The 458,896-nt window shown below is 71.2% G+C and carries 396 protein-coding genes and 6 pseudogenes (1 of these 402 cut by a window edge); 206 read left to right on the forward strand and 196 right to left on the reverse strand.

What is annotated here, in order from left to right:
• Positions 1-102 precede the first annotated feature (102 nt).
• The 3 genes from tatA (at position 103) to Q2K19_RS24430 (ending at position 1,927) form a co-directional block, all read left to right on the forward strand.
• Complete coding sequence (tatA, locus tag Q2K19_RS24420) at positions 103-390, forward strand: Sec-independent protein translocase subunit TatA (protein ID WP_302764041.1); 288 nt, start codon at positions 103-105, stop codon at positions 388-390.
• Between the two features lie 17 nt (positions 391-407).
• Positions 408-1,361 carry a twin-arginine translocase subunit TatC gene (tatC, locus tag Q2K19_RS24425; RefSeq protein WP_302764043.1) on the forward strand — a complete coding sequence of 318 codons (954 nt, stop codon included), beginning with the start codon at positions 408-410 and terminating at the stop codon, positions 1,359-1,361.
• A gap of 170 nt (positions 1,362-1,531) precedes the next feature.
• A complete protein-coding gene (locus Q2K19_RS24430) occupies positions 1,532-1,927 on the forward strand; it encodes a hypothetical protein (RefSeq protein WP_302764044.1) in 396 nt (131 codons plus the stop codon).
• Between the two features lie 20 nt (positions 1,928-1,947).
• Here Q2K19_RS24430 and Q2K19_RS24435 read toward each other — a convergent pair whose 3' ends face one another.
• On the reverse strand, positions 1,948-2,832 hold the full coding sequence (locus tag Q2K19_RS24435; RefSeq protein ID WP_302764045.1) for an ABC transporter substrate-binding protein: 885 nt from the start codon (positions 2,830-2,832) through the stop codon (positions 1,948-1,950).
• Positions 2,833-3,113: 281 nt separating this feature from the next.
• On the opposite strand from Q2K19_RS24435, the gene Q2K19_RS24440 reads away from it, so the two are divergent.
• The 3 genes from Q2K19_RS24440 (at position 3,114) to Q2K19_RS24450 (ending at position 6,704) form a co-directional block, all read left to right on the forward strand.
• Positions 3,114-5,165, forward strand: coding sequence for an amylo-alpha-1,6-glucosidase (locus Q2K19_RS24440; protein ID WP_302764048.1), 2,052 nt, complete (start codon positions 3,114-3,116; stop codon positions 5,163-5,165).
• A gap of 126 nt (positions 5,166-5,291) precedes the next feature.
• Complete coding sequence (locus Q2K19_RS24445) at positions 5,292-6,335, forward strand: zinc-dependent alcohol dehydrogenase family protein (RefSeq protein WP_302764050.1); 1,044 nt, start codon at positions 5,292-5,294, stop codon at positions 6,333-6,335.
• Positions 6,336-6,401: 66 nt separating this feature from the next.
• Positions 6,402-6,704, forward strand: coding sequence for a GNAT family N-acetyltransferase (locus Q2K19_RS24450; protein ID WP_302764051.1), 303 nt, complete (start codon positions 6,402-6,404; stop codon positions 6,702-6,704).
• On the opposite strand, the gene kynU is transcribed toward Q2K19_RS24450, so the two are convergent.
• Entirely contained in the window at positions 6,697-7,959 is a 1,263-nt protein-coding gene (gene kynU, locus Q2K19_RS24455) for a kynureninase (protein WP_302764053.1), read from the reverse strand. The genes Q2K19_RS24450 and kynU overlap by 8 nt on opposite strands.
• 216 nt (positions 7,960-8,175) lie before the next feature.
• Between kynU and Q2K19_RS24460 the strand changes: the two genes are divergently transcribed.
• The gene (locus tag Q2K19_RS24460; protein WP_302764055.1) at positions 8,176-9,102 is read left to right on the forward strand and encodes a diacylglycerol kinase; all 927 of its coding nucleotides are present in this window, start codon (positions 8,176-8,178) and stop codon (positions 9,100-9,102) included.
• Here Q2K19_RS24460 and Q2K19_RS24465 read toward each other — a convergent pair.
• Both Q2K19_RS24465 and Q2K19_RS24470 read right to left on the reverse strand, forming a co-directional pair.
• Positions 9,065-10,030: an EamA family transporter gene (locus Q2K19_RS24465; protein WP_302764057.1), complete on the reverse strand. Its 966-nt coding sequence runs from the start codon at positions 10,028-10,030 to the stop codon at positions 9,065-9,067. The two genes, Q2K19_RS24460 and Q2K19_RS24465, sit on opposite strands and share 38 nt — an antisense overlap.
• 98 nt (positions 10,031-10,128) lie before the next feature.
• Positions 10,129-10,893, reverse strand: a complete 765-nt coding sequence (locus Q2K19_RS24470) for an HAD family hydrolase (RefSeq protein ID WP_446839602.1) — start codon at positions 10,891-10,893, stop codon at positions 10,129-10,131.
• Between the two features lie 86 nt (positions 10,894-10,979).
• On the opposite strand from Q2K19_RS24470, the gene Q2K19_RS24475 reads away from it, so the two are divergent.
• On the forward strand, positions 10,980-13,778 hold the full coding sequence (locus tag Q2K19_RS24475) for a DEAD/DEAH box helicase (RefSeq protein ID WP_302764058.1): 2,799 nt from the start codon (positions 10,980-10,982) through the stop codon (positions 13,776-13,778).
• Between the two features lie 165 nt (positions 13,779-13,943).
• Positions 13,944-14,819: an MHYT domain-containing protein gene (locus Q2K19_RS24480; RefSeq protein WP_302764060.1), complete on the forward strand. Its 876-nt coding sequence runs from the start codon at positions 13,944-13,946 to the stop codon at positions 14,817-14,819.
• Between the two features lie 58 nt (positions 14,820-14,877).
• On the opposite strand, the gene Q2K19_RS24485 is transcribed toward Q2K19_RS24480, so the two are convergent.
• The gene (locus Q2K19_RS24485; protein ID WP_302764062.1) at positions 14,878-15,798 is read right to left on the reverse strand and encodes a 5'-3' exonuclease; all 921 of its coding nucleotides are present in this window, start codon (positions 15,796-15,798) and stop codon (positions 14,878-14,880) included.
• A gap of 61 nt (positions 15,799-15,859) precedes the next feature.
• Positions 15,860-16,084: a hypothetical protein gene (locus Q2K19_RS24490; protein WP_302764064.1), complete on the reverse strand. Its 225-nt coding sequence runs from the start codon at positions 16,082-16,084 to the stop codon at positions 15,860-15,862.
• A 107-nt stretch (positions 16,085-16,191) separates the two neighbouring features.
• Here Q2K19_RS24490 and Q2K19_RS24495 point away from each other — a divergent pair, with 107 nt between their 5' ends.
• On the forward strand, positions 16,192-17,265 hold the full coding sequence (locus Q2K19_RS24495) for a DUF4037 domain-containing protein (protein WP_302764066.1): 1,074 nt from the start codon (positions 16,192-16,194) through the stop codon (positions 17,263-17,265).
• Positions 17,266-17,274: 9 nt separating this feature from the next.
• On the opposite strand, the gene Q2K19_RS24500 is transcribed toward Q2K19_RS24495, so the two are convergent.
• Positions 17,275-18,540 (reverse strand): MFS transporter, encoded by a 1,266-nt coding sequence (locus Q2K19_RS24500; protein ID WP_302764068.1) that lies wholly within the window; start codon positions 18,538-18,540, stop codon positions 17,275-17,277.
• A gap of 83 nt (positions 18,541-18,623) precedes the next feature.
• Between Q2K19_RS24500 and Q2K19_RS24505 the strand changes: the two genes are divergently transcribed.
• The 3 genes from Q2K19_RS24505 to Q2K19_RS24515 all read left to right on the forward strand — a co-directional run bounded on the left by Q2K19_RS24505 (position 18,624) and on the right by Q2K19_RS24515 (position 20,516).
• Positions 18,624-19,517 carry a winged helix-turn-helix transcriptional regulator gene (locus Q2K19_RS24505; RefSeq protein ID WP_302764070.1) on the forward strand — a complete coding sequence of 298 codons (894 nt, stop codon included), beginning with the start codon at positions 18,624-18,626 and terminating at the stop codon, positions 19,515-19,517.
• Between the two features lie 95 nt (positions 19,518-19,612).
• The gene (locus Q2K19_RS24510; RefSeq protein ID WP_302764072.1) at positions 19,613-19,735 is read left to right on the forward strand and encodes a 50S ribosomal protein L36; all 123 of its coding nucleotides are present in this window, start codon (positions 19,613-19,615) and stop codon (positions 19,733-19,735) included.
• Between the two features lie 7 nt (positions 19,736-19,742).
• Positions 19,743-20,516, forward strand: coding sequence for an SDR family oxidoreductase (locus tag Q2K19_RS24515; RefSeq protein WP_302764075.1), 774 nt, complete (start codon positions 19,743-19,745; stop codon positions 20,514-20,516).
• 12 nt (positions 20,517-20,528) lie between these two features.
• Here Q2K19_RS24515 and Q2K19_RS24520 read toward each other — a convergent pair whose 3' ends face one another.
• The 4 genes from Q2K19_RS24520 to Q2K19_RS24535 all read right to left on the reverse strand — a co-directional run bounded on the left by Q2K19_RS24520 (position 20,529) and on the right by Q2K19_RS24535 (position 23,015).
• On the reverse strand, positions 20,529-21,248 hold the full coding sequence (locus tag Q2K19_RS24520; RefSeq protein ID WP_302764076.1) for a glycosyltransferase family 2 protein: 720 nt from the start codon (positions 21,246-21,248) through the stop codon (positions 20,529-20,531).
• A gap of 108 nt (positions 21,249-21,356) precedes the next feature.
• Positions 21,357-22,004: a YdcF family protein gene (locus Q2K19_RS24525; RefSeq protein WP_302764077.1), complete on the reverse strand. Its 648-nt coding sequence runs from the start codon at positions 22,002-22,004 to the stop codon at positions 21,357-21,359.
• Positions 22,005-22,044: 40 nt separating this feature from the next.
• A complete protein-coding gene (locus Q2K19_RS24530; protein WP_302764078.1) occupies positions 22,045-22,314 on the reverse strand; it encodes a DUF4873 domain-containing protein in 270 nt (89 codons plus the stop codon).
• Entirely contained in the window at positions 22,311-23,015 is a 705-nt protein-coding gene (locus Q2K19_RS24535) for a TetR/AcrR family transcriptional regulator (RefSeq protein ID WP_302764080.1), read from the reverse strand. Before Q2K19_RS24535 ends, Q2K19_RS24530 begins: the two co-directional genes overlap by 4 nt.
• Before the next feature lie 48 nt (positions 23,016-23,063).
• Between Q2K19_RS24535 and Q2K19_RS24540 the strand changes: the two genes are divergently transcribed.
• Complete coding sequence (locus tag Q2K19_RS24540) at positions 23,064-23,966, forward strand: AurF N-oxygenase family protein (RefSeq protein WP_302764082.1); 903 nt, start codon at positions 23,064-23,066, stop codon at positions 23,964-23,966.
• A gap of 56 nt (positions 23,967-24,022) precedes the next feature.
• On the opposite strand, the gene Q2K19_RS24545 is transcribed toward Q2K19_RS24540, so the two are convergent.
• The 3 genes from Q2K19_RS24545 to Q2K19_RS24555 are packed head-to-tail and all read right to left on the reverse strand — an operon-like array spanning position 24,023 to position 25,235.
• A complete protein-coding gene (locus Q2K19_RS24545) occupies positions 24,023-24,310 on the reverse strand; it encodes a BON domain-containing protein (RefSeq protein WP_302764083.1) in 288 nt (95 codons plus the stop codon).
• Positions 24,304-24,930: an STAS domain-containing protein gene (locus Q2K19_RS24550; RefSeq protein ID WP_302764085.1), complete on the reverse strand. Its 627-nt coding sequence runs from the start codon at positions 24,928-24,930 to the stop codon at positions 24,304-24,306. The genes Q2K19_RS24545 and Q2K19_RS24550 overlap by 7 nt, the downstream gene beginning before the upstream one ends.
• The gene (locus Q2K19_RS24555) at positions 24,927-25,235 is read right to left on the reverse strand and encodes a hypothetical protein (protein WP_302764087.1); all 309 of its coding nucleotides are present in this window, start codon (positions 25,233-25,235) and stop codon (positions 24,927-24,929) included. The genes Q2K19_RS24550 and Q2K19_RS24555 overlap by 4 nt, the downstream gene beginning before the upstream one ends.
• Positions 25,236-25,410: 175 nt before the next feature.
• On the opposite strand from Q2K19_RS24555, the gene Q2K19_RS24560 reads away from it, so the two are divergent.
• The 4 genes from Q2K19_RS24560 to Q2K19_RS24575 all read left to right on the forward strand — a co-directional run bounded on the left by Q2K19_RS24560 (position 25,411) and on the right by Q2K19_RS24575 (position 28,829).
• Positions 25,411-26,085 (forward strand): response regulator transcription factor, encoded by a 675-nt coding sequence (locus Q2K19_RS24560; protein WP_302764088.1) that lies wholly within the window; start codon positions 25,411-25,413, stop codon positions 26,083-26,085.
• Entirely contained in the window at positions 26,082-27,434 is a 1,353-nt protein-coding gene (locus Q2K19_RS24565; protein ID WP_302764090.1) for a sensor histidine kinase, read from the forward strand. The genes Q2K19_RS24560 and Q2K19_RS24565 overlap by 4 nt, the downstream gene beginning before the upstream one ends.
• On the forward strand, positions 27,431-27,994 hold the full coding sequence (locus tag Q2K19_RS24570) for a GerMN domain-containing protein (protein ID WP_302764092.1): 564 nt from the start codon (positions 27,431-27,433) through the stop codon (positions 27,992-27,994). The genes Q2K19_RS24565 and Q2K19_RS24570 overlap by 4 nt, the downstream gene beginning before the upstream one ends.
• A 169-nt stretch (positions 27,995-28,163) precedes the next feature.
• A complete protein-coding gene (locus Q2K19_RS24575) occupies positions 28,164-28,829 on the forward strand; it encodes a sensor histidine kinase (RefSeq protein ID WP_302764094.1) in 666 nt (221 codons plus the stop codon).
• 13 nt (positions 28,830-28,842) lie between these two features.
• Here Q2K19_RS24575 and Q2K19_RS24580 read toward each other — a convergent pair whose 3' ends face one another.
• Entirely contained in the window at positions 28,843-29,364 is a 522-nt protein-coding gene (locus tag Q2K19_RS24580) for a DinB family protein (protein ID WP_302764095.1), read from the reverse strand.
• Between the two features lie 221 nt (positions 29,365-29,585).
• Here Q2K19_RS24580 and Q2K19_RS24585 point away from each other — a divergent pair, with 221 nt between their 5' ends.
• Complete coding sequence (locus Q2K19_RS24585) at positions 29,586-30,395, forward strand: SigB/SigF/SigG family RNA polymerase sigma factor (protein WP_302764097.1); 810 nt, start codon at positions 29,586-29,588, stop codon at positions 30,393-30,395.
• A gap of 58 nt (positions 30,396-30,453) precedes the next feature.
• Here the strand turns inward: Q2K19_RS24585 and Q2K19_RS24590 are convergent, their stop codons facing one another.
• Positions 30,454-32,955: a glycoside hydrolase family 65 protein gene (locus tag Q2K19_RS24590; RefSeq protein ID WP_302764098.1), complete on the reverse strand. Its 2,502-nt coding sequence runs from the start codon at positions 32,953-32,955 to the stop codon at positions 30,454-30,456.
• A gap of 304 nt (positions 32,956-33,259) precedes the next feature.
• Here Q2K19_RS24590 and Q2K19_RS24595 point away from each other — a divergent pair, with 304 nt between their 5' ends.
• Positions 33,260-33,664: a nuclear transport factor 2 family protein gene (locus Q2K19_RS24595; RefSeq protein WP_302764100.1), complete on the forward strand. Its 405-nt coding sequence runs from the start codon at positions 33,260-33,262 to the stop codon at positions 33,662-33,664.
• Positions 33,665-33,733: 69 nt separating this feature from the next.
• Here Q2K19_RS24595 and Q2K19_RS24600 read toward each other — a convergent pair whose 3' ends face one another.
• Positions 33,734-35,770 carry a glycosyl hydrolase family 28-related protein gene (locus tag Q2K19_RS24600; RefSeq protein ID WP_302764101.1) on the reverse strand — a complete coding sequence of 679 codons (2,037 nt, stop codon included), beginning with the start codon at positions 35,768-35,770 and terminating at the stop codon, positions 33,734-33,736.
• 272 nt (positions 35,771-36,042) lie between these two features.
• Between Q2K19_RS24600 and Q2K19_RS24605 the strand changes: the two genes are divergently transcribed.
• From Q2K19_RS24605 to Q2K19_RS24635, 7 genes are all read left to right on the forward strand, one after another.
• Positions 36,043-37,044 carry a LacI family DNA-binding transcriptional regulator gene (locus Q2K19_RS24605; protein ID WP_302764103.1) on the forward strand — a complete coding sequence of 334 codons (1,002 nt, stop codon included), beginning with the start codon at positions 36,043-36,045 and terminating at the stop codon, positions 37,042-37,044.
• A gap of 361 nt (positions 37,045-37,405) precedes the next feature.
• Positions 37,406-38,785, forward strand: coding sequence for an ABC transporter substrate-binding protein (locus Q2K19_RS24610; RefSeq protein WP_302764106.1), 1,380 nt, complete (start codon positions 37,406-37,408; stop codon positions 38,783-38,785).
• 83 nt (positions 38,786-38,868) lie between these two features.
• Positions 38,869-39,825: a carbohydrate ABC transporter permease gene (locus tag Q2K19_RS24615; RefSeq protein ID WP_302764108.1), complete on the forward strand. Its 957-nt coding sequence runs from the start codon at positions 38,869-38,871 to the stop codon at positions 39,823-39,825.
• 12 nt (positions 39,826-39,837) lie between these two features.
• Positions 39,838-40,725 (forward strand): carbohydrate ABC transporter permease, encoded by an 888-nt coding sequence (locus Q2K19_RS24620; RefSeq protein WP_302764110.1) that lies wholly within the window; start codon positions 39,838-39,840, stop codon positions 40,723-40,725.
• 113 nt (positions 40,726-40,838) lie between these two features.
• A complete protein-coding gene (locus Q2K19_RS24625; RefSeq protein ID WP_302764113.1) occupies positions 40,839-42,461 on the forward strand; it encodes a glycoside hydrolase family 13 protein in 1,623 nt (540 codons plus the stop codon).
• A 389-nt stretch (positions 42,462-42,850) separates the two neighbouring features.
• Positions 42,851-48,205, forward strand: a complete 5,355-nt coding sequence (locus Q2K19_RS24630; RefSeq protein ID WP_302764115.1) for a Tc toxin subunit A-related protein — start codon at positions 42,851-42,853, stop codon at positions 48,203-48,205.
• Positions 48,206-48,226: 21 nt separating this feature from the next.
• Positions 48,227-55,894 carry a toxin TcdB middle/N-terminal domain-containing protein gene (locus Q2K19_RS24635; RefSeq protein WP_302764117.1) on the forward strand — a complete coding sequence of 2,556 codons (7,668 nt, stop codon included), beginning with the start codon at positions 48,227-48,229 and terminating at the stop codon, positions 55,892-55,894.
• 48 nt (positions 55,895-55,942) lie between these two features.
• On the opposite strand, the gene Q2K19_RS24640 is transcribed toward Q2K19_RS24635, so the two are convergent.
• The 5 genes from Q2K19_RS24640 to Q2K19_RS24660 form a co-directional block, all read right to left on the reverse strand.
• On the reverse strand, positions 55,943-56,995 hold the full coding sequence (locus Q2K19_RS24640; protein ID WP_302764119.1) for an SRPBCC domain-containing protein: 1,053 nt from the start codon (positions 56,993-56,995) through the stop codon (positions 55,943-55,945).
• A 61-nt stretch (positions 56,996-57,056) separates the two neighbouring features.
• On the reverse strand, positions 57,057-58,388 hold the full coding sequence (locus tag Q2K19_RS24645) for a low temperature requirement protein A (RefSeq protein WP_302764120.1): 1,332 nt from the start codon (positions 58,386-58,388) through the stop codon (positions 57,057-57,059).
• 67 nt (positions 58,389-58,455) lie between these two features.
• Complete coding sequence (locus Q2K19_RS24650; protein ID WP_302764123.1) at positions 58,456-59,091, reverse strand: GNAT family N-acetyltransferase; 636 nt, start codon at positions 59,089-59,091, stop codon at positions 58,456-58,458.
• Positions 59,092-59,139: 48 nt separating this feature from the next.
• Positions 59,140-59,481, reverse strand: a complete 342-nt coding sequence (locus Q2K19_RS24655; RefSeq protein ID WP_302764125.1) for an MmcQ/YjbR family DNA-binding protein — start codon at positions 59,479-59,481, stop codon at positions 59,140-59,142.
• Between the two features lie 54 nt (positions 59,482-59,535).
• Positions 59,536-60,135, reverse strand: a complete 600-nt coding sequence (locus Q2K19_RS24660) for a TetR/AcrR family transcriptional regulator (RefSeq protein WP_302764127.1) — start codon at positions 60,133-60,135, stop codon at positions 59,536-59,538.
• A gap of 104 nt (positions 60,136-60,239) precedes the next feature.
• Between Q2K19_RS24660 and Q2K19_RS24665 the strand changes: the two genes are divergently transcribed.
• The 5 genes from Q2K19_RS24665 to Q2K19_RS24685 all read left to right on the forward strand — a co-directional run bounded on the left by Q2K19_RS24665 (position 60,240) and on the right by Q2K19_RS24685 (position 64,817).
• Complete coding sequence (locus Q2K19_RS24665) at positions 60,240-60,707, forward strand: MarR family winged helix-turn-helix transcriptional regulator (RefSeq protein ID WP_302764128.1); 468 nt, start codon at positions 60,240-60,242, stop codon at positions 60,705-60,707.
• Positions 60,704-62,341: an MDR family MFS transporter gene (locus Q2K19_RS24670; RefSeq protein ID WP_302764130.1), complete on the forward strand. Its 1,638-nt coding sequence runs from the start codon at positions 60,704-60,706 to the stop codon at positions 62,339-62,341. The genes Q2K19_RS24665 and Q2K19_RS24670 overlap by 4 nt, the downstream gene beginning before the upstream one ends.
• Before the next feature lie 98 nt (positions 62,342-62,439).
• Positions 62,440-63,306: a phosphatase PAP2 family protein gene (locus Q2K19_RS24675; RefSeq protein WP_302764132.1), complete on the forward strand. Its 867-nt coding sequence runs from the start codon at positions 62,440-62,442 to the stop codon at positions 63,304-63,306.
• A 132-nt stretch (positions 63,307-63,438) separates the two neighbouring features.
• Positions 63,439-64,182 carry a lytic polysaccharide monooxygenase gene (locus Q2K19_RS24680; protein WP_302764133.1) on the forward strand — a complete coding sequence of 248 codons (744 nt, stop codon included), beginning with the start codon at positions 63,439-63,441 and terminating at the stop codon, positions 64,180-64,182.
• 47 nt (positions 64,183-64,229) lie between these two features.
• A complete protein-coding gene (locus Q2K19_RS24685) occupies positions 64,230-64,817 on the forward strand; it encodes a DUF305 domain-containing protein (RefSeq protein ID WP_302764136.1) in 588 nt (195 codons plus the stop codon).
• A 15-nt stretch (positions 64,818-64,832) separates the two neighbouring features.
• On the opposite strand, the gene Q2K19_RS24690 is transcribed toward Q2K19_RS24685, so the two are convergent.
• On the reverse strand, positions 64,833-65,324 hold the full coding sequence (locus Q2K19_RS24690) for an anthrone oxygenase family protein (RefSeq protein ID WP_302764139.1): 492 nt from the start codon (positions 65,322-65,324) through the stop codon (positions 64,833-64,835).
• A 113-nt stretch (positions 65,325-65,437) separates the two neighbouring features.
• On the opposite strand from Q2K19_RS24690, the gene Q2K19_RS24695 reads away from it, so the two are divergent.
• From Q2K19_RS24695 to Q2K19_RS24720, 6 genes are all read left to right on the forward strand, one after another.
• Positions 65,438-66,370, forward strand: a complete 933-nt coding sequence (locus tag Q2K19_RS24695; protein ID WP_302764140.1) for an AraC family transcriptional regulator — start codon at positions 65,438-65,440, stop codon at positions 66,368-66,370.
• Between the two features lie 157 nt (positions 66,371-66,527).
• Positions 66,528-68,111: a DHA2 family efflux MFS transporter permease subunit gene (locus Q2K19_RS24700; RefSeq protein ID WP_302764142.1), complete on the forward strand. Its 1,584-nt coding sequence runs from the start codon at positions 66,528-66,530 to the stop codon at positions 68,109-68,111.
• A 90-nt stretch (positions 68,112-68,201) separates the two neighbouring features.
• Complete coding sequence (locus tag Q2K19_RS24705; RefSeq protein WP_302764144.1) at positions 68,202-68,690, forward strand: hypothetical protein; 489 nt, start codon at positions 68,202-68,204, stop codon at positions 68,688-68,690.
• 134 nt (positions 68,691-68,824) lie between these two features.
• On the forward strand, positions 68,825-69,229 hold the full coding sequence (locus tag Q2K19_RS24710) for a phage holin family protein (RefSeq protein WP_302764145.1): 405 nt from the start codon (positions 68,825-68,827) through the stop codon (positions 69,227-69,229).
• A gap of 65 nt (positions 69,230-69,294) precedes the next feature.
• Positions 69,295-69,699 carry a ChaB family protein gene (locus Q2K19_RS24715; protein WP_302772741.1) on the forward strand — a complete coding sequence of 135 codons (405 nt, stop codon included), beginning with the start codon at positions 69,295-69,297 and terminating at the stop codon, positions 69,697-69,699.
• A gap of 88 nt (positions 69,700-69,787) precedes the next feature.
• Complete coding sequence (locus tag Q2K19_RS24720) at positions 69,788-69,964, forward strand: hypothetical protein (protein ID WP_302764146.1); 177 nt, start codon at positions 69,788-69,790, stop codon at positions 69,962-69,964.
• Here Q2K19_RS24720 and Q2K19_RS24725 read toward each other — a convergent pair.
• The 5 genes from Q2K19_RS24725 to ccsA are packed head-to-tail and all read right to left on the reverse strand — an operon-like array spanning position 69,903 to position 74,478.
• Positions 69,903-70,850 carry a cytochrome c-type biogenesis protein CcmH gene (locus tag Q2K19_RS24725; RefSeq protein WP_302764149.1) on the reverse strand — a complete coding sequence of 316 codons (948 nt, stop codon included), beginning with the start codon at positions 70,848-70,850 and terminating at the stop codon, positions 69,903-69,905. The two genes, Q2K19_RS24720 and Q2K19_RS24725, sit on opposite strands and share 62 nt — an antisense overlap.
• Entirely contained in the window at positions 70,847-71,398 is a 552-nt protein-coding gene (locus Q2K19_RS24730) for a TlpA family protein disulfide reductase (RefSeq protein WP_302764152.1), read from the reverse strand. Before Q2K19_RS24730 ends, Q2K19_RS24725 begins: the two co-directional genes overlap by 4 nt.
• Positions 71,395-73,329, reverse strand: coding sequence for a heme lyase CcmF/NrfE family subunit (locus Q2K19_RS24735; RefSeq protein ID WP_302764154.1), 1,935 nt, complete (start codon positions 73,327-73,329; stop codon positions 71,395-71,397). Before Q2K19_RS24735 ends, Q2K19_RS24730 begins: the two co-directional genes overlap by 4 nt.
• The gene (locus tag Q2K19_RS24740) at positions 73,319-73,708 is read right to left on the reverse strand and encodes a cytochrome c maturation protein CcmE (protein WP_302764156.1); all 390 of its coding nucleotides are present in this window, start codon (positions 73,706-73,708) and stop codon (positions 73,319-73,321) included. The genes Q2K19_RS24735 and Q2K19_RS24740 overlap by 11 nt, the downstream gene beginning before the upstream one ends.
• An 11-nt stretch (positions 73,709-73,719) precedes the next feature.
• Positions 73,720-74,478 carry a cytochrome c biogenesis protein CcsA gene (gene ccsA, locus Q2K19_RS24745; RefSeq protein ID WP_302764157.1) on the reverse strand — a complete coding sequence of 253 codons (759 nt, stop codon included), beginning with the start codon at positions 74,476-74,478 and terminating at the stop codon, positions 73,720-73,722.
• A gap of 139 nt (positions 74,479-74,617) precedes the next feature.
• Between ccsA and coxB the strand changes: the two genes are divergently transcribed.
• The 13 genes from coxB (at position 74,618) to Q2K19_RS24810 (ending at position 90,023) form a co-directional block, all read left to right on the forward strand.
• Positions 74,618-75,646: a cytochrome c oxidase subunit II gene (gene coxB / locus Q2K19_RS24750; protein WP_302764158.1), complete on the forward strand. Its 1,029-nt coding sequence runs from the start codon at positions 74,618-74,620 to the stop codon at positions 75,644-75,646.
• 8 nt (positions 75,647-75,654) lie between these two features.
• Complete coding sequence (ctaD, locus tag Q2K19_RS24755) at positions 75,655-77,583, forward strand: cytochrome c oxidase subunit I (protein WP_302764159.1); 1,929 nt, start codon at positions 75,655-75,657, stop codon at positions 77,581-77,583.
• Complete coding sequence (locus tag Q2K19_RS24760; protein ID WP_302764160.1) at positions 77,580-78,206, forward strand: cytochrome c oxidase subunit 3; 627 nt, start codon at positions 77,580-77,582, stop codon at positions 78,204-78,206. The genes ctaD and Q2K19_RS24760 overlap by 4 nt, the downstream gene beginning before the upstream one ends.
• Positions 78,206-78,607 (forward strand): hypothetical protein, encoded by a 402-nt coding sequence (locus Q2K19_RS24765; protein WP_302764162.1) that lies wholly within the window; start codon positions 78,206-78,208, stop codon positions 78,605-78,607. Before Q2K19_RS24760 ends, Q2K19_RS24765 begins: the two co-directional genes overlap by 1 nt.
• Positions 78,595-79,503, forward strand: a complete 909-nt coding sequence (locus tag Q2K19_RS24770) for a cytochrome c oxidase assembly protein (protein ID WP_302764164.1) — start codon at positions 78,595-78,597, stop codon at positions 79,501-79,503. Before Q2K19_RS24765 ends, Q2K19_RS24770 begins: the two co-directional genes overlap by 13 nt.
• Positions 79,500-79,892, forward strand: a complete 393-nt coding sequence (locus Q2K19_RS24775) for a c-type cytochrome (RefSeq protein WP_302764165.1) — start codon at positions 79,500-79,502, stop codon at positions 79,890-79,892. The genes Q2K19_RS24770 and Q2K19_RS24775 overlap by 4 nt, the downstream gene beginning before the upstream one ends.
• Before the next feature lie 3 nt (positions 79,893-79,895).
• Positions 79,896-80,681 (forward strand): cytochrome bc1 complex diheme cytochrome c subunit, encoded by a 786-nt coding sequence (gene qcrC / locus Q2K19_RS24780; RefSeq protein ID WP_302764167.1) that lies wholly within the window; start codon positions 79,896-79,898, stop codon positions 80,679-80,681.
• Positions 80,678-81,541 carry a ubiquinol-cytochrome c reductase iron-sulfur subunit gene (locus Q2K19_RS24785; RefSeq protein WP_302764169.1) on the forward strand — a complete coding sequence of 288 codons (864 nt, stop codon included), beginning with the start codon at positions 80,678-80,680 and terminating at the stop codon, positions 81,539-81,541. The genes qcrC and Q2K19_RS24785 overlap by 4 nt, the downstream gene beginning before the upstream one ends.
• The gene (qcrB, locus tag Q2K19_RS24790) at positions 81,538-83,331 is read left to right on the forward strand and encodes a cytochrome bc1 complex cytochrome b subunit (protein WP_302764170.1); all 1,794 of its coding nucleotides are present in this window, start codon (positions 81,538-81,540) and stop codon (positions 83,329-83,331) included. Before Q2K19_RS24785 ends, qcrB begins: the two co-directional genes overlap by 4 nt.
• Before the next feature lie 238 nt (positions 83,332-83,569).
• The gene (locus tag Q2K19_RS24795; protein ID WP_302764172.1) at positions 83,570-85,336 is read left to right on the forward strand and encodes a thiamine pyrophosphate-dependent enzyme; all 1,767 of its coding nucleotides are present in this window, start codon (positions 83,570-83,572) and stop codon (positions 85,334-85,336) included.
• Entirely contained in the window at positions 85,333-88,461 is a 3,129-nt protein-coding gene (locus Q2K19_RS24800; RefSeq protein WP_302764175.1) for an FAD-binding and (Fe-S)-binding domain-containing protein, read from the forward strand. Before Q2K19_RS24795 ends, Q2K19_RS24800 begins: the two co-directional genes overlap by 4 nt.
• Positions 88,462-88,465: 4 nt before the next feature.
• Positions 88,466-89,545 (forward strand): enolase C-terminal domain-like protein, encoded by a 1,080-nt coding sequence (locus Q2K19_RS24805; RefSeq protein ID WP_302764177.1) that lies wholly within the window; start codon positions 88,466-88,468, stop codon positions 89,543-89,545.
• A gap of 40 nt (positions 89,546-89,585) precedes the next feature.
• Positions 89,586-90,023 (forward strand): PPC domain-containing DNA-binding protein, encoded by a 438-nt coding sequence (locus Q2K19_RS24810; RefSeq protein ID WP_302764178.1) that lies wholly within the window; start codon positions 89,586-89,588, stop codon positions 90,021-90,023.
• A gap of 67 nt (positions 90,024-90,090) precedes the next feature.
• Here Q2K19_RS24810 and Q2K19_RS24815 read toward each other — a convergent pair whose 3' ends face one another.
• The 4 genes from Q2K19_RS24815 to Q2K19_RS24830 all read right to left on the reverse strand — a co-directional run bounded on the left by Q2K19_RS24815 (position 90,091) and on the right by Q2K19_RS24830 (position 93,728).
• Positions 90,091-91,377: a D-alanyl-D-alanine carboxypeptidase family protein gene (locus Q2K19_RS24815; RefSeq protein ID WP_302764181.1), complete on the reverse strand. Its 1,287-nt coding sequence runs from the start codon at positions 91,375-91,377 to the stop codon at positions 90,091-90,093.
• A 47-nt stretch (positions 91,378-91,424) separates the two neighbouring features.
• Positions 91,425-91,613 (reverse strand): hypothetical protein, encoded by a 189-nt coding sequence (locus Q2K19_RS24820; RefSeq protein WP_302764183.1) that lies wholly within the window; start codon positions 91,611-91,613, stop codon positions 91,425-91,427.
• Between the two features lie 199 nt (positions 91,614-91,812).
• Complete coding sequence (locus tag Q2K19_RS24825) at positions 91,813-93,009, reverse strand: peptidoglycan DD-metalloendopeptidase family protein (RefSeq protein WP_302764185.1); 1,197 nt, start codon at positions 93,007-93,009, stop codon at positions 91,813-91,815.
• Positions 93,010-93,092: 83 nt separating this feature from the next.
• A complete protein-coding gene (locus Q2K19_RS24830; protein WP_302764188.1) occupies positions 93,093-93,728 on the reverse strand; it encodes a hypothetical protein in 636 nt (211 codons plus the stop codon).
• A 106-nt stretch (positions 93,729-93,834) separates the two neighbouring features.
• On the opposite strand from Q2K19_RS24830, the gene Q2K19_RS24835 reads away from it, so the two are divergent.
• The 5 genes from Q2K19_RS24835 (at position 93,835) to Q2K19_RS24855 (ending at position 98,452) form a co-directional block, all read left to right on the forward strand.
• Positions 93,835-94,209: a VOC family protein gene (locus Q2K19_RS24835; protein ID WP_302764191.1), complete on the forward strand. Its 375-nt coding sequence runs from the start codon at positions 93,835-93,837 to the stop codon at positions 94,207-94,209.
• A gap of 193 nt (positions 94,210-94,402) precedes the next feature.
• Positions 94,403-95,743 (forward strand): nicotinate phosphoribosyltransferase, encoded by a 1,341-nt coding sequence (locus Q2K19_RS24840; protein ID WP_302764193.1) that lies wholly within the window; start codon positions 94,403-94,405, stop codon positions 95,741-95,743.
• 30 nt (positions 95,744-95,773) lie between these two features.
• Positions 95,774-96,241 carry an SRPBCC family protein gene (locus tag Q2K19_RS24845; RefSeq protein WP_302764194.1) on the forward strand — a complete coding sequence of 156 codons (468 nt, stop codon included), beginning with the start codon at positions 95,774-95,776 and terminating at the stop codon, positions 96,239-96,241.
• The gene (locus Q2K19_RS24850) at positions 96,231-96,800 is read left to right on the forward strand and encodes a TetR/AcrR family transcriptional regulator (RefSeq protein WP_302764195.1); all 570 of its coding nucleotides are present in this window, start codon (positions 96,231-96,233) and stop codon (positions 96,798-96,800) included. The genes Q2K19_RS24845 and Q2K19_RS24850 overlap by 11 nt, the downstream gene beginning before the upstream one ends.
• 68 nt (positions 96,801-96,868) lie before the next feature.
• Positions 96,869-98,452, forward strand: coding sequence for an FAD-dependent monooxygenase (locus tag Q2K19_RS24855; RefSeq protein ID WP_302764197.1), 1,584 nt, complete (start codon positions 96,869-96,871; stop codon positions 98,450-98,452).
• A 90-nt stretch (positions 98,453-98,542) separates the two neighbouring features.
• Here Q2K19_RS24855 and Q2K19_RS24860 read toward each other — a convergent pair whose 3' ends face one another.
• The gene (locus Q2K19_RS24860; RefSeq protein WP_302764199.1) at positions 98,543-100,507 is read right to left on the reverse strand and encodes a glycoside hydrolase family 32 protein; all 1,965 of its coding nucleotides are present in this window, start codon (positions 100,505-100,507) and stop codon (positions 98,543-98,545) included.
• A 251-nt stretch (positions 100,508-100,758) separates the two neighbouring features.
• Between Q2K19_RS24860 and Q2K19_RS24865 the strand changes: the two genes are divergently transcribed.
• The gene (locus tag Q2K19_RS24865) at positions 100,759-101,814 is read left to right on the forward strand and encodes a LacI family DNA-binding transcriptional regulator (RefSeq protein ID WP_302764201.1); all 1,056 of its coding nucleotides are present in this window, start codon (positions 100,759-100,761) and stop codon (positions 101,812-101,814) included.
• A 30-nt stretch (positions 101,815-101,844) separates the two neighbouring features.
• Here Q2K19_RS24865 and Q2K19_RS24870 read toward each other — a convergent pair whose 3' ends face one another.
• Positions 101,845-103,158: a TIGR04013 family B12-binding domain/radical SAM domain-containing protein gene (locus Q2K19_RS24870; protein ID WP_302764202.1), complete on the reverse strand. Its 1,314-nt coding sequence runs from the start codon at positions 103,156-103,158 to the stop codon at positions 101,845-101,847.
• Positions 103,159-103,207: 49 nt separating this feature from the next.
• The gene (locus Q2K19_RS24875; protein ID WP_302764204.1) at positions 103,208-103,954 is read right to left on the reverse strand and encodes a GNAT family N-acetyltransferase; all 747 of its coding nucleotides are present in this window, start codon (positions 103,952-103,954) and stop codon (positions 103,208-103,210) included.
• A gap of 153 nt (positions 103,955-104,107) precedes the next feature.
• Between Q2K19_RS24875 and Q2K19_RS24880 the strand changes: the two genes are divergently transcribed.
• Positions 104,108-105,694, forward strand: a complete 1,587-nt coding sequence (locus Q2K19_RS24880) for a beta-1,3-glucanase family protein (protein WP_302764206.1) — start codon at positions 104,108-104,110, stop codon at positions 105,692-105,694.
• 32 nt (positions 105,695-105,726) lie between these two features.
• Here the strand turns inward: Q2K19_RS24880 and Q2K19_RS24885 are convergent, their stop codons facing one another.
• Positions 105,727-107,034, reverse strand: coding sequence for an aminotransferase class V-fold PLP-dependent enzyme (locus tag Q2K19_RS24885; protein WP_302764207.1), 1,308 nt, complete (start codon positions 107,032-107,034; stop codon positions 105,727-105,729).
• 337 nt (positions 107,035-107,371) lie between these two features.
• Here Q2K19_RS24885 and Q2K19_RS24890 point away from each other — a divergent pair, with 337 nt between their 5' ends.
• Positions 107,372-108,445, forward strand: coding sequence for a L,D-transpeptidase (locus Q2K19_RS24890; RefSeq protein WP_302764208.1), 1,074 nt, complete (start codon positions 107,372-107,374; stop codon positions 108,443-108,445).
• A 52-nt stretch (positions 108,446-108,497) separates the two neighbouring features.
• On the opposite strand, the gene Q2K19_RS24895 is transcribed toward Q2K19_RS24890, so the two are convergent.
• Positions 108,498-109,712, reverse strand: coding sequence for a PP2C family protein-serine/threonine phosphatase (locus Q2K19_RS24895; protein WP_302764210.1), 1,215 nt, complete (start codon positions 109,710-109,712; stop codon positions 108,498-108,500).
• A 171-nt stretch (positions 109,713-109,883) separates the two neighbouring features.
• Positions 109,884-111,095, reverse strand: coding sequence for a low temperature requirement protein A (locus Q2K19_RS24900; RefSeq protein ID WP_302764211.1), 1,212 nt, complete (start codon positions 111,093-111,095; stop codon positions 109,884-109,886).
• 150 nt (positions 111,096-111,245) lie between these two features.
• Here Q2K19_RS24900 and Q2K19_RS24905 point away from each other — a divergent pair, with 150 nt between their 5' ends.
• From Q2K19_RS24905 to Q2K19_RS24935, 7 genes are all read left to right on the forward strand, one after another.
• Positions 111,246-111,770, forward strand: coding sequence for a PadR family transcriptional regulator (locus Q2K19_RS24905; RefSeq protein WP_302764212.1), 525 nt, complete (start codon positions 111,246-111,248; stop codon positions 111,768-111,770).
• A complete protein-coding gene (locus Q2K19_RS24910; RefSeq protein WP_302764214.1) occupies positions 111,767-112,438 on the forward strand; it encodes an ABC transporter ATP-binding protein in 672 nt (223 codons plus the stop codon). The genes Q2K19_RS24905 and Q2K19_RS24910 overlap by 4 nt, the downstream gene beginning before the upstream one ends.
• On the forward strand, positions 112,435-114,669 hold the full coding sequence (locus Q2K19_RS24915; protein WP_302764215.1) for an FtsX-like permease family protein: 2,235 nt from the start codon (positions 112,435-112,437) through the stop codon (positions 114,667-114,669). The genes Q2K19_RS24910 and Q2K19_RS24915 overlap by 4 nt, the downstream gene beginning before the upstream one ends.
• 177 nt (positions 114,670-114,846) lie before the next feature.
• On the forward strand, positions 114,847-115,263 hold the full coding sequence (locus Q2K19_RS24920) for a dienelactone hydrolase family protein (RefSeq protein WP_302764216.1): 417 nt from the start codon (positions 114,847-114,849) through the stop codon (positions 115,261-115,263).
• Positions 115,264-115,375: 112 nt separating this feature from the next.
• Entirely contained in the window at positions 115,376-115,699 is a 324-nt protein-coding gene (locus Q2K19_RS24925; protein WP_302764218.1) for a plasmid stabilization protein, read from the forward strand.
• Positions 115,700-115,767: 68 nt separating this feature from the next.
• The gene (locus Q2K19_RS24930) at positions 115,768-116,190 is read left to right on the forward strand and encodes an acyl-CoA thioesterase (RefSeq protein WP_302764220.1); all 423 of its coding nucleotides are present in this window, start codon (positions 115,768-115,770) and stop codon (positions 116,188-116,190) included.
• Positions 116,191-116,239: 49 nt separating this feature from the next.
• On the forward strand, positions 116,240-116,527 hold the full coding sequence (locus tag Q2K19_RS24935) for a DUF1905 domain-containing protein (RefSeq protein WP_302764222.1): 288 nt from the start codon (positions 116,240-116,242) through the stop codon (positions 116,525-116,527).
• 62 nt (positions 116,528-116,589) lie between these two features.
• On the opposite strand, the gene Q2K19_RS24940 is transcribed toward Q2K19_RS24935, so the two are convergent.
• Positions 116,590-117,432 carry an SAM-dependent methyltransferase gene (locus Q2K19_RS24940; RefSeq protein WP_302764224.1) on the reverse strand — a complete coding sequence of 281 codons (843 nt, stop codon included), beginning with the start codon at positions 117,430-117,432 and terminating at the stop codon, positions 116,590-116,592.
• Between Q2K19_RS24940 and Q2K19_RS24945 the strand changes: the two genes are divergently transcribed.
• Positions 117,422-117,850: a PfkB family carbohydrate kinase gene (locus Q2K19_RS24945; RefSeq protein WP_302764225.1), complete on the forward strand. Its 429-nt coding sequence runs from the start codon at positions 117,422-117,424 to the stop codon at positions 117,848-117,850. The two genes, Q2K19_RS24940 and Q2K19_RS24945, sit on opposite strands and share 11 nt — an antisense overlap.
• 449 nt (positions 117,851-118,299) lie before the next feature.
• Here the strand turns inward: Q2K19_RS24945 and Q2K19_RS24950 are convergent, their stop codons facing one another.
• A complete protein-coding gene (locus Q2K19_RS24950) occupies positions 118,300-119,052 on the reverse strand; it encodes a GAF and ANTAR domain-containing protein (protein WP_302764226.1) in 753 nt (250 codons plus the stop codon).
• Positions 119,053-119,307: 255 nt separating this feature from the next.
• Between Q2K19_RS24950 and Q2K19_RS24955 the strand changes: the two genes are divergently transcribed.
• The 3 genes from Q2K19_RS24955 to Q2K19_RS24965 all read left to right on the forward strand — a co-directional run bounded on the left by Q2K19_RS24955 (position 119,308) and on the right by Q2K19_RS24965 (position 120,718).
• Positions 119,308-119,670 carry an STAS domain-containing protein gene (locus Q2K19_RS24955; protein ID WP_302764227.1) on the forward strand — a complete coding sequence of 121 codons (363 nt, stop codon included), beginning with the start codon at positions 119,308-119,310 and terminating at the stop codon, positions 119,668-119,670.
• 251 nt (positions 119,671-119,921) lie between these two features.
• Positions 119,922-120,365, forward strand: coding sequence for an ATP-binding protein (locus Q2K19_RS24960; RefSeq protein ID WP_302764228.1), 444 nt, complete (start codon positions 119,922-119,924; stop codon positions 120,363-120,365).
• Positions 120,365-120,718: an STAS domain-containing protein gene (locus tag Q2K19_RS24965; RefSeq protein WP_302764229.1), complete on the forward strand. Its 354-nt coding sequence runs from the start codon at positions 120,365-120,367 to the stop codon at positions 120,716-120,718. Before Q2K19_RS24960 ends, Q2K19_RS24965 begins: the two co-directional genes overlap by 1 nt.
• Before the next feature lie 20 nt (positions 120,719-120,738).
• On the opposite strand, the gene Q2K19_RS24970 is transcribed toward Q2K19_RS24965, so the two are convergent.
• The 5 genes from Q2K19_RS24970 to Q2K19_RS24990 all read right to left on the reverse strand — a co-directional run bounded on the left by Q2K19_RS24970 (position 120,739) and on the right by Q2K19_RS24990 (position 127,395).
• Positions 120,739-121,731, reverse strand: coding sequence for a TIGR03842 family LLM class F420-dependent oxidoreductase (locus Q2K19_RS24970; protein WP_302764232.1), 993 nt, complete (start codon positions 121,729-121,731; stop codon positions 120,739-120,741).
• A 14-nt stretch (positions 121,732-121,745) separates the two neighbouring features.
• Positions 121,746-123,149, reverse strand: a complete 1,404-nt coding sequence (gene hydA, locus Q2K19_RS24975; protein ID WP_302764234.1) for a dihydropyrimidinase — start codon at positions 123,147-123,149, stop codon at positions 121,746-121,748.
• Positions 123,146-123,988, reverse strand: coding sequence for a nitrilase-related carbon-nitrogen hydrolase (locus Q2K19_RS24980; protein ID WP_302764236.1), 843 nt, complete (start codon positions 123,986-123,988; stop codon positions 123,146-123,148). Before Q2K19_RS24980 ends, hydA begins: the two co-directional genes overlap by 4 nt.
• Positions 123,985-125,541, reverse strand: coding sequence for an NCS1 family nucleobase:cation symporter-1 (locus Q2K19_RS24985; RefSeq protein ID WP_302764239.1), 1,557 nt, complete (start codon positions 125,539-125,541; stop codon positions 123,985-123,987). The genes Q2K19_RS24980 and Q2K19_RS24985 overlap by 4 nt, the downstream gene beginning before the upstream one ends.
• A 246-nt stretch (positions 125,542-125,787) precedes the next feature.
• A complete protein-coding gene (locus tag Q2K19_RS24990) occupies positions 125,788-127,395 on the reverse strand; it encodes a PucR family transcriptional regulator (RefSeq protein WP_302764240.1) in 1,608 nt (535 codons plus the stop codon).
• Between the two features lie 128 nt (positions 127,396-127,523).
• On the opposite strand from Q2K19_RS24990, the gene Q2K19_RS24995 reads away from it, so the two are divergent.
• The gene (locus Q2K19_RS24995; RefSeq protein ID WP_302764242.1) at positions 127,524-128,828 is read left to right on the forward strand and encodes an aspartate aminotransferase family protein; all 1,305 of its coding nucleotides are present in this window, start codon (positions 127,524-127,526) and stop codon (positions 128,826-128,828) included.
• Complete coding sequence (locus Q2K19_RS25000; protein WP_302764243.1) at positions 128,825-130,315, forward strand: CoA-acylating methylmalonate-semialdehyde dehydrogenase; 1,491 nt, start codon at positions 128,825-128,827, stop codon at positions 130,313-130,315. The genes Q2K19_RS24995 and Q2K19_RS25000 overlap by 4 nt, the downstream gene beginning before the upstream one ends.
• A 46-nt stretch (positions 130,316-130,361) precedes the next feature.
• On the opposite strand, the gene Q2K19_RS25005 is transcribed toward Q2K19_RS25000, so the two are convergent.
• Both Q2K19_RS25005 and Q2K19_RS25010 read right to left on the reverse strand, forming a co-directional pair.
• Positions 130,362-130,757: a VOC family protein gene (locus Q2K19_RS25005; protein ID WP_302764246.1), complete on the reverse strand. Its 396-nt coding sequence runs from the start codon at positions 130,755-130,757 to the stop codon at positions 130,362-130,364.
• A 22-nt stretch (positions 130,758-130,779) separates the two neighbouring features.
• Entirely contained in the window at positions 130,780-131,553 is a 774-nt protein-coding gene (locus tag Q2K19_RS25010; protein WP_302764247.1) for an arsenate reductase/protein-tyrosine-phosphatase family protein, read from the reverse strand.
• 150 nt (positions 131,554-131,703) lie between these two features.
• On the opposite strand from Q2K19_RS25010, the gene glpK reads away from it, so the two are divergent.
• From glpK to hypF, 6 genes are all read left to right on the forward strand, one after another.
• Positions 131,704-133,221 carry a glycerol kinase GlpK gene (glpK, locus tag Q2K19_RS25015; RefSeq protein WP_302764249.1) on the forward strand — a complete coding sequence of 506 codons (1,518 nt, stop codon included), beginning with the start codon at positions 131,704-131,706 and terminating at the stop codon, positions 133,219-133,221.
• A 217-nt stretch (positions 133,222-133,438) separates the two neighbouring features.
• Positions 133,439-133,816: a helix-turn-helix transcriptional regulator gene (locus Q2K19_RS25020; protein ID WP_302764252.1), complete on the forward strand. Its 378-nt coding sequence runs from the start codon at positions 133,439-133,441 to the stop codon at positions 133,814-133,816.
• Between the two features lie 10 nt (positions 133,817-133,826).
• Complete coding sequence (locus Q2K19_RS25025; protein ID WP_302764254.1) at positions 133,827-134,441, forward strand: D-sedoheptulose-7-phosphate isomerase; 615 nt, start codon at positions 133,827-133,829, stop codon at positions 134,439-134,441.
• Complete coding sequence (locus tag Q2K19_RS25030; RefSeq protein WP_302764256.1) at positions 134,438-134,680, forward strand: HypC/HybG/HupF family hydrogenase formation chaperone; 243 nt, start codon at positions 134,438-134,440, stop codon at positions 134,678-134,680. The genes Q2K19_RS25025 and Q2K19_RS25030 overlap by 4 nt, the downstream gene beginning before the upstream one ends.
• Entirely contained in the window at positions 134,677-135,342 is a 666-nt protein-coding gene (locus Q2K19_RS25035) for a D-sedoheptulose-7-phosphate isomerase (RefSeq protein WP_302764257.1), read from the forward strand. Before Q2K19_RS25030 ends, Q2K19_RS25035 begins: the two co-directional genes overlap by 4 nt.
• 33 nt (positions 135,343-135,375) lie before the next feature.
• Positions 135,376-137,628, forward strand: a complete 2,253-nt coding sequence (hypF, locus tag Q2K19_RS25040) for a carbamoyltransferase HypF (protein ID WP_302764259.1) — start codon at positions 135,376-135,378, stop codon at positions 137,626-137,628.
• Between the two features lie 13 nt (positions 137,629-137,641).
• On the opposite strand, the gene hypE is transcribed toward hypF, so the two are convergent.
• Genes hypE through Q2K19_RS25100 form a run of 13 tightly spaced genes read right to left on the reverse strand, consistent with a single transcriptional unit; the run spans position 137,642 to position 147,573 of the window.
• Positions 137,642-138,790 carry a hydrogenase expression/formation protein HypE gene (gene hypE, locus Q2K19_RS25045; RefSeq protein WP_302764261.1) on the reverse strand — a complete coding sequence of 383 codons (1,149 nt, stop codon included), beginning with the start codon at positions 138,788-138,790 and terminating at the stop codon, positions 137,642-137,644.
• A complete protein-coding gene (hypD, locus tag Q2K19_RS25050) occupies positions 138,787-139,914 on the reverse strand; it encodes a hydrogenase formation protein HypD (protein ID WP_302764262.1) in 1,128 nt (375 codons plus the stop codon). Before hypD ends, hypE begins: the two co-directional genes overlap by 4 nt.
• Positions 139,915-139,922: 8 nt before the next feature.
• The gene (locus Q2K19_RS25055) at positions 139,923-140,195 is read right to left on the reverse strand and encodes a HypC/HybG/HupF family hydrogenase formation chaperone (protein WP_302764263.1); all 273 of its coding nucleotides are present in this window, start codon (positions 140,193-140,195) and stop codon (positions 139,923-139,925) included.
• A gap of 21 nt (positions 140,196-140,216) precedes the next feature.
• Positions 140,217-140,318 (reverse strand): DUF6893 family small protein, encoded by a 102-nt coding sequence (locus Q2K19_RS33560; protein WP_446839600.1) that lies wholly within the window; start codon positions 140,316-140,318, stop codon positions 140,217-140,219.
• A 33-nt stretch (positions 140,319-140,351) separates the two neighbouring features.
• Positions 140,352-140,555 carry a hypothetical protein gene (locus Q2K19_RS25060; protein ID WP_302764264.1) on the reverse strand — a complete coding sequence of 68 codons (204 nt, stop codon included), beginning with the start codon at positions 140,553-140,555 and terminating at the stop codon, positions 140,352-140,354.
• A gap of 14 nt (positions 140,556-140,569) precedes the next feature.
• Positions 140,570-141,184 (reverse strand): DUF5947 family protein, encoded by a 615-nt coding sequence (locus Q2K19_RS25065; protein ID WP_302764265.1) that lies wholly within the window; start codon positions 141,182-141,184, stop codon positions 140,570-140,572.
• Positions 141,181-141,792: a NifU family protein gene (locus Q2K19_RS25070; protein ID WP_302764266.1), complete on the reverse strand. Its 612-nt coding sequence runs from the start codon at positions 141,790-141,792 to the stop codon at positions 141,181-141,183. Before Q2K19_RS25070 ends, Q2K19_RS25065 begins: the two co-directional genes overlap by 4 nt.
• A complete protein-coding gene (locus Q2K19_RS25075; protein WP_302764268.1) occupies positions 141,785-143,584 on the reverse strand; it encodes a nickel-dependent hydrogenase large subunit in 1,800 nt (599 codons plus the stop codon). The genes Q2K19_RS25070 and Q2K19_RS25075 overlap by 8 nt, the downstream gene beginning before the upstream one ends.
• Complete coding sequence (locus tag Q2K19_RS25080) at positions 143,581-144,702, reverse strand: NADH-quinone oxidoreductase subunit B family protein (RefSeq protein ID WP_302764270.1); 1,122 nt, start codon at positions 144,700-144,702, stop codon at positions 143,581-143,583. Before Q2K19_RS25080 ends, Q2K19_RS25075 begins: the two co-directional genes overlap by 4 nt.
• Positions 144,699-145,238, reverse strand: coding sequence for a hemerythrin domain-containing protein (locus tag Q2K19_RS25085; protein ID WP_302764272.1), 540 nt, complete (start codon positions 145,236-145,238; stop codon positions 144,699-144,701). The genes Q2K19_RS25080 and Q2K19_RS25085 overlap by 4 nt, the downstream gene beginning before the upstream one ends.
• Positions 145,238-145,594 carry a hydrogenase/urease maturation nickel metallochaperone HypA gene (locus Q2K19_RS25090; protein ID WP_302764273.1) on the reverse strand — a complete coding sequence of 119 codons (357 nt, stop codon included), beginning with the start codon at positions 145,592-145,594 and terminating at the stop codon, positions 145,238-145,240. Before Q2K19_RS25090 ends, Q2K19_RS25085 begins: the two co-directional genes overlap by 1 nt.
• Before the next feature lie 6 nt (positions 145,595-145,600).
• Entirely contained in the window at positions 145,601-146,137 is a 537-nt protein-coding gene (locus tag Q2K19_RS25095) for a hydrogenase maturation protease (RefSeq protein ID WP_302764274.1), read from the reverse strand.
• Positions 146,138-146,163: 26 nt separating this feature from the next.
• Positions 146,164-147,573, reverse strand: a complete 1,410-nt coding sequence (locus Q2K19_RS25100; RefSeq protein ID WP_302764277.1) for a hypothetical protein — start codon at positions 147,571-147,573, stop codon at positions 146,164-146,166.
• 191 nt (positions 147,574-147,764) lie between these two features.
• On the opposite strand from Q2K19_RS25100, the gene Q2K19_RS25105 reads away from it, so the two are divergent.
• The 3 genes from Q2K19_RS25105 to Q2K19_RS25115 all read left to right on the forward strand — a co-directional run bounded on the left by Q2K19_RS25105 (position 147,765) and on the right by Q2K19_RS25115 (position 151,261).
• Positions 147,765-148,529 (forward strand): alpha/beta fold hydrolase, encoded by a 765-nt coding sequence (locus Q2K19_RS25105; RefSeq protein WP_302764278.1) that lies wholly within the window; start codon positions 147,765-147,767, stop codon positions 148,527-148,529.
• A gap of 95 nt (positions 148,530-148,624) precedes the next feature.
• Complete coding sequence (locus Q2K19_RS25110; RefSeq protein WP_302764279.1) at positions 148,625-150,262, forward strand: glycoside hydrolase family 10 protein; 1,638 nt, start codon at positions 148,625-148,627, stop codon at positions 150,260-150,262.
• Positions 150,263-150,403: 141 nt separating this feature from the next.
• A complete protein-coding gene (locus tag Q2K19_RS25115; RefSeq protein WP_302764281.1) occupies positions 150,404-151,261 on the forward strand; it encodes a TIGR03619 family F420-dependent LLM class oxidoreductase in 858 nt (285 codons plus the stop codon).
• A 15-nt stretch (positions 151,262-151,276) separates the two neighbouring features.
• Here Q2K19_RS25115 and Q2K19_RS25120 read toward each other — a convergent pair whose 3' ends face one another.
• The 3 genes from Q2K19_RS25120 to Q2K19_RS25130 form a co-directional block, all read right to left on the reverse strand.
• Complete coding sequence (locus Q2K19_RS25120; protein WP_302764282.1) at positions 151,277-151,690, reverse strand: TIGR03668 family PPOX class F420-dependent oxidoreductase; 414 nt, start codon at positions 151,688-151,690, stop codon at positions 151,277-151,279.
• A gap of 168 nt (positions 151,691-151,858) precedes the next feature.
• On the reverse strand, positions 151,859-153,931 hold the full coding sequence (locus Q2K19_RS25125) for a phosphocholine-specific phospholipase C (protein WP_302764283.1): 2,073 nt from the start codon (positions 153,929-153,931) through the stop codon (positions 151,859-151,861).
• Positions 153,932-154,068: 137 nt separating this feature from the next.
• On the reverse strand, positions 154,069-154,530 hold the full coding sequence (locus Q2K19_RS25130) for a hypothetical protein (RefSeq protein ID WP_302764285.1): 462 nt from the start codon (positions 154,528-154,530) through the stop codon (positions 154,069-154,071).
• Positions 154,531-154,744: 214 nt separating this feature from the next.
• On the opposite strand from Q2K19_RS25130, the gene Q2K19_RS25135 reads away from it, so the two are divergent.
• Both Q2K19_RS25135 and Q2K19_RS25140 read left to right on the forward strand, forming a co-directional pair.
• Positions 154,745-155,566 (forward strand): NAD(P)-dependent oxidoreductase, encoded by an 822-nt coding sequence (locus Q2K19_RS25135; protein ID WP_302764287.1) that lies wholly within the window; start codon positions 154,745-154,747, stop codon positions 155,564-155,566.
• 102 nt (positions 155,567-155,668) lie between these two features.
• The gene (locus tag Q2K19_RS25140) at positions 155,669-157,045 is read left to right on the forward strand and encodes a transaminase (RefSeq protein WP_302764288.1); all 1,377 of its coding nucleotides are present in this window, start codon (positions 155,669-155,671) and stop codon (positions 157,043-157,045) included.
• Positions 157,046-157,076: 31 nt separating this feature from the next.
• On the opposite strand, the gene Q2K19_RS25145 is transcribed toward Q2K19_RS25140, so the two are convergent.
• Together Q2K19_RS25145 and Q2K19_RS25150 are read right to left on the reverse strand one after the other, a co-directional pair.
• A complete protein-coding gene (locus Q2K19_RS25145) occupies positions 157,077-157,475 on the reverse strand; it encodes a VOC family protein (protein WP_302764291.1) in 399 nt (132 codons plus the stop codon).
• A 112-nt stretch (positions 157,476-157,587) separates the two neighbouring features.
• Positions 157,588-158,655, reverse strand: coding sequence for a LacI family DNA-binding transcriptional regulator (locus Q2K19_RS25150; RefSeq protein ID WP_302764292.1), 1,068 nt, complete (start codon positions 158,653-158,655; stop codon positions 157,588-157,590).
• Positions 158,656-158,880: 225 nt separating this feature from the next.
• On the opposite strand from Q2K19_RS25150, the gene Q2K19_RS25155 reads away from it, so the two are divergent.
• The 5 genes from Q2K19_RS25155 to Q2K19_RS25175 all read left to right on the forward strand — a co-directional run bounded on the left by Q2K19_RS25155 (position 158,881) and on the right by Q2K19_RS25175 (position 166,386).
• A complete protein-coding gene (locus Q2K19_RS25155; RefSeq protein WP_302764295.1) occupies positions 158,881-159,831 on the forward strand; it encodes a LamG-like jellyroll fold domain-containing protein in 951 nt (316 codons plus the stop codon).
• Positions 159,832-159,869: 38 nt separating this feature from the next.
• Positions 159,870-161,975: a PQQ-dependent sugar dehydrogenase gene (locus Q2K19_RS25160; protein ID WP_302764297.1), complete on the forward strand. Its 2,106-nt coding sequence runs from the start codon at positions 159,870-159,872 to the stop codon at positions 161,973-161,975.
• Positions 161,976-162,214: 239 nt separating this feature from the next.
• Entirely contained in the window at positions 162,215-164,344 is a 2,130-nt protein-coding gene (locus Q2K19_RS25165) for a ThuA domain-containing protein (RefSeq protein WP_302764298.1), read from the forward strand.
• A 153-nt stretch (positions 164,345-164,497) separates the two neighbouring features.
• Positions 164,498-165,004, forward strand: coding sequence for a SigE family RNA polymerase sigma factor (locus Q2K19_RS25170; protein WP_302764301.1), 507 nt, complete (start codon positions 164,498-164,500; stop codon positions 165,002-165,004).
• A complete protein-coding gene (locus Q2K19_RS25175; protein ID WP_302764304.1) occupies positions 165,001-166,386 on the forward strand; it encodes a WD40 repeat domain-containing protein in 1,386 nt (461 codons plus the stop codon). Before Q2K19_RS25170 ends, Q2K19_RS25175 begins: the two co-directional genes overlap by 4 nt.
• Positions 166,387-166,436: 50 nt before the next feature.
• On the opposite strand, the gene Q2K19_RS25180 is transcribed toward Q2K19_RS25175, so the two are convergent.
• Genes Q2K19_RS25180 through Q2K19_RS25210 form a run of 7 tightly spaced genes read right to left on the reverse strand, consistent with a single transcriptional unit; the run spans position 166,437 to position 173,449 of the window.
• Positions 166,437-167,531, reverse strand: coding sequence for a glycerate kinase (locus Q2K19_RS25180; protein ID WP_302764306.1), 1,095 nt, complete (start codon positions 167,529-167,531; stop codon positions 166,437-166,439).
• The gene (locus Q2K19_RS25185) at positions 167,531-168,370 is read right to left on the reverse strand and encodes a sugar phosphate isomerase/epimerase family protein (protein WP_302764308.1); all 840 of its coding nucleotides are present in this window, start codon (positions 168,368-168,370) and stop codon (positions 167,531-167,533) included. The genes Q2K19_RS25180 and Q2K19_RS25185 overlap by 1 nt, the downstream gene beginning before the upstream one ends.
• Positions 168,367-169,530 carry a dihydrodipicolinate synthase family protein gene (locus Q2K19_RS25190; protein WP_302764310.1) on the reverse strand — a complete coding sequence of 388 codons (1,164 nt, stop codon included), beginning with the start codon at positions 169,528-169,530 and terminating at the stop codon, positions 168,367-168,369. The genes Q2K19_RS25185 and Q2K19_RS25190 overlap by 4 nt, the downstream gene beginning before the upstream one ends.
• The gene (locus tag Q2K19_RS25195) at positions 169,527-170,678 is read right to left on the reverse strand and encodes a Gfo/Idh/MocA family protein (RefSeq protein WP_302764312.1); all 1,152 of its coding nucleotides are present in this window, start codon (positions 170,676-170,678) and stop codon (positions 169,527-169,529) included. Before Q2K19_RS25195 ends, Q2K19_RS25190 begins: the two co-directional genes overlap by 4 nt.
• Before the next feature lie 26 nt (positions 170,679-170,704).
• Complete coding sequence (locus Q2K19_RS25200) at positions 170,705-171,526, reverse strand: ABC transporter ATP-binding protein (RefSeq protein WP_302764315.1); 822 nt, start codon at positions 171,524-171,526, stop codon at positions 170,705-170,707.
• A 5-nt stretch (positions 171,527-171,531) separates the two neighbouring features.
• The gene (locus tag Q2K19_RS25205) at positions 171,532-172,554 is read right to left on the reverse strand and encodes an ABC transporter substrate-binding protein (RefSeq protein WP_302764317.1); all 1,023 of its coding nucleotides are present in this window, start codon (positions 172,552-172,554) and stop codon (positions 171,532-171,534) included.
• Between the two features lie 16 nt (positions 172,555-172,570).
• Positions 172,571-173,449 (reverse strand): ABC transporter permease, encoded by an 879-nt coding sequence (locus Q2K19_RS25210; protein ID WP_302764319.1) that lies wholly within the window; start codon positions 173,447-173,449, stop codon positions 172,571-172,573.
• 195 nt (positions 173,450-173,644) lie between these two features.
• Between Q2K19_RS25210 and Q2K19_RS25215 the strand changes: the two genes are divergently transcribed.
• A complete protein-coding gene (locus tag Q2K19_RS25215) occupies positions 173,645-174,673 on the forward strand; it encodes a LacI family DNA-binding transcriptional regulator (RefSeq protein WP_302764320.1) in 1,029 nt (342 codons plus the stop codon).
• Between the two features lie 13 nt (positions 174,674-174,686).
• Entirely contained in the window at positions 174,687-175,853 is a 1,167-nt protein-coding gene (locus Q2K19_RS25220) for a mandelate racemase/muconate lactonizing enzyme family protein (protein WP_302764322.1), read from the forward strand.
• Positions 175,854-175,866: 13 nt separating this feature from the next.
• On the opposite strand, the gene Q2K19_RS25225 is transcribed toward Q2K19_RS25220, so the two are convergent.
• From Q2K19_RS25225 to Q2K19_RS25235, 3 genes are read right to left on the reverse strand one after another with little or no spacing between them, the layout of a single operon-like run.
• Positions 175,867-176,439, reverse strand: coding sequence for a TIGR03086 family metal-binding protein (locus tag Q2K19_RS25225; protein WP_302764324.1), 573 nt, complete (start codon positions 176,437-176,439; stop codon positions 175,867-175,869).
• The gene (locus Q2K19_RS25230) at positions 176,426-176,887 is read right to left on the reverse strand and encodes an SRPBCC domain-containing protein (protein WP_302764325.1); all 462 of its coding nucleotides are present in this window, start codon (positions 176,885-176,887) and stop codon (positions 176,426-176,428) included. Before Q2K19_RS25230 ends, Q2K19_RS25225 begins: the two co-directional genes overlap by 14 nt.
• Entirely contained in the window at positions 176,841-177,236 is a 396-nt protein-coding gene (locus Q2K19_RS25235) for an ArsR/SmtB family transcription factor (protein WP_302764327.1), read from the reverse strand. Before Q2K19_RS25235 ends, Q2K19_RS25230 begins: the two co-directional genes overlap by 47 nt.
• 144 nt (positions 177,237-177,380) lie before the next feature.
• Here Q2K19_RS25235 and ggt point away from each other — a divergent pair, with 144 nt between their 5' ends.
• Positions 177,381-179,183 carry a gamma-glutamyltransferase gene (ggt, locus tag Q2K19_RS25240; RefSeq protein WP_302764328.1) on the forward strand — a complete coding sequence of 601 codons (1,803 nt, stop codon included), beginning with the start codon at positions 177,381-177,383 and terminating at the stop codon, positions 179,181-179,183.
• Positions 179,184-179,372: 189 nt separating this feature from the next.
• Positions 179,373-179,960, forward strand: coding sequence for a dihydrofolate reductase family protein (locus Q2K19_RS25245; protein WP_302764331.1), 588 nt, complete (start codon positions 179,373-179,375; stop codon positions 179,958-179,960).
• A gap of 104 nt (positions 179,961-180,064) precedes the next feature.
• Here Q2K19_RS25245 and Q2K19_RS25250 read toward each other — a convergent pair whose 3' ends face one another.
• The 7 genes from Q2K19_RS25250 to Q2K19_RS25280 all read right to left on the reverse strand — a co-directional run bounded on the left by Q2K19_RS25250 (position 180,065) and on the right by Q2K19_RS25280 (position 190,950).
• Positions 180,065-181,552 (reverse strand): purine-cytosine permease family protein, encoded by a 1,488-nt coding sequence (locus Q2K19_RS25250; protein ID WP_302764332.1) that lies wholly within the window; start codon positions 181,550-181,552, stop codon positions 180,065-180,067.
• Positions 181,553-181,902: 350 nt separating this feature from the next.
• A complete protein-coding gene (locus tag Q2K19_RS25255; RefSeq protein WP_302764334.1) occupies positions 181,903-182,115 on the reverse strand; it encodes a hypothetical protein in 213 nt (70 codons plus the stop codon).
• Between the two features lie 96 nt (positions 182,116-182,211).
• Entirely contained in the window at positions 182,212-182,601 is a 390-nt protein-coding gene (locus Q2K19_RS25260) for a hypothetical protein (RefSeq protein WP_302764335.1), read from the reverse strand.
• A 221-nt stretch (positions 182,602-182,822) separates the two neighbouring features.
• Complete coding sequence (locus Q2K19_RS25265) at positions 182,823-184,016, reverse strand: sugar phosphate isomerase/epimerase family protein (protein WP_302764336.1); 1,194 nt, start codon at positions 184,014-184,016, stop codon at positions 182,823-182,825.
• Between the two features lie 138 nt (positions 184,017-184,154).
• Positions 184,155-187,607, reverse strand: a complete 3,453-nt coding sequence (locus Q2K19_RS25270; protein ID WP_302764337.1) for a ThuA domain-containing protein — start codon at positions 187,605-187,607, stop codon at positions 184,155-184,157.
• A gap of 268 nt (positions 187,608-187,875) precedes the next feature.
• Positions 187,876-188,820 (reverse strand): sugar phosphate isomerase/epimerase family protein, encoded by a 945-nt coding sequence (locus Q2K19_RS25275; RefSeq protein ID WP_302764338.1) that lies wholly within the window; start codon positions 188,818-188,820, stop codon positions 187,876-187,878.
• An 18-nt stretch (positions 188,821-188,838) separates the two neighbouring features.
• Positions 188,839-190,950: a PQQ-dependent sugar dehydrogenase gene (locus Q2K19_RS25280; protein ID WP_302764339.1), complete on the reverse strand. Its 2,112-nt coding sequence runs from the start codon at positions 190,948-190,950 to the stop codon at positions 188,839-188,841.
• A gap of 583 nt (positions 190,951-191,533) precedes the next feature.
• On the opposite strand from Q2K19_RS25280, the gene Q2K19_RS25285 reads away from it, so the two are divergent.
• Positions 191,534-192,289 (forward strand): DUF1223 domain-containing protein, encoded by a 756-nt coding sequence (locus Q2K19_RS25285; RefSeq protein WP_302764340.1) that lies wholly within the window; start codon positions 191,534-191,536, stop codon positions 192,287-192,289.
• Here Q2K19_RS25285 and Q2K19_RS25290 read toward each other — a convergent pair.
• A complete protein-coding gene (locus tag Q2K19_RS25290) occupies positions 192,279-192,539 on the reverse strand; it encodes a hypothetical protein (protein WP_302764341.1) in 261 nt (86 codons plus the stop codon). The two genes, Q2K19_RS25285 and Q2K19_RS25290, sit on opposite strands and share 11 nt — an antisense overlap.
• 416 nt (positions 192,540-192,955) lie before the next feature.
• Between Q2K19_RS25290 and Q2K19_RS25295 the strand changes: the two genes are divergently transcribed.
• Positions 192,956-193,738 carry a transposase family protein gene (locus Q2K19_RS25295; protein WP_302764343.1) on the forward strand — a complete coding sequence of 261 codons (783 nt, stop codon included), beginning with the start codon at positions 192,956-192,958 and terminating at the stop codon, positions 193,736-193,738.
• 13 nt (positions 193,739-193,751) lie between these two features.
• Here the strand turns inward: Q2K19_RS25295 and Q2K19_RS25300 are convergent, their stop codons facing one another.
• The 4 genes from Q2K19_RS25300 to Q2K19_RS25315 form a co-directional block, all read right to left on the reverse strand.
• Positions 193,752-194,552 (reverse strand): maleylpyruvate isomerase N-terminal domain-containing protein, encoded by an 801-nt coding sequence (locus Q2K19_RS25300; RefSeq protein WP_368046113.1) that lies wholly within the window; start codon positions 194,550-194,552, stop codon positions 193,752-193,754.
• Between the two features lie 154 nt (positions 194,553-194,706).
• Positions 194,707-195,198, reverse strand: a complete 492-nt coding sequence (locus Q2K19_RS25305; RefSeq protein ID WP_302764346.1) for a hypothetical protein — start codon at positions 195,196-195,198, stop codon at positions 194,707-194,709.
• Between the two features lie 72 nt (positions 195,199-195,270).
• A complete protein-coding gene (locus Q2K19_RS25310) occupies positions 195,271-195,678 on the reverse strand; it encodes a hypothetical protein (protein WP_302764348.1) in 408 nt (135 codons plus the stop codon).
• Positions 195,675-198,158 carry an AAA family ATPase gene (locus tag Q2K19_RS25315; RefSeq protein WP_302764350.1) on the reverse strand — a complete coding sequence of 828 codons (2,484 nt, stop codon included), beginning with the start codon at positions 198,156-198,158 and terminating at the stop codon, positions 195,675-195,677. The genes Q2K19_RS25310 and Q2K19_RS25315 overlap by 4 nt, the downstream gene beginning before the upstream one ends.
• Before the next feature lie 306 nt (positions 198,159-198,464).
• Between Q2K19_RS25315 and Q2K19_RS25320 the strand changes: the two genes are divergently transcribed.
• The 9 genes from Q2K19_RS25320 to Q2K19_RS25360 all read left to right on the forward strand — a co-directional run bounded on the left by Q2K19_RS25320 (position 198,465) and on the right by Q2K19_RS25360 (position 207,061).
• Positions 198,465-198,935: a VOC family protein gene (locus tag Q2K19_RS25320; protein ID WP_302764352.1), complete on the forward strand. Its 471-nt coding sequence runs from the start codon at positions 198,465-198,467 to the stop codon at positions 198,933-198,935.
• An 18-nt stretch (positions 198,936-198,953) separates the two neighbouring features.
• On the forward strand, positions 198,954-199,295 hold the full coding sequence (locus Q2K19_RS25325) for a YciI family protein (RefSeq protein ID WP_302764354.1): 342 nt from the start codon (positions 198,954-198,956) through the stop codon (positions 199,293-199,295).
• Entirely contained in the window at positions 199,292-200,488 is a 1,197-nt protein-coding gene (locus Q2K19_RS25330) for an RNA polymerase sigma factor (RefSeq protein WP_302764357.1), read from the forward strand. Before Q2K19_RS25325 ends, Q2K19_RS25330 begins: the two co-directional genes overlap by 4 nt.
• Before the next feature lie 245 nt (positions 200,489-200,733).
• Positions 200,734-201,762, forward strand: a complete 1,029-nt coding sequence (locus tag Q2K19_RS25335; RefSeq protein WP_302764359.1) for an Lrp/AsnC family transcriptional regulator — start codon at positions 200,734-200,736, stop codon at positions 201,760-201,762.
• On the forward strand, positions 201,759-202,670 hold the full coding sequence (locus Q2K19_RS25340; protein WP_302764361.1) for a polysaccharide deacetylase family protein: 912 nt from the start codon (positions 201,759-201,761) through the stop codon (positions 202,668-202,670). Before Q2K19_RS25335 ends, Q2K19_RS25340 begins: the two co-directional genes overlap by 4 nt.
• A gap of 50 nt (positions 202,671-202,720) precedes the next feature.
• Positions 202,721-204,034 carry an MFS transporter gene (locus Q2K19_RS25345; RefSeq protein ID WP_302764363.1) on the forward strand — a complete coding sequence of 438 codons (1,314 nt, stop codon included), beginning with the start codon at positions 202,721-202,723 and terminating at the stop codon, positions 204,032-204,034.
• A complete protein-coding gene (locus Q2K19_RS25350; RefSeq protein WP_302764365.1) occupies positions 204,031-204,840 on the forward strand; it encodes an SDR family NAD(P)-dependent oxidoreductase in 810 nt (269 codons plus the stop codon). Before Q2K19_RS25345 ends, Q2K19_RS25350 begins: the two co-directional genes overlap by 4 nt.
• Positions 204,837-205,868: a ketopantoate reductase family protein gene (locus Q2K19_RS25355; RefSeq protein ID WP_302764366.1), complete on the forward strand. Its 1,032-nt coding sequence runs from the start codon at positions 204,837-204,839 to the stop codon at positions 205,866-205,868. Before Q2K19_RS25350 ends, Q2K19_RS25355 begins: the two co-directional genes overlap by 4 nt.
• Positions 205,865-207,061 (forward strand): M20 family metallopeptidase, encoded by a 1,197-nt coding sequence (locus Q2K19_RS25360; protein ID WP_302764368.1) that lies wholly within the window; start codon positions 205,865-205,867, stop codon positions 207,059-207,061. Before Q2K19_RS25355 ends, Q2K19_RS25360 begins: the two co-directional genes overlap by 4 nt.
• A 289-nt stretch (positions 207,062-207,350) precedes the next feature.
• Here Q2K19_RS25360 and Q2K19_RS25365 read toward each other — a convergent pair whose 3' ends face one another.
• Positions 207,351-207,752 (reverse strand): nuclear transport factor 2 family protein, encoded by a 402-nt coding sequence (locus Q2K19_RS25365; protein ID WP_302764370.1) that lies wholly within the window; start codon positions 207,750-207,752, stop codon positions 207,351-207,353.
• A gap of 121 nt (positions 207,753-207,873) precedes the next feature.
• Here Q2K19_RS25365 and Q2K19_RS25370 point away from each other — a divergent pair, with 121 nt between their 5' ends.
• Together Q2K19_RS25370 and Q2K19_RS25375 are read left to right on the forward strand one after the other, a co-directional pair.
• Positions 207,874-208,281, forward strand: a complete 408-nt coding sequence (locus Q2K19_RS25370; RefSeq protein WP_302764372.1) for a MarR family winged helix-turn-helix transcriptional regulator — start codon at positions 207,874-207,876, stop codon at positions 208,279-208,281.
• Between the two features lie 190 nt (positions 208,282-208,471).
• The gene (locus Q2K19_RS25375) at positions 208,472-209,659 is read left to right on the forward strand and encodes a low temperature requirement protein A (RefSeq protein ID WP_302764374.1); all 1,188 of its coding nucleotides are present in this window, start codon (positions 208,472-208,474) and stop codon (positions 209,657-209,659) included.
• 3 nt (positions 209,660-209,662) lie between these two features.
• Here Q2K19_RS25375 and Q2K19_RS25380 read toward each other — a convergent pair whose 3' ends face one another.
• From Q2K19_RS25380 to Q2K19_RS25395, 4 genes are all read right to left on the reverse strand, one after another.
• A complete protein-coding gene (locus tag Q2K19_RS25380) occupies positions 209,663-210,847 on the reverse strand; it encodes a low temperature requirement protein A (protein ID WP_302764375.1) in 1,185 nt (394 codons plus the stop codon).
• A 190-nt stretch (positions 210,848-211,037) separates the two neighbouring features.
• Positions 211,038-211,790: an NADPH-dependent F420 reductase gene (locus Q2K19_RS25385; protein WP_302772742.1), complete on the reverse strand. Its 753-nt coding sequence runs from the start codon at positions 211,788-211,790 to the stop codon at positions 211,038-211,040.
• A 2-nt stretch (positions 211,791-211,792) separates the two neighbouring features.
• Positions 211,793-212,824, reverse strand: coding sequence for an LLM class flavin-dependent oxidoreductase (locus tag Q2K19_RS25390; protein WP_302764377.1), 1,032 nt, complete (start codon positions 212,822-212,824; stop codon positions 211,793-211,795).
• Positions 212,817-213,674 (reverse strand): LLM class flavin-dependent oxidoreductase, encoded by an 858-nt coding sequence (locus tag Q2K19_RS25395; RefSeq protein WP_302764379.1) that lies wholly within the window; start codon positions 213,672-213,674, stop codon positions 212,817-212,819. The genes Q2K19_RS25390 and Q2K19_RS25395 overlap by 8 nt, the downstream gene beginning before the upstream one ends.
• 260 nt (positions 213,675-213,934) lie before the next feature.
• On the opposite strand from Q2K19_RS25395, the gene Q2K19_RS25400 reads away from it, so the two are divergent.
• Positions 213,935-214,483, forward strand: coding sequence for a MarR family winged helix-turn-helix transcriptional regulator (locus Q2K19_RS25400; RefSeq protein WP_302764380.1), 549 nt, complete (start codon positions 213,935-213,937; stop codon positions 214,481-214,483).
• 140 nt (positions 214,484-214,623) lie between these two features.
• Here the strand turns inward: Q2K19_RS25400 and Q2K19_RS25405 are convergent, their stop codons facing one another.
• From Q2K19_RS25405 to Q2K19_RS25415, 3 genes are all read right to left on the reverse strand, one after another.
• Entirely contained in the window at positions 214,624-215,496 is an 873-nt protein-coding gene (locus Q2K19_RS25405; RefSeq protein ID WP_302764382.1) for an LLM class F420-dependent oxidoreductase, read from the reverse strand.
• A 94-nt stretch (positions 215,497-215,590) separates the two neighbouring features.
• The gene (locus Q2K19_RS25410; protein WP_302764384.1) at positions 215,591-216,139 is read right to left on the reverse strand and encodes a nuclear transport factor 2 family protein; all 549 of its coding nucleotides are present in this window, start codon (positions 216,137-216,139) and stop codon (positions 215,591-215,593) included.
• A 28-nt stretch (positions 216,140-216,167) separates the two neighbouring features.
• Positions 216,168-216,389, reverse strand: a complete 222-nt coding sequence (locus tag Q2K19_RS25415) for a sigma-70 family RNA polymerase sigma factor family protein (RefSeq protein WP_302764386.1) — start codon at positions 216,387-216,389, stop codon at positions 216,168-216,170.
• Positions 216,390-216,600: 211 nt separating this feature from the next.
• On the opposite strand from Q2K19_RS25415, the gene Q2K19_RS25420 reads away from it, so the two are divergent.
• The 4 genes from Q2K19_RS25420 to Q2K19_RS25435 all read left to right on the forward strand — a co-directional run bounded on the left by Q2K19_RS25420 (position 216,601) and on the right by Q2K19_RS25435 (position 220,425).
• Positions 216,601-217,071 carry a nuclear transport factor 2 family protein gene (locus Q2K19_RS25420; RefSeq protein WP_302764387.1) on the forward strand — a complete coding sequence of 157 codons (471 nt, stop codon included), beginning with the start codon at positions 216,601-216,603 and terminating at the stop codon, positions 217,069-217,071.
• 132 nt (positions 217,072-217,203) lie between these two features.
• Positions 217,204-218,169, forward strand: a complete 966-nt coding sequence (locus Q2K19_RS25425) for a carbohydrate ABC transporter permease (protein WP_302764389.1) — start codon at positions 217,204-217,206, stop codon at positions 218,167-218,169.
• A complete protein-coding gene (locus Q2K19_RS25430) occupies positions 218,166-218,996 on the forward strand; it encodes a carbohydrate ABC transporter permease (RefSeq protein WP_302764391.1) in 831 nt (276 codons plus the stop codon). Before Q2K19_RS25425 ends, Q2K19_RS25430 begins: the two co-directional genes overlap by 4 nt.
• 46 nt (positions 218,997-219,042) lie before the next feature.
• Positions 219,043-220,425, forward strand: coding sequence for an ABC transporter substrate-binding protein (locus Q2K19_RS25435; RefSeq protein WP_302764393.1), 1,383 nt, complete (start codon positions 219,043-219,045; stop codon positions 220,423-220,425).
• A 53-nt stretch (positions 220,426-220,478) separates the two neighbouring features.
• On the opposite strand, the gene Q2K19_RS25440 is transcribed toward Q2K19_RS25435, so the two are convergent.
• The 3 genes from Q2K19_RS25440 to Q2K19_RS25450 form a co-directional block, all read right to left on the reverse strand.
• The gene (locus Q2K19_RS25440) at positions 220,479-221,525 is read right to left on the reverse strand and encodes a glycerophosphodiester phosphodiesterase family protein (RefSeq protein WP_302764395.1); all 1,047 of its coding nucleotides are present in this window, start codon (positions 221,523-221,525) and stop codon (positions 220,479-220,481) included.
• 283 nt (positions 221,526-221,808) lie between these two features.
• A complete protein-coding gene (locus tag Q2K19_RS25445; protein WP_302764397.1) occupies positions 221,809-222,336 on the reverse strand; it encodes a hypothetical protein in 528 nt (175 codons plus the stop codon).
• 126 nt (positions 222,337-222,462) lie between these two features.
• Positions 222,463-222,792 carry a pentapeptide repeat-containing protein gene (locus Q2K19_RS25450; protein WP_302764399.1) on the reverse strand — a complete coding sequence of 110 codons (330 nt, stop codon included), beginning with the start codon at positions 222,790-222,792 and terminating at the stop codon, positions 222,463-222,465.
• Positions 222,793-222,930: 138 nt separating this feature from the next.
• Between Q2K19_RS25450 and Q2K19_RS25455 the strand changes: the two genes are divergently transcribed.
• On the forward strand, positions 222,931-223,236 hold the full coding sequence (locus Q2K19_RS25455; RefSeq protein WP_302764402.1) for a hypothetical protein: 306 nt from the start codon (positions 222,931-222,933) through the stop codon (positions 223,234-223,236).
• A gap of 987 nt (positions 223,237-224,223) precedes the next feature.
• Here the strand turns inward: Q2K19_RS25455 and Q2K19_RS25460 are convergent.
• The 8 genes from Q2K19_RS25460 to Q2K19_RS25495 all read right to left on the reverse strand — a co-directional run bounded on the left by Q2K19_RS25460 (position 224,224) and on the right by Q2K19_RS25495 (position 231,384).
• Positions 224,224-224,730: a hypothetical protein gene (locus Q2K19_RS25460; protein WP_302764404.1), complete on the reverse strand. Its 507-nt coding sequence runs from the start codon at positions 224,728-224,730 to the stop codon at positions 224,224-224,226.
• Between the two features lie 81 nt (positions 224,731-224,811).
• The gene (locus Q2K19_RS25465; protein WP_302764405.1) at positions 224,812-225,132 is read right to left on the reverse strand and encodes a DUF4190 domain-containing protein; all 321 of its coding nucleotides are present in this window, start codon (positions 225,130-225,132) and stop codon (positions 224,812-224,814) included.
• 143 nt (positions 225,133-225,275) lie between these two features.
• Entirely contained in the window at positions 225,276-225,680 is a 405-nt protein-coding gene (locus Q2K19_RS25470; RefSeq protein WP_302764406.1) for a hypothetical protein, read from the reverse strand.
• Positions 225,677-228,163 (reverse strand): AAA family ATPase, encoded by a 2,487-nt coding sequence (locus Q2K19_RS25475; protein ID WP_302764407.1) that lies wholly within the window; start codon positions 228,161-228,163, stop codon positions 225,677-225,679. Before Q2K19_RS25475 ends, Q2K19_RS25470 begins: the two co-directional genes overlap by 4 nt.
• Before the next feature lie 114 nt (positions 228,164-228,277).
• A complete protein-coding gene (locus tag Q2K19_RS25480; RefSeq protein WP_302764409.1) occupies positions 228,278-229,090 on the reverse strand; it encodes a ribonuclease HI in 813 nt (270 codons plus the stop codon).
• Positions 229,091-229,148: 58 nt separating this feature from the next.
• A complete protein-coding gene (locus Q2K19_RS25485) occupies positions 229,149-230,081 on the reverse strand; it encodes a hypothetical protein (RefSeq protein ID WP_302764410.1) in 933 nt (310 codons plus the stop codon).
• Positions 230,082-230,266: 185 nt separating this feature from the next.
• Positions 230,267-230,773 (reverse strand): hypothetical protein, encoded by a 507-nt coding sequence (locus Q2K19_RS25490; protein ID WP_302764411.1) that lies wholly within the window; start codon positions 230,771-230,773, stop codon positions 230,267-230,269.
• Between the two features lie 80 nt (positions 230,774-230,853).
• A complete protein-coding gene (locus Q2K19_RS25495) occupies positions 230,854-231,384 on the reverse strand; it encodes a DUF4352 domain-containing protein (protein ID WP_302764412.1) in 531 nt (176 codons plus the stop codon).
• A 99-nt stretch (positions 231,385-231,483) separates the two neighbouring features.
• Here Q2K19_RS25495 and Q2K19_RS25500 point away from each other — a divergent pair, with 99 nt between their 5' ends.
• The 14 genes from Q2K19_RS25500 (at position 231,484) to Q2K19_RS25565 (ending at position 271,110) form a co-directional block, all read left to right on the forward strand.
• Positions 231,484-233,436, forward strand: a complete 1,953-nt coding sequence (locus Q2K19_RS25500; RefSeq protein ID WP_302764413.1) for an N-6 DNA methylase — start codon at positions 231,484-231,486, stop codon at positions 233,434-233,436.
• 1 nt (position 233,437) lies between these two features.
• Positions 233,438-234,325 carry an 8-oxoguanine DNA glycosylase OGG fold protein gene (locus Q2K19_RS25505; RefSeq protein WP_302764414.1) on the forward strand — a complete coding sequence of 296 codons (888 nt, stop codon included), beginning with the start codon at positions 233,438-233,440 and terminating at the stop codon, positions 234,323-234,325.
• Positions 234,326-234,497: 172 nt separating this feature from the next.
• Positions 234,498-237,656: a DISARM system SNF2-like helicase DrmD gene (gene drmD / locus Q2K19_RS25510; protein WP_302764415.1), complete on the forward strand. Its 3,159-nt coding sequence runs from the start codon at positions 234,498-234,500 to the stop codon at positions 237,654-237,656.
• A complete protein-coding gene (locus Q2K19_RS25515) occupies positions 237,653-241,645 on the forward strand; it encodes an Eco57I restriction-modification methylase domain-containing protein (protein WP_302764416.1) in 3,993 nt (1,330 codons plus the stop codon). The genes drmD and Q2K19_RS25515 overlap by 4 nt, the downstream gene beginning before the upstream one ends.
• Entirely contained in the window at positions 241,645-245,481 is a 3,837-nt protein-coding gene (drmA, locus tag Q2K19_RS25520; protein WP_302764417.1) for a DISARM system helicase DrmA, read from the forward strand. Before Q2K19_RS25515 ends, drmA begins: the two co-directional genes overlap by 1 nt.
• A complete protein-coding gene (gene drmB, locus Q2K19_RS25525) occupies positions 245,481-247,376 on the forward strand; it encodes a DUF1998 domain-containing protein (protein ID WP_302764419.1) in 1,896 nt (631 codons plus the stop codon). Before drmA ends, drmB begins: the two co-directional genes overlap by 1 nt.
• Positions 247,373-248,161: a DISARM system phospholipase D-like protein DrmC gene (drmC, locus tag Q2K19_RS25530; protein ID WP_302764420.1), complete on the forward strand. Its 789-nt coding sequence runs from the start codon at positions 247,373-247,375 to the stop codon at positions 248,159-248,161. Before drmB ends, drmC begins: the two co-directional genes overlap by 4 nt.
• On the forward strand, positions 248,158-250,131 hold the full coding sequence (locus Q2K19_RS25535; RefSeq protein WP_302764422.1) for an N-6 DNA methylase: 1,974 nt from the start codon (positions 248,158-248,160) through the stop codon (positions 250,129-250,131). The genes drmC and Q2K19_RS25535 overlap by 4 nt, the downstream gene beginning before the upstream one ends.
• 34 nt (positions 250,132-250,165) lie before the next feature.
• Complete coding sequence (locus Q2K19_RS25540; protein WP_302764424.1) at positions 250,166-251,746, forward strand: serine/threonine-protein kinase; 1,581 nt, start codon at positions 250,166-250,168, stop codon at positions 251,744-251,746.
• A gap of 61 nt (positions 251,747-251,807) precedes the next feature.
• Positions 251,808-255,518 carry an AAA family ATPase gene (locus Q2K19_RS25545; protein ID WP_302764426.1) on the forward strand — a complete coding sequence of 1,237 codons (3,711 nt, stop codon included), beginning with the start codon at positions 251,808-251,810 and terminating at the stop codon, positions 255,516-255,518.
• 36 nt (positions 255,519-255,554) lie between these two features.
• A complete protein-coding gene (locus tag Q2K19_RS25550) occupies positions 255,555-256,838 on the forward strand; it encodes a vWA domain-containing protein (protein ID WP_302764427.1) in 1,284 nt (427 codons plus the stop codon).
• A 251-nt stretch (positions 256,839-257,089) separates the two neighbouring features.
• Entirely contained in the window at positions 257,090-262,288 is a 5,199-nt protein-coding gene (locus tag Q2K19_RS25555; RefSeq protein WP_302772744.1) for a RecQ family ATP-dependent DNA helicase, read from the forward strand.
• On the forward strand, positions 262,281-268,904 hold the full coding sequence (locus Q2K19_RS25560; RefSeq protein WP_302764428.1) for an SNF2-related protein: 6,624 nt from the start codon (positions 262,281-262,283) through the stop codon (positions 268,902-268,904). Before Q2K19_RS25555 ends, Q2K19_RS25560 begins: the two co-directional genes overlap by 8 nt.
• 55 nt (positions 268,905-268,959) lie before the next feature.
• Positions 268,960-271,110, forward strand: coding sequence for a UvrD-helicase domain-containing protein (locus Q2K19_RS25565; protein ID WP_302764430.1), 2,151 nt, complete (start codon positions 268,960-268,962; stop codon positions 271,108-271,110).
• A gap of 63 nt (positions 271,111-271,173) precedes the next feature.
• On the opposite strand, the gene Q2K19_RS25570 is transcribed toward Q2K19_RS25565, so the two are convergent.
• Positions 271,174-271,695, reverse strand: a complete 522-nt coding sequence (locus Q2K19_RS25570; RefSeq protein ID WP_302764431.1) for a hypothetical protein — start codon at positions 271,693-271,695, stop codon at positions 271,174-271,176.
• Positions 271,696-271,790: 95 nt separating this feature from the next.
• Complete coding sequence (locus tag Q2K19_RS25575) at positions 271,791-271,985, reverse strand: helix-turn-helix transcriptional regulator (protein WP_302772746.1); 195 nt, start codon at positions 271,983-271,985, stop codon at positions 271,791-271,793.
• Positions 271,986-272,122: 137 nt separating this feature from the next.
• Here Q2K19_RS25575 and Q2K19_RS25580 point away from each other — a divergent pair, with 137 nt between their 5' ends.
• A complete protein-coding gene (locus Q2K19_RS25580) occupies positions 272,123-272,407 on the forward strand; it encodes a DivIVA domain-containing protein (protein WP_302764432.1) in 285 nt (94 codons plus the stop codon).
• Positions 272,404-272,646 (forward strand): annotated as a pseudogene (locus tag Q2K19_RS25585) (hypothetical protein); the annotation flags it as partial. The gene Q2K19_RS25580 and the pseudogene Q2K19_RS25585, both read left to right, overlap by 4 nt.
• Positions 272,647-272,961: 315 nt before the next feature.
• Here the strand turns inward: Q2K19_RS25585 and Q2K19_RS25590 are convergent.
• Positions 272,962-273,723 (reverse strand): DUF429 domain-containing protein, encoded by a 762-nt coding sequence (locus Q2K19_RS25590; RefSeq protein WP_302764434.1) that lies wholly within the window; start codon positions 273,721-273,723, stop codon positions 272,962-272,964.
• Between the two features lie 177 nt (positions 273,724-273,900).
• Here Q2K19_RS25590 and Q2K19_RS25595 point away from each other — a divergent pair, with 177 nt between their 5' ends.
• The 6 genes from Q2K19_RS25595 to Q2K19_RS25620 all read left to right on the forward strand — a co-directional run bounded on the left by Q2K19_RS25595 (position 273,901) and on the right by Q2K19_RS25620 (position 284,550).
• A complete protein-coding gene (locus tag Q2K19_RS25595) occupies positions 273,901-275,172 on the forward strand; it encodes a hypothetical protein (protein ID WP_302764436.1) in 1,272 nt (423 codons plus the stop codon).
• Positions 275,169-277,172 carry a phospholipase D-like domain-containing protein gene (locus Q2K19_RS25600; RefSeq protein ID WP_302764437.1) on the forward strand — a complete coding sequence of 668 codons (2,004 nt, stop codon included), beginning with the start codon at positions 275,169-275,171 and terminating at the stop codon, positions 277,170-277,172. Before Q2K19_RS25595 ends, Q2K19_RS25600 begins: the two co-directional genes overlap by 4 nt.
• Entirely contained in the window at positions 277,169-280,633 is a 3,465-nt protein-coding gene (locus Q2K19_RS25605; RefSeq protein WP_302764440.1) for a DEAD/DEAH box helicase family protein, read from the forward strand. The genes Q2K19_RS25600 and Q2K19_RS25605 overlap by 4 nt, the downstream gene beginning before the upstream one ends.
• Positions 280,623-280,997 (forward strand): hypothetical protein, encoded by a 375-nt coding sequence (locus Q2K19_RS25610; protein ID WP_302764442.1) that lies wholly within the window; start codon positions 280,623-280,625, stop codon positions 280,995-280,997. Before Q2K19_RS25605 ends, Q2K19_RS25610 begins: the two co-directional genes overlap by 11 nt.
• Before the next feature lie 78 nt (positions 280,998-281,075).
• Complete coding sequence (locus Q2K19_RS25615; protein ID WP_302764443.1) at positions 281,076-283,238, forward strand: helix-turn-helix domain-containing protein; 2,163 nt, start codon at positions 281,076-281,078, stop codon at positions 283,236-283,238.
• 361 nt (positions 283,239-283,599) lie between these two features.
• Positions 283,600-284,550: a hypothetical protein gene (locus Q2K19_RS25620; protein ID WP_302764445.1), complete on the forward strand. Its 951-nt coding sequence runs from the start codon at positions 283,600-283,602 to the stop codon at positions 284,548-284,550.
• A 100-nt stretch (positions 284,551-284,650) separates the two neighbouring features.
• On the opposite strand, the gene Q2K19_RS25625 is transcribed toward Q2K19_RS25620, so the two are convergent.
• Positions 284,651-285,145: a hypothetical protein gene (locus tag Q2K19_RS25625; RefSeq protein WP_302764447.1), complete on the reverse strand. Its 495-nt coding sequence runs from the start codon at positions 285,143-285,145 to the stop codon at positions 284,651-284,653.
• Positions 285,146-285,264: 119 nt separating this feature from the next.
• Between Q2K19_RS25625 and Q2K19_RS25630 the strand changes: the two genes are divergently transcribed.
• From Q2K19_RS25630 to Q2K19_RS25675, 10 genes are all read left to right on the forward strand, one after another.
• On the forward strand, positions 285,265-285,432 hold the full coding sequence (locus Q2K19_RS25630; protein WP_302764449.1) for a hypothetical protein: 168 nt from the start codon (positions 285,265-285,267) through the stop codon (positions 285,430-285,432).
• Positions 285,433-285,817: 385 nt separating this feature from the next.
• A complete protein-coding gene (locus Q2K19_RS25635) occupies positions 285,818-287,224 on the forward strand; it encodes a hypothetical protein (protein WP_302764452.1) in 1,407 nt (468 codons plus the stop codon).
• Positions 287,225-287,826: 602 nt separating this feature from the next.
• Positions 287,827-289,422: an AMP-binding protein gene (locus tag Q2K19_RS25640; protein ID WP_302764477.1), complete on the forward strand. Its 1,596-nt coding sequence runs from the start codon at positions 287,827-287,829 to the stop codon at positions 289,420-289,422.
• Positions 289,422-290,276 carry an SAM-dependent methyltransferase gene (locus Q2K19_RS25645; protein ID WP_302764479.1) on the forward strand — a complete coding sequence of 285 codons (855 nt, stop codon included), beginning with the start codon at positions 289,422-289,424 and terminating at the stop codon, positions 290,274-290,276. Before Q2K19_RS25640 ends, Q2K19_RS25645 begins: the two co-directional genes overlap by 1 nt.
• A 9-nt stretch (positions 290,277-290,285) precedes the next feature.
• Positions 290,286-290,537, forward strand: coding sequence for an acyl carrier protein (locus Q2K19_RS25650; protein ID WP_302764481.1), 252 nt, complete (start codon positions 290,286-290,288; stop codon positions 290,535-290,537).
• Entirely contained in the window at positions 290,534-291,373 is an 840-nt protein-coding gene (locus tag Q2K19_RS25655; RefSeq protein ID WP_302764483.1) for an acyl-ACP desaturase, read from the forward strand. The genes Q2K19_RS25650 and Q2K19_RS25655 overlap by 4 nt, the downstream gene beginning before the upstream one ends.
• A complete protein-coding gene (locus Q2K19_RS25660) occupies positions 291,370-294,414 on the forward strand; it encodes an aminotransferase class I/II-fold pyridoxal phosphate-dependent enzyme (RefSeq protein ID WP_302764484.1) in 3,045 nt (1,014 codons plus the stop codon). The genes Q2K19_RS25655 and Q2K19_RS25660 overlap by 4 nt, the downstream gene beginning before the upstream one ends.
• On the forward strand, positions 294,392-295,225 hold the full coding sequence (locus Q2K19_RS25665; protein ID WP_302764485.1) for a class I SAM-dependent methyltransferase: 834 nt from the start codon (positions 294,392-294,394) through the stop codon (positions 295,223-295,225). Before Q2K19_RS25660 ends, Q2K19_RS25665 begins: the two co-directional genes overlap by 23 nt.
• 241 nt (positions 295,226-295,466) lie before the next feature.
• Complete coding sequence (locus tag Q2K19_RS25670; protein ID WP_302764487.1) at positions 295,467-296,195, forward strand: CBS domain-containing protein; 729 nt, start codon at positions 295,467-295,469, stop codon at positions 296,193-296,195.
• Between the two features lie 931 nt (positions 296,196-297,126).
• Positions 297,127-297,501, forward strand: coding sequence for a hypothetical protein (locus Q2K19_RS25675; RefSeq protein WP_302764488.1), 375 nt, complete (start codon positions 297,127-297,129; stop codon positions 297,499-297,501).
• A gap of 108 nt (positions 297,502-297,609) precedes the next feature.
• Here Q2K19_RS25675 and Q2K19_RS25680 read toward each other — a convergent pair whose 3' ends face one another.
• A complete protein-coding gene (locus tag Q2K19_RS25680; RefSeq protein WP_302764490.1) occupies positions 297,610-298,110 on the reverse strand; it encodes a hypothetical protein in 501 nt (166 codons plus the stop codon).
• 119 nt (positions 298,111-298,229) lie between these two features.
• Here Q2K19_RS25680 and Q2K19_RS25685 point away from each other — a divergent pair, with 119 nt between their 5' ends.
• Entirely contained in the window at positions 298,230-304,244 is a 6,015-nt protein-coding gene (locus Q2K19_RS25685) for a DUF4011 domain-containing protein (RefSeq protein ID WP_302764493.1), read from the forward strand.
• 297 nt (positions 304,245-304,541) lie between these two features.
• Here the strand turns inward: Q2K19_RS25685 and Q2K19_RS25690 are convergent, their stop codons facing one another.
• A complete protein-coding gene (locus Q2K19_RS25690; protein ID WP_302764496.1) occupies positions 304,542-305,045 on the reverse strand; it encodes a helix-turn-helix domain-containing protein in 504 nt (167 codons plus the stop codon).
• Between the two features lie 464 nt (positions 305,046-305,509).
• On the opposite strand from Q2K19_RS25690, the pseudogene Q2K19_RS25695 reads away from it, so the two are divergent.
• Positions 305,510-305,689, forward strand: a pseudogene (locus tag Q2K19_RS25695) (hypothetical protein); the annotation flags it as partial.
• A gap of 292 nt (positions 305,690-305,981) precedes the next feature.
• Here the strand turns inward: Q2K19_RS25695 and Q2K19_RS25700 are convergent.
• Positions 305,982-306,530 carry an integrase core domain-containing protein gene (locus tag Q2K19_RS25700; protein ID WP_302764498.1) on the reverse strand — a complete coding sequence of 183 codons (549 nt, stop codon included), beginning with the start codon at positions 306,528-306,530 and terminating at the stop codon, positions 305,982-305,984.
• A 921-nt stretch (positions 306,531-307,451) separates the two neighbouring features.
• On the opposite strand from Q2K19_RS25700, the gene Q2K19_RS25705 reads away from it, so the two are divergent.
• From Q2K19_RS25705 to Q2K19_RS25715, 3 genes and pseudogenes are all read left to right on the forward strand, one after another.
• Positions 307,452-308,246 (forward strand): hypothetical protein, encoded by a 795-nt coding sequence (locus Q2K19_RS25705; RefSeq protein WP_302764499.1) that lies wholly within the window; start codon positions 307,452-307,454, stop codon positions 308,244-308,246.
• A gap of 692 nt (positions 308,247-308,938) precedes the next feature.
• Positions 308,939-309,727: pseudogene (locus Q2K19_RS25710) on the forward strand (IS5 family transposase).
• Entirely contained in the window at positions 309,616-309,894 is a 279-nt protein-coding gene (locus tag Q2K19_RS25715) for a hypothetical protein (RefSeq protein ID WP_302772917.1), read from the forward strand. Before Q2K19_RS25710 ends, Q2K19_RS25715 begins: the two are co-directional and overlap by 112 nt.
• A 459-nt stretch (positions 309,895-310,353) precedes the next feature.
• On the opposite strand, the gene Q2K19_RS33565 is transcribed toward Q2K19_RS25715, so the two are convergent.
• From Q2K19_RS33565 to Q2K19_RS25730, 3 genes are all read right to left on the reverse strand, one after another.
• The gene (locus Q2K19_RS33565) at positions 310,354-313,941 is read right to left on the reverse strand and encodes a hypothetical protein (RefSeq protein WP_302764501.1); all 3,588 of its coding nucleotides are present in this window, start codon (positions 313,939-313,941) and stop codon (positions 310,354-310,356) included.
• A 435-nt stretch (positions 313,942-314,376) separates the two neighbouring features.
• Positions 314,377-315,639 (reverse strand): ISL3 family transposase, encoded by a 1,263-nt coding sequence (locus Q2K19_RS25725; RefSeq protein ID WP_302762472.1) that lies wholly within the window; start codon positions 315,637-315,639, stop codon positions 314,377-314,379.
• A 406-nt stretch (positions 315,640-316,045) separates the two neighbouring features.
• Complete coding sequence (locus Q2K19_RS25730; RefSeq protein WP_302764502.1) at positions 316,046-317,620, reverse strand: hypothetical protein; 1,575 nt, start codon at positions 317,618-317,620, stop codon at positions 316,046-316,048.
• A gap of 634 nt (positions 317,621-318,254) precedes the next feature.
• Here Q2K19_RS25730 and Q2K19_RS25735 point away from each other — a divergent pair.
• The 7 genes from Q2K19_RS25735 (at position 318,255) to Q2K19_RS25765 (ending at position 329,931) form a co-directional block, all read left to right on the forward strand.
• Positions 318,255-319,715 carry a hypothetical protein gene (locus tag Q2K19_RS25735; protein ID WP_302764503.1) on the forward strand — a complete coding sequence of 487 codons (1,461 nt, stop codon included), beginning with the start codon at positions 318,255-318,257 and terminating at the stop codon, positions 319,713-319,715.
• Positions 319,712-320,074, forward strand: coding sequence for a hypothetical protein (locus tag Q2K19_RS25740; RefSeq protein ID WP_302764505.1), 363 nt, complete (start codon positions 319,712-319,714; stop codon positions 320,072-320,074). The genes Q2K19_RS25735 and Q2K19_RS25740 overlap by 4 nt, the downstream gene beginning before the upstream one ends.
• Positions 320,049-321,848 (forward strand): caspase, EACC1-associated type, encoded by a 1,800-nt coding sequence (locus Q2K19_RS25745; protein ID WP_302764507.1) that lies wholly within the window; start codon positions 320,049-320,051, stop codon positions 321,846-321,848. Before Q2K19_RS25740 ends, Q2K19_RS25745 begins: the two co-directional genes overlap by 26 nt.
• 109 nt (positions 321,849-321,957) lie before the next feature.
• Positions 321,958-323,826: an Hsp70 family protein gene (locus tag Q2K19_RS25750; RefSeq protein ID WP_302764508.1), complete on the forward strand. Its 1,869-nt coding sequence runs from the start codon at positions 321,958-321,960 to the stop codon at positions 323,824-323,826.
• 70 nt (positions 323,827-323,896) lie between these two features.
• Positions 323,897-325,879: an AfsR/SARP family transcriptional regulator gene (locus Q2K19_RS25755; RefSeq protein WP_302764509.1), complete on the forward strand. Its 1,983-nt coding sequence runs from the start codon at positions 323,897-323,899 to the stop codon at positions 325,877-325,879.
• 375 nt (positions 325,880-326,254) lie between these two features.
• Positions 326,255-329,071 carry a BTAD domain-containing putative transcriptional regulator gene (locus Q2K19_RS25760; RefSeq protein WP_302764510.1) on the forward strand — a complete coding sequence of 939 codons (2,817 nt, stop codon included), beginning with the start codon at positions 326,255-326,257 and terminating at the stop codon, positions 329,069-329,071.
• The gene (locus Q2K19_RS25765; protein ID WP_302764512.1) at positions 329,068-329,931 is read left to right on the forward strand and encodes a DUF2637 domain-containing protein; all 864 of its coding nucleotides are present in this window, start codon (positions 329,068-329,070) and stop codon (positions 329,929-329,931) included. Before Q2K19_RS25760 ends, Q2K19_RS25765 begins: the two co-directional genes overlap by 4 nt.
• A gap of 219 nt (positions 329,932-330,150) precedes the next feature.
• On the opposite strand, the gene Q2K19_RS25770 is transcribed toward Q2K19_RS25765, so the two are convergent.
• Positions 330,151-330,594 (reverse strand): hypothetical protein, encoded by a 444-nt coding sequence (locus Q2K19_RS25770; protein ID WP_302764514.1) that lies wholly within the window; start codon positions 330,592-330,594, stop codon positions 330,151-330,153.
• 524 nt (positions 330,595-331,118) lie between these two features.
• Here Q2K19_RS25770 and Q2K19_RS25775 point away from each other — a divergent pair.
• Positions 331,119-332,153: a hypothetical protein gene (locus tag Q2K19_RS25775; RefSeq protein ID WP_302764515.1), complete on the forward strand. Its 1,035-nt coding sequence runs from the start codon at positions 331,119-331,121 to the stop codon at positions 332,151-332,153.
• A 64-nt stretch (positions 332,154-332,217) separates the two neighbouring features.
• Here the strand turns inward: Q2K19_RS25775 and Q2K19_RS25780 are convergent, their stop codons facing one another.
• The gene (locus tag Q2K19_RS25780; protein ID WP_302764517.1) at positions 332,218-332,697 is read right to left on the reverse strand and encodes a hypothetical protein; all 480 of its coding nucleotides are present in this window, start codon (positions 332,695-332,697) and stop codon (positions 332,218-332,220) included.
• 181 nt (positions 332,698-332,878) lie between these two features.
• Here Q2K19_RS25780 and Q2K19_RS25785 point away from each other — a divergent pair, with 181 nt between their 5' ends.
• Positions 332,879-333,502 (forward strand): hypothetical protein, encoded by a 624-nt coding sequence (locus Q2K19_RS25785; protein ID WP_302764519.1) that lies wholly within the window; start codon positions 332,879-332,881, stop codon positions 333,500-333,502.
• Between the two features lie 208 nt (positions 333,503-333,710).
• On the opposite strand, the gene Q2K19_RS25790 is transcribed toward Q2K19_RS25785, so the two are convergent.
• The 5 genes from Q2K19_RS25790 to Q2K19_RS25810 form a co-directional block, all read right to left on the reverse strand.
• The gene (locus Q2K19_RS25790) at positions 333,711-335,078 is read right to left on the reverse strand and encodes a hypothetical protein (RefSeq protein WP_302764520.1); all 1,368 of its coding nucleotides are present in this window, start codon (positions 335,076-335,078) and stop codon (positions 333,711-333,713) included.
• A 2-nt stretch (positions 335,079-335,080) separates the two neighbouring features.
• Positions 335,081-335,443 carry a hypothetical protein gene (locus Q2K19_RS25795; RefSeq protein ID WP_302764522.1) on the reverse strand — a complete coding sequence of 121 codons (363 nt, stop codon included), beginning with the start codon at positions 335,441-335,443 and terminating at the stop codon, positions 335,081-335,083.
• Between the two features lie 618 nt (positions 335,444-336,061).
• A complete protein-coding gene (locus Q2K19_RS25800) occupies positions 336,062-337,738 on the reverse strand; it encodes a hypothetical protein (protein WP_302764523.1) in 1,677 nt (558 codons plus the stop codon).
• 695 nt (positions 337,739-338,433) lie between these two features.
• Positions 338,434-339,597: an IS110 family RNA-guided transposase gene (locus Q2K19_RS25805; protein WP_302764525.1), complete on the reverse strand. Its 1,164-nt coding sequence runs from the start codon at positions 339,595-339,597 to the stop codon at positions 338,434-338,436.
• Positions 339,598-339,888: 291 nt separating this feature from the next.
• Entirely contained in the window at positions 339,889-340,914 is a 1,026-nt protein-coding gene (locus Q2K19_RS25810; RefSeq protein WP_302764527.1) for a phosphotransferase, read from the reverse strand.
• A 136-nt stretch (positions 340,915-341,050) separates the two neighbouring features.
• On the opposite strand from Q2K19_RS25810, the gene Q2K19_RS25815 reads away from it, so the two are divergent.
• Together Q2K19_RS25815 and Q2K19_RS25820 are read left to right on the forward strand one after the other, a co-directional pair.
• Positions 341,051-341,692, forward strand: coding sequence for an NUDIX hydrolase (locus tag Q2K19_RS25815; RefSeq protein WP_302764528.1), 642 nt, complete (start codon positions 341,051-341,053; stop codon positions 341,690-341,692).
• A gap of 576 nt (positions 341,693-342,268) precedes the next feature.
• Positions 342,269-342,970 carry an ATP-grasp domain-containing protein gene (locus Q2K19_RS25820; RefSeq protein WP_302764530.1) on the forward strand — a complete coding sequence of 234 codons (702 nt, stop codon included), beginning with the start codon at positions 342,269-342,271 and terminating at the stop codon, positions 342,968-342,970.
• A gap of 155 nt (positions 342,971-343,125) precedes the next feature.
• On the opposite strand, the gene Q2K19_RS25825 is transcribed toward Q2K19_RS25820, so the two are convergent.
• Positions 343,126-343,254: a hypothetical protein gene (locus Q2K19_RS25825; RefSeq protein ID WP_257548903.1), complete on the reverse strand. Its 129-nt coding sequence runs from the start codon at positions 343,252-343,254 to the stop codon at positions 343,126-343,128.
• A 5-nt stretch (positions 343,255-343,259) separates the two neighbouring features.
• Here Q2K19_RS25825 and Q2K19_RS25830 point away from each other — a divergent pair, with 5 nt between their 5' ends.
• The 6 genes from Q2K19_RS25830 (at position 343,260) to Q2K19_RS25855 (ending at position 347,504) form a co-directional block, all read left to right on the forward strand.
• Positions 343,260-343,859, forward strand: a complete 600-nt coding sequence (locus Q2K19_RS25830) for a DinB family protein (protein WP_302764532.1) — start codon at positions 343,260-343,262, stop codon at positions 343,857-343,859.
• Entirely contained in the window at positions 343,856-344,137 is a 282-nt protein-coding gene (locus Q2K19_RS25835) for a YrhB domain-containing protein (protein WP_302764534.1), read from the forward strand. The genes Q2K19_RS25830 and Q2K19_RS25835 overlap by 4 nt, the downstream gene beginning before the upstream one ends.
• A gap of 145 nt (positions 344,138-344,282) precedes the next feature.
• The gene (locus tag Q2K19_RS25840) at positions 344,283-344,750 is read left to right on the forward strand and encodes a hypothetical protein (protein ID WP_302764536.1); all 468 of its coding nucleotides are present in this window, start codon (positions 344,283-344,285) and stop codon (positions 344,748-344,750) included.
• 444 nt (positions 344,751-345,194) lie between these two features.
• Positions 345,195-345,857 carry a hypothetical protein gene (locus Q2K19_RS25845; protein WP_302764538.1) on the forward strand — a complete coding sequence of 221 codons (663 nt, stop codon included), beginning with the start codon at positions 345,195-345,197 and terminating at the stop codon, positions 345,855-345,857.
• A gap of 281 nt (positions 345,858-346,138) precedes the next feature.
• Complete coding sequence (locus Q2K19_RS25850) at positions 346,139-347,077, forward strand: hypothetical protein (RefSeq protein WP_302764540.1); 939 nt, start codon at positions 346,139-346,141, stop codon at positions 347,075-347,077.
• Positions 347,078-347,237: 160 nt separating this feature from the next.
• Entirely contained in the window at positions 347,238-347,504 is a 267-nt protein-coding gene (locus Q2K19_RS25855) for a hypothetical protein (RefSeq protein ID WP_302764543.1), read from the forward strand.
• A 98-nt stretch (positions 347,505-347,602) separates the two neighbouring features.
• Here the strand turns inward: Q2K19_RS25855 and Q2K19_RS25860 are convergent, their stop codons facing one another.
• Positions 347,603-348,361, reverse strand: coding sequence for a class I SAM-dependent methyltransferase (locus Q2K19_RS25860; protein ID WP_302764544.1), 759 nt, complete (start codon positions 348,359-348,361; stop codon positions 347,603-347,605).
• A 154-nt stretch (positions 348,362-348,515) separates the two neighbouring features.
• A complete protein-coding gene (locus Q2K19_RS25865; protein ID WP_302764545.1) occupies positions 348,516-348,908 on the reverse strand; it encodes a CPCC family cysteine-rich protein in 393 nt (130 codons plus the stop codon).
• A 568-nt stretch (positions 348,909-349,476) separates the two neighbouring features.
• On the opposite strand from Q2K19_RS25865, the gene Q2K19_RS25870 reads away from it, so the two are divergent.
• The 4 genes from Q2K19_RS25870 to Q2K19_RS25885 all read left to right on the forward strand — a co-directional run bounded on the left by Q2K19_RS25870 (position 349,477) and on the right by Q2K19_RS25885 (position 351,938).
• Positions 349,477-349,914, forward strand: a complete 438-nt coding sequence (locus tag Q2K19_RS25870; RefSeq protein ID WP_302764547.1) for a hypothetical protein — start codon at positions 349,477-349,479, stop codon at positions 349,912-349,914.
• Positions 349,915-350,091: 177 nt separating this feature from the next.
• Entirely contained in the window at positions 350,092-350,640 is a 549-nt protein-coding gene (locus tag Q2K19_RS25875) for a YciI family protein (protein WP_302764548.1), read from the forward strand.
• Positions 350,641-350,814: 174 nt separating this feature from the next.
• A complete protein-coding gene (locus tag Q2K19_RS25880; RefSeq protein WP_302764550.1) occupies positions 350,815-351,294 on the forward strand; it encodes a GNAT family N-acetyltransferase in 480 nt (159 codons plus the stop codon).
• Positions 351,295-351,443: 149 nt separating this feature from the next.
• The gene (locus Q2K19_RS25885; RefSeq protein WP_302764552.1) at positions 351,444-351,938 is read left to right on the forward strand and encodes an NUDIX domain-containing protein; all 495 of its coding nucleotides are present in this window, start codon (positions 351,444-351,446) and stop codon (positions 351,936-351,938) included.
• 124 nt (positions 351,939-352,062) lie between these two features.
• Here Q2K19_RS25885 and Q2K19_RS25890 read toward each other — a convergent pair whose 3' ends face one another.
• On the reverse strand, positions 352,063-352,506 hold the full coding sequence (locus Q2K19_RS25890) for a hypothetical protein (protein WP_302764555.1): 444 nt from the start codon (positions 352,504-352,506) through the stop codon (positions 352,063-352,065).
• Positions 352,507-352,794: 288 nt separating this feature from the next.
• Entirely contained in the window at positions 352,795-353,715 is a 921-nt protein-coding gene (locus tag Q2K19_RS25895; protein ID WP_302764557.1) for a tetratricopeptide repeat protein, read from the reverse strand.
• 441 nt (positions 353,716-354,156) lie between these two features.
• On the opposite strand from Q2K19_RS25895, the gene Q2K19_RS25900 reads away from it, so the two are divergent.
• Positions 354,157-355,332, forward strand: coding sequence for an MFS transporter (locus tag Q2K19_RS25900; protein ID WP_302764558.1), 1,176 nt, complete (start codon positions 354,157-354,159; stop codon positions 355,330-355,332).
• Positions 355,333-355,403: 71 nt separating this feature from the next.
• Here Q2K19_RS25900 and Q2K19_RS25905 read toward each other — a convergent pair whose 3' ends face one another.
• The 6 genes and pseudogenes from Q2K19_RS25905 to Q2K19_RS25930 all read right to left on the reverse strand — a co-directional run bounded on the left by Q2K19_RS25905 (position 355,404) and on the right by Q2K19_RS25930 (position 365,028).
• Positions 355,404-356,306, reverse strand: coding sequence for a hypothetical protein (locus tag Q2K19_RS25905; RefSeq protein WP_302764559.1), 903 nt, complete (start codon positions 356,304-356,306; stop codon positions 355,404-355,406).
• 936 nt (positions 356,307-357,242) lie between these two features.
• Positions 357,243-357,916: pseudogene (locus Q2K19_RS25910) on the reverse strand (IS256 family transposase); the annotation flags it as partial.
• 70 nt (positions 357,917-357,986) lie between these two features.
• Positions 357,987-359,216 (reverse strand): hypothetical protein, encoded by a 1,230-nt coding sequence (locus Q2K19_RS25915; RefSeq protein WP_302764560.1) that lies wholly within the window; start codon positions 359,214-359,216, stop codon positions 357,987-357,989.
• Between the two features lie 55 nt (positions 359,217-359,271).
• A complete protein-coding gene (locus Q2K19_RS25920) occupies positions 359,272-360,384 on the reverse strand; it encodes a ThiF family adenylyltransferase (protein WP_302764563.1) in 1,113 nt (370 codons plus the stop codon).
• A 1,069-nt stretch (positions 360,385-361,453) separates the two neighbouring features.
• Positions 361,454-362,200 (reverse strand): ABC transporter ATP-binding protein, encoded by a 747-nt coding sequence (locus Q2K19_RS25925; protein WP_302764565.1) that lies wholly within the window; start codon positions 362,198-362,200, stop codon positions 361,454-361,456.
• Between the two features lie 2 nt (positions 362,201-362,202).
• A complete protein-coding gene (locus tag Q2K19_RS25930; RefSeq protein WP_302764567.1) occupies positions 362,203-365,028 on the reverse strand; it encodes an FtsX-like permease family protein in 2,826 nt (941 codons plus the stop codon).
• Positions 365,029-365,127: 99 nt separating this feature from the next.
• Between Q2K19_RS25930 and Q2K19_RS25935 the strand changes: the two genes are divergently transcribed.
• Complete coding sequence (locus tag Q2K19_RS25935; RefSeq protein WP_302764568.1) at positions 365,128-365,724, forward strand: PadR family transcriptional regulator; 597 nt, start codon at positions 365,128-365,130, stop codon at positions 365,722-365,724.
• Positions 365,725-365,875: 151 nt separating this feature from the next.
• Here Q2K19_RS25935 and Q2K19_RS25940 read toward each other — a convergent pair whose 3' ends face one another.
• The 24 genes and pseudogenes from Q2K19_RS25940 to Q2K19_RS26050 form a co-directional block, all read right to left on the reverse strand.
• Positions 365,876-366,619 carry a thioesterase family protein gene (locus tag Q2K19_RS25940; protein WP_302764569.1) on the reverse strand — a complete coding sequence of 248 codons (744 nt, stop codon included), beginning with the start codon at positions 366,617-366,619 and terminating at the stop codon, positions 365,876-365,878.
• Positions 366,620-366,798: 179 nt separating this feature from the next.
• Positions 366,799-367,695: an IS3 family transposase gene (locus Q2K19_RS25945; protein ID WP_302763311.1), complete on the reverse strand. Its 897-nt coding sequence runs from the start codon at positions 367,693-367,695 to the stop codon at positions 366,799-366,801.
• Positions 367,692-367,994 carry a transposase gene (locus tag Q2K19_RS25950; protein ID WP_446839594.1) on the reverse strand — a complete coding sequence of 101 codons (303 nt, stop codon included), beginning with the start codon at positions 367,992-367,994 and terminating at the stop codon, positions 367,692-367,694. Before Q2K19_RS25950 ends, Q2K19_RS25945 begins: the two co-directional genes overlap by 4 nt.
• A 277-nt stretch (positions 367,995-368,271) precedes the next feature.
• Complete coding sequence (locus Q2K19_RS25955; RefSeq protein WP_302764570.1) at positions 368,272-368,577, reverse strand: DUF3085 domain-containing protein; 306 nt, start codon at positions 368,575-368,577, stop codon at positions 368,272-368,274.
• Complete coding sequence (locus tag Q2K19_RS25960) at positions 368,459-369,124, reverse strand: transposase (protein ID WP_368046161.1); 666 nt, start codon at positions 369,122-369,124, stop codon at positions 368,459-368,461. The genes Q2K19_RS25955 and Q2K19_RS25960 overlap by 119 nt, the downstream gene beginning before the upstream one ends.
• A pseudogene (locus Q2K19_RS33405) lies at positions 369,051-369,389 on the reverse strand (transposase); the annotation flags it as partial. The pseudogene Q2K19_RS33405 and the gene Q2K19_RS25960, both read right to left, overlap by 74 nt.
• Positions 369,390-369,421: 32 nt before the next feature.
• On the reverse strand, positions 369,422-369,715 hold the full coding sequence (locus Q2K19_RS25970; protein WP_143604950.1) for a DUF1330 domain-containing protein: 294 nt from the start codon (positions 369,713-369,715) through the stop codon (positions 369,422-369,424).
• Between the two features lie 33 nt (positions 369,716-369,748).
• The gene (locus Q2K19_RS25975) at positions 369,749-371,137 is read right to left on the reverse strand and encodes an MFS transporter (RefSeq protein WP_302764576.1); all 1,389 of its coding nucleotides are present in this window, start codon (positions 371,135-371,137) and stop codon (positions 369,749-369,751) included.
• 40 nt (positions 371,138-371,177) lie between these two features.
• A complete protein-coding gene (locus Q2K19_RS25980; protein WP_302764578.1) occupies positions 371,178-371,636 on the reverse strand; it encodes a MarR family winged helix-turn-helix transcriptional regulator in 459 nt (152 codons plus the stop codon).
• Between the two features lie 31 nt (positions 371,637-371,667).
• On the reverse strand, positions 371,668-371,802 hold the full coding sequence (locus Q2K19_RS25985; RefSeq protein ID WP_302764579.1) for a hypothetical protein: 135 nt from the start codon (positions 371,800-371,802) through the stop codon (positions 371,668-371,670).
• Positions 371,803-371,808: 6 nt separating this feature from the next.
• A pseudogene (locus Q2K19_RS33410) lies at positions 371,809-371,916 on the reverse strand (IS5/IS1182 family transposase); the annotation flags it as partial.
• Entirely contained in the window at positions 371,877-372,215 is a 339-nt protein-coding gene (locus tag Q2K19_RS25990; protein WP_302764580.1) for a hypothetical protein, read from the reverse strand. The gene Q2K19_RS25990 and the pseudogene Q2K19_RS33410, both read right to left, overlap by 40 nt.
• Positions 372,216-372,227: 12 nt before the next feature.
• Positions 372,228-372,350 (reverse strand): hypothetical protein, encoded by a 123-nt coding sequence (locus Q2K19_RS25995; RefSeq protein WP_302764582.1) that lies wholly within the window; start codon positions 372,348-372,350, stop codon positions 372,228-372,230.
• Between the two features lie 120 nt (positions 372,351-372,470).
• Complete coding sequence (locus Q2K19_RS26000) at positions 372,471-373,460, reverse strand: DUF4192 domain-containing protein (RefSeq protein WP_302764584.1); 990 nt, start codon at positions 373,458-373,460, stop codon at positions 372,471-372,473.
• Between the two features lie 212 nt (positions 373,461-373,672).
• Positions 373,673-374,110, reverse strand: a complete 438-nt coding sequence (locus Q2K19_RS26005) for a vWA domain-containing protein (RefSeq protein WP_302764586.1) — start codon at positions 374,108-374,110, stop codon at positions 373,673-373,675.
• A 1,177-nt stretch (positions 374,111-375,287) separates the two neighbouring features.
• Entirely contained in the window at positions 375,288-376,412 is a 1,125-nt protein-coding gene (locus Q2K19_RS26010; RefSeq protein WP_302764588.1) for an AAA family ATPase, read from the reverse strand.
• A 253-nt stretch (positions 376,413-376,665) separates the two neighbouring features.
• Positions 376,666-376,968 (reverse strand): hypothetical protein, encoded by a 303-nt coding sequence (locus Q2K19_RS26015; protein ID WP_302764591.1) that lies wholly within the window; start codon positions 376,966-376,968, stop codon positions 376,666-376,668.
• A gap of 41 nt (positions 376,969-377,009) precedes the next feature.
• Entirely contained in the window at positions 377,010-378,104 is a 1,095-nt protein-coding gene (locus tag Q2K19_RS26020; RefSeq protein WP_302764594.1) for a DUF4314 domain-containing protein, read from the reverse strand.
• A gap of 99 nt (positions 378,105-378,203) precedes the next feature.
• Positions 378,204-379,295, reverse strand: a complete 1,092-nt coding sequence (locus Q2K19_RS26025; protein ID WP_302764596.1) for a C40 family peptidase — start codon at positions 379,293-379,295, stop codon at positions 378,204-378,206.
• On the reverse strand, positions 379,292-379,810 hold the full coding sequence (locus Q2K19_RS26030) for a hypothetical protein (protein WP_302764598.1): 519 nt from the start codon (positions 379,808-379,810) through the stop codon (positions 379,292-379,294). Before Q2K19_RS26030 ends, Q2K19_RS26025 begins: the two co-directional genes overlap by 4 nt.
• 195 nt (positions 379,811-380,005) lie before the next feature.
• Positions 380,006-380,269, reverse strand: coding sequence for a hypothetical protein (locus tag Q2K19_RS26035; protein ID WP_302764601.1), 264 nt, complete (start codon positions 380,267-380,269; stop codon positions 380,006-380,008).
• The gene (locus tag Q2K19_RS26040; protein ID WP_302764604.1) at positions 380,266-380,850 is read right to left on the reverse strand and encodes a hypothetical protein; all 585 of its coding nucleotides are present in this window, start codon (positions 380,848-380,850) and stop codon (positions 380,266-380,268) included. Before Q2K19_RS26040 ends, Q2K19_RS26035 begins: the two co-directional genes overlap by 4 nt.
• Before the next feature lie 215 nt (positions 380,851-381,065).
• Positions 381,066-381,704, reverse strand: coding sequence for a GGDEF domain-containing protein (locus Q2K19_RS26045; RefSeq protein WP_302764606.1), 639 nt, complete (start codon positions 381,702-381,704; stop codon positions 381,066-381,068).
• A gap of 89 nt (positions 381,705-381,793) precedes the next feature.
• Positions 381,794-382,591: a MarR family winged helix-turn-helix transcriptional regulator gene (locus Q2K19_RS26050; protein ID WP_302764607.1), complete on the reverse strand. Its 798-nt coding sequence runs from the start codon at positions 382,589-382,591 to the stop codon at positions 381,794-381,796.
• Positions 382,592-382,957: 366 nt separating this feature from the next.
• Between Q2K19_RS26050 and Q2K19_RS26055 the strand changes: the two genes are divergently transcribed.
• On the forward strand, positions 382,958-383,317 hold the full coding sequence (locus Q2K19_RS26055) for a hypothetical protein (protein ID WP_302764608.1): 360 nt from the start codon (positions 382,958-382,960) through the stop codon (positions 383,315-383,317).
• Between the two features lie 548 nt (positions 383,318-383,865).
• Here the strand turns inward: Q2K19_RS26055 and Q2K19_RS26060 are convergent.
• From Q2K19_RS26060 to Q2K19_RS26075, 4 genes are all read right to left on the reverse strand, one after another.
• Positions 383,866-384,687: a hypothetical protein gene (locus Q2K19_RS26060; protein WP_302764609.1), complete on the reverse strand. Its 822-nt coding sequence runs from the start codon at positions 384,685-384,687 to the stop codon at positions 383,866-383,868.
• A 595-nt stretch (positions 384,688-385,282) separates the two neighbouring features.
• Positions 385,283-385,651: a hypothetical protein gene (locus Q2K19_RS26065; RefSeq protein WP_302764610.1), complete on the reverse strand. Its 369-nt coding sequence runs from the start codon at positions 385,649-385,651 to the stop codon at positions 385,283-385,285.
• Between the two features lie 157 nt (positions 385,652-385,808).
• Positions 385,809-387,404, reverse strand: a complete 1,596-nt coding sequence (locus Q2K19_RS26070) for a GTPase domain-containing protein (RefSeq protein WP_302764612.1) — start codon at positions 387,402-387,404, stop codon at positions 385,809-385,811.
• Positions 387,397-391,212 (reverse strand): GTPase, encoded by a 3,816-nt coding sequence (locus tag Q2K19_RS26075; protein WP_302764614.1) that lies wholly within the window; start codon positions 391,210-391,212, stop codon positions 387,397-387,399. The genes Q2K19_RS26070 and Q2K19_RS26075 overlap by 8 nt, the downstream gene beginning before the upstream one ends.
• 104 nt (positions 391,213-391,316) lie before the next feature.
• Here Q2K19_RS26075 and Q2K19_RS26080 point away from each other — a divergent pair, with 104 nt between their 5' ends.
• Positions 391,317-391,829 carry a hypothetical protein gene (locus Q2K19_RS26080; RefSeq protein ID WP_302764616.1) on the forward strand — a complete coding sequence of 171 codons (513 nt, stop codon included), beginning with the start codon at positions 391,317-391,319 and terminating at the stop codon, positions 391,827-391,829.
• A 13-nt stretch (positions 391,830-391,842) separates the two neighbouring features.
• Here Q2K19_RS26080 and Q2K19_RS26085 read toward each other — a convergent pair whose 3' ends face one another.
• The 6 genes from Q2K19_RS26085 to Q2K19_RS26110 form a co-directional block, all read right to left on the reverse strand.
• Positions 391,843-392,682 (reverse strand): replication-relaxation family protein, encoded by an 840-nt coding sequence (locus Q2K19_RS26085; protein WP_302772747.1) that lies wholly within the window; start codon positions 392,680-392,682, stop codon positions 391,843-391,845.
• A 368-nt stretch (positions 392,683-393,050) separates the two neighbouring features.
• Positions 393,051-395,546 (reverse strand): type IV secretory system conjugative DNA transfer family protein, encoded by a 2,496-nt coding sequence (locus tag Q2K19_RS26090; RefSeq protein WP_446839788.1) that lies wholly within the window; start codon positions 395,544-395,546, stop codon positions 393,051-393,053.
• A gap of 20 nt (positions 395,547-395,566) precedes the next feature.
• A complete protein-coding gene (locus Q2K19_RS26095; RefSeq protein ID WP_302764618.1) occupies positions 395,567-397,357 on the reverse strand; it encodes a VirB4 family type IV secretion system protein in 1,791 nt (596 codons plus the stop codon).
• Positions 397,354-398,313 (reverse strand): PrgI family protein, encoded by a 960-nt coding sequence (locus tag Q2K19_RS26100; protein WP_302764620.1) that lies wholly within the window; start codon positions 398,311-398,313, stop codon positions 397,354-397,356. Before Q2K19_RS26100 ends, Q2K19_RS26095 begins: the two co-directional genes overlap by 4 nt.
• Positions 398,310-399,230 (reverse strand): hypothetical protein, encoded by a 921-nt coding sequence (locus tag Q2K19_RS26105; RefSeq protein ID WP_302764621.1) that lies wholly within the window; start codon positions 399,228-399,230, stop codon positions 398,310-398,312. The genes Q2K19_RS26100 and Q2K19_RS26105 overlap by 4 nt, the downstream gene beginning before the upstream one ends.
• A 2-nt stretch (positions 399,231-399,232) precedes the next feature.
• On the reverse strand, positions 399,233-399,610 hold the full coding sequence (locus Q2K19_RS26110) for a pilin (RefSeq protein ID WP_302764622.1): 378 nt from the start codon (positions 399,608-399,610) through the stop codon (positions 399,233-399,235).
• A 659-nt stretch (positions 399,611-400,269) separates the two neighbouring features.
• On the opposite strand from Q2K19_RS26110, the gene Q2K19_RS26115 reads away from it, so the two are divergent.
• A complete protein-coding gene (locus Q2K19_RS26115; protein WP_302764623.1) occupies positions 400,270-400,839 on the forward strand; it encodes a dihydrofolate reductase family protein in 570 nt (189 codons plus the stop codon).
• Between the two features lie 84 nt (positions 400,840-400,923).
• On the opposite strand, the gene Q2K19_RS26120 is transcribed toward Q2K19_RS26115, so the two are convergent.
• Positions 400,924-401,775 carry a hypothetical protein gene (locus tag Q2K19_RS26120; protein ID WP_302764624.1) on the reverse strand — a complete coding sequence of 284 codons (852 nt, stop codon included), beginning with the start codon at positions 401,773-401,775 and terminating at the stop codon, positions 400,924-400,926.
• 700 nt (positions 401,776-402,475) lie between these two features.
• Between Q2K19_RS26120 and Q2K19_RS26125 the strand changes: the two genes are divergently transcribed.
• From Q2K19_RS26125 to Q2K19_RS26140, 4 genes are all read left to right on the forward strand, one after another.
• A protein-coding gene (locus Q2K19_RS26125; RefSeq protein WP_302764626.1) for an IS3 family transposase occupies positions 402,476-403,674 on the forward strand; the annotation gives its coding sequence in 2 pieces (ribosomal slippage) (positions 402,476-402,764 and positions 402,764-403,674; 1,200 coding nt in all).
• A gap of 158 nt (positions 403,675-403,832) precedes the next feature.
• On the forward strand, positions 403,833-404,744 hold the full coding sequence (locus tag Q2K19_RS26130; RefSeq protein ID WP_302764627.1) for a hypothetical protein: 912 nt from the start codon (positions 403,833-403,835) through the stop codon (positions 404,742-404,744).
• A gap of 25 nt (positions 404,745-404,769) precedes the next feature.
• The gene (locus tag Q2K19_RS26135) at positions 404,770-405,807 is read left to right on the forward strand and encodes a TRM11 family SAM-dependent methyltransferase (protein WP_446839787.1); all 1,038 of its coding nucleotides are present in this window, start codon (positions 404,770-404,772) and stop codon (positions 405,805-405,807) included.
• The gene (locus tag Q2K19_RS26140; RefSeq protein WP_302764629.1) at positions 405,804-406,058 is read left to right on the forward strand and encodes a hypothetical protein; all 255 of its coding nucleotides are present in this window, start codon (positions 405,804-405,806) and stop codon (positions 406,056-406,058) included. Before Q2K19_RS26135 ends, Q2K19_RS26140 begins: the two co-directional genes overlap by 4 nt.
• A 205-nt stretch (positions 406,059-406,263) precedes the next feature.
• Here Q2K19_RS26140 and Q2K19_RS26145 read toward each other — a convergent pair whose 3' ends face one another.
• Positions 406,264-406,764 carry a hypothetical protein gene (locus Q2K19_RS26145; RefSeq protein WP_302764630.1) on the reverse strand — a complete coding sequence of 167 codons (501 nt, stop codon included), beginning with the start codon at positions 406,762-406,764 and terminating at the stop codon, positions 406,264-406,266.
• A 264-nt stretch (positions 406,765-407,028) separates the two neighbouring features.
• On the opposite strand from Q2K19_RS26145, the gene Q2K19_RS26150 reads away from it, so the two are divergent.
• Positions 407,029-408,909 (forward strand): ABC transporter ATP-binding protein, encoded by a 1,881-nt coding sequence (locus Q2K19_RS26150; protein WP_446839593.1) that lies wholly within the window; start codon positions 407,029-407,031, stop codon positions 408,907-408,909.
• Between the two features lie 41 nt (positions 408,910-408,950).
• On the forward strand, positions 408,951-410,636 hold the full coding sequence (locus tag Q2K19_RS26155) for an ABC transporter ATP-binding protein (RefSeq protein ID WP_302772754.1): 1,686 nt from the start codon (positions 408,951-408,953) through the stop codon (positions 410,634-410,636).
• Between the two features lie 431 nt (positions 410,637-411,067).
• On the opposite strand, the gene Q2K19_RS26160 is transcribed toward Q2K19_RS26155, so the two are convergent.
• A complete protein-coding gene (locus tag Q2K19_RS26160; RefSeq protein WP_302764632.1) occupies positions 411,068-411,295 on the reverse strand; it encodes a DUF397 domain-containing protein in 228 nt (75 codons plus the stop codon).
• Positions 411,288-412,178: a helix-turn-helix domain-containing protein gene (locus Q2K19_RS26165; RefSeq protein WP_302764634.1), complete on the reverse strand. Its 891-nt coding sequence runs from the start codon at positions 412,176-412,178 to the stop codon at positions 411,288-411,290. The genes Q2K19_RS26160 and Q2K19_RS26165 overlap by 8 nt, the downstream gene beginning before the upstream one ends.
• 267 nt (positions 412,179-412,445) lie before the next feature.
• Between Q2K19_RS26165 and Q2K19_RS26170 the strand changes: the two genes are divergently transcribed.
• The 3 genes from Q2K19_RS26170 (at position 412,446) to Q2K19_RS26180 (ending at position 413,542) form a co-directional block, all read left to right on the forward strand.
• A complete protein-coding gene (locus tag Q2K19_RS26170) occupies positions 412,446-412,745 on the forward strand; it encodes a DivIVA domain-containing protein (protein WP_302764636.1) in 300 nt (99 codons plus the stop codon).
• On the forward strand, positions 412,742-412,993 hold the full coding sequence (locus Q2K19_RS26175) for a hypothetical protein (RefSeq protein ID WP_302764638.1): 252 nt from the start codon (positions 412,742-412,744) through the stop codon (positions 412,991-412,993). Before Q2K19_RS26170 ends, Q2K19_RS26175 begins: the two co-directional genes overlap by 4 nt.
• Positions 412,994-413,128: 135 nt before the next feature.
• Positions 413,129-413,542, forward strand: coding sequence for a DUF2267 domain-containing protein (locus Q2K19_RS26180; RefSeq protein ID WP_302764641.1), 414 nt, complete (start codon positions 413,129-413,131; stop codon positions 413,540-413,542).
• Between the two features lie 72 nt (positions 413,543-413,614).
• On the opposite strand, the gene Q2K19_RS26185 is transcribed toward Q2K19_RS26180, so the two are convergent.
• The 3 genes from Q2K19_RS26185 to Q2K19_RS26195 all read right to left on the reverse strand — a co-directional run bounded on the left by Q2K19_RS26185 (position 413,615) and on the right by Q2K19_RS26195 (position 416,208).
• Positions 413,615-414,163: a YceI family protein gene (locus tag Q2K19_RS26185; RefSeq protein ID WP_302764643.1), complete on the reverse strand. Its 549-nt coding sequence runs from the start codon at positions 414,161-414,163 to the stop codon at positions 413,615-413,617.
• Positions 414,164-414,439: 276 nt separating this feature from the next.
• Complete coding sequence (locus tag Q2K19_RS26190; protein ID WP_302764645.1) at positions 414,440-415,159, reverse strand: ABC transporter ATP-binding protein; 720 nt, start codon at positions 415,157-415,159, stop codon at positions 414,440-414,442.
• Positions 415,156-416,208 carry an ABC transporter permease gene (locus Q2K19_RS26195; RefSeq protein ID WP_302764647.1) on the reverse strand — a complete coding sequence of 351 codons (1,053 nt, stop codon included), beginning with the start codon at positions 416,206-416,208 and terminating at the stop codon, positions 415,156-415,158. The genes Q2K19_RS26190 and Q2K19_RS26195 overlap by 4 nt, the downstream gene beginning before the upstream one ends.
• A 134-nt stretch (positions 416,209-416,342) precedes the next feature.
• On the opposite strand from Q2K19_RS26195, the gene Q2K19_RS26200 reads away from it, so the two are divergent.
• The 4 genes from Q2K19_RS26200 (at position 416,343) to Q2K19_RS26215 (ending at position 421,725) form a co-directional block, all read left to right on the forward strand.
• Entirely contained in the window at positions 416,343-417,539 is a 1,197-nt protein-coding gene (locus Q2K19_RS26200; RefSeq protein ID WP_302764649.1) for a sensor histidine kinase, read from the forward strand.
• On the forward strand, positions 417,536-418,183 hold the full coding sequence (locus tag Q2K19_RS26205) for a response regulator (protein ID WP_302764652.1): 648 nt from the start codon (positions 417,536-417,538) through the stop codon (positions 418,181-418,183). The genes Q2K19_RS26200 and Q2K19_RS26205 overlap by 4 nt, the downstream gene beginning before the upstream one ends.
• A 270-nt stretch (positions 418,184-418,453) precedes the next feature.
• On the forward strand, positions 418,454-420,835 hold the full coding sequence (locus tag Q2K19_RS26210) for a PA domain-containing protein (RefSeq protein ID WP_302764653.1): 2,382 nt from the start codon (positions 418,454-418,456) through the stop codon (positions 420,833-420,835).
• A gap of 329 nt (positions 420,836-421,164) precedes the next feature.
• Positions 421,165-421,725, forward strand: a complete 561-nt coding sequence (locus Q2K19_RS26215) for a dihydrofolate reductase family protein (protein ID WP_302764654.1) — start codon at positions 421,165-421,167, stop codon at positions 421,723-421,725.
• 18 nt (positions 421,726-421,743) lie between these two features.
• On the opposite strand, the gene Q2K19_RS26220 is transcribed toward Q2K19_RS26215, so the two are convergent.
• From Q2K19_RS26220 to Q2K19_RS26230, 3 genes are read right to left on the reverse strand one after another with little or no spacing between them, the layout of a single operon-like run.
• Positions 421,744-423,483 carry a multicopper oxidase family protein gene (locus tag Q2K19_RS26220; RefSeq protein ID WP_302764656.1) on the reverse strand — a complete coding sequence of 580 codons (1,740 nt, stop codon included), beginning with the start codon at positions 423,481-423,483 and terminating at the stop codon, positions 421,744-421,746.
• The gene (locus tag Q2K19_RS26225; RefSeq protein WP_302764657.1) at positions 423,480-423,932 is read right to left on the reverse strand and encodes a DUF6220 domain-containing protein; all 453 of its coding nucleotides are present in this window, start codon (positions 423,930-423,932) and stop codon (positions 423,480-423,482) included. Before Q2K19_RS26225 ends, Q2K19_RS26220 begins: the two co-directional genes overlap by 4 nt.
• A gap of 9 nt (positions 423,933-423,941) precedes the next feature.
• Positions 423,942-424,931: a carboxymuconolactone decarboxylase family protein gene (locus Q2K19_RS26230; RefSeq protein WP_302764658.1), complete on the reverse strand. Its 990-nt coding sequence runs from the start codon at positions 424,929-424,931 to the stop codon at positions 423,942-423,944.
• 144 nt (positions 424,932-425,075) lie between these two features.
• Here Q2K19_RS26230 and Q2K19_RS26235 point away from each other — a divergent pair, with 144 nt between their 5' ends.
• Together Q2K19_RS26235 and Q2K19_RS26240 are read left to right on the forward strand one after the other, a co-directional pair.
• Positions 425,076-426,206 (forward strand): sensor histidine kinase, encoded by a 1,131-nt coding sequence (locus tag Q2K19_RS26235; RefSeq protein WP_302764659.1) that lies wholly within the window; start codon positions 425,076-425,078, stop codon positions 426,204-426,206.
• Positions 426,203-426,865 (forward strand): response regulator, encoded by a 663-nt coding sequence (locus tag Q2K19_RS26240; protein ID WP_302764661.1) that lies wholly within the window; start codon positions 426,203-426,205, stop codon positions 426,863-426,865. Before Q2K19_RS26235 ends, Q2K19_RS26240 begins: the two co-directional genes overlap by 4 nt.
• Positions 426,866-426,908: 43 nt before the next feature.
• Here Q2K19_RS26240 and Q2K19_RS26245 read toward each other — a convergent pair whose 3' ends face one another.
• A complete protein-coding gene (locus Q2K19_RS26245) occupies positions 426,909-428,054 on the reverse strand; it encodes a hypothetical protein (RefSeq protein WP_302764663.1) in 1,146 nt (381 codons plus the stop codon).
• A gap of 166 nt (positions 428,055-428,220) precedes the next feature.
• Here Q2K19_RS26245 and Q2K19_RS26250 point away from each other — a divergent pair, with 166 nt between their 5' ends.
• The 8 genes from Q2K19_RS26250 to Q2K19_RS26285 all read left to right on the forward strand — a co-directional run bounded on the left by Q2K19_RS26250 (position 428,221) and on the right by Q2K19_RS26285 (position 434,906).
• Positions 428,221-428,778, forward strand: a complete 558-nt coding sequence (locus Q2K19_RS26250; protein WP_302764664.1) for a nucleotidyltransferase family protein — start codon at positions 428,221-428,223, stop codon at positions 428,776-428,778.
• Positions 428,779-428,958: 180 nt separating this feature from the next.
• Positions 428,959-429,372 (forward strand): DUF2267 domain-containing protein, encoded by a 414-nt coding sequence (locus tag Q2K19_RS26255; RefSeq protein WP_302764666.1) that lies wholly within the window; start codon positions 428,959-428,961, stop codon positions 429,370-429,372.
• A gap of 64 nt (positions 429,373-429,436) precedes the next feature.
• A complete protein-coding gene (locus Q2K19_RS26260; protein ID WP_302764668.1) occupies positions 429,437-429,730 on the forward strand; it encodes a DUF1330 domain-containing protein in 294 nt (97 codons plus the stop codon).
• A 169-nt stretch (positions 429,731-429,899) separates the two neighbouring features.
• The gene (locus Q2K19_RS26265; protein WP_302764669.1) at positions 429,900-430,787 is read left to right on the forward strand and encodes an ABC transporter substrate-binding protein; all 888 of its coding nucleotides are present in this window, start codon (positions 429,900-429,902) and stop codon (positions 430,785-430,787) included.
• Positions 430,784-431,743, forward strand: coding sequence for an amino acid ABC transporter permease (locus Q2K19_RS26270; protein ID WP_302764672.1), 960 nt, complete (start codon positions 430,784-430,786; stop codon positions 431,741-431,743). Before Q2K19_RS26265 ends, Q2K19_RS26270 begins: the two co-directional genes overlap by 4 nt.
• Complete coding sequence (locus tag Q2K19_RS26275; protein WP_302764673.1) at positions 431,740-432,504, forward strand: amino acid ABC transporter ATP-binding protein; 765 nt, start codon at positions 431,740-431,742, stop codon at positions 432,502-432,504. Before Q2K19_RS26270 ends, Q2K19_RS26275 begins: the two co-directional genes overlap by 4 nt.
• Positions 432,505-434,127: an N-acyl-D-amino-acid deacylase family protein gene (locus tag Q2K19_RS26280; RefSeq protein WP_302764675.1), complete on the forward strand. Its 1,623-nt coding sequence runs from the start codon at positions 432,505-432,507 to the stop codon at positions 434,125-434,127.
• Entirely contained in the window at positions 434,124-434,906 is a 783-nt protein-coding gene (locus tag Q2K19_RS26285) for a serine hydrolase (protein WP_302764676.1), read from the forward strand. Before Q2K19_RS26280 ends, Q2K19_RS26285 begins: the two co-directional genes overlap by 4 nt.
• On the opposite strand, the gene Q2K19_RS26290 is transcribed toward Q2K19_RS26285, so the two are convergent.
• From Q2K19_RS26290 to Q2K19_RS26315, 6 genes are all read right to left on the reverse strand, one after another.
• Positions 434,789-435,802, reverse strand: coding sequence for a LysR family transcriptional regulator (locus Q2K19_RS26290; RefSeq protein WP_302764678.1), 1,014 nt, complete (start codon positions 435,800-435,802; stop codon positions 434,789-434,791). The genes Q2K19_RS26285 and Q2K19_RS26290 overlap by 118 nt on opposite strands.
• A 34-nt stretch (positions 435,803-435,836) precedes the next feature.
• Entirely contained in the window at positions 435,837-436,736 is a 900-nt protein-coding gene (locus tag Q2K19_RS26295; protein WP_302764681.1) for a permease prefix domain 1-containing protein, read from the reverse strand.
• A 37-nt stretch (positions 436,737-436,773) separates the two neighbouring features.
• On the reverse strand, positions 436,774-437,145 hold the full coding sequence (locus tag Q2K19_RS26300; RefSeq protein WP_302764682.1) for a PadR family transcriptional regulator: 372 nt from the start codon (positions 437,143-437,145) through the stop codon (positions 436,774-436,776).
• A 107-nt stretch (positions 437,146-437,252) separates the two neighbouring features.
• A complete protein-coding gene (locus Q2K19_RS26305) occupies positions 437,253-439,079 on the reverse strand; it encodes an AMP-dependent synthetase/ligase (protein WP_302764683.1) in 1,827 nt (608 codons plus the stop codon).
• A gap of 15 nt (positions 439,080-439,094) precedes the next feature.
• Positions 439,095-439,355: a hypothetical protein gene (locus Q2K19_RS26310; RefSeq protein ID WP_302764684.1), complete on the reverse strand. Its 261-nt coding sequence runs from the start codon at positions 439,353-439,355 to the stop codon at positions 439,095-439,097.
• A gap of 84 nt (positions 439,356-439,439) precedes the next feature.
• On the reverse strand, positions 439,440-440,726 hold the full coding sequence (locus tag Q2K19_RS26315; RefSeq protein ID WP_302764685.1) for an erythromycin esterase family protein: 1,287 nt from the start codon (positions 440,724-440,726) through the stop codon (positions 439,440-439,442).
• A gap of 172 nt (positions 440,727-440,898) precedes the next feature.
• On the opposite strand from Q2K19_RS26315, the gene Q2K19_RS26320 reads away from it, so the two are divergent.
• Together Q2K19_RS26320 and Q2K19_RS26325 are read left to right on the forward strand one after the other, a co-directional pair.
• Entirely contained in the window at positions 440,899-441,231 is a 333-nt protein-coding gene (locus Q2K19_RS26320; protein WP_302764686.1) for a nuclear transport factor 2 family protein, read from the forward strand.
• Positions 441,232-441,378: 147 nt separating this feature from the next.
• Entirely contained in the window at positions 441,379-441,573 is a 195-nt protein-coding gene (locus Q2K19_RS26325; protein ID WP_302764687.1) for a hypothetical protein, read from the forward strand.
• 51 nt (positions 441,574-441,624) lie between these two features.
• On the opposite strand, the gene Q2K19_RS26330 is transcribed toward Q2K19_RS26325, so the two are convergent.
• From Q2K19_RS26330 to Q2K19_RS26345, 4 genes are read right to left on the reverse strand one after another with little or no spacing between them, the layout of a single operon-like run.
• Positions 441,625-442,881, reverse strand: a complete 1,257-nt coding sequence (locus Q2K19_RS26330; protein ID WP_302764689.1) for an NAD(P)/FAD-dependent oxidoreductase — start codon at positions 442,879-442,881, stop codon at positions 441,625-441,627.
• Positions 442,882-442,909: 28 nt separating this feature from the next.
• Positions 442,910-443,506 carry a GTP cyclohydrolase I FolE gene (gene folE / locus Q2K19_RS26335; protein WP_302764690.1) on the reverse strand — a complete coding sequence of 199 codons (597 nt, stop codon included), beginning with the start codon at positions 443,504-443,506 and terminating at the stop codon, positions 442,910-442,912.
• Position 443,507: 1 nt separating this feature from the next.
• On the reverse strand, positions 443,508-443,903 hold the full coding sequence (locus tag Q2K19_RS26340; protein WP_302764692.1) for a hypothetical protein: 396 nt from the start codon (positions 443,901-443,903) through the stop codon (positions 443,508-443,510).
• Complete coding sequence (locus Q2K19_RS26345; protein WP_302764693.1) at positions 443,903-444,412, reverse strand: DUF2231 domain-containing protein; 510 nt, start codon at positions 444,410-444,412, stop codon at positions 443,903-443,905. The genes Q2K19_RS26340 and Q2K19_RS26345 overlap by 1 nt, the downstream gene beginning before the upstream one ends.
• A gap of 114 nt (positions 444,413-444,526) precedes the next feature.
• Here Q2K19_RS26345 and Q2K19_RS26350 point away from each other — a divergent pair, with 114 nt between their 5' ends.
• Positions 444,527-445,195, forward strand: a complete 669-nt coding sequence (locus Q2K19_RS26350; RefSeq protein WP_302764695.1) for a helix-turn-helix transcriptional regulator — start codon at positions 444,527-444,529, stop codon at positions 445,193-445,195.
• Between the two features lie 16 nt (positions 445,196-445,211).
• Here the strand turns inward: Q2K19_RS26350 and Q2K19_RS26355 are convergent, their stop codons facing one another.
• The 5 genes from Q2K19_RS26355 to Q2K19_RS26375 all read right to left on the reverse strand — a co-directional run bounded on the left by Q2K19_RS26355 (position 445,212) and on the right by Q2K19_RS26375 (position 450,041).
• Positions 445,212-446,267, reverse strand: coding sequence for a CapA family protein (locus tag Q2K19_RS26355; RefSeq protein WP_302764697.1), 1,056 nt, complete (start codon positions 446,265-446,267; stop codon positions 445,212-445,214).
• Between the two features lie 178 nt (positions 446,268-446,445).
• Positions 446,446-447,021 carry a hypothetical protein gene (locus tag Q2K19_RS26360; protein WP_302764698.1) on the reverse strand — a complete coding sequence of 192 codons (576 nt, stop codon included), beginning with the start codon at positions 447,019-447,021 and terminating at the stop codon, positions 446,446-446,448.
• Positions 447,022-447,403: 382 nt separating this feature from the next.
• Complete coding sequence (locus Q2K19_RS26365; protein WP_302764699.1) at positions 447,404-447,751, reverse strand: VOC family protein; 348 nt, start codon at positions 447,749-447,751, stop codon at positions 447,404-447,406.
• A gap of 65 nt (positions 447,752-447,816) precedes the next feature.
• The gene (locus Q2K19_RS26370) at positions 447,817-449,445 is read right to left on the reverse strand and encodes an acyl-CoA dehydrogenase family protein (RefSeq protein ID WP_302764700.1); all 1,629 of its coding nucleotides are present in this window, start codon (positions 449,443-449,445) and stop codon (positions 447,817-447,819) included.
• Complete coding sequence (locus Q2K19_RS26375) at positions 449,442-450,041, reverse strand: TetR/AcrR family transcriptional regulator (RefSeq protein WP_302764701.1); 600 nt, start codon at positions 450,039-450,041, stop codon at positions 449,442-449,444. The genes Q2K19_RS26370 and Q2K19_RS26375 overlap by 4 nt, the downstream gene beginning before the upstream one ends.
• 162 nt (positions 450,042-450,203) lie before the next feature.
• Here Q2K19_RS26375 and Q2K19_RS26380 point away from each other — a divergent pair, with 162 nt between their 5' ends.
• The 5 genes from Q2K19_RS26380 to Q2K19_RS26405 all read left to right on the forward strand — a co-directional run bounded on the left by Q2K19_RS26380 (position 450,204) and on the right by Q2K19_RS26405 (position 456,978).
• Complete coding sequence (locus Q2K19_RS26380; RefSeq protein ID WP_302764702.1) at positions 450,204-450,794, forward strand: NADPH-dependent FMN reductase; 591 nt, start codon at positions 450,204-450,206, stop codon at positions 450,792-450,794.
• A 307-nt stretch (positions 450,795-451,101) separates the two neighbouring features.
• A complete protein-coding gene (locus Q2K19_RS26390; RefSeq protein ID WP_302764704.1) occupies positions 451,102-451,641 on the forward strand; it encodes a PH domain-containing protein in 540 nt (179 codons plus the stop codon).
• Positions 451,642-451,908: 267 nt separating this feature from the next.
• On the forward strand, positions 451,909-452,850 hold the full coding sequence (locus Q2K19_RS26395; protein WP_302764707.1) for an ABC transporter ATP-binding protein: 942 nt from the start codon (positions 451,909-451,911) through the stop codon (positions 452,848-452,850).
• Positions 452,847-454,214, forward strand: coding sequence for an ABC transporter permease (locus Q2K19_RS26400; protein ID WP_302764708.1), 1,368 nt, complete (start codon positions 452,847-452,849; stop codon positions 454,212-454,214). The genes Q2K19_RS26395 and Q2K19_RS26400 overlap by 4 nt, the downstream gene beginning before the upstream one ends.
• 4 nt (positions 454,215-454,218) lie before the next feature.
• On the forward strand, positions 454,219-456,978 hold the full coding sequence (locus Q2K19_RS26405; RefSeq protein ID WP_302764710.1) for a bifunctional YncE family protein/alkaline phosphatase family protein: 2,760 nt from the start codon (positions 454,219-454,221) through the stop codon (positions 456,976-456,978).
• 88 nt (positions 456,979-457,066) lie between these two features.
• On the opposite strand, the gene Q2K19_RS26410 is transcribed toward Q2K19_RS26405, so the two are convergent.
• Complete coding sequence (locus Q2K19_RS26410; RefSeq protein WP_302764711.1) at positions 457,067-457,939, reverse strand: class I SAM-dependent methyltransferase; 873 nt, start codon at positions 457,937-457,939, stop codon at positions 457,067-457,069.
• A gap of 136 nt (positions 457,940-458,075) precedes the next feature.
• On the opposite strand from Q2K19_RS26410, the gene Q2K19_RS26415 reads away from it, so the two are divergent.
• Entirely contained in the window at positions 458,076-458,369 is a 294-nt protein-coding gene (locus tag Q2K19_RS26415) for a hypothetical protein (RefSeq protein WP_302764713.1), read from the forward strand.
• Between the two features lie 66 nt (positions 458,370-458,435).
• Here Q2K19_RS26415 and Q2K19_RS26420 read toward each other — a convergent pair whose 3' ends face one another.
• On the reverse strand, positions 458,436-458,896 hold the 3' portion of the coding sequence (locus tag Q2K19_RS26420) for a protein phosphatase 2C domain-containing protein (RefSeq protein WP_302764715.1). Its footprint extends 334 nt past the window's final position; the window shows 461 of its 795 coding nt (coding positions 335-795); its start codon lies off the right edge, out of view; the stop codon is at positions 458,436-458,438.

The following is a 458,896-nucleotide window of genomic DNA, read 5'->3' on the forward strand; positions in this document are numbered from 1 at the left end:
ACCAGGCCCGCAACCGGGGGCCCGGCGGGGTGGCATCCCCCTTCGACGCACGTACGATGGGCTGCGACCACCCCTCACCACACTGAGCGACTGGAGCTTCCCATGGGTGCCCTCAAGCCGTGGCACATCGCCGTACTCGTGGTCGTGCTGATCCTGCTCTTCGGCGCGAAGCGGCTCCCCGACGCGGCCCGTTCGCTGGGCCGCTCGCTGCGGATCATCAAGGCCGAGACCAAGAGCCTGCACGATGACGACCGTGACCTGGCCGAGAAGGCCGACGCGCAGACCGGCTACCAGCCGCTCCCGCCGCAGCCCGCGCAGCAGCCGCAGCAGCAGTACGCGCCGCAGCCGCAGCAGCCGGTCGACCCGGTGCAGCGCGTCCGCGACAACTGACCGGAGGGCCCACCACCGTGGCCTTCGGGTTGAAGAAGCGCGGCCCGAGCGACTTCGAGCGGGCCGCCGACGGCTCGATGACGCTCATGGAGCACATCCGTGAGCTGCGCAGCCGGTTGTTCCGCGCGTCGCTGGCGATCGTCGCCGGCCTGATCGCCGGCTTCTGGCTCGCCGACCCGGTCTTCCTGCTGCTCAAGCGGCCATACTGCCGGCTGCCCGACACGACGGACGCGCTGGGGCAGTGCCAGGACCTGCTGGCCCTGGCACCGACGACCGGGTTCGTGCTGAAGCTGAAGCTGGCGCTCTGGCTCGGCCTGATCATCGGCGGCCCGGTCTGGCTCTACCAGCTCTGGGCGTTCATCGCGCCGGGTCTGCACCGGCACGAACGCAAGTGGGCGTACGTCTTCGTGTCGATCGCCGCGCCGCTCTTCGCGGCCGGCGCGGTGCTGGCCTACTTCGTGGTCGACAAGGGCCTGGGGTTCCTGATGGATTCCGGGGTGGGCGGGCTGTCCAACCAGTTCGAGGTCAGCGCCTACATCGGGTTCGTCACCAACATGATCCTGCTGTTCGGGGTGGCGTTCGAGTTCCCGCTGATCCTGCTCATGCTGAACTTCACCGGGGTGGCCAGCGCGCGGCGCCTGCTGAGCTGGTGGCGTGTGGTGATCTTCGTGTCGTTCGCGTTCGCCGCGATCGCCACGCCGGACCCGGGCCCGTTCGGCATGACGCTGCTGGCCACCGCGCTCTCCCTGCTCTACTTCGTCGCGGTCGGGGTGGCCTTCCTCAACGACAAGCGACGCGGCCGGGGCCGGGAGATCTACTCGGACCTCGCCGACGACGAGGTGTCGCCGCTGGACCTGTCCGTCGAGCCGGTCGAGGGCGCCGGGCGGATCGAGGCGACGGCGCCGATCGGGGCGCCCGAGCCGATCGCCGCCCCGACGCCGATCGAGCGCCGCTACGACGACATGACCTGACCGGTCGTCGCCAACAGCGTCATTGGAACGCCGTCCCCGTTCGGGGGCGGCGTTCCGCGTACCAGGGGTGAGAGCATGGCCAGCAGGCGGACCCGCGGCGGCGGGGTCCGGCCGGGTTCGACCGGATTCCGGGTTTCCCGGCGGGCAGTCGTCGGCGCATACTGTCGCCCGTGCCCGCCGACCCGTCGCCGAGCCGCCCCGACCTCCCGTCGGCGCTGCGGTTCCTGACCGAACTGATCGCCTGGGTGGCCACCCCGTGGGCGCTCGCCGCGCACTCCGTCGCGCTGGCGGTCGCGTCGGTGGTGGTGCTGATCGGCCTGCCCACCCTGTTCGCCACTCCGGGCGACAAGAAGCAGGTGATCCTGCCGGTGCCCGCGGTGGCCACGATCGCGCTGGTGCTGCTGCAACTGGTCGCCGCCGCGGCCTCGTCCTGGGCGGCGTGGCCGCCGCCGGTGGCCGTGGCGGTGACCGCGCTGGCCCTGGTCACGCTCGTCACCGAGCTGCCCCGCTGGCGGCGGCTCGCCCCGCTCGGCCGGGACGGCCGTCCGGCCCGCCGGGTGGCCTGAGCCCGCCCGCCGGGCCCGCCTCAGGCCACCCGGCGGGCGCTGCCCTCCTCCGGCGCCGGCACGGCGTCCGGGTGCAGGATCGCCGCGATGGCCTCGGCGCCGTCGACCAGGCGCGGCCCGGCCCGCACGATCAGCCCGTCGGCGTCCACCGCCCACACCTGCGCGCCGGGGAAGTGCGGGGCCACCGACTCGGCCTGCGCAGCGGCCCCGTCCAGGTGGAAGCCGCACGGGGCGACGAGCACGACCTCCGGCCGGGCGGCGCGCAGGGCGGCCCAGGTGGTCGCCGTGGAGCGGGCCCCGGGGTGGGTGGCCACCGGATCGCCGCCGGCCACCCGGACCAGGTCCGGGATCCAGTGCCCGGCGCCGAACGGCGGGTCGATCCACTCGACCACCGCGACCCGTGGCCGCGGCCGGCCGGCCACCGCCGCGCCGACCGCCGCGAGTCGCGCCCGCAGACCGTCCACCAGGGCCTCCGCCCGATCCGGTACGCGGGCCGCCGCACCCACGTCGAGGATGGTGCCCAGCACGTCGTCCAGGGTGTACGGGTCGAGCGACAGCACCTCCGCCCGGCAGCCCAGGTGGTCCACGGCGTCCGCCACGCGTCCGGAGGGCAGCGCGCAGACCCGGCACAGGTCCTGGGTGAGGATCAGGTCGGGGTCCAGCCCGGCCAGGGCGCCGGCGTGCAGGGTGTACAGGTCCGCCCCGGCGGCCAACTGCGCCTTGACGTACGCGTCGATCTCGCCGGGACTCATGCCGCGGGTGTCCCGGCCGCCGACCACGACGGCGACCCCCGACCGGTAACCGGCCGGCACCTCGCACTCGAAGGTGACCCCGACCAGGTCGTCCCCGAGGCCCAGGGCGTAGACGATCTCGGTGGCGGACGGGAGCAGGGACACCAGGCGCATCCCGCCATCCTGCCCGTCCCCGGCGCGCCGGCCGCGCCGCCCCCGCAGTTCGTCGATCCCGGCATCCGACCCGGGGCCCGGCGATAGTCTGAGGCGGCGCCGGACCCGTGGCCGGACGCGCGTCTGGCTTCGCAGCCCATGGGGTGGCCGCCCGTGCCGGGCCTGCGGTGCGACGTCCCTCTCCGGGAGGCGTGTGCGGTGTCCGATCCGATCGAGGCGTTCACGGAACTCGCCCGTCGACCCCCGGAACGGCTGCTGAACGCCGGCCGCGGGGAGCCGGGATGAAGGACAACCTGGTCCGCGTCCTGGACGGCAACGTCTTCGTGCTCAGCGATGACAACGGCGACATCGAGGCGACCGTCGCCAACCCGGTCGGCTTCTTCGACTTCGACACCCGTTTCCTGTCGCGGTGGCGGCTCAGCCTGGACGGCGAACGGCTGAACGCGCTCTCCATCGCTGAGCGGGACCTTGTCACGCTGCGCTTCTTCCTGGTGCCGGGAGCGCCGACGCACTACGTGGACGCGAAGTCGTCGGTGATCCGGGAGCGTTCGATCACGGGCGGGCTGTTCGAGGAGCGGCTGACCGTGTTCAACCACGACCACGAGCCGGTGGAGTTCACCGTACGGCTCGACGTGGCGAGCGACTTCTCCCCCATCGGGACGGTGGGTCAGGAGCGCACCCCGCTGGGCCAGCTCTATCAACGGGTCGAGGAAGGCGGGCTGCGGCTCGGTTACCGACGTGACCGGTTCCAGCGCGAGACGGTGGTCCGGAGCAGCGAGCCGGCACGCGTCGACGAGCAGGGCCTGACGTACACCGTCCGGGTGGCCCCCAAGGAAAGCTGGACGACGACCCTGCGGGTGCAGCCGCTGGTGCTGCGCCCGGACGGCCGGGAGGCGCGGGAGCGGTTGGATCGGCGGCCCCGGCGCAGCGCCGCCGAACGGCAGCGCGACCTCATGGTGTGGCTGGACCGGGCGCCCACGCTGAGCTGCGACTGGAACGTGCTGAACGCCACCTATCGGCGCAGCCTGGTGGACCTGGCGGCGCTGCGCTACTCGCCGCTGACCCTGCCGGACGAGGTCATGCCCGCCGCCGGCCTGCCCTGGGCCGCCACCATCACCGGCCGGGACAGCATCCTCACCAGCTTCGAGGCGCTGCCGGTGGCCGCGGAGCTGGCCTCCGCGACCATCCGGATGCTCGGCATCGACCAGGGTGCGGTGCTCGACGACTTCCGGGACGAGGAACCCGGCAAGATCCTGCACGAGTTCCGCTACGGGGAACTGGTGGCCTTCGAGGAGCGCCCGGCGTCCCCGTACTACGGCAGCGCCGACGCCACACCGCTCTACGTGATCCTGCTCGACGAGTACGAGCGGTGGACCGGCGACGCGGGCCTCGTCCGGGAGTTCGAGGGAGAGGCGCGCGCGGCGCTGAACTGGATCGACGAGTACGGCGACATCCTCGGCGACGGCTACGTTCGGTACCGGCGGCGCAACGAGCGGACCGGGATCGAGAATCAGAGCTGGAAGGACTCGCCGGGGGCGATCTGCTATGCGGACGGCCGGCTGCCCGGCCCGCCCTTGGCGACCTGCGAGCTTCAGGGGTACGCCTACGACGCGAAGCTGCGCGGGGCGCGGCTGGCCCGGGAGATCTGGGGCGACCCGGCGTACGCCGAGCAGCTGGAACGGGACGCCGCAGCGCTGCGGGAGCGCTTCAACCGCGACTTCTGGATCGCCGACCGGGGCTACTACGCGCTCGCCCTGGACGGCGACGGCCGGCAGGTCGACGCGCTCGCCTCCAACATGGGCCACCTGCTGTGGAGCGGCATCGTCCCGGAATCCCGGGCGGCGCAGGTGGTGAACCACCTGATGGGTCCTCGGCTCTTCTCCGGCTGGGGCGTGCGCACCTTCGCCGAGGGCCAGGAGCGGTACAACCCGCTCGGCTACCACCTCGGCGCGGTGTGGCCGTTCGACAACGCGCTGATCGCCTGGGGACTGCGCCGGTACGGCTTCGCCGAGGAGGCCGGCCGAATCGCCGAGGCGGTCATCGAGGCGTCCGGGTACTTCGAGGGCCGGCTGCCGGAGGCGTTCGCCGGCTATCCCCGGGAGCTGACCCGCTACCCGGTGCTCTACCCGACGGCGAACAGTCCGCAGGCGACGGCCACCGGCGCGCCGCTCCTGCTGCTGCGGGTCCTGCTGGGCCTGGAACCCGCCGGGGAGCACCTGCTGATGACGCCCCGGGTGCCGGTCCGCTTCGGCCGGATGGAACTGCTGGACGTCCCGGGTCGGTGGGGCCGGATCGACGTGATCGGCAGTGGGCTGGCCCGCGCCGCCGGTTGACCAGGGCGGGCGGTGAGCCTGACCACGCGGCGCGCCGGGCGGGTTGGCGGCGGATTTCGGACGGTCTAGCGTTCCGCCGGGGCCGTCCGCCCCGCTCAGAACCGTCTCGCCGGGAGGACACCGCCCATGCGCGCCACCGTGATTCACGGCCCGAACGACATCCGGGTCGAGGAGGTGCCGGACGCCGCCGTCCGTACGCCGGGCGACGCCGTCGTCCGCGTCCTGCAGGCCTGCATCTGCGGCAGCGACCTGTGGGCGTACCGGGGGGTGGCCCAGCGGCAGCCGGGGCAGCGGATCGGGCACGAGTTCCTCGGCGTCGTCGAGGCCGTCGGCGCCGAGGTCGGCTCGGTGCGGGTGGGCGACCTGGTGGTGGCCCCGTTCGTCTGGTCCGACGGCGTCTGCGACTTCTGCCGGGAGGGGCTGCACACCTCCTGCCCGCAGGGCGGCTTCTGGGGCGAGCCCGGCTCCGACGGTGGCCAGGGTGAGGCGGTCCGCGTTCCGCACGCCGACGGCACGCTGGTCAAGCTGCCCGCCGCGGCGGCCGGCGACGAGCGGCTGCTCACCGCCCTGCTGGCCCTGTCCGACGTGATGTCCACCGGGCACCACGCCGCCCTCGCCGCCCGGGTCCGCCCCGGCGCCACCGTCGCGGTCGTCGGTGACGGCGCGGTCGGCCTCTGCGGGGTGCTCGCCGCGAAGCGGCTCGGCGCCGAGCAGATCATCGCGCTCGGCCGGCACACCGCCCGCACCGACATCGCCCGCTCCTTCGGCGCGACCGACGTGATCGCCGAGCGGGGTGACGCGGCGGTCGCCGCGGTCCGGGAGCTGACCAAGGGCCAGGGCGCGCACGCGGTGCTGGAGGCGGTGGGCACCGAGGAGTCGATGCGTACCGCGATCTCCATCGCCCGCGACGGCGGCACCGTCGGCTACGTCGGCGTCCCGCACGGCGGCAGTGCGGGGGTCGACATCCGCCAGATGTTCAACCGGAACGTGGCCCTCGGCGGCGGCGTCGCGCCGGCCCGGGCGTACATCCCGGAGCTGCTCGCGGACGTCCTCGACGGGACGATCGACCCGTCCCCGGTCTTCGACCGGTCGGTGACCCTCGACGGGGTGCCGGACGGCTACCGGGCGATGGACGAGCGCACCGCACTGAAGGTGCGCATCACCTTCTGACCTCGCCGGCCGCGGCGGGCGAGCGCCGGTCGGGTCATCCGGTCCGGCGCGTGGTTGGATGGCGGGGTGCAGCTCACCGTGACAGACGTGCCGGACCGGGAGCGGTTCGAGGCGCGGGACGACACCGGGGCGCTGGCCGGTCTCGTCACCTATCAGCTGACCGGCAACATCATCGCCTACACCCACACCGAGGTCGACCCGGCGTTCGAGGGCAAGGGCGTCGGCTCGACGCTGGCCCGCGCGGTGATGGACGACGCGCGGGCCAAGGGGCGGACGGTGGTGCCGATCTGCCCCTTCCTCAGCAAGTGGCTGGAGAAGCACCCCGAGTACGAGCCGATCCTGGCCCGATCGACCCGCAAGCTCAAGTGACTCGGGACGGCTCGCCGGGCACCCGCTCGTAGGAGCGCCGTTCGGCGATGTCGCGGAGCCGGTCCATGGCATCCCACACGTCGGCGAAGCGGGTGTAGAGCGGGGCCGGGCCGAGGCGCAGCCGGTCGGGGGCGCGGTAGTCGCCGACCACCCGGCCCGCGCCGCTCAGCGCCCGGGAGATCCGCAGCGCCTCCGGGTGGTGCAGGCAGACGTGGCTGCCCCGCCGGTCCGGGTCGCGCGGGGAGGCCACGCGGAAGCCGTACGGGGTGAGCCAGGCGTCGGCGAGGGTCACGATCGCCTCGCCCAGCCGCCGCCCCTTGTCCCGTACCCGGTCGATGCCCGCCTCGGCGAGCACGTCGAGCGCCGGGTCGAGGGCGGCCATGCCGAGAACCGGCGGGGTGCCGACCTGGAACCGGTCCAGCTGCGGGGCCGGGTCGTAGCCGGGGCCCATGGCGAACTGGTCCCGCTGCCCGAACCAGCCCCAGATCGGCTGCCGCAGCCGCTCCTGCAGCTCCCGCCGGACGTAGAGGAAGGCCGGCGCGCCGGGACCGCCGCTGAGGTACTTGTAGGTGCAGCCGACGGCCAGGTCGACGCCGGTGGCGGCCAGCTCGATCGGCACCGAGCCCACGGCGTGCGACAGGTCCCACAGCACGTACGCCCCGACGCTCCGGGCGGCCTCGTTGACCGCGGCCAGGTCCAGCAGCGCCCCGCACCGGTACGACACCGCGGAGAGCACCACCAGGGCCACGTCCTCGTCGAGGGCCGCCCGCAGCGTGGCCAGGTCCAGCCCCTCGTCGAGGTCGGAGGGGAGCGCCCGGAGGGTGAGCCCGCGCGCCTCGGCGAGCCCCTGGAGGATGTACCGGTCGGTGGGGAAGTCCTCGGCGTCGACCAGGATGGTGCGCCGTTTCCCGGCCGCGTCCAGCGCGGCGGCGGCGAGCTTGTAGAGGTTCACCGAGGTGGAGTCGGAGACCACCACCTCGCCGGGCCGCGCGCCGAGGGCGTGCGCGGCGAGGCGGTCACCGATCCGGCGGGCCCACTCGATCCAGCTGGGCCAGCCGCGGACGAGCTGGTCGCCCCAGCCCTCGCGGACCAGCCGGGCGAGGTGGTCCGGGGTGGCCGCCGGCAGGCGCCCGAGGGAGTTGCCGTCGAGGTAGATCAGGTCGTGGTCGGCGATGACGAACCGGTCCCGCAGGTCGGCGAGGGGATCGGCGGCGTCGATCTCCTTGAACAGGTGCCGGGGAAACTCGTCGGCCACGCGCACTCCTCACCCTCCGCGCCGGCCCCCGCCCAGGTCGGGGCGGGAGCGGACGGGATCGAGGCTAGGCAGTCGTTCCGCACCGGCGACGGGTGCCGCCGTCGCCTCTCAGGGGATGGAACCGGCTACTCAGGTCGTCGTCGCGGCGGACGCGCCCGCGCCGCGTTGATTCCGGAGGCCGCACATCCTGGTGAGCGGCGCGGGTCGTGCCGTACGGTGCTCGCCGTGACCGCGCACGATCATGTCCCGTCCGGCCCCGTCGCCGTGCTCGCCAACCCGACCGCCGGGCGGGGCCGGCACCGGGGGCTGCTGCCCCTGCTGCTGGCGCGGCTGGAGCGGGCCGGCCGGCCGGTCCGGCTGCTCGCGGCGGGTAACCCGGCGGAGGCCGAGGCGGCCTGCCGGGCGGCGGTCGCCGACGGCGCCGGCGCGCTCGTCGCGGTGGGCGGGGACGGCACGGTGCACCGGGCGTTGCAGGCCGTGGCCGGCACCAGCGTGCCGTTCGGCCCGGTACCGGCCGGCACCGGCAACGACTTCGCCGTTGAGACCGGCTTCCCGGCCGACCCCGTCGCGGCGGTCGAGGTGATCGTCGAGGCGCTGCGCGCCGGGCGTAGCCACCCGGTCGACCTGGCCCGGCTGACCACCGCCGACGGGGGCGACCGCTGGTACGGGGCGGTGCTGGCGGCCGGCTTCGACGCGATCGTCAACGAGCGGGCCAACCGGATGCGCTGGCCGCGCGGCCCGCGCCGCTACGATCTGGCCATCCTGGTCGAGCTGGCCCGGCTGCGGCCGCGCCGCTACCGGCTGCGCCTGGACGGCGCGGAGCACGAGCTGGACGCGGTGCTGGTGGCGGTCGGCAACACGCCCAGCTACGGCGGCGGGATGCGGATCTGCCCGGACGCCGACCCGAGCGACGGGCTGCTCGACGTGGTGGTCGGCGGGCGGATCAACCGCCGCACCTTGATCCGGGTCAAGCCCCGCATCTACCAGGGCACCCACGTCACCCACCCGCTGGTGCGCAGCTACCGGGCCCGCACCGTGGAGCTGGACGCGGCCGGGATCACCACGTACGTCGACGGGGAGCGGGCGTTCGACCTGCCGGTGCGGATCACCGCGGTGCCGGCGGCGGTGCGGCTGCTGCGCTGACCAGTTCCTCCCCGCCGGCCTCGACCGGGGAGTCGGGCGCGGCCGGGGCCGGGGCACCGGCCCGGACCGCGCCGATGCTCGCCGCGACGACCAGCCCGATCGCCAGGACCTCCAGCGGGTGCAGTTGCTGACCGAGGACCAGCCAGCCGGCCAGCGCGGCGATCGCCGGCCCGAGGCTCATCAGCACCGCGAAGGTAGCGGTGGGCAGCCGCCGCAGCGCCAGCAGCTCCAGGGTGTAGGGCAGCACCGAGGCGAGCAGGGCCAGGCCGGTGCCGAGGCCGAGCACCGCCGGGTGCCACAGCCGGGTGCCCGAGCCGATCAGCCCGACCGGCAGGGTGAGCAGGGCGGCCACCGTCAACGCCAGGGCCAGCCCGTCGGCGCGGGGGAAGCGCCCGCCCACCCGCGCCGAGCAGACGATGTAGGCGGCCCACATCGTCCCCGCCGCCAGCGCCAGGCCGGCGCCGACCGGGTCGAGCCGGTCGAAGCCGCCCTGGCCGAGCAGTGCCACCCCGGCCAGCGCGAGGAGCGCCCAGCACCAGGCGGCGAGCCGCCGGGCGGTGACCACCGACAGCGCCAGCGGCCCGAGCACCTCCAGGGTGACCGCCGGCCCGAGCGGGATCCGCTCGATGGCCTGGTAGAAGATCGAGTTCATCCCGGCCAGGGCCAGCCCGAAGGCGAGCACGGCGGCCCAGTCGGCGCGGCCGTGACCGCGCAGCCGGGGCCGGCACACGGCCAGCATCAGCAGCGCGCCGATGGTCAGCCGCAGCGTCACCGCCCCGGCCACCCCGGTCCGCGGGAACAGCAGCGCGGCGACCGCCGAGCCGAACTGCACCGACAGCGCCCCGCCGAGCACCAGCCCGACGGCCCCGAGGTGGCCGCGGGAGAGCCGCCCGGGGCGGCGCGGGGTGGCGGAGCGGTCGGTCGTCATGACGGTGACGGTAGCTGCGCAGGTCGCGGCCGGTTCCGCCGGGCGGGGTCGGGCCGGCCGGGCCGTCGAGGCCGGTCCGCCGGGCCGATCCGGGTTGGTCAGGCGCGCAGCGCCAGGTCGAGCACCGCGCCCAGGCCGTTCGCCTGGCCGGCGTCGGCGCAGGGCAGCACCAGCACGGCGCAGCCGGCCCGCACCGCGCCCGCGTCGGCCGGCGTGTCGCCCACCATCAGCGCCTGCTCCGGGTCGACCCCGAGCATCCCGCACGCCCGCCAGAAGATCCCCGGGTCCGGCTTGCAGCGCCCGACCTCGTACGACAGCGCGTACGCGTCGACCAGCCCGTCCAGCCCCCAGGCGGCGAAGAGCGGCCGGATGTCGAAGCCGATGTTGCTGACCACGGCCACCTTCACCCCGGCCTGGCGAAGCGCCTTGAGCACCGCCTCGGTGTCCGGGTACGGCACCCAGCCCTCGGGGACGAGCAGCCGCTCGTAGAGCGCGTCGGCGAGCCCGTCGATGCCCGCGTCGACCGTCTCCGCCAGCCCGGTGTACGCGCCGCGGTGGGCGTGCGGGTAGAGGTCACGGTCGGCCCACAGCTCGGCCAGCCGGGGCGGCACCCGGGCCGGCGACGGGCCGCCCGCCCGGCCGGCGGTGAGCAGCCGGTCGGCCAGCGAGGTGGCCCGGACCCGGTCCAGCTCCACCCCGCACGTCGCCGCGGCGGCGAGCACCCACTCGAGCGGGTCCTCCACCTGGGCCAGGGTGCCGTGGAAGTCGAAGAGCACCGCCTCCACCGGCCGGCGGGACGGGCTCGGGCGGTCGGCGTCGTCGGCGCCGCTCGAGACGTGGGGCGGTTCGGCATGGTCCGGCACGTCGTGCACCCTACCGACCCGCTCCGACCGCCCTGCCGGATGGCCTTGGCCGGTGGCCGTCCGCCGTACCGATTAATCTTGAGGGCATGTCGAGCCCCGCCGAGCGGTACGCCGCGGCGCGCCGCCGGGCCGCGCAGGCCTCCGCCTTCCCGGCCCTGGACGAATTCGCCCGAGACCTGGGGTTCGACCTCGACGACTTCCAGCGCGAGGCGTGCGAGGCCCTGGAGCGGGGCAGCGGGGTCCTGGTGTGCGCTCCCACGGGCGCCGGCAAGACCGTGGTCGGCGAGTTCGCCGTACACCTCGCCCTGCGCGGCCGGCCGGGGCAACCGGCGGCCGCCGGCGGCGAGGGGCCGACCACCCGGCGCAAGTGCTTCTACACCACGCCGATCAAGGCGCTGTCGAACCAGAAGTACCACGACCTGGTGGACCGGTACGGCGCCGAGCAGGTCGGCCTGCTCACCGGCGACAACGCGATCAACGGCGACGCGCCCGTGGTGGTGATGACCACCGAGGTGCTGCGCAACATGCTCTACGCCGGCTCGGCCACCCTGGAGGGCCTGGCCTACGTGGTGATGGACGAGGTGCACTACCTCGCCGACCGGTTCCGGGGCGGGGTCTGGGAAGAGGTGATCATCCACCTGCCCGCCTCGGTCACCCTGGTCTCCCTGTCGGCCACCGTCTCCAACGCCGAGGAGTTCGCCGACTGGCTGGTCACCGTGCGGGGCGAGACCGCGGTGGTGGTCAGCGAGCACCGGCCGGTGCCGCTGTGGCAGCACATGCTCGTGGGCAAGCGGATGTTCGACCTGTTCCACGACGCCGACGCCGCGCGCAAGCACGACGTGCACCCGGAGCTGCTGCGCTACACCCGGGACACCGTGCGCCGGCTGGAGCTGGGGGAGGGGCGCAGCGCCGGCCCCGGCGCCGGGCGGCGCGGCCCGCGCTGGCGGGGCCCGATGCGCCCCGACATCGTCGACCGGCTCGACCGGGAGGGGCTGCTCCCGGCGATCCTGTTCATCTTCAGCCGGGCCGGCTGCGACGCGGCCGTGCAGCAGTGCCTCGCCGCCGGGCTGCGGCTGACCTCTTCGGAGGAGCGCGCGGAGATCCGCCGCGTGGTGGAGTCCCGGGTGACCGCGATCCCCGGCGAGGACCTCTCCGTGCTCGGCTACTGGGAGTGGCTCGACGGCCTCGAGCGGGGGCTGGCCGCCCACCACGCCGGCATGCTGCCGGCGTTCAAGGAGGTCGTCGAGGAGCTGTTCGTCCGCGGCCTGGTCAAGGCGGTCTTCGCCACCGAGACCCTGGCGCTGGGCATCAACATGCCGGCCCGCTGCGTGGTGCTGGAGCGCCTGGTCAAGTTCAACGGCGAGGCGCACGTCGACCTCACCCCGGGCGAATACACCCAGCTCACCGGGCGCGCCGGCCGGCGGGGCATCGACATCGAGGGGCACGCGGTCGTGGTCTGGTCACCGGAGACCGACCCGCGGCACGTGGCCGGCCTCGCCTCCACCCGCACCTACCCGCTGCGGTCCAGCTTCCGGCCGTCCTACAACATGGCGGTCAACCTGGTCGGCACGGTCGGCGCGGAGCCGGCCCGGGCCCTGCTGGAGTCGTCCTTCGCGCAGTTCCAGGCGGACCGGTCGGTCGTCGGCCTGGCCCGGCAGGTGCAGCGCAACACCGAGACCATCGAGGCGTACGGGGTGGAGGCGGCGTGCCACCACGGCGACTTCGACGAGTACTTCGCGCTGCGGGTCGCCATCGCCGACCGGGAGCGCGCCATCGCCCGGCAGGGGCAGACCCAGCGGAAGGCCGCCGCCATCGCCTCCCTGGAGCGGCTGCGGGTCGGCGACGTGATCCGGGTGCCGTCCGGCCGGCGGGCCGGCCTGGCGGTGGTGCTCGACCCGGCCACCGGTGGTTTCGGCGAGCCCCGCCCGTTGGTGCTCACCCAGGACCGCTGGGCCGGTCGGGTCAGCCCCGGCGACTTCACCACCCCGGCCGAGGTGCTCACCCGGATCCGGGTGCCCAAGCACTTCAACCACCGCTCCCCGGGCGCCCGGCGCGACCTGGCCGCGGCGGTCAGCGGCACCGGGCTGGACCGGCACGGCGGGCGGCGGGGCGGGCGCTCCCGACAGGCCGTCGGCGAGGACCACCGGCTCAGCCAGCTCCGCACCGAGCTGCGCCAGCACCCCTGCCACGCCTGCCCGGAGCGGGAGGAGCACGCCCGCTGGGCGGAGCGGCGCCGCCGGCTGGAGCGCGACACCGAGGAGCTGCGCCAGCGGGTCGCGGGCCGGACCGGCTCGCTGGCCCGGACCTTCGACCGGATCGTGGCGCTGCTGACCGCACGCGGCTACCTCTCCGCCGACGGGGAGGTCACCGACGCCGGCCGGATGCTCGGCCGGATCTGGACCGAGGCGGACCTGCTGGTCGCCGAGTGCCTGCGGCGCAAGGTGTGGGACGGGCTCTCCCCGGCCGAGCTGGCCGCCGCGGTCTCCGTGGTGGTCTTCGAGGCGCGCCGGGACGTCGACGAGCGGGCCTCCGTGCCCCGCGGCGCGGTCGTCGACGCGGTGGACGAGACGCTGAAGCTGTGGAGCGACATCGAGGCGGACGAGGCCTCTCGCGGACTGGCCGTCACCCGGGAGCCCGACCTCGGCTTCGCCTGGCCGATCTACCGCTGGGCGCGCGGCGAGGCCCTGGCCAAGGTGCTCGCCAGCGGTCACCAGATCGACGGCGAGATGCCCGCCGGGGACTTCGTCCGCTGGGCCCGGCAGGTGGTCGACCTGCTCGGCCAGCTCGCCGACTCCGGCGGCGCGTCGGCGGAGCTGCGCGCCACCGCCCGGCAGGCCATCGCGGCGGTCAACCGGGGCGTCCTGGCCTATCACGCCGCCGCCTGATCATCACCTTGCGTCACCGTTTGCGGCGAATCGACGCATCGCACAGTCACCGCGAAAGTACCCCCGAATTTGCCCGGCGGTACTGTTGCGCCTGCACAAGTAACTCCCCGATCATGGCTCGGGTGCCCTTTGCAGAGTGCCGGTAGCAATGGGGGGACGGCCGCGATGGCGGAAATCAATCACTTTGAGTACGGGTGGATCACGCCCGCGCTGAGCTATGCCCTGTCCGTGCTGGGCTCGTTCCTTGGACTGATCCTCGCCGGGCGGATCCGTACCGCCCGCAGCACGGGCCAGCGGGTCTGGTGGGGTCTGCTCGCCGCGTGGGCGATCGGTGGTACGGCGATCTGGGCGATGCACTTCATGGCGATGCTCGGGTTCGCCGTCGCCGGCACCCGGATCCGCTACGACGTGCCGATCACCGCGGCCAGCACGTTGATCGCCGTGCTGGCGGTCGGCATCGGGCTGGCCATCGTCGGCACCGGCCGCCTCAGCGCGTTCCGGCTCCTCGCCGGCGGTGTGTTCACCGGTGCCGGGGTAGTTGCCATGCACTACACCGGCATGGCCGCGATGCGGCTGGACGGCACCTTGTCCTACGACCGCACCCGGGTCGGCCTGTCGGTGCTCATCGCCGTGGTGGCCGCCACCGTGGCGCTCTGGCTGTCGATGACGGTCCGCCGGGCGCTGGCCATCGTCGCGTCGGCGCTGCTGATGGGGGTCGCCGTCAACGGGATGCACTTCACCGGGATGAGCGCCCTCTCGGTGCACCTGCACGAGCGGCGCGGCGAGCTGGGTGGCACCGAGGTCAGCGGCCTGCTGGTGCCGATCATCCTCGCGGTGATCTTCGGCGTGGTCGGGCTGGTCTACGCGCTGCTCGCCGCGCCCACCGATGAGGACCGGGCCGGCGCGGCGTACCTGGAAGCGCGGTGGGACGCCGCGGCGACGCCCGAGCCGGCCCCGGACCCGGTGGGCCTGCGTGGTCGGTCCACCCTGGGGCAACCGGGCACGCCGTTTCCGTCCCGGCGGGGCGACGTCGGCCGCTGACCCGGCCCGACGCTTCGGGGGCGGTGGCCCGAGCGACCGCCGCCCCGGCCGAGCACCGTCAGGACCGGTCGGCCAGCGCGTCGACCAGGCGGCGGCACGAGCCGGCGAGGTTCCACCGCTGCGCCAACTCCAGCAGTCGGTCCGGGTCCGCCGGCGCGGTCGGCAGTGCGGTCGCCAGCTCCGGCAGCGGCACGTCGGTGGCGACCTGGACCACCTTCGGCGCGACGGCCAGGTAGTCCCGGGCCGCCGCCAGCTTGCTGCGCAGCCCCGGGGCGAAGCCGGACTCCCCGTCGTCCAGCGCGGCGAGGATGCCGTCCAGCCCGCCGTACCGCTCGATCAGCCGGGCAGCGGTCTTCTCGCCCACCCCGGGCACCCCGGGGAGGCCGTCACTCGGGTCGCCGCGCAGGGCGGCGAAGTCGGCGTACCGGTCGGCGGGGACCCCGTAGCGGGCCCGGACCGCGGCGTCGTCGCAGTCGTCCAGCTTCGACACGCCGCGCCCGACGTAGAGCAGCCGCACCTGGCGGGCGTCGTCGACGAGCTGGAACAGGTCGCGGTCGCCGGAGACCACCTCGGCCGGGCCGGGCTGGGTCACCGAGAGGGTGCCGAGCACGTCGTCGGCCTCGTAGCCGGTCGCGCCGACGGCGGTGACGCCGAGCGCGTCGAGGACCTCGAGGATCATCGGCACCTGGGGGGAGAGGGTGTCGGGGACCACCTCGCCGCCCTCCGGCGCCACCCGGTGCGCCTTGTACGACGGCAGCAGCTCCACCCGCCAGGCCGGCCGCCAGTCGAAGTCGAGGGCGCAGACCATCCGGTCCGGCCGCCGGGTGCGGACGAGCTGGGCGAGCATGTCGAGGAAGCCGCGGACGGCGTTGACCGGTTGGCCGTCGTCCGTCTTCGCCGCCGACTCCGGAATGCCGAAGTAGGCGCGGAAGTAGAGGCTGGGGGAGTCGATCAGCAGGATCGGGGGTTGCTGGGCCACCTCGACAGCCTGGCACAGCGATGTGACGAGGTGGGGGACCGGTGACCGGTGCCGTCGGACGTCAGCCGCGGTCCTGGCGGTAGAGGACTTCCTTGCGGGCCAGCCGCTGCACCGCGTAGCTGGCGCCGAGGAGGACGAACGCGAGCACCACCTCGACCCAGGCCAGGGCCCCGTTGGCGACGGTCAGGCCGAGCAGCAGCAGCGCCAGCCCGACCACCGCGAGGACGCCGGCCCACAACAGCCGGCGACGTCGTGCCGACGCCCGGTCCGGGCCACTGTCCGCCACCGTCCCTCCCTCCCGGAGCCTGCCACCCGCCAGGCTATCGGCGCGGGCCGCCCGCCGGACCGATAACCGGCGGGTGGCCCGGCGCGCTCCCCGGCAGACTGGGCGGCATGGCGTTCGTACCCGGCCTGACGCTCTGCCGGCGCTTCCACGACGAGGTGGTCGCCCCGCTGCTCGCCGGGCGGCTGCCCGGCCTCCGGTACGCCGCCGGCCTGCTCGATGGGGGCTCGGAACTGCTCGGGCTGGACACCCCGCGCTCCACCGACCACGACTGGGGACCGCGTACCCAGCTCTTCGTCGCTGATCCCGCCGACGTCGCGCCCACCCGGGCGGTCCTGGACGCCGGCCTGCCGGGGGAGTTCCTCGGCTGGCCGACCCGGTTCGCCGGCGGTCCGGACGTCCGGCTCGGGGTGGTCCGGGCGGACGGCGACCGGCACGGGGTGAGCGTCGACGAGCTGAGCGGGTGGCTGCGTGAGCGGCTGGCCTGTGACCCGCGCGCCGGGATGGGGGTGCCGGACTGGCTCTCCGCGCCGACCCAGCGGCTGGCCGAGCTGACCGGCGGGGCGGTCTTCCACGACGGGCTCGACGGCGCGCTCACCGCCGTCCGGGCGGCGCTGGCGTGGTATCCGGACGATGTCTGGCGGCACGTGCTGGCGGCCGGATGGCAGCGCGTCGGCCAGACCGAGCACCTGGTCGGCCGGTGCGCCGAGGTCGGCGACGAGCTGGGCAGCCGGGTGGTGGCCGGCGTGCTGGCCCGGGACCTGATGCGGCTGGGCCTGCTGCTGCACCGGCGCTGGCCGCCGTACGCGAAGTGGCTCGGCACCGTCTTCGCCGCCCTGCCGGCGGCGGGGTCGGTGGTCGACGCGCTGCGCGACGCGATCGGGCCCGGTGACTGGCCGGCCCGGGAGGCCGGGCTGGTGCGGGCCCTGGAGACGGTCGCGGCGTGGACCAACCAGACCGGGCTGGCCGCGCGGGTCGATCCCGGCGTCCGGCCGTTCCACGACCGGCCGTTCCTGGTCCTGCGCGCGGAACGGTTCGTCGCCGCGCTGCGGGCCGCCATCACCGACCCGGACCTGCGCGACCGCCCGCCGCTCGGCGGGGTCGACCAGTACCTGGACAACGTCGACGTGCTCACCCGCCCGGAGCGGGTCCGCCGGGTCGCCGGGGCGGTGCTGCCGGACTGACCGTCCGGGTCAGCCGACCGGCGCGGCGCGGCGCGGCTCCGCCGGCTCGTCGCCCCGCAGGTCGGTGAGGTCGCGCAGCCCGCGCACGGGGGACAGCAGCAGCGCCAGCGGCGCCAGCACCGTGGCCGCGGCGAACGCGAACAGGGTGACCCGGGCGCCGGCCAGGCCGGCGAGGGCGCCGGCCGCCAGCCCGCCGACCGGGATCGCCCCCCACGAGACGAAGCGGACCGTGGCCATCACCCGGGACAGCAGCTCCGGCGGGCTGGCGGTCTGCCGGTAGGTGCGGGTGGTCACGCTGAGCACCACCACGCCCCCGGCGAAGACGACGTTGCCGGCGGCGAACGCGAGGTACGCGGGCCACCCGACGCCCAGCGGCACCAGGAACGCGCCGGCGACCGCCACCAGGCTGGCGACCACCAGGGACCGGGCGGTGCCCCACCGGCCGGTGATCCAGGGCGTCAGGGTGGCCCCGACCAGCGATCCGACGCCCTCGACGGCGAGCAGCAGACCGACCAGGGCGGCCGGGGTGTGCAGCTCACGGACCAGGTAGAGCGGGTAGACCGCCAACTGCGCCCCGCAGACGAAGTTCACCGCGGTGGCCGTCCACATCGTCGGGCCCATCACGCGGTGGCGGGTGACGTACCGCCAACCCTCGCCGATCATGGCGCGCACCGGCGGCCACCGGTCGGGGGCGTCGACCCGCCGGGCCGGCAGCGTCCGCAGCAGCGCCGCGGAGACCAGGTAGCTGGCCGCGTCCACCAGCACGGCGGGCACCGCGCCGAGCGCCTGCACCGCGAGGCCGCCGAGGGACGGGCCGCTGAGCTGGGTGCCGGCGTGCGTGGCCGAGGTGAGGCTGTTGCGGGCGTGCAGCTGCTCGCGGCTGACGATGGCCGGCAGGAAGGTGGCGTTGGCGACGTCGAAGAGCACGTTGGCGAAGCTGACCACGAGGGCCACGACGACCAGCTGGGCGACGGTCAGCCAGTCCCACCACCAGGTGAGCGGGATGGACGCCACCGCGACCGCCCGGGCCAGGTCGGCGCCGATCTGGGCGCCGCGCAGCGGCAGCCGCTGGACGATCACCCCGGCGGGCAGCCCGATCACCAGCCAGGCGACGTAGCTGGCGGCGGCGATCAGGCCCATCTCGAACGCGGACGCGTCCAGCACGGTCAGCGCGGTGAGCGGGAGCGCCACCGCGCCGACCGCCGACCCCACCTGGCTGGTCGTGCCGGCGGTCCACCAGCGCCAGAACACCCCGGCCCCCTGTCCGACGGACATGCCGCCAACCCCCGATCCGAGCCAGTGAGTTCCAATCTGAAACGGACTATAGTCGAGGCGGCCGGTCGAGCGGGAGGTGGGATGTGCGGCGTGCGGAGCTCGGGGACGCCGACTGCGGCATCGCCCAGGCGCTGGGCGTGCTCGGCGACTGGTGGACCTTCCTGATCGTCCGGGAGATCGCCGGCGGCACTACCCGGTTCGACGCCCTCCAGCGGGAGCTGGGCGTCAGCCGGCGGGCACTCACCGAACGACTCGGCGGCCTCGTCGAGCACGGGGTGCTGCGCCGCCAGCCCTACTCGGCGCACCCGCCGCGCCACGACTACCTGCTCACCGGCAAGGGGGAGGCGCTGCTGCCGGTGCTGGTCGCGCTCCAGGACTGGGGCACCCGGCACGTGATGGGTGACGGTGCGCTCACCGCCACCGCCGGCGCCGACTCCGCCGAGGCGCGCCGGGTGCACCACCTGGTCGGCCGGCGCGTGCCGGCGATGACGCTGCGCCGGCACGACGGCGGGGCGGAGCCGCCCGCGGTGCCCGGCCGGTGGACCGTCCTCTACCTGTTCCCGGGCGCGTTCGCCCCGGAGGCCCAGGGCCTGCCGCCGGGCTGGGCGGAGATCCCCGGCGCCGTCGGGTGCACCCTCGAATCCCGCACGTACGCCGACCGGCACGAGCGCTTCCGTGCCGCCGGCGCCGAGGTGCGCGGGGTGAGCACCCAGCGCCCGGACCAGCTGGCCGCCTTCGCCGCGCACGCCCGGCTGCCGTACCCGCTGCTGTCCGACGTGGACGCGCGGCTCGCGGCCGGCCTGCTGCTGCCCACCTTCCGGGCCGGCGGGGTGGACCGGTTCAAGCGGCTGACCCTGCTGGTCGACCCGGAGGCCGTGGTGCGGTCGGTGCAGTTCCCGGTGACCGACCCGGCCGGCTCGGTCGACGAGATGCTCATCGAGGTACGCCGCCGGGCGGGGGCCACCGCGGGGCGGTGACGTCGGGGCCGGGGTCGGCCGAGGCATGAGTGCGCTGTCGCCGGGTAGGCGGGCTGGGCAGCCGAGAATCGAGCCGGTACGGGGGTGACCCGGGGATGAAGGTACGAAGCTCCCTTCGCGCGCTGAAGCGGAAGGCCAACTCGATCGTGGTACGCCGTCGGGGCAAGCTCTTCGTGATCAACAAGGCCGATCCACGGCAGAAGGCCCGCCAGGGCTGAGCCGGCCGTGGCGGACATCCTGATCACCGGCGCGGGCACCGGCCTGGGGCGGGGCACCGCGCTCGGGCTGGCCCGGGCGGGCCACCACGTCATCGCCGGGTGCGAGAACTGGCCGCAGGTACGGCAGGTGCGCGCCGAGGCCGCCCGGGCGGACCTGATCCTCGACGTGATCAAGCTCGACGTGACCGCCGAGGCGGACCGGACGTACGCGCTGCGCCACCAGGTGGACATCCTGGTGCTCAACGCCGGGGTCCAGGAGGCGGGCGCTGTGGTGGAGATCCCCATGGGGCGGGTCCGCCGGTCCTTCGAGGTCAACGTCTTCGGTCACCTGCACCTCGTCCAGGGCTTCGCGCCCCAGTTGCTGCGGCGGGGCGCCGGCAAGGTGGTCTGGGTGTCGTCGGCCGTCGGCGTCCGCACCCGTCCATGGTTCGGCGTGTACGCCGCGACCAAGCACGCCATCGAGGCGCTGGCCTGGGCCATGCGGGACGAACTGGGGCCGCGCGGGGTGCAGGTGGCCACCATCAACCCCGGGCCCTACCGGACCGGGTACAACGACACCGGGGCGGAAACGATGTTCCAGTGGTGGGACGAGTCGACGACCCTGCTGGACCGCCCGGACTTCGCCGACTACCTGGAGAACCAGCGCGACCCGCAGGAGATGGTCGACGAGATGGTGCGGGTGATCCCCGCCGCGCACCACCCGTTCCGGACCGTCCGTCCCGAGGAGCTTCGGCACGGCTTGCAGGAGTTCGAGGCCGAGGTCTGGAACGCCACCACGTGACCGCCCGGAACCCTACGGCCGGGAAGGGAGTGGCCGGTCGGCGGCGGTAAGCAGCCGGGCGGCCGCGAACCGGAGCAGGGGACCGTAGATCCGGGCCGAGTCGGCCAGCGCCGAGAAGTGCGAGGAGGCGTTGTCCGCCTGGTAGTGGGTGGCGATGGGCACCTGGTCGATCGGCCGCCCGGCCCGGGCCGCGCGGAGCAGCACGTTCATCTCGTACTCGAACCGCTCGCCGGGGATCGATCCGAGCCAGTCCAGCAGGCCGGCCGGGTACGCCCGCAGCCCGGTCTGGGTGTCGCGCACCCGGCAGCCGGTGGCGAGGCGGAACACGGCCGCGGTCAGCGCGTTCCCCGCCCGGCTGCGCAGCGGCACGTCACCCTCGAACCGGCGTACCCCGAGCACGATGCCGGGGGTGTCGCGCAGCCGCTCGGCGACCCGGAGCACGTCGGCGGCGCGGTGCTGGCCGTCGGCGTCCACGCACACCACGTCCCGTCCGGGGTGGCGGGTGGCGACGTGGCGGAAGCCGGTCCGCAGCACCACCCCCTTGCCCCGGTTGACGCGGCGGCGCAGCACCGTGCAGCCGCGCTCACGCGCCGCCGCGAGGACGTCCGCCGCCGCCGGGCCGCTCCCGTCGTCCACCACGACGGGGTGCCAACCGGGCGCGGCCTCGGCCAGGTCGTCGACGAGGCGCAGCAGGTGCTTCCCCGGCTGGTACACCGGCATCAGAACGATCACCGAACCTCCCGCCCGTGGCTGCCGCCCGGCGGGGATCGCCGTCGGCGACCAGCCCCGTCCGTCGGCGCTGATCGACGACCGTCCTTACCCGGCGCGCCGGCGGGCCAATCACCGGCTCGGCCGGCGCCAGCCATTGAGGAGCCGGGCCGAGCGGGCGAGACCGCGTTCCCGGCGCAGCAGGTCCGCCGGGGTGTGGACGCCGAGGTAGCCCAGCCGGGCGGCGGCCCGGAACGACAGTTCCCGTCGCCCGGCCCGCCCCGCCGTGGGGTCCCCGGCCGGCACGTCGCGTAGCGCGGCGCCGGAGAGGCCGAGGACCTTGCCGGCGAGGAACCGCACCCGGGGCAGGTGCCAGGCGTGCGAGACGAGCCCGAGCGGTCGCGCGGGGCCAAACACGTGGTCGGCGAGCAGGCCGTCCTCGACCGTGTGCACGAGGTTCTGCAGGGTGGTGCGGGACCGGGTCTCCGCGTGCAGGCCCGCGTACCGGTCGAGGCCGGCGGCGCTGGCCCGGGCCAGCATCAGCTCGCCCTCGTGGCAGCCCGCGGGCGGGCCCGCGGTCTCCGGGGCGGCGTGCGGCCACCCTCCGGTGAGGACGATCCGGGGCGCGGCGGCCCGCCGGAACTCGGCCTCGTGCGCGGTCACGTACGCGACGGCCGCGTCCACCCGGGCCGCGCTCTCCGCGGTGAGCAGGTAGTCGCCCGCCTCCCGGACGATGCCCCGGCCGAACACCAGCAGCACGGTGGCCGTCGGTGGCGTCACGCCTCGCCCCCCTTCGTCCGGGCAAACGGTACGCCGCCGGTCAGTCCTCGGCCGGCGGCCAGGGCGGCTCGCCGACTCCGGTGACGCGCACCCCGCCCCAGGGGTCGACCTCGGCCAGCCGGGCACGGGTGACCCGGTCGCCGACGCGTACCTGCACGTCGCGGCGACCGGAGCGGAGCAGCCGGACCGCCCGCGGCTCCGGCTCGATCCGCCCCGCCCAGTGGTAGCGGCCGTCGACCGGCTCCCACCGCCCGGTGACGTGCAGTTGCACCGGCGTGTCGCCGATCCACGCCGGGCCGTGGTAGCTCACCGGTCGATCCGTTCGTGCGCCCGGGCCAGCTCGTGGGGCAGGTCGGCGCCGCGCCGGACACCCTCGATGCCGCTCCACAGCAGGGTGGTCAGGTAGTCGGTGAGCGCGGCCCGGCGGATCGGCTGGCCGTGCGTGGTCCACCAGTCGCCGACCGCCTGCACGAACCCGACCAGCCCGTACGCCCACGGCTCGGCGGGACCGGCGTCGAGCCCGAGCGCGCGCAGCCGGTCGCCGATCACCCGGGCCAGCCCGGCGGCGACCTGGCGGCTGGTGCCGGCGACGACCTGGTGGATGCCGGGGTGGCCGGCCTGGTTCATGAGGAAGCGGTAGAGGGTCGGCTCCGACTCGACGACGCCGAGATACGCGTCGATGGTCGCCTCGACCAGGGCCCGCTCCTCGCGGACCCGTTCGATGGCCGGTGCGATGGTGTCGACGACCCGGGCCGCCACCACCTCGCTGACGGCGAGCCAGAGCTGCGCCTTGTCGGCGAAGTAGCGGTAGAGGACGGGTTTGCTGACCCCGGCGGTGGCGGCCACCTGGTCCATGTCGACCTGCGGGCCGTGCCGGAGCAACGCCTGCACGGCGGCCGCGATCAGCTCCTGCCGCCGCTGTTCGCGGTGGCCGGCCCAGCGGTCCCGGCGGCCGGGGCGCGGGGCGGCGGCGGGCTCGGAGGCATTGACATCGGTGGAGGTCGGTCGCATGCTACCACTCGTAACAGTTACCAGAAGTTACGTCAACAGGGAGGGGTCATGGAGGGGACGCCGGCCGGGTTCCCGCGCGAGGCGCTGGCCACCCGGTTGCTCACCGCCTCGGTGCACACCAGCTACGACCCCGCTGTGGAGATCGACTGGGCGGCGCCGCACCGGCCGGACGCCTACTGGCTGCCGCCGCACCGCAGCAGCCTCTACGGCACGCCGCTCTGGGCGGGGCTCAGCGAAGCGCAGCGCATCGAGCTGACCAAGCACGAGGTGGCCAGCGCCGCCAGCGCCGGGCTGTGGTTCGAGACGATCCTCATGCAGATGCTGATCCGGCACTACTACGACGCCGATCCGACCAGCCGGCACGCCCAGTACGCGCTCACCGAGGTCGCCGACGAGTGCCGGCACTCCATCATGTTCGGTCGGCTCATCGAGGCGACCGGCTGCCCGGTCTACCGCGCCGACCGGTTCGACCACCTGCTCGGCCGGTGGCTCAAGGCCACCGCGACCGGCCCGCAGATGTACGCCGCCATCCTGATCGCCGAGGAGGTCCTCGACGCGTTCCAACGGGAGATCATGGCCGACGAGTCGCTGCAGCCGCTGATCCGGATGGTGTCCCGGATCCACGTGGTCGAGGAGGCCCGGCACGTGCGCTTCGCCCGGGACGAGCTGGCCCGCCAGGTCGAGGCCGCCGGCCCGCTCGCGCTGAGCTACGCGCGGCTGGTGATCGGCCGCGCCGCGTGCGCCATCACCCGACGCCTGGTCCACCCGCGGGCGTACGCGGCGGTCGGCATCGCGCCCTCGGTCGGCCGGGCCGCAGCCCGGGCGAACCCGCACTGGCAGGCGACGCTGCGCTGGTCCGCGCACCGGGTCGCCGACCACCTCGCGGGCCTGGGCCTGCTGTCGGGGCCGGGGCGGTTGCTCTGGCTCCGCTCCGGCCTCATCCGGGGCTGACGCCGGCCGGCGGCGGCCCGACTCCCGGGCACGCGGTCGCTGGCGGCCGCCGCCGATCAGCGGGCCCGGCGCCCGCCGTACAGCCGCAGCGCGTTGCAGACGTCGAAGACCCCGGGCACGTCCCAGGCCAGTTCGCCGGCCGCGCGGCGGGTCTGCGCGTCGGCGACGCCGCCGGCGAGGATCACCACCCGGTTCTGCACGCTGACGGTGATCTGCTGCCGCCGGGTGGTCCAGTCGATGCTCAGCCGCTGGGCCACAAGGCCGGCGAGGCGCACGTCCTCGCCGTCGGGCTCGGGCCCGTCCCCGGCGAACGGAAAGTCGGGGTACGGCCAGGGCGTCACCATGCGGGCTCCTTCTCGTGGGTGGCGGGGCGTCCGGTCCGGGCCGGCGGAGGGGCGGGTTCAGTGCCGTCGGGGCGCGGCGGGGCGGGCCCGGGTCCCACCGGGCCGCTCAGCGCCCGGGTACGGCTGTCGAACACGGGGAACACCCCGTCCAGTCGCATGGTGTGCAGCACCGTCAACACGAACCGGGAGGGCGCCACCAGGCACAGCCGGCGTCCGTCCTGCCGGGCCTGCTGGCGGGCGCGGACCAACAGCCCGAGTCCGGCCGAGTCGAGCACCTCGACCTCGGCGAGGTCCACGAGCATCCGGTCGCCGAACGTGACGCTCTCCGCCAGCGCCCGGCGTACCGGGCCGACCAGGTCCGGCTCCTGGGCGGTCGGCTCGCCGCCGACCTCGTCCAGGTAGTCGATGTCGAGGCCGCCGTCGCCGTCCGGCCCGGTGCGGGCGCTGCACCGCGGGCAGTGGTGCGGACCGGAGGCGAACGGCGAGCGGACCCAGTCGTTGTCGAACACGAGCGTCCACACCACCTCGGCGTCGGGCAGCGTGCAGCCCGTGCCGGTGACGGTGTCGCCGCAGCCGTCGCAGATGAGGGTCATCAGGTTGTCCGCCGGTACGACCGTCACGGCGCCCCCGTCCGATCCGCGCGCGGGCCGGACGGCGGTTGGCCGCCCGGTCGGCCCGCGGTCACCACGGCGAGGACGACCGCGACGGCGGCGAACACGACCTGGACGATCAGCGCCAGGACCGCCGGCCCGCCCGGGCCGGTGCCGACCAGCCCGACGACGATGGCGCCGAGCAGCGCGGCGGCGACTCCGAGCGCGAGGGTCAGCCAGACCGGGGCGGCCTTCCGGCCCGGCAGGACCAGGCGGCCCACCGCCCCGACGGCGACTCCGACGACCACGGCCCCGACGAGGGTGCTGCCGTTCACCGCTGCCTCCTGCGTGCCGGGTGGTGAGCCGAGCCCGTCCGGGTGCCCGGTCCGGTGCCCACTCTGGCCAGGGCTCTTGGCGGTCGTCGCGCGGTTGCATGACAGTTGTGTGACAAAAACCGGGAACGCCTGACACGGTTGGGTGACGTGCTAGCGGCCGGGGATGATGCGGGGTATGACGGCCGTACTGGTGATCGAGGACGACGACCGGATCCGGCTCGCGCTGCTGCTGGCCCTCGAGGAGGAGGGCTACACGGCGTACGGGGTGGCCACCGCCGAGGAGGGGCTGCGGCGGCAGCGGGAGACCCCGGCGGACAACGTGCTGGTCGACCTCATGCTCCCCGGTCTCGACGGCTTCGAGTGCATCCGCCAGCTGCGCCGCGACGACGACGTTCCGATCGTGGTGGTCAGCGCCCGGGACGACACCCACGACATCGTCGCCGCGCTGGAGGCCGGCGCCGACGACTACGTGGTCAAGCCGGTGGCGATCAAGGAGCTGTCCGCGCGGCTGCGGGCCCTGCGCCGGCGCGGGCGGGCCGTCGCGGACGCCGTCCCGGCCCAGGTCTTCGGCGACCTGGAGATCAGCGCCGAGGCCGGCGAGGTGCGCCGGGCCGGCCACCCGGTCGCGGTCACCCGCACCGAGTTCCGGCTGCTGTGCGAGCTGGCCGAGCACGCCGGCCGGGTGCTCTCGCGCCAGCAGCTGCTGCGGCGGGTCTGGGGTTACGAGACCGGTGACGAGCGGCTGGTCGACGTGCACGTCGGCCGCCTGCGCCAGAAGATCGAGCCCGACCCGACCAACCCCCGGCACCTGGTCACCCTCCGGGGTCTCGGCTACAAGCTGCAACGATGACCCGCCTCGGACTGCGCGCCCGGGTCACCGCCGCGTTCGCCGTCGGCGCGCTGCTGCTCGCCCTCGCGATGGCGCTGTTCTCCTACGACCTGACCCGCCGGTCCCTGCTGGACGAGCGGGAACGCACCGCCGTCCGGGCCGCCTACTACGACGCCGCAGTGGTCCGCAGCGGGCTGGACACCGAGGACCCGGACGTCGTGGCGGTGCTGCGCGCGCTGGACACCGGCAGCACCCGGCGGCCCCTGCTGCACCTGCCCGACGGCTGGTACGCCCGCACCGCCGACATCGGCGCCGGCGCGGTCCCGGTCGAGCTGCAGCGCATGGTCGCGGCCGGGCAGCCGGGCGTGCAGCGGATCCGGGTCGACGGCCAGCCGACCCTGCTGGTCGGGGTGCCGCTCTCCGCCGGAGTGGGCTACTACGAGCTGACCTCGCTGCGCGAGGTCGAGGCGACCTTCCAGGTCGTCGGCCTGGCGCTGACCGCGGTGGCCATCATGGTCGCCGGGGCCGGCGCCGCCCTCGGCTGGTACGCGACCCGGCACAGCGTACGGCCGCTGACCGCGGTCGCCGACGCGGCGGAACGGATCGCCGCCGGTGACTTCGCCACCCGGCTCGACCCCACCACCGACCCGGACCTGACCCGGCTCTCCAGCTCGTTCAACCACATGGTCGACCAGTTGGTCCGCCGGATCGAGCGGGACCGCCGGTTCGCCGCCGACGTCAGCCACGAGCTGCGGTCCCCGCTGCAGACCCTGGCCGCCGCCGCCAGCGTGCTGACCCGCCGCGCCGGGCACCAGGACGAGCGCACGGCGACCGCCGCCGGGCTGGTCGTCGACGAGGTGGCCCGGTTCCAGCGGCTGGTGGACGACCTGATCCAGCTGGCGCGTACCGAGCAGCCGGCGCACCGCGAGCCGGTCGAGGTGGCCGCGCTGGCCCGGGCGGCCTGCCGGAGCCGGTCGCTGCCCGAGCACCTGGTCGAGGTGGTCGGCGACGCGCCGACCCAGTGGCACGTCGACCGGCGCCGGGTCGAGCAGACCCTGCTGAACCTGCTGGAGAACGCCGTCCGCTACGGCGGCGGGCCGGTCGGCGTCCGGCTGTCGCTGCGCGACGGCGGGGTCGGCGTGATCGACGTCGACGACGACGGCCCGGGGGTGCCGGAGGGCGACCGGGAGGCCATCTTCGACCGCTTCGTCCGAGGTCGGGCCGCGCACGCCCGCGCCGGCACCGACGGCACCGGCCTCGGGCTGGCCCTGGTGGCCCAGCACGCGGCCGCGCACGGCGGCCACGCGACGGTCCTCGACCGGGACCGGGGCGCCCGGTTCCGGGTCGAGCTGCCGGGGGCCCGCGGATGAGGTGCGCCCGCCTGCTGCCGGTGCTGGCCGTCGCCGTGCTGCTCGGCGGGTGCGGGGTGCCGGTCGACGACCAGCCGCGTCCGGTGCCGGCCCCGCCCGGCGGGTTTCCCAGCCCGACCGGCACGGCCACCGCCGACCCGGACGGCCGGGTGGACGAGACGCTCTGCTTCGTCCGCGCCGACGGGCTGGCGGCGGTCACCCGCCGGGTCGACGGTCTGCCGGGGGTGGACGCCCACCTGCAGCACCTGCTGGCCGGACCGGACGGCGCCGAGCGGGACCGCGGCCTGGCCAGCGCGCTGCCCGGGACCATCACGGTCGCCGGGGCCACCTCGACCGGCACTGTCGCGACGGTCGACGTCCGGCAGGCCGGCGAGGACACCGGCCGCAACGACGAGGTCCTCGCCTTCGGACAGATCGTCTGCACGCTGACCCAGCGCCCCGATGTGGACAGTGTCGCGTTCCAGCGCGACGGGCAGCCGCTGGAGGTGCCCCGGGCCGACGGGTCGCTGTCGTCGCTGCCGCTGACCGCCGCCGACTACCGGCCGCTGCTGCGGCGCTGACGCCGGCCCGGGCGTCCGGATGGCGGTCGCCCGGCAACCCGGTTGATTCGGGTCGGGGCGAGGTGCTTGCTTTCCGGCACCGCTGGCGGCCAGCGACGCCGAGGACGAACTGGCCGACTGGCTGGACGAGCGGGGCGTCGCGGCCGGCTGGGACCTGGCGCCCACCCTGGTGGCCGGCGGCGCCGATCCGGAGTGGCTGGCCCGGGTCGAGGCGGTGGTGGGGACGGCGCACCTGGAGACCGCGGTCGGGTGGCTCACGTACACCATCGACACCGAGCTGCTGATGCGGGAGATCGACGAGGCGGTCGGGCGGATCTCCGGGCTGGTCGGTGCCGCCAAGCAGTACTCGCAGCTCGACCGCGCGCCCTACCAGGTGGTGGACGTGCACGAGCTGCTGGACGCCACGCTGGTGATGGTCAAGGCGAAGGTTCCGGGCGGGGTGCGCGTGGTCAAGGAGTACGACCGGTCGCTGCCGCCGATCGCCGCGTACGCGGCCGAACTGAAGCAGGTCTGGACCAACCTGATCGACAACGCGTTGAGCGCCATGGGTGGCACCGGCACCCTGGCCATCCGCACCGGCCGGGACGGGAACCAGGTCACGGTCGCGATCAGCGACACCGGGCCGGGCATCCCGGCGGAGGTCCGACCCCGGATCTTCGAGCCGTTCTTCACCACCAAGCCGGTGGGGGAGGGCACCGGGCTCGGCCTCGACATCTCGTACCGGATCGTGGTCAACAAGCACCACGGTGACATCCGGGTGGACAGCCGGCCCGGTGCCACGACGTTCCGGGTGCTGCTGCCGGTCGCGCCGGAGGGCGTACGGCCCGGGTCGTGACCGCAGGCCCGGCTCAGGGCCGGCGGTCGGGGCCGGGCCCGGCTCCGGTCGCGCGGCGGATGTCGAGCAGGTGGTGCTCACCCTCGTGGATGGTGTGCTGCCCGAGCCAGAGCAGCGTCCGGGCCTGCCGCTGCGGCCACGGGTAGACGCCGGTGCGGGCGAGTTCCGCCGGGCCGAGCACCGCGAACCGGGCCGCCAGGTCGTCGGCGGCCGTGGCCAGTTCGGCGAGCACGCTCGCCGGTTCCTGCTCGTTGTACCGCTCCGTGACGGCGCGTTCGTCCCGGCCCATGGGGACGAACTCCGGTGCGTCGACGCGTAGCGCGAGGGCCAGCCGTTCGCCCTGGACGCGCAGCACATCGCGGACGTGGCAGGTGTACTCCAGCGGCGACCACACCCCTTCGGCCGGTCGCCGGCGTTGGTCCGGCGCCGCGCCCAGCGCGGTCGCGTAGCGCGCGCCCAGCCCGCGCAGCAGTTCCGGCAGCGCCTCACCCGGCACTTCGGAGTAGACGAAGAGACACTCGTCGCACCGGTCCACGCCGCGGAGGATAGGCCGTTCCCGACCGGCCGGTGTGTCCCGGAAGCCGCGATGGTGTGGCCCGGATCGCCCTCGACCCTCGGCATATCGCACCCGAATGGATGCTTATGGGTGATATATCCATCGGCCGTTCGGTTGAGCGGACGACGACTTTTGGTTTAGGGTGACTGGCACGACCGGTGCTGGGAGGCACCCGTTCTCCTCAGGACAGGAAGGGCAGCATGACCACGACGACCATCGCCCCGACGATCACCGAGGCGCACCGCGCAGCGGTCACCGGTGAGGAGACCCGCGCCAGCGAGCTGATCGCGGCGCTGGCCGCGCTGCCGGAGGCGCACCCGGAGCGGGCCGCGCTGCGCAACCAGGTCATCGAGGCGTGGCTGCCGCTCGCCAACCACCTGGCCGCCCGCTACAGCGGGCGGGGTGAGCCGGCCGGCGACCTGGCCCAGACGGCGGCCCTCGGCCTGATCAAGGCGGTGGACCGGTTCGACGCCTCGCGCGGCGTGGACTTCGCCGGCTTCGCCATCCCGACCATCCTCGGCGAGATCAAGCGGCACTTCCGCGACCGCACCTGGAACATCCGGGTGCCGCGCCGCCTGCAGGAGCTGCGGCTGCGCATCTCGGAGGCGAACAGCACGCTCACCCAGACCCTCAACCGGGCGCCGACCGTCGCCGACATCGCCAACCATCTCGACCTCACGGAGGAAGAGGTGCTCGAGGGCCTGGAAGGCGCCCGCGCCTACAACGCGGTCTCGCTCTCCACCCCGATCGGCGACGGTGACAGCGCCACCGAGCTGGGCGACACCATCGGCGCCGAGGACAACGAGTACGAGCTGGCGGAGCTGCGCGCCTCGCTCGGCCCGGCGCTGGCCACCCTGGACGAGCGGGAGCAAAAGATCCTCACCCTGCGCTTCTACGGCAACCTGACCCAGAGCGAGATCGCCGCCCGCGTCGGTGTGTCCCAGATGCATGTCTCCCGGCTGCTCGCCCGCGCGCTGACCAAGCTGCGCGGCCAGCTCGCCGCGGCCTGACCCGCCCCGCCCACCGACCCACGCACCGCCACCGGCTCCCCCCGGTGGCGGTGCGTTGTCAGGTACGTCCCGGGTGCGGGAGCTGGCGAGCCGGGGCGGCTGCACTCCGGGGGGCCGCGCCGAGGGCGACGGTGACGGTGGCGCCGGGGGAGAGCAGCAGCGACTGGTCCCGGACGGCCACCGGGACGGGCTGGTCCCCGCCGGGACCGGCCGTGATGCGGACCTCCTGGTGGTCGACGTGCAGGACGAGCAACCGGTTCCGGTACCGGAGCACGCAGTCGAGCTGGTCGATCCGCTCCGGCAACTGCGGGTTGAGCCGCAGCACGTCGCCGCGGACCTCCAGCCCGGTGTAGCAGCGCTGCAGGATGTCCAACGTGCCGGCGGTGGCGCCGAGGTGGATGCCCGCCCGGGTCGAGCTGTGCGCGGGGTCCGCCAGGTCGGTGCCGAGCGCGTCCAGGAGCATGTCGACGGAGCGGCGGCGGTCGGTGCGGGCCAGCACCCACGCGTGCGCGATCCGGCTCAGCGTCGAGCCGTGGGTGGTCCGGCTGAGGTAGTGGTCGACGGTGGCGGGGATCCGCGCCGGGTCGAAGTCGTAGCCCAGCTCGGTGATCAGTGCGGTGAGCTCCTCGGCGCTGAACAGGTACAGCAGCATCAGCACGTCGGCCTGCTTGGAGATCTTGTAGCGGTTCGGGTCGTCTCCCTCGGCCTGCAACAGCGGCCCGAGTTGCCGCAGGTCGCCGTAGCGCTGCCGGTACCGGTCCCAGTCCAGCTCCGCCAGGTCGTCGTAGCCTTCGAACTGCGCGAGGATGCCGTCCGGCAGGAAGGCGAGGCGGAGCCGGCGGGCGATGTGCCGCCACCGCCCACGCTCCGCGGCCGGGACCTCCGCGGTCCGCCACGGCGCGGCGCCCGGGTGCCGGTCCTGGATCTCGCACGCCTCGCCCGCCCGGGCGAGCACCCACGCGACCATCACGTTCAGGTACGCGCAGTTGTCCAGCCCCTGGCCGGCGCGGCCCGGGTAGCCGTCGTGGAACTCGTCCGGCCCCAGCACACCGCGGATGTCGTAGCGGTCGTCGGAGGGGTCGTAGGTGGCCAGGCCGGCCCAGAAGCGGGCGGTCTCGACCAGCAGTTCCGCCCCCCGGCCGGTGAGGAAGGAGAGATCGCCGGTCGTCTCCCAGTAGCGCCACACCGAGTAGGACACCGCGAGGTTGACGTGGTGCTGCCGGCCGGTGCGGTCGTCCTGCCACTCACCGGTGACGGGGGAGGGGGACCGGGACGGGCTCTCGTCCCGGCCGCTCGCGGCGCTCTGCCACGGGAAGAGCGCTCCGGCCATCCCGGTGGCGGCCGCCTGCCGCCGGGCCGCCGGCAACCGTCGGTACCGGTACTCCAGCAGCGCGCGGGTCAGCTCCGGCAGGCGCAGGTTCAGGTACGGGTAGATGAACAGTTCGTCCCAGAACACGTGCCCGTGGTAGCCCTCGCCGTGCAGGCCCCGGGCCGGCACTCCGGCGTCGAGGTCGACGGTGTGCGGCGACAGCGTCTGGAGCAGATGAAAGGTCTGCACCCGCAGTGGCAACTGCCACCCGTGCTCCTCGCCGACGTCGAGCCGGAACCGGGCCCACAACCGGTCCCAGGCCGTGACGTGCTCGGCGAGCAGCACGTCGAACGTCCCGGCCCAGCGCAGCTCCGCGCACGCCGCGGTGAGCGGGTGGTGCACCGCGCGGTCCCGCCCGCAGCCGACCGCGACCGTCTTGTCCACCGACACCGGCACCCCGGCCGTCACGTCGACGCCCCGCACCTCTGCCACGTCGTCCGCCCCCCGCACCACCGTCCGGGGGACACCGGCGTCGGCGCCGGCGATCTCGACGGCGGTGCGGGCGGCGACCGCGACCGGTTGCCGCGAGCCGGTCGTCAGGGCCGTCAACCAGAGCGTCGGACCGTCCGCGCCGCCGGTGACGTCGGTGAGGTGCCGGCCGCAGGCCCCACCCACGTCCGCCGTGTTGGCGTTGACCACCCCGCCGTCGATGCCTGATCTGATCTCCAGCCGGCCCGACCAGTTCTCCGCGACGACGCGCGTCCGGAGCCCGGCGAGGTGCGGGTTGGCCATCGACACCAGCCGCTGCTGGCGGATCCGGGTGCGCCGCAGATCGCGGTCTACGACCAGGAGTTCGCGCAAATAGATGCCGCGGCGCAGGTCCAGCAGCCGGTGCTCGTGGATCCGCCGCGCGCGCCCCGGCGCATACCATTCGCCGCCGGCGGGGCGGAAGGTCAGCGGCAGCCAGTTCGGCAGGTTGACGATCGTCTCCTCGCCGTCCGGCCGGTCCGCGCCGCCCACCAGCCGGTTGTGGAATCCGGCCAGGTAGCTGCCCGGGTAGTGGACGCCGTCGGCCGTCGCCTCGGGGGCCGCCCCGCGGGTGGCCAGGTAGCCGTTGCCCAGGGTCAGCATGGTCTCCCGGGTGCCTTCCCCCGCCGGGTCGCCGTCCTGATAGCCGAGCGCCCAGGCCGGCGGCAGGTCACCGGTGCACAGCTCGCACGCGGGGTCCGGGTTCCGCTGATCAGGTCTCACCGCACCACCCTCGGGTGGAGGCGGGCCCCTCCGCGGACGATCACGGGGTCGCTCGCACTCCGGGTGTTTGGCGAGCTTCGCACCAGTAAAGGGTATTGAGCTGCCCGGCCCTTCCGGGCCCGGTGTCCCAGATCGGTGTCGGACCACGGCATCGGTGACCTGGCCTGAGCCGCTGCACTGGCCGAAGGGATGAGGCGGGTGGGTCCCCGGGGTACTTGATCTTCGCGGACTCTTGTGGTATTATGTCCGTTTCTGGTTGGTAGCGTGGCGGCGCTCCCCGAACCACCGGAAAGGACCAGTCGCCATGCCTCAGACGCCCACCCTCGACGCCCGTCTCCGCCGCTTCTTCGCCGCCTTCGCGCCGGACGCGGAGAGCGGCGACCCGGACGGTTTCGGTGCCCTGTTCGCCGATCCGTTCCTGGTCGCCGACGAGGGCGGCGCCCGGCCCGTGCCCCGGGCCGCGTTCCTCGCCGCCCTGCCCCGTCGGGCGCAGCTGTTCGCCGAGGCCGGGCTCGGCCCGGCGACGCTGACCGACCTCACGTACCAGCGCCTCGACGACCGGTACGTCCTCGCCCGCACCGACTGGGACGCCCCGCGGGTCGACGCGGGCCCGCCGGTGCGGCTGGCGTCGTCGTACCTGCTGCACGACGACGGCGACCGCCTCCGCGTGGTGCTCTACCTCAACCACCAGGGCCTGCCGGCAGCCTGAGCCGACCGGTGGACGGCCCGGCGGGTGGCTGGCCCGCCGGGCCGCGTGCCGATCCGGCGACCGGTCAGCTCACCACGGGGACGGCGCCGGCGGCGGCACCACCGGCGGCCGGTCGTCGCAGGTGATGGTGTTCGGCAACAGCCAGGGGGCGAGCCACCCGCCGTCGTTGCCGCCGAGATCGGTGAGGGTGAACTCGGAGCCGGCCGGGGTGAAGTGGAACGAGCCGCAGTTGTTCACCCCGACCGCGCCGACGTTGCGCGCGTCGACGTCGGCGAAGGACGCCGAGCCCGCGGTGCGGGCGCTCACCACCGAGGTGCCGGTTCCGTCGACCCGGACGTCGCGGAAGTGCACGTTGCTGATCGAGACCGCGTCCTTCACCGGCCAGTCGCTGACCAGCATGATCGCGTTGTAGGTGCTGTCCAGGAAGGCGTCGCCGACGACCTGGATGTCGGCGTCGATGCTGCGGTCCAGCGCGTAGAACCAGATCGCGCCCAGGCCGATGTTCCAGTTCAGCTCGAAGCTGCCGGCGCGGACGGTGGTGTTGTCCGTGATCCAGAGGTGTCCGGAGAACGGCTCGGCGCCGAACCGGGAGCCGACCTGAATGGCGCTGCCCTCGCGTACCGGGTCGGCGACCAGGTTGTGCGAGATCGTGTTGTCGGTCCCGCCGTACAGGGCGATGCCGTTGGCCAGGACCGGCGACTGCACGGTGTTGTGGTCGAAGGTGTTGTGCGCGTTGCCGGTCCGCTCCGACCACATGGCCAGGCCGTCGTCGCCGGTGCTCCGCACGAAGGTGTGCGAGACGGAGGAGTCGGTGACGCCGGTGTGGAAGTTGACGCCGTCGGCGATCTGGTCGGCGATGACGGTGTTGGTGACCCGCAGGTCGGTCATCGGGCCGTCGAACCACATCCCCACCTTCGTGTGGTGCAGGTAGAGGCCGTCGATGGTGGAGTGGTTCAGCGCCCCGCCGACGGCGTTGACCTGGTCGGTGTCGACCCGCTCGCGGACGTCGCCCTCGATCGCGAAGCCGGAGAGGTGGACGTTGCTGCTGCCGCCGTCGGCGGCGTCCCGGCCGTAGAAGCCGACACCGGTGTGCACCGAGCCGTCGGGGGCGGGCGTGTCCAGGGTGACCTCGCGGCCCTTGACGAGGGTGTACCAGCTGCCGGCGCCCGTGATGGTGACGTCGTCCACGATGATGTGCCGGTTCACCTGGTAGGTGCCGGGCGGCAGGTAGAGCGTGCGGTGCGCCCGGCGGGCGTACGCGACGGCCCGGTCGAACGCGTCGGCCGACTCCCGTCGCCCGGTCGGATCGGCGCCGAAGGCCAGCACGTTCACCGCGCCGGGCACCACCCGGGGCGGGCCGACGAGCTGTGAGTCCAGCAGGTCGATGACCGTCCAGGCGGCGGCATCGCGCGGGGCGGTCAGCCGGACCGCCTCGCCGGCCCGGTAGGTGCGGCCCAGCAGCAAACGCTGTTCGTCATAGAAGTGGTGCGGCCGGAACGGCTTGGCGACGGTGGGCGGCGGGGTCGTGGCGGCCGGCACGCAGGAGCATTCGGTGATCCACCAGTCGGGGTGGAGCAGCTCGGCGTCGGGGTCGTTGGAGAACGGGTACTGGTTGTAGAGCCACGCGTACTGCGAGGTGAGGGTCATGGTCCGGGTCGGTCCGTGGCCGACGGTGACGCTCAGCGGCGCGGTGCTGCCGCCGCCGTCCGGGGCGTCGGGGATGCTGTAGCGGACGGTGATCGCGTTGGCCGCCGCCGGGAGGGTGAACTCGACGTACTGGCCGGGGGCGAGTCGGACCGCCCGGCGGCCGGAGGCTTCACCGGCGAGGGTGTAGGCGGCGCGGTCCGGACCGATGACGGTGCCGGTGGTCCGCGCGTGCTCGGCCTCCTGCTCGATGAAGTCCACGGCGGCGCCGCGCCCGGCGACCAGCACCGGATCGAGTGCGGCCCGGGTCACCACGGGGGCCGGGCCGGTCGGGGCCCGGCCCGCCGCGGCGGCACTCCCGGCCGGCACGGCGAGGGCGACGGCGGTGACCGTCGCGATGATCCTGGCGATCGGCACGTGCGGGCGCAGGCCAGCCGCGCCGTCGTCCACGCTCCGCTGCATCGGACTACCCACTCTCTGGGGGACGGGGGGAGGCGGTGGTGGTGTCGGCGCGGCTGGAGGGGCCCGCCGGAGACCCGGGACGTCGCACTGGCTCCCGGGGTCCCTCATGTTATTCCCGTCACTTGTCGGCATTCAAGCTGCTGTCTGTCCGAATCTTGCAGGCGCGCGGCGCGGCCCGCCGCGCGGTGGGCCTGCCGGCCGCCGCCCTCACCACCCCGAACCGAGCAGGTGGCGGTTCATTTCTTACAAGAAGGCGACGTACGATTGCGGGCGTGACGAAGCGGCTGACCGAGGTGGCCCGTAAGGCGGGCGTCAGTGAGGCGACCGTGAGCCGGGTGCTCAACGGGCGCGGCGGCGTGTCCGAGGCCACCCGGACGGCCGTGCTGACCGCGCTCGACGTGCTCGGCTACGAGCGCCCGACCAAGCTGCGGGGCGAGCGGGCCCGGCTGGTCGGCCTCGTCCTGCCGGAGCTGCAGAACCCGATCTTCCCGGCGCTCGCCGAGGTGGTGACCGGCTCCCTCGCGCAACGGGGGTTCACCCCCGCGCTCTGCGCCCGCACCATCGGCGGCGTGCCGGAGTCCGACTACGTCGAGATGCTCCTCGACCACCAGGTCTCCGGCGTCATCTTCGCCGGCGGGTCGTACGCCCTCGCCGACGCCTCCCACGAGCACTACCGCCGGCTCACCGACCGGGGGCTGCCCGTGGTGCTGGTCAACGCCGGTGTGGACGAGCTCGGCTTCCCCCGGGTGTCCACCGACGACGCGGTCGCCGTCGAGCAGGCGTACGGGCACCTGCGCTCGCTCGGGCACGAGCGGATCGGGCTGGTGCTCGGCCCGGAGGGGCACGTGCCGTCCCGGCGCAAGCTGGACGCCATGGTCCGGGCCGCGGGCTGGGCCGACGACCGGGACCACGTGGAGCGCTCCAGCTTCTCCATGGAAGGGGCGCGGGTCGCCGCGACCAAACTGGTCGAGCGTGGCGTGACCGGCATCATCTGCGCCAGCGACGTGCTGGCCCTCGGCACCATCCGGGCCGCCCGGCGGTTGGGTCGTGCCGTGCCCACCGACGTGTCGGTGGTGGGCTTCGACGACTCCGTGTTCATGACCTGCACCGACCCGCCGTTGACCACCGTGCGGCAGCCGATCGAGACGATGGGGCAGGCCGCGGTGGACCTGCTGGTCACCCAGATCGAGGGGGCCGGCGTGCTGCACGACGAGTTGCTGTTCGAGCCCGAACTGGTGGTACGCGGTTCCACCGCGCCGGCCCCCGGCCGCTGACCGGGGTCACCTCGGCCAGCCACGGGCCGCCTTTCCTGCTGACGACTGCTCCGGCCGTCGACCGCTGCGCGCGGTCGGCGGCCTTCTGTCGTGGCCCCTCCGCCGAGCGGTACCGGCATGTGGGCGGTCCTGCCTGTCGTGAAGTGCCGTTGAAAAGTCGTGTACTTTCACAATCCGATCGACATCTTGCTGAAGCCGGTACGCCTCGTTACAGTGGCCCCACTCACACCTGACTCGCGGCGTAGTTGGCGGCACAGGTGGCACGGCGGATACCGATCAGCAGCAGCGCATTCCCTGCGGTGACCCCTCACCGCAGCTCGGCGCTGGCCATGGAGACACCCGTTCCCGAAGGGATGGACAGATGTCCGTACCGCAGTACCGGAAGGCTGCGGCGCTAGCGCTCGTGGCCGGCCTGGGGCTCAGCCTTGCGGCCTGCTCCACGAAGAGTGACGACGCGGCGAACGATGCCAACGGCAAGGTCACGATCACCGTCGACTGCCAGCCGGTCGGCTCCCAGAAAGAGCTGTTGAAGAACTGGAACGACGATGTGGCCGAGTTCCAGCGGCAGAACCCGAAGATCGTCATCAAGAGCGTCAGCGTCGGCGAGCAGTGCAACAACCCGCCGGACTTCACCGCTCGGCTCGCCGGCGGCACCGTGACCGACGTGTTCTACGGGTACATGACCGATCTCCAGCAGGTGCTCGACTCCGGTCAGGCGATGGACATCACCCAGTTCGCCAACAAGGACACGATCCCGACCTGGGACAGTGTCGACCCGGCACTCAAGGAGGTCTTCAGCGACGGCGGCAAGCTCTACGCGGTACCCGTGAAGAACTACTCGATGGGCCTGGTCTACAACAAGGTCCTGTTCCAGCAGGCGGGGCTCGACGTGAACAACCCGCCGAAGACCTGGGCCGAGGTCCGGGCCGCCGCCAAGAAGATCTCCGCGCTCGGCAACGGCATCGCCGGCTACTCGGAGTACAGCGCCGGCAACACCGGGGGCTGGCACTTCACCTCCCTGCTCTACTCGCAGGGCGGGCAGATGCTGAGCGCCGACGGCAAGAAGGCCGACTTCAACAACGCGATGGGCAAGCAGGTCCTGCAGAACCTGAAGGACATGCGCTACGGCGACAACAGCATGGGCTCCCGCCAGCTGCTGCAATGGGGCGACCTGCTGACCAACGCCGGCGCGGGCAAGGTCGGCATGTTCATCGGCGCGCCGGATGCCACCCAGGCGATCGTCAGCCAGTTCCAGGGCAAGTTCCAGGACTGGGCGATGGGCCCGCTGCCCGGCCAGGACGGGGCGGCGAAGGGGACGCTCGGTGGTGGCGAGGGTTACTTCTTCAAGAAGGGCCTCACCCCCGAGCAGGTGAAGGCCGGCCTGAAGTGGATCGCCTACCAGAAGCTGACGCCGGGCAAGGGCCAGTTCGACTACGTCCGGGCCAAGCCGCAGAACTACCCGGTGGGCCTGCCCCAGCCGCTGCTCTTCGCCAACGGCAGCGCCGCGCAGAAGCAGGAGCTCGAGCTGCGCAAGGCGAACGCCAACGTCGACACCGCGAACTTCGCAATCTTCGAGGCGAACCCGGTCCCGATCAAGGGCGAGCCGCGCAACGCGCAGGCGATCTACGCGGTGCTCGACGCCGCGATGTCCGCGGTGCTGACCAACCCGAACGCGAACATCGACGCCCTGCTCAAGACGGCTGAAGACAAGGTCAACCAGCTCCTGGCCGCCGGGAGCTGAGCCGCCGATGGGTGGGGGCCGGCGCTCCGGTCCCCACCCGCCGGCCCCGCACCGTCCGGTCACCGACTTCCGCAGGAGTTGCCTTGGCGATCACCGCCGTCCCGGGTGCCACCAGACAACCCGGCCGCCGCCCCGCACCGCCCTACCCGCCGCGCCGGCGTACGAGCCTCGGCCGCAAGGTACGGGACAACCTCACCGGGCACGCGTTTCTGTTCGGCGCGGTGCTCTGCTTCGCCGTCTTCTCCTGGTATCCGATGATCCGGGGCATCGTCATGAGCTTCCAGCGCACCCGGCGGGGCGAGACCACCTGGGTCGGCTGGGACAACTACCTGCGCATCATCGACGAGCCCAGCTTCTGGAGCGCCTGGAAGAACACGTTCTACTTCACGGTTCTCGCGCTCGTCCTCGGGTACGCGGTGCCATTCTTCGTGGCGATCCTGCTCAACGAGTTCCGCCACGCCAAGGGGTACCTGCGCATCCTGGTCTACCTGCCGGTGATGCTGCCGCCGGCGTCGGCGCTCTTCCTCTTCAAGTTCTACGCGTACGACCCCAGCGACGCGGGACTCTTCAACGCGATCCTCAAGGCCCTGCACCTGCCGACGTCGGAGTGGATGCAGTCCCCCGGGATGACGATGCCGGCGATGGTGCTCGCGTCGACCTGGATGAACATGGGCAGCGCGGTACTCGTCTACCTGGCGGCGCTGCAGAACATCCCCGGCGAACTCTACGAGGCGGCCGAGCTCGACGGCGCCGGAATCTGGCGGCGGATCGTCAACGTGACCATCCCGCAGACCCGGCTGATCCTCGCGCTCCTGGCGATGCTGCAGATCGTGGCCACGATGCAGCTCTTCATCGAACCACTGATCCTCGCCAACGGTGCGGGCGCGGAGGATTCCGCGACCTCGGTGGCCTACCTGATCTACCAGCACGGGTTCTTCCAGAACGACCTCAACGGCGCGGCGGCGCTCGGCGTGATCATGCTGGTGGTGCTGGCCGGCTTCTCCGCCGTCTACGTGCGGCTGACCGCGAAACAGGACTAGGACGGACGACCCATGGCGCAGGATTCCGGCACCCGGACGCTGATCTCCCATGCCCAGCTCAGGCGGGGGCGGGGCAGGGTCGTCTACTGGGCGTTGCTCACCGCCGTCGTGCTGGTGTTCACGCTCGTCTTCCTCGGGCCGCTCTACTGGATGGTCACCGGCGCGCTCAAGTCGGGGCAGGAGATCGCGCAGACCCCGCCGTCGCTGTACCCGAAGGACCCGCAGCCGCAGAACTACGTCGACGCGTGGACCAACCTGGACCTCGCCAAGCTGCTCTTCAACACGTTCTACTACGCGACCGGCGCGGTGCTGTTCCAGCTCGTCCTCGACACCGCCGCGGCGTATGCCTTGTCGAAGCTCCGACCGGTCTTCGGCAACGTGATCCTCGGCATGATGCTGGCGACGCTGATGATCCCGGCGATGGTCCTCATCGTCCCGCAGTACGTGACCGTGATCGACCTGCCGATCCTGCACCTCAACCTACTCGACTCGCCGTTCGCGATCTGGCTGCCCCTGGTCGCGAACGCGTTCAACATCTTCCTGCTGAAGCGGTTCTTCGACTCGATCCCGGAGGACCTGATGTCGGCGGCCCTCATGGACGGCGCGACGCCGCTACGCACGCTCTGGTCGATCATCCTGCCGATGTCGCGCCCCATCCTCGGCGTGGTCTCGATCTTCGCCGTGACCGCGGTCTGGAAGGACTTCCTCTGGCCGAAGCTGGTCATGCCCTCGCCCGAGACCCGGACGGTCAGCGTCGGAATCTACGCCTTCTCCGGTGGCACGCCGATGAACGTGGTGATCGCCGCCTCGGTGATCGCCGCGATCCCGACCGTCATCATCTTCCTGATCTTCCAGCGGAACATCATGTCCGGCCTGACCACGGGCAGCCTCAAGGGATAGCCGCCGCGCCGGCACCCCATCAGCGAAACCTCCCGCGGCGAACGACGACCGTTCGCCCGACACATTCAGGTCCGGCGAACCCGCCGACGTACCGACGCAGAAAGCAGGTGCTCGTGTCCACAGGAGACAGCGGTCCGTGGTGGCGTGGCGCGGTGATCTACCAGGTGTACCCGCGGAGCTTCGCCGACGGCAACGGCGACGGCATCGGCGACATCGCCGGCGTCCGGTCCCGGCTGAACCACCTCTCCGCACTCGGCGTCGACGCGATCTGGTTCAGCCCCTGGTACCCGTCCCCGATGGCCGACGCCGGCTACGACGTGGCCGACTACCGCGACATCGACCCGGTCTTCGGCACCCTGGCCGAGGCGGAGGCGCTGATCGCGGAGGCACACGCCCTCGGCATCCGGACCATCGTCGACGTGGTGCCGAACCACTGCTCCGACGCGCACCCCTGGTTCCGGGCGGCGCTCGCCGGCGGCCCGGACGCGCCCGAGCGGGAGCTCTTCTGGTTCCGCCCCGGCCGCGGCCCCGACGGCGACCAGCGGCCCACCGACTGGGTCGGCGAGTTCGGCGGCCCGACCTGGACCCGGACCACCAACCCGGACGGCACCCCCGGCGACTGGTACCTGCACCTGTTCGCCCCCGAGCAGCCGGACCTCAACTGGGACCACCCACGGGTGCGGGCCGAGTTCGAGGACATCCTGCGGTTCTGGTTCGACCGGGGAGTGGACGGCATCCGGATCGACTCGGCCGGGCTGCTGGTCAAGGACGGGACGCTGCCGGAGACCCGGCCGGGCCAGCCGCACCCGTTCCGCGACCTCGACGGGGTGCACGAGATCTACCGCGACTGGCGGCGGGTCGCCGACGAGTACCCCGGCGACCGGGCCCTGATCGGTGAGGTGTGGCTGCCGGACCGGCAGCGGTTCGCCAACTACCTGCGCCCGGACGAGCTGCACGCGGCGTTCAACTTCGACTTCCTCGGCTGCGCCTGGGACGCCACCGCGCTGCGCGAGAGCATCGACGGGACGCTCAGCGCGCACGCGCCGGTCGGCGCGCCGGCCACCTGGGTGCTCTCCAACCACGACGTCACCCGGCACGTCACCCGCTACGGCCGGGCGGACACCACGTTCAGCTTCGCCGCGAAGCGCGAGGGGATCTCCACGGACCTGGAGCTGGGCGCCCGTCGGGCCCGGGCCGCGGCGCTGCTCTCCCTCGCGCTGCCCGGCGCGGCATACGTCTACCAGGGTGAGGAGCTGGGCCTCTGGGAGGTCGAGGACATCCCGCACGAACTGCGCCAGGACCCGATGTGGGAACGCTCGGGACGGGTCGACCCCGGCCGGGACGGCTGCCGGGTGCCGCTGCCCTGGACCGGGGACGCGCCGCCGTTCGGGTTCAGCCCGGACGCGGCGGCGGCCACGCCCTGGCTGCCCCAGCCGGCCGACTGGAAGGACCGCACGGTCCGGGCGCAGACCGGTGACCCGCACTCGATGCTGGAGCTCTACCGGGCGGCCATCGCGCTGCGCCGGAGCGAGCCGGCTCTCGGTGACGGCACCCTGACCTGGCTGCCGGCCCCTGACCGGGTGCTCGCCTTCCGCCGCGAGCCCGGCTTCGCCTGCCTGGTCAACCTCTCCGACGCGGCGGTGCCGCTGCCCGAGCACGACCGGCTGCTGCTGGCCAGCGCGCCCGTCGACGACCTGCTTCCGCCGGACACCGCCGTCTGGCTGCGTACCCGCTGATCCGTCGCGGTGCCGGCGGCCCGTCGCGGCCGCCGGCACCCACCATCCGCCCGGTGATCGCCTCCCGCCGCCGGGCAGTGCGCGCTGGCGGTAGGTGCCGGCACCGGTCCGCCGATCAGCCGGACGGGCTGCGGAAAGCCGACAGGCACGGCCTGAAGGCGGGCCGGCTGGCCTACGGTCCAACCAGCCGTCGACCGCAGGGGCTCCCGGCCGGCAGCCGCACCGCCCGTCCCGCACCGTCCCGAACCCGCGCGACCCGCACCCGCCACCGGTGAGCCGGCCGACGTTCGTCGGCCCGGCCAGTCGTACGCGGGTCGCCGGACCGGCCACGGCGCGGACGGTTCCACCCCATTCCGCGCCGAATGCATGTGTCCGAGGGGGGACCGCGCATGTCCACCGACGAGTTGAGCAGCCCGATTCCGACCGCCCGCAGCGTGAGCCTTCTGCCGATCGACGGCGGCGGAGGAGATCCCGACCCGATCCCGATCGCGCCGAAGGTCGGCATCAGCTCCCCGGCCGCCAGCGCCACCGTCTCCGGGGCCGAGCCGGGCATGCTCCTCACCGTCACCGGCACCTACTCGGCCGGCACCTACTCGGTGACCGGCGTCAGCGTCAGGATGGACGGCTTCACCTATCCGGCGGCCCTCAACGGGTCGACCAAGACCTGGTCGGCCACCGTCCGCGCCTACCGGGCCGGCACGGACTCCATCATCGCCACCGTCTCCGCCGAGAACATCGACGGCCCGATCGACGTGTCCACCTCCCGCAGTGTCGTGGTGGCCCTGGCGAGCCCGGTGCCGGTGGTGACGGTCAGCCAGCCGGTGGCCGGTCAGACGGTGACCCTCCAGGAGGCCGGCGCGACGATCGGCGTCATCGCCAGCACCAGCACCGACTACGGGTCCCGCACCATGCGGGTCACCTGCAGCGACAAGACCCAGGACATGAGCCGGTCCGGCTCCACCTACACCGGTTCGGCCTACCTGTCGCCGCTGCCGCTCGGCTCCCGGGCGGTGACCGTGAGCTGCACCGACGCGGCCGGCAACATGGGCACCCGGACGGTGAACGTCACCGCCGTGGACGGGGCGCCCCCGAGCCCGCAGATCACCTACCCGGCGCCCGGTCTGGTGATCCCCACGGCCACCGCCGCCAGCACGGTCACCGTGACCGGCACCTCGGCCGACACCCAGAGCGGGATGTCCGGCGGTTCCGCCACCATCGGGGTGGGACAGACCGCCACCGCGCCAACCCAGACCGCCACCCCGATCGGCGGGACGTACGCCAACTGGAAGGCCGATGTCGCGGTCACCGGGTACGGCGCCCACACCGTGTACGTCTGGGCCACCGACGCCGCCGGGAACCGCACCGGCCCGATCTCCGTGCCGTTCCAGCTCGTCAGCACGTACGTGCCGCCGGACCTGCCGGCCCGCCTCGACGGCCGGGCCTACCTCGCCGCGCTGCTCGCCTTCGCCCAGGAGCGGGTGACCACCCCGCAGGGGGCGCTCAACACCGCCCAGCTCGTCTCGGTGCTCGTCCAGCACCTCGACAAGATCAGCGAACCGGCCACGCCGGCGGCCGACGTGGGCCGGCAGGAGGTCAACCAGCTCCGGGTGCCGGTGGAACTGCTCCGCGCCTACCTCGCCGCCAAGGGCATCTCCACCGCGCCGGGCGCGGCCGGTGAGGCGGCCTACCTGTCGGCCGCGTACGCCGCGCTGCTGGCCGGCCTCGGCACCTCGTACACGGAGCTGCGGCTGGCCCGGGGCGCCGCCACGGCGGACCGGCAGGCGCTCGCCGACCGGCTGGGCATCCCGCTGTCCGCCACCCGCCCGGACGAGCTGGACAAGCTGGTGCTGGACGGCCCGGCGCTCACCGAGGCCGCGCTGGAGACCCTGTTCGGCCTGCTCAGCACCACCGTCGACCCGCTCGCCCGGAACCCCGTCGTGCCCCGCGTGCAGGAGTGGCAGCTGGCCGGGCTGGCCGCCCGGTGGGCGGCGGCGGACCAGGCGCCACCCGGACCCCGCGCCTACGCGGTGCTGGTCGACCCCGATGTGATCGGCGCGGCCGACGTCGTCGCCGACCCCCGCGGGGACGCGGTACGCCAACTGCTCACCACCCGGTCGGCCACGCTGAGCTCGTTCGCGCAGTCGCTGGAGACCGCCCGGCGCGGCGCGGCGAACCCGAGCGCCGGCCTGACCGCGATGCTCAACCTCGCCCTGCCCGGGGTGGACCTGGCGGCCCTGGAAACCGCCGAGCGCGGCGGCGCCGACATCGGCCCCGCCTTGGACGCCGCGAACCTGACCCGCGCCGGCTTCGCCTACCTGCGGCAACTCGCCCGGCTCGGCGGGGCCGCCGGCACCGCAAACCCGGTCACCGAGGCCGAGTGGGCGGACGCGGTCGCGGTGCTCGTCGGCGTCCGTCGGCGGTCCCTGTACCCGACCTGGCGCGGCCAGGAGGGTGGCATCTCCGTCTCGCCCGCCCTGTTCCGGCCCGACCAGCCGGGCCCGCAGGTCAACCCGCTGCGCGCCGACCCGGCGGCCCGGGCGGCCTGGCAGAGCACCCTCGCCTCGCGGGTCGCCCAGCAGCAGGCGCTGTTCGACGGGTACGCCGACGCGGTCGCCGCGGCGGAACAGGCCGCGCTGCCGATCCTGCGGGACGCGCTGGTGGCGGACGTGGCCGCCGCGCCGGCCGCGGCCGCGCCGCCCGGCACCGGCGACATCGGCGAGCGGATGACCGGGCTGTACCAGATCGACATGAAGGCCGGGGGCACGCTGCGGACCACCCGGCAGGCACAGGCCATCGAGAGCCTGCAGTCGCTGCTGTTCGCGATCCGCTCCGGCGAACTGCCCACCAACCACCCCGCCGTCACCTGGCAGCTCACCGGCGGCCGGGCCGCCTTCGACGGCGCCTGGCGGTGGATGGGCGACCAGGCGAGCTGGCAGACCGCCATCCAGACCTTCCTGTTCCCGGAACGCCACCTCGACCCGGCGCTGCTGCTGCCCCGCTCCACGCCGCCGGCCCCGATGGACGCGCTCTGGTCGGGCATGGCCGGGTCCGGGCCGTTCACCGCCGCCGACGCGGCCAACGCCGCCGCGGCGTACCTGGCCGCGCAGCGCGCCGCCAACGGCGCCTTCCCCTCGTTCACCTACCTCGACCCGCAGCACACCGCGGCGCACCAGAGCGCGCTGGCCAACCTGTCCAGCACCATGGCGACCACCAACCCGACGTTGGCCCGGGAGGTGTTCTGGGCGGTGCCGCTGCTGATCGCCCAGCGGTTGCAGGCGGCGGGGGAGTACCTGGCCGCGCTCGACTGGTACTGGCTGGTCTATCCGTACGACGCGGTGGTGCCGTCGGCGTTCCCCTCCTCGTACCACGTGGTCAACACCGAGCTGGCCACGGCGCCGGTGCGGCCGAACCTGACGTTCCCGCCGGGGTGGACCAACGACCTGCACCCGTTCCACCTGCTCACCGGCCGCCCCGCGCCCTACACCCGGTACGCCCTGCTGGCCCAGGCGCGCTGCCACATCGACTACGCCGACGCCGAGTTCACCCGGGAGACCGATGCGTCGATCGCCCGCGCCCGTGGCCTCTACCTGACCGCCGCCATGCTGCTCGCCCACCCGTGGCTCGCGCCGGTGGCGCCGATCAACGCCGGCGAGCCCACGCTCGCCATCCCGGAGCTGACCACCCTCGCCAACCGGGTCCAGGTCCAGCTCGCGAAGCTGCGGCAGGGGCGCAACATCGCCGGGATGGCGCGCACCCAGGGGGCGCTGGCCTCGATCGGGATCAGCCAGCCGACCCCCTACCGCTACAAGGTGCTGATGGAGCGCTGCCGGCAGCTGGTCGCCCAGGCCACCCAGGTCGAGGCGGCCTACCTCGCGGCGCTGGAGAAGTACGACAGCAAGACGCTGCAGCTCTACGACGCCCAGAAGGCGCTGGCCGTCTCCGACGCGCAGGTCGACCTGCAGGCGGCCCGGGTCGTCGAGGCCGGTGACGCCGTCGTGGTGGCCCGCGACCAGCAGGCCCGGGCCGCCGTGATCGTGCAGACCCACCAGGCCAACATCGCCGCGCCGCCGAACTACTACGAGCAGCGGCTGCTGGACGGCTACCCGGCGATGCGGGACGTCAAGAACGTCATCGCCGCCGCCGACACGGTGATCGGGGTGGCCCAGGCGGCGTCCACCGCCACCGACATGTTCAAGGAGGTGGTCAGCTTCGGCGGCGCCGGCGTGGCCGGTGCGGCGATGGCCGCGGCCAGCGTCGCCAGGGGCATCGCCACCGGGGTGCTGAACAACATGGAAGCGCAGATGCAGGCCAACCAGCTGATGGCCGGCATCGAGCAGCGCCGCACCGAGTGGCGGACCCAGCTGGCGGCGGCGCAGCAGGACGCCATCGTCGCGGCGGCGCAGGTCACCGTGGCCAACGACCAGCTGGCGATCGCCAACAAGGAGCACGACATCGCCGAGCTGGGTCAGGCGCAGGCGGCCGCGACCCTGAAGCTGCTGACCACCCAGTTCACCAACGCCGACCTCTACCAGTGGATGAGCCGGACCCTCGGCGAGGTCTACCGCTACTTCCTCCAGCAGGCGACGGCGACGGCCCGGCTGGCCCAGGCCCAGCTCGCCTTCGAACGGGCCGAGCCGCCCCAGTTGCTGGTGCAGAACGACTACTGGCAGTCGCCCGCCGAGCTGACCTCGGGTCGCGGCACCACCGACCGCGCGGGCCTGACCGGCGCGGAGCGGCTCGCCGCCGACGTCACCCGGCTCGACCAGTACGCCTTCTCCACCGACCGGCGCCGGCTCAACCTCAGCCAGACGTTCTCCCTGGCCCAGCTCATGCCGGTGGAGTTCCTGAACTTCCGGTCCACCGGGGTGCTGAGCTTCGCCACGCCGATGCGCATGTTCGACGCCGACTTCCCCGGCCATTACCTGCGGCTGATCCGGCAGGCCCGGCTCAGCATGGTCGCCCTCGTCCCGCCGAACCGGGGCATCCGGGCCACCCTGTCGTCCAACGGCATCTCCCGGGTGAGCGTGCCGCAGGCCACCGGCTTCACCGACATCCTGCTGCGGCACGAGCCGGCGACGGTCGCCCTGACCTCGCCGGTGAACGCCAACGGCATGTTCGACATGGACATGCAGGCGGACATGTTGCTGCCCTTCGAGGGCAGCGGGGTGGACACCACCTGGCGGTTCGAGCTGCCGCAGGCGGCGAACCCGTTCGACTACAGCAGCATCGCCGACGTGCTGCTGACCGTCGAGTACACGGCCCTGTCCGACGTGGGCTACCGGGTGCAGGTGGTCGACCGGCTCAACCGCGACCGGGCGCGCGGCGCGGACTGCGTGTTCAGCCTGGCCCGGGACCGGCCGGACGCCTGGTACACGCTGAACAATCCCGACCCGACGGTGGGCCGCAGCGTGACCCTCAACCTCCGCGACATCGACCTGCCGCCCAACCTGGAGTCGGTGACCACCAGCGCGGTCACCGTCCGGCTGGTCGGCGCCGGGACGGTGCCGGCGACCACGGTGACGCTGCGGCGCGGCGTGGCCGGCGGCACGGCCACCACCGCCGACGGCACGGCCGGCACCCGGCGCGGCAACGCACCGGCGTGGCTGCCGCTCTGCGGCACCAGCCCGGTCGGGGACTGGCAGCTCTCCTTCGGCCCGGACGCCGACGCGCTGTTCGCCGCCGGGCTGGACGACATCCTGCTGGTGATCGGCTGGGCCGGCCAGGCGCCGGTCTGGCCGGCCTGAGCGGGGACCGGAGAAGACGCGATGGGCAACCAGGAATCCGGGGAGCTGATCAGCCTGCCGTCGGGCGGGGGAGCGGTGCGATCCCTCGGCGAGACGTTCCAACCCGACCCGCACACCGGGACCGGCAACTACGCCGTACCGATCGAGCTGCCGCCGGGGCGGCACGGCCTGCAACCGACCCTGTCGCTCAGCTACAGCAGCGGCAACGGGACCGGCCCGTTCGGGCTGGGGTGGACGCTGGCCGTGCCGTCGGTGCGGCGCAAGACCGCCCGGCGCATCCCCCGTTACGACGGCACCGACGTCCACGTGCTCGCCGGCAGCGAGGACCTGGTGCCGGTGCCTGGCGGGGCGGCCGGCGCGCAGCGGTACCGGCCGCGCGTCGAGGCGCTGTTCGGCCGCATCGAGCACCTGACCGCCGGCAGCGACCACTGGCAGGTCCGCACCGGCAACGGGCTGTGCAGCCGGTACGGCACCCCGCGCCCGCCGGACGCTGGCGCCGGCTGGTCCGACCCGGCCGTGATCGCCGACCCGGACGCGCCCGGCCGGGTGCTGTCCTGGCTGCTGTCGGAGACCACCGACAGCCTCGGCAACCGGATCGTCTACACCTACCAGGGCGATCCGGCCGTCGGCCGGGCGCCGCAGCGGTACCTGTCGACGATCGGCTACGCCGACTACCCGGACCCGGACGACCCGACCGTCACCCGGTTCCTGGTCCAGGTGCGGCTGCGCTACGAGGCCCGGCCGGACGTCACCTGCGACCGGCGTGCCGGGTTCCCGGTGCACACCACGCTGCGCTGCACCGCGATCGAGGTGTGGACCGACCCGGGCGTGCCCCGGCTGGTGCGTACGGTGGCGCTGCGCTACACGCAGGCCGACAACGGCGCCTCCCTGCTGGCCGGGATCAGGGTCACCGGCCACGACGGGGACGCCACCCAGTCGCTGCCGGAGCTGGAGTTCGGCTACTCGCGGTGGGAGCCCACCGCGCACCGCTACCGCGCGCTCAGCGCGCCGGGTGACGCGCTGCCGCCCACCGCGCTGTCCCATCCCGACCTCGACCTGGTCGACCTGTACGGCGACGGGCTGCCCGGCCTGCTGCAACTGTCCGCCGCCGGCTCCCGGTTCTGGCGCAACAAGGGCAACGGGCTGCTGGACCGGCCGCGCGCGCTCACCGCCGTACCCGCCGGGGTGGCCCTCGGCGAGGCCGGCGTGCAGCTGGCCGACCTCGACGGCGACGGACGGCCGGATCTGCTGGTCAGCGACGATCGCCGGGCCGGCTACTTTCCCTGCTCGCGGGCCGGCGGCTTCGACCCGCGGGGTTTCGTGCGGTACCGGCAGGCGCCGTCGTTCCGGCTGACCGATCCGGAGACCCGGCTGATCGACCTGGACGGCGACGGGGTGGTGGACGTGCTGCGCACCGGGGCGGTGCCGCAGGTCCACCTGAACAACCGGTCGGCCGGGTGGGTGCCGCAGCAGGTCGGGGCGGGCAGTTCCGTGGCGGGTCTGAGCTTCGCCGACTCGCGGCTGCGGCTGGCCGACATGACCGGCGACGGCCTGACCGACATCGTCCTGGTCAGCGGTGGTCAGGTCCGTTACTGGCCCAACCTGGGCTACGGCCGGTTCGGAACGCCGGTGGTGCTGCGCGGCCACCTCGACCTGGCCGGCGGCACCCAGGCCGACGGCCTGGACCAGCGGCGGTTGCTGCTGGGCGACGTCAACGGCGACGGCTGCGCCGACCTGGTCTACGTCGGTCCGGGCTGGGTGAAGGTGTGGGTCAACCGGTGCGGTCAGTCGCTGGGGCCGGGCGTCCTCGTCCGGGGCACCCCGACGGTCGACAACGCCGCGGCGGTGCGCCTGACCGACATGACGGGCAGCGGCACGGCCGGGGTGCTGTGGAGCTTCGACAGCCCCCGGGCCGGCCGGATGTCCTTCCTCGACCTCACCGGGGGGGTCAAGCCCTACCTGCTGACCAGCATCGACAACCACGCCGGCACCCGCACCGAGATCAGCTACGAGACATCGGTGCAGCATGCCGCCCGGGACGCCGCCGCCGGCCGGCCCTGGCAGGGCACGCTGCCCTTCCCGGTGCAGGTGGTCACGTCGGTCACCACCGTCGACGCGGTCAGTGCGAGCCGGCTGTCCACCGTCTTCGCCTACCATCACGGGCACTGGGACGGCGCCGAACGGGAGTTCCGTGGGTTCGGCCGGGTCGACCGGTACGACACCCAGCAGTTCGACCACCAGGGCGACCTGCCCGCCGAGTCCTACACGCCGCCGGCGCTGACCCGTACCTGGTTCCACCAGGGGCCGGTGGGCCCGGAGGCCGGCGACTGGCAGGAGCTGGACTTCTCCGCGGAGTACTGGGCCGGTGACCCGGACCTGCTCGGCCCCGGGGACCGCAGCACCCTGCCGGCGGGGCTGGCCCGGCGGGCCCGGCGGGACGTGGCCCGGGCGCTGGCCGGCCGGGTGCTGCGCACCGAGGTCTACGGGCTCGACGGGTCGTTCCGGGCCGACCGGCCGTACACCGTCACCGAGCACCGCTGGGACGTGCGTGCCGTCGGCGACCCGACGTCCGAGACCTGGTCCCGCGCGCCGGTGGTGGCGGTGGTGGAGAGCGCGAACCGCACCACCACCTGGGAACGCGGCGACGACCCGCACACCCGCGTGACGTTCCACAGCGGCTTCGACGCGTACGGGCGGATCCGCCGCAGCGCCGGGGTGGCGGTGGCGCGGGGACGCGACCCCCGGCTGCCCGGCCCCGGCGAGCCTCCGCTCTGCACGGTGTCCACGCTGGAGTACGCGACCCGCGACGACGCCACCGGGTACCGCACCGACCGGACCGCCCGGGCCGCCGGCTACGAGGTGTTCAGCGACGGCAGCCACACACTGGCCGAACTCGAACGGGCGCTGGCCGGCGACGCGCTGCCCCGGCGGCTGCGCACCTACGCCCGCAACGGCTACGACGGGGAGCCGTACGTGGGCCTGCCGCCCGGGCAGCTCGGCGAGCACGGCCTGCTCACCTCGACCAGCACCCTCGCCCTCACGGCCGGCACCCTGGGCCGCGACCTGGGCGCCGACGTCCCGCCCTACCTGCGCCCGCCCACCCCGGCCCACGGCCTGCGCGGGGAGTACTTCCGCGACGGCAACCTCGCCACCCCGGCCTTCGTCCGGCCCGACCCGGCGATCGACTTCACCTGGTTCGGCGGCCCCGATCCGGCCCTGGCCCAACCGGAGTTCTCGGTCCGCTGGACCGGCACCCTCACCCCGGCGGAGAGCGGGAGCTACACCTTCGACGTCGAGGCGGCCGGTCCGGTCCGGCTGTGGCTCGGCGCCCAGCTGCTCGTCGACACCTGGTCGGACGGTCCCGGTGGGCTACCGCCCGGCTCGACCGAGTCGCCCGACGGTCCCCGGACGCCGCTGCCGACCTCGCTGGTCGCGCTCCCCGGCGGACCGCTCCCACCGCCCCCCGAGGATCCGGTCGAGCTGCCCACAGCGACGGTGCTGGCGCTGACCGCCGGCGTCGGGTACCCGCTGCGGCTGGAGCACCGGGCCGGCGGCTGGACGGCCGCGGTGCGCCTGCGGTGGTCCCCGGACGGGCAGGAGCCGGTGTCGGTGCCGACCGGGGTGCTCACCCCGCCGCCCGACCCGGCGGACTGGTCGCCGCGCCACCCGCAGGCGTTCCGCGACGCCGTGCCGGACCTCGCCGGCTACCGCTACCAGGCCGGCGACACCGGTGACCCGGCCGGCTACTACGTGGTCACCGGGGCGCGGTTCGACGTGCACGACGATCCGGCCGGCCGCGGCCTGACCGTGGCGACCCGCGACGCCCTCGGGCACGAGACCCGGGTCACCCACGACGCCTTCGCGATGCTGCCGGTGGCGGTCACCGATCCAGCCGGGCTGGTCCGCACCGCCCGCTACGACTACCGGCTGTTCAAGCCGGACGAGGTGGTCGACGTCAACGGCAACCGCAGCCGGGTCGGCTACACCCCGCTCGGCCTGGTCGCCTGGACCGCGTCGCTGGGCCGCGCGGGCGCCCGCGAGGGCGACACCGTGGAGCAGCCGGGCGCGGTGTTCCACTACGGACTGACCGCCTGGGAGGAGAGCCCGCCGCAGGCCCGACAGCCGAGCTGGGTGCAGAGCGTCCGGCGCACCGAGCACCGGTGGAGTCTGGTCGCGGCCGCGGACGCCGCCCGCGCCGCCGCCGGCCAGCCGCCGCTGACCGACGCCGAGGTCACCGCGATGTTCCCCGCCGACGAAGCCACCCGCTACCCGGAGCGGTTCGTCGCCACCCGCAGCTACTGCGACGGGTCCGGTCGGACCATCCAGACCCGCAGCCAGGGCGACGACCTCGTCGTCGACGACCTGGGGCTGCCGGCCGAGCCGGGCACCCCGGCCGGCCCGCTGGTCGCGCACGCCACCGGGGTGGACCAGCCGGCGGTGGTGGTCAGCGGCTGGCGGGCCTACGACAACAAGGGCCGGGTGGTCCGCGCCTGGGAGCCGACGCTCGGCCGGGGCTGGGACTACCTGCCGCCGACGCTGGACGGGCTGGCCAGCACCCGGACCTTCTACGACCCGCGCGGCGAGGTGGTCCGCACGGTGCACCCGGACGGCGGGCAGGACCTGATCGTGCGGGGCGTGCCGGCCGACCCGGCCGACCCGGACGCGTTCGCGCCCACCCCGTGGGAGCACTACACCTACGACCGCAACGACAACGCCGGGCGCACCCACCCGGAGGAGTCGGCGGCGTGGGCGGCGCACCGGAACACCCCGTCCAGCGTGACCGTGGACCCGCTGGGCCGGACCCTGGTGGCGACCGTCCGCACCGCCCCGGACCAGGGGCTGCACCTCCGGCACGAGCACGACGTCGACGGACGGCTGCTGTCCATGACGGACCCGCTGGCCCGGACGGCTGCCCGGTTCCGCCACGACCTGCTGGGTCGGGGCTGGTGGAGCTGGGCGCAGGACATCGGCGCCGCGGTGACGGTGCACGACGCCGCGGGCGAACCGGTGGAGCACCGCGACGCCAAGGGCGCACTGACCCTGTACGCCTACGACGCGCTGGGCCGGCAGGTGCGGACCTGGGCCGCCGACGCCGCCGACGCAGCCACCACCCTCCGGGAGGTGACCGTGTACGGCGACGCCGGCCTGCCCCCGGCGGAGGCGGCGGCGCGCAACCTGCTCGGGCGCCCCTGGTGCGGCTACGACGAGGCCGGCCTGGTGACCTGCGAGGGCTACGACCTGGCCGGTCGGCTCACCGGCAGCATCCGGCAGGTGCTCGCCACCGACGTGCTGCTCACCGCGGGCGACGGCGGCTACGTGGTGGACTGGCAGCCGGCCGCCGGGGAGACCCTGGGCCAGCGGGCCGCCGCCCTGCTCGACCCCGAGGGGCACGCCACCGCGCAGACCCACGACGCGCTGGGCCGGCGCACCAGGCTGGTCTGCCCGTCCGATGTGGAGGGCCGGCGTCGGGTCCTCCGCCCTCGCTACGGCCGCTCCGGCGCGCTGACCGGCCTGGACGTCGACGGCACGCCGTACCTGCGGCAGATCCTCTACAACGCCCGGGGGCAGCGGGTCGCCGCCTGGCACGGCAACGGTGTCCTCACCCGCTACCGGTACAGCGGCACCACCCTGCGCCTGCTGCGCCAGCACAGCCAGTCGGCCACGCCGAGCACCGCCGACGACGGCGTGGCGAACTGGACCCCGGGTGGTCCGGTCCACCAGGACCAGACGTACGACCACGACCTGGTGGGCAACGTGCTCGCCGTGCACGAGCGTGGCCCCGGCTGCGGCGTGCCCGGTGCCAACCCGGACGCGCTCGACCGGCTCTTCGGCTACGACCCGCTGTACCGGCTGACCAGCGCCACCGGCCGCGAGCACGTGGACCCGCCACCGGCGCTCTGGTCGGCCGCGCCGCGCGGCGCCGACCCCACCGCCACCCGGGCCTGGACCCAGACGTACGACCACGACCCGGCGGGGAACCTGATCCGCGTCGCCCACCGGGCCGGCGGGGGCGGGTGGACCCGGACGATGACCACCGCGCCCGACGGGAACCGGGTGGTCAGCCTGACCGCCGGGCAGACCACCGTCGGCTACCGCCACGACGCCTGCGGCAACCTGCTCCAGGAGGCGGACAGCCGGCACTTCGCCTGGAACGCTGCCAACCAGCTCGTCGCCTTCCGGGTGCAGCCCGACGGCGCGTCGACCCCGTCGCGCGCCAGCCAGTACCGCTACGACGCCACCGGCGCGCGGGTGCTGAAGCTGACCCGCGACCAGGGCGGCGGCACGGAAATCACCGTGTACGTCGAGGGCGTCTTCGAACGGCTGCTGGTGACCGGCCCGACCGGCGGCGCCGACCGGTACGACGAGGTGCACCTGACCGACGGCACCACCCGGGTGGCGGTGCTGCGAATCGGGCCGCCGCTGCCCTCGGACGCCCGGCCACCCGTCGCGTACCACCTGGTGGATCACCTGGCGTCCAGCGTCGCCGTGCTGGACGAGCGGGGCGACCCGGTCAACCGGGAGGAGTACACCCCCTACGGCGAGACCAGCTTCGGCGGCTACGCCCGCAAGCGGTACCGCTACACCGGCCGGGAACGCGACGAGGAGAGCGGCCTGGCCCGCCACGGCGCCCGGTACTACGCATCCTGGTTGGGGCGCTGGATCAGCCCCGACCCGGCCGGTCAGGTGGACGGGACGGCCCTGTACACGTACGTGCGGGGCAATCCATTGCGCCTGGTGGACCGGTCCGGTCTCGCCTCGGTGCCCACCCAACTGGGCACCGGCACCATCGCCGACTCGCGGATGGTCCAGCTGTGGGAGAAGGCCGTCAACCAGGTGATGGGGGTCGAGAAGGGCGGCGGGCAGAAGTTCGTCAAGCTCGTCCAGGAGGCGTACGAGGCCAAGGGCATGGGGTCCAACCGGACTGCCGGCACCGCGGTCAACGTGGCGCGGGAGACGTACTCGAAGGTGCGGACGGTGTTCGGCCGGCTGGCCGCGGCGGAGGGCATCTCGCTCAAGGGGGTGCAGTTGCACCACCTGTTCGGCAAGGACGGGCTCGGCGGTCTCGCGCACAACCCGTGGGGCGCGTTGGACCCGACCGGGCTGAAGGCGGTCACCGGCAACGCGGCCACGCTCGGCAGCGAGCACAACCTGTTGCACGCCGCGGAGGAGGGGCTGAAGGGCAAGGCGGCGGAGATGGTCGGCAAGCTGTCAAAGAACGTCGGCGAGGCGGCCAAGGATGTGGGTGAGGGAGCCAAGCGGCTCGGCCGCTCGCCCGCGGCGGCCGGTTTCACCCGCGTCGGCACGATGCTCGGCATCGTCGGTGGCGTCGGCACCGCCGTCGCCACCGTCCAGCTGGCCTCCGACCTGCGCGACGGTCGGACGGTGGACGCCATCGGGCACGGCTCGCAGGTGGTCGCGGGCGGCTTCGACCTGGCGGCGATGGCGTCGTCGGCCGGTGGCGGGGCGGCCGCCGGCACCACCCTGACCACCTCGGTGGCCGCCGCCCCGGTGGTCGCGGTCGGGGGCGCGGTGGCCACCGGGTTCGCCGTGGGCTGGACGGTCGGCAGCATGATCAACGACCATCTCTCCGCGGACACCCAGCACGCGATCGGCGGCACGGTGAACGAGATCGTCAACGAGGGCGGCTGGAAGTTGCTGTTCACCCACCCCTTCGGCATCGGCATGTAGCGACGCCCGGTCCGGCGGCGGGACGCCTCCCGCCGCCGGACGGTCCCGCTACAGCCCGGTGCAGGGGTTGCCGTCGACGGTGCAGCCGTCCGGGGTCTTGGCGCGCAGGTCCGGGTCGCGCACGTCGAACCGGACGGTCGCCGACTGCCCGGCCGGCAGCGGCGCGCCGGTGAAGGTGACCACCGACCCGTCCTGCTCCCAGTCGGCCCCGTTGACGCTGCTGACGGTGGCGCCCGAGGCCAGGGTCACCGTCACCGTCCAGCCCGGCTTCTCGGCGCTGCCGGGGTTGCTGACCACCACCTGGCCCCGGTAGCCGAAGACCCGGTCGGAGACGGTCTCGTAGCGCGCGGTCAGCGCGGCCGCCGGCGGCCGAGTGGGGCTCGCCGTACGGGTCGCTGACAGCGACGGTGTGGGGCTGGGCCGGCCGATGCTGCGGCTGGCGGCCGGCGCGGTACGCGACGGGGTGGCGGGCGGCGTGCTGTTCCTGGCGCTGGGCAGCACCAGCGGCGACGACTCGGGTAGCGGGCGCGCCGCCGTCGGCTCCGGGCGCGCCGCCCACGCGGTCACTCCGCCGGCCAGGAGCACGGTCGTCAGCGCGCCGATCAGCATCGCCCGCCGGCGTCCGGACCGCGTCGGCGTGCGCACGATCGGCAGCTCGGCGGTCAGGTCGCCCTCGGCGCGGCGCAGGTCGACCTGCTGGAAGGCCAGCCAGTCGAGGATCGCCGGCAGCCGGACACCCACGGCCTGCTGGTGGTGCTCCTCGCGGCGGTCGCGCCGGGCGGCGTCCCAGTCGCCCTGCTCCAGCGCCTCGTGCACCGACATCCGGCAGCCGTGGGCGGTGGGCACGAGGGTCGTGGTGACCCGGCTCCGCCGCTTACCCTCCCGGCAGGCCAGCGCGAGCCGCTCCGGCGCCCGCAACTCGAGCACCTCCAGCTCGAGGTCGGCGTCGAAGCCGGGCAGCTCCGCCGTGCGCAGCACCAGCCGCTCCGGGGCCGGCGCCGCCTCGGCGAACCACTTGGCGAGCAGCGTCTGGTCGGTCAGCGCCCGCCAGACCAGATCGCGGGGATGGAACAGCTCGACCTCGGTGCCGATCTCGATCACGCGGAGACTCTACGGCTCGCCGGCTCCGGCCACTACGGACGGTCGGTTCCCGCCCTCGCCGCTAGTCCGCCGGCTGGTCCCGGCCGCCGTCGTGCCACTGGGCGCGGAAGGCGGCCTCGTTGGCCTCGTGGGTGACCTTCTCCTCGAACACCGCCCGGCGCAGCGCGTGCCGGGAGTCCGCCAGCACCACCACCTCGATCGCCACCAGCGCGACGCAGATGGCGGTGAGCAGGCCCAGCGCCGCCAGCGCGGGCCACTGGCGGGCGACGGGCAGTCCGATCGCCAGGGCCACGAGCACGCCGATCCGGGTCCACGTGACGGTGCGCAACGTGCGCCACTGGAACGCCAGGTCCGCGGCCAGGTAGAGCATCACCCCGCCGAAGAGCAACGGTACGGCCGGCCCGTGTGCCCGCTCGCCCACCCCGCCCGCCGGGTCGGTGATCATGCGGACCAGCTCTTCCGCGCCGATGGCGAACAGGATGATGCCGGCGATCATGGGCAGGTAGAGGTAGGCGTACGCGTCGCGGGCCATCGTCACCCGCGGGCCGCCCTGGGCGGCGTGCAGCGCGATCCGGGCGGCCGGACCGATCATGTCGAAGTGCGCCCACCACAGCGCCGCCGTGAACAGGATGCCGAACACGGCCGCCGGGATGGCGGGCCAGGTCACCGGCTTGCCCAGCAGATTGCCGCCGACGCCGACCGAGATCACCGACTCGCCCAGCGCGATGATGAGGATCAGGTCGTAGCGCTCGGTCCAGTGCTCGGCGGAGGTGATCTCCCAACCCGCCGTGCCGGAGAGCAGGCTGCTGCCGTACTGCACGACGACGACCCCGATCCACAAGCCGTCCCGCAGCCACAGCCCGAGGTCCTGATCCCCGACCGCCAGCGGGAGCAGCCCTGCGACCAGCAGCAGCAGCGTGGTGATCACGACCTCGGGGATGAACTGGTACAGCTTGCGGCGGGCCTCCGGCCGGCCCCGGGTGGCGTGCGCGTACAGCGCGACGTGCACGGCTCGGATCACCACGTAGCTGACCGTGACCAGGATCGGTCCGGCGGCGCCCTGCTGGAGAGCGCCGAAGGTCTGCGGCAGGGCCAGCGCGAACGTGAACAGCGCCACCATGCCGATCACCATCAGCACCGGGACGAAGCCCTCACCGAGCCGCAGCCGGCTGGCGACGACACTGTGCACGATCCAGCACCACCAGAGCACGGCGAGCACCAGCATCGCGTGCAGCAGCTCCCGCCCGGTCACGTTGGCGGCGGTGGCCCGGGTGATGATGAAGAACGACACGACGAAGACGAGGTCGAAGAAGATCTCGAACTTGTCCACCCGGGCGGCCGGCGCGACCGGAACGGCCGGCCCCAGCTTCCCGTGCCGCCCCTGGCCCTCCACCGCACGAGTCTCCCAGCGTTGGACGGGTCGCGGAGCCGATTCGGCGGCGCGGCGGGAGGCAGCCGGGTCAGCCGGTGGACCGGCCCAGGTAGGTGAGCGGCCCCGGGTCGGGCACCGGGATCACCTGGAAGCCGAGCCGGTCGTAGAAGCCGCGGGCCCGCACGTTGGCGGTGACCATGCCGACGTGCAGGGCGGGCGCGCCGGCCCGGGCGGCGGCCGCCAGGAACCTCTCCAGCAGTCGCCGGCCGTGACCGCGCCCCTGGTGGCCGGGGAGCAGGTCGATGTGCAGGTGGGCAGGGTAGGCCGTCAGCTCCGGCAGCAGCAGCCGCTCCGGGCGGTGGTGCAGGGCGAGCATCTCCTCGTCCGGGGTGCGCGGCGCGCCGGCCGGCTCGGGGTAGCGGTCCGCCAGCCGGGGGATCCACTCCCGGCGGTAGGCGCGGACGAAGCCCGGGGTGTCCGCGGTGCCGAGGACGTACCCGACCACCCGGCCGGTGTCCTCCAGCACGAACGCCAGCTCCGGTTCCAGGTGCAGGTAGGGGCCGGCGAACAGGTCGGGCATGAGATCGTCGCTGGCGTACCGCCCCCGGGCGTCGTCGCCCGCGTCGGCCGTGCGGACGCAGATGTCGTAGACCGCGTCGTGGTCGGCGGGGCGGTAGGGCCGGATGGTCGCCGTCGACGGAGGCGGCGTCGTCGCGCTGCTCATGCCCGGACCGTACGGCGTGAGACCGCTCTCACCGAACCCCGTGCGGGCTCAGCCGCCGAGCCGCTCGCGAGCGAGGAACTTCGGCACCACCATCCGCCACGCCTCGGTGACCAGCTCCGTCATCTGCTCGTGGTCCAGCCGGTCGAGGTGGCAGCAGACCCAGTGGAAGCGCAGGTCCGACGGGCGGGGGAGGAAGAACAGTTCCGGCTCGGCGGCGATCAGCCCGTCCCGCTGCTCCTTCGGGTAGCCGAAGCCCATGCTCCGCTCGTCCCGGGAGAAGGCGACGTAGACGATCCGGCCGACCCGGAACTTGACCCGGTCGTGGATCAGGCGCTCACTGGTGCGGGGGAGCGTCCGGGCCAGGGCGCGGACGTCGTCGACGGTGACCACGGCACGACGCTAGCCGGACCCTCCGACAGTTCCGCGCGGCGTTCGTCGCCCGGCTCAGCCGGTCGTGGCCGGTGCCGGAGCGGCCGTGGTGAGCGCGGTCCGGAGGGTGTCGACCAGCGGGCGGTCGGGGTGTTCGATCCAGTGCTGGACGGCGACCCGCAGGGTGGCCAGGAAGGTCGCGGCCAGGATCCGGGAGCGCAGCGTCGCATCCGGCCCGGTGAGGCGGGCGGCCAGTTCGCCGGCCAGTTCCCGCTCGATCGCGGTGTACGCGGCGACCTGGTGCGCGAGCAGCCCCGGGTGACCGTGCAGCCGGCGGCGGCGGGTCAGCCACGTCATCGCGCTGTCGTCGTACCCCTCGGTGGCCAGGTGCAGGGCGGCCTGGCGGAGCGCGGTCCACGGCGGTTCGTCGGCTGGCCGGTCGTGGAGCAGGTCGAGCAGCCGGCGCAGCCGCAGGGTGTCGCCGTGGAAGAGGGCCTCCTCCTTGCTGGAGAAGTAGTTGGAGAAGGTCCGGCGGGAGACGTTGGCGGCGTCGGCGATGGCCTCGACGGTGACCCGGTCCGGGCCCTCCTCGGCGGCGAGGCGCAGGGCCGCCTCGTGCAGGGCGAGCCGGGTGGCCGCCTTTTTGCGCTCCCGCAGCCCGGTCGCCTCTGACATGCCGCCCAGCATACGTGATCCGTTTCTCAACGAGCAAAGTTGCACAGTGCGCAAGATTCGTTGATGATTGCTTGGGGCAACCAACGCTGGCCCGGAGGAGGATCGTGAACCCCGCCACCCGCGAACTCGGCATGCGGCTGTACGACCTGCTGACCGGCGTGCGGCTGCTCAAGCAGCATCGGGCGCACCACCGGCCGGCCGTCCCACCCGGGCTGGTCGGCATGCTCCGGCACATCGACCGCTGTGCCACCGGGTGCCAGGCCCGGGAACTGGCCGACCGCACCCGGCTCGACCCGTCCACGGTCAGCCGGGCCGTCGCCGCCCTCGTGGCGGACGGTCTGGTGGAAAGGCACGCCGACCCGTCCGACCGACGGGCCAGCCGCCTCACCCTCAGCGAGGCGGGCCGGACCGCCCTGACCGACACCCAGGACTGGTACGGCCAGGTGCTCGCCCGAGCGCTCGCCGACTGGACCCCCGGCGAGGTGGCGGCGCTGTCCGCCGCGCTCGGCCGGTTCACCCGCGACCTCGAGGTCGCCCTCGCACGCCACGACAACCTGGAGGACGCGCGATGAGCGCACCCACCGTACCGGCCGACGCCGCGCCGATGAGCCGGCGCCGGACCCTGGAAGCACTCAGCGGCCTGCTGCTGGTGCTCTTCGTCGCGATGCTCAGCGGCACGGTCGTCTCGACCGCCCTGCCGAAGATCATCGGGGCGCTGAACGGCTCGCAGACCCAGTACACCTGGGTGGTCACCGCCACCCTGCTCACCGCGACGGCGACCACCCCGATCTGGGGCAAGCTGGCCGACCTGTTCAACAAGAAGATCCTGATCCAGGCCGCCATCGTGGTCTTCCTGGCCGGCTCGGTGGTCGCCGGCTTCGCCCAGAACGCCGGCCAGCTCATCGCCGCCCGTGCCTTCCAGGGCATCGGCGTCGGCGGCCTGCAGGCGCTCGTCCAGGTCGCCATCGCGGCGATGATCCCGCCGCGGGAGCGCGGCCGCTACAACGGCTACCTCGGCGGCGTGATGGCCCTGGCCACGGTCGGCGGCCCACTGCTCGGCGGCCTCATCGTCGACACCTCGTGGCTCGGTTGGCGCTGGTGCTTCTTCGTCGGCGTACCGGTCGCCGTCGTCGCGCTGATCCTGCTGCAGTTCACCCTGAACCTGCCCACCGTGCGCCGGGCGAACGTCAAGATCGACTACCTGGGCGCCACCCTCATCGCGGCCGGCGTCAGCCTGCTGCTGATCTGGATCTCCTTCGTCGACGCCTCCTTCGCCTGGCTCTCCTGGCAGACCGCCGCGATGGTCGGCGGCTCAGTGCTCCTGCTCGCCCTGGCGGTCCGGGTCGAGTCCCGGGCGGCCGAGCCGGTCGTCCCGCTGGGCATCGTCCGCGAGCGCACCACCGCCCTGGCCATCCTCGGCAGCCTCGCGGTCGGCATGGCCATGTTCGGCGGTGCCGTCTTCCTCGGCCAGTACTTCCAGATCGGCCGCGGCTACAGCCCCACCGAGGCGGGCCTGCTCACCATCCCGATGATGGCCGGCGTCCTGCTCTCGTCGATCGTCGCCGGTCGCCTGATCACCGCCAGCGGAAAGATCAAGCCGTACATCGTCGCCGGGTCGATCATCCTGGTCGCCGGGTTCGCCCTGCTCGGCACCATCGACCACGAGACGTCGCTGGTCCTGGTCGGCGCGGCCATGTTCGTCGTCGGTGTCGGCGTCGGCATGACCATGCAGAACCTCGTGCTCGCGGTGCAGAACACCGTCGCGCTCAAGGACATCGGCGCGGCCAGCTCCACCGTCGCGTTCTTCCGCTCCCTCGGCGGCACCATCGGGGTGTCCGTGCTCGGCGCCGTCCTGGCCCGCCGGGTCACCGACCGGATCACCCACGACCTCGCCGCCGCCGGGTTCCCCACCTCCGGTGGGGGAGGCGGCAGCAGCTTGAACCTGACCGCCCTGCCGGCGCCGGTGCAGCAGATCGTCCGCGCCGCGTACGGCGACGCCACCGGGCACATCTTCCTCATCTCGGCGGCCATCGCGGTGGTCGGCATCATCGCCGCGCTGCTGCTCAAGCCGGTCACGCTGCGGTCCAGCCTCGACCTGCCCGACACCGGGCGGTCGGTCGCCGTCGCGGCCGACGCGGTGGACGGGGCGCCGCCCTTCGACGAGGTCACCGTCGAGCCCGTGGCGAAGGATCCGGTACGCCGCTGACGCCGCAGCGCCATCCAGGGCCGTCGCCGTCACCGGCGGCGGCCCTGGCCCTGCCCGCGCGGGCCGGTGCCCGCCGGCCGTGACCGAATCGAGGAGCTGTGGACACGACGGAGGCCGGGTCCGGCCGGGCGGCCGCCGAGCGGTGGCGGTCCGGGCCGGTACGCCGGGCGGCCCGGGAACTGGCGCTCGTCGCGGCGCTGTTCCTCGCCTACAAGGCGGGTCGGGTCGCCGCGGCCGGCCGGACATCCACCGCGCTGACCAACGGGGAGCGGGTGTGGCGGCTGGAGCGCCTGCTCCACCTGCCCGACGAAGCCCTCCTCCAGCACCCGCTGCTCGCCCACGACCTGCTGATCCGGCTGGCCAACTGCTACTACGCCTGGGTGCACTTCCCGGCCACGGCCCTCTGCCTGGTCTGGCTCTACGCCCGCCACCCGGCGCACTACCGCTGGATCCGCCGCGCCCTCGCCGCGCTCACCGCGGCCGCGCTGGCCCTGCACGTTCTCGTCCCGCTCGCCCCGCCGCGGATGACCGGGCTGACCGGCCTGGTCGACACCGGCAGCCGGTACGGGCCCGCCGTCTACGGTTCACCCGAGGCCGACACCCTGAGCAACCAGTACGCCGCCATGCCGTCCCTGCACGTCGGCTGGGCCCTGGCCGTCGCCGTCGCGCTCGTGGCCGTCACCCCCGGGCGGCTGCGCTGGCTCTGGCTGGCGCACCCCCTCGTCACCCTGCTGGTGGTCGTCGTCACCGGTAACCACTACTGGCTCGACGGCATCGTCGCCACCGTCCTCCTCGCGGTGATCCTGTCGCTCCTGCCCCGGCCGGACCGCCGCCCGCCGGTCGTGCCGGCGGCCCGACGCACCCGCCCGCACCTGGTGGCGACCCGGCGCCACGGCGATGTCCGGCGCCCGCGTCCCCGCCGCCCACCGAGCCGGGCGGGCTCGATGGACGGCGGTCGACGGTAGGGGCGGCTCCCCGGCCCCGCTCCTGGTCACCGCCGTGCTCGCGCCGCGAGACGTATAGACAGGAGTCTTTACTGTTAACAAGGTTTAATTTATGTTCATGGGTATCTTCTCCCGCCCGAAGGAGTGCCCGTCATGCGTCGAAGACTCACCCTGCCGCTGCTCACCACAGGCGCCGTCGGCGCCACCCTGGCCGTCGCCGCGCCCGCCCAGGCCCACGGCTACGTCTCCGCACCGCCCAGCCGGCAGGCGCTCTGCGCCCAGAACCGGGTCCCGGACTGCGGCCAGATCAAGTACGAGCCGCAGAGCGTCGAGGGCCCGAAGGGTCTGCGCAGCTGCCACGCCGGCATCGCCCAGTTCGCCGTGCTCAACGACGACAGCCGGAACTGGCCCGCCACGGCGGTCGGCAGCACGGTGACCTTCACCTGGGTCAACACCGCCCGGCACGCCACCGCCAACTGGGAGTACTGGATCGGGAACACCCGGGTGGCCGCCTTCGACGGCGGCGGCCGCCAGCCCGAGGCGACCGTGTCGCACACCGTCAACCTGAGCGGATACCCGGGGCGGCAGAAGCTCATCGCCATCTGGAACATCGCCGACACGGCCAACGCCTTCTACTCCTGCGTGGACCTGCAGATCGGGTCGGGCGGCGGCGGTCCGACGCCCAGCCCCACTCCGACGCCGTCCCCGACCGCTCCGTCGCCGACGCCCAGCCCGACCACCTCGCCCGCGCCGGGCGGCACCTGGACCGCCGGTCGGGCGTACCAGGTCGGTGACCTGGTCACCTACAACGGCGTGACGTACCGCTGCCGCCAGGCGCACACCGCGATCGCCGGCTGGGAACCGCCCAACGTGCCCGCGCTGTGGCTCCCGCTCTGACCGCACGGGTGCGGCGTACCCCCGGCGTGCGCCGCACCCGTCCCACCGTGCCCGATCGGAGTGCCGGCCTGCGTCGCGTTCTCACCGCCGCCCTGCTGGCGGTCCTGCTGCCCGCCGCCGGCTGCGCCCACGAACCGGCGCCGCCGCACTCCGCGGCGATCCCGTCCGCGGCGGCCGCCGCGACCAGCGGCATCGACGTGCTGTTCCTGACCATGATGGTGGCGCACACCGAGCAGACCCTGCAGATCGTCCGGCTCGGGCTCGACCGGGCGACGGACCCCCGGATCCGTACCCTGATCGCCGCCGTCGAGGTCACCGAGACCGACGAACTGGCCACCATGCGCGGCTGGCTGCGCGAGGCCGGCCCGTCCGCGGCGGCCGCCGCCGCCCGGCACGACCACACCGCCCACAACGACGCCGTGGCCGGGCTCGCCCGGCTGCGTGCCGCCCGGCCCGGCGCGGTCGACGAGGTGCTGCTCGACGTGCTCGGCAGGCACCAGCGGACGGCATCCGACCTGGCGCGGGCCCAGGTCCGCGCCGGCACCAGCGAGCGGGTCCGCGAGCTCGCCCGGCGCATCGAGCGGTCCCGCGGCGCCGAGGTCGAGCTGATGGCCACCTTCCGCACCCGGCCGTGACCCCGGCAGCGCCGGTCAGCCGCCCACGGACCGGGCGACCAGCAGCGCCCCACCGAGGCAGCCGAGCGCTGCCGTATTCAGCACGGCCCGGACCACGTTCCAGCGCACCCAGGTGCTCTCGAAGCTCGCCCGCAGCTCGCCCGGATCCGCCCCCGGGCCGCCCGCCGCGAGACGGTCGTTGAGCGGCACGTTCACCGCGGCCGTCACCGCCAGCACGAGGCCGTAGAGCACCAGGGCGGCGACCAGCCAGGGCAGCGGGGTCCGCCGGTCGGCGGGCAGGTGCAGCAGCACGGCCGCCAGCGTGCAGAGCAGGGCGCCGCCGAAGCAGAGCGCGAACCAGCCGTTCAGGATGACCGCGTTGATGGCGCGCATGCCGGTCACGAAGGACCGGTCGTCCACCCGGGACAGTCCCGGCATCACCGCGTACGCGAAGCCGGCGAACAGCCCCGCCATCAGGCCCGTGGTCACCGTCGCCAGCAGCAGCACGGCCGTGCGCAGCGCGTTCACCGGGCACCGCCCCGGTCGCGGACTTCGATCATGGATCGATTCCAGCGCAGGACCACCGGCGCCGGCCATGGCCGGGACGCTCCGGCCCATACGCGGGCGTCTAGGCTCGCCCGATGGACGTCCTCGCCGACGTGCTCCGGGGGCTGCGGGCCCGGGACGCCTTCCTGCTGCGTACCGTGATGGACCCGCCATGGTCGATCCGGGTCTGCGACGCCGCCCCGCTCAGCGTCACCACGGTGGTCCGGGGCACCGCCTGGGTGGTGCCGGACGCCGGCGAGCCGGTGCCGCTGCACCCCGGGGACGTCGCCGTGCTGCGCGGGCCCGACCCGTACACCATGGCCGACCACCCGGACACGCCGCCGCAGGTGGTGATCCACCCGGGCCAGCGCTGCACCACCCTCGGCGGGCAGGACCTCAACGATTCGCTGGCTCTCGGGCTGCGCACCTGGGGCACCCGGGCGGACGCCGCGGCGGCCCTGCTCACCGGCACGTACGCCAGCAGTGGCGCGGTGGGCGCCGGTCTGCTCGCGGCCCTGCCGCCCCTGCTGGTGCTCCCCGCCGCCGACGCCGAGCTGCCGGTCGTCGCGCTGCTCGCGGCGGAGCTGCACCGCCCGGAGCCCGGGCGGGAGGCGGTGCTGGACCGGCTGCTCGACCTGCTGGTCATCGCGGTGCTGCGTACCTGGTTCGGCGGCCCCGGCGCGCGGCCGCCCGGCTGGTACCGCGCCTACGCCGACCCGGTGGTCGGCGCCGCGGTGCGGCTGATCCAGGGTGATCCCGCCCACTGCTGGACGGTGGCCGGGCTCGCCGCCGCGACCGGCGTCTCCCGGGCCGCCTTCGCCCGCCGCTTCACCGAACTGGTCGGTGAGCCGCCGATGGCCTTCGTCACCGGCTGGCGCCTCGCGGTCGCCGCTGACCTGCTGCGGGACACCGAGTTGACCCTCACGGCGGTGGCCCGCCGGGTCGGCTACGGCAGCCCGTTCGCGCTCAGCGCCGCCTTCAAGCGCCAGCATGGCGTCAGCCCGCGCGACTACCGGGCGACCGCCTGAACCCGGCCCACGGAGACCCCGGGTCCGATAAACCGCGCGCCGACTGTCGGAGGCGCTGGCTACGCTGCCTGCGGACCTCGCTCAGCGGGCGTCCATCACCCCGCGCCCCGGTGCGGCGCCGCCACCACCCCGGCCGGATCGAAACAGGAGATTCTCAGTGACACAGCAAGCTGTCGCGACATCGAACAAACTCGACGCCGCGGTGCTGAAGGTGGCGGGCGTCGTCGTGCTCGGCGCGATCATGTCGATCCTCGACGTGACGGTCGTCAGCGTCGCGCTGCCGACGTTCCAGACCGAGTTCGGCGCCTCGTACGCCCGGGTGGCGTGGACGATGACCGGCTACACCCTCGCGCTGGCGACGGTGATCCCGCTCACCGGTTGGGCCGCGGACCGGTTCGGCACCAAACGGCTCTACATGGCCGCGCTGGCCCTGTTCACCATCGGGTCCGGGTTGTGCGCCACCGCGGACTCCATCACCGAGTTGATCGCCTACCGGGTGCTGCAGGGCCTCGGCGGCGGCATGCTCATGCCGCTCGGCATGACGATCATGACCCGGGCGGCCGGCCCGCACCGGATCGGCCGGCTGATGGCCGTCCTGGGCATTCCGATGCTGCTCGGCCCGATCGGCGGTCCGATCCTCGGCGGCTGGCTGATCGACACGGCCAGCTGGCACTGGATCTTCCTGATCAACCTGCCGATCGGCGTCATCTCGCTCGTCTACACGGCGCTGGCCCTGCCCAAGGACAATCCCGAGCCGTCGGAGTCGTTCGACTTCCTCGGCATGCTGATGCTCTCGCCGGGCCTGGCCCTGTTCCTCTACGGCATCTCCTCGCTGCCCGAGGCCGGCACGATCGCCGAGACCAAGGTGTGGCTGCCGGTGCTGGTCGGCGCCGCGCTCGTGGTGGGCTTCGTCCTCTACTCGTTCAAGCCCAAGCATCCGCTGGTGGACCTGCGGCTGTTCGCCAACCGCAACCTGACCATCGCCTCGGTCACGCTGTTCGTGTTCATCATCGCGTTCATGGGCGCCGGTCTGCTGTTCCCGAGCTACTTCCTGCAGATCCGCGGGGAGTCGACGCTGACCGCCGGCCTGCTGATGGCGCCGCAGGGCCTCGGCGCCATGGTCACCATGCCGGTCGCCGGCATGCTCGCCGACCGGGTGCCCGTCGGCCGGACGGTGCCGTTCGCGCTGGTGCTCATCGCCGCCGGCTTCTTCACCTTCACCCAGGTCGACCCGCACACCTCCTACTGGCTGCTCTGCGGTTCGCTGTTCGTGATGGGTCTGGGCATGGGCGCCACGATGATGCCGATCATGACCTCGGCGTTGAAGACCCTGCACGCCCAGGAGGTGGCCCGCGGCTCCACGCTGGTCAACATCCTCCAGCAGATCGGCGGCTCGGTCGGCGCGGCCGTGATGTCGGTGATCCTCACCAACGAGCTGAACGGCTCCCGGCCCATCCCGGGCGTGACGGACCCGAGCGGCAAGCCGGTCACCGAGGCCGCCCTGGCTATCGCCACGCAGCAGCGCCCGGAGCTGACCCAGCAGTTCCCGGTGCCGCCGTCGCTGATCGAGAAGGGGCTGGACTTCGCGGCCCACTCGTTCGCCACCACCTTCTGGGTCGGTTTCGCGCTCGTGCTGCTCACCTTCATCCCGGCCGCGCTCCTGCCGCGCCGGAAGCAGCCGTCGCAGGTGCCCGACGACCCGCAGGGCGAGCAGCTGCCGGTGCCGGTCGGCCTGCACTGACCGTTGGCCGGGCCGCCAGGCACACGCTGGCGGCCCGGCCCGGCCCGGTCGGGGCGGCGTCGGCGCCCCGGAGCTGGCATGCTGCCTGCCATGCGTGACACCGCTCACCTGGCCGGCTTCTTCGCCGCGCACGGCATCTGGTGCGTCTCCGACGGCCAGACCCTCGTGCCGCTGCTCGGCTACGAACAGTCCGACGGCAGCCGCGGCATGGAACGCTTCGCCGCCGACGACCTCGCCGACGCCGCGCGGGCCGGCCAGGAGGCGCTGCGCGGCAACCGACACGACGCGGACCGCGCGGTGCTCGTGGTCGACGGCTACCTGCACCTCGACACCGGTCGCACCGACGCCCTGATCGTCAAGGCCGTCGACCATGCCGGCGCCCGGTCGCTGACCCTCGCCGTCCCGTACCGCCCGCAGCAGAGCCCGGCCGGCTTCGCCGTGCACCGGCCCAAGTTCATCGAGGTCACCGGCGTGGCGGGGCCGGACCAGCGGGCCGTGGCCGAGGCCTTCTTCGCCGGCGTCGAGTCGCACGAGCAGGCGGCGGCCGTCTGGCACGACCACCTCGACCAGACCGGCTGAGCCGCCGGGCCCGGACCGAGTGCCGCATCCGCGCATGCCGGCGCGCTCCGCGGGTAGGCACCGGCACTGCTACGAGCGGAGGGAGGGCCGCGATGGGCGGTGCCGCCGCGAACCAACCGGCAGGACCCGGGCGAGTGGCCAGCCCGGCCGACCGCCTGGCCGAGGACGTGGCCGAGGTGGTCCGCGCGGAGGTACGCGCGGTGCGCAGCCAGCTCGCGGACGCGGCCCGCCCGGCCGGGCTCGGTTTCGTCCTGCTGGCCGCCGCCGGCGGCTGTGCCGTGCTGGGCGTGGGAGCCGCGTCCACGACGGCGCTGCGCATGCTGGAGAGCTTTCTGCCGCGCCGACTGGCCGCGGCCGGCCTCACCGGCGGCTACCTGCTGGCCGCGGTGCTGCTCGGTCGGGTGGGACTGGACCAGCTACGCGCCGCCGGAGGCAGTTCCGCGCGGCTGGCCGACGAGGTCCGGGACGCCGTGTCGGCCACCGCCGGACGGGTGGTGCCGGCCGGGTCGTCCGCCGCGCAGGACGAGCTCCGGCGCTGAGGCGCGTCCGCGATCGACCGCTTCTGGAGGACACCGTGTCGGACAAGCACGAGCAGGCCGAGGAGATGCGGCACGAGGTGCCGTCGACCGTCGCCCGGTCCGAGGACAAGGCGGTCCGGACCTACAAGAAGACCCTCGAGTCCGCCGAGCAGACCTACGGCGACGGGGAGCGCGCGCATCGCACCGCGTTCGCGTCGCTGAAGCACACGTACGAGAAGGTCGGGGACCACTGGGAGCGCAAGGAGCACAAGGGTCCGTCCGATCTCCAGGCGGCGCAGGGTGCCCCCGCGGCGCAGGAGCGGCCTCGCCCCACCGCGCAGGGGGTGGACGCCAACGCCAGCAAGGGGCACCTCGAGGCGGTGGCCCGCAAGGTCGGCATCGAAGACCCGGCGGATCTGGCCAGGGACGACCTCGTGCGGGCCATCGAGAAGGCCAACGCCCGGGCCACCGCGCGGGCTCGCAAGCGCTGAGGGCAGGGCGCCACCGGGCGCCGTTTGGTTGTGCTCCGGGCGGGTAGGGCAGCCGGCGAGCGGACAGGAGAGGCGGCACGAGATGGGCATGGGTCGGATGGGTGACGTGCTGGTCGGTGCGGCCGGCGACGTGGCCGGCGCGGTGGTCGACCCCCGGCAGGGGCTCAGCCGGTTGCGCGCGGCAGGCCCCGCGCGCGCCCTGGTCACCGCGGGGGCGGGTCTGGTGATCGGCTACCTGGTGGCCCGGTCCCGGCGCCGCCGCTGACGCCGCCGATCAACCGGCTGATCTCCGCGGCGGCCGGGTGTCGCGGGGCGACGGCCAGGAAACGCCGCAGGGTCCGGTCCGCCTCGGCGGGGCGGTCGGTGCGTTCGGCCAGTCCCAGCACGAGCAGCCCGTCGGGCGAGTCCGGGGCGTGGGCGAGCACCTCCCGCGCGGTTCCCGCCGCCCCCGCCGAGTCGCCCGCGCGCAACAGCGCGAAGCCCAGTCGTAGCCGCAGCATGTCGTCGGGGCGGTCCCGCAGCGCCTCCCGGTACAGCTGGGCCGCGGCGTCGTACCGGTGCTGCGCCTCCAGGTCACCGGCCAGCTGCACGGCGACCGCCACCGGGTCGGCCGGGGCGGCCGCCGGCGCGGCGGGACGGGCGAGACGGTCGGCGGCGACCGCCACCGTCGCCACCAGGGCGACCAGCCCGAGGGAGAGTGCCCGCCAGGCGCGCCGCGCGGCCCGGGGGTCCGGTGGCGGCGCCGGCCCGGCTGCGGCCCGGCGCGCGCGGGGGCGCAGCGTCCGGACGGCGGCGTACCCGCCGCCCAGCAGGACGAGCAGGGGTACGCCCCAGAGCAGCAGTTCCGCCGTGCGGACCGGCGGATCGGTGAGCACGTCGGGGCCGTAGCGCGCCACGAACCACCGGCGGATCTCGGCGCGGTCCCGTCCCGCGGCGACCTGGTCGGCCACCGCCTGCCGCATCGCTGCGGCGATCGGCGAGTTGGAGTCCGCCACCGACTCGCCCTGGCAGGCCGGGCAGCGCAGTCCGGCGGCGACCGCCCGGACCGGGTCCGGCCCGGTGTGGTCGCCGGCGGACCGGGCGAGCCCCACGGCCGCGGCCAGGGTCAGCGCGGTGAGGACGAGCGCCACCAGGGCGCGCCGCCGGCTCACCCGGTCAGCAGCGGGCCCACCCGCTGCTCCAGCCACTCCCGGGTGACGACGCCCCGCTGACGGTCGACGATCCGGCCGGCCCGGTCGATCACGAACGTCTCCGGCACGCCGCGCACGCCCCAGTCGACCGCCCGGGTCCCGTCCGGGTCCGGCAGCACGGTCAGCCGGGTCGCCCCGGTCTCGGTGAGCAGCGACCGGACGGCCTCGGCGCCGTCCCGGATGTTCAGCCCGACCAGTCGCAGGCCCTGCGGGGACCAGCGCCGTTCGGCGTCGACCAGCAGCGGCAGCTCGTCGCGGCAGGGGCCACACCAGGACGCGAAGACGTTGACCAGCACCACGTGTCCGCGGGCGTCGGCCAGGTCGAAGCGGCCGCCGTCCAGGGTGGTGCCGGACAGCGCGGGAGCGGGGGCGGGTGGCCCGGCGGTGGCCGTAGCGGTGGTCGGTGTCGCCGGGGCGCGCAGGCCGAGGGCGAGCAGCGTGCCGACGGCCGCGGTGAGCGCCAGCCCGACGACCTGCCCGGCCCGCAGCCAGGCCGGCCGGCGGATCACCGGGCGGCTCCGGAGCCGGCCGCGACGGGCGTGGCGCCGACCTCCGTCGGCGCGGTCGGCCGGCGCCGGGGACCGGCCGCGCCGACCGCCGCCATCAGGCCGCCCAGGGCGGTCAGCCCACCGCCGGCCCAGAGCAGCCCGACCAGTGGGTTCACCGCCAGCCGTACGGTCGCGCTGCCGCTGTCCGGGGCGACCGCGAGCAGCGTGACGTACGTGTCGCGGAGCGGGCCGGTGTCGATCGCCGGCACGGTGACGGCGGTGTCCCGGGCCGGGTGGTAGCGCAGGGCCGGTGTCGCGGTGCGTCCCGTGGACAACCGCAGCCGCGCCCGGGCCGACATGCCGTCGCTGCCGCCCGCACGGTCGACCCCGATCAGGCGCGCGCTCACGTCGGCGACCCGGATCGTCTCCCCGGTCCGGATGGTCCGCTCGGTGTGCCGGCCGTACGCCGAGGACCCGGCGACGCCCACCGCCACCAGGGCGATGCCGGCGTGCGCGACCAGCCCGGCCAGGCGGGACGGCCGCCGGAACGCGCCCGGCCCGCGCAGCCGTTCGACCAGTTCGCCGGCCAGGCCGGCGAGCACGAACGCGGCCGCGCCGAAGGCGGCGAGCGCGGGCGGTCCGGGGCGGCTGAGCAGCCCGGTCGCGGCGACGGTTGCCAGGGCGGCGGCCGTGGGCAGGACGAGCCGGCGCACGGCCGCCGCCCGGTCCCGCACCCGCAGTGCCGGGGTCACCCCGGCGACCAGCAGCAGCACGACCGCCAACGGCACCGCGGTCCGCTGGTAGTAGTCCGGCCCGACCGAGACGCGGGGGCCGCCGAGCGGTCCGGAGAGCAGCGGCAGGACCGTGCCGATCAGCACCACCGCGGCGATCGTCACCAGCAGGACCCCGTTGACCAGCACCGCGGTGGTCCGGGACAGCAGCGGGGGGCCGGTGCGGGTGGCCGGCGTGGGTGGGCGCCGCCCGACCACCAGGGTCGACCCGACGACCGCCAGCAGCACGAAGCCGAGGAGCAGGGGGCCCAGCGGTGAGTCGGTGAAGGCGTGCACGCTGGCCACGGCGCCGGATCGGGTGAGGAACGTGCCGAGCAGCACCAGCAGGAAGCTCGCGCAGGCCAGCGCGGTGTGCCAACCGGCCCGCCCGGCGGCGCGGGCCAGCCCGGTGTGCAGGAACGCGGTGGCGGTCAGCCAGGGCAGCAGGGAGGCGTTCTCCACCGGGTCCCACGCCCAGTAGCCGCCCCAGCCCAGCACCGCGTACGACCACCAGGCGCCCAGGCCGATACCGGCGGTCAGCGCGGCCCACGCGGCCAGCGCCCAGGGTCGGGCGGCGCGCAGCCAGCCCCGGCCGTCCGGCCCGGCCAGCGGCGCGGCCAGCGCGAAGGCGAACGGGACGACCAGACCGACGTAGCCGGCGTAGAGCAACGGCGGATGCACCCCCATCGCGGGATGCTGCTGCAGCAGCGGGTTCGGCCCGGGCCCGTCGGCGGGCACCGGGTCGACCGCCCGGAACGGGTTCGCGGCGAAGCTGGACAGGGCGAAGAAGAACAGGGTGACCACGCTGACGACGACCATCGCGTACGCGTGCAGCCGGGGCGGGTACACGCGCCGTGCCAGCAGCGCCGCGTAGCCACCCAGCACCAGCAGCCACAGCAGCAGCGACCCGTCGAGGGCGGACCAGAGACTGGTCGCCGTGTAGTACAGCGGCACGTGCCGTCCGCCGTTCTCCGCCACGAACCTGACGCTGAAGTCGTGCCGGAGCAGCGCCACCTCCAGCAGGGCGCAGGCGGTGGCGGCGGCGGCCAGGGTGAGTGCGGTGCCGGCCCGGGCCGGCCGGGTGGGCGCGCCGAAGAGGGCCGCCCGCAGCCAGAGCAGGGCGGTCAGGGTGGCGCAGCCGAGCCCGGCCGCGAGGCTGAGCGTGCCGAGCTCACCGAGCATCGACCGGTCCGGCGGTGGACGGGCGGTACTCGTTGCCGTGCCGGACCAGGACCTGGTCGGCGTGGAAGATCCCGTCGGTGGAGAGGCTGCCCTCGACGACCGCGCCCTGGCCCTCGCGGAACGTCTCCGGGGGCATGCCGCGCTGCTGCACGGTGATCTCGTGCCCGCCGTCGCCCAGGCGGAACACCACGAGGTCGCCGTCGCGGCGCAGCGACCCGGGCACCACCTCACCGCCGAGGCGGACCCGCTCCCGGGCGGCGGCCGGGTCCGCCAGCACCTCGGCGGGGGTGCGGTAGTAGGTCAGGGTGTCGCGCAGCGCGGCGGTGACCAGCAGCCCGCCGGCGGCGACCAGCACGGCGACCAGGGCGGTCCCGCCCACCCGGCGGCGGTTCATCCGACCCGGGCCGGCAGGCGCCGGGCGGCGGGAGAGGCGGCGGTGGCCGAGCCACGTTCCAGCCGGACCACCCGGTGCAGCAGGACGCAGAGCGCGGCGAGGGTCGCGGCGGCCACGGCCAGCAGCAGCGCGACCCCCAGCCGGGGGTCGATCGGCGGGCGCTGCGGGGCGAGCACGGTCGCCTGCTGGTGCAGCGACCGCCACCAGACCACGGAGAAGTGCACCACGGGGACGAGCAGGAATCCGGCCACCCCGATGATCGCGGCCGGGCGGGCCACCCGGGGGTCGGCGTCGTCGCGCGCCCCGGTCCATTCGCCCAGCGCGCGCCGCAGGGCCAGGTATCCGGCGTAGGCGAGCAGCAGCAGGGCGGTGCTGACCAGTCGGGGGTCCCAGGCCCACCAGGTACCCCAGACCAGGTGCCCCCAGAGCGATCCGGTGCCGATGGCGGCGGCGGTGAGCACGACGCCGATCTCCGCGCCGGCCCGGGCGAACCGGTCCCAGCGCGGGTCGCCGCCGATCAGGTAGGCGAGGCTGGCGGCCAGCACCACGCCGAACGCGGCGTAGGCCACCCAGGCGGCGGGCACGTGCAGGTACATCAGCCGTTGTGCCTGGCCCTGCACCTGGTCCGGGGGCGCCAGCCAGCCGCCGGCCAGTGCCGCCGCCGCGGCCAGCCCGCCGGCGAGCCAGGCGAGGGTGCGGCGCGCGGCGGCCCCTCGGGCGGTGTCCGCGACAAGGTCCAGCGTGGAGGCTGACATGATCTCCCTGTCCGCGCCCGCGCTGGCGCTTGACGGATGGGCGGAAGTGCGCATCCACCATAAGGTGCGTGAATCGCCCGATGCCCCGTATCGCCATAAAAGGGCGGTAACCGGCTGACCCGGTCTAATGTCCGTCCCGGTGGAGACCCCAGCGCAGACCACGTCGAGCGCGGCCGGACGGCAGCCCCGGCCGCGCCCGTTGCTCGCCGCGTCGGCCATGCTGCTGCTGCTCGCCGGCTGTGCCGGCGACACCCCCTCCGCGCTGAACCCGGCCGGCGCCGGAGCGTCCCGGGTCGCCGGCCTGTGGTGGCTGCTCTTCTGGCTCTCCGTGGCGGTGTTCGCCGAGGTCATGGCGTTGCTCGCCTGGGCGCTGGTGTTCCGCCGTGGCGCGGCCCGGGTCCGCCACGGCCAGCCGCTGCGGTTCGTCACGATCGCCGGAGCCGGGCTGCCGTTCGTCATCCTCGTCGCCGTGTACGGCGTCGGCCTGCGCGACCTCGCCGCGCTCGGCGCCGGCCCGGGCCGGGACGCCCCGACCGTGGAGGTGACCGGCCACAAGTGGTGGTGGGAGGTGCGGTACGACGGCACCTCCGGCGCCACCGCCAACGAGCTGCACATCCCGGTGGGGGAGCGGATCCGGGTCCGCCTGCGCACCGAGGACGTGCTGCACAGCTTCTGGGTGCCCCAGCTCATGCCGAAGACGGACCTGATCGCCGGCGAGACCCGGGAGACCTGGCTGCGGGCGGAGCGGGCCGGCAGCTACCGCGGCCAGTGCGCCGAGTACTGCGGCACCCAGCACGCCCACATGGCCTTCCTGGTGGTGGCCGAGCCGCGCGCCGACTTCGACGCCTGGCGGGCCCGGTTGGCCGCCTCGGCGCGTACGCCGAGCACCGCGGCCGAACGGCGCGGCCAGCAGGCGTTCGTACAGGGCACCTGCGCCGCCTGCCACACCGTGCGGGGCACCGCCGCGCAGGGGCGGGTCGGGCCGGACCTGTCCAACGTCGGCTCCCGCTGGAGCATCGGCGCCGGGGCGGTGCCCAACGACCCCGGGCACCTGGGCGGCTGGATCGCCAACTCGCAGACGGTCAAGCCCGGCAACGCCATGCCGCCGCAGCCGGTCGACGCCGCCCGACTGCCGGACCTGATCGCGTACCTGCGGTCGCTGGAGTAGGTGCCGCGATGTCCACCACCACCGGCACACCCACCGGCATCGACCGGGACGACCTGGCGCGCCTGGCCGCGCACTGGGGCGAGCCCGCCTCCCTGCGGGCCTGGTTCAGCACCGTCGACCACAAGCGGATCGGCCGGCGCTACCTGGTCACCGCCGGGCTCTTCTTCGTCCTGGCCGGGCTCAGCGCCCTGGTGATGCGGACCCAGCTCGCCCGACCCGAGGCGGGCGTCGTGTCGCCGCAGGAGTACAACCAGCTCTTCAGCATGCACGGCACGGCGATGATCTTCCTGTTCGCCACCCCGATGCTCTTCGGCTTCGGCAACTTCCTCGTCCCGTTGATGATCGGTGCCCGGGACATGGCCTTCCCGCGGCTGAACGCCTTCGGCTACTGGGTGTTCCTCTTCGCCGGGCTGTTCATGTGGGCGAGCCTGCCGTTCGGGGCGGCGCCGAACAACGGCTGGTTCGCCTACGTGCCGCTCAGCGGCGCGCAGCACAATCCCGGCCTGCACATGGACGTCTACACGCTCGGCCTGCTCTTCCTCGGCATCTCCACGACCTCCGGGGCGATCAACTTCATCGTCACCGCGCTCAAGCTGCGCGCGCCGGGCATGTCCCTCAACCGGGTGCCGTTGTTCGTCTGGGCGATCGTCGCCACCGCGTTCATGGTGATCTTCGCGTTGCCAGCGCTGAACGCGGACAACGCGATGCTCTTCCTCGACCGCCGGTTCGGCACCCACTTCTTCGACCCGTCCGCCGGCGGGAACGTGCTGCTCTGGCAGCACCTGTTCTGGATCTTCGGGCACCCGGACGTCTACATCATCGTGATGCCGGCGCTGGGCATCGTCTCCGCGGTGCTGCCCGCGTTCACCCGCCGCGGCGTGGTCGGCTACCCGCTGATCGTGCTCTCCATCGTGTCCATCGCGATCATCTCGTTCGGGGTGTGGGTGCACCACATGTTCGCCACCGGGCTGCCGCAGCTGTCCTACAGCTTCTTCAGCGCGGCCAGCTCGATCATCACCATCCCGTCCGGCATCCAGATCTTCGCCTGGTTGGCGACGATGCTGCTCGGTCGGCTGGTGCTCAAGGTGCCGCTGCTGTTCGTCATCGGGTTCGTGGTGACCTTCGTGCTGGGCGGCCTCACCGGTGCGATGTTCGCGGTGACCGCGTTCGACCAGCAGGTCACCGACTCCTACTTCGTCGTCGCGCACTTCCACTACGTGCTGATCGGCGGCGCGGTCTTCCCGATGCTCGCCGGCATCTACTACTGGCTGCCGAAGATCACCGGGCGGATGTACCACGAGCGGCTCGGCCGGTGGGCATTCTGGCTGGTCTTCGCCGGCATGCACGTCACCTTCTTCCCGATGCACCTCGCCGGCCTGTTCGGCATGCCACGCCGGGTCTACACCTACCGGACCGAGCCGGGCTGGGACGGCTGGAACCTCGTCAGCACCCTCGGGTCGTACCTGCTCGCGGTCGGACTGCTGCTGGTGCTCGTCGGCGTGGTGCACGCGGTGCGCCGGGGGCGGCCGGCCCCGCCCGACCCGTGGGACGGCGACAGCCTGGAGTGGGCCACCGCGTCGCCGCCCGAGCCGTACAACTTCCCGGTCATTCCCCGGGTGCACAGCCTGCATCCGGCGTGGGACGAACGCACCGCCGAGTCCACCGGCGCGGGAGCGACCGAGGACCGCATCCTGAGCGACGGGCGGCGCACCCTGTTCACCAGCGAGCTGGACGCCCACCCCGAGCGGGTGGTGGACATGCCGGAGTCCACCCTCAAGCCGCTGCTGCTCGCCGGCGCGCTGCTGGTCTTCTTCACCGCCATGTTGCTGGCCTGGTATCCGGTGGCGGCCGGTGCCGTGGTCGTGGTCGTGGCGACGATCGCGGTCTGGTTGTGGCCGCCCCGCCGGCCGGACGAGGAGTCGGGGGTGTCGGCATGACCCAGCGGGGCCCGGTGGTGGCGGCCACCAGCGCGGAAGCGTTGAGCACCGAGTTGCCCGTCGGCCGGTCGACCGGCTGGTGGGGCATGGTGATGTTCGTGGTCACCGAGGCCACCCTCTTCGCCTGCCTGCTCGGCAGCTACTACTACCTCCGCTTCCAGTACGGCCCGCACTGGCCCCCGGACGGCATCGACGCCCCGGCGTTGCGCACCCCGCTGGTGATGACCGCGGTGCTGGTGCCCAGCAGTCTGCCCGTGGTGTGGGCGGAACACGGCATCCGGCGCGGCCAGCGGTGGCGGCTGCGCTGCGGGCTGGCCGCCACCATGCTGCTCGGGCTGATCTTCCTGGCCCTGCTGGTCGGCGAGTACGCCGAGAAGCTCCGGCAGTTCACCATGACCACCGACGTCTACGGCTCGCTGTTCTACCTGGTCACCGGCTTCCACGGGCTGCACGTCCTGGTCGGGCTGACCATGATCGGCTGGTTGCTCGCCACCTCCCTGCGCGGCGGTAGCTTCGGCCCCCAGCGACACGAACGGGTGCGCAACGCCGCCATCTACTGGCACTTCGTCGACGCCGTGTGGGTCGCCATCCTGTTCACCATCTACCTCTCCCCGCGACTGTGATGACCGACCGGACCGACGCCCGCGCCCGCCGCACCGGCGGGCTGCTGCTCTGGTACGGCGTGCTCGGCGGTGCCGTCGCCTGGGCGGTGCACCTGCTCGTCGCCTGGCCGTTGGACGAGCTGGCCTGCGCCGCCGGCGCGGAGACCGTCTCCGCCGTACCGCTCGCGCAGGCCGTCTGGCTGGCCGTGGCGATCCCGGCCCTGGTCGCCATGGGGTCGCTGCTGGTGGCCGCGCTGGCCTGGCGGCGTACCACGGCGGCCCGGTCGGGCGAGGCCGGTGACCGGGCGATCGACCGGTCCCGGCTGCTCGCCGTGGTGGGGGTGTGGGCGAACCTGCTCTTCCTGACCATCATCGTGCTCGGCGGGGTCGCCGTGCTGGTGCTGCCGCCATGTCAGCGCTGACCCTCGACCGGGCCCACGGGGCCGGGCCCGCCGCGACCGGCGAGGCCCTGCTGACCATGCTCACGGTCGTCGCGGCCTGCCTCCTGGCCGCCGGATACGGGCGAGGCGTGCAGGAGCTGTGGTCCCGCCGCGGCGTCGGCCGGATCCTGCCGGCCTGGCGGGTGACCGCCTTCGGCACCGGGGTCCTGGTGGCGCTCGCCGCCGACCAGGGGCCGGCCCACCGGCTGGCCGAGGCCTCCCTCGCCGGGCACATGGCCCAGCACATGCTGCTCCTGCTGGTCGCCGGGCCGCTGCTCGCGGCCGGCGCGGCCGGCCTCCCGCTGAGCCTGGCCGCGCCGCCGTCGCTGCGCCGGCTGCTGGCCCGCGGGCGGGCGGCCGCGCCCGTCCGCCGGCTGCGTCGGCCGGCAACTCTCGCGCTGGTGGCCGGCGCGGCGCAGACCGCCGTCCTGTGGTTCTGGCACTTGCCCGGCCCGTACGTCGCCGCGGTCGACCGCCCGCTGCTGCACTTCGCGGAACACGGATGCTTCCTGGCGGCGGCCTGGCTGTTCTGGGCGCCGGTGCTCGGCCCCGCCCGGCACCGCACGCCCGCCCCGGTGGCCGTGCTGCTGCTGGTCGGCGCCATGCTGCCCGGCTCGGCGCTCGGCGCCGTGCTGACCTTCGCCCCGCAGCCGATCTACCCGGCCCGGGTCCTGGCCGCCGATCCGCTCACCGACCAGCAGCTCGCCGGGCTGCTGATGTGGGCGCCGATGGACCTGGTGGCGCTGGTGGTGGCCCTGGGCGTGTTCCTGCGGTGGCTGCTGCGGATGGGTCGGGACCGCCCCGGCGGCCTGCTCCCGGACCCGAGGCGGGTGGCCGGACCAGCGGTCGAGGCCGGATCGGAGGGGATGGCCCGATGAAGCTCAACCGAACGCTCTGGGCCCTCGGCGCGCTCCTGGTCGGCCTGCCGGCCGTCGCGGCGAGCGGCTGCTCGTCGTCCGCCGCGCCACCGCCGCCGGAGTCGCGCGCCGGACGGCCCGACCGGGGTGCGGCGTTGATCGCCCAGTACGGCTGCGGCTCCTGCCACACCATTCCCGGTGTGCAGCGGGCCGACGGGCTGGTCGGTCCGCCGCTGACCCGGTTCGGCGCCCGCTCGTACATCGCCGGCGAACTGCCCAACAACGCCGACAACCTGCGGCGCTGGATCTCCGACCCGCAGGCCGTGGAGCCGGGCACCGCCATGCCGAACCTCAGCGTCAGCGCCATCGACGCCCAGGACATCGCCGCCTACCTGTACACCCTGGACTGACCGATGCGGCGCTCACGACCGGCCGTACGCCTGCCCGTCGCGCACCCGCGCCGGGTGCTCGCGGTGGGGGCGGTGCTGGTGCTCGCCGCCGGCCCGGTGGCGCTCGCCCCCGCACCTACCCCCACGACCGTCGCCCCGTCACCCGGGCCGGAGGACCGGGGCACCCAGCTCTACCTGGAGCACTGCGCGAGCTGCCACGGCGAGCGGGGCCAGGGCGCGCAGCGCGGGCCGTCGCTGGTCGGCGTCGGCGCGGCCTCGGTCGACTTCCAGCTCTCCACCGGACGGATGCCGCTGTCGCGGGAGGTGCCGCAGGTCGGTCGCGGCGAACCGGTCTTCTCCGCCGCGGACGTCGCCGCGCTGGTGGACCACGTGGCCACCTTCGGCGGGGGCGGGCCACCGGTGCCGCGCGTCGCGCCCGGCGACCCGGTCCCCGGCCGGGAACTCTTCGCCGCCAACTGCGCGCCGTGCCACGGGAGCACCGGCGCGGGCGGCGCGCTGACCAACGGATGGACCGCCCCGCCGCTGTACGACGCCACGCCGACCCAGGTCGCCGAGGCGGTCCGGGTCGGTCCCGGGCTGATGCCGGTCTTCCCCACCCAGGTGCTCAGCGACGCGCAGGTGAACGACCTGACCAGCTACGTGCAGCGGCTGCGCGGCGCCCGGCTCGACCGGGGCGGCAACCCGCTCGGTCGGCTGGGCCCGCTGGCCGAGGGCCTGGTGGCCTGGCTCGTGGTGCTGGGGCTGCTGGTCGCCGCCGTCCGGTGGCTCGGCCGGAAGGCGGGGGAGTGAGCGCCCGGCGTCCCCCGGCGGCCGAGCGCTCGGCCAGCCGCCGGATCGTGACGGCGTTCCTGGTCAGCGCGGCCGGGGCGGTCGGCTTCGTGGTGGCGTACGGGCTGAACGGCGGCCCCGGCTGGGAGGGGGTCAGCCTCGCGGTGGCCTTCGCCGGCCTGGCCGTGGGACTCGCGCAGTGGGGACGGCATCTCGTGCCGGTCGGCGGGTACGTCGAGGAGCACGAGGGCTTCATCCCGCCGCCGGACGAGCAGGCGCTGACCGCGGCCGAGCTGGGGGCACCCGACAGCCCGGTCCGCCGGCGCGGCCTGCTGGCCGCGCTCGGGCTGGCGCTGACCGCGCTCGGTGCCGCGGCGCTGTTCCCGCTGCGGTCGCTGCTGCCGTGGGACCGGACCCGCCCGGCCCGGGCGAGGCGGGACACCCCCTGGGCCCCCGGGGTGCGGCTGGTCACCGCCGACGGCCGTCCGGTGCGACCCGGGGACGTGCCCGCCGGCGCCGTGGTCGGGGTCTTCCCGGAGGGACAGGTCGACACCGGGGACGGCCCCGCCTTCGCGGTACGGCTGCAACCGGAACGCTTCGCCCGGCAGCCCTCCGGCGGCCACGTCGACGGCCTGGTGGTCTGGTCGCTGCTGTGTACCCACGCCGGCTGCCCGGTGCGGATGTACCTCAAGGGCGCCGAGCGGATGCTCTGTCCCTGTCACCAGTCCTCGTTCGACCTCCTGGCCGACGCCAGCCCGATCGCCGGCCCGGCCGCCCGGCCGCTGCCCGGCCTGCCGATCGAGGTCGGACCGGACGGCTTCCTGCGCGCCACCGGCGACTTCACCGGCCCGCCCGGCGCCGGCTTCTGGAGCCGGCCGTGATCACCGACCGGCTGGCCCGGGCGCTGGACGACCGGCTGCGGCTGTCCCCGCTCACCCGCCGGGCGCTGGCGAAGGTCTTCCCCGACCACTGGTCGTTCATGCTGGGCGAGATCGCGCTCTACTCGTTCGTGGCGCTGATCCTCACCGGCGTCTACCTGACCTTCTTCTTCGACGCGAGCTCCGCCGACCGGGTCTACCACGGCGACTACGCCCCGCTGGACGGCGCCACCGTCTCCGCCGCGTACGCGTCGACCGTGCGGCTGAGCTGGGACGTGCGGGCCGGCCTGCTGATCCGGCAGACCCACCACTGGGCCGCGTTGGTCTTCGTGGCGGCGATCCTGCTGCACCTGACGCGGATCTTCCTCACCGGCGCCTTCCGTAAGCCCCGCGAGCTGAACTGGCTGATCGGCGTGACCATGCTGACCCTGGCGCTGGCCAACGGGTTCACCGGCTACTCCATGCCGGACGACCTGCTCTCCGGGATGGGCCTGCGGATCATCGTCTCGGTGGTGGAGTCGGTCCCGCTCGTCGGCACGTGGTTGACGTCGATCGCCCTGGGCGGGGAGTTCCCCTCCGACGAGATGATCCCCCGGATGTTCATCAGCCACGTGCTGCTGGTGCCGGCGGTCCTGGTCGCCCTGGTGTCGCTGCATCTGGGCATCCTGGTCCGGCAGAAGCACAGCCAGTTCCCGGGCCCGGGGCGGACCGAGCACAACGTGGTCGGCTCCCGGCTGTGGCCGAGCTACACGCTGCGTACCCTGGCGCTGTTCGCCTGGCTGCTGGCGGTGCTGTTCGCCCTCGGTGGCCTGGTGCAGATCAATCCGGTCTGGCTCTACGGGCCGTTCGCGCCGGCCCAGTCCACCGCGCCGGCCCAGCCGGACTGGTACGTCGCCTGGGGCGACGGCGCCCTGCGGCTCTTCCCGCCGTGGGAGATCCACATCGCCGGTCACCTCGTGCCGGGGCCGTTCTTCCCGGGCGTGGTGCTCGGCGGGATCACCTTCCTCGCCCTGTACGCCTGGCCGTTCGTCGAACGGCTGTGGACCCGGGACCGCCGCGCCCACCAGCTCCTCGACCGGCCGCGGGACCATCCCGTCCGGCTGGCCGTCGGCGTCACCGCGTTGACCTTCTACGCGGTCCTCGTGGTCGCCGCCGGAGACGACATCATCGCGCGGCTGCTGCGGGTGCCCGTCTACCAGGTGCTGTCGGTGCTGCGGATCCTGGTGCTGGTGCTGCCCCTGCTGGCCGGTGCGGTCGCGTTGCTGACCGCGCGCGCGCTGCGTGGCGGCGGGGCCGCCTCCATCGGCGCGCTCACCCGCGCCGACCTGCGCCGGGCCGGCCGGCGGACGCCGCGTCCGGCGGCCGACGAGGGCGCGTCGGAGACGCCCGCGCCGGACCGGCCGGGAGAGCGGATCGAGCTGTGGCCGGACGGCGAGCTGTGGCGGTGGCGCTACGTCGACGAGGCCGCCGGTGTCGTCCTCACCGGCAACCGGGTCGTGCGGTCGGAGGAGGAGGCGGTGGCGGCGTCCCGGCTCGCGTACCCGGGGGTCGACCGGGTCGTGGTGCCGGGCCCGCCCCCGCCTCCGCCGCCCGGGCCGCTGCGCGCCGCCCTGCGCCGGTGGGGGCGGGCCGTCGCCGCCGGGTCGCTGCTCGTCGCCGCCCTCGTCGAGCGGCGGCGGGACCGCCGGCGGCAGGAGCGCCCCGAAGGCGACGGCGGACCGCGCCCACCGGAGCCGGCGGCGCCCGGATCGCCGCCGGAGGCGGCCGATGCCAGCCCGGGCGAGCCGACCTGAGCGGCCGCGGCCATCCGCCGCAAATACCACCGGATCGGGCGTTTGCCGGCAGAAGGCATGGGTAGCTGGCCAGACATCGGGACGCGCCGTGGCCGTCCGGGACGGGGCTGGAGAGCCCGGTGTCCGCCCACGCCCGCGCGCCTGCCGCGAGCGGCCGCCGCGCCGCTCGCCGTCGGCGGTACGACCGCCGGCACCAGCGGGGGCCGGAACGTGGGACTCCACGAGCAGGAGGCGTGACGTGCAGGAGATCGTGGGCGAGAGCCTGGCCCGGCGACTGGTGGACTGGGGCGTCGACACCGTCTTCGGGCTTCCCGGCGACGGCATCAACGGCCTGATGGAGGGCTTCCGCCGGCAGCGGGAGAAGCTGAAGTTCGTCCTGGTGCACCACGAGGAGGCGGCCGCCTTCATGGCCACCGGGTACGCCAAGGCCACCGGGCGGATCGGCGTCTGCGTCGCCACCTCCGGCCCCGGCGCCATCCACCTGCTCAACGGCCTGTACGACGCCAAGCTCGACCACGTGCCGGTGCTGGCCATCACCGGCATGCAGGAGTCCTCCGTGCTCGGCTCGCACTACCAGCAGGAGGTGCACACGGAGCTGCTCTACCAGGACGTGGCCGAGGCCTACAACCTGATGGTCACCAACCCGCAGCAGATGCCCGGGGTGCTCGACATCGCCATCCGGCACGCCCTGGCCCGGCGCAGCGTCGCGCACCTGACCTTCCCCAACGACATCCAGGTCGCCGCCGCCGGGGACGACCCGTACCGGCACGTCAGCCCGGGGGAGCCGCCGATGAGCAGCCCGTTGGTGTCGCAGCCGGCCGTGCCGCCGGAGCAGGCCGACCTGGCCCGGGCCGCCGAGGTGCTCAACGCCGGCCGGAAGGTGGCGATGCTGGTCGGCGTCGGCGCCCGGCACGCCCGCGACGAGGTCATCGCCCTGGCGGAGAAGCTCGGCAGCCCGATCGTCAAGACGCTGCCGGGCAAGATGGTGGTCCCCGACGACCACCCACTCACCACCGGCGGGCTCGGCCTACTCGGCACCCGGCCGAGCGAGGAGCTGATGGAGGAGTGCGACACCCTGCTGATGGTCGGCACCTCCTTCCCGTACGGGAAGTACCTGCCGTCGCCGGGGCAGGCCCGGGTGGTGCAGATCGACATCGAGGCCAGCCTGATCGGCATGCGGCTGCCGGTGGACGCCGCGGTCACCGCCGACGCGAAGGTGGCGTTGCAGCAGCTCCTGCCCCTGCTCCAGGGCGGCGACCGGGCCTTCCTGACGAAGTACCAGCGCGAGCGCGACGCGTGGCGGGCCGACATGATCGCCCTGCAGGACCCGTCGCGGGACCCGATCGCCCCGCAGTACCTGATGAGCTGCGTCGACCAGGCGGCCACCTCGGACGCGATCCTCACCTGCGACTCGGGCACCATCGCCACCTGGGCGGCCCGGCACTGGACCATCCGCGGCGGGCGGGAGTTCTACCTGTCCGGCAACCTGGCCACGATGGCACCGGGCCTGCCGTACGCCATCGCCATGCAGCACGCGTACCCGGGGCGGCAGGTGATCGCCTTCGTCGGGGACGGCGGGTTCGCCATGTTGATGGCCGAGTTCCTCACCGCGGTCCGGCACGAGCTGCCGATCAAGGTCGTGATCAACAACAACAACTCGTACGGGCAGATCCTCTGGGAGCAGATCGTCCTCGGCTATCCCGAGTACGCGGTGCGGCACCGGCAGCCGGAGGCCGACTTCGCCGCCTGGGCGCGGGCCTGCGGCGGGTACGGCGTGAAGGTCAGCGATCCCAGGGCGGTGCCCGAGGCGATCCGGGAGGCCCTGGCCCACCCGGGCCCGGCCCTGGTCGACTGCGACGTCAACCCCAACGAGCCGCCGATGCCCGGCAAGGTCAAGTACGACCAGGCGAAGCACTTCACCGAGGCGTTCCTGCGCGGCCAGCCCAACAAGATGGCCACCCTCGCCACCGTCGCCCGCGACAAGATCAACGAGCTGCGGTCATGAGCCGCCGGGTCAGCGGCACGGCCGCACGGACGGCACCCACCGTCGGCGCCGTGCCGCTGCCCGACCCGGTCCTGCGCGCGCCGGCCCCGATCCGCGACGTCGCCCTGGCCGCCCTCGCCGCCGACCTGCGCGCCGAGGTCGACGGCGAGGTCCGGTTCGACGCCGGTTCCAGGGCGGCGTACGCCACCGGCGGCTCCAACTACCGGCAGGTGCCGCTCGGCCTGGTGGTGCCCCGTACGGTCGAGGCGGCCGTGGCCGCGGTGGCCACCTGCCGGCGGCACGGCGTGCCCGTGCTCTCCCGGGGCGGTGGCACCAGCCTGGGCGGCCAGGTCACCAACGTGGCGGTGATCATCGACTGGTCGAAGTACTGCAACCGGCTGCTGGCGGTCGACCGGCGGGCGCGGACCTGCCTGGTCGAGCCGGGCATCGTGCTGGACACCCTGAACGACCTGCTGGCGCCCGACGGGCTGGAGTTCGGGCCGCGCCCCTCCACCCACAGTCACTGCACGATCGGTGGGATGGTCGGCAACAACTCGTGCGGCTCGACCGCGCAGCACAGCGGCAAGGCGGTCGACAACGTCGTCGAGCTGGAGGTGCTGCTCTACGACGGCACCCGGATGTGGGTGGGGGAGACCACCGACGAGCAGTACGCCGAGATCCAGCGCCGGGGCGGCCGCCCGGCCGAGGTCTACCGCCAGCTGCGCGCGCTGCGGGACGAGCACCTGACCGAGATCCGCACCCGGTACCCGGACATCCCGCGCCGGGTCTCCGGCTACAACCTCGACAGCCTGCTGCCGGAGAAGAACTTCCACGTCGCGCAGGCCCTGGTGGGCTCCGAGGGCACCCTGGTCACCGTGCTGCGGGCCCGGCTCAAGCTGCTGCCGGTGGTGCGCGCCAAGTCGATGGTGTTCCTGTCCTACCCGGACATCGCCGCCGCGGCCGACGACGTGCCGCGGGTCCTGCCGCATCACCCGATCGCCCTCGAAGGGCTCGACGACAAGCTGATCAACTTCGAGAAGCGCAAGCGGCTGCACCCCGAGGCCCTGCACAAGCTGGCCGACGGCGGCGGCTGGCTGATGGTGCAGTTGGGTGGCGACACCGTCGAGGAGGCGGAGGCCGCCGCCGCGCGCCTGGTCGACGCCCTGTGCCGCGACGGCGGGCCGGGCGTGCACCGGTTCGACGACACCGCCGTCGAGGAGCAGATGTGGGCGGTGCGTGAGTCCGGGCTGGGCGCCACGGCCCGCGTGCCGGGCGAGCCGGACACCTGGGAGGGCTGGGAGGACTCCGCGGTCCCCCCGGAACGGCTGGGCGACTACCTGCGCGATCTGGACCGCCTCTTCCAGGAGTACGGCTTCGGTCAGGCGTCGCTCTACGGGCACTTCGGGCAGGGCTGCGTGCACACCCGGATCCCGTTCGAGCTGAGGACGGCGGACGGGGTACGCCAGTTCCGCTCGTTCCTCGAACGCGCCGCCGACCTGGTGGTCTCGTACGGCGGCTCGTTCTCCGGGGAGCATGGCGACGGGCAGGCCCGCGGCGAACTGTTGCCGAAGATGTTCGGCGAGCGGCTGATCCGCGCCTTCGGCCAGTTCAAGGCGATCTTCGACCCGGACAACCGGATGAACCCCGGCAAGAAGGTCGCCCCCTACCCGCTGGACAGCCAACTTCGGCTGGGCGTGGACTTCAACCACGGCGATCTCGACACGCAGTTCCGCTACCCCGACGACGACGGCAGCTTCAGCCGAGCGGTGCTGCGCTGCGTCGGCGTCGGTCAGTGCCGCCGGGAGCACGGCGGGGTGATGTGCCCGTCGTACATGGTCACCCGGGAGGAGGAGCACTCCACCCGGGGCCGGTCGAGGCTGCTCTTCGAGATGCTCGACGGGACCGCGCGGGGCGGCACCATCGGCGACGGCTGGCGCTCCACCGCCGTCCGCGACGCCCTCGACCTCTGCCTGGCCTGCAAGGGCTGCAAGGCGGACTGCCCGGTCAACGTCGACATGGCCACCTACAAGGCCGAGTTCCTCTCCCACCACTACGCGGGCCGGCTGCGCCCCCGGGCGCACTACTCGATGGGCTGGCTGCCGGCGGCGGCCGCGTTCGCCGGACTCGCCCCCGGGGTGGCCAACGCGCTGGCGCACGCCCCGGTGCTCGGCCGGCTGGTCAAGGCGGCCGGGGGCGTTGACCAGCGCCGTGACGTTCCCGTCTTCGCCCCGGAGTCGTTCCAGCGCTGGTTCGCCCGCCGCATCCCCGGCGGGGACGGGTCCCGGGGCGAGGTGGTGCTCTGGCCGGACACCTTCACCAACCACTTCCACCCCGGCGTCGCCCAGGCCGCGGTCGAGGTGCTGGAGGCGGCCGGCTGGCGGGTCCGCGTCCCCGAGAAGCCGGTGTGCTGCGGCCTGACCTGGATCTCCACCGGCCAGCTCGGCGTCGCCAAGCGGGTACTGCAGCGCACCGTGGACGTGCTGCGCCCGCACCTGCGGGCCGGCACCCGGGTGGTCGGCCTCGAACCGAGCTGTACGGCCGTGTTCCGCGGCGACGCCCACGAGCTGTTCCCCGCCGACGAGGACGTCGGCAAGTTGCGCCGGCAGACGGTGACCCTGGCCGAGCTGCTGCACCAGCACAGCCCCGGCTGGCGGCCGCCCTCCCTGCCGGCGCACGCGCTGATCCAGACCCACTGCCACCAGCACGCCGTCCTCGGCACCACCGCCGAGCAGGCGGTGCTCGCGAGCGCCGGGGTGCGCGCTGACTTTCTGGACTCCGGCTGCTGCGGGCTGGCCGGCAACTTCGGCTTCGAGCAGGGGCACTACGAGGTCTCCGAGGCGTGCGCCGAACGGGTGCTGCTGCCCGCCGTCCGCGCCGCCGCCGACACCGACGTCATCCTCGCCGACGGCTTCAGCTGCCGTACCCAGGTGGCGCAGAGCGCCGCCGGCGGCCGGCAGGCGATCCACCTGGCCGAGCTGCTCCGCGCCGGTCTGCACGGCACGGGCGTGCCGCCCCGTCCCGAGCAGGCGTGGACCCACCGGCCGGGCCGACCGCCGCGGGCGGTCCGCTGGGCCACCGCCGGGCTCGCCGGGCTGGCCGCGCTGGCCCCGGTGGTCGCGCTCGCCGCGCGCCGGTGGAAGCGGTGACCTGGTGCGGCTGACCGCCGCCGCGTACCGGGTGCCGACCGACGACCCCGAGGGCGACGGCACCCTGGCCTGGGACGCCACCACGATGGTGCTGGTCCGGGCGGAGGCCGACGGGCAGACCGGTCTCGGCTGGACCTACGGCCCCACGGCCGTCGCGCCGGTGGTGACCGAGCTGTTCGCTCCGGTGGTGGCCGACCTGGACCCGGACGACGTGCCGGCCGCCTGGACGGCCATGCGCCGGCAGCTGCGCAACACCGGGCGGCCCGGGGTGGCCGGGTTGGCGCTCTCCGCCGCCGACTGCGCGGTGTGGGACCTCAAGGCCCGCCGGCACGGCCTGCCGCTGGCCCGGCTGCTCGGCACCGCCCGCCACCGGGTCCCGGTGTACGGCAGCGGCGGCTTCACCACCTACGACGCCGAGCGCCAGCACCGCCAGCTCGCCGGTTGGGTGCACGAACAGGGCATCCCCCGAGTGAAGATCAAGATCGGGGAGTCCGGCGGCAGCGAGGTCCCCCACGACCTGGCCCGGATGGCCGCCGCCCGGCGCACCATCGGCGCCGACGCGGAGCTGTACGTGGACGCCAACGGCGGCTACCAGCGCAAGCAGGCCGTGCGGGTGATGCGGGCCGCCGCCGACCTCGACGTCCGGTGGTACGAGGAGCCGGTCAGCTCCGACGATCTGCCGGGCCTCGGCCTGGTCCGCGACCAGGTCCTGCCCGACGTGGCGGCCGGGGAGTACGGCTTCGACCTCGCCTACTTCCACCGGATGGCCCCTTACGTCGACTGCCTCCAGATCGACGTCACCCGCTGCGGCGGGATCACCGAGTTCCTGCGGGCCGCCGCGGTGGCGGCCGCCGCCGGCCTGGAGGTCTCCGCGCACTGCGCGCCGCACCAGCATCTGGCGGTCGTCGCCGCCACCCCGAACCTGCGGCACCTCGAGTGGTTCCACGACCACGTCCGGATCGAGTCGATGTTCTTCGACGGGGTGGTGCCGGCCACCGGCGGCGCCGTCGCCGTCCCGCTCGACCGGCCCGGCAACGGGCTGGATCTGCGGGCGACCGAGGCGGACCGGTACCGGGTCGGCTGACGGACAGCGGTGCGGACGACGCCCGGGAGAGGAGACCCAGATGCGGGCACGGGAGGTACGGCACCAGACCGGACGGGTGCTGGTGGTGGTCTGCGACAAGGGGGAGGAGGCGGTCGGCGCCGTCGGCGCGGCGCTGCGCGAACAGGGGATCCGCGCCGCCCGGGTGACCGCGGTCGGCGGGTTCGCCGAGGCCGAGCTGGGCTGGTTCGACCGGGCGGCCGGCGACTACCGGCGCATCCCGGTCACCGAGCAGGTCGAGGTGCTCTCTCTGCTCGGTGACGTCGCCGAGCAGAACGGGGAGCCGGCCCTGCACGTGCACGCGGTGCTGGGCCGCTCGGACGGCGGCACCGTCGGCGGGCACCTGCTGCGCGGGCGGGTCTGGCCGACCCTGGAGGTGATCATCTCGGAGGTGGCGCCGGAATTGGCCAAGCAGGTCGACCCGGAGACCGGGCTGGCGCTGATCTCGGGCGGCTCCTGACCACCGCTCACCCGTTCGGCACCGGCCTCGGCCGCAGGACTTCCTCATCGGCGGCCCGCGCCCGGGCTCAGCGGTGCTGCCGGATGCGGTCCCAGGCGCTCGGGGGCACCAGCCCCACCCCGGTGCGGAGCGGGGTGGCGACCGGGGCGCCGTCACCGGCGACAGCGCTGAGCCGGCCGTGTTCGGCCCCGGCCGGCAGCCGGGCGGGCACGGCCGGGAGGTCCGCGTCCAGCCGTACCCGCATGCCGGGCCAGCCCACCACGGTCAGGTCCCGCGCCGCCGTGATCGTGGTGCCGGCGCCGAGCGGCCCCCGCACGGTGGCCACCTGATCGCCGGCCCGGACGATCGGGTGCACCGCGATCGCCGCGGCGGCGGCGCGGACCAGCGGACGGGTCACCCGGAACACCCGGTCCAGCTGCACCGGGGTGTTGGCGCCGGGCTGCCCCAGGACAGCGCCCACGATGGTGATGCTCCGGCCACCCACCTTGACGACGGCGGCGAAGACGAGGCAGCCGCCGGCCTCGTCGGTGGACCCGGTCTTGATTCCCACGACGCCGTCCCGGCCGACCAGGGAGTTGTAGTTCTCCACCGTGCCGGCGACCGGCAGAGTGGCCTTCTTCTGCGCCACGATCTCCGCGAACGCCGGCAGTTTCATCGCCTTGCGGGCCAGTATCACCTGATCGACGGCGGTGCTGACGGTGCCCGGGTCGTACCCGGACGGATCGGTGTAATGGGTGTTGGTCATACCGAGCGCGGCGGCGGTGTCGTTCATCTTGGCGATGAATGCCTCGATGCTGCCGGCGTCCCAGGCGGCGAGGATCCGCGCCATGTTGTTCGCCGACGGCAGCAGCACCGCCTGGAGCGCCTGGCGCTCGGTGAAGACCGCGCCCGTGACGACCGGGATCAGCGACTCGCCACGCGCCTGCTCCGCCGGGTACGCGGCGGCCTGCTCCGCGCTGACGGTGAGGTCCGGTCCCGGCTCGCCCCGGCGCAGGGGGTGCTCGGTCAGGATGACGTACGCGGTCATCACCTTGGTCACGCTCGCGATGGGCACCGGGTGGCTCCCGCCCGACCGGCCCAGCGAGCCCACCCCCACGACCGAGAGGGCGGCCTGCCCCGTCTTCGGCCACGGCATCGCCGGGACCTTGCCGGGAATGGTCCTCGACACCGCCAGGGTCCGGGTGACGGTCGGCGCGGGCAGCGGGCGAAGCAGCGGCGCGATCGCGACCAGCCCCGCTCCGGCCAGCAACAGGGCCAGCAGCGCGCAGATCAGCAGCCGCGGGCGGCGCGCCCGACGCCGCCGCGGTGGTGGTGCGGCGACCGCCGGGATCACCTGGGTCGGCGCGTCGAGCATGTGGACATCCCTCCCGTACGGCGCGGCGGTGCCTTGCCCTCGCCGCGTCATACGCCGGCCCCGAGGTCGCCACCGGCGGGTACGCCACGCTGCTCGGAGTCGGCAACCTCGTACCCGGCGGCCGTCCGCCGCCCGGCGGCCGCGCTGGCCCGCCGGATCGCGAGGGTCTCCCGGATACGCCGGCGCACGGCCCGCCATTGCCGGTCGTTCCTGCTCTGCGCTGGCGATGGTGCCACAAGCCCTCGTTCCCGTGCGAACATGCCGGCACGGTACGGACCCAGGTGTGAAGAACTGACGAAGAAGTGATGACGCCACCGTGCGAGCGCCGGTCGCACCGCTTCTGCACGACAGGTTCACTGCTGCTGACCGCCCGCACCATCGAGGTCGACGTGCTGTTGGGCCTCGACATCGGCGCCGACCACCGGGAGGCGCGGGTCAGAGCCAGGGCAGCGGGTCCACGGCCCGGCCGCCGAGCCGCACCTCGAAGTGCAGGTGGGGACCGGTCGACGCGCCGGTGGAGCCGACCAGGCCGATCACCTGCCCGGCACGGACCCGCTGACCGGGCGACACCAGCAGGCGGGACTGGTGGCCGTAGCAGGTGGAGAGCCGCTGCCCGTCCGCCCTGCCGTGGTCGATGCAGGTGTAGTTGCCGTAGCCGCCGTACCAGCCGGCGCGGGTGACCCGGCCGTCCATCGCGGCGACGATCGGCGTGCCGGCCGGGGCGGCGAGGTCCACGCCGGGATGCCGCTGCCAGACGTGGTAGTAGGGATCGAACCGGACGCCGTACCCGCTGGTGAGGCGGCCGGCCACCGGCCGGCCCAGCCGGCCGCCGCCCCTGGTGGTCTCCTCGTGGTTCGGTGCCGCGGCCGGGACCACGGCGGAGCGGGCGCGCCGGTCGATCTCCTGCCGGAGGGTCGTCTCTTCCCGCTGGCGGCGGCCGAGTTCGGCCTGGCCGGAGGTGATCGCGGCGGACAGGGCGGCGGCGCGGCCGGTGGGGGTGTCGACCAGGTCCGCCGCGTCCGCCACGGCGATGGGCGGCGGGTCGCCCGGAGCCCCGCCCGCCGTCAGCGCGGTCAGCAGCTGCAGCACCGGGTCCGGTTCGCGCTGCACCCGGTCCAGGTCGTCGCGGGTGCGGGCGAGGATGTTCTGCAGGTACTGGATCCGGTGCTGGACCTCGGTCAGCGCGGCGACCTGCCGGGCCTGGGGCGTGACGGCGGCGTCGACCGGTGGTTGGGGATACAGGTCGGCACCCGGGTCGTCGGTGATGACGGTGGCGGCGCTGTCCGGGTCGATGGCCGGGGCGGCGGGGGAGTCCGGGGCGGTGGTGGACCGGGGCGCGGCGGGTGACGCCGGTGTGCTGGGGCGCGACCCGGTGGGCGAGCCGCTCGGCGTGGGGGAGGGGCGGGTCAGGATCGGCGGCCGGAGCGGCGAGACCGTGACGGAGGGCAGCGTGATCGACGGCGGTTTCACCGGCGGCAGCGACACGGACACTGACAGGCTGGGCTGGGGAAGGGGCAGGATCGGGTCGGCCGCGGCGCTGTCCGCCCCGATCGGCAGGCTCACCGACGTCACGGTCAGGGCCGCCGCCCCGGCGGTCGCCGCCAGCGCCGCCCGTCGCCACGCGTGGTTCATGCCGCAGCCTCCCGCCGCCGATCCCGTCAGCTCTTACATCGGATTCCGTGGTGTCGGCGTAACAGGTGGTGGGAGTGCGGCGTTCACGTGCCGCCCGGGCGTCTGCGCCGGCGGGCCAGCAGCAGCGCGCCGACCGCGATAGCGCCGGCCACCAGCACCGCCACGGCCGGAGCCGCCATCGACCGCCGGTGTGGCGGAACGATCGTCACCGCGGCTTCGGTCTGCCCCGGCGACTCCAGGATCGTCGGGTCCGCCCCGGGAATCAGGTACGCGTTGCTGGCGACCTGGGCGCTGCCGCCGGCGAACTGCGCGGCGGTGAGGGTGACCCGGTTGCGGACCAGCGCGCCGCGTGGCTCGCCCGGGCTGATCCGGCCGGTGATCGTGACGCGCGGCGCTGTCCCACCGGCGGCCAGCCGGACGTCACCCAGTTCGCAGACGACGGTACGGGCGGAGACGGTGCACCGGCCGGGTTCGGCGCGGGCGGTGATGCTGTCCAGGTCGGCCGTGGTGGTGAGGGTGATCACCGCCGCGGTCAGCGCGGCCGTGCCGGAGATCGTGATGGTGTGGGTGACCTGCTGTCCGGGCAGCGCCCCGAACGGGGCGGTGGTGAGCACGGGTGTCGCGTCGACCGGGGGCCCCGGGGTCGGGGTCGGTGTCGGGGCGATCAGCGTCGCGGCGGCGACCATGCTCACCACCGGCCCGGCAACGGACTCCCACATGCCCACACTGTAGGCCCGCCGCGGGGCCTTCGCCGGGCACCTTCCGAGAGAGCGGGTGCGGCATGAGGCAGGTGCCGCGGCCGCGTCACCGGGGTACGACAGGGGCATGGCAGACCGACCACGACTGACCCTGGCCGCCACCGTGCTGGACTCGCCCGACGCGCAGGAACTCGCCGCGTTCTACGAGCGCCTGCTCGGCTGGGCCCGGCACGAGGACGAGCCGGACTGGGTGGTGCTGCGCGCGTCGGACGGCCACGGGGCGCTGTCCTTCCAGACCGAGCCCGCGTACGTGCGCCCGGTCTGGCCCGCCGGCCCGGGGGAGCCGCAGATGATGGCCCACCTCGACATCAGCGTCGACGACCTGGAATCGGCGTCGGCCCACGCGGTGGCCGCCGGCGCGACGGTGGCGGACTTCCAGCCCCAGGCCGACGTGCGGGTGCACCTCGATCCGGCCGGTCACCCGTTCTGCCTCTTCACCTGAGCCTGGTGCCCTCCGGCGTCTTCGGTCCATCCCGCTGGACGTCTTCGGCCTCGACCCGGCGCGGGCGGCGGCCTGACCGGAACACGTGGCGGCACCCGGCCCGGCGCCGGGGTGCCGCCCGTTGTGGATCCGCCATTCCCCGGACACTGCACGTCGCGGTCGACCACAGTGATGGCGTGGCGGAGGAGCGGGCATGACTGGACTGCGTACCGACCTGTACGAGCTGCGGATGGCGGCCAGCTACCTGCGTCGCGGCATGACCGAGCCGGCCACGTTCAGCCTCTTCGTCCGCCGCCTGCCGCACCGGCGGGGCTTCCTGGTCGCGGCCGGGCTGGCCGAGGCGCTGGCCTTCCTGGAGGGCTTCGCGTTCGACGACGACGAGCTGGGCTACCTGCGCGAGGTCGTCGGGCTCGACCAGCCGACCCTGGCGGCGCTCGCCGGGCTGCGGTTCACCGGCGACGTGTGGGCCGTACCGGAGGGGCGAGTGGTCTTCGCCGACGAGCCGTTGCTGGAGGTGACCGCGCCCATCGCGGAGGCGCAGCTGGTGGAGACCGGGGTGCTGAACCTGATCACCTTCCACACCACGGTGGCCACCAAGGCCGCCCGCTGCCGGCTCGCCGCCGGCGACGCGCAGCTGATCGACTTCGCGTTCCGTCGCACCCACGGCATCGAAGCCGGGGCGGGTGTGGCGCGGGCGTCGGCCATCGCCGGCTTCGCCGCGACCAGCCACGTCGAGGCCGCCCGGCGGTACGGGCTCAACCCGTCGGGGACGATGGCCCACTCGTACGTCGAGGCGTTCCCGGACGAGCGGGCCGCGTTCCGCGCCTTCGCCGCCGACTTCCCGACGAACCCGATTTTTCTGGTCGACACCTACGACACGCCCGCCGGCGTGCGGGCCGCCGTCGACGTCATCACCGAACTCGGGCTGACCGGCCCGATGGCCGTGCGGCTCGACTCCGGTGACCTGGCGGCACTGGCCCGGGAGTCGCGCGCGATCCTGGACGAGGCCGGACTGCGACAGGCCAAGATCGTTGCCAGCGGCAGCCTCGACGAGGACCTGATCGCGGCGCTGGTCGCCCAGGGCGCACCGATCGACGGGTACGGCGTGGGCACGAAGATGGGCGTCTCCTACGACGCGCCGTCCCTGGACAGCGCCTACAAACTGGTCGCCTACGGCGACCGGCCGGTGCTGAAGCTGTCGCCCGGCAAGGCCACCCTCCCCGGTCCCAAGCAGGTCTTCCGAGCTCCCGCCGGTGCCGGCGGGGATCTCGTCGGATTGCGCGACGAGTCGCCGCCGGCGGAGCGCGAGCGGTTGCTGGTGCCGGTCATGCGCGGTGGCCGGCGCAAGGAGAGTGCCGATCCGGCCGGCGAGGTGCGGGCGGCGCGGGACCGGTTCGACGCCGACCTCGCCTGGTTGCCGGAGGCGGCCCGGCGGCTGGCCGATCCGACGCCGGTCGCTGTCACGGTCACCCCGTCCCTGTCGGCGCTGCATGACCGGGTGAAGGGGCAACTGGGCGGCGGTGCGGGCTACTGATCGCCCGGTCGCGTGTGTACCATCTGGTACATGGACTACTCGGAGACGATCACCACCCCGGCGGGGCTCGATCACGCCTGGGCCGCGCTGACGGACGTGACGAGCTATCCCCGGTGGACGGCCTCGATGTCGACGGTGGAGCCGCTCGACGGCCCGGTTCTGCAGCCGGGCAACCGGTTCCGCGTCCGGCAGCCCGGCCTGCCGACGGTCGTGTGGCGGATCTGCGAGGTGGTGCCGGGCAGCTCGTTCGCCTGGGAATCACACGCTCCCGGCGTGCACACGGTTGCCCACCACCGGCTCGACCGCGACCCGGACGGTACGACCCGGATCAGCATCGGCATCCGGCAGAACGGTGCCCTCGCCTGGCTGGTCGCGCTGCTGACCGCAGCTCGGACCCGGCGGTACCTGCGGCTGGAGGCGGCCGGGCTGAAGGCGGCCGCCGAGGCGGATGCCGGCGCGGCGGCGGGCGACGGCGCGGCGTCCACCGGTGGCCGGTGACGCCCGCGAGGCGCTGCTCGACCGGTGCGTCGACGCCCTGAAGGAGGGCGGGTTCAGCCAGCTCAGCCTCCGCGAGATCGCCTCCGCCACGGGCACCAGCCACCGCATGCTGATCTACCACTTCGGCAGCCGGGAAGGCCTGCTCGCGGAGGTCGTCCGGCGGATCGAGGCCGAGCAGCGCGCCGCGCTCGCCGCGCTGGCCGCCGGCAGCGATGATCCGGTCGAGGTGAGCGGGCGCTTCTGGCGGCGCCTGGCCGACCCGGCGTTGGCCCCGGCGGAACGTTTGTTCTTCGAGATCTACGCGCACGCCCTGTTCGGCCGGTCCTGGACCGAGTCGTTCCGCGCCTCGGTCATCGCCGCGTGGGCGGCCCCTGTCGAGGAGATGTTCGGCCAGCTCGGGTACGACCCGACCGAGGCCCGCCGACGCGCCCGGTTGGCCCTCGCCGCGACCCGTGGCCTGCTGCTGGATCTGCTGATCACCGGCGACCGGGAGATCCTCGACGGCGCCGCCGACCTGTTCGCCCGGCTCATCACGGCACCACCCGCACCGAAGGCGTGAGCCGCGGGGGAAACCTCGGTATTGTCAGGCGGCGGCGGGCAGTCACCCGGTCCGAGCCAGGGGGCGCGATGGACGCGGTCGAGGTGCTGGTGGTCGGGGCCGGGCCGACCGGGCTCGCCATGGCCAGGCAGTTGGCCGCGTTGGGGGTCTGGACCCGCGTGGTCGACCGGGCGCTGGACCGGGTGCGCGAGTCGCGCGCGCTGGCTGTCCAGCCGCGCACCCTGGAGGTCCTCGCCGGGCTCGGCGTGACCGACGAGTTGGTCTCCCGGGGCAATCCCGCGGTGCGGCTGTGCCTGCACACCCGGGGCCGCCAGCGGACGGTGCCGCTGTTCGACCTCGGTCTGCCCGACACCGCGTACCCGTATCTGCTTCTGCTGTCCCAGGCGGAGACCGAACGGATCCTGGGCGAGCACCTGGCGACGGCGGGGATCACCGTCGAGCGGGGCGTCGAGCTGGTCGGGCTGGACCGGACCGGGGACGGGGCGGTGGCGACGCTGCGGCACCGGGACGGCGGTGCGGAACGGGTGTCAGCCCGGTACGTGGTGGGCTGCGACGGTGCGCACAGCACCGTCCGCCACCTGGCCGGGATCGGGTTCCAGGGTGCCGCGTACCCGCAGACGTTCGTCCTGGCCGACGTCGAGGCCGACGGCGTGGGCGTCGGCGCGGCGCACGCGTTCCTCGCCGAGCGGGGGATGTTCCTCCTCTTCCCGCTCGGCCGCCCGGCCACCTGGCGGGTGGTGGCCGTGCGACCACGCACCGACCGGACTCCACCGGACGCCCCGGTCACCCTCAGCGGGTTGCAGGCCCTCGCCGACGGCTACACCGGCGCGACGGTGCGACTGCACGACCCGGTCTGGATGACCAACTTCCGGCTGCACCACCGCGCTGCCACCCGCTACCGCTCCGGGCCGCTGTTCCTGGCCGGCGACGCCGCACACATCCACAGCCCCGCCGGGGGGCAGGGCATGAACACCGGCATCCAGGACGCGGTCAACCTCGGGTGGAAGTTGGCCCACGCGCTGCGGGGCGACGCCGACCCGCTGCTGCTGGAGAGCTACGAGGCGGAGCGGGCGCCGGTCGGCCGGATGGTCCTGCGCTTCACGGATCGGGCGTTCACCGTCGCCACCGCCACCAATCCGCTCGTGCGCTTCGCCCGTTCCCGGATCGCCCCCGCGGTGATCCCCGCGGTGCTCGCCCCGCGGTTCGTCCGGTCCATCGCCTTCCGCACGATCGCGGAGTTGGCCATCCGCTACCGCAGGAGCCCGCTGTCGATGGAGGGACCGGGTGCGCCGCGCAGGGGTCCGCGAGCCGGCGACCGGCTACCCGACGTTCCACTGTCGCCCGGCGGGGACCGGCCGACCCTGCACCGGCTCACGGCTGCGCCCGGCTGGCATCTGCTGCTGTGCGGGCCGCCGGGCGCCTGGCCGGACCCGTTGACCGCCGCGCTCGACCGGTACGCGGTCAGCGTGCACCGGCTGACCGCACCCGCCTCCGGGGTGGACCCGGTCCCGGCGCTGCGTCGGCTCGGCGTCGCCCGAGGAGCCGCGGCGCTGTATCTCGTGCGGCCGGACGGGCACGTCGGCTACCGAAGCGGCGGAGGTGAGGTGACCGGGCTGCTGGCCTACCTCGAGCGGTGGCTCGGTGCGCGATGATCAGACGTACACCGGGGCGACCACCGGCCCGTCGCGTCGGACGACGGGCCGGTGGGTGGGGTCGCGACGGTTGGTGGCCCTCGCCGCTGGTCAGTCCACCGGCCCGACCCGGACGTTCTGGATGACTCCGGTGCCGTTGAAGACGTTCATCCCGAACTGGCCGCCGGGGATCGTGTCGTCGACGGCGTCGATCACCGGCGTGGTGCCGCCGTCGAGGTAGACCCGCAGCCGGGAGCCGTCGGCCACCACCTTGAGGTGGTACGTGCGGCCCAGCTTGACGTCGAGCGGGTAGGTCGCGATGTCGCGGCCGGGTCGCCAGAGCTTGACCACCTTCGCCGCCGAGTCGACGTTCGCCGTGTAGTGCCGGGTGGCGTCGCGGTTGGCGCGGAAGGTGAGGGCCGCGGCGATCCCCGAGTCCAGTCGGACGTCGGCCTCGTAGGTGAAGTCGTCGCCGGTCCTGGTGTTCAGGTAGAAGGCGTCGCCGCCACTGGTGCCCTTCTTGCCGCCGGAGGTGTCGGACCACAGTCCTGAATCGGCGTACCACTGGCCGCCCAGGTTGTCCACGAGCGTGGACTCGCCGCCCCAGATCGAGCCGAGTTCGTGGAAGGTCAGCCGGTCCAGGTGGACCTTGCCGTCGGCGAACAGTTCGAGGGTGTCGTCACCGGGCAGGCTGTCGAAGTTGACGTTGAGGCTCTGGTAGAACCGGCCGTCGTTGCCGAAGATCTCCAGCTGGCCCCGGTCGACGAGCAGCCGGAGGGTGACCACGCCGTTGACCGGGGGCATCGGTACGCCGTTGAGCGTTCCGGTCGCCGGATCGTAGCTGACCTCGTGGTCGTACCAGCCGTCGCGGCCCGTCCCGAGCCGGAAGCCGAACCGGGACACCTCGCGGTCCGGGACCCGGAAGCTGGCCTCGAGTTCGTAGGTGTCCGCCCGGACGCCGGCCAGCAGGGCGCGGGCCTGCGTGCCGTTGAGCGTGCGACCGGTCCAGGTGCGGGTGGCCGTGCGCAGGCCGTCGATCTCGTCGATCGGCGTACTGAGCACCTGCGGCGCGCCGTCCACCGTGGCCAGGCGCATCTCCACCGGGAAGGTGAGGTTGCCGGTCCAGATGCTGCCCGAGTTGCCGGGCTGCCACGCCATCGACACGATCCGGTCGTCGGGCATGTTGGCGAAGTTCAGGCCGGCGTAGTAGCTGCCCCCGGCCGAGGTGTCGCCGTGGTTGAGCTGCCGTGGCTGCGCCCGGTCGGTGGTGAAGGTTGTCCCGTCGAAGGTGCCGACCACGTACTCGCCGCCGGCATCGCTGAGCACCCACCGCAGGTTCGCCGGATCGCCGTCCAGCGGCATCGGCACCATGTTCGGGCACTCGAACAGCCAGTCCGCCCGGTAGCGCGAGGCGAACGTCCAGCTGAGCAGGTTGTCCGAGGTGTAGAAGTCGACGCCGTTGCCGCCGTGGTCGGACCAGACGACCATGCCCCACCGGCCGGACGCCTCGTCCCAGAAGACCTTCGGATCGCGGCTGGTGCCCTGCGGCACCGCCACCGGCCGGCCACCGTCGTAGGTCTTGAACGTGTAGCCGCCGTCGGTGGAGTAGAACACCGTGACGCCGTTTGTGCCGGAGTAGACGACGATCGGGTCCTCGTCGCCGTTCTTCAGGCCGCTGACGTTCTTCGTGTCGACGACCCCGCCGCCGGACCAGAGGTTGCCCGGGTGCACGCCCGGCTCGAGGGCGATCGGCTTCTGCTTCCAGTGCACCAGGTCGGTGCTGGTAGCGTGTCCCCAGTGCATGGTGTCCCACTGGAGGCCGTGCGGATTGTGCTGGTAGTACAGGTGGTAGACGCCGTGGTAGTACAGCGGCGCGTTGACATCGTTGATCCAGCCGCCACGGGCACTGAAGTGGTACTGCCCGCGGTTGTCCTCCTGGTAGTTGGTGACGGGGTAGGGGAACTCCGGGTAGTCCTGCTGCGTGCCGGCGGACACCGGGTGGACCGTCACGCCGGCGAGGCCGACGGCGGCCGCCAGGACCGTCGCCGCTGCCATCGCCGCGTATCGAACTTTCATCCGCATACGTTCCAGCTCCTCGGTCGGTGCTCGACAGGGACCGGAGCAGGGCTCGGCGCCGGAGCCGCTCCTGACAACCTTGTCAAAGGAGTCTGGACGTGTGTTAGATGTGTGTCAATAGCTCCTTGCAGGCGTGTTACCGCATCATGACGTCCGCCCATGGTTGTGGCGACAACCTTGTCATCAGCCCGGTCCGGTAGGGTCTGACGACGACCCCCACGCAGGTCGTAGGCTGCGAAGCAGAGGGGACCATGAGCCAAGACGCCGATCCGACCACCACGCCCTACCGGCCACGACCCACCCTGCACGACGTCGCAGCGATGGCGGGCGTCAGCATCAAGACCGTCTCCCGCGTCGTCAACGGCGAGAGCGGCGTGACGGAAGCCAAGGTCGCGGCGGTTCGCAAGGCGATCCACCAGTTGGACTACCGGCCGAACGTCTCGGCCGGCGCGCTGCGACGGGCGAACCGCCGGACGTCGGCCATCGGCATGGTTCTCGAGGATCTCGCCAACCCGTTCTCCAGCGCCCTGCTCCGCGCGGTCGAGGACGTCGCCAACCAGCGGCAGGTGCTGATCCTCGCCGGAAGCGGCGACGAGGACCAGGACCGCGAGCGCGCCCTGGTCCGCGCGTTCAGCGAGCGCCGCGTGGACGGCCTGATCATCGCGCCGGTCGGCGAGGACCAGGGCTACCTGCGGACCGAGATGGAGGCCGGCACGCCGCTCGTCTTCGTGGACCGGTTGCCGCAGGGACTGCTCGCCGACAGCGTCCTGTCCGACAACGAGGGCGGCGCCCGGGCCGCCGTCCACCACCTCGCCGACGCCGGCCACCGCCACGTCGCCTACCTCGGCGATCTCCAGATCATCCCCACCGCCCAGCAGCGGTTCGCCGGATACCATCGCGCCTGCCTGGAGCGCGGCCTGCCCTGGACGCCGTCCCACCACCTGCACGACCTGCACACCGTGGACGAGGCGACCGAGGCGACGATCAGACTGTTGGGCTCCGACGAGCCGCCCACCGCGCTGTTCGCCAGCCAGAACCTCGTGACCATCGGTGCCATCGCAGCCCTCCAGCAGCTCGGGCTCGAGGAATCCGTGGCACTCGTCGGCTTCGACGACTTCCCGATGGCCGACCTGCTCAAGCCGCGGGTCAGCGTCATCGCCCAGGACCCGTTCCAGATCGGCCGGGTCGCGGCGGAACTGCTGTTCCAGCGGCTCGACGGCGACCTCGGCGGGCCCCGCCGGCTGGTGCTGCCGACGACCACCATCCCGCGCGGCTCCGGGGAGATCCCACCCCGGACGCGCCGCTGACCGCGCCGAACCTCGCCGTGGGCGGGGCCGTCAGCCGTCGGCGAGGGGGAGAATGGTCCGGCTCCGGCCGGGACGCGGGTACGCCTCGGCCGCCGCGGCCAGCCGGGTCGCGTGGTCCCGCTGCTTCTGCCAGTGCCCGTACAGGGCGCCGCGCCGGGACAGCCGGTCGACCTCGCTGATCGTCTCCGGCGCCACGTCCCCGGGCGGCGCGTCCCGCCACGGGGTCCCGGGCAGTGGCATGAACGTGTGCGCGTGGATGCGGGCCCCCAGGTCGGCGAGCTCGCGGGCCAGTCGCAGCGAGTCGTCCACATCGGAGCGGCGCTCGCCCGGCATCCCGAAGATCATGTCGACGTTGATCCGGAAGCCCTCGTCGACGCCGAGCCGGACCGCCCGCTTCACCTCCTCGACGCCGTGTCCGCGCTTGGCCGCGTCGAGGACCCGGTCCGAACCGGACTGCGCGCCCACGATGATGTTGTTGTTGGCGCAGTACCGCTTCACCAGCCGCAACGCCTCCCGCGAGACGTGCTCGGGCCGGATCTCACTGGGGAACGAGCCGAAGAAGACCCGCCCGTCCGGTCCGATCCCCTCCTTGCACGAGGCGAGCAGCTCCTCGACCGCCGCCAGGTTCGCCTCGTCGCCCGCGGCGCCGTACGACAGCGCCGTGGGGGTGATGAACCGGACGTCCCGCAGCCCCCGCTGGCGCATCGCGTCCACGTGCCAGCGCACGTTCGCCACGCTGCGATGCCGAAACCTGGCGGAGAACATGAACGGGGTCTGGCAGAACCGGCAGGAGAAGACGCAGCCGCGGGTGATCTCCAGGGCGTTGAACCGGTCCCAGCGCAGCGAGACGCCCCGGAACTCGTCCAGCGGCCGGCGTTCCGGCCGGCCGGTGCGCACCACCGCGCCGTTCGCGTTCCGGTACGCGAGGCCCGGGATGCCCGCCGGGTCGCCGACCGCGTCGACCAGGCGTAGCAGCGTCGTCTCGCCTTCCCCGACCGCCGCGACGTCCCACCCGGCGTCCAGCGTCTGCACCGGCTCGGCGGTGGCGTGCACCCCGCCGGCCACGTGCACCACGTTCGGCGCGTCCGCCATCTCGCGGATCCGGGCCAGCTCCCGCGACAGCGCCTCGGCATCGGGGGAGTAGAACGACCACAGCACCAGCACCCGCCGCGCGGTGGCCGACGCCGCACGGATGTGCGCGGCGGTCGCCTCCGGGCTCGCACCGAAGCGCACCTCGTACCGGGTGCTGGTCTGGTGCGTCTCCAGCGCGCCGAGCAGCACGTGCAGGCCGTACGTGACCGCCTTGCGGTAGCGCAGCACGAGCACCAGCTCCGGAGCGTTCATGGCGGCGATTGTGCCAGCCGTTCCGCTGCCCGGCGGGGCCCGGCAACGGTCACAGCCGGTGGCGGACCCAGACGTTGGGCTCGACGTAGACGGCGTGGTCGTGCGCCACGTCGCAGAGCACCGGCACCAGGGCGCCCGGCACGTGCACCGGTCCGCTGGTGTCGAACGGCAGCCCGGTCCAGCGGCGCCAGTCGGCCAGGGTGCCACTGATGACCATCGACCGGGGCGCCACCCGCTCGATGCGCCCGCCGGCGCGGACGTGCACCCGCAGCCACGGGTCGACCGGCAGGCCGTCCGCGCGGACCTGCGCCGCGTACTCGGTCATCGGCAGGTCGGGCCGGGTGTGCTTGCCGCTGGGGCGGACCGGTGCGACGAGGGTGTCGAAGCCGCGCTTCGCGGCGGCCTCCCGCATGGCGGCGAGCATCAGCCCGGAGAGCCCCGTTCCCCGCCGGTCCGGTCGGATGCAGATCTCCAGCGCCGACACCATCGTCGGGGTGGCCCCGGTGAGCCGGTCGATGGCCGACCGCTGGATCATCCGGTCCCAGCCGCCGTCGGGCAGCTCGGCCTCCGTCCAGCGCACCGGGACGGCGTACGCCCGGGCGACGGCGCGATCGGGTTGGGCCGGGTCGATGGCGGCGAACACGAACTCGGGGTAGAGGTGGTCGGCGACGTTGTAGTACACCCCGCCCATCGGGTCCCAGAGCATGAACTGCGGCCACGCCCCGGCGAAGTCGTCGTTGCCCAGCAGCGGGGCGAGTTCGGGGCGGTCCGCCAGGCTCACGATGTCGAGGGTCACGGCCGGGACCGTAGCCGCGTCCGCCCCGCGGCGCACGTCAATTCGCGCCTCGCCGCCACCTTGGCGTTACCCCATTGACAAAAGTCATTAACAGTTGTCAATCTCGGAGAGCGCTCTCTCGGATCGATCCGTCCCACCCCGTGAGGTGATCACATGACCGTCCGAAGACGACTCCTCGCCGCCGCCACCGTCCTGGCGGTGGTGGCGGCCACCCTGCACGCCGCCCCCGCCCAGGCCGTCGGCCCGGCGCTGCTGCCCGTCACCGTCACCAACAACACCGGCCGCAGCGACGCCGTGCACCTGTACGTCATCGGCATCCAACTGGCCAGCAACCGGCTCGGCTACGTCACCGCGAACGGGGCGTTCGTCCCGTGGACCGGGGGCCAGATCCCCCCGGCGCCGGCACCGGACGCCGCCATCCCGGGCCCGGCCAACGGTGGCAGCACCACCATCCAGTTCCCCCGGGGCTTCTCCGGCCGGGTCTACTTCTCCTTCGGCGACAAGCTCAAGTTCTTCCTCACCCCGGACGGCCTGGTGCAGCCCGCCCCGTGGGCGGCCGGCGACGCCAACCGGGACATCCTGTTCGACTGGAGCGAGTTCACCTACAACGACGCCGGGCTCTGGTTGAACAGCTCCCAGGTCGACATGTTCGCCGTGCCGCACGCGGTGACCGTCACCGGCGCCGGCGGCGCCACCAGGCGGACCGGTGACCTCGTGGCCGGGGGCCGCAACGCCGTCATCGACGGCATCCGGTCGCAGCCGGGCTGGGCCAACACGGTCCACACCCGCTCGGACGGCACGGTGCTGCGCGTACTGGCGCCCGGCAAGGCCGCCGGCGCCGGGCTGCTCAGCCCGACCTATCTGGACTCCTACATCGCCTCGGCGTGGAACGCGTACACGACCAGGACACTGACCGTCGTGCCCTTCGCCGACCAGCCGACCATCCGCTACTACGGGCGGACGTCGGGCAACACCATGACCTTCACCAACGGCGCGGGTCAGGTGGTCGCCTCCTTCAACCGGCCCTCGTCGGCCAGCGTCTGGGGCTGCGACGGCGACCTGCCCGCCCCGAACGACCAGGTGGTCGGCCCGATCTCCCGCACCCTCTGTGCCGCGCTGAACCGGGGCACGCTGGGCACCATCGACACCCAGCCCAGCACCAACCCGGCCGACTTCTACCGCAGCAGCCCGACCAACCAGTACGCCCGACTGGTCCACGCCAACATGGTCGACGGCAAGGCGTACGCGTTCGCCTTCGACGACGTCGGCGGGTTCGAATCGCTGGTCCACGACGGCGACCCGCGGGCAGCCGGGCTGATCCTGAGCCCCTTCGGTGGCGGCGGCGGAACGCCCGGCGCCGGGGTGGCCGTGGTCAGCAACTGGAACAACAAATGCATCGACGTGCCCGGCGCCAACTTCGTCGACCGCGCCCAGTTGCAGACGTGGACCTGCAACGGCACCACCGCGCAGCAGTGGACGTTCGACGGCACGGCCGTGCGGAGCCAGAACGACAAGTGCATGGACGTCGACGGCGGCGCGACCGGCAACGGCGCCGTCGTCCAGCTCTACACCTGCAACGGCACCGGCGCCCAGCAGTTCACCCTCAACGCCGTCGGTGACCTGGTCAACCTGCGGGCCAACAGGTGCGTCGACATCAAGGACTGGAACGGCGCCGACGGCGCGAAGCTCCAGCTCTGGGACTGCGCCGGCAGCGCCAACCAGAAGTGGCGGACCGGCTGACCGCGGGGTGGTTGCGCGGGCCGCGGTCGTGCTCAGAGCAGGCCGCGCACCGCGCGCACCGCCGCGTCGACATCCGCCTCGCTGTTCGCGATGGTCGCGCCGAAGCGCAGATGGGACGGGTTGTACGGAGTGCTGCTGGCGATCACCCCGGCGGCGACCAGCCGGCCCACCGCCTCACCCACCGGGATGTCGGGCAACTGGCAGCAGACGATGCCGGCGGAGAGTTCGGCCGAACGTGGGGTGACCAGCCGCAGCCCGCGCAGGCCGGCCAGGCCCTCCTTGAGCCGGTCGGCCAGCTCGCGGGTCCGCGCGGTGACCCGCTCCGGACCGATCCGCCGGTGGAACTCGAACGCCTCGGCCAGCGCCCACCGGTGCTCGAAGCTGTGGTAGCCGCCCGGCGTGTGCGCGGGCCCGGCGGGCGTCGCCTCCGCGCCCACGCCGAACAACCAGCGTCCGATGCTGCGCCGGTCGAAGGTGGGGATCACGGGTGTCATCCGGTCCCACGCCCGCTCGCTGCCCCAGACCAGGCCGGTGCCGCGCGGCCCGAGCAGCCACTTGTGACAGCCGGAGACCAGGACGTCGCAGCCGAGCTGGGCCGGGGTCACCGCCTCGGCGCCGAAGCCGTGCACCCCGTCGACACAGACCAGTGCCTCGGGGCTGCGGGCGCGTACCGCCTCGGCGAGCTGCCGGACCGGCAGCTTCACCCCGGTGCTGGAGTGCACCCAGGTGAGCGTGACGACCCGGGTGCGGCTGGTGACCGCTGCCGCGAGGTTGCCGACGATCTCGTCGGCGGTGGTCGTCGCCGCGTCCCGGTAGAGGCGTACCCGACGAACGGTCACCTTGTCCCGCTCGGCGCGCAGCCGCACCGACTCGTGCGTCGCGTAGAAGTCGTGCTCGGTGGTCAGCACCTCGTCGCCGGGTCCCAGCCGCACCGCGGTGTAGAGCAGGCCGAGGCCCATCGTCGTCGAGTCGGTCAGGGCGATCTGCTCCGGGCGGGTGTCGAGGCGGGCCGCGGCCGCCGCGAGCACCGCCTCGTCGAGCCGTTCCTCGTTGGCGCCCAGGTAGCCCAGCGCGTCCCGGTCGAGCCCGTCCCGGTGTCCGGCGATGGCGGCGCGGACCGGCGCGGGGTGCGCCGCGAAGACGAAGGTGGCCAGGTGGGCCCGGGCGGGGTCGAGCGCGAACTGGGCCCGCACGCTCTCCCAGCTCGCCGGGTCGAAGTCCGGTGCGGGACTCGCCGCGCCACCGGCGGACTCCCGCCGGTCCGGCTCGCACCCGGTGGCCAGGCCGGTCATGCCGGCCGCCGCGGTCACGCCGAGCAGACTCCGTCGGGTGAACTGCATGCTACTCATCGTCCACGGTCAACATCACGGTCAGGTCACCGCGGTACGCGCTCCGGGCCGGCAGCCCTGGATCGGTGGCCGGCCGGCCTGCCTCGGGTGTCGGATCCATGATCAATGTTGCGGAACTCGGCACCGGCTCTCCCATGACGCGGCGCCGGCAAGTACTCTCCGGGCGGAGAGGAACGCGATGATCAGTCGGCGCAAGTTGATCGGTACCGGTCTGGGTGTCACGGCCGGCCTCGTGACGGCGGGGTGCAGCGATGGTTCGTCGTCCGGGGCCGCCTGGTCGGCGCCCGGCGTGGCGGTGGAGGAGAGTGCACCGCCGAGCGAGGTGCGGGTGACCGTGACCCCGGCGGCCGACACGAAGAAGGTGTCACCGCTGGACCCGGTCGTCGTGGCGGTGGAGGGCGGCACGCTCAAGGACGTGTCCGTGACGGCGGGGAGCAAGACCGTCGCCGGCAAGGTGGGCAGCGACGACCGGACGTGGCAGTCGACCGGCAAGCTGGCCTACGGCAAGACCTACACGGTCACCGTGTCCGTGGCCGACTCCACCGGTGCGCTGACCCAGCACAACAGCAGCTTCAGCACGGTGAAGCCGGCCGGGGTCGCCTCGGTCACGTTCCAGGCCAACGCGCTGACCGCCCTGCGGGCCGGCGGCACGTACGGGGTGGGGCAGCCGGTCATGGTGAACTTCAGCCGGACCGTCAGGAACCGCGACGAGGCCGAGAAGGCGATGCTGGTGGAGACCACGCCGGCCGTCGAGGGACGGTGGCGCTGGATCGACGGACAGAACGCGCACTGGCGGCCGGCGAAATACTGGGCCCCGGGCACGAAGATCTCGGTAAAGATCAATCTTTTCGGCCAGGACCTCGGCAAGGGCGTCTACGGCGGCGCGAACGCCAGCACGAACTTCACCATCGGCCCGTCCCGCATCGCCATCGCCGACGCCAGCACCCACCGGATGAAGGTCTACATCGACGGCCGGATGGTGCGGGACGTCCCGATCAGCATGGGCAAGGGCGGCACCACCAGGGGCGCGAACGGCGAGCTCATCAGCTACTGGACCCGCTCCGGCCCGCACGTGGTGATGACCCGGGAGCCCTCGCACCGGATGACCTCGGCCAGCTACGGGGTCACCGACCCCGAGGACCCCAACTACTACGACGAGGTCATCAAGCTCTGCCTGCGGATCTCCTACTCGGGCGAGTTCGTCCACCTGGCCGACTGGAACATCGGCGCCCAGGGCAGCCGGAACACCTCGCACGGCTGCATCAACGTCGGGCCGGCCGACGCCCGCTGGTTCTACGAGACGTTCCGGCTCGGCGACGTGGTCGACGTGCGCAACACCCCGCGGGCGATGGCGCTCACCGACGGGGTGGGCGACTGGACTGTGCCCTGGAGCAAGTGGTGACCGTGAGCCGCCGGGGCGGCCCGGGCGTCGTCTGACGCCCGGGCGCTCGCCCTCAGCCGTCGGTCCGGCGGACGGCCAGCAGCGCGATGTCGTCCGTGGGGTGCTCGGCATCGAGGGTCGCCATGATGGTGTCGCACACCGTCTCGACCGGTGCGACCGGAATCGCGGCCAGGAGGCGGGCGACGCCGGAGTCGAACAGTTCCCCGCGGCGTTCGACGAGACCGTCGGTGTAGGTGACGAGGACCGCGCCGGCGGGGAAGTCGACCGTGGTGGTGCGCCGCTCGGGGCGTCTCCGGCTGATGCCGAGCGGTGGATCGATGTGCGCGGGTAGCAGGGTCGCCGGTCGGCCGGGCGCGGCGAGCACCGGGCACGGGTGCCCGGCCAGGGAGAGCCGGATCTGGGAGCCGTCGGGGGAGATCATCGCGTACAGGGCGGTGGTCAGGCTGCCGGCCTCGAAGTGGACCACCTTGCGGTCGAGCAGGGAGAGGGCCTCCGCCGGATCGTCGCAGATGAGGGCGTACGCGCGCAGGGCGCTGCGGACCCGGCCCATCACCACCGCCGACTGCAGCCCGTGACCCGAAACGTCGCCCATGACGACGCCGAGCCAGCCGGAGGGGAGGCTGAAGACGTCGTACCAGTCGCCGCCGACCCCGGCGGCGTGGCCCGGCACGTACCGGCCGGCCATCTCCAGGTTCGGCACCTCGGGGAACCTGGCGGGGATCAGGCTCCGTTGCAGCGCCAGGGCGGCGGAATGGTCCAGGGTGCTCTCGCGGACCCGGTTGGCCAGGCCGACATGGTTGGCGACCAGTTCCAGCAGGCGGACATCGTCGGCGGTGAACCGGCGTGGGCTGAGGGTGCCGACGTGCAGCACGCCGACGAGGTGATTCCTCGTCATGATCGGTACGCCCAGCAGGGAGCGGACCCCGGTCTGCAGCAGGATGGGATTGACCACCTTGCCCTCGGTGACCTCCTCGATGATCACCGGTTGCTGGGTCGCCGCGACCCGGCCGGCGAACCCCCGCCCGATCGAGACGCGGAAACCCTGCCGGACCTCCTCTTCCAGCCCCCTGGCGGCGGTGGCGACCAGGTGCCGGGCCCGGACGTCGAGCAGGAGGATGGCGGCGGTGTCGACCTGCAGCAGGTCGCGGACCCGGTCGAGGACCTCGTCGAAGAGGTCGGCGACGTCGAGGCGTGACAGCGTGGCATCGGTGACCGCCTCGATGCGGCCCAACCGCTGCTCGTTTCGCTGACTCTCCGCGCGAACCACCCCCGGATCCTAGTTGCCTGACCGCAACTTCCGCCCAATGGACCCGGCCGGGCCCCGCGCGGATGCCGGTGCCGCCTGCACCACCCGGTCATGGTCGGCACCGCAATCGAGTATGCACGCCCGTCCTGGCAGCCCGGTCGTACGCCTGCCGGCCGGTCGTGACCACCGGGCCTAGAAGGGCGGTTTCGCCGGCTCCGGTGGCAGCCCCCTCGCGCGCCGGGCGTCGGCCAGGGCCGCTCCGAGGAGTATCACGGCGGCGACGATCGAGGCTGCCAGCGCCGGAGCCCGCAGGAGCACCGGGTAGGACAGGATCAGCGCCGCCAGCGTGACGACGCGCGCCGGGGAGACCCTGCCGAAGACCTGGAACTCGAAGCGGGCGCGGCCGGTGGTGAACAGGGCCGGGCCGAGCAGGACCGGTGCGAGCCACGTCGGGTGGGTATGACCGACGGGGTGTTCGATCACGATCTCGTACCCGAGCGCGGTGAGCACGATGCCGATGATCATGATCAGGTGTGAGTCCGCGGCGGACCGACCGATGAGCGACGGTTGCCTCGCCTTCATGATCGCCTCGTTGAGGATCTGACCCGCACGATAGAAGTAGATCCGCCAGAGCAGCACCGAAGTCAGCGCGGCGACCGCGAACGCCAGGGTGCTCGGGACGTCGAACGGGCCGGTGCTGTAGGTCAGGCCGACCACCAGGATCGTCTCGCCGAGGGCGATGAGGAAGAACTGCTGGTAGCGCTCGGCGAGGTGTTCCCCGGCGATGTCCCACTGGGAGGTGGTGGAGCGGCCCAGCCCCGGCACCGGCCACCCGAATCGTCCCGCGGCGTACTCCAGCCCGAGAGCCAGCACCCACAGGATGATCAGCGTCCGTCCGCCGAGGATCGCACCGATGACCCAGAGGACTCCGGCGGCGGCGTAGGTGATGAGCATCCGGAGTTTCAGTAGGCGCCGTTGCCGGTCCCGCAGGACGATCAGGAGTACCAGGGGTCGGGTGAGTTGACCGACGACGTAGGCGAACGCGAACGCCTCCGGGTACCCCCGGAACGCGCGAGGTACGGCCACGCCCAGCACCAGGCCGGTCAGCAACGCCACGATGACGATCAGTTGGATCGCGGTGGAGTCGGGCTCGTAGCGGCTGGTCGTCCAGGCGGTGCTCTGCCAGAGCGTGTACAGGGCGAGCAGGAGCAGGAGGGTCTTGCCGGCGCCGGGCAGGGCTCGGGACAGTTCGCTACCGCCCTGCTCCAGCACCATGTCCTCGTACATCCGCGCGACGATCCGGGTGAACGCGAAGACGAACACGAGATCGAAGAAGAGCTCAAGGAAGGTGGCCCGCGCGGGCTTCCTGCCGGCGGGCTGGGGTTCGCTGAGGCTCCTCCACATGGCGCCCGTCCGTTCGATGTCTTCCCTGGAGTGGTAGCACGGCCGCCCGGCCCGGGCCGGTCATACCGGAAAGTGCGCCAACCGCCCGGGCGGCGCCGATAAACGCTCAGGGTATATACGCGGGGTATACACGCGGGGTATGGTGCGGGCATGAGTGTTCCGTTGACCCTCCTCGGCCTGCTCGAGCGGGAGCCCAGTCATGGCTACGACCTCAAGCGCGACTACGACACCTTCTTCAGCCGCGGCAAGCCGCTGCCGTTCGGGCAGGTCTACGCCACGCTGGGCCGCCTGGCGCGGGACGGCAAGATCGTGATCGGCGAGGTGGAGCCGGGCGTCGGCCCGGACCGCAAGCGGTACGTCATCACCGAGCGCGGCGCGACCGAGGTGGACGCCTGGCTGGCCGAGCCGGTGGAGGCCGAGCCCAACCTACAGACGATGCTCTTCACCAAGGTGGTGCTGGCGCTGATGCTGGACCGCCCCGCCGCGGAATACCTCGACGTCCAGCGGGCCACCCACCTGCGGCGGATGACGGAGCTCACCGCGATCAAGCGCGACGGCAACCTGGTGGACACGCTGCTGGCCGACCACGGCCTGTTCCACCTCGAGGCCGACCTGCACTGGATCGACACCACGATCGCCCGGCTGGACGCGCTGCGCGCGGTGGTGCGGCGATGACGGCCGTCGAGGCACGGGACGTGGTCCTGTCCTTCGGCCGGACCCCGGCGCTGCGCGGCGCCAGCCTGGCGGTCGACACCGGTGAGATCGTGGCGGTGATGGGCCCGAGCGGCTCGGGCAAGTCCACCCTGCTGCACTGCCTGGCCGGCATCCTGGTCCCCGACAGCGGCGAGATCCGCCTCGACGGCCGTCGGGTGGACACGATGACCGAGCAGGAGCGCAGCCTGCTGCGCCGGGATCGATTCGGGTTCGTGTTCCAGTTCGGACAGCTCGTGCCCGAGTTGACCGCCGAGGAGAACGTGGCGCTCCCGCTGCTGCTCGGCGGCGTCAAGCGGGCCGCCGCACTCCGGGAGGCGCGACCGTGGTTCGCGCGGCTCGGCCTCGCCGGGCTGGAGCGACGCCGTTCCGGCGAGCTCTCCGGCGGCCAGGCGCAACGGGTGGCGCTGGCCCGCGGTCTGGTCGCCCGGCCGAGCGTGCTCTTCGCCGACGAGCCGACCGGCGCCCTCGACTCGCTGACCGGCGAGCAGGTCATGGACCTCCTCGTCGGGTGCGCCCGCGAGCAGGGCACCACCGTCGTGCTGGTCACCCACGAGGCCCGCGTCGCCGCGTACGCCGACCGGCAGGTCATCGTGCGCGACGGCAAGGTGAACGCGCTGGTGCACTCATGATCCGATTCGGTCTGCGGCTGGCCCTGTCCGGCGGCAGGGAGGCGGCCGTCCGGCTCGTCATCATCGCCACCGCGGTGGCGCTCGGCGTCGGCATGCTCCTGACCACGCTCGCCGGCATGAACGCGGTCGGCGCGCAGAACCTGCGGTACGCCTGGCTCAACACCACCGTCGCTCCGGCCTCCTCTGACGCGTCGGCCGACCCGATGTGGTGGCTGCTCCGGGAGGACTACTACCACGGCCGGTCGATCGGCCGGGTCGAGGTCGCGGCGCTGGGCCCGGATGCGCCCGTCCCGCCGGGCATCCCGCACCTGCCCGGGCCGGGCGAGTACTACGTCTCGCCTGCGCTCGGCGAGCTGCTGCGGAACACCCCAGCCGCGGAACTCGGCGACCGCTTCCCCGGCCACCAGATCGGCACGATCGGCAGGGCGGCGCTGCCGTCCCCCGAGTCGCTGCTGATCGTCATCGGCCGCGCCCCGGCCGACCTGGAGCACCTGGGGGCCCGGCAGGTCACGCAGATCATGACCACCTCCCCGAGCGACTGCAGCCACGGCTGCTACGTCGGGATCAGACACGACGGCATGACACTCGTGCTGTCCGTCGTCGCGGCCGCGCTGCTCTTCCCGGTGCTCATCTTCATCGGCACCGCCACGAGGCTGGCCGCGAGCCGCCGGGAGCAGCGGTTCGCCGCGATGCGGCTGATCGGCGCCACACCACGGCAGATCTCCGTCATCTCGGCCGTGGAGTCGACGGTTGCCGCAGCGGCGGGCACCGCTGCGGGATTCGGCCTGTTCTTCGCGTTCCGGCCGGGGCTCGCCACGATCCCGTTCGCCGGTGAGCCGTTCTTCGCCGCTGACCTGTCGCTCACCGTCATCGACGTCCTGGCGGTCGCGCTCGGCATTCCGCTCGGTGCCGCGGCGGCGTCCTGGCTGGCGCTGCGCCGGGTGCAGATTTCGCCGCTGGGCGTGAGTCGCCGGGTGACCCCGAAGCCGCCGCGTGCCTGGCGGATGATCCCGCTGGTCGCTGGCCTCGCCGAGCTGACCTGGTTCGTCGGCCGCCGCCCCGACACGACCAACGGCCAGATCACCGCGTTCATCTCCGGGTTCCTGCTGATCCTGATCGGGCTGGTGCTGGCCGGGCCCTGGCTGACCATGATCGGCGCCCGGGTGCTGGCGGGGCGGGCGAGCCGGCCCGCCGCGCTCATCGCCGGACGGCGGCTCGCGGACAACCCGCAGGCGGGGTTCCGGTCCGTGAGCGGGCTGATCGTGGCGCTGTTCATCACTAGCGTGGCGACTGGCACGATCACTACGTTCGTTGCCAACCGCGGCGAACCGCGCACCGACTCGGTGGCGGCCACCTCACTCGCGAAGACGTTCTGGCCCGAGGAAGGCCCGGCACCGACCGCGGACCAGATTCCTGCCGGCCTCAGCACGATCCCCGGCGTCCGAAGCGTAACGGTGGTGCACGCCAACTCCGGGCGCAAACCCGGCGTCGGCGGGGACCGCGGCGGCGCGGTCGACTGGCCGGGCCTGGTCACCTGCGCCGAGCTGAACCGTCTCAAGGTGTTCGGCAGCTGCCCGGCCGGCGGGCAGGTCGCGGTCGTTCCCTCGGACCTCATCGGCATGCGGGCGTTCGACCTGACCAATGACACGTACGTCTGGGGTGCCGCCGGCGGCCTCGTCGCCGCGGACGTGGACCGGCAGCCGATCCTGTCGGTGGTCGTCAACACGACCAGCCGCGCCGCGTTCGAGCAGGCCCGCACGATGCTGATCAACGCGTTCCCGCTGGGGCGCTTCCCGGCGAGCGTCGGCGAGTGGGAGGCGGACTCCGCGCAGCAGCTGATCCAGTTCCAGCAGCTGGCCAACGTGGTCATGCTGGCCAGCCTGCCGATCGCGGGCTGCAGCCTCGCGGTGAGCGTGGCCGGCGGGCTCAGCGACCGCAAGCGGCCGTTCAGCATGCTCCGCCTCACCGGGGTGCAGCTACGCACCCTGCGCCGGGTGGTCGCGCTGGAGACCGTCGTGCCGCTCCTGCTCGTCGCGGTCGTGGCCACCGGGATGGGGTTCCTGGCCGCGCACCTGTTCCTGCGGGCGCAGCTCGGCTACTCGCTCCTCCCGCCGCACCTGCCGTTCTACCCGATGGTCGTCGGCGGCCTGGCGGTGTCGCTCGGCATCATCGCCTCGACGCTGCCGCTGCTGCGGCGGATCACCGGCCCGGAGACGGCCCGGAACGAGTGAGGCGACCGCCTCCCGGCGAAGGACCGGCGCCGCCACCGACCCATCACGGGTCGGTGGCGGCGCCGGTCGTGTCAGTCGGTCGGGTCGCGCTCGGCGTCGGGCAGGGTGGGTGCCTCGGTGGGGTAGAGGCCGGCGGCGAAGCCGTACACCTGGTCGCCGGCCCGCCTCGGGGGCGAGGTGCTCGACGGCCGGGCCGACCAGGCCGTGGCCGACCTGCCCGAGGGGCTGGTCTACGCCGGCGTGTCGTGGGGTGCTGCCACGGCGCAACGGATCGCGCAGACCCGGTCCGGCGCCCGCGGCGCCCTGCTCTACGAGGCCTGCCTCCCGGTCACCGGCGAGTGGGCCGTCGGGCCGTGGCCCGATCGGGTCCCGGTGCAGATCCACGGCATGGACCAGGACCCGTTCTTCGCGCTGGAGGGCGACCTCGATGCCGCCCGCGAACTGGTGGGCATCGTCGGGCCGGAGCTGGCCGAGCTGTTCGTCTACCCCGGCGACCGGCACCTGTTTACCGACCGCGCGCTACCGTCGTACGACGCGGAGGCGACGGCGCTGGTGGTGCGGCGCTCGCGGGACCTCCTCGACCGGGTGGGTTGACTCGGCCGGCCGGGACCGCCCGCCGGCGCGGGCGGCCCCGGCCGTTTCACCGGCGGCGGCCCGGGGCATCCCACTCACCGATCGGGGTTCGACCGCGCCACCGGGAGGAAAGATGCCAGCCGGATCCAGCCCGAAGCGGGAGCGGCAGTACGAGCACATCAAGGCGAGCGCGAAGCAGCGGGGCGCCACCACCAGCCGAGCCGAAGAGATCGCCGCCCGCACCGTCAACAAGGAACGGGCCCGCTCCGGCGAGGCGCGCACCGCGAGTCGCTCCTCCCGCACCGACGTCTCCTCCGGGCACCGTGGCGGGAAACGCTCGCACGGCGGGGCGCAGGGCCGCACCAAGGAGCAGCTCTACAACGAGGCGAAGCAGCGCGGCATCAAGGGCCGCTCCGCCATGTCCAAGGCGGAGCTGGAGAAGGCCCTGTCCCACTGAGCCCACCGGCGAGCGGCGCCGCTGCCGCACCGCACGGTCCGCGGGCGGGCCTCGGTAGGCTCGCCGGCATGGCAGATCCGTTCCGGGTACGCGTCACCGTGCGCGGCTACGAGCTCGACACCCAGGGCCACCTCAACCAGGCGGTGTATCTCCAGTACAGCGAGCACGCCCGGTGGGAGTGTCTGCGCGCGGCCGGCATCTCGCAGGACCGGCTGATCGCCAGCGGAGTGGGACCGGTCGCCCTGGAGGTCACCGTCAAGTTCCTGCGGGAGCTGCGCGGGGGCGACGAGGTGGACGTGTCCTGCGAGTTCCGCTGGGGCGAGGGCAAGACCTTCCAGATCGTCCAGGAGCTCACCCGCCCGGACGGCGGCCAGGTGGCCACGGTGACCGGGGTGGGCGGCCTGCTCGACCTGTCGGCCCGCCGGCTGGTGCCCAACCCGCGTGAGCGGTTCCAGGAGCTGGCCACCGACCCCGGGCCGCTCAACCTGTGACGGTGTCGCCGTTCCGGCCGTCCCCGTCGACCGCACCTATCCTGATCGAATGGAGATGGAGTTCAGCGGCGAGGTGTGGTTCTGGAGAGGCCCGGCGCCGTGGCACTTCGTCACGGTGCCGGCGGAGCAGTGCGCCGAGCTGGAAGCGGCCTCCGCGGTGGTGACCTACGGCTGGGGCATGATCCCGGTGACCGCGCGGATCGGGGAGACGGGCTGGGTGACGTCGCTCTGGCCCAAGGACGGGCGGTACATCGTGCCGGTGAAGGCGTCGGTGCGGAAGGCCGAGGGGATCGAGACCGGTGACACGGTGACGGTCCGCCTGGGCGTCGACGTCTGAGGCCGGCGCCCCCGTCCGAGCGGACGTCGGGGTTGGCCCTGGCCGGAGTCGGAGCCGCCGGATCAGGGCTTCCGGGCCACCGCTGCGTACATGGACGCGTGCGCCGCCGGTCGCCGCTGCTCCGGCGGGTCGTCCGGGCGCCACTCGGTGACCGGGCTGATGCCCGGATCGACGAGCTCCAGGCCGTCGAAGAAACCGGCGAACTCGTCCCGGTTCCGGAACGCCATGTCGATCATGCTGGTGGTGGTGACCGGCGCCGCGGTCGCCGCGATGTTCCGGGGAACCAGCTCGGTGGTCGCGTGGGAGATCACCACGTAGCTGCCCGACGGGAGGGCCTCGATCAGCCGGCGGGTGATCGCGTACGGGTCGTCGGCGTCGGTGAGGAAGTGCAGGATCGCCACGAGCATCAGCCCCACCGGCCGGCCGAGGTCGATGGTGGCCCGCACGTCGGGGTGGTCGAGGATCCGCTGCGGGTCACGCAGGTCCGCGTCGACGTACGCGGTGGCGCCCTCGGGTGAGCTGGTCAGCAGGGCCCGGGCGTGGGCGAGCACGATCGGATCGTTGTCGACGTAGACGACCCGCGACTCCGGGGCGGCGCCCTGGGCGATCTCGTGCATGTTGGGGCTGGTCGGGATGCCCGTGCCGATGTCGAGGAACTGCCGGAGGCCGACCGTGTCCGCCAGGTAGCGGGTGGCCCGCTGCATGAACCGCCGGTTCTCGATCACCGTGGTGCGGATCGCCGGGTACGCGGCGGCGACCGCGTCGCCGGACTTCCGGTCGGCCGCGAAGTTGTCCTTGCCGCCGAGCCAGTAGTCGTAGCGGCGGGCGGGGTGCGGCACGGACGGGTCGATCCGCGACGAGGGCTGTTCGGGCACGGGCCGTACGCCCGACGTCGTGTCCGCCACCGCAACCTCCGGTCCAATGTGGGCCTGCACGGCGATCCTAGCGGGCGAAGCCCCGGCCGGCCGCCCCGTACCAGCCGACGGGCCGCGCCCGTGGGTCGGACCGTCGTGGCCACCACCCTGCGTACGGTCCGCAGCGCCACGGTCAACGACTGGGGCGCGATCGCCTGGTCGGCCGAGAGGCTTCGTCGAGGCGACGCACCGGGCCGGCCTGGCGGTCCTCGACCGGGTCGGCGGCGGCGACAGCTTCGCCTCCGGCCTGATCTACGGGCTGCTGAAGACCGGCGACCTGGCCACCGCGGTGGAGTACGGCGCGGCGCACGGGGCCCTGGCCATGACCACTCCGGGCGACACCTCGATGGCGAGCCTGAAGGAGGTCGAGTCGCTCGTCGGCGGCGGCGGCGCGCGCGTGCAGCGGTAGTGGCCGCACTGCTGCGCCGGCGGATCCGGCGGGAGCGGCGGTGCTGACACGACCGGGTAATGATGCCCGATAACCCGCTCCGGGCGTCCTTTCGTCCGCACGATAGAGCAGCCTTCGACGCAACGAGAGGACGAACGACATGAGGCGTAGGCGTAGCAGGAGGACGTCGCTGCTTTCGGCGGCGGCGATGGTCCTTACCGCCGCGGCGGCCGCGGTGGCCGTGATGCGGGCCAGCCGAACCCGCACCACCGGTGGCCGCCCGATCAGCGACTTTTCTGATCTGGGCGGGCAGGGCTCCGTCGCGGGGCGCGCGGACACCGCAGTGCAGGCCACGACGGGCGCGAGCGGCGTCCGTGCCACCGCGCCGTCGGCGGGCCGCTGAGGTCGGCCCACCGGAGCCGCCGGGCGGCGTGCACCGGCACGCCGCCCGGCGCACGGGCGGTCCCTGGTCAGGAGCGTTGGCGGGGCGGCACGAACTCGGGAGCCGGCTGCGGTGGCCGGCCGGTGACCTGCGTGATGATCTCCACGGCGACGTCCCGCAGTTTGCGGTTACGGTGCTGCGACGCCTGCCGGAGCAGGACGAACGCCTCCGCCGCGGTGCACCGCTGCTGGCCCATCAGGACGCCGAGGGCCTGGTCGATGACGCTGCGGGAGGCCATCGCGTCGGTGAGCTGTTGATGCAGGAGGGCCTGGTCGGCCTGACGGAGGATGACGGTCAGGGCCGCCGCTGCCTGGTCGGTGAACGCCACGGCGTGCCGGCGTGCCGTGTCGGTGAAGGCGGCACGGTGGGTGGCGTACAGGTTCAGCGCGCCGACGGTCTCGCGGCCGACCGTCACCGGCAGCGACAGCGAGCTGACGATGCCGAGCCGCAGGGCGTGCTCCCGGTAGCGGCCCCAGCGTTCGTCCTCGGCCAGGTCGACGACCTCGACGATGCGGCCACGGCGCAGCGCGTCGAGACACGGCCCCTGGTCAGCGCCGTACTGGATCTCATCGCCCCGGGCGGCCAGCTCGTCGCTGCTGGCGACGGTGTAGACATCGCCGTCGCGCCGCATGGTCAGTCCGCACGCCACGGCGGGGGTGACCACCTCCGCCGCGACCCGGACGACCTGGTCGAGGAACGCGTCGACGTGTGTCGAGTCGGCGAGCAGGGCCAACAGTAGGCCGTACGCCGAGGCCAGGTGTGATTGAGCAGCATCGGACACCAACGCAACCTCCTGAAATCGTGTGTCCGTACGGTTCGATGTGGGGCATGAGGTCCCTGCCCGGCTCGGTCCCCGGGGGGTCGCCGGCCGGTGCGCCGGTTGCCGACTGGCCCACGCTCTTGAGGTGCGGGGTGCGCATCGGAGGGGATCCCGCTAGGGTCGAGGTGGGTTCGGACATGAGCCCAGGACCTGCGCCGTCCGCCGACGGCGGGTCGAGCGCTGACCCGGTCTGACATCCTCACCGAGGAGCAGCTCATGTCCGTCCATCAGGTGCCGCACCTGGCGACGAAGGAAACCACCCGCTTGCCGATCCTGTCCCTCGCGGTCGCCCGCGAGGGCCCGGCGGCGGTGGTGCAGGTCCGCGGCCCCCTCGACCTGGACACCGTCGACCTGCTGGTTGAACGGGTGGACCGCGTGCTCGCCGGCCAGCGGCCCCTGGTGCTGGTGCTGGACCTGAGCGGGGTGGACTTCTTCTGCGCTGCCGGAATCACCGCGCTGCTGACGGTGCGCCGGCAGGTCGCCTCGGCCGGCGGTGCGCTGGTGCTGCGCCGACCGTCCCGGATCACCGCTGCCGTCCTCGACATGGTCGGCCTAGCGGACGAGTTCATCACCGAGTGACCTGCCTTTCCCCCACGCCCCTCCGGGGTCGTACACCATGCCGATGCGGCAGAGTTACCCCGGAGTTGATCAACTTAAACGTGCCGGGGCGTCCCGGTGACCTGCGTCTCTCGCAGCGCCTTTTCGCCGCGTCGGCGGGTGAGCCGCGCAGCCTCTGCTCGCGGCGGCAACCTCGTGGACGGCCGACCGGTTCAACCTGTGCGCCGGATGCTGCCGAGGCCGACCCGGGACTGCGGGTGTACCGTTCGGCCATGATTGGCGGTGGCCATGACGGCGACGACCCGGCAGCCGTGCCGACGGACGTGGACACGTTGTTGGCCGCGCGGATCTCGGCTGACCAGGTGTCCGAGCTGCGGCACGCCGTGACAGCGGTCGTTGCGGCCGCCGGGCTCACCGGCGCGAGGCTGGAGGACTTCGTGCTGGCGGTGCACGAACTGGTGGCCAATGTCGTTCGTCACGGCGGCGGCCTGGGAGACCTGCTGTTGCGCCGCCACGAAGACATGGTGACGTGCCAGATTTCCGATCATGGTCCGGGGATGATCGATGGCGTGCCCGGGCTGCCCGGCGCCGACCGGCCGGGCAGCCGCGGCCTCTGGCTGGCGCAGCACCTGGCCAGCGACCTGACCCTGAACAGCACCGCGCAGGGGCTGACCGCCTCGGTCAGCATCACGATCACTCCGGGCGAGGTGGCCTGATGTCCGTTCCTGGCGACCTGTGGCAGTGGCGCTCCGAGGAGCGTGCCGACCGCACGGTGGTGATCCTGGCCGGCGAACTCGACGTGAGCAGCGCCGACGAGCTGCGCCGCCGGCTGGCCGCCACGATCCGGGTCAGGCCCGTGGTCGACGTCGACCTGCGGGGGCTGACGTTCATCGACTCGACGATCCTCAGCGTGTTCATCGGCGCCCACCAGGATGCGACCGGCGCGGGTGGCTCCCTGACCGTGCTCAACCCGACCGGCCACGTCCACCGGGTTCTCGACGTCACCGGCGTCCTGCCGCTGCTCGGGCCGAAGGACGAACCGGGGCCGGCCAGGGCGGAGGCGCAGTAGCAGGGGCCGCGTCCGCCGGCTCAGAGGTGGCTGATCACGTCCTTGCCGTACGCGGACAGGGTCTTCTCCTTGTCGTCATGCATGAGATAGAGGGCGAAGTTCTGCACCCCGATCTCCTTGAGCTCCTGTAGCCGGTCGACGTGGGCCGACTCCGGGCCGACGAGGCAGAATCGGTCGACGATCTCGTCCGGCACGAAGTCGGTGGACGGGTTGCCGGCGCGGCCGTGGTGGGCGTAGTCGTAGCCCGCGCGGCCCCTGATGTAGTCGGTGAGCGCCCTGGGCACGATTCCGGAGTCGCCGTAGCGGGCGACCAGGTCGGCCACGTGGTTGCCGACCATGCCACCGAACCAGCGCAGCTGGTCGCGCTGGTGGGCGAGGTTGGTGCCCACGTAGGCGGGGGCGGCCACGCACATCGTGATGGAGTCGGGATCCCGGCCGGCGGCGGTGGCCGCGTCGCGTACCGAGCCGATGGTCCAGCGGGCGATGTCGGGATCGGCGGTCTGCAGGATGAAGCCGTCGGCCTGCTCGCCGACCAGCCGCAGCGCCTTCGGGCCGTACGCGGCCATCCAGATCTCCAGCCGGCCGTCGCGTACCCACGGGATGCGCACCGGCGTGCCGTGGTGTTCGGCCTCGCGGCCCTCGGCCAGCTCCTTGATCACATGCATCGCCTGTCTCAGGGTGGCGAGGCTCGCCGGCGGCTGGCCGATGACCCGCCGGGCCGAGTCGCCGCGACCGATCCCGCACACCGTCCGGTTGCCGAACATCTCGTTGAGGGTGGCGAAGAGCGACGCGGTGACCGACCAGTCGCGGGTGCTCGGGTTGGTCACCATCGGCCCCACCATGAGGTGCTTGGTCGCGGCGAGGACCTGCGAGTAGATGACGAACGGCTCCTGCCACAGCACGCAGGAGTCGAACGTCCACCCGTAGCGGAAGCCGTTGTCCTCGGCGGCGGTGAGCCCGGCCACGACGTCGCGGGCCGGCGGGTCGGTCTGGAGTACGACACCGAAGTCCACGGCCTCTCCTTCGCTCAGACCAGGTACTGACAGAGATCGCGCTTGAGGAACCGACCGTGCCCGGCCGCGCCGTGGAAGGCGTTGTCGTCGACGACGACCCGGCCGCGGGACAGCACGGTGGAGACCTTCCCGGTCAGCTCCATGCCCTCGTACGCGGAGTAGTCCACGTTCATGTGGTGGCTGCTCGCCGAGATCGTCTGCCGGGCCGTCGGGTCGTACACGGTGATGTCCGCGTCCGCCCCGGGCGCGATGACGCCCTTGCGCGGGAAGAGGCCGAACATCCGGGCGGGCGTGGTGGAGCTGATCTCCACCCAGCGCGGCAGGCTGATCTCACCGCGCACCACGCCCTGATGGAGCAGGTCCATCCGGTGCTCGACGCCCGGCATCCCGTTGGGGATCTTGGAGAAGTCGCCCCGGCCCAGCTCCTTCTGGTCCTTGAAGCAGAAGGGACAGTGGTCGGTCGACACCAGCGACAGGTCGTTGGTGCGCAGGCCGCGCCACAGCTCCGCCTGGTGCTCCTTCGGGCGCAGCGGGGGAGAGGCGACGTACTTCGCGCCCTCGAAGTCGGGTCTGGCCAGGTCGTCCAGGGACAGGAACAGGTACTGCGGGCAGGTCTCCGCGAACACGTTCTGGCCGGTGTCGCGGGCCTGGGTGACCGCGTCGAGGGCGTGCGCGGCGGACAGGTGCACGATGTACAGCGGCGAGCCGGTGACCTTCGCCAGGGTGATCGCCCGCGAGGTGGCCTCGCCCTCCAGCTCGGGCGGCCGGGTCAGCCCGTGCTGGACCGGGTCCGTCTGACCGTTGGCCAGCGCTTGGAGGATGAGCTGGTCGATGGCGATGCCGTTCTCCGCGTGCATCATGATCATCGACCCGGTGTCGCGGGCCTTCTGCATCGCCCGCAGGATCTCCCCGTCCGTGGCGTAGAAGACCCCCGGGTAGGCCATGAACATCTTGAACGTGTTGACGCCCGCGTCGATGCAGGCCTCCATCTCCTTGAGCGACGTGTCGTTGACGTCCGAAATGATCATGTGGAACGCGTAGTCGATCGCGCAGTTGCCGTCGGCCTTGCTGTGCCATTTGTCCAGCGCGGACAGCACGGATGTGCCCTTGCCCTGTACCGCGAAGTCCACGATGGTCGTCGTGCCGCCCCAGGCCGCCGCGATCGTCCCGGTCTCGAAGTTGTCCGCCGAGAACGTGCCGCCGAACGGCATCTCCATGTGGGTGTGGCCGTCGATGCCGCCGGGCACCACGTACTTCCCGGCGGCGTCGATCACGCGGTCGGCGTTGGCGGCCCACTGCTCGGCCAGGCCCGAGTCCGGCGCGGCGAGCGCCGCGATCCGCTCGCCCTCCACCAGCACGTCCGCCGGATACGCCCCGGTGGCGTTGACGACTGTTCCGTTGCGGATGAGGATGCTCACGGCTTCACCAGCGATTCGTAGGTGTCGGGGCGGCGGTCGCGGTAGAAGGCCCACAGGTCGCGGACCTCGGCGAGCCTGTCCATGTCGAGGTCGCGGACGACCACCTCCTCCTCGGTGTCCGACGCGGCATCGCCGACCAGCTGCCCGCGTGGGTCCACGAAGTACGACTGGCCGTAGAAGTCGTTGTCGCCCAACGGCTCCACGCCGACCCGGTTGATCGTCCCGACGTAGTACTCGTTGGCGACCGCGGCCGCCGGCTGCTCGAGGCGCCACAGGTACTCCGACAGGCCCCGGCTGGTGGCGGAGGGGTTGAACACGATCTTCGCGCCGGCCAGGCCGAGGGCCCGCCAGCCCTCCGGGAAGTGCCGCTCGTAGCAGATGTAGACGCCGATGCGGCCGACGGCGGTGTCGAAGACCGGATAGCCGAGGTTTCCGGGCCGGAAGTAGAACTTCTCCCAGAACCCCTTCACCTGCGGGATGTGGTTCTTCCGGTGCTTGCCGAGGTAGGTGCCGTCGGCGTCGATCACCGCGGCGGTGTTGTAGTAGACGCCCGGCTGCTCCTGCTCGTACATCGGCACGATCAGCACCACGCCGTGCTGTTCGGCGATCTCCTGCATCAGCGCGGTCGTCGGCCCGTCCGGGATCGCTTCGGTGTACGAGTAGTAGTCGGCGTCCTGGATCTGGCAGAAGTACGGGCCGTAGAAGAGTTCCTGCAGGCAGACCACCTGCGCGCCCTGCGACGCGGCGCTGCGGATGGCCTCCACCGCGTTCGCGATCATGGAATCCTTGTCGCCGGTCCACCTCTGCTGCACCAGCCCGGCTCGGACGATGTTGCTCATCGGTTATCTCCCTTGGCGTGGCTGGCGCGCGGCATCGACAGCGCCAGGTAGACGAGGAACCCGCCGATCAGCCCGGCCGCCCAGCTGTAGTCGTAGAGCGGCTTGAGGAAGGGGATGAGCCCGTCCTCCGGGAAGGGTCCCTTGCCGGGTGCGGAGTAGGCGCCGCCGACCGCGAGGAGCGCGCCGACGAGGGTGGCGACGACCGCCGCCCAATTCCAGCCGCCGGCGAACCAGTACCGGCCCTCGGGGCGGTAGAGGGCGGGCAGCAGGAGGCGGGTGCGGCTGCGGACCCAGTATCCGGCGATGAGCACGCCGGCGACCGCGCCGAGCAGGCCGCCGTAGAACCCGAGCCAGACGAAGATGTAGATGTTGGGGTCCTGCACCAGGCGCCAGGGCTGGATCAGGATGCCGAGCACGCCGGTGATCAGGCCGCCCGTGCGGAAGTTGACCAGTCGGGGCGCGGCGTTGGAGAAGTCGTACGCCGGGCTGACCGTGTTGGCCGCGACGTTCACCGATAGCGTGGCCACCACGACCGTGAACAGGCCGAGCGCGACGACCACCGGATTCTCGAACTTCGCCGCGAGCTGGATGGGGTCCCAGATGGCCTCGCCGTAGATCACCGCGGTGCCCGAGGTGATCATGATGGACAGGATGGCGAAGAACGACATCGTGGTGGGCAGGCCGAAGACCTGGCCGTACGCCTGCTGCCGCTGGCTGCCGCCGAACCGGGTGAAGTCGGGGATGTTCAACGACAGCGTGGACCAGAACGCGACCATCGCCATCAGCGACGGTGCGAACAGCTTCCAGAAGTCGGCGCCCCAGCCCAGCTTCGACGGCTCGGACAGGATCGGGCCGAGGCCGCCCGCCTGCACCATCACCCAGATCAGCAGGGCGACGGCGACCACGATGACGAACGGCGCGGCCCAGTTCTCGAAGCGCCGCAGGGTGTCCATGCCCCGCCAGATGATCGCCATCTCGATCACCCAGAACAGGAAGAACGAGGCCCACAACGTCCAGGGCTGGTCCATCACCCGCGCCGCGTCGACCCACCATGAGCCCAGCAGTTTGCCGGCGATCGCGTAGATGGCCTCGCCGCCGATCCAGGTCTGGATACCGAACCAGCCGCAGGCGATGAACGCCCGGAGCAGGGCCGCCAGGTTGGCGCCGCGGACGCCGTAGAACGCGCGGGCGAAGACCGGGAACGGGATGCCGTACTTCGTGCCCGCGTGGCTGTTGAGCAGCATCGGGATCAGGACGAGCAGGTTGCCCAGCGTGATGGTGAGGAACGCCTGCACCCAGTTCATGCCGAGCTGGATGAGCCCGGCGGCGAGCAGATAGCTCGGGATGTTGTGCGCCATGCCGATCCACAGCGCCGCGAAGTTGTACGTGGTCCAGGTGCGCTTCTCGATGGGCACCGGGGCGAGTTCGGGGTTGAAGTACGGGCTGTCGGCGATGGTGGAGAAATCACGCAGCTCGACTCGGCCATCGGGATGGGTGATCTGTGTGCCCGGCTCGACGGCGGTGGTTTCGGGGGGCAGGGGTTCAACGGCCATCGGTGTCACCTCCCTGTTGCGCTGCCGCAACAGACGCCGGCCGACCGGCGCGCGTGCTGCGGATTTGGGGGCGGAACAGCACGATCTTTATCTGGGAATGGTGGGTGTCGCGGACCCGTCACGGGCAGTGGCAAAGTGTCCACGCTTGCCATGATCAGGGCACACTGTGTCCACGGGCACGGCCGCACCGGCCTGTCAATCGGAACGGCGGACGGATTCCCGTCGCTTACCGGGTTCCCGGTCCCGTCATGCGTCGTCGTCGAGCTCGTGCACCAGGAGGGCGACATACAGCGATAGCATCGACTCCGGGTCCTCCAGGGACACCCCGAGCACCTGCGCGATCCGGGACAGCTGCTGGTAGTAGGCCGTACGCGAGACGTGCGCGGCGGCGGCCGCCGCCGACTTGTTGCCACCCTGCTCGCAGAAGCAGCGCAGCAGCTCCACCAGCCGGCTGTGGTGGTTGGCGTCCCGCGCCAGCAGCGGGCCCAGCTCGCGGTCCGCGAAGGCCCGGACCCGTTCGTCGTCGCGCAACAGATGCAGCAGGCCGCGCAGGCGCACGTTGTCCAGCCGGTGGTAGAGCCGGGTGCCGGGGGAGCGCAGCGCCGCCCCGGCCACATGCGCGGCCTCGCCCAGGCTGCGCCGCACCTCGGTGGCGTGCGACACGGTGGTGCCGACCGCCACCAGCACCGGACCGGCCGCCGAGCGGTGCACCTCCCGGGCCAGCCGGCGCAGCACCGCGTCCACCCCCGCCTGCCCGGGCAGCGACAGCAGCGCCCGCACCGTCGTGTCGTCCACCACGCCCACCAGGGCGGGAACGGAGACCCGCCGCGCCGCCAACGCCGTGGCCTCCGCCAGGTCGCGCAGCACCTCCTGGGTGGCCAGCGCCGGGGCGCGCGGGGTCACCGTCGCCGGCCGGATCGCCATCCCGACCAGCTGCCGTCGGTCGAGGCCGACACCCAGGGCCGCAGCCCGGGCGGCCAGATCCGCCGGCGGTACGGCCTGACCGAGCAGTTGCGCGAGCAACATGCGGTGCGTCTGCCGTTCCAGACTCTCCCGATCACGCGCCACGAGCCGGTGCACGGCCAGCGCCGACGCGGCCCGCTCGGCGACCACCACGTGCCGGTGCGGCGGAGGATCCGGCGAGAGCAGGACCAGCCGCCCCCAGTCGGCGCCCTGCGCACCGACCATGGTGACCAGCCAGCCCGCCTCCTCGTCGTACGCCGTCCGCTCGGGCGCGGCCACCGACCGGGACCGCTGACCCCAGTCGGCCAGCAGCTCGGTGGGATCCCGGCCGGCCGCGTCGTAGGCGAGCACCTCGTGCCCCAGCGTCTCCAGCACGACCGGCAGGCCGGAGATGCGGGCCACCTCGCGCAGCACCTCGGCCGGCTCCGCGCCGGCCACGGTGAGCGAGGTGAAGGTCTCGTGCACCTGCTCGGCGGCCCGTAGCTCGGCGAGCTGCGCGTCGACGATCAGCGCCACCACCGCCTCGGTGACCGACACGAACGGCGTCTCCTGCGTGAGCGTGATCAGCGGGAGGCGGTGTCGGTTGGCCGCCGCCACGAGCGCCTCCGGCAGGCGGTCGCGCCACCGCCGGACCAGCTCGATCACGAGCCCCGCCGCGTGGACCGCTGCCAGGTCGTCCACGTACCGGGTCAGCGCCGCGGCCTCGTCCGGCAGCGCGATGCCGGTGGTCAGCACCAGTTCCCCGCCGCGCAGCAGGTGCGCGATGTCGGCGACCTCCGCGACGTGGACCCAGCGCACCCGGCCGTGCATGCCGGCCGACCCGGCCACGACCTGCGGCTTCGCGCGCCGGATCACCGGCAGGGCGATGGCTTCTGCGACGGAGGGATACATCGCGGCCCCCTACTGCGGAATTGCACACAACGTAATGGTCCGGCGACCACACCGGTACAGGTTGTGCGTAGCGGTTGGACAACGATTCCCGCCACACTCGCCCTGGGGACGAGATACGGGAGGACGCGATGGCGCACCGCGAGCTGCTGGCCAGGCACCGATCCGTGATGCCGAGCTGGCTGGCGTTGTACTACGAGCAGCCGATCGAGATCGCTGGCGCGCAGGGTCGCCGGGTGACCGATCGCGAGGGACGGACCTACCTGGACTTCTTCGCCGGCATCCTCACCAACGCCATCGGCTACGACATCGCCGAGATCAGCGACGCCATCCGGTCACAGGTCGACACCGGCGTGCTGCACTCCTCCACCCTCTACCTGATCAAGTCGCAGGTCGAACTCGCCGAGAAGATCGCGAAGCTGTCCGGCATCCCGGACGCCAAGGTGTTCTTCACCAACTCGGGCACCGAGGCCAACGAGACGGCCCTGATGCTCGCCACCCAGCACCGACGCAGCGAGCAGGTGCTGGCGCTGCGCAACTCGTACCATGGTCGTGCCTTCGCCACCATCGCCATCACCGGCATCCGCGGCTGGTCGGCCAGTGCGCTCAGCCCCGTCAAGGTGAGCTGGGTGCACGGCGGCTACCGCTTCCGCAGCCCGTTCCGGGACCTGTCCGACGCGGACTACATCAGGGCCTGCGTCGCCGACCTGCGCGAGGTCATCGAGACGACGACGGCGGGCGACGTCGCCTGCATGATCGTCGAACCGATCCAGGGGGTCGGCGGCTTCGCCACCCCGCCGGACGGGTTGTTCGGCGAGTTCAAGAAGGTCCTCGACGAGTACGGCATCCTCCTCGTCTCCGACGAGGTGCAGACCGGCTGGGGTCGCACCGGCGAGCACTTCTGGGGCATCCAGGCGCACGGGGTCGTACCCGATGCGATCACCTTCGCCAAGGGGCTGGGCAACGGGCTCGCGATCGGCGGCGTGGTCGCCCGGGCCGACCTGATGGACTGCCTGCGGGCCAACTCGATCTCCACCTTCGGCGGCAACCCGGTGGCCACCACCGGCGCGCTGGCCTCGCTGACCTATCTGCTCGAGCACGACCTCCAGGCCAACGCCGCGGAGCTGGGCACCCGCCTCCTCGACGGGCTGCGCGCGGTCGCCGCGGCGCATCCGGTCGTCGGTGACGTGCGGGGCAAGGGCCTGATGATCGCGCTGGAGTTCGTCGGCCCCGACGGCGAACCCCATCCGGCGGCGGCCACCGCCCTGCTCGAGGAGACGCGGGAGCGGGGCCTGCTCGTCGGCAAGGGCGGCCTGTACGGCAACGTGATCCGCCTGGCGCCGCCGATGACGCTGACCCGCGCCGAGGCGGACGAGGCGCTGGAGATCCTCACCCAGTCGATCGAGGCCGTGGCCAAGGAGGTGCAGCCGCGATGAGGACCACGCACTGGATCGGCGGCAAGCCGTGGCACGGCGTCGCCGAGCGCAGCGGGGACATCTACGACCCGGCCACCGGCCGGGTCGCCGGCCAGGTCGACTTCGCGAGCGCCGCCGTGGTCGACGAGGCGGTCGGCGCCGCCCGCGAGGCGTTCACCCGGTGGCGTTCCGCCTCCCTCGCCCAGCGGACCAGCGTCATGTTCGCGTTCCGGGAACTGCTCAACGCCCGCCGGTCCGACCTCGCGCAGATCCTCACCGCCGAGCACGGCAAGGTGCTCGCCGACGCGGCGGGGGAGATCCAGCGCGGGTTGGAGAACGTCGAGTTCGCCTGCGGGATCCCGCAGCTGCTCAAGGGCGGGTTCAGCGAGAACGTCTCCACCCAGGTCGACGTGTACTCCCTCCGGCAGCCCCTCGGCGTGGTCGGGGTGATCTCCCCGTTCAACTTCCCGGCCATGGTGCCGCTGTGGTTCGTACCGAACGCCATCGCCTGCGGCAACACCGTGGTGCTCAAGCCGAGCGAGAAGGACCCCTCCGCGGCGAACTTCCTGGCGGAGCTGTTCGCCGAGGCCGGGCTGCCGGACGGAGTGTTCAACGTGGTGCACGGCGACAAGGAGGCGGTCGACCGGATTCTGGCGCACCCGACGGTCAAGGCGGTGTCGTTCGTCGGCTCCACCCCGATCGCCCGCTACGTCTACGAGACGGGCACCCGGCACGGGAAGCGGGTGCAGGCGCTGGGCGGGGCGAAGAACCACATGGTGGTGCTCCCCGACGCCGACCTCGACCTCGCCGCGGACGCCGCCGTGTCGGCCGGCTTCGGCTCGGCCGGCGAACGCTGCATGGCGATCTCCGTCGTGGTGGCGGTGGACCCGGTCGGCGAGGAGCTGGTCGCCAGGATCAGCGAGCGGATCGGCAAACTGCGGGTCGGCGACGGTCGCCGCCCGGGCTGCGAGATGGGACCGTTGATCACCGGGGCGCACCGCGACCGGGTGGTGTCGTACCTGGACGCCGGTCAGTCGGCGGGGGCGCGGCTGGTGGTCGACGGGCGGAGCCACCCGATCGACGGCGAGCGGGCCGGCTTCTGGCTCGGGCCGACCCTCTTCGACCACGTCGACACCGACATGTCCGTCTACAGGGACGAGATCTTCGGACCGGTGCTCTCGGTGCTGCGGGTGCCCGGCTACGACGCCGCCGTCGAGGTGGTCAACGCCAACCCGTGGGGCAACGGCACGGCGATCTTCACCAACGACGGCGGTGCGGCCCGCCGCTACCAGGACGAGATCGAGGTCGGCATGGTCGGGGTGAACGTGCCGATCCCGGTACCGGTCTCGTACTACTCGTTCGGCGGCTGGAAGGACTCGCTCTTCGGTGACGCGCACGCGTACGGGCCGGACGGCGTGCACTTCTTCACCCGGGCCAAGGTGGTCACCAGCAGGTGGCTCGACCCGTCCCACGGTGGGGTGAACCTCGGCTTCCCGCAGAACACCTGACCCACCTGCCCGCTCCGACCGCCGCCGACCTGGTCAGGGAATCCGGTCAGGCAGTGGTGGGCTGGTGGGCGGGTTGGAACAGCTCGATCAGGTTGCCGGCGGGGTCGGTGAGCAGGATCTGGCGCCCGCCGGGTCCGGAGACCGGCTCGCCGCGGAACGACAGGCCGGCGCCTCGGAGCCGGTCGACCTCGGCGTCCAGATCCGCGACGACCAGGTGGATGCGGTTGCGGCCGGGGGCGGTGGCGTCGTGGGGGGTGGCGCGGGCGCCGGAGCTGGCGGGTCCGGACAGCAGCAGCCGCATCGGGCCGCGGACCACGTCGGCGAAGGCGGCCCCCGCGCTGCGGTTGAGTTGGAAGCCGAGGTGGGTGGTGTAGAAGTCGACGGCCGCCGGAACGTCGTCGACGACGTAGCGGACGCTGGCGTACCGGTCGGGTGTGTCCATGGTTGAGACCTCCTTGGTCCGGTTATTGATCGGCGGTGGTGAGCACCGGCAGCAGTTGCCGGATCCGAGCATCGATGTCGGTGGCGGTGCGGACGAAGGCCGGGTATTTGTCCTGGCCGGGCTCGCCGTCGGCGGCGGGATCGGGAATGCTCCAGTGCAGTCGGCGGGTCTGGCCGCCGAACTCGGGGAGGTCTTCCCGGGCCTTGTCGCACAGGCTGATCACGTAGTCGAACCGGCGGCCGGTGAGCGACTCCAGGTGCCTGGGGCGCTGCGCGGCGATGTCGATGCCGAACTGGTGACGCAGCGCCCGCACGGCGTGCGGATGCAGGTGCGGTCTGGGGTGACTGCCGGCGCTGATCGCCGTCACCCGACCTTCGGTGCGATGGCGGAGCAGGGCTTCGGCGATCGGGGAGCGGGCGCTGTTACCGGTGCAGACGAAGAGCGCCGTGCGGCGGGGCAACTGTCGGGGGTGGACCGGCGGGGTCGGCGTGGTTCTCTCCACCCGCAGGGCCGGGTGCAGCGCGGCGCCGGTGCCGGCCAGCGCCTGGGCGCAGCGGTCCAGGTCCAGGCGGTAGTAGCTGTCCCGGCCGTCGAAGCTGCTGCGCCGGGCGGTGACCAGGCCGCCGTCGCGCAGCAGCCGCAGGTGGTAGGAGACCAGATTCTGCGGCTGGCCGACCAGTGTGACCAGTTCCCGGACCCGCAGGTCGCTGCGGGCGAGTTCGGTCAGCAGCCGCCACCGCAGGGGGTGTCCGGCCAGGCGTACGAACGCCGGGGCGGCTTGACTGGACGAGCCCATGCGGTGACATTACATCAAACTGTTTTGATCGATCCAGTGGTCCGGACCAGCGGCGGCGCCGCGACCGCCTGAGCCGCCCCCGGCCGAGGCCGACCTGGCCCGCATCGGACCCGCCGATCCACACTGTTCCCAACCGGAAGGAGACCCCGAATGGCTGACTTCGTCGGCGCGGTAGACCAGGGCACCACCAGCACCCGATTCATGATCTTTGACCACGGCGGCAACGAGGTCGGCCGCCACCAGCTCGAACACCAGCAGATCCTGCCGCAGGCCGGTTGGGTGGAGCACAACCCGCTGGAGATCTGGGAGCGGACCCAGACCGTCATCCAGACCGCGATGAACGCCCGGGGCCTGACCGGCGCCGACCTCGCCGCGCTCGGCATCACCAACCAGCGCGAGACCACGGTGGTCTGGAACCGGCGGACCGGGCGGCCCTACTACAACGCCATCGTCTGGCAGGACACCCGCACCGACCGGATCGCCTCGGCGCTGGAGCGTACGGGCAAGGGCGACGTCATCCGGCGCAAGGCCGGCCTGCCGCCGGCGACCTACTTCTCCGCCGGGAAGATCCAGTGGATCCTCGAGAACGTCGACGGGGTCCGGGAGGCGGCCGAGCGAGGCGAGGCCGTCTTCGGCAACACCGACACCTGGCTGCTGTGGAATCTCACCGGCGGCACCGAGGGCGGCGTGCACGTCACCGACCCCACCAACGCCAGCCGCACCATGCTGATGAACCTGGAGACCCTGGACTGGGACGACGAGCTGCTGTCGTTCTTCGGCATCCCCCGCGCCATGCTGCCGGAGATCCGGCCCTCCTCCGATCCGCGCTCGTACGGCAGCACCGCGCCGCACGGCCCGTTCAGCAGCCCGGTGCCGCTCACCGGTGACCTGGGGGACCAGCAGGCCGCCACGGTCGGGCAGGTCTGTTTCGCGCCGGGCGAGGCGAAGAACACCTACGGCACGGGAAACTTCATGTTGCTCAACACCGGCACGGACATCGTGCGTTCCAAGGCCGGGCTGCTCACCACGGTGTGCTACCAGTTCGGCGACGAGGCGCCGGTGTACGCGTTGGAGGGCTCGATCGCGGTGACCGGGTCGGCGGTGCAGTGGCTGCGCGACCAGCTCAAGATCATCAGCACCGCCGGGCAGAGCGAGATCCTGGCCCGCCAGGTGGAGGACAACGGCGGGGTCTACTTCGTGCCCGCCTTCTCCGGCCTGTTCGCCCCGTACTGGCGCTCCGACGCCCGGGGCGCGATCGTCGGCCTGTCCCGGTTCAACACCGACGCCCACATCGCCCGGGCCACCCTCGAGTCCATCTGCTACCAGAGCCGCGACGTGGCCGAGGCCATGGCGCAGGACTGTGGGACGGACCTGGAATGCCTGAAGGTCGATGGCGGCGTCACCGTCAACGATCTGTGCATGCAGCTGCAGGCGGACATCCTCGGCGTACCGGTCAGCCGGCCGGTGGTCGCGGAGACCACCGCGCTCGGCGCCGCCTACGCCGCCGGCCTCGCCGTCGGATTCTGGAAGAGCACCGACGAGCTGCGCGAGAACTGGAACGAGAGCCGGCGCTGGCAGCCGTCCTGGTCGGCGGAGCAGCGCGAGACCGGCTACGCCCGGTGGAAGAAGGCGGTCCAGCGCACCCTCGACTGGGTCGACGTCGGCTGACGCCGCGCGCCCGGCCGCAATCCATCGAAGGGCCAGCCCGTACCCGGCTCGCTGACGCGCCGGGTACGGGCCGCCTTGCTCGATCTTCCGCGACGGACCGGAGCCTTGGCCCGGGATTGCCACGTTTCATGCATGAATATGTGCAATGCACACCGTTTGGGGGAAAAGCGTGTTTAGCTGCACGGTGACGGATGCCCTGCGCCGGGGAGGGATTGGCATGTACGGACGTGAGCTGCGCGGTCTGCTGCATCCGTTCCTCCTGCTCCTGATCTTCGAACGGCCCGGCCACGGGTACGACCTGATCGACCGGCTCAGAGCCCTGGGGATGCCCGACGTGGAGCCCGGCCACGTCTACCGGGTGCTGCGCGGACTGGAACGCGATCGGTCGCTGACCTCGGTGTGGGAGACCGGCGGGGCCGGGCCAGCACGGCGGTGCTACGAGCTCACGGCCAAGGGCCGCAACGATCTCCGGTCGTGGCGGGTCCGGCTGGCGCAGCTCGACCGGGTCATCGGTGCCTGCCTGCGACGCTCGGCGGGTGCCTTCGAGGGGACACGGGTCGGCCGCGCCGACCGGTACGCCGCTTCCGGCCGCTGAACGGAGGGTCATGCAGTCGCCTGTGGTGCCGGCAGTCCACCGCGCGTTCGCCCGTCGGGTGCGCCCGGCCGAGGCGCTCGCCGGCGACGCGACGCAGATCGCGCGAGCCTGCCACGAGATGGCGGTGCGCTTCCACCGCGGTGGAAAGCTGATCGTCTTCGCCAACGGTGGGCCGGCGACGGACGCCCAGCATGTCGTGGTGGAGTTCGTCCACCCGGTCATCGTGGGCAAGCGGGCCCTGCCGGCGATATCGCTGACCAACGACGCCGCCACGCTCACCGGGATCGCCCGGGCGGAGGGCTTCGACGAGGTGTTCGCGGCTCAGCTGCGCCTACTCGCCGCGCCGGAGGACATCGCCCTCGGACTGTCCGTCGACGGCCGGTGCGCCAACGTCCGGCGTGGCCTGATGACCGCCCGCGACCTCGGTCTCCTCACCGTCGGGCTGCTCGGCGGCGACGGCGGGGACATCGCCCGGGACGGCATCGCCGACCATGTCGTCGTCGCCCGCTCCGATGATCCGTGCATCGTGAAGGAGGTGCACGTGACGATCTATCACATCCTGTGGGAGTTGGTCCACGTGTTCTTCGAGCAGCCCGGGCTGCTGGAGCCGGAGTCGGTCCGGTGAGCCCGCAGCCGGTGCCGACGACGCGGGGCGTGCCCGAGTGCCACGACGACGTCTGCATCACCTGTTCCGACACGGCGGTGGCGGTCCGGGTGCGGAAGCTGATGGCCGACGGCCTGGCCGTGGTCGACACGGACGCCGGTCCGGAGGAGGTCAGTGTGGCCCTGGTCGACGCGGAACCGGGTGACGTGGTGCTGGTGCACGCCAAGGAGGCCATCGCCGTCGTGGAGAAGCGCCGATGAGCACCAGGGCCGAGGGCGCCATCGGAGCGCTGTACCCGTTCCTCGACACCCGGCCGACCGACGTCGACGCGGTGCTCGCCGCGGTGGCGAGGTCCACCGCGGAGAAGGCGGGGGAGATCGTCGCCCTCCGTGAATCCCTGGTCGCCGAGCACGGGCAGCGGCTGGTCGACTGCGCCCGCCGGTGTGCCGCGGCCTTCCACGCCGGCGGCACGCTGTTCACCTTCGGCAACGGCGGCAGCAGTACGGACGCGCAGGACCTCGCGCAGTTGTTCCTGCACCCGCCGAAGGCCGCCCGCCCGCTACCGGCCATCTCGCTGACCCATGACGTCGCGTTGATCACGGCGCTCTCCAACGACGTGGGGTTCGAGGTGGTCTTCGCCCGACAGTTGGCGGCGTTCGGTCGGGCAGGGGACATCGCGGTGGGGCTGTCCACGAGCGGCGGGTCGAACAACGTCCTGCGGGCGTTCGAGGAGGCGGCCCGGCGCGGCATGCTCACCGTCGGCATCGCCGGATACGACGGCGGCCGGATGGCGGAATCCGAGGTCATCGACCACCTGTTCGTGGTGCCGTCGGCCTCGGTACACCGGGTCCAGGAGGCGCAGACGACGGTGTACCACGTGCTCTGGGAACTCACCCAGCAGGCGTTGGCCGACTCACGCTGACCGGTTGCCGTGGATCTGGCCAGCGTGCGACGGGTGCACGTCCGTGTCGAGGGCATCGTGCAGGGGGTCGGCTTCCGGCCGTTCGTGCACGCCCTGGCGACCGAGTACGACCTGGCCGGGTTCGTCGGCAACGACACGACCGGGGTCTTCGTCGAGGTCGAGGGGGACGGTGACCGGCTGACCGCCTTCGTGGCCGACCTCAGCCGACGCGCGCCGGCACTCGCTCAGGTCGAGCGGCTGACCACCGAGGCGGTTCCACCGACCGGCCGGCCCGGCTTCGCGATCGTCACCAGCGTGACCGGTGCCGGCCGGGAAGCCCTGATCTCGCCGGACACCGCCACCTGCCCGGACTGCCTCGCCGAGCTGTCCGACCCGGCGGACCGGCGCCACGGTTACCCGTTCACCAACTGCACCAACTGCGGCCCGCGGTTCACCATCGTCGAGGACGTCCCGTACGACCGCCGCACCACCACGATGGCCGAGTTCGCGCTCTGTCCCGCCTGCGCCGCCGAGTACGCCGACCCGGCGAACCGCCGCTTCCACGCCGAGCCGGTGTGCTGCCCCGCGTGCGGTCCGGCACTCCGACTCGTCACCGCCGGCGGCACCTCCGTTGCCGGCGATCCCGTCGACACTGCCGTACGGTGGCTGCGCGACGGCCGGATCGTCGCGGTCAAGGGCCTCGGCGGCTACCACCTGGCCGCCCGGGCCGACGACGACCGGGCCGTCTCCACGCTGCGCGCCCGCAAGCACCGCGAGGAGAAACCGTTCGCCGTGATGGCCGCCGACCTGCCGGCGGCGAATGCCCTGGTCGACGTGCCGCCGGCGGCCGTGCCGGTGCTCACCGGCGCTCGCCGTCCCGTGGTGCTGCTGCCGCGCCGCGCCGACGCTCCGGTCGCCGACTCGGTGGCGCCGGGCAACCGGGACCTGGGTGTGCTGCTGCCGTACACGCCGCTGCACCAGCTGCTGCTCCGGCGGCTCGGCATGCCGATCGTGCTGACCAGCGGCAACGTCTCCGACGAACCGATCGCTCACCGCGACGATGACGCCCGTCGGCGGCTGGCGCGGATCGCCGACGGTTTCCTCGTGCACGATCGGCGGATCCACGTCCGGACCGACGACTCGGTGGTGCGCGTGTTCCGCGGCCGTGAGCTACCGGTGCGGCGGTCCCGTGGTTACGTGCCCGCGCCGATCACCGTGCCATGGCGGTTCGATCGCCCGGTGCTGGCGTGCGGCGCGGAGCTGAAGAACACCTTCTGCGTGGCGAAGGGGCGGCGCGCGTTCGTCTCGCACCACGTCGGTGACCTGGAGAACTACGAGACGCTACGGGCGTTCACCGACGGGATCGCGCACTTCACCCGGCTGTTCGACATCCGACCGGAGGTCGTCGCCCACGACCTGCATCCCGAATACCTGTCCACCAAGTACGCGCTGCAGCGCGATGACGTCGAGCTGGTCGGGGTGCAGCACCACCACGCCCACATCGCGTCCTGCCTGGCCGACAACGGCGAGCCCGGTCCGGTGATCGGCGTCGCCTTCGACGGCCTCGGGTTCGGCCCGGACGGCACCCTCTGGGGAGGTGAGCTGCTCGTCGCGGACCTCACCGGCTTCGAGCGGGTCGGTCACCTGGGCGCGGTGCCGATGCCGGGCGGGGCCGCGGCGATCCGTGAGCCATGGCGGATGGCGGCGGCCTACCTCGACGAGATCTACGGCGACGCCGTGCCGGACCTGCCGGTGCGGCGCCGGCACGAACGGCACTGGCCCGCGGTGGTGGCGCTGGCGCGGAGCGGGACGAACTCGCCGCGTACCTCGAGCGCGGGCCGGCTGTTCGACGCCGTCGCGGCGCTGCTCGGCCTGCGGGACCGCGTCACGTACGAGGGGCAGGCGGCGATCGCCCTGGAACAACGGGCCGACCCCGACGAGCGGGGCGGCTACCGGATCGAGCCGAGCGGGGTCCCGCTCGCGGACGTCGGCCGCGGGCTGGTCCGTTGCGTGGTCGACGACCTGCTCGCCCAGGTGGACCCCGGCCGGATCGCCGCCCGCTTCCAGCACGGCCTGGCGGATGCCGTGGTGCGGGCGGCCGAAGCCGCCCGGGAGCGGACCGGCCTCGCCGTGGTCGCGCTCTCCGGCGGGGTCTTCCAGAACGTGTTGCTGCTCGACCGGACGGTGAGCGGGCTGGAGCAGCACGGCTTCCGGGTGCTCGTGCACTCGCGGGTGCCGCCCAACGACGGCGGTATCTGCCTCGGCCAGGCCGTGGTGGCCGCGGCCCGGGCCGTTCCGGCAGGGTGAGGCGGAACCGCCGTCAGCAGATGCGGGGGAGTGGGTCCCCGACCAGCATGTCGACCACCCGCGTACCGCCGAACGCCGTGTGGAGCAACACCAGCCCGGGCGGGTCGGCGGTGACCCGGCCGATGACCGCCGCGCCGTCGCCGAGCGGGTGCCCGCGCAGCGCCGCCACGGCGGCCTCCGCCTGCGCGCCGTCCACCACGGCCACGAGGCGCCCCTCGCAGGCCACGTAGAGCGGGTCGATGCCGAGCAGCTCGCAGGCGCCGGTCACGGTGGGACGCACCGGCACGGCGGCCTCGTCGACCACGATGGCGAGCTGGGCCGCCTGCGCCACCTCGTTGAGGATGGTCGCGACGCCGCCCCGGGTGGCGTCGCGCAGCAGTCGCGCCCCGGGAGCCGCGTCCAGCAGGGCATCCACCAGACCGGGCAGCGCCGCGGTGTCCGAGGCGAGGTCGGCGGCGAGGTCCAGCTCGCCGCGGGCGAGCATGATCGTGACGCCGTGGTCGCCGATCGGCCCGGAGACGATGACCGCGTCACCCGGGCGGATGTGGTCGATGCCCAGGCTCATCGGCCGCTCCAGCACGCCGACGCCCGCCGTGTTGATGTAGCAGCCGTCGGCCTTGCCCCGCTGCACCACCTTCGTGTCGCCGGTGACCACCTGGACCCCGGCGCGCTCCGCGGCGGCGGCCATCGAACCGGCGATCCGCCGCAGGTCGGCGACGGGAAAGCCCTCTTCCAGGATGAACCCGGCCGCCAGGTACAGCGGACGGGCCCCGCTGACCGCCAGGTCGTTGACGGTGCCGTTGACGGCGAGGTCGCCGATGTCTCCGCCGGGGAAGAACAGCGGCGACACCACGTACGAGTCGGTGGTGAAGGCAAGCCGGCTGGCGCCTACGGAGAGCACCGCGCCGTCGTCGAGCTCCTCCAGCGTCGGGTTGCGGAACGCCTCGACGAACAGCCCTTCGATCAGGCTGTGGGTCGCCTTTCCGCCCGCGCCGTGGGCGAGCGTGATCCGGCTCTCCCTGATCTTCGGCGCACGCCGGCGTGCCCGTTCGATGCGCTGCAGCACCTGCTGCTCCGGTGACAGCCGGCCCGGCGCGTGACCGGTCGTCGCGTCGGCCTCGGCCGCCTGCTCGGCCCACCCGGCGGTGCGTTCGGTCGTCATGCCCGGGTCGCCTCCGCGAGCCGCTGCCGCGCGAAGCGGCCGAAGTTGTAGTAGGCCGCGCACGCGCCCTCGGAGGAGACCATGCAGGTGCCGATGGGCGTCTCCGGGGTGCACGCCGTGCCGAACACCTTGCACTCCCAGGGCTTGAGGACTCCCTTGAGCACCTCGCCGCATTGGCAGGCCTTCGGGTCCGCCACCCGCACCCCGGGCACGTCGAAGATCCGCTCCGCGTCGTACGCCGCGTACTCGTCGCGCATCCGCAGGGCGGAGTGCGAGATGAAGCCGAGGCCGCGCCACTCGAAGTACGGTCGTAGCTGCATGACCTGGCCGATCGCCTCCAGCGCCCGCGGGTTCCCGTCCCAGGGCACCACCCGGGTGTACTGGTTCTCCACCGCACAGCGGCCCTCGGCGAGCTGTTTGAGCAGCATGAATACCGACTGCAGCAGGTCCAGCGGTTCGAACCCGGCACACACCAGCGGCTTGCCGTAGTCGCGGGCGATGAACTCGTACGGTCGGCAGCCGATGACGGTGGAGACGTGCCCCGGGCCGAGGAAACCGTCGAGACGCAGGTCCGGTGAGTCGAGGATGGCCTTGATCGCCGGAAGGATCGTCACGTGGTTGCAGAAGACCGAGAAGTTGCCGATGTCATCGGCGGCCGCCCGCAGCACGGTCATGGCGGTCGACGGCGAGGTGGTCTCGAAGCCGATCGCCATGAAGACCACCTTGCGGTCCGGGTTGGTCCGCGCGATCTTCAGGGCGTCCAGTGGCGAGTACACCATCCGGATGTCCGCACCGGCGGCCTTGGCGTCCAGGAACGAGCCGGTCCCGCCCGGGACCCGCATCATGTCGCCGAACGCGGTCATGATGACGCCGGGCTCGTTGGCGATGGCGATGGCGTCGTCCACCCGGCCCATCGGGATGACGCAGACCGGACAGCCCGGCCCGTGCACCAGCGAGACGCTCTCCGGCAGGTAGTCCTCGATCCCGTGCTTGTAGATGGTGTGCGTGTGCCCACCGCACACCTCCATGAACTTGTACTGCCGCCCCGGCTCGCACAACGCGGCGATCTGGGTGGCCAGCGCCTGGGCCTTGTCCGCGTCGCGGTACTCGTCAACGAAACGCATTTGATTCCCTAGGTGATGTCGGATTCGGCGAGCGCCTGCAACTCGTCCGTGTACGCCTGGCCGAGACCGTTCAACATGTCCAATGTGGCGGCCGCCTCCGCTTCGTCGATCTTCGACATGGCGAAGCCGACGTGGACGAGCACCCAGTCGCCGATACCGACCTGGTCCGGACCGAGCAGACCGATGTTGATCGCCCGCCGGACCCCCACGACGTCGACGATGGCGAGGTCGTCGTGGCCGGCCTTGATCTCGACGATCTCGCCCGGGATGCCAAGGCACATCGACCTACTCGTCCTTTCCGATCACATCTTCTCGATCTTGATGTAGCGCCGTAGCGCGGGAAGTTCCTTCCAGAACATCCCGGCCACGGTCACGCCGGCCAGCAGCAACAACAGCTTTCGCACAGCTCACCTCCTTCGGGCCTGGTTCGGGCCAGCTCAGCCCGGCGGTAGGTTCGGCATGATCGGCAGGATCGGCCCGTGCTTCTTGGGCCGGATGCCGGTCGAGCGGCGGGCGTCCACCGTCCCGTCGTCGTGATGGCCCGACTGCCTCCGCCGCCGTGAGTTGCCCTCCTCCACACCCTTGGTGTGCGCCGGTGCGTCGAGTTCCACATCGGGATCGCCCACCCGGATCTCGCCCATGCCCGCCTCCTCCATCAGTCGTTACCGGACGGTCGGTCATGCCGTCGGCCGAGTTCGTCGAAGAACCGGGGAATCTCCCGCCACACCGCGCTGCCCCCCGACATGCCCGTCCAGTGCCGTCGGATGAGCGCCACGAGTCGGAAACACTCGTCGACCGGCACCACCCACTGCTGGCCACCGCCACGCGGCGAGCGCGTCCACACCAGCAGCGCCTCGACCCGCGGCTTCAGCTCGGCCAGCGCGGGTGACCGCGCCTCGACGGCCCGCCAGGCGTCGGCATCGAGCTCCGACTCGGTCGTGCCGAGGGGACTCGGGTAGTGGGCGAGCACCCGGCCGTCCTGGTGCTTCACGAAGAACACCAGCCCGACCGGCACGTCGAGCTCGTCACCGGACAGGCCCGTCGACCGTCTGCCCCGATCGGGGACGAGCTGGTACCGGCCGGCGCCGGCCGCCTCGCGCTCGAACAGCAGGGAGCACGGCGGGCAGGCGCACATCAGCTCCCCGTCCTGCTCGTCCCACACGTGCCGGTGTGCCGGGCCGACCGGCCCGGCGCACATGCCGCAGCGCTCGACCGTCGCCGCGCGCTGCCTTGCCCGGCGGATCGCCCGCTGCAGCGCGCCCGCCGTCATGCCGTGCCACCCGACGCGAGCGGCCCCGCGGCCTGTGCCACCTCGGGCACCGGCGCGGCACCGGTCCGTTCCGGCCGCTGCCACAAGCTGGCGACCGGGATCAGCGCGGGAGCCGGCGCGGGCGCCACCACGTCGACCTCGGACAGCTCCGGGGCGAACGTCAACACCTGTTCCCGTACCAGGTCACGCAGCGCGGCTCCGCCACCGCCGCACGAACTCGCCGACAGGCTGATCGTCGCCACCTCGTCCTGGACACCGACCAACGCGATCTCGGCGCCCTGCGCGCGTAGCTGCGGCCGGAGATCGTCGACCGCCCGGGCCACCCGCCGGTCCACCGGATCCGGGTGGATGTGGTGCAACAGCAGCAGGTGCCGCAGCAGCTCGTCGCCGGCGAGCCGGTCGAGCGTGCGGGTGCTGTCGGCGGCGAGATCGGTGACCCGGGCCAGCGCCTCGCCGTACACCTCGGTCAGCATCTCGACCGCTTCCAACGCCAGCTCGGCGGTGCGGCCGGGGGTCTGCTCGAGCTGGCCGAGCGCGGCGTCCAGGCGGGCCAGCCGCGGCTCGACGGCCGCATCGTCGAGCCGCTGGACGTCCCGCTGCTCAGCCATGGGACGCGCCGAACATCGGCGAGTGGATCTTCTTGAGGGTACGGCCGGCGCCGACGTACATGTGCACACCGCACGGCAGGCACGGATCGAAACTGCGCACCGCCCGCATGATGTCCACACCCTTGAAGTTGTCCGGGCCGTTCTCCTCGAAGATGGGCGTGTTCTGGATCGCGTCCTCGTACGGGCCGGGCGTGCCGTAGCTGTCGCGGGGGCTGCCGTTCCACGGCGTCGGCGGGTACGGGTGGTAGTTGGCGATCTTGCGGTCCCGGATCACCAGGTGGTGCGACAGGGTGCCCCGGACGGCCTCGTGGAAGCCGCAGCCGATGGCCTCGTCCGGCACGTCGAACTCGGCGAAGACCCGCATGTCACCACCGCGCATCCGCTCCATCGCCCGTTCCAGGAAGTACAGCGACATCGCCGCGGCGTACGCGATGAAGTAGGCCCGGGAGCGGTCCCGCTCCAGCGCGTTCGACCAGCGCGGGATCTTCCACTCCAACGTCATCTCGGGCAGCCGCTGGCTCTTTGGCAGCGAGATCAGCACGCTGTTGCCGGTCGACTTGACGTACGGGGTGTCGACCATCTTCGCCAGCGCCGTGGTGTACAGCCGGGCGAAGGGGCCGCCGCCGGTGTCCAGCGCGAGATGCTGTCCGCTGTTCTTGTCGAACCAGCGTGGGCTCATCACCCAGCTGTACTTGTCGTCGAAGTCGCGCTTGCCGGGATCCGGAAGGGTGGTCTGGTTCCAGGGGTGGCGGATGTCGACCGGGTTGCCCAGCGGGTCGTGGCTGACGAAGGGGTCCTCCTGACCGGCCCAGTCCTTGTAGTAGGAGCTGCCGAGCAGGATCCGGATGCCGAGGTTGATGTCCACCAGGTCGGTGGTGAGCAGCTTGCCGTCGACCACGATGCCGGGCGTGACGTGCATCGCCCGCCCCCAGTTCGACATGGTCTCGTACCGGTAGTCGACGACATCGGGGTTTTGGAACGCGCCCCAGCAGCCGAGCAGGACCCGACGGCGGCCGACCTCCTCGTAGCCGGGCAGCGCCTCGTACCAGAAGTCGAAGACGTCGTCGTTCATGGCGACGGCCTTCTTCACGAAGTCCAGGATGCTGATCAGCCGGCTCAGGTAGTCGGTGAACAGTGTCGGCTGGGGCATGGTGCCGACGCCGCCGGGATAGACCGTGGACGGGTGGACGTGCCGGCCCTCCATGAGGCAGAACATCTCCCGCGTCGTCCGGCTGACCTTCAGCGCCTCCTTGTAGACCTCGCCCTCGAACGGGTTGTAGGCCCGCAGGATGTCGGCGATCGTCCGGTAGCCGTGGATGTCCCGGCCGGGTGCCGCGGTGGCTTCCGCGCGGGCGAGGACGCTGGGGTTGGTCTGCTTGACCATCGCCTCGCAGAAGTCGACGAAGACGAGATTGTCCTGGAAGAGGGTGTGGTCGAACATGTACTCGGCGGCCTCGCCGAGGTTGATGATCCACTCGGCCAGCGGCGGGGTCTTGATGCCGTACGCCATGTTCTGCGCGTAGACGGAGCAGGTCGTGTGGTTGTCGCCGCAGATGCCGCAGATCCGGCTGGTGATGAAGCCCGCGTCCCGCGGATCCTTCCCCTTCATGAACACCGAGTAGCCGCGGAACAGCGACGACGTGGTGTGGCACTCGGCGACCACGCGGTTCGCGAAGTCGATCTTCGTGTAGACGCCCAGGTTGCCGATGATCCGGGTGATCGGATCCCAGGCCATCTCCACCAGCTCGCCGGGTTTCTGGCCGGCGGCCGGCTTCGGCTTCGTCGCGGTCACGGTCGGTTCCTCTCGATTGCTGCCTGTCGCCGGGGATCTGCCGGACCGTACGGGCGCCACCGAGGGTTGTAGCCGCTGGTGAGCTCCGGGCCGTTGTGGTGCCACTTCGGTTCCCGGTTGGCGGTGACGTTGGTGATGCCGCGCAGGCGGCGGATCAAGGCGCCGTACGGCTTGATGAGCAACGTGGACAGGCTGCCACCGGGGGGCATGTCCATGAACGGCATGAACTTGTCGGGAAAGCCGGGCATGGTGCAGCCGATGCAGATGCCGCCGACGTTGGGGCAGCCACCCACCCCGCCCATCCAGCCGCGCTTCGGGACGTTGCAGTTGATGACCGGCCCCCAGCAGCCGATCTTCACCTGGCACTTGGGCGAGTTGTAGTCCTTGGCGAAGTCGGCCTGCTCGTAGTAGGCGGCCCGGTCGCAGCCCTCGTGCACGGTCTTGCCGAACAACCATTGCGGTCGCAGCATGTGATCCAGCGGCGGGGGCGGCGCCGAGCCGGCGGCGTGGTAGAGGACCCAGGTCAGGGTCTCCATGAAGTTCTCCGGCTGGATCGGGCAGCCGGGCACGTTGACGATCGGCAAGCCCCCCTGGGATCGGAAGTCCCAGCCGAGATAGTCGGCCAGACCCATGCACCCCGTCGGGTTGCCGGCCATGGCGTGAATGCCGCCGTACGTCGCGCACGTGCCGGCCGCGACGACCGCCCACGCCTTGGGCGCCAACTGGTCGATCCACCAGTTCAGGGTCAGCGGCTCGCCGGTCTTCTCGTCGTTGCCGAACGACGTCCAGTACCCCTCGCCGTTGATGTTCTCGTTCGGGATCGAACCCTCGATGACGAGGATGAACGGCTCGATCATCTCCCCACGGGCCGCCCGGCGGTACGGCGCCAGAAACTCCTCACCGCCGGCTGCCGGCGACAACACCTTGTTGTGCAGGTTGACCTTCGGCAGACCGGGAATGAGCCCGAGCGCGATGTCCTCGATCGCCGGCTGAGCGGAGGCCGTCATCGCCACGGAATCGCCGTCACAACTCATGCCCTCGGAGATCCACAGGATCGTGATCTCGTCGAACCCGTTCTCCTGCGGGATCACCGCGGTGTCGCCGCTGCGCTGCGTCATGTGCGTGGCCTCCCTTGCATGCGATCCCGCAACCGGTCGTAGATGGCCGCCACCGGCGCCGCGAGGGCCAGCGCCGGCGGCTTGTCCGGCGCGTGCGGGTGCGGGCGGGTCGGGGCCCGTTGCTTGCCCTGGTCGATCTCCTGCCCCAGTTCCTGGAGGGCCTGCTCGTCGGTCCGGGCGCACAACTGGGGCATGAGCTCGTTCTCGTCGTCCTGCACGTGCCGGGCGACGGCGGACGCCAGCCGCTCCATCAGCTCGTCCTGCGCGCGGTCGCCGGCCCGGCAGCGGTCCAGATCGAGGAGCAACTCCTTGATGGGCGCATGCCCGGCGAGGTGTCGGTCGACCTCTCCGTCGGCCAACACTCTCGCGGCGAACGGGTAGAAGAGCACCTCCTCCAGCGCGGCATGCTTCGACAGTTCGCGGACGAGGATCTCCACCACGCCGCGGCGCTGCGCGTCCGACTCCGCGGCCCGGTAGTCCCGGAACAGCTGCTCCACGATGCGATGGTCGTGCCGCAGCAACTCGGTGGCGTCCATCAGACCGCTCGCAGCTCGGCGCTGTCCACCGTGATGGACTCCAGCACCACGTCGTCGCTGCCGCTGACGTCGATGTCGACGCCCCCACACCCCGGGCAGGCCACCATCGCCAGATGGTCGTGAACCGGTGCGCTCCGGCCGCAGCCATGGCACTGCACCGTCATCGGCTCCAGGATCAGATCAACAGCGGCGTCCGCGACCACCGTGCCGGCCGCGGCCACCTGAATGCCCTGCGTGACGACGTCGGGGTCGACCGGGTGGCCCCCGATCCGCACCCGCAGGCCGCTGACCCGCCGCCCGGCGGCTCGACGTACCGCCGCCGCGACGATGGCCTCGGACAGACCGGTCTCGTGCATCGGCGCTCACCCCCTCTCGGCTGCCGCTTGCTGCGGGCTCTTCGGCCGCCTGGCGGTGGCGGTGAGCGCGGCTTCCTCCGCTGCGATCCCCACCACCATCCCGACCGCCTCGTCGATCGCGGCCGCCACCGGAGCGGAGAGCCCCATGCGCTCGTCGAGGACGGCGGGTTGGCAACCCACCACGAGGACCCGGTCGACCCTGCCGCCGAGGCTGCCGAGCAGGCGCAGCACCGATTCGGGATCCATGGCGTGCGCGTCGGCGGCCGACGCCTCCAGCACATCGGCCGGCCGCAGCGTCCAGCCCGGGTCGTCCAGGTCCACCTGGAGGACGGCCAACGTGCCGGGCGGTTCGTCCAGCGGCAACGCGTCCACCAGGACCAGCACGTCGTGGCGGCCGTCCAACAGATCGTAGGCCAGGTGCATCCCGCGGATGCCGTAATCGGACACATCCACCCCCGGTGGGAGGACCGCGTCCCGGAGGCGCCGGACGACCTCGACGCCGAACGCGTCATCGCCGAGGAAGATGTTGCCGATGCCGGCCACCAGGATCCGCCCGCTGTCGAGGTCGTTCACGGCGCGGCCGCCTCTCCGGACAACGGTTCGACCTCTTCCGGCCGGAAATGGCGCAGGCGCCCGTACCACTGGTGCAGCTCCGCGCCCGGGTCGTCGTCCACCGTCACGGCCAGGAACCGCGTCCCGTCCACGTCGAGCAGCACCTGCTCCACCCGGCCGGTACGGCCCTCCAGGAACATGTCGTGGGCGTCCGTGCCGCGTCGACGGGGTCGTAACCGGACCCGGCTGCCCCGTGCCAGCACGATGCCCGCGACCAGCACGGTGTCGGTGTCCGACGCGACCTCCGCCTCGGCGCCGGGCTCCCACCAAGGCCGTTCCGGGCCGGTGGCGGCGTCGCCACCCCGGACGGGCGCCAGGGCCCGAATGGCCCCGTGCAACCGTTCGAACACCTCCGGCGGCATCGCGTCGACCCGGTCGAGGATGGCGGCAGCACGGGGGTCGGTGGCCCGGACCTCCCGTTTCTCGTCGTCGGACAGCGTCAGCGTACGCAGCGAGAGGATCTCGTCGATCTCGGTCGCGTCATGCAGGTCGCCCGGGCTCTCCGGGGCGATCTGCGGATGGTCGTAGAGGATGATGGGTGACGAGAGCAGCACGTCGGCGGTGCCAGGCTCGCCGGCGAGCACCGGAAAGGTGTGTACGTTGCGGCAGGTCCGCGCGGCGTGGGCCGCCCACTCGGGCGGGTCGAGCAGGGACATGAACCGCCCCCGGCTGACGGCGACCAGCGTGTGGGCCGCGACCAGGCAGCAGCGCAGCGCCTCGTCCCGCGGGCTGTCCGGCGCCGTTGTCCGGTCCGTGTTCTCGACCCGGATCTCCAGCCGCAGCAGGCGGAACGGTGCCGCACAGGGGACAGCGGAAGCGGTGATCGATGCGGTCAACGGCCATCGTCGGCGCACCAGCCGCCCGACCGCCTCGCCCCGGTCGTCGACCAGCGGCTCGATGTCCTCTCCGCCCGGCACCCGGATGTCGAGGCGGCGGCCACGCCGTAGGTCGCTGACCGACGACTCGATGTCGAACTCCCGGGGTACCGCCTCGTCGAAGCTGAGCTCCGTGCGGCCACCGACCTCGATCCGGTCGACCGGCTGGTACCCGCCGTCGGCCGTCCGGGTCTCGGCCACCTTCCGTTGCAGGTGCAGGAACCGTAACCGAATCCGGACGGTCGCCGTGTCCGGCGCCTCCAGCAGGCACGCGGTCTGCTGCCACGGCGACTCCGCCGAGCCCGCCACGCCGCTGTCGTCCAGTCCGTGCGCCGCTGCCCAGGCCGGAGGCACCAGAACCCCGAACTGCCAGCGGACCCGGTTCTTCACCGATGATCGCCGGTAGGGGTAGAGCAGGTAGCCCTCGTACAGGATCGCGTCCGCGACCGCCTCGGCGCCGTCGAGGCGGGGGCTGGGGCAATCGGTCCGCACGGTGGTCGACCCCTTTCCGGGCACGCAGGAACCGCTCCGGCAAGCGGTCACCCTGGTCTACCCCCCGCGGTCCGGCGGCCGTAAGTGCCCGCCGGCGGTAGGTGACGACCGCACTCACCGGATCAGGTGACCCGGCGCCGGGATGTCTCTGGTCGGGGACGCGGACAGCGGCATGGGTTAGGTGTGGTGCCATGAGCCCTGCGTGGCGCCTGTACTTCACCGAGCGCGGATCGGGTCCGCCCCTCCTGCTCGTGCACGGGTTGATGGTCACCGGCGAGATGTTCGAGCCGGTGATCGGGGATCTCGCCACCCGGCATCGCGTGATCGTGCCCGACCTGCGTGGCCACGGGCGCAGTCGGGGACTTCCGCCGCCGTACGCGCCGGCGCAGCTCGCGGCTGACCTGGCGCAGCTGCTCGAGCGGCTGGGCCTCGACTCCACCGCCGTGCTCGGCTACTCGCAGGGCGGCGCGATCGCCCAACAACTGGCCCTCGACTTCCCCGACCGGTGCGACCGCCTGGTCCTCGCCTGCACCTTCGCCTTCAACATGGCGACCCGGCGGGAGAGGGTGGAGGGCCACCTCGTGCCGCTGATGCTCCGGGCCCTCGGCATGCGGCTGATGGCGAAGCTGATCGTGTCGCGGGCGGCGTCGCCGCTCGGCAGGGAGCGCGCCGACTGGCTCGTCGGGATCATGGCCGACCAGGACCGGACGTCGATGGGCGCCGCCTGGCAGGAGACGATGGCGTTCGACAGCCGGCCCCGGCTGGCGGAGATCACCTGCCCGACGCTCGTCATCGCCGCGTCGGACGATCACGCGGTGCCGATCCACCACGCGAAGCAGCTCCACGACGGCATCGCCGGCTCCCGGCTGATCGTCATCGACGACGCCGACCACGCGCTCATCTGGACGCACTCCGCCGAGTTCGCCCGGGTGACCGGCGACTTCCTCGGCGCCTGACCGGGCCCGGCCGCAGAACTCCGGCCGGGCCTGGCTGACCGCCCGGGGACCGGCCCACTGTTCACCCTCCCGACCGGACTGGGCAGACTGGGCGGATGTCCTCCACCGCTCCGCCCGCTCACCGCCGTCGTACCTCCGCGCTCGTCGCGGCGATCGCCACGCTCGCCATGGCGCTCGGGGTGGGTGCGTGGTCGCTGCGGGACCAGGTTGTCGGCGACGGAGCTGCCCGGGATTCGGCGATCGACGCCGCCCCGGCGGACGGCACCCCCGGCTGCGCCGGGCGGCCGGTGCGGGCGCTGCGCGAGTTGCGCGGCATGTGGATCACGACGGTGAACAACATCGACTGGCCGAGCCGCCCCGGCCTGCCGGCCGAGACGGTGCGGGCGGAGTTCCGGGGCTGGCTGGATCTGGCCGTGCGGCGCCACCACAACGCGGTGTTCGTGCACGTGCGGCCGAGCGGGGACGCGCTCTGGCCGTCCCGGTACGCGCCGTGGTCGCAGTGGCTGACCGGGCGACGCGACGGCCGTGATCCGGGCTGGGACCCGATGGAGTTCATGGTCGCCGAGGCCCACGCGCGCAACCTGGAGTTCCACGCCTGGTTCAACCCGTACCGGGGTGGGCAGCCGGCCTCGGTGGGCGGCCCCGGGCCGCGGCTGGACCAGCTCGCCCCGACCCATCCGCTGCGCCGGCACCCGGACTGGGCGGTGACCTATCCCAGCGCCGACCGGCCCGGCAGCCGCCTCTACTTCAACCCGGGCATCCCGGAGGCCCGCACGTTCGTCGAGGACTCGATGCTGGAGGCGGTGCAACGGTACGACGTCGACGGGGTGCACTTCGACGACTTTTTCTACCCATACCCGGAGGCCGGGCAGGACTTCCCGGACGACGCGGCGTTCGCCCGGTACGGCCGCCGGTTCGCCGACCAGCACGCCTGGCGCCGGGACAACGTGAACACCCTGGTCCGGGAGATGAGCGAGCGGATCAAGGCGATCAAGCCGTGGGTGAAGTTCGGCATCAGCCCGTTCGGCATCTGGCGCAACCAGCGCACCGACCCGGCTGGCTCCGCCACCGCCGGGTTGCAGAGCTACGACGACATCTACGCCGACACCCGGCTGTGGGTACGGGAGCAGTGGCTGGACTACGTCGTGCCGCAGCTCTACTGGCACATCGGGTTCGGCAAGGCCGACTACGCCAAGCTGTTGCCCTGGTGGGCGGACACGGTGCGGGGCACCCGGGTACAGCTCTACATCGGCCAGGCCGACTACCGGGTGGGGGAGCGCGGCGCCTGGCGCGACCCGGCCGAGCTGGACCGCCAACTGGCCCTCAATCGGCGGTACGGGGTGAAGGGCAGTGTGCACTTCAGCGCCCGGCAGGTGCGCGCCGACAAGCTCGGGGCGGTCAGCCGGTACAGCGCAGCGCACTACGCCGCCCCGGCACTGCTGCCCACGATGGCGCAGCTACCGGCGGCGCCGCCAGCCGCACCGACGGTCGGCGCCGCGCGCCGTGCGGACAGCGGCGGAGTGGCGCTGACCTGGCGCGGGAACGGCGGCGCGAGCTTCGCCGTGTACCGGGTGGACGGCGACGCGGCCCGGCTCGTCGGCACCGTCCGCGGTACCGCGTGGGTGGACCGCACCGCCCCGGCCGATCGCTCGCTGTCCTACTGCGTGTCCGGCCTGGATCGCAGCGGGAACGAGGGCCGGCTCAGCGCGCCGACATCCGCACCCATCCGGTAGGGGGCGGACCTCGGCGGCTGCGCTCGCCGGCCGCAGGTCACGCGCCGTTCCGGTCCAGCACGGGTCGGAACTCGTTACCGTGTCGGGGTGGAGATTGGTTTCGCCCCACCCGTATCCGGCTCGTGGGCAACACCGGAGCACATGATCCACGTCGCCCGCCGCGCCGAGCAGCTCGGATACCACTCGCTGTGGACGTTCCAGCGCCTGTTGGTGCCAGCCGACCTCCACTGGAGCGAGACCTACCACAGCGTCCAGGACCCGCTGATCACACTAGCGTTCCTGGCGGCCCACACCCGGCGGATCCGGCTCGGCGTCGCAGTGCTCAACATGCCGTTCATCTCCCCGGTGGTGCTGGCCAAGCAGACCACGACGCTAGACATCCTCGCCGGCGGACGGCTCGACCTCGGACTCGGCCTCGGCTGGGCGGACGAGGAGTATCAGGCGACGGGTGCGACGAAGCATCGGCGGGGCCGTCTCGCCGAGGAGTTCCTCGCGGTCCTTCGCGCCCTCTGGCAGGACGACGTCGCCGAGCATCACGGTGAGTTCTACCAGGTGCCGCCGACCCGTCTCGAGCCGAAGCCGGTGCAGCGGCCGCACCCGCCGATCCTGCTCGGCGGCCACGCGCCCGCGGCGCTGGGCCGGGCGGGCCGGCTCGCCGACGGCTGGGTCAGCGGCAGCCAGGCGGACCTCATGAGCATCGGCGATGCGATCGCGACGGTACAGGCCGCTGCGGCGGACGCCGGGCGTGATCCGCGATCGTTGCGCTTCGTCTGTCGCGGCGCGGTCCGCGTGTGCCCGTCGAACCCGCCCGAGCGCCAGCCGCTCACCGGTACGCTGGAGCAGATCCGGTCGGATCTCGACCGGCTTGCCGAGGCGGGCATCACCGAATTGTTCGTCGACCTCAACTTCGATCCGGAGATCGGCTCACCCCGCGCGGACGTGCAGGCGTCACTGCGGCGGGCCGATGAGGTTCTTGACGCGCTGGCCCCGACCCGCTGACCCCAGGACGTGTGGTCATTCTGCGGCGGACCAGGCCGACCAGCGGGTCACCCGCACCGCCACCACCGGCCCGGCCGGCGGCCGCTGGACGTACTGCGGATACTTGTCGGCCAGCGCCGCGCGGGCTGCGGTCTCCTCCGCGCGGTCCTCCACCAGCCAGCCGTGCCCGTCCAGCCGGACCCACCACAGCCGCGACCAGTCCTCGTGGTACTCGTCGATCAGCAGGCAGGCGTTCCCGGTCGCCCGGATGTTCTCCAGACGGCGTAGCCGCCGGTGGCGCTTGGGCTTCTCATCGACCGCATGGTAGATGACGTCGCCGAGCAGGACGAAGCACACCGGCACCAGGTGCGGACAACCATCGGCCCCGACGGTGGCCAGCCGAGCCACCCGGGCCGCCCCTACCCGATGCCGGAGTTCGTCGGTGGGCACAGACCGACCGTAACAGCGGACGCTCGTCGCGGTGACTCCTTGTGACCGGGCGCGCGGTTTACGGCGTGGGGGTGGCGCTGGGTCCCGCGACGGGGCATCGGGGCGGCGTGACGGCCCGCACCGAGCGGGGCGGGCCGCCACGTCAGGCTGGGACAGCGACGGAACTGGTCAGATCAGTCCTCCCATGCCGGGGTCGCTGATGCTGGGCCTGCCGTTCTCGAGGTGACCGGCGTACCGGGACGCGAATCCCGCGTCGCCGGAGACCGTGATGGTCAGGTCGTACCATCCCCGGGTCCGCGCCAGCGACCACGACGCGGTCTTCGCGTCGCCCGGCTTGAGCGACAGCGTGGTGTTCCGGGACGAGTAGCCGTCCGCGATCGTCACCTCGGCGCGCTTCGTGCCCCTGTTGACCACCTCCAGGCTGATCTCGTGACCGTCCTCGGCGTACCGCGTCCGGGCGTCGAGCGCCACACCCGCGCCGCCGGTGAAGCGGCGGAAGAAGCCGTTGGGACCGTGCACCTGGAGGTCGTACCCGGACGCAGTGTCCCAGGCGTCGGTCACCTGCCTGCCCGGCTCCACTGTGTAACTGCGGGGAGGCTGCGCGGGGTCGGCGGAGCGGACGTGGAAGACACCCGTCGCGCCGCCCGAGTTGCGGAAGTCGATGCTGAACGACGTGGCGGCGGCGCGCCCGTCGACGTGGAAGGTGTAGGGGAGGGCCCGCGCGGGTCGTACCCCTCGTTCCTGGCCGGGCAGGCGTGGGTCCGCCGGCGGGACCGGGACCTCGTCGGGTTGGCGGGTGAGGTCGACGGGCTTCAGGTCGTCGGTGTCCGGCAGGGTGACCCGCGGCGAGGCGTTGGGGGTCCGGAAGTCGAACGCGCTGGTCAGGTCGCCGACCACCGCGCGGCGCCAGGGCGTGATGTTGGACTCGACCAGGTCGGCGTTGCCGCCCGCGAAGCGGGCTTCGAGGAAGCGGATCAACGACGTGTGGTCGAACACCTGGGAGTTGACCCAGCCGCCCCTGGTCCACGGCGACACGATGATCATCGGCACCCGGATGCCGAGGCCGTACGGACCGGCGGCCCGCCGGCCGTCGCCGGGGAAGACCTCGTTGGTCGTCGCCACGGTCGACTGGCCCTGGGCGCGGGTCTGCGGCGGGGTCGGCGGCACCAGGTGGTCGAAGAAGCCGCCCTCCTCGTCGTACGTGATGAACAGGGCCATCTTGCTCCAGACCGCCGGGTTGGCGGCCAGGATGTCGACGACCTGCGAGATATACCAGGCCCCGTAGTCGGGACCCCAGTTCGGGTGCTCGCTGTAGGCCTCGGGCGCGACGATCCAGGACACCTGGGGCAGCGTCCCGTTCTCGACGTCGCGACGGAAGTCGGCTAGCAGCGCCTCGGGGGAGCGGTCCTGCTTGAGGATCTCGGTCCCGGTCCTGGCGCGGTCGGCGAGCGGGGTGCCGGGCTGGGCGTTCTGGTACTGGTGGAAGTAGAGCAGCGAGTTGTCCCCGTAGTTGCCGATGAACGGGTCCCCGGTCCAGCCCCAGTAGCCGTCGGCGGTCAGGCCGAGGCCGACGTCCTGGTAGACCTTCCACGAGACGCCGGCACGCTGGAGCCGCTCCGGATACGTCGACCAGTCGTAGCCCGCCTCGGCGTTGTCGATGACCGGGCCGCCGGCCCTGCCGTCGTTGCCGACCCAGCCGGTCCACATGTGATAGCGGTTGGGGTCGGTCGACGCCAGCACCGAGCAGTGGTAGTTGTCGCACACGGTGAAGGCGTCCGCGAGGGCGAAGTGGTACGGCAGGTCGCTGCGCGTGTGGTGGGTCATGGTGACCACGCCCTTGTTGGGCACCCACCGGTCGTACCGGCCACCGTTCCAGGCGCCGTGGGTGTCGCTCCAGCCGTGCGGCGGATCGGGCAGGAAGGTCTGGCCCAGGTCCGGCACCTCGGGCCGGAACGGCAGCAGTTCACCCGTGCCGTTCGGCTGGTGCCACACGCTCTTGCCGGAGGGCAGCGTCAGCGGGTGCGGGTCGGAGAATCCCCGGACGCCGCGCAGGGTGCCGAAGAAGTGGTCGAAGGACCGGTTCTCCTGCATCAGGAAGATGACGTGCTCGACATCCTCGATGGAGCTGGTCCGATTGTTCGCCGGGATGGCGAGCGCCTTGCTGAAGTCCACCGGTAGGGCGGCTGCCGCCACCGGAGCGCTGAGCATCTTCAAGAACTTGCGACGGTCGACATTGGCCATGAGACACCACCTGATTCACACCGAACGGCTGGCGGGTGCACGCTATTGGCGTCAGGTGGACCGGACGTGTCCGTGACACGAGCGGTACGTCAACGGCCGGGGTGCCGAGGCACCCCGGCGGTCTGGTGACCCGTGACTCAGTTGGCGCAGGCGGTCGTGAGCTGCTTGACGGCGGTGTCCAGGGTCGTCCTGCTCGGCTTCTTCGCGGGCGCCGTCGCGTACGTGTCGGCGAGGTCGGACATGGCGGTCGCGACCTGCTTCGCGGCGGCGTTGACCGCATCGCTCGTGGTGAAGGTGTGCGCGTAGAACCCGGCGGCGCCGGCGGAATACTGGGCGCTGACCGCGGAGTGCCCGGCGGGCGGCCCGATCTTCTCCGCCTTGGCGACTTCCGCCATGGTGGACTTGATGTCGGCGCTCATCGTGGCGCAGGCGGCCTTGGTCTCGGCGTCCAGGCCCGCCACGGTGGCCGGGGTGGCCGACGCGTCGCCGCCGGTTCGTGGCGCGGCGGTGTCCGCCGCATCGGTGCCATCAGTGCAGCCCGCCATCACGACCATCGCCATGGCGACCGAGCTGAGCAGTCCAAGCCGGGCCGACCGCACAGTTTTCCTCCCCGTGGTCCCCCGTGTTCGCGGCCGAAACCTACCAGGTCTTGCGGTTGCCGGACGGCGGGATGATCAGCGGCGCTCACCGCCGAGTGAGTCTCCGCGGACCGGCCGCCCACGCCCGGCGTGCTGCCTACGCTGCCAGTGAGGCAGGGCGGGGGCGGCGATGACGCGGGTAGCGGTGCTCGGGCTCGGCGGCATGGGATCGCCGATGGCAGCCAACATCATCCGGGCCGGGTTGACCACGGTGGTGTGGAACCGGCGACCGGAGCCGGCGCGCGGGCTCGGCGAGCAGGGCGCCGAGGTCGCCACCAGCCCGGCTGACGCGGTACGCCAGGCGGACGTGGTGGTGACCATGGTGACGGACGCCGACGCGGTGCGGTCCATCGCGGTCGACCAGGGCATGCTCGCCGCGCTGCCCGACGGAGCGGTCTGGGCGCAGATGAGCACCATCGGGGTGACCGAGACCGAACGCCTGGCCGAGCTGGTCGGCGCGCAGCGTCCCGGGGTGACGCTGGTGGACGCCCCGGTGGCCGGCAGCCGGGGACCGGCGCAGCAGGGCAAGCTCGTCGTCCTCGCCTCCGGCCCGGAGCAGGTCCAGGCCCGGGTGGCGCCGGTCTTCGACGCGGTCGGGCAGCAGACCGTCTGGGTCGGGCCGGTCGGCGCCGGGTCACGGCTGAAGCTGGTCAACAACCTCGTGCTCGCCTTCGTCGCCGAGGGGGTGGCCGCGGCGGTCGCCCTCGGTGACACGCTCGGCCTGGACCGCAGCACGGTGCTCCAGGCCCTGCGCGGTAGCCCGCTGGTCTCGCCCTGGGCGGCCGAGAAACTGGAGCGCATCGGCCGGGACGACTTCACACCGCAGTACTCGCTCGACCTCGCGCTCAAGGATGTCGACCTGGCGTTGCGCGAGGTGCGGCCCGGCCGGTTCCCGGCAGCCGAGGCGCTCGCCGCGGAGTGGCGGCGGGCGGTCGAGCAGGGTCTCGGCCGGGACGATCTGACCGTCGTGACGCGGGCGCTGGAGGAGGCGGCATGAGGCGCCGCCGAACGCGTGCGGGATGATGCGCGACCCCACATCGGGCAGGAATCAGTCGTCCAGACACTGGTTTGCTGACGACTACGTTGCTACCGTCGCCGAATGCGTACGGATTTCGAAGCTGACGGGGTTGACCGCGCCCGCCTTGGCAGGCTGCTGGCTCGGGAACGGGCGGTGTTCGTCGACCGGCACCCCCGGTCCGCCGCCGCGTACGCCCGCGCCGACCACCTGTTCGGCAAGGTGCCGATGACGTGGATGAACAAGAACGCGGCCGGCTTCCCGGTGTACGTGGACCGGGCGCGCGGCGCCCGGCTCACCGACATCGACGGCAACGAGTACGTCGACTTCTGTCTCGGCGACACCGGGGCGATGGCCGGGCACTCGCCCGCCCCGGTCGTCGCCGCGGTCACCCGGCGGCTGGCCGAGTTGGGCGGCGCGAGCACCATGCTGCCCACCGAGGAGGCGGCCACGGTCGGGGCCGAGCTGAGCCGTCGCTTCGGCCTCCCCGCCTGGAGCTTCACGCTGACCGCCACCGACGCCAACCGGTGGGCGATCCGGCTGCTGCGCGCCGTCACCGGCCGTCCGCGCATCCTGGTCAACAGCTACTGCTACCACGGCTCGGTGGACGAGTCACTGATCGTGGTCGGCCCGGACGGTCGGCCGCGCAGCCGGGAGGGCAACGTCGGCGCCCCCTGCGACGTGACCGCGACCAGCCGCGTCGCCGAGTTCAACGACCTCGACGGGCTGGCCCGGGAACTCGCCCACGGCGACGTCGCCGCGGTGCTGATGGAGCCGGCGCTGACCAACATCGGCATCGTCCTGCCCGAACCGGGCTACCTCGACGGGGTCCGCGCGCTCACCCGACAGCACGGCACCTACCTGATCAACGACGAGACGCACACGTTCTCCGCCGGTCCGGGCGGCGCGACCGCCGCGTGGGGCCTGACGCCGGACGTGGTCACGATCGGCAAGGCCATCGGTGGCGGCGTCCCGGTCGGCGCGTACGGCCTCTCCGCCGAACTCGCCGCGGCGTTGACCGGCCGGGCGGACCTCGACCTGGTCGACATGGGCGGCGTGGGCGGCACCCTCGCGGGCAACCCGGTGTCGATCGCGGCCACCCGGGCCACCCTGCAGGAGGTGCTCACCGACGACGCGTTCGCCGGCATGATCGACGTGGCGACCGTCTTCGCCGACGGCATCCGCAAACTCGTCGGCGACTACGCGTTGCCCTGGTCGGTGAGCCAGCTCGGCGCGCGGGTGGAATACCGCTTCGCCACCCCGGCGCCGCGCACCGGCACCGAGTCCGCCGCCTGCGCCGACCCCGACCTGGAGGACTACCTGCACGTCTACCTGATCAACCGGGGCATCCTGCTGACCCCGTTCCACAACATGGCGCTGATGTGCCCGCAGACCACCGTCGAGGACGTCGCCCGGCACCACGAGGTCTTCGCCGACGCGCTCGGCGAGCTCCTCGGCTGAACGCCGGGCGGCCTTCCCATCGTGGTCTCGATCAGGCCGCCGTAACCATCCAGAGGTGCCCGTCGGGGTCGGCGAACGTGCCGACGTAGCCCCACGGCTGTGTGGTGGGCGGTGTCACCACCCGGGCACCCGCGGACCGGGCCCGCTCGACGATCCGGTCGACCTCGGCCGGGGTGTCGGCGGTCAGACCGAGCACACACTCGCTGCGGCCGCGCTCGGCCACCTCGTGATCGCGGATGACCCAGCCGAAGCCCCCGCTGGGCACCAGCATCAACCGCAGGCCGTCGTTCACGGTGAACTGCAGCGGCTCGGGGATCCCGTCCGCTGCCGGCTCACCGACCGTCGCCAGGCCGAGGGCGTCGGAGTAGAAGCGGTGCGATGTCGGGCGGTCGGCGATCGGCAGGCTGACGATCACGGGCGAGCCGGGCATGGTGGTACCTCCAGGTCGGAGCGGAGAAGCTTCACCGTGACAGACCGGCCGACCGGTCGAAACTCATCGTCCAACGCCGAGCGGTCCGGCAGGCGTTTTCACAGCCATGGGGTCAGCCGTTCGGCGCGGGTCCGGTCGAGTCGCGGACGATCAGGGTGTGGCCGGTGGGCCGCCGTCGTGGGCGGGTCGCCTTCGGCTTCAGGGCGAGGTTGAGTGCCATCCGCCCCATCTCGGTCATCGGCAGCCGCACGGTGGTCAGGCTCGGCGCCAGGTCGGCGGCGACCGACACGTCGTCGAAGCCGACCACCGACATGCGCTCGGGGACGGGAATGCGCCGGGCCCGCAGGATGGACAGCACGCCGATCGCCATGGCGTCGTTGAGCGCGATGATCGCGGTGCTGTCCGGGTGCTGCTCCAGGATCTGTTCGGCCGCCACCCGGCCGCCGTCGCGGGTGAAGTCGGAGTGGACGACCGGCAGCTGGGCGAGGGAGAGACCGTCGGCGGAGAGCGCGGCGGCCACCCCGGCGAGCCGGTCGGCCACTGTGGTCAGCCCTGCGGTGCCGGCGGCGACGGCGATCCGCCGATGGCCCAGCGCGAGCAGGTGGGCGCCGATGGCGCGGCCGCTGGCCTCGTTGTCCGGCACCACGGCGTCGACACCCAGCGCGTGCCGGCCGATGACGGCGACCCGCCCGCCGGCGCGCTGGAATCCTGCCAGTTCGGCACGGGCCTCGGCCTCCACGCGGGGGTCGTCGTAGCCGGAGCCGGCGATCAGGATGATGCCCACCCGCTGGGCGATGAGGTGCCGCAGTTGGCGTACCTCGTTCTCCGGGTCGCGGCCCGAGTGGGCGATCTGGACCAGCAGCCCTTCCTCGGCGGCGACCTCGATGACCCCGCTGGCGATCTCGGAGAAGTACGGGTCGTCGATCTGGTGGACGATCAGGCCGACGGTGGAACTGGCGCCCCCGGCGAGGGTGCGGGCGTAGGGGTTGGCCACGTAGCCCAGCTCGCGGGAGATCTGCCGGACGTGCTTGGCCACCTCTTCGCTGACGCCTTCCCGGCCGGCCAAGGCGCGGGAGGCGGTCGCCAGCGACACGCCGGCGCGTTCCGCCACGTCGGCGAGGCGCAGCCGTGGACCGGGTCGGGGCATCGGCAACTCCAGGGAGGCATTGATCCGCGCCATGCTCTTGCCCGTGGCGCAAGGCACAGCATAGGCTACGAAAGCGCTTACGTAAGCGCTTTCGTACGTACGGCAACACCGCTGTCCGACCGCCGTCCGGCCGGCCTGGCCAGCCCACCGTCCTGTCCAGACGTACTCAACTTCACCGATCCGAATGCGTTTTCGCGCCAGTCGCGTAAGCGCTTTCGTCCGTGCCCCACCGCGTACCGACGAACGGAGCACCTCCTCATGAGAAGATCCAGACGAGCCGTCGTCGCGGCCACCATGCTGCTGGCACTCGGCCTCACGGCTGTGGCGAGTCCCGCCCAGGCCGACCGGCCCGGCCCGTACGACGTCCACCCCGCCCTCTGGTCGCACCTGGTCGCCATGTACGACTTCGACCACCCGGTGCCCGGCGACGTCGCCCTCGAAGCGGACCAGGGCCGCTCCGGCACCGAGATCGCACTGGTCAACGGCGGCGCGGCCATGCGCGTGCCCGACGAGGCGTACAAGGGCAGCGGCAACGCCCTGCAGACCGGGCAGGTCAACCCAGCGGTCGCCGGCAACGACGACTGGAAGGCCGGCACCTTCTCCGCCAGCGGCGTGCCGACCCTGCACGCGTTCAGCAGCGCCGAAGGCGCGACCGTCATGGGCTGGTTCAAGCGCGACATGGACGGCCCGGCGCTCAACTCCACGACCGCCAACCCGGCCGACCGGTTCAACGCGATCGGTCTGGCCGGCGTGCTGACCGGCGACTCCGACGGGCACGCCGTGCGGGCCCTGCTCGAACTCATCGACGTCAACGGCGAACTGCGGCTGGTCGCCCTCGGCCGGCGCCTCGACGGCGGGTCCTCGCAGACCTTCGCCGCAAATGAGGACTGGCGGACCCTGCTCCCGAAGGGGGAATGGGTGCACCTGGCCGCCACCTACGACTTCACCACCGGCACCATGGCGCTCTACCGCAACGGCGAGCCGGTCGACGGCTTCTACACCACCGCCGGCGACCCGTGGAAGCTGACCGGGCCCGGCCCGTACGTCACCACCGCCAGCGACCCGCGCGGCATCAAGATCGGCGGCAGCTTCCCGCAGAACACCCTCGAGCGCAACCCGTGCGACTGCCGCATGGACGGCCTCATGTTCCTCGACAGCGTCATCCCGGCGACCGACATCGCCAAGCAGTACCGCTACATGGCCCGCTGACCATCCCTCGGCACCGTCCCACCGAGAAGGAGAACCGCGTGTTCATTCGCGCTGGCAGTACCGGCAGGCTCCGTAGAGCCGCGCTGACCGCCGGAGTCACTGCCGCCACCCTCGTCCTGTCCACCCTGGTCGCCGGCCCCGCCCGGGCCGACGGGGCCGTCTACGACCCGATCCGCGAGACGCCGACCCAGTCCCGGCTGGGGCTGGTCCTGCAGGAGTACGCTAGCTTCCCGCAGTCGACCCCCAACCCGGCCCCGGTCGACCAGCGCCTGGTCCGCAAGGCCCGGATCAACACCATCAGCGAGCTGCCCGACGGCTCCGGCCGCCGCGCGGTGCCGGACCTCAACGGCAACCTGTACTTCGTCGAGAATGGCGTGCCGCACGTCTACCTCGACGTGGCGGCCACCTTCGCACCCGCGTTCTTCTCCGGCCGCGGCCTCGGCCAGGGCTTCGGGTACGTCGCGTTCCACCCGGACTTCGCGCACAACGGCCGCTTCTACACCATCCACACCGAGCAGGCGTCGCTGGCCACCCGGACCCCGGACTACGCGCAGCCGAACACCATCTACCAGGGCGTCATCAACGAGTGGACCGCCACCGACCCGGCCGCCGACGCGTTCTCCGGCACCCACCGGGAGCTCCTGCGCATCGGCTTCGGCGGCCAGGTCCACGGCATCCAGGAGATCAACTTCAACCCGACCGCGAAGCCGGGCGACGGCGACTACGGGATGCTCTACCTGGCGGTCGGCGACGGCGGGCAGGGCTACCGCAACGGCGACCCGCAGAACATGGGCCTGCCGCACGGCAAGCTGCTCCGCATCGACCCGCAGGGCACCAACTCGCCCAACGGCCGGTACGGGATCCCGGCCGACAACCCGTTCGTCGGTAAGGCCGGCGCGCTCGGCGAGATCTACGCGGTGGGCTTCCGTGACCCGCACCGGTTCAGCTGGGACCAGGCCACCGGCCGGATGTTCCTCGGCCACATCGGCGAGCACGCCATCGAGTCGATCTACGAGGTCCAGGCGGGGGACAACTTCGGCTGGAGCGAGCGCGAGGGCTCCTGGGTCTTCGACAAGACCGCGACCAAGCCGTGCGACAAGCTCTACCCGCTGCCGGCCGACGACGCGAAGTACGGCTACACCTACCCGGTCGCCGCGTACGACCACGACCCGGCTGCGGGCTGGAACTGCACCTCCGACGTCGGGGTCGCGGTGGCCGGCGGGTTCGTCTACCGCGGCCACACCCTCCCGCACCTGATCGGCAAGTACGTCTTCGGTGACCTGGTCGACGGCCGGATCCTCTACACCGAGGCAAACGAGATGCGCCGCGGCGCGGGTCTCGCCACGATCCACCGGCTCGCCCTGTACACCACCGCCGGCGACCTGGTGCGCATGCAGGACCTGTCGAGCCCGGGCGCGCCCGGCGACCCGAACCGCGTCGACCTGCGCTTCGGCACTGACGCGGCCGGCGAGATCTACATCGTGGCCAAGGCCAACGGGAAGATCTGGAAGGTGGTCGGCACGAAGACGGTGGCGGAGGGCGACGTGGGTGACGCCAAGGTGGTCAACACCGGTGGCGCGGAGAACTGGACGCCGGTGACCCCGTCGAAGTGGCAGTTCGACGGCGACGAGGTGATCCTCGCCGAGGCCGGTGTCAGCCGCCCCGGCCCGCGCCGGCCGTTCGAGTACGCCATCGTCAACAAGGGACCGGCCTGGTCGTCGGTGCAGATCGACGCCAACGTACGCCTCGACACGCCGGTGGAGGTCAGCAACCGGGACATCATCATCGTCTTCGGCTGGCAGTCGGACACGCAGTACTACTACGCCCACCTGTCGACCGACAACACGATCTACCCGCACAACGGCATTTTCAAGGTCAACAACGCTGACCGGGAGCGCATCGACCACCAGTGGAACGGACGGTCCCGCGGCGCCAACCCGGCGATCACCGACGCCGACTGGCACAAGGTGCGGGTCGTGCACCTGCCCGCCACCGGCGAGATCGCCGTGTACGTCGACGGGCACCGGGATCCGCTGCTGACCGCGAAGGACAAGACCTTCAGCTCCGGTCGGGTCGGCTTCGGCTCCTTCGACAACATCGGCCGTACCCGTCTGTTCACCGTGACGGGCACGCCAGCCGCCTGACGTACGACCAGCGCGGGGGCGGCGGCAGACGATGCCGCCGCCCCCCTTGGCGTGCAAGGGATTTCTGCTGACTTCGGCACCGTACGGCCGGAACTTTCGATGATCTAAGGCAAAAGTTGCCTTGTCATCCATCTATCTTTCTGCTGTGGCCGACGATAGTCTCTCGCCGGGAGCACCACACTCGCTTGGCTCGTCGAGATCCGCCTCCACTTCCCGCGCTGGAACTGGAAAGGAACCACATGTCCAGCCAACCTCCGGTCGCACGAACCCTCAGCTCACACCCCCGATCGCACCGAGACACCCGCCGGCGTCTGCTGCGCTGCCTGGTCGCCGCCGTCCTACCGGCGGCCTCGCTGTCCGCCGGCGCCCTCGCCGTGGGCACCCCGGCCTGGGCCGCGCCCACCAGCGCGCCGGCCGTCCTGACCCCGACCGCCCCCACCGGCACCAACAACTGGTACCGAGGCCCGGTCACCCTGAACCTGTCCGCCACCGATGCGGCCAACGGGGTCCAGCGCCTGGAGTACCGGCTCGGCAACGCGGCCCCGTTCCAGACCGCGGCGTCCGCGGCCGCCCCGTACCCCGCCAGTCTGACCGGCTCGGTGCAGATCACCCAGGAAGGCGCCACCGCCGTCGGGTACCGGGCCATCGGCGGCGACGGCTCGGCCGAGGCTGTCCGCACCATCACCATCCGGATCGACACCGTGGCGCCGGTGGTCAGCTGGCCGGGGATCGTCGACGGGCACGTCGGCCACACCGCCACGCTGATCCCGACCCGGACCGATCCCGCGCCCGGCTCCGGGGGAGTCTTCGTCCATCGCATGTGGATCGACGGAAACGAGGTCACCCCGCTGCCCGTCGCCACCTCCACCCTGGCCACCGGTGGGCACACGATCAGCGTGGTGGCCAGCGACGCGGCCGGCAACGCGGCCCGCTTCGACCAGGCGTTCGTGGTGACCACGTCGTTCGCCGATCTGGACGCGCTCATCGCCGGCTTCGTCACCAGCGGGGCGATCAGCGCCGCCGCCGGGGACAGCCTGCGCGCCACGTCGGCGGAGGCGAGGAGCCTGGCGGACGCGGGCGACAGCACCGGTGCGGTGCGCGCCCTCAACCAGTTCGTCGCCGCCGCGCAGCGCGCGACGGAACCCGGCTCGGCCCGCGACACGCTGGTCGGTGACGCCCGCTACCTGCAGCGGCAGGTCACCAACACGCTGCCGGCGGAGCCGGCCACCGGCATGACCGTCACGCCGACCGCCGGACCGAAGCCGATCCCCGCGGCCACGCCGCTCGCGGCGTCCACGAACTTCCCCGGCGCCAGCTTCCGGGTGCTGTACTTCTCGGCCACCAAGGGCTTCCGGCACGACCACATCCCGGACACCGCCCTGCTCATCGAGCGGCTGGGCGAGCAGTACGGCTTCGACGTCGACATCTGGGACCCGAGGCTCGCCCCGGCGTCGCTGCCGAGCACGCCGTTCACCTCGGCCGCCGACCTGTCGAAGTACAAGACCATCATCTTCTCCTCGCCGGTGGACGGGACGAATCCCAACAGCGCACCGGACGCGGACGCGCTCAACGCCAGCGAGCTGGCCGCCTTCCAGGGGTACATCCGGGCCGGTGGCGGGTACCTCGGGCTGCACGGGGCGTCGGACGCGATCCACAACGTGCCCTGGTACCGCGACCTGGTCGGTGCGTGGTTCACCAACCACCCCGGCGGCCAGAACGGCGAAGGGACCTGCGGTAGCTGCATCAACGTGCGGGTCAACACCGAGGACCCCACGAATCCCGCCGTCGCGCACCTGCCGAAGACCTGGCTCACCATCGACGAGCTGTACAACTTCGACCACAACCCGCGCGCCGAGGTGCACACGCTGTTGAGCCTCGACGAGTCGTCGTACCAGCGGAGCCTCAACAGCGGCAACGCCGCGACCAACCCGCTGCGGCTGATGGACGGGGATCACCCGATCGCGTGGTGCCAGGAGTACGACGGCGGACGCGAGTTCTCGCTCATCCTCGGTCACGATCGCGCGCAGTACTACCGCGACCCGTTCACCCGGATCCTGCTGAGCGGTATCCACTGGACGGCCGGGCAGACCCAGGCGAACTGCTCGACCTTCCGGCAGACCCGGACGCTGATCACCAACGACGCCGACGCCGGTGCCCTGGACGCGAAGTCGGCCGCGGCCGCCTCCGCGCTGCTCGACGAGGCCCAGGCCGCCTACCTCGGGCTGGACTACAACACCGCGACCACGTCGCTCAACCAGATCATCGCGATCGCCGGTAACCCCGCCGCCGGCAGCGAGGCGGCGCGTGCCGAACTCGACCGCCAGGCCCGCCAGCTGCGGGACTGGATGTTGGCGTTGAAGCAGTCCTGACCCCCACGGCCGCCGGCCCGACTGCGGGCCGGCGGCCGTGCGCGGTCTCGTCCTCCCACCCGCGGGGAGGACGTTCGTCGTTGCCGCCGCCATTTCGATCACCCACAACCGAAACGGGTCCCGGGCCACTCGTAGTGTTGGTGGGAGGCCGGGTTGCGGAGTGAACGAGAGTACGTCGAGTACGTCCAGGCGCGCATGCCGTGGCTGCGGCGGCTGGCGTACCGGCTGTGCGGGCAGTGGTCGGTCGCCGACGACCTGGTGCAGGAGTGCCTCGTCGCGCTCTACCGGTACTGGCGCAGGGCGACGGCGGCGGACTCGCTCGACGCCTACGTCCGGGCGATGCTGGTCCACGCCTACCTGGCCGAGCGGGAGCGGTCCTGGACCCGCCGGGTCCGGCCCGTAGCCGACGTGATCGGGCCCTCGACGGTGCCGCTGGCCGGTGCCGAACACCGCATCGACCTGCTGGCCGCGCTCACGAAGCTGTCCCGGGGGCAGCGCGCGGTGCTGGTGCCGCGTTACTGGGAAGACCTCGACGTCGCGCAGACCGCGGCCGCGTTGGGCTGCTCGACCGGGACGGTCAAGAGCCAGACCGTGTACGCCATCGCGGCGCTGCGCCGCCTGCTGCCGAACTACGTGCCGGGAGGGTCGGACACGCCATGAGAGACCTGTTCGCCACCCTGCCGGACGATCCGCCGCCGCTGCCACCCGGCTACCTGGACACCGTGCTCACCCGGGGGCGCCGCTCGATCCGGCGCCAGCGGATCGGCGCGGCCGCGCTGTGGGCAGCCGTCGTGCTCGTCCTGGCCGTCCTGGTCGTCCCCGGCGTCCCGCTCCCCGTCCGGCCGGCCGGCCCGGCGACGCAGCCGAGCCTGCCGGACCGCTTCGCCGGGTACTCGATGCTCACCAGCACCGTCACGTCGGCTTCGCCCGGCCGCGCGATCGCCCTCTACGGCTACGGCAACGGCGAGACGGTCAACATGTTCCAGTCGCTGGTCGTCGGCGCGGACGGAGACACCTACCGGCGGGTCGACGCCATGGAGGAGCGGAACCGGCCGTCGGCGCTGCTCGCCCCGGACGGCACCCGCGTGCTGCTCGGCGACGAGCGCGGCGCGACCGCCGACCTGCTCCTGGTCGACCTCACGACCGGCAAGCGCCGATCCATCCCGCTCGGCGACCGGGTCGGCGTACGGCTGCTGGCCTGGTCGCCCGACGGCCGTCACGTCGCGTACAGCGCCGCGCCGCTGACCCGTTCGGCGGAGTTCGGCACCGTCAACTTCGTCGAGCCCGAGGTGGCCCGCACCGGCACGCTGCGGCTGCTCGACCTGCAGACCGGGCGCAGCACCGAGCTGCCGGCGATCAAGCCGGCGTGGACGGCGGCGTTCGCCCCGGACAGCCGGCGGCTGGCTGTGCAGGTCGGCCAGACGGCCCACCTCGTCGACGCCGACGGCCGCGAGTACGGCGCCGTCCCCATCCCGCGCGGACGGGAACTGGCCGCCGATGTCGGCTGGTCTTCGGACGGCGCGTTCCTCGCCACCGTGCCCTGGCTCTCGGACGGACCGTACAACGGCACCTCCGGCGGCGACACCGGCCACGGCACCTTCCTGTGGAAGGCCGGGGACGTCGTGTTCGTGCCCTTCCCGGGCGGCGGCACGGCACCGGCGCCGGTCCCGGACGTGGTGCAACTGCTCGGTTGGCGCTCGGCCGGCAGCGTGGTCGTCGCGGCCATCAACGCCGCAGGCCATGTGTCGCTGGTCGAGGTGCAACTCGGCAGCAACAGCCGCCGGACCTTGTCCCGCTTCGACACCGGTACCACCTGCGAGTTGGGCACCCAGGGCTGCCAGATGTTCGACCTGCACCTCGCCACCGGTCTGCTCACCGACCTGACGGTCCGGCAGGCCCGTCGCCCGCAGCGTGGCCCCTGGCCGGCGCTCGTGAACGCCGTCGCCGGCGTCGTCGTGCTCGGCGCCGCGTTCCTGCTGTGGCGCCGGATACGTCCGTCGACGCAGCCCCGACGACCCAGGATGGACCGACCGCGGCAGTAGGCAGGCAGGGGTCGACGGGCAGCCGACGGAAGCGTGCGCCAACGGCCGAGCTAGCCGGCGCTCAGCCGGCCCGCCAGCACGCCACCGGCCTCGGTCAGCCACCGCGTCGGGTCGGTCAGCGCCGCGTCGACCGACCCGGCGAGCTCCACCAGCGACACCGCCGCCGACACCGACCCGGGAACCGCCCCGCCGATCTGCCCGGCGGCCACCCCCACGCGTACGCCGGCGGACGCGGCCGACTCCAGCAGCGAGCCGACCACCTTGCCGGTCAGCGAGGTCTCGTCGAACCGTCCCTCGCCGGTGAGCACCACGTCCGCGGCGGTGAGTGCGTCCACGAGCCCGACCAGCGCGGCGATCGTGGTCGCCCCGGGCGTGATGGCAGCACCCCACAGGGCCGCAAGACCGTACGCCGTGCCGCCCGCCGCGCCGGCACCCGCCTCCCCGGGGTCACCGCCGGCCAACTCCGCGAACCGGCGCAACGCCGCGTCCAGCGACGCCACGTCGGCCGGTCCGGCGCCCTTCTGCGGGCCGTAGGTGGCGGCGGCGCCGGTCGGGCCGGTCAGCGGCGCGGTCACGTCGACCAGCAACTGCGTGCCGCCGGGCGGTGCGGGGAGCAGGTCGGTGGTGTCGAGGTGGGCCAGGTCGGTCAGCGCGGCGCCCCCGAGCGGCAGGTCCCGGCCCCGGACGTCGCGCAGTCGCAGCCCGAGCGCGCGGAGCGCGCCCGTGCCGCCGTCGGTGGACGCGGAGCCGCCGAGGCCGATGACGAGGCCGGTGGCCCCGGCGTCGAGGGCGGCCCGGGCGACGGCGCCGAGCCCGTACGTGTGCGCGCCGAGCGGGTCCGGGGCGGCCATCAGCGGCAGCCCGCTGGACTGGGCGAGTTCCAGCACGGCCATCCCGTCGGGCAGCAGCAGCCAGGCGGCGGACGCCGGCCGGCCGTCGGGTCCGGGCACGGTCACCGTGCGGCGCTCGGCGTCCGGCAGGGCGGCGGCGAAGGCGTCCACGGTGCCTTCGCCGCCGTCGGCCAGGGGAAGCAGCCGTACGTCGTCACCGGGCCGGCGGGCGAGCCAGCCGCGGGCCAGGGCCCGGGCGGCGTCGTCGGCGCCCAGGCTGCCCTTGAACGAGTCCGGTGCGACGACGACGCGCATCAGTCGGCCAGCACGAGCCGGAGGTAGCGGTCCTTCATGGTGGCGAGGACCTCGTCGGGATCGGTCGCCCACACCTCGGCGTTGAAGATCTCCACCTCGGTGTCGCCGGTGTAGCCGGCCTGCTCGACCGCCCGCCGGAACGGCGGGAAGTCGATGTGGCCGTCGCCCATCATGCCCCGCCCGAGCAGCACGTCGGCCGGGAGCGGGGTGAGGAAGTCGCAGACCTGGAAGCTGGCGATCCGATCGCCGGCCCGCTCGATCTGCCGCCACACGTCCGGGTCCCACCAGATGTGGAAGGTGTCGACGACGACGCCCACCTGCTCGACGGGGAACGGTTCGGCGAGGTCGATCGCCTGTCCCAGGGTGGACAGCACGGCCCGGTCGGCGCAGTACATCGGGTGCAGCGGCTCCAGGGCCAGCCGGACGCCGCGCTCGCCGGCGTACGGGGCCAGCTCGGCGAGCGCGTCGGCCACCCGCTGCCGGGCACCGATGAGGTCACGCGACCCGGGCGGCAGCCCGCCGACCACCATGACCAGGCAGTCCGTACCCAGGCCGGCGGCCTCGTCGATGGCCCGCCGGTTGTCCTCCAGCGCGGCCCGGCCGGCCTCGCCGTCGGCGGTGAGGAACCCGCCCCGGCACAGCGACGACACCCGCAGCCCCGCGTCGGCGACGAGTTTCGCGGCGGTGGGCACCCCGATCTCGGCGACGGGCTCGCGCCACAGCCCGATCGCCGGGATGCCGGCCCGGACGCAGCCGTCGACGGCCTCACGGACCGACCAGGACCTGGTGGTGCGCTGGTTGAGCGACAGCCGCGCCAGCCGCGGGTCGACGCCGTTCATGCGCCCACCCCGGCGACCGACAGGTACCGGCGCATCCGATCGACCGCCAGGTCGGGGTCGAGCAGCAGGCCGGCGGCGTCGGCGAGGCGGAACGCCTGCACCAGGTGCGGCACGCTGCGCCCGCTGTGCAGCCCGCCGACCATGGTGAAGCCGGGCTGGAAGCCGTTGAGCCAGGACAGGAACGCGATGCCGGTCTTGTAGTACTGCGTCGGCGGGGCGAAGACGTGCCGGGACAGCGGCACGGTGGCGTCCAGGATGTCCCGGAAGCCAGCGGTGTCGCCGGCGTCGAGGCGTTGCAGCGCCGCCGACGCGGCGGGGGCGATGGCCGCGAACGCGCCGAGCAGGGCATGGCTGAACTGCCGGCCGTCGCCTTCGATCAGCTCCGGGTAGTGGTAGTCGTCGCCGGTGTAGACCTTCACGGTGGGCGGCAGCAGCTCGCGCAGCCGCACCTCCCGCTCGGCGTCGAGCAGCGACACCTTCACCCCGTCGATGACGTTCGCGTGGGCCTGGATCAGCGCCACGAACGTCTTGGTCGCCTCGTCGAGGTCCGCCGAGCCCCAGTAGCCGGCCAGCGCGGGGTCGAACATGTCGCCGAGCCAGTGCAGCACTACCGGCGTGGTCGTCTCCCGCAACACCTGCTCGTAGACGCGTAGGTAGTCGTCCGGCCCGCTGGCCAGCGCGGCGAGCTGCCGGCTGGCCATGACGACCGCGGTCGCGCCGCACTCCTGCACGAAGGCGACCTGCTCGACGTACGCGGTGACGACCTCGTCCAGGGTGTCGGGCACGCCGGTGAGCTGGTCGGTGGCCGCGCCGGCCACGATCCGCCCGCCGCAGGCGGCCGCCTCGGCGGCGCTGCGCCGGATCAGCTCCCGGGTGGCGGCCCAGTCCAGCCCCATGCCGCGCTGGGCGGTGTCCATCGCCTCGGCGACCCCCAGCCCCCAGGCCCAGAGGTTGCGTCGCACGGCGAGGGTGGCGTCCCAGTCCAGCCGGGCGAGCTGGCCGGGGGCGTTGTCGGCGTGCGGGTCGGCGACGACGTGCGCCGCGGCGTACGCGATCCGGCTGGCCGGCGGTCCGGCCGGCCGCTGCCAGCCGGCCGGCTCGCGCAGCGTCAGCTCCTCGGTGCCGCCACCGGGGGTGGGCAGGATGATCCGGGCGGTCACCGCGTGATCTCCTCGATCTCGATTCGCCGCCCTTCGCGCGCCGACTGCAGTCCCGCCTCGGCGAGCTGCACGCCGCGGGCGCCGGCCAGGAAGTCCCACGGGAACGGCTCGTCGTCCACGACGTGGCGCAGGAACGCCTCCCACTGGACCTTGAACCCGTTGTCGAAGTCCTCGTTGTCGGGCACCCGCTGCCACTGGCCGCGGAAGTCCTCGGTGACCGGCAGGTCCGGGTTCCACACCGGCATCGGGGTGGCGCCCCGGTGCTGGATGCGGCACTCGCGCAGCCCGGCCACCGCGCTGCCGTGGGTGCCGTCGACCTGGAACTCCACCAGCTCGTCGCGGTACACCCGCACCGCCCAGGAGGAGTTGATCTGCGCGGTGATGCCGCCGGCCAGCTCGAAGATGCCGTAGGCGGCGTCGTCGGCGGTGGCCCGGTAGGTCTGGCCGTTCTCGTCGACCCGCTCGGGGATGTGGGTGGCGATGTGCGCGGTCACCGCGGTGACCGGGGCGAAGATCTGCTCCAGCACGTAGTGCCAGTGCGGGAACATGTCCACCACGATGCCGCCACCGTCCTCGCTGCGGTAGTTCCAGCTCGGCCGCTGGGCGTCCTGCCAGTCACCCTCGAACACCCAGTAGCCGAACTCGCCGCGCACCGACAGGATCTGGCCAAAGAACCCCCCGTCGACCAGCCGCTTGAGCTTGCGCAGGCCGGGCAGGAACAGCTTGTCCTGCACCACGCCGTTCTTGATGCCCTTGGCCGCGGCGAGCCGGGCCAGCTCCAGCGAACCGGTCAGCCCCTCGGCCAGGGGCTTCTCGGTGTAGACGTGCTTGCCGGCGTCGATCGCCGCGCGGATGGCCTTCTCCCGCTGCGCGGTGACCTGCGCGTCGAAGTAGATCTGGTGAGAGTCGTCGGCGAGCGCGGCGTCCAGATCGGTCGTGTACGAGGTCAGCCCGTGCCGGGCGGCGATCTCCGCGAGCTTGGCCTCGTTGCGTCCCACCAGGGTCAGCTCGGGCCAGATGCGGCTGCCGTCGCGGGCGGGCAGTCCGCCCTGCTCGCGGATGGCGAGCAGGGACCGGACGAGGTGCTGACGGTATCCCATCCGTCCGGTCACGCCGTTGAGGATGATCCCGATAGACGTGCGCTCCACGTGTGTTTCCTTCCCAGGTCCGGTGGTTATTCGGCGGTCGTCGTCGCGCCCAGGAGGTCCCGGATGCGTCCCGTGGCCCGCGCGAACTCCGGCTCCGACATCGTCTGGCCGTAGTCACGCTCGACGGGGAGGTCGACGTCGATGACCTCGGCGACGGTGCCGGGTCGAGGGGTCATGACGATCACCCGGTTGGCCAGGTAGACCGCCTCGGCGATGGAGTGGGTGACGAGCAGGACGGTGGTGCCCGTCTCCCGCCAGATCCGCCGCAGCTCGACGTTCATCTGCTCGCGGGTCAGGGCGTCGAGGGCCCCGAACGGCTCGTCCATGAGCAGGACCGGGGGGCGGTGCAGCAACGCGCGGCACAGGGCCACGCGCTGCTGCATCCCGCCGGACAGCTCGTTCGGGTACGCGTCCTCGAAACCCGTCAGGCCGGTCATCGCGATCAGCTCGTCGACGCGCTGGCGGGCCTGCGCCTTGGGCATGTGCCGCATCTCGGCCTGGAGCAGGATGTTGCGCCGGGCCGTGCGCCAGTCCAGCAGCGCGGCGCGCTGGAAGACGTACCCGATGTCACGCCGCGGCCCTCGCACGTCCTCGCCGTGCAGGCGAACCTGGCCCGACGAGGGCCGCAGCAGGCCGGACACCAGCTTGAGCAGCGTGGACTTGCCGCAGCCGGAGGCGCCGACGATGGAGACGAACTCGCCCGGCTCGATCCGCAGCGAGACGTCGCGCAGCGCGGTGACGTCCTTCTTCTTGGTCCGGAAGCGGACCGCGACCTGGTCGATGTCGACCGCGGCGCCGGTCGCCGTGGCGTCCGCGGAACGCTGCGTGGTGGTGTTGCCGACCGTCATCGGTCTCATCCCTTCGGCGCGAAGCTCGCGTCCCAGTAGGCCGACGGGGACTCCGCCTTGGTGATCACGCCGGCGTCGGCGAAGACGGTGATGGTCTTCTGCCAGTCGGCGTCGTCGTTGATGCCGGGGGCCTGGCCCTTGGTGGCGTCGGTGTGCAGGAGCTGCAGCGTCGCGTTGAACTGCTCGGTGAGCACCTTCTCCGACGGCAGCTGCTGGGACGCGCCCTGCATCGCCGTGACCGCGCCGGCCGCGTCCTTCTCGGCGGCGGACCAGGCCTCGCTGCTCGCCGCGACCATCCGCTTGACCAGGTCCTGCTTGTTCTTGATGGTGTCGCCGGAGGCGATCAGGCCGTTGCTGAAGAAGGTCAGGCCGTGCTCGGCGAACTTGAGGTAGGAGACCTGCTTGCCGGCCTTCTCCTGCATCGTCGGGCCCTGGTCGGTGGCGAAGCCGAGCAGCGCGTCGGTCTTGCCCGACATGACGGCGGCCATCTTGCCGGCCGGGTCGGTGTTCTGCAGGGTCACGTCGCTCGCGGCGAGGCCGTTGGCCTTGAGGAAGGCCGGGAAGGTCTTGCTCAGCGCGTCGCCGGCGGTGGAGGCGATGGTCTTGCCCTTGAGGTCGGCGGGGGAGGCGATGTTCTTGTCGCTGAAGAACTGCACCGACGACGGGGTGGTCTGCAGGAAGACGCCGAGGCTCTTGACGTCCATGCCCTGGCCCACCGCGGAGAGCAGGGCGGGGGTGTCGGCCCAGCCGAAGTCGGTCTGCCCGGCGGCGGTCGCCTGGATGGTCTTCTGCGAGCCCTGGCCGGCCTGGATGGTCAGGTCGATGCCGTGCTTGGCGAAGATCTCCTTCTTCTTGCCGTAGTAGAAGGGCGCGTGCTCGCCGTAGGGGTACCAGTTGAGGGTGAGGGTGACCTTGTCCAGGCCCTGGGCGTTCTTGGCCTGTTCGTCAGAGGACGAGCCGCAGGCGGTGGTGGTGGCGGCCAGTAGGAACGCCGGCAGGAGCGCGGCGGCGAGGGTACGCAACTTCATGGGACGGGTCTCCTATTCAGAGCGACGTCGTAGCGGCGTCGGTGCGGCGGCTGGCGTGCCAGGGAAGGACGAAGTACTCGAGCAGTTCCACGCCCACGAACAGGACGACGCCGAGCAGCGACATGATGAGCAGCCCGGCGAACAATGTCGGGGTGTCGAGGTTGCCGTTGGCCTGCAGGATCACGTAGCCGAGGCCCTCGTTGGCGCCGACGAACTCGCCGACCACGGCGCCGGTGACGGCCATCGTGGCGGCGACCTTGAGGCCGGCGAACAGGTGCGGCAGGGCGGCGGGGAACCGGATCTTCATGAACGTCTGGCCCGGTCCGGCGCCCATGGTCGCCGACAGTTGCAGCATCTCCGGGTCGATCGACTTCAGGCCGGTGACGGTGGAGATGACGATCGGGAAGAAGGCCATCAGCACCGCGACGACGACCTTCGGCGTGAGCCCGAAGCCGAGCCACACGATGAACAGCGGAGCGATTGCGATCTTCGGGATGACCTGGGCGAACAGCAGCAGCGGGTAGAGGCTCTTCTCGACCGTCGGCGAGTAGACCATGACGACGGCGGAGAGCACCCCGACCAGGATCGCGATGGCGAAGCCCAGGATCGTCTCGTAGCTGGTGATCCAGGTGTGGTGGGCGAAGTAGCCGGTCTGGGCGAGGACGACCTCCAGGGTCGTCTTCGGCGACGGGACCAGGTAGGGCTTGACCAGGTCGGCGGCGGTCACCGCCCACCAGATGACGAAGATGGCCGCGAGGACCGCGGCCGGGCGCCAGGTGCCCTGGACGAACCGGAGCAGGCCCGCACCCGCGCCGCCCCGGCGGCGGGCCGCCGGCGCGGTGGTTCCGGCGGGAGCCGTGAGCTCCCGTTGCTCGATGGTGCTCTGCGCGGCCATGACCCTCCGTTCTCCCTGGCTGGCCGGTGATTCCGGGTACTCAGCCACGGGGTAGGCGCGTGCCGTCGGGCAGGGCCGACAGGCCCCCTGAGGTCGGGGACTCGGCCCTGAATGCGCTTTCAGTAAGCGCTTTCAGGGTGCTACGGTAACCACGCCGAAATAATCCGGTCAAGAACTTCCGCAGGGAGAAAGTCCATGCAGTCACGGACGCACGTGACCCTGGAAGACGTGGCCAGAGCTGCCGAGGTCTCCCTCGCCACCGCCTCCCGGGCGCTCAACGGCATGCGGGTCACCCCCCAGCTGCGCGACCGGGTCCTCGCCGCCGCCGAGAAGCTCGCCTACACCCCGAACGCGCACGCCCGCGCCCTCGCCGGCGCCTCCCACCGCACCGTCGGCGTCATCTGCCACGACGTCACCGACCCCTACTTCGCCGCCGTCGCCGGCGGCGTCATGCGGGTCGCCGGCGACAACGACCTCCTCGTCATGTTGGCCAGCACCTTCCGCGACCCCGAGCGGGAGATCGCGTACGTGTCGATGCTGCGCGCCGAACGCGCGCCGGCCATCCTGCTCATCGGCTCCGGTTTCGAGGACCCCCGCTGGGAACGGGCCCTGGACGCCGAGCTGAAGCCCTACCTGGAGGGCGGCGGCCGGGTCGCCGTGGTCAGCCGGCATCGCAGCCTGAAGGTCGACAGCGTGCTGCCGGAGAACCGTTCCGGCGCCGCCGCCATGGCCCGCGCCCTGCTCGACCTCGGCCACCGCCGCTTCGCCGTGCTCACCGGACCGCAGGCCCTCACCACCGTCGCCGACCGCCTCGGCGGGTTCCGCGACGAGCTCGCCAGGGCCGGCGTCGCGCTGGACCCGGCTGACATCGTCGAAGCCCCGTTCACCCGCGACGGCGGCTACGGCGCGATGAGCGAGCTGCTGTCCCGCGGGCTGACCGCCACCTGCGTGTTCGCGCTGACCGACGTGATGGCCATCGGTGCCTGCGCGGCACTGCGCGACCAGGGGCTGTCCGTGCCGAACGACGTCTCCGTCGCCGGCTTCGACGACATCCCGATCGTCCGCGACCTCACCCCGCCGCTGACCACCGTCGCGCTGCCGCTGCAGCAGCTCGGGGAGAAGGCCATGGAGATGGCGCTGACCGAGAACACCGGACGCCGTCGCCGGATCCTGCGACTGGGCGGCGAGGTCGTCGTCCGCGCCAGCACCGCCAAGCTCGCCTGAGAAAGGGTCGATCGTGCTCCCTGCTGCCACCGCCCTGGCCGGGCTGACCATCGACGCGGTCGAGACGTACGCCGTCGCGCTGCCCACCGTGCGCTCGTTCGGGGTGTCCGGCGGGTCGGTCGCCGTCGCCGGCACGCCCAGCATCCGCGTCCTGGTCAAGGTCACCGCCGACGGCGTGACCGGCTGGGGCGAGGCCACCCCCATCCCCGCCTGGACCTACGAGACCGCCGAATCGATCGTCACCACCATCGACCGCTACCTGGCCCCGGCGATCCTCGGCCGCCCCGCCTGGGACCTCGACGGCGTCACCACCGCCTTCGACCGCGCGATCAACCGCGGCTTCACCATCGGCTCGCCGCTAGCCAAGAGCGCCCTTGATGTGGCCCTGCACGACCTGCTCGGCCGCGCCCTCGGCGTACCGGTCGGGGTGCTGTGGGGGCAGCGCCGCCGGGAGACCGTCGAACTCGGCTGGATCGTCTCCGGGCAGACCGCCGAGGAGGTCGCCGACGCGGTCGCGGAGGGCCGCGAACTGGGATACCGGGCGTTCAAGGTGAAGGTCGGCCTGCACAGCGAGGCCGAGGACGCCGCCGTGGTGCGGGCCGTCCGCGGGGCCGCGCCGGACGCCGCGCTCTGGGTCGACGCCAACCAGGGCTACACCGTCGACGGCGCGCTGCGGATGGCCCGCCGGCTGGCCGACCTCGACGTCACCGCGTTCGAGCAGCCGCTGCCGGCCAACGACGTGGCCGGGCAGCGGCGGCTGCGGGAGACCTCACCGATTCCCGTGGCGCTCGACGAGAGCCTGCGCCACCCAAGCGACCTCGCGACGTTCGTGAAGCTCAACGCGGTCGACGTGGCCATCGCCAAGGTGCAGCGCAGCGGCGGCCTGACGCTGTCCCGGCGGCTCTGCGCCCTCGCCGAGGACGCCGGGGTGCGGCTCATGGGGTCGGGGCTCACCGACTCCGACCTCGGCCTGGCCGCGTCGCTGCACCTGTTCGCCGCGTACGGCATCGACACGCCCGTCGACCTCAACGGGCGGCAGTTCCTCACCTCCTCCTACGCCACCGGGGCGACGGTCGAGATCAAGGAAGGTGTCGCACGCGTGCCGACCGGGCCGGGGCTCGGCGTCGAGGTGGACGAGTCGGTGGTGCGGGAACTCGCCGTCGACGTGCTAGCCCTGTAGTCCGGCATTCGGCTCACGGCTTCGACCAGAACGGATCCCGGCCGATGAAACCCAGCAGTTTGGTCTGGGCGTCCGCGTCCTCGGGCACCGCCACTCGCGGGCCGTACTGGCCGGAGGAGCGGATGACCTCCTCCATCTGCTCCATCCCACCGACGAGTTGAGCGCAGAACTCCGGGTCCAGCGCGTCGTCCTGGCCGGTCGCCCTCGAGAGATCCCAGGTGTGCATGAACACGTCGCTGGTGTAGAACCGGTCGATCGCGGCCGCCAGCGGCAGGCTGCCGATGTGTGGGTTGGTGAGGTGCCGGTGCGCCGTCTCCGGATCGTCCAGCACCGCCTGCACGGCATCGCAGTGAATCTGCCAGGCGGCGACCGGGTCTTCGTCCACCGATGGCCCTTGGGGCAGTTCGATGCCGGCGCCGGAGGCGAGAAACCCGGGGAACCATTCGGTCAGGTGACGCACCACGTCGCGGGCGGTCCAGCCGGCGACCGGGGCTGGCGCATCCCACGATCGGGTACCCCGGACCCGATCGGTGAACAGCCCGGAAACCTGCCGGTGCCGCTCGGCCGGGCGGTCAGACAGCGCCATCGATGACCATCCGCTCCAGCTTCGCGTAACCCTCGTTGACGCCGACCTCCATGCCGCTGCGCAGCCACGCGTCGCGGCCTTCGAAGGTGTCGACCAGAGACTGGGTCCGCAGGCGCGTGCGGCCGCCGCCCAGGTCCTCGAACCACAACGTCTCCAGCGCGACTCCGTCGGGCTCGCCCTCGAACGTGAAGGTCTGCACGATGCGGTCCGGCCGTACGTCGTGGAAGCAGCCGCGGAACCGGTACTCCGTGCCGTCGTGCACCGAGACGTAGCGCCAGCTGCCGCCGCTGGACGCGTCCCAGTGCTCGATGCGGGTGGCCGTGGTGTCGGGACCCACCCACCGGGCGAACAACTCGGGATCGGTGTGGGCGCGGAACAGTTGCTCGGGTGTTGCCGCGAAGTCACGACTTGTCCGGATGACCGGCAGCGTCGGATCGGCTTCGATCACGGCCTCCGTGATTCTGTCCATGCTCGTCTCCTCTCATCTCCGCTAGCACGGCGTCGAGGCGGCGATAGCGCTGCTCGACGCGGCGCCGGTGGCGCTCGATCCAGGTGTCCATCAGGTCGAGGGCCTGAGCCTCCAGGCGCACCGGCCGGGGCTGCGGCCCGCTCGGTCGGCTGACCAGCCCGGCGTCCTCGAGCACCCGCAGGTGCTTGTAGACCGCCTGCAGGGTCATCCGGTACGGCTCGGCCAACTGGCTCACGGTCGCGTCGGTCTCGGAGAGCCGGGCCACCATGTCGCGCCGGGTCGGGTCCGCGAGGGCGGCGAAGGCCCGGGACAGCGCATCCGTGGTCATCCGTCCCGCCCTTTCAACTAGATGGTTTAAAGCACTGTAGGCACCGGGCGAACCAGCCGTCAACAACCCGCCCGGTCCCCGGGTTGCCGGCCCTCGATCGGTGGAGTAGGCAGGAGGTTCACTCATGTCGATCTGGGAGGCCACATGAGATTTCGGGCCCTCGTCACCGCGACCATCGCCCTGGCCACGCTCATAGCCGCGAACACTGTTCCCGCCCAGGCGAAGCCGGCCGCGCCGCCGAAGGAGCCGGTGGCCGTCGGCTACGGGGGAGCCGTCTCCACCGTGGACGCCACCGCCACGGCCGTCGGCCTCCAGGTGCTGCGGCGCGGCGGCAACGCGGTCGACGCGGCCATCGCCGCCGCCGCGACGCTCGGCGTCACCGAACCCTTCTCGGCCGGCATCGGCGGCGGGGGCTTCTTCGTGTACTACGACGCGAAGAGCCGGCGGGTTCACACCATCGACGGCCGCGAGGCCGGACCCGCCTCGATGAGCGAGACCACCTTCATCGACCCGGCCACCGGAGCGCCGTACCGGTTCGACGAGGCCCGGATCAGCGGTCTGTCGGTCGGCGTCCCAGGCACGCTGCTCACCTGGCAGGACGCGCTGGACCGCTGGGGCACCCGGTCCCTCGCGCAGCTCCTCACGCCCGCCGCGCGGGTCGCCGAGGACGGCTTCCCCGTCGACGAGACCTTCGCCGGCCAGGTCGCCGGGAACCAGGCGGCCTTCGGCCAGTTCAGCTCGACCAGCGCGCTGTACCTGCCCGGCGGGCAGCCGCCGGCGGTCGGCAGCACCTTCCGCAACCCGGACCTCGCCGGAACGTACCGGCTGATCGCCAAGCGGGGCACCGACGTCCTCTACCGCGGCGAGGTCGGTCGCGATGTGGTCGCGACCGTGCAGCACCCGCCGGTGGCGGCGCAGCCGGTCGGCTCGTGGCCGTACCCGATCCGCCCGGCCGGCATGACCGCCGCCGACCTCGCCGCATACCGCACCCGATTCCCCGAGCCGACCCGGTCGGACTACCGCGGTTTCGAGGTGTACGGCATGTCCACCCCGTCCAGCGGCGGCACCGCCGTGGGCGAGGCGCTCAACATCCTCGGGCAGTTCGACCTGCGGTCCATGACCCCGACCCAGGCGATGCACCACTACCTGGAGGCCAGCGCGCTGTCGTTCGCCGACCGCAACCGGTACGTCGGCGACCACACCCAGCAGAACGTGCTCCGCGAGCTGCTCAGCGACGCGTACGCCAAGGAGCGGGCCTGCCTGATCGACCCGACGGCGGCGCTGCCCAAGCCGGTCGCGCCCGGCGTGCCCGACGGCGCCTACGGCGGCTGCTCGGCGGCGGCGGTCGCCGACGTCCGCGACGACCGCACCGGCACCACCAACCTGACCGTCGCCGACCGGTGGGGCAACGTCGTGGAATACACGCTGACCATCGAGGCGACCGGCGGCAACGGCATGGTCGTGCCCGGCCGGGGATTCCTGCTCAACAACGAGCTGACCGACTTCAACTTCGCGCCGACCCAGGGCGCCGCAGCCGACCCGAACCTCCCGGGGCCGGGCAAGCGCCCGCGCAGCTCCATGTCACCCACGATCGTGCTGGCCGACGGCCGGCCGTTCCTGGCCGTCGGCTCGCCGGGCGGCGCGACGATCATCACCACCGTCCTGCAGACGCTGGTCAACCGGATCGACCGGGGCATGACGCTGCCGGAGGCCCTCGCCGCGCCGCGGGCGTCGCAGCGCAACGGCGCCAGCACCCAGGCGGAGCCGGCCTTCATGACCGGGTACGCCACCGGCCTCCCGCCGGGCCACGCCTTCTCGCAAACTGCGGAGATCGGCGCGGCGACCGGTATCGAGTTCCTGGCGGACGGCCGGCTGCTCGCCGCGGCCGAGCCCGTACGCCGGGGCGGCGGCGCGGCGGCCGTCGTCGGCCGCTGGGCGCGCGACTGACGACGGGGGACCACGGCGACGGCTCCGGCCCAGCCCGAGCCGTCGCCGTGCTCCTCGCCGCAAAAGGGCCGGCCGGCAGCGAAACGAACGCGCCCCATTTCGAGAGCCGGTGTCGGAACTGCCCGGTCGGCTCCGACCATCTCCCGACGGCGCCGGACGGCGGTGCCGGGAGCGTGGCGGAGGTCAGCGATGGGCAAGGTCGTGCTGGACGTGTCGATGTCCCTGGACGGGTTCACGGCTGGACCGAACGTCCGCGAGGCGGAGCCGATGGGGGACGACGGCGAACGCCTACACTCATGGATGGCTGAGAACGGGCCCGAGGGCGAGATCGACGCCGCGGTGCGCCGAGAGGTGGACGCGGCCGTCGGAGCAACGGTCATCGGGCGACGCACCTTCGATCTCGGCCTCGGCCCGTGGGGCGGTACCCCGTGGCCCGGCGTCCCCAGCTTCGTGGTGACCCACCGGGCGAGGCACGACCTGCTCGGCGACAACGGCGGAATGTTTGCCTTCGACGGGATGCAGGCCGCGGTGCGGCGTGCCAAGCAGGCTGCTGGACACAAGGACGTCCTGGTGCTCGGGGCCGATGTCGCCCGCCAGTTGCTCAGGGCGAACCTGCTCGACGAGGTACGCATCCACCTGATTCCGCTCCTGCTGGGTGAGGGAACCCCTCTGTTCGCCGGCGAGCAGGCCGAGCTGATCGCGGAAGGAAAGCCGGTCACCGGTACCGTGACCCACCTACGCTTCCGGGTCGCACGAGGCCCCTGCCGCCTGTCATAGGTTTCGCAGGCAGCATCGTCCGCACCTCGGTCACGCCGAGCGCCGCGTACTCGGCCGCCTCAGCCACGAACGCGTCGACGTCGGGGACGCCGGGACTGCCCGGATCACGCGGTGCGTTCCTGGTCGCGGACGCGGCGCCGGCCGAGCAGCAGGTAGCCGAGGAGGCCGATGGCGAAGGAAGCTGCCACCCCGAGGTTCGCGTACGCCCAGCCGCCGGTCCTACCGCCGAGGCCCGTTGCCGAGAGCAGGTAACCCTGCCAGGACAGCCACGAGGCCAAGCTGTTCGTCACCAGGCCCCAGCCGACGGCGGTGCCGGCGACGACGAGCCCGACCGCCGCCGCGCCGATCGAGCCGTATCGGCCTTCGGGCCGGTAGAGGTCCGCCTCCGCGTACGCCTGCCTGCGCAGCGCGAGGTCCGCGAGGAACACGCCGCACCAGCCGGCGATCGGCACGCCGAGGGTGATGAGGAAGCCCTGGAAGGGACCGATGAAGCTGCTGGCGATCCAGACGACGTAGATGGTGCCGAGGATCATCAGGACGCCGTCGATGCCCGCCGCCACCCACCTCGGCGCACGCAGCCCGAGGGTGAGCAGCGCCAGGCCCGACGAGTAGATGTCCAGGACCGCGCCGCCGATGAGGCCGAGGATGGCGACGATCGCGAACGGTACGAGGTACCAGGTAGGGACGAGCGCCGTCAGGGCGCCGATGGGGTCGGCGGCGATCGCGCTGCTGAGCTGCTGGTCGGAGGCGGCGAGCAGCAGGCCGTAGACCACCAGGACCACGGGCGCCACGCTCGCCCCGAACGTGGTCCAGCCGACGACGCCTCGGCTCGACGCGCCGCGCGGCAGGTAGCGGGCGTAGTCGGCGCCGGAGTTGACCCAGCCGAGGCCGAAGCCGGTCATCGCGAAGATGAGAGCGCCGATGAACGCCTCGACGGACCCGCTCGGCACCGACGACACCGTGGCCCAGGAGACGTGGTCGGCGGTCAGCACGAGGTAGCCGACGGTCAGGACCGCGGTGGCGATGGTGATGATGCCTTGCAGGCGCATGATGGCGTCGAAGCCGAGGACCCCGGCGAGCACGACGATCAAGGCTACGACGAGGAACGCGACGACCTTGGTGAGATTGCCGCTGCCCCAGCCCAGCCGGTCGAAGACGGTCGCCGTGGCCAGCGTGGCGAGGGCGCAGAGCACGGTCTCCCAGCCGACGAGCAGGACGTAGCTGACGGCCGCCGGCAACGCGTTGCCGCGTACGCCGAACGGGGCCCGGCTGAGGATCATCGTGGGCGCCGAGCCGCGCTTGCCGGCCAGCGACACGAAGCCCACGAGCAGGAACGAGGCGACGGTCCCGAGCACCCCGGCGAACGTCGCCTGCCAGAAGGAGACGCCGAAGCCCAGGAAGAATGAGCCGTAGCTGATGCCCAGGACGGCGATGTTCGCGGCGCACCATGGCCAGAACAGGTCGCGGGGGCGGCCCTTGCGTTCCTCCTCCGCGATCACGTTGATGCCGTTGAGCTCGACGGGCAGACCGGCCGGCCCGCCGACGCCGGGCTTCGGGCCTTGACTCTCGGTGGGGTGAACCTCTGCGGTCATGGCTTCCCTCGCGCAATGGGCGGGTGCGACTCGGACAGGTCGAGGACTGTGGACGGTACGGGCGATGACCAGTGTCCGGGTGGCGGCCCTGGATGAACAAGGGTCAGATTGCCTAGTGCTCTGACCGCATACGTTCGCCGGGTCGGTCAGGCCGCCGCGGTGAGTGGGCGTCCGCCCCCGCGGATGTCCTTCCCGCTGCGATGCGCGGACGGTGTCCCCGTCGCCCCTCCTGGTCGGTCAGTCTGCGCACACGGACGGGCTCGGCCACCGCACCTGCAGCGGTCGGCACGGACGTCATCGCACATCCGACAGCCCCGACCGCCGCCCTGGCGACCCTTCCCGGTCGGGGCCTACTTGCCGCGCAAGGCCCCGATTTCGGCGGCAAGCACGACCATGTCGCGCACGCGCGTGTAGTAGGTGGTCGCGTACTCGTCGTCGATCGCCGGGAGAACGGTCTCGAACACCGCTGTGAGCCTCAGCAAGTCCGCGCGACGCTGCTCATCGAGCGGGCCTTTGAGGGCGCTGGAAGCGTAGCCGTAGGCGTCCGCATCGAGCAGCACCATGTCCTGGCCCTCGATGTCCAGGCCGCGGAAGCCCGACGGTCAGCCCGCGACCCGCCGGCGCAGGACGGTGTTCCGGTCCTACACGCCGAAGTGGGCCTACGTCCTGCTTCTGTTCGGAGTGCTGCCGTTCGCCATCGTCGCCGCCGTGCTGCAGAAGCGCGTCAAGGCCCCGACCTGGCCCTTCTGCGCCGACTGCGGCAGGTTGCGCACCCGCCGCCTGCTCATCGGCGTCGGCCTGGTGGTGCTCGCGGTCGTCGGCGTGGTGGCGCTGTCCGCCCTGTTGGCGCCGAACGACTCGACCGCAGGCCCATCGTGCTGGTCTTCGTGCTGCTGCTCATCGCGGGGCTCGGCGTGGCCAGCACCGCCGGCAACGGCCCGATCGCCTCCGGACACGTGTCCAACGACGGCAGCACCGTGCAGGTCCGCCGCGCGCACGACCGCTTCGCCGAGCAGGTCGCGGCCCTGCAGCCGGGGCCACAGCCCCACCCGGGCCTACCCGCCCTACCCGCAGGCCGGACCGCCGCAGTATCCGCCGTACCCGCCCGCCGCGCCGCAATACGGACCCCCAGCGCAGTACGGACCTGCGCCGCAGTACGGGCCCGCTCCGCAGGCCTGGCCCCACCAGGCGCAGGGCGATCAGCCGCGGTAGAGCTCACCGAACGACGGACGGGTCGCCGGCCCGCGGGTGCCGCAGGCCGGCGGATCCGTCAGTAGCGCAGCGCGCGGAGGTTGGCGTAGCTGTCGCAGGCCGACGAGACGCCGTCCGGGCGCGGGCTGTCGTTTTCGGTCAGGTAGTACTCGACGCCGCCCATCTCGCTGTAGGCGAAGATGCGGGCGAAGTCGATGGTGCCCTCGCCCACGTCGGCGAAGGACCCGTTGGCGGCCATGTCCTTGACGTGGAACAGCGAGAACCGGCCCGGGTACTGCTTGATCAGCTCGACCGGGTCGGCGCCGACGCTGGACGCCCAGTACAGGTCGAGTTCCATCGCCACCAGGTTCGGGTCGGTCTCGCGGACCAGCACGTCGTAGCCGCGTACGCCACCCTCCTGCGTGGTGAACTCGAACCCGTGGTTGTGGTAGGCGACGGTGATGCCCGCCTGCTTGAGCTCGGCGCCGACCTCGTTGAGGGTCGCCGCGACCTCTGAGTAGTCGTCGAGCGTCCAGGAGCCCGATCCGGAGATCCGGACGTACTTCGCGCCGAACGTCCGGGCGTTGGCGATGACGCCGTCGAGGTTGTTCTTGAGATCGCCGAGGCTGATCCCGATCGACGGGACCGACAGCCCGGCGGTGGCGACCAGGGGCGCCAGCGCGTCGGCCCGCTTGCCGTAGAAGTTGTTCACCGCGCCGGAGGGTTCGGCGTTGCGGTAGCCGCAGGCGGCGAGTGCAGCCAGGGTGGCTTCGGGCGCGGCCGGCATGGTGGCCCGCACCGTGTAGAGGACGAGGCCGATCCGGTCGTCGGGCACGGCGCGGGTCCCTGGGGCCGGCTGCGGCTGGCCGATCTCGGAGTCGGCCGCCGCCCGGACGATGCTCGCACTGTCCTCGGGTGTGAGGACGCCGTCCTGCCGGAGCGCGTTGGTCAGCCCGCTGACGGTCCGCACGAAGCTGCCGTGGTCGGCGAACGGCGCCTCGGCCCAGATCGCGTCCAGGATCGTGCACCCGTCGCCGAGATCGCGGTTGGGTACGCCCGAGTCGGCCCCGTTGCGGCCGAAGAACACCGTGGACGAGCTGGTGTAGCCCCACGGGCAGAGGTCGGCGGCGACCTGTTCCGCGGCGGCCGTCTCGGGTTCGGCGGCCGACGCCGGAGCCGCGGTGAGCGGCAGGAGTGCCGCGGCGAGCGACACGGCGAGCAGGTGACGGGCTCGCGGTCGACGGTGGGACGGGCGGGCGAAGCTGGAGTTCATCGTTGTCTCCCGGAAGTCGGAGGGGCAGGTGGTCAGGCCACAGAGGGCAGCGCCAGGGATGGCGGCTGCTGGAGGCTGTCGGGGCCGTGCCGGGTCGGGTGGTGGCGGGGCGGCATTCCGCCCCGCCACCGGTGACGCTCAGCTCACCGTCACGACCACGGTCGAGGACAGGGTCGCCCCGACGCTGTCGGTGACGGTCAGCCGTGCCGTGTAGGTGCCCTTGCGGGCGTACGTGTGACTGGCCGACGCCCCGTGCACGATGGCCGAGTTGTCGCCGAAGTCCCACGTGTGATCCGTGATGGTGCGCCCGGGCGCCGGCGAGGCGGTCCCGGTGAACGCGACCGCCAGCGGCGCGGTGCCCGTGGCGGGCGTGGCCGAGGCCGAAACCGTGGCTTCGGTCTGTTCGCGCACCCCGGCGCCGTTGAAGCGCAGCCAGTCCAGCGCCATCAGGTCCGGGGTGCCACCCGTCTGGTTCGGGTTGACGAAGACCAGGTAGAGGGTGGTCGTGCGGCCCGGATCGGTCAGCTCGACGGTGGGCGAGACGACGTTGTCCCAGCCGCCGGTGCCGGCGATGGTGGCCCGGCCGAGAAGCTGGCCGGTGGGGGAGTCGGCCCTGACCTCGATGTCACCGCCGCTGCTGCCCGAGGCGACGCCGAAGGTGACCGAGTCGATGTTGCGGAGGTTGACCGGGCCGAAGTTGATCCACTCGCCATGGTCGATGTCGCCGATGCGCTTGCCGGCGCTCGCGGTCGCCCGGTCGAGGACCTGGATGCCGCTCTGGCCGTCGAAGTGCTCGGCCTCCTTGCTCTTGGTCTGCAGCTCCGCCCGGGTCGAGCCGACCAGTTCCGGCGCCCCGTTCGCCCCGCCGTCGGTGTATTGCGCGGAGAGCAGGGTGTAGAGGTTCTGGCCCGGGCCGTGCCCGTCGCCGCCGTTGCTCTCGGTCACGGCCACCCCGGCGCATCCGACGTAGTTGTCCAGCGGGTGGGCGTGTGAGTCGTGACCGAGCTGGGTCTGCACGACCACCTTGGAGCAGTCGATGCTGCTCTCCTCCGGGTCGGTGACCGTGACCGTGTACGGGATGCGGTCACCGAAGTCGAAGAAGGCCCCGTCGGGGACGCTGAGGGTCACCGTCGGGCGGGTGTTGCCGGCCGTGATCTCCTGTACGGCGACGGCGGTCTGCCCGTTGGTGGCGGTGACGGTGAGTCGGGCGGTGAAGCGCCCCGGTGTGCTGTAGGTGTGGCTGGGGTTGGCGGCGGTGGAGTCGACGCTGCCGTTGCCGTCGAAGTCCCAGGCGTACTGGATGGCGGTGCCGTCGGGGCCGCTGGAGCCGGCGCTGGAGAAGGCGACGGTCAGGGGCGCCGGGCCGCTGTCCTTGTCGGCGGTCAGCTTGGCTACCGGCGGCCGGCTGTTGGCGACGTAGTCGATGCGGTAGATGCCGGCGCCCTCGTTGCTGCCGCCCCGACCGCTGCCGCTGCCCTCGCCAAAGTCGATGACGTAGAGGGAGCCGTCCGGCCCGAACTCCGCCTCGAACGGTTGGATCCAGGACATGTTGCCGAGGATTCCGTTGATGGACTGCAGGTCACCGACGTTGGTGGGGGCGAAGCGGGGGTCGGTGAAGGTCTGGGCGGTGTCGTGGATCGACAGCGTCTTGAACCACCGGCGGGTCAGCTCGTAGACGATCCACTTGCCCTCGAAGTACTGGGGGAACTTGGTCAGCCGCTTGTTGGACGGGTCGTAGTCGTAGACGGGTCCGCTCATGGGGCCGCCGCCGCCCGTGCCCAGCTCGGGGAACTGCGGGGAGGCCGAGTAGGCGTACGAGACCAGGGCCGGCTTCGTCGCCGGGAGGTTGGTCAGGCCGGTGTTGTTGGGGGAGTCGTTGACCGGCGCGGCGCAGTTGAACTTCGGCCCGGAGGTCGACGTGGCGAAGCCGTAGTCGTTGAACGGGATGTTGTTGCCGATGCAGTAGGGCCAGCCGTAGTTTCCGGCGCTGGTGATCCGGTTGAACTCGACGGTCCCTTCGGGCCCACGGTTGGGGTTGGCGGAGCGGGAGTCGGGGCCGTAGTCGGCGACGAGCAGCGCGTTGGTCTTGGAGTCCACGGTGATGCGGAACGGGTTCCGCATGCCCATCGCGTAGATCTCGGGCTTCGTCCGGGCCGTGCCCGGGGCGAACAGGTTGCCGTCGGGAATGGCGTACTTGCCGTTGGGCAGGGGCTTGATCCGCAGGATCTTGCCGCGCAGGTCGTTGGTGTTGCCGGCGGTGCCCTGGGCGTCGTACGCGCGACGGCCGGCCCGCTCGTCGATCGGGGTGAAGCCGCTGGACTCGAACGGGTCGGTGTTGTCACCGATGGCGGCGTACAGGTTGCCCTGCTGGTCCATGGTCACCGAGCCGCCCATGTGCGAGTTGGCGCGTGCCTCACCGCGCCAGGTCGGGATCGTGAGCAGGCGCTTCTCCGAGTCGAGGCTGACGCTGTCGCCCTCGACGGTGAAGCGGGACAGGTTCAGCTGCTTCTCCACCCGGTCGGACCAGAGCAGGTAGAGCCAGTTGTTGTCGGCGAAGTGCCGGTCCAGCGTCATGCCGAGCAGGCCGTCGGACTGGCTGGTCTGCTCCGGCGTGTAGGCGAAGTCCAGCAGCGTGGTGACCGCGAGGGTGTCCTGGTTGACGACCTTCAGGGCGCCGGTGCGCTCGATGTAGAAGACCCGGCGGTCCGGTGCCACCGCCAGTTCGAACGGGTCGGAGAGGTCCTGGTTGACCAGGGGGATCCGCTCGAAGTTGGTGGTCCTGGTGGCGCCGCAGTCACCGGGGGCGGCGCCGGCGGCCCACTTGATGCCGCCCGCCAGGTGCGCGAGGAAGGCCGGCTCCTGGAACGACGAGGAGCTGTGCCCGCCGGCCGTGAACCAGGAGCGCCCGCCGTCGTAGTTCTGGCACCACGAGTAGGCATGGTCGGTGCCCTCGTCGAGCCCGGGAATGCCGTCGCGCACCTTGATCTGGGCGAGCGTGTGGACCTTGCCCGTGGGGTTGGTCCGCCAGTTGTACCACTCCTCGCTGCGCTCCCAGAGCTCCGGCAGGTCCTTCGTGGACGGGTGGGCGTGGTCGAGGACCTTGATCCGGCCGGGGAAGGTGCCGCCGGTGGCGGAGAAGTCCGGGTGCTGGTCGAAGATGGTCCCGACCAGTCCCTCGTACCAGGTCCAGTTCCGCTCGCTCGCCGACGCGGCGTGCAGGCCGACCCAGCCGCCGCCGTTGCGGATGAATTTCTGGAGCGCGGCCCGTTGGTCGGCGTCGAGGAGGTCGCCGGAGGCCGGGGTGGAATTGGTGTTGTTGAACACGAGTGCGTCGAAGCGGGCGAGGTTGTCGTCGGTGAACGCGCCCGCGTCGGTGGTCGCCTCGACGGCGAACCCCTGTTCGTCGCCGAGCTTCCGGATGGCGGCGACGCCGGCCGGAATGGAGTCGTGGTAGAAGTTCGTGACCTTGGAGAAGACCAGCACCCGGAAATTGGTGGCGGTCGCGGATTCGGCGGCGGTCGCCGGCGTGCCTGGCAACAGGAGTGTGACGGCCGCGAGCAGGGCGAACAGTAGCGTGCGATGGCGTCTCATACACGCGCTCCTTGATGGGGACGGTGGTAAGAAAGCGCTTTCCACGTTTCCTGCACCCTACGAGATCCATTTCGAGGGGTCAATATTTTTGCGCGGTCCCCATTTCGCGGGCCGTGACGGTCCAATGGCATGCCGACAACCACTCTCTCGACTGGAGAGAGTGGTTGTCGGCAGTTAATTCAATTGGTCAGAAGAATGGTGGGTGGGACACCGGAGCCGGCATTTCCGGCCGGCTCCGGTGTCCGTCAGCACTCCTCCCGGCGGTCTCTCAGAACCGAATCTTGCGCAGGTAGCGGTAGCCGACCTCGGCCGTCTGCTGCGGCGTCACATCCGGGGTGTCGTTCTCGACGATGTACTCGAGCACCGAGTGCTCCCGGAAGATCCGGGCGAAGTCGATCATCCCGGTGCCCAGGTCGGCCATGTCGCCGGTGGCCGCGTCCCGGTCCTTGACGTGGAACTGCAGGACGCGCTGCGGCGCGGAACGGATGGCGTCCAGCGCGAAACCCTCGGGATCCGCGACGCCGTCACCGGAGTTGATGCCACCGGTGACCGCCCAGTAGAGGTCGACCTCCAGGTGCACGAGCTGGGGATCGAGCTCCGCGGTCAGCACGTCCCAGGGGCGCTTGCCGCCGCCGAGGTCGATGGTGAACTCATGGGCGTGGTTGTGGTAGCCGTAGCGCAGGCCGGCCGCCCGAGCCGCCGCGGCCTCCACGTTCATCTGCTCCGCCCAGCGCTTCCACTCGTCCTGGCTCTCCGAGTACAGGTACGGCACCACCATGAACTGCTGGCCCAGGGTGACCGCGTTCTGGATCTTCTGCTCCAGCTCGGCGGCGCTACCGCTGATCCCGTCGTGGCTGGAGCTGGCCCTGATGCCGATGCCGTCCAGGAACTGGCGCAGCTGGGCCGCGGTCCGACCGAAGTAGCCGAGCGCCAGCTCCACGCGCGGATACCCGATCTGGGCGAGGTGGGTGAGGGTGGCGTCGTACCCGGGCGCGCCCCACAGGGCGTCGCGGACCGTCCACAGCTGGATGCTGATCAGGCCCGGGGGTACCTGGTGCCGCCCGGTGCTGTGGGTGGTGGCCGCCGCGGGCGTCGCGCCGAGCGCGGACGAGGCGAGCCCGAGGCCGGCCAGGGCGGCCAGGGAGCCGCGCAGCAGGCTGCGCCGGTCAACGGAGTGCCGCAGCGCGGCCATTCCGTCGTATCCGTAACACATGGTTTCTCCTTCTCAGGACTATGCGTTGGGGACCAGGACGACCTGGTCGGTGCCGGTCAGGGACGGCAGGCCGTCACCGCCGGGGTCGGTGTAGGACGCGACGAACACGGCGGTGAGGTTGTCGTGCTCCGGGTCGTGGCCGGACGGCACCGTCGTCTGGATCGAGCCGGTGCAGCCGTTGGCGGTGGTCTGCGGGTGCCCGTGCTGGTCGTGGCCCAGGACGTACGTGACGCTGACCCGGGAGCAGTCCACCGGCTGGTCGTCGGTCACCCGTACCTCGAACTGCACGGTGTCGCCGAAGGCGAAGGGCTGGCCCTCGGTCGGCTTGACCAGCTCCACCACCGGAGCGGCGTTGCCGACGACGATCCGCACCGAGGCGGAGGCGGAGAGCCCGCCGGCGTCGCTCACGTTGAGCGTGGCGTTGTAGAGGCCGTTCTCCCGGTAGGTGAAGGTCGGGTTCGCCTCGCGCGAGTCGACCTTGCCGTCGTTGTCGAAGTCCCACGCGTACTTCAGCCGGTCATTGTCGTAGTCGGTGGTGCCCTCGCTGGAGAACGTGACGGTCAGCGGGGCGACCCCGTTGGTGGGCGTGGCCGAGACCTGCGGCACCGGGGTGTGGTTGCCGGTCCAGCCGGTGTAGTCGATCCGGGCCAGCTGCGCGTCCGGGTTCTCGCTGAAGAAGCCGTCGCCGTACTCGAGCACGTAGAGCGCGCCGTCCGGGCCGAACTCCAGGTCCATCGGGTTGTCGAAGGTGAACGAGGGGAGTACCGGCTCGATCCCGGTCAGCGCACCGCCGGAGCTCAGCCGGAAGCCCTTCACGTAGTCCCGGGTCCACTCGTGGAACAGCGGCATGCCGTCGTAGTACGCCGGCCACGCGATCGGCGCGCGGCCGTGCGCCGTCGGACGGGAGAACTGGTACGCCGGCCCGGCCATCGGCCCGATGCCGCCGGTGCCCAGCTCCGGGAACTGCGCCGAGGGGCCGTAGCCGTACCACATCTGTGGCTGCTGCACCGGGGGCAGGTTCCGCAGCCCGGTGTTGTGCGGCGACTCGTTGACCGGCGCGGCGCAGTTGAACGGCGCCCCGGACCGGCCGGTGGCGAAGTCGTAGTCCACGTACGGCAGCTGTGCGGTGGCGCAGTACGGCCACCCGTAGTTGCCGGCCTTGCGGGCGGCGAGCCACTTGCCCTGTCCGGCCGGCCCGCGCAGCGGATCGGCCTGGCCCGCGTCCGGCGAGTAGTCGCCCACGTACAGGTCTCCGGTCTCACGGTTCAGCTCGATCCGGAACGGGTTGCGCAGACCCATCAGGTAGATCTCCGGCCGAGTGCTGGCCGTGCCCTCGGGGAACAGGTTCCCGTCCGGAATGCTGTACCCGCCGTTCTCGCCGACCTTGATGCGCAGGATCTTGCCCCGCAGGTCGTTGGTGTTGGCCGCGGTGCGCTGCGCGTCGTACGCCGGGTTCCGGCCCGGGCGCTCGTCGATCGGCGCGTAGCCGCCGGACTCGAACGGGTTGGTGTCGTCACCGGTGGACAGGTACAGGTTGCCCTTGGCGTCGAAGCCGATGTCCCCGCCGACGTGGCAGCAGATGCCCCGGTCGACCGGTACGTCGATGATCTGCTGCTCGGTGGAGAGGTCCAGCTTGTCCTTGACCAGCCGGAACCGGGAGAGCCGGATGGCGCCCTTGAACTTCGCGAAGTCCGCGGCGGTGCCCCAGGCCGGTGCGTCGCCCTCGTTGACGTTCGGGGTCGACGGGTCGTCGACCGGGGTGTTCATCGGCGGCGAGTAGTACAGGTAGACCCAGTTGTTGCCGGCCTTGCCGAAGTTCGGGTCGATCGCGACGTTCTGCAGGCCCTCTTCGTCGTGCCGGTAGACGTTCAGGGTCGCGGCGACCGTGTTGCGGCCGGTGGCGGGGTCGTGCAGCCAGACCTCACCCGGGCGGGTCACGTGCAGCACCCGGCTGTCGGGGAGCACGGCGAGGTCCATCGGCTCGCCCGGGTTGTCGTTCAGGGTGACCTTCTGGAAGTCGCTCTCCGGCGGCGCCCCGGTCGTGCCGGGCGCGGCCATCGCGACGGTGGGCGTGGCGACGAGCGCCATGGTCGTCAGACCCGCTACGGCGAGCGCGAGTCGTCTCTTCATCTGCCTCTCCTTGTGCTCGGGACTGGTCGGGGCAGGTCGAGGGGGTGCGACCAGCTGCTCCTTCATGGACGGTGGTGTGGGCAGGGCTGAGTCGCCCGTCGCGGGGCAGGCGGCTACCGCGGCGCCGAACCGGCTTCCGGTGGCGTCGCTGTCGCGTCTGGCGAAGGGCTAGGGACGGGGGCTAGGGGACAGGTGGCAGATAGGTGTTGGCCGGCTGCCAACAGCCGTCTGAGGTCATCGCCGCGGGGTTGCCTACGTGGCGGTTAACCACGACGAAACACTCATCACCCGGCCGACGCTACAAAAGACATGGGGGCATGTCTATAGCTTTCATCGAGACCAACCGAACTTTCCTCTGTTATCGACGAAAGTGGCCCGTCGGGTTGCGGCAACGGCCGGAGTGGCTGGCTTTCGCGCCGGTCAAGGACCTGGCGGCACCCACCCTCACGATCATGCCGGGGTTGACCAACCGGGTCTGGTAGGCGATGTCAGCCCGGCTCAACCCGGCCCGGGCTGGCGGGCATGGTCGCGGACGGAACGGGAAGGTCAGGGCCGCCAACAGGACCGACCGAGGAGGTGCGCCATGACGGACACACCGGGCACCCGGTCCGGCGCTGCCCCGCCGCCGGCCGGCGGCGGCTTCGCCGTCGTGGAGCTGTTCACCTCCCAGGGGTGCAACAGCTGTCCGCCCGCCGAGGAGCTCTTGTCCGAGATCGAAAGTGACGCGCGGGAGCGCGGGCAGCCCGTCTACGCGCTCGGTTTCCACGTCGACTACTGGGACCACCTGGGCTGGGCCGACCCGTACGGCGACGCGGCGCACACCCGCCGGCAGGAGGCGTACGCGCGCGCCTTCCGCGCCCGGGGGTTGTACACGCCGCAGATGATCGTCAACGGCACCGTGGAGTTCGTCGGTTCCGACCGCCGGCAGGCGTCATCGGCGATAGCCTCCGCCCTCACCGAGGAGGCCGCCGTGCCGCTCGGCCTGTCGGTGGAGGACCTGGCCGAGGGCACGGGCGGCGGGTGTCGGGTGGTGGTCAACTACCAGGCCGAGCGGCCGCCGGAGCGGGCGGTGTTGAACGTGGCAGCCGTGGAACGCGGCCTGGAGAACGACGTCCCCCGGGGTGAGAACGCCGGGCGGAGGCTGCGGCAGGACAACGTGGTCCGCGCCTTCACGTCCGCGCAGCTGGCTCAGGACCCCGGGCGTGGGCGGCTCGAACTCGAGCTGTCGTCGGAGCTCGATCCGCGACACGCCTCCGTGGTCGGCTACGTCCAGAACGAGGATGACAAGTCGATCGTCGGCGTCGCGGCCGTCGACCTGTCGGCGCGCCTTACTCGGTGAAGTTCTTCCCCGGCGAGCAGGGCCCGGGGGAAGGATCGTTCGCGCCGTCCACCGAGCACACCATCATCGCGTAGGTGAATATCTCCAGGACATTGTATTGGAACTGGGTGTAGGTGCCCGCCCCGTTGCCGTTGTACTTGGTCGCGATCAAAGATTTGTCCGTGGGGGAGGTGTACACCCACAGGTAGCCCTTCGCACCGTGACCGTCGGCCAGTTGGTCGTAGACGCGAAAATAGTCGCCGTCATCCACGTGTTGCATACTGGCGACCGCGGTTTGACTGTTCACCAGGGAGACCCACGTGTCTCCGGCGAAGGCGGGGGTGCTTGTCCCCAACACGATGGCAGGGACCGTCAGCACGGCTGCAACACGAACCGGCCAGTTTCTTGACATTGTCATCCGCCTACCAGGCTGAGCCGCCTTCCGGCGGCCGACTGTCTGGATGTTAGGGAGCGAATTTGCCTGTGCACAATGACGTTGTTGATTTTCTTGAGCGAGATTTGAGCTTTCCAAACCTTTCCCATTGCGATGGTGCTGACCATGAGCCCTCTTCATCGTGAGGGGCCTGGTCACGGTGGGCGCGGCGGAGATCTGGTGTCGACATAGGACGAGGCTCCCGGTAAGACAGCAGTCGACCAAGATCGGATGCCCCAACCGGGAGCCTCGCTGTGCTGTCTTACCCGTCCGCAGTCGCGCTGTCCAGCCGCACCCTGAACCACATGGCCGACCTCCTCCGCGCCGAACGCGCCCGGCGCCGAGGTCGGTGGTGGCGCCTCGACGCCGGCCGGCAGGCCCTGCTCGCCCTGGCCCAGCTCCGCAACGGTGACACCATCGCCCGTCTGGCCTGCGGCTTCGCGGTCAGCGTCTCGACGGCCTGGCGGTACGTCCGGGAAGCGATCGACCTGCTCGCGGCGCACGCCGAGGACCTGAACGCGGCGATGCGTCGCATCGGCCGGCTTGGCTACGCGATTCTCGACGGCACCCTGATCCCGATCGACCGGGTCGTGGACCAAAGGCCCTACTACTCCGGCGAGCACAAGCGCCACGGCGTGAACGTGCAAGTCATCGCGGACTGCGCCGGACGCCTGATCTGGGCCTCGCCCGCGCTGCCTGGCGCTGCGCACGATCTGACCGCCGCCCGCACCCACGGCCTGACCGACGCGCTGACCAGCGCGAACGTCTTGACCTTCGCCGACAAGGCGTACCAAGGCGCCGGCGGCAGCGTCCATACGCCGTTCAAACGCCGTTCGCACCGGCCCCGACTGTCTCGACGGCAGGAGACCGTCAACCGCCATCACGCCAAGATCCGAGCCGTCGGCGAACGTGCCGTCGCCACCATCAAAGGCTGGAAAGTCCTAGCCAAGCTCCGCTGCTGCCCGCGACGCGCCACCGCGATCGTCCAGGCCATCCTCGTCCTACATCACGTCCAGACCGGCCGCGACCCACGATGAAAAGGGCTCGTTGTTACACGGACGGGTCCCAGGCGATGAGCTGATCGAAGATGTGACGGTCGCCGTCCAGTTCCAGCTTCGGAGAATCCAGCGGTATGCGGCCGTAAAAGAACAGGACCAGGTCACTGGCCGTGCCCCGGGCGGAGGCGTCGGCCGTGTCCGGGTCCGGGTCCTCGCTGGCAGCCGGCGCGCCGAGGCGGGCGGCCCATGCGCCGTCGCGGGACAGCCGAAGGCGCCAAGAGCGGCCCTCGGTGGAGTAGTAATCGACGACGGCGGGTTCGTGCGGCCAGGCGACATCCGTCGAGCAGAGGGTGAACTGGCAGTCGTCGAAACCGTCGAGGGCGACCTCGACTGGTAGCGGCTCCGGGTCCCCCACGGTGAGCTGGACATCGTAGGTGTGCACCGCGATCTCGGGAACCTGGCGCCGAGCCCATGCACCCGAGGTTTCCGGTGACTGCGAGTCACCCCAGAACGTCCAACAACCGCGGTCCGGGCCGGCCTCACGCAGCGCGCTCGTCAATCGCTCGACGGACTCGGTCCACCAGGCCAGGAGAGCCTCGCGTTCCCGAGGCGCACCCGTGCCGTCATCCCAAGCGGACTTCTCCGGGGGAGCGTCGGCCGGCCCGGCGGCGACGATGGCGGCCGACCTGCGGCGGCCCATGCCCAGGTGCTGCACGAGATCGAACAGCGTCCACTCCGGACAGCTCGGCACCGGCACGTCGAGGCTGGGCGCCGCAGCGACCGCGGCGCGGAAGGCAGTCGACCGTTCGTCAATCAGCCGCAGATGATCAGAGAACGTCAAAGTCTTTTGCACTCCGGCTTTCTACCAGTGTGCTCCGACAACCGGACAGCGATTTTCGCAGCCGACCCGGGCGCGGCACTGGCGCGCCAGGGTTCCACCTACCGTGACCTGCACCGTCACGATGAAAAAGGCTCCATGAGGGGCTTCCTGCCCCCGGCCGCGGCGCTCACGCCAGCCGCTGCTCCTGGTCGTCGCCCTGCCGCGCCACGTCGAGCAGGCCGTCGAGGGCGTTTCGCGTCCGGCCGGTCGCCGTGGCGAGGGCCCCGAGCGGGTCGGCGTGCCCCCGGCCGGCCAGATCCTCGAAGACGGCGAGCAGGTCGGACTCGAAGCCCGCCGCCGTCGCACCCCGGGCCTGGGCCAGCTCGGCGAGCCGGCCCTCGATGTAGCGGTCCACCATCAGCTGGTACGCCCCGACGCTCGGCAGGTGGTGGAACTCGGCCACCATCTCGTCGACGTGCCGTCCCACCCGGTGCAGCACGGCCGACGTGATGCCCCGCTCACGCACCTCCGGCGCCGCGTCATCCGGGATGCGGATGACGACCTCGTCCGGTCCGTTGATGCCACCTGACCTGGTGCCGGGGTGCCAGCGGGCCGTGACGACCCAGCCCTCGTCCCGGCGGGACAGCTCGACGGACCGATCGGGGTTCTGCTGGGACATGCGCTCCTGTCTTTCCGCGCCTCGTGGGCGCCTGTCGGTGGGTCGGCCGGCCCTGAGGCGGGGCCGGCTTGGTCAGGGCATCGGAGTTTCCGTTCTGCCCTCCAGTTGGCTGAGCAGGGCGCTCACCTCGGTGTGCAGGCGACGCAGCTCGGCGGTGGTCGGCGCCAGCTCGTAGCAATGGTGGTCGGCAGCGGCGGACAGGGCCGCCCAGGCGAACGCGACCCGCCGGGCGACGGCCGCGCCGGGACCGAGCCGGCCGTGCAGCATCAGCTGCTTCGGCCGGCCGTGCCGCAGCGCCGCCACCGTCGGCCTGGTCCGCCGCCAGTAGGCGTCGACACCGCCCTCGAGCGCGAGTCGGATCAGGCCGGCGCACGCCCGCGGCCACCAGCCGGCGGTCACCCCGGATGCGCCGAGCGGGCCGGCGCCGCGCAGCAGCTCGTCGGCCGCCGCCAGGCAGCGCCGGGGCGTCGGCGCGGTCACGACCGGGCCTCCTCGCCGCCTGCGGGCGCGGTCGCGGCGCCCGGCGGCCGCAGGACCTCCGCGAGGTGGCGGGCGTCCGCGACCAGTTCCGGCAGGTCCACCAGGTACGACCCGTGCACGCTCCGGCCGCAGAACCGGTACGCGGCCACGGCCCGCGGCCCGTGCCGGCGGCTCAGGTACCCGAGCACCTCACCGCCCCGGTCGGCGTCGTCGAACAGTGCCAACGCGACCGTGTTGGTCAGCTGCCGGGACGCCGCGACGACGGCCGCCTCGATCTCGTCGTGCGGCACCCCCCGCGCCGCCCGCCGCCGCCACACGATCCGGTGGCAGGCCGCCTCGATCGCCGAGCGGCACAGCTCCGCCACCACCGGCCCGCGTACCTCGGCGGCGATCTCCTCGGTGCGGGCCAGCGCGTAGGCGTCGTCGAGGTAGCGGGTCACCGGGTCGGAGCCGGGCCGCAGGGTGACCACCGACCGTTCGGCGCGCGCCACCTCGACGATGCGGGACCGACCGAGGCCGAGCCGGCCCAGCGCGTCGGGCAGCCGGGTGTCGTGGGTGAAGACCACCACCTGGCGCTGCTCGGCCAGTTCGGCGAGCACCCGCGCCAGCCCCTCCACCTTGGCCGGATCCATGCTCTGCACCGGGTCGTCGAGGACGATGAACCGGAACGGACTCTCCGCCGCGCAGCCGCGCGGCAGGAACGTCGCGAGAGCCAGGGCGTGCAGCTCGCCCTGGCTCATCACTCCCAGCCCGGTGCCGTTGTCCGCGCCGTCCACGCTGACCGGGACCACCACCCGCCGCCCGGTGTTCGCACCGGTCAGGGTCATCGCGCCCAGCTCGACGTTGCTCTCCTGCCGCAGCCGCGCCCAGATCCGCTGCGCATGCTCCGCGAACGGCGCCAGCCGCTGGTCGCGTAGCTCCGCGCCGGTCGCCGTCAGCCAGGACCGGGCGGCCCGCAACCGGGCGAGGGCCCGTTCCCGCGCCGGCTGCCCTTCGGCCGCCGCCACCCAGGCCCGCACTTCTCCGGCCGCCGCCCGCCAACTGGTGTCGAGCCGGCGCAGCGAATCGGTCACGTACGCCCGCGCGGCCTGGGCCGCCGCGAGCACCGCCGGGTACCGCGCGGCCAGGTGGTCGGCCAGCTCCTCCGGCCCACCCGGGGCCCGCCGAAGCGCCGCCGTGGCCGCGTGCAACTCGTCGACCGGCAGCCCGGCGGCGTCGCCGTGGGGCACGTCCAGGTCGTCGATCAGGTAGTGCGCCCGCTGCAGCAGTGCGGTCAGCCGGGCGGCGGCGGCCTGGGCGGCGAGCGTACGGTCGCGCAGCTCCGCCAGGGACGCCGCGGCGCCGCTCCGCCAGTCGTGGTCGAGGCGGCCCGCCGCGCAGACCGGGCAGGGCCCGTCACCCCGCTCGTCGTGCTGCTCGATGGCCAATCGGAGCAGTTCGGCGGTGCGCAGCGACGCCCGGGACCGGCCGCCGTCGTGCCGGCGCGCCTCGGCGGCGGCCTCCCGCAGCTGCCCGGCGAGGCGGGCCACCTCGTCGGCGTCGGGCAGCTGCATCGAGGCCAGCCACCGGCAGAGCACCATGGTCTCGTCGGCCGCCGACTCCGCCGGCTCGTCGAGGATCGCCGTCAGCGCCGCCAGGTCGACCTCGCCCGGGGCTCCCAGCAGTCCGGCGGCCCGCCGGGCCCGGTCGTCGTCGATCCCGGCAAGAGTGTCGGCCAGGGTGGCGCGCTGCCCGCGTACCTCTTTGTCGGCCGCGTCGAGAGGCTGCGCGGCGGCCGTGAGCCGGCGGTCGGCGTCGGTGATCGCCGCCAGGCCGAGGATCGCGGCGATCGCGTCAAAGAGCTGGCTCTGCGTGCCGGCGGTGAGCCGGCCCAGCTCGGCCGCGGTGAGGAACGGCCGGTACAGCTCCAGCGGCCGGGCCAGCCCCAGCTCGGCGACGTCCTTCCGGATGCCCCGTGCGCTGGTGACGGTCACCTCGGCCTCGCCCAGCTCCGCGCCCGCCGGCCAGGAGCGGACCACCCGGGTGGGCGTGGGCACCCCGTCGACCCGCAGCTCGACGGCGATCCGGCACGGCTCCCCGGCGTGCAGGTTGCGCCACCCGGTCCGCCACCCGCCGTGGTGGTCGGCCCAGCGGGCGCTGTCGCCGGTCAGCGCCAGCTCCGCCGCCTCCGCGAAGCTGGACTTGCCGGAGCCGTTGCGGCCGACCAGCAGGGTCAGGCCCGGACCGGGCTCGATCTCGAGGGTGCGCTCCGGGCCGACGCCGCGGAACCCGGCGACGGTGACCGACGCCAGCCAGATCCGCTCCCGCGGCTCGTCCGCCGCCGGGCGCTGCGGCTCCGGCGTGGTCCGCCCACCGGCGAGCGCCGCGTCCAGGTCGGCGTCGCCGCTCAGCGCGGCGAGGACCAACTCGGCGGTGTCATCGGGTACGCGATCGGCGGCGAGCCGGTCGGCGATCAGCTCGGCGAGGGGTTCCCTGCGCATCATCAGACCTCCGCTTCGAGCAGGTGGGGAGGGCATGTGGTGCCGCCGTCGCGGCTCCGCCCGGGCCGGCTGCCGGTGGTGGTGTCGCGACGGTGGGTGACTGCTCTATCTGTTGATCGGCGGTCAGGCCCGCAATGCAACATGCCGATCGCACATGGCCCGCAGGGTCCATCGGATGCCACCATGACCAACGTCTGGCACGCACCGACGTGGACTGTCGACAAATGCTTCGGCCGGTTGTCGGATCCGGTCGCCTGCCGGTCGTCTGGTTGGTAGAGGCACCACTCCGGACACGAAAGGATCGACATGACGCCGTCAGCCAGCCCGATTCCTGACTCCTACCGCCGCGTCACGCCCTGCCTGGTCGTACGCGGCGCCGCGGATGCACTCACCTTCTATGCCGACGTGTTCGGCGCTACCGATCGGATGCGCTTCCCCGGCCCGGGCGGCACCGTCGCCCACGCTGAGATCCAGATCGGGGACGCGGTGGTCATCGTCGAAGACGAGGACCCACGGCGCGGAACCACGGCCCCGCCGGTCGGCGGGCTGCCCGGCACCCCGGTCTTCCAGTTCATCTACGTCGAGGACGTCGACCGGACGGTGGCGCAGGCGGCGCAGCGCGGCGCGACCGTGCAGCGCGCCCCGGAGAACCAGTTCTACGGTGACCGGGACGCCTTCATCGTCGACCCCTTCGGGCACGGCTGGACCGTCGCCACGCACGTGGAGGACGTGAGCGCCGACGAGCTGTCCCGGCGGATGGCCGCCCTGTTCGCATAGACCTCGACGGAGGAAAAGATGAAGTACGTGCTGATGTTCGTCGAGACCGAGCAGTTCGCGGCCGATCTCGCCGCCATGGACGAATCCGAGCGGGAACGCGCCTACGCCGGGGTGCGGCAGTGGTTCGCCGACCACCAGGACAAGATCAGTCACCACTCGCACCTCATGCCGTCGGACACGGCGACCACCCTGCGGCTGGATCGGAGCGAGCCGTTGGTCTCCGACGGGCCGTTCGTGGAGGGCAAGGAGGTGGTCAGCGGCTACGCCGAGATCGAGGTGGCTGATCTCGACGAGGCGCTGAGCGTCGCAAGATCGTGGCCAGCCTGCCCGGTGGTGGAGATCCGACCCATCGCGGCATGACCCAGCCGACGCACGCCGAGCTCGCCCGCGTGGTCCGCGACCACGCGGGCCGGCTCGCCGCGTCCCTGGTGCAGTTGGTTGGCGACTTCTCCGCCGCCGAAGATCTCGTCCAGGACGCCGTCGAGGCCGCGTTGGCGCACTGGCCTGGCGAGGGCATCCCGGAGCGCCCGGACGCGTGGCTGTACACCGTCGCCCGCCGTCGTGGTCTCGATCAGCTCCGCCGGGAGCATCGCCACCGGCAGAAACTCGCGCTGGTGCCGTGGCCGGCCGAAACGCAGCCCGACGACCGGCTCCGGCTGATCTTCACCTGCTGTCATCCCGCCCTGCCCCGCGCCGCCCAGGTCGCCCTGACGTTGCGCGTGGTGTGCGGGCTGAGCACCGCACAGATCGCCAGAGCGTTCCTCGTCCCGGAGAGCACCGTCGGGCAACGGATCACCCGCGCCAAACGGAAGATCAGCGACGCCGGGATCCCGTACCGGATCCCGTCCGCGCACGATCTCGGCGGCCGCCTCGCCGAGGTGCTCGCCGTGATCTACCTGCTGTTCAACGAGGCCTACCTGTCCACCGGCGGCGACCAGGCCCAGTCCGGCGGCCTCGCCGACGACGCCGAATTTCTCGCCGCGTTGCTGCACCAGCTCATGCCTACCGAGCCCGAGGTCGCCGGCCTGCTCGCCCTGATCCGGCTCCACCGGGCCAGAGCCGCCGCCCGCTTCGACCAGAACAACGAGATCATCCAGCTGCAACACCAGGACCGGTCGCGCTGGAACCACCAGGCAGTCGCGGAGGCCGGGCGACTCATCGGCCGCGCCGCAGCACAGCGAAGACCAGGGCCCTACCAACTGCAGGCCGCGATCGTCGCCTGCCACGCGGAGGCCCCGCGGTGGGCGGACACCGACTGGATCCAGATCGTGGTGCTGTACGACATGCTGCTGCACCTGGCACCGTCGCCGGTCACCCGGCTCCACCGGGCGATCGCCCTGCGCTACGTCACCGGGTCGGCGCAGGCGCTCGCCGAAGTCGACGCCCTGGCCGATGACCTGAACGACTACCACCTCTTCCACGCCACCCGCGCCGAGCTGCTCCGCGACGTCGGCGACCTCGCCGGGGCATGCGCGGCCGACGAACGTGCCCTCGTCCTGACCGCCAACCCGGCCGAACAATCCCTGCTGCGCCAACGCCTGAGCTGGGCCTGACCCGCGACGCACCAGTGGTGCCGCTGCCCAGGTGACGCGGGGTTCGCGCGGTCAGCGAAGGTCGGACATGCGCGATTGTTGGGCGCGAAACGCGAATCTCTTCCCAAAGGCCCCGGCCGGTGACCGCGACCAGCGACCTGATACCGCCCAACCTCGCCGATAAGTAGCACCGGAAAGCCAGGATTGCTGGAAATCCCCATGCCCAGGCCTTGCGCTGCTGCTTTCCGTCACGCAGGATGGGTCGCATGGATGCCGCGCCCACCCTTGACGCGTTGGACCGCCGCCTGCTGGCCGCGCTGCAACTCGACGGCCGCGCGCCGTGGGGCCTGGTGGCCCGGGCGGTCGGGGCCAGCGAGTCGACGGTGCAGCGCCGTTTCACCGCGTTGCGCAACCGGCGAGCGGCCCGGGTCATCGGCGTCGTCGACGTCCTCCGGTGCGGCCTGGGGGTTCCCGTGCTCGTCCGGATCTCGTGCCGACCCGGCACCGCGGGGGAGGTCGTGACCCGGCTGGCCGCGAAGCCCGAGGCCCGCTTCGTCGCCATGGTCGCGGGCAGCGTCGACGTGGTCGCCGAGTTCGTCGTGCCGACGCACCGGGACCTCGCCCAGGTGCTCGTCCACGACCTGCCCGGAGCCGACCTGGTCACCGACACCGAGACCCTGACGGTGATGCGGACCTTCACCTCCGCCCACGACTGGGACACCGGCCTTCTCGACCCGGAGGCGACCGCCCTGCTCCGCCCCACGCCCGCGCGTCCGTTCGAGGACCAGATCTGGGAGCGCCCACCGGACCGGCTGGACGACCTCGAACTGGCCATCCTGGCCACCCTCGGCGAGGACGGGCGGATGCCGGTCAGGGAGATCGCGGCGCAGGTCAACTCGAGCGAGTCGACGGTCGCCCGGCGCATCGACTCGATGGTCGCCCGGGGCTGCCTGCGCTTCCGGACGTTGGTGGAGCCGACCCTGCTGGGCTTCGCGGTCGAGTTCATGCTCTGGCTCGACGTCGAGCCGGCCCAACTGGACGCCGCCGGTCGCCAGCTCGCCGAGGACCCCGCCACCAAGTACCTGTCCGCCACCGCCGGGCGGTTCAACCTCTGCGCGCAGGTCTCGCTTCCGCACTTCGCGGATCTCTACCGGTTCACCACCGACGTGGTCGGCGCCCTGCCCGGCGTCCGCCGCGCGGACACGACCCTGCAACTCGACACCCTCAAGCGCGCCTGGCTACCCACCGCCTCGCACCTGTCCGTCGAGCCCGTCACCGAAAGGAGCAGCCAATGAGCGCCGCCACCGAGCCGTGGCAGTGGGACGAGGCCACCTGGCGCGGCCACGTCGACCGGGTCCGAGCGGGCCGCCGGCTCGCGCCGTCATGGCCCGGCGGCGCCAAGGTCGCCGTCGCGATCTCCTTCGACTCCGATCACGAGACCATTCCGCTGCGCGAAGGGGAGACCCGCCCCGGCAAGCTCGCCCAGGGCGAGTACGGCTCCCGGGTCGCCGCGCCCCGGATCCTCGCCGCGCTGGCGCGGCACTCGGTGCCCGCCACCTTCTTCATGCCGGCGGTGTCCGCCCTGCTCCATCCCGAAGAGGCGCGCGGTTACGTGGAGGCCGGCCACGAGATCGCCGCGCACGGGTGGATCCACGAGCGCAACATGCTGCTGCAACCGCAGGACGAACGGGAGCTGGCCGCTCGGGCCCTGGACACGTTGGAGAAGGTCACCGGGGTTCGACCGGTCGGGGTGCGCACCCCGTCCTGGGACTTCTCCGACGCCACCCTGGGGATCATCGCCGAGCTCGGGCTGATCTACGACTCGTCACTGATGGCCGACGACGACTGCTACGAGCTGCTCGCCGACGGCCGGCCCACCGGCATCGTCGAGCTGCCGGTGGAGTGGATCCGCGACGACGCCCCGTACTTCATGATGGAGCGCTACTCGACCCTGCGGCCCTACACCCCGCCGCGTGACGTGCTGCAGCTGTGGCGGGACGAGTTCGACGCCGCCCGTGCCGACGGTGGCCTGTTCCAGCTCACCCTGCACCCGCACATCATCGGCCACCGCGCCCGGATGGTCGTGCTCACCGAACTGCTCGACCACATGGCCTCCTTCGACGACGTCTGGTTCGCCACCCACGCCCAGATCGTCGAGCACGTGCGCACGGAGCTGTCCGAGCCGCCGACAAACGCCGACTAGCCCGCGCCGACCCTGCCCCCCTTTCCACCGCGACCACCCGGAGGTTCGCCGTGTCCGCGACCACCACGACCGCACCGACCCACGCACCAGGCGCGCCCCTCACCGACAAGCAGCGCCGCGCCGTGATCGCCGGTTCGATCGGCAACACCGTCGAATGGGTCGACTGGGCCCTGTACGCCTCGTTCGCACCGATCTTCTCCGCCCAGTTCTTCCCGAAGGGGAACCCGAACGCCGCCCTGCTGGCCACCCTGGCCGTGTTCGCCGTCGGCTTCCTGATGCGCCCCATCGGTGGCGCCCTGCTGGGCAGCTACGCCGACCGGCGCGGCCGCAAGGCCGGCATGACGTTGACCATCTCGATGATGGCCGTCGCCGCCCTGGTCATCGCGATCTGCCCGCCGTACTCGGCGATCGGCATTCTCGCCCCGGTCGTCCTGGTGCTCGCCCGTCTGGTGCAGGGCTTTTCCGCCGGTGGCGAGTTCGGCACCTCCTCCGCCTTCCTCATCGAGTCCGCGTCGCCCCGGCGCCGGGGCTTCGTCGGGTCCTGGCAGCAGGTGTCGGTGGGCGCCGGCGCGCTGATCGCCTCGCTGCTGGGCACGCTGCTGACCCGTACCCTCAGCGACGACGCCCTGGCCACCTGGGGTTGGCGGGTCGCGTTCGCCGTCGGCGGCCTGCTCGGCCTGGTCGGGCTGTGGCTGCGGGTCTCGGTCGAGGAGACCGACGCGTTCACCGAACTCGCGCAGCGGCGGGTGGGGCAGGCCAAGCCCCAGCCGGTGAAGGAGATGCTGGTCAAGCACCCGCGCGCCGCGCTGCGGGTCGTCGGGATCACCATCGCCGGCACCCTGCTGTACTACATGTGGGTCAGCTACATGCCCGGCTACGCCCACACCGCCGAGGGCGTCCCGCTGACCACCGCGTTCCTCGCCAACACCCTGGCCATCGCGATCTTCCTGGTGCTGCTGCCCTTCGGCGGCAAGCTCTCCGACCGGTTCGGCCGCAAGCCCACCCTGCTCTTCTTCGCCATCGGCTTCCTCGTGCTGGCCTGGCCGGCGTTCCAGATCATCGGCGGTGGCTTCTGGTCGCTGTTCCTCGTCGAACTCGCCGGGGTCTTCTTCCTGGTCGGCTACTCCGCCAACTGCGCCGTGGTGATGGCCGAGCAGTTCCCCGCCGACGTCCGCACCACCGGCATCGGCCTGCCCTACGCCCTCGCCGTGGCGATCTTCGGCGGCACCGCCCCCTACGTCACCACGTGGCTGGCCACCCACGGCCACCGCGACAAGGTGTGGCTGTACGCCGCCGCGGCCGCCGTCGTCGGGATCGTCGTCTACGCCACCATGCCGGAGACCAAGGGCAAGGAGATCGGATGAGCAGGCACGTCCTGGTCACCGGAGCGGCCAGCGGAATCGGCGCGGCAGTCGCCGCGTGGTTCGCCAACGACGGCTGGCAGGTCAGCGGCGTCGACCTCCGCGAGCCCGAACTGCGCGCCACGCTGGCCGCGCTGGACGCCGACACCGACGCCCACGTCGCCGACCTGGCCGATCCGGCAGCGCCGACCCGGGTGGTCAAGGAAGCCTGGGCGCGCGGCGGACCGCTGGACGCCGTGGTCAACGCCGCCGGCATCTACCCGGCTCGTAGCTTCCTCGACCTCGACGCCCCGGTGTGGGACCGGGTCCAGGCGGTCAACGTCCGCGCGCCGATGCTCACCACCCGCGCCTTCGCCGAGCTGGCCATCGCGGCCGGGCGTGGCGGCAGCGTGGTGAACATCAGCTCCGGTGCCGCGCTGCGGGCCCGCCCCGGCGCCGCCCACTACAGCACCTCCAAGGCGGCCCTGGAGATGCTGACCAGGGCCGCCGCCGTCGAGCTGGGCGCCGCCGGCATCCGGGTCAACGCGGTCAGCCCGGGGTTCGTCACCGTCGACAGCGCGGCCAACCCGGTCACCGAGGAGTACGCCGCGGCGGTGTCGGTGAACCCGCTGGGCCGGCGCGGACGCCCCGACGACATCGCCGCCGCCGTCGCCTGGCTGGTGTCGCCGGCCGCCGAGTGGGTCACCGGCACCGTCCTCCGGGTCGACGGCGGCGCGTCCGCCGGCACCACCACCCTGCCACCGCACTGGCCGGCGCTGAGCGACGTGCAGGCCCCCGATCCGCACCCCACGCAAGGAGCAACCCTGTGACTGCCCGCAGCTACACCATCGTCGGCGCCGGGGCGATCGGCGGCACCGTGGCCTGGCACCTCGCCCGGGCCGGGCACGAGGTGACCGTGGTGGACGCCGACCCGGCCCACGTCGCCGCGATCGCCGAGGACGGGATCGTCCTGGAGCGCGCCGGAGTCAGGCAGGCGCAGCCGGTGGCCGCCGCGCTGACGCCCGACCAGGTCACCGCCCCGCTCGGGCGGGTGCTGCTGGCCGTCAAGGCGCACGGCACCGACGGGGCCGCCGCCTGGATCGCGAAGCATCTCGCCGACGACGGGTTCGTGGTCAGCCTGCAGAACGGGCTCAACGAGTCGGTGATCGCCGGCCACGTCGGCGCCGACCGCACCATCGCGGCCTTCGTCGATCTCTTCGCCGACGTCACCGCGCCCGGAGTCATCACCGACGGCGGCGCCGGCGCCATGGCGATCGGGGAGCTGACCGGCCCGGTCACCGACCGGGTACGCACCCTGGCCCAGGATCTGCGGGCCTGGGGCCCCGCCGTGGCGAGCGACAACGTGGCCGGATTCCTCTGGTCCAAGCTCGGCTTCGGCGCGATGCTCACCGCGACCGCCCTGGCCGACGACGCGATGGGGGAGTTGCTCGACCGGCATCGTCCGGCGGCGCACACCCTCGCCCGTGAGGTGTTCGCGGTCGCGGCCGCGGAAGGCATCACGCTGGAGCCCTTCGACGCGTTCCAGCCCGCCGCCTACACCGGCGACGCGAGCCCGGCGGACGCCGACGCGGCCACGGACCCGCTCGTCGCGTGGCTGCGCACCCAGACCAAGACCCGCAGCGGCATCTGGCGGGACATCGCCGTACGGCGTCGGGCCACCGAGGTTCCCACGCAGTACGGGCCGGTGCTGGCGGCGGCGGAGCGCCACCACATCGACGTGCCGCTGCTGCGTGCGATGCTCGGCCAGCTCGCCGAGGTCGAGGCCGACCCGTCGACCATGAGCGCGGACCGGTTGACCACCCTGGACCGCATGGTCGAGTGGGCGGCAGCCCGATGAGCGTGGCCGCCGCCAAGCAGCTCGACCCGCGTCCGCTCGACGACTTCCTGCGCGCACATCGCGACGACATGCTCGCGGACCTGGCCGCGTACGTCCGGCTGGAAACGCCCAGCGACGATCTCGAAGCCCTGGCCCGCGGCCGGGACTGGGTCAGCGCCTGGGTGCAGCAGCGGCTGGGCCCCGCAGCCGTCGCCCGCACCGAGCCCGGCGGGGACCACGGGGACACGCTCGTGCTCGACTACGCCGGAACGCAGCAGGCGGCCGCCGCCGCACCGGTCGCCGTGCTGGCCCACTACGACACCGTCTGGCCGCTGGGCACCATCGAGGACATCCCGTTCACCGTCACCGGCGACATCATCCGCGGGCCGGGGGTCTTCGACATGAAGGCCGGTCTCGTCCAGGCGGTGTGGGCGCTGCGCGCCCTCGACGCGCTGGGGCTGCCCCGTCCTCCGGTGCGCCTGATCCTCAACGGCGACGAGGAACTGGGCAGCCCCGCCTCGCGTCCCGTCATCGAGGAAGCCTGCCAGGGCGCCGCCGCCGTCCTCGTCTTCGAGGCCAGCGCGGCTGGCGCGGTCAAGACCGCCCGCAAGGGAGTCGGGCTGTTCGACCTCACCCTCACCGGCGTCGAGGCCCACGCCGGGCTCGACCCCACCGCGGGCGCCAGCGCCATCACCGCCCTCGCCGAGTTCGTCCTGCACGCCACCGCGCTGACCGACCTGCAGGCCGGCACGACCGTCAACGTCGGCGTCGTCGACGGCGGCACCCGCCGAAACGTCACCGCCGGCTCGGCACACGCCGGCATCGACGTACGGGTCGCCACCACCGAGGAAGCGGACAGGGTGGAGCGGGAGCTGCGCGAGTGGCGGCCGAGCAACCCGTTGGTCCGGGCGCGCGTCGACGGCGGATGGAACCGGCCCGTCATGGCGCGCACGCCCGCCATCGCCGACCTGTTCACCCGCGCCCAGGGGCTGGCCCGCCAGCTCGGTTTCGAGCTGCGGGAGATCGCGGTCGGCGGCGCCAGCGACGGCAACTTCGCCGCGGCTCTGGGACTGCCCGTGCTGGACGGCGTTGGTGCCGTCGGGTCCGGCGCACACGCCCGCGACGAGCACGCCACCGTCTCCGGCCTGCTGGAGCGGGGTGCGCTGGCGGCGGCGCTCGTGACCTCGCTCGCCGACCCGCCCGATCGCGGATGATCAAAACCTTTCTCCGAGTGACCTCGCCGCTGGGCGCGGCTGCCGGAGCTGATGCGAGGTGCCGCGGCGGCGGCCCCGGCCGACACCTGCCGGGGCCGCCGCCGCGATGTGCTGGGCTGGGTCAGTCGGCGCGGCCGGCCTTGAGTGCCGCCGCGGTGTCGACGACGCGCCGGGCCTGGTAACGGGCCGCTTCCAGGACCACGTCACCGGGTGCCCCATCGCCGACCACATGCGAGGTGCCGTAGGGATTGCCCGCCGCTGTCAACGGCCGGCGCTCAGTTCGCGGCGATCACGCGGCGCGTTGCCAGAGCGGGGAGATCTGAGCCTGCGCCAAGCGCCAGCCGCTCGGCGTGCGTACGGCGGTGTATCGGGTTCGGAGGCCGGCCGAACGGTGCGGCGCCTCGCCCTGGTGGAAGAAGTACACGAGTTGGTGGGCGCTGACCTCGGCGTGGTCGCCGTCGAGATCGACCACGACGTCGGTGTTGAAGTGCTGGGTCAACACCTCCTCCGGGCTGGTGCGCCGCACCACATCGACGATTTCGTCGATACCGCGCAGGACGCCGCGCGGGCTCCTGGTTTCGGCGTCCGGGGCGTAGACGGTCCGCAGGTCGTCGAAGCGACGCTCGTCCAGCACCCACGCGAGCGTGGCGACCAGTTCGGCGATCTCGGTGCGGTCGGTCACGTGTGACATCTCGATTCTCCATTCGTTGGCGACGCCAACGATATTGCGAATCGTTGGTGGCGCCAACGTCCTGTTAGCATGGTCACCCGTGGAATCGACACCGAGTCGTCTCGGGACAAGGGCGAGCTGGTTGATCTCTCAAACCGCCGTACATGCACGGCGGTTCGTCGCCGAGGGGTTCGCCGCCGCCGGCGCGCGGGGCTACCACTATCGCGTGCTCGCCGCGTTGGAGGAGTTCGGTCCCGCGAGCCAGGCGGAGCTGGGGCGGCGCTGCCGCATGGACCGCAGCGACGTCGTCGCGGCCGTCACCGAGCTGGAGGGAGAGGGCTTCGCGGAGCGCAGCGCCGACCCGGCAGACCGCCGGCGCAACATCGTCACGATCACCAGGGCGGGCACCCAGCAGCTCCGACGGCTGGACCGCGCGCTCGACACCGTGCAGGACGAGCTGCTCGCCCCGCTGTCGGCCACCGAACGGCAGACCCTGGTCGCGTTGCTCGGGAAGCTGATCGAGCATCACGGCGGCGTGCCGACCTCATGATCCCGCTCGGCGTCCATCAGGCCCGGACCGCTGCGACACAGCTCGCGTTCGCCTGGTCGGCGGGCAAGCCCTGGGCAGGAACGAAAGGTCGCCCGGTCGCGCGGTATGACGCGATGTCGAGCCCGCGGTCGGGCCGGTGCCCGTAGTGTGTCCTCAGGCGAGGACGGCGCGGGGCCTCCGGAGGGCGTCGATGGTGACGGAAGGCGGCGCCAACGCAGCGGCTCCGGCCCGACGGGACCCCGGCCGCCCGGCGTTCCTGGAACTCTTCTTCGACCTGGCGTACGTCTTTGCGATGATCTCCCTGGTCAAGACGCTCGCCGCCGACGTGAGCTGGACCGGCTTCGGCGAGACGTTGGTCCTGCTGCTCGCGTTCACCCTGGTCTGGGCGCTGACCGCGTGGGCCGCCGACACCCTTGACCTGGCACGGCCCGCGGTCCAGGTGCAGTTCATCGGGGTGGCGGCCGCCAGCGTGCTGCTGGCGGCCGCGGCACCCGACGCGTACGACGGGCGCGGCCTGCTCTTCGCGGTCACCTACCTGGCCATCCACCTCGGTTCGAGCGTCTACTACCTCCTGCTCGGGCAGAGTGCGGCCGAGCCGCGCCGCAGCGGCCGGATTTTCGTCTGGTACACCATCGCCGCGATCGGCTGGATCGGCGGTGGGCTGGCCACCGGCCCCACCCGCCTGCTGCTCTGGGCGGCGACCGTCGCAATGGAGTACGCCGCCGCCTCGCTCGGCTGGCCGCTGCCGCGGCTGGGTCGGTCGCAGCCGCAGGAGTGGCGGCTGGTCGGCGAGCGGGTGGCCGAGCGGTACCGGCAGTTCGTCATCATCGCGCTCGGCGCGTCCATCTTCGTGATGGGGACGACCTTCAGCCTGAGCGAGTACACGATGGATCGGGCCGGGGCGCTCCTGGTGGTGTTCACGATCGTGGTGCTGACCTGGCGGATCTACATCTACCGGGCCGGCGAGCTGCTGACCGAGGCCATCGCGCGATCGACGAACCCCACGCTGCTCACGCAGTCCGCCGCGGTCACTCATCTGATCATGGTGGCGGGCATCGGCGGCATGGCGGTCACGAGCCACCTCGTCCTGATGCGCCCCTTCGGGGAGACGCCGCCCTCGTGGGCCGCGGTCATCCTCGGCGGACCGGCGTTGTTCCTGGTCGGCCGTGGCGTGCTGGACTACACGGTCTTCGGTCGGATCTCCCGGTCCCGGCTGGTCGGGCTGGTCCTGCTGGCCGGCGTGGCGCCGGCCGCGGGCCTGCTGCCGCCGGTCGTGGTCGCGCTGCTCGACGTGAGCATCCTCGCCCTGATCGCTGCGGCGAACCTGATGAGCACCCACCGGCACGCCCGCACGCCGGCACCACCGGCGCTCGGGTGACCCTCACCCGGTCGGCACGGTGACCCGGACCAGCCGCGAGTGTGCCGGCAGCGCCTCCCAGACCAGGATGAGCAGCAGCACCAGATTCGCCACGACCAGGATGGCCAGCGGCGGAAGCAACGCCATCGCGGGTCCGATGGCGCACAGCACCACGATCCCCGACGCCCGGGACCAGAGGACCCGTCCGGTGACCACGGCGTCGAACAGGCAACTCCCGAGCAGGAACAGCGCCGGCCCGCCCAGGATGGCGACGATCCAGGCGGCTGGTGCCACACCGAACGGCCGCTCGATGACCAGCGCGACGCTGGTCGAGATCACCAGCACCCCGGCAACCATCACCAGGTGGCTGTACGAGGTGGAGGTGCCGGGCCGAACCCGCTCCACCAACATGACGGCGGGCGGTGCCAGGAGCTGCCGCACCCGGTGGAAGTAGAGCTGGAAGAGCACGACAGCGCTGGCGAACGCGACGACGCTCGCGGCCACCCGGCCGGCCTGAAAGCCGCTGCCGGCCAGCCCCGTGCCGGCGCTCAGGATCAGCTCGCCGAGCGAGATGATGAAGATTTCTCGATGCCGCTCGGACAGGTGGGTGCCGGTGAAGATCTGACTGGCCAGTTCGGTGCGACCTAGTTTCGGCGTCGGCCAGCCCAGCCGGGCCGACCCGAGGTCGACCGCCACCGCGACCGACCAGAGCAGCAGCCGGGCCGTTCCGTGCACGACCGCCCCGGCCACCCACGGCACCGCCGTGACACCGAACCAGAAGAAGACCCGGATGCTCCTGGCCTGGATCGGGCGGTTCACCCGGGTACCGGGGATGAGGACCGCGTCCCGGACGAGATGGATGCCGAAGTACGCCGCGACGAGCAGCCAGCCGTACTCGGCGAAGGCGTACGGCACCGCGATCGCCATCAGCAGGGTTTCGAACATGACCGCCAGGACGGTGGCCTGGATGACCGGTAACCGCGGGTTGAACAGGTCGGTGAGCCACGCGGTCAGTACCCAGACCCACCAGGCGGCCATCAGCAGGACGGCGGTCTGGGCGGCGCCACGGACGGTGAGGTCCTCGGCCAGCCCCGCCGAGAGTCTGGAGAGCATGAAGATGTAGACCAGGTCGAAGAAGAGCTCCAGGAACGTCGGATAGTCGGGCTCGCCGCGCCGGCGAAGGATCCGGGGGAGCGGACTGGGCCTCACCGCGTCTGCCTCCTTTGGCACGCCACACCGGGAGCGGAGGCACTGGGACCGGGCTCTCCCCGCCAACCTACAAAACCGGGGGTCGCCGGAGAGCGGAAACGGGGGAGCAGGGCAAGCCGACGCCAGTGCGACGTGTCGTCCGGCGGTAGCTGAACCACGCCTGCCGGAACCGTTCAGTCGGCGTACGGATTCACGCCGCCTCCGGCCTCCCGGCCCGCGCGTGGGCGACGGTCCGCCCCCGTTCCGACGCCGGAAAGCGGCCGAGCATGGCGCGCACCTCGTCGGCGTTCACGTTGGCGCCGAACAACTCGCTGCCCGGTTCGAGCCGTACGCCCTCGGCGAGGGGACCAGCGACAACCGGATCGAAGCCGAGCCGGTCCACAAGGGACCCGATGGCGGCGAGATCGGCAGCGTCGTCGCCGGCGATCGCGATGGCCTTGCGGCCGGCCGCTCCGTTCGGCTGCGCCTCGTCCTCGAGATCGTGGTATCCCATGTGGTTGAACGCCTTGACGACGCGGGAACCGGGCAGGAATGCCTGGATGGTCTCGCTCGACGAGGTGCGCGGGTCGGTGAGGTCGTCGCGGATGCCATCGACCTCCCACCAGTAGTTCATGGCGTCGACGACGAGCTTGCCGCGCAACGCCTCGGCGGGAATGCTCCGGTACTTGCCCAGCGGAAGGGCGAGGATGACGACGTCGGCGCCGGCCGCGGCGTCGGCCGCGGTGGTGGCGACCGCTCCGGGTGTGAGCACCTCGACGGTGAGGGCGATCCTCGCCGGGTCACCCGAACCGGCGATGAGCACCCGGTAGCCGGCGGCGAGGGCGAGCCGAGCGAGCACGGTGCCCACCTTGCCGGCACCGAGGATGCCGAGGGTCTGTGGCCCGATCCGGGCGCTGTCGTTCATGTCTTCCTTCCAGGTGCGGACGGGGGCGTCCGTGGGCACGGTCAACTGGCCAGGATGTCGCGGACCAGGGGGATCACCCGGGTGCCGTACAGTTCCACGGCGCGCATCCGGGCGCTCACCGGCTGCGCGCCGGCGGTGTAGATAAGGTCGAACCGGCCGACGCCGAGGCTGCGGATCGCGTCGGCCATGCGGCGGGCCACGGTCTCCGGAGAGCCTATGTAGAGGGAACCGTGCGCCACCTCGGCGTCGAACTCCGCGCGACGGATCGGTGCCCATCCCCGCAGTGCCCCGATCCGGTCCCGCATGACGCGGTAGTGCGGCCAGAACAGTTCCTTCGCCTCCTCGTCGGTGTCGGCGATGAATCCTGGCGAGTGCATTCCCACCGGGTGCGCGGTCGTGCCGAACTGCTCGGCCGCCCGCCGGTACAGGTCGATGTAGGGCGCGAAACGCTCGGGGGCGCCGCCGATGATGGCGAGCATGAGCGGGAAACCGTAGTGGGCGGTACGCACGACCGACTGCGGGGAGCCGCCGACGCCCACCCAGGTGGTGAGACGCCCCGATTCCGTCTTCGGGAAGACGTCGGCGTGCTCGAGCGGGGCACGCACGCTGCCGCTCCAGGTGACCGGCTTCTCCTCCAGCAGCTTCGCGAACAGCTCGATCTTCTCCTCGAACAGCACGTCGTAGTCGCTCAGGTCGTAGCCGAACAGCGGAAAGGACTCGGTGAACGAGCCGCGGCCGAGAATGACTTCGGCCCGGCCGTTCGACAGCGCGTCCACCGTCGCGAAGCGCTGGAACACCCGGACCGGGTCGTCCGAGCTCAGCACGGTCACGCCGGAGGCGAGCCGGATGCGTGAGGTGCGGGTGGCAATCCCCGCCAGCACGGTCTCGGGCGTCGACACCGAATACTCCGGCCGGTGGTGCTCGCCGAGAGCGATGACGTCGACGCCGAGGTCGTCCGCCAGCACCGCCTCATCGACGACCTGCCGGATCGCCGCGGCATGGGACACGGGCCTGCCGGAGTCGTCCTCCGGCACGTCGCCGAAGGTGTCCAGGCCGAATTCGAGGTCAGACATGGGTGGTCTCCTTTGCCAACAGCTCCCGGACACGCGGGGCGACCTCGCTGCCCAGCAGCTCGATCGTGCGTGCGCGCGCCTCGCGGGGCAGGTGCATGATGTCGTACTTGAGGTCGAAGCGGCTCAGCCGCAGGTCCCGGGCCATCGTGGCGATCTTCCGCGCGACCGTCTCGGGTGACCCGACGAACAGCGCCCCGTGGTCGATCTCGGCCTCGTAGCGTCGACGGTCCGGCTTGTAGAACCCGCGTTCCTCGGCGAGTCGCGCCACGACCGGCTGCCAGTACCGCCACCAGGTCTCCACCGCCTCGTCGTCGGTGTCCGCGACGAGGCCGAGCGAGTGCTGCCCGATGGGCTGCACGGGGTGCCCGACCTGGTCGAGCGCCCGGAGGTAGAGGTCGACGTGGCCGGCGAACCGCTGCGGGCGTCCGCCGATGATCGCGAGCATGAGCGGGAGACCGTAGCGGGCGGCGCGGATCACCGAGTTCGGGCTCCCGCCGACGCCGATCCAGGTCGGGATGCCTCCGGCCCGCATCCTCGGATGCAGCCGCTGCGCGACCAGAGGGCTCCGTACCGTACCCGACCAGGTGACCGATTCGTCCCGCTGGAGCCGTACGAAGAGGTCGAGCTTCTCCTCGAACAACCGCTCGTAGTCCGCCAAGTCGTAACCGAACAGGGGGAACGACTCGGTCGCCGATGCGCGTCCGAGGACAATCTGGGCGCGGCCGTTCGAGACCGCGTCGAGGGTCGCGAACTCGTGGTAGAGCCGTACCGGATCGTTCGTGCTGAGCACCGTGACCGAGGTGCCGAGGCGGATCCGGTCGGTCGCCGTCGCGATCGCCGCGAGCAGCACGGAACACGTCGAGCCCGACCGACTCCGCGAGCCGCGCCTCGTCGACGAGCAGCCGCACGGTCTCGGCGTCGCTCAGGATCCGGTCACCGTCAGTGGCCACCTCGCCGAACGAGTTGAGCCCCAGTTCGAAGCCTTCCGCTGCCATCGTCTCCTCCTCACGTGGGCTCCCAGGAGGGCGGTCCGCACCGGCGGGTCGCCCTCGGCGATTGACATGTCAAACATGCTAACCTGCGTATTGACATGTCAATCGGGAGGTGAAGATGACGAAGGCCACACCCCAGGGGCGGAGAGGGCGCCAACTGCCGACCGCGGAGGAGCTACGGATCTGGCGGGACTTCATCGAGACGACGGAGACGCTCAGGTCCCGGATCGCGTCCCGACTCCAGACCGAGTCCTCGCTCTCGCCGGGCGACTACGCCGTCCTGCTCGCCCTCAGCGAGGCGCCCGACCGGCAGCTGCGCTCCTCGGAGCTCGCGGCGCACATCGGCTGGGAACGCAGCCGGCTCTCCCACCACCTCGGCCGGATGGAGCGGCGCGGGCTCATCCACCGCCAGGAGTGCCCAACCGAACCCCGAGGAGCGGAGGTCCACCTCACGCCGACCGGGGCCGAGGCGTTCCGCGGGTCCACCGTCCCGCACCTGCGCGCCATCCGCGAGCTCTTCGTCGACGCGCTCACGCCGGACCAGCTCCACGCGGCGGGCGAGATCGCCGCGGCGCTCCGCGTACACCTCGACGCACCGCACAAGGAACCGGATCGTCTCCGACCGGCCCCCGAAGAGGAGCCGGCCAGACCAGCCACGGGCCAGTAACGAACCTCCCCAGCGGGCGTGGGCTGTCAGCGCAGCCGCTTCCGCCAGGGGACGAGCGGGTGAGGCCGCATAGGTGATCTCGGAGTTCTCTACGCTTCACGATCCCGAGGACACCTCACCCGCCGATGGCATCATCTGGATCACGCGAGTTCGGCGAGTCGCGCTGCGACCCGCTGCTCGGCCAGCTCCTGCGCGAACTCCACCGGGTGGCGGTCGGGCGTCGTCTGAACCTCGGTCACGCCGAGCGCGGCGTACTCGGCCACCTCGGCCACGAACGCGTCGACATCGGGCAGGGGCGGTCGCCTGACCACCACCGTCTTTTCGATGCTGGAGTAGTCCCGGCCCTCGGCGGCACAGTGTTGCCGCAGTACGTCGAGCTTGTGCGCGACCTCCGCCGGGCTGTTGCCGAACAGGTTGCAGGCATCGGCATAGCGGGCCACGAGCCGCAGGGTCTTCTTCTCGCCGCCGCCGCCGATCATGATCGGGGGGTGCGGTCGGCTGATCGGCGCCGGCACGTTCAGCGTCTCAGCCAGCTGGTAGTGCCTGCCGTCGAACCGGCCGTTGTTGTCGCTCCACATCTGCAGGCAGATCTGCAACGCTTCCTCGAGCCGTTCGAAACGCTCCGTGACCGGGACGTCCGGTACGCCGAGGCCGCGCTGCTCACGGTCGTACCACGACGCGCCGATGCCGAGCCGCGCCCGCCCGCCGGAGAGCACGTCGAGCGTGGTGACGATCTTGGCGAGCAGGCCCGGGTAGCGGTACATCACCCCGGTGACCAGGACACCGAGCGTCATCCGTTCGGTCTTGGCCGCCACGTAGCCGAGGGTCGTGTAGGCCTCGAGCATCGGCTCCTCGGCGGACGTGGTGAACTCCATCTGGAAGTAGTGGTCCATGACGGTGAACGCGGACACCCCGGCCTGCTCCGCGATCCGGGCGGTCTCCGCCAGGGTCCCGGCCATCTCGGACGGGTCGGCGGGCGTGGAGAAGTTCCAGTAATGCAGACCGAGCCTCATCGCCCATCCCTTCACGTCCCCTGGGCCAACTGGCATTATGCCGGGCGCTCGCCTTTTGCACCGCCGAACGGCCTGGTGACGAACGCCGGCCGCGTCAGCCTGTCGTCCAGGGCCGGATCTTGTCAGGGTTGAGGATCGCCCAGATGCGCGTGATCCGATTGTCTGAGACGTGGAACGCGTACACCGCCACGGTGACGCCATCCTGCTGAGCGACCAGGCCGGGCTGACCGTTGACCGTACGCTCCAGGATCGTCACCTCGGTCGTCCTGCCAGCGAGGCCGGCGAAGAAGCGCGCGATCTGCTCGCCGCCTTCGACCGGGCGCGGCGCGGCGCTGACGAGGCCGCCACCGTCGCCGGTCGCCGTGGCGTCGGGGTCAAGGAGGCCGATGAGCGCGCCGATGTCCCCGGCTTCCCAGGCCCGCTTGAAGTCTCGGACGACGGCGGCCTGCCGGGCCGTCGGGAGCGCGGGGGCGTGCGAGGCGTGGATGCGCCGGCGGGCCGAGGAGGCCAGCTGGCGGCACGCCGCCGGGGTGCGGCCGACGATCTCGGCCACCTCCGGGAAGGCGAAGCGGAAGACGTCGTGCAGGATGAACGACACCCGCTCGGCCGGGGTCATCGCCTCGAGCACGACGAGGAAGGCCATGTTGACCGACTCGTCCAGGGTGACCCGGTCAGCCGGGTCGGCCGTGGCACCCCCGGTCCGTCCGCTCGGCGGGCTCGGGCAGCGGCTCGGGGATCCATTCGCCCACGTAGCGTTCCCGTCGGACCCGTGCCGAGCCGAGCAGGTCCAGGCAGATGCGGCTCGCCACCGTGGTCAGCCAGCCACCGGGGGATGCGATGGCGTCCCGTTGTTGCTCGGACATGGCGTACCAGCGGGCGTACGTCTCCTGCACCGCATCCTCCGCCTCGGCCAGGGAGCTGTCCTGGCTCGGATCGGGTGATCATCGCGCCGTCGGCTCCCTCGTTCGCCGCAATCCTCACCGGTCCGACGAAACAGTGCACCGAACTGTGAGGCGCGCCCGTCGCCTCACAGTCCGGGGAGCTGCGTCGTCAGACACTTGGCGGAACACCCCCATCTCACCCGATGTGACAAGGGAAAAACCGATGAGCGACTTCCAGGCCATCGCCGACCGCGTCGAGATCGACGCGCTGCGCGGCGAATTCACCGACGCGGCGATGATGCGTGACCGCGCCCGCCTCGCCTCGCTGTTCACCCCGGACGGCGTGCTGCGCATGCCCAACATCCCCGCCGAGCTGATCGGCCGTGAACAGATCCGCGCCGGCGGTGAGCGGCTGCAGGCACAGTGGGACTTCTTCGTGCAGACCACCCACCCCGGCACCATCCAGCTCGAGGGCGACACCGCCACCGGCCGTGCCTACATTCAGGAGTTGGTGCGCACCCGCGACGGCCGCCAGGGGCTGAACTACGCCATCTACCACGACCGCTACCAGCGCACCCCGGATGGTTGGAAGTTCACCGAGCGGGTCTACGAGGTCCGGTACCTCGACACCACTCCGCTGGCGGGCTCGGCGCCCCGCCCGGAGGCCCCCACCGAACGATCCGGCACCAGCTGAGCCCTCGACCCCCGTGCGAACTGGATCGTCGGGGCGCGGAAAGTGGTATCCGATCCGAGCACCGCCCACTACTGGAAGGAACTTCCAGCTCCGGGTCCTGCGCGGAAGGATTTCTTTCGATACTGTGCTGCCGTGCCGCCCCCGCCTACCGTCAGCGCCCCACCGGATAACCGCGCGCCGACCACAGAGTCCACCCGCTCCACCGTCCGACGAGGAGCGGCGGCGCGCTTCACCGAAACCGGTCTCGGATGGCTGCTGCTGCTGCCGTCGGTCGTGGTCTTCGCACTGTTCGTGTTCTGGCCGCTGGGCCGCACCCTCTACCTGTCCGTGCACGGCAACGACCTCTTCGGCGCCCCGTCGGTGTACGTCGGTGCGGAGCACTACCGGGAGATGCTGTCGCCCGAGTTCGGCAAGGTGCTGACCACGACGGGCCTGTTCACGCTGTTCTCGGTGGTGCCGGCCGTGCTGGGCGCGCTCTTCGTGGTGCTGCTGCTGGAGGCGCGCATCCGCGGCGTACGGGTGTTGCGCACCGCGTTCGCGCTGCCGTTCGCGTTCTCGGTGGCCACCGCATCGGTCATCTTCGCCGTCATCTACAACCCGGCGATCGGCGTGGCGAACGGCGTGCTCGGATCCCTCGGCATCGACCGGGTCAACTGGCTCACCGACCCGTCGATCGCGCTGCCCGCCGTAGCCGCCGCGACGGTGTGGATGAACCTCGGCTACAACGTCCTGGTGCTCTCCGCCGGCGTCGCGGCGATCTCGCCCGAGGTGGTCGAGGCGGCCCGGCTGGACGGCGCGACCGGCTGGCGGCTGGCGTCCCGGATCACCGTGCCGCTGCTCTCCCCGCAACTGTTCTTCCTCGTCGTGGTGTCCACGATCCACGCGTTGCAGAGCTTCGGGCAGATCCACATCCTGACCAAGGGCGGCCCGGACCAGGCCACCACGACGCTGGTCTACTCGATCTACGAGAAGGCGTTCGCCTTCGGGTCCTCCGACTTCGGATCAGCCAGCGCCCAGGCCGTCGTGCTGCTGGTCGTCATGCTCGGCTGCACGGCCATCCAGTTCGGCGTCCTCGAGCGGCGGGTCCACTATCGATGAAGAAGCTCAGTTTCGGGCAGGTCGCCGTCTACGTCGTGCTCGGCCTGGCCGCGATCCCGGTCCTGTTCCCCATCTACTACGGCTTCGTCGGCGCCGTGATGGGCCCCGGCGACCTGGCGACCTACCCGCCCGCGCTGGTGCCGCACGAGCTCTACTGGCAGAACATCAGCGACGTCTTCCGCTCGGTGCCGCTCGGTCGCTTCTACGTCAACTCGGCCATCCAGGCCGGGGTCATCACGGTGGCCCAGATCGTGACGAGCATCCTGGCCGCGTACGCCTTCGCGTTCCTTCGCCTGCCGGCGAAGGCCGCGACGTTCGGTCTGTTCCTCGCCACCCTCATGGTGCCGTGGGAAGCGATCATCATCCCCAACTACCTGGCCATCTCCGGTTGGGGTCTGGCGCGAGGTGGGTTGACCTACCTCGGTCTCGTGCTGCCCTTCCTCGCCTCGGCGTTCGGCACGTTCCTGCTGCGTCAGGCCTTCCTGCAGTTCCCGACCGAGTTGCGGGACGCCGCGGTGATCGACGGGTGCGGTCACTGGCGCCTGCTGTGGCGGGTCATCGTGCCCCTGTCCAAGCCCTCGATCGCGGCGGTCGGGGTCTACGTCTTCCTCTCGGCGTGGAACCAGTACTTCTGGCCGCTGATCCTGATCCGCGACCCCGAGTACCAGACGCTGCAGATCGGCATCTCCCAGCTCAACGACGCCGAGGTGGCCCGACCGGGCCTCGTCCTCGCCGGCGTCGCGCTGTCCCTGCTTCCCACGCTGGCCGTCGTGCTCTTCGGTCAGCGCTACATCGTCCGCGGCCTCACCGCCGGCGCGCTGCGTTAACTCGTGAAGAGGAGATTCCGTGAGACAACCTAGGCTCCGCCGGAGCATGAGCGCATTCGTCGCCCTGGTAGCCGCCGCCGCGCTGACGGCGTGCGGTGGTTCCGGGTCCGGCACCGACTCCGGCAAGGACGCGCTCGAGGCGCCCGGCGCGGAGGTGCTCCAGAAGGCCACCGACAAGACCACCATCGAGTTCTGGCACGGGATGAAGGGCCCCAACGCCGCGGCGATCGACAAGCTGGTCGCCGACTTCAACGCCCAGAGCGGCGGCAAGGTCGAGGTCAAGGCGGTCTTCCAGGGCAACTACGACGAGACGATCGCCAAGTACAAGGCCTCGGTGCAGCAGAAGAGCACGCCGGCGCTGGTGCAGATCTACGACATCGGCTCCCGGTTCATGGTCGACTCCAAGCAGACCGTGCCGATGTACAAGTTCATCGACAAGGACAAGTTCAACGCGGGCGACATCGAACCGAACATCGCCAACTACTACTCGATCGACGGCAAGCTCCAGTCGATGCCGTTCAACACCTCCACCCCGCTGCTGTACCTGAACAAGGAAGCCTTCGTAAAGGCCGGCCTCGACCCGACGAAGCCGCCGCAGAACCTCGACGAGATCGGGGAGATGGCGAAGAAGCTGACCGTCAAGGACGCCAGCGGCAAGACCGTCCAGTACGGCTTCGGCGCCGCCATCTACGGCTGGCTGCTGGAGCAGCTGATCGCCACCGACGGCAAGGAGTACTGCGACAACGGCAACGGCCGCAAGGGCCTCGCCACGAAGGTGCAGTTCGACCAGGAGACCGGCGTGCGCGTCGCGCAGTGGTGGACGGACCTGGTGAAGGGCGGCTACGCGACGAACACCGGCCGCAAGACCGACGACGCCCAGGCCGCCTTCAAGGCCGGCACGGTGGCGATGCACCTGGAGTCCACCGGCGCCATGCGGGGCTACGTCGAGGCGGCCAAGGGCAAGTTCACCGTGCTCACCGCGCCGTACCCGAAAGCGAGCAGCTCGGCGACGGGCGGACCGATCATCGGTGGCGCCTCGCTGTGGATCGACGGCGTCGGGCACAGCGACAAGGAGAAGCGGGCCGCCTGGGAGTTCGTGAAGTTCGCTGTGAGCGCGGCGCAGCAGGCCAAGTGGCACACCGGCACCGGGTACGTGCCGGTCAACGCCAAGGCGCTCGACGAGCAGATCGACAAGGACTGGGTGGCGCAGTACCCGCAGTTCAAGACCGCCGTGGACCAGCTGCACGCGCTGCCGCCGTCGGTCGCGTCGGCCGGCTGCCTGCTCGGCGTGATGCCGCAGGCCCGCAAGGCGTCCGAGGACGGCCTGGAGGCGGCGATCGTCGGTAGCAAGCCGGCCGACCAGGCCATGAAGGACGCCGCGGCGAGCGTGCAGGCCGCGATCGACAGTTACAACAAGTCGGTCAGCTGACATACCGCGAGGAGGGGCCGGCTCCATCGGAGCCGGCCCCTCCTCGTGCCGGCTCAGATGACGTACGCGTACAGGTCGACGAGGGTGCCGTCGGCGCGGTGCAACCCGGCGGAGTCGCCGTACGTGCTGTTCCAGACCGCGGCGGTGCGCGCGTTGTGGTAGGTGGCCGCGTCGTCGTCGCCCGGACCGGTGTGCACCCGCAGCAGCCCGCCCGGTGGGATGACGTAGCCGTCGCCCACCACGATCCGGTCGGACGCCTGGTTACGCAGGTACCAGTCGCTGACGTCGACCGGCTGGTCGGAGACGTTGCGCAGCACCACGTGCTCGCCGGGGGAGTGGCACCTGATGTCCTCGATGACCACGCCCGCCGCGCCGGGCACCCGGTCGCCGCCGTGCAACATGTCCTTCAGCGCGTACGGGTAGTTGGTGATCATGCCGTCGACGCCGAGGTCCACGGCCCACCGCCAGAGCTCCGGCGAGTCGACCGTCCACGGCACGAGGGCCAGGCCTGCCTCGATGACCCGGGCCGCGCCCTCGGGCCGCAGCCGGCGGACGTCCGGGTTGACCGAGAAGATCCACCCGGCGAGGTCCGTCAGTTTCCCGCCCGCCGGCACGTCGTAGGTGATCAGCGAGACCGGGACATCGGGCAGCTGTGCGTGGAAGTCCCGGACGGCCTGCTCGTCGAAGGACCCGACGATCAGCGGGGTCGCCTCGAGCCACTCGCGACGCGTGCGCAGCCGCGCGACGACCGCTGCCGCCAGCCCGGGATTCACCGCGGGCGACTTCAACTCAAGGTTCAGGCCGACCCGGTCCCCGAGCAGGTCGAGCAGTTCGTCCAAGGTGAGGATGTGCTGGCCGGTGAATTCGGCGCCGTACCAGCCCCCGGCGTCGAGTTTCCTCAGCTCGGCGAGGGTGAAGTCGTGCACGTTCCAGGGTGCGCGGTCGGAGAATGCCAGCCTGGCGTCGGTGGTGCGGGCGAGGGTCACATCGTGGATGATCACCAGCTCCCCGTCGGCGCTGAGCTGCACGTCGGTCTCGATGTAGTCGGCGCCCTCGGCGATCGCGAGATCGAAGGCGGCCGCGGTGTTCTCCGGTGCCATCCCGGACGACCCGCGGTGCGCGTACGTCGCGGCGCGCCTGCCGCCAAGGCCGAGCGGCGGTGTGGTGCGTGCCCGGGGAACCGGCGCCACCCCCGCATGACGGGCGGGCTTCGATGACGGACTCGTGCTCATCCGCAAACTCCCTGGGTATGTGGGCGACGCCTCCCGCTACCGCCTGACCCTAACCGGGATCCACCTCGGCCCACTCGTGGCCGTATGTCGCGCGCTATTGCTCAGCACCGAGGCGGAGGTGGTCACGAGTTCTCCGGCCGGGAGCTGACGGTTACGAATCACCTCGCGCCGCCTCATCCGGTCGATCTGGGGTGAGCGGCAGTTCGACCGGCTCGACGGCCGTGCTGGCGGGCGCTGAGTGGTGCGGCGCTGGCCGGGCTGGTGCTCGCGAATGCCGGTGGTGGCGCACAGTGACCTCACAGGTGACGAGGCGGATGGGCGCGGGCGGTGCGGCGAACGGTCCCGGCCCCCAGCGCACCCAGAGCGCGACCCGGCCGGCGTCAGCCTCGGCAAGCAGCTTCTCCACCGTGCGCCGACGATCGGTGCGGTCCACCTCGATCACGACGGGACGACCGGCGGGGCGGGCACAGGCGACGTCCACGACCGAGTGCCGGTTCTGGTACGGGGCGGGCAGCGGGACGACGCTCGCGGCGCGCCGGTACACCCGGAAGCCTTGGGCCTCGCCCCACGCGGCGACCGCGTCGACGAGGAGCGCGGTGACCTCGCCGGTCGACCGGTCCACGAAGGTGAGCCGGCCCAGGTGTGCCGCCAAGGAGGTGGCGAGCTCCTCGTCATTCACGGTGCTTCCTCCGGCTTGGTGCGCGGGTCTCAACCCGGGCGCCTCGTGCCTGTGCTGGGCCGCCCAGTGGATTTTCACGGGATCGGCGCAGCGGCGCGATCGAGAGCCGGCGGGACGTGGCCCGCCTCAGCGGCAGGAAGGCCGCTCGGCCCCTCCGAAGTCGAGTCCACCGATCCGCCAGGAAGGCCGCGCTGGCATGCTCAACGAGGGGCAGAATAGCAGTCCGTACTCCGGATCGTGCGTCATGACGTAGCTGAACCGCGCGTAGGACAGGTCCGTGTCACGCAGGTCGGCATCCTGCAGATTGCAGCCGGCGAGGCTGACACCGCGGAGGGAGGCGCCCCGGAGGTCGGCGTCACGGAAGTCACACAACTTGAACGAGTGCCGATCAAGGGTGCGATGCCGAAGATCGCGACCCGCGAACGATTTTCTCGTCGCGCCGGGCAGGATGCTCATCCGCGAACCGTAGCGTGTCGCCGGTTGCCAAACCACCGGCTATCTACGCACTCACTTGCGAAGCGTTCACCGTGAGGTTCAATCTGATCATCTCAGATACTGAGCGGGGACGCTGTCTTGATGGCACGGAGGTCGAAGGTGGGTGCGGGCGGGTTCTCGTTGCGTGGCGGTATCCGGGTCGTCCCCAAGGTCGGGGGCGGCGTTCGCGCCGACTCTGGCTGGCCGATGGCGAGGCTACGGGCGGACCAGGATTCCATCGCGCTGCGGGAGATCTGGGCCGGAACTTTGGTGATCACCGTCGACAATCTGGTCGCAATCCGTCGATGCCAGAACGGGTTGGAGTTCGAGGTTGCTGATCGCGATGAGCTGTGGATGTTTCGGACGCTGAATGTCGACCGATTGATCACCCGCCTGGCAGCGCTTGGATGGACCGCCGAACGGTGATGGCATCAGATCGACTGGGAACTCGTAGCTGCGAGTGTGTGCCCGATCCGTGCTCGATGCAGCGGCCAACATTGGTCGAGTAGATAGCTCGGCCGAACTTGAGCTGCGCCTCCGGCGGGGACGCTCCGGTTTCAGGATTCGCCCGGCCCGCTCCCGCGGGGCCGGTAATTCGGAGCGGATCTAGCGGAAGAGGTCGTGCGAGTCGCGCGTCCTGACTGAGGGCCAGCTCGATGCGCAGGTGTCGGTAACCCGTCACCGCTGCTGCTGTTTCGGCCCAGTGACCATCGGCATTGCAACATGCAAACGTGAATGGATGACGACGACGGCGTCCGTTCTAGTCATTATCAGTGTTGCGATCGGGTTTCTGGCTGGGCGTGCCTACCAGGTCGCTCACCGGGCCTGGTCGGACTACAAAAAGGCGAAGGCGCTCGTGCCGCAGCTGTTGAAGGCGTTCTGGGCGGCTGTGCGGGGCGCTATCGTGATCCTTGCAGTCGCCCTAGCATGGATGGTTGGCTCCGCATGGGCGGCGGCATCCGGCACCTCGACGCAGGACCCGTCGCCGTGGCCGTCGCCGTCATCGCAAGCACCGTCGCATGGGCGGTAGAGCGCGGGTGACGCCGCCGATGTGTCGTGACTCGGCGAGATGGGTGGCAGGGGGTAACCCGGCCGGGGACCTGTTTGGAGCCTGGCCTGTGCTCTGAGTAGTTGGCGGCAGACTGCGATGCCGCTATGAGCAGTTGGCGTAACACGTCGACAGGCGGGATCGTGGACGCCCTCAGGACTGCAAGGCGGCAGCGGACGTTTTTCAACCAGGCGCGATGATCCCGTTTACAACGAACAGGTCGGCAGCCGCAACGGCGAGCAGCTGTGGCGGCCGTGTCTGCTCCGCGCCGACCACGACGGCCCATACGCCCCGCCGCTGACCGCAGGAGGCCAATACGCTCGGACGCGCTGCTCTGATGATGTCATCAGGGCATTATGCGTGGCTCATGCGATATGTCCTTCCTGGTCATTCCGCTGACGGGCTACGTCGAGCAGATGATCGAGGGCCGGCCTCGACTGGCCCGCCGCGGTGGCGAGTGCCCCGAGCGGGTCGGGGTGCCCGCGACCGGCCAGGTCTTCGAAGACCTCGAGGAGGTCGGCTTCGAAGCCGTCCGCGGCCGCACCCCGGGCCTGGGCCAGCTCGGCGAGGCGTCCCTCGATGTAGCGGCGCACCATCACCTGGTACGCGCCGACGTTCGGCAGGTCGTGGAACTCGGCCACCATGTCGTCGACCTGCCTGCCCGTGCGGTGCAAGACCGCCGAGGTGACGCCGCGGGTCCGGACCTCGGGCGCCGCGTCGTCGGCGACGCGGATGACGACCTCGTCCGGTCCGGTGATGGCGGACGATCCGGCATGGGTGCGCCAGCGGGCCGTGACGACGAAGCCGTCGTCCCTACGGGTCAGCTCGAGGGACGGGTCGGGTACGGCGTGGAGCGGATTCTGCGCAGACATGGGTTCCTGTCTTTCCGGCGCTTCGTGGGCGCCTGTTGCCGGGCGGCGGTGGCAGCCGATGTCGTAGCTGTTCCGCCCGGTTCAGGGCGTCGGGGTGGCCGCGCTCAGGACGCTGCCGAAGAAGACCATGACGGTGAAGAGGATCATCGGGCCGACGAAGACGTACCCGAGGACGAGACCGGCGACCGCCATGCCGTGCCCCGACCGCGTGCCGTCCCGGGTCTCCCGCATGGCGAGGTGGCCGAGGATGACGGCCAGGATGCAGGGCAGCCCGAACAGGCACCAGCCGCCGAGCACGCCGAGGATCCCGAGCACCAGCGACGTCGTCGCCATGCCCGACGTCAGCGCCGGTTGCACGGTGACCCGCTGCGGACCCTGCGGGTAGCCGGCCTGGTGGGCCATGACCGGGCCCGGCGGATAAACGCCGGAAGGCGCGGACACCGGCGAATACGGCCCCGGCACGGCAGAGACCGGCGGGTACGGACCCGGGACGGCGGGGAGTGCCGGCTGCGGGCGGGTGAGGTCGGGGCCGGGCTGCGGGTAGGTCATCGTTGCGGGTCCGTTCTTCCGTTGAGGTGGGTGAGCAGGGCGCTCACCTCGGTGTGCAGGCGACGCAGCTCGGCGGCGGTCGGCGCCAGTTCGTAGCAGTGGTGGTGGGTGGCAGCCGACAGGGCCGCCCAGGTGAAGGCGATCCGTCGGGCGACGGCGGCGCCGGGTCCGAGGCGGCCGCGCAGCATCAGCTGCTTCGCCCGGCCCTGCCGGCACTCGGCCACCACCGGCCGGGTCCGCCGCCAATACGCGTCGATGCCGCCCTCGAGGGCGAGCCGGATCAGGCAGGCGCACGCCCGTGGCCACCAGCCGGCGGTCACCGCGGCCGCGCCGAGTTCGCCGGCGCCGCGCAGCATCTGATCGGCCGCCGCCAGGCAGCGCCCGGGCGTCGGCGCGGTCACGACCGGACCTCCGCACCGTTGCGCGGCGCGGGAACGGCAGCCACGTGGACCCGCAGCGCCTCCGCGAGGTGGCGCGCGTCCGCGACCAGGGCGGGCAGGTCAGACAGGTACGCCCCGTGCACCCCCTCCTTGCACGCCTTGTAGGCGCCCACCGCCCGCGACCCGTGCCGACGGCTCAGGTACCCGAGCACCTCGCCACCCCGGTCGGCGTCGTCGAAGAGCGCCAACGCGACCGTGGTGGTCAGCCGGCGGGACGCGGCCACGACGGCCGCCTCGATCGTGTCGTGCGGTACACCCCGCGCCACTCGGCGCCGCCACACGATCCGGTGGCAGGCCGCCTCGATCGCCGACCGGCACAGCTGCGCCACCACCGGCCCGCGCACCTCGGCGGCGATCTCCTCGGTGCGGGCCAGCGCGTACGCGTCGTCGAGGTAGCGGGTCACCGGGTCGGAGCCGGGCCGCAGGGTCACCACTGACCGCTCCGCGCGGGTCACCTCCACGATCCGGGACTGACCCAGGTCGAGGCGGGCCAGAGCGTCGGGCAGTCGGGTGTCGTGGGTGAAGACCACCACCTGCCGCTGCTCGGCCAGCTCGGCGAGCACCCGCGCCAGCCCCTCCACCTTGGCCGGATCCATGCTCTGCACCGGGTCGTCCACCACGATGAACCGGAACGGACTCTCCGCCGCGCAGCCGCGCGGCAGGAACGTCGCCAGCCCCAGGGCGTGCATCTCACCCTGGCTCATCACCCCCAGCGCGGTCCCGTTGTCCGCGCCGTCGACGCTGACCGGGAACACCACCCGGCGGCGGGTGTTGGTGCCCTCCAGGGTCATCGCCCCGAGTTCGACGTTGCTCTCCTGCCGCAGCTGCGCCCAGATCCGCTGCGAGTGCGCGGCGAACGGAGCGAGGCGCTGGTTGCGCAGCTGCGCGCCGGTCGCCTTCAGCCACGCGCGGGCGGCCTTGATCCGCGCGAGGGTCTGCTCGCGCTCCGGCAGCGTCCAGGCGGCGTCGACCCAGGCCCGCAGTTCACCGGCCGCCGCCTGCCAGCCGGTGTCGCGCTGGCGGAGGAAACCCGTCGCGTATGCCCGGGCGTGCTCCGCCGCCTCGAGCACCGCCGGGTAGCGGGCGGTCAGATGGTCGGCGAGCTCCTCCGGGCTGCCGGGCGCCGACCGCAGCGCCGCGGCCGCTTCGTGCAGCCCGCCCACCGGGACGTCGTCGGCTATGCCCTCGGGGACGGCCAGGTCGTCGATCAAATGGTGTGCCCGCTGCATGGCCGCGTTCAACCGCGCGGCGGCGGCTTGGGCGGCGAGCGTCCGGTCCCGCAGCTCGGCCAGCGATGCCGCCGCGCCGGTCCGCCAGCCGCCGTCGAGCGTGCCGGTGGCACAGACCGGGCAGGGGCCGTCGCCCCGGTCGTCGTGGTGTTCCAGGGCGAGCCGGAGCAGCTCGGCCGTCCGCAGCGACGCCCTGGACCGCCCACCGTCCTGACGGCGCGCCTCGGCGGCGGTCGTGCGCAGCTGCTCGGCGAGCCGGGTCACCTCGTCGCCGTCGGGCAGCCGCATCGCCACGAGCCGACGGCACAGCAGCATCATCTCGTCCGCGGTCGGTTCGTCGGGCTCGTCGAGGATCGCGGCCACCGCGTCCAGGTCCGGCCTGCTGGCCGTGAGCAGCTTCGCCGCCCGGGTCGCCCGGTCGTCGGGCAGCTCGCCGAGCGCGGCGGCGAGGGCTGCCCGCCGGGCGCGTACCTCCTTGATTGTGCCCTCGACGGGCCGGGCGGCGTTCATCAGCCGGCGGTCGGCGTCGGTGATCGCCTCCAGGCCGAGGATCGCGGACAGCGCGTCGAAGAGCTGGCTCTGCGTGCCGGCGGTGAGCCGGCCCAGCTCGGCGGCGGTGAGGAACGGCCGGTACAGCGCCAGTGGCCGGTCCAGCCCGAGCTCGTCGAGCCCGTGGTGGGTGCCGCCGGCGCTGGTCACCCGCACCTGCGCTGCGGTCAGCTCCGCGTCCGGTGCCCAGGAGCGGGTCACGGTGGTGGGCGTGGCGACGCCGTCGACGCGCAGCTCGACCGCGATCCGGCAGGTGTCGCCGGCGTGCAGGTTCCGCCATCCCGTACGCCACACGCTGTTGCGGTCCGCCCAGCGGGCGCTGTCCCCGGTGAGCGCCAGTTCCAGGGCCTCGGCGAAGCTGGACTTGCCGGAGCCGTTGCGGCCGACCACCACCGTCAGCCCCGGGGCGGGCTCGATGTCGAGGGTGCGCTCCGGGCCGACGCCCCGAAAGCCGGCAACCGTGACCGAGGAGAGCCAGATCCGCTCCCGCGGCTCGTCCGTCGCCGGACGATGCGGCGCGAGGGTGGCCGGCCGGCCGGCGAGCGCCGCGTCCAGGTCAGCGTCGTCGCCGAGCGCGGCGAGGACGAGGTCGGCGGTGTCATCGGGTACGCGGTCGGCGGCGAGCCGGTCGAAAATCAGCTCGACGAGGGGTTCGGTGCGGTTCATCAGGCGACCTTTCGACGGGTGCTGATGGGGGAGTGGGTGTGCGGGGCCGACCGGCTCGGGTAGCCCCCGTCCGCTCGTGGTGCTGTGGATCTGATGTCGTAAATGGATTGGCGGTCAGGCGGCCAGTGCAACCTGCCAGTCGCGCAGGAACGCCTCGACCAGGTCGTGCGCCCGCTGGCGTACGTCGAACGGTTCCTCGACCCGGCGGCGCGCCATGTGCGCGAGACTGTCAGCGGCCTCGTTCAGGGGGTGCTGCGCGTGCCCCTTGACGTGCGCGAAGGTCAGCTCCGGGCGCTCGGCCACCAGCTCGGCAAGCCGGACCAGGGTGGGTTTCATGCCCGCGTGTCGGGGGCGCAGGTCGTAGCCGGCGGGCATTGCGCCGGTCTCGCCGCCCTGCCAGCGGTGCAGGTAGTTCAGCGCCGGGCGGCTGTCGACGAGGACGGTCATGCCGACCGGCGCGGTGTCGTACGCGGTGAACAGGAACTCGACCGCGCGCAGCTCGCTGACCAGGACCCTGGAGCAGCCGGTCGCGTCGTGACGTCCGGGGCGGCGGCTGCGGAGGCCGTAGCGGCCGTCGCTGGCGACGTACCCGATGCCGCCGGCGCGCCCCTTCCAGCTGGCGTCGGTCGCGGCGACCAGGGGCGCGGACGTCTCCGCCCAGCGGCGGACCTGGCCGCGGCCCGGCTGGTGCTCGGGCCGGCAGGCGAGGTGGTGGCCGATGGCGAGCTGCTCGGCGGTGTCGAGCAGCTGCGCCGCCGAGGTGAGCTGGTCGTAGTGGGCCGCGGTCAGCGCCAGCCGGACCGCGTCGCCAACCGCCGTGCAGGTCTCGCAGTGGCGGGGCTTGACGTAGGTGCGGAGGGCGAGGGCGCGGTCGTGCAGGGGAGCGGGGAGCAGGTCCAGGGCGCGGTGGAACTCATCGGGACGCACGACGCCTCCTGACGTCTTTGTGTTTGGGCGGAGAGGACGTCTGGCCGGGGAAGCGGTGTCAGCCTGCGGGGCGCCATTCGCCGCAGTTCTCCGAGTGGAACGCGTAGTCGGAGGAGCGGATGGTGACCTGCACCCGGCGGGCGCCGTTGGTGAAGTAGTTGTCGATGATGTTTCCGGAGCTGTTCTGGCGCTCCCAGTAGCAGCCATCGACGTCGTGGGTGACGTACGTGCCGGGCTTGATTTCCTTGCCCACTCGATAGGTGCCGGAGCCGAACAGCCGGCCCTGGGCCTCCAGGTCCGCGTCGACCTGGCCTCGCTGCACGGCCTGCCGCCACTTCTTCGCGTACGGGTGCTTAGGACAGAGGGTCAGCGCAGCGTTGATTTCAGGGATCTGCTCGCTGCTGGCCGCGAACCCGGCTTTGGTGTACGGGTCGTCGGCATCGACCTCACCGCACATCTCGTAGAGAACCGAGATGTCCCCGTCGTCGTACTGCGAGGTCTTGTAGACCGTCTTCTCCACCGGGCTGACGGGAGAGATCTGGTCCGCGTCGCAGGACACCGGCTTCGCGGCCCAAACTTCGCTGAAGTCCGGGCGGCCGTCCTTGCCGGTGAGGATGGTGAAGGGCTGGCTCTCGCTGAAGTCATCGTCGAGGTAGCAGGTGAGAACGAACGGCTCTTGTTGCGGGATGTTCTTCGGGTCGTCGGGGTACGTGTCGCTGCTGTCGGGGATGCCGTCGCCGTCCCTGTCCGAGGGCGGAGTCGGGCTCGGCGTGGGGGACGGGGTTGCCGATGCAGACGGACTGGTCGAAGACGTCGGCGTGCTCGCGGCCGCCTTCCGATCGTCTCCACATCCGGTCAGCGCGAGCGCCGGCAGCAGAACGGCAACCAGAATGAGTCCGGCCGAGCGGCTGGTGTGCGGCATGGACTCAGCGGGGCTGGTGGCTCGGGCAGGCATCGAAGGGATCGCGTCATGGTGGTCGCGGCGGGCCATGGTCATCTCCGGGTGAAGTGCCGGCTGGGGGTACGTGCACGTTCCGCTTGGCGAAGCGGAGTGGAGGTGGCGGAGTAGCCGCCCAAGGACGCTTTGGAGCGCATGTCGCAAGCGGATCAGTGGTTGATCGCCGCACGCCCAACCAGGCGGCTTCGCGGAGGATCGGCAACAGGTGAGGGCAGTCTTCAGTCGGCGAGGGTGAACACCATCTGGACACCGCTGTCCGGGTGGTAGCTCCACGAGGCGTGGATGTCGTCCCATTGGCCGGACTGCCGTCCGTCGAGCGCCCTGGTCGCTCCGACCTCCGCTCGCACGGAGTCGGGCATCTCCAGCTCCGACCAGTAGCACTCGAGCTGGTCGAAGCTCAGGCCGCTGCTCTCCTTACCGACGCTGTGGAGAGTCAGCGTGCTGCCGTCGTCGCCCAACTTGGCGTAGTCGTCCGAGGCGGCTCCGCACTTCTCTCGAGCAACTTCGAGCCGGGACGGCCGGCTGCCGAAGGCAATGGCAGCGCCGGCTGCCAGGAGGATGGCAACCACCGCGGCTCCAATCAGCAGATACCGACGACGCTTGCTCGGCGGCTGCGGCATCTCCGTTCCGGGCTGCGCCTCAACCACATGCGGCAGCGAGGGCTGCGGAGCAGCGGGCAAGGCGACGTCCTGATCCGGCGGCGTCGGGGTGGTCGGGTCCGTCATGGCGGTCTCCTCTGTGAACAGGAGCGAGATGGGGGAGAGGCGGGGCGGGCGGTGGCGCCCGCCCCGGGTCGAGCGGCGGATCAGGCGAGGGAGACGGTCACGCCGCCGGAGAACGCCGAGTCGTGGAGCTCGAGCTTGGTGAGCTTCACGTTCTTCGGGATGTCGAAGACAAACACGCCGGTCACCTGGTTGCCGGGGTTGATCTCCTCGAAGAAGGTGCTGCCGTCCTTGTTGGCGTAGAGGCCGGCCTCGCTGTCGGACGAGTACTCGGTGCCGTTGGCGGCGAGGGCCTTCTGGCTGCTGTCGTCGAGGGTCTGCGCCTCCTTGCCGATGTTTTTGACGTTGACCGTGATCAGGCAGAACTGGCCCTGCGCCTTCGCGCCAAGCATCGAGCTGCCGACCTTGGCTACGCCGCACTTCGACGACTTGACGGTGAACTCGAACTTCCCGTCCCGGACCGGCTGACCGATCTTCGCGACCTTCGCCGGCTTGTCCTCGCCCTTGGCGCCGCCGGCGTCGGCCTTGCTGGTGGCGTCGTCGGTGCTGCCGGCACCGCAGCCCAGCGCGACGAGACCGGTGGCGAGCAGAGCGAGAGTGGTGGCCTTGCGCATCGTTGTCCTCCTGGTGTGAACGTTGCGGGGTCAATCAGAGCAGATGCTGTGAACGCTGTCAACAGACACGATGCTTGACAGGTATGACACACTGCGGAGGTGCAGGAGAACCCGAGTGTCACGGCAGCGGAGATCGCCCGGCTCGCGGGAGTGGGCCGCGCCGCGGTGAGCAACTGGCGCAAGCGGTACGCCGACTTCCCCGCCCCGGTGGGCGGCACGGCGGCCAGCCCCGAGTTCGACCTGGGCCAGGTCGAGCAGTGGCTCCGCGACCAGGGCAAACTCCCCGAGCTGTCCCGAGCCGACCGCCTCTGGCGGCACCTCGCCGCGGCAATGGAGAGCCCCGCGACGGCGCTGGCCAGCGTCGGGGCGTACCTGCTGGCCCGGCAACGCGGCGAGCGACCAGCCCGCAAGCAGCTCGACAAGCAGCTCGCCGGCCTGCTCCCCGAGATCGACGCCCTCGCCGACGAGCTCGGCCCGCAGGGTGCCTTCGACGAGCTATGGCAGCGCTTCTCCGCACCCGGCCCGGGTCGCCCCTTCGCCACCCCCGACGATCTGGCCGACCTGATGGTCGGGCTCGCCGGCGTCGGCGGCGGCGCCGTCCTCGACCCGGCCGCCGGCACCGGCGCCACCCTCCGGGCCGCCGTCCGCGCCGGCTGCACCGCAGCGTACGGGCAGGAGCTCGACGAGGACCTGGCCAAGCTCGCCGGGCTGTGGCTCGCCCTGCGCGAGGTACCCGGAGAGGTCCGCCCCGGCGACTCACTCCGCGCCGACGCGTTCCCCGGCCGCACCGTCGACGCCGTCGTCTGCCACCCACCGTTCGGCGTCACCAACTGGGGTCTCGACGAGCTCGGCTACGACCCGCGCTGGGAGTACGGGGTGCCGCCGCGTACCGAACCGGAGCTGGCCTGGGCGCAGCACGCCCTCGCGCACCTGCGTCCCGGCGGGCACGCCGTCCTGCTGATGCCGCCCACGGTTGCCGGCCGTCGCGGCGCACGGCGGATCCGGGCCGAGCTGCTACGTCGTGGTGCGCTGCGCGCCGTCATCGCGCTCCCAAGCGGGGTGGCCGCGCCGCACGGCGTACCGCTGCACCTGTGGGTGCTGCGGCGGCCGGCAGCCGAGGCGCCCGCACCGGCGCGGGCGCTGCTGGTCGACGCCGCCGACGGCGACCTCGCCGAGCTGTACGCGCGGGTGCTGTCCACCTGGCGGGCCTTCGCCGCCGCGCCGGACGCCGACCTCGAGGAGGCCGGCTTCGCCCGTGCGGTCCCGATCATCGAGCTGCTCGACGAGGAGGTCGACCTCACGCCCGCCCGCCGGCAAACTGCCGCCGGGGGCGAGGCAACCGGGGAACGCCTGGTACGCACCAGGAAGCGGCTCGCCGCGATCGTCGGCGACCTGCCGGCGCTCATACCGCAGGTCACGCCCGAGCCCGACGGGGCAACCGCACCGCTCAGCGTGTCCATCGCCGAGCTGGCCCGCACCGGTGCGCTGCAACTGATCGGCCCGATCCGCTCGACCGGATTGTCGGACGACGAGTCAGCGGGGACGACGGAGGGCCCGTTGGTGCTCACCGGCCGCGATGTCGCCACCGGTGCGGAGGCGTCCAGGCGCGACGACGGCAAGCTGGGGCAGCACGTTCCTCTGGCCGTCGGGGACGTGGTGGTGCCAACAGTCGCCCCGCAGCTCACTGCCCGGGTCATCACATCGGAAGGTGTGCTGCTGGGGCGCAACCTCTACCTGCTGCGACCGAATCCGGCCGCGCTGGACTCGTGGTTCCTCGCGGGGCAGCTGCGTACCAGCACCAACGAGAAGCAGACGTCGAGCCTCTCCGGCACATTGCGTTACGACATCCGGCGGGCCCAGGTACGGCGGCTGCCGCTAGAGGAGCAGCGCGTGCACGGCGAGGCGTTCCGACGACTCGACGCCTTCGAGTCAGCTATCCGAGAGGCAGCGTCACTCGGCCCGGAGTTGGTGCAGCTCACCGCCGACGGCCTCGCCAGTGGCGCCCTGCGCCCCAGTCACCCCTCAACCCCTCGTTCAAGGAAGAAGGCTTGACGTGCACCTACCCGACGATGCGTCGGAGTACGACGCGGGCGTCGTCAACGGCGGGCTCCGCGACGACGAGCGAGCGTGGTTCAAGCAGAAGCTGCAGGACCTTCTCACGGCCGGCGAGCTCAGTGCGGATGAGCGCGGGTGCGTAGATCTTCAAGCGCTCGTGATGCAGCATGTCGTGACCCTGGATCCGGAACGATGGGCCGCCCGCTCCCCGGCGATCCGTGAAGGTATGCCGGCGCGCCTTTCATCTGCTGCCTGGACCGTGAGTGTCAGCCGCGGGGACGTGGCGGTGGTCGCGGCGGAATGTCGCGTCACCGGAGATTGGCTGCCGCTGCTGATTACCTCGTTCATGTGGGGCTGGGGAACCAATGGCACCGGCCCCGCAAAGCTGCAGTGGGTCCTGGAGGGCCAACAGGACCGCCTCTCACCGGTGCTGGGGCTTGACGAGATCCGGCTCCGGCTCGCGCAAGCTGTTTGCGTCCTTGGCCGGGACGGCGCGGGTTCGGCTTACGACTTCTTTCGGGAAGGCGGAAGGATCCCGCACCTGGGGCCGGCCTTCTTCACGAAGTTCCTCTACTTCGCTGGCAGGGCCACCGACGTGCCCGGCGCCTCGCCGCTGATCTTGGATAGCCGTCTCGCAGAGCGAATGACGTGGTTCTGGAAGCGGCGCCGGGGCGAGCCGTACGCGGCGAACGCGCGGCCGGCGCAGTGGCTGTGGCAGGGGCCGGGCTGGTCGACCTACCGGTACCGCATCTACCTGGCCTGCCTCAACCGACTGGCCGACCAACTGTCCGACGGCGGACAGCGGTGGACGCCGGACCTGGTAGAGCTGTTGCTCTTCCGCCACAACCCCGCCGATGACCTCGGCCCGGTGACGGCGGGCAGCTGACCGAGCGGCTGATTGACCAGGCGACCCACGAGATGATCTCCTCTGTTTCCGTCACCTGGCTGTGAACTGAACAAACAAGCCTTTCGGGGGAGTCCGGCGCAGTCAGGAACGGGCGTACGGTCCTCGGTGGGATCGAGTGGGGCGAATTGAACATGGGGGGACGATGCCGAGCGTGACGACGGCGAAGAAGCCGACGATCGGCGACCTGGTCGCGGTACGCGGCCAGCGATGGGTGGTCAGTGACGTCCAGGACGGCGAGCACAGCAGCCTGGTCAGCCTGCAGAGCGTCGAGGACGGCCGCTACGGCCACACCCTCGACGTCATTTGGGAGGTCGAGCCGGGCCGGCAGGTGCTGCCCAGCGGCTCGCTGCCGAACGTGGCAGACGGCAAGTTCGACTCCCCGCAGCGGCTGGCCGCCTTCCTCGACGCGGTCCGCTGGTCGGCCGTTACTTCCGCCGACGTGAAGACGCTGCAGGCACCGTTCCGCTCCGGCGTCGCGATCGAGGACTACCAGCTCGAGCCGGTCGCCCGCGCGGTCGACGCGCCCCGCGTCAACCTGCTGCTCGCCGACGACGTCGGCCTCGGCAAGACCATCGAGGCCGGCCTCGTCGCCCAGGAGCTGCTGCTGCGTCACCGCGCCCGGCGCATCATGATCGTCTGCCCGGCCGGTCTGACGCTGAAGTGGCAGGACGAGATGGCCGAGAAGTTCGGCCTCGACTTCACCATCATCGACTCGGAGCGCTGCGCGGCCGTCCGCCGCAGCCACGGTTCGGCGGCGAACCCCTTCGAGGTCTACCCGCTGAGCATCGTCAGCCTGCCCTGGCTGCGCGGCCAGAAGGCGCAGCGACTGCTCGACGAGGTGCTGCCCGCCAACGGACCGACCTACCCGCGCACGTTCGACCTGCTGATCCTGGACGAGGCGCACCACGTCGCCCCGGCCGCGCCCAAGCAGGTCTACGCCGTCGACTCCCAGCAGACCAAGCTGATCCGCCGGCTCGCCCCGCACTTCACCCACCGCCTGTTCCTGTCGGCCACCCCGCACAACGGCTACCAGGCCTCCTTCACCGCCCTGCTGGAGATCCTGGACAACCAGCGGTTCGCCCGCGGCGTCAAGGCTGACCAGGCCGCGGTCAAGGACACCGTCGTACGCCGGCTGAAGCGCGACATCGAGAACCCGGACGGCACCCCGCGTTTCGCGGAGCGGAATGCCTCGGCGATCCCGGTCGCGTACCCGGAGGACGAGCGGCAGATCCACGCGCTGCTCACGCAGTTCGCCGAGCTGCGCCGCAAGCGGCTCAACTCTCAGCGCGGCCGCAAGGCCACCGACCTGGTGACCCTGCTGCTGAAGAAGCGGCTCTTCTCCAGCCCGGCCGCGTTCGCCCACACCGTCCGCGTCTACCTGGAGACCCTCGCCAGCAAGAAGGGTTTGCCCAGTCTGACAGCCGGTGACGACGTGCCGGAGTGGATGGACGAGTTCATGGACGACCTCGCCACCTACGACGACGAGCAGCTCGCCGAGGCCGAGGACGACGCCCTCAACCGGGTCCGGCCCATGCAGCCCGACCCGACCTCGGACGAGACGGCCCTGCTGGAGAAGATGCTTGACTGGGCGGAGGCCAAGGAGGCGCAGCCCGACGCCAAGGCCCGCGAGCTGATCAACTACCTGACCGCGGTCTGCAAGCCCGACGGCCGGCACTGGACCAACGAGCGCGTCGTCGTGTTCACCGAGTACCGCGACACCCAGCAGTGGCTCGCGGACCTGCTCCGGCAGGAGGGCCTCGGCGGCGAAGGGCTCGCACTCCTGCACGGCGGCACCCCGACCGACGAGCGCGAGCAGATCCGGCTCGCCTTCCAGGCCCACCCCACCGAGCGGCCGGTACGCATCCTGGTCGCCACCGACGCCGCCAGCGAGGGCATCGACCTGCAAAACCACTGCCACCGGCTGGTCAACTACGACATCCCGTTCAATCCCAACAAGCTGGAGCAGCGGATCGGCCGGATCGACCGGTACGGGCAGAAGGTCAACCCGGAGATCCAGCATTTCGTCGGCACCGGCTTCGGCAAGCCCGTCGATTCGTTCGAGGCCGACCTGGAGTTCCTGTCCCGGGTCGCCACGAAGGTCGCCCGGATGGAGGAGGACCTCGGCTCCGTCAACGCTGTCCTCTCCGACGCCGTGCAGCGCCGGATGCTCGGCGAGCAGGTCGGCGTCGACATCGACTCCGGCAAGGGCAAGACCGGTGGCAGCCTCCCGACCGAGTCCAACGTGCGCGAACAGGTCCGCCGGCTCCGCGCCGACCTGGACAAGACCGTCGAGGAGCTTGGCATCACCCCGCCGGCGGTCAAGCGGGTCGTTGACACCGCCCTGGAACTGGCCCGCCAGCAGCCACTCAAGCGGCACACCGACGACAAGCACCTGCTCGGCGGCCTCTACGCCGTGCCGCCGCTGACCGGCTCCTGGCAGCGCGCCAGCGCCGGCCTGACGGCCAAACTGCAGGATGACGACGAGCCGCCCCGCCAACTGCCGGTCACCTTCGACCCGCAGGTGGCCAAGGGGGACCGCGACGGCATCGTCCTCGCCCACCTCAACCACCCGCTGGTCGCCATGTCGACCCGGCTGCTGCGCGCCGGCGTCTCCAACCCTGACATCGGCCTGCACCGGGTCACCGCCGTGGTCAGCGACGACTCGACGCTTGAGGACGTGCTGGTCGGGGCGTACTCCCGGTTCGTGCTGGTCGGCGCGGACGGCGTCCGCCTGCACGAGGAGGTCCTCTACGCCGGCGGCTGGGCGCCCGAGCAGGGCCGCTTCCGCCGCCTGGAGAACCTCGGCAGCCTCGGCGGCATCCTCGACCGGGCGCTCACCACCGGCACGCCCGCCTCGCCAATCGTGCACGACCGGCTCGCCGAACGCTGGACCCGGATCTCCGACGGTCTGGTCGCCGCCATTGAATGGCGCACCAAGACCCGGCAGGAGGCGTTGGCACGCAAGCTTCTGCAGCGGCAACATGCCGAGGAGGAGCGGATCAAGCACAACCTCGACCAGTTCGCCGCCACGCTCCAGAACGCGCTTGAGGTGCCGGAGGCGCCCGAGCAAGGCGCCGAAGGGCAGACGTCCTTCTTTAGCAGGGGCGAGCTTGAGGCGATGAGCAAGAGCAAGGAAGAGCTGGCCCAGTACCGCAAGGACCGTGAATCCTGGAGGGAACGTTTGGCGGCACTCAAGGCCGAGCGCGACCGCGAACTCGCCGCGGTTGCCGCTCGCTACCGCGACCCGAAAGACCACAGCTTCCCGGTGGCCGTGGTCTTCGTCGTACCGAAGCGGGAGGCCACGCGATGAGCCGCACCTTCCACCGCCCCGCCCCGGACGGCGCCGAGCAGCACCGCAACTGGCTCAGCCTGGTGGACGTGAACGGCCCGTTCCTCAGCCTGCCGGTGCTGCGCCGCACCTGGCCCACCCTCGACGCCCTCGACAAGAAGACCCGCGAGCGGCTGCGCCAGCAGCACACCACCTGGCAGGCCGACACCGCCGTGGGCCAGCAGGCCTGGATCGGGTATGTGCTGGGCGAGCTGCTCGGCTGGGGCGACACGCTGCACGAAAGCGGCCTCGATGCCCTCGCCTACACAGTCGCCGAGCACGACACCGAGCTGCGACCGTCGTTCGTGCTGGTTGAGCCGGGAGAGGAGGTCAAGCCGGATAGCGTACGGCTGCTCGGCCTGATCTGTCCGCTTGGCCAGCAGCCGACTGCGCGGATCAAAGACTCCACCTGGGCCGCGACCCCGGCCGACAGGCTCGCCCACCTGTGCCGGCACCACAACATCGAGCTCGGCCTCGCCACCGACGGCCGTTGGTGGACCCTCGTCTGGGCGCCCCGCGGCGGCGTCACCAGCACTGCCACCTTCGACACCGTCTCCTGGCCGGAGGCGGCAGAGCGGGACGTGGTGCGGGCGTTCGTCTCGCTGCTGTCGCGCCGCCGGTTCTTCGGCGTGCCCGACAGCGAGCGGCTGGTGCCGCTGCTGCGCGACAGCCTCGGTAGCCAGGAGGAGATCACCGAGGCGCTCGGCGTCCAGGTCCGCCGGGCCGTCGAGCTGCTGGTCGCCGCGATCGGCCGGATCGACGTACGGGAGCGGGAGCTGGGCGGGCGCGGCCTGGCCGACCACGAGGCGCACGAGGTCTACCGCGGCTCGGTCGCGGTGATGATGCGGATCGTCTTCCTGCTCTTCGCCGAGGAGCGCAAGCTGCTCCCCGCCGACAACGAGCTGTACGCGACGGCGTACTCGGCCGGGCGGCTCTGTGAAGAGCTGGAACAGCGGGCCACCGAGGGCAGCGAGGAGGACCTGGAACACAGCTCCGCCGCCTGGCACCGGCTGCTCGCCCTGTTCAACGCCGTCTACCACGGCATCGACCACCCCCGTCTCAAGCTGCACGGCCACGACGGCTCGCTCTTCGACCCGAAGCAGTACGCGTGGATGCCGCTTACCATCGACGACCGGACCGTGCTGCACATGCTCCGCTCGGTGCAGTACGTCGAGGTCGGCACCGGCCGGTCGCGCGAGCGCCGCACCGTCAGCTTCCGCGCCCTCGACGTCGAGCAGATCGGGTACGTCTACGAGGGCCTGCTCTCCTTCGAGGGCTTCCGAGCCCAGGACGTGACCGTTGGGCTGGTCGGCAAGGAGGGGCTGGAGGAAGAGGTCGCGCTCGGTGACCTGGAGGCGCTGCGCGAGCGGCAATCCGATGCGTCGGCACTGGCCAAGGCGCTCGCGGAGAAGTACAAGGACTCCAAGATCGGGTCGGTCGCGGCCCTGGCGAAGAAGCTGGCACCGCTGGACGGGCTGGAACGCGAGGAGGCCCGCAAGAAGCTGCTCGCCGTCACCAGCGGCGACTATCCGCTCTCCGAGCGGCTGCTGCCATACTTCGGGATCCTTCGGGAGGACCTGCGGGGTCTGCCGGTGGTGATCCTCCCCGGGGCCCTCTTCGTCACCGAGTCGGCGCTGCGTCGCAACACCGGCACCCACTACACGCCGCGCTTCCTCGCTGAGGAGGTGGTCGAGGGCGCGCTGGAGCCACTGGTCTACGAGCCGGGTCCGTTGCAGACGGCGGACAAGTCGCAGTGGAAGCCGAAGTCCAGCAAGGAGATCCTGGCGCTCAAGATTGCCGACATCGCCATGGGGTCGGCGGCATTCCTTGTCGCGGCGGCCCGCTACCTGGCCGGGCACCTGATCGAGGCATGGTCGCGGGAGGGCGACAAGCGGGCGCTCGCCTACCAGCAGCGCGGCGTAGACCGGGCTGTGGACGCCGACGACGACCCGCTGGTGATCGAGGCGCGGCGGCAGGTCATCGAGCACTGCCTGTACGGGGTGGACATCAACCCGATGGCCGTGGAGATGGCGAAGCTGTCCCTCTGGCTCGTCTCCATGGACCCGCAGCGCCCCTTCACCTTCCTCGACGACCGCCTGGTCGCGGGCGACTCGCTGCTCGGTGTCGGCAATCGGTCGGTGCTAGCCGAGGGCGGTGCGCGTGACCTGCGGCTAGACCGCGAGTTGTCCCAGGCCCTGGAGTTGCGGCGGCGGCTCGCCGCGCTGCCGGACAATCAGGAAAACCTGGCGGAGAAACGGCGCCTCCTCGACGAGACGCGCACCGTGGGGCGCCGGGCCGACGCCTACGCCGACCTGGTTGTCGGGGCGTCGCTCGCCTCGGTCAAGCGTGGGCAGGACCCAGTCGTCATCGCCGAGCGGGTCGGCACGCTCGCCCAGCACCTGGCCCGCAGCGGCGACGTGGGCCCGCTCGTCGAGCAGGCCGAGTCGTGGCTGGCCCTCGATCTGCCGGAGGGCGCGTTCGACCGGGAGCCGCTGCACTGGCCGCTGGAGTTTCCCGAGGTCTTCGAGCAGGGCGGCTTCGACGCTATCATCGGCAACCCACCCTTCCTGGGAGGCCAAAAGCTCACCGGTGCTCTGGGGACCGTGTACCGCGAGCACTTGATCAGGGCGATCGGCCGAGGCGCGCGAGGAAGCGCAGATCTCGTGGCCTACTTTGTGCTGCGGGCGCATGGACTCCTCAACGGAGCCGGGCAGACGGGTTTGATTGCCACGAACACCCTTGCCCAAGGCGATACCCGGGAAGTTGGCCTCGATCAGGTCGCCGCCACCGGGGCCACCATTCGCCAGGCAATCAAGAGTAAGCCGTGGCCATCGAGGTCGGCCGCGCTGGAATTTTGCGCGATCTGGACCAGTCGCGCGCCGCTTTGGCGCAAGGCTGAGTGCCGTGTAGACAGTTTGGTCGTCGCTGGCATCAAGCCTTCGCTCGACCCCGTGTCTCGCGTTGTAGGCAATCCGTACCGGCTTGTTGCTAGTCAGCAGGTGGCTTTCAAGGGTACGGAAGTTACAGCAATCGATGGTTTCACCATGACTCCGGGTTCTGCCCGGGCGTTAATTGACGCAAACCCACGGAATCGCGAAGTTCTTCTTCCGTTCCTAAATGGCAGCGACCTTAACTCTCGTCCAGACGTTTCGGCGAGCCGATGGATCATCAATTTTTATGACTGGTCAGAGGATCGGGCTAAGAGTTACCCAGATTGTTATCAACGCTTGCTAGACCTGGTCAAACCCGTTCTAAGCAAGAACAACAACCCCTCCTTGCGTGAGTTCTGGTGGCGATACAAAAGGCCAGCCCCTGCGATGCAGGCCGCTATTGCGGGGCTGAAGCGAGTTGTCGTCATCACACTGGTGAGCAAGACGGTGATGCCGGTGATGGTGCCCACAGGGCAGGTCTTCGCACATAAGCTCGCGGTGTTTGCGACCGACGACCCGGCCATGCTGGCGGCGCTATCTAGTGGGCCTCACTACTGGTGGGCCACTAGTCGGAGTTCCACCATGAAGGCGGACCTTAACTATTCCCCATCAGACGTCTTCGAGACGCTGGCGCTGCCGGAGCTGACCTCGGTGATACGCGCGCTGGGGGATCGGCTGGATACGTACCGCCGAGACGTGATGCTGCGCCGGCAGGCGGGGCTGACGGCGACTTACAACCTCGTTTTCGATCCAGCCTGTCAGGACGCGGACATCGTGGAGTTGCGGCGTATCCACGAGGACATTGACGAGGCGGTTTGCCGTGCCTATGGCTGGGACGATCTCGTTGAGCAGGGACTTGACCATGGCTTCCACAGGGCCGGCGCCTACACCCGCTACACCGTCGGCCCCGCCGCCCAGCGGGAGATCCTCGACCGCCTGCTGGAACTGAACCATCAGCGTTACAAGGAAGAAGTGGACAAGGGCCTGCACGACAACAAGACCGGCCGCAAGGCGAAGACCACCGCGGAAGGGTTGTGGTGATGGTCGACGTACAGGGCGGGCTCTTCCCGCACCCCCGTGGCGAGCAGCAGGCGCTGTCCTTGTCCGGCAAGGACGACGGGGATCAGCCTGCACTCATCCCGCCACTCGACGTGCCGCAGACGTTCCCCGAGGCCACGTCCTACCAGGTCCGTGACGAGCTGGAGGAGCTGATCGGGCGAGACCTGCTGGGTCCATGGGACGGCGAGCGCGAGGAGTTTCGTCCCGGCGCGATGGGCCCGCGCGAGCGTTACCTCGTCGGCATGCTCGGCCCGAAGCAGCGGCCGCGCACCGAGCGCCGCGACTCGTCCGAGGTGCACGACGTGGACGCCGCCGTCCAGGGCGACGGCAGCGAGGCCGAGCTGCCCGAGGTGGTCACCCCGCAGAACCTCGGCAAGATGTGGGCCTCCTCCATGGGGCTGTCGTTCGCCGTCGCCGGCGACACCGACGTGGTGTCGGTGACCGCCGAGTGGGGCCGCTACGACCTGCGCGAATCCGAGGACGAGAAGGGCAAGAAACGCCGCGTCTGGTACCGCGAGCCGGCCTCCTACGCCAAGGAGGCCCGGCTCGACGGTGACACCTCGTACCGGATCCCGCTCACCGTCCCCAGCCAGGACGACCCGGGGGTGCATCTGTCCGTCGAGGTCCGGCCGCGCGACGGGCGGCGGGTCGTGCAGTTCGCGCTGATCAACACGCAGCTTGAGCCGGAGAGCAACGCCGACACCGCTTGGCTCTTCCAGGCCGCGCTGACGGTCACCGCGCTGGACGGCCACGCGGCCGTTTTCCTGCCTATCGACGACCCGCTCGATGGGGTGAAGGGCGTCGGCGACGACCTGGAGGAGGCGCACCTGCGGCTGCTCTACCGGTCGCAGCGCCGCTACGCCTCCGGCCGTAACGTCGCCGTGCACCCCTGGGTGCGCGACGGCGAACGCTGCGCCCACAAGCTCTTCACCACCTGGCTGCCCACCTACAACGTCCCCGCGACGGTCGCGCCGGTCGGTAAGGGCACGCCGCTGTCCGGTGTCGAGCTGTCCATGGACGCGCTGGCCACCGCCGACATCGACCGGCTCCGCACCGGGCTGGCGCCGCTCGCTGACGGGTACGAAGCCTGGCTCGACGCCGAGGCTGCGAAGATTCCCGACCTGCCCAAGGCGCTCCGCGAGGCCGCCCAGACCGCCGTGATGAACGCCGAGAAGGCGGCGAAGCGCATCCGCGCCGGAGTCGCGCTGCTCACCAACCCGGAGGCCGACAAGCACGCCGAGGCGCTCGCCGCGTTCCGGTTCGCCAACGAGGCCATGGCGTTGCAGCGCCGACACAGCGAGGTCGCCCGGCTCCGGGAGGAGCAGGGCCTGACGTACGCGGAGGCCAAGGCGGCCATCGACGCGCGCGGCGCCGCGGCTGCCTCCTGGCGGCCCTTCCAGCTCGCGTTCGTGCTGCTCAACCTGCCGTCGCTGACCGACCCAACGCATTCCGAGCGGGCCGCCAACCGGGACGCCACCGTCGACCTGCTCTTCTTCCCGACCGGTGGCGGCAAGACCGAGGCGTACCTGGGCCTGACCGCGTTCACCTTCGCCATCCGCCGGCTGCAGGGCGTGGTCGGCTCCGGCGCGGACGCCCGTAGCGGCGAGGCCGGTGTCGCGGTGCTCATGCGCTACACGCTGCGGCTGCTTACTGCGCAGCAGTTCCAGCGGGCCGCCGCGCTGATCTGCGCGGCCGAGGTGCTGCGCCAGCGCGACGAGGGCACCTGGGGCAAGGAACCGTTCCGCATCGGGCTCTGGGTCGGCGGTGGCGTCTCGCCGAACTGGTTCGATGAGGCGGCCGAGCAGATCGCGGAGGCGCGCGAGGCGGGTCACGGCAAGTTCACCAACGTCCTGCAGACGCTGAGCTGCCCGTGGTGCGGGTCGAAGCTGCGCGCCGAGCGGGACCTGGAGCCGAAGGAGGACCTGCGCCGCGTCCTCCTGTTCTGCGCCGAGGCCGAGGGCGTCGACGCCTGCCCGTTCTCCCGCACCCGCAGCAGCGAGGGCCTGCCGATCCTCACCGTCGACGAGGAGATCTACCGGTACGCCCCCAGCCTGGTCATCGCCACCGTCGACAAGCTCGCCCAGCTCCCGTGGCGCGGCTTCGCCGGCCTGCTCTTCGGGCGGGTGCGCGAGCGCTGCCCCCGGCACGGCTACCGGCACGATGACCTGGACGGGCGCACCAACTGCGGCAACCGGCACAACAAGAAGGGCAGCCTGGAGGCGGTCACCAGTCAGCCGGTGATCCGGCTGCGCCCGCCGGACCTGATCATCCAGGACGAGCTGCACCTCATCTCCGGCGCGCTCGGCACCGTGGTCGGGCTCTTCGAGGCGGCCGTCGACCAGCTCTGCACCTGGCCGCTGCCGGACGGTGGCGAGGCCGGGCCGAAGATCGTCGCGTCCACGGCCACCACCAAGCGGGCCCGAGAGCAGGTGCTCGGCGTCTTCGGCCGGGATCTGGCGGTCTTCCCGCCGCCGGTCATCGACATCACCGACACCTTCTTCAGCCAGCAGGTGCCGGTCACCGTCGCGAATCCGGGCCGCCGGTACCTCGGCGTGTGCGCCCATGGCGTACGGATGAAGTCCGCCGAGATCCGGGTCGCGGAGATCCTGCTGCTCGCCGGACAGAGCCTGTTCGACAGGTACGGGAAGCCCGCCGACCCGTACATGACCACGGTCGGCTACTTCAGCGCCACCCGAGAGCTGGCTGGCATGCGCCGCCTCCTCGACGACCAGGTCGCCACGCGTGTCCGCACCCACGGTCGGCGCAAGGACCTCTCCGATCGGCTGGTCGGGCCGAGCATGCTGAACGTGCAGGAGTTGACGTCCCGGATCTCGTCCGGCGACATCAGCGACGTGCTGAAGCGGCTGGAGATCGGCTTCGACCCGGAGATCGACACGACCGCCCGGCGGAAGGCCATCTTCGAGGACATGCGGGAGGCCATGAAGGCCAAGACCGCCTCCAACCCGCGGCTCAACCTGCACCCGGTCACCGACCGCTTCTACAAGCGGCAAAGCGAGGGCCAGCTGCCGGTCGACGCGGTGCTGGCCACGTCGATGCTCCAGGTCGGCGTGGACGTGTCCCGGTTCGGTCTCATGGTGGTCACCGGCCAGCCGAAGAACACCGCCGAATACATCCAGGCGTCCTCCCGGGTCGGCCGGGACGCCCGCCGACCCGGGCTGGTGGTCACCCTCTACAACTGGACCCGGCCCCGGGACCTTGCCCACTATGAGGACTTCGAGTACTACCACGCCACCTTCTACCGGCAGGTGGAGGCGCTGTCCGTCACCCCGTACACCCGGCGGGCGCTGGACCGGCAGACCACCGCGACCCTGGTCGCGGCCGTGCGCAACGCGGAGGAGGGCTTCTCCCGCAACACGGACGCGCAGGACGTGCCGCTGGACGGCCCCGAGGTGCAGCGGGTCGTCGACCGGTTCCTCCAGCGGGCCGAGGACATTGCCGGCAACCGCGGCCGCGACTACCTCTCGGAGCGGATCAACCGGCTGCGGGACCTGTGGAACGAGCGGAAGGCCGGCTCGGTGCGGCTCGGCTACGCCGACGGGACCTTCAAGCAGCAGAAGCTCGCTGGTCTGCTCAGGGTGGCCGGCGGCGAGCGGTGGACCGACCTGACGGTCGGGCAGTCCATGCGGGAGACGGAGAACGAGATCAACCTGGTGCTGCCCGCGGGGGAGAAGATCTTCGACCAGCAGTACGGGGCGCCGGAGTGGTCGTTCGGGCCGCCGAGCGACGACGTGCGGGACGAGGACCGACCCGACGGGGACGAGCTGGGCGAGTCGACCCTCGCGGGGAAGGGGAACTGATGGCGAGCAAGCACTTCCGGCGGGTCGGCTCGGTCCGCCCCAGCCACCTGATGTTCACCACGGGCGTCGGCGCGATCGTCGACCTGCCGAACTTCTCCGTGCTGGTGCGCGGCCTCGACGACTGGAACCACAACGCGGTGCCCGACTGGGAGCCGATCGCCGAACCCCGGCTGCTCGCCGCCGTGCGCAAGCTGCTCAAGGAGAAGTCCATCAAGGAGCTGCGGCCGGCGCCCTGGATCGACGGCGGCGACGAGCCGAACAGCCCGGCGTCGAAGGTCGGCGTGCCGGTCACGCCCTTCCCGAGCTGGCTGCGCTGCACAGCCTGCGACGAACTGGCCCCGATCGACGGGGGAGTCTTCGGGTTCGAGAACTCCAAGGCCCGCAAGCCGCACGAGGCGCGGTTCTTCCACACCGTGTGCGGGCGGAAGAAGTCCGGCCGGCGGCCGATGGCGGTGGCGGCCCGCTTCGTGCTCGCCTGCACCGCCGGCCACCTCGACGACTTCCCGTACGCCCAGTACGTGCACCAGGGCGGCGGCTGCCCCAACGCCAGCCACCCGAAGCTGCGGATGGATGACCGGGGCGGCAACCTCGGCGCCAACGTCGAGATCCGGTGCGTGCCCTGCGGCGCCCGCCGCAACATGAAGGAGGTGCTCGGTCAGCGCGGCGCGGACAAGCTGCCCCGCTGCCGGAGCCGCCGGGCGCACCTGGGCGACTTCGAGCCGGGGGAGTGCACCGGCGAGCTGAAGCTGCTGGTCGTCGGCGCGTCCAACCAATGGTTCGCGCAGACGCTTTCCGCGCTCGCCGTGCCGCGCACGGGGGCCGGTGAGCTGCAGACCAAGGTCGAGCAGCATTGGTCGACCTTCGAGAAGATGGAGAGCGTCGCGTTTCTGCCCTTCGCCCGCTCCGCTGTGCCGGCGCTCAGGGAGTTCGAGCGGTGGACCGACGCGCAGATCTGGGCGGCCGTCGAGCGGCACCGCAGCGGCCCGAAGGGTGACGAGGACGAGAAGGGCTACCCGGACCTGCACACGCCGGAGTGGGAGATCTTCTCCGCCGGGGAGTTGCCGCCGACCACCCCTGACTTCACGCTGAGACGGGACCCGAACGGCGTGCCGGGCGAGCTGAAGGAGATCTACGCCGACGTCATCCAGGCCGAGCGGCTGCGCGAGGTCCGCGCGCTGGTCGGCTTCACCCGTCTCGACGCTCCCGACCCGATGGACCCCGACCTCGTACGGCGGGCGCCGCTCTCCAGGGCCACCCCGGAGTGGGTGCCGGCCAGCGAGGTGCGCGGCGAGGGCATCTTCCTGCGGCTCCCCGAGGATTTGCTCGTCGACTGGGAACGCCGGGTCACCGACACCGAGACCATGGAAACGCACCGGGAGGCGTACGGGCGGTTCCGGGAGAGCCGCTACTCCGGGCGTATCCGGGGCGGCTTCGACCGGATGAAGCACTGGCCGGGGGAGCGGTACCTCGCCCTGCACACCTTCTCGCACTTGCTGATCCGCACCATCGCGCTCGAGTGCGGCTACAGCTCGGCCAGCCTGTCGGAACGCATCTACACCGGCACCCTGGAGGACCCGCAGCGCACCGGGATCCTGATCTACACGGCCGTGCCGGACGCCGAAGGGACGCTTGGCGGCCTGGTGTCGCTCGCGGAGCACGACGACCTCGTCCGTCTCACTCGCCGGGCGCTGAACGACGCCCTGCACTGCTCCTCGGACCCGCTCTGCGCCGAGCGCCTGCCGCATCATCCGGAGGATTTCCTGCACGGGGCCGCCTGCCACGTCTGCCTGTTCGTCTCCGAGACGACCTGCGAACGCGGCAACCGGTTCCTGGACCGGCGCTTCGTCGTACCGATCGACGACCCGGCTCTGGCGCTCTTCCCCGAGCTGCCATGACCTGGTACCCGGCGTTCGAGGCGGCGGCCGAGGCCGCGGTGAACCGGCTCGGGCCGGGGCACCTGCGGGTGTTGGCCGACCGCCTCGGCGAGGGCTGGCCGGAGCAGGCGTTACGGCACGCGGTGCCGGCGCCCGGCTTCGCCGAGGCGGCCGGGGCCATGCTCGCCGCGCAGCGGGCCTCGGGGGTGCCGGGTGTGGAGGCGGCGGCTTACCTGCGCGGGCTGGCCGCCGGACACGCACAGCGGTCGGCTGCGGTGCGGATCGAGTCGGTGTGGAGCGGACCGAGCACCCACCCCGTGCCCGTCCGCGCCACCGCGCAGGTGCTGGTCGACCTGGTCGCGGAGGCCCGCGCCGAGCTGCTGCTGATGACGTACTCCGCTACGAAGTACCCGCCGCTCGTGTCGGTGCTGGCGGCGGCGGTCGATCGCGGCGTGTCGGTCACCGTTGTCGTCGAGACGCTGGGCGGTGCACGTGGGGCGCTCAACGGTGCCGAGCCGGCCGCCGCATTCGCGGACGTGCCGGGCGTGCAGGTGTGGCACTGGCCGGTCGATCAGCGGGTTGAGGACCGGGCCAAGATGCACGCCAAGATCGCGGTCGCCGACCGGCGGGTTCTGCTGGTGTCGAGCGCCAATCTGACCCAGTCCGGCGTCAACAGGAACATCGAGGCCGGCCTGCTGGTGCGCGGCGGGACAGCGCCGCAACGCGCGGCCGAGCACATCGCCGAACTCCAGAGCCGAGGGTTGCTGACCCGGCTCACGCCGGCGACTCAGGGAGGTGGCCGGTGACCGGTCGGGACGGTGCGACCGTTGCCAGCGGCGACATCGCCCGGTTGGCAGGTGTCGGCCGCGCGGCGGTCAGCAACTGGCGGCGCCGCTTCGCGGACTTTCCCCAGCCGGTAGGAGGCAGCTCGGCGAGCCCGCTGTATGCGTTGCCGGAGGTCGAGGACTGGCTCACCCGGCATGGCAAGCCGTACGACGTGACGCCGGTGGACCGGTTGTGGCAGTCGCTGCGGGGCGCCGCAGCCGACCGCGAGCTGGGTGACCGGATCGGGAACCTTGGCGGCTTTCTCGTCACCCTTGAGCGGGAGCCAGAGCAGTGGAAGGCCCTGGCCGACCAGCCGAGTCCGGTCGTCATGGCGAACCTCGTCGACCTGCTCCGCACCGTCGTTCCGGAGTTCGGCGCCCTGCTCACGAACATGCCGGACGAGGACACGCTCACCATCGTGCGGCTCGCCGCTGAGGCCGCGGAGCGGGAGACGGGTGCCGCCGTCTTCGACTTCCTTTGTGCGCGGTACCTGGAGGTCCACTCCCGCAGGCACGCCGTCACGCCCGAATGGGTCGCGAACCTCATGGTCACCATGACCGGCGCGGCAGGCGGACGGCTGCTCGACCCGGCCGGCGGCATCGGCACCCTGCTGCTGGCAGGCCGGGCCGCTGGCGCCACCGAACTGTCCGGGCAGGAGATCAACGTGACCGCTGCCCGCCTCGCCGTGTCCCGCCTGCTCCTGGGGGGCCACTCCGCGATGCTGGCGGTCGGCGACTCGCTGCGTGTCGACGCCTTCGCCGGCGAACTGTTTGACGCCGTGGTCTGCAACCCACCGTTCGCGGAGCGCTCCTGGGGCCACGACGAGCTCACCAGTGACCCCCGCTGGACGTATGGGATGCCGCCGCGAGGCGAGTCGGAACTGGCCTGGGTGCAGCACTGCCTGGCCCACGTCAAGCCCGGTGGACACGTGGCGATCCTGATGCCGGCGGCCGCGGCGAGCCGCCGCGCGGGCCGCCGGATCCGCGCAAACCTGCTCCGGTCCGGCGCGCTCCGGGCGGTCATCAGCCTCCCGGGCTGGGGTACGACAGCCCCCGGTGGCCCGGACCTGTGGCTGCTACGTCGTCCAGACGGCACCGACCACGCGCACGTGCTGCTGCTCGACGCCACCGCCGAGCGCGACCGGATCGAGGACGGGTGGCGGTCGTTCCAGTCCGACCCGGAGGCCCGCCAGGCCGGCCCCGGCATCTCGGTCCGCATCCTCGATCTGCTTGACGAACACGTCGACCTCACCCCCGCCCGGCACCTCGCCGAGAACGCCACATCCCCTGTCACGCTGGCGTTCCGGCCGACCCGGACCCGCCTGTACTCGGCGGCCAGGACACTCGCCGACACCCTGCCGGACCTGACAGTCCCGGACGCCCCCGAGCCACCACCGACGACCACCATCGGCGAACTGGCCAAGGCCGGTGCAGTGTCCGTTCGCCAGGCACCGATGGGGATGCCCACGGACCGGGGCGACCTCCCGGTTCTCACGGCCAAGGATGTCCGCGTCGGGCGCCCGCCTTCCGGGGCCGGCAGTGCCGGCCCTGGTTCGATCGAGCTACGGCGTGGCGACGTGGTCGCCCTGCCACCCGGACGGCACGCCGCAGTGCGGGTACTCACCGAAGACGGGGTACTGCTTGGCCCGCAGCTCCTGCTCTTGCGGGTTGATCCGGAGCGGCTCGACCCTCAGTTCGTCGCCGGGTTCCTGCGCATCGCGCAGTCGGCAACTCGTACCTCGTCAGGTTCTGCCCGCATCGACTTTCACCGCGCATCGCTGCTTCGGCTGCCGATCGACGCGCAACGCGAGTACGGCAAGGCGTTCCAGATGCTGTCGGATTTCCAACAGTCGGTGCGGCAGACGGCGGAACTCGCGGAGTCCTTTGTGGAACTAGGATTCGCGGGTCTCGCTGGCGGCAGGCTGCGACCGGCTGGAGCAGCGGGTGCATAGCGTGCCCAGCACCGTGGGGGGCAGGGGAGGGGCTGTGTTGGGGCGGATGCTGAGCAACGGGCGGTACGAGCTGGAGAAGTTCCCCCTCGCCCGGGGTGGCATGGGCGAGGTCTGGCTGGGGCGGGACACGAAGCTCGACCGGGAGATCGCGGTCAAGTTCATCCGGTTCCCCGACGGGGACCGGGACGACGAGCACATTCGTCGCTTCGTCCGGGAGTCCCGGATCACTGCCCGGCTGGAGCATCCCGGCGTGCCCGCCGTCTACGACGTGGGAGTCGACGACGGCCGCCCGTTCCTGGTAATGCAGCGCATCCGCGGGATCAGCATCGCCGATCTCGTCGCCGAGCAGGGCGCCCTGCCCATCGGCTGGGCGGCAGCGATCGCCGCCCAGGTCTGCGCGGTGCTTGCCGCCGCCCACCGCGCGTCGCTGGTGCACCGCGATCTCAAGCCGAGCAACCTCATGCTCGAACCGGATGGGCGGGTCAAGGTTCTCGACTTCGGGCTCGCCGTGGCACCGACCCTCGCCGACTTCTCCAGGATCACCCACACCGGGCAGCCCCTGGGCACCCCCGCCTACATGGCTCCCGAACAGGTCGAGGCGAACCTCAGCAGCCCCGTGACCGACCTCTACGCGCTCGGCTGCACCCTGCACGAGATGCTTTCCGGGGAGCACCTCTTCACCGGCTCGACGTCCTTCTCCGTGATGAGCAAGCAGGTGAAGGAGCAGCCACCGGCCCTCCGCTCGCTCCGCGCCGAGGTGCCGTCCGCCCTGGAACGGCTGGTGCTCGACCTGCTGGAGAAGAAGCCCCAGTCCCGACCTGCCAGCGCAGAGGTCGTCTACGACCGGCTGCTGCCCTTCGCCACCGACCTCGGTCCGCTGCCTGGCGCGCTCGGCTCGCCGTCGGCGGCGAGCCCGGTCCGGATGTACGCGCGCCTCCTCAGCCGGGTCTTCGCCGAGGCGACCGGCACCCCACCACCCGCGCCGGTCCCTACGCCGCCAGAGCCCACCCCGCGGGCATCCGAGGCGGAGCTCGAATCGCGTCTGGACCGGCTCAACCGGAGTGACCTGGACCGGGCCCGCAGCGAAGCCCACGAACTGGTCCGGCAGTCCCGTTACAGCCAGGCCGCAGAGGTGCTGGCCGAGGCAGCCGGGCCGGCCAGCCGTGCGTTCGGCGGCACCGACCGGGACGTGGTGAGCCTTCGCTTCGAACTGGCCAATGTGTTGTTCGAAGGCGGGGACTACCGCCGCGCGGCGCCCGCGTACCACGAGCTCGCCCTCGACCTCGCCGCCGCCGGCGGTACGCAGACCGACCTCCTGATGCGGTGCCGTCTGCAGGAGGCGACCTGCCACGCGCTGACCGGCCGGACCAGCCAGGCGCTGCGGCAGCTGGACGGCCTGCTCCAGGATGAGCGCCAGGCCTACGGCGACGAGGACCCTCGAACCCTCGAACTGCGCCGCCAGATCGGCCTGCTGCAACTAGGCGCCGGGCAGAGGCAGGCCGCCGAGCAGACCCTGTCCGCGCTGCTCGCCGACCTCCAACGCCTGCGTGACGCCGGCGACCCCAGCGCAACCGAAATCGCCGACCTGCTCGCCTCGCTGCGCCGGTCGCGATAACCCGCATGCACCCACCACCCAGGCCGCCGTCGTCACCGGCGGCACCGAACGAGGAGGCGCCATGAACGAGCCGGCCCGGCCGATCGAACACATCTCCATCCGGGTGCCGTGGCACGACGCCGGCTGGAACGGCACGGTCTGCGCCGACCCGCAGGGCAACGGCACCTGCGTGCTGCTGAAGAACATCGGACAGCGCCGGCACGACGAGCACGAGCAGCACCTGGCTGGCAGCGACATCGCCGACCTGCCCCTCGCCGATGCGCCGCCCTGCGTGTCAGAACGGGCCACCTTCATGTCCCCGCGGGTCATCCCGTTCCAGCGCCAGCACCCCTTCACGCAGAAGTCCCCGGCATTCGCCACCCTCCAGCTCACCCCGCAGCCGATACCCGCGTACACCGCTCAGGCAGTGCCGTTCCGGTGGATGTCCCGGGACGGCGCGAAGAAGATCAACGAGCGACGCCAACTCGGCCTGCGTCCGGAACTGGAAGAGCAAGTGGACGCGATCACCGGCTGGCCCAACTCCACCTGGATGATGCACGGCGACAACCAGCGCACCATCCTCGAAGCCTTCTTCGGCACTGTGCGGCGTGAGTCGAGTCTCGTCTTCTTCTACGCCAAGCACAGCCCGCTGAGCGACGACACCCGCCGGCTCCTGGTCGGCGCGGCCGTGGTCACCGACGTCACCCCGACCGGGGCCTACCGCAGCAGCGGCGGGGAGCGGTTCCCGGCGCAGATGTGGGAAACCAACATCTCGCACTCGCTGCGCCCGGATCAGCAGCGGGGATTCCTCATGCCCTACCAGGCACTGCTCGCCGCCCGGGACGACCGGGGCGTTGACATCACCGATGCCCTGGCCTTCGCGCCAGAAGGCGGCTGGGAAGCCTTCTCGTACGTGACCGAGCACGTCAGCCACGACCTGGCCATTGACGCGCTGCTCGCCCTGATGGCGGCGGGCCGCGCCGCACAGCGGCTGCTCGGATCCGCAGCGGGACCGCTCGGGTTCGACTGGCTGGAGGGGCAGCTCAACCGGCTCTGGAAGCTGCGGGGGCCCCGGCCCGGGCTGGCCAGCGTACTGGCCGCCTTCGGGGTTCCGCAGTCGGTGACCTTCGCCCACACGGTCGCCGCCGCAGGCGGTCCCGACGGGGACCCGTGGCTGACTCTCGAGCAGGCGATGGCCGACCCCGACCGGCTCGGCATCGCCGCCAAGACCCACCTGACGCCCACCGTCCGCGCCACGTGGAAGGCGCTCAAGCCGGAGCGGCGAAAGCTGCTTGAGCTGCTTAGCCGCTTCTCCCTGACCCGGGAGCAGGCGGAACGGTTCTTCGTCGTCGAGGAACGCGACCCGGCCCTGACCGACGAGCAGATCATCGCCAACCCGTACCGGCTCTTCGAGGCCGACCGCGACCAACCCGACGCCGCACCCTTCGCCATCATCGACCGCGGCTGCTTCCCCGACGCCGCCGTCGCCTCCGAACACCCACTACCGACCCCCAGCGCCATGTCGGACGGCCTCGACGCCCGCCGGGTGCGTGCCCTCATCGTCGACGAACTGCAGCGCGCGAAGGTAGCGGGGCACACGCTCCAGCCCCAGGCCGACATCGTCATCAGCATCAGGGCTCGGACGCTCAGCGTGCCCTGCCCGGTCACCGGTGATGTCCTCGACGCCCACCACCTGTCCGCCGACGCCCTGCCGCCGGAGGGTCCGCTGACCGGTGTGACGCTGTCCGGCGGAGCGTCGGCGTTGCAGCTCACCGAACTGGCCCAGGTCGCCGCCGTCATCCGCAAGGAGGTCGAGCGGCGGGTCAACGCTCCGTCGATCACCGGATTGCCGGACTTTCCACGGCGGCTCGACGACCTCCTTGGCCCGATCCCCGAGGATCTGTCTGAAGAGGAACGAGACGCCGAGACGCGGGCACGGGCGGAGAAGGTGGCCGCTCTCAACACCCTGTACTCCTCGCGCATCAGCGTGCTGATCGGCTCTGCCGGGACGGGCAAGACCACCCTGCTCCAGGTGCTGCGGCACACGGAGACCGTCGCCGCGGGCGGCGTTCTCCTGGTTGCCCCAACCGGGAAGGCCCGGGTGCAACTGGCACACCGGGTGCAGGCGGAGGCAGTCACCCTCGCGCAGTTCCTGATCGCCACCAAGCGGTACAACGCGTGGACCGAGCGCTACCTGGTGACCGGGGACGTCCAGACCCGCGCGAAGAACTACAAGACGATTGTGGTCGACGAGGCCTCCATGCTCACCGAGGAGCAACTCGCGGCGCTCTTCGACGCGGTCACCGGTGTGCAACGCCTGGTCCTCGTCGGCGACCCCCGCCAACTCCCGCCTATCGGCGCCGGCCGCCCGTTCGTCGACATCGTGCGGCACCTCGCACCCGACGACATCGCCACCCGGGCTCCCGGCTACGCGGAACTCACCATTCCTCGCCGGCAGGTCGGGCACGACCGTGACGACCTGGTGCTCGCGAGCTGGTTCGCCGACGGTGAGCTGTCACCGGCCGCCGACCTCGTCTGGGAACGGCTGCGGGCCGGCGAGCAGTTGCCGACCCTGCGGGCGGTCCGATACGACCGGCCGCAGCTCTTCGCCACCCTGCTCGCGGTTCTGCGAGAAGAGATCCCGGAGCTGCGGGAGGCCTCCGACGACGAGCTGGCAGCCGCCTTCGGCCGCAGCTACGGCGGCGTCGTCTCCGCCAAGGGCAACCTCTACTTCCCAGGCGGTGCGGCGAAGAAGGCCGACGCCTGGCAGATCCTCTCCCCGGTCCGCGGTCGCGGCTGGGGCACCACCGAGATCAACCGAGCCCTGAAGGACACGTTCGGCACACGCGCGCTGGAGCAGGCGATAGGACCGAAGCGCTACAACGCCAAGCCGATCGGGCCCGAACGAATCGTCGTCGGTGACAAGGTCATCAACATCCGCAACCACAGGTTCAGTCCGTACGCGATCTATCCCAACGACGCGGAGCGGTTCGTCGCCAACGGTGAGCTCGGCGTGGTGATCGGCCAGACGCGATCGGGGAAGGTGAACTGGGCGCCGAACAAGACCGAGATCGAGTTCAGCGGGCGCTCTTGGGTCAAGTACACCTACCGCGACTGGTCCGACGACGACCGGGCGCCAATGCTGGAACTCGCGTGGGCGATCACCATCCACAAGGCGCAGGGCAGCGAGTTCCAGATCACGCTGGTCGTGCTGCCGGACGGGGCGGGACTGAGCCGCGAGCTGCTGTACACGGCCCTGACCCGGCAGCAGCAGAAGGTGATTCTGCTGCACGAGGCCGACCTCGACGAGGTCGCGAAGCTCGGCTCCGCCGTCCACTCCGACACCGCCCGCCGGCTGACCAACCTTTTCTTTGCCTCCGAGCCAATTCAGGTCGGCGACGCTGTAATCGACCGAGGTCTCGTGCACCGAACCGCGCGCGGCGAGCTGGTCCGGAGCAAGAGTGAGGTGCTCATCGCCAACCTCCTGGACGAGCTGGGGTTGGCCTACGACTACGAGTCGCCCTTCACGGGCGAAGACGGTCGGACGGTCCGACCGGACTTCACCATCCTCACCGACCTGGGCGAGACCGTCATCTGGGAGCACCTCGGCATGCTCTCCGACCCTCGCTACGCCTCGAAGTGGGCGCAGAAGAAGAACTGGTACGCCGCCAACGGGATCCTCCCCGATGAGGATGGCGGCGGCACCCGAGGCAAGCTCGTGACCACCGATGACCGGCAGGGGGTTGATTACCCCGCCTGGCGCAGCCTGGCCCAGAAGGTGTTTGGTCTCTGATCGCCCCCTCCGCTCCTCCCCCTCAAGGAGACCCCCATGCACATCTCGGCTCATCTTGATCTTGACCTGCTGGCGATCGAGACGGACAACCAGCTCGCTGTCCTCATCGAGTTGACCGCCCCGTCCGCCCCGGCTTCCGCGACCGCTCGCCCCGCATCCACCCTCCAGGTGGTGCTCGACCGTAGCGGTTCGATGACCGGTGCCCGGCTCGACGGCGCGAAGACGGCACTGATTGGCTTGATCGACAAGCTCGATCCCAGTGACAACTTCGGCTTGGTGGCGTTCGACAACCGAGTCGAGGTGACGGTCGCGGCCGGGCCGCTCACCGACAAGGAGGCGGTGAAGCGCGCCATTGCACAGCTCAGCGCGCGTGGCAGCACGGATCTGTCCGCCGGTTACCTGCGCGGGCTGCAGGAGGCCGGGCGGGTGGCCGGCGGGGCCGGGGCGACCGTGCTGCTCATCTCCGACGGGCATGCCAACGCCGGCGTCACCGATCCCGCCGCGCTCGGTGGCATTGCCGCCAAGGCATACACCGACAACATCACCACGTCAACGCTCGGCTACGGCCTCGGCTACGACGAGCGGCTCATGTCGGCGATCGCCCGGGGCGGCTCCGGCAACGAGCTGTTCGCCGAGGAACCGGACACCGCCGGCGCGCTCATCGCCGGTGAGGTCGACGGCCTGCTCTCCCAGGCCGCCCAGGCGGCTTCATTGCTGGTCAAGGCCGCACCGCAGGTTCGCGCGGTCCAGGTCGTCAACGACATGCCGGTGACGGCGACCGGCGACGGACTCCTCGTCGAACTGGGCAGCTTCTACGCCGACGAGACCCGCAAGCTGCTGCTGACCTTCGACGTGCCCGCCATCGCCGCACTCGGCCTGGCTCAGGTCGCCACGTGTGAGTTCACGTGGGTCGAGCTGCCCAGCCTCGCCCAGCACACGCTGACCGTGCCGCTGCACGTCAACGTCGTCCCCGGCGACCAGGCCGCAGGGCGGATCCCCGATCCGACCGTGCGGACGGAGTTGGTCTATCTCCGACTCCAGCAGGCAAAACGTCGCGCGTCCGGCCACCTCAGCGCTGGCGCCCCGACCGGCGCGCTCACCGAGATCCGTCAGGCGCAGGCTGCCCTCGCGGAAGCCTTGCCTGCCGCCCCGCCACACCTGCGGGAGGATCTGGTGGAAGAGGCGGCCGCCCTTGCCTACCTTGCCGATCAGACGGAGAACGGCATGATCGCCAGGGCCGCGAAGTACTCGTCCATGGATGCCGCCTACAAGTCGGGCAAGCGCGGTCGGAACCGGCCGCCCTCGATCGAACCGAACTGACCATGGGGTCGGGAGGACGGTGGACGTCAAGATCGTCCGTCCAGGTGGTCCGGGCGGGCCGCCCGTTCGCTAGGTTAGGTCTGCTCGCGGCTCTGTCTGGGCAGGTCAGCGCACCGAGCGGTGGTGGTTCGGACGAGGGCCGGAACCTGAACGGTGAGGCCGGCTCCGGCGCGCCAGCCGGTGTTTCCGACCCTTTCCTGCCGCACGTTGGGCAGCACGGGGGTCTGGGGAAGTAGATGGTGTCGCCGGTGATGCCGCCGAATCTCACGGCGGCCAGCGATCTGCTGCTGCAACGGGGTCCGCTGCCCCCCGAGGAGATCTCTACGCTCCTGCGCGCCAATGGCATCGTGCTCGCCCCTGCCCGGTTGGCGAAGCTGCCGCAACGGTTCCCGAACGCGTTCGTCCTCGACGACCAGGGCCGCCTCGCTGTTCCATCCCAGACCGGCGCCGAGGCCCCGTCCCAGACCGAAGATGAGTCGCCTGAGCCGCCGGGCCGCTCGGCGGTGCCGGCTTGGAGGAAGACGTCGCTCCCAGCGCCCATCGCGCTCACCAACTGCGTCGTCATCGCTGTCGGTCAGTCACCGGGTGTCGACGGCGAGCTGGCCGCCGTACGGATGAGCGACGGGAAGTTCGAGCACTTCCCCGCAGTTGCGGAACGGCCCGAAGAGCTGCGCACTTTCGTCGCCGAGGCGGCGTGCGTGGTGGGCCACGGCATCGACTGGTCGCAGCTGCCGCAGCAGGTTCGCGAAGGTCTTCCGGACGTTCGAGTGGATCTGCGGCTGCTGGCGTTGGTGCAGGACCCCACCCGCCCCGCGGAACGGTTGGGGGAACTGTGCACGGCCCTGGGGGTTGTTGTACCCAGCGGCGACGACCCCGCCGACGACGCCGCGGCGGCAGCGGAATGCCTGGCGGCGCTCATCCACCGCATCGAGCCGTCGGAGCCGTCCTGGCAGCTCACCCGCGCGTGCCTGGCGGCGGCTGGATCCGCCGTGGCCCGTCTGCTGCCGGACGGTCTGCTGCCCGAGCGGGCCCGCGACGGGGTGACCTGCGCCCAGGATCCACTGCTCCAGCCGCTCGGTGACGAGTTCCGGTCGGCGGGGGAGGCCGTCCGTCAGGTGTTCGGCCGCCTCACCGAATGGGGCTACGCCACGCGGCCGGCCCAGCATGAGATGTCGGTGGCGGTCGCCGAGGTGCTGGACCACGGTGGGCTGCTCGCCGTCGAGGCGCCGACGGGCACCGGGAAGTCCATGGCCTACCTCACCCCCGCCGGCGGACGCGCCAGCGGAGAGCGTCGGCCGGTCGTGGTCGCCACCGCCACCAAGGTGCTGCAACAGCAGCTGCGCCGCGACGTCACCCGGCTGCGGGACCAGGGGCTCTTCACAGCTCCGCTACGCCAGCTCTTCGGCGTCGCCAACTATATCTGCCCTCGGGAGATCGGTGCGGCGCTCGACGGATCGGACGAGGACGCCGAGCCGGATCACTGGCTGGCGTTGGCGGTGGCGATTCGCGGTCTCGCCGTCAGCGAGACCGGGGTGTGGGACGACATCTCGGACAACCACCTCAGTAGCCGGCGGCCGGCCTACCGAACCACGCGCGACACGCTGCGAACCGATGCCCGTTCCTGCGAGCGGCAGCACTGCCCGTGGCTGGCGACCTGCCCCCTGTTCCAGCGGCTCGACGGAATGCGGGAGCGCCCCGGCGTCCTGGCCGTGAACCACGCCCTGATCGCCACGTGGGCCCGGCTCGCCCAGCAGGGGGCGCGCAGCCCCGGCGACGTGCTCGCCGACGGGGCGGGCGACCTGGTGTTCGACGAAGCCCACGACCTCGAGGATTCCCTCACGAGCGCCTGGACGGAGACGGTCAGCCGGCGGGAACTGCTCGGCCTGGCCACCCGGCTAGACGGGCGGACCGGGCTCGACCGGCAGCTTCGCCAACTGCGCGCCGCCGGCATCGACCTGGGGACCGGACGTCAACTGCCTGCCATGGCTCGACAACTCCGCCGTGACTGCGACACCGTCACCAGCGCGGTGCTGCGGTACCTGCACGAATACGGCGGCGCGACGCGCACCGCAGTTCCCCGCACTGGCGTCGTCCACGCCCGCCCGGAGTACCGGCAGCTCGTCGACGAGGCCCGGCAAATCAGCCACCGGCTGGGCGAGCTGAAGAAGGAACTGACCACGGCGGAGGCCGCGGCACGAGCACGTGTGGCGCAGAGCGACGACAGCTCCCACTGGCTGCTCCGAACAGTGCTGTCCCGCCTCACCGGGCTGACCCATGCCGTCACCGAGACCGTGCAGGTGCTCTGGCGGCTGCGGAGCCTGCCGGACGAACACCTGTGGGTGTACCGGCTCTCGGCCGACGTGCCGACCGGGGTCCCGTCCGAGGGCGAGGCCGCTGAGGCGCAGTCCGACTGGACATTCGAGTGCATCCCCATCGACGTCGGCCCCGCCTTCGCCGATGCCGTGGTCGGCCCGGCCCGCAGCGTCACCCTGACCAGCGCCACCCTCACCACCGGCGGCACCTTCGACTACGTCGCCTCCCGGCTGGGCATCCGGGTCGAGCCGGGCAGCAGCGAGCCCGGGGTGTTCGACGGCCGCCAGCTGCGCAGCCCGTTCGACTACGCCACCCAGTCCGCGGTGGTCCTCACCAACCACCTGCCGGTGCCCGTTCCGAGCCAGGAACAGGAGTTCGTGGAGGAATTCGCGCGGGACCAGGTGGGGCTGCTGTCGCTGACGGGTGGCAGGGCCATGACGTTGTTCGCGGCGCGCCGGCGGATGGAGGAGGTTGCGCAGCTCGTGCGGCAGCAGGGCGACGCCCTCGCCGACCGTGGGGTGCGACTGCTGGTCCAGGGGGAGGCCGGACGGGCGGAGATCTCCGACCGGTTCCGGGCCGATCCCGGCACCGTGGTGTACGGCTTGCGCTCGTACTGGCAGGGTTTCGACGCTCCTGGCGAGACCTTGAGCTACCTGGTCATCGAGAAGCCGCCCTACCCCCACCCCGACGACGCCGTGGTCAGCGCCCGGATCCGTGCCATCACGGACCGGGGCGGAGACCCCTTCCTCGATTACGTGGTGCCGAAGACGGCAGTGCTGCTGGCCCAGGGCTTCGGTCGGCTGATCCGCAGCGAGACCGACCGGGGCGTGGCGTTGATCGGCGATCGACGCATGCAGTCACCCAGCAGTGCCAACCGCCTGCTGCTGTCCACCATGCCCGGGCCGGAGCTGTACCACGCCGTCGATCGGGACGACGCCTGGCGCTACGCCCTGCGCTTTGTCACCGGTGAGGAACCGGACCTGAGCGAGGCGTTGGCGCTGGCGGGCAACGAGGTGGACGCCATTCTGCAGCGGCTGCGGCTGATGCCGGGGGAGGACCCGGAGCCGAAGCTGCGGGAAGGCGCGCGCCTGTTGTTCGGCGTGCAGGAGCTGCGGGAGCCGCAGCTGCAGCTGATGCTGGCCCACCTCGCCGGCGCTGACACGGTCGGGATCCTGCCCACCGGCACCGGCAAGTCGCTCTGTTTCCAGCTGCCGGCGCTGCTGCGTCCCGAGGACCGCGCGACGGTGGTCGTCAGCCCGCTCGTCGCACTCATCAAGGACCAGTTGGACGACCTGCGCGGCCGCCGGGGCCTGCGCGGAGTGCAGGGCATCACGGGCAGCACCCCAGCCACCGTCCGCACCGAGATCCTGCGGGATCTCGCGGCGGGCAAGGTGCGGCTGCTGTACGTGTCGCCGGAGCGGCTGGTGCGAGATCCGGTGCTGCGGGTCGCGTTGGAGCGACAGGACCTCGCCGCCCTGGTCGTGGACGAGGCGCATTGCGTCAGTGACTGGGGGCACGACTTCCGGCCCGAATTCCGCCAGGTGTCCCGGGCGGTGGCCCATCTCGACCGTGCGCCGCGCATGGCGTTGACCGCGACCGCCACCCCGCCGGTGGTCCAAGACATCATCGCCACTCTCGAGCTGCGCGACCCGGTCACGGTCAGCCGGCCCTCCGACCGTCCGAACCTTCGGTTCCAGGTCACCAAGGTCGCCGACGAACGGGAACGCGCCCGAGAACTGCTGCGCATCGCCACCGCCATGGGCTCCGCGCCGGGCATCGTCTACGCGTCGCGTCGCGCCGTCACCGAGGAGATCGGGGCGCTGCTCCGACGCGCAGGGCTGGCCGCCCGCCACTACCACGCGGGCATGGTGCCGGAGCAGCGCGAAGCCGTCCAGGACGACTTCCTCGCCGGCACCACACAGATCATCGTGGCGACCAAGGCCTTCGGCATGGGCGTCAACAAGCCGGACGTCGGCTGGGTGGTGCACTACGACCTGCCGGAGTCGCTGGATGCGTACGTGCAGGAGTCTGGCCGTGCAGCGCGGGCCCCGGAGCTGCGCGGAGAATGCGTTCTTCTCTACAGCGGCGGCGACATCGCCCGGCGGCGTGCGCAGGTGGCCGACACGACCGACGCCGACCGGCGTGCCCTGACGCAGCGCGTGTTGAGCCTGCTGGGCGGCCAGCGCACGCGCGGCGGGGACGCGGTGTTCCACCAGGAGGAACTGGCCGAGGCAGCCGGCGTCGACCCGGACGAGCTCAACGTCCTTCTGGGCTGGCTGGAACGCGCCGGCGCGGTGGAGTTGCTGCCCGACTGCTCGGCGCGCGGCACCGTGCATGTCGGTGTCCGGGAGCCGGAGGATCAACAGCAGCGACGCCGGTTCCGGGAGATGTCAGTGCTGCTGCGGCTGCGGCCTCAGGTCGGCAGTCGCATCGACTTCGACCGGCTGGAACAGGAACACGGCATCGACCCTGACGAGCTGGAACGAGACCTGGTCGCCTGGTCCCTGGACCGGCTCGTCACGTTCTCCTCGTCGCAGCGCTACCGCCGCCTTCGGCTCCGGACGGGGCAGGTGGACAGCGTCCGGTTGACGCGGGAGATCCGCCGCTGGAGCATGTGGCAGCGCGAGCAACTCAACGCGGTCATCTCGTACGTCGGGAGCGCGGAGTGCCGGCGCGCCGACATCGTCCGCTACTTCGGGTTCCCCGCCTACGCCTGCGGGGATCAGCGGGAGGCGTGCGATGCCTGCGGCGGGCGACCGGCGTGGCATGATCTACCCGCTTCGGCGGTCCCGGATCCGGAACACCTGGTCAACGTGGACCTTACCGTCCTGCAGGCGGTGGCCTGGGCGTCGACGTTGCGGACCGGCCGCTACGGCGCGGTCGGGTTGCGGGCGGCCGTCCTGGGAGCGGAAGTGCTGCCCGGCGGTCATCCCATCGGGGCAGGCCTGCGGCGCTGCCCGCAGTTCGGCGCCCTCCGCTACGTCCGCGGGGCCGAACGGCGGTGGGACGAAGCGGCCGCTCGCCTGATCGGCGAGCGGCTCCTCGTATCTGACGAGGTCAGCAGGGACGGCAGGAGTTACACCAGCTTGGCGATCACGGGTGCCGGGCGGGAACGGTTGGGGGGCCGGCGTGGGTGAGTTGGTCAGTGTCGAGCGGATCATCACGGCGGCACTGCTGGAGAACGGGGAGATTTCCCTGGGCCCGGTCGAGCAGACCCGGCTCGGGCTTCCCAGCCACTCGGCAGACCTGGCCCTCGTCGTGGACGACGAGTCGCTAGCCGTGGCGTGGGTCGCCGGCCGGCGACGCCTGCACGGCGAGTCGCTGGCCGAGTATCTGCAGGACACGGCACGGGTAGGAGGGCTGCTGCGACTGGAGCGCCGCGGCGAGGGCCCGCTGCGGCTCGTCGTCTCCGCCCCGGGAGCCCAGCTGTCGTACCCGATGCGCCTTCCCGGCGCTGTCGTTGCCGCGCCGGGTTTCCCCGCAGCCAGCGGCGCAGCCGCTGCGCGGTCCGCTGCCAGCCCTCTGCGTCGGGCCAGCACCGGAGGCCGGTACCGCCTGCGCAAGCGCGAGGAGTACGCCTGGCACGGGAAGATCGGCTTCCTCAAGAGCGCCCGGAAGCACGCCGTGGGCGCGCTGAAGAACCGTGGCTGGGACCCGGCCGACGCGGTCGAGCTGCGGCTGGAGGGGGAGCGCCTGGCAACCCTGGACCAGTTCGACGAGCTGTTGGCCATCGATGCGGCGCACATCGAACACATGCCGCACCAGGAGGCGGCGGCCCGCACGGTGCTGACCCGCATGGGCGGGCGAGGGATCCTCGCCGACGAGGTCGGCCTCGGCAAGACGGTCGAGGCAGGCCTGGTTCTCAAGGAGCTCATGCTCCGGGGGCTGGCGCAACGGATCCTGATTATCTGCCCGGCCCCGCTGCGCGACCAGTGGCGCGACGAGCTGCGCGACAAGTTCGACGAAGACTTCACTGTGGTGGCCAGCGGCCAGGACGCCAGGGCGTTCGAGCAGGACCGGATCATCATGACGCTGCAGCTGGCGCTCCGCAATGCGGAACGGTTCGGTAAGCGGTTCGACCTGGTCATCGTCGACGAGGCTCACCGCCTGTCCGGCGCCGGCGCGAAACGCACCCGCGAGGTCGTCGGCGGACTCGTCGCCAAGGCGCCCCGTGCGCTGTTCCTATCGGCCACCCCGGTGCAGAACAATCTGCTGGAGCTGTACCGACTCGTCGAGCTTCTGCGCCCTGGCACCTTCGACTCCGAGTACGACTTCGCTCGCCGCTTCGTCGACCCGCACGACCCACGCCGCCCGGTCAATGCGGTCGAACTGCGCAAGCTGATCAGCAGCGTGGTGGTGCGTACCACCCGCCAGCAGGCCGGGGTCGACCGCGTGCACCGGATGCCTCCGCAGGACCACGGCGTCGTGCTGACCCCGCCCGAGCGTCAGCTCTACAACCTCCTCCTGCACACGCTGCGGCATCGGATGACCGGACCGGCCGACACCATGCGCCGCCGGCAACTCGCGCTGCGGCTGACCGCCTCCCCGCAGGCGGTATCCCGCAGCGCCCTGCGGATGGCCGAGCGGCAACCGGACCGTCAGCTGCGGCAGCTCCTCACCGAGATCGGCCACCTCGCGGGGGACATCCGGCACACCTCCCGCGAGCAGACCGCGCTGGAGGTCGTCCAGCGCTGGCTCGACGAGCACGGGCGGGTGCTGATGTTCACCCAGCACACCGACACCCTGACCGGCATTCTCCGGCTGCTGGACGGCGCCGGCATCAGCGCCGCACCCTTCCACGGCGGGATGACCCACGCCGCCCGCAGCGCTTCCGTCGCCGACTTCCGTTCTGGCCGAGCCCGTGTCCTGGTGTCCACCGACGCCGGCGCCGAGGGCCAGAACCTGCAGGTGAGCAACTGCGTGCTCAACTACGACCTGCCCTGGAACCCGATGCGGGTCGAGCAACGCATCGGCCGGGTGCACCGACTCACCCAGACCCGTGACGTGTACATCGCGAACCTGTTCGCCCGGGACACCCTCGACGAGGCCGTCTACCGTTTGCTCCACGACAAGCTGGCCATGTTCGAGCTGCTGTTCGGACAGGTGGTGACGGTCCTTGGTGAGCTGGAGGGCACCCAGGACTCCAGCATGGAGAACCGGGTGCTGGAGGCGCTCTACGCCAAGAGCGACGCCAGCATGCAGAGCCGGTTGAACGAACTCGGGAACGAGCTGGAGCAGGCCCGCAGCCGGGCCATGACCATGATGACCGCCGACGCCGGCCTGAGCGACTGGCTCGCCCAACGGCAGGAGGAGCGACGCAAGCGCGCCGCGCAGCCCGAAGCCCGGGAGCTGCTGCCGCAGGCGGCCAAGCACCCACGCCGCCGGCAGAAGGACCTCGAGCGGTTTGTCTGCCAATTCCTGACGGCGGCGGGGGCGTCGCTGACGCAGCCCGCCGAGGGGCTCACCGTCGCCACCCTGCCCGACGACCTCGCCGAGTCCCTGGGTGGCCGCCGGGAACTCTTCCTCGCCTTCACCAACGCCGCGTTGGATCACCACCCGGAGGCGCAGCTCTGCGTCGTCGGGTCCGAGCTCTTCGACGAGCTACTGGAGGTCCTGCGTGAACGCGGAGACCTTTCCGGGACGGTCGCAGCGATCCCCGATGTGCACCAGAAGCCGGCGGTCGCCCACAGCCTGGACGTTCAGCTGGTCAAACGCCACATCGAGCCGGCGCAGGAGTGGGCCGCGCGGGCGACGTACCGGGTGCAGGAGGGGGCCACCAGCGGCAACCAACAGCTGGTGACCGTGGCGGTCGGACCTGACGTCGACCTCGACCGCCGGCGGGTATCGCTGCCCGACGGCGCCGCCATGCCGGCGGAAACGTCGGAGAAGGCGGTGCTGGATGTCGTCGATCGACAGGCGGCCGTGCAGCTGCTCCAGAACCTGCGTGAGGCCCAGGAGGCCGAGCAACGCCGGCAGCGGGAGGCGCAGGAAGCACTTGTCGCCAACCTGGAGAAGCAACTCGCGGCGGCGGAGAAGGCATGGCGCAAACGGCGTGACTACCAGGCGTACGACGAGATGGAGGAGCGGCAGCGCCAGCTGAACCGAGCGATCGCGGCTGCTCGCAAGCCGACACCCAAGATCGTCGATACCGAGCTGCGCGCGGAGCTGCTCACCCTCGAGATGCACGGCTCGGACCAGCTCGTGGTGGTGGAACGGTGGGAGCACACCAACGGCACTGCCCGCGAACTGCGGTACCCGTGGACGGGCAACCTCGGCCAGCACGGTCTGACCTGCGAGGCGACCGGCAAGCCGCTCGCGACCCTGAGCCTCTGCGGCGGCGGTCACGTCGTTGACCGGTCGGCATTGTCGGCCTGCCAGACCTGCACGACCGACTGGTGCGGGGCCTGTGGACCCACGCGAGCCGTGCAGGCCTGCCGCGGCTGCAAACGAGTGTCCTGCGCGACCTGCCGTAACGGTGGTCCCCTCTGCGCCAGTTGTGCCCAGCCGCAGCGCGCAGCGGAGCTGGACACCGAGTGGGAGACTGGCTGGCGCCTGGGTGGTGACGCTTACCTGCTGGTCGGGGAGCGCCACGCCGTGCTCGTCGACGGGAGCGGTGACCGGCAGACGCTGGTGTCCGCGCCGGATGCCCAGGACCCGGTCCGGGCGCGGCTGCGGGGATTGGCCCACCGACTGGGGCTGCCCGCGGGCACTGGCTTGGTCGCGGCAGCCCCGAAGGTCACGCCGGCCGACCTGATCGCGGGCAGCGTATGGGCGAAGGCGTCGCCGTCGACGTGGTGGACGTGGCAGCCCGCGACCGGGGCTGCAGTCGATCCGGGTCTGGTCGACGAGTTGCCGGACCTCACCAGCCCACCCGTCGCCATTGAGGACGAGGTCGGCTTCGCCGCGCTCCTGGCCGGTCTGCGTCGTAGCCAGCCAGCCCCACAGGCCCCGGCGGTGGCGGCGATGCCGTTCGCGATCGTGCAGCGGGTCGACGTCCGCGACGGCCAGTTCGTCTACCGGGAGTTGTGGCACGACGGCGACCGGGCACCACAGCTCGCCCGAGAGGACGGCGAGCCGTTGCAGGTGAGCCGGCACGAGGTGGCTCCATTCTGCCGGTCCATCGCGGAGGCGGTCGTGGGCCCGGTCCGCGTGGAGGTGGACGGCCTGCACCGCTCCTACGTGTGCCTGCTCACCGATGGGACCTATAGCAGCACCCTCTTCGTCCCCGGGCTCCCCGGGGCTACGGTGCAGGCGGAGGGACACCTGGCGCGGACGGTGGCGGCAGTCGGTCTACCCACGAACAGGGTGGTGGTCCGCCATCCCGAGTCCGCGCCGTCGGCAGCGCATCTGCGCTACAGCACCGCGGCGACGGACGTCACCGTGAAACGCACAGTGAAGTCCCTCCGTACGCTCGTGGAGGAGGCAACGGGTGACCCGGAAACGGGGTTCCTCTTCGTAGACAACACCCGAGGGGAGTTCGCCGCTGCCCGGCTCGCCAACGATGAGGCGCTCCGTCTCGTGCTCGACGGGCTGGCGGAACCAGTGGCGCCAGTGTCCGTCGCCGACTGCGTAACGGTCGACGAACAGTGGCAGTCACCGCACGGCACGGCGACCCGGCAGTACCTGGTGGCGCCAGCGGCACCACTGAACGCGCACCTGCGTACCGGACGGATCCTCGTCGCTCCCGGCGAGCCAGTCGCTGCGAGGTTGGCGGACGGAAACCCCGTCGACGGCCGGGTGTACGTGGACAGCGGCGGCCACCTGGTCGATGAGGCGCAGGTGGCTGGCTGTCCCGTCTGCGCCCAGGCCTACGGGCCCTGCTGCGGCGACGACGGCACTATCACCGGCTGCTGGTCCTGCCGCCGCCCGGCATGCGGCAGCTGCCGAGCGAATGATCCGTCCACCGTGGCGGAAACCCGCTGCGAGCGCTGCGGCGACCGCTCCTGCGGCCACTGCTCCCGGGAGCTGCCGCTGCGCGCCTGCCAGCTGTGCGGCCGTGACGTCTGCAAGTCCTGTGGTCCCGGCCCGGTCTGCCTCACGTGTCAGCACCTCGCCCCGGCTACTCCCGAGCAGATCCGGAGACTGCCGGTTGACCTCTGCGCCCAGGGGGTCGCCGTACTCCTCGGCGAGGATGACGGCGGAATTGTGGCGGTGCTGCACAGCGCCACCCGGTCGGAGGTCGCCGTCGTTTCGGCCTCCGGCCCGCGCCGCTGGGAGACAGCCACCGGTGACGACGAGGACCTGCTGCGGGTGCGGCTGGGCGCCGCACGCCTGGCCGGAAACGGCGACGTCGACCTGCGTGCCGTCCCCGCAGAGACCGTGCCCGTGCCTGTCGATTGGCTGACGCTTCAGCGCAGCCAGGGCGTCACCTTCCAGTGGGTGGTGCAGACCGACGGCGTGCGTCATGCCGGAAACGCACCCAACCTTGCCGCCCTGCCAGGCTCGCGGGAGTTGGACCCAGATCTTGCGGGCGCCTTCAGCGCGGCCCTGTACGGAGGGGCGGAAGTGGCGGTGCCGACACCGGTGCCGGCGGCCCGGCGTGCCGCGGTGCGACGAGCAGCGGCGGCTCTCACCCCGCCGGGTCGCCGGACCGTCGCCACTGCGTGCCGCCAGCACACCGAGCTGGCGCTCGCCCTCACCCCGGACGGATTCATCCGGCGCCGAGCCGTGGGGAAAGAGGTGTTCGAGGAGCGAGCGGGCTGGCAGGTGCCGGACCAGATGCCGGCCTGGGCCTTCGAGGGCTGGCAACCGGGGCCGGAGATCATCGCCGCCACTGCCATGGACGGATGGACCGCAGTGGTCGCCGCCGTCGGTGAGCACATCATGCTCGGACTGCGCCAGGGCGGCGAGAAGCCGGTATGGCACCGCATCAGCGACGACACCGAACTGGACCTCTGGCGGGCAGCACTCGGCCTGGAGTTGCTCGGCGAGCGAACCCTGGCCACCGTCGTTGCCCACACGCCCGTGGAGCAGATCCAAGGGCCGGTCGTCGTGCGTGGCCGCCTGCTGGCGCGTCAAACGTGGCGCGTGGTCAACCGGCAGCCGTTCGGGCAGCCGGGCCGGATGGCGCTCTTCCCGACCGCGGCCGTGGCGGCGATCATTCCCCACGCCCGGCCCTCCGCGCCCGCGGGCGCCACTATCCTGCCGGAGCCCGTGGTGCGAGGGCTGCGGGCACGCTTCGCGGGCCGCCAGGTTATCGACGTTGACGTGACGGTCGGCCAGGCCGTCGAGGAGCAGTGGAGTTTGCCCACCGGGGAGACGATGGTTGTCCGCTACGAGATACCTGCGGGCCAGACCCTTGGGTACGTGCGGGACGCGGTCACCGGTGCGCCGCTGCACCAGGCGGCAGCATGCCGGCGGCACCACCTCGTCGAGTCGATTGCCCTGTGCAGCACCTGCCTGACCGCAACCTGTGCCGCATGCCCGGATGCCGTACGCCCCTGCGTCCTGTGTGGTGGGCGGCTCTGCGGCACGTGCGTGGGACCGGACGGGCGGTGCCCGACCTGCGCAGACCTTCGCAAGGTCGGGCTGTTTGAACGCGGGAAGTTCGGCGTATCGCTGCGAGGGGCGGCCTGGCACAGCACGGGGAGGCACGTCCAGGTCACCGTCAGACGGGACAAGGGCCGGTGGTCCCTGGAGAGGTGGGACAACGATGGCCGAGTCGTGCTGGAGCTGGAAGGTGAAGCACTGCAGTCCGTCGCGCGGATGCTGGGCGAGAGCGACAAGGTCCAGCAGCCGCGGACGGACTCATGAACCTGCTGCTGCCCGGTAATCGGGCGTCCGCGCTGTCACCTCGAGGAGGAGCGCCATGCCTCATCTTGCTCTAGCGAAGAGCTTCTGGCAGAGCTACGACGTCCTGGAAAAGCCGATCAGAGCCGGCGTGCGCAAGGCGATGGAAAAGTTTCAGCAGCTCACCATCGCCGAGCTGTACGCCGACAAGGGGCTGCACCTTGAGTCGGTGAACAATGCCAGAGACTCGCGCATGCGCACCATCCGAATCACCGATTTCTGGCGCGGAGTGGTGCTGGCACCTGACGACGGCAGCGATACCTTTCTGCTGCTCAACGTCGTGCCACACGATGACGCGTATACCTGGGCGGCGAATCGGCTCTACACCGTCAACAGCGCGACCCGTGGCCTGGAGGTCCGCGACGTCGTCGCCATCGAACAGATCACCCAGGCGATGGAAAAGGCGGCGCCGCAGGCCCGGGCGTTGCTGTTCGCCCGCCACTCGGACACGGTGCTACGGGACCTCGGCATCGACGACCAGGTGCTGCGAGCGGCCCGGACCGTCGTCGACAAGCCGCAGCTCGAAGCGTTCGGAACGCTGCTACCCGAGGACCAGTTCGAGGTGCTGCAGTACCTTGCCGAGGGGTTCTCACCCGACGAGGTCTACCGAGACGTCGTGGCGGAACGCCGGCCGGCGCACGCCACTCAGGAGAGGAGTGAGAACCTGGCGACGGCGATCGCCAACACCACCACTCGCATGATGCTGGTGACTCGACCCGACGAACTGGCCGAGATTCTCGAAAAGCCCTTTGCCGCCTGGCGCGTCTTCCTGCACCCATCACAGCGGCGCACCGCCTATCGCATGTCCTACCGCGGGCCGGCGCAGGTAACCGGCGGCCCGGGAACCGGCAAGACGGTGGTCGCCCTGCACCGGGTCAAGCACCTACTGTCCCGCTCGTCCGACAGCCGGATTCTGCTCACCACGTACACCAATGCTCTGGCCGCCGCCCTGCGCGAGAACCTGGCGCTACTCCTCGACGACGAAAAGCAACTGGCGCGCGTGGAGGTGACCACCGTCAACGCCTTCGCGAACCGTACTGTCCGCGCCCTTGCCGGACGGGTGCCCACACCCGTCGGGGACGTGGACGAGCGGCAGGTCTGGCGGCGCGTGTGCCGGCGGCTGACGCTGCCGTGGCCGGAGCAGTTCCTCGCCCAGGAGTACCGCCACGTGGTGCTGGCGCATGACATCCGCAGCCGTGAGGCGTACCGGGAGGTCAGCCGGCGGGGGAGAGGGACGGCCTTGGGGCCGCGCCAGCGAGACCGCGTGTGGGACGCCGTGGAGATGTTCACGGCGGAGCTTGCGGCCGCTGGCACCGTCACACACCTTCAGGTGTGCGCGCGGGCGGCCGACCTACTGCAGCACGCTGACCTCGCCATGCATGGCTTCCAGCACGTGGTGGTGGACGAGGCACAGGATCTCCACCCAACTCAGTGGCGGGTGCTGCGTGCTGCGGCCGCGCCCGGTCCTGACGATCTTTTCATCACCGGCGACCCACACCAACGCATCTACGACTCCAGAGTGTCACTCAACTCTCTGGGCATCTCGGTTGCCGGACGTAGCAGCCGGCTGCGTATCAACTACCGCAGCACCGAGGAGATCCTGTCCTGGTCGACGGAGGTGCTGAGCGGATCGCGAGTCGAGGATCTTGGCGGAGACGGTGAGGACAGCCTCACCGGCTACCGATCCCTGCTGCACGGCAAGCGGCCGCACGCTCAGGGATACGCCAACATCCACGCCGAGATGCGTGCCCTCGTGAAGCGGGTGCGGGAGTGGCTGGATCAGGGTGTCGCGGCGAGCGAGATTGCCGTCTGCGCTCGATTCAATACCACCCTCAATACGGTGCACGACGAGCTGACCGCCGCCGGTGTACCGGCGGTACGTGTGCGAGACCAACCGGGCGCGGCCGTTGACGGGGTGCGACTGGCCACCATGCACGCCATGAAGGGTCTGGAATTCCGCTGCGTGGCGATGGTCGGGATCACCGCCCGGGCCCTGCCGTTCGAGAAGGAGGTCACCCCCGCCGAGGTTGACCAGGTGCAGCACGACAACGATCTGCTCCGCGAGCGCTGCCTACTCTTCGTCGCCAGTACACGCGCCCGGGAGGCCCTGCACGTCTCGTGGAGTGGTAGCCCCAGCCCCTTCCTAGAGTTTGCAGCCGGCGGCGACTGATGCCGGTGATATCTCAATCGTCCTACTCGAAGCGTGGCGGCCGAGCCGTGCCCGAGCGGCGACTCAACCGGCGACGTTCCTCAGTAAGCTGCCGGGCCTGGCCCAAGGGTAGGAACCAAGCGCCTCCTCGCGGGACGTGACCAGCGGTCGCACCCTGGCACCGAGCAGGTCCGCATCGGCGTCCGACAGCCGAAGCAACGCGCGGCGAAGGTAGATGCTCCACGCCTCAGGCTTCGGGAACGCGTCCAGCTGCCCCACCAGCGGCTGCAACTCCAACCCGCAGGGGTACGGCACAAGACCGTCGACCTCAAGATCGCAGCCGGACACGAATATCCGCTGTGCGATCTCGATCGGATCGCCGAAGCGGCGGACGGCGCCCTGGGCGCGGGCAAGGCCGATGACCCGGCCCCGGTCGCGCGTCGGGTTCAGCCAGGCGCCGCGTGTGGCGTAGAGGAAGAGCCGGTCACCCTCGCCGAGGGCCGCCACCTCCGCCCGCGGCGTCGAAGGGAATGCCATCCGCTGCTCGCGAAGCACCCAACCGATGGCCTCGCGGTGACCGAGAACGACCAAGTACGACCGGGACATGTGGAGAATTTACTGGCTCGATGCTTCATACCGAAGTCCTGATGGCGCTGGGCGCCTCATGGGTTGAGGTGGCCCTCCCGGACGTGCTCCGGCTGCTACTCCTCCGAGTCCGCCAGATCCCGCCGGTGGGCCTTGATCCACCGTTCCACGTCCTCCGCGCGCCAGATGCGCCCGACGGACAGGACAGCTACGGGATCGGGGAAGGACTTTGAGTTGGTGATCTGGTAGGCGCGCGTACGTGAGACGCCCAGCATCTCCTGAATCTCCTGGCTCGCCACCAGCCGAAGCATTCCCACGCCGTCACGCTAAGTGCATGCGAACTGAACACGTGTGCGCTGTGCAGATGCTCTCTTCATATGCTTCCTAACCGTGTAGGCTGTGCACATGTTCATGCAGTCAAGATCGTGGCAAGGAAGGCAGGTAGGAGATGAACGTCGGCAACCAGAGGTCAGTTCCGGCAAGCAGTGGCGTGACCTACCGCTCCCACACCTACGCGAGTCTGCTGCCTTGGCAGGTGCGTGAGCGCCGCTTCCCGCCCGCCCGCCTCGGTCGCCGCGGCCTCAACCCGGATCAGGTGTACGCCTTCCTGGACCGGGTGGCTGCTGACATGCTGGCCCTCCACGCGGAGATCACAAAGCAGCGCCAAGAGAACCTTCGGATCAAGGCGGCGTTGCGCCGATGGCAGTCCGAGCACGCCGAGCGTGTTCGGTGAGCGGGCGCTACGTGATCCACTTGCCCGTCGTCGTGAACGACCTGCCGGCCGCGCAGCGCCTGGCCCGAGTCGTCGGACGCTGGATCACCGTGCTGCCGATGATGGACCCGGGGGAGATGACCGTCTCCGAGGAGGACAAGCAGTTCCTACGGCACCGCGTCTTCTGCGACGTGCGGATGCAGGGTGGCCGACGGTGCGTGCTCCGCGACGGCCACGACGGCGAGTGCTCTCGCCGCGTGCGCCGTTTATCGATGACGCCGGGGCGCATGGCCCGCCGTTCGCGCGATGCCTCCGCCTCAAGCAGGCCGGAAGTGCCGGCTGCGCCGCGGTCAAGTGAGATCAAAGAGCCGAGGTCAGCCGGCGAGAGGGCTGAAGCTGGTCGTCGAGCACGTTGATGGGCTCGTCGTCGCGGGTGACCTCGTAGCGACGCCTGAGCAGCTCCGCCACGACGGCCCTTGCACCCGCCGCCTGCTTCGGTGACCGGGTCGCTGGTCTGGCAAAACCACCGGCGGCGCGAGGAGGTGGCCGGCGACGTTGTGCCGATGTCGCTACGGTCAACCGTTCGCGCTTGCGGTGGTGAGGCTCGTCAGTGGTGTGGTCGGTAGGGCGATCCAGCCCTCGGTGGTGGCGGCGGGCATGTCATCGGCGCTGGGACGGGTGGCTTGGCCGACGGCAGCCGCACGAGCGGTCAGGGCAGCCACGACAGCGTCAATGGCGTGGTCGCTGCGCCGGCATGTCGGCTCGAAGGCGCCGAGCTGCAGCCACGGCGCATCGGTGGTCAGCTGGTCCATCAGATCGTTCAGTGCACCGCTGTTCTGCCGCCCCTTGTATCCCTGGTAGGGGAGCCCCCACTGTTTCAGCGATGCCGCAGGGTAGACCTCGACCACTGTTCCGCCGCCGCTGCGGTCCACGGGGTGCCCGTCCTCGGCGAGCCGCGCCAGCACCGCGGCACATCGCATGGCCGTGTGCGCGATTCGATCCGCGGCGACGCTGAGCGAGAGGCGACCGGTCAGCTCGTGGGTCACCACGTCGGTGCGGCGCCAGGCCAGTTTCCTGCGCCAGTCACGCCCGATCAGGTCGGTCGGGGCGGCCAGTTCGCCACGGTGGTGGGCGATGATGAACTCCACGAACGGCTCCGGCCAGCCCAGCGGACAGTCGATCCCGGTCTTGTCCGCCGCCGACGACGCTCGCAGCAGCTCATCATCGCCGGCGCCGACGACCAGCTCCTCCAGCACGGCTCCGGTCGCCGTCCACCGGATCCAGGCCACCGCGGTGTTGGTGTTCTCCGCCGCAAGGTCGATCCCCGCTGTCAGCATCCGCCCAACCTACTGGGCTGCAGCGGATGGGCCTATCGCCTGCCGGGTCAGCTCGCGGCTGGTCGATTCACCGACGGCGGCCGGCCCGTGCATGCCGCCGCACGGGGGCGGAAAGCCCGAGATCTATGCCGGTACGGAGGATTGGCGCTCGAATTCCAGTTGATAATGATTACGCCCGTGGCGCTCTTCCTGACCGATCTGGACCCTCGTGCACGCGTCAAGGGGTCGCGGGACGGCCTCGGTGCGCAGGCCGTCTGGTCGGCAACGGGCCGCCCGCTCATCGGCAACCTCACCACCGTCACGGACTCGCTGTCCGGCTTCACCACTTTGCTCGTCGGGCTGCGTCTGGCCGAGCTCGCCAGCGCGGACGAGTTGGACAGCCCAACGAACGCCTTCCTGATCTGGGAGCAGATGGCGGCGTACGTGCGGCACGTCGTACACGGTCATCGGGGTTTCTTCGGCCTGCAGCGGATCGCCGCGCGAGCGGCGAAGGCGGGTGGCAACGGCGGCAAGGTGCACCTCTCTGCACAGCCGGAGCACCAGATTCTCAGCAACCAGCGAACGGAGGGGTTGCTCGGCAACTACACCGCCCCGGCCCGAGTGTCCAGCCTCGTCGCCCCGGGAAGCCCCGCGCGACTCACCCCGGAGGCGGCCGCCTTCGTGGACGCCGTCTACCTCCCGCGACTCGAATCCGGGTGGGGTTCCGATGCCCGCCACCTGCTCCGAGAGTTGCGGCGGGAGCGAGTGGCTTTCGACCTCGGCACCAACGAGAAGCGGCAGTCGGTCGCGAGCGTCTTCAGCCCGGTCATGTCACAGCAGGAGGTCGACTTCTACCGGCACCACCTGGTCGAAGGCGGGCCGGGCGATCCGACCGACGGGCGGCAGCGCAGGCTCGCCACGCTTCTCGAAGCCAGACCACCTGAGTCCGTCTGGCCCTCGCGGCCGTACCTGGTGGCGATCGCCGGCGACGCCGAGTCGCACGGATGGAGCGACATCGCCGACCTGGTGCGCCGGGTCATCGCCTGCGAATCCGTGCTCGCGCCAGCCTCCCTGCTCTTCAGCTACCTGCTCGGGCGCAACGGCGCCCACCTCGACAAGGTCGTGGCTGACCTTCGGTCGTCCTGGGGCGAGCACCTGGACTCGATCGATCCGCTGGCGGTGTCCGCGCTGCCTGGCCACGACTGGCCACGCATCGCCGAGGCCCTCGCCGGCGGCAACTATCCGCAGCTCATCAGGACGCTGGCCGAGCGCAACGCCACGGTGATGCGCGAGCGCGGCGGGGCGCTTGCCTGGCTGGAGGTGACCGAGCAGGAGCAGCTGCGGGTGCGGTTCCGCGACGAGCCCGCGGGCCTGCCCACTCGCGACGAGATCCGCGACCTGTGGTGGTACCCGTACTTCATCCCGTCACTCGTGTCCATGCTGGCGGCGATCGGGAAGGGCAAGGCGTGAGCGAGGGCATTCCCCGGGCGGTACTCACCGAGGCGCTGCGCGAGAAGATCAACGGCCGCGAGGTTCTGGCCGCAGCGTTCTGCACGTTCCGCTTCGATCCCGGCTTCTTCGAGCGGGAGATCCTCCCTGCTCTCTTCGAATTCCAACTGCATCAGGACCCGGACATCCGACGGCTCCAGCTCGAGGAGGCGCTGCGCCCGCTCGCTGGTCGCGTCGCCGTCTACTACGACCCCCGTGCGATCGTGACCGGTGATGGAACGGCCTGCCTGGACGTACGTCGAATCCCGGTTCGGCCCGCTACCGGCTACTTCCATCCGAAGAACGCGTTCATCCTCGTGCAGGACGCGTCGACGCAAGAGCGGTCGTTGGTGGTGTTCACCGGTTCGGCGAACCTGACGCAGGCGGGCTGGTGGGAGAACGTCGAGTGCGCCCACCTGGAGGAGATCGCCGAGTATGGCCGGTCGCGGACGGCACCGGAGATTCAGCGGTTCCTCAGGTACCTGCGGGCCATGACCAAGAACTTCGACCCCCAGACGGCCTTGGACGACATCCACGGGCTGCTTCGTACCGTGCAGCCGGTCGTGCACCGCTCGGCGAACGGTCGGCTGCACCCGCACTTCCTCTTCAACGGGCGGCGCGGTGCTACTGCCCTCGTCGACCAACTCGACGAGGCTGCCGGTCAGTGGCTTTACGGTGCGGATCTGGAAGTGCTCTCCCCGTACCTCGACAAGGCGGACGCGTCGGTGCCGCTCGAGACCCTGATCGACCGTTTCCAACCGCGCAAGTGGCGGGTGTTGCTGCCCGAGGAGGGCGGTTGGGCGCGGTGCCGCCCGGAGCTCTACGACTGGGTACGCGAGCGAGGCGGCGAGTGGGGCCGGCTGCCCAAGGCGGTTCTCGCGCGCGGGGGCAAACAGGCGGCGGGAGCGGTGCACCGGACCGTGCACGCGAAGTTGTACCGCTTCTTCACCAAGGACTGGGAGGTCACCCTCGTCGGGTCGTTCAACCTCACCAGCCCTGCGCACTCCGGCGGTGGCAACATCGAGACCGGGGTGCTGTCGGAGGTGACGGTCAACCGCCGCCCGCGGTTCTGGCTGGAGGCGATTGAGGAGCCACCGCCGTTCGCGCAACCGGAGGGCGAGGACGACGACGCCGACGAGGGCTACGTGCCGCTGCTGGCGCGGTACGACTGGGCGTCCGGGCAGGCCGAGGTCCTGTGGGACGGCGCATCCGACAGCCCGACCATCGAGGTGTACGACCGGGGCGTACGCCTCTTCGAGATCGGCCACCTGCAGCCCGCTGTCTGGACGGTGCTGACCGCCGACGACGCGGCGATGCTGCGCGAGCGGCTCCGCGAGACCAGCTTCCTCACCGCCGTCGCCGGCGACCAACGCGGGATCGTCCTGGTCCACGAGACCGGCATGGCGCACCGCCCGTCGATCCTGCTGGATCTGAGCCCGGCCGACATCCTGCGCTACTGGTCGATGCTCACCGCCGACCAGCGGAACGCCTACCTGGCCGAGCACGGCGAGGCGTTGCGCGGCTCGGGGGAGGACCTGCCGGTGGAGCGCCGGCCGGGCAAGTGTGAGGACACAATCTTCGACCGGTTCGCCGGGATGTTCCACGGATTCGCGTCGCTGGGCCGCGCCGTGGGGGACGCCCTCGACGAGGGTCGGGTCGAGGAGGCGCGGTTCCGGATGTTCGGCGCCAAGTACGACTCCCTGCCCGTCCTCGCCGAGCAGGTGGCCAACGACACCGTCGGGGATCCGCTGGATCGCTACCTCATGGTGCTCTGCGCGCGACAGCTCGCCGACCACGTTCGCCGCGCCTTCCCCGAATTCTGGGCAGCCGACCCGACCGGGGTGGCCCGCCTGGAAGGGGCGCTCACCGTGCGGGCCGCCCTGCGGGAGCAGCTCGTCGCCCGCAACGACGCCGAGATGGCCGAGTTTCTCGACTGGTACGAGCCCCGGTTCTTGGGCGAGACGGCGGTGGTGCCCGCATGATGATCACTGTCGACACCGCCACCCGGCTGCTGGACTTCGACCGGGTGATCCGCAATCCGCAGCGAGCGAAGGATCAGCTACACGGCGCGGTGGCGCTGCATAACATCCTGCAGCGCCACCGCGTCGCGTACCTGGCCGACGAGGTCGGCATGGGCAAGACGTACGTGGCGCTCGGCGTCGTCGCGCTGCTGCGCCACTTCACGCCCGACCTGCGGGTGCTCGTCATCGCGCCACGCGAGAACATCCAGCAGAAGTGGCAGCGGGAGCAGCGCGTCTTCACCAAGAACAACGTGCGCCTGGACGATCTCCGGGTGCGGATGCCAGGTGGGCTGCCGGCACGGCCGCTCGTGCACTGCCGGAGTCTCATCGAGCTGGTGGAGGAGACCGCGGTCGGCCCCGACCGTGACTTCTTCGTCCGGCTCCCCAGCTTCAGCCTGCCCATGCGCCGCGACGCCCAGCAGCGCCGCAACCTGCGTGACCGGCTGTGCGCGCAGGTGCCGTGGCTGCCCGACGACCTGGTCGACCTGCGAGCCAACGCGGACGTCATCAAGGACCGGTTCGCCCAGGCGATCAACGCCGCGCTGCCGCACTTCGATCTCGTGATTGTCGACGAGGCGCACAACCTCAAGCACGGCTGGGCCGCTCAGTCGTCCTCCCGGAACCGGGTACTGGCCACCGTGCTCGGCCGGGACCGCGCCGACGTCGACCCGAGACTGCGAGAGAAGTACGGCCCGCGGGCCGGCAAGGTGCTGTTGCTCTCCGCCACACCGCTGGACGACGACTACCGGCAGCTGTGGAATCAGCTCGACGTCTTCGGGCTGGCTGAGCCCTTCCAACTGCTACGCGACTCGAACGCCGGCGACCAGCAGCGGCGGGACGTCGCGGGGGAGTTCCTGATTCGCCGGGTCACATCACTGGAGGTCTCCGGGCAACGGCTCACCAAGAACCTCTACCGCCGCGAGTGGCGCGCAGGGGGCGTCGGCGAACACGACAAGCCGATCCGGATCACGGACGACCGGCAGCGGCTGACCGTCGCGCTGGTCCAGAAGAAGGTTAGTGAGCTGCTCGACGACGAGCGGTTCGGCACCCGCTTCCAGGTCGGCATGCTGGCGTCGTTCGAGTCGTTCCTCGAAACCAGCGCCGCGAAGAAGCCCAACCCCGCCGAGAGTTCCGACGACATCGCGGAGGAGGCCGTCGAGGGCAACTTCGACGACGCCGGGCAGGCCACCGACGCGGTCGAGCGGCAGGGCATCGACGTACCGATGCTCAACGACCTGGCCCGCGACCATTTCCAGCGGTTCGGCCGCGAGCTGCCGCACCCCAAGATGGACTCCCTCGTCCGTACGCTCGCCACCTCCTGGCGCGACGGCCGCAAGGGCCTGGTATTCGTCCGTCGGGTCGCGTCCGTCACCGAACTCAAGCGCAAGCTCGACGATGAGTACAGCGACTGGCTCGTCGACCGGCTCCGCAGCCGGCTGAAGGAGCAACATGCGACGGCGTTCGAGAACGCCGTCGACGAGTTCCGCCGACAGCGGTCGCAGCGCGACTCGATCGCCCCGATGGCGGCAGAACAGGTCCGGGAGGACGATGACGCCGGCGGGCAGGACACCTTCTTCGCATGGTTCTTCCGAGGCACCGGACCCGACGGCATCGTCAGCGGAGCGACCATCCAGGGGCGGTTCCGCAACCAGGGCAGCGCGCTCGGCACCTTCTTCGACGACAACCACATCATGGCGCTCCTCGGCGCCGGCCCCGGACACGTCGCAAACGCGCTGGCGGACGGGCTCGGCGAGGAGCGAGACAAGGTCGACCGCCTCATCCGGGAGCACTCACGCCACTACCTGACCGAGGCGAAGCAGGCCACCCGGGGCACCCGGTTCGACGCCGTCCAGGCCGCCGCGCTCGAACTACTCGCCCACCGCGAGGGGCCACATCGGGAATGTGCCGAGGTGATCTGGCGCGAGCTGTACCGCCCGGAGAAGCGGAGCGCCGTGTCGGCGGAGGCGGACCCCGACCTCCTGGAGACCACCACCTTCTTCACCGAACTCCGGCAGCGGCCCCGGCTGCGTAACCTCATCTGGCCCGAACCCACCTCCACCGACCCCGGCAAGTCGTTCCGGGAGCAGCACCTCCGCGCGCAACTCCTCTCCGCCGCCGCCCGCCTCGGGCATGCCTTCCTCGACCTGTACGTCGTGGTCACCGATCACCTGCCAACGCTGGATCCCTCCGCAGCGATCGACAAATCGGATGTGGTGATCACCGCCTACCTTGACGAACTCGAACGCCAAGCGGCGGCCCCACCAGGCACCCGGCCCTGGGCAGGATTGGACGAACTCGCCGCCCTGGCCGAGCACCACGAACTCGTACTCGACACCAACCTGCCAGATGCGCGGCGGGCTGATCTGCGAGAAGCGCGCAGCCTCGTCAGCCGACTCTTCACCGCCCAGGAGCCGGTCGCCGGGATGTCCGGCCGGGTCAACAGCCGGCACGTGCAGCAGTTCCGCCTCCCCGGATACCCGCTCGTGCTGATCTGCACCGACCTCCTTCAGGAAGGGGAGGACCTGCACACCTTCTGCTCCCGCGTCTACCACTACGGTCTCGCGTGGACCCCGTCTGCGATCGAGCAGCGGATCGGGCGGATCGACCGGGTGCGGTCCGAGAGCGAACGTCGGCTGACCGCCCTGAACGGCACTGCGGACGGCGACGACTTGCTGCAGGTGTACTACCCCCACCTCACCGACACCGTCGAACGCCTGCAGGTCCGTCGCGTACTGCGCAGGATCAACGATTTCCTCCGGCTCATGCACGAAGGCTTGATCCTGCCGGCGGCCGGGGACGGCCACCTCGACGTCAGCCGGGAAGCACTGGTCGACGAGGACGTCCCCCCGCCGCCGGCCGACCCGCTTCGGACGTCCTTCCCTGTGCGCACCGATCACCTGGACGGACAGGACCGGCCGCTGGCGGTGGACGAGACGCTCGCCGTGGAGCAGTTCGAACGCTTCAACGCGGTGGCACGCGCCGCTCTGCCTGACCTTGCAGTGGAGTGGGAGCGGAACCAACCCGGAGATGGCACGCTCCTGGGCACCGTGGTCTTCGCCGGCGGACGGCAGCAGCCGTTCAGCCTGCAACTCGAACGGGAAGGCTCGCACCTCGTCGTCCGGTGCGTGAGCCCCATCGGGCGAATCAGCACGACGGACCAGTGGGACGACCTCGCGAGGTGGTCGGCGGGAATCCCGGCGCGGCTCGGTACCGTCGAGGCCCGCGGCGGCAGCTACGACGTCACCGTGGAGGAGGACGTCCTGCTCACCGCGCCGGCGTACGACACGCTCCGGGTCGCCGCACTGATCCGGCGGGTCACAACCCTCGCCGATGGGCTCGAACGTGAGCACCTTCCCGAACGCGATCGACTGCTCAAGGAGTTCAGGGCGGAGTTGGAGCGAGATGTTCGGCATGCGCGATGACTGGCGGCGGCTCTGCGAGACCGCCGACATGCAGCCAAAGGGAAAGCAGGTGAAGGTTTCCTTCGCCAACGGCCGGTCGCATTCCGTGCACGTCCACGACGGCGCGGACGGATATCTCCTCACCGCTGTGGTCGCTGGCGCAGACGTCGTCGGCCAGTGGGACCGCCTGTACCGGGAGGCGTGGGAGAAGAATCGCCACAGCAGGCTGGTCGGCTTCCGAGTCGACGTGTCCGGCCGGATGGTCGCCCACGGCTGGACGCCGAAGGAGGGGCTCAGCGCGGAGGCCTTCCAGACCGTCGTCCGCGCCGTCGCCCGCGAGGCCGACCGGTACGAGTTCCAGCTGACGGGTGCCGATCGACGCTGACCCGGGTGGGCTCGACGCGAGTGAACCGCACCTTGACAAGAGCATCTACATGTTGCATATATGTAGCATGTATCCATCGTGGAGGTGAAGGTGCCCGAGTATAGGCTCGCTCGGAAGGTTGGCGCGGGCGTTGCCCGTCTACGCGCCGAGGCAGGGGTCACCCAGTCCGTCCTGGCAGAAAAAGCAGGGTTCGACCAGAGCAAGATCTCTCGCATCGAAAAGGGCGACGTGGTCGCCAGTGCTGATCTGGACCGTGTGCTCGATGCTCTGGAGGTTCTCGGCGCGCCAAAGGCCAGAGAGTTCAAGGACTACATTGGGCGAGACTGGCGGTATGTCGAGCCCCCGGCCTTCTGGAACCCCGAACGTGCGTGTCTGGAGATCGCGGAGGAGACACTCGGCGAGATCGAAGCGTTCCTGGAGGTGCCAGACAGGCCGTGGCCTCTGCGCCGCCAGATGGAAAGGCACAGAGAGTCACTTGAACGCGCCGCGACCTTTCTGAGTCGAACGGACCACAACATCGCCTTCATCGGCGAGATGGGCGTCGGCAAGTCCACGGCAATCAGCTTCATTTTCGATCTCCTCGTTCCGCCCTCCTTGGTCGAAAAGCCGATTAAGCGGCCCGTGCTGGAGACCGGCGCTGGCGGTACCACCATCTGTGAGGTCCACATCAAGGGCGGACCGGAGTTTGGCATCTCCCTGCTGCCCATGACCGACGTCGAGATGCGTGAGATCGTTGCCGACTTCTGCGCCGCACGGTGGATCGTTCACGCGGACGAGCGGCGCGATGCCGCCGAGACTGTCGGAATCAGCCGGGAAACCGAGCGCGCCATTCGCAACATGTCGGGTCTGGGGCGCAAGCGCACCACTGTCGACGGCAAGGTCGTCTACAGCGACCCGCTGGTGGACCTGGCAAAGGCCAGCAACAGCGAGGATGAGTTCAGGACCCGAGTCCTCACCAAAATCGGGCTTGAGGACCGGACGAGGCGCGAACTTTGGTACGACAGCGCCACACGCACGCATCCGATGGAGTGGGTTACCGAGACCTTCAAGGCGGTCAACAACGGTCGACTCAAGGACGTGCCCCTCCCCAAGAGCATCGACCTCCTGATCCCCGACTTCGGGCGCGCCTTCGGCGAGCTGGACATCACCGTCATCGACACCAAGGGCGTGGACGATGTCGCCGTTCGAGAGGACCTCGATCACAGGCTCAAGGACCCGCGCACCGCAATTGTCTTCTGCTCACGCTTCAACGACGCTCCGGGAACCAGCACCCGCCTGCTGCTCCAACACATGCGTCAGACCTTCTCCGAACGGTTCGACACGGGCAAGGTCGCGGTACTCGCACTCCCGCGATCCGACGAAGCTCGCTCGATGAAGGACGACAGCGGCGAGCAGGCGCTAACCGACGAAGAGGGTTACCAGTTCAAGGAGATGCAGGTATCCAGCGAGCTGGCCACCGACGACCTCGCCGGTGTGCCCATGCTCTTCTACAACGTGGAAGCCGACAAGCCCGAAGCGGCCCGAGGCGCCCTGTTCGGGCAGTTAAACCGCATGCGGACGGGGGTCGAGAACCGCCTGTTCGATCTTTGTGCCGCAGCGCAAGAGATCATTGAAAACCATGAGGCTCAGGCACTCAACGCCGCCATCGAGGAGGTATCAAACCGGCTCAACTCCTTTCTTAAGGGGAATCGGCAGCTGGGCGCGCGGAAGCACCTCGCCCATGTCGATGCGATCAGCACCATTCGCGGCGTCCGTTATGCCTCAACGCTGTGGGCAGCCACGCGGCGAAACGGGGACTACTCGGGGCTCAACGTGTTGCACCTGGTAGGCGTCGGTGCCGCCCGAGACGCCCACCTCCGAAGCCAGAGCTGGTTCAACGGTCTGGACGCGTTCCTGAAGTCCCTTAAGGCCGACGATGGCTTGGAGCTTGCCAGCCGCACGATCGACCAGATCGCCGCCAGCGCGGCGGATTCGAAGCGGGCTTTCCTCGAAGCGGCCCAGCTCGCCAGCGTCGAGGTGTACCGAGGACCGCTCTCCCAGTCTCACGTGTGGGCAAGATGCGCCTCGGAGTGGGGGCGCGGACCAGGGTTCAAGTCACGCGTGGCGGATCATCTCGAGGGCTGGTTCACCACGAAGTCCAAGCTAGAGGAGCGCCTTGAGCAGATGGTCAACGGGCTATGGGAGGAGCGGGTGATCGTCCCGCTCGTTCGGCTCGTTGAGGAGAGCGCGTCGGAAGACTGATCGGTCAGGAGTAGGCCCGCGACTGGACCCCACGGTCGCGGGCCGCTCTAGCTTCTAATACTCCAGCCGCATTTGGCTGAATCGTTGTCACCGCTGGTAATGGCTTGGAACTGGTAGCGGCGCCGCCACCACAGCCATGGATTGATGTGGTCGTGGGAATCTATGCTGATCAGGTTTGCCCGGACACGTCGAGTCTCGGCGAAGCTGAGGGGACGAGCCCGGCCCAGTCGGAAGTACCCCCTTTGCGCCTGGGTGGCGGTGACGGCTGGGAAGGCGTGCGCGCACAAAGCGAGGATTCCGGGCTGGCCGTACTCGATGGTCACCGGGCGCGAGGCCGATCGGTACGAGTTCCAGCTGACGGGTGCTGATCGACGCTGACCTGAATGAGCTGTGCGACGGCGATGGTCCACGCCGCGAACACCACCAGACCATCCCTCGGCAACTGGCCGTTGTGCCGAGTGCAGTCGTCGTGATCAGCCCGCTAACCTGCGCAGTACGGGAGGTGGTCGGGTTGGTCGCGGGACGCTGGGACGCCTGGTTCGAGGATGACCACCTTGTCGTCCGGCGGCGACGGTTGCTGCCGTGGCTGAAGGCGGACGTCCGGTGGATTCCGCTCGCCACGATCGTCGACATCCGGCCGCTGTCGGCAGCCGACCACGCGAAGCGGCGCGCGCAACTGACCGTTCAGGACCCGTCATCGCCGCACCTGACCGACGCCCTCTCGGTCCGGTTCACGCCCGAGCAGTGGCAGCGTGCCGGCGGGCTTGTGCAGGAACGGCAGCTGGTAACCGCCGAGCCCCCGCAACCCGGCGAGAAAGCACGGTCGGACTCAATCGCCTCGCGCCGCCCAACCGTCCCGCCTCAGTCGCGGCGATGGGTGCCGCAGACGAGGAGGCGCTCGTCGACGCGGCCGTCCGAGAAGAGAGCCTCGCCGGCGACGCCCGTTATGCGGGCCGGCGACGGCAAGCGGCCGGTATGGCTGTGGCTCGAGGACGGGGACATCCACGCCTCTCTCGTTCCCGTGGGCAACACCTCGCCGCGCAAGCTGAGCCCCAGCGACGTCGCTCATTTGCTGCTCGCCGAGCCCGCCAGGGCGGTGCCGGCCATCCGTGCGTTAACCGGCATCGCCGACAGCGAGCAGGCTCTGGTCCGCTTGCGGAGCTGGGAGCGGGTCGTCGTCAACCTGGGAGCCTCCGACCTCGCTGGCCGGCGAGTCACCGAGGCCCTGCAGAAGCCCGGCCGGAGCAACCCGGACGGCAGCGTTCGGACCGTATCCGGCGGCCTTCCGACTCTGAACAAGCGCCGCCGCTGAGGCTGAGCGACGGAAACCAAGCACAAGCCACGGAGACGCCTGGGCCGGCCTGGGTAGGGGACTCGGTCCCCGGAAGGGATGCCAGCGTCGCCGTCGTTCCTCAGGCAGTCACCGAGCCGAGGCCGAGGCCGTCGAGCAGGTTGATGAGTTCGTCATCGCGGGTCACCTCGTAGCCACGCGCGCGCAGCTCCGCGACCAGTTCAGCCTCGCCGTCCAGCGGAATTTTCAGGTACTCACCGTCGTGAACTGTGAGGACAACGTCGCCGTACCGGTCCTGCAGATCCTGCGGCAGCACGTCGAGCGCCCGCGCCGTGACCATCTTGGGCCAGTTCCCGTCCACGATCGCACCCAGCTCGGTGATGTCGAAGGGCTTGTCGTCGGGGTAGTCGTCCTCTTCGTAGCACTCGGGGCCGGCGGGGTTCGACAGGTGGGTCATCTGAACCTGCCGGGCCTCGCCCCACGTACGCGCGGCGGCGAGCGCCCTGATCTCTGCGGCCTCCCCGGGGGCGGTGTCGGCGTCGACGAAGGCGAGGCAGTCGTAGTTGGTGGCGTGGCCGTAGACCAGGCGCCGGGTGTTCGGGTGGTGCGTCGTCATGGCGCACATCCTGCACCAGGGGTACGACAACCAAGATCGGTATAGGGCCCAGGGGAGGATCCGTCGGTCGGACGACCGCTAGGCTGGCCATTGCTGCCCTGCCACCTGGAGAAACGCCCATGTCCGACAGCGTCTTCGCGCAGTTCACGACCGACGACGGACGCGCCGAAAGTGAGAACGAGGGCGACGAGCGTCGTATTCAATCTGCTTTTCACGAGACGACTCCCTGTCAGTCTGAGTTCGACGAGGATGCTGACGGCGAGGACCGGCTTCGACACGAGCGCTGATGATCGCTGCGCCTCCAACGCCGGGTGTGCCGGTTTGCTGGGCGAGAAGACGAGTCCCGCCCCTCGGCCCCAGCCCATGAGATTGGCCCGGCCCCGATCCTGCTTGGATCCTTGCTAGGGCATGCCTCCTCCCCAAGCTCGGTCGGCGCGCATGGCTGGCGCCGCAGGAGGCCAGGCACCTGCGCTGCTCGCAAACCTGGCTTCGAACCGATGATTGCCTGCAGTGTCGGGTTGCTTCCGCTGTGTTGCAGCCAGTGGCGACGCATGCAATAAATGCCGAGTGGACACCGGAGGTCGGCGCGGCCGACCACACCGGGCCGCACGGCAGGTCGCCGCGCGGCCCGGATGGTCCGCGCAGCAGGGCCGGGTAGCGTGGTTGTTGCGCGTGAACCGTCTGTACGGGCCGAACGAGCGGTGGATGCGCGGCAGCGACTTCGCCGATGCTTTCCAAGGTGGGTGCTGGCCCGAACGCACCAGCGTGTACCGCATCTCCCGTTGGGAAACTGCTGCCGTACGCGTCCCGTACCTTGCGGTACGCCGGTACGAGGAGTTGCTGCAACTGCCCGCCAATCGCCTCGTGGCGCTATTGGATGCGATCTACCGGTACTCCGCTGCAACCGACGGCAGCTGCCCGCTTCTCGGTCGGGGGCTGCGCGACGGAAGCCCAGGCCAGATGGCCCGGCTGGAAGAGCTGGTGGAGGCGGTCCGGTCCGAGGATGTCGTCACCGGCTCGGACTGGGACGAGCTGAGCGCCTATCTCGCATTCACGCCACGGCAGGTCATCACACCCCGATCGACCTGGTCGGATATCACGGAGCGGCTGTTGGCGGAGATGATTGTCGCTGACGGAGTGGCGTGGATGCAGCGCTATGAGGCGCTCAACCGCCTGCTCGCTCACCCGATCGGTCAGCAACATGCGGTGGCGGCCTGCGCCAGCCTGGCCGCTGATCGCAGCAACCAGGTGTTCGTCGAGATCGTCAGCGCGCTCGATGCCAGCCCTCATCCCGACACGAGCCGCCATGTGCTGGATCAGCTCGTGAATCCGACGAACGATCGGGCCCAGTACGGAGCTCTGCTAGCCTGCGTCCGCAAGCTGCGGTACGGACACTTCACTGAACCGCAGACGCGACGCCTTGTAACGGTGGTCGATGAGCTAGCACTCGATCCGGCCCGCTACGAGGACGCTCAACCATTGGCCACTGAACTCCTACGCCAACTGCCGGCAGACGTGCCAGCTGCAGCGAAGGCCCGGTTGCGCCACGTCGTGGCGGGCGACCCGACGCTTAGCCACGTGTTGACTGCCGGGCGCCTAGCAACGGTGGAGGCCGGTGACGTCCTCGTCGCACGGATGACCAACACCACCCTGGCCAACATGCCCCGCGACGTGCCCAACTTCCGCGATGAATTGCTACCGACCCTGCTTGACGAGATGCTGTTCAGTCCTGTGTTCGACGTACGGCTGCACGCGGCGATCCTGCTCTTCGGGACCCCATACCGGCGACCGGTAGCCACCGCGCTCGCCTTGGAACTAGGTAGCCACACCGCAGCCTTCAGCGTCGACGTAGCGCACGCGATGATCGAGGCGCTGCGCATCCTCGGTGACCATCGGCAGCGCCCACTCATCGAGCGTTTGACGACGGCGAACGGAGTGCCGCCTGCCATTACGGTCGCCGCCACACAGGCCATCGGGCACATCGGCGGCCGCAGCGACGACATCTACTGGAAAAGGCGCTCAACCACCACGCCAACCTCTGGCGCCGAACGGGGAACAAGGCAAGCACTTCCGCCCTGAATGGGCTGATCTACGGCCTCGGCATGGCCCGCAACACGCCCATGCTCCACCAGGTACGCAACCATCATCTAGCCCCAGCCACGGCCCGCGCGGCCGCCTCATGGTGGCTCAACCTGTAGCGAACTGTGTACGAAAGCGCAAGCCGCTGATGTTGTCCCCGGCGACGCCAGCATCAAGCCCGAGCCCGACCGGTGTTCGTCGCCACCGTCCTGTTCATCCGGGCCGTCACGGCCGACGGTGGCAGCGACCCACTTGAAGGAACAGGACGAAGGCGGCGGGTCACCGAGGCCTTGCAGAAGCCGGCCCGAGCAATCCGGACGGCGTGCGGGCCGTGTCCGGCGGCCCTTCCAAGTCTGAACAAGCGCCGCCGTGAGCACGAGCCCGGGAGACGCCCACACCGAGGAAGGTCCCGGAACCCGTCCTTCGTCGAAATGTCGGTACGTTCGTCCAGGCGGGTCGGCCGCCACTCGGATCCGGGCATCGGCCCCCACGCGCCGACCATCCTCTCCCGACCGCCCGTTCACATGATTGACCCGGTTGGACCCGGTTGGCGATGCTCCTGCCAAACCCGGTGGCGGTACCGGTGAACCAGGGGAGCTGTCATGCGGGGCCCGCAATGGGTGGCGGACGTCGTCGACTTGTACGCCGGCGACGACCGCCCCGCGCACATCTACCGCCGCGACGACGTCACCTCGGTGACAACCACCCGCGGCGAGCTGCGCGACGCGGTGAGCCGGCGCGCCGGAGCCCTCGCCGAACTAGGCGTGCGGGCCGGTCACCGGGTGGGCGTGTTCGCCGGTGACCCTGAGGCGTTCCTGCCGGCGTTCCTCGCGCTGCTCTGGCTGGGCGCGGTGGCGGTGCCGCTGCCACCGCCCCCACCGGTCGGCCGCCGCGACGCCTGGCGCGCCACCGTCCAGGACGCGCTCGCGCTCGTCCATCCCCGCCTGGTTTGCGGGCCGGCGGACACCCTCGACGCCTTCGGGACCGGGCCCGCAGAAGTGGTGGCGCTCGACGGCCGCCCAGTCGCAGCCGTTCCGGTCGCGGCGTTGGCGGACGGGCCCGCCCACGCCGCCCCCGTGCGGCTGCCGCCGCAGGCACCCGCGTACACCCAGTTCACCAGCGGCAGCACCGGCCGGTCCCGGGCCGTGCTGGTCACCCGCGGCTCGCTGGCGGCCAACAGCGCCGCGATCAAGGCCGGCATCAGCCTGGACCCGGACCGCGACGTGGGCGTGTGCTGGTTGCCGCTGCACCACGACATGGGCCTGGTGGGTTTCGGCTGCGCCGCGCTGACCGCCGGCGTCCCGGTGGTGTACCTGCCGACCGCCTCGTTCCTGCGTGATCCGGGGAGCTGGATGCGCACGGTGTCGGCGTACCGGGGGACCGTCACGTTCGGGCCGAGCTTCGCCTTCGGGCTGGCGGCCCGTCGCGCCCGTCCCGACGACGTCGCTGCGCTGGACCTGTCCGCCCTGCGCATCCTGGGCTGCGGGGCGGAGCCGATCAACGCGGCCACGCTGCAGCGCTTCGTCGCCGCGTACGCGCCGGCGAACCTGGACGCCGCCGCGCTGACCCCCTGCTACGGGCTGGCCGAGGCGACCCTCGCGGTGAGCTTCGCGGCCGGGCTCCGCGCGGATGCCGCCGGCACGGTCGACTGTGGCCGGCCGGTGCCCGGTCACGAGGTGGCCGTCGTCGACGCCGCCGGGTCGTCGTGCCCGGCGGGGCAGGTGGGTGAGATCTGGGTACGCGGACCGTCGGTGGCCGCCGGCTACCTCGACCAGCCGGCGCCGGAGACGTTCCGCAGCGACGGGTGGCTGCGCACCGGCGACCTCGGCTACCTCGACGGCGGTGGCCTCTACGTTACCGGGCGCGCGAAGGATCTGCTGGTGGTCCGCGGGGCCAACACCGACCCGCAGCGGGTGGAGTGGGCGGCTTCCACCGTGCCGGGGGTTCGGGACGGCGGCGCCGTGGCGTTCACCCGGCCGGGGGAGGAGACCGAGGAGGTGGTGGTCGTGGTCGAGTGCGCGCCGAACGCCGCCGACGCCGTGCCGGACGCGGTACGCGCTGCGGTGGCCGAGGGGCTCGGTCTCGCCGTCGCCGAGGTCGTCCGGGTGCGTCCCGGGGCGGTGCCGAAGACCACCTCGGGCAAGCCCCGCCGCCGGGAGACCCGGCGGCGCTACCTCGCCGGGGAGCTGGTGGGCTGATGTCGGACCGGGCGCAGGTGGCGGTGAGCTACGACGTCGACAACGAGTTCTTCCGGCTCTGGCTGGACGAGCGGATGAACTACACCTGTGCCGTCTTCGACGACACCGACGACCTCGAGGCCGCCCAGGTCGCCAAGCTCGAGCTGCTGTACCGCTACGGCCGGGTCACCCCCGACTCGCGGGTGCTCGACATCGGCTGCGGTTGGGGCGCCAACCTCGAATACCTGGCCGTCGACCGGGGTGTCCGCGACGTCCACGGGATCACCCTGTCGCAGGCGCAGTACGCCGAGATCCGCCGCCGTGACCTGCCCGGCGTCACGGCGTCCTGCGTGGACTACCGCGACTACACGCCGCCGGTGCGCTTCGACACGATCATGTCGATCTGCATGATCGAGCACGTCTGCACCCCCGAGCAGGCCCGGGCCGGGGAGGCGGTCGCCCGCTACCGGGGCTACTTCCGGCGGGCCTGGGAGTGGAGCCGGCCGGGCGCCTCCTTCGCCCTGCAGTCGATCCTGCGCAACCGGGCGCCGCGCATCCCCGCCGACATCCGCGAGGTCGGCTGGGTCACGTACCAGATCTTCCCCGGCGGGATCACGCCGCGCATGGAGGACATCGTGGCCGCGGTCAACCCGTACTGGGAGATCGTCGGGGTGCGCACCCGGCGGGAGGACTACCGGCGCACCTGCGAGCACTGGCGGGACCGGCTGCGCGCCCACGAACAGCAGATCCGCGACCGCTGGGGCGGGCAACTCTTTGCCGACTACGACCGCTACCTGACTGCGTGCATCCGCGCCTTCGAGATGCACTACCAGTCAGTCGCGCAGTGGTCGCTGCGCCGCATCGACCAGATCTAGGAGTACGCCGTGTCCACCGATGAGCTGCTGGCCCTGATCGCCGCCGGGATCGCCGACGTCACCGGCCGTCCCGCCCCCGCGTTGACGGTCGACGCCGACCTCGCCGCGCTGGGGCTGGACAGCCTGCAGGCCCTGGAACTGGTCGCCTGGGCCGAGGAGCGGCTGCGGGTCCGCGTCCCGGACGAGGAACTCGCCACCATCCGCAGCATCGGTGACCTGTCCGGCGTACTCGCCGCCCGACTCCCGGCCGGCACGCCGTGACGGGCCGGGCGCTGCGGGAGGCGTTCCACCGGGAGTACATGACCTTCTTCGAGCAGGCCGAACGGACCCGCCGCTGGAACGTCTTCACCGACATCGACTGGGACCGCCTCGCCGGCCACGACCCGGACCCGCGCCTGGTGCTCTGCGCCGAGACGTTCTGCGGCGTGGAGATGTACCTTCCGGACTACCTGCGCGCCCACCTCGACCTGATGCGCGGCGACTACGGCCGGGCCTGGTTCGCCGCGAACTGGGGCTACGAGGAGGCCAAACACTCGCTGGTGCTGCGCGAGTACCTGCGCCGCAGCGGCGCGCGCAGCGAGGCGCAGCTGCACGACTACGCCGACGCCGTGCTGGCCCGCCGCTGGGAGCCGCCGTACGACGACGGCCGCCGGATGACCATCTACGGGGCCCTGCAGGAGCTGACCACGTTCGTCATCTACCGCAAGCAGCGGGGCTGGGCGGCCGGGCACGGCGACCCGGTGCTGCCGGAGGTCTATCGCCTGGTGGGGCGCGACGAGATGGCGCACTCGCGCTTCTACCTGAGGATGATCCGGCTACATCTGGCCGAGGACCGCGCGGGCACCCTGGCCGACCTCGCGTACGTGCTGCGGACCTTCCGGATGCCGGCCGAGGACCTGCTGCCCGACTACGACACCCGGGTCGAGGTGATGCGCGCCGCCGGCATCGACCGGAGCGTCTTCCTCACTGAGGTGGTGCTGCCGCTGCTGCGCGACCTCGGGCTGACCCGGCACGACCTGCCCCGGGTGCCCGCGCAGGCGGCCACCGAGATTCCGGGACCGCCCGGGCTGCTCACCGCCGCCGGATCCGCCGGATGACCGCCTCCGGCGCCGTCGCCGTCGTCGGCGGTGCCTGCCGCTTCCCCGGCGCCGAGAACCTCGACGCGTACTGGGACCTGATCCGCGCCGGGCGGGTCGCCACCGGGCCGGTATCGCCGCACCGCTGGCGGCACGGCTGGGTCCACGACCCCCACGACGTCCGGGCGGCGGACTTCTCGTACACCGACGTGGTGGCCCACCTGCCTGAGGTGGACACCTTCCCGGCCGCCCGATACGCCCTCGCGCCGCGGCGCCTCGAGGTGACCGACCCGCAGCACCGGCTGCTGGTCCAGGTGACCGACGAGGCGCTGCGCGACGCCGGCATCGATCTGCCCCGCGACCGCACCGGCGTCTACATGGGCGCGTCGGTCAGCGAGTACAAGGACCTGCTGACCAGCCGGATCCGGGCCCGGCAGATGGCCGCCGGTGAGTTCGGCACACCGCTGGACGCGCCGGCGGCGGAGGCGGCCGTGGCCGGCGTGGCGCCGCCGCGGGCGTACACCATTCCCGGGACCCTCCTGAACATGGCCGCCGCCACCGTGAGCGCGGTGTTCGACCTGGGCGGCCCCAGCTTCGTCGTCGACGCCGCCTGCGCGTCGGCGCTGGTCGCGGTGCACGAGGCCGTCGTCCACCTGCGCGCCGGCCAGTGTGACCTCGCCGTCGCCGGCGGGGTCTACCTCAACCTGGTACCCGACAATCTGATCGGCTTCTCCCGCATCGGCGCCGTCTCCCGCAGCGGCGTGTGCCGGCCGTTCGACCGGCGCGCCGACGGCTTTGTGCTCGGCGAGGGCGCAGGCGTCGTCGTACTCAAGCGGCTCGACGACGCCCTGGCCGCCGGCGACCGGGTGTACGCCGTCATCCGTGGCACGGGCTGCGCCAACGACGGCCGGGCCGAGGGCCCTATGACGCCCCGGCTGGACGGTCAGGTGACCAGCCTGCGCCGGGCGTACGCCGACGCCGCCGTCGATCCAGCCACCGTCGGCTTCGTCGAGTGCCACGGCACGGCCACGCCGACCGGCGACGCGGTCGAGCTGGCCGCCCTGCGCACGGTGCTGGGCGAGGACCGGCCGGTGCAGGTCTCGTCGGTCAAGGCGAACATCGGCCACACCATGTCCGCCGCGGGAATCGCGGGCCTGCTCAAGACCGTCCTGGTGCTCCGGCATGCGACCGTGCCGCCGCAGGTCAACTGCGAAGACCCCGACCCCGCCCTCGGCGTCCTGCGCATCGCCGCCGCCGAGCAGGCATTGCCGGCCGGCGCCGGCGCGCCGCGCCGGGCCGCGGTCAGCTCGTTCGGCTTCGGCGGCACCAACGTGCACCTCGTTCTCGAGGAGGCCGCCGGCCCGCCGCGACCGGTGACCGTCCAGGCCGCGGTCACCGACGCGGTGCGCTACTGGGCTGTCCGCAGGGGCAGCGACCCGGAACCGCCGACCCGCGCCGCCGCATCGCCCGCTTCCGACCCCGGGCCGGCCGCTGCCGAATCTGCGCCACCCGTGCGGTCGGCCCTGCTCGCCGCCGTCGCGAAGGCCGGGTCCTACCCTCCGGAATCGCTGCGCGCCGAGCAGGCCCTCGTGGACGACCTCGGATTCGACTCGCTGATGCTGGTCGAACTCGAGGAGCAGCTGGCCGCGGCGCATCCCGACCTGGACCGGCTTCCGGACGACCTGATGCGGCGCACCACGACGATCGCCGATATCGACGCCTGGCTGACCGCGACCTTCGGCACCGGCCCGGCGGCAACGCCCACCGGCGCGACCGCCCCGGCCGTCGGTCCCGACCCGGTCGACGCCGCCCGCCCGGCCGCCGCTGCCGACCTGGCACCGGCACCGCCGCCCGAGCTCGCCGCACTGCAGGAGCGGCTCTCCCTCGCGGCACGGCTCGGCGTGGCCAACCCGTACTTCGTCCCGCACGACGGGGCGCTCGGCGCCACCACCCGCATCGGCGGGACCGAGCTGGTGGACTTCTCCGGCTACGACTACCTGGGCCTGGCCACCCATCCCGCCGTGGTCGCCGCCGCCACCGACGCCCTTGCCCGCTACGGGACCTCCGTCTCGGCCAGCCGGGTCGCCTCGGGGGAACGGCCGCTGCACCGCGCCCTGGAGGAGGCCGTGGCGGCCTTCCTCGGTACGGAGGCCGCCCTGGCGATGGTGAGCGGACACGCCACGAACGTGGGGGTGCTCGGACACCTGCTGCGCCCCGGCGATCTGGCCCTGCACGACGCGCTGGCGCACGACAGCATCCTGCAGGGGATCCGCTTGTCGGGGGCACACCGCCGGCCCTTCCCGCACAACGACCTCGACGCGCTCGACCGGATGCTGGCCGACCTCGCACCGCGACACCGCCGCGTGGTGGTGGCCGTCGAGGGCGTCTACAGCATGGACGGTGACCTCCCCGACCTGCCCGCCCTGGTGGAGCTGCGCCGCCGGCACGGGTTTCTGCTCTACCTCGACGAGGCGCACAGCCTCGGGGTCCTGGGTGCGACGGGCCGCGGCGCCGGGGAGCACTGGGGGGTACGCCCGACCGACGTCGACATCTGGATGGGGACGCTGTCCAAGGCGCTGGCCAGCTGTGGGGGATACGTGGCCGGCGACGCGCAGCTCATCGAGTACCTGCGCTACACCACGCCGGGCTTCCTCTACAGCGTCGGTCTACCTCCGGCGTCCACCGCCGCGGCGCTCGCCGCGCTGCGTCAGCTTCGCGACGAGCCCGAGCGGGTGGCGCGGCTACGCGACAACGCGCGCCTGTTCCGACGGCTGGCAGTCCAGGCGGGATTGGACGTCGGCGTCGGGTCGGCGCCGGTCGTACCGGTCATCACCGGCGGATCGGCGGCGGCGCTGCTGCTGGCGGACCGGATGCGGCAGCGCGGCGTGAACGTCCAGCCCATCCTGTACCCCGCGGTCGAGGAGACCGCTGCCCGCCTGCGTTTCTTCATCAACGCGACGCACACGGAGGCGCAGATCGAATCGACAATCGAGGCGCTGGCGCAGGAGCATGGCCGGGCGGTGGGGGAGGCAGGCGGACATGGCCGTCGCACCCGAGGTTGACGGCGTCCCCGAGACGGCGTTGTGGACGTTGCATCATCGCGTGCTGGAGGCGAAACGGCCGGACGCGATGTTCGCTGATCCGCGTGCCGTCGACCTGGTCACGCGGATGGACTTTCCGTTCGCCGAGCGTTTCGGCGAGGGTTTCCGTACGCAGACTCAACTGCTCGCGCTGAGAGTCCGCTGCTTCGACATCGCCGTCTCCGAGTTCCTGGTCGACCACCCCGCAGGCACGGTGGTTGCCCTCGGTGAGGGGCTCGAGACCCAGTTCTGGCGCGTCGACAACGGGCTCGTCCGGTGGCTCACGGTCGACCTGCCTCCGTCGGCCCGGCTCCGGGAGCGGCTGTTGCCCCGGGGCGACCGCCAACGGCTGTATCTGGGCTCCGCCCTCGACCTGGGCTGGATGGACGAGGTCGACGACAGCGAGGCAGTCCTGATCACGGCGCAGGGGCTGCTCATGTACTTCCGGCCCGAGGACGTGCACCGCCTGCTGTCGGCCTGTGCGGAGAGGTTCCCCGGCGGCGTGCTGGTCCTCGACACGGTTGCCTACTGGATGGCCCGTGCGGTTCGTCGGGCCAGCACCAGGGCGGCAGGGTATCGCCCGCCGGAGATGCACTGGTGTCTCGACTCGGCGGACTGGCAGAGCCTTCGCCAACTGCATCCGAACATCGCGGAGGTTACCGAGGTGCGGTCTCGCGCCGGTCGGGGGCCGTTGGCCTGGCTACCACCCAACGTCCACCGCATTCCGCTTATCCGCGGTCGCCGCAGCGGCGTTGTACGCCTCCGGTTCGGACCGGAACCGGTGGCACCGTAACCCGACGTATCGCTGATCTTCGGCCGCTGGCGGCCGGGAAGGGCCGATCGGTGGGGTGACACCCCCGCCGGCCTCCGCGAGGGCTGGAGCCGGGTCGACCGATCGCAGCGCGAGACACTGGTCGACCTGTTCGCGTTGCCGAAGCTTCCTGCCTGCTCGTCATGATCAGAAGGTGTGAGCTAGTGAACACGCCCCGCGGCTCGCAGTGTTCCGTCCCGTCGCCGTGGCAGTGTCTCCGGCCGTGACGATCACGACGGCAGGTGCGCGATTCCTCGCGGCGTTCAACGACATCGAGAAGCACATCCGAGCCAGCCTGCGCGCGGACATCGGTGACGGGTTCGCGCAGCTGGCCCGGGAGTACGCCGACAAGAAGCGGCTGCCTAATCACCACAAGAGCGCCTTGCTGGCGTTTGCCGCGCTGCGTAACGCGATCAGCCACGAACGCTACTACGGCGGTCGACCGATCGCGGAGCCCGTCGAGGCAGTCGTGCAGGAGATCGAGCGGCTCCGGCGGCAGATTCTGCAACCACCGCTGGCGCTGGGCGTCCTTCCCGCCGGCGAGGTCTGCGTGGTGAGTCCGGACGACCCGATCGGCACCGCGCTGGACCATGTCCGGAACAAAGGCTACTCGCAACTGCCCGTGTACGACGGCGACAGCTACGCCGGCGTACTGACCACCAACGCCATCGCGCGGTGGCTCGCCGACCAGTTGACCAGGAACACAGGAATCGCCGAGGAAGAGCCGGTCAGCCACGTGCTGAAGTTTGCCGAGCCGGGCGAGGACGTCGTACTGGTGCCGCGGGCGATCACCGTGGTCGAGGCGATCGACCGGCTCAGTCGGGAGAGGCAGGCCGGCCACCTGAGCACCGCCCTCATCATCACTGAGAGCGGCCGGAGGACGGACAAGCCGCTGCGGCTGGTCACTCCCTACGACCTTCCGGCGCTCACTGCCGCCCTCGCCATCACCTGAGTCCTCAAGGTCAGGCGGTTGCGCCGCTTCGCCCGGTTTTCCCAGAGCCGACCCAGCGGCGTGCGGTCCTGGCCGGCGAGAGAGCCTGGCGAGCCCCGGCTGGCCGGCTGCCGATAGCGTGCGCTGGTGACCACTGAGCGACCGAGTAGGGACGACACACCGGCGACGGAGCAGCCCGCGCCACCCCGGCGGGAACGGAGCAGGTTTTCCGACTGGGGACCTGACTACGGCCCTGAGCTCCTCGACTACGAGGAGCCGCCGTACGACGATCCGGAACCCGAGAACGGCAGGCGCCACCGGGCCTCTTGAGGGGGTGACCGGCCGGGACCGGCACGGGCGCTGCTCCAGTCAAGCATGGGGGATACCGCACGGTCCTCGCGCCGCCTGCGCCGTGACGCATCAGACGATCCGTCGCGTTGACTGGCCGTTGCGCCGAGTACGATGATGATCATCAGGCCGCTAACCTGCGCAGCACGGGAGGTGGTCAGGTTGGCTCGGCGTTGGGACGTCTGGTTCGAGCAGGAGCATCTTGTCGTCCGGCGTAGGCGGTTGCTGCCGTGGCTGAAGGCGGACTTCAGGCACATTCCGCTCGCCACGGTCCTGGACATCGCAGCCGACCAGGCGAAGCGGCGCGCACAACTCACCGTTCGGGATCCCGTCGGCACCGCACCTGACCGAGGTCATCCCGGTCCGGTTCACGTCGGAGCAGTGGGAGCTCGCCGAATCGTTCGTGCGGGAACGGCAAGCGGCACCGGCCGAGCCGCCGCAACCCGGCGAGGAAACACCGACGGAAGGGTCGGGCGCGCCACGCCCGGCTGTCGGCGTTCCGCCACAGTCCAGGCGATGGGTGCAGCCGACCGCCGCTCTGCAAGCTCACCTTTCGACCAAGCAGGCCTCCACCACACACAGTGCCCCGCCGACAGCTCAGGTCATGCGGGCCGGCGACGGCAAGCGGCCGGTGTGGCTGTGGCTCCAGAACGGGAAGATTCACGCCTCACTCGTTCCGGTGGCCAACGCCTCGCCGCGCAAGCTGAGCCCCGCTGAGGTCGCCCACCTCCTGCTCGCTGACCCTTCCAGGGCGATGCCGGCCATCCGTGCGTTGAGCGGCGTAGCCGACAGCCAGCAGGCGCTGGCTCGCCTGCGCAGCTGGCGGCGGTCGGAGCGCGTCGTCGTTAACCTGAGCGCCTCCGACCTCGCCGGCCGGCGGGTCACCGAGGCCCTGCAGAAGCCCGGCCGGAGCAACCCGGACGGCAGCGTGCGAACCGTGTCCGGGGGCCTTCCCAGCATCAACAAGCGCCGCCGGTGAGTACGAGCCACGGAGACGCTGCCGGGCATGGGTAGCGATCCGGCTGCGCCGCCGCTGGCCCCGGCTCATTGCCGCAGCCAGCGGTGAGTGCGGCGAGAGAGCCGGGAGTCAGCCGGCGAGCGGGTTGAAGCTGCGGCCGTCGAGCACGTTGATGAGCTCGTCGTCGCGGGTGACCTCGTAGCCGCACTCGCGCAGCTCCGCCACCAGCTCGCTCTCGTGGTCGATTGGGATCTCAAGGAAGTCACCGTTGTGCGCGGTGAAGTGGCGCTTGCCGAACCGCTCCTGGAGGTCCTCGGGGAGCAGCTCGAACGCGCGCTCGGTGACCATCCGGGGCCAGTCGCCCTCGACGACCGTACCCAGCTCGTTGATGTCGAAGGGCTTGTCGTCGGCGTAGTCGTCGTCCTCCGGCTCGTAGCACTCGGGGCCGGCGGGGTTCCACAATTGGGTCATCTGTACCTGGCGGGCTTCTCCCCAGGTGCGGGCGGCGGCGAGAGCCTTGATTTCCTCGGCCTCCTCGGCGGCGGTGTTCGCGTCGGCGAAGGCGAGGCAGTCGTGCAGCTGCGCGTGGCCGTAGACCAGGCGCCGGGTGTTCGGGTGGTGCGTCGTCATGACGGACATCCTGCCCTAGGCGTACGACAACCAAGATCGGCATACGGCCGGGGGAGGATCCACCGGTCGGGCGACCGCTAGGCTGGCCCTTCCTGGCCTCGCCACCTGGAGAAACGCCCATGTCCGACAGCGTCTTCGCGCAGTTCACCGCCGACGACGACCAACTCGCGGTCGCGTTGCTCGTGCAGCCGGCGATCAACGCCGCCCTGGTGCACAACCGGGTGCCGCTGGTCCGCCACCTCACGCTGGTCAACCGGGGCACGGAACCGCTGGCGGACGTGACCCTGACGCTGGAGCTGCTCGGCCCCGACGGTGCGCTCACCGAGCCGTGGACGCGTACCCTCAGCGCGCCACTGCGGACCGGGGCGAGCACCGGCTGGGACGACTTCCGCGACGTCACCCCCGACCGGGCGTTGCTCTACCACACCGACGAGGCGTTCCCGGTCGACTACCGTCTCACCGTCGAGGCGGATGGCCAGGCATTGACGCTGGTCGCCCCGTCACGAGTGCTCGCCCACAACGAGTGGTTCAACAGCCCCGCTCTCTACGACAGCCTGGCCGCCTTCGTGCAGCCGAATACCCGGGCGGTCGAGGCGGTGCTGCGATCGGCGGCGCAGATCCTGCTCGCGCGTACCGGCTCCGGCTCGCTGCAGGGCTACCAGGACGGCTCGGCGCGGGCGGCGCTGATCGCCGGTGCCGTGTACGAGGCGCTGCGCCAGCTCGAGATCACCTACCAGACCCTGCCGGCGTCGTTCGAGAACAGCGGCCAGAAGGTGCGGACGACGGCCGCGGTGCTGGACGGGCGGCTCGGCAACTGCCTCGACCTCTCCGTCACCTACGCCGCCTGCCTGGAGGCGGCGGGGCTGCACCCGCTCATCTTCATCAGCGAAGGGCACGCCTTCGGCGGCTTCCTCCTCGAAGAGGAGCGGCTCGGCGCCGCGGCGGTCACCGAGACGAACCTGCTGATCTCGATGGTCGACTCGGGCCGTGCCGTGCCGGTCGAACTGACCCGCATCGGGCCCGGCGCCCAGTCGGCGACCTTCACCGAGGCGGTACGCGTCGGGCTCGGCCACTTCCGTGGCGAGGGCCACCGGCTGCAGGGCGTCGTCGACGTCCACCTCGCCCACCGCTCCGGCATCCAGCCGCTGCCCTCGGCCGACGAACTGGTCGCGCCCGCGCCCGTCGACACCGAGACGACCCCCAACGCCGGCGCGTCGCTCGACCTCCCGCGCGGTGTCGCCGCCGCGAAGCTGCGCCAGCTCGCCGACGAGGGCGACGAGGTGGCGCAGCCCGCCGACGGCTCCCCGGCGCGCATCCAGCAGTGGCGGAAGTCCCTGCTCGACCTGAGCCTGCGCAACCCTCTGCTCAACCTGCCCAAGCGCGGCCGCGGCCTGGACCTGCACGTGCCGGCCGGCGCCCTCGCCCTGCTGGACGACCTCATCCACGACGGCCGCCAGGTGCAGGTCATCCCGCAGGACGACATCAGCCACGTGCACGAGCTGGCCGGCGCGCGCCGGGCGCAGGACCTCGACGCCGAGATCCTCACCCGGGAGCTGCGCACCGACCGGCGGGTCTACGGCGCGGTAACCGAGGCCCGCTACAAGACCGCCATGCGGGCGCTGCAGCGCGAGGCGCGCACGATGGAGCAGGAGACCGGCAGCAACTACCTTTACCTGACCATCGGCACCCTGGTGCACACCAAGACCACCGGGGGAGAGGCGTACGCGCCGCTGTTCCTCCTGCCGGTGCGCATCGAGGGCGGCAGCGGCCGCCGCCCGTACGCGATGGTCATCGACGGCACCGAGGTGGCCAGCCCCAACTACTGCCTCATCGAGTGGCTGCGCGTCAAGCACGGCGTGCGGATCCCCGAGCTGGAGCAGCCGGTCCTCGACGAGCACGGCATCGACATCGCGAAAACCCTCGCGGCGATCAACACCGGGCTGGTTGACAACCGGCTGAACTACCGCATCGACGAGACCGCCAGCCTGCGGCTGCTGCAGTTCTCCACCTTCCAGATGTGGCGGGACCTCGGCGACCACTGGCCCCGGTTCATGGAGAACCCCGTCGTCCGGCACCTGGTGGAATCCTCCGGCGCCACCTTCGACGACCCGGCCCGGCCGGACCACGACGCCGACGTCGTGGACGAGGGGGAGCTGCACCTTCCGATCCCCGCCGACGGTTCCCAGATGCAGGCCATCGTCATGGCCGAGCGCGGCCAGTCCTTCGTCCTCGAAGGGCCGCCCGGCACCGGCAAGTCGCAGACCATCACCAACATGATCGCCCGCGCGGTCGCCGCCGGCCGCTCGGTGCTGTTCGTCGCCGAGAAGCAGGCCGCCCTCGAGGTCGTGAAACGCCGGCTCAAGCAGATCGGTCTCGGACCGTTCGCGCTGGACCTGCACGGGCGCAAGCAGTCCCTCAACGCCATCCGACAGCAGCTGCGCGACGCCCTCGACCAGTACGACCTGGGCAGCGACGGCGACTGGACGGCCGTCGAAACGGCCTACCGGACGCGGCTCGCCCCACTGGTGGAGTACCCGGCGCAGGTCCACACCGCCAACCCCGTCGGGATGTCGCTCTGGTCGGCCTACGAGCAGGTCCTCGCGTACGGGGACGGCCCGGCCGCCACGGTCCCGGTGAGCTACCTGCACGCACCCGCCGAGGTACGCGCCCGGGTGGAGACGACGCTGCGGGAGTTCCCGGCGGCCGCCCGCTCGGCGCGACTTCGGCCCGAGCATCCCTGGGCGCTCAGCGGCTGCCGGACCCTCGACGGGCTGCACGGCGCGGCGGTCACCGAGATCGCCGCCGACCTCGAACGCCTCCGCGCCGACCTGGCCGCCCACCCCTACCTGGTGGGGCTGCTGCGAACGCTGCCTACCCCGGAAACCGTCACCGAGTTGCAGGCCGGCGCATGGCTCGCCGTACGCGGAATGCTCCCTGACCGGGAGACCACCTTGCGCGCCGGCGACCGGCGGTGGGACGAGGCTGCCGCCCGGCTCCAGGCCGAGCTGGCCGCCTTCCACCAGGGCTTCGCCGGTGAGCTCGCCACCTTCCGCCCGGACGTGTTCGGCCGCCCCGAGCTGGCCGCCTGGCACGCCGAGGCGCAGGAGGCGGCGAAGAAGCTGCTCGGCAAGCGCAAGCGCCGGCAGGCCGTCGTCGACAAGCTGGCCGTGCACCTGGTCGCCGGCGCGACGCTCGACGTCGAGCGGGTCGAGGTGACCACCGGACGACTGGTCGCCGCCCAGGCCCAGGCCGCCGCGCTGCACCAGCACGCGGTCGCGCTCGGCCGCCTACCGATCCCGGCGTGGCAGCCCACGGACCCGGACGCACAGCAGCGGCTGGCCGAGGCGATCGAGGCCACCCGGGCCAGCCGTTCGCTCCTGGCCCGGCACCCGCAGGCCTGGGAGCTGTTCCAGCGCGGCATCTCTGACGTCGACGCCGTCCTCCTGGATCGGGTCGCCTCCCGGTGGCGGGCCTGGCGCGGGGTGCTGCGTTCCGCAGAGCCGGAGCTGGCCCTGTGGTCGGCCGGCTCGCACTGGGTCGACGCCTGGCAGCGGGACGGCGCGACCTGGCTGCATGACCTGCGCAGCGAGGAACTCTTCCCGCTGCGCCGCTGGGCCACCGTCCTCGCCCACGCCGACGTGCTCGCCTCCGCCGGCCTCATCGACTACCGGGACCAGCTGCTGCGTGCGGAGGTGAACGGACAGTTGGCCGAGGAGGCGTACCGGCGTGGCGTCGCCGCCGCCTCCCTCGGCGAGCGGCTACGCGGTGGCGGGCTGCAGTACTTCGACCCGGAACTGCACGACGACGAGATCGCCCAGTTCGAGACGGCCGCCGGTGAGCTGCGGTGGGCGCTGCCCGAGCGCCTGCCCTCGGTGCTGGTGCGCCGCCGCCCGTTCAGCCCGACCGACCGGCGGGGCCGCTTCGCCGACTTCGCGGCGGAACTGCGCCGCAAGCGCGGCGGCCGGTCCTTCCGGGAACTGTTCGAGCAGTACCCCGACGCCGTGCTGGCGCTGACGCCGTGCGTGCTGGTCAGCCCCGCCTCGGCGGCGAACTTCCTGGCCCCGGGAAGCCAGCGCTTTGACCTGGTCATCTTCGACGAGGCGTCGCAGATCCGGGTCGCCGAGGCGATCGGCGCGATGGGACGGGGCAGCGCCGTGGTGGTCGTCGGCGACTCCCGGCAGATGCCGCCGACCAGCATCATGCAGGCCAGCCACACCGTCGACGACGTCGACGAGAGCGACGGCCCGGTGCTGGAGGACCTGGAGAGCATTCTCAGCGAAGCCGTCGAGTCGGGGCTGCCGCAGCGGTGGCTGTCCTGGCACTACCGCAGCCACGACGAGTCGCTGATCGCCTTCTCCAACCGGTACTACTACGACAACAAGCTCTCCAGCCTCCCGTCGCCGGGCATGGGCAGCTCCGCCGGCATCGCCTGGCGGCGGGTCGACGGCCGGTACGACCGGGGTGGCTCACGGACCAACGATGTTGAGGCACGCGCCGTCCTCGCCGACATCACCCGGCGCCTGCACGACCCGGCCACCGCCGGGCAGTCGATCGGTGTGGTCACCTTCAACATCCAGCAGCGGGATCTCATCCTCAACCTGCTGGAGGACAGCACCGACCCGATCATCCGCGAGCAGCTCTCCGGCGCGGTCGCCGAGCCGATCTTCGTCAAGAACCTGGAGAACGTGCAGGGCGACGAGCGGGACGTCGTCCTGTTCTCCCTGGCCTTCTCCACCAACCCGGAAACCGGACAGCTTCCGCTGAACTTCGGTCCGCTCAGCCAGGCCGGCGGTGAGCGGCGGCTCAACGTGGCGATAACCCGGGCCCGCCGGCAGGTGGTGCTCTTCTCGTCCTTCGACCCATCGGACATCGACCTGTCCCGCACCTCGGCGGTCGGCACGCAGCACCTGCGGGCGTACTGCGAGATGGCCGCCGCCGGCGCCGACCGGCTGGGCGACCTGACCACCGACCGGGCCGAGCGGCGCAGCCGCATCCGCGACGAGGTGGCCGCCGCGCTGCGCGACCGCGGCCACGAGGTCCGCACCTCACACGGCCTGTCCGACTTCACCGTGGACCTCGCCGTACGCCGGCCCGGCTCGGCCCGCTGGCAGGTGGCCGTCATGCTGGACGGCCCCGACTGGAGCGCCCGCCCGACGGTCGCCGACCGGGACCTGGCGCCCGCCCTGCTCCGGACCATCATGGGCTGGCCGGCGGTGGTGCGGTTCTGGCTGCCGGCGTGGATCCACGACCGCTCCGCGCTGCTCGACCGCGTCGATGAGGCCGTCGCAAAAGCCGACGCTCCAGAGCCGCCCGTACCGGCGGAGGTCATCGCGCCCCACGACACGGTCGAGCTGCCGTCACCCCGCGCTGCCGAGGACGTCGATCAGGTCCACCTGGTCGAGCTGTCGGGTCCGCGCGCAACGGAGGACACCGAGCTCGGCAGGGCAGCGTCGGCAGCACCTGTCACGGGCCTCGCCACCGCGTCGGCGCCGGCCCCCGTCACGGACCCGGCCACCGCATTCGCGCCAGCCCCCGCTGTTACCGTCCCGGAGGCGGCGACCGGCGCCATCGACGTCACTCCCTTCATCCCGTACGCCCCGACGCCGCTCGGTGACCAGAGCGACCTCGACCTGCTCGCCACCGACCGGCGGGTGCGCGGACTCGTCCGGGAGGCGCTGCGGGAGATCATCGCGGCCGAGGGACCCGTCGAACAGCACCGGCTCGCCCGCCTGGTCCTGGCCAGGTTCGGCTTCCTGCGGACCCGGGAGGACCGGCGCCTCGCCGTTCTCACGCTCGTCGATGCCCGCCGGCTGTACGGCCATCCCACCGTGGGGCGGTATGCCTGGCCCGAAGGGACGGATCCGCAGACCTACCGCGCGTACCGGGTCACCCAGGCGAGCAACGACCGGGCGTTCGAGGAGGTGCCGCCCGAGGAGGTCGCCAACGCGTTCGTGCACGTTCTGCAGGACGTGCCGAGCATGGACGAGGAGCGCCTGCTGCGCGGGGGGCTGGAGCGCCTCGGCTACCGGCGGCGCACCGACAAGATCGACAAGCTGCTCCGGTACGGCTTGCACGTCGCGGTGACCAGCGGCCGAATCCGGTTCGACCAAGAGGGACGCCTCACCCTGGGTTGACGTGAGTCACCGACGTGACCGCGCCTGAGCGGAGCCCTCGCCGGCTACGCCGGCCGACATTCGCTTGCCCATCGATCGACCATGAAACGGGGCGTAGCGGTTCCGTCGTGTCCTGTAGTGCAGGTCGCGATCCCTTGCCCGACAGGCCGCGTCGCGTGCCGCCGGGCCTCGACATCATCCCGAGATTCGCGTGGGTCCGCTTCCGCGGACCCGACAACCTGCAGGCGACGGCGGAAGCGGCCGTCGTTCGGCGGCATTGACCGGGAAATCCTGCGATGGCATCAGCGCTGGTCGCGATCATGCCCCGCGCTCGATCGCCTCCGAGCGGCAGGGAATGCATCTGCCAGCAGGTTGGCCGATGTGCCCCGGACGCGAGCAGCGGCGGCCACCGCCGTTCATCAGCGGCGCCGCGCCGCCTCGCTCGGCCCAAGCCGGAGCAAGGACCTGCTTCCTCTGCGGAGCGAACCGGTCGCGATTCGGTGCCCGCCCGTCTTTCTTCGATTGGTCTTCGAGGCTTCGGGTGACACCCTGCCTGTCACCCCCGCTTGCCGAATCTGTCACCCTGCCTTGCTGATTTGTCACCCCAGAGGCGGTTCCCGTCCGCCCGGCTCCGGTGACCAGGCGGTAGACGCGGGTGGCGATCCCGGCGACCTTGGACACGGCCAGGCGGCCGAACTGCACCAGCTTGGAGAGGCATCGCTGCACCGTCCGCTCCGAGCAGCCGGCGTAGTTGGCGATGGTGGCGACGGAAGGCCAAGCGTTACCTTCGTGATTGGCGTGTGCGGCGATGGCGATAGCCACGGCACGCTCGTTCTTCCCTAGGTCTTTCGTCGCGAGGAGAGCGACTTTAACGACAAGACTCATTGGCCTCGGACCTCCTACGTCCGTCGGGCCACGGGCAGGTGCTCTGCACCGACGCGGCCGAGCTTCGTCTGGCACCCGGCGCCGTACAAGCGACCGGTTTAGTGATCCACGCTCACCTATCGCTCAAGGTCAAGTCGCAGAGGAGAGGCGAGCATCCCAACCGGCCGCCGATTGCGCCGAATCGAACTCGGCGAGGAGCCGCACACCCCGAAACCCGATACGAGCGCGCTCAGCGTTGGAGGTCGGCCAGGCGGCGCGGCAGGCAAGGCTACCCAGGAGATTCCGGGCCATCGGACGCGCTCAGCTCAACGCGCCGGAGGCGACTGAGACGAGTGCGAGGTCCGTGCGGCTGAGCGGACTTGCCGTGGAGCTGAAACAGCGCGGCGAGTGGGCTCACCCAACTCGCCGGGTTCGCCGCCGGCCTGCTCAAGGACTACGACGCCGCCCGCAACAGGCTCACCCTCGGCTGGAACAGCGGCACGGTCGAGGGCAACGTCTGCAAATGGAAATCGATCAAGAGACAGATGTACGGCCGGGCGAACTTCGACCTCCTCCGCCGCCGTGTCATCCTCGCCGAATAGCCGTCACGCTAATGGATCACGGACCTCGTGCCAGAGCCAGATCGAGCTGACCGCTGACACGGCGGCCCGCACGCGGGCCGCGCCGTCCCGGCCCCACGCCTGCTGGCGACCTCGGGCCGGCATCGGCCGGGCCGCCAGCCACGCTGACAGACGGCCAGGACCTAGAAGATCTCGGGGCTTCGCCCCCGAACCCCGACCCTCCGCAGAGATGCCGGGCGGATCCCCTCGCCGGACACCTGTAGCGCGCCAGAACTGGATGCATGGCCACTGACCTTAGGCTTCGTTGATCGGGTCAAGCCGCTCGCTGGTATTCGTTGATCACGCCGCCGAGGATCTGTCGTCGCCGTATCGGGGCGTCGATCGGGATGACGACGCCCGGATCGTGGTTCGGTGGGTGTTGGGCGAAGCTCTGGTGTGGACGATGCCCATTGAAGTGGGCGGCGTATTCGTTGAGCACCGTGCGGGCGTGACGCTCGTTCCAGATCAGGATCCTGTCAGTGCACTCGGAACGAACGCTGCGGATGAACCGTTCGGCGTAGCAGTTCGCCTGAGGCCTCCGTGGCGGACACTTGACCACGTCAACGCCTTCAGCAGCGAACACCGCGTCGAAGCACGCGGCGAACTTGGTGTCCCTGTCCCTGTCCCAGATCAGGAACCGGAATGACATGACCCGGTCGCCGAGGTCCATGACCAGGTTGCGGGCCTGCTGGACCGTCCACGCCGCGGTCGGATGGGCGGTGACGCCGAGGATGTGTACCCGGCGGGTGGCGACCTCCATTACGACCAGCACGTAGAGCCTTCGCAGGGTGACGGTGTCGAGGTGGAAGAAGTCGGTGGCCAACAGTCCGGACGCCTGGGCGCGAGGGAAGGCACGCCACGAGGTGTCCATCCCGCGCCGCGCCGGGCAGATCCCGGTACGGGCGAGGATCTGCCTGATCGTGCCCGCACCGACCCGATAACCGAGTCCGACCAGTTCACCCTGAATCCGACGATGCCCCAGCCTGGATTCTCCCGGGCCAGCCGCACAACGAGATCCCGCACCTCGTCGGCGACCGGCGGACGACCCGTCCGGTTCGGATACGTCCAATGCGGGCGACCAGGCGGCGATGCCAGGCCAGCGACGTGGCAGGAGTGACGAGCGGTGCTCCCGCAGTATGCGGGGCAGCAACCGGGTCAGCGCGGACAGCACCGCTCGGTCCGACCAGGACGGCCTCGCCCGACCGACCTATCGGCGTAACACGGCGACTTCATGCCGCAGTACCAGCAGCTCCGCGGTCTTCGCGCCGTCGCCCTTGGTGAGCAGGGCGAGCCAACCGAACACCTGAACCATGATCAGATACAGCAGTCAAAACGTCACCAAGCGATCGTGCAGCAGTCAGGCAAAATCCCAGCTCCAGCCCGCGCGTCAAGTTCTGGCACGGTACAGCCGCCGAATCCGATGACGGTCCCATCCCCCTCACCCTCGGCGAGGTCCGCCGTCTCCTGGCACACCTGATCACCACCAACCGACCCTTCGACCACATCCATCGATGGTCACGATGGCGACGCCGACACCAGTACCGCGCCAGAACAGCCCACTACCAGCGAAGACACCGACTTCACCAGGTGCGGCTGGAGTACTAGAAGGCTCTCTCACGCCTCGGCGCTCCCCGCCCACTCCTTATGTCATGAGCATTGGGCTGTTGTCGGACTTCTTACCTGAGGTAGACACCGCTCGGGTTTCAGCCATCCTTCTAATGGCAGTAGTGGAAGGAGCCGGCACATGGGGCGGTTGGTGAGCAGGTTTTTTCACCCGGCGGATGACAATGGTTCCCTCCAAAATGACAATACGGACTGGGCGAAGAGGTCCTTCGACCTAGTCAAGGCTGAGTATGAAACGGTTAGAGCCGAGAGCGCACAAGCGCGGCAGGCGCAGCAGTCCATCTTGCAGTGGAGTCTGGCGACGATCGGCGTAACGCTCACCGCCGGAATCCTGTTGATCAATTCAATGGCAGCATTAGATCCGGCGCAGCATCGAAGCAGGTTCCTATATGCAGTGTTCATTTTTCTCTACGGGCTGGCGCTGCCAGTAGGCTCTTGGCTCTCCTGCCTGGCTTGGTTCGGTGAGCTCATCCGAATGGAGCGTGCGGGCCGATACCTACGTGGACTGGAAGTCGTTGTGCATGCCCTCCTTCTCAAGGAAGCGCCAGAAGGTCACGAGAGGAGCTACCTTCGAGCTCCGCTTCGCTGGGAGACGTACATCGCCAGTGAGAACATGCGCGGAATTGGGGTTGCAAAACAGCGGGTCGGCTACCTGGGTAGCCTCGGGCTCTACACAGGGGCGTCGACTCTTCCGCTGGCAGCGCTCTGCGGAAGGGTCTGGATGGAGCCGCTGTTCTGGGACCACCGGTGGCAGCAAATACTGGTCACAGCATACGCTATGGTAATTCTTATCGGTTTCACAGTTACCGCAACGATGCTAGTTCGAGCCCTGCAGCGAGCGGGCCGGCAAATCGCCGACATAGACCAGGTGTGTCCGGGTTCCACGCCTGGGGCGATGACTGACCCCCTGATGTAACCAGCGCAAAGGAATGACACCTTGGCAAAGCGAGTGTCAGGCATAGCTTGGATTCCGGCCATCGCACATCCCAGGTTGGCTGCTGTTGCAATGAAATCCTTGAGCGGCGACTATTCACCGCACGGGGATCCCCGAACTGCATCCTGCGTGGTCGCATGCAGCTTCGGGTACCGATGCGGAAGTGGCGAAGAGGTCATACCCGGAGAGGCGAACGAGCGACTGGCTGAGTTCGTAATACAGGAACGCATGAATAGGCCCGTGATCGCACAGTACGAAATAGCTCTGGCAATTGAGGAGCGGGCGGGATATCCGATTGATCACACAATCGGCGATGGCTCAGCCGCTCAATCAAAAAGATATCTGGATACGAGGGAAGTTCTGGCCCGAGCTGCCGCCGTAATGAAGGAGAGGCGCTTGCCTTCGGCGCTGATCGTCGCGCACTCGTTCCACGTGACCCGGGCCGAGTCGACGGCGAAATCGCTCGGTATCGAAACGGTTGTGCCAGCTGGTCTCCCCGACGTCTGGGATCCGGGGTCGCGGCAGCCATGGACTCGATCTCCCTGGCTTTGGCGGATTCGTGAGTTGCCCACGTCGCTGTTGTTCGCCGCCAAGGGATGGCTCACTTAGAGGTCCTAACAAAATGATCTCTTGGTCTTCCATCCCTTGTAGAGGGTGATCTACGATGTCGGACCGTGAGGCGTGGCGAGCAGCCGCCGTGGATCGTGCCGGACGGGCTGTGGCAGCGCATCGAGCCGCTGCTGCCCAAACCCGAACGCAATCCACGGCACCCGGGACGCAGGCGGATCCCGGACCGGCAGGTGTTGTGCGGGATCCTGTTCGTGCTGCACACCGGCATTCAGTGGGAGTTCCTACCCCAGGAGTTGGGGTTCGGGTCGGGGATGACGTGCTGGCGGCGTCTGGAGGAGTGGAACCGGGCCGGGGTGTGGCAGCGGCTGCACGAGCTGCTGCTGGCCGAACTCCAGGCAGCCGGCAAGCTCGACTGGTCCCGAGCCGTGATCGACTCCTCGCATGTACGGGCCGCTCGACGTGGCCCAAAAGCGGCCCGAGCCCGGTCGACCGCGCCCGCCCGGGCTCGAAGCACCACGTCCTGACCGAGGGCGCCGGCATCCCCCTGGCCGTGTCATTGACCGGCGGCAACCGCAACGACGTCACCGAACTGCTCCCGCTGATCGACAAGATCCCGCCCGTGCGCAGTCGGCGCGGCCGGCCCCCGCCGGCGCCCCGACCAGCTCTTCGGCGACCGCGCATACGACCACGACAAGTACCGCAGGGCCGTACGCGCCAAGGGCATCCGCCCGCGGATCGCCCGCCGAGGTCAACCCCACGGCTCGGGACTGGGCACCATCAGATGGGTCGTCGAGCGCACGATCGCCTGGTACCACGGCATGAAACGGCTACGCATCCGCTGGCGATCTGCGCCGCTGACGCCGCAGGCAACGAGCCCGACGACCCCGACCTGATCCCGCTGACAGTCAACGAGGTGCGCCGGCTGATCAACACCTTCATCATCGGGCCGATCCGCGGCCTCGCCCACCGTTTGCGCTGGTCACAATGGCGACGCCGGCATCAAGCTCGAGCCCGGCGATCCCACTACACCCGGCGCCTCAACCTCGAACTCCAGCCATGATCCCAAACGGCGGCCGTACTAGTTCTGCCTCGGATGTACCGATCGCAACGTGTAGCCGCTGTGCTCCCTGCCCGAAGATCAACCGGATGGCGCCTGCCCAAGTCTGCTACGGGTGCGGGAGGCGGCCCACCCAGTACCCGCGGATCTTCGTTCCACGGTCAACGCATCGGCGCGATGGCCGTTGTCTGGCTCGCCGTGGCTGTCCTCGCCATCGTCTCGCCCGTCACGCTGGCTGTGCCCGCTTGCGTGTGTGGTGGACCGGCCGAGGCGGCCGACGACCCATCCATCCCCGATCGGCGGCCATGCGCTCAGGCGGCGCGAAAGCGTGGGGCAGCGGGCTCTGCAAGCGGTCAGGCCGGACGCCATCATGATCTCAGCGTCCCTCCGACCGTAGCCGCGGAGTCATGGCTGGCGGCTGGAGGGACGCAAAGAACGTGATCCTTTACGGTAGAACGGACTTCAGCATGTCGGATCGAGAATGTGCGCCCAGTACACGAGTTCCTCCGCTTGTGCCGCGGTAAGGGTCGGGTTCTCGACTTCGGCCTGCTTGTTCACGGTCGACACATACTGGCAGAAATTGCTGTGTAGTAGCTTGTTGTCCAGGTCCTGGATCATGCCGTTTGACTGTGGTGCGCCGCTGCCGGACACGTACTTGTTGGTCAGAGCCAACAGGGAGGTGATCGTTGGGGTGACGATGTAGGTGATGGTCTTCGGAGGTGCGGTGTTGCCCGCGATGTCGGTCGCGCCGGAACAGGTGGCCGTGTAGACCCCCGTAACGTTGCGGGTGACGGTCGGAGCCGCGTGTGTCGCAATGCCGGACGTGGCGTCGGTGGTGGCGCACGATATGGACGGGGTTTTGTCGAGGGTGTATCGGTTGCCGTTGACCGCCCCGACGATCGTTACATTCGGCGGGGTGAGGTCGACGTTGATGTCCGTCACCTCGGCCTCTCGAGTGTTGCCGGCGTTGTCGACGGCGGTCCGCTTGATCATCTGGCGCGCGCCGTCGTTGCTGATTTGCAGGTCAGCCGGGCAGGTGGCGATGCCGGACAGAGAATCGGTGCAGGTGTAGTGGATCGTCGGTGCTGTGTTGTACCAGCCGGCGTCGTTCTTCGTACCGGTGACCTCGGCCGCGATGCTGGGCGCCGTCTTGTCGATGTTGATATCGCCTACCGTTGTTGATGCGGTGTTGCCGGCGTGGTCGACGGCAGTGCCAGACACGGACTGTCCAACGCCCTCGTCGGCCAAGTTGACCGGATCGGTACAGGTGGCAATGCCGGAGACCGCATCCTTGCAGGTGAAGGTCACGGTGACGTCGGTGCGGTTCCAGCCGCTGTTGTTCGCTGCAGTGCGGATGGCTGTGATCTGCGGCCTGGTCTTGTCAATGCTGACGGTCACCGTGGCGGTGGTGGTGTTGCCAGCATCGTCGATTGCGGTGCCACTGACGACCTGGTCCGGGCCGTCCTCGGTCAGGGTCACCGGGTCGCTGCAACTCGCCACGCCGGACAGCGCGTCGGTGCAGGTGAAGGTCACGGTGACGTCAGCATTGTTCCAGCCGTCGCCGTTTGGCGCCTGTGAAACTTCGGCCTTGATGACCGGTGCTGTCTTGTCGAGGTTCACCGTGACTGTCGTTGACGCACGGTTGCCAGCCTTGTCGATCGCCGTACCGGTGATTTCCTGTCCGGCGCCCTCGTGGTCAACGGTTACCGGGGCGGGGCAGAAGGCGATGCCGGCGAGCAGGTCGTCGCAGGTGAAGATGACGGTGAGGTCACGGTGGTGCCAGCGCTTGCCCTTGTCGTTTGGAACGAGATCGGCTTTGATCGTCGGCGGGGTTTTATCGATTGACACGGTGGCTTGTCCGCTGGCGCAGTTGCCGGCTGGGTCGCAGGATTGCTCCGAGGTGATTACCTGGTTCGCGCCCTCGGCTTCTACCCTAGTTGGCGGCGGGGTGGTCGGTTGACCGGATGACGGCGCCGGGTCGGTACTCGTCCATGTGATCGTCACTGGTGCGTTGTACCAGTCGCCGGCATCGGGGGTCCGATCCTTTTGCCCATCCACGAGGGGTGCTTTGTCGTCGACCAGGATGCTGCCTGTGGTGCGGTCGAAGATTAGGAAGAGGCGCTTGTCGGCTGTAACCTGCGGAATGTTCAGTGGAATGGTGAGTCCCGAGGTCAGGACGATGGCGGGGTTCTTCAGCTTCGTTCCCGTGATCACGGGCATAGGCAGGTCACCGTGGTCGTCTACGTGCGGATTCCCGCCGCCGTAGGTGCTGCCGGAGTACGTCGGCGTTGACACGCTGCTGAGGTCGTAACGCAGCGAGGCACCCGTGACCGGGTCACCGTTCATGTCACGTACCGAGATGGTCAAGGTAGACACCGGGACAGTGATGTCGTAGTTCTGGCTCTGCTCGAAGCTGACCGTAGTGGTGTTGATGACAGCGAAGAAGACCGACGTCGAACCGGCCGTGCGGCTGGGATAAATCTGGGTGCGGTAAGGCCCGGACAGTAGATCCACGGAATAGTCGCCGCGGCTGTCGGTCCTCACGGTGGTGTTTGGCCCACTAGCCGGCTCGAACACCACTTCCGCGTTCGGATAGACAACGCCCTTCCCGTCACGCACCGTCCCGTCCAGATGGACCGACGGTGGGATGGTGACCGTGATGGTCTGGTCGGTGTCGACCGTCGGCGAGGCGAACGGGATGGTTAGTCCCGAGGTCAGGACGATGGCGGGGTTCTTCAGCTTCGTTCCCGTGATCACGGGCATAGGCAGGTCACCGTGGTCGTCTACGTGCGGATTCCCGCCGCCGTAGGTGCTGCCGGAGTACGTCGGCGTTGACACGCTGCTGAGGTCGTAACGCAGCGAGGCACCCGTGACCGGGTCACCGTTCATGTCACGTACCGAGATGGTCAAGGTAGACACCGGGACAGTGATGTCGTAGTTCTGGCTCTGCTCGAAGCTGACCGTAGTGGTGTTGATGACAGCGAAGAAGACCGACGTCGAACCGGCCGTGCGGCTGGGATAAATCTGGGTGCGGTAAGGCCCGGACAGTAGATCCACGGAATAGTCGCCGCGGCTGTCGGTCCTCACGGTGGTGTTTGGCCCACTAGCCGGCTCGAACACCACTTCCGCGTTCGGATAGACAACGCCCTTCCCGTCACGCACCGTCCCGTCCAGATGGACCGACGGTGGGATGGTGACCGTGATGGTCTGGTCGGTGTCGACCGTCGGCGAGGCGAACGGGATGGTTAGTCCCGAGGTCAGGACGATGGCGGGGTTCTTCAGCTTCGTTCCCGTGATCACGGGCATAGGCAGGTCACCGTGGTCGTCTACGTGCGGATTCCCGCCGCCGTAGGTGCTGCCGGAGTACGTCGGCGTTGACACGCTGCTGAGGTCGTAACGCAGCGAGGCACCCGTGACCGGGTCACCGTTCATGTCACGTACCGAGATGGTCAAGGTAGACACCGGGACAGTGATGTCGTAGTTCTGGCTCTGCTCGAAGCTGACCGTAGTGGTGTTGATGACAGCGAAGAAGACCGACGTCGAACCGGCCGTGCGGCTGGGATAAATCTGGGTGCGGTAAGGCCCGGACAGTAGATCCACGGAATAGTCGCCGCGGCTGTCGGTCCTCACGGTGGTGTTTGGCCCACTAGCCGGCTCGAACACCACTTCCGCGTTCGGATAGACAACGCCCTTCCCGTCACGCACCGTCCCGTCCAGATGGACGACGGTGATAGGCTTCAGGATCACCCGCAGGGGCGCGGAGGCATCGGCGCCGGTAGCCAAATAGGTTCGCAATCCTGAACCGTCGGGCGGAGTGAAGCGCAGGTCGTAGACTTTGCCGGGTTCCACTGGGAATCCGAACTTGCCGTCCGGACCGGTGGTCATGCTCGTCACCGGGTTGTTGGTGCCGACGTGCAGCAACTCGACAACGACCTGATCCTGTTCGAGGTCCCCGCCGTCGACGACAACGCCAGAGATGACGGGGGTATCAGCAGCCGATGCGGCTGTTGCATTGACAGAGTTCAGTCCACCGGACAGCGCCACGATCATTGCGGCGATTACAGTCGCGCGTCGGGTAAGCAGCCTCAGGCGGGCTGCCGGTGTGTTGGGGGCGGCAATGGGTGATCGGCATTTTTGCATGAGCCACCTGCTTCTGTAAGTACTCCGGGGACCTACGCGGTCGGTGGAAGCCGGCCAGCCGGCCTGCCCGGCGTTGGACGTCGTCGTGAACTGCGGCGCTTCAGGGACCACCTGGGTGGGTAGGACGGGCAGCGTGGCGACCCAACGCGTGCCCCTACTGCAGATGCGCGTGTGTCCGGATCACCCGATCGTCATCACGCTCCTGCCGCCGTCGATGGGTGTCGTCTTGCAGCGAAAAAGAGTTCCGGCCGCACGATGATGGGCTGGACTGACGGCTTGCTTCGGCGTCGTTGCAGGGGCTGGCTGCACGTGCAATAAATGGGGGTCTTGTGTCGGATGTGTGGGTCAGCGGCCGGGGAGTTGGGGCCGGTGGCCGCCGAGGCTGAGCATGGCCAGGGCGATGAGGGCGTCGGGGGAGTGGAAGCCGAAGGCCATGCGGGTGAGTAGGCGGATCTTGGCGTTGACGGACTCGATCCGGCCGTTGGACATGCCGTGTTCGATGGCGGCGATGATCGCGTCGCGGTGGCGGGTGACGCGTCGTTGCAGGTCGATGAAGATGTCGATGCGGCTGCGGCGGGCCCAGCCGATCCACCTGTCGAGGGCTTCGACCGCGGCGGTCGGGCTGGTCTTGGCCAGGCTGAAAATGCAGCGCAGGCCTTCCTTGAGCGCCCATGCCCGGTGCAGGCGGGGGTGGGTCTTGGCGATCCAGTCGAGCTTGGCCCGTTGACCCTCGGTCAGGTTCTCCGGGTTCTTCCACAACGCCCAGCGGGTGTTCTTCAACATCCGGGCCTCACCGATAGCGACGCCACGACGGCCGGCCCCACGGCCGGTGGCCTCGTTCCACACCTGCCGGCGAACTCGGTCGACGGCGTCGGTGGCCCAAGCGACGACGTGGAACGGGTCGGCGCAGCGGACGGCGTTCGGGCAGCGACGACGGATGACCGTGGTGATCCAATCGGCGCCGTCGGCGGACACGTGGGTGATCGCGGCCGTGCGCTGCGGGCCGAGCAGGTCGAAGAACGCGTTCAGCGTCGCCGCGCTCTTGCCCGGCGCAGCCCACACCAGCCGACCGGTGTCGTGATCCACCACGACGCTCAGATACCGGTGGCCCTTCTTGTAGCTGACCTCGTCAATACCGATACGACGCAACCCGTCATACCGGTCCTGCAGACCACCGGTGTCTGCCCACACCCGCGCCACGATCGACCCCACGGTGCGCCAACTGATCCGCATCAACCGCGACACCGCCGACTTCGTGGTGTGCACCGCCAACCACGCCACCGTCGCGTCGAACGCCCGAGTATGCCCCGCCCCATGACGAGCCCACGGGACCGCCGCGACCACCACCCCATGCACCGGACACGACACCCGAGGCGCGTCCGCCTCGATCACCGCCCGCACCACGCCCAGATCCAACGCCCGCCACCGACGACGAACACCAGCGTCATACCGCGCACACCGCCGCCCGCAATGCGGACACCGCTGCCGAGCAGCCTTACGCACCCGCACCCGAGCCACCAACACCGACTCGGCCGGGTCGAACTCGACGTCCTCCACCACCGCCTGCTCGACCCCAAGCAGCCCAGCCCATACCCTGGCAGAACGCACGCCGTTCTCCCACCCATCCAGTTCTGACCTTCGACAAGCCAGAACCTAGGCAGGACAACGGCGTGCGCCATCAACGACGCACCGCACCACCCACAGATGCGCCACAAGACCCATAAATGGCCGGTGGGCACGGAAGGTAGCCGCGGCCGACCGCGTCGCGTTGTCCTGCAGGTAGCGGCGCGACCAGGTTGGTCTGCACAGCAAGGCCGTGTGGCCTGGCTGTTGCGCGTCAACCGCTTGTACGGGCCCCATGAGCAGTGGCTGCACGGCGGCGCAGTTCGTCGATCACCTGCAGCGGTGCTACTGCGGTGACCGGTACCGAGCATGCGGGAGTGGGAGGACGCCCAGCATGCGGATTACCTGGAAGAGGCACAGTGGCGGTTCGGCTAGCTGCCGGGGACGGCATTCACCGGCTTGCGCTTTCGTACACGGTTCGCTGCAGGTTGAGCCACCACGAGGCCGCGGCGCGGGCCATGGCGGGGGCCAGATGGTGGTTGCGTACCTGGTCGAGCAAGGGCGTGTTGCGGGCCATGCCAAGGCCGTAGATCAGCGCATTCAGCGCGGAAGCGCTCGCCTTGTTCCCCGTCCGGTGCAAGAGGTCGGCGTGATGGTTGAGAGCCTTCTTCCAGTAGTTGTCATCGCTGCGGCCCCCGATGTGCCCGATGGCTTGTGTGGCCGCCACCGTGATGGAAGGCGGCACTCCGTTCGCCGTCGTCAAACGTTCAATGAGCGGACGCTGCCGATCATCACCGAGGATGCGCAACGCCTCGATCATCGCGTGGGCCACGTCGACGCTGAACGCTGTGGCATGGCTACCTAGTTCCAAGGCGAGCGCGCTGGCTACAGGTCGCCGGTACGGGGTCCCGAAGAGCAGGATCGCCGCGTGCAGCCGTACGTCGAACACAGGACTGAACAACATCTCGTCAAGCAGTGCCGGTAGTAACTCGTCGCGGAAGCTGGGCACGTCGCGGGGCATGTTGGCCAGGGTGGTGTTGGTCATCCGTGCGACGAGGACCTCACCGGCCTCCGCCGCCGCCAGTCGACCGGCGGCCAGCACCTGGCCAAGCGTCGGGTCGCCTGCCACAAGGTGACGCAACCGGGTCTTTGCCGAGGCTGGCACGTCTGCCGGCAGCCGGCGTAGGAGCTCGGTGGCCAGCGGTTGAGCGTCCTCGTAGCGGGCCGGATCGAGCGCTAGTTCATTGACCACCGATACGAGGCGTCGCGTCTGCGGATCGTTGAAGTGTCCGTACCGCAGCTTGCGGACGCAGGCCAGCAGGGCCCCGTACTGGGCCCGATCGTTCGTCGGATGCGAAAGCTGATCCAGCACATGTCGGCTGGCGTCGGGATGAGGGCTGGCATCCAGGGCGCTGACGATCTCGACGAACACCTGGTTGGTGCGATCGGCAGCCAGGCTGGCGCAGGCCGCTACCGCGTGTTGCTGGCCGACGGGGTGAGCGAGTAGGCGGTTGAGCGCCTCGTAGCGCTGCATCCACGCCACGCCGTCGGCGACGATCATCTCCGCTAACAGCCGCTCGGCGATGTCCGACCAGGCCGATCGCGGTGTGATGACCTGTCGTGGCGAAAACGCGAGATAGGCAGTCAACTCGTCCCAGTCCGAGCCGGTGACGATCTCCTCGGATCGGACCGCCTCCACCAACTCTTCCAGCCGGGCCACCTGGTGTGGGTTTCCATCGCGCAGGCCCCGATCGAGCAGCGGGGCGCTGCCATCGGTGGCGGCGGAGTACCGGTAGATCGCATCCAACAGCGCGACGAGGCGATTGGCGGGTAGTTGCAGTAACTCCTCGTACCGGCGTACCGCCCGGTAGGGGACGCGCACGGCGGCCGTTTCCCAGCGGGAAATCCGGTACACACTGGTGCGTTCAGGCCAGCAACCACCTTGGAAAGCCTCGGCGAAGTCGCTGCCGCGGGCCCACCGCTCGTTCGGCCCGTACAAGCGGTTCACGCGCAACAGCCACGCCACCCGGCCCTGCTGCGCGGACCATCCCGGCCGCGCGACAACCTGCCGTGCAACACGGTGCGGTCGGCCTCGCCGGCCTCCAGTGCTCACTCGGCATTTATTGCACGCGTCGCCATTGCCTGCAACGCAGCGGCGGCAAGCCGACACTCCAGACCACCATCTTCGGAAGTTTGGTGGCGAACAGCAGGTCTTCAATGCCGGCTCCCGCGCGACCACCCAAGCCGCATTGGGATCCCGGAGGAGGACCGATGTCGTATTCAAAGACCCACACAGAGACCCCGCCGGACACGCGCTCGCGCTGTCGCTGCTGAGGCCGAGCAGGTGGTAAGGACTTGTCCGGCCCGGCGTCAGCCCCGGTCTTTGACTACCCGAACCGGTTTGACCTGCCGCTATAACGCGGCGCCATTCATGGCCTGGCGTCGTCACTGCGATGACACCTAGCGGTCACGGATTGCACTTTTGTCCTGGGAGTCCACCCGGTCGGTCATAGTTCGCCCAAGCCTTCACTGGGACGCTGATATGCAACCGAGGCGGGACGACCACAGTCGATCTGTAGGAGAATTCCATGTCGACGGCTTCTTTCGGAATACCCGGCCCGAATGGCACAGTCCAGGGATGTGGCCGAGTCGACTGCGCGGTGACCCTGATTGAGCCGGTCGACCTGCTGTGCCGCACCCACGGCGCACTGCTCGTCTTCAACGGGGTGTCTCAACGCTTGCGCTACGTGCTCGGCGTGCTTGCCTGCGCGCTGACCTGGGCCGCCTTCTTCGCCGCGCCCGCTCTGAACAACGTCATACCGATCTTCGTCGTGCTCGTGGCGGCGGGAGCGGCCGTCGTTGCGCTGCCGCTGCGGCGATTTCCGGTCGCCGGCCGGTCCATCGCGATCGGGTGGGTGATTGCGTGCGTGCTTGCTCCTGTCCTCGATCGGCCACGCGGTGCGGCGTTCCAGATCGTGGTCGCCGTGATTGCGATCGTGCTGGCGCTCGGCTGGGCGCTGCGCCTAGGCCGGTCAGCGGCGGAGCTGAACAAGATGGCCGACTCCTCCGGTGGCGTCGCCGGAGCTGCGCTGGTCGCGACCTTGCTGGGCGTCGCAACGGCGGCTGGCCTGCTGTGGTTGGCCACCGGTACCGCCCGCTCGGACCCGACCACCCACCTGCCCGCCGGCCTCGCCATCCCGCTGGCCTGGACAGCCTGGCTGGCCCTCGGATTCGCCGTGGTGGCGTCGACCGGATTCGCCGCCGTGTTGGGTACGGCGGGGTGGTCCGACCACGAATCGTGGCTGATCGAGCCGCCACGGGAACCCCGGCGGCTCGCCGGTCGGGGTGCAGAGGGGCGGTCCCCCGGCAGGGGCGTGCAGGCCATGGACCGGTTCATCGAGGTCCTCTCCCGGGTGATGGTCCAGCTCATCCTCTCCGTTCTGGACATGCTCATCTACCTGATCTACTACCGGGTTCTGCGTATCCTCGTAGCAGTAGTGAATTGGATCCTGCTATGGCTGGCAGCGATTTCCACGATCGGTTTGCGGGCGTTCGCCGTCCTTATCCGCGCGGCGTGGACTGCGACACGGGTAATCCTCATCCCGGCTGTCAGCCTGCTCGTCGCGGCGGCGCTGACTCTGTTGTTCGCGTACGCCGACGTGGACTATGTCAAGACTGGGTCGCTCGCCGACATGGCGCTGCTTGCCGGCTATGCGGCGGCCTCGTACGGTCTGCTGACCCTCGCCTGGACGGCATTGTCCGCGATGCGGGCGGGTCGGTTGTCCGCTGCGGTCGTCGACATGACCGGACACACTCTGGCGATCACGACTGTGATGGTGCTGATCGGTGGTTGGGGCTTCGGGATTCTCGGTGCGGTGGGCTACGGTCCGTACCACATCGGCTGGCTGACGCTGGCTTGCACCGGGCTGGTCGTTGGGGTGATGACGATACGGGGCATGCGGGGCAGGTCGAGGCCAGCGGAGTCGGACGACATCCACTATCCGGCGCCGCGCGCTCCCCTGCATGACACTGCTCGTGGCCCAGTGATCACGGACGCGACGCTCGCCGCCGGCAGCACGGCGACCATCCGTGCCGTCGACTCGGGAGGTGATCTTCGTTGAATGGACTGCTGGCGCTCCTGGAGATCGACGACGAGGACGGCGCCGATCCCACCGCAGCGACTTGGGACCTGCGCAACGAGCTGTGCACCCTCGACCTCGAACCACGGCTCGTCGAAGACACCTACCAGCAGGACGGGTCAAAGAGCCTGGGCTCGATTGTGCGCTGGCTGGAGCTGCGGGACCTGACCATGGACGGGGTCAAGGCCGTCGTGGCGACGGCCCTGCAATGGGCGATACGCACCCGGCGCACTGTCAAGGTCAAGGTCAACGGCGATGTCCTCATCCTCAGCAACGCCACGTCGGAACAGCAGGATCGAATCATCGAGGCCTTCATTGCTCACCACGGCTCCAACGCGTGACCCACGGCGCGGATCTCGTGCCGCTCTGATCGTCGCGACCTCGTCCTATCTCGACCCCACCTTCCGCGGGCTGCGGGCCCCAACGAGCGATGCTACGGATCTTGCGACGGTTCTGAGCGATCCCGCCATCGGCAACTTCCAGGTCACCTCACTGATTAACCCGGCCAGTCAGCAGCTGAAGGTCGGCGTTGACGAGTACCTCTCTGAGCGCGCCCTCGGGGATCTGCTCGTCGTGTACATATCCGGCCACGGCGTCCGAGACGCGCGTGGCCGGCTGTACTTCGTGGCGACTGACACCCTCTACTCCCGACTCTCGGCCACCGGGGTCGAAGCGTTGTGGCTGCTGGATCGCTTGGAGGAGTGCGCCGCGACACAGCAGGTGGTTATCTTGGACTGCTGCTTCAGCGGGGCCTTCGCAGCGGGAGCCAAGGGCGGTTCTGACGACCTCTCCCGAGACCTCGCAGAGCTGTCGGCGCGGGGGCGCGGCCGGATCGTCCTCACCGCCTCCCGCGCGACCGAGTATTCGTTCGAGGGCCAGGCGGTGCCCGGCTCTACGATCACCGGATCCGTCTTCACCGCCGGCTTAATCGACGGGCTTAAGTCCAGCACGGCGGGCCTGAGCAACCTCGGGCGCATTTCGGTGGAGGACGCCTTCCGGCACGCCTGCGATTTCGTCCAGCGGCACGGCGTCAACCAGACGCCACAACGGTGGAGCTACGGCGCCGAGGGCACGATATGGCTGGCCTACGCGCCACGACCGAAACCCACGTCCCCGCCCTCGCCATACACCGCTCCCGAGGCAGGGTCCGATGCTGCCCCCGAACTCGACGTACGGCACATCGCCTCGTCGCCTCCCAATTCGAAACCCCGGCAATCACACCAAACCCCTGTACCGCAAAGGTTGCCGCCATCTGGAGGGACCGTTATCGGGTGGGGCGGCCGCAACCCGAGCCTGACCCGCGCCTTCGCCACTGTCCTCGAGTTCGGCAGGCTCGCCGTACCAGCTGGACTGCGCGGGGTAACGGCGATATCCGCCGGAAGCCGGCACGCGCTCGCACTGACCACCGACGGAAGCGTGCTGGGATGGGGAGAGAACACCTTCGGGCAGACTCGGGTCCCAGTGCGACGGCTCCGCGGCGTACGAGCGATCGCAGCCGGCGGCGCGCACAGCCTGGCGCTCTGCACCGACGGCACGGTTGCCGGCTGGGGCAACAACAACGGCGGCCAGGCAAAGACGCCGAAGACAGTCTGCCAGGCCGTCCAGGTAGCAGCGGGCGGCTGGCACAGCCTGGCGCTCCTGCACGACGGGACGGTCGCGGCCTGGGGCGAAAACCGCGACGGCCAGACGCGGGTACCCCTCGGGCTGCAGGACATTGTCTCCGTCGCCGCTGGCGAGGCGCACAGCCTCGCCCTGCACGTTGACGGCACCGTGACGGCGTGGGGGCGCAACAACTACGGCCAGTCCAGCATCCCCGCGGCGGCGGTAGACGTGGTCACCATCGCCGCAGGCGGCTCGTACAGCATCGCCCTGCGGCGCGATGGACAGATCATCTCGTGGGGCCGGGCACCCACCGGGTCCGCCCCGCGTCGTCTGGAAGGCGCGCTCGGGCTCTCCGCCGGTGAATCACATTGCCTGGCGCTCGGCCGCGATGGCGTGCTGCACGCCTGGGGTGACAACAGCTACGAGCAGTGCGACATCCCGCATGGCCTCGGGGAACTCACCGCGGTCAGCGCTGGCGGCACCTTCAGCCTGGCGCTGGTCGCCGAACGGTGACCCAGCGAGCGCCTGTAGCTCATCAACGCCGCGGGCGGCTGCCCGGCTGTCATGGCTGTGAGTAATTCACGGGTGACGTGAACGTGATCCTCATGTTTGACTGAGGTCTATGCGAGCGGGGCAGGCGCGACTGGCGATCGACTGCGGAAGCGCCAGCACCACCGCCGTGGTGGCGTGGCCGGACGGCACCTCACTGCCGCTGATGTTCGACGGGGAACCCGCGCTGCCCAGCGCAGTCCTGCTGTCCCCGGACGGGGACACGCTGACGGGCCACCAGGCGTGGCAGTCCGCCTCCGGCGCCCCGGAGCGGTTCATTCCGCACCCGCGCCAGCCTCTCGACCAGCGGATGACCGTCGCAGGATCGGAGGTCGATCCCCTCGACATGGTCGCGGGAACCCTGCGTCGAGTCACTCAGGAGGCGCAGCAGGTCGCCGGTTCCGACATCGAGGATGTGCGGCTGGTCGTGCCAGCAGGGTGGGGCCCGAGGCGGCGGACGTGGATGCGTCACGCCGCGCACCGGGCAAGCCTGTCCCAACCCACGCTGATCGAGGCGCCGGTGGCGGTCGCCGGGCACCTCCTTGCCGTAGGGGTGCAGCTGCCGGTCGGGTCGTTCATCGCGGTCTGCGACGTCGGCGCGGGGGCGGAGGTCAGCGTCCTGCGGCGCGGCCCTGCTGGGTTCGAGGTCCTCGCCACCCTGGCCGACCCGAACGCCGGCGGCACCGCCATCGACGAAGCCCTCGCCGCCCTGCTCGGCGGCACCAGCCCTGACCAAGGTGACGGTGAACGGTGGGCGCTGATGGCCAGCGTCCGAACCGGCAAGCACGCCCTGGCCGACCACGTCGCCGTCACGATCCCGCAGCTGCAGGGCTCAGCCATCGTGCTGAACACGGGACTGCTGGAACAGGCCGCCCACCCGATCCTGCACCGCGCCGCCCAACTGACCACCGAGGCGATCGCGGCCGCGGAGCTCAAGGCCGAAGACCTCGCAGGCGTCTACTGCGTCGGCGGCGTCGCCTGGATGCCGTTGCTGGAAAAGGCGCTCACCGAAACCACGGGTATAACCCCCACCGTGCTCGCCGATCCTGGGCTGGCGGCGGCCCGCGGTGCAGCGGACGCCGGCGCCGCCGACGCCACCGCCGGGCAGCCGGTGGGGGAGGAGCCGGTACCGCCGGTGCGGCGGGCGGTCGCGATCGCCGTGCCCGGCTTCGCCTCGCTCGGGCTGATCTCCCAGTTCCTGCTCACCCCCGAGTGGAACGGCAGCCTCATGTACAAATGGGCGCTGCTCAACTGGGGTGAACTCACCGTGGCCGCCGTCTTCGCCGTGATCGCCAGCCTCGGCGCCGGCACCGTCCTCGCCTCCGCCATCGCCGCCCGCACCAGCCTCACCCCCGGCACACCCGCGAGCCCAGGCTCTCAGACCGGCACCGGCATCCTGGCGTCGGCGTCCCTCGGCGTCGCCGTCGCCGGCATGTACGCCGTCCTCGGCAGCCTCTACATCGGCGACCCCGTCGGCGGGTTCCTCCGCTGGACGCTGCCGCCGGTCGCCCCGATCGTCGCCGCTGCCGCCGTGATGGCCCTCGTCGCCGCCCGACAATGGCGCACCCCACCCGGCGGCTGGTCGAAGCTGCTCGCCTTCCCGACCGGCTCGGTGATCACGGCCGGCCTCGGCATGGCGCTGATCCAGTACTCGCTGACCGCCGACCGGTGGCCGAACATGGTCCTGTGGATCGACCTTGCCGGACGCGTCGGCGGCCTGCTCCTCGGCATCGGCGCGGTCATGGCGGTCGTCTCCCAGCCGATCTTGCGGCTGATCCTGGGCGCGCCCCTCGCGGTCATCACCGCCGCGCTGGTCAGCTGGCCCGCCTCAGGAATCCTCGGAGTGATCTACGCGATCGCCGTGGCCGGGTGGTGGCTGCGCCAGCTGTGGACCCGCCTCCTGCGCCAACAAGCCCAACCACCTCATCGGCCGGCCCGATGACCCGACGAGCTACGGCAGGCGGCCAGGTCACGGGGTGGGAGCGCGGGGGATGAGGTGGCCACGGCGGGTCGTGTCAGCCGCCTTCGTCTTGACCATGCTGGTCGTACCGCCGTGGCTGTTGACCACACTCGCCGGGCCGCCGCTGCCCGCCTGGCCCACGTCGGCGCAGCTGCGGGACTGGATCGAGAACCCGCTGAACCAACACACCCTCACAGCCGGGCTCACCGCCCTCGCCTGGCTCGTGTGGCTGGGCCTGGCCTGCACCGTCGCGGTCACCGCCGCCCGCCGGGCACGCGCCCGCGCCCGATGGCTGCGCCGCCTACCGCTACCCACACCCTGGCAGGCCGCGGCCACCAGCATGGCCGGCGCCGCCGCCCTCAACACCGCCCACATCCCCACCGTGGACACACCACCGTCGCCAGTCTCGGCCTCCACCGGCACTCCCCACCCGCACGACGGCGCAGTCGACACGCAGACCGGCGGTGGCATCACGGTGCCCGGGGGCTGGCTACCCAACGCCACCGCCCAACAGGTCGCCGCCGCAGCAGCCCTCGTGTGGCTGCGCCGCCGCCGCGCCTACCAACCCGGGCAACCCCCACCCGACGACTCGGACCTGGCGCCGCTACCGGCCACCGCCGCCGCCGTCCGCGAAGCCCTCACCGACGCAGACACCCAGCAGCCGCCCGCCACACCCGCCACCGCGGCACTGCCAGCCCTGCCCACGCCCTGCGTCGCCTTCACCGGAGACGGCGCCGCTAACGCCGCCCGCGGCATGCTCATCACCCGACTCCTCGCCGCAATGCGAGACCCACAACACGCGACCCGGCTGGTCATCACCCACACCGCCCTCACCACCCTCCTGCCCGACATCTCCACGGACACAGAGATCCCCGGCCTGCGCGTCATCGACACCGTCGACCAGGCGGCCGCGCTGCTCGCCTCCCTCATCGACGCACCTCCCGCGCCCGGTGGGGGAGACGGCCACCCGGACCTACTGCTGCTCACCGACCCGCCGAACGCTCCGACGGCCGGCCAACTCGCGACCTTGCAGCACGCGGGCGCGACCGTCGTGATGCTCGGCGCCGGACCGCCCGGGACCACCTGGAGCATCGACCGCCACGGCCACACCCGCGACGAGCACACCGGGCGGGCGGGACCCCGGCTCTGCGTCCTCAACCGCACCGCCGCGACGGACCTGCTCGCCGTCATCGCCCACCCCGCCCGTGAACGTCAGCACCCCGTCACCGAACCGGCTCCGCCGCGGCGGCAGCCAGCCGAGACCGGCCACGCCCGGATTCCCCGCCAAGCAGGCAGTGACCGCCGGGCCGCCGCGCCCGACATTCCAGCGGTCACGAACCCCCGTCTTCAAGTGCGGGTGCTCGGCCGGCCCGCTCTCCTCGCCAGCGGGGAGCCCGTCACGATCCGCCGCAGCGCCGCCCTGCAAGTGCTGGTGCTCCTCGCCGTGCATCCCCAGGGCGCCACCACCACAGACCTGGTCCAGGCGATCTGGCCCGGGTTGCCCGCGCACACCGTCACCGGCCGCCTCTACACCACCCTCAGCGACCTACGGGCCGCCATCCGCACCGCCACCGACGCCACCGTCCTCGGACACACCGACGACCGCTACCACCTGAACCCCGACCGAGTCGACGTCGACCTGTGGCGGCTGCACGCCGCCGCCCGCAACGCCGCCACCGCCCTGAGCGACCCCGCGCCCGCCTGGCAAACGGTGATCGACATTTACACCGGTGACCTCGCCGCCGGCAACACCTGGGCCTGGATCGACCCGCCCCGCGAGGCCACCCGCCGGCTCGTCCTCGACGCCTACGCCAGCGCCGCCGCGGCCCAAACCGATCCCCACCAACGGCTGCGGCTCCTCCAAGACGCCATCCGCGTCGACCCCTACAACCACACGCTGCACCAACTCGCCGCCGACCAGCTGAACGCGCTAGGCGACGCCGACGCCGCCGCCCGGCTCCTGCACGGCTACCAGAGGCGCCTACAACTCGCCGGCATTGCCGCCAGCGACCAAACCGCGCCCACCTCGCGCTGACCCAGCCGCTCACCCCATCAGCAGCATTGATCTGCCCGTGCAGCCTCGTGTCAGGAGCTGTTGCGGGGCGGCGCTGACCTGCGGGTGTGAGGTCGTGTGAGGTCGTGTCAGGTTCTGTCAGCCGTCATCACCGCCCATCACCGCCACGGCGGCCATAGCGTCACGGCACCGTCCATCCCCGCGCACCGGCAGCACCCTCGCCTGCCAGCGCGGGCCACGAGGGGAGGCCAGGTGACGTTCCGAACAGCACGCGCAGCAGCCACCACCACCGTCGTCCTGTCCACAACAGCCGTGCCGGTGATCCTTGCCGCCACCGGCACATGGACCCCGCAGCTACCTTCACCGGCCACCGCTCGGCAGTGGATCGCCCAACCGATGAGCACCGGCTTCGTCATCGTCCTCGCCGAAGCCGCAGCAGTGGCGCTGTGGCTGCTCCTGGCCACCGCCATCCTCACCCACGCCTACGCCGCGCTGGCACGCCGGCTGCGCTGGACGACAAGCCTCCGCCTTCCCGGCCCGCTTCAGGGCCTCACCGCGGCGCTGCTCGGCGCCACCGCCGTCACCACCGCCACGGGCGCCACCGCACACGCCAACCCCGCCACCGCCACCACCAACAGCGGAGTGCCGACCGCCGAACCGACCACCACCACGTCCACGTCCCACCACCACGCCAGCCCAGACCCGCGACCAGCCGCGCAGACACCCACCTACACCGTGCGGCGCGGAGACAGCCTCTGCCGGATCGCCGCACGCACCCTCGGCGACGCCGACCGCTGGCCGGAAATCTTCGCCCTCAACCGCGGCACCCACTTCCCCCACGTCGGCGGCACGCTGCGCGACCCGAACGTCATCTACCCCGGCTGGACCCTCGACCTGCCGGCAGACGCCGACCCACCCCCCACGGCACGCCCGCCTGCTAACACAGCACCACCGAAGGGCGGCAATCCCGACGAGCATGCGGCGCCGGACTCCGACCCGCGACCGTCACGTCCGGCGCCAGCGCACACCGAACACTCGGCCGCCCCGCAACCCGCCGCCACCACGAACCCCCACGGGAACGCCGCCCAACCCAGCTCAACAGGCAACGCGATCAGCCCAAGGGCAGACACCAGCCGCCCGGCCGAGAAGGCTTCCCCAGGCGTGTCGCTTCCCACCGGCAGCTGGGTCGACCTCGGCCTGGCCGGCGCCATCGTCGCCGCCGTCGCGCTGGTCTGGGCCCACCGCCGACGCCGCTACGTCCCCCGCACATCCTCGACCCGGCCTCGCCTCGACGACACCACCCTGACCCCCATGCCGCCGGTGGTCGCCCAGATCCGTCGCGGGCTGCGTCGCGCCACCGCCCGCTACTCACACCTGGGCGATCCGGCACACCGGCGCGCCGACAACCCCTACCCGGACCGGCACACCCCCAGCGGTGAACGGCACGACCGGACATCGGACCGCGACGACGCGCACCCTGCCGTTGACCAGGCTGAAGATCAAGGCCCGAGGCCGGTCGTGCCGACACCGCACACCCTGCTGTCGCCGCCGCGGCGTTCGGCGGGACTGGGCCTCACCGGGCCCGGCGCCCACGCCGCCGCCCGCGGACTCCTCACCGCTGCCCTCGCCGCCGGCGGCGCCGAACATCCTGACGCCCGCACCGAGGTGGTCGTGCCATCGGCGACCGCGGCGGCGCTGCTCGGCACCACCACAGCCAACCTGCCCCGTACCCCGCGGCTGACCGTCACCGCCGACCTGGACGATGCCCTGCGGATCCTCGAAGCGCGGGCGATGCACCGCACCCGGCTGCTCCAGCAACACGACGTCGGCACCATCGACGAGCTGCGCGCCGCCGACCCCTTCGAGGAACCGCTCCCACCAGTCATGCTGCTGGCCGACACCAGCGGCGAGCAGGCCCGGATCGTCGCCCTGCTCACCCAGGGTCAACGCCTGAACATCCACGGCGTACTCCTCGGAAACTGGCCCGCCGGTGACACCATCACCGTCGCCACCGACGGCACCACCACCTCCGGCGACTGCGGCGCCCGGCACACTACCCACCCTGACGAGATTGACCGCCTCACCGTTCTTAACCCGGCTGAGGCCCTTGACCTGCTCACGACCCTCGCGGAATCCCACACCGGGCTGCCACAGGTCCCCGCGCCCGCCGAACGCCTGTCCGTTGTGCCCGCCGAGGCTGCCCACCCGCTCGCAGCCGAGACTCCGCCCTCTCCCGCCACCCTTACCGACGGGGCCATCACCGACCCGACTGCTGACGACGAAACCCGAGCCGACAACCCCTGCAGCGCCGCTGCCGTGCCAGGAGACGGGCACCAGGACAGCCCCGCCGTCCCAGCACCCAGGCTCCCTGAGCATTCGCAGGCGCCAGATCAGGCAACCAGCGACAGGGGCAGCGACCCCGAGGACGGCAAGCAAGTGCGGATCCAGGTGCTGGGCGCACCCGCCGTCGTCGGCGCAGACCCGCACCGCACACCACGCGCCAAATCCCTCGAGCTGCTGGTGTACCTCGCGGTGCACGACGGTGCCGCCTCCAGCGAGGCGATCCTCGACGACCTGCTGCCCGACGCCCCAACCAGCAAAGCCGCCGGCCGGCTCTACACCTACGTCTCCGGACTGCGCGCCGTCCTACGCCAGGCTGGTCGATCCGCAGGACACGTCACCCACCCCGACCACCGCTACGTCCTCAACCGAGACCTGCTCGACGTCGACCTGTGGCGCATGCGCACCGCCATCCGCGACGCCGCACAGGCCACCGACCCACAGACCCGCGCCGCCGCGCTACGCCGAGCGGTCGACGCCTACACCGGAGCCCTCGCCGACGGCTGCGACTACGAATGGATCGAGCCCCACCGGGAGGCAATACGCCAGGAAGCCCTCGACGCGCACCTTGCCCTCGCCGACGCCCTCGCAGGACGACCCGCGCAACAACTGGCCGTCCTCGACGCCGCCATCACCCACAACCCGCACCACGAAGCCCTGTACCAGGCAGCGATGCGAGCCCGCGCAGACCTCGGCGATGTCGAGGGCATCCGGATGCTGCGCAGAACCCTGGCACGCCGGCTCAACGACATCGACGCCGAACCCAGCGACGACACCCTCGCCCTCGCCGACCGACTCATCGCCGACCTGCGCCACAACAATGCCTCCTCCGGCAACCGCCGTCCGCTCAACACGGAGGGAGGGGCCGAATGACCGCGAACGCCACGCTCACCTCCAGCATTGACGATTCACCGGACGCGCTGACTGGTGACGCCGCTGACCAACTGCAGCGACTGCGGTGGGCGGTACGGGCAACCCTCGCCCTCGGCGTCGTCGCGTCAGTCGCCGCGAACGTTCTGCACGCCCGCCCGAACCCGATAAGCCAAATCATCGCCGCGTGGCCGCCTCTGGCCCTGCTGCTCACCGTCGAGCTGATCTCCCGCGCACCCCACCACCGCCGCCTGCTCCGCGCCATCCGCATCGCCGCGACCGCTGTCATCGCCGCCATCGCCACCTGGGTGAGCTACTGGCACCTCGTCGGCGTCGCCGCCCGCTACGGGGAGACCGAACACGGTGCCGCCTACCTGTTGCCCATCTCCGTCGACGGGCTCGTCATCGTCGCCAGCGTCAGCCTCGTCGAGATCACCGCAAGGATCCACGCCGCGACGTTCGGGACAGCCCCGCTCACACCGCCAACAGCTCCGCCCCTAGCCGAACAATCACCAGCCACGACCGTCACCCGCGCGACCCGCACGCCGGGACGGCGCGGCGACACGCACCACGACCCGGCTCGAGACACGCCGCCGACACAGCCTTCTGAGGCCTCGCAGTCACGACCTACGGACAACGACGGCGCGAGCAGGCCGGAGCTGCCGCACGCGGCCCTGGACACCAACCCAGACGAGGTGCCGGCCGGCACCGCCCCAGCGGTCGCCTACTGGCGGCGACGCGACCCCACGCTGCACCCGGCCGAAATCGCCGCCCGAATAGGCAGGTCCGAACGCACCGTCCGCCGCCACTGGCCATCACCGGCACGCAACGGCTCCAGCACACGTCAACGGGCACCTCATTGACCGCCCTCACTGACACCTGTCCGCGCCCGGGTCACCGCACAATCCCCCCAGAGTCCAACGCCCACAGCCTCCAGCGGACCGACGGCGATGAGCGGAGGAAAGTACTGTGCGCAACCGCCAGCGGCCTTGAAGGCGCCATTACCAGCGATGCGGCGTCGACGGCGCCGCGCATCCGCTTCTGCCGAGATGAGTGTGCTGCCTGAAGTCGCGATATCGGCCCTAACGGCGTTTCCACCAACGCCGCGGGCCGGGCGCTTCGGTGGCGGTTGGCGTCAGTAAAGACTGGGCTGTTGACTTGCTGACTACCAGGCTGATCTCGCAGATGGCGCTGTTGACGAGAACGCCTTCACAATCGGGATCGGTCGCGGCCATCTGGAGGAGAACCTCACCGGACAGGCCTGCGTTGAACCGGGGACCAAAGTTGCGTAGTGCTGCTTCGGGATCGGCATATGCCAGCACGCGCGGCAGCCCGTCGCCGTGAGTGGTCCTGCCCGCGCCAAGGTTGCCGTCAGCGACATATCCGCGCGCGTCATGGGCGGGCACCCCGGTGGCCACAATGCCGACCGTGGATGCCCGGAAGAGCCTGAGAAAGCGCTCGTAGCTCTCGGGGGTCTTGGTTTCCGCGTGCTCCGACATGACATCGGACAGCGGGGTTTCACTCATGCAGCGGACGATAGCCTGCTCGCCACGGGCGCACCACGGCAGGCTGTTGAGCGGCAGCCCCATGCCCGGTGAGCGCCGCCGACCCGAACAACGGCTGCCGCATCACTATGCTGCAGCCCATCGCCACAGCGGGGCGTCGGACGTCGCCTCGAGCGTCCGGACATGCCGCGATGCGCACGTTCAGCCCCGCTCCTGCCAACGTCCGACTCTGCCGAGTTGAGTCCGCCAGCAGTACACGTAGCGATCGGCACGATGCCAATCGCGGCTGCCCAGCTCCTCTTCCTCATCGGGAGTGGAATGCTGTTCCTACAATGGCGCCTATGGGCCGCTCGTCACGCCGGAAGCACACGACGGGCCGGCGTGACGTCGTCGTCGAGCCCCGCAAGTCGGTTGCCACTGCCGTGGCCACCGCCACGCCACCTAGTGGCGCAGCAGACGCCTCGTTGCGCTCTCGAGATGCCGAGAGGTGGAAGCGGGTCGCGTCCGCCGTCGGTGGCTTTGCACTCGGAGTCGCCGTCAACCTGGTGACGCCTCTGCTGACCGCGCCGGTGATCGTACTCAGCAGCACGTTCGTTGTGCTGATCTTCGTGGTGGCATATTTGCGCATAGGACACGCCGACACACTGTTGTCGGTCATCACCCTTTGGATATTCGCGGCCGGCGCCGTGGTGGCCGCGGTCGTAGGCATGACCAATGCTGATCCTGTTGGTCGCTTCGCCTGGGCGCTCGCGGCACTGCTCGCGGCATCTGCTGCGCTGGTCCCACAAGCCGCTTCGAGCGCGACCGCGGCGGTGTTCGCTGTACGCCGCCTGCTTGACACCTCACGGGACGTCCAGAACCTCGCGCTTGGGTTACTCGCTGTAGTCGGAGTCATGCTCGGCTCCGGTGCGGTCCTGTCGATCATCGACGAAGACGTGGGCTTATTCGTAGTGGCCGGGACCGCGTGCATCGCCGTGGCGCTGGCCTCCTTGTGGTGGTCCCGTCGACGAGCACAGCTAGCAGCAACATTGTCGGTGGCCGCTGCAGCGCCGCTGGTGGTCGGCGCCACCGCATTCGGAATCTCAGGCGATGTGCTCTCGGCGGCCCTGTTCGCTGCGTTAGCGATGTCGTTCGCCGGTGCCGGGGGTGCGACCCTGTTGTCCCAGCCTATGCTTCGAGGGCTGATCGCCCTCGGTGCGGCCGCTTTCGCTGGAGCGCTCTTCGTTGCTGGCGTCTTAGACGAATACGGGTACAGCAACTACGGTTACTCCGAGCTCACATGGATGCTACGTGGCGCTGTGGCCATGCTATTCCTCATCGGCGGGATCGGGATGCTGCTGAAACGGACCCTGCTGTCAGCGGTAACCGCCACGGCAGGGGCGACAGCGGTGGCCCTAACGGCCGTCATTATCTGGCGTCACGAAGGTGCGGATTGGCCGTTCTATCTCGTGTATGGCGTCGTGGGAGTCGCTATTGGAGTCAACGCCGTCGCCGCCTCCCCGGCTCCTGGCACTGTTCGGCGGTGGTCGGCGCTGCTCACGGCTCCTCGATCGGCTCCCAGCGCACCCGGGAATCCGTAGTCAGGTCGGCGCTGAACGGGCGTAATAGGTGACCGCGCTCCAGCTGGCTGCCGGGTGGTGCAGCTCAGGCGCCGAAGCCTGCGTAGCGGCCTCCGTAGCGGCGTGCGAGGGCTGTCAGCTGCGCCACCCGGGCATGATGGGCCGGGTCGGGCGGCAGGTCGGGGAATGCTGCGGCGATGTGTCGCCGACTCGAAGGGACAGGTCGCTCGAGCGATTGCTCGCTGGCCTGGCCGCCGAGGTCGGTCAAGCTCGCGATGCATGCGGCCACGGTTTCGGGCTCGTTTGGGAGGTCGAGGTAGTACGTGGTTCGCCGCGGCGACGGCTCGGGATAGTCGCCGTACTCTTCCGACATCGCCCAATGCATGCGTTGGCACAGATCGGCCAGTAAGGCATTCATCTCGCCGGCCGAGGCGCCGTCAGGCAACGGCCCATGGTCGGTGAGGCGGCTGAGCAGACGGCGCACCAGGTCCGGCGGGAGCTCGTCGGCCGTGAGGTGACCGTGGACGGTCACCAACACGCCGAAGAGGGCCTGCAGATCCGACATGGGCAGTGCTCGAGTGGGCGATTCCATGCACGCCACGGTAGTGACCTCGGCTCACCTCATTGCTCGCCCACGTCAGCCATCACCCGAGATTGAATGCACTGTCATGCCGCCGACCGCGCGCGTTCGGCGCCGCCCTGTCGTGCCGAGATCAGTAAGTCGATAGTTGTGGAAGGCTTCGTAGGTGACAAGCCTTCAGGAGGCCCTGAACGCCGCCGCAGATGACCCCGCTTCCCCGGCGTGGGATCTCATCTGGCAGGAATCGTGTCACCAGGGCACCTGCGATCCCGCAAGCGCCGTTCTGCTGCCCTGGTTGGCCCGGACCTGCGCCAACTTCCGTCCTCAAGACCGAGAGCGCGCCGTCGTACTCGCCGGGTTCATCGCCGTAGACGCCGACGACAAGAGTCGTGGCTTGTACGCCGATGACATCGCCACATTGCGTGCGCTGACCCTTGAGTGCCTGGCATCCGCGTCCAGCGACACGATGTTCGTATACCTGCAGCAAGCCCTACTCGGTTTCGACGGCGACGAAGTCTGGGGCAAGGAGCTCGACCGCATCAACGACGGGGAGGTGGACGTGCAGTGCCCGGCGTGCGCTGAGGACCTGCTCGTCGACCTGCAGTCAGGGGATTCCTCGATCGAACCCGGGCTTTCCTCACAGCTGGCCACGAGTCTGCACGCCGAGGCATTGCGGCTGGGCCACGAGTCGGTGGCGACCGTACTCACCTACCTGTTTGGTCGGATGACCTGTCCCGCATGCGGCACCACGTTCAACCTTGCGGACGAGGTGGCCAGTCCTCCCCGATGAGCGCAGGCATCCTCATTTGCCGCATAGCGCTCGTCACGTAAGGTAACCAGCTCACGCGTGCACGCATCCGGACGTGCCGAGTTGAGTGCGTCCGAGTTCTGAGTGCGACAGGCATGGGAGCGAATTGCGTGGGTAGTAGGAGGCTTCGCTACTTCGCCGAGGCGAACTTGCGGGCTCGGCTGTGAGCGACAGCTACGCCGACGCAGCCTCACCTCGGCGGCCAATTGACCTGCGGTCTTCCGATTCCGGTAATTTCTGCCAGCACGCTCGCCAGATTGGGAGACTTAGTCATCTTTTGAAACTGCGGATCATTCCCGAGCCGGGCGACCGCGTCAAACGTAATGCCCGCATGCATTTCATGCGGAATTGGGAGGAAGATATCCTCGGACCACCGGTTTGCCATGTGACTCAGGAAGCCGGCGATCCGGGAACTCCGCAACTCCAGCGCCTTCTTGGCCGCGTCGGAAAGAATTCCATCCGGCTCGTCGATCTCTCGCAGGTGCTGCCGGCGACTGAGGACCATGGCGCTAAAGCCGGCAAACTCCTCTCGAATCCGCATTTCGTTGAGGAGATCCGCTAGCGCATTTGCCGGGAGTCGAGAATTGAAGTAGGAATTTGAAATAACCTCAACTGCGCGTAATAGGAACATCGTACGAACAGCGGCCACGCAGGCGGCAAGGCACTCGTCGACCGGCATCTCCGGATACGCCATCAGGCGAGCCACCATAGACATGGCCAGGTAGTCGGCAACCACTTCCTCCCCGACGCCGGACTCGTCTGCAAGAATGAAGTCCAACTTTTCGCCATAAGACATGCCACGGTACGTCGGCAAGGGATTATGAGGGAGGGGGTCGTGGCCATGCTCGACCAACGACGCGTTGACCTCCTTGAGATATTCTTCGGCGCGGCGTTCGATCACTAGGCTCTCGGGGGCTCGCTGGTAATCGACCGGGTGCTCTTGGTCCATTAGATCAACGTATGGCCGCATTACCTCCTCAAACGACGCTGAACCGGACCTCGCCAGCACCTGCGCGCCGTTGAATACGCTACAGTGGCCGACTTCGTGCGCTAGCGAAAATGCGACCTGGGTCTCGACCCAACGGTCACGCCGAGATTCGTCGATCGTCAGGTCGCCCTGCATCTCCCGTGCTCTGGCACACAAGTCGCCCTGAACAACCGCCTCGGGGTAGCGGCCGTCGTTCATGAAGCGGTTGGCGAAGAGGGCATGCACCCACCACGCCCTGCCACCGAAATCAGCCGCAGTGATGCCGAGGCGCGGACCCGAAACATGGAATGACACTGATGTCATCATAGCGAATACGTCGATGATGGCTTGGTCGAATATTAGGTGCGAGCGACCGCTGATCTTTATAGTCTCAATGTCCGGATTGGTGGAATCGACGATCGATAGCTTAATGTGGGAAGCAGAAATATCAGACAATTCGAGAGACTCAAGAAAGTCGCCCCAAAATCTGATGTACTTGTCAGTCGGGTACCGCAGGTATTCCGACCCGGTTCCGCGAGTAGTGCGGAGATAAGCTGCGACAGGCGGTGCCGCGAGGCCGTGTTCGATCACGCTCAGCCCTCAGGTTGTAAGGCTTCTTCACGTGGCTCTTCGCCTCGAGAACTCCGAAGCTGATTCGCCCGCTTTTCGAGTGCTTCCACGACTAATGCTACTTCCTCCGCCGAGTAGCCTTGGAACGTCTGCCCGTCAATTTGGACGATGCAGCCCCGTCGTTGGGCTACGCGGGCCAGCATCCAAGTTCTCAGCAGCGAGATTGTCGGTATCCCAACTGTGACGATGGCCGTCAAAAGAGTGCCGCCGTCCAGCGCGCGGCTCTCAAAAGGCTCTCCGTCGCCGTCCTCCAATGCTCCTACAAGTTGCTGCAGAGCTTCCTCATCAAGCGGTGGCACCTTTATGACGATCTGTGTCTGAGGCATGAAACCACATTACCCGATGAGGGCAAGTCGTCCGTACGGGTGAGGTAGGCACCGAGGCTGCCTGTGTGGTGGGGCTACCGCGGGCGGCGGCCTGCAAAGATCACGACCAAGTTGAAACGGGGGTGACACACGAATTGCCAACGGGTACAAGCGCTCGTGGTCCATCGACAGACGATCTATGACGACGCCCACGCCTTCCCAGTGGCCGCACTGTCCTGCCGCTGAGCACGCGCTACCCCTTCGAACTAGAGGTGGTCGCAATTCGGAGAGCAACGAGGCGGCCAAGGGCGTGGCCCAGGTCCCGCAGAAGAGTGCCCAGCCGTTCGGTCTCCTCTGCGGTGGGCGGAGTGATGGCTGCGCCGGCTGCGATGTGCTCGCCGGCCTCGTACAACGCGACGTACAGGTCTTCGGCGGTTGCGCGGTCTTGCCGCAGAACGACGTCATCCCCCATGCCAAGACCCTTAATCGCACGTCTCGCGGCATTGGTTGGTCAATGTCGGGTGCGCGGATCTGCCTCTGTCCGCGCGTCAGTTGCGCCTGGCGCCGTGCGCTGTCATGCCGAGGTGAGTGCGCCGAGTTCCAGCCCAACACGACGTATCAGGAGGACCGCACCGATCGTCACGTCGCAGTGCGGAGAGACTCCCGCATGTACTTCACAAGCGCAACGCTGGGCAACAATTCCGGCCCAGGATCTGGAATAGTCTCGCGTAAGACCGCGGCCTCAGAAGGGCCGAGCCTCCCGTGTCGGTGAGCGGCGTACCCAATCCTTAACCGTTTCCATACGGAAGGCTCCCGATGAACTCCGACTGCGACCGCATCGTCATGGGAGGCACTCCAGGCCAAACCAGTTGTATATCCGAGAATGGCAGACGTCGACCACGCCAATATTTGAGCCGTGGCAGCAACCTTGTCACCATGGGCCAGCGTTGCAGCACAGTCCTGGACTCGATCCCCCTGACCGGGCACGTAGTTCGCGATCTCCCACAGTAGGTCTGCCATCAGTTCGCATTGCCCTGGGTTGTCGGCCGCCTCGGTCTCATTCGACATTCGAGTCAAGAGCGTATTCCCGACAGCGTCACACAGAGGACTTCCGACGGAGGTCGCGACCGCGACCGCAGGAAACAGTGCGCGAAATTGTGCTAGATCTCCTGAATTGCACCTTACTGCCAGCGCCTCCGACAACGCACGATGTGCTGATCGAGCCTCTGGCACCTGACGAATCAGGTGCCACTGAAGCGTCGAAAGCATATGGACATACGCGACCGGAGGCTTAGTCGACAGCGCGGCGAGCAGGTACTTATGGAATTCATGACACCAGAGCATGGCCTGAACGCGAGGGGGGAGCAAATGAAGCATCAGAGAAACTTCTCTACTGTTAAAGCTGCTCGTGCGCACCCGTTTCCGCAGTGCGGTGACAAGCGCATGCGCCGTGGCGGTGTTCGAGATCAGCTCTCGAAACATCAGCGGATCAGCCTTGCTGCTCGCGGCGAGCAATTTGCGGGCAGTCTGCAGTGAGCGCCCAGGCCCGCTTACTGCCTCAACCGTAAAAGAGTCGATCGGCACCATCGAAGCAAAGAGACGCGCGTGCTCTTTCATGCCGAGTGCCCAGAGGCGATCGATAAGCTCCAAGACGTCATTGATATGGCTTGGCCCACACCGCCTGACCAACAGGGGCAGATTCTCGTGCACTTGGCTCGTGAATTGCCGCTGGACAACGGTGTCCAGTTCGCGAACATGTCGGCTCAACTTCACGAAGTTCCGGGGCGTAACGTCGGCCAGGGCGACCGCAAAGGTGTTCGACCAGGTCGCCCCTTCGGGCAAGGGCTTCCCGGCGCATGTCTCCGCGATGAGGTGTCGAGCCCGGATCCCCGTAGTCAACTCGCCGGACGTCGGCATGTGAGTACGATCGTCACCGAGGAGAAGCCAATCAACAAAACAGATCAGCAGGGCGATTGAGTTTGTAGCGCGGCGTTCATTAGGGCCGTGCCGATTGTATGGGGAAAAGTGAGATGCGATATTGCGCCTCACTCGCGCATTATGCAGACTTCCGATGATTGTCAGTTTGGCTTCCGAGGCGAACAGGTCCTTTTTGATCGACAAGTTGATAACGTCCTGGAACTTCATTTTTTCGATTCGCTTGTATTGCATTCCTAATTTGGCGGAAAGGGTGAGCCGCAAGGTCACTTCCAGTATCTGACCGCAAAGCGCGGCAGTGGATCGCCAGGCGCCCACAGCCTGCACTTTCTGGAGTTCGGCCCAGAGTTCGTTGACCGCAACCCACTCATTCGTCGCCATTGGATGTGGAGGCGGTCGCCATCCCTGCACCAACGACTCCCTTATGTCACCCACCGTATACCCGCGCATAAGGCGCGACGCATGGAGGCTTGCCGTCGCCGCCAACGGGCTGCCCGCGCTGTCACCCCCCATCTTCACTCAAGCCCTTTCGTTGGCAGCGTGTCTCTTCGCCAGGTGCGAATAACGTGAGCTAATAGAGCGACGGCGGGCAGGCCATCGCAAACTGGTTAGAGACTTTTCGAACTCGACTCCGATCCCTCGCGTCAATATCAGCGTAGCCCGCCGCATATGGCAGGCAATAGTTCGGTCGGCTCGCTCATGATGCCGTATCGGCTTCAACGAGCACGTGCCGACGGCTGGTAGCGAAGGCAGGCCGCCCGGCCGACTGGGATGGACGGATGCTCCGGTACGCCTGGGTCGCCTGCGCCCAAGGGCCGATAGAGGTCAACATGTGCTCTCATATGCCGCCGGCGAGGCGGCGCTCGATGTCGAAGCCTTTGTAAGTCAGGAACGTGGGCCTTGAGCGAGCCGGACGCGCTGGATCAAACTCGACTATGCCTGCGGGCAACCGGGTTTCCGAGGTCACGCGCTCGCGGATCACTGCATCAACTGGACCTCTTGCGCGACTATGTTCGGCCCGGACAAGTGCGAGCAGCCCTGGCCCGGATGACGTACTCTTCTGGCACCCCTATGTGTCAAGTGATGATCAAGAGGGGTGTTCTAGGCTGGGGTGTGGCGGGTCCGGGAAGTGACTTTTCCGAAGTGTCGATCTCGGGGTTCAGGTCGGCCGCGCTGGATTGCAGAGTCGCCCCCGCGTGTCCTCCCGGACCCGTCCTGACCAGCTTCGCGTCGGCGACCATCTGCCGGTACCCGATGTCGGACAGACGCCGTTTCAGTGCCCGTAGGGCCTCCATCGGGGTCTTGCCCGCGGCCAGTCTGCGCCGGTAGTAGCGGCGCCCTTCGGTGTCACGGCGCAGCTGCACGATGGCCATGATGTGAAGCGCCCGGTTGATGCGCCGGTTCCCGGCTCTGGAGAGCCGGTGCCGGTTCTGGTCGCCGGACGAGGCGTCGATCGGTGCGGTGCCGTTCCACGAGGCGAAGTGGGCGCGGCTGGGAAACCGGTGGATGTCTGCGATGTCGCCGAGCAGGCGGGCGGCGCCGGACGGTCCGATGCCGGTCAGGTCCATCAGCCGGCTTCCGGTGCTGTTGACCAGGTCGGTGAGTTCCTGTTTCGCGGTTTTGATCTTCTTGTCGATGACGACGAGTTCGCCGATCAGTTCGGAGGCCAGCCGTCGACGGGTCTTGCCGACCACGTCGCGCGGGCGCACGGTGCCTAGCAGGGCGCGGGCCTGCTGGGCGGACAGGTCCTTCTTCGCGCCGCCGGGCACCAACTCAAGTAGCAGGTGATGCAGCCGGGAGACCACTTCGGTGCGGGCCCGGCCGAGTTGGTCACGCCGGTCGACGAGCAGCCGTAACGCGACCGTGGTGTCGTCGGTGACGACCTGCCGCAGACCTTCGGTGCGCAGGGCGACCACAGCGACGCTGCGGGCATCGACGGGGTCGGTCTTGCGGCCCTGGCCGGTGGCGAACACGCGGGCCCGGGCGGACAGCTTCGCGGGAACGTCCACGACGGTTTCGCCGTCGGCGACCAGGCGTTGAGCGACGTGCCGGCCGATGCCGTTGCAGCCCTCGACCGCCCAAAGGCGGTCCTTGTGCTTGCGGCCTGCGGCGAGCATGGCCTGGTAGCCGTCGCGGTCGGTGCCGAACCGGCCCTGCCCGAGCGTCTTCTCCCGAGCGTTGATGATTTCGATGGTGGCGGAACGCTTGTGCGGGTCCACGCCGATGATGACCTGAGCCATCCTGTCCTCCCTCGATCCGACGATGGGTCGTCGACGGGAGGGCAGCGCTACCTTGAGCCGGGCAATCACCTGAGCCTCTCCGCGCCACGGTGACCGGCAGGACGCATGCCAGATGAGAGCCACACCAAACCGCGGTGGGCAGCCGATGAGAGAGCGACCCCACCGGTCACCTCGACCAAGCCTGGCAGCCGGGCTGCGGTCGTACCACCAGTAGATAAGTAGCCGATGAGAGGGCACTTGCGATGTGTGGTGGGACCGGACTGCTGGTGCGGTGGCGAAGACGACCGTTGTTCAGCGGGAGTCCGGTACTCCGTCGGCGACCCAGCGACGGATCTTCCGTGCCGCTTGTTCAGCGATGGGATGCCCGATGGGGCGGGTGACCAGGTCGCTGAGGGCGAACATATCCAGGACCCGTCCCAAGTAAAGCCAATCCTTGCCTGACGTCAGGTCAGTGGGCAGGTGGTCAGCGAAGGCGGCGCGAAAGCCGTCCAGGAAGTCGTCGGGGTAGTCGGCGCCGAACCGGGTCATGTTGGCGGCGTCGGCATACGGGCATCCGGAGAAGCTGAACTCCCAGTCCAGGATGGCGTCGACACGCCATCCCCTGCTTGTGCGGGTGACCAGGATGTTCTTGGGGTTCAGGTCGGAGTGGACCAAGCGGGCGTGGTCGTCGACGCTGACCAGAGCCGGAGCGTGGGCCGCGCAGAGGTCTGCCCACGCCTTGCGGGTGGCCGTGTCCAGCCGCGCGTCAGGTGCAGCGGCCATGCAATCCGCACCAAACTCGGGAAGCTGCTGCGACCACGGGCGTTCCGGCGTGACGCTCAGGTGAGCATCGGCGAAGAACCCGGGGTGGTCGAACGTCGCCGAGCTGAGGCACGCGGCGACCCGCCCAACCTCGGCGCCGAGCCATCCCAGCTCCATCCCACCGGCCCCGCCTTCTTCGAGCACCTGACTCAGCGGAGTCCCCACCACGTACTCCAGCACCATGGCCGACCGTGCGCTCAAGTCCACCGACACCGTGGGTAGAACCTTCAGTACCTGCGGCACCGGGACGTGCCGGCGAGCAGCAGCCATGACCGCGGTCTCGATGGCGTGGTCGGGCCCGCCGAGCCGGACGACGACCTGACCATCGGTCAACGTGAGCAAAGACGTCTCGTGGGAAAAGCCACCAGCCAACACCTGCGCTCCGACCACCGCACCGCCCAGCACCGCCACGACCTGCCGCAACTCATCGGACAACATCAACCCAGTCTCCCGCACCTCCAGCCTGAACAACCACTTGCCCGCGACTACGCCGCCCCGACGCCACCATCCGCTCATGCCGCAGATAGTGAGAGCTGTGACGTGCCCGTGCCCGTGCGCGGTGCTGAGGTGAGGTTGAATGGCCCCCGTGCCAAGCATGAGTCGGTCCCGGTACGCCGGCGTTCTCGCACATCACGACGACAAAGTCGTTCTCGTGTACGAGGAGTACCCACGGTGGGGCGGCCCCTACTGGAACATCCCGAGCGGGCGGATCGAGGACCACGAGACGCCGTTTGAGGGCGCCTGCCGAGAGTTGGCCGAGGAGACAGGTCTGGTCGTCGCAACCGCGGACCTCGTTCTTCATGGCACGGCGGCGGTGACCGGAGCAGTCACCGTCAGCCGGGTGTGGAACTTCACCGTCGACGTGGTGGATCCGACCCTGCACGTCCGCGACCCAGATGGTCTGATTCAGGAGGCCCGCTGGTTCCCCGTCGAAGAAGCAAGCCGCTTGCTTCATGAGTTGCCCTACCGGCCGCTGTCGGAGCCGTCAGTTGCGGTCCTCACCCGTCAGGCTCAGCCGGGCGCCCATTTGGGCGTATTCCGATCCGGAAGCGGAGCCGGTTGTCACCTACCCCAACGGGTGAAGGACATTTGCCACGTCGCTGTCCTGCTGATGACCAAGACGCCCCGAGACCTTGCTCGACCGCGGCGACGAGCCCCGCGGACGGACTACAGCGTGTTCGCCTCCCGAACCGTTCTCGATCTCTGTCGTTTACCGGATCTGCCGCGATCAGCGCGTCCGAGACGACCGGATCTGTCGAGAAGAGTACGTCTACAGTCGGTGCCTGGTCGATGATCGGAGCGCTGGTTCGCATGACAGACCGACTTGCGGCCGTCGCCGACCTCTGGGAGGCGCACACCCAGGCCACGTTTCCTGGCCGGCTGAGAAGCGCTGATGTAGCTGGCGTCAGCATGGTGCTGCTCGATTCCAATGTGGCTGGCTGCGTCAGTACCTGACTGCATCGAGGCGGAAACATCGATGACGGGCGGGGGGACATCCTTGCGGCATGCGAACAGGAACTCCTCCGTGTCATCCCCGAGCTGGACGACGATGAGGCCGCGTACTACCAGCGACTGTTGGACATGACGGTATTGGTCCTCGAAGCGCCGGACGACTCATCGCCCAGCTGAGCGCTGTTCACTCACTTGCCGCTCCCCGTGTATCGCGATACGGCTGGAATATGGCATGGAGGTTCGTGGCCGGGTCGGGCACGATACGGGCGTGATGCTGCTGGTTCCTGCGGATCCACTGCGACCGCGCCGCCCCGACGAGCACTTCAGGGCGGAGGCAATCGCGGCTCGTGAGGCCGGGCTCGACGTGGCTGTGGTCGACCACGACGCACTGACCAGGTCGGATCGTGCGGAGCAGGCGGTGGCGTTGGTGCCAGCCGACGGTGAGGCTGTCTACCGCGGCTGGATGCTGCGCAGTGAGCAGTATGCGGCCTTCGCTGAGGCGCTGGCCCGGCGCGGCGTGACATTGCGAACCTCCGCCGAACAGTACCGGCGGGCCCACGAGCTGCCCGGCTGGTACGCCGCCTTGGCGGCGCTCACCCCCGCGTCAGTGTGGACCACGGGCGCCATGCGAGCGGACTTCGACCGGGCGCGCGTCGAGCTGGGCACGGGCCCGGCCGTCCTGCGCGACTACACCAAGTCGATGAAGCACTACTGGCACGAGGCGGCGTTCATCCCCGACCTCGCCGATAGCGAGATGGCCTGGAAGGTGGCAAGCCGCCTGCGGCACCTGCGTGAGGACGACTTCGTCGGCGGATTCGTCCTACGCCGCTATGAGCGATTCACCTCCGCCGAGGCGCGTACCTGGTGGGTCAACGGCGGTTGCGTCTTCGTCAGTTCGCACCCGGACACCCCGAACGACTTCCCGCCCCTCGACGTGGACCTTGACGCGGTCACACCGATGATCGCCGCGCTTGGCCTGCCGTTCATCACGGTGGACCTTGCCCTACGCGCCGACGGAGTCTGGCGGGTCATCGAGATCGGCGACGGGCAGGTCAGCGACCGTCCGGCCACCACCGAGCCCAGCAAGCTGATCACAGCGCTGCGCGCCCGCACCCCCTGACTGTCATTACATGCACCGCCTGCCGGGGCATCCGCTTCTGGCCGCGATCCGAGCGCTACGGGGCGTCACGCCGAGCTGGCCTGGTTGCCGTCCGGACCTGCCGACGGCAGCGCGTTGGCTCGGTCCTGCATGTCGTCTCAGCGTTAGAGGTTGTCTCACGTGGCAAGTTTCGCGAGCTTCTTGTAGCAGGTCAGGGCGGCGGCCATGGCCAGGCCTCGGCTCTGCCAGTCGTTGCGGACCACGTACGGGATCTTGAGACCACGAGCAGCCCATGGCAGGCTCATGCCGCATGATCGACGAATTCGCGAAAGCCAACCTGCACGGGAGACTGCGGCGGGACCGCAAGGCGCTGCTCTGGAAACTCGACGGCCTGTCCGAATACGACGCCCGCCGACCTTTGACAGCGACCGGGACCAACCTCCTCGGCCTGGTCAAACACGTGGCCACCGTCGAGGCCAGGTACTTCGCCGAGGTCTTCGACCGGCCTTCCCCGGAACCGCTGCCCCAGTGGCAGGACTCCAACGGCAGCGATCTGTGGGCGACCGAGGACGAGACCCGCGATCAGATCATCGCGTTCTACCGGCGCACGTGGGAACACTCGGACGCGACGATCAACGAGCTTCCCCTCGACGCCCCCGGCCACGTGCCGTGGTGGCCGGAGCCTTATGCCGACACGAACCTGTTCGCCATCATGGTCCATGTCCTCGGCGAGTCCATCCGGCATGCCGGGCACGCCGATATCCTGCGCGAGGGCCTCGACGGCCGGACCGGGTTGCGCGCCGAACACGAGATGCAGATCGACGAGGAAGCCCGTGCAGCCTACTGCGCGAAGATCGAGCAGGCCGCCAGGTCGGCCGCACCAATCAAGGCTTTAGGGACACGAGCATGACCGATGAAGAGGCTCGCGAGGTCGCATTTGCCTTCCTCGCTGACCGCATTGACAAGGTTCGCACCGGTGAATGGGGGATCATCGGTGCGTGGGAGCACGAGACCGCATGGTCCGTGGGCTACCAGTCCCGCGCCTTCGTCGAGTCAGGCGACATACACGATTCGTTGGTAGGCAACGGACCTGTGGTCGTGCCCAAGTCCGGCGCGGATCCATGGCTCGCCTGGTCCGGTCGGCCGGTGGAAGAACAGATCGCCGAGGGGCGACCCACCCTCGGCTGAACGCACTGACATGCCGCGAGTCGCGCTGGCATCACGTCACGGTCCGTACAGCCACCAGAGCGGCCCGGCACATGCAATTGTCAGGGACCAGTAGGTCCGCCACCTGGTTGATCAAGCGTGACGCGGATCGGGCATGCTGGGTCCCGTGAGCGATGGGTACATCCGTTTGATCCCGACGGACCGGGAGTGGCAGCCCACGCCCGAGGGCGCCGCCGCAGCAACAGCCTACGTAGCTCGGCTCTTCTCCGGCGCAGAGGACGACGTCGAGGAGGTCGAGTACGAGTTCTACGACCGGGTCACCCTGATCGATGCCGGTGAGAACACCACCCGAATCTCTTGCTCGAACTGCAACGGGGACCTCGACGTGGAGTGGCTCAACGACCTGATCGAGGAGAACGGCGAAAGCTTCGACAGCATGGACGTCTCGGTGCCCTGCTGCGGCGCGGTCGTTTCCCTGGATTCACTACGCTACGACTGGCCGATCGGGTTCGCCCGGTTCGAGGTGAGCGCCATGAACCCGACTCGCGCCAAATACGAACTCGACGCCGAGGAACTCGCCGACGTGGCCACACTTCTCGGTCATCCTGTCGCCCAGATACTCGCTCATTACTGACGGCCGGACCCATGGCCAGCGCCTGTTACTAGAAGACATGCGCCAAGCCGAACGCCATCAAGATCGGCATCTGCCGCGAAGTGCGTAGTCCGGCCGTTGTCGCCGGTGCCAGCGGAGACGTTAAGTCCTATTCGCCGGCCGAGTCCTGAGACACGCTCGAAGGCGTCTCGCGCAATCGTGTAGCTGTTCCAGTCCTCGTCCGCGTCATCGAGGCTCGCCTGCCCCAAGCCTCCGTACTGGTCTTCCTCATGTCGAGGCCCGTAGCGGAGGATCGGCCCGTCGTCGTACGCCTCATCCCAGCGACGGCGGAAGAAGCGACCCGGCACAGCGAAAGCCTACGGCGCGCACATCTGCCGCTGAGGTACGCGAGTCTGCCGCGGGCCCGGGACGTGTTCGAGGTCCTGTCGATGTCTGCTGGTCGGCTGTATCGGCTAGGTTGGCCGCGTGGATATCCAGGTGCTGGAGGGTTCGTTCGTCGAGGTGCCGACCGCTGAGGCCACTGGCATGGACCGGCGCGCGTTCGGCGAATTCGTCGGGCCCCAGGGCGAGTTGGCCTCGTACGCGTTCGGCTGGATCACGGGGTCGGATCCTCGCGTCGCCCGTCTGTCGATTGGGATCGGCGTCGGCAATCCAGGCGGCGGCACGTTCCACGCTGTGCTATTCACGCACCAGGACGGCCATGCGTTCTCGCTCACCGACGAGCGGTTCGAGCAGGTGCCACAGGGTGGCCCAGACCTGACCGCGGACCAGGCCCGCGCCCACGAGGATCTACCGTTTGTGTGGTGGGTCGCAGACCGCGTCATGGAGCGTGACCGACGCGCGTGGTGGATGCGGCACTGGCTTCTGGACACGACCTGCATCCAAACCATCGAGGTCTTCGAGCATCGCGAGCCCGTCTTGCTGGTAGGCCACGACGCAGACGACGGGCTCTGGCAGCTGATCGGCACGAGGGATGCGGACAGCAGTACCGGCAAGATCGGGCACCTCCACCACGCCGTGGACGAGGATCCGACCTTGATCGACGTTCTCGACCTACCGCCAGGACACAGCGCGGGCCGCACCCGCGTCGACGAAGCTTGGACGCGTCACCTCGGCTACCCGACCTGAGCCGAGCGCACGTTGCTGCGTCCCCGACCGTCGACAGGCTCGGCGAGGTGAACACCCGGTCGCCTTGGCGATCAAGGCATCCGGATCTGCCGCGATCCGCGCGCTACGCAGCGTCACGCCGAGCTGGCCCGGTTGCCGTCCGGACATGCCGAAAGTAGTGCGCTCGAACCAGTCGGTGAACCCGAAACCACGCGCATCGAGCCGTCGGTCCGCGTCATGGGTTCTGCCATGATCGTGAGGTGACTATGGGGAGCCAGGCTCCGACGCTTCACGTCTGGCGCGTGACGAAGTACAACCCGGCTGATCGAGATGAGCGGGGCCGGTACATCGGCCGCGAGGACACCGACGGCGACTACGGTCCGGTCGAGGCCGCTTATCTGGACACGGTGGTGGCCTTCGCCGAGGAAACCGGTGTGGACGTCCTAGAGATCCGGGAGCCGTCGGTCCCCATCGTCACGGGCATCGGATCGGACATCCACGAACGCTTCGGTGGGCTCGTCGAGCTGTTCGGCGTCGACCTGGACGGCTACCACGACGGCGCTCCTGTTCAGCTGGGTCATGCCGTGGAGCTGGTGCGGTTGATGCTGCGTAGCGACGGCGTATGGTGCCGCCTGGAAGCGGGGGACGACTTCTTCGTTCACGTGGGCTGGGACCAGTACGTCTATGTCGGCAGCAGCGCTGACTGCCCCAGGGCGGTTGCCTTCGCCCACAAGCATGGTCTGTTCGCGGAGCCGATCTCCGGCTCGCCGTACGTCTTCGGGTTGGACGAGGACGACCACATCGACGTCCGCTCGGCCGACGCGGGATTCTGGGCCGGCCTGGCGGGGTTGGTTGACGAGCTCGGCGCCGCGCTGCTCGAGGAGGGTTACGTGCACAACGACTCGCGATGGCACCGGCTGACCCCGAGCACCGTTGACATGGTCCGTGACACGTTGACACCTCGCGCGCGACTGCTGGTCTGGCTCGACCTGAGCGCCGATGTCCCGGGTGTGCTGGACTCGCTGCCGGGCGAAGGACTTGTCGAGGTGGTCTGGCAGGACCATGCCGGCCGGATCAACAGCCGTCTTATCGAGGAGTCCGACCAGCCTGCAGTACGCGCGCGACTAGCGGATGCCGCTGCCGCAACAGCTCTATCCGGGTACGCCGAGCGACGCCGCCCCCTAATGACGGCCGTCCTTCCCGATTCCGATGGAGTCCTGCGCGCCCGCTGGACTCCGTAGCCGATAAGGGATGGCTGCGCGCATTTGGCACTGGTCGGGCGCATCGGATTCCGGGACGCCGTCACTGACCCGTGCCAGCCGCCCACCCGCCGAGAACACCGTAGGCCTGCCTTGGGTACCGCACCTCCAAGAGGACCCAGTGCTGGCACACTCACCGCTTGTGACGACCTTCGAGTTCCGGATCACCGACGTGTTCGACATCCGGGGACGCCGCGGGCTGCTCGTCGTCGGCACGGTGCTGCAGGGCATCACCCGATCGAGTACAAGACTCCGTGATGTCTCAACCGGGCACTCATTCGTCCTGCTGGGCATTGACCTGGTCTGTTCACGAGCCCCGGATATAAGCGGGTTCGCCCTGGTGGTGGACCGAGCCGAGCGCGACTACGCCCAGCCCGGCCGCGTATGGGTCGCAGACGTCGAACCATGATCAGGCGTACTGATTTGCCGCGAGTCGTGCCGTCATGCGGTTGGCTGAACGGCGGTGACACAAGTGGCTGGGAGGAGCGACGCCGCGCTGGGCGGCGGTCAGGCGCGAGCCCGCACGCACCATGCTGAAGCAGAGATGTCGAACGGTGACGGTGGCAGGAGCTGCACACATCGGCGGCGCAGGCCATCGCGCTGCGCATCGTCCAGCCGCGCGACATAGGCACCGGCCGGTCCGACCCCGAGCGTGAACGGCTGCCACCAGTCGTCGAATGTGGCGAACCGGACAGTGACGGTCAGCGACATGGGCTCGATGTCCGTCAGGCGTGCTGCTTCGCAAAGCTCGGCCAGGTGACCTTCGCGCGCCCCGGCCAGCTCCGACTCGTCGCGCACATGTGGATCGATGTCGTGCACAGCCCGCCAGAACGTGGCGAGCGGACCGCTGCCTCCGGCGTGATCCCACACGCAGGCGGCGACCAGGCCGCCGGGACGGGTGACCCGGGCCATCTCCGACAGCCCGGACACCGGATCGGCCATGAAGTGGACGACCAGCTGGGCGAGGGCGAGGTCGAAGCTGTCGTCAGGAAAGGGAAGACGTTCAGCCACGGCCGAGCGCACGTCGACCCCGGGCAAGCGCGCGCGGACGGCTGCAACGAACGAGGCGGATGGGTCGACCGCCGAGACGTTTTCTGCGCCCAGACGGTCCACCAGCTGGGCGGTCAGTCCCCCCGGTCCGCACCCGACGTCTAGCGCCCGCTGGCCCGCCTGTACCTGGGCCAGTTCTGCGAACCGCGCGGCCAACGGCTCCGAAAACCGACCCATGAACCGGTCATAGGCGTCTGCAGTGACGTTGAAGGTCATGACTGAGAAAGTATGCCCCACGGGCGCGGACCGAGGGCCGATCAAGCGCCGGCGTGGCTACAGCCCGCGGTAGGACATCCGGACATGCCGCCGAGCGGTCGTGCCGGAGAGGCAACCCACGCGACCCCGAGCTGGCGCACATGTTCCGTTCGCGTTAGACCGGTTCACAGGGTGGTCGGTGAATCTGCCGGATCCCGCCACCGGCGACGTACCCGGCGCGCGCGGCATCGAGGCTCAGCCTCCCGTTTGGTCCACCTCTTACCGCCGCACTGTCGTGATCATCTTGTCCGTCGTCTTCCCAACCGCACTCATCGCAGATCTCGTAACCGCCGCGCTCCGACAAGGTGGCGTGGCCGCAGCACGGACAGGTGTAGGGAGACTCTCCGGCCGGGGCCAAGACGTTCTTCTGTGCCGTGTAGGCGTCGAACCAGGCGACTCGCCGACGAACCAGCTCATCGTCTGACAGAGAGGGATCATCGTTCGGATGACGTTGCACGGGTGAGCTGTCCACCGGCTTAGGGTGCCAGGAGTGGTGCCGCCTCGACATCCGCTTCTGCCGCCGATCGTGCGCGCCCGCCGGTCGCCGCTCGTCACAGGCGGTGAGGGATGCTCGGGCCGCCAAGACATCCTGAACTGCCGATGACAGTGCGCGCCCAGGCGAACCAGATCAGGCGGTCACGGTGGTGGAGCAGCCTCAGCGAAGGGACACACGCCAACCGGGTCAGTTCCAGGGATCGGCGTTGTGATTCTCGCCGAGCAGCCGCGCGCTTTCCAGGCACAAGTCTTCGCCGAACAGTTGGTTGCCGCGGGAGCCCGTGCCCCATGCGTCGTCGGCGTAGGCAGCAATGGCGCGTCATGTGTAGCCTTCAGCCCGCCATTGCCTGACTTGGCGGGCGATGTCCGTGGTTAGGGTCAGTCCCCACGCCTCCAGCACGCGCCGAATCTACGCTGAGCGTCTTGACGTCGCCGCCTGTGCGCCCGGATCTGCCGCTGATCGAGCGTCCGTCCTCGCCGCCGCCGGGCGGGGTCATAGCCGACGAGCGAGCGCCAGACGGCCTACCGCTGGTCCAACGAGGGGTTGACAGCGGTCCCTGGGTCTCACCGAACATGGTCGTGTGACCGACGAAGGTCTGGACCCCATCAAGCTCAGGTCGGGCTCCTACGACGACCGCGCGGCGGACCTCCAGCCAGCACCTATGTCGTTGCCTAAGGCCAAGGGGACACCGACGCTGCGCAGGTCCAGCTGGGGCGAGCATCCGCTTGCGGAAGCCGGTCTCGGTGTGACAAGTTCTCTCGCCGTGGCGGGCTGGCTCGCGGCCGGAACGCTCATCTTCATGCTCGTCAACGACCGCAGCGGACCGGAGGCCATGACCGGGCTTGCTGTCGCGTTCTCGATGCCGCCGGTTCTTATGACAGCGCTCGGATTCTCCGCGGCGGCGGCTTTCATCTGGCACAAGTACTGGGGCGGGTGCATCTCCCTTGTCGTTAGCATCATGGCCGCGCTGGCCGCGGTCGTCGCTCCGCTTATTTGGATAGCGGTAGTCATTCAATGATCGGCCCCAGTGGCGGCGTCCGCCTCGGCCGAGCATCCTCAATTGCCGCGATCCGCGCGCTATCCAGCGGCACGGCCGGTGACCGGGTTCGGCATCCGCTCCTGCCGATGAGCGAGCGAGCCCGACGCTGCGAGCAATCCCATTGCGCGCGTCAGCAGCCTCAGCAACGCTCAACCCATGGAGTTCTTCTGCTACCACCGCGATCGCCCCGGTTCGACGCCGCTGCGGAACCAGATGGTGGAGCAGCATTGGTCCTACATGGATCAGTTCGCCCCGACGATGATCGCCCGCGGCCCTACCTTCACCAGCGACGGAACTCTGACCGGCAGCGTGCACATCCTCGATCTGCCAGATCCCACCGCTGCCCGCACCTTTGCCTTCGAGGAGCCCGGTTACCAGGCTGGTGCCTACCGCGACGTGCTGCTGCGACGGCGGCGCAACTCCCTGGGTCGCGCGATGTGGGACTTTAGTGGTGGCCGGCCTGACAACAACCGCTACCTCGTCCTCGGGTTCACCTTGGAACCCGCAGCGGACGCCACCGAACTACCGGTCCGCGACGAGCTGATTGCCAGTGGTCCGCTCTTGTCCGACGACGGTTCCTTGGTGCTCGGGGCCGCAGTTCTGCTGGAAGCGCCCGACGGAGATGGCGCGCGGCAAGTCCTCTCCGCTGATCGATACACCGGAATCGAGGTGCATCAGTGGCGATTCGGTGGGCGACCGAACTGAGACGGGCGACCGAGACGGGCGCCCGATCATGCCGCGTAGCGCTCGTCACGCAAGGTAACCAGCTCACGGGTGCACGCATCCGGACGTGCCGAGATGAGTGCATGCAGCCGACGTGATGCTCGCGCGAGGACAACCGGGGCAGCCGTCCACCGATCGGTGTGGGACCATCACGCGGTGCCTGAGTTGATCGTCCGGGACATGACGAGGAACGAGTTCGAAGAGTGGCGTGACCGTACCATCCGATCATTCGCTGATGAGCAGGTAACAGCCGGTAACTGGTCCGCGGACGAGGCCATCGAGTTGGCCACCAAGGCAAACGACGTCCTGTTGCCGGATGGCTTTGCGACTGCCGGAATGCTGTTCTTGAGGGCCGCGCTTCCCGACGGCACCTATGTTGGCGTGTCGTGGCTGGGCTTGACGCACCCACGCGGTGCGCCCGACTGCGCGTTCATCTACGACATCGAGATCAATGAGGCGTACCGCGGAGCCGGCTACGGACGCGCGCTCCTGGCTGCGGCCGAGGACGCCGTGCGCTCCCGTGGCGTGGGTGGCCTAGAGCTCAACGTCTTCGGCGACAACGCCCGCGCTATCCGGCTGTATGAGACTTCCGGCTACCGCGTCGTGACACAACAGATGCGTAAATCGCTCAATTGACCAAGAGTCAGATTGTTTCCCGCCGCCGGTGCACTGATCTACCGCGAGTCGCGCGCTACGCAACGTCACGATGCTCGGTCGGGTCGGCGTCCGGTCGATGCGATGAGATGTCGCTACAGGCGGCGACGGCGGGCACTAGCCTGCCATCCATGCCGCTGCGCACCAGTCGTGTGATGACGTCCCTGTTCCTCGTCCACGATGACCGGGTGCTGCTGCTCTACAGGCGGGGATCTCGAGCCATCTCAGATTCGTGGGTGGGTATCGGGGGCCACGTCGAACCATCCGAGATAAGCGACCCCACCTCCGCGATCCTGCGGGAGATGCATGAGGAAGTGGGCCTGACGCCGAAGGATGTCACTGACCTCTCGCTGCGGTACATCGCGCTACGAGACACCGGTCGCGAGCTTCGCAGCACGTACTACTTCACTGCTCGACTCAAGGACGGCGCAGCGCGGCCCCAAACCTGCTCCGAAGGGGACCTGGCATGGTTTGATCAATGGATCGGAGTCGACGGTCTGGACATGCCGCCGACGGCGAAGATTGCGCTTGGCCACTGGCTGCACGAAGGGCGTCATGACAACGTCATTCGATCCATCGTCATGGGAGTAGACGGGCCACAGGTCGTCGATCTCGCCCACGGGTAGGTCTCCCCGTAACGCGCGCATCTGCCGCGATCCGCGTGCTAGGCAGCGTCACGCCGACGCGGGCCCGGTTGCCGTCGGATGTGCCGAGATGAGTGCGCTGCTGCCTGAGGTCGCGATATCGGCCCTAACGGCGTTTCCACCAAGGCCGCGGGCCGGGAGCTTCGGTGGTAGTTGGCGTCAGTAGGGACTGGGCGGTTGGCTTGCTAACGACCAAGCTGATCTCGCGGATGGCGCTGTTGACGAGAATGCCCTCACAGTCCGCGTCGGCCGCGGCCATCTGGAGGAGAACCTCACCGGACACGCCCGCGTTGAACCGGGGGCCAAAGTTCCGTAGTGCCGCTTCGGGATCGGCGTATGCCAGCACCCGTGGCCGTCCGTCGCCGTGAGTGGTCCTGCCTGCGCCAAGGTTGCCGTCCGCGAAGTGCCCGTGCTCGTCATGGGCGGTCACCCCGTTGGCCACAATGCCGACCGTGGAGGCCCGGAATAGCCTGAGAAAGCGCTCGTAGCTCTCTGGGGTCTTGGTTTCCGCGTGCTCCGACATGACATCGGACAGCGGGGTTTCACTCATGCAGCGGACGATAGCCGGCTCGCCACGCGTGCACCAAGGCTGGCTGTTGAGCGGCAACGCCATGTCCGGTGAACGCCGCCGACCCGAACAACGTCTGCCGTATCACGATGCTGAAGGACATCGCCACGCCGACGGACCTCGTCTCAAGCGTCCGGACATGCCGCCGACCATGCGCACGGCTCCTGCGGACCGTCGCCGCGTGTAGATGGACAGGCGAGGCTGGCATCCAGGGGCGGCAGCGTTCGAGGCGGCGCCGGAGTTCGCAAACATCGAGACTTGCGAGCTGTCTTAGATGTCGCGGGCGTAGTCGATGAGCGTCCGGCGGTAGGGTTCGGGCACCTGCGGCGCCAGTTCAGTGAGCGTGTCCAGGTCGGCAACCGATCCCGTCGAGCGGGCACGATACACGGCGGCGGCCGCCCGCATCGTGACGTCGTCCGGCTCGAGCTCCTCGCCACGAGTGGCCAGTGCGGCGGCCTCGGCGAAGTCGCCATTCTCGGCAGCGAGATCGGCCAGGTCGAGGTACAGCGACCAGTTGGCCGGGTCGAGCACCAGGGCACGCCGGAAGGCAGCGGCCGTCTCGGCACGGTTGCCGACGTGACGCCAGGTGCCGGCGCGGACAACCTCGGTGAACATCACGCGCCGCACGGCGTCGGCCCGGTCGCACAAGGCGAACGACGCGTTGATACGGCCGCACACGCGCAGCAAGATCGCCATGCGACCCATCGCATCGGGGTCCGGATCCCGGTCGCAGACTGCCTCGATCGCCCGCAACCACGGGGCCAGGCACTCGCGGACAGCATCAGTGTCGAGGTCACGGTCGTAGTCGCGGATGCGCATCGTCGCCTCGGCGAAGGCGGCCGGGGTCACCGCACCGAGGAATCGCTCGTCGCCGAACCACGGCGCGGACGCCCACGGGACATCCGGCTGGTAGCCGGTGACCGCGCCGAGCGACATCGCGGCCTCGTCCATGTTGCCGTCGACGAAGGACAAGTAGGCGCCGGCCAGCATCGGTCCGATCGTGTTCGCCGCCGCCACGACGGCCGCGACCTCGGCGGGCAGCTCCCGCCGCAGGTTCTCCAGCGCCGAATACGGCTCCGGATCGCGCGGATCGGCGGCGACCGCCCGCGCAATGAAGCTCACGGCCGCGGCGGGCGAGCCGCCGCAGTGGGCCATGACCTGGGCGAGCGCGAGCGCTCCCGTCATCGACACGATCGACAGCCTAGCGCCGGCCGACATGGCGGGCGGAGAGGTCGGTACACCGCTGAAGGGGCGGGGCAGGCCCAGGCCAGCCGAACGCTGACAGGGCGGCTGCGGCCAGACGCCCGCCCGGCCCTGTCGCTACGACTGCAGCCCGTCCAGGGCTCATGATCGGGCGCACTCATTTGCCGCAGACCGCGCGCCCGGTCAGCGTCCGCTCGTGTCGATGAGCGGGCGTCATGGCGGCCTCGATAGGGAGCGGTCAGCGGGCTGGCTTCCGAGGGCTATGGATTAGCCTGCGTCGCACCTCATTGACTTCAAGCCCGGTTGAACTGCTTGGGTCGCCGCATGATTTCAGCACGCCAGCGGCCTTGCGGCTACCGGTCTCTTCTCGCCTACCGCCGGTTCCGGCGACTACTGCCCGCACTCGCGGTATCGGACCTCGGAGACGGAATGAGCGCGGTAGCTGTGGCCTGGCTGGCGTTGCAGATCGCCCCGCCCGGCGCGTCCGGCCCGCTCATCGGAGCCGCGGTCGCCGCCTACATCCTGCCAGGGGCCGCCGGTGCGCTGTTGCTGGGCCGACGGCTGCGTCGGCTCCCCGCGCAGCGCTTGATCCAGGCCAACGCCTGGACACGTGCGGCATTCCTGGGCTGCATTCCCTTCGCCTGGGCGATCGGCGTACTGCACCCCGCCCTGTACATCGCCCTTCTCGCGGGATCGTCCCTGCTGCATGGTTGGGGCAGCAGCGCGAAGTATGCCTTGGTCGCCCAGCTTCTCCCCGGCGATCAGCGGCTCGCCGCCAACGCTCTGCTTAGCACGAGCGCCTGGGTTTCCACGATTGTTGGCCCAGCGCTCGCCGGCATCCTGACCGTAGCGACCGTCCCGGCCTGGATCATCGGTCTGGATGCTCTGTCTTTCGTCTGGCTGGCGGTACAGGCTGGGCGCTTGGCCGACTCGGACGAGGAAGCTCCGGTCACGCCGCCGGCTGAGGTCCGGCTCCTGGATGGTCTAACTGTCCTACGGGCCCGGCGCGAACTGCTCGGTCTTCTCACGTTGACCTGGCTGTTCAACCTGGCTTACGGACCGATCGAGGTCGCTTTGCCGCTGTTTGCCAGCGATACTCTCCACGCCGGCGCGGACGTGCTGGGACTGTACTGGGCAGCTTTCGGCGTCGGCGCGGTCGTCGGTGCCCTTCTCATCGGAGCCGTGCGGAAGTTGCCATTGTGGCCGGTCCTGCTGTGCATCGTCGCTGGTCACGGTCTTGCCATGCTGCCCTTTGGATTGCACGCACCGGCCGCGTTCTCTCTGGTGGGTTTCGCCCTGGGCGGTCTGATCTACGGCCCGTACAGCGCCCTGAGCCTCAATCTGTTCCAAGACATCACCCCCGCGGCGCTGCTGACCACCGTCCTTGCCCTCCGCGCGGCCGTTCTCCTGACGGCCGCGCCTATCGGGGCGGCGCTGGGTGGCCCACTTACCGAAGCACTGGGAGCCCGCCGGACACTGAGCGGCACAGGTGTCGCCATGATTATGGTAGCGGCCTGCGCAGCGACAATGTGGTTGCGCAGAGAACCAGCAGCACCCGACCCGCGCCCCCACGCCGCCGAACCGGACAGTGTTCCCGCTTCGTGAACGGTCCCCAGGCGACGCCTCCACCTGACCTATGGCATGCTCATCTGCCGCAGAGCGAGCGCCGAGCGGCGCTACTCCTTCAACTTCGCCACCCACGCGTGCGCCACGTTTGCGGCCTGCTGTTCCCAGGTGCGCACGCCGCCTCGGATGGGCCATGCCCGCGTCCTTCCCTCTTGAGGAAGGTCAGCGCACGCGTTGGCAAACCGGCGTGTGAGGGCGTCTGCCGCCCGTAGCGCGTCGGCGCGGCCCCGCGCAGCCTGCTCGTTCACTCGGTTCAGCTGCTCGACGTGGGCAGCGGCTTGCCGGAGCAAATCGTGGCCGATCTCGGGGTCCGTGCCGATGGCCAGGACCAGGACGGATGGTTCGATACCTTCGGCGAGGGCTGCGGCCAGACGGCAGTGTCCGTCAATCAGCACGTAGCCGTCGAAGCCAGTCACGGACCACAGCAGGATCGGCGGAAGCACTTGCTCGCGGGCCTGTCGGCGGTAGGCCTTAACGCGGGCCGCATCGGCATCGGGTAGCTGACGCAGGGGCAGCACGCCGTTCCACCCCTCGAACCAGTCGAGGTAAGAGTCGGGATAGTCAGTGGTGAGGTCGCCTCGCAGGCAGTACGACGGCAGTCTGCGGGGCCGGAGGATCCAGAACCCGTTGTGCAACGGCCCGGCGTCGGCGTCATCCAGCCAGGAGGCGAATTGATGTGCCCATCGGTCGAACCAGGCCGCGCCGCCGGGCGGAGTGACCTGGCGCGCATGGTCGGCGCGCAGTGGGGGAAGCGGCGAGAGGTAATCCCCGGTCCGGAACACATGCACGCCATAGTTCGAGCGCTGCACCTTCCCGAGAAGGACCAGGCGGCTCTGTTGGCGCAGCAACATGCGCCCCCCAGATGCAACCTCAAGCCGGAGATCAGGCAGGGTGCGGCCGGTGACGACCAGTCCAAGGCCTCCCACGGCGGCGTACAGATTGACCCGGTGCACCGATCAAGCTTAGGGAGCGGCTTCCCGATCTGGGCAGCGGAGCCTCCGCCCCGGGGGCGTGTGTCTTGCGACGACGGCGCACGCACATGCCGCGATCCGAGCGCTACGGGGCGTCACGCCGAGCTGGCCTGTTGCCGTCCGGACGTGCCGATGACACTGCGTTCGATCATGCCGATGAGCATGCGCCCTGAACTATTGGAGGAACGCCAGGTCGTCGAAGCCCATGTCGCGCAGCTTCTCGTGGGAGAAGACAACCATGATCTCGTCGCCGGGGATGAGGACGTGCTGCATCTCCGGTGGCTCTGGGGTGGCAGCGACAAACCACACTGGTCCCGCGTGGAAGTCGATACGGAGTGCCGTCGGCAGGTCCACGGCGTGCGCAGGCCCGACGATGCTGCCATCGGCCCGCCGGCTCGGCCCCAGTTCCAGCCGCTCCCAATGGAAGGCGGTACCGCAGATCAGCGACCCGAGGTGTTGAGCCCAGGGACTCGCGGGATCGGGGTCCGGGCCGACCCGCTTCGGGCCGCCTTCACCCAGGACAAGGTGGTCCTCGATCCGGTCGTGGAAGACCTCGACGCCGTAGGGGTCGAAGGTAGCGGTCCAGGTCACCGTCACGGGTCCCAGGTCGGTGGTGAGCTGAACGCCCATGACAGCGTGATGCCAGTCGCCGTAGTCCCATCGCGTCGGTTCAGGGCCGAAGTTATGGACATCCCAGTAGTCGACTGCCGTAAGCCGCCGGCCTCGAAGGTCGCTCAGCTTCGCCTCGAACCGTGTTCGCGGACCATCGACCCCGTACGCCAATTCCACGTCATCATGCTCCCCGGTCATGCACCCAGGCGCACGCTGATTTGCCGCCGATCGGACGCCACGCTCCGTGATGAGGTGCGCCGGGGTCGGACGCTGGGCACACGGCTGCTCAGTCTTGGAGTGCCAGACGCTCCCCACCAGGGCAATGGGGTAGCGGGCTGGTTTCCAGCCCATGGTCCACCGCCGGCGGCCCTGCCCGGTGGGGTCGAGGCTCATCACCGCGAGGTAGACGCATTTGAGCGCGGCGGCCTCGTTCGGGAAGTGACCGCGGGCCCGAACGGCCCGCCGGATGCGGGCGTTGACGCTCTCGATCGCGTTGGTGGAGCAGACGACGGTGCGGATCTTGGCGCCGAAGGCCAGGAACGGCACGAACTCCGCCCACGCCTGTTCCCACAACCGGACGATTGCCGGATACTTCCCGCCCCAAGCCTCGGTGAACTCGGCGAATCGTGCTCGGGCGGCGGCCTCGGTCGGCGCGGTGTAGGCGGGCCGCAACGCTTTGGCGATGGCCTCCCAGTGCTGCCGGCCGGCATACCGAAACGACGCTCTCAGCAGGTGGATCACGCAGGTTTGCACGACCGCTTCGGGCCACACCTCGGCGATTGCGTCGGGGAGCCCTTTGAGCCCGTCGCAGACCACCATGCACGCGTCCGCGACGCCGCGGTTCTTCAACTCGGTGAGGACTTGCAGCGGAACTTGGCGCCCTCGCCGCCGTCACCGGCCCACGGGCCGAGGATGTCGCGGGTGCCCTCGACGGTGACGGCCAGGGCCAGGTAGATGGGCCGGTTGGCGACCTTCCCGTCGCTCCCCGCCGGTCCCCGCGGCGACCGTATCGCGGTCGGCCGCCCATCCCATAACGCGGCGGCACCATCGCTATTCCTCGGCATCACTGGCGGAACGATCCGGACGCCGCCGCCAACGCAGTCGGTGCCGGTACCGGCGGTAGAACGTCACCAGGAAGATGGCCTGCAGTGCGCCCTCAACCAGAACGATGAGCGTGCCGTCGACCGCCGCGAGCACCTTGCCGCCGCTGACGCCGTCGATGATGGCGGACAGTGCCGTCGACACGCCGTACACGATGATCGGTAGGCCGTACACCGCGAAACTGCCGAGCGAAATGGCGCTGCCCACCACGACCGCCGCTGCGTAGATGCGCACCGCACGACGCTCGTGCGCCGGAAGGTCGGCAGCCGGATCGTGTGTCACCGCGAACCGGGCAGGCGCGATGGCGTGTCCCAGCCGTCGCAGCAGGTGTCGCGTATACGCCAGCCCGTCGTGGAACAGGTTGCGGCATCGCAACAGGTCCAGCAGCACGAAGTACAGATCCGTGCGCATGTAGAGCTGCACCTGGAGGGCCATCGACGCGACCAGCACCACGATGAGCGCGGCGAGGAGCCGGTCCGCCACTGGAGGCAGCGACACGTGGGCGATGAGGAGGATCGCGGTGCAGATCACCGCGAGATCGCAGAGCATTCCGCTCAGGTAGACGCGATATCGATACTTGCGAGGGACCAACCATATCGCCGTGACGTCCGTCTGGAGCACGAGATGGTGCAGCCGGGTGGCGAAGGCGATGCGTCCGGGTGATCCGAGTGACCGGGCCGCGGCAAGGTGACTCAGCTCGTGAGCCGTCGCGGCCAGCGAGAACATGACTGTGTTGACCAGTACGGCCAGCCCGACGTAGTCGGTCCAGAAGAAGTCGCGATAAAGAGGCAGGAGATCCGGCCGGCGCGCGACCGTGACCAGCGTGGCGGTAACGAGCGCGGCGTAGGCGAGCTTCGCTGGGGTGCCGAACAGCCAGCGGACATGGGCGGCGGTCAGCCACGGCACATGACTCACCGCTGGTTTGTGTGGGTCTGGGATTGGCCGGCCATCGAGCTCGGCGACGAAGCCGACATCTTCGAGCGCCTCGACGAGCTCGGCCAGGTCCACCTCCACCCCATGCTGGGCCTGGATCCGGTGTTCCGCCTCGGCAAGCGATGCCCCGGAGCCGAGGATTCGGATGGCGTCAGCGAAGGCCACCGCAAGCTCGATGAACTCGCCAACCTCCGGTCGCCCGACGATCGCCTGGTCTGGGGCGTCCTCGGACAGTCGGATCTGCAACCGGTGGAACCGTACGACGCTTTCGCGGCCGATTGCTTCGGCTGTCATTGCCGCCTCAGTCGCCGGCGGGTTCGTCGCCGATGCCTGACCCGCAAGCGGAACAGCCCGGGTCACGCGGCACATCGACGAAGTAGTGGTGATCCCAGTTGGCGATGTTGTGGTGGAAGATCCGTCCCGGAACCTGCTGCGGCAACGCGGCGAGGTAGTAGAGCACGTCCAGTGCACACAGGTGTCCACTGATGTTCGCGGTGGCGGCTATCACCGCGTTCGGTCGGTCTCCCATCAGCGGAGTCTTGTGGGCGTTGATTTCCCGCTTCTGCTCCTGGCGCCACAAGCAGGTGTAGCAGCCCGTCACATACGGCACGAACGAGCCGACGGACGTCATCGGCCCGGTATAGAAGGACATGAACCACGTCGTACGGGTGCGCAGCGCCGCCCCGTTGGTCCACTCCTGGATAAGGGCCTCGGGTCGGTCGGCGCAGAGCACGAAGGCGTCACAGCCGGCCATCAGCCGTTCGACGTCGTCGGCCGAGGCCACCTGACACTCCTCGCCGGTCACGGCGACCCGCGAGTTCATCGCGCGCAGCCGATCAACCGCAGCCTTCACTTTGGGCTGGCCGATGTCGCCTTCGGAGTAGAGGAGTTGCCGGGTGAGGTTGGCCTCCTCCACGACGTCGAAATCGACGCAGTGGAGGCTGCCGATTCCGCTAGCCACGAGACTGGTGGCCACGGCCGTACCGGTGCCGCCGAGGCCGAGGAGGCCCACGCGTGAGCGGCTGATGCGCTCCTGGATCTCGTACGGAGAGCTACGAGCGGTGGTGTCGATCCAGGCGAAAAAGTGCCGGGCCGGCTCGTACCGGGCGGCGTCGGCCTCGGTCAGGCCATCCGGGAGCGGAGCGCTGGCATCCTCAATGAATCCATCGTCGATGAGCTGCTGGATCACCTCGCGCACGCTGTCGGCGTCGAGGCCAGGGTGGGTAGTGGCCAGGTCGGCGCAGATCGACTCCACGTCGCGGGTGCCGTCCATCAGGGTCAGCAGGCGGGCGATAGTGCCACGCTCGTCGTCCTCGATCTCGGAGGCGACGCCGTACTGCATCAGGCCGATGATGATGCGGTTGTGCGGCAGCGTGAACGGTCGGTGGACGCTCTTAACCCGCGGTAGGAGCATCTGCAATCCCCGTCAAAGAGATGAACCGATGGACAGAGGGCGGCACCGGCCGCCTCGGAAATGGACCGAGGCGGCCGGGCGCTTGACGTCGTGACGTCGTGATCAGCCGTCGTGGTTCCGCAGGACGGTCGTCTCCAGCTTCTCCAGCTTGCGGATCTTCAGGCTGAGCTTCTTCTTCCCCGTCGTCTCGACGGTGGCCTTCGTGTCCACGACATCGCCTCCCGTGTTTACCGATGCGCCCGTGATTCGGACACCGAAACACAATCGAAGGCCTCATGTCTCACTGTTGTCAATGCACGTTGGCCATCGGTGCCAGATCTTTTTCCAGGGCTCACCCACACGGCTGTCGCTTCTTGCGCCACCCGGGAATTCCACACCCTTGTGCAACCCGACCAGCGTCGAGCGTACGCGCACCACCAGCATGGCACCCATCCCCCGGTGGCGGGTCGCTCGACACCGGACCCGACTGATCCGAGGCGGACGGCTATCACGAGGTCGCCTGCCAGTGGTACGTCCAGGGCGGCCCTGACCCCATGACGGACTGCCGCACATACAGACCATCGCCGACGACGTCGACGTCACCCGAGTGCAACTCCGCTGGCGGGAACCCACGGTCGTCGAGTTCGACGGAGGCGGTACGCCCATCGGCCGGTCCACCCACGATCGGGACATCAGCTACATCTCGCATAGGTGCAGCATCGCGCTCGGATGTCGGGGTGAAGTAGCCGCAAGCCCAGCGGTCACGAGAGGGAGACGCAACCGCGCGGAGCGCGGAGAGCACGCATTTCGGGCGTCACGACCGGTTGAGCACGCTCTTCGACTGCGCAGGTACGCTGACGGGGTACGGAGGCTATCGACCAACTAACCGATCACGACCAACTAACCGATCACGTAATAGATCTCTGATCTCCCTGAGCCAGCTCACGTACGATTTGCCGTAGTAGCCGGGATCATAGGAAGCCCGCCCGTCAACCATCCACAGCTTTTGAGCTTCCGAATCCGAGACGCCCCGATCCAACAGCGTCTGCAATTCGCCATACAGCAATGCGGTGCGGGTCGGCCGGTGCGGCTACAGGCGTAGCCGGGCCGCGCGGTCGAAGGTCTCGGCTGGATCCTCGCCGTCGGTGAGGTCGACGTCCTCGACGATCCGGCCGTCGCCGAGCCGGATCAGGCGGTCGCAGCGTGCCGCGATGGCCCGCTCGTGGGTGGCCAGCAGGATCGTCATGCCGTGCTGGTCGCGCAGGTCGAGGAGCAGGTCGAGGATCTGGGCGCCGGTGGTCGAGTCGAGGTTGCCGGTGGGCTCGTCGGCGAGCAGCAGGCGGGGCGCGCCCATCAGCGCCCGGGCGATCGCCACCCGTTGCTGCTGGCCGCCGGAGAGCTGGGCGGGCAGCGCGCGTTCCCGGCCGGCGAGACCCACCGCGTCCAGCAGCTCCCGGGCCCGGGCCGCGTGGTCGGCGCGGCCCCGGCGGGGCAGTACCGGCGCGATCACGTTGTCCAGTACGGTCAGCGCCGGGAGCAGGTGGTAGCGCTGGAAGACGAAGCCGATCCGCTGGCGGTAACGGGCCAGGGCCGCTCGCCGGAGCGCGGTGACCGCCACGTCGTCCACCGTCACCGTGCCCCGATCGGCCTGTTCGATCGCGCCGATCAGGTGCAGCAGGGTGGACTTGCCGGAGCCGCTCGGCCCGGTCAGCGCCACCACCGAGCCCGCGGCGACCTCCAGCGACACGTCGTCGACGGCGGTGAGCCGCTCCGTGCCGGTGCGGAACTGCCGGACCAGTCCGGCGATGCGTACCGTGCTTCCCGTGGTCGCGTTCATGGTCACTCCTCGGCGAGTAGTTGTGCGGTGGGGAGCCGGCGCAGCAGCGCGGCCGGGACGAGCGCTGCCAGGCAGGTGACCAGCACCCCGGCCAGCGCGACGGTTGCGGCCACCGTCACCAGCGCCGCCGGCAGGTCGCCGACGAGCCAGGCCGCCCCGCCGAGCCCGAGGCCGGCGCCGGCGAGCGCGCCCAGCGCGCCGAGCAGGAAGCCCTCGTAGCCGACCAGGCGGGCCAGCGCGGTGTCGGTCCAGCCGGTGGCGCGCAGGGTGGCCAGTTCGGCGGCGCGGTCCCGGATGTTCAGGTAGAGCACGTCGGCGACGGCGGCGGCACCGAGCAGCACGGTCGCCACCGCCGCGAGGGCGTCCGCGCCGCGCACGCTCAGCGAGACGGTGTCGCCGAGCAGGCTGCCCACGATGGCGCCGCGGAAGGCGTACGCGGCGGCGGCGACCAGGGTCAGCGCGGACACCCCGATGGCCAGCGCGCCCGCGCCGAGCAGGGTGCGTCCGGGGGTGCGGACCAGGTTCACCAGGGCCAGGCCGGGCAGGGTGCGCGGCCGGCGTACCCAACGGGCGGTGGCCACCGGTGGGCGCAGCGCGGCGGCCGGGTGGGCGCGTGCGGCCCGCAGCGCCGGCGCCAGCCCCGCGACCAGCGCCAGCAGCAGGGCCACCGGTACGGCGAGCAGCGCCCGCCGCCAGTCGACGCCGATGTCCAGGGCCGCGCCGAGCGGGAACGCGAGTCCGACGGCGAGCAGCCCGGCGGCCAGGCCCAGCGCGGCGACCTCGCCGAGGATCAGCGCGCCGATCCGGCGAGCCGGCCAGCCGAGGCAGGCGAGCACCGCCAGCTCGGGGCGGCGGTCCCGGACCGCGGCGGAGACCGCGTTGCCGAGGAAGAGCACACAGACCACCAGCACCAGCAGGAACAGCGCGGCGCTCTTGCGGTCGACGGCTTTCGTGATGGTGGAGGCGACGCCGAGCGCGGACCAGTTCTCGGTCAGCCGCAGCTCCGGGCGGCCGAACGCGCCGGCCGGCAGGTCCACTGTCTGTGGGGCCGGGGAGGAGCCGAGGGTGATGTCGACATCCAGGCCCGTGGCCTGGGCGATCCGCTCGGCGATCAGCCGGACCCGCTCCGCGGACTGCTTGCTGTATCCGTGCACGTCGGTCACCCGGACCCGGATCGCGCTGATCGGGGCGGTGCGCTGCGGGCTGGTGCCGTGCGCCAGCAGACCGGGCACGCTGGTCAGGGTGGTCAGCAGCAGCGGCGGGGCGGAGAGGTACCCGGCGGGGTTGCCGCTCGGTTCGAGCGGCTTGCCGCCCAGCGCGGCTCGGCTGCGCTCGTCGGCGCCCTGGGTCACCGGCGGTTCGTACGTCTCCAGCGGCACCTTGCCCAGGTCGCTGAAGCCGGTCAGTTTCTCCGGGTCGAAGAGGCCGACGGCGCGCCACCGTCGCGCGTCCTGGTCGCCGCGACCGAGCCGCAGGGAGGTCAGTGGTCGGAAGCTGGTGTCCTCCGTGAGCCAGGGTCGGGGTAGCGAGGTGAGGGTCGTCCCCTCGCCGTGGTAGACGTCCGGATCCGGGGACGCCGTGCGCACCCGCAGCGTGCCGTCGGCCTGTTGGTCGTAGTTGGCCTGGCCGGTCTGCACGACGACCTGTAGCTGGCCCCAGCAGCAGCCGTCGCGGCTCAGTCCGCCGGCGAGCTGAGTTCGGTACGCGCTCAATGCGTCCTGCTCCGTGCCGGCGGCCGCCACGGCCGGTGCCCCGCGCAGCGCCGCCGCCAGGTCTTGCGGCGGAAGCCCAGCGAGGCTGCGACCGGGCCGCAACCGGGTGTACGTGGCCCGGATCGCGCCGTCGACGAAGGGTCGGCTGGTGGCGAGCACCGGCATGGTGCGGCTGGTCAGCCCACCCCGCTCGCTGGTCACGGTGGTGGTGTCGGTGGCGGTGAGCGGACGCCCCGACACCACGGCGTCGGTGAGTCCGATCAGGCGCTGCTCGGCGTCCGGGTCGACCGCGGCGAGCAGGAACGGCACGGTGAGATACATCGACACCGTCAGCCGGGTGGTGGACGTCGACGAGGGCGCGTCCGCTCCGCTGCCCGCTGTCGACTGCTCGAAGCGCCCGTCCGGCAGCAGTCGGAACGTGTCGACCCGCCACGTCTGCCGTTCGGTGAGGGTGGTCAGCGAGTTGCTCTGTTCGACCTGGAGATCACAGACCGGCTCGGTGCGCCCACCGTCGAGGACCTCCCGGGGCACCAGACCGCAGTCCTGGGTGTCGTACGTCCGCCCGTCGGTGTACCGCACCGCGTCAGCGCGGTACTGGTCGCCGATGACCGGATAGTGCAGCCGGTGCTTCGTCACGTACACGTAGGTCGGCGCGGCGGGGGCGTGGGTGAGCCCCCGCTCGGCGAGGAAGGTCCGGTCGATCCGGATGACCTGGCGGTCCAGCGACCGGTCGACCACGTCGGTCAGGTCGATCGGCATCTCGATCGGCGTGGTCGAGTAGCCGAGCATCGCGATCGGGGCGGCCACGTCCACCCCCTCGACGGCCTTGACCTGCTCGTACTGGGCGGTCGTGATGCCACCGTAGAGCCCGGAGAGGTAGTTGGGCCGGACCAGCCGCCGCTCGGCCTCGAGTGGCGTGCGCGTCCCCTTCGGGCGGACCAGGATGTCGTACGCGGCGCGGGTGTTCCGCTCGACGGTGCCGGTGACGGCCAGCCGGGAGGTGGTGGTGGCGCCGGTCAGGACGACGAAGCCGGTGGTCGCCACCAGCACGCCGACCAGCAGCGCCACCGACCGTCCGGCACGGCCGCGAAGTTGCCCCCAGACGAAACGGAACATGTCGCGCCTCCCCGTGTGCTGACCCACACTGTGCGCGATACATTGTCACAATGCAAGGCCCATTCCGGGCGTCTGTCAGGAACCGGATCGGAGGAGACGGTGGCGATCCAGCACGCGGTCCTGGCCCTGCTCGCCCGCGGCCCCAGCTACGGCTACGAACTCAAGAGCGCCTTCGAGGCGGCGGTCGGCCCGCAGTGGGGCCCGCTCAACATCGGGCACCTCTACCAGATCCTCGACCGGCTCTCCCGGGACGGACTGGTGGTCGCCGAGCGGCAGGCCCAGCCGGTCAAGCCCGACCGGGTGGTCTACGAGATCACCCCGGAGGGCCGGACCGAGCTGGATCGCTGGCTCACCGAACCCAGCCCGCGCAGCGGCGGCTTCCGGGACGACTTCTTCCTGAAGGTCACCGCCGCGGCCCGGTCGGGTGCGGCGACCACCGTCCGGACCGTGCTCGCCAACCAGCGCGCCCACCTGCTGCGGGAACTGCGGAATCTCGACGGCCTGCGCCGTCGGGCGGACGATCCGGTGGTCCGGCTGCTGCTCTCGGCCGCCAGTCGGCACGTCGAGGCCGACCTCGCGTTCGTCGACGACGCCGAGTCGGCGCTGCTCGGCGACGGGGGCACGGCGCTCGCTGGTCTCGCCGCCGACCGCCCGGCAGCCGGAGGGGAAGCCGGACAGGCGCGCGCCGCCGGCTGAACCGACCGCGGCGACCGCCTCGCCGGCCGTCGGGCGGCAGGCTCCGCCGAGCCGGCCATGGGTGCACTGCCGGCCCGGTACAAGGCGCGTCCAGTAGGGCGCTCCACCTTGTCCCCGCCCGCCGAGGCTGGGGCAGGTATCGGACGCCGTTTCACAAGTGAGCGGAAAACATGTGCCCTCGCTCAGGGGCGCGGGCCAGTTGCCTGGACTGGGCGACGAGGCGGCCGGCCTCGTCCCAGATCTCGGCGTCCTCTTCGAGGAAGCCGCCCGCGAAGTTGCGGGTAGCGTGGCTGACCCGCAACCACCCGCCCGATGGTCTCGCCCGTACGTGCACGGTGAGCTCCACTGTAGGTACCCATCCGAAGACCCCGAGGTCGAAGGCAGCCGTTGGGAGGCAGTCGGCGGCGAAGGCCAGCAGAAGGGGATCGGGCTGGCGACCATCGGGCATCCGAAGCCAGCCGCGTTGTGCTCCGACGCCTGAGGGCTGTCCGACGGTCCAGCCTACGGTGGACGGGTCGAGCCGGAGGTCCATCTGCCGGATGAAGGGTGCCCGCTCAAGGAACGCGGGCGGTGCGTGGTCGGCCGGCACGCAGTCGTCGGGGTCGGGCATGGGGGGAGGAGCGGCCGTAGTGAGCACCTCATCGGTGAGCGTGCCCAGGTCGCCGTAGCTGGCCAGCACCCGCAGCCGTTCCACCTCCGTGCCGTCCTCTCCGGGTTGCATCAGTCGGGCCGCGCCGGTGGAGAGGCGACGACCGGTTCGCACCGACTCGGTGCGTACGGTCGCCGGACCCGGGTGGCAGGCGGAGAGGAAGTAGGCGGTCAGGGAGAACGGGTCGCGGTGGCCGGACCGGCCGAGTTCCTCGGACAGGGCCCGGGCGGCGAGGGCGGAGAGCAAGCCGCCGTTGATACCAACGCCGACCCGCCACCCGTCGTGCAGGACGGCGTCGAAGACCGATCCGTCTACACGGTGTGGAGTAACCGCGGTGGCACGGTCGAAGTCACTACACAACGGGCCCTGATTCCGCGTCTCACTGGGCTTGACCCGTTTCGACGGACAGGGTCGATGTGGTGATCTCACGCTACTTTGTTGGCGGTTACCGGGCTTAGACCGGTGGCTTCGTAGGTGGCGGGGCTGAGGTAGCCGAGGCTGGAGTGCCGGCGGCGGGTGTTGTACCAGCCTTCCACGTACTCGAATATCGCCTGGCGGGCGGCTTCGCGGGTGGGCCAGGCCTGGCGGTGTAGCAGTTCGGTCTTGATGGTGGCGAAGAACGATTCGGCGACGGCGTTGTCCCAGCACTGCCCGCGCCGGCTCAGCGACAGTCGGATCCCGTGGCGCTTGGTGAGGCGGGCGTGCTGGGTGCTGGTGTATTGACAGCCGCGGTCGGCGTGGAAGATCAGCCCCGAGGTGGGTCGGCGGCGGCGGATGGCGTTGGTGAGGGCGGCGTCGACCAGGTCGGTGCGCAGGTGATCGGCCACCGCCCAGCCGACGACCCGCCGGGAGGCCAGGTCGATGACCGCGGCCAGATACAGCCAGCCCTCCCACGTGTTGATGTAGGTGATGTCCCCGCACCATCGGGTGTCGACCGCGGCCGCGTCGGTGTCGAAGTCCCGGCCGACCAGGTCAGGACGCGCTTCGGCGGCCGGATCCGGCATGGTGGTGGTGCGCCACCGTCGTGGACACTTGCCGGCGATCCCGGCCGTGCGCATCAACCGTGCGACGCGTTTGCGGCCGTGCCGCAGCCCAGCCGCGACGAGTTCGGCGTGCACCCGCGGCGCCCCGTAGGTGCCCTTCGACATCGCGTGCACCGCGGTGATCTTCTCGGTCAGGGCCTGGTCGACCCGTTCACGCTCGGACCGCTCGCCACGGACATGCTGGTAATAGGCGGACCGGGAGACCTGCATCAGCTCACACGCACGCTTGACGCTGCGTGAGCCGGCCTGCTCCGCCTCGATGAACGGGTACACGTTCACCGGGTCTCCTTCGCGAAGAAAGCCGTCGCCCGCTTCAAAATCTCGACGTCCTCGCGCAGCCGCCGGTTCTCCCGGCGCAGCTGCGCCAATTCGGCCCGCTCGTCACTGGTCAACCCGTCGCTACGGGCGCCCGCGTCGACCTCAGCCTGCCTGACCCACTCCCGTACCGCGGTCTCCGTCAGGTCGAAATCCTTCGAAACCTGCCCGATCGTCCGATCCCCACGCTGACACAACTCCACGATCTCGGCCTTGAACTCCGCCGTGAACGACCGACGAGGCCGCGACCGCTTCCTACCCATGCTCTCCATGATGCTGGACATCCTCCCGGAGCCCTCCAGCTCCTGATCTCAGATGTCCGTCAAAGCGGGTCAGGCCCACACTGGATCTGGGCGGTGGTGTGGGTGAGCCATCCCAGTGGTGCGGGTTGGCCCGGGTGGAACATGTTCCAGGCGTCGAGTAGGACGGATTCCAGGGTCGGTGGTGACGTCGTCGTCTCGGGTGTGGTCATCGCAGGTTGCTCCTCGAGAACGGAGACGGTCCCGCCTCCCTGGCGGGCGGCGGGACCGTCGGCTGGTGTCAGGACTGGCGGCGGATCCGGCTGATCCGGACCTCGTAGGTGTCGGAGCGCACGGTCAGGTGCAGCCACGAGTAGCCGGCGGCTGCGGCGGTGCTCAGGGTGGTGATCAGCGGGGTGGGCTGGTCGGTGAGGTGCAGGTGCTCGGCGAAGTCGTCGCCGCCGAGATCCGGGTCGCGGCGGTGGCCGTCAGTGCTGGGGTACCAACCGTGGGCGTAGACGACCAGGCTGCTGCCGGGCCGGTTCGGATCCTCGAGGCGCGGCAGGCCGCTGGACATCAGGTAGACGCCGTGGTCGTGGACCCACACCAGCGCGCCGGGGCAGGTGATGCCGTCTTCGTGCTCGGCGAACGAGGGCGCCTGGTCGGGGGACTGTCCGGATCTTTGTGTGCGAGGCGGTGATCGCCTTCTCAGTTTCCGGTGATGCGCTCGCCGTAGAACATGCGAGGGAGTTCAGCGCCTGCTTCCAGCCGCCGGTCTTGCCGGTGACGTTAGCCCGGTTCGGCCGCGGGCTGCGAATGACCAGGTAGAGCACCTTGAGTGCGGCGGTGAGCTCTTCGAGGACCTTGTCGGTGACCCGGGAGATCAGGTCGCGGGAGACGTCGACGTCGTAGATGTCGGCCAGGTGCGGCTGGATCTCGCCGGTCGTCAGGCCTCTGGCATACAGCGAGACGATGGCCTCGTCGAAGCCCTCGACGCGGCGGGCGTGCTTGGGCACGATTCTGTGGCTCGAACGCCCCGGCCCGGTCCCGTGGCACCTGCAGTTGCACCGGTCCGACCTCGGCCTGCACCGTCTTCGGCGAGCTGCCGTTGCGGTGGTTGCCCCGGCCCCGCCCGGCCGGATCGCCTTTCTCATACCCAAGGTGCTCGGTCATCTCCGCCTCGAGGGCGGTCTGCAGCACGGTGCGGGTGACCCGGCTGAGCAGGCCACCAGGCCCGACCAGCGACACACCCTGCGCCCGGGCCTGATCGATCAGCTCTTGGGCGATCCGCACGTCCAGCCCCGCCGGGGCCTGACCTTCGACAGCCGCCGTCTCCTCGGCTGCGATGTCCTTGTTCGTCAACGGTGATCCTTCCCGGCCGGAGCAACCGCTCCAGCCGGCCGGATCACCGCCCCACACACGATCTTCCTGACAGTCCCACTGGACCTCGGTCAGTCGATGCCTTCGACGATGCGGAAGTCGCGCTCGACGCCGTCGGAGAGGGCGACCAGCGCCTCCTGGTAGGCCGCACTCTCGTGCGCCGCGACGGCCTGCTCGAAGCTGTCGAACTCGATCAGGACGGTGCGCTCGGCGATTCCGGCGTCATGCGCCACGACCCGACTGCCACGGGCGAGGACCCGACCGCCCCCGGCCTCGACGGCCGGACCGGCCAGCTTGTTGTAAGCAGCCAGCTTCTCAGGGTCTGAAATGGTGCGGTAGGCGCTGACCCAGTAGCCCTTGGGCATGGAACCTCCAGTGTTGGGATGAGTGCATCTGACTTACGGGTTGGTCTCGGACGAGCGTCGGCGGGCGAGAGCGAGGCTTGTCAGCGTCGTGATCCCCATGGCGCCGATGCCGACCAGCGCCGCGGTGATGTAGGCGCTGTCGTCGGGGAAGAGGTGGCCGGGGCCGGTGCCCGCGGCGAGGATCAGGCCGCCGATGGCGCTGCCCAGGGAGTACCCGACGCTGCGGACGACGTAGTTGAAGCTCATGGCGCTCGACGTCTCGCTCTTGGGGGTGACGGCCAGGATGACGCCGGGCATCGCGGCCGAGAAGCCGCCGACGCCGAAGCCGAGCACGCCCATCGCCGCGAACAGTTCGGCCAGGTCCGACCGGGCCGCCGCGAACAGGGCGAACCCGCCGCCGACCACGACGGCGCTGCCGGCCAGGAGCAGGGGGTCGGCGATCCGCGTCCGGACCCGCGGCGTGAGCTTGCCGGCGACGAACCCCAGCACCGAGAACGGGATGAGGACCAGCCCGGCGACGAAGGTCGTCAGCCCGAAGCCGTAGCCGGCGCCGTGCGGCGTCTGCGCGTACCGGGTGATGAGCGTGAGCAGGAGGTACATGCCGATCCCGCCGACGAACATGGCGAGGTTCGCCCCGGCGACCGCCGGGTGCCGCACCGCCCGCACATCGACCAGGGGCGTCGTGCTGCGCAGCTCGATGACGGCCCAGACGCAGAGCAGCACCACCGCGACGACGGCGAGGCCCGCCGCCACGGCGAGGTGCCGGCTCCACAGATTCCGTTCGCCGGCGAGGAACAGCACCAGGAGCAGCGCAGCGGCCAGGACGACCGCGCCTGCCACGTCCACGTGGGCGGAGCGGCCTTCGGGGGCTTCGGGCATGGAGCGCCACGCGGTCAGGAGGGCGGCGGCGGTGACGACCAGGCCGAGGCCGTAGGCGGCCCGTACCCCGCCGAGCTCGGCGAGCAGTGCGGCCAGCGGGTAGCCGACGCCGGCCCCGATGATCGAGACCACCGAGATCAGGGCGATCACGGCCGCGCTGCGCTCCTCGGGGAGGTGGTCCCGGGCCACGCCCATCATCAGCGCCGTCAGCCCGAGCCCGACGCCCTGGGCCGCCCTGCCGGCCAGCAGCCACGCGAACGGCAGCGGCAGCACGGTGAGCGTGCTGCCGGCGACGACGACCGCCAGCGTGGCGAGGATCGTGGCCCGCCGGTGCGGGCCGGCTCCGAGCCGGCCCAGGACCGGCGTGGCGACGGCGCCGCTGAGCAGCGCGACGGTCAGCGTCCACTGCGCGCTGCCGAGCGAGACGTGGAACGAGGTCGCCACGCTGGTGATGAGCGGCGTCCCGAGGCTGGCGACCGCCGCCACGACCAGAGCGATGAACATCAGGGCGGGGACCAGCAGCCGCGCCTCGGAACGCGCCACCGGGAACGCCTTCACCGCGACCCGCCGACCGGCTGCCCGGTCACTGCTTCGGCCCTTCGCGGTCCTGGCTTTCGAGCTCTGCCAGATGCTTCAGCGCCGGAAGGGCCGCCACCAGCGCCTCGACCTCGTCGCCGGTGAGCTCGCCGATCAACCGCTCGAACGCGTGGACGCCCGCCTGGCGCCGCGTCCGGACATAGGAGGCGCCGGCCTCGGTCAGGCACACCAGCGTGACCCGCTTGTCGGACGCGTCGCCCCGCCGCTCGACCAGGCCGGACTCCTCCATCACCCGGACCAGGGCGGTCATCGCGGGCTGGGTGACGCCCTCGACCGCGGCCAGATCGGTGATGCGCCGCGGGCCGGTCCGGTCCAGGGTGGCCAGGGTGGCGGCGGACGTCAGGCTCATGTCCCGGGGCAGGCGTCTCGCGGCCCTGGTGGCCAGGCCGTAGAGGGCTGCCCCGATGGCGGCGGACGCGCCAGGAGCGGCGTCTTGACGGCTCATGCTCGAAGCATAGCATTTTTATATTCATAGTTTATGGAAATGGTCGTCTGGCGCGGGCGGCCTCGACCGCTGCCTTGTAGCCGGTGACGACGACTTGGTCGTTGCAGTCCTTGTCGAGGCCAAGGAAGCCCAGGTCGGCCAGGGCGCCGAGGCCGGCGGCTTTCAAGTGCTCGACGATGTGGTCGTGGCGGGCGGCGGTGATGTCGTGGGTGCGCCCGGGCCTCGCGGCGGAGATCCAGATCAGGCGTCCGCGTTCGTCGGTGAGCGCGAGGAAGTGCAGGCCGTGGCGCTTGTGCTTCCCGAATAGTTCTTGCGGTTGTCCTTGCCGGTGCGGCGGCGGGTGGGGATGAGGGTGCCGTCGATCAGCACGGCCTCCCCGCCGCGTCTGGCGACCTTGGCCAGGGCGCCGTCCAGGCGCGGTGCCCCGGCCGCCAGCAGGGCGACGACCTCGTCGGTCCAGCGGCGGATCGTCGTGGCCGCGATGCCGTTACCGCCGGCCAGGTCGGCGGCGCGCTGGTCGTGGCGCAGCACGGCCAGGACGATCACGACGATCCGGCCCGCCGGCACACTCCCAGACAACGAGGCTCGAGATCAGTGCAGAGAAGTGCCGCAGTTGGTGTGGGGGTCGCTGAGCACGTCGGTGGCGCCGGTTAGGGCGATGATCCGCCCACCAGTGGCGGTGATGGTGCCCGCTGCGGCGAGCTGCGCGTTCACCTCGTCGGGCGATGGGCGCAGGCGTCGGGGAGCTGGTTCGGGTTGAGGGTGGAGCGGTGGTCGTGCAGGAGCCCGGATACGGCGTCGAGGAAGGGCGGTATCGGTCGTTTCTCCTGCGGCTCAGAACGGAGGCTGCCCGTTGTGTGGCCCGCCATCCAGCACGGACGGGGGGAGCCCGGCGCGTAGCGCTTGGTCGATCACGTGCGCGAGGCTGTAGTCGGGGTCGGCGGCGAGAGCACGGTCCACGGCGACGGACGCCAGGGCCCCATCGCCGCATCGCCAAGCGGTGAAGGCGAGCAGGCTGGCCGGCGCCGCCGCGAGGGGCGGGTGAGCCCGGCGGGTGATGTCGGTCCACATGGGCACCTGCCAGTCGTCGCTGACCTGCCAAGCGGCGTCGCGGATCACCGGGTCGGTTAGCAGGACGGTCAGCCAGGCCAGCTCGTCGTCGTGGAGGACCTGCTCGTCGCGGTAGCGGGCGAACGCGGCGGTCACCGCGTCGACGCCGGCGCGGACCAGGCCGTCGTGTCCGGCTGCGGCGAGCAGCGCGCGGCGGCGGGCGCGGGCCTGGACGGTGGCGCGGGTGACGGCGACGCGGGCGGCCCCGCTGGCGGGGGCGATGCTGGCGACGAGCGCCGCCCGATCGGGCAGGGCCCGGCAGCCGGCGACGATGGCGTGCATCGTGACATCGCTGCGGTGGGGGTCGAAGGGCGTCCCGTCGGTGGGGCAGCAGGCGGGGTCCTGGCAGAGATAGGAGAAGTAGCGGCCGTCGGTGACCCGCAGGGCGTCGAGGATGTCGAGGCCCGCGGCGGTGAGGCGTGGGGCCATGGCGTCCATGACCGGGGTGACGGCGGTGGCGGGCCCGTAGCCGATCACGATGACGCGGGTGGCGGCGGCGTGGCGCAGTAGGCGGATCTGCGACCGTGCCATGCCCGCGATCCAGGCGGCGACGTGGGAGGGTTCGGGAAGGTCGGCGCGGCCTGCGACGACGACCCGGGTGCCGGCGACGCCGACGGTGACGAAACTGTCGGTCGGGTGGAAGCCCAGCAGGTACGGCACGGCGGTGAGCAGGTCGGCGGGTGAGCCGACCGGCAGCCGGTTGAAGTCGGACATGAGTGTCTCCTGTCATTGGTGAGATGAAGTCGGGCAGGGTCGATCGGCCGTGCCGGGGGTGCGCGAATGTCGCGCCGGTATCCGGAAACGGCGATGAAGGTGCGGGGCTGGCATCTGCGGGCCTGCTGGCCAGCCGGTGAGGCGTGGCGGCGCCCGCGGCCCTGTGAGCGGTGCGGTTCGGCCTGGACTGTGTGTCCGGCTGCCGTGAGGTGTCAGGCGCGCTCGAGGGCGGCGACCGCGGCGTCGGCGATGTGCCCGATGGCCTGCACGGGGTCGGCCACGGTGAGGGTGGTGGTGTCGGTGAAGGTGTGCCCGGGCAGGTCGGCGGGGCGCAGCCACAGCACGGCGCAGCCGGCCCGGTGCAGGGTGGTGATCAGCCGTTGGGCGGGTGCGATGTCGGGCAGGTCGCCGTCGGAGACGACGGTGAGCATCCGCAGCCGGCCGGGCTGGCGCAGCTGCAGTAGCTCGTCGGCGAGTTTCACCGCGTCGGTGAACGCCGTACTGCCGCCGTCCGCCCGCAGCTCGAGGACCTGCTGGGGATGCTGGCGGGGTGGGACGAGCAGGGTGGCGTCGCTGCCGAAGGCGATGGTGGCGGTGACCGCCTGATTGGCGCGGGCGGCGTGGGCGAGCATCCACCCGGCCGACGACATCGGCGCCGCCCAAGGGTGCATGGAGAAAGAGGCGTCGACGGATGACCCCGAGGTGCAGCGTCGGCTTCGGCGGCGGCACCTGAGCGCGGCGCTGCCACGGGGTAGCCGTCGGCACGGTACCGGCGGCGATCTGCGCCTTCGCGGTGATGGCGTGGCGGGTGCGCAGCCGCCCCGGCGGACTGACGCTGGGGCGGCTGTCGGGCTCGGGCTGGTGGGTGCGGGCCCGCCGTAGTCGGGCGGCAAGGGTGCGGGCGGCGGCGCGTTCGCCGTCGGTGGGGTCCCGCAGCGACCAGGTGGTGGGCGCGGAGAACCGGGCGGTGATCTGCTGCGCCCGATACTGCGCGCCGGTGAGGCCCGCGGTGTGGGCGAGGTAGTCCGCCAGTGCCTGGGCGAGCACACCGGCGAACACGCCCGCATCGACGGTGGGGGTGTCGGGTTGGCGGTGCGGGTCGATGCCGAGGATCCGGCACCACCGCCACCCCAGGTCGATCATCGCCTCGGCGTCGGTGTCGTCCGTGGTGTGGGCTTGCCGCCACACGTCGCGCAGCTGCAGCACCCGTTTACGGCCGAGGATGGCGGTGACGGCGGCGCGGACCCCTTTGATGTCTTTGGCGGTGATGATGCGGGCGTTGACCCGGGCCAGCAGCAGCCCGGCGAGTTGGCCTGCGTGCCACGGGTCGTCGACGGGGGCGTCGGCGGGGCTGACCAGCGCGGTGACGGTGTGGCGCAGCCAACGCCGGTCGGTCCGGCGGCGGGCGCGGTGCCGGTTTTCGATGCGGGACTCCTCGAGCAGTTCGGCGACGGCGGCAACGACGGGCGGAGTGCCGGGCGGGGTGCACCATTGGCTGTGGACGGCGTGGGCGGCTTCGTGAACGAGCAGCCCGTAGGCGGTCGGTACGAGGCGTTTGTGGCCGGCGCGGCGTGGGTTCGCGACGTCGGGTGCGCCGATGTGGGCGGCGTCGACCTCGATGCGGCCGGCCGCGGGATAGAAGCAGGCGGGCGCGCCGCCGCCGGCGCCTGGGGCGACGGTGACGGTCAGGTCGGTGCGGCCGGTCAGGACCGGGACGTGCCGGGTCCAGGCGTCGCTCCACTCCTGCCAAGCCGGGTCGCCGCCAGCGGGCGGGGTCGCGCCGGGCTGCAGGTGATGTGGTTGAGGCATCAGTACTCCTTCCAGGGGTTAGCGCTGCTTGCCGAGGGTCAGCGGGGTGATCTCGGTGCCGAAGTGCTGCCGCAGTGCGGCGAGGACCTGCTCCCGGTCCTCCTCAGGTGCGCGGCCGGCGAGATTGGCGGCTGCGGCGGGCAGGCCGAGGGTTTTGCGGACGCGGGCGAAGCCGAGCAGCTCGCGTAGCTGCGGCGCCCAGCTGACCCGCCCGGCGGCCAGGTCACCGTTGAGGGCGACGGCGGCGGCCACCGCAGGGGAGGGGACGCCGAGATGGCGGGCGAGGTCCCAGTCGGTGGTGACCTCGATGTGCACGTCGAACCGGGAGGCGAGGGCTTCGGTGAGGATCGCGCCGTGCACGCCCGGGTTGTGGCCGGCGATGACGTAAAAGCCGTCGGCGGCGTCGACGCGTTCGTTGCGGTAACCGGGGATGGTGATAACCCGCCGACCGTCCACGGCCGGGTAGAGCACCGCGAGGACCTTCGGCGGAATGAGGGTCGCGTCGTCGACCAGCAACGCCCGCCCCTCGCGCATAGCCGTCACGAGGGGCCCGTAGACGAACTCGAACCCGCCATCCGGGAGGGGGATGAAGTTGCCGAGGAAGTCCTCCACCACCGTGTCGCCGGTGCCGGCGACGGTGAGCAGGTCCGGGAAGGCGGCCTCGACGAGGGCGGTCTTGCCGGTGCCGGGCGGGCCGTAGAGCAGCACCGGTATACGCTTTTCGCGTAGCCGGCGCAGAACGTCCACATCGGTCGCCCCCGCGAGCTTTCGCGGGAAATACAGGTCCCCGTTAGGGCGGGTGACCGGCTGCCGCCGACCCGCCCCGCGACGTCCTTGGCGGGGTGTACGCGGGGCGGGCGGTGGCAAAGTCCCGGCGGCGTCGACACCTGCCTGCGTGATCTGGAACCGGTGCGGGCCCGTGGTGTGGGTGGCGTATCCGGCCGCGGCCATCTTCTTCAACGCCTCAAACACCGCCCCGGTGGACGGGGCGCCGATCGCCGCGGTGAGTTCCCCGACCTTGAACACCTGATCGGGGTGCGCGGCGAGGTGAGCGGCGACCTGCCGGTAGAGGTAGCCGGGCCGGCGTCCGTCGGCTGGCGGCGGGGTGGTGTCGCTCGGGTCGGGTGGGGTTGCAGGGTCCATGCGGGTCCTCCTGTCAAGGGGCCCGCGCACCCATCTCCGGGTGCGCGGGCAGGTGGTGCGGTGTCCGCGCGGCGGAGACGAGCGGGTACTGGGACGGCCCCCGCGGGCAGGGGCCGGGCAGCAACTCCGTGAGGTGCTCAAAGGGCAGCTCCGGAAGGGCTGCCGGGGTGGTGGTGTCGCCGCCACCGGCGGTGGGCGACGACAAGGAACGCACCCAAACCCGGATCGATCAAGTCGATCCGGCGACGAGGGCCTACCTGCGGCGGAGGGTGACCTCGTCGCGGGGGCGGCGGGCGATGGTCACGGTCAAGCCGAAGACGCTGCCGTCGGACAGCTCCAGCCACACGCCACGGTCGAGGGTCATGACACCGGCGTCGCGGTAGACGCGGGCGGAGGTGATGGTCACCGGGGTGCCGTCATCGTGAGTGAGCTGAGGCAGGTCGGCCTCGTCGCAGAGCTGATCCAGGTCCTCGCCGGTGAGCAGGCGTGCCACGAGTGCCTGAAGGATCTCCTCGTGGGCGTAGTCGCCGAACTCGTCGTCGTCGTTGTCGAGCATGCCGTGGTCCTTTCGGATGTCGGGGTGGGTGCCGGACCGCGCTAGGCCTCGGGTGCGGGCGGGTGGGGAATGTGGCCGGCGATGCGGTCACAGTCGTAGGGGTGCACCGCGATCCAGGTCCAGGCGCGGCCCATCACGGTGTACCGGCCGTCCGCGTCGGGCGTGATGCTGTCGACGGCCTCCGGGTCGTCGTGCACCCGGGTCTCGTCGGCCACGATGACGTCGCCGTCGAAGCGCAGGCGGGCCATGGACTCGTCGACCATCTGCTCCTGGCGCTCACCGGTGATCCCGTCGGCGGCGAGGTGCTGCCGGTAGCGGTCGCGGGCATCGTGCTGGTCGGCGATGATCGCCTCGGCCACCTCCCGGGTGCAGGTGAACACCGCCCACCCGTTCCACGTGTCGACCAGGGTGCCGACGAACCCGACCGGGATGCGCAGCTGCCCGTGCTCGTTGGGTGTCCACGCCCAGTCGCCGGCGAACACGCCCGGCCCGCCCAGCCGCACCCGGTCCGGGTACACGTGGCGCAGGTCCCGGTCGTCGCCGTCGGCGTGCAGGACCACGCGGCACTGCCGGGCCGCCTCGGCTTCGGCGGCGCCGTCGTACCCGTCGCCCCACGCCCACCGCGCCTGGTCACACCGCTGCGCGGTGAGCCGCTCCCATGCCGGCGCGCCAGGCGGGGCATGCTCGGCGTAGCGGTCGGCGTCGTCGGCCAGGCTGTACCGGTCGGCGGCCGGTAACCCGTCAATTTCCCGACCCGCTTCGATGGCTGCGAGGATCTCCCGGGCGGCCCCCGCCACGTCGCCGGTGGCGCGCCCGCCGATGGTGTCCTGCGCCCACCATGCGGCGGCGTCCCGCCCGGCGGCCGCCCCGGCCGTGCGCAGCGCCTCGAGCACCCGCTCCCAGCCGGCGTCGGGAAGGCGACGCACCCGGTCACCCGCGCCGAGCAGCATCGCCAGCCGGGAGCCGCTGTCCCACCGCACGTCCAGCACCTGATGGCACGGGTCGTAGCGGCGCACCGTGCCCTCGTCGCCCGGCCGCAGCCGGGTGTGCGGGTCGCCGGTGTGCTCGAGCGCGACCCGGTCGCCCGGCTGGTAGCTCACAGCGTCCTCGCCGTCGTTGTTGTTGATGGCGCTCACGGTGATGTCCTCTCCGTGTCGTGAAGGTCAGAAGTGGTGGCGGTCCGGAACACCCGGCTGCGCCAGTGAGGGATCCGCGGTGTCGCGGACGGTCTGCGGTCAGATCACGACGCGGCGCACGGCGGCGAGCTGCGCGGCCCATCCGGACAGGCGGGTGAGGTTGACGACGTCGCCGCTGTGCGGGGCCTGCACGATCAGTCCTTGACCGAGGTACATGCCGACGTGGCCGGGGCGGGCTGCACTGCCGCGGCTCCCGGGAATGAACAGCAGGTCCCCGGGCCGCAGGTCCCGGTAATCGGTGACAGGCTGGCCCGCGTCGACCTGCTCGCTCGTGGTCCGCGGCAGGCCAACACCGGCCACCCGATACGCCTGCTGCACCAGCGACGAGCAGTCGCACTGGCGGGCGGGCACACCAGAGTGGGGTGCGGTGCAGTCCCCGCCGAAGGTGTAGGGGGTGCCGAGCTGGGCCAGGGCCCAGCCGACCGCCGTCACCACCTGTCCCGGGGTGCCCGGCGGCAGCGCGAAACCGGCCGGTAGCGGCACCTGCTCGCTGCCGGGTTGGCCGTCGCCGCCGTCGAACAGGCACAACGGGTTGCTCATGGCCTGTTCCAGATCGGCGGCGACAGGCCCGGCGGGAGTGCCGCCGGTCAGGACGCGGACAAGCGCGATCGCGTCGTCCTCCCAGCGGGCGTAGGCGCCGGGGTAGGCGGATCGCTGCACCGCCTGGGCGGCATCGGTCAGGGCCATGGCCTGCCAGCCGTCCACGGCCAGCAGCGCCTGATAGAACCTCCCGGCCGCGTAGCGCGGATCCCGCAGTTGGGCAGGGGTGCCCCAGCCTTGCGACGGGCGCTGCTGGAACAACCCGACCGAGTCGCGGTCCCCGCCGGGCAGGTTGCGCAGGGTCGACTCCTGCATGGCGGTGGCCAGGGCGACGACCCAGCCGCGAGGCGGAACCTTCAGGTCCGCGCCGACGGCGACGATCACGGCGGCGTTGGCCACCTGGTCGCTGTTCCACCCAGCGGCACCGGCCGCGGGCGGAGACACGGCGATGGTGGACCCGGCGCCGACGGCGCCGTAGCAGGCAGCCGCGGCGGTGCCGCCGCCGGTGAACAACGCGCCGACCCCGCCCGCGCACAGGACCACCACCGCGACAACCGCGGCCGCGAGGGTGGCGAGGGCGCGGGCGCTCACCGCGGCACTCCCGCCGCCGCTGCCGTGCGGCGAAGCTCTCCCATGCAGCGGTTCGCGGCGGCGGGCCGGGGCAGGCACCCCGACAGGGGGTACCGGGCGATGAGGCTGCCGTCGTCGGTGTGCACGGCGACAGTGGCGGTGTCCGGGTCGAGCAGGTAGATCCATTCGACGTCGAGGTGCCGCGAGTGACTCAACGGGAACACGGTGACCGGTTCCAGCACATCCACCGCCCCATCGGCGCAGGTGGAGGCCAGGGTCATCCCGACGCCCGGCACCGGGAGCTGGCCGGCGACCGCCGAGCGGGTGGCGGCGGTCATGTCCGGGTCGAGGTACTCCCAGTCGCAGGCGAGGACCGCGGTGACCAACGCGCGAGTGTCGTAGTGGGCATGCCGGGCCCAGGTCGCGGCCAGGCTGGGCAGGATGGCGCTCGGGTGGCCGTCGCAGAGCACGAAGCGGGCGTGCGCCAGGCGCGGCTGGTCGGGTTCGGTGATGCCGACGTAGCAGTGGCTGCTCACGGGACAGGACTCCTTCAGCGAGAGGCGAATGAAATAGGTGCGCCCGCCCGCCTTGCGGCGGGCGGGCGCATTCGGGTGATGGGGGAGGCCCGGTAGGCCTGCCACGGCTGGCGCGGGAACTGCTCGCGCCTGGCGATGCCGCCGGTATGGCCATGCCGTCCATCTGGGACGGGTGGAGCTGATGCGCCCTACCGGTCAGGGCTCGTCGTGGTCAGGGCGGGGCGGCCAGGTGGCGGGCCGGGGGCGCCAGCCGAAGATCGGGTCGGTGGTCTCGACGGATCCGCAGCGGGTGCACCGGGTGTAGGTGTCCTCGCCGTAGCCGGCCATGGACGGCACCTCGTCGGAGACGATCTGGTCGACCGCGCCGCAAACGCGGCAGCGGATGGACGCACCATCGGGCCCGCACACGGTGAAGATCGGCTCGTCGGGGTCGGTGTCAGGCGGCGGCTGCCCGGTCATGCCGTGCCTCCCGCCGTGCTCCAGTGGGGGTGGCGGGCGGTGGCGGCCACCAGCGCGGCCAGTCCGGGCTGGGTGGCGGGGGTGTCGTCCGGGTCGGGGGTGTCGTCGACGACCAGCGCCGGGTGGTCCTCACCCAGGTGGTGGGTGAGTTGGTAGACGCGGCCGTCGGTGTCGACCGCGTCGATGCGGCGGACCTGCCTCGGCTGGCCGTGGACGGTGAGGATGTCGTCGTAGCAGGCGGCCCAGGCCAGCAGCCGCACGTCGGGCTGCGTCGCGCGGATCAGCCGCACGATGGTGTCGAGGGTGGCCCGGTAGGGCGCGGCCGCCTCCGGCTCGTCGAGGCTGGCGGCGAGGCGGTGCAGCAGCGCGGGCAGCCCGGCCGGGTCGGTGGCCAGGTCGTCGCGGCGCAGCGGGAACTCCACGCTGCGCATCTGGCGTACCGGGGTCGGCCCGTCGGTGATCAGGGGCCGGTCGTGGATGAGCAGCAGCGTCACGGGCCGGCCCCAGTCCAGCGCGTCGGCGTCGGCGTCGACGGCCAGCAGGCATCCGGCGAGGGTGTGTACAGCGGCGAAGGACAACACAGGGGTCTCCTTGTCATCGAGCAGGAAAGGGGAGGACCCCGCAGCCGGCGGCTGCGGGGTCCTCGGCATCAGGAACGGGCCCACTGGTGGGCGGGGGATCGGTGGGCCGCGCGGCCCGCGCAGCCCCGGGGCGGCCGACCGCGGGGTCCGGCATCGCTGGGCGTGGCGGCCGGTGCCGACTTCTGCCGGCGATGTGCAGGCCGGGCGCCCGCTGGTCAGCGGTAGTGGCGGTCGCGGCTGCGCCGCCCAGCTGCAGCGGCGCGGGGGTGGTGCTCGCACACTCCGCTGCCGGAGCGCTTGGCCTGGTACATGGCGGTGTCGGCTTCGGCGAGCAGCTGTCGGGGGCTGATGTGCCGGTTATCGCTGTGGGTGTGGCCGACCGAGGCGGCCATCCGGAGGTTGCCGTTGACCACGCGGATCGGGGCGGCGGCGATGACCTGCCAGGCGGTGTGGGCCGCGGCGGCGGTGTCGTCCCGGTCGCCGGACACGAGCAGGGCGAACTCGTCGCCGGAGAGCCGAGCCGCGATCTGCACCGGTGCGGGCAGGCTGGCCAGGAGTCGTGCGATCCGTTCGAGCAGGTCGTTGCCGGCGTCGTGGCCGAGGGTGTCGTTGACGGTCTTGAACCGGTCCAGGTCGAGCAGCACCACGCCGACCGGCGTGCGGTCGGCGAGCGCGGCACGAAGGTGGGTGAGGAACAGCCGCCGGTTGGGCAGGCCGGTGATGTCGTCGTGGGTGGCCTGGTAGCGGGCCGTCTGCAGGGCTTGCTGCTGCCGCCAGAGCAGGGCTCCGGCGAAGGCGAGGCCGGCGAGGATGCCGCCGGTGGCGGTAGCGATCGTGTTCAGGGTGGGAGACACTCGGGACGCTCCTTATGGGTTAAGGAGCACCGGGGGCGGGCGTGAGGCGCCAACTTCGACGCCCGCCCTCGGGCTGCCGGACCGGTGGACTACTCGCCGCCGTTGGCGGGGGCGAGCTGGAAAGTGGCGGGGCGCTCGACGGTCTGCACGGCCTTGCCGGAGGCGACGAGCTTGATGGCCGCGTTGGCGACCGCACCTGCGCTGGCCTTGGCCGCGCCCGTGCCGGCGTTCGCGGCGTCGACGAGCTTGCACAGCTCGCCGGTCCTGTAGGCCCGGTCGGGATGCGCTTCGAGAATGTCCAGGACCGCCCCGCGCAAGGACCCGCCCCTACGGCGCGCCGCCGCCGAACGGTCCTCGCCGCGCGGCCCGCCGTCGCCGCTGTCGTGACTGCCTGCCGGCGTCTGGCACGCCGGGTCGGTTGCCTTGTCCGCAACGTCGCCAGCGGTGGACTCCCCGCCGTCCCGTGCTTCCGGCTCGGGCTCCTGCTGGGAGGCAGGAGAGCTGTCGGGCGAGCCGGTGGTGTCGGCTGCGGTCGACGGGTCGGCGTCACCGGGCTGGAGCTGCGCCTCGGCGGCGTCAAGCTGGGCAACCTCGGGGTCGGCGGCCGGTGCGGGTGCGTCGGCCGCCGCTGGCTGCGGGGTAACGGTGGTGGCGGTGGCGGCGCGGCCGGCGTCGGTGAGCCGCCACAGGGTGCGGCCGTCGCCGGTGCGAAACCGCTCGGCCTGCCCGGAGCTTTCCCAGGCGCGCAGCTTCGGAGTGGTGGTGGAGTAGGCCAGTCCGGTGTGCTCGGCGACTTCGGCGGCGGTGGCCTGGCCGAGTTCGGCCAGCGCCGCGAGGACCTTGAACGCGCTATGCGCGGGAGGGCTTTCCGTGTGCGTGTCGGTCATGCCGGTTGTCCTTTCATCGTTCGATTCGGGTCGAGGTCCGCGCACTGATCCACGCTTCGAAGGCGGCGGTGATCAAGTGCATGGACCGCATCTCGGGACAGGCCAGGGGCCTGATTCGGCTCAGCCGGACGTCGTGTGGCCGGATCCGGCGAAAAGCGAGGCGCTGGCGGTGGAAGGCGCCGAGGCCGCCAGCCGGCGGGAGGCGACGACGGTTCCTTGCGCGCATGGCGCTCGCGGTCCGCGCGGGCTGTCGTCGAGCCGCACCGGCGCAGCGTTCGTGAGTCGCCTGGTGGCTCGTGGTCGCAATGACCGGACGGCATTACTTAGAGCAGCGGCGGCGTGACGGTCGTTGGTACCTTCTGCCGCATGAGTGGGGGCCGGGGCTCTGGAAGCCGCAACAAGCGGCGGCAGGTCAGCGACGAGGGACGGGCTGCGGCTGCGCAGGACTACCGGGAGTCGGTGGGCCGGTTGCAGCACACCGCCTACCGGAACCTGCGGCAGACGATCGCCTACGCCACCATCTTCGTCGCGGTCGTCGCCACCTGGATGCTGTTCATCGGCCAGGCCACACCGACGAGCATCCCGTGGTACGCCGTGTCGATCCTCAGCGGCGCGTTCGGCCTGGCCACCTACTTCGTCCGGGAATCGCGCCCGCGGCTCTACGTGCTCGCCGCCGCCGTCGTCCTGGCTGTGGTGGGCGTGACCGGCATGTTCCTCACCGACTAGCGCGGCGCAGATGACACTGTCGGTCGAGCCGGGAAGCGCTGGCCGCCTTCGCCCGCCACGTCGATCGCGCCGCCGCAGACGTGTGGGACATCCGCGCCTACCTCAACCACCACGCGGACGTCACGACCGGAGGCGAGCGGATCAAGATCGCCAAGAGGGCGCACGAGCACGCGATAGAGGCAGCCAACAAAAACGGTGCACAGTCGGTGTGTCGTGACGAAGCGGCTCTCGATTGGCAGGTGGAAGTGGAAACAGCGGCCTGTCGCCGGCCTCGGCTCAGAGAAGGGCCCCGGGCCCGGGGCGCTGGCGATGCCGCGCTCCGCCTGCCCGCGGCCCGCCGGCCGGCGCGCGGCCACCGCCCCTGGCGGCGGATGAAGCGCCCGGCCGGGGTGGAGGCAGGCCAGAGGTGAGCGAGATCGGTTGGACTCAGCCGGCCCGGGAAAGCGGCATCGGTCCGCAGCTCGAGAGCCGACGTGGCCGGCAGCGGCAGCGTCAGACAATGGGCGGCGGGCCCTGAGGTGACAGTGAGGTCGGCGGCCTGTCTCGTACTAGAGAGCGACGGCGAGCAGCCGCTGATTTGGGCCGAGGGAATCAAGGTGGGCCAGGGCCTGCTCCAGGTAGGTGATGCGGTGAGCGAGGGCATCGCTGGCCGGGGCGATCTTGCGACCGTCGGCGGTGAGCATCGCATCGCCGGCGACGGCGCTCGCGGCCCGGTAGTGCTGGTAGGCGACTTCGCCTGCCTGGTACATCTCCAGCTCCCCGACGGAGGGTTGCCCGGGACCGAGTGCGGCGGCGTGCAGACGCATGGCCTGTACGCGGGGCTGGGCGTGGAAGTCCGCGACCGCGGACTCGAGGGGGTAGCGGTCGGGGTCGGTGAGGTGGCGGGTTTCGAACATCGGCCATGGGGTGGCCGCTCTGGTGCCATGCACGACCCGCTGCCAGACCTGGTGGCGGATGCCGGCGCCCACGGCCGCGGCCTGGCGCATGCCGGCCAGGTCGAGCAGCCGCACCGGTCCGCCCACGCATGGCGCAGGGCGGCCCCTGCGCAGCCCGATCATGAGGTGGTGCTGCCAGAGCCGCAGCCGCGGCACCGCCCAGAACAGGGCCGTGAAAGTGCCGGTCACACCGAAGTGTGTGTCGAGGTGGTGGCTCGTGAGCGCCGCCGCGGGCAGCTCCTCGGGCAGACAGATCACCATCGTGGCGATGCTCGGGGCCGGCGTGACGGTCGGCCGCGACGCGGTGGCGGCCGCCCGGATGGCGGCCGGACGCGGCCCTGACGGCGGAGCGGCCTTCGCGGCGGCCGGTCGTGCGGGGACGGCAGGCACCCGGCTGCCGTGTCGGGTCAGCGGAGTGCCGTTGACAGGGGACATGCGTGATCCTCCTTCGATGGCCTTGCGCGCGGAGCGCAGGGATGACCGGCCCACGGGGCGCGCGGGTCGGCTTCAGGCGAACGGAAAGATGCAGTGGTGCGAGTGGCTGGTCGACCTCGAAGGGCCGCCGCGCGGGATGTGTGCCGACCGGCCGAAGCGGGTGGGCATCGCACACCGCAGGGGTGCGGCGGGGATCCCTGAGATGGGACCGGACCGGGATGCTGCGAAATGTGGGGTGATGTTGGCCGAGACGGTAGCGGCCCGATCTGTCAGCGCCCGTCGCCCCCGTCCTGGCGGAAGCGGTGCTGAGCTGCGATGTCAGCCCGTGTCCCGGCCGCGCCGCCAGGGTTGCCGGATGCCTGTCAGGTCAGGTGGGTCTGACAGGCGACCGGCGGCGGTGACAGATGGACGCCGCCGACCGGGCGCCACCAACCTGGGCCATCATGGGCCAGTAGCAAGGCGTTCGAGCGGTCACCAGCGGGTACCAGAGCAACGCCCACCGTCGCGAGTAGGCGTCTCGGGCATGACGACCAGTTGAGCGCGCTCTTGGGAACTGATGGTGTGGAAGCAGGAAGGGCACGCGCGGCACGCCGCACTATGCGCGCAGGTCGCCGAGCCACCACACGTCATGGGTTGTCCAGGCGCTCGGAGTGCCCGACACCTGCAGTGTGACGCCGCCATCAAAGCTGAGGACCAGGTCGGCGTTGTCCGCCACGGTGACGGCTGTGACGGTCAGGTTCAGCACTCCGAGTAGGGCCGGTAACGCGGACGCCGGCTCCTCCGCCGCCAGGTTGAAGACAGAAGGCGGGGGCGGGAGTGCCTTACACATGGTATCGATGTACAGCCGCAGCTCGGTCGGCGCCATGGCCGCGCTGTCGCTGGTGAATGTGACGAAGGGCCAAGCCTGACGGACGCCAACCTCAGTGACGAAGAAGCCGACCAGCGAGCGCGGGTCATGGTTCATGTCGCCAGGCTAGCGACCGCCCGCGGTGTGCCCTGCATGCCCGATGTGGCGGCCGGCGGCAGGCAATCACGGTCAGCGATGAGAGTGACGAACAGGCCGTGACCAGCAAGGAGGGCGGGTAGTCGGACCGCCAACAGCATAGGTGCAGCCCACGTGCCTATGCCCCTGTCTGGTGCAGCGGCCTTGCGTCCGATCGAGCCAGACCCTCGCCTTCCGCGATGGCTTCTTGCAGTTGCCTGACGAGCTGGCGCAGGCTCGCGTCGAGGTCGACCTGGTCTTTCGTCTGGGCGATGATCTCGTCGTGTACGTCGTCGACGAACGGCTGCCAGGTGTCGCGGGCGAGCCGCGTGCAGTCGGCGATGACCTGTTGACGCATCTCGGCCGCGGCCTTGTCCTGGTTCAGGCGCGTGCGATTCGCGAGGTACTGGTCGACGAACGTCGTCAGGTAGACGGTGAGGGAGAGCGCGGCTTCGACGGTGCCGACGTACGGCTTCACCTTCTCGGCCATCTTTAGCGTCTTGGTCTCCTTGCCGGCAGTCTCCCCGACGTCTGCGGTCATGGTCTTCAGCACGCCGAGCAGCATGCCCCCGATGTTCTTGGTGTGCTCCGAGATCTGACCGGGCGCGCCCGGGACGGTGGCAGCGTTCTCCTTGGACTTGAGTGTCCCGACCAGCGAAGCGAAGCCGGCCCAGGTGGGGAGGGCGCGGTCTCGCTCCTTGCCCTTGCGGATCGACTGCCGCAACCGGTCTAGGTGGCCCTCATGCCTGGTGAACCACTCGCCGACCTTGCGCTGCAGCTCGTCGGCGGCGGAGCCGGAATCCCACGACCGCCGCAGCACCTCGTCGACGAGACCTTCGAGGCCGGCCTGAGCGGCCCGGTCGAGGTTGCCGAGCTGCCTCTCCCATTGGTCGCGGCGATCGACGCCGTGGGCCGCCACCCTGGCTTGTTCCGCGTAGTCCGCCAGTTGCCCGCGCAGTACGGACAAGGTCTCGTCCAACACCGCTGACCAGTACCGTTGCCCGGCCGCATGCCGCCACCCGGGCAGGGCTGACGGGGACACCGCCCCGAAAGCGTTCGTGAGGTCCTGCATGCCGTCCCAGTCCCGGAACTCGTCCCAGGTGTCGCGGCCGAGATCGGTGACCGGCCCGGCGGTCTGGAACGGGTCCTGCGAGACGACGAAGACCGGCACCCGGTCGTCAAGGCCGAACAGGTCCCGCAACTCGCGGACCTTGCGGTCACCGAGTTCCCGGTACCCCGGGAGGTCGTACTCCGGGTTCCCGGCGGCCTCGTCGAACCGGGAGATGACGAACCACATCGTCCCGGCCGGCCAGCCCTGCGTGAACAGCCTCCGGAGCACGTCACGTTCGGCGGTCACCAGCTGCGGGGTCAGCACCGCGATGCCGACGTCGGTGAGCCCGACCGCGGCCATCGCGAGGGAGCTGTTCTGTTCGCGGACGCCTGACGCGCCGACGTCGAATCCGGGGGTGTCGCGGACGATGCACGTACCCAACTCGACCTCGTTGACCTCGAAGGTCTCGTGGCGAGCGCTGATCGTCAGCCAGTCGGGAACGTCGCGGCCCGAGTCGACGAGCAAGCGGCGGAGCAGGGAGCTCTTGCCGGTGTCGTAGGACCCGAAGAGGGTCACGACCGGTTGGTCCCGCTTCTGGAAGGCGTCCCAGTCGTCGGCGTACCGCCCGGGCGATCCACCGGGAAGCCGCCCCAGCCAGTCGCGCACCGCGTCGATGTCAACCACTGTGATCCGTTCCTTCCATTTCTTCCGCGGCCACGATTAGCGCATCGGCCGCCTCGGCCTGTACCTTCGCCGAGTCCATCCGCTCGACGATCGACGATTCCCGGGCGAGGTGTTCGTCGAGCAGCGCTTCGAGGTCCCTGGTCCGCTGCTCGAGGTAGGCGACGTGGCCTCCCCACTGCTCATCGCGCATGATCAGATCGACGGTCCGCGCGGCCGTCTCGTCGATCTTCTGCCACGCCGATTCCTGCTGCTCCCTGTGCTGGCCGGCCTTCTGGGCGTCGGTGGCCATCTCCGCGATGTCCATGGCGGCGGCGATGGCCCCGAGGACGAGCCCGGCCCGGGCGACGTTGGCGCCGCCCTTGACCGCGCCCCACGGTTTGAACTTGTAGTTGAATTGCTTCAGGACCGTGTAGAACGCGTCCCGGTTTCCGAGGGCTTTCGCGAGCGGCGCTACGGCTCCTGCGACGCTGCCGGCGCCCGCGACGACCTCCTCGTACCAGCCGGTTCCCTGGGCCTGGAACTCTGCCGCGAGCTCGGGCGCCACCTGGAGTTCGGCAGCGCGTATCTCGCGCCCGATCGTCGGGAGGTGATCGCCATGCCACTCGGCCAACCGGCGTGCCGCGTCGTCGCGGTAGCGTTCAAGATCAGCCTCGAACTGCGGTGTCTTCCACCAGGACTCGACGAGGCTCGTCAGCTTCTGGGCGTCCTTGCGGTCGAGGTCCGCGACCGCGGATTTCGCCGGCACCGCGTGGCGGTCCACCATGCGGCGGGCGTCCTCGCGCAGTGAGCTCTCGACAATCATGGCGTCGCGCAACGCGTCCCGGAGACTGGCGATCAGCGGTTCCAGGTGGCTCAGTGCCTTCTCGCCTTCGGCCAGCATCTGGTGCAGCGTGTGCCGGTGACGCTTGAGGGCGGTAACCGCCGCGTCGAGGGCGGCCGAGGACGCCGCATCGGCCAGCCGCTCGTCGGAGAGGCCGGACAGGGCGCTCGTCAGTGCGGCCACGCCGTCCCACAGCCGATGCTCGTCGAAGTCCACGGGCTGCGCCGTTGCCGCCCCACCGACCAGGCCGAACGGATCCCCGGACAGGCAGTGGATCCGGTCGAGCTCCACGTCGGCGCAACGCGCGGCGAGGGCCGCGCGCAGCTCCTCGCGTTTGCGGTTCTGCAGACGGAGGAAATCATCGGGTGCGGTCAGCGGATCGGCGCCCAGCTCGTCGCACCGGTTGATGAGAAACACCGTCCGCCCGCCCTTGGCGGCGGTCATCTCCGTACCGCGCAGGAGCTCCTCCAGCATCGAGGTGTTGCCGACCAGCAGGTTGACGTGGACGACGACGAGCACGAGAGCGGCCTCGGTGATCGCCTCGAGCGCGGTGGCGTCGTGCTCGTCGTGTCCGCTCTGCAGGCCGGGCGTGTCCACGAGATCGAACCCGGGGAACCGGTAGCGGCTCGCGGCCGTTGTCGCCGGCAGCGCGCGGGTGTCGAACGCGGTGTCCGGCCGCAGGCCACGGTCCACCATGATCCGGTGGACCAGCGACGACTTACCCGAGTTGTAGTCACCCAGCACGGCGAAGACCGGCCGCGCCCCGCGGACGCGCCAGAAGGCTCGAACGACGTCGGCCAGCGCCGGGTCACGCCGGGCCGCGTCCTCCAGGTCGTGACGCCAGGAGTAGATCTGCGCCGGCGTCGGTGACCGCCACGCCTCGGTCACGGCGTGTGCCAGCCGCGTGCGGTCCGCCTCCTGGCGACTCGCGTACGCCTCGCGCACCGCCTCGCCGATCTGCACCGGCTGGTGGTCGACGCCGGACTCCAGCCAGTCCTCGCCCAGCAACGCCCGGGTCACCTCGGCCGGGGTTTCCCCCATCCGGCGCTGTGCCCGCCGCAGGACGTCGGTCACCGCCGGCGTGGGCCGGACCGCGTCGGCGTAGGTCCGCAGGCTGTCGAGCAGCCGCGTGATCCGGGCGCGCGCCATCCGACGCTCGATCGCGGCGCTCAGCGACTCGCCGACCGCGGGCCCCAGCGACGTCCACGCGGCTCTGCGGCTGTCCTGGACGAGCGCGTCCTCGTAGGCGACGAACGTCCGGTCCACCGCCCGATGACCTTCGGCGATGGCGTCGGCCTTCGCCTTCCGGGTCTGCTCCGCCCCCTGCTCGCTCGCCTTCTTACCGAAGTGCTTCCCGACCTGCGTGACGATGCCGATGCCGGCGACCGTGGTGGCGAGCACCCATCCCGCGGGGTTCCAGATGAGTGGCAGCGCAAGGGCGCCGAGACCCACCGCGATGCTCGTGCCCTGGGCGGCGTCACCCGCCACGCTGCCGCCCTTGTCGCCGGCGATCGTCGCGGCGTGCACTGCGGCCGGCCCGCTCGCGGCGGACTCGTCGTCCACCGCGATCTCCAGCTCACGCTGCAGGAACACCTGACGGTCCGCCCACACGGCCTGCGCCGCGGTGGCCATGGCTCCTTCGTCGTACGTGGCTGCCCGGAACTCCGGCTCGCCGAACGCCTTGCGCTCGGCGAAGGCCCGCTGGATCGCGTCGTCTACGTTGACCTTCGCCTGCCGGTGGCAGCCCGACAGGTGCGACGCGGCGAGATGCCGGACGAAACGGTCCAGCGACCCCTTGGGCGGCGAGGTGTACGGGCCGCCCCGCGCCTGCTCGGACAGATCGACCAGATCTCCGCTGAGCGCCGCGTCGTGCAGCCACTGGGCACGTTCGGCGTCCTCCGGATAGCCCAGCACGGCGAACAGCGACTCGACCCGGCGCTCCAGGGACTCCGCCTCCCGCTCGAGCTCGGCCGCCAGGTTTTCGAGCTGGCCGATCCCGCGGCGGCACCGTGACCGGATGTCCTCGCGCAGCGCGGTCAGCCGCAGATCTGCGCCGCCCTCCGCGATCGAGGCGGTGATAAGGCGCTCCAGCTCGGGGAAGTTCGACCAGCGGTCGAGGTAGTCCGTGCCGAAACGCTCCCGTTCGTTGTGGAAGTCCTCCGGGAATGGACCGCGGAACGGGGTCGCGGCGCGCGCGTACAGGGCCCGCTGGCTCTGGATCGCGACGACCGGGACGTCGAACAACCCGATCTGGGCGAGCTGGGTCCGGATGTTGTCGGCGTGCTGGCGAACCGTCTCGGACAGATGCCGGCGGCCGGACTCCCGGACCACCGCCGGGTGATGCCAGCGCCGGTTGCGGGAGTTGAGGACGGCCACCACCGGCTTTCCCCGGTCGAGGACCCAGGCGGCGATCTTCTCGAACTCCATCGCCTGCTGGGACTGGCTGTCGAAGCACAGGAGCACAATGTCGGCGATCTCAACCGCCGCGCGGGCCCGGGCTTCGAGGACATCACGACTCTCGGAGGCGCCCCAGCCGTTGATCCCGGGTGTGTCGAACAGCCGGCAGTCCCGCCACGCGACATGGCGCACTTCGGTGGTGAAATCGTTGTCACCGGGTGAGACGTACGCCCCGTCGAGCCGGCCGAACACCGACAGCAGGGTGCTCTTCCCGGCGCCGGTCCGCCCGAAGAACGCGATGTTGAACGTGCCGAGCGACTCCCGCTCACGGTCGAGGTGACGCCGCAGCTCCGCCGGAAACCCCTGGACGAAGTCTCTTAGCCGAGCGATCGAGCCCGGGCCCTGCCCTTGGGTGAAGGCGGCGACCAAGCCGTCCGTGATGTCGTCCAGGTGCACCAGTTCCGCGCGTCCCTGCTCGACGGCCGACCGAACGGCCTCCTCGAATGACCGCACCTCTGTCGTCAACTCATCATCACTTTCGCTGCCTGACGGGTCACGGCTCGAATGCACCGTCAACTTGCCGGCGCCCAATACCGAGAAGTTGTCTACGGGATGCGTGGCGATCTTGTCCAGCGTGAAGCTGAGTTCAAGGCCGGTCTGTCGGGGGAGCGACAGCGCACTGGAGAATGAGGCCCATGCCCTTGCCCGACTCGGTCCGTCGGATCGCCGTGGTTCTGGGGCGTCTTGCACCGCCGTACGGGCCGCTGGAGCTGCCACCACCGATCTCGCCAGACGAGCCACTCGACGACATCGCCCCCGGCTACGCCGAGTTCTTGCGCCTTGCCGACGGGGCTGTATGTGGCAGCGCCGGCGACATCCGGCTGTGGTCAGCAGCCTCGGTGCGGCAGACGCCGTGGGTGGCCGACGACTTGCCGGGCGGTGCTGCACGGTGGTGCGCGGTCGCGGACGTGCTGGAGAATCCCGTTCTGGTGGAGCGAGCCACCGGGGAGGTGTGGTGGTTCTCCAACCTGAACGTCGTCTGGTACACCGACGCTGAGCTGGCCAGTTTCGCGAAGCTGGCGGACGACGTCGCTGGGTTCATCGACTACCTCATCCTCGGCCCTGGCTACGTGCAGCACCTGTCGAGTGGGCCAGACGACCCGTGGCTGCAGGCGCTGTCGAGCAGTGACCCGCGCCAGCAGGGCTGACTGCGGCAGCTGGCTAGTCGTCGTCAGGGTGGATGAAGCGGTGCGGGTTCGTGGCGGGGTTGTCGGGGCCGTGGTCGCTGGGCAGCTCGTGTAGCCAGCGGCGCAGCCCGGGCTCGGTGGTCAGCGTCCAGGCCGGCCCGGCGGGATGCTCGTCGTGGATGCCGGTGGCGACGGGCATGGCGGTGGGCACACCGGCGAGCGCGCGTAGGAGGTTGGCCTCGCGGCGTCGGCTGCGCACGCGCAGCAGGACCGGGTAGCGAGGCCCGAACTGGGTGAGGCGCTCGTAGCCGCGCAGCTTGCGCAGCACGACGGCGAGCTGCTCGGTGCCGTTGTCGTGCTCCAAGAAGAACCCCACCTGCTGGTCCCCGACGCACCACATGCCGTGCCCGTCGGGCCGGATGCCGGCGACGGCATAGGCGGCGGTCGCGTGCTGCTCGGACCACCACCTCGCCAGGCGCACGTCTGGATGGCAGCGCGCGTGAGCGAGGAGGTCGACGAACAGTTGATTGGTGCCGAGCAGGTGGGCGAGTCGACAACTGCCGACGATGCGTTCGGTGCGCTCGATGCTGCTGCGCGGCGGTCGGGCGTCGGGCCGATCCGGGTCGTTGTAGGCGGTGGGGTGCACCAGCATGCCGAGGGGGCCGAGGGCGTAGAGGTACTGCCCGTCGCCGGTGGTGATGTCGACGAAGCGGCTGACAGCCTCGATGCCGTGCAGGGTGGCCAGCCGCAGCCGGGCGGAACGGCGGGAGGTGAACGCCGCCTCGGTGATCTGGTCGGCCGAGAGCACATAGTGCTCGGCGAGCCAGGCGAGGAGCTGACGGTCGCGCAGCGTGAGCCGACGTAGGTGCTCCAGACGGGAGCGGCGGCTGGTGTTGCTGCGCGAGGCGAGGAGCCGGGGGTTGGATGACCGAGGATGGAAGACAGGTCGATCGGTAGACACGAGCGGACATCCCTTCAGGGAGGAAGTGGATCCCCTCCGTTGGAGGGGTGTCTGAAATCAGGGGTGGTGGTGACCGTGCCGCTGCGCCGCCGTGTGCTGCACTGACAGGCCTGCCCGCGCTGGTCGGTCAGCGGCAGTCAGCCCTTGGCGGTGAAGGGCGGAGGAAGCGTCTGCGGAAGGGGCGACGGAAACCCCACCAGGCGCCTGACAGACGCCCAAGGAACCTTCGTCAGCCCGGCCACCCGGCCATACCGGGCGAGCCGTTCGGGGTCAACCGGGCCTCAAGGCCTGGCCTTGTCGCCCTCTACACGGGGCGCGCGGGTTTGCTGGGGTGGCCTTGAGTAGCGGTCGACCAGAGCGTCGATCGCGCCGGTGTCCTGCGCCGGGACGGCGCGCGCCGCGGCCTGCCGGATCGCGGTCGCCTCGCCGATCAGCGGCTTGGGTGGGCGGGTCCTCATGGTGAACGCCGGCGTCTGCCGGCCGCCCACGACCAGGCGGGTGGCGGCGGTGTAGGCGTCGAGGTGGGTCAGGTCGTGCTCGTCGAGTTCCGGCAGGGTATGCCGAGCCAGGACACGGGCGTCCTCCGGCGCGCACGAGAAGTAGATCTTGTTGCGGGCGTTCGCCGAGGCGGCGGCGAGAAGGTCCTTCGGGAACTGGGCGAGGTCCTGGTGCGACAGCACCAGCGACAGCCGGTACTTACGGGCCTCGGCGAGCATCGTGTCCAGCGAATTGGCGAGGGTGAGAAAGTTCTGCGCCTCGTCGATGACCAGCGTGGCGTCCCGCCGCTTGTCGGGGGCGATCTTCGCCCGGGCGGTGGCCGCCTGCCACACCTGCGCCAGCACCAGAGAGCCGAGCAGCTTGCTGGTGTCCTCCCCGAGCTGGCCCTTGGGGATGCGCACGAGCAGCGCCCCCCCGTCGAGGAGCTCACCCATATCGAAACTCGAGCGCGGGTAGCGCATCGTGCGTTTGACGAAGTCCCGCAGCAGGAACGCCCGCAGGCGGGCAAGCACCGGTCCGATGACCTGAGAGCGCAGGGCGGGGTTCAGCTCGTCGTACCACTGCCAGAACCCGGACAGGCCGGCCGGATCATCGAGGTCGACGGTCATCGCCGAGCGGAACTGCGCGGAGTTGAGCAGGGGCGGGATGTGCTGCAGGGTGACGTTGGCGTGCCGCAGCAGGGTCAGGCACGCCACCCGCATGACATCGTCCATGCGCGGGCCCCACGCCTTGGCGAAGATGTTCCCGAAGATCGACACGAGGTTGTCGACCACGAGGTCAGGGTCGTCTCCCGAGAGCGGGTTGATCGTCGGCGGGTTGGGCTGGTCCGGGTCAAACAGCACCACCCGGTCCGCGACCGATGCCGGGAGCCGGTCGAGGATGTCCAGGACCATGTCGCCGTGCGGGTCGATGACCACCGTGCCGCGGCCGGCTTTGATGTCGTCGACGGCCATGTTCACCAGCAACGTCGTCTTCCCGGAGCCGGTGGCCCCGACCACGTGCAGGTGGTAGCGGGCGTCGGGCACGGCCAGCGCCACCCCGTGGCCGCCGACCTGCGCGTCGCCGATCACCTTCATCCCGCGCCCACCGCTGGGCACGGCGACCGGGGCGGGCATCGACTTCGCCCGCGCCCGATCCAGCCCGGGCACGGCCAGGTCCCGGGGCAGCGCGGCGAGCGCGGCCAGTTCCGGGGTGCAGGTGAGGAACCCGCCGCCGAGACGGCGCGACGCCAGCACCGCGGCCGGCGACGACATGCGGCTACGAGGGATGAGGCGGTTGCGGCCCGAATAGATCGCGAAGGAGGACGCGACCACGTGGGCGATGCCCATCAGCCGGGGCCGTTGGTCCGTGCTTCCGCGGCGGCTGTCCTTGCCGACGGCGTAGCGCACGGCGGTCTCCCACAGCGGGTGGGAGGTCTTGTCGAGGATCGCCCGCACATCGCGCTCCACGCTCGGGTCGCGCCGCCCGGCCGGAGCTGATCGGGCGGGGCCGCCGCTGGTGCTGCCGGGTAGGAACAGCTCGACGAGCCACCGCAGGGGAGTGGCCGGGTTGAGCTCAGGGACGGCGGTTTTGCCGTCGCGCAACCGGGCGGCGGCCCGCCGTGCCCGGGCCACGCGCCGAGGCCCGGCAGGGCGGGCCAGGACCTGCACGCACGCGTACTCGTCAGCCTTGAGCTGGGAGCCGGCGGATATCAGCGCCCTCAGGGGATCGTTGTCGTGGCCGGTGTGCAACGGCAGCCACTCCGCTGCCGTGGGCTGAAGGTGACCGCCCACCGCCGCCGGCACATCCAACGGCATCGGCGGGGCAGCGGTCTCCTCGACCGCGCAGGCGGCGCCGGGCCAGGCGGCGCGGACGGCGGCTTCCACGGCGCCGCGCGCGACCGTGCCGGGCACCCACATAGAGATCAGCAGCCGCCGACCGGTCCACGAGTACTGCCACACCACGTGGGGACTGCCGTAGAGCAGCCGTCGGCGGCGCGATGCGGTGAGGGTGCCGGCGAGGTTGGCCCACAACGCCGCGGCGCCGTGCGGGTCGACCTCCGGTGGTGGGGCGATGGTGACCAGGCGGGCGCCGGCGGCGTGCCGGCGGTGCCGCCACAGCCGCAGCAGGTTGCGCCCGGCGACGTAGGCGACCAGCACGGTCGCCGCGACGGCAAGCAGCCAGGGCCGCTGCGCCACCCAGCCGGCGGCGTCGAGCACCCACCGCGCGGCGCCCGTCGGTGGTGTGAGGACATCGGTTCCTGGCGCGGAGGGGCTGGGTTCGGCCGCCGGCAAGGCCAGGTAGGTGGCGAGGGACCAGTTCACAGCTCGTCTCCTTCGTCGTCGAGGTCGGCCAGCTCACTCGGGCTTGTGGTGCAGAGCGGGTGCTCGGCGGGGGAGGCGACGGCCTCGAAGCTGGTCCGGTTGGTCCCGGAGATCAGCAACCCCGTGCCGACCCGGGCGGCGAGGAGCAGCCGCCGCTCGCCGGCGGTGAGCCCGAACGCCTCGCCGATGGCGTCGATAGCCTGCGGCGCCTGCTTGAGCAGCACCTGGGTCGCGGCGTTGGCGACGACGGCCTGGCCGAGGTCGGTGCTCAGGACGTCGGCGACGTCCTGGGTGATGACGGTCAGGCCGGCGTGGCGTTTGCGGGCGGCCTTGGACATGCGGAACAGGAACCGGGCGCCCTCGCCGTCGCGCATGAGCAGCCACGCCTCGTCCACCACGACGAGCCGCCGTGCGGCCGGCCGGCCGGGGGCGTCGACCTGCCGCCAGATCGCGTCCAGGGCGAGCAGGGTGCCGACGGTGCGCAGCTCGTCGGGCAGGTGCCGCAGCGACCACACCACCAGGTGCCCGTCGGGGCGGGTGGTGCTCGGCCCGTCGAACAGCTCCGAGAACGACCCCTGCACCCATGGCGCGAGACGGGCGGCGAGCTGCCTTGCGGCGGGGTCGTCGTCGGTGTGCAGGCAGTCGGCGAGGTCGCGCAGGAGCGGGGCGGGCCGGTGGTGGGTGGCCGGGTCCGGGGTGATCCCCGCGGCCCGGTAGACGGCCAGGATCGCCCGGTCCAGGGCCGCTCGCTCGGCGGGCGGCGGCTGCTGGCCGAGCAGGACGCTGACGAGGGTGTGCAGGAACAGGCCGCGTCGGGTGAGCACGTCCGGGCGGGTGTCGCCCGCCGGCAGATCCAGGGGGTTGATCTTCACCCCGGACGCGCCGAGGCGGACCACGGTGCCGCCGACCCCGTCGGCCAGGCGCGGGTACTCGTCTTCGGGGTCGATGACGGCGACCTGCACCTGCTGGTAGAGGTTGCGCAGGATCTCCAGCTTCACGAAGTACGACTTGCCGGCGCCGGAGCGCGCAAGGACGACGCAGTTGTGGTTCTCCTGCGCCCAGCGGTCCCACCACACGATGCCCTGCGAGTCCGGGTTCACCCCGTAGAGCACCCCACCCTCGGCGGGCGGGTCGCCGGGCAGCGGCGCCGGCAGGTCGGCGGAGGCAAGGGGGAAGGCGGCAGCGAGGGCGGCGGTGTCCATGGTGCGCCGCATCCGCAGCGAGTCCGTGGCCAGGGGAAGGGTGGTGGTCCAGCCCGCGAGGTGCCGCCAGGTTGCCGGTTGCACCTCGATCAGGGTGGACGCGGCGGCGGCCTTGACCTGGGCGCACGCCTCGAGGAGCTCGTCTTCGGTGCGGGCGTGCACGGTCAGGTAGAGGCCGACGCGGAACAGTTTCGCCGCGCCACGGGCGAGCCGCTGCGCGAGGTCCGCCGCGTCGTCGGCAGCGGCGTCCACGGCCGGGTCGGGTAGCTTGCCCCGCCCGGCGTCAGCCCGCCGGGAGGACTCGAAGCGGGCCCGCTGGGTGCGCAACCTCGCTGCGGCGGCCGGGGCGGCCAGCGGGTCGATGTGCAGCGCCAGGTCGAGGCGGCCCGGCCAGGACAGCAGCGGCTCGAGCCAGGCCGGACCGACCTCGGCCGGGTAGCCGGTGACCACGAGGGTGGCGGCGTAGCCGTCGCCGACGCGCAGCATCCGCGGGGTCACCTCCACCGAGGCGGGGGCGACCGTCGCGGCCAGCCCTCGCGCCCGGCGGCCCGGCTCGCCCGAGTGGGCTCGGTTGCGCTTGTTCATGCCTGTCGGCTCCCTTCAGGTCGGTGGCGCCGGTGGGGCGCGGCTGCGGTGATGACGGCGTCGGGGGCCGCGAGGCCGCCCGGTCGGGGCGGCCGGTAGGGGTCAGCCGCGGCGGCGAGAGCGGCGGTGACGGCCGCGCCGTCCAGCGCCCGGGCGGTGACGCCCAGGCCGGCCAGCGCGCGGACGGTGTCCTCGGCGCGCCGGCGGGCGGCGCGCTCGCCGACGGTGGTGCGAGTGACGATGAGGACCTGCCGGCGCAGCGGATCGCGCCGTGTGGCGAGGTCGTTGAGGAAGCGGGCGTGGTCGGCCGCCGCGTCCGCCAGGGCGGGGTGCGGCAGCTTCTCGGCTGCCTCGGCGAGGGTGCGGGCGGCGCCCTGCAGGTCCACCGGTTGGGCGGACACGACGATCTGCGTCGGCGTGGACAGCGAGTTCAGCCACCGACCGAACGTGTCCACCAGCGCTGCCTGCTCATCGGGGGTGCGCAGGGCGAGGTTCACGCTGGTGGCGGCCACCATCGCCGCCCGAGCTCCGACCAGGCGGATTTCCCCGCCGTCGTCGATCGCGTCGGCGGGCAGCTTCAACGGCGCCGGCAGTGTCACCTTCGACGCCGGGGCCCGCACCCAGTCCGGCACCGTGGTCGTGTCGGTCGTCGACAACGCCCGCGGCGCCCGAGAATGCCGCACGGCGGCGAGCAGCCACACGTCCAGCGACAGGCCGTCGCGCCGGCCCACGGCCACACCGAACACGAGACCGCCGAGCACGACAGCCGCACCGACCAGAATTGGCGCGGGAACGAGCGCGTGGAGGGCCCGCCACGCCCCGTAGAAGGCGAGGGCGGCGACGGCGAGGACCGCCAGCTGCCGGAACGTCAGCCCGTACAGCACCTTGTCCGGCGCGTCGACGTCAGCGGGCATCCGCACCCGGCCCGGATCTGCGCGGTCGTCGTGGCGGCTCATCGGCCGACCGCTTTCAGCCCGCGGCCGAGGCCGGGAACGGAACGGGTGGCCTGCTGCACGACGATGACCCGCACCGCCGCGCCGAGCATGTTCACCCCGCGGCCGCTGTTGCCCGTGGCCACGTAGCGGCGCATCAGGGACGGCACGCGCAGCGTCGTCCAGAGCATGACCATGACCACGAACAGGTTGATCGCCCCGCCCGGATCCACCGGCAGCCCGAGCACGGGCAGCAGGTGCTCGGGGTCGGTGAGCATCCACTGCCCGGCGTAGAGGGTGAAGCCCTGCACCACGGGCACGGCGAGGACGCCGGTGTAGGACCGCCACCACAGGCGCGCGACCGGTTCGGTCTGAGGCATCGCGTGACACGCCAGCGCCAGGGGCGCGAAGGCGGTCAGGACGATGACGACGGCGAAGCGGACGATCACGCTGAACGCGGTGCCAGCGAGGAGCACGGCGATGATCGCCACGCAGATCACGAACAGCAGCACCGCACTGGTGTCGCGCCCGGCGAGGATGTGCGTTTTGATGGCGCGCAGCGCGCCGTCGCTGTCCCCGTCGGGTGTGGTGAGCGCGCCGGTCAGGGCGTTGGCCAGGTCGATGAGCATGCCGCACCACAGCTGCGAGAAGTGCGCGGCGACGAACCCGACGATCAGCCTCGGGACGAGGTCCTTGGCGGTGTAGCGGGTGGTTTCACTGCCGCCGGCGGTCATGGTGAGCACCCCGGCGGCCACGAAGGCGAGGACGAAGACGGTGTCGACGACGAGCACCGAGCGGCCCGTCAGGGCCTGCACCTGCGGCAGGGCGGTGACTTTCGGGGTGATCAGCAGCGCGCTGCTGATCACCCCGAACAGGGCGTCGAGGCTCGCGAGGATTGCCGCCGACAGCCAGTCCAGGATCTGGTCGAGTAGCCAGCTCATGGTCAGCCTCCGACGATGCCTTGGACGACCTGCAGCAGGACCGGGGCGAGGATGGCCAGGCCGTAGCCGACCAGGGCGTTTTTCAGTGCGCCCTTGGCCCGCTCGACCTGCGCCGGGTCGCCGCCTGCGGTGGCCCAGTAGACGCCGGCCAGGACGAGGAACAAGGTGGCCAGCGCGGCGAGGATGCCGATCAGCCAGGCCCGCAGATTGGCGACGACAACCGGCAGCGAGTTCACCGCCACGATCGCCGGCGCACCAGGATCGGCGTGCGCGACGGCCGGTGTCGCCACGACCACGACGGTCGCGACGGCCACCGTGACGAGGCGGCGGAGGACGTGGACGGTGGTGAGGGCACGAAGACGTGCGCGGATGCGGTACATGGGCGGTTCACCTCCAGCCCACCCCTCGATCCAGCGAGGGGTGGGCGTCGTAAGGACGTCGACAGGGCCGCCGCCGGGCACCGGAGACGGAGCGTCGGCGAGCCGCGACAGTCCCTCGGGAGGAGCGCGTCCTCCCTGTCGGGTGTAGCGGGAATCGGTGAGGTGTCAGCGCACCAACACGGCACGGCACCCGAGGCGCCCCGGCTCACGTCAGCCCCACATCTCGGGCCCGGCGGCGGGCGGAACCTCCCAGCGCCTCGTCTGGCGCCGCGGAAGAGTTCCGCACCCTCAAACCGGGGTTTGTCAGCTCTGCCGGACACCCGCGGAGCTGACACCGATCTGGCAGCCACGGTGCTCGTCTGACTGTCCACCAGCTGCGCCCGCGTGCGGCCATCGTGATGCCCGGCCCGTTCGGGAGGTCCGTGCGCGGTGAGGTGTCCTTCTCAGCTGAACTGCTCTTTCCTCAATCTGTCTGCTCCGACTGGAGAGCTTTCTCAGCCGAGGTGACCCGTGTCCCGTCCCGGGGATCAGCTCATGTCTGGCTGTAACGGGCGATCTTCGAAGCTCCGTCTCATTGAATCTGGCACCGGCCCGGCATCGCCGATGAGTTCTGGGAGGCCGGACGGTCCAACCCTGAAGTCAACGTTCAGGAGGTCTCGATGGGCACCGTGGTGCTGTACAAGAGCATGTCGTTGGACGGCTTCGTCGCCGGCCCCGACATCGGCGCGGAACATCCCATGGGAAAGGGCGGCATGCGGCTGCACGAGTGGATGTTCACCGACCGTCCCGACCCGCGCGACAAGGAGGTCATCGCTGCCACGTTCGCCTCGGTTGGCGCGGTCGTGGTCGGCAAGCGCACGTTCGACGTCGGACTGCCCCACTGGGAGGACACCCCGTATCCGGCACCGACCTTCGTACTCACCCACCAGGCCCGTGACGAACTCGCCATGAAGAGCGCGACGTTCACCTTCGTCACCGACGGCATCGAGACCGCCCTCAAGTCCGCCCAGGACGCGGCCGAGGACAAGGACGTGATCGTGATGGGCGCCCAGACGGGACGGCAGTTCCTGCGTGCCGGGCTGCTTGATGAGATGCAGATCAACCTCGTGCCCGTGGTGCTGGGCGCCGGAACCCGGCTGCTGGACGACCTGGGCCACATCGAGTTGGAGCGTACGCAGGTGATCGCCTCCGACGCGGTCACGCACCTGCGGTTCCGGGTCGTGAAGTAGTGAGCAACCGTGTCCGCCCCTGACCACGCGACGCCCTGCCTCTGGGCCTGCCAAGCCGCCAGCCCGCAGCGGAAGCTTCGCAGGTCAGGCGGCTGCCCGAGGCACACTCCGCAGGGCGCGGCCGGCGCGAGTCCGCGCGCGGTGTGCGGACTGGTGCTGCAGACACTCGCGAGCGTCGGCCGAGACGACGCCGCTGAGCAGTCCCATGGCGAGGGCGTCAGCAAGACGCTGGTCGATGCCGTTCATCCGCTTACGCAGCGCGTCCACGGTGATGCCCAGACGTGCGGCGATCGGTTCGATCGCTCTGCCCCCGAGCCGCAGGTCGATGTAGGGCTCGAGGTCGCTGGCCTCGAGCAGACCGAGCCGGGCGGCCCGCCGAACCAGGAGGTCGGGGTGGCCGTAGGGGACGAGCGGGGCACGAGGGCCGATGACGTGCTCCAGGTCCTGCACCGGCACCGCGGTGCCCGCGCGGCGCAGCATCTCGTGTCCGGACCGCCAGGCGGCCATGCACAGCGCGGCGTACGGGGCCGGCTTGGCCAGGTCGACGCGGTCGCGCAAGGCGGTGAGGAATCCGGTGAGGATCTCCGCGTCCAGGTCGGCGCCGTCACCGGACCACCCCGCGTGCAGTCGCCCGGCATGCCGGCGCAGCGCGGGCATCGCCATCGCCACCGCCGCGATGACCCAGGACGGTCCGTCCAGTCGAGCGCGGCGAACCAGGTCCCGCCACACCGCGTCACGCGCCGCGTAGGCGCGCGGATGGCGCAGCAGCCAGTCCCGCAGCGCCGGCAATGTCATGACACCGGCCGGCAAGCCGGTGCCAGGTCCGAGCGTGTCCAAGTCGAGTGTCAGGGGGGCGGGGCCGGTGGTCAGTGCCGCGAAGGCGGCCTCGACGGCGTCCAGCGGCGAGTCCGGCCAAGTCGAGTCGGACAGGGTCATGTCACACCCTCCCAGCGGGGGATCGTCGACGGCACGCCGAGGCGGTGTCACACCGGCGCGGAAGACACCGATTGCGCCATAGCGCCCTCACAGACCTCTGACAGTCCAGTCCAGCAGCACGACAGACCCTGCCGCCGCACCAGCACGCATCAACGCAGACGGCGGCCGTCGTCCGCGTCGGATCCTGGCACGGGCCTGACAAGCTGGCTCTGACCTGCGCGATGACATCGCCAGCGCGGTGGTGACGCACGCCGCGCCGGCGGACCTGACAGCCTCGCCTGCCCCTCAACCGGACCTGACGGCGGTCTGACAATCACACGGTGCCGCCGTGGCCGTCTCTGACAGCCGGCCCGCTGCCGGACAGCGCCGATACAGCGACACAGGGCCGGCGTCTGACACGGCGGCCGCGCCAGGTGTCTGACAGCGGCACCGACGGATGACAGACATAGCCGTCGTCGACGAAGCCGCCTCGCCGCGCTGGACCTGACATGCGCGGCGACCACGACCGGCGAATGTCTGACGGCGGTAGTCGCCCGAACGGCGCTTACCCCTGCCGCCATGGCTGTCCGTCACCTTCGGTCAGGGCGGGCGCGACAGTCCGGGCACGTTGGATCGATTCAGGGCTCGGGAGTTGCCCCCTGGTCCTGGACACTTGAGCCTTGGATCGTGATGGTCCGGGGAGATCAGGAGTCCCTGACAGATGGTGAACAAGCACTACCCCGCCGAGTTCAAGGCCGACGCGGTCGCGTTGTACCGGTCTCGGCCGGGGGCGACGATCGCGCAGATCGCTGACGATCTGGGCGTCAATCGGGAGACGTTGCGCAGTTGGGTCCGCGCTGATGATCAGCGTCGGGGCGCAGCGGCCGGGCCGGCGGCGCCGCCGGCGTCCGGGTCGGTGGAGGATGAGAACGCGGCGTTGCGGCGGCGGGTGCGGGAGTTGGAGGAGGAACGGGACATTCTGCGGAAGGCGGCCCGGTATTTCGCCGGGGAGACGCGCTGGTGAACCGCTTCCAGTTCGTCGCCGACCATCAGCAGCGCTATGGCGTGAAGCGGTTGTGTCAGATCCTCGGGGTGTCCCGCTCGAGCTTCTACTACTGGCGATCGGCCGCCGAAGCGCGGGCCGCCCGGCAGGCCGCGGACGTCGCGCTGGCCAGCCGGATCCGGGCGGTGCACGCCGAGCACGACGGCACGTACGGAGCACCACGGATCACCGCCGAGCTGCGCGATGCCGGGCAGTTGGTCAACCGTAAGCGGGTCGCGCGGGTGATGCGCCGCTTCGGCGTGCAGGGTCTGCGGTTGCGCAGGCGAACTCGTACGACGGTGCCGGACCCGGCCGCGGCGAAGGCCCCGGATCTGATCGGCCGGCACTTCACCGCCCCCGCGCCGAACCAACGCTACGTCGGCGACATCACCTACCTGCCGGTCGGTGACCGCGGATTCCTCTACCTGGCCACCGTCCTCGACCTGCACTCCCGGCGCCTCGCGGGCTGGGCGATCGCCGACCACATGCGCACCGACCTGGTCATCGACGCCCTCCACGCGGCGCAGCGCACCCGGGGCAGCCTCGACGGGGCGATCATGCACACCGACCACGGAGCTCAATACACCTCCCGGGCCTTCGCCGCCGCCTGCACCACGGCAGGGGTCCGGCAGTCAATGAGCGCGGTCGGTAGCTCCGCCGACAACGCGGCCGCGGAGTCGTTCAACGCCACCTTCAAACGCGAGACCCTCCAGGGCCGCCGCGCCTTCACCGACAAACGCGAAGCCCGACTCGCCGCATTCCGCTGGCTGCACCGCTACAACACCATTCGACGCCACTCCCGGCTCGGACAGCAATCACCGATCACCTACGAGAAGAACACCCGCCCAGCGCCAGCTACGCTGGCCCCGGCCGCATAACCCCCGTGTCCAGGATCAGGGGTCAAGCCCCCTCCACGCTTCCATGCCCGGCGGTTGCTGTCAGACCTCCGTCAGACCCAAGGGGTGTCCGCCACAGCTGACACACGCCGATTTGAGGGTGTCAGCGCATCACGGCGCGGCGCGGAGCCCACATCCACATGAGCGAGCACACGCCGCAGCACCCCCACGACCCTGTCCAGCCCGCCGACCCAACCGAGGCCGACCCGACCCTGACCGACGTGGTCGCCGGTGATCCACCGGTGCCGGTCACCGTGTGGCGCACCGCCCGCACCGACGCCGACACCAGCCGCAGCATCGGCGCCCGGCTGGCCTACCGTCTCGTCGCCGCCTACAGCCGCCCCGGCGACCCGGTCGTCGACCTCACCTTCGACCACGCCCTGACCGCCATCTGCCACGCAGGCCGCCGCCGGCACCACCCCGGCTGGTTCACCGACGTCTCCAGCCTCATCATCGGCCCCGCCACCGCACCGACCCCGCCCGACCCGGCCGCGCCGCCCACTGACGGGGACCTGCCGGACCTGGCCGCGTGGTTCGGTGACGACCTCACCGACCCCGACCTGCCCCCGCCCACCGACATGTGCACCCCGTCCCGCCACGACACATCACTGCAGGACGCGACCAGCCTCATCGTGGCCTGCTGGCCCCTCGACCCGGCAGACGCCACCAACCGGATCCGGCTGGCATGGCTGCTGACCGCCTGCGCGCGCCTCCTGCGCCCCGGCGGCTGCCTCGTCCTCGTCGTCACCGTCCCCACCACGACCGCCGCCCGGCCGGAGGACTTCACCCCGGTGGCCACCGCCGCCGCGTCCGTGGGCCTGGGCTACCTGCAGCACATCGTCGCCGTCACCGCCGACACCGAAGGTGACGCCTTCGTCTACCACGCCACCGACGAGGAACTCCTCACCATCGCCCAGCAAGCCAGCCCGCAGCGGTGGACGGCGGCGCACCTGAAGGTCCACGCGGACCTGCTCGTCTTCAGCCCGGTACCCGGATCGACCACCGGGCAGGCGAACCGCCGGCGGCGCGAGGGCGGTGACCGCCGTGGCTGACCCCACCCCCTTCCCACCAGGCCAGGTGCAGCCCGGCGACGCCGAGGACGCCTACCTCGGCCAGCACGGCGACGACGGCGGTCACCCCGAGAGCAGCGGACGTCACCGGGCACCGGACCAACCGCAGCGCCTGTCGGTCTGGGCCACCGCGCAGCAGACCGGACCGGTGCAGCGCCGCGGCCGTTACGTCGCCGAGTCCGTCAAGCACCCCGCCCGGATGCTCCCCGCGATCGCCGCGCACGCCATCGCCGCCTACACCCAGCCCGGCGACCTCGTCCTCGACCCGATGTGCGGCATCGGCACCACCCTCGTCGAAGCCATCCACACCGGCCGCGACGCCATCGGCGTCGAGTACGAGCCACGCTGGTCGAACATCGCCGACACCAACATCACCCACGCCCACCAGCAGGGCGCCACCGGCCACGCCTCGGTGGTCCGCGGCGACGCCACCCGCCTGGCCTCCCTCCTGCCCGCAGCCCTCGCCGGGCAGGTCGCCCTCGTGATCACCTCACCCCCGTACGGGCCCACCGTCCACGGCCTCGTCCGACCCGGGACCGACGGGGTCACCAAGTTCGACAACACCTACGGCACCGACCGCGGCAACCTCGCCTACCGCGACCTCACCGGCCTCACCGACGGCTTCGAACAGATCCTGACCGGCTGCGCCGCCCTGCTGCGCCCTGGCGGCACGGTCGTGGTCACCGCCCGACCATGGCGCAAGAACGGCCAGCTCGTCGACCTGCCGTCCGCGGTCATCGCCGCCGGCGTGCGCGCCGGCCTGGTCCCGACCGAGCGGTGCGTCGCCCTGCTCGCCGCGGTCCGCGACGGGCACCTCGTCGCCCGGCCGTCGTTCTTCCAACTCCAAACCGTGCGCAAGGCCCGCACCGGCGGTATCCCGCTGCACCTGATCACGCACGAGGACGTGCTGATCTTCCGCCGGCCGCAGAAGTCCGCGAGTTCGGCTGAACCCAAGTGTTCGCACGGCGAATCCGGGTGTCCTGAGGGGACATCGTGGCATGCGGACACCGGGGTTCAGGGCAACTCGGGGAGGCGGTCCGCGTGAGGGCCGCCGATGAGTTCTCGGGCGTTGGTCGCGCATCGGATGGCGGTTCCTTCGCTGACCCCGAAGACGGCGGCCAGGTGCAGCGGGTCGGCGCCGGTGGTGACGGCTTCCTCGAGTTGCCGGTCGATGCGCAGTCGTTCGAGGGTGCCGGGCAGGCCGCGCAGGTTCAGGATCGGGCTCGCCTAGCGCGCGGCGAAGAGCCGGATGAATCGCCACGCGCCAGCGGCGTCGCGAACGCGCTCTGGCGGTGATCTCCGCCGGTGTGAGCGTGACGTCGATGGAGATCGGCGCAGCCTATCGCTGCACCGGCGGATGCCCAGGGCCGTCGGGTCGCCACCCTGGCCGACTCGCAGCGTTGATCGACCCTCGATCGGTGAGCTCATCGGCGGCCCCGAAGGCGTCAGCGCCCATGGGCCTCGTTGGTCAGCCGGGCGACGCCCTCATCCGTCGAGTTGGTCAGACGTTGAGCGCGACCGAGACGGCGGAAGCCAGAACCAGCAGGCACAGCGCGAGAAGCGTCCAGTCAACCGTTAGGGACCTCTTCGCGGCGGATGGCGTTACGCTGGCGACGGTCAGCGGAAATGCGAAGCGGGAACGCAGCAGCAACAGGTTCTCCGCCGCCCGGTCAGGCCGGTTCAGGTCGTAGTCACGCACGGCGAAGAGCATGCCTACTACGACCGTGCCGGCCTGGCAGGTCCTGCCGTCACGCTTCCAGCCCGCCGCTTGGATCCGATCTTTCAACTCGCGGCCCGCCGCGTCCGGGCTGATGTTGACCCGGTAGTCGCGGGTCCAGCGGAGCTTGCCCTGCGACCCCCAGGCGCCCTTGCCACCACTGAGCTGCCAGCCCGCCGGGATGGCAATCTCATCGAGCCGTGCCTGCCCAATGGCGAGCAGTTCCTCCGTCGACCGCTTGTCCGGTGGGCCGCCGCACCCTGACAGGAGCGTGACACCTGTCAAAGTCGGGGCTGCCGCCCACCGCGGCCGTGAGGTCGGTTTGCCGGTAGTAAATAGCCGCTGGTCGGGCGTCGGCGGATCGCATACGGGGAAACATCCGACTCTGCCGCAGTGCGAATGCCGATCGGAGCTACTCCTCCAGGTCCGCCAACCAGCCGCGTGCCACGCTTGCGGCCTGCTGTTCCCAGTCCCACACTCACCGGTGCGAGCGTCTATGCGGCCGGAAACGGGTGCACGTCGCGGAGCCCGGATCGGTAGTTTGGGCGGGTGCCCCCGCAGGTTCCCCACCCCGAGCCCGGTGTCCCGGACACGAGGGGGCCGCTGAGGTACATCTGGTGGCTGGTCCGCTGCCAACCCTGGCGGGTGCTGCGTGGCAGCGTGCTCGGCACGGCCTGGATGACGGGGCTGTCGGTCCGGCCGTATCTGATTTCCCGCGCCGTTGACGACGGGCTGCGCGCGCACGACAACCGGGCTCTGTTGCTCTGGGTCGCGGCGATCCTCGGTGCGGGCGTGGGCCTGTCGTACCTGGGCATCATGCGGCATCGAACGATGACCTTCGTGCGGGAGGATGCGACGGCCCGCTCGGCAGCGGTGCTGCTGCGCCAGCTGTCCCGGATCGGCGCGGTGCTGCCGCGCCGGCTCGCCGCTGGGGAGGTGGCGACCGTAGGCGGCTCCGACATCGGATACACCTCGCAGGTGTTGACGATGACTGGGCCGGGGGTGGGCGCAGTCATCGCGTACACGGTGATCGCCGTCGTGCTGTGGTCGGTGTCGCCGATCCTCGCGCTGTGTGTGCTGCTGGGCGTACCGGCGATCGCCCTGCTCATAGGGCCATTACTGCGCCGCCTCGATCGAGTGGAGTCGGTCTACCGGCAGCAGCAGGGCATGCTCACCACCCGGGCGGGCGACATCGTGGCTGGGCTGCGGGTGCTCGCCGGCGTCGGCGGCCGCGGCCTGTTCGCCCGCCGGTACGCCGACCGCTCCCAGCGCCTGCTGGCCGAGGGATACCGGGTCGGTGCCGTCAACAGCTGGATCGACGCGCTGACCGTCGCCATCCCGGGGCTCTTCCTCGCGACCGTGGTCTGGCTCGCGGCCCGGATGGCTGTCACTGGCGACATAACGATCGGGCAGATGGTCGCCGTCTACGGATACGTAGCCACCCTCATCGTGCCGGTCTGGTTTCTACTAGAGGGCAGCTACCAGATGATCCGGGGCCGGGTCGCCGCCCGCCGGATCGTCGCCCTACTCAACTTGGTCCCTGACGACGTCGGTGCCCTGCGAGATGCGGACGGCCCGGGAACCAAGCCCGACGGCGGCGGAATAACAACCGTGCCCGACGCCCGCCGGCCGGGAGTCGTGCCCGCACCGGCCCGGCCTGCCGACTTACACGATCCGGCCAGCGGACTGACCGTGCCCGCAGGTCGCCTGATCGGCGTCGCCGCTGACGACCCGGGCGAGGCCATCGCGCTGGCCGACCGGCTCGGACGGTACGTCGTCAGCGACGTGACCTGGGGCGGTGTGCCGCTGACCGGGATCCCGCTCGAACAGCTACGCGCCCGGATCCTTGTCGCCGACCACGACTCCTACCTCTTCGCCGGGACACTGCGGACCGTCCTGCGGGCCCGGGGGGCGAGCGGCGACGACCGCGACCGGGCGGGGAGCGACGATGACCCTTCCCGGGACGGCAGCGGCAGCGACGCGCGGGTCACGGCGGCCCTGCGTGTCGCGTCGGCGGAGGACGTCGTCGACGCGCTGCCGGACGGGCTCGGCACCCCGATCGACACCCGGGCCCGCACACTCTCCGGCGGCCAGCGCCAACGGGTACGCCTGGCCCGAGCGCTGCTCGCCGAACCTGAGGTGCTGGTCCTCATCGATCCAACTTCGGCGGTGGACGCGCACACGGAGGCGCGGATCGCCGAGCGGCTGCGCGCTGCGCGGGCCGGGCGGACCACCATCGTGCTCGCTACGTCACCGTTGCTGCTCGGGCACGCCGACACGGTCGCACATCTGCGCGAGGGTCGGATCGTCGCCACCGGCACGCACGCCGAACTGCTCGAACGGGACCGGGGCTACCGACAATTGGTCGCCCGGGGCAGCGACGCCCTCGACTCCGAAGACTTCACCGGGGCCGAGGGGGCGTTGCGGTGAGCCGGCTGCCGGTAGCGGACCACGCCGCCGTCCGACGAGAGATGCTGGACCTCGTCGGCCGGGACCGGCGCGCGGTCCTGGTCGTGCTGGTGCTGCACGGTGCCGCCGCGATCGCCGGGCTCGCCGCGCCGTGGCTGCTCGGCAGAATCGTCGACCAGGTTGCCGCCGGCGCGGGCGTCGCCACCGTGGACCGCTTGGCAGTGGCGATCGGCGGATGCGTTCTGGCGCAGGCGCTGCTTTCCCGGTACGCCCAGTACGCCGGTCACCGGTTCGGGGAGCGGGCGGTTGCCCGGTTGCGCGAGGAGTTCATCCGCAAGACGCTCGGTCTGCCAGTCTCCGTCGTCGAGCGGGCCGGCTCCGGGGACCTCGCCACCCGCAGCTCGGTCGACGTGTCGACCGTCGGGACCACGGTCCGTGATGTCGTGCCCACCATCGTCATCGCCTCGGCGCAGCTGACGCTGCTGTTCGGGGCGATCTTCCTGCTGCACCCGATGCTCGGCCTGGTCGCGCTCGCTGGCCTGCCGCCGATCTGGGCGGCGAGCCGCTGGTACCTGCGGCGGGCCAGCTCCGCCTACCTCGCCGAGGGCGCCGCCACCGCCGAGCTGACCGAGACGTTGACCACCACCGCCGAGGGCGCGCGCACCGTGGAGGCGCTGCGCCTCACCGACGACCGGATCGTCCACGGCACCGAGCGCATCGCCCGGGTGTGGACCACCCGACGGGCGACGCTCGCGCTGCGGACCGTGTTCTACACGATGGTGGAGGCCAGCTATCCGCTGCCGATCGCCGCGGTGCTGCTGGTCGGCGGATTCTTCCTGTCCAAGGGGATGGTCTCGCTCGGTGAGGTGGTCGCAGCCGCGCTCTATCTCCAGCAGGCGATCGAGCCGTTGGACCGAATCCTGCAGTGGACCGAACAGGCGCAGCGCGGCTTCGCATCGCTCGCCCGAGTGCTCGGCGTCGGCCAGGTGCCGCCGGAGCCGCCCGGCAAGGCGTCCGCGTCACCTGGTGAGCGGCTCGTCGTGCGCGGTGCCCGATTCTCGTACGCCGACGGCCACGACGTCCTGCACGGCATCGACCTGGAGGTACGGCCCGGCGAGCGGCTCGCCGTCGTCGGCCCGTCGGGTGCCGGGAAGTCCACCCTGGCCCGGCTGCTGGCCGGGATCGACGCGCCGCGAAGCGGCGTGGTCAGCATCGGCGGCTGCCCGGTCACCGACCTGGACCCCGCCGAGCGCCGCCGCCGGATCGCCCTGGTCACTCAGGAACACCACGTATTCATCGGCTCGGTGCGCGACAACCTGGCCTTCGCCGCGCCGCACGCGTCCGACGACCAGATGCGGTCCGCGCTGGTCGCCGTCGGCGCCGACTGGTACGCCGAGATGCCCGACGGCCTCGACACGGAACTCGGCGACGGGGCCACGCAGCTCGGGGCCGCCGATGCGCAGCAGCTCGCCCTGGCCCGGCTGGTGCTCGCCGACCCGCACACGCTGATCCTCGACGAGGCGACCGCGGCGCTGGATCCGACCACCGCCCGGCGAACCGAGCAAGCGTTGGCCGCCGTGCTCACCGGCCGGACCGTCATCGCGATCGCGCACCGGCTCAACACCGCGCACGACGCCGACCGGGTCGCCGTGATGGAGGACGGCCGGATCATCGAACTCGGCAGCCACGATGAACTCGTCCGCGCCGACGGGGCGTACGCCTCCCTCTGGCGCTCCTGGCACAACTGAAGCCCGGCGAACAGTCAGTCAGAGGCCCTCGTAGGTCGGCCGAATGGGCGTGCATCTAGAGGTCGCGGACGGTGCGGCTCCTCCGCCAGGGGCTGTATCCCGGCGTCCCACCGCGACGCGGCCGTGACCGCCGCGTCCAACTGCGCGGCGGTTGACCGCCTCGGCGGGCGGCCCTGGGCGGAGCAGCCGCTCGGCTGCGGCCAGCTGGGACCGGACCCCCGCGGTTGGCGCCGCCGGGCACATGTAGGTAGTTCGACAACGCCGCCGACGACCACCGGCTCCGGGCGAACTTCCCGACCGACGTCGCTGCGGAACCCGGCTCGCCGACCCCCACTTCAGCCAGCTAGAGCGAGCGGCGCAGGGGTGAACGGGCCATCCACCGTCGAAGCTGAGGGGCTCCGCTGTGTGGCGTGGGTGATGCGTTCGTTGCGCTATCCCCGTTGCTGGGCCCGTCCGCCATCCACGAAGCTGCCACTGTTGATCTGCTTCACGAACTCGCCCCAGGCCGCGGGTGGGAACGTCAAAGGTGCACCGAACCGGTCCTTGGAGTCGCGTACGGCGACAATGCCGGGGAGGTTCGTGGCGACCTCGACGCACTCGCCGCCGTTGCCGCCGCTGCGGGTGCTCTTGCGCCAGATGGCGCCCGTCAGGTCAGTCATGCCGCAGCTCCCCGATGATCCCCTTGATCGTGTCTCTCGATTCTGCCTCACTTTGCGCGAGCTGAGCGACGCTCGCAAACGCCTCCTCGTAGGCCCGCAGCTCGGCGGGCTTGTCGAGGTAGAGCGCGCCGGTTAGCGATTCGCTGTAGACGACCGACGGCTCGGGTGCCGCTCGGCCGCCCTTCGTGACGGGGAAGTCCAGGATGAGGAAGGATCCGGCGACCGCGCCGAGGTGCGGCCCGGCGGCGAGCGGCACCACCCGCACCGAGACATTGGGTCGCTCGGAGGCTTCGAGTAGGCCGGTGAGCTGCCCGATCATGACGGCCCGTCCGCCGACTCTGCGCCGCAGCACGGCCTCGGAGATCACCGCGTCCAGCCGGGGCGGATGCGGCAACCGGCGGCTCAGCAGGTTCTGCCGTTGCAGGCGTACCTGGACGGCGTGCTCGCGGTCCTCGCCGGTCGCCGCGGGCTGGTCGATGCGCGCCAGTGCCTGGATGTATTCGCGGGTCTGCAGTAGACCGGGGATGACGGTCTCCTGGTACTGGCGAAGCGTGGCGGCGGCGGATTCCAGGCCGACGTACAGCTCGAACCAGCTCGGCACCGCGTCCCCGTGCGCGTGCCACCAGCCCTTCGACTTCGTCTCCGCGGCCAGCCCCTTCATCGCCTCGGTCAGCTCCGCCGAGACCCCGTACAGCTCGCACATCGCCTTGACGTCGAGCACCCGGACGGCGCCCAGGCCGCTCTCGATGCGCCAGATCTTCTGCCGGCTGTATTCGAGTGCTTCGGCGGCGGCGTCGAGCGTCACGCCGGCTTCGGTGCGGTACTGGCGCAGCAGTCGGCCGAGCTGCCGGCGTGGCACGGTCGATCCGATCTCCTCGACCATCCGAGCACTCCCTGATTCCGTCTTGCAACACTGCGTGACGCTACTCTGAAACTCCTACAGGTTGCAGTAAAGAAAGTCAATACATCGGGTGAGAAATCTCCTGTGGAACGTTGCATCGTGGCTGCGCGTTGTCACAAGCTGGATACCAAGAGCCGTGCTGCCGTACCGCTGAATGGAGCTGCGGCGGCAGGGCCGGGTGGGTCCGCTCGTGCGGGGAGGGCGGGTGGCCCCACCCATCCATGTCCGACGTAGAGGGAGGTCAGCGGCATGATCGTCCGCAGCCAGCGATCGGTCCGGGGGAGCGGAGCGACCTACCGCTCCGGCGCGTACACCAGTCTGCTGCCGTGGCAGGTGCGGGAGCGCCGCTTCAGGCCGGTCGGGCTCGGACGCCGCGGCCTCGACCCCCACGACGTGTACGCGTTCCTCGACCGGGTCGCCGGCGACCTGGCCGCCGCCTACGCCGCCCTGGCCGCCAGTCGCCGGGAGACCGCCATCGTCAAGGACGCGCTGCGCCGCTGGCAGTCCGACCAGGCCCGCGCCCGCGACGCCCGGGGACACCAGCGGTGACCCAGCGGTACGTCATCCACCTGCCGATCGTCGCCCACGACCTGCCCGCCGCGCAGCGCCTGGCCCGGGTGGTCGGCCGCTGGCTGCTCGTCCTGCCGCTGGCCGAGCCCGGCGGCACCACCGTCTCCAGCGAGGACGACCAGAACGTACGCCACTGGGTCTTCTGCGACGCGCTGCTGCCCGGTGGTCGGCGCTGCCTGCTCCGCGCCGACCACGACGGCCCCTGCGCCCGCCGCCTGCGCCGCTGACGGGGCCGCGTCGAGCGCGCCTTGATGATTCGCCCGATGGGGATGAGGCAGGGTCACCCCCCGCTGCCGGACGCTGTGAGTAAGGCGCACCGAAACCGGCGGTTCGACGGCGATCCGGCCGGAGAGGAGAATCAGGTGGAATACGAGGATTTCATCAACGCTGTGGCCCTGCGAGCGAAGGTGTCGACCGATCAGGCGGCGACCCTCACCCGCGTGACGTTGGAGACGTTGGCAAATCGGATCAGCGCCGGCCAGGCCGAGGACCTCGCCTATCAGCTTCCGGACGGGCTTGACGCCTGCCTGCGCACACCGCTGAGACGGGAACACGCCACGGCGTCGTTCGGGCTCGAAGAGTTCGTGGAGCGGGTGGCCGACCGCCCGGACCTCGACCGTGCGCTCGCCGGTGCCGGGGTCCGCGCGGTGCTCACCACGCTACGTGAGGCCGTTACCCGGGACGAGTTCGAAAACGCGATGGCCCAGCTGCCGAACGAGTTCCGGCAGGTCATCGAACCGGTGGGTGCTGGTGGTGGGCGGCGCCCCGGCCCGTAGCACAGACAGTTGAGGCAGGCGCAGGTGTGCCGCGTCGCACGCGGGTACGCGGCTGTCGATTGGGCGTGGAGATCAGCCTTCCAGGTTGACCTCGATCTCCACCTCCACGTCGTCCCGGACCTTGATTGCACCGAAAAGAGCGGAGTAGGGCTTGATGCCGTACGACGACTGGGGCACCACCGTGGCGGCGCGGTACCTGTCGGGCGTCACCTCGCGCACGTCGACGTCGATGGGGGCGGCGACCCCGTGGAGGGTGAGCGTTCCGCTGATCGTGGCATGGTCGTCGCCGGTGACGACGTGGGTGGATTCGAAGGTGGCCGTCGGGTGACGGCCGACGTCCAGCGTCCGCCGGGCATTGTTCTCGATCTCGCCCCGGTCCTTGTCGGACAGCGGTCGCGCGCCACCGGTGCCCTCCCGTACGGCCAATGATCCCAACTCGATGCGAGCCGTCGCTGTGGCGTCCGTGGGCCCGGTGTCGGGGATGTCCAGCTCCACCGACCAGTCGGTGACCTCAATGGTCAGGTCGTGTCCGATGGTCGAGCCGACACCGGCGCGGCCGGTACGCAGCAGCATGCGCCCGTTGTCCGGGCCGAACCGTAACCGTCCGGTTCTGATCGCCACCGGCCCAGCGTACGCACCATCACCATCGCCATAGTGGGCGTCGGGCAATTCGTTCGTCCGATCGGCGGTCCGGCGCTTTCTGCGAGTCGACCCGGACGATTCTCGGATCTGTGCGTCGCCAACGGTCCTGCACCATGGCGATGCGCGAACGACCCGACCCAGCGCGGTTGTCGATCGTGTCGGCGACGCCGCGGGCGATTCTTTTCGCTGTGCAGCCAGTTCTCTTCCCGACATGTCTACTGCGTGGACGGCACCACCGGGACCGACGCCCGGCGTTCATCGCCGGGCGCGGTCCTGGACGACGACGGGCGAGGGGGGAATGTCCGCGGTTGGGTACACCCGGCCGTCCCGCATCGTCACCGTCCGGTCCGCCAGGTGCAGATACTGCAGGTCGTGAGTGACCATGACGGTGGCCACCTGCTGCTCGTGGGTGATGTCGCGCAGCAGACGCAACACGACCTCGCCGCGATCGTGATCAAGCGCGGAGGTGGGTTCGTCGACCAGCAGCAGGGCGGGGCGTCGCATCAAGGCGCGGGCGACCCCGACGCGCTGGCGTTCCCCGCCGGAAAGCTGGTGTGGACGCTTGTCCGCCTTACCGCCGAGGCCCACCCGGTCGAGCAGCCCGCGGCCGCGGGCCTCGGCCCGGCGCCGGGGGGTGCCGGACAGGTGCGCGACGAGCAAGAGCTGGTCGAGGGCGGTGAGCGAGGCCAGCAGGTTGGCCTGTTGGAAGACGAATCCGATCCGTTCGCGCCGGAGCCGGTCGCGGCCGTTCTGATCGAGCGAGGTGACGTCGTTGCCCTCGATCCGTACCGTGCCGGATTCCGGGGTGGTCAGCGCGCCGGCGACCGCCAGCAGGCTGGACTTGCCGGAGCCGGACGGACCGGTCACCGCCACCAGCTCAGCCGGTGCGATCCGCAGGTTGACCGCGTCGAGCGCGACCAGCCGCCGGTCCCCGTCCGGGTAGGTGAGGCGGACGTCGGTGAGGGTGAGAGTCATCGGGCTGCCCCCAAGGCGGTGAGCGGGTCGACGGTGCTGACCCGGCGGACGGAGAAGGCGGCGCCGAGCGCGCCGACGGCGAGCATCGCCGCGAGCGGGACGGCGACCGTGGTGGCGTTCAGGACGAACGGCACCACCCGGGCGGCCACCGCGCCCAGGCCGGCGGCGGCACCGGCGCCGACGGCGGCGCCCACCAGCAGGACGATCCCGGCCTGGGCGAGGGCGTCGCGCAGCAGATAGCTACGGCTGCCGCCGAGCGCCCGGACCACCGCCAGATCGGTGCCGCGCTGCATGGTCCACACGGTGAAGAAGGCGCCGACAACCAGGGCGGAGACCACCAGCAGCAGGCCCCGCATCAGGTTGAGTGAGCCCTGCTCTGAGGCGTATCCGCCGACGGCGGTGAACGCCTTGTCGCGGGCGACGGTCGTGACACCGGCGGCGTCGGCAGCATCGCCGCCGGTCGAGGCGACGGCGGTGATGCTGTCCGTCCGAGCCAGGCCGTGCCAGGTGCTGATCGGGGTGTAGACGACGGGCAGGTGGTTGAGCGAGGTGGTGGCCACGACCGCTGCCACCCGGACCGGCTGCCCGCCGACGGTGACGGTGTCACCGACCGACACCGACTGCGTCTCGGCCAGGTCGGCGGTGAGGGCCACCTCGGCCCCGGCCGGTGCCCGGCCCTGCCGCAGTGCCGGGTACAGCGCGGGATCGCCGCCGAGCAGGGTCACCGTCGTGGCACCGCCGTCGGCTTGCAGGCGGGTGGTCGACGCGCCGAGCGGCCACGCGGTGGTCACTCCCGGCTGCGCCGCCACGGTGGCGACCGCTTCCGGTGACAGGCTGCTGGTGGCGAAGGACACCTGTTGGCCGTCGGTCGGCCGCTGGAACGAGATGTGGTCGACGGGGAGGGCCGCCACCGCCGACACGCTGGCCGCTCCCAGTCCCGCGGTCAGCCCGGTCAGCAGCACCACCAGCAACGTCAGCAACGCGATGACGGTGCTCAGGAGGGCGAACCGGCCCCGGGCGAATCGAAGGTCACGTACTGCGATGAACATGCCGCAAGCGTTTCCGCCGGTGTCGGCGATGCCATCGCACGGGGGCCGGGACCTGCGGAGGCGAATGAGGCACGGGTGAACCCATCAAAAGTTGGGGGTCGGGTCGGGCGCTGGCCACTACCGTCGACAGGGCCATGGATCACCAGCAGCCGCGCGTCGCGGCGGTCACGCTGACCCTGCTCCGTCGGGCCGAGCACGTCCTGTTCGTCGCTCTGCTGCTGGTCGGCGCCGTGCGCGCCGCACGGTCCGGCCGTCCACCCGTCGGCCTGCTGATCACCGCGGTGGCGGCGGTGGCCCTGTGGTACGTGCTGGGCGTCGTACTCGCCCGGCACGCCCGGCGACCGGCGGTGGCCGGGCTGTGGTTCGCCGGGCTCACCGCCGGCTGGATCGGGCTGGCCACGTTGTCGGTGGACTTCGTGTGGCTGGCGTTCGCCCTGTTCCTACTGGCCATGCAGGTGCTCCCGCGGGCGCTCGGGCCGGTGGTCGTCGCGGGGTTGGCGGCGGTGGCCATCGCCGCGTTCTCGCTCCACGAGGGGAGGTTGAGTCTGCCCGCGGTGCTCGGCCCGGTCATCGGCGCCGGAGTGGCCATCGTGATCATGACCGTCTACCGGGATCTCCGGCAGCAGAACGAGCTGACCGCGCGGCTGCTGGCCGACCTCACCGCCGCACAGGGCCAACTCGCCGCTGCGCAGCGGCGCGCCGGTACCCTCGCCGAGCGGGAGCGGCTCGCCGGCGAGATCCACGACACCGTCGCGCAGAGCCTGTCCACGATCATCCTGCTGGTGAAGTCGACCGCCGGTCGTTGGCCGGACGCTCCGGTGGCCGCCCGCCGCCACCTGGACGCCGCCGTCGAGGCCGCGCTGTCGGCGTTGGAGGACACCCGGCGGCTCATCCGCGCCCTCACTCCCGCCCCGCTCGCGGGCCGGCCACTCACCGAGGCCCTCGGGCACCTGGTCGACGGCAGTCGCCGCCTCGGCCTCGACGCGCGCGTCACCGTCGACGGCCTTCCCTACCCACTGCCCACCCCGGTGGAGGTCGCCCTGCTGCGGGTCGGGCAGGAGGCGATCGCCAACGTGCGCGCGCACGCCGCCGCCGACCGGGTGGACCTCACCCTCACCTTCCTGCCCGGGGCGGTCAGCCTCGACGTCGTCGACAACGGGCGGGGGTTCGACCCCGACCAGCCGCTCACCTCGACGACCGGCACGGGTCTGGGCCTGGCCACCATGCGCCGGCGACTGGCCGCTGTCGGCGGGGCCCTTGTCGTCGAATCCGCACCGGGGCAGGGCTCCGCGATCAGCGCTTCCGTCCCGACCGAAGGAGAAACGTCGTGACCGAAGCGCCTCGTCCTGCCGACCCGATCCGCCTCCTCATCGTCGACGATCACCCCATCGTCCGTCGCGGGCTGCGGGCGGCACTGGAAGCCGATCCGGGCATCACGGTCGTCGGGGAGGCCGCCACCGGAATCGACGCGATCGCGCAGGCCGAAGCCGCCACCCCTCACGTGGTCCTGATGGACCTGCACCTGGGGCCGGGCATCAACGGCGCGGAAGCCACCCGGCAGATCCTGGCCCACCCCCGGCCACCACGGGTGCTGGTCCTGACCACCTACGACAGCGACGCCGACATCCTGCCCGCCATCACCGCGGGCGCCACGGGATACCTGCTCAAGGACACCGAACCCGACGACCTGCTGGCCGCCATCCGCTCCGCCGCGGCGGGCGAGACCGTACTCGCGCCCGCCATCGCCACCCGCCTGGTCACCCGCGTACGCACGCCCGGGCGGGCACTGACGCCACGCGAGATCCAGATCCTGCAGCTGGTCGCCGAGGGCCGCAGCAACCAGGCCATCGCCCGGGCCATGTTCATCACCGAGGCCACCGTCAAGTCCCACCTCGTCCAGGTGTTCAGCAAGCTCGGTGTCGACAACCGCACCGCCGCGGTCGCCGAAGGCCGCCGCGGCGGGATCATCCCCTAGGTGGTCGGCTCCGAAAGTCCGTGGGATTGACCCCGGGCCTTCGCGGTCGGTTGTCGAAAACCGTGGTCGCCTGCCTGGTAGTCCGAACGACCGGACCGCCTCCTTGGACGACCTACGGACCGGACCAGGATCACTCCGGACAGTTAGGTCGAGCCGGCCCAGCCGATGGCTGACGGTCGCCATATCCGGTAGTCGCCAGCGGTCATGCTGTCCACCGCTGATCTGGCTCGACTATGAAAAAGGGACGCATCTCTGACCACTGGGAGTCCCATGACCATGCCAGTCTCGGCCCTGCACAAGACGAGCGCCGCCGCCGTCACCTCGCTCGCCGTCGTGGTCGGCCTGTTCACCGCGGCGCCGTGGTCCGCGGCAAACGCGGCCACCGCCACCGACGGCCTCGCCCCAGCGCCGGCCGCGCGGGTTGTCTCCCTGGGCGGCGGAGCCGAGGTCGCCCTGACCCCGCTCGGAGACACCGGCGCCACCTCGCTCGCCCCACTGCCCGGCGCCGACGGTACGACTCCAGGCCTCGTCGTCGCGACGAGCAACACAGGCACCACCGTCCAGACGACCGATGCCGCGAGCACGCCGACCATGATCGACGGCCACGCCGCCCTTCTGGACACCAGCGCTGCCGACGCTGTGCCGCTGCACTTCTCCGCGGTGGGCCGGGACGGGCGGCCCGCCCAGGCCTACATCACGGTGTTCGACCTTGAACACGGCGCGGCGTGGACCCGGCAGATGGCCACCGACCCGGCTCCGGGCAACGAGTGCTCCGAGGCCACCTTCGCCCGGACCACCTGCGTGCTCATACCGCCCGGCGAGTACTCGGTGATGGCGTTCGTCACCACCCTGCCCGCCCAGAAGCCGACCATCGGAGCCAGCCGCACGTTCCAGAACATCTCGCTCGTGGGCGAGCCGGAAACGACGGTGGGCGGTGAGCGGACCTTCGCGTTCGACGCCCGCGATGCCCGGCAGCTCACGATCACGACCCCGGGGCGCAGCACCAAGGTGCCGCCGCAAGGTGCCATGCTCATCGGCTACGACCGCGCCGCCGCCGACGGGTCCGCAATCCACCTGGACATGCGCCCGGCATACCTCCTCGACCAGCACTTCTACCTGCAGCCGACGCCGCAGGTGTCCATCGGGACGTTCCAGGCGCGCACCCGGGCCCGGCTGGAGGCGCCCGACATCGCCCTGACCGCGCCGACCGCGCCGACCCTGCACCCCGAGTACGTCGACCCGACCTGGTTCTCCGACGTCTCCTCGGACTTCCCGGTCGTCAACGGCCGGTCCCGCCTCCCCGTGGTGGACGTCGGCCGTGCCACGGCGGCCGATCTCGCCGGCCAGCAACTGCACGGCGCGCTGGCGCTGGTCACTCACTCCGCCGACATGTCGATCGCGGAACAGTCCAACAATGCCGCCGCACATGGCGCGGGCCTGGTCGTGATCCGCAACGACGGCCCCGGTGACATCAGCGACCCGGGCGGCACCGGGGTCAAGCTGCAGGTGCCGACGATCCGGCTGAACCGGGCGGAGGGCCTCGCGCTCGCCCACCTCCCGGAGGCAGCCATGGTGACCGTCGAGGGAGAACCGGTCAGCCCCTATGTCTACGACCTCTACCTGAAGGAAAAGGACCGGATCCCCGAGGACCCCACCTACGTCGCCCTCCTCGGGCAGCTCGCCACTCAGGAGCGTCAGGTATACGGGCAGCCGACCCTTCCCTCGACGTTCTCCGAGTCGGCGTACCCGTGGCAGCCCGGCAACTCGTTCGTCGTCTCGACGCTGTTCCCCTTCAAGGGCGGGCCGCGTACGCGCACCGAGTACCGCATCCCCGACCCCGACACGGCATGGAACTACGCGGTGTTCGCTCCGGAGTCCCCCTACAACGCGATGTTCCCCAAGACGCCAGTGCTGCCGATGAACCTGGCCATGCCGGGGCGGCACGCTTACTCGGTTCGCGAACAGGACCAGCTACCCTTCGGCCGAGCGCCGATCATGGCGGCCCCAAATCCCGCTCGGCCCGTCCAGCGCACCGGTGACCAGCTGCGCGTGGCCGTCGACGGCTTCACCGACGCGGACGGAAACCACGGAACGGAGTACACCCACCCGAGTGGGGTCCACACCCATCTCGAAATCAGGGCCGACGGCGCCCTGATCGGGGAGACGGACAACCTCCCCTCCGGCACGGTCCGGCTTCCGGGCGGCGAGTCCCGTGTCTCGATCTCGTTCACCGCGGACAACCCGCAGGCGTGGACCGAACTGTCGACGCACACCGACACCGCCTGGACCTTCCCGTCGACGACGACGGCCGGGGGTGCGCCGGAGATCCAGCCGCTGCTGCTGCCGGACTACGACGTCGGCGTCGACCTGCACAACCGGGTCCAGGCCGACCTCCAGGGCCGAGTTGCCTTCGACCTGCGGCTGCGGCGCGCTGACGGCATACCGTCCACGCCGGCTGGCGAGCCGACCATCGACGCGTCGTACGACGACGGTGCGACCTGGCGACCGGCGGACGTCATCCGCAGTACCGACGGCTGGCGCGTCGAGCTGCCGGCGGGCAGTGGCCTGGTGTCGCTGCGGCTACACGCAGAGGACACCGGCGGCTCAGTGGTCGACCAGACCGTCGTCCGGGCCTTCGACGTCGTGCACTGAGCTCTCGAGCCAACCAAGCCGGACCGCCTGCACGCCCGCCTGGAAGCGCGTGCGGACGTGCAGGTGGTCCATCAGCTCGCGATCCGGCGGCTGAGCGTGCGAGTGCTGGTGCCCAGCCGCCGGGCGACCGCATCGTCCTTCGCGCCTGACCTGCGAGGCGCGGATTTCGCGACACCCCCGGAGTTCAACGACCTCACACCACCACCGCCAGGCCTCCTCCTTCCCGAGCACCGACAGTCGGTGACGACAGCCCTACTGTGTCGGATCCGGCGAATATGCTCGGCTTTCCCAGGGGCGACCGAACGCCCCAGGGAAGAGGGAGGGCTGGGATGGCCAAGCTGATCTCCACCGCACTGACCTCGCTCGACGGCTACATCGCTGACGAGCACGGCAACTTCGACTGGGCCGCGCCGGACAGCGACGTGCACGCCTTCGTCAACGACCTGGAGCGCCCCATCGGGACGTACCTGTACGGCCGGCGCCTCTACGAGACGATGGTCTTTTGGGAAACCGCTCCGGCGCAGCCGGACCAGCCGCCGCCCGTGCTCGACTACGCCAAGCTCTGGCAGGCCGCCGACAAGATCGTCTACTCGACGACCCTGGAGGCGGTGAGCAGCGCCCGGACCCGGATCGAGCGGACGTTCGACCCGAACGCTGTCCGGGCGATGAAGGACGCGGCCGACCGCGATCTCAGCATCGGCGGTCCGGCGCTCGCCGCCCAGGCGTTCCGCGCGGGGCTGGTGGACGAGGTCCGCCTGTTCCTGTCCCCGGTCACCGTCGGCGGCGGCAATCCGTTCTTCCCCGACCGGCTCCGGCTGAACCTTCGCCTGCTCGACGAGCGCACGTTCGCCAACGGCGTCGTATACCTGCGGTACGAAGTCTCCCGCTGACAGCAGGGCGCACGAGGGTCACGAGTACATCAGGTGCAGCGTCATCCCGGCGTCGGCGTGTGCCAGATTGTGGCAGTGGTTGGCCCACATGCCGGGGTTGTCGGCCCGGAAAGCCACCTCCCAGACGTCGCCGGGGCGTACGTCGAAGGAGTCCAGCCACAACGGACTCCCGGTCGCCGGTGTTCCGTTGCGCGACAGCACCAGGACGTGATGGCCGTGCAGATGCCACGGGTGCACCACCAGTGACCGGTTCACGATCGTGAACTTGGCGATGTCGCCGAGGCGTACGACCTGCGGCGGGATGTCCGGGGCGGCCGCGCCGTTGACCGTGTGGGCGTACCGCGGAAGCAGTCCGTGCAGGTCGAGGCCGCGGTCGAGGACGAGGGTGAACTCCTTGTCGAACCGAGACCACGGCACCGGAGACCCGACCCCGTAGGTGAGTGGGTCCAGCACCGGCCACCCGCCGGTCGCCACCGACGCCGGGCCGGTCGAGTAGACCGCCCGTCCGTCGACGAACAGCGCCACCGGCGTGGCGGGCGCGGTGAACACCAGGTCGTAGCGTCCCCCGGCCGGGATCAGCGCGGCGGTGTTCTCCAGCGGGGTCGGGCCCTGCAGGTTGGAGCCGTCGATCGCGGCGACCCGGAACGGCGTGCCGGCCAGGGCGTACCGGTGAGTGGTGCTGTCGGTGTTGATCAGCCGCAGCCGCACCGGCACCCCCGCCGCGACCGGCTCCAATCTCGCCGCGGGCAGTGGAACGCCGGATAGCGTGTGCACCGGCACGGTGACGTCGACGCCGGTCACCGGCGCCGGGCGTACCACCAGCACGCCGTAGAGGCCCTTTCGCACGCCGATGTCGGAGACCGCGTGCGTGTGGTACCAGTACGTCCCGGCCTGATCGGCGCGGAACCGGTAGACGAACTCCTGTCCAGGCAGCACCGCCGCCTGCGTCACGCCGGGCACCCCGTCCTGGCTGTTCGGCACGTCGTACCCGTGCCAGTGCAGCGTGACGCCCCGCGCGATGTCCCGGTTGCGCAGCTTCACCTCCAGGACGTCGCCGACGGTGGCGGTCAGCTCCGGCCCGGGGACCTGCCCGTTGAACGCCCACGCCGCGACGTCACGGCCGCTCACGCGCACCGTGGCGGTCCCGGCCGTCAGGGTGAACCGTCTGGTCGGCTCGCCCGCCGTCCGGGCATCCCGATATTCATGAACATGGGGTACGGCGGGAGCAGCGCCCGGGGTGGCGGCCAGCCCGGTGCCGGTCACCAGCGCGGCGACCGCCACCGCGACGGCGGCCCGGGACACCGTCCGCGACGGGCGCGCGCCGAGGGCCCGCCAGGTGACCGCCGTCGCCGCGACGACCCCGGCGACGGCGAGCAGTCCCGCGCCCGCTGACGCGGGATAGCCGTGCAGGAGCGTCACGAGCAGGGCGGCGCTCTCGGCGTACCCGGCGAAGAGCAGCGGGACCGCGACGGACCGGATGTCGTCCGCGGCCCGCAGCAGCCGCGGCCCGGCGACGACCACCGCGGCGAGCGACAGTGGCGCGGCGATGAGGACCTTCTCCGCCGCGAACCACCAGCCGGCGCGGGCGAGCGCGATGATCGTGATCGCGCGGGCGACCGTGGCGAGCAGCGCGAAGGCGGCCAGCCCCAGTGCGGGCCGACGGCGCCGGGCGGCCGACGCGGCCCCGCCGCCCAGCCACCCGGCGGCCGCGAGGACCGCGATCACGAGATCGGCGGCGAGCACCGAACCGACGGTCATGCCGGCTCCCCTTCCCGGACGGTCACCAGGGTGGCGTCGGCCGGCACCGGGTTGGCCAGCTTGCGCGCTGCCCGGAGGACGGCGACCACGACGTGCACCGCGACGATGCCGTTGACCGCGTGCAGCCCGCCGATGGTCAGGCCGAACGGGGTGCTGGCGCCGGCGGCGTCGGTGAGCGCGTTGGCGAGCATGGCGATGAGCCCCTGCAGGACGACGAGGCCGAGCGGCAGGGCCGCCAGTCCGATGAGCCGGCCCGGCGCCTTCGCCAGCACGGCGAACAGGACGGTGAGCAGGGTGAGCACGGGGATGACGACCATCCCGGTGACGCTGTGCAGGGCGTACGCGCCCTCACCCGCGGGTTTCGTGAACGCGCCCACGGCGGCGAAGACGAACTGCAGGGCGAACGCGACGAGCGACACCGCGGTGACGATGACGAGGGCCTTGCGCATGGTGACCTCCTAGAGCTGAGCCGGGAACAGGGCCTGGGCGACGTGATCGGTGGCCGTGATTGCCCCGTACGCGACCAGCCGGATGAGGTCGGCGTCACCCGGATGGGACAGCCGCCACAGCGCGACGTCGCCCGGGCGGATCGCGCTGGGCGCGAACGCGGCCAGCAGGGCGATCCGCGTTCCGACGCGGTCCGGGCCGGGCACGTCCCGGATCAGATCGGCGGCCCACTCTCGCGGCTGGGCCGGAGACCGTCCGTCCTCCCAGCGCACGGTGGCCGTGACCGTCTGGCGCGCCACGGCGCCCAGGAGCTCACCGCCTTGCCGGGCAACCATTCTCAGCGACGCGTACGCGACGCCGACCGGACTGTCCCCGGCCCAGGCCGGTGCCATCGTGGCGGCGGCGTCGAGGAGTGGAAGGCTGCGGCCGGGCTCCTTCGGCTCCCGGGCCGTCCTGGCGTAGAGCCGGCCCCCGACCGACCGCACCACCGGCGAGCGCTGCAGGCCGCCGGGCAGCAGATCCGGGTCGAGCAGCGCCGACACGATCCGGTTGATGAAGTGGAAGGCGAGCAGCGTGCCGGTGACCTCGGGACCGTACGGGCTGCTCCAGTCAACGGCTACGGGGCTCCGGCTGGCCTCGGCCCAGGCGACGAGCTCGGCGTGCCTCGGCTCCGGTGGCGTCCCACCCCGGGCGATGACCTCGGCCAGCTCGTGCTCGCCGAGCGCGTGCAGCAGCATCACGTGGGCGTCGACGCAGAACCGGCAGCGGTTGGCCCGGGACACGGCCGACGCGACCAGCTCGCGGTCGACCCGGGGCACGTCCCCGGCGAGCAGGGCCTCGCGCATCAGCGCCCAGGTCGCGGCCAATACCTCCGGCACGGCCGAGAGCGCCTGGAAGGTCGGCACCGGCCCGATGAACTCGGCCCGCAGCTGCCGGTAGACCTCCGCGGTGAGACCGCTCGCCGCTTTCGGCGGAGCGGGGCTGAAGAAGCGGTATGTCATGGCGTCGATGCTTGTCCCGGCGGGCCGGGAAAGCGTCGTGCCGCCGCAGGCACTTGCCCGGCCGCCGCTACCGCGTCCGCAGTACGCCCCAGCTACCGCGGACGGGGGATGCTCCACGATGACCGGTCGTTCTACAGTCCGATCATGCGCCCGGATCTGCCCTACGCCCTCGGCGGCGCCACCCTCGGCGTCCTCCTGCTCGGCAACGCGGCGCTCGCACCGGACGCCGGTCCGGTGCGAGCGACCGACGTCGCCCTGGTCCTGGTGATGGCGGCGGCCCTGGCGGTGTGCCGGCGGTATCCGGTGGTGGCGCTGAGCGTGGTGACCGCGGCCATGCTGGCGTTCCACGCCCGGGTGCACCCGGGGGTATCCGCCGCGTTCGCCGTCCTCGGCACGGTCTACGTCGCCGCCTGGTGGGGGCACCGGTTGGCCGCCGTCCTGGCCAGCCTCGTCTTCCTCGCCGGCTTCCTGGCCCGCGACATCTCGGTCGCGCCCGCCGGCCGGCCCGGCCAGCAGATCGTCGAACGCACCGCCCTGCTGCTGGGCTGGTTCGTGGCGGCCAACGTCGCCGGGCTCGTCGCGCGGCAGCGCCGGGCGTACCTGGAACAGGTCGAGCAGCGGGCGATCGATGCCGAACGCACCCGCGAGGAGATGGCGCTGCGGCGCGCGGGGGAGGAGCGCCTGCGCATCGCCCGGGACCTGCACGACTCGCTGACCCACAGCATCTCGGTGATCAAGGTGCAGGCCGGGATCGCCGTGCACCTGGCCCGCAAGCACGGCGAGGAACCGTCGGCCGCGCTGCTGGCGATCCAGGAGGCCAGCGGCGCCGCGATGCGGGAACTGCGCGCGACCCTGGACGTCCTGCGCTCACCCTCCGATGGGGACGGCGTCGGGCTGGCCCGGGTGGGTGAGCTCGCCGAGCGGACCCGGGGCGCCGGCGTACCGGTGCAGCTGACCGTCATCGGTCAGCCTCGCGATCTGCCCGTCGAGGTCGGCCAGGCCGGGTATCGCGTCGTCCAGGAGGCGCTGACCAACGTCGCCCGCCACGCCGGCTCCGCCACCGCCCAGATCCACGTCGAGTACGCCCCGGCACAGCTGACCGTGTCGGTGACCGACGACGGCCAGGCGTCGCCAGTCCGGCCGGTGACACCGGGTGTGGGTCTGCGCGGCATGCGGGAACGGGTCACCGGGCTGGGCGGCACCCTGCACGCCGCCCCCCGCGACAGCGGCGGATTCGCCGTGCGGGCCACCTTCCCGCTGGACGGCCCGGCATGACCCGGGTTTTGCTCGCCGACGACCAGGCGCTGATGCGGGCCGGATTCCGGGCCCTGCTCGACGCCGAGGACGACCTGGACGTCGTCGGCGAGGCCGCCGACGGCGCTTCCGCGGTCCGGCTGTCGCGAGCCCTGCGGCCGGACGTCGTGCTGATGGACGTGCAGATGCCGGGACTCGACGGCATCGAAGCCACCCGGCGGATCGCCGCCGATCCCGACCTCGCCGCGGTGCGGGTCCTCATCCTCACCAACTACGGGCTCGACTCCTACGTCTTCGCCGCACTCCGCGCCGGCGCCAGCGGATTCCTCCTCAAGGACGCCGACCCCGCCGCCCTGCTGCAGGCCATCGCCGTCGTGGCTCGCGGCGACGCGCTGCTCGCCCCCGCGGTCACCCGTACGCTCATCGGCGAGTTCGTCGCCGGCCCGCCGCCGGCCGACCCGGCGGCCGGGCGCGACGTGCTGACCGCCCGGGAACAGGAGATCGTCGAGCTGGTCGCCCGGGGGCTCAGCAACGACGAGATCGCCGAGCGTATGGTGATCAGTCCGTTGACCGCCAAGACGCACGTCAACCGGGCGATGACGAAGCTGCACTGCCGCGACCGTGCCCAACTGGTCGTGTGGGCGTACGAGTCGGGGTTGATCAGGCCACGTCGCAGGTAAGACCACTGTGCAGCGGATCGGCGGTGGTTACGTTCGCCGGGAGTCACGGCGAGATGCGCACCTCGACCGAGCTGATGAACCAGCGGAAGTCGGACGTGCTGTGGATGGACACGTCGTTGGTGCCGCTCGAGTCGAACGAACGGGTTCCCACGCAGACGATCACGGACTGACCTGCGGGCACCGGGCCCGCGCTGAACAACTGCGCGAAGTAGTGGGCACCGCGGGTCAACTTGACCTGCAGGAAGTGATCGTCGTCGTCGGTCGCCTCGTCGAAGGTCGACATCTCGGCGTACGAGGGCTCGGACACATTGGGATGCAGCACGTCGAGCATCAGGAAGTTGGTCTGGCCGGTGCGGGAGTTCGACCATCCCCACTCGTCCGTCGTGTCCAGCCGGTGTGTCGCCTGGACGCACTGCGCGTCGATGAGGACCTCGATCAGACCGGTGGTCGGCGGCACGAAGGCGAACGCGACTGCGCTGAAACCGTCGCCGGACGCGTAGTCGAAGTCGCCGGCGTCGCCGTCGTCCATGGTGATGGAGATGCCCACGTCCCCGAGAGACGGGTTCAGCGTATGAATGCGATCGACGACGAAGTTGTCGTTGCGTACCGGGACGAACCCGAAGTTGAACCCGAAGAACGGTGGCCGGAAGACCTCCCACCGGTGCGGGTCGTCGCTGTCGTCCGGCTCGAAGACGCCCCAGGGGAGAGCCCGATCGTGGAAGGGGGACAGGCTCAGCCACTTGTCGAGGTTGTTCGAGAGATGGAACCCGGGGCTGATGTTGCCGTCGGCCGCGAACACCTCGTTGATCGCCTCGTGGTAGTCGGCGGCGATCGCGACCATCGCTTCCTGCCGGATGTCCCGGCGGCGCAGGAATGCCTTGGCCTTGCGTCTGCGGGCCTTGTTCAGTCTGTCGTAGCTCGACGCCAACCCTCCGGGTGGCTGGAGCAGGTCACGAAGAGTCACTCGTTCCTGCTGCATCAGGTCCCTCAGGTCCGCCCAGGTGTCGTCTCCGAGCAGGCGCCGCAGCCGGTGGCTCGCCTCGGCCGACTTTTTGGCTGCCGTGCTGCTGCGCTTCCTGGTGATCGCCCGGAGGCGCTGGTCGCGCTCCTCCGCTGCCGCCTCCGCCGATCGCTGGGCTTCGACCGGGAAGTGGCGAAGATTGCGAACTGTCATGTCGGTGCTGACCATGGGAACCACCCGTCAAAGCCTTGCCTACATCGTGCTGCGAAACTCATCGGCGGGCCATACGGGTTGTGCCATGCAGGCAACGCCACATCTCCTGGCAAAAGGTGCTGACAGGGTGGGGACTCCGGAGCGGATGAGAAGTCAACCCCGCAATCCGCAGGTAGCCGAGTTGGCCGAGTTGATCACCTCGTGTCCGTGGCTGCGCAACGTGCTGGTGGTCGTGCGGGACGCGGGTCTACCGGACGCCTGGGTAGGAGCGGGGGTGCTGCGGGATCTCGTCTGGGGCCAACGGTTCGGGGACGGCTTCAACCCTCAGGACGTCCGGGACGTCGACGTTGCCTTCTTCGACCCCGACGACCTCACCGGCGGCAACGACGTCGCGGCCACCGAGCTGCTACGACGCTACGAACCGGCGGTTCCCTGGGAGGCGACCAACCAGGCCGCCGTGCACACCTGGTACGAGAGCGTGTTCGGCACGGGCCCGGTCGCTGCCCTCGGCTCCGTGACCGAGGCGGTGGCCACCTGGCCGGAGACCGCCACCTGCGTCGCGGTGCGTCTGGACGCTGCCGAGACACTGCACGTCTGCGCCCCGCTCGGGCTGGACGACCTGCTCCACGGCGTATGGCGGCGCAATCCGCGTCGAGTGACCGTCGAGCTGTCCCGCGCCCGCCTTGCCCGTCACGAGCCGAGCAGACGATGGCCGAAGGTGCGGGTCATCCCGCCGTAGCCACACCCCGCGAACCGCCCGGCTCCTGACCTACGGCAGGGCAGAGAAACCGCACGCGGGCACGTGTGCGCCCGCCGCAATCGGGTAGGCATCGCTGCTACCCGCGTGATCCGGACGGCTACCCGATCGAGCCGGGCCGTCCTGGCCTGAGGGACGGACACCCCCGGCGGAAGGAGAACCGTGAACCACGCCGAGTTCCTCGAAGCGGTGGGGAAGCGGGCGGGGCTGCCACCGGCGGAGGCGGCGACTGTCACCGGGGCCGCGCTCACGACCCTGGCCGAGCGGGTCAGTGGCGGCGAGGCGCGGGAGCTCGCCGCGCAGCTGCCGGACGAGTTCCGGGGGTACCTGCACAAGACCGTGGATTTCGCCGAACAGCTCGACCTGGTGGAGTTCCTCAACGAGGTGGCGGCCCGCGCGGGCATGGACGATCAGCGGGCCGCCGACGGTGCCCGCGCAGTGCTGACCACCCTGCGCGAGGCGGTGGCCGCCGAGGTACTCGCGGCTCTGGAATCCGAGCTGTCGAAGGACATCCGGCAACTGTTTCAGCCGGTGAGCCGTGGCGACGAAGGAGTGACCGAGCCGCCGGTCAGCTGACCGCTACGCTTCCGTGGGCATTCCAGCGGGCGAACGCCCATCCGGCTGAGGAGAGAGAGCGACGGTGCCAAAGGCCTACTGGATCACCACGTACCGGTCCATCAGCAACGAGGAGAAGGTCGCCGCCTACGCCGAGCTGGCCGGGCCGGCGCTGCGGGCCGCCGGCGGCACGTTTCTGGCGCGCGGCCTGCCGTCGCGGGCGTTCGAGTCCGGAGCGTTGGAGCGTACGACGCTGATCGAGTTCGAGAGCGTCGACGCCGCGCTCGCCGCCTACGACAGCCCCGCTTATCAGGAGGCGCTGCGGGCGCTCGGCGACGGAGCCGAACGCGACCTGCGGATCATCGAAGCCACGCCCTGACGCGCGGCGACGGGCGTGCCGGGAGCGGCTCGAACCGGCCGTCCTGGCAGCACAGTCGTCGCGACTGAGCATTGACGATTTCGATGCTCACCCACCAAAGCACTCGGGCTGTTCATGCTGACCGATCCCGGATAGGGTCCCCGCCATCGTCTCTGGCAGGAGGTTTCCGGTGGTCAGGAAGCGCGCGCTTCGTATTGTCGTCGGTCTCGCCGCACTCTCGCTCGCCGTCGCCGGCTGTGGACGCTCGACCAGCGGTCAGACGCCGCAGGCCGGTGTCTCCGCCTCGGTCGCCGCCGACGCCAAGGCCGCCGACCTGGTCCCGGCCGACCTCAAGGGGAAGGGCGTGCTGCGGGTCGCCACCGCCGAGGGCTACCCGCCGATGGAGATGTACAAGGAGGGGACCCAGGAGCTGGTCGGCGTCGACCCGGAGCTGGCGGCGGCGATCGCCGGGCGGCTCGGCCTGAAGCTGGAGATGACCAACGCGAGCTTCCCCGGCCTGATCCCGGGCCTGCAGGCCGACCGGTGGGACCTGGCGATGTCCTCGATGAGCGACACCGAGGAGCGCCGTAAGGCCGTCGACTTCGTCGACTACTTCCAGGCCGGCGGCGCGATCATGGTGGCGAAGGGCAACCCGGCCGGGGTGAAGGACCTGGCGGACCTCTGCGGCCGCGCCGTGGTGCTCGCCAAGGGCAGCTCCAACCTCGCCATCGGCGAGAAGCAGAACGGCTCGTGCGCCAAGAAGATGACCATCTCGCAGAGCGAGGACGCCCCGACCGGCCTGCTGCAGATCGACGCCGGGCGCGCGGTGGCCACCATCGTCGACTACCCGGTGGCCAAGATGCTGGCCCAGCAGAGCGGCAAGTACGAGGTGCTGGAGGCCCAGTACGAGGCCGGCCCGTGGGGCATCGCGATCGACAAGAAGGACAGCCAGCTGCGTGACGCCGTCCAGCGGGCCCTCCAGGAGCTGATCGCCGCGGGCGAGTACGCCAAGCTCCTGGAGAAGTGGGGCGTGCAGGGCAGCGGTGTGCAGACCGCGACGGTCAACGACCAGAAGTGAGCACACCGGTGGACGCGACCGTCCCGGGCCCGGCTTCGGCCGGGCCCGCCGGCCCGGAGACGCCGGAGGTGAACCGGATCAGCCACCCGCTGCGACCGGGGCGCTGGCTGGCCGCCGGGGCGACCGCCCTGATCCTGGCCTGGCTGGCCTGGACCATCGCGATCAACCCGAACCTGCACTGGGACATCGTCGTCAAGTACCAGTTCGACCGGGTCATCCTGGAAGGGCTCTGGGTCACCGCCCAGCTCACGGTCGCGTCCATGGCGATCGGCGTGATGCTCGGCGTCGTCGTGGCGCTGATGCAGGTCTCCGACAGCCGCATCCTGCGCGCCGGAGCCATGGCGTACGTCTGGTTCTTCCGCGGCACGCCGCTGCTGGTGCAGCTGATCTTCTGGTTCAACATCGCGCTGATCTTCCCCGAGATCGGGCTGGGCGTGCCGTTCGGCGGCCCGAAGCTGGTGACCTGGGAGACGAACACCCTGGTCACCGGATTCGTCGCGGCGCTGCTCGGGCTCAGCATCAACGAGGGCGCCTACATGAGCGAGATCGTTCGAGCCGGCCTGCGCGCGGTCGACCCCGGCCAGCAGGAGGCCGCGGCGGCGCTGGGCATGTCCCGCATGAAGATCATGAGGCGGGTGGTGCTGCCCCAGGCGATGCGGATCATCGTCCCGCCGACCGGCAACCAGTTCATCTCCATGCTCAAGACCACCTCGCTCGTCTCGGTGATCGCCGGCGCCGACCTGCTCACCGTCGCCCAGCGGCTCTACCTGACCAACTTCGAGGTGATCGCCCTGCTGATCGTCGCGTCCCTCTGGTACCTCGTGCTGACCACCGTCGCCAGCATCGGCCAGTACTACCTGGAACGTCGGTTCAGCCGCGGCTTCGGCGCCACCGCGCCGGGCACCCTGCGCGGGCGGATCACCCGCAACCTGCGCTTCACCGGGAGCGCGCGATGACCCCGCCGATGGTGCAGTGCCGCTCGCTGCGCAAGAGCTTCGGCCGGCTGGAGGTGCTGCGCGGCATCGACCTGACCATCGAACGCGGCCGGGTCGTCTGCGTGGTCGGCCCGTCGGGCTCCGGCAAGTCCACCCTGCTGCGCTGCCTCAACCACCTCGAGGAGCCGCAGGCGGGTCGGGTCTACGTCGACGGCGAGCTGATCGGATACGAGGAGCGCGGCGGCCGGCTGCGGCCCCTGCCGGACGCGCGACTGCGCCGCCAGCGCGAGTCGATCGGCATGGTCTTCCAGCGCTTCCACCTGTTCCCGCACCGCACCGCCCTGGAGAACGTGATGGAGGGCCTGGTCGCGGTGAAGGGCGTCCCGTCGGCTGTCGCGCGGCAGCGCGCCGCTGACCTGCTCGACCGGGTGGGACTGGCCGACCGCGCCCACCACTACCCGGCCCAGCTCTCCGGCGGCCAGCAGCAGCGGGTCGCCATCGCCCGCTCGCTGGCCATGTCGCCGAAGCTGATGCTCTTCGACGAGCCGACCTCGGCGCTCGACCCGGAGCTGGTCGGCGAGGTGCTGGAGGTGATGAAGGACCTCGCGGCGAGCGGGATGACCATGATCGTGGTGACCCACGAGATGGGCTTCGCCCGGGAGGTCGGCGACCACCTCGTCTTCATGGACGAAGGCCTGATCATCGAGGAGGGCCCACCCCGGGAGGTGCTCGCCGCGCCACGGCACGACCGCACCCGCGCCTTCCTGTCCAAGGTGCTCTGAATGGCGCGCCTCGACCTGCTGATCACCGGCGGGGACGTGATCGACGGCACCGGCGCGCCGGCCCGCCCCGCCGACGTGGGCGTCCGCGACGACCGGCTCGTGCTGCTGCCACCGGCCAGCCGCACTCCCGCCGCGGAGGTCATCGACGCCGCCGGGCTGGTCGTCACGCCGGGCTTCGTCGACGTGCACACCCACTCCGACCTGCTCGCCGGCGACGACGAGCAGCGGGAGGTGCTGCGCCGGGCGCCGCTGCTCCAGGGCGTCACCACGGAGATCTGCGGCAACTGCGGCATCGGCCCCTTCCCGGTCCCACCCCACCGCACCGAACCGGTGCGGGAGCTGATCGCCGCGACCTTCGGCCCACCCGCGTCGGCGTACGCGTCGTTCGCCGAGTTCGCCGACGCCCAGGGCGCGGCCCGGCGCAACCACCTCGCCGCCCTCGTCGGCCACGGCACCCTACGCGCCGCGGTGGTCGGCTTCGCCCAGCGGCGGGCCACCCCCGCGGAGATCCGGCGGATGTGCGCCCTGCTCGACGAGGCGCTCGCCGCCGGCGCGGCCGGCCTGTCGACCGGGCTGATCTACTCCCCGGGCGTCAACGCCGGCACCGACGAGGTCATCGCCCTCGCGCGGGTGGCGGCCGCACACGGCAAGCCGTACGTGACCCACCTGCGCGACGAGATGTCCCAGGTCGAATCCGCACTCGAGGAGGCCATCGACATCGCCACCGCGGCCGGGTCGGCGCTGCAGGTCTCCCACCACAAGACGGCCGGGCGCCGCGCCTGGGGCGCCACCGTCCGCACCCTCGCCCGACTCGAACGGGCGCGCGCCGACGGGCTGGACGTCACCTGCGACGTCTACCCGTACACCGCCGGCAGCACCGCCCTGCACGCGATGCTCCCGCCGTGGCTGATCGCCGACGGGGTACCGGCGATGCTCACCGCCGCCGCCGAGCCGGCGGTCCGCGACCGGATCCGCCACGACCTGGTCGCCGGCGTGCCCGGCTGGGAGAACACCGTCGGCAACGGCGGCTGGGACCTGATCCGCGTGGCGTCCGCCCCGAACCACCCCGACGCCCAGGGCCACACGATCGCCGACCTGGCCGCCGCGCACGGCGTCGACCCCGTCGACTACGCCTGCGACCTGCTCGCCGCCGAACACGGCGACGTCACCATCCTCAGCCACTCCATGCACGAGGACGACGTACGCCGGGTGCTGGCCAGCCCGCTGACCATGCTCTGCTCGGACGGCGTACCGAAGGGCGGCCGACCGCACCCACGGTGGGCGGGCAGCTTCGCCCGGGTGCTCGGCCACTACGTTCGGGACGTGGGACTGCTGGAGCTGCCGGAGGCGGTGCACAAGATGACGGCGATGCCCGCCGGCCGCTTCGGCCTGACGGAGCGGGGGCTGCTCGCCGACGGGTACGCCGCGGACCTGGTGGTCCTCGACCCGCAGCGGGTCGCCGACGGCGCCACGTACGACGATCCGCTGGCGCCGCCGCGCGGGGTGCGGTGCGTGGTGGTCGATGGCCGGGTCGTGGTGGACGGCGGCGCGGTCACCGACGCGCGGCCCGGCCGGGTGCTGGCCGTGGCGGATCGGACGCCGGTCGTACCGGGGCGGCGATGAGCCCGACGGTGCGGGTCGGGGCAATGGTGCGGCGGCTGGACGACGGCCGCACCCTCTCCGCCGACCCCGACCTGGTCCTGCCACTGGCCAGCGTCGGCAAGGTGCTGATCCTCGGCGAGGTGGCCCGCCGGCTCGCGGACGGCACGCTCACCGCGGGCCAGCCGGTCGACCTGCTCGACGCGGACCGGGAGGTCGGCGGCACCGGCCTGCTCGGCCAGCTGTCGCCCCGCCGGTGGACGGTCGCCGACCTGGCCACGGCGGTCGCCGCGGTCAGCGACAACGCCGCCACCAACGCCCTGCTGCGGCTGGTGACCCTGACTGCCGTGCAGGACCTGGCCCGCCGCGCCGGGCTGCGGGACACCACCGTGCACGACCGGATCCGAGCCGAGCGCGGCCCCGACGTACCGGAAACCTTCGCCACCGGCACCGCCCGCGAACTCTGCGCCTTCCTCGCCGGAGTGGCGCAGGGGACCTGGCAGGGCCCGCAGGCCTGCCGGCTGCTGCGCGGCTGGCTCGCCGGGAACACCGACCGCACGATGGTCGCCGACTCGATCGGCCACGACCCATGGTCGAGCGACGGCGTCCGGGTCGAGAACAAGACCGGCACCGACACCGGGGTACGCGCCGACACCGGCATCGTGTCCGGCCGGCACACCGTCGTCTACGCCGTGATCGCCGCGTTCGCGCCCGGCGCCGAGCGGGCCGCCGTGGCCGAGCTGCGGCGCTGGGGTGCGGCGGTCGACCGGCTCGCCGGACCCCACCGCTCCGACAACTCCTGACTGAGCGTCGCCGCCGCGTCGCTCAGCCGCTCCACGAACCTGCCCACCACCGGATTGGGATTGCCGGGGCGCAGCGCCACGCCGATGTCCCGGTACAGCTTGGCGTGGGCGAGCTGCCGCACCGCCACCCCGCCGGGGTTGCGCAGGCCGAGCGACGGCACCAGGGCCACCCCCACACCGGCCCGGACCAGGCCCAGCACCACTTCGTAGTGGTCACTGCGGCAGCGGACCCGCGGCGCGAAGCCCTCCGCTCGCGCCGCCAACTCCAGCACCGACACCTCGCCCTGCACGCCGAGGGTGGTGACCCACGGCTCGGCGGCAAGGTTGGCGAGCCGAAGTCGCCGCCGGCGGGCGAGCGGATGGTCGGCGGGGAGCACCACCAGCTGTGGGTCCACCATCAGCGGCTCGACCTTCGCGTCCGGCGACTGCTGCGCCGGACTCAGCGGATGGTCGAAGACCACCACCAGGTCCAGCTCACCCTGGTGGAGGCGGGGCAGCAGTTCGTGCGGCTGCCCCAGGATCAGCGCCAGCTCGACCTGCGGATGGTCCCGGGTGAAGCTCGACAGCGCCCGCGGCAGCAGCTCGGTGCCGGCGGTGGCGAAGAACCCGATCCGCAGCAGTCCCCGGCGGCCCTCGCCGTGTGCGGACAGCTCATCGCGGGCCGCCGACATCAGATCGGCGATCTGCTGCGCGTAGTCCGCCAGGCGCTGGCCCGCGACCGTGAGCCGCAGACTGCGCGGCCCCCGGTCCACCAGCGCCACCCCGGCCTCCTGCTCCAACGTGGCGAGCTGGTGGGAGACCGCGGACGGGCTCAGCTGAAGCCGCTCCGCGGCGGCGACGATCGTGCCATGCCGAGCGATCTCCAGGACGACCTGCAGGCGTGCGGTGTTGAACATCGGCGGGTTGCCTTCCCTGGTGCGGTGGTCCGGGTCAGTCCCGGGGCGCGAACAGCATGCGCGCCAGCATGAGCATCATCGCCGCGAAGCCGCCGACCAGGGAGAGCCAGGACCATGCCCAGCCGATGGTGAAGCCCAGCACCGCGAACGCCGCGATGGCGATCAGCCAGAGCGTGAGGGTGTACAGGCCGAACCGGGCGGCGGCGGCTGGGTCGTTCGTGAAACGGTCACCGACGTCGTGGTGGGATGCGTGTTGCTGGAGCACCCACGCCTTATGGCGGTTGGTCTGCGTGGCGCCCAGGCAGGTGAACGCGACGATCGAGGCCACGACGGCGAGTGCACCGCCGATCAGCCAGGGCAGCTCGGTCTCGATCAGGTACCGCCAGCCGGAGCCGACGCCCGCCAGGGCCAGGGTCGTGGCGGCCCCGTATCCGGCGGCGCGAAGGCCGGGCATCGGGTGGTTGGTGGTGGTTTCCTGCCGCAGGGCGTCGGCCACGATGAGGCCGACGGGCAGCGCGACGGCGACGATCGCGGCGAGCTGCGCCGGCTCGGGCACGGCGACGTCGACCGCGGCCAGGGCGAGGATGGCGAGCGCGGCGACGGCGATCGCCGCCAGGACGATCACGCGGACCAGGAATCCGGGCTTCGGTCGGACGCGGTGACGTGCCCACGCGGCGACGGGGGAGTCGGACCCGGTCTCCATCTCGTCGATCAGGGATCGGACGTCGCCCAACTCGGCCATCGCGCGGCCGGTGGCGTCGGTCGGGGAGAGCCCGGCGCGTTCGAGATCGGCGACCCGGGCCACCAGGTTGGCTCGGATCTCCTCCTTCAGGTCCTGAAGTTCGGGGGTCACCTCGACGCCTGCGAAGGCCTGGTCGAGGAGGCGGTGGATGTCCGTCGTGGAGCCGCGCGTGGTGTCGTTCGAGGCGGTCATGACGATGCCTTTCCAGTGGCCGGTTGCCGGGGGTGGGTTAGTCGCCGAGGTCGAGCAGCGAGTCGATGAGATCGCGCGTGACCACCCATGCCGCGACGTTGCGGCGGTAGACGGAGTGGCCGGCGTCGGTGATGCGGTAGTACTTCCGCCGCCCGCCCTTGGTTTCGTCGCCCCAGTAGGCCTCGACGAGTCCGTCCTTGACCAGGCGCCGGTAGCTCGCGTACAGCGTCGCTTCCTTGATCTCATACGCCCCGCCGGTCGCGTCGCGGATCGTCTTGAAGATCTCGAAGCCGTAGCTGTCGCCGCGGCGCAGGATCCCCAGCACGATCGTGTCGGTGTGCCCGCGGAGCAGGTCGGCGGCGAAGGCGTCACCGAGAAGGGCGGCGTCACTCCCGCTTCTCTCAAACATGACTAGTACTTTATCAGATCCAGTACTAGTCCAGCCATACTCATTGCCGTCAAGAATGCTCAGGGCGTCCTTCAGCGGTGCTGTCGGGGAGGCCGGTGCCGCGGCGGTCAGTGGCCGCGGTAGAGGGCGTCGATGTCAGCGGCGCGATGCCGCTGCACCACCTCGCGTTTGACCTTCAACGTGGGGGTGAGTTCACCGTTGGCCTCGGTGAAGTCGTCCGGCAGGATCCGGAAGGTCTTGATCGCCTCCGCGTGGGAGACCGACCGGTTCGCCCGGTCGATCGCGCTCTGGATCTCGCCGCGCAGCGCCGGGTCCTCGCGCAACTCCGCGACCGAGGCGTGCGGGTGGCCGTGCGCGTCGCGCCACCGGGTCCACGCCTGCGGGTCGATGGTGACCAGGGCGGCGACGTATGGCTTGCCGTTGCCGGCCAGCATGGACTGGCTGACCAGCGGGTGTGCGCGGACCCGGTCCTCGAGCGGGGCGGGGGCGATGTTCTTGCCCTCCGCGGTCACCATGATCTCCTTGGTGCGTCCGGTGATCCGCAGGTAGCCGTCGTCGTCGAGGCTGCCGAGGTCGCCGGTGCGGAACCAGCCGTCGGCGGTGAACGTCTCGCTGGTCGCGGCCGGATTGTTCCAGTAGCCCCGGAACACGACGTCACTGCGGACGAGGATCTCCCCGCTGTCGGCGATGGCCAGCTCGACGCCGGGCAGCGGCCGGCCGACGGTGCCGATCCGCATCGCCGAGGGCCGGTTCACCGCCAGCGCCGGGGACGTTTCCGTCAACCCGTACCCCTCCAGGGTCGTGAGGCCGGCGCCCCGGAAGAAGTGCCCGAGCCGCTCACCGAGGGGAGCCCCGCCGACCACGGCCAGCCGGCAGCGGCCGCCGAACGCGGCCCGCAGCTTCCGGTAGACCAGCAGGTCCAGCAGACCTCGCGCCAGCCGGAGGCCCGTCCCGGGGCCGGACGGCGTGTCGAGCGCCCGGCTGTACCGCGCCGCGACCCGGTCCGCGACGGCGAACAGCCACCCCTGATGCTGGTCGGCGGCCTTCTGCCGCGCCCCGGTGTACGCCTTCTCGAACATCCGCGGCACCGCGAGCACGAACGTCGGCCGGTGCCGGCGCAGCTGGTCCAGCACGCCACGCGCGCTGGGGCTGTGCACCATGGTCGCCCGGGTCTGCACCATGCCCACCTGAATCATCCGGGCGAAGGCGTGCGCCAGCGGCAGGAAGAGGACCGTCGACGCCGCCTGGTTGAACAGCTCGGGCAGCGCCGCGACCGCGTTGGCGACGTCGAGGTGGATGTTCCGGTGCGTCAGCACGCAGCCCTTCGGCCGGCCCGTCGTCCCGCTGGTGTAGACGATCGTGGCCGGGTCCGCCCCCGACACCGCGGCCCGCCGGCGTTCGACGGCCGCCTCGTCGACGGCCCGACCCCGCTCGGCCAGCCGGACCAGGTCGCCGGCGTCGATCTGCCACACCTCGCGCAGCTCCGGCAGCCCGTCGCGTACGCCGGTCAGCAGCGCGGCGTGGTCGGCCGTCTCCACCACGCACGCCACCGCGCCCGAGTCGGCAAGGATCCAGGCCAGCTGCTCGGCGCTCGACGTGTCGTACACCGGAACGGTCACCGCGCCGATCGCCCACACCGCGTAGTCGACCAGGGTCCACTCGTACCGGGTGCGGCTCATCAGCACCACCCGGGCCCCCGGCGTCACGCCCGCCGCGACCAGCCCGCGGGCCACGGCCAGCACGTCGTCGCGGAACTGCCGGCAGGTCACCACGGACGGGTCACCGGACGGGTGCGGCCACGTCCGGGCGTCCGGGTCCGGGCGCCGGAACTGCACCGCGCCCGGGTCCCGCCGCCCGTTGTCCCACACCACGTCGGCCAGCCCGACCGACTCCCCGCCGGTGACCTTCGGCTCCACGCTGACGTTGCGCCGCATCACGCTCAGGATTTCCTAGCGGCTCCGCTTGAGCTGGTCGCAGAGCTTCTCGGGGTCCCGTACGAAATCCATGCCCTTGTCGCGCAGCCGGGAGAAGTCGTCGATCATGTGCTGCACCTCGCCGGGGGTGAACCGTCGGTCCTCGTCGCCCGACTTCTTCAGCCAGCCGATCACGTCGTCGTAGCCTTTCCAGTCCCGCTTGCCCATCAGGCGCTCGATGTCGGTGACGTCGTAGTCCTTCTGCATCGCCTGGCTGGCCGGATCGTGGATCTTCATTGCCTGCTCCTCCCCGTGGGACGGTGGTCTGCCGCGCGATTGCCCGAGGCGTCCGGCGGCAAACGGCCAGCGGGATGATCGCCGTCAGACGCCCGACGGATACGTCTCGGGCTCGGCCAGGCCGATGGGCCGTACGCGCAGCGGTCGGACCGCCTGGGTCTCGTCGATCCAGCAGAAGGCGTCGTAGCGATCGCCGAGCACTGTGGGCACGTAGTTGCCGAAGCTCTCCCGCTCGGGGTGGTAGACGACGCCGATCGCCCGGTGGTCGAGCTCGTCGGCGAGCACGTCGGGCTTGCCGTCGCTCGGGAAGACGAACAGGGACTGCGCCGGCGCGGCGCCGTGCAGGACCTCTTCCAGGGAGTGCCGGCGGCCCGGTGGCACCGGCATCACCTCCATCGGCGCGCCCCACGCGTCGCCGGCCACCACTGTGCCGTGGTGGGTGCCGAAACCGACCAGCATGACCTGGTCCGGGCCGTACCGCTCCCGGGCGAGTTGGCCGATGTTGACCTCTCCGGCGTCGGTCATGTCGGTGGCCCGGGCATCCCCGACGTGGGTGTTGTGCGCCCAGACGACCGCCTTCGACCCCGGCCCGTAGTGCCGCAGCAGCCGGTCGAGGGTGTCGTCCATGTGCCGGTCGCGGACGTTCCACGACTCTCGGCCACCGCGCGCCATCGTCCGGTAGTAGCGCTCCGCCCCGGCGACGATCTCGGCGTTCTGCCAGGCCCCGAAGCGGCCCGCGCCGTCGGCCAGGGCCCGCTCGCGCAGCCCGACGAGCAGGTCCACCACCTCGTTCTCGCAGTTGTTCGGCACGAACCGGGTGGCGAGCGCGTACTGCTGCGGGTCTTCCTCGTAGGGCTGGAAGCAGCGGTACGCGGCCAGCGCCGCGGGCACCTGCTCCGGGTCGTGCTCCTGCAGCCAGGTGATGATCTCGCGCAGCGACTCCCACAGCGAGTACACGTCCAGACCGTGGAACCCGGCGCGGTCCGGCTCGTCCACCCCCGCGTTGCGGGTACGTAGCCAGCGGGTGAAGTCCATGATCTCCTCGTTGGCCCACATCCAGGTCGGCCAGCGCTCGAAGGTGGCGAGCGCATCCCGCGGGTCGCTCGGCGCGCCCGGGTGGCAGCGGACGCTGCGGTCCACCCGGTCGCAGTCGGGCCAGTCACCCTCCACGGCGACGAACGAGAAGCCCTGCTCCTCGATCAGCCGCCGGCTGATCGCCGCGCGCCAGGTGTAGAACTCGTGCGTGCCGTGGCTCGCCTCGCCGAGCATCACCACCCGGGCGTTTCCGATCCGGTCCAGCAGTACGTCCAGGTCACCCGGGTCGGCCAGCGGCGCTGCCAGCCCGGTCACCTCGTCGTCGTAGCGCCCCATGTTCACCCCCGCCGCGTCAGGATCCGGCCCCGTGCCCCTGGCGTACCCGACCCGGCATCGGCCATGCGAGCCGGCGGAGCGGGCCGCGACGTCCGGATGCGCGTTGGTTCGGACGGCGGCGAATGACCGGTGTCCTGCCGGGTAGGCGGGCGGGGACACCGAGGAGAGGCCGATGACCGTAACCGTTCCCGACGTGATCGTCCGTTATTACCAGCTCGCCGCCGAACCGGACGTCGACGCCTTCGTCTCCTGCTTCACCGATGACGCGATCGTCGCCGACGAGGACCGGACCTACGAGGGGCCGGCGGCGATCCGCGCCTGGCGGGAGCAGACCACGGCGCAGTTCGACTACCAGGCGGTGCCGGAAGCGGTCGAGGAGGAGGCCGGCGGCAACCTGGTGGTGACGACGTTCGTCTCGGGCACGTTTCCGGGTAGCCCGGTCCGGCTGCGCTACCGGTTCACGCTGCGCGACGGCCTGATCGGCGCCCTGGACATCCGCCCGTGAGGGCCGTCGGCGCGTCCCGCGCGGCGCTTGCCGCAAACTCGGCATAACCGCGATACCCAAGGTGGCGAACCCGTAACTTTGAGCTGCTGTCCAGGCTTCCCGGGGTCGAGTGGGTCGACGTCGGTGGTCGGCGGGTTCATCGGGGCAGTGGCACTGTCGGTCGCCGGGCTGCCGACCGGCTCGTCGGCCAGCTTCACGCCGAACCCCGTCGGCGCCGCCGGCGCCGCCACCCTGCGGGTGAGCACCGCCAGCCGGACCCCACGCGGCACGTTCACGTTGGTCATCACCGGCGCCAGCGGCTCGCTGGTCCACCAGGCCACCGCGACGCTGGTGGTCCGCTAGCAGGCGGCCGACCAAGCCGACCCGGAGCGTCGTGCCCGTTCTCGATGGCGCCTATCCGAGCTGCGTCCCGGGTGCCGCGGGCGGCTGCAGCTCGTCGAGCGGGACGTCGGGGTCGGCCAGGCGGTCGAGGTCGACCGGGTCCGCCGCCGCGACGAGCCGCCGGATCGACGGGACAACGTCCCACACGTTGACGTTCATGCCGGCCAGCACCCGCCCGCCGGCGGTCCAGAAGGCGATGAACTCGCGCTTGGCGACGTCACCCCGGACGACCACCCGGTCGAACTTCCCGGGCGGGGCATGTCCGACGTACTCCATGCCCAGGTCGTACTGGTCCGTGTAGAAGTAGGGCAGCTCGTCGTAGCTCACCGGCTGTCCCAGCATGGCCCGGGCTGCCGCGGCGCCGGCGTGGAGCGCGTTGGCCCAGTGCTCGACGCGCAGGTGCCGGCGCAGCACGGGATGGTAGGCGTTGGCGACGTCGCCGGCCGCGTGGATGTGCGGGTCGGCGGTGCGCAGGGACGCGTCGACGACGATCCCGTTCTCGACGGGGAGGCCCGCCGCCGTCGCCAGCTCGGTGTTCGGCCGTACGCCCACGGCCACCACCACGGCGTCGGCGGGCAACTCGGTGCCGTCGGCCAGCAGGACGGAGGAGACGCCATCGGTGCCGCGGACCGCGACGACCTCGGTGTCGAAGTGGAAGGTGACGCCGTGGTCCCGGTGCAGGTTGGCGAACACCCGGGCGATCTCGTCGCCGAGCACCCGGCGCAACGGCAGCGCGGCCGTCTCGACGACGTCGACGGTGGCGCCGCGCAGCCGGGCCGCCGCGGCGACCTCCAGGCCGATCCACCCCGCTCCGACGATCACGACGCGCGCGCCGTCGACCAGCGCCGCGCCGATTCGCCGGCTGTCGGCGAGGGTACGCAGCCGCAGCACCCCGTCCAGGCCGACGCCGGGTGCCGCGAGGTCGCGGGGTGTGGCGCCGGTGGCCAGCAGCAGCTTGTCGTACCGGACGTGCTGGCCGTCGGCGAGCCGGACCTCTCGGGCGGACCGGTCGACGGCCTCGACGCTGACGGCGGTGCGCAGATCGACGTCGTGCTCGGCGTACCACCCGGCCTCGTGGACGAACACGCTGTCGGGTTCGGCGTCCCCGGTCAGCAGGCCCTTGGACAGTGGTGGCCGCTCGTACGGTCGCTCGGGCTCGTCGCCGAGCACGACGATGCCGCCGCCGAAGCCCTCCTCCCGCAGCGTCTGCGCGGCCCGCGCGCCGGCGAGCCCGCCTCCCACGATCACGAACGTGCCGGTCTTCGACATCGGTCCAGCTCCTTTTCAGGTACGCCGGTCAGCGGTGGCCGACCCCAGCCAGGGTGAAGAACTCGGCGCGCGAGCGGTGGTCGTCGCGCAGGGTGCCGAGCAGGGTGGAGGTGATGGTGCTGCTGCCGACGGCCTGGACGCCGCGCAGCGTCATGCACAGGTGTTCCGCTTCGATGACCACGCCGACCCCGCGCGGGCGCAGCTGGGTGGTCAGCCAGTCGGCGATCTGTTTGGTCAGGCGCTCCTGGACCTGCGGGCCGTGGGCGAACAGTTCGACCACCCGGGCCAGTTTGGACAGTCCCAGGATGCGTTCGCCGGGCAGGTAGCCGACGTGCGCGACGCCGACGAACGGCAGCAGGTGGTGTTCGCAGACCGACCGGATCGGGATGGCCCGGGCCAGCACCAGCTCGTCGTAGCCCTCGTCGTTGTCGAAGGTGGTCAGCTGGAACTCGCGCGGGGTGAGCAGTTCGGCGTAGGCGCGGGCCATCCGGCCCGGGGTGTCGGCGAGCCCCTCGGCGGAGAGGTCCACGCCGAGCGCGGCCAGGAACTCCGCCGCAGCCCGTTCGGCGGCGGCCAGGTCGCGGCGGGGACGCTGGTGCGGCACCCGGAGGGCGGTGACCGTCACCTCAGTGACCTCCCACGCCGAGGGCGACGAGCGCGGTCAGGACCAGCGTGGCGGCGGCGAACAGGCCGTGGCCGACCACCACGGGTACGGGGAACCGGGACTCGGCGGTCCCCGAACGCCGGGCCGGAATCCAGCGGGCCAGCATCGTGAAGCCGAGCAGCGCCACCGGCAGGAGCGTCCCGAACGCGACCCACGCGAGCGCCTCGTTGTCGACGACCAGGTAGACGATCCACAGCACCAGCCCGATCGCGGCCAGGGCGAAGTGGCCGAACACCAGGCCCGGCGCGAGGCGGCTGCCGCCTCCCGGTCGATGGCCACCGTGCGCGATCCAGGTGCCGAGCATGACGAAGCCACCGGCGGCGGTGATCAGCCAGGTGACGAGTGCGGCGATGCCCATCAGGAGTTCTCCTTGTCTGTGCTGCGGTAGCCGGGTGCCTGGGTGGTCTCGTCGGCGACGCGCACGCCGTACCGGTAGGCCAGCTCGCCGCCGAGGTAACCGGCGACGGTCAGCCCGGCGAGGCTGACCGCCGAGAGCGCCAGCGGTCCCGCGGCCACCGGACCCGCCGTGCCGGCACCCCGGACGGCGAAGTTGACCGCGTACGCGCCGGTGACCGCGAGGTTGATCGCCATGTGCGCGAGTGCGGTGCGGAAGACGGGGGTGCCGGTAGGGATGGCGAACAGGTCCAGGAAGCCGACCAGTGCGGCGGCGAGCGCGCCGATGACGCCAAGGCCGATGAGCCACCGTGCGCCCTCGGCCAGGGCCTGCGGCTCGGATACGAACCGGGAGGCGAGGTCGAAGGCGAAGCTGGCCACCCAGGCGCCGATCGGCACGGCCACCAGCGCGGGATGGAGCGGGTGGCCGTACCGGCCGGCCAGGTTGCTCACCGGATGCTTGGCGCGGTCCATGGGTCGCATGAAAACCCCCAAGGCATTTTCACCAACAACCATTGGTGTTATAGATCATGCTGCCCCAGCCCGCCCGGAATTTCAATAGCCTTCACTGGTGATAATCTCGGGGCTGTGAGCACGGGGGAGCGCTGGAGCGCCATGGCCGCGCTCGTCGACCGGTCCCGACGGGCGCTGTACGACTACGTGTGCCGGGCCGATCACCCGGTCACCCGCGAGGAGGCGGCCGAGGCGCACGGCATGTCCCGCAACCTCACCGCATTCCATCTCGACAAGCTCGTCGAGTCCGGGCTGCTGCGGGCCCACTACGAGACGCCGGCCGATCAGCCTCGGGGGCGCGGCCGGACGCCGAAGGTCTACGAGGCGGCCGGCGACGGCGTGGCGATCACCGTTCCGGAGCGGCGCTATGAACTCATCGCCGAGATCCTCGCGGACGCGGTCGCCGAGGACCCCCACGACGCTCCCGAGGCGGCGCGGCGGCATGCCCGGCAACGCGGCTGGGACCTCGCAGCCCGGGTACGCGACGCCGACGAGGACCTCGTCGCCGTGCTCGCCGGCCTCGGCTTCGAGCCCGAGGCGCTCGGCGCCGATGTGCTGCTGCGCAACTGCCCGTTCCATGCCCTGGCCACCCGGCAGACCGCCCTGGTGTGCGGGCTCAACCACGCGTTCCTCGCGGGCCTGATCGACGGCGCGGGACGCACCGACCTGCTGCCCCGGCTCGCCCCGCAGCCCGGTGCCTGCTGCGTCCGGTTGGCGCGGCTCTCACCGGCGGCACAGGTGTAGCGGTCGCCGACCGCCGCTACGGGGCGGGGCTCGCCGCGAGCCCGGTGCAGGCGCGCAGGTCCGCGTACTCCCGGCGGATCCGGGCCGCGTCCTCCCCGCCGGCGAGTTCGGGTCGACCGGTGCTTCGGGAGATCGTCGCGGGCACCAGCTCCGTCTTCGATATCGCCGAACCGTGGAGGGTCACCCGCAGCACCCCGGTGTCGTTGCTGTACGCGTCGTCCCGCCACCACAGGAAGTTGCCGAGGCCGTACTGCACGAAGGTCCGGCCGAGCCACCCGTCGCCGAGCAGCAGGTGGGCGTGGGTGCCGACCACCATCGTGGCGCCCGCCTCGGCCATCTCGCCGGCGAACGCACGAGCCTCGGCGGGTGGACAGTCGTCGCCCTCCGTGCCCCAGTGGACGTAGACGACGACCACGCTGGCCTGACGGCGGGCGGCGCGCACCGCCGCGACGGCGCGCGGCATTTCCCGGGTCATCGCGATGCCGGCCCGGGTGTCGGTGGCTCGCCACTCCGACCAGAGCTCGGCGACCTGGCTGAAGCCGAGGACAGCGATTCTGGTGCCGCGTACCTCGGTGATCCACGGCGTGTACGCCGCCGCCGCGTCGGCGCCCGCGCCGACGGTCGCCATCCCGGCGGCCCGGGCCGCGGCCACGGTGTCGGCCAGCCCCGTCCGTCCGTAGTCCAGCGCGTGGTTGTTGGCGATCGACACGACGTCGACGCCCGCGGCCTTCACCGCGTCATACGCGGTCGCCGGCGCCCGGAAATGGAACTCCTTCGGCTCGGGCGCCCCGCGGGTGGTGACCGCCGTTTCCAGGTTGACCATCGCGAGGTCCGCGGCCGACAGGGTCGACGAGATCGACCCGAAGGCGGTCGGCGGGTCGGCCAGCAGATCTGCCGTACGGTCGGCGAAGTGCACGTCGCCCGCGAAGGCCAGGGTGATCTCGGCGGGGTGCGACGGGGACGCCGCAGGAGCGGCGCGGTTGGGCGCAGCGGCCGGCGAGGTCCGCGCGGGATGGCACCCGGTGACCATCAGGGTCGCCGCCAGCGCGACGAAGGATCGTGCCCAGCTCACTCAGCGCAGCGTACGGAAACCCCGCCCGACCCTGGGCCTGGTTGGCCGGGATTGCCTCGGCCTGGCCGACAGGCCGTGGCCGGCACCCGAACTCCCAGGTGCCGGCCAGTGGCAGATCCAGTGATGCCCGACAGCTGACACGGCCCTGCCGGGGCACTCCCGGCAGGGCCGTGTCAGGTCAGGCGACGAAGCGACGACGCCGTTGCGCGAGCAGCAGTACGAGGCCGACGGCGATGAGACTGCCGCCCATCGCGGCGAGCTTGCCGAGCGTCGGACCGGAGACTGCCGCACCGGTCACCGGCAGGCTCGGGCTCGGTGTCCCGCCGCTCGCCGGGCAGGTCTGCGCCAGGTCGAACGTTCCGTCGGTGCCCGTGATCACCGCTCTGGCGCTGGTGAGGCTGAACGGATTCACCAACGCGCCGGAGGGGGACAGGCCGGCCGGCGTCCTGATCCAGGCCTTGTCGCCGACGATCGCGCGGTCGGCGGCGGGCGTGGTCGTGATGACCTCCGTATCGGGGCCACCCTCCGTGGCGAAGGTGATGGTCAGTGAGGTGAAGGTTCCCTGCTGCGCCGCGGCCGGCAGGGCGAAGACCCAGACGTCCTCAGCCTGGAAGGGGCCACCGCCGAGGTTCGGGTCGCACACGTGCGTGCGGAACCCGGCCGCCGTCGTGCCGGTGTCCGCCGGATCGATGTTGATCGTCGTGTCCGCCCACGCGGGGGCGGCGGCGCCCAGGCCGATCACGGCGGCCAGCATGGTGGCCCCCGCAAGGCGGGCGAATGATGGTTTGGTCAACGAAATCTCCCCAGATAGCGTATTTCTGTTAATAGCTCGTGAAGCGGGGCGCGACCCGGTGACAGGTAACCACGAATGGCGGATGCCGATTGCCAAAATCCAGCTCCTCCCTCGGGCGCCACCAGGCTGTGCTAGGCGAACGAGGCGTGTCCGTCGCTCGCTGCCCGCGAAGTGCGGGGCAGACGCCGGCGACTCGCCAGGCGCGGACTCAGCGGTGGCGCGGCCAAGGGTCATACCGCCGGCGCGACGGGACCGGGTGGCGGTCGCCGGGTGGGGGAGTTACCCACCGAACCGAAGGCCCGTGGCGTCGGGATCCGGTGCTACCTCGGGCTGGTTGCGGCCGTCAGAGCTCGTACGCCTTGTCGTGGCGCGGCTCGTACAGGCCCAGCTCGCCGCCGCCGGGCAGGCGGAGCATCGTCATCAGGCCCCAGCCCCGGTCGCTGACCGGCTCGGTGAACTCGACTCCCTTGACGGTCAGCTCGGCGACGGTCGCGGCAACGTCGTCGCACATCAGGAACAGCTCGTGCGAGGCGGAGTCGGCGGGGTGCACGGCGACCTCGGCCGGCGGCAGCTTGAAGATCAACCATCCGCCGCCGGCGTCGACGTGGGGGTAACCCAGCACATCCCGGAAGAACGCCCGGTCCGCCTCGGCGTCTCGGCTGTAGATGATCACGTGCGCGCCATTGATCACGCCCACGACGATACCCAGACCGTACGACGCTGCGCCGGCGGTCCGTGCACGTGACCTGCTGTCGCTCAGCCCACCTTCGGCACGGCCCGGGCGATGATCGCGGCGAAGTCGACGCCGGCCGGCAGGGTGCCGAATGCCTGGCCGTGGTCGCCGCCGAGCCGGGAGGCGCAGAAGGCGTCGGCGACGGCGGGGTGGCCGTGCCGCACCAGCAGCGAGCCCTGCAGAACCAGGGCGAGCCGTTCGACCACGCGGCGGGCCCGTAGTTCCAGGTCGCCGTGGTCGGACAGGTCGGCCCGCACCTGGCGTACGGCGGCGTCGAGCCGCGCGTCGGCGCCGGCGGCGGCGCTCACCTCGGCCTGGAACGCCGCCATGACCTGGGATTCCTTGCCGAGAGCGCGCAGTACGTCCAGTGCGGCGACGTTGCCGGAGCCCTCCCAGATCGAGTTCAGCGGGGACTCGCGGAACAGCCGCGGCATGCCGGATTCCTCGACGTAGCCGTTGCCGCCCAGGCATTCGAGAGCCTCGGCGGCGTGTGCCGGCCAGCGCTTGCAGACCCAGTACTTGCCGATCGCGAGAGCGAGCCGTTTGAACGCGGTCTCGCCGGCGTCGCCCCGCGCGGACCGGTCGGTCGCTCCGGCGAGGCGCATCATGAGGACGGTGGCGGCCTCGGACTCGACCGCGAGGTCCGCGAGCACGTTGCGCATCACCGGCTGGTCGACGAGGTACCGGCCGAAGGCCTGCCGGTGGGTGACGTGGTGGGCGGCGGTGATCACGCCTTGGCGCATGCCGGCCGCCGCGCCGATGACACAGTCGAGGCGGGTCAGGTTGACCATGTCGATGATCGTGCGGACGCCACGCCCCTCCTCGCCGACCCGCCACGCGACGGCGTGCTCGTACTCCACCTCGGACGAGGCGTTGGACCGGTTGCCGAGCTTGTCCTTCAGGCGCATCAGCCGCATCGGGTTGCGCGTGCCGTCGGGCAGGACGCGCGGGACGAGGAAGCAGGTGAGGCCGCCCGGCGCCTGGCCGAGGGTGAGGAAGAGGTCGCACATCGGCGCCGAGGTGAACCACTTGTGCCCGACGAGGCGATAGGTGCCGTCCGGCTCGGGGCGGGCCGTGGTGGTGTTGGCGCGCACGTCCGAGCCGCCCTGCTTCTCCGTCATCGACATGCCGGCCAGCAGGCCCTGCTTGGTCAGCGGTGCCCGCAGCCCGAAGTCGTACGTCGCGGCGCTGAGCAGCGGTTCGTACTGCGCGGCCAGCTCCGGGGCGTGCCGTAGCGCCGGCACCGCCGCGTAGGTCATCGAGATCGGGCAGCCGTGGCCGGCGTCGGGGCGCCAGGTGTAGAACTTTGCCGCCCGGGCCACGTGTGCGCCGGCCCGGCCGTCGGCCCACGGCGCGGCGTGCAGGCCGTGCGTGACCGCGGTGCGCATCAGCTCGTGCCAGGCCGGGTGGAACTCCACCTCGTCGATCCGGTGCCCGTAGCGGTCGTGGGTGCGCAGGACCGGCGGGTGCTCGTTGGCCAGCCGCCCGTACTCGATCGCCTGCTCGCTGCCGCCGAGCCGGCCGAGCTCGTGCAGCTCGGCGGTGGCCCAGCCGGCGCCCTCCCGCGCGAGCCCGTCGAGCAGTGCCGGGTCGTCCGCCGCGTCGTAGCCGACCAGCGGGGGAACCTGGTTGAACACCTCGTGCGTCGTCACGGCGATACTCCCAGCGCGCGGTGGATGAAGGTGATCAGGCCGGGGATGGTGTCCGGGCCGGCCACGCCGGCGGCCAGCGGGCCGACCATGGCCTCGGCCAGGGCGCCGACCACGGCGGTCGCGCTCAGCTCCGGGTCCTGCGGGGGTAGTTCGCCGCTCGCCACGCCCGCCGCGACGTACCCGGCGATCAGTTCGGCGTACGCCCGGCGGAAGACGAGCCGCTCCGCGTCGACCGCCGGGTCGATCGGCTCGGCGAGCAGGGCGTACGCCAACCGCGGCGACTGCAACGCGCGACCGGAGAACGTCTCGATGACCGCGGACAGCCGCTCGGCGACGCTGCTCTCCAGGGCGGCGGCACGCGCGACCGCGTCCACCTCGCGCTGGGAGGCCGTCCGGAACACCTCGGCGAACAGGTTGGCCTTGGTGGGGAAGTGGCGGTAGACGCTGCCCGTCGCCACGCCGGCCCGCTCGGCGACGGCGGCGACCGAGCAACCGGCGTAGCCGTGCTCGGCCATGATCCTCAGCGCGGCGGTGATGATCCGCTCCCGGGAGGCGCTCAGGCGGGCTTGCACCCGCTCGGTGCTCCGGTAGACCATGCAAGGATTGAACCACCGTTCAATCCTTGGCTTCAAGACCCTGACCCGGTGACCGCGGTAGGCCGACGGAGCGAAACGTCCCCGCTGCCCGTTCGAAGCCACGCGGACGGGGTAACCGCCGACGGCTCCCGAGCGTGTCGGGACCGGGAAGGAACGGCGGCAATGACCAGGATCGGCATCATCATCGGCAGCACCCGTCCGGGCCGTAACGGGGAGGCGGTGGCCCGCTGGGTGCACGAGATCGCCAGCAAGCGCGGTGACGCCGTCTACGAACTCGTCGACATCAAGGAATTCAACCTGCCCCATCTCGACGAGATGACGCCCCCGTCGCTCGGGCAGTACAGCCAGCCGCACACCCTGCGGTGGGCCGAGAAGATCGCCTCGTACGACGGGTACGTCTTCGTGACGCCCGAGTACAACCACTCCACCTCGGGGGCGCTGAAGAACGCGATCGACTTCCTGTACGCCGAGTGGAACAACAAGGCATGCGGGTTCGTCAGCTACGGCAGCGTCGGCGGCACCCGGGCGGTCGAGCACCTGCGCCTGGTCGTGGCCGAGTTGCAGATGGCGGACGTACGTGCGCAGGTGGCGCTGTCGCTCTTCACGGACTTCGAGAACTTCAGCGCCTTCAAGCCCGGCGCTCACCAGGTGGATGCGGTGAACACGATGCTCGACCAACTGGCGGCCTGGAGCGGCGCGATGGCAACTCTCCGGGTCGGCACGACTATGGCGACGCCCCAGTCCGGCACCTGACCGACCCCGTCGGCGGACCGTTCGTGGCCGCAGGTGCAGGTCCAGTCGTTCGGTGGTGTCGAGGACGAGCCGGCCGATCACGCGTTCGGGCGGCCGCGTGGGCCCCGGCGGCGGCCGGCCGCCGACCTTCGACGCCCACGTTCACCGGCGACGCCACGCGGTCGAGTGCGGCATCAACCAGCTAGAACGCAACCGAGCCCTGGCCACCAGGCGCCGTCCTCAACCACGCCCGACGATCAACGAGTGGCGCTGACCCGCCCTGTTCCACACGACTGAGTCGCCTTGACCGGTCGACGACGATGATGGCATGACCCGCTGGCGGCGCCCGCACCCGATCACCGGCGAGCTGGTGTACGTAGCGGTGGTGCTGCCGCTCGGTGTCGCCGGGAGCACCTGGTTCCTCTACCAGATCTTCTCCGACGAGTGGCCACCGTCGCCCTTCGTGGCCTGGCCCATCTTCCTGGTGTGTGCCTGGCTGGGGGGTGGGTGGCGGATGAGCCGCGCCGGCGTCTTCATCAGCGACGAGGGAATCCGGATCCGCACAATCTTCCGCACCCGCACGCTGCCCTGGTCCTCGGTCGCCCGGATCGACAGTTGGCCCACGAGGGCCTCCGGCTTCCCGCGGCAAACGGAAGCGATCTGGGTCCTGACCCGAGACAACAAGCCGATTGAGACGCCGCTGGTGTCTGCGCAGAAGAGATGGGGATCGAGCGCACCGCGTGTAGCGCTGACCAATGCCGACTATCACCAGGCGCTGCAGACACTGCGTGAGGCGCACCTGCGAGCGCTCGGCTCCGGAACGGCGCCCGACCAGCCTGAGCGTCAGTCCGATACTTCTGGAAACTAGCCCCCGGTCGACGGGAAGCCCGAGGACGAAGGCGGGCTGGCCCCGCCGCGTCCGGACGTCGCGCTCGATCTCGGCCAGCACTTCATCTGCCCGAGGACAACGCTCGCAGCTCTTCGAAGTGAACAGCTCCACGGGCGGCCACTGACCAAAGTGGACGGCTGCCCTGGGGTAGCCCGTCGTCTTCCGTTCCATGAACGTTCAGCCAGCGGTTCCTGCCTGCGTTCCGTGCGGTCCCTAAGTTGCTTGAGGCGACGAAAGAAGGGGCCCATGACCGCACTCCTCGCAATCCGGGCTCGCGGCATCACCAAATGTTTCGGCGACGTCGTCGCACTCGACGCCATCGATCTGGATGTGGCGCAGGGGCAGATCCACGGCCTGGTCGGGCCGAACGGCGCCGGCAAGACGACACTGCTCGGCCTCCTGCTGGGCCTGGCCGTCGCCGACCGCGGCCGCCTGGAGATCCTGGGCGCGCCGGTCGGACGGGCACTCGCCGCGCCCGACGGTGTCGCCGGCTTCGTGGACGGTCCCGGCCTCTACCCCTCGCTCACCGCCCGGCAGAACCTCGCCGCGCTGGCCGCACTCCACGGCCGCGACGCGCGGAAAGCAGGGATCGACGACGTGCTCGACCAGGTCGGGCTCACCGATGTCGCCGACGACCGGGCGAGCAGCTTCTCCCTCGGCATGCGTCAGCGGCTCGGGCTCGCCGCCGCCCTGCTCACCAAGCCCCGGCTGCTCGTGCTCGACGAACCCGCCAACGGCCTCGACCCGGCCGGCAAGAAGCACGTACACCAGGTCCTCACCCGGCTCGCGGCGGACGGCGCCAGCGTCGTCCTCTCGAGCCACCGCATGGACGACCTCGAAGCACTGTGCTCCGAGGTCACCATCGTCGCCACCGGCCGGATCGTCTTCTCCGGCCCGCTGAGCAAGCTGGCCGCCGAGAACAGCGAACTCGACTACCGGCTGCGCACCTCCGACCCGCAGGCCGCCCGCCGGCTGGCGGTCGACACGGCCGGGGTCCGCGTCGTCGACGACGCCGGCGCGCGGCACGACGCCGAGGTGCTCGTGGTGCGTGCACTGGAGCCGGGGCTCGACGAACTGGTGGTGCGGCTCGTGCACGACGGCATCGCGGTGCGTGAGCTCGCACCCGTGGTGTCGCCGCTCGAGGCCGCGTTCCTCGCCCTCACCGAGCAGCAGGAGGCCAGCCGATGACCACCGCGACGATCGCGACCGTCGCCGACGACCAGGTTGCCGCCACCCGCCGGGTCCCGGTGGCCCGCGGCTACCGCTTCGAGCTGGTCAAGCTGGTCTCGCAATGGCGGATCCGCTTGCTGGTCCTCGCCTGCTGGATCGCGCCGGCGCTCTTCGTCACCGCGGTGAGCCAGCAGAGCTCGCTGCCCGTCGACACCCTCTTCGGTCGTTGGATGCACGCCACGGGGTGGGCCGGGCCGCTGGTGGTGCTCGGTTTCGCGGGCACCTGGGGGCTCCCGCTGCTGACCTCGGTGGTCGCCGGCGACGTGTTCGCCGCCGAGGACCGGCTCGGCACCTGGCGCCACCTGCTCGTGGCGGTTCGGTCGCCTCGACGGATCTTCGTGGCCAAGGCACTGGCCAGCCTCACCGTCATCCTGCTGCTCGTGGCGGGGCTGGCCGGCTCCAGCGCGGCCGGCGGCCTCCTGGCGGTCGGCAACCAGCCGTTCGTCGGCCTCGACGGCCACCTGCTCACATCGGCGGACGCCGCCGGGAAGGTCCTGCTCGCCTGGGTGTGCGTCCTCGCCCCGACCCTGGCTCTCGCCGCGATCGGACTACTCGGGTCCGTCGCGCTGGGGCGGTCCCCGATGGGGCTGCTGCTGCCGGTGCTCGTGGCGCTCGCGATGCAGCTCGCCCAGATGCTGCCGCTTCCCGTCGCCGTACGGCTCGCCCTGCCCGGCTACGCCTTCATCGCCTGGAACGGCTTGTTCATCGGCCCGGCGCAGCTTGGCCCGCTCCTGATCGGCATCGTGGTCAGCCTGGTGTGGGCCGTGACCGCGACAGCGCTGGCGTACCTGCTCTTTCTGCGGCGCGACTTCACCAACCTGAGCTACGACGGCTCCGGGCGCCGCGCGGTCACCGCCGGGGTCCTGCCGCTCGTCGGGCTGGTCGCCGTGACGGTAGCGGTCGTGGCCGCGGCGACCCCGGCCGCGGGCTCCGGGATCGAGCAGGACAAGGTGCAGCGCTCGGTCGCCACGGTCTTCGCCCACCTCTACCGGATGCAGACCGAGCAGCTCAACCGGCCGCACGTCACCGAAGCGCAGCTGAGGGCCACGGCGACGTGCAACAAGGGCGGCGGCAAGGTCGCCGCAAAGGGGCCGGGCAACGACTGGCGTTGCGTCGTCACCTGGCACCTCCCCGACGTCGAGGCCGCAGGGACGGCCATCTACCAGCTCGACGTCACCGCCGACGGGCGGTTCGTGGCCGACGGCGACGGACCGAAGGAAGTGAACGGCTACTTCCTGGTGCGGACCCCGATCGGGGACGCGCCGAACCCGCTCTGGCAGTTCGACGGCAACGTCGAACTGCTCCCCACCACGAAGGGATAACTCAATGCAGGTCACACGCCGCCGTCGGCGTGTCGAGAAGGACCATCGCAGCCTTCTCGGTCGACGCATCGGCCGCCGGATCACCCTCGCGACGGCAGGCACCACCGCCGTCGTCGTGGTCGCCGGCACCGGCATCGGTTTCGCCCAGACGCACCAGTTCGGCACCGACCAGGTCGGCCAGACCACCGACCAGGGCCTGGTCGTCTCCGGGGACCAGTACCTCAACCCGATCGGCGAGCGCCTCGTCCTCAACAACGGCAAGATCATGTCGTCCTCGGTCAGCCCGGACGGCACCCATCTCGCGGCTTCGGTCACCGACGGTGGGATGGCGCTGGCCATCGTGGACCTGAAAACCTGGAAGGTGCAGCAGCTCGTCGGCAACAACGCGGGGGCGAACCTGCGCATCAGCGGCAACGACGTGGGCCAGGAAGGCCCCACGTACTCGCCCGACGGTTCGCAGCTTTGGCTCGGTCAGGCCGACGGCTACCGCAGGTTCACCGTGAACGCGGACGGCTCCCTCGCCAACCCGACGTTCATCCGGATCGCGCAGGACGGGCCGAAGCGAGCGCTGGTGGGCGAGGCCGTGTTCTCGGCCGACGGCTCCACCGTGTACTCCGCCGTCAACGGCCAGAACCGGGTGGTCGCCATCGACGCGACGACCGGGGCCATCCAGCAGAGTTGGGCCGTGGGCAACGCCCCGCGTGACATGATCATGGTCGGGACCAAGCTCTACGTCAGCAACGAGGGCGGGCGGAAGGCGTTGCCCGGCGAGCCCACGATCAACTCGTACAACACGCAGGTGCTGGCCGACCAGGTGACCGCCGCCACCCTCAGCGGCACGGTCAGCGTCATCGACCTGGCGAACCCGGCCGCCGCCCCTTCGAGCATCGACGTCGGTCTGCACCCGACCGCCCTGTACGCGAAGAACGGGGCGCTGTTCGTCACCAACACGGCCACCAACGACGTGTCCGTCATCGACACCGCGAGCAACAAGGTCGTCCAGACCATCGCCACCCAGCCGTGGCCGGAGGCGACCGTGGGCTACGAGCCCGACGCGGTGACGCTCACCGACGACGGGCATCTGCTGGTGACGCTCGGCCGCGCCAACGCAGTCGCCGTCTACCGGTACACGACCCCGCTGGAGCCGGTCAGCTACGTCGGGCTGCTCCCGACGGACTACTTCCCCGCGGAGATCACCACCGTCGGCAACGACGTGCTGGTCTCCAACACCCGGGGCATCGACGCTCGCCGCCCCAACAACCCCGCCGGCCACGGCACCCACGACACGACGTCGAGCCTGCAGCGGTTCACGCTGCCGAGCGACGAGGTCACCAGGTCCGAGACCGGCAAGGTCTTCAGCCAGAACGGCTGGCACGGCGGCTCGGTCACGCTGACCGAGGGCAAGGGCGACGCGAAGCCGGTGCCGGTCCCGCTGCGGCTCGGCGACCCCTCGACGATCAAGCACGTCTTCCTGATCGTGAAGGAGAACCGGACCTACGACCAGGTCTTCGGTGACATCCGGGAGGGCAACGGCGACCCGTCGCTGGCGCAGTTCGGCGAGAACGTGACGCCGAACCAGCACGCGATGGCCAAGCAGTTCGGGCTGTACGACAACACGTACGACATCGGCACCAACTCGGCCGAGGGTCACAACTGGCTGATGCAGGCCGACAACCCGGAGTACACCGAGTCCTCCGCCGGTGAGTACATCCGCAGCTACGACACCGAGGACGACGCCCTCGGCCACCAGCGGACCGGCTTCCTCTGGACCGGGGCGCAGGCGGCCGGTAAGACCGTGCGCGACTTCGGCGAGTTCCACCAGTTCCTGACCAAGCCGGCCGGCGCGAGCTGGCAGAACCTGTACTGCGATACCAGGAACATGGCGGCCACCGGGCAGAACACGGCCTACTCCCTGGTGTCCTCCTCGCCGATCCCGTCACTCAACAGCGTGTCGGTGCCCGGCTTCCCGAAGTTCGACACCGCCGTCCCGGACATCTACCGGTACGAGATCTGGAAGCGTGACTTCGAGAAGAACGGGCCGGCGAACCTGAACATGTTCTGGCTCTCCAGCGACCACACCGGTGGCCCGCCGAACTCGGCCGCTCAGGTCGCGGACAACGACCTCGCGGTCGGCAAGATCGTCGACACGATCTCGCACAGCCCGTCCTGGAAGGACTCGGCGATCTTCGTGGTCGAGGACGACTCCCAGGCCGGCCTCGACCACGTCGACGGCCACCGCGCCCCGATCCAGATCATCAGCCCCTGGGCCCGGCACGGCGTCGTCGACAGCCACTACTACACGCAGATCACGATGATCCGGACCATCGAGCAGATCCTCGGGATCCACCCGATGAACCAGAAGGACAGCGCGGCCAGCCCGATGCGGGGGGCGTTCACCCAGAACGCGGACTTCGCGCCGTTCACCGCGCTGCCCAACCGGACCTCGCTGACCGCGGGTCTGAGCACCCCGCCTGCCTGCGGTCCGGACACCCCCGCGCCGCAGAACCCGAACGCCGCGGCCGCACCGTCGGCGACGGTGCCGGCGGACAAGCAGCAGGTGGCGGAGCAGTGGAAGGAGTGGAAGTCGCACCAGCGGCTCACCGGGCCCGACGCCAAGCCCGACTTCGCGAACCCCGCGCAGATGAACCACTTCACCTGGTACGAGACGCACGACTGGAAGAAGCCGTACCCCGGCGAGGACAAGATCTTCGCGCCGGAGGACGTGCCGGGCGCCTACCTCCCGTCGCCGGAGTCCGACGGCTGACGTAGGCCGATCGCGTCACGGGGCCCCTGACCGGCGTCACCGCCGGCCAGGGGCCCCTTCCGTCACCTGGATATCTGGACGGGCGGGATCAGCTCCGATCAGCGGTCGTCACCCGGCCATGGGCGAGCGACCTGGAGTGGCGGATCGGGGTGGCCAGCGCCCGCGCCGTGTCGAGCAGGCTCTCGTCCCGGGTGACGGTGTAGCCGTGGCGGGCGAGCAGGGCGGCCATGGCGGCGGGTGTCCAGGTCGAGCGCCACGGCTCCTTCGCCCAGACGCTCGACCGGCCGGTGGACGCCATCAACAGCCGGGCAAGCACCCGGCCCAGCTTCGTGGCTGTCGCGGGCGTCTGGAAGTTGACGACGAGGCGGCTGTCCGGCGCGGAGCAGGCGGCGAGCTCGGTGACCGTGGCGGCCACCTCCGCCGTGGTCAGGTAGGGGACGACGCCCTCCCAGATCCAGGTCGTGGCACGGTCGGCGCGGTGCCCGGCGGCCGCCAGCGCCTCGGCCAGCCGGTCGTGGCCGAAGTCCACCGGGACGAACCTGGGCGGGCTGCCGGACAGCCCCGCGGCGCGCTCGCGCTTGTCCTCCTGGCTGGCCGGCTGGTCGACCTCGAAGACGGTCACCCCGGCGAGTTCCGGCATCCGCCAGGCGCGGCCGTCCAGCCCGGCGCCGAGAATCACCAGCTGGGGGTTGACGCGGGCGCGCACCGCGTCGTCGATGGCGACGGTACGGGGCACGATCACCTCGGCGTTGGCGCGTACCGTCTCGTAGTCGATGCGCTGCTGCCACGCTCGGGGTATCAGACCGTCGCGTACCCACTCGACGGCCTCCCGCTCGTCCGGACGCAGCAGGGACATGGCGGTCGGATCCGCGAAGCGGCGGGGAGCGATCAGCCCGTCTGCGGCGGCGCGACCCTGGCACACCATCACCGCGGTACGGCTCGCCGGCAAACTTCGCGACATCGCTGCCTTCCCTCCGCTGGGACGTCGGCTCCGCGCCGACGGTAGCGTCGACCATCGCCGGCCGCCGCTGACATTTGTCACGGCTCAGCCCCGCCGGCCGACAGGAACGGGCGTCGGTGGGTGAGAAGATGCGTCCATGAGCAGCGACGTCGCCCCCGACGTGAGTGCCCTGGCGATCAACGTCACGATCCCGGAGGGGCTCCGCTGGACCGACACTCGACGCGGGGAGGAGTTCACGCTGATCACCCTCAATGTCCGGCTTCTCCCGGACGGGCGTCTCGCCGCGAAGGCCTACGGCCGACCGACCGGCGGCGGCCGCGGCACGTACGTCTCGTTCCCCGTGCCCGACCGGCCCGAGCTGGCGACCCTCGTCGCCGACGCTGCCACTCGCGCCGGCACCCTCTGGGCCGCCCACCGCGGTCTCAGCTGACGGTTCGACCGCGGTCGCGGCCGGCGCGTCGGCCGTCCAGCCTCGGGCTCAGTCCGCCGGCGACGGTCAGGCCTCGCCGAGGTCGGTGCAGTGCGCGATCGTCGCATCGTCCGCCGGCACCGCGTGGCGCGCCTCCGCCTCGCGGACACGATGGATGATTTCGCCGGGTCCGCTTGCCGCCAGGATGGCCAGCACCCCTGGCCAGCCGGCGAGCCGGAAACGGTCCACGATGCGGCTGGCGCCATTGCTGAGCAGGACGGCACCGGTCAGCTCGGAGATCGGACAGCTACCGGTGATCGCCTCGTCCGCCGCCCGCGGATCGTCCTTGGCCAGCCAGAAGCCGCCGGGCTGGTTCCGATTGGCCCGCAGCTGCCGGAGGACTCGGTGGTACTCGTCGCTACCCGCCACGGTGGCCTCGAGCGCGGACCGGTACGACCGACTGACGATCACCTCCCGGGGATCGGAGACGACGAGCGGGGCGGCCTCGGCCCGATCGAGCACGAGGACCGAGTCACCGAGCACCAGGT

The sequence above is a fragment of the Micromonospora sp. NBRC 110009 genome (assembly GCF_030518795.1).
Classification (GTDB): Bacteria; Actinomycetota; Actinomycetes; order Mycobacteriales; family Micromonosporaceae; genus Micromonospora.

What these genes read in the sequence shown, in the direction of transcription:
- Q2K19_RS24965 (WP_302764229.1), top strand. Translation starts at nt 120,365, where the DNA reads ATGTCCGTTCCTGGCGACCTGTGGCAGTGGCGCTCCGAGGAGCGTGCC.
- Q2K19_RS25475 (WP_302764407.1), bottom strand. Translation starts at nt 228,163, where the DNA reads ATGAACCGCACCGAACCCCTCGTCGAGCTGATTTTCGACCGGCTCGCC.
- Q2K19_RS25235 (WP_302764327.1), bottom strand. Translation starts at nt 177,236, where the DNA reads ATGACCACGGATGCGCTGTCCCGGGCCTTCGCCGCCCTCGCGGACCCG.
- Q2K19_RS24855 (WP_302764197.1), top strand. Translation starts at nt 96,869, where the DNA reads ATGGACGCGGTCGAGGTGCTGGTGGTCGGGGCCGGGCCGACCGGGCTC.
- Q2K19_RS25280 (WP_302764339.1), bottom strand. Translation starts at nt 190,950, where the DNA reads ATGAAGAGACGACTCGCGCTCGCCGTAGCGGGTCTGACGACCATGGCG.
- Q2K19_RS24545 (WP_302764083.1), bottom strand. Translation starts at nt 24,310, where the DNA reads ATGGTGACGCCCTGGCCGTACCCCGACTTTCCGTTCGCCGGGGACGGG.
- Q2K19_RS25930 (WP_302764567.1), bottom strand. Translation starts at nt 365,028, where the DNA reads ATGTTCCGTTTCGTCTGGGGGCAACTTCGCGGCCGTGCCGGACGGTCG.
- Q2K19_RS25580 (WP_302764432.1), top strand. Translation starts at nt 272,123, where the DNA reads ATGAACGTCGGCAACCAGAGGTCAGTTCCGGCAAGCAGTGGCGTGACC.
- Q2K19_RS25245 (WP_302764331.1), top strand. Translation starts at nt 179,373, where the DNA reads ATGGGCAAGGTCGTGCTGGACGTGTCGATGTCCCTGGACGGGTTCACG.
- Q2K19_RS25020 (WP_302764252.1), top strand. Translation starts at nt 133,439, where the DNA reads ATGTACGGACGTGAGCTGCGCGGTCTGCTGCATCCGTTCCTCCTGCTC.
- Q2K19_RS25275 (WP_302764338.1), bottom strand. Translation starts at nt 188,820, where the DNA reads ATGTGTTACGGATACGACGGAATGGCCGCGCTGCGGCACTCCGTTGAC.
- Q2K19_RS25270 (WP_302764337.1), bottom strand. Translation starts at nt 187,607, where the DNA reads ATGAGACGCCATCGCACGCTACTGTTCGCCCTGCTCGCGGCCGTCACA.
- Q2K19_RS25575 (WP_302772746.1), bottom strand. Translation starts at nt 271,985, where the DNA reads ATGCTTCGGCTGGTGGCGAGCCAGGAGATTCAGGAGATGCTGGGCGTC.
- Q2K19_RS25750 (WP_302764508.1), top strand. Translation starts at nt 321,958, where the DNA reads ATGCGAGCGGGGCAGGCGCGACTGGCGATCGACTGCGGAAGCGCCAGC.
- Q2K19_RS24440 (WP_302764048.1), top strand. Translation starts at nt 3,114, where the DNA reads ATGAAGGACAACCTGGTCCGCGTCCTGGACGGCAACGTCTTCGTGCTC.
- Q2K19_RS26000 (WP_302764584.1), bottom strand. Translation starts at nt 373,460, where the DNA reads ATGTCCGACTTCAACCGGCTGCCGGTCGGCTCACCCGCCGACCTGCTC.
- Q2K19_RS24535 (WP_302764080.1), bottom strand. Translation starts at nt 23,015, where the DNA reads ATGCGACCGACCTCCACCGATGTCAATGCCTCCGAGCCCGCCGCCGCC.
- Q2K19_RS24610 (WP_302764106.1), top strand. Translation starts at nt 37,406, where the DNA reads ATGTCCGTACCGCAGTACCGGAAGGCTGCGGCGCTAGCGCTCGTGGCC.
- Q2K19_RS25315 (WP_302764350.1), bottom strand. Translation starts at nt 198,158, where the DNA reads ATGCGCAGGGAACCCCTCGCCGAGCTGATCGCCGACCGGCTCGCCGCC.
- Q2K19_RS25495 (WP_302764412.1), bottom strand. Translation starts at nt 231,384, where the DNA reads ATGCGCAAGGCCACCACTCTCGCTCTGCTCGCCACCGGTCTCGTCGCG.
- Q2K19_RS24900 (WP_302764211.1), bottom strand. Translation starts at nt 111,095, where the DNA reads ATGTGGAGGAGCCTCAGCGAACCCCAGCCCGCCGGCAGGAAGCCCGCG.
- Q2K19_RS25420 (WP_302764387.1), top strand. Translation starts at nt 216,601, where the DNA reads ATGAGCGACTTCCAGGCCATCGCCGACCGCGTCGAGATCGACGCGCTG.
- Q2K19_RS25565 (WP_302764430.1), top strand. Translation starts at nt 268,960, where the DNA reads ATGCCTCATCTTGCTCTAGCGAAGAGCTTCTGGCAGAGCTACGACGTC.
- Q2K19_RS25255 (WP_302764334.1), bottom strand. Translation starts at nt 182,115, where the DNA reads ATGGTGCTGCTCGATGCGGACGCCTACGGCTACGCTTCCAGCGCCCTC.
- Q2K19_RS25645 (WP_302764479.1), top strand. Translation starts at nt 289,422, where the DNA reads ATGTCGGACCGGGCGCAGGTGGCGGTGAGCTACGACGTCGACAACGAG.
- Q2K19_RS24465 (WP_302764057.1), bottom strand. Translation starts at nt 10,030, where the DNA reads ATGACGACCGACCGCTCCGCCACCCCGCGCCGCCCCGGGCGGCTCTCC.
- Q2K19_RS24825 (WP_302764185.1), bottom strand. Translation starts at nt 93,009, where the DNA reads ATGAACCACGCGTGGCGACGGGCGGCGCTGGCGGCGACCGCCGGGGCG.
- Q2K19_RS25055 (WP_302764263.1), bottom strand. Translation starts at nt 140,195, where the DNA reads ATGTGCCTTGGCATCCCGGGCGAGATCGTCGAGATCAAGGCCGGCCAC.
- Q2K19_RS25715 (WP_302772917.1), top strand. Translation starts at nt 309,616, where the DNA reads ATGGGTCGTCGAGCGCACGATCGCCTGGTACCACGGCATGAAACGGCT.
- Q2K19_RS24830 (WP_302764188.1), bottom strand. Translation starts at nt 93,728, where the DNA reads ATGTGGGAGTCCGTTGCCGGGCCGGTGGTGAGCATGGTCGCCGCCGCG.
- Q2K19_RS24865 (WP_302764201.1), top strand. Translation starts at nt 100,759, where the DNA reads ATGAGCCAAGACGCCGATCCGACCACCACGCCCTACCGGCCACGACCC.
- Q2K19_RS26160 (WP_302764632.1), bottom strand. Translation starts at nt 411,295, where the DNA reads ATGACTGACCTGACGGGCGCCATCTGGCGCAAGAGCACCCGCAGCGGC.
- Q2K19_RS25350 (WP_302764365.1), top strand. Translation starts at nt 204,031, where the DNA reads ATGAGCAGGCACGTCCTGGTCACCGGAGCGGCCAGCGGAATCGGCGCG.
- Q2K19_RS25860 (WP_302764544.1), bottom strand. Translation starts at nt 348,361, where the DNA reads ATGACCTTCAACGTCACTGCAGACGCCTATGACCGGTTCATGGGTCGG.
- Q2K19_RS26190 (WP_302764645.1), bottom strand. Translation starts at nt 415,159, where the DNA reads ATGACTCTCACCCTCACCGACGTCCGCCTCACCTACCCGGACGGGGAC.
- Q2K19_RS25285 (WP_302764340.1), top strand. Translation starts at nt 191,534, where the DNA reads ATGACGGACACACCGGGCACCCGGTCCGGCGCTGCCCCGCCGCCGGCC.
- Q2K19_RS25400 (WP_302764380.1), top strand. Translation starts at nt 213,935, where the DNA reads ATGACGAAGGCCACACCCCAGGGGCGGAGAGGGCGCCAACTGCCGACC.
- Q2K19_RS25305 (WP_302764346.1), bottom strand. Translation starts at nt 195,198, where the DNA reads ATGTCCCAGCAGAACCCCGATCGGTCCGTCGAGCTGTCCCGCCGGGAC.
- Q2K19_RS25760 (WP_302764510.1), top strand. Translation starts at nt 326,255, where the DNA reads ATGAGCACCGGCTTCGTCATCGTCCTCGCCGAAGCCGCAGCAGTGGCG.
- Q2K19_RS25375 (WP_302764374.1), top strand. Translation starts at nt 208,472, where the DNA reads ATGGTGACGGAAGGCGGCGCCAACGCAGCGGCTCCGGCCCGACGGGAC.
- Q2K19_RS24815 (WP_302764181.1), bottom strand. Translation starts at nt 91,377, where the DNA reads ATGCTCGACGCGCCGACCCAGGTGATCCCGGCGGTCGCCGCACCACCA.
- Q2K19_RS26415 (WP_302764713.1), top strand. Translation starts at nt 458,076, where the DNA reads ATGAGCAGCGACGTCGCCCCCGACGTGAGTGCCCTGGCGATCAACGTC.
- Q2K19_RS24840 (WP_302764193.1), top strand. Translation starts at nt 94,403, where the DNA reads ATGACTGGACTGCGTACCGACCTGTACGAGCTGCGGATGGCGGCCAGC.
- Q2K19_RS25960 (WP_368046161.1), bottom strand. Translation starts at nt 369,124, where the DNA reads ATGAGAAAGGCGATCCGGCCGGGCGGGGCCGGGGCAACCACCGCAACG.
- Q2K19_RS24735 (WP_302764154.1), bottom strand. Translation starts at nt 73,329, where the DNA reads ATGCTCGGTGAGCTCGGCACGCTCAGCCTCGCGGCCGGGCTCGGCTGC.
- Q2K19_RS25950 (WP_446839594.1), bottom strand. Translation starts at nt 367,994, where the DNA reads ATGGGTAGGAAGCGGTCGCGGCCTCGTCGGTCGTTCACGGCGGAGTTC.
- Q2K19_RS25175 (WP_302764304.1), top strand. Translation starts at nt 165,001, where the DNA reads ATGAGAGACCTGTTCGCCACCCTGCCGGACGATCCGCCGCCGCTGCCA.
- Q2K19_RS25365 (WP_302764370.1), bottom strand. Translation starts at nt 207,752, where the DNA reads ATGTCACACGTGACCGACCGCACCGAGATCGCCGAACTGGTCGCCACG.
- ctaD (WP_302764159.1), top strand. Translation starts at nt 75,655, where the DNA reads ATGTCCACCACCACCGGCACACCCACCGGCATCGACCGGGACGACCTG.
- Q2K19_RS25830 (WP_302764532.1), top strand. Translation starts at nt 343,260, where the DNA reads ATGATCGACGAATTCGCGAAAGCCAACCTGCACGGGAGACTGCGGCGG.
- Q2K19_RS25010 (WP_302764247.1), bottom strand. Translation starts at nt 131,553, where the DNA reads ATGGGCTCGTCCAGTCAAGCCGCCCCGGCGTTCGTACGCCTGGCCGGA.
- Q2K19_RS24720 (WP_302764146.1), top strand. Translation starts at nt 69,788, where the DNA reads ATGGGTCGGATGGGTGACGTGCTGGTCGGTGCGGCCGGCGACGTGGCC.
- Q2K19_RS24510 (WP_302764072.1), top strand. Translation starts at nt 19,613, where the DNA reads ATGAAGGTACGAAGCTCCCTTCGCGCGCTGAAGCGGAAGGCCAACTCG.
- Q2K19_RS24680 (WP_302764133.1), top strand. Translation starts at nt 63,439, where the DNA reads ATGCGTCGAAGACTCACCCTGCCGCTGCTCACCACAGGCGCCGTCGGC.
- Q2K19_RS24435 (WP_302764045.1), bottom strand. Translation starts at nt 2,832, where the DNA reads ATGCGCCTGGTGTCCCTGCTCCCGTCCGCCACCGAGATCGTCTACGCC.
- Q2K19_RS25685 (WP_302764493.1), top strand. Translation starts at nt 298,230, where the DNA reads ATGTCCGACAGCGTCTTCGCGCAGTTCACCGCCGACGACGACCAACTC.
- Q2K19_RS25610 (WP_302764442.1), top strand. Translation starts at nt 280,623, where the DNA reads ATGCGCGATGACTGGCGGCGGCTCTGCGAGACCGCCGACATGCAGCCA.
- Q2K19_RS26010 (WP_302764588.1), bottom strand. Translation starts at nt 376,412, where the DNA reads ATGGACCCTGCAACCCCACCCGACCCGAGCGACACCACCCCGCCGCCA.
- Q2K19_RS25545 (WP_302764426.1), top strand. Translation starts at nt 251,808, where the DNA reads ATGAACGAGCCGGCCCGGCCGATCGAACACATCTCCATCCGGGTGCCG.
- Q2K19_RS25490 (WP_302764411.1), bottom strand. Translation starts at nt 230,773, where the DNA reads ATGACGGACCCGACCACCCCGACGCCGCCGGATCAGGACGTCGCCTTG.
- Q2K19_RS26225 (WP_302764657.1), bottom strand. Translation starts at nt 423,932, where the DNA reads ATGCGCAAGGCCCTCGTCATCGTCACCGCGGTGTCGCTCGTCGCGTTC.
- Q2K19_RS24595 (WP_302764100.1), top strand. Translation starts at nt 33,260, where the DNA reads ATGCCTCAGACGCCCACCCTCGACGCCCGTCTCCGCCGCTTCTTCGCC.
- Q2K19_RS25825 (WP_257548903.1), bottom strand. Translation starts at nt 343,254, where the DNA reads ATGAGCCTGCCATGGGCTGCTCGTGGTCTCAAGATCCCGTACGTGGTC.
- Q2K19_RS24910 (WP_302764214.1), top strand. Translation starts at nt 111,767, where the DNA reads ATGACGGCCGTCGAGGCACGGGACGTGGTCCTGTCCTTCGGCCGGACC.
- Q2K19_RS26115 (WP_302764623.1), top strand. Translation starts at nt 400,270, where the DNA reads ATGGGCACCGTGGTGCTGTACAAGAGCATGTCGTTGGACGGCTTCGTC.
- Q2K19_RS26235 (WP_302764659.1), top strand. Translation starts at nt 425,076, where the DNA reads ATGCGCCCGGATCTGCCCTACGCCCTCGGCGGCGCCACCCTCGGCGTC.
- Q2K19_RS25145 (WP_302764291.1), bottom strand. Translation starts at nt 157,475, where the DNA reads ATGCCCGGCTCGCCCGTGATCGTCAGCCTGCCGATCGCCGACCGCCCG.
- Q2K19_RS26275 (WP_302764673.1), top strand. Translation starts at nt 431,740, where the DNA reads ATGACCCCGCCGATGGTGCAGTGCCGCTCGCTGCGCAAGAGCTTCGGC.
- Q2K19_RS26410 (WP_302764711.1), bottom strand. Translation starts at nt 457,939, where the DNA reads ATGTCGCGAAGTTTGCCGGCGAGCCGTACCGCGGTGATGGTGTGCCAG.
- hypD (WP_302764262.1), bottom strand. Translation starts at nt 139,914, where the DNA reads ATGCGTTTCGTTGACGAGTACCGCGACGCGGACAAGGCCCAGGCGCTG.
- drmA (WP_302764417.1), top strand. Translation starts at nt 241,645, where the DNA reads ATGGTCGACGTACAGGGCGGGCTCTTCCCGCACCCCCGTGGCGAGCAG.
- Q2K19_RS25660 (WP_302764484.1), top strand. Translation starts at nt 291,370, where the DNA reads ATGACCGCCTCCGGCGCCGTCGCCGTCGTCGGCGGTGCCTGCCGCTTC.
- Q2K19_RS26170 (WP_302764636.1), top strand. Translation starts at nt 412,446, where the DNA reads ATGATCGTCCGCAGCCAGCGATCGGTCCGGGGGAGCGGAGCGACCTAC.
- Q2K19_RS24955 (WP_302764227.1), top strand. Translation starts at nt 119,308, where the DNA reads ATGTCCGTCCATCAGGTGCCGCACCTGGCGACGAAGGAAACCACCCGC.
- Q2K19_RS26200 (WP_302764649.1), top strand. Translation starts at nt 416,343, where the DNA reads ATGGATCACCAGCAGCCGCGCGTCGCGGCGGTCACGCTGACCCTGCTC.
- Q2K19_RS24870 (WP_302764202.1), bottom strand. Translation starts at nt 103,158, where the DNA reads ATGAACGCTCCGGAGCTGGTGCTCGTGCTGCGCTACCGCAAGGCGGTC.
- Q2K19_RS25800 (WP_302764523.1), bottom strand. Translation starts at nt 337,738, where the DNA reads ATGGCGACGAATGAGTGGGTTGCGGTCAACGAACTCTGGGCCGAACTC.
- Q2K19_RS25555 (WP_302772744.1), top strand. Translation starts at nt 257,090, where the DNA reads ATGCCGCCGAATCTCACGGCGGCCAGCGATCTGCTGCTGCAACGGGGT.
- Q2K19_RS25215 (WP_302764320.1), top strand. Translation starts at nt 173,645, where the DNA reads ATGCAGTCACGGACGCACGTGACCCTGGAAGACGTGGCCAGAGCTGCC.
- Q2K19_RS25335 (WP_302764359.1), top strand. Translation starts at nt 200,734, where the DNA reads ATGGATGCCGCGCCCACCCTTGACGCGTTGGACCGCCGCCTGCTGGCC.
- Q2K19_RS25090 (WP_302764273.1), bottom strand. Translation starts at nt 145,594, where the DNA reads ATGCACGAGACCGGTCTGTCCGAGGCCATCGTCGCGGCGGCGGTACGT.
- Q2K19_RS26400 (WP_302764708.1), top strand. Translation starts at nt 452,847, where the DNA reads ATGACCACCGCGACGATCGCGACCGTCGCCGACGACCAGGTTGCCGCC.
- Q2K19_RS25920 (WP_302764563.1), bottom strand. Translation starts at nt 360,384, where the DNA reads ATGCTCCTACCGCGGGTTAAGAGCGTCCACCGACCGTTCACGCTGCCG.
- Q2K19_RS26375 (WP_302764701.1), bottom strand. Translation starts at nt 450,041, where the DNA reads ATGGTCTACCGGAGCACCGAGCGGGTGCAAGCCCGCCTGAGCGCCTCC.
- hypE (WP_302764261.1), bottom strand. Translation starts at nt 138,790, where the DNA reads ATGACGACCGAACGCACCGCCGGGTGGGCCGAGCAGGCGGCCGAGGCC.
- Q2K19_RS25070 (WP_302764266.1), bottom strand. Translation starts at nt 141,792, where the DNA reads ATGGCTGAGCAGCGGGACGTCCAGCGGCTCGACGATGCGGCCGTCGAG.
- Q2K19_RS25450 (WP_302764399.1), bottom strand. Translation starts at nt 222,792, where the DNA reads ATGAGCATCCTGCCCGGCGCGACGAGAAAATCGTTCGCGGGTCGCGAT.
- Q2K19_RS24635 (WP_302764117.1), top strand. Translation starts at nt 48,227, where the DNA reads ATGGGCAACCAGGAATCCGGGGAGCTGATCAGCCTGCCGTCGGGCGGG.
- Q2K19_RS25110 (WP_302764279.1), top strand. Translation starts at nt 148,625, where the DNA reads ATGTCCTCCACCGCTCCGCCCGCTCACCGCCGTCGTACCTCCGCGCTC.
- Q2K19_RS25980 (WP_302764578.1), bottom strand. Translation starts at nt 371,636, where the DNA reads ATGAGCCGTCAAGACGCCGCTCCTGGCGCGTCCGCCGCCATCGGGGCA.
- drmC (WP_302764420.1), top strand. Translation starts at nt 247,373, where the DNA reads ATGACCTGGTACCCGGCGTTCGAGGCGGCGGCCGAGGCCGCGGTGAAC.
- Q2K19_RS24810 (WP_302764178.1), top strand. Translation starts at nt 89,586, where the DNA reads ATGCGGGCACGGGAGGTACGGCACCAGACCGGACGGGTGCTGGTGGTG.
- Q2K19_RS24980 (WP_302764236.1), bottom strand. Translation starts at nt 123,988, where the DNA reads ATGAGCAACATCGTCCGAGCCGGGCTGGTGCAGCAGAGGTGGACCGGC.
- Q2K19_RS24540 (WP_302764082.1), top strand. Translation starts at nt 23,064, where the DNA reads ATGGAGGGGACGCCGGCCGGGTTCCCGCGCGAGGCGCTGGCCACCCGG.
- Q2K19_RS25430 (WP_302764391.1), top strand. Translation starts at nt 218,166, where the DNA reads ATGAAGAAGCTCAGTTTCGGGCAGGTCGCCGTCTACGTCGTGCTCGGC.
- Q2K19_RS25000 (WP_302764243.1), top strand. Translation starts at nt 128,825, where the DNA reads ATGAGGACCACGCACTGGATCGGCGGCAAGCCGTGGCACGGCGTCGCC.
- Q2K19_RS25465 (WP_302764405.1), bottom strand. Translation starts at nt 225,132, where the DNA reads ATGGCCCACCAGGCCGGCTACCCGCAGGGTCCGCAGCGGGTCACCGTG.
- Q2K19_RS25325 (WP_302764354.1), top strand. Translation starts at nt 198,954, where the DNA reads ATGAAGTACGTGCTGATGTTCGTCGAGACCGAGCAGTTCGCGGCCGAT.
- Q2K19_RS24670 (WP_302764130.1), top strand. Translation starts at nt 60,704, where the DNA reads ATGAGCGCACCCACCGTACCGGCCGACGCCGCGCCGATGAGCCGGCGC.
- Q2K19_RS26120 (WP_302764624.1), bottom strand. Translation starts at nt 401,775, where the DNA reads ATGACCCTGTCCGACTCGACTTGGCCGGACTCGCCGCTGGACGCCGTC.
- Q2K19_RS25770 (WP_302764514.1), bottom strand. Translation starts at nt 330,594, where the DNA reads ATGAGTGAAACCCCGCTGTCCGATGTCATGTCGGAGCACGCGGAAACC.
- Q2K19_RS26055 (WP_302764608.1), top strand. Translation starts at nt 382,958, where the DNA reads ATGAGTGGGGGCCGGGGCTCTGGAAGCCGCAACAAGCGGCGGCAGGTC.
- Q2K19_RS25210 (WP_302764319.1), bottom strand. Translation starts at nt 173,449, where the DNA reads ATGGCCGCGCAGAGCACCATCGAGCAACGGGAGCTCACGGCTCCCGCC.
- Q2K19_RS24650 (WP_302764123.1), bottom strand. Translation starts at nt 59,091, where the DNA reads ATGAGCAGCGCGACGACGCCGCCTCCGTCGACGGCGACCATCCGGCCC.
- Q2K19_RS25835 (WP_302764534.1), top strand. Translation starts at nt 343,856, where the DNA reads ATGACCGATGAAGAGGCTCGCGAGGTCGCATTTGCCTTCCTCGCTGAC.
- Q2K19_RS26155 (WP_302772754.1), top strand. Translation starts at nt 408,951, where the DNA reads ATGCTGGACCTCGTCGGCCGGGACCGGCGCGCGGTCCTGGTCGTGCTG.
- Q2K19_RS24495 (WP_302764066.1), top strand. Translation starts at nt 16,192, where the DNA reads ATGGCGTTCGTACCCGGCCTGACGCTCTGCCGGCGCTTCCACGACGAG.
- Q2K19_RS26230 (WP_302764658.1), bottom strand. Translation starts at nt 424,931, where the DNA reads ATGACATACCGCTTCTTCAGCCCCGCTCCGCCGAAAGCGGCGAGCGGT.
- Q2K19_RS25005 (WP_302764246.1), bottom strand. Translation starts at nt 130,757, where the DNA reads ATGGACACACCCGACCGGTACGCCAGCGTCCGCTACGTCGTCGACGAC.
- Q2K19_RS26215 (WP_302764654.1), top strand. Translation starts at nt 421,165, where the DNA reads ATGGCCAAGCTGATCTCCACCGCACTGACCTCGCTCGACGGCTACATC.
- Q2K19_RS25865 (WP_302764545.1), bottom strand. Translation starts at nt 348,908, where the DNA reads ATGTCGAGGCGGCACCACTCCTGGCACCCTAAGCCGGTGGACAGCTCA.
- Q2K19_RS24960 (WP_302764228.1), top strand. Translation starts at nt 119,922, where the DNA reads ATGATTGGCGGTGGCCATGACGGCGACGACCCGGCAGCCGTGCCGACG.
- Q2K19_RS26195 (WP_302764647.1), bottom strand. Translation starts at nt 416,208, where the DNA reads ATGTTCATCGCAGTACGTGACCTTCGATTCGCCCGGGGCCGGTTCGCC.
- Q2K19_RS26405 (WP_302764710.1), top strand. Translation starts at nt 454,219, where the DNA reads ATGCAGGTCACACGCCGCCGTCGGCGTGTCGAGAAGGACCATCGCAGC.
- Q2K19_RS26080 (WP_302764616.1), top strand. Translation starts at nt 391,317, where the DNA reads ATGCCCTTGCCCGACTCGGTCCGTCGGATCGCCGTGGTTCTGGGGCGT.
- Q2K19_RS25485 (WP_302764410.1), bottom strand. Translation starts at nt 230,081, where the DNA reads ATGGCCCGCCGCGACCACCATGACGCGATCCCTTCGATGCCTGCCCGA.
- tatA (WP_302764041.1), top strand. Translation starts at nt 103, where the DNA reads ATGGGTGCCCTCAAGCCGTGGCACATCGCCGTACTCGTGGTCGTGCTG.
- Q2K19_RS25250 (WP_302764332.1), bottom strand. Translation starts at nt 181,552, where the DNA reads ATGACCGCAGAGGTTCACCCCACCGAGAGTCAAGGCCCGAAGCCCGGC.
- Q2K19_RS25185 (WP_302764308.1), bottom strand. Translation starts at nt 168,370, where the DNA reads ATGAACGGCGTCGACCCGCGGCTGGCGCGGCTGTCGCTCAACCAGCGC.
- Q2K19_RS25330 (WP_302764357.1), top strand. Translation starts at nt 199,292, where the DNA reads ATGACCCAGCCGACGCACGCCGAGCTCGCCCGCGTGGTCCGCGACCAC.
- Q2K19_RS26295 (WP_302764681.1), bottom strand. Translation starts at nt 436,736, where the DNA reads ATGACCGCCTCGAACGACACCACGCGCGGCTCCACGACGGACATCCAC.
- Q2K19_RS24845 (WP_302764194.1), top strand. Translation starts at nt 95,774, where the DNA reads ATGGACTACTCGGAGACGATCACCACCCCGGCGGGGCTCGATCACGCC.
- Q2K19_RS25150 (WP_302764292.1), bottom strand. Translation starts at nt 158,655, where the DNA reads ATGGCGCGGATCAATGCCTCCCTGGAGTTGCCGATGCCCCGACCCGGT.
- Q2K19_RS26220 (WP_302764656.1), bottom strand. Translation starts at nt 423,483, where the DNA reads ATGACCGTCGGTTCGGTGCTCGCCGCCGATCTCGTGATCGCGGTCCTC.
- Q2K19_RS25320 (WP_302764352.1), top strand. Translation starts at nt 198,465, where the DNA reads ATGACGCCGTCAGCCAGCCCGATTCCTGACTCCTACCGCCGCGTCACG.
- Q2K19_RS25765 (WP_302764512.1), top strand. Translation starts at nt 329,068, where the DNA reads ATGACCGCGAACGCCACGCTCACCTCCAGCATTGACGATTCACCGGAC.
- Q2K19_RS24475 (WP_302764058.1), top strand. Translation starts at nt 10,980, where the DNA reads ATGTCGAGCCCCGCCGAGCGGTACGCCGCGGCGCGCCGCCGGGCCGCG.
- Q2K19_RS24935 (WP_302764222.1), top strand. Translation starts at nt 116,240, where the DNA reads ATGGAGATGGAGTTCAGCGGCGAGGTGTGGTTCTGGAGAGGCCCGGCG.
- Q2K19_RS25550 (WP_302764427.1), top strand. Translation starts at nt 255,555, where the DNA reads ATGCACATCTCGGCTCATCTTGATCTTGACCTGCTGGCGATCGAGACG.
- Q2K19_RS25360 (WP_302764368.1), top strand. Translation starts at nt 205,865, where the DNA reads ATGAGCGTGGCCGCCGCCAAGCAGCTCGACCCGCGTCCGCTCGACGAC.
- Q2K19_RS25605 (WP_302764440.1), top strand. Translation starts at nt 277,169, where the DNA reads ATGATGATCACTGTCGACACCGCCACCCGGCTGCTGGACTTCGACCGG.
- Q2K19_RS25025 (WP_302764254.1), top strand. Translation starts at nt 133,827, where the DNA reads ATGCAGTCGCCTGTGGTGCCGGCAGTCCACCGCGCGTTCGCCCGTCGG.
- Q2K19_RS25625 (WP_302764447.1), bottom strand. Translation starts at nt 285,145, where the DNA reads ATGACGACGCACCACCCGAACACCCGGCGCCTGGTCTACGGCCACGCC.
- Q2K19_RS24905 (WP_302764212.1), top strand. Translation starts at nt 111,246, where the DNA reads ATGAGTGTTCCGTTGACCCTCCTCGGCCTGCTCGAGCGGGAGCCCAGT.
- Q2K19_RS24695 (WP_302764140.1), top strand. Translation starts at nt 65,438, where the DNA reads ATGGACGTCCTCGCCGACGTGCTCCGGGGGCTGCGGGCCCGGGACGCC.
- Q2K19_RS25115 (WP_302764281.1), top strand. Translation starts at nt 150,404, where the DNA reads ATGATCCACGTCGCCCGCCGCGCCGAGCAGCTCGGATACCACTCGCTG.
- Q2K19_RS26110 (WP_302764622.1), bottom strand. Translation starts at nt 399,610, where the DNA reads ATGTACCGCATCCGCGCACGTCTTCGTGCCCTCACCACCGTCCACGTC.
- Q2K19_RS25570 (WP_302764431.1), bottom strand. Translation starts at nt 271,695, where the DNA reads ATGTCCCGGTCGTACTTGGTCGTTCTCGGTCACCGCGAGGCCATCGGT.
- Q2K19_RS25665 (WP_302764485.1), top strand. Translation starts at nt 294,392, where the DNA reads ATGGCCGTCGCACCCGAGGTTGACGGCGTCCCCGAGACGGCGTTGTGG.
- Q2K19_RS25875 (WP_302764548.1), top strand. Translation starts at nt 350,092, where the DNA reads ATGGAGTTCTTCTGCTACCACCGCGATCGCCCCGGTTCGACGCCGCTG.
- Q2K19_RS25780 (WP_302764517.1), bottom strand. Translation starts at nt 332,697, where the DNA reads ATGTCGGATCTGCAGGCCCTCTTCGGCGTGTTGGTGACCGTCCACGGT.
- Q2K19_RS25460 (WP_302764404.1), bottom strand. Translation starts at nt 224,730, where the DNA reads ATGTCTGCGCAGAATCCGCTCCACGCCGTACCCGACCCGTCCCTCGAG.
- Q2K19_RS24800 (WP_302764175.1), top strand. Translation starts at nt 85,333, where the DNA reads ATGAGCCGCCGGGTCAGCGGCACGGCCGCACGGACGGCACCCACCGTC.
- Q2K19_RS24585 (WP_302764097.1), top strand. Translation starts at nt 29,586, where the DNA reads ATGACCACGACGACCATCGCCCCGACGATCACCGAGGCGCACCGCGCA.
- Q2K19_RS25080 (WP_302764270.1), bottom strand. Translation starts at nt 144,702, where the DNA reads ATGACGCAGCGCAGCGGCGACACCGCGGTGATCCCGCAGGAGAACGGG.
- Q2K19_RS25180 (WP_302764306.1), bottom strand. Translation starts at nt 167,531, where the DNA reads ATGCGCGTCGTCGTCGCACCGGACTCGTTCAAGGGCAGCCTGGGCGCC.
- Q2K19_RS24445 (WP_302764050.1), top strand. Translation starts at nt 5,292, where the DNA reads ATGCGCGCCACCGTGATTCACGGCCCGAACGACATCCGGGTCGAGGAG.
- Q2K19_RS24995 (WP_302764242.1), top strand. Translation starts at nt 127,524, where the DNA reads ATGGCGCACCGCGAGCTGCTGGCCAGGCACCGATCCGTGATGCCGAGC.
- Q2K19_RS25890 (WP_302764555.1), bottom strand. Translation starts at nt 352,506, where the DNA reads ATGAGTGAAACCCCGCTGTCCGATGTCATGTCGGAGCACGCGGAAACC.
- Q2K19_RS25405 (WP_302764382.1), bottom strand. Translation starts at nt 215,496, where the DNA reads ATGAGGCTCGGTCTGCATTACTGGAACTTCTCCACGCCCGCCGACCCG.
- Q2K19_RS24765 (WP_302764162.1), top strand. Translation starts at nt 78,206, where the DNA reads ATGACCGACCGGACCGACGCCCGCGCCCGCCGCACCGGCGGGCTGCTG.
- Q2K19_RS26105 (WP_302764621.1), bottom strand. Translation starts at nt 399,230, where the DNA reads ATGAGCTGGCTACTCGACCAGATCCTGGACTGGCTGTCGGCGGCAATC.
- Q2K19_RS26065 (WP_302764610.1), bottom strand. Translation starts at nt 385,651, where the DNA reads ATGAACCATGACCCGCGCTCGCTGGTCGGCTTCTTCGTCACTGAGGTT.
- Q2K19_RS24620 (WP_302764110.1), top strand. Translation starts at nt 39,838, where the DNA reads ATGGCGCAGGATTCCGGCACCCGGACGCTGATCTCCCATGCCCAGCTC.
- Q2K19_RS25140 (WP_302764288.1), top strand. Translation starts at nt 155,669, where the DNA reads ATGCGTACGGATTTCGAAGCTGACGGGGTTGACCGCGCCCGCCTTGGC.
- Q2K19_RS24760 (WP_302764160.1), top strand. Translation starts at nt 77,580, where the DNA reads ATGACCCAGCGGGGCCCGGTGGTGGCGGCCACCAGCGCGGAAGCGTTG.
- Q2K19_RS25060 (WP_302764264.1), bottom strand. Translation starts at nt 140,555, where the DNA reads ATGGGCGAGATCCGGGTGGGCGATCCCGATGTGGAACTCGACGCACCG.
- Q2K19_RS24715 (WP_302772741.1), top strand. Translation starts at nt 69,295, where the DNA reads ATGCGGCACGAGGTGCCGTCGACCGTCGCCCGGTCCGAGGACAAGGCG.
- Q2K19_RS26005 (WP_302764586.1), bottom strand. Translation starts at nt 374,110, where the DNA reads ATGTCGTCGGCCGGGTGGATGCTCGCCCACGCCGCCCGCGCCAATCAG.
- Q2K19_RS26240 (WP_302764661.1), top strand. Translation starts at nt 426,203, where the DNA reads ATGACCCGGGTTTTGCTCGCCGACGACCAGGCGCTGATGCGGGCCGGA.
- Q2K19_RS26015 (WP_302764591.1), bottom strand. Translation starts at nt 376,968, where the DNA reads ATGCTCGACAACGACGACGACGAGTTCGGCGACTACGCCCACGAGGAG.
- Q2K19_RS26315 (WP_302764685.1), bottom strand. Translation starts at nt 440,726, where the DNA reads ATGGGGCGCTACGACGACGAGGTGACCGGGCTGGCAGCGCCGCTGGCC.
- Q2K19_RS26310 (WP_302764684.1), bottom strand. Translation starts at nt 439,355, where the DNA reads ATGAAGATCCACGATCCGGCCAGCCAGGCGATGCAGAAGGACTACGAC.
- qcrC (WP_302764167.1), top strand. Translation starts at nt 79,896, where the DNA reads ATGCGGCGCTCACGACCGGCCGTACGCCTGCCCGTCGCGCACCCGCGC.
- Q2K19_RS26340 (WP_302764692.1), bottom strand. Translation starts at nt 443,903, where the DNA reads ATGGGCATCGCCGCACTCGTCACCTGGCTGATCACCGCCGCCGGTGGC.
- ccsA (WP_302764157.1), bottom strand. Translation starts at nt 74,478, where the DNA reads ATGTCAGCCTCCACGCTGGACCTTGTCGCGGACACCGCCCGAGGGGCC.
- Q2K19_RS25640 (WP_302764477.1), top strand. Translation starts at nt 287,827, where the DNA reads ATGCGGGGCCCGCAATGGGTGGCGGACGTCGTCGACTTGTACGCCGGC.
- Q2K19_RS25265 (WP_302764336.1), bottom strand. Translation starts at nt 184,016, where the DNA reads ATGAACTCCAGCTTCGCCCGCCCGTCCCACCGTCGACCGCGAGCCCGT.
- Q2K19_RS25410 (WP_302764384.1), bottom strand. Translation starts at nt 216,139, where the DNA reads ATGGCCTTCCTCGTCGTGCTCGAGGCGATGACCCCGGCCGAGCGGGTG.
- Q2K19_RS26360 (WP_302764698.1), bottom strand. Translation starts at nt 447,021, where the DNA reads ATGCTGGCCGCCGTGATCGGCCTGGGCGCCGCCGCCCCCGCGTGGGCG.
- drmB (WP_302764419.1), top strand. Translation starts at nt 245,481, where the DNA reads ATGGCGAGCAAGCACTTCCGGCGGGTCGGCTCGGTCCGCCCCAGCCAC.
- Q2K19_RS25440 (WP_302764395.1), bottom strand. Translation starts at nt 221,525, where the DNA reads ATGGCACCGGAGAACACCGCGGCCGCCTTCGATCTCGCGATCGCCGAG.
- ggt (WP_302764328.1), top strand. Translation starts at nt 177,381, where the DNA reads ATGAGATTTCGGGCCCTCGTCACCGCGACCATCGCCCTGGCCACGCTC.
- Q2K19_RS25795 (WP_302764522.1), bottom strand. Translation starts at nt 335,443, where the DNA reads ATGCCTCAGACACAGATCGTCATAAAGGTGCCACCGCTTGATGAGGAA.
- Q2K19_RS24915 (WP_302764215.1), top strand. Translation starts at nt 112,435, where the DNA reads ATGATCCGATTCGGTCTGCGGCTGGCCCTGTCCGGCGGCAGGGAGGCG.
- Q2K19_RS25125 (WP_302764283.1), bottom strand. Translation starts at nt 153,931, where the DNA reads ATGGCCAATGTCGACCGTCGCAAGTTCTTGAAGATGCTCAGCGCTCCG.
- Q2K19_RS25705 (WP_302764499.1), top strand. Translation starts at nt 307,452, where the DNA reads ATGGGGCGGTTGGTGAGCAGGTTTTTTCACCCGGCGGATGACAATGGT.
- Q2K19_RS24705 (WP_302764144.1), top strand. Translation starts at nt 68,202, where the DNA reads ATGCGTGACACCGCTCACCTGGCCGGCTTCTTCGCCGCGCACGGCATC.
- Q2K19_RS25225 (WP_302764324.1), bottom strand. Translation starts at nt 176,439, where the DNA reads ATGGCGCTGTCTGACCGCCCGGCCGAGCGGCACCGGCAGGTTTCCGGG.
- Q2K19_RS24560 (WP_302764088.1), top strand. Translation starts at nt 25,411, where the DNA reads ATGACGGCCGTACTGGTGATCGAGGACGACGACCGGATCCGGCTCGCG.
- Q2K19_RS25435 (WP_302764393.1), top strand. Translation starts at nt 219,043, where the DNA reads ATGAGCGCATTCGTCGCCCTGGTAGCCGCCGCCGCGCTGACGGCGTGC.
- Q2K19_RS25390 (WP_302764377.1), bottom strand. Translation starts at nt 212,824, where the DNA reads ATGTCTGACCTCGAATTCGGCCTGGACACCTTCGGCGACGTGCCGGAG.
- Q2K19_RS26290 (WP_302764678.1), bottom strand. Translation starts at nt 435,802, where the DNA reads ATGTTCAACACCGCACGCCTGCAGGTCGTCCTGGAGATCGCTCGGCAT.
- Q2K19_RS25205 (WP_302764317.1), bottom strand. Translation starts at nt 172,554, where the DNA reads ATGAAGTTGCGTACCCTCGCCGCCGCGCTCCTGCCGGCGTTCCTACTG.
- glpK (WP_302764249.1), top strand. Translation starts at nt 131,704, where the DNA reads ATGGCTGACTTCGTCGGCGCGGTAGACCAGGGCACCACCAGCACCCGA.
- Q2K19_RS26035 (WP_302764601.1), bottom strand. Translation starts at nt 380,269, where the DNA reads ATGACCGGGCAGCCGCCGCCTGACACCGACCCCGACGAGCCGATCTTC.
- Q2K19_RS26130 (WP_302764627.1), top strand. Translation starts at nt 403,833, where the DNA reads ATGAGCGAGCACACGCCGCAGCACCCCCACGACCCTGTCCAGCCCGCC.
- Q2K19_RS25105 (WP_302764278.1), top strand. Translation starts at nt 147,765, where the DNA reads ATGAGCCCTGCGTGGCGCCTGTACTTCACCGAGCGCGGATCGGGTCCG.
- Q2K19_RS26280 (WP_302764675.1), top strand. Translation starts at nt 432,505, where the DNA reads ATGGCGCGCCTCGACCTGCTGATCACCGGCGGGGACGTGATCGACGGC.
- Q2K19_RS24630 (WP_302764115.1), top strand. Translation starts at nt 42,851, where the DNA reads ATGTCCACCGACGAGTTGAGCAGCCCGATTCCGACCGCCCGCAGCGTG.
- Q2K19_RS25630 (WP_302764449.1), top strand. Translation starts at nt 285,265, where the DNA reads ATGTCCGACAGCGTCTTCGCGCAGTTCACGACCGACGACGGACGCGCC.
- Q2K19_RS26100 (WP_302764620.1), bottom strand. Translation starts at nt 398,313, where the DNA reads ATGAGCCGCCACGACGACCGCGCAGATCCGGGCCGGGTGCGGATGCCC.
- Q2K19_RS25035 (WP_302764257.1), top strand. Translation starts at nt 134,677, where the DNA reads ATGAGCACCAGGGCCGAGGGCGCCATCGGAGCGCTGTACCCGTTCCTC.
- Q2K19_RS25165 (WP_302764298.1), top strand. Translation starts at nt 162,215, where the DNA reads ATGTCCAGCCAACCTCCGGTCGCACGAACCCTCAGCTCACACCCCCGA.
- Q2K19_RS25805 (WP_302764525.1), bottom strand. Translation starts at nt 339,597, where the DNA reads ATGGCTCAGGTCATCATCGGCGTGGACCCGCACAAGCGTTCCGCCACC.
- Q2K19_RS26095 (WP_302764618.1), bottom strand. Translation starts at nt 397,357, where the DNA reads ATGAACAAGCGCAACCGAGCCCACTCGGGCGAGCCGGGCCGCCGGGCG.
- Q2K19_RS26060 (WP_302764609.1), bottom strand. Translation starts at nt 384,687, where the DNA reads ATGTCCCCTGTCAACGGCACTCCGCTGACCCGACACGGCAGCCGGGTG.
- Q2K19_RS25155 (WP_302764295.1), top strand. Translation starts at nt 158,881, where the DNA reads ATGAGAAGATCCAGACGAGCCGTCGTCGCGGCCACCATGCTGCTGGCA.
- Q2K19_RS33565 (WP_302764501.1), bottom strand. Translation starts at nt 313,941, where the DNA reads ATGATCGTGGCGCTGTCCGGTGGACTGAACTCTGTCAATGCAACAGCC.
- Q2K19_RS26380 (WP_302764702.1), top strand. Translation starts at nt 450,204, where the DNA reads ATGACCAGGATCGGCATCATCATCGGCAGCACCCGTCCGGGCCGTAAC.
- Q2K19_RS26390 (WP_302764704.1), top strand. Translation starts at nt 451,102, where the DNA reads ATGACCCGCTGGCGGCGCCCGCACCCGATCACCGGCGAGCTGGTGTAC.
- Q2K19_RS24860 (WP_302764199.1), bottom strand. Translation starts at nt 100,507, where the DNA reads ATGAAAGTTCGATACGCGGCGATGGCAGCGGCGACGGTCCTGGCGGCC.
- Q2K19_RS24565 (WP_302764090.1), top strand. Translation starts at nt 26,082, where the DNA reads ATGACCCGCCTCGGACTGCGCGCCCGGGTCACCGCCGCGTTCGCCGTC.
- Q2K19_RS26330 (WP_302764689.1), bottom strand. Translation starts at nt 442,881, where the DNA reads ATGTCGAAGACCGGCACGTTCGTGATCGTGGGAGGCGGGCTCGCCGGC.
- Q2K19_RS24500 (WP_302764068.1), bottom strand. Translation starts at nt 18,540, where the DNA reads ATGTCCGTCGGACAGGGGGCCGGGGTGTTCTGGCGCTGGTGGACCGCC.
- Q2K19_RS24835 (WP_302764191.1), top strand. Translation starts at nt 93,835, where the DNA reads ATGGCAGACCGACCACGACTGACCCTGGCCGCCACCGTGCTGGACTCG.
- Q2K19_RS26210 (WP_302764653.1), top strand. Translation starts at nt 418,454, where the DNA reads ATGACCATGCCAGTCTCGGCCCTGCACAAGACGAGCGCCGCCGCCGTC.
- Q2K19_RS26345 (WP_302764693.1), bottom strand. Translation starts at nt 444,412, where the DNA reads ATGGACCGCGCCAAGCATCCGGTGAGCAACCTGGCCGGCCGGTACGGC.
- Q2K19_RS26320 (WP_302764686.1), top strand. Translation starts at nt 440,899, where the DNA reads ATGACCGTAACCGTTCCCGACGTGATCGTCCGTTATTACCAGCTCGCC.
- Q2K19_RS25590 (WP_302764434.1), bottom strand. Translation starts at nt 273,723, where the DNA reads ATGCTGACAGCGGGGATCGACCTTGCGGCGGAGAACACCAACACCGCG.
- Q2K19_RS25675 (WP_302764488.1), top strand. Translation starts at nt 297,127, where the DNA reads ATGCGGGCCGGCGACGGCAAGCGGCCGGTGTGGCTGTGGCTCCAGAAC.
- Q2K19_RS24770 (WP_302764164.1), top strand. Translation starts at nt 78,595, where the DNA reads ATGTCAGCGCTGACCCTCGACCGGGCCCACGGGGCCGGGCCCGCCGCG.
- Q2K19_RS25085 (WP_302764272.1), bottom strand. Translation starts at nt 145,238, where the DNA reads ATGGACGCCACCGAGTTGCTGCGGCACGACCATCGCATCGTGGAGCAG.
- Q2K19_RS26305 (WP_302764683.1), bottom strand. Translation starts at nt 439,079, where the DNA reads ATGCGGCGCAACGTCAGCGTGGAGCCGAAGGTCACCGGCGGGGAGTCG.
- Q2K19_RS24880 (WP_302764206.1), top strand. Translation starts at nt 104,108, where the DNA reads ATGACCGTCCGAAGACGACTCCTCGCCGCCGCCACCGTCCTGGCGGTG.
- Q2K19_RS24660 (WP_302764127.1), bottom strand. Translation starts at nt 60,135, where the DNA reads ATGTCAGAGGCGACCGGGCTGCGGGAGCGCAAAAAGGCGGCCACCCGG.
- Q2K19_RS25680 (WP_302764490.1), bottom strand. Translation starts at nt 298,110, where the DNA reads ATGACGACGCACCACCCGAACACCCGGCGCCTGGTCTACGGCCACGCG.
- Q2K19_RS25200 (WP_302764315.1), bottom strand. Translation starts at nt 171,526, where the DNA reads ATGACGGTCGGCAACACCACCACGCAGCGTTCCGCGGACGCCACGGCG.
- Q2K19_RS26285 (WP_302764676.1), top strand. Translation starts at nt 434,124, where the DNA reads ATGAGCCCGACGGTGCGGGTCGGGGCAATGGTGCGGCGGCTGGACGAC.
- Q2K19_RS26395 (WP_302764707.1), top strand. Translation starts at nt 451,909, where the DNA reads ATGACCGCACTCCTCGCAATCCGGGCTCGCGGCATCACCAAATGTTTC.
- Q2K19_RS24885 (WP_302764207.1), bottom strand. Translation starts at nt 107,034, where the DNA reads ATGCAGTTCACCCGACGGAGTCTGCTCGGCGTGACCGCGGCGGCCGGC.
- Q2K19_RS25810 (WP_302764527.1), bottom strand. Translation starts at nt 340,914, where the DNA reads ATGAGCGGATGGTGGCGTCGGGGCGGCGTAGTCGCGGGCAAGTGGTTG.
- Q2K19_RS25925 (WP_302764565.1), bottom strand. Translation starts at nt 362,200, where the DNA reads ATGAACGCGACCACGGGAAGCACGGTACGCATCGCCGGACTGGTCCGG.
- Q2K19_RS24925 (WP_302764218.1), top strand. Translation starts at nt 115,376, where the DNA reads ATGCCAGCCGGATCCAGCCCGAAGCGGGAGCGGCAGTACGAGCACATC.
- Q2K19_RS24930 (WP_302764220.1), top strand. Translation starts at nt 115,768, where the DNA reads ATGGCAGATCCGTTCCGGGTACGCGTCACCGTGCGCGGCTACGAGCTC.
- Q2K19_RS24570 (WP_302764092.1), top strand. Translation starts at nt 27,431, where the DNA reads ATGAGGTGCGCCCGCCTGCTGCCGGTGCTGGCCGTCGCCGTGCTGCTC.
- Q2K19_RS24985 (WP_302764239.1), bottom strand. Translation starts at nt 125,541, where the DNA reads ATGGCCGTTGAACCCCTGCCCCCCGAAACCACCGCCGTCGAGCCGGGC.
- Q2K19_RS25515 (WP_302764416.1), top strand. Translation starts at nt 237,653, where the DNA reads ATGAGCCGCACCTTCCACCGCCCCGCCCCGGACGGCGCCGAGCAGCAC.
- Q2K19_RS26050 (WP_302764607.1), bottom strand. Translation starts at nt 382,591, where the DNA reads ATGACCGACACGCACACGGAAAGCCCTCCCGCGCATAGCGCGTTCAAG.
- Q2K19_RS26165 (WP_302764634.1), bottom strand. Translation starts at nt 412,178, where the DNA reads ATGGTCGAGGAGATCGGATCGACCGTGCCACGCCGGCAGCTCGGCCGA.
- Q2K19_RS26245 (WP_302764663.1), bottom strand. Translation starts at nt 428,054, where the DNA reads ATGGTCAGCACCGACATGACAGTTCGCAATCTTCGCCACTTCCCGGTC.
- Q2K19_RS24775 (WP_302764165.1), top strand. Translation starts at nt 79,500, where the DNA reads ATGAAGCTCAACCGAACGCTCTGGGCCCTCGGCGCGCTCCTGGTCGGC.
- Q2K19_RS25340 (WP_302764361.1), top strand. Translation starts at nt 201,759, where the DNA reads ATGAGCGCCGCCACCGAGCCGTGGCAGTGGGACGAGGCCACCTGGCGC.
- Q2K19_RS25135 (WP_302764287.1), top strand. Translation starts at nt 154,745, where the DNA reads ATGGCAGCCAACATCATCCGGGCCGGGTTGACCACGGTGGTGTGGAAC.
- Q2K19_RS25885 (WP_302764552.1), top strand. Translation starts at nt 351,444, where the DNA reads ATGCCGCTGCGCACCAGTCGTGTGATGACGTCCCTGTTCCTCGTCCAC.
- Q2K19_RS24480 (WP_302764060.1), top strand. Translation starts at nt 13,944, where the DNA reads ATGGCGGAAATCAATCACTTTGAGTACGGGTGGATCACGCCCGCGCTG.
- Q2K19_RS24990 (WP_302764240.1), bottom strand. Translation starts at nt 127,395, where the DNA reads ATGTATCCCTCCGTCGCAGAAGCCATCGCCCTGCCGGTGATCCGGCGC.
- Q2K19_RS26300 (WP_302764682.1), bottom strand. Translation starts at nt 437,145, where the DNA reads ATGTTTGAGAGAAGCGGGAGTGACGCCGCCCTTCTCGGTGACGCCTTC.
- Q2K19_RS25970 (WP_143604950.1), bottom strand. Translation starts at nt 369,715, where the DNA reads ATGCCCAAGGGCTACTGGGTCAGCGCCTACCGCACCATTTCAGACCCT.
- Q2K19_RS24600 (WP_302764101.1), bottom strand. Translation starts at nt 35,770, where the DNA reads ATGCAGCGGAGCGTGGACGACGGCGCGGCTGGCCTGCGCCCGCACGTG.
- Q2K19_RS25065 (WP_302764265.1), bottom strand. Translation starts at nt 141,184, where the DNA reads ATGACGGCGGGCGCGCTGCAGCGGGCGATCCGCCGGGCAAGGCAGCGC.
- Q2K19_RS25900 (WP_302764558.1), top strand. Translation starts at nt 354,157, where the DNA reads ATGAGCGCGGTAGCTGTGGCCTGGCTGGCGTTGCAGATCGCCCCGCCC.